Origin of the sequence: Desulfobulbus oligotrophicus, assembly GCF_016446285.1 — a bacterium.
Taxonomy (GTDB): domain Bacteria; phylum Desulfobacterota; class Desulfobulbia; order Desulfobulbales; family Desulfobulbaceae; genus Desulfobulbus; species Desulfobulbus oligotrophicus.
Map to the genome: position 1 here is coordinate 916264 of NZ_CP054140.1, position 461373 is coordinate 1377636.

Annotated in this window: 374 protein-coding genes, 6 tRNA genes, 1 other RNA gene and 5 pseudogenes (1 of these 386 only partly in view); 231 read left to right on the top strand and 155 right to left on the bottom strand. The window is 52.5% G+C overall.

Annotated elements, in window-relative coordinates; genetic code table 11:
* The first annotated feature begins 293 nt into the window (after positions 1 to 293).
* The 5 genes from HP555_RS04240 (at position 294) to HP555_RS04260 (ending at position 8816) form a co-directional block, all read left to right on the top strand.
* Positions 294 to 2345: a TonB-dependent receptor plug domain-containing protein gene (locus HP555_RS04240; protein ID WP_199263949.1), complete on the top strand. Its 2052-nt coding sequence runs from the start codon at positions 294 to 296 to the stop codon at positions 2343 to 2345.
* 14 nt (positions 2346 to 2359) lie between these two features.
* Positions 2360 to 2917 carry a YfiR family protein gene (locus tag HP555_RS04245; protein WP_199263950.1) on the top strand — a complete coding sequence of 186 codons (558 nt, stop codon included), beginning with the start codon at positions 2360 to 2362 and terminating at the stop codon, positions 2915 to 2917.
* An 18-nt stretch (positions 2918 to 2935) separates the two neighbouring features.
* The gene (locus HP555_RS04250) at positions 2936 to 5335 is read left to right on the top strand and encodes an ATP-binding protein (protein WP_199263951.1); all 2400 of its coding nucleotides are present in this window, start codon (positions 2936 to 2938) and stop codon (positions 5333 to 5335) included.
* 216 nt (positions 5336 to 5551) lie between these two features.
* Entirely contained in the window at positions 5552 to 6544 is a 993-nt protein-coding gene (locus tag HP555_RS04255; protein ID WP_199263952.1) for a hypothetical protein, read from the top strand.
* Between the two features lie 136 nt (positions 6545 to 6680).
* Positions 6681 to 8816, top strand: coding sequence for a two-component system response regulator (locus tag HP555_RS04260; RefSeq protein ID WP_199263953.1), 2136 nt, complete (start codon positions 6681 to 6683; stop codon positions 8814 to 8816).
* Positions 8817 to 9079: 263 nt separating this feature from the next.
* Here HP555_RS04260 and HP555_RS04265 read toward each other — a convergent pair whose 3' ends face one another.
* Positions 9080 to 10585: a serine hydrolase gene (locus HP555_RS04265; RefSeq protein WP_199263954.1), complete on the bottom strand. Its 1506-nt coding sequence runs from the start codon at positions 10583 to 10585 to the stop codon at positions 9080 to 9082.
* A 241-nt stretch (positions 10586 to 10826) separates the two neighbouring features.
* On the opposite strand from HP555_RS04265, the gene HP555_RS04270 reads away from it, so the two are divergent.
* The gene (locus tag HP555_RS04270; protein ID WP_199263955.1) at positions 10827 to 11117 is read left to right on the top strand and encodes a DUF7352 domain-containing protein; all 291 of its coding nucleotides are present in this window, start codon (positions 10827 to 10829) and stop codon (positions 11115 to 11117) included.
* A gap of 17 nt (positions 11118 to 11134) precedes the next feature.
* Here HP555_RS04270 and purU read toward each other — a convergent pair whose 3' ends face one another.
* The 13 genes from purU to HP555_RS04335 form a co-directional block, all read right to left on the bottom strand.
* Positions 11135 to 12016, bottom strand: coding sequence for a formyltetrahydrofolate deformylase (gene purU, locus HP555_RS04275; RefSeq protein WP_199263956.1), 882 nt, complete (start codon positions 12014 to 12016; stop codon positions 11135 to 11137).
* Between the two features lie 229 nt (positions 12017 to 12245).
* On the bottom strand, positions 12246 to 13655 hold the full coding sequence (locus HP555_RS04280; protein WP_199263957.1) for an efflux transporter outer membrane subunit: 1410 nt from the start codon (positions 13653 to 13655) through the stop codon (positions 12246 to 12248).
* The gene (locus HP555_RS04285; protein WP_199263958.1) at positions 13652 to 14662 is read right to left on the bottom strand and encodes an efflux RND transporter periplasmic adaptor subunit; all 1011 of its coding nucleotides are present in this window, start codon (positions 14660 to 14662) and stop codon (positions 13652 to 13654) included. Before HP555_RS04285 ends, HP555_RS04280 begins: the two co-directional genes overlap by 4 nt.
* Positions 14607 to 15341 carry an ABC transporter ATP-binding protein gene (locus tag HP555_RS04290; protein WP_408639842.1) on the bottom strand — a complete coding sequence of 245 codons (735 nt, stop codon included), beginning with the start codon at positions 15339 to 15341 and terminating at the stop codon, positions 14607 to 14609. The genes HP555_RS04285 and HP555_RS04290 overlap by 56 nt, the downstream gene beginning before the upstream one ends.
* 2 nt (positions 15342 to 15343) lie before the next feature.
* On the bottom strand, positions 15344 to 16504 hold the full coding sequence (locus HP555_RS04295; RefSeq protein ID WP_199263960.1) for an ABC transporter permease: 1161 nt from the start codon (positions 16502 to 16504) through the stop codon (positions 15344 to 15346).
* 613 nt (positions 16505 to 17117) lie between these two features.
* A complete protein-coding gene (locus HP555_RS04300) occupies positions 17118 to 18056 on the bottom strand; it encodes a transporter (protein WP_199263961.1) in 939 nt (312 codons plus the stop codon).
* 176 nt (positions 18057 to 18232) lie between these two features.
* Complete coding sequence (locus HP555_RS04305; RefSeq protein ID WP_199263962.1) at positions 18233 to 18958, bottom strand: SDR family oxidoreductase; 726 nt, start codon at positions 18956 to 18958, stop codon at positions 18233 to 18235.
* A 60-nt stretch (positions 18959 to 19018) separates the two neighbouring features.
* Complete coding sequence (locus tag HP555_RS04310; RefSeq protein WP_199263963.1) at positions 19019 to 19657, bottom strand: response regulator; 639 nt, start codon at positions 19655 to 19657, stop codon at positions 19019 to 19021.
* Entirely contained in the window at positions 19629 to 21515 is a 1887-nt protein-coding gene (locus HP555_RS04315; RefSeq protein ID WP_199263964.1) for a sensor histidine kinase, read from the bottom strand. The genes HP555_RS04310 and HP555_RS04315 overlap by 29 nt, the downstream gene beginning before the upstream one ends.
* Before the next feature lie 225 nt (positions 21516 to 21740).
* Positions 21741 to 23120 carry an MFS transporter gene (locus tag HP555_RS04320; protein WP_199263965.1) on the bottom strand — a complete coding sequence of 460 codons (1380 nt, stop codon included), beginning with the start codon at positions 23118 to 23120 and terminating at the stop codon, positions 21741 to 21743.
* Positions 23121 to 23382: 262 nt separating this feature from the next.
* Positions 23383 to 25266, bottom strand: a complete 1884-nt coding sequence (locus HP555_RS04325; RefSeq protein WP_199263966.1) for an aryl-sulfate sulfotransferase — start codon at positions 25264 to 25266, stop codon at positions 23383 to 23385.
* Between the two features lie 13 nt (positions 25267 to 25279).
* Positions 25280 to 25588, bottom strand: a complete 309-nt coding sequence (locus HP555_RS04330) for a thioredoxin family protein (protein ID WP_199263967.1) — start codon at positions 25586 to 25588, stop codon at positions 25280 to 25282.
* Positions 25589 to 25620: 32 nt separating this feature from the next.
* A complete protein-coding gene (locus tag HP555_RS04335; protein WP_199263968.1) occupies positions 25621 to 26550 on the bottom strand; it encodes an NAD(P)/FAD-dependent oxidoreductase in 930 nt (309 codons plus the stop codon).
* A 534-nt stretch (positions 26551 to 27084) separates the two neighbouring features.
* On the opposite strand from HP555_RS04335, the gene HP555_RS04340 reads away from it, so the two are divergent.
* Both HP555_RS04340 and HP555_RS04345 read left to right on the top strand, forming a co-directional pair.
* Entirely contained in the window at positions 27085 to 27798 is a 714-nt protein-coding gene (locus HP555_RS04340) for a Bax inhibitor-1/YccA family protein (RefSeq protein WP_199263969.1), read from the top strand.
* 224 nt (positions 27799 to 28022) lie between these two features.
* Positions 28023 to 28943 (top strand): manganese-dependent inorganic pyrophosphatase, encoded by a 921-nt coding sequence (locus HP555_RS04345; RefSeq protein WP_199263970.1) that lies wholly within the window; start codon positions 28023 to 28025, stop codon positions 28941 to 28943.
* A gap of 77 nt (positions 28944 to 29020) precedes the next feature.
* Here the strand turns inward: HP555_RS04345 and HP555_RS04350 are convergent, their stop codons facing one another.
* Genes HP555_RS04350 through HP555_RS04355 form a run of 3 tightly spaced genes read right to left on the bottom strand, consistent with a single transcriptional unit; the run spans position 29021 to position 31385 of the window.
* Positions 29021 to 29884, bottom strand: coding sequence for a bifunctional UDP-sugar hydrolase/5'-nucleotidase (locus HP555_RS04350; RefSeq protein WP_199263971.1), 864 nt, complete (start codon positions 29882 to 29884; stop codon positions 29021 to 29023).
* Between the two features lie 12 nt (positions 29885 to 29896).
* Complete coding sequence (locus HP555_RS14190; RefSeq protein ID WP_269846857.1) at positions 29897 to 30022, bottom strand: hypothetical protein; 126 nt, start codon at positions 30020 to 30022, stop codon at positions 29897 to 29899.
* 1 nt (position 30023) lies between these two features.
* The gene (locus HP555_RS04355; RefSeq protein ID WP_199263972.1) at positions 30024 to 31385 is read right to left on the bottom strand and encodes a replication-associated recombination protein A; all 1362 of its coding nucleotides are present in this window, start codon (positions 31383 to 31385) and stop codon (positions 30024 to 30026) included.
* Between the two features lie 144 nt (positions 31386 to 31529).
* On the opposite strand from HP555_RS04355, the gene HP555_RS04360 reads away from it, so the two are divergent.
* Positions 31530 to 33089 carry an adenylate/guanylate cyclase domain-containing protein gene (locus tag HP555_RS04360; RefSeq protein WP_199263973.1) on the top strand — a complete coding sequence of 520 codons (1560 nt, stop codon included), beginning with the start codon at positions 31530 to 31532 and terminating at the stop codon, positions 33087 to 33089.
* A gap of 21 nt (positions 33090 to 33110) precedes the next feature.
* On the opposite strand, the gene HP555_RS04365 is transcribed toward HP555_RS04360, so the two are convergent.
* Positions 33111 to 33545: a PilZ domain-containing protein gene (locus HP555_RS04365; RefSeq protein ID WP_199263974.1), complete on the bottom strand. Its 435-nt coding sequence runs from the start codon at positions 33543 to 33545 to the stop codon at positions 33111 to 33113.
* 184 nt (positions 33546 to 33729) lie between these two features.
* On the opposite strand from HP555_RS04365, the gene HP555_RS04370 reads away from it, so the two are divergent.
* Complete coding sequence (locus HP555_RS04370; RefSeq protein ID WP_199263975.1) at positions 33730 to 35187, top strand: NAD-dependent succinate-semialdehyde dehydrogenase; 1458 nt, start codon at positions 33730 to 33732, stop codon at positions 35185 to 35187.
* A gap of 20 nt (positions 35188 to 35207) precedes the next feature.
* Here HP555_RS04370 and HP555_RS04375 read toward each other — a convergent pair whose 3' ends face one another.
* Positions 35208 to 35957: a GTP cyclohydrolase I FolE2 gene (locus tag HP555_RS04375; protein ID WP_199263976.1), complete on the bottom strand. Its 750-nt coding sequence runs from the start codon at positions 35955 to 35957 to the stop codon at positions 35208 to 35210.
* Positions 35958 to 36148: 191 nt separating this feature from the next.
* Here HP555_RS04375 and HP555_RS04380 point away from each other — a divergent pair, with 191 nt between their 5' ends.
* From HP555_RS04380 to HP555_RS04425, 10 genes are all read left to right on the top strand, one after another.
* Entirely contained in the window at positions 36149 to 36529 is a 381-nt protein-coding gene (locus HP555_RS04380) for an RNA-binding S4 domain-containing protein (RefSeq protein WP_199264478.1), read from the top strand.
* A 20-nt stretch (positions 36530 to 36549) separates the two neighbouring features.
* Positions 36550 to 37170: an IMP cyclohydrolase gene (locus tag HP555_RS04385; RefSeq protein WP_199263977.1), complete on the top strand. Its 621-nt coding sequence runs from the start codon at positions 36550 to 36552 to the stop codon at positions 37168 to 37170.
* 3 nt (positions 37171 to 37173) lie between these two features.
* Positions 37174 to 37755: a phosphoribosylglycinamide formyltransferase gene (gene purN / locus HP555_RS04390; protein ID WP_199263978.1), complete on the top strand. Its 582-nt coding sequence runs from the start codon at positions 37174 to 37176 to the stop codon at positions 37753 to 37755.
* On the top strand, positions 37752 to 38285 hold the full coding sequence (gene pyrR, locus HP555_RS04395) for a bifunctional pyr operon transcriptional regulator/uracil phosphoribosyltransferase PyrR (RefSeq protein WP_199263979.1): 534 nt from the start codon (positions 37752 to 37754) through the stop codon (positions 38283 to 38285). The genes purN and pyrR overlap by 4 nt, the downstream gene beginning before the upstream one ends.
* A gap of 65 nt (positions 38286 to 38350) precedes the next feature.
* Positions 38351 to 39808 carry a sensor histidine kinase gene (locus HP555_RS04400; RefSeq protein WP_199263980.1) on the top strand — a complete coding sequence of 486 codons (1458 nt, stop codon included), beginning with the start codon at positions 38351 to 38353 and terminating at the stop codon, positions 39806 to 39808.
* 75 nt (positions 39809 to 39883) lie between these two features.
* Entirely contained in the window at positions 39884 to 42166 is a 2283-nt protein-coding gene (locus HP555_RS04405) for a peptidase U32 family protein (RefSeq protein ID WP_199263981.1), read from the top strand.
* A gap of 162 nt (positions 42167 to 42328) precedes the next feature.
* Positions 42329 to 44065 (top strand): lipid A export permease/ATP-binding protein MsbA, encoded by a 1737-nt coding sequence (gene msbA, locus HP555_RS04410; protein WP_199263982.1) that lies wholly within the window; start codon positions 42329 to 42331, stop codon positions 44063 to 44065.
* 92 nt (positions 44066 to 44157) lie between these two features.
* Positions 44158 to 45762 (top strand): ArnT family glycosyltransferase, encoded by a 1605-nt coding sequence (locus tag HP555_RS04415; RefSeq protein ID WP_199263983.1) that lies wholly within the window; start codon positions 44158 to 44160, stop codon positions 45760 to 45762.
* A gap of 61 nt (positions 45763 to 45823) precedes the next feature.
* Positions 45824 to 46675 (top strand): glycosyltransferase family 2 protein, encoded by an 852-nt coding sequence (locus HP555_RS04420; protein WP_199263984.1) that lies wholly within the window; start codon positions 45824 to 45826, stop codon positions 46673 to 46675.
* Between the two features lie 9 nt (positions 46676 to 46684).
* Positions 46685 to 47728: a glycosyltransferase family 4 protein gene (locus HP555_RS04425; RefSeq protein WP_199263985.1), complete on the top strand. Its 1044-nt coding sequence runs from the start codon at positions 46685 to 46687 to the stop codon at positions 47726 to 47728.
* Between the two features lie 153 nt (positions 47729 to 47881).
* Here HP555_RS04425 and HP555_RS04430 read toward each other — a convergent pair whose 3' ends face one another.
* Entirely contained in the window at positions 47882 to 48412 is a 531-nt protein-coding gene (locus HP555_RS04430) for a DUF6691 family protein (protein WP_199263986.1), read from the bottom strand.
* Between the two features lie 2 nt (positions 48413 to 48414).
* Positions 48415 to 48981: a YeeE/YedE thiosulfate transporter family protein gene (locus tag HP555_RS04435; protein ID WP_269846868.1), complete on the bottom strand. Its 567-nt coding sequence runs from the start codon at positions 48979 to 48981 to the stop codon at positions 48415 to 48417.
* Positions 48982 to 49754: 773 nt separating this feature from the next.
* Here HP555_RS04435 and pta point away from each other — a divergent pair.
* The 5 genes from pta (at position 49755) to HP555_RS04460 (ending at position 54997) form a co-directional block, all read left to right on the top strand.
* A complete protein-coding gene (gene pta / locus HP555_RS04440; RefSeq protein WP_199263988.1) occupies positions 49755 to 51875 on the top strand; it encodes a phosphate acetyltransferase in 2121 nt (706 codons plus the stop codon).
* Between the two features lie 54 nt (positions 51876 to 51929).
* On the top strand, positions 51930 to 52316 hold the full coding sequence (locus HP555_RS04445) for a hypothetical protein (protein ID WP_199263989.1): 387 nt from the start codon (positions 51930 to 51932) through the stop codon (positions 52314 to 52316).
* A gap of 74 nt (positions 52317 to 52390) precedes the next feature.
* Positions 52391 to 53332 carry a radical SAM protein gene (locus HP555_RS04450; RefSeq protein ID WP_199263990.1) on the top strand — a complete coding sequence of 314 codons (942 nt, stop codon included), beginning with the start codon at positions 52391 to 52393 and terminating at the stop codon, positions 53330 to 53332.
* A gap of 189 nt (positions 53333 to 53521) precedes the next feature.
* A complete protein-coding gene (locus HP555_RS04455) occupies positions 53522 to 53863 on the top strand; it encodes a hypothetical protein (protein WP_233249241.1) in 342 nt (113 codons plus the stop codon).
* A 63-nt stretch (positions 53864 to 53926) separates the two neighbouring features.
* Positions 53927 to 54997: a cyclic nucleotide-binding domain-containing protein gene (locus tag HP555_RS04460; RefSeq protein ID WP_199263991.1), complete on the top strand. Its 1071-nt coding sequence runs from the start codon at positions 53927 to 53929 to the stop codon at positions 54995 to 54997.
* A 365-nt stretch (positions 54998 to 55362) separates the two neighbouring features.
* Here HP555_RS04460 and HP555_RS04465 read toward each other — a convergent pair whose 3' ends face one another.
* On the bottom strand, positions 55363 to 55908 hold the full coding sequence (locus HP555_RS04465) for a septation protein A (protein WP_199263992.1): 546 nt from the start codon (positions 55906 to 55908) through the stop codon (positions 55363 to 55365).
* Positions 55909 to 56148: 240 nt separating this feature from the next.
* Entirely contained in the window at positions 56149 to 56379 is a 231-nt protein-coding gene (locus tag HP555_RS04470; protein ID WP_199263993.1) for a hypothetical protein, read from the bottom strand.
* Here HP555_RS04470 and HP555_RS04475 point away from each other — a divergent pair.
* Complete coding sequence (locus tag HP555_RS04475) at positions 56378 to 57775, top strand: hypothetical protein (protein ID WP_199263994.1); 1398 nt, start codon at positions 56378 to 56380, stop codon at positions 57773 to 57775. The genes HP555_RS04470 and HP555_RS04475 overlap by 2 nt on opposite strands.
* A gap of 53 nt (positions 57776 to 57828) precedes the next feature.
* Here HP555_RS04475 and recD read toward each other — a convergent pair whose 3' ends face one another.
* The 3 genes from recD to recC are packed head-to-tail and all read right to left on the bottom strand — an operon-like array spanning position 57829 to position 66360.
* On the bottom strand, positions 57829 to 59643 hold the full coding sequence (recD, locus tag HP555_RS04480) for an exodeoxyribonuclease V subunit alpha (RefSeq protein ID WP_199263995.1): 1815 nt from the start codon (positions 59641 to 59643) through the stop codon (positions 57829 to 57831).
* Complete coding sequence (recB, locus tag HP555_RS04485) at positions 59640 to 63149, bottom strand: exodeoxyribonuclease V subunit beta (RefSeq protein WP_199263996.1); 3510 nt, start codon at positions 63147 to 63149, stop codon at positions 59640 to 59642. The genes recD and recB overlap by 4 nt, the downstream gene beginning before the upstream one ends.
* Positions 63136 to 66360: an exodeoxyribonuclease V subunit gamma gene (gene recC / locus HP555_RS04490; protein ID WP_199263997.1), complete on the bottom strand. Its 3225-nt coding sequence runs from the start codon at positions 66358 to 66360 to the stop codon at positions 63136 to 63138. Before recC ends, recB begins: the two co-directional genes overlap by 14 nt.
* A 226-nt stretch (positions 66361 to 66586) precedes the next feature.
* On the opposite strand from recC, the gene HP555_RS04495 reads away from it, so the two are divergent.
* Positions 66587 to 69448 carry a hybrid sensor histidine kinase/response regulator gene (locus tag HP555_RS04495; RefSeq protein ID WP_199263998.1) on the top strand — a complete coding sequence of 954 codons (2862 nt, stop codon included), beginning with the start codon at positions 66587 to 66589 and terminating at the stop codon, positions 69446 to 69448.
* A gap of 384 nt (positions 69449 to 69832) precedes the next feature.
* Entirely contained in the window at positions 69833 to 70399 is a 567-nt protein-coding gene (locus tag HP555_RS04500; protein ID WP_199263999.1) for a YcbK family protein, read from the top strand.
* Positions 70400 to 70492: 93 nt separating this feature from the next.
* On the opposite strand, the gene HP555_RS04505 is transcribed toward HP555_RS04500, so the two are convergent.
* Positions 70493 to 71224, bottom strand: coding sequence for a ComF family protein (locus HP555_RS04505; RefSeq protein WP_199264000.1), 732 nt, complete (start codon positions 71222 to 71224; stop codon positions 70493 to 70495).
* A 15-nt stretch (positions 71225 to 71239) separates the two neighbouring features.
* Positions 71240 to 72457, bottom strand: coding sequence for an isocitrate dehydrogenase (NADP(+)) (icd, locus tag HP555_RS04510; RefSeq protein WP_199264001.1), 1218 nt, complete (start codon positions 72455 to 72457; stop codon positions 71240 to 71242).
* A gap of 354 nt (positions 72458 to 72811) precedes the next feature.
* Here icd and HP555_RS04515 point away from each other — a divergent pair, with 354 nt between their 5' ends.
* From HP555_RS04515 to mfd, 3 genes are all read left to right on the top strand, one after another.
* Positions 72812 to 73558 (top strand): lysophospholipid acyltransferase family protein, encoded by a 747-nt coding sequence (locus HP555_RS04515; protein ID WP_199264002.1) that lies wholly within the window; start codon positions 72812 to 72814, stop codon positions 73556 to 73558.
* A gap of 235 nt (positions 73559 to 73793) precedes the next feature.
* Entirely contained in the window at positions 73794 to 76487 is a 2694-nt protein-coding gene (gene bamA / locus HP555_RS04520) for an outer membrane protein assembly factor BamA (protein ID WP_199264003.1), read from the top strand.
* Between the two features lie 32 nt (positions 76488 to 76519).
* Positions 76520 to 80065 carry a transcription-repair coupling factor gene (mfd, locus tag HP555_RS04525; protein ID WP_199264004.1) on the top strand — a complete coding sequence of 1182 codons (3546 nt, stop codon included), beginning with the start codon at positions 76520 to 76522 and terminating at the stop codon, positions 80063 to 80065.
* Positions 80066 to 80272: 207 nt separating this feature from the next.
* On the opposite strand, the gene HP555_RS04530 is transcribed toward mfd, so the two are convergent.
* From HP555_RS04530 to HP555_RS04550, 5 genes are all read right to left on the bottom strand, one after another.
* A complete protein-coding gene (locus HP555_RS04530) occupies positions 80273 to 81145 on the bottom strand; it encodes a hypothetical protein (RefSeq protein ID WP_199264005.1) in 873 nt (290 codons plus the stop codon).
* A 211-nt stretch (positions 81146 to 81356) separates the two neighbouring features.
* Complete coding sequence (locus HP555_RS04535) at positions 81357 to 83039, bottom strand: HD domain-containing phosphohydrolase (protein ID WP_199264006.1); 1683 nt, start codon at positions 83037 to 83039, stop codon at positions 81357 to 81359.
* Complete coding sequence (locus HP555_RS04540) at positions 83026 to 84765, bottom strand: HD-GYP domain-containing protein (protein ID WP_199264007.1); 1740 nt, start codon at positions 84763 to 84765, stop codon at positions 83026 to 83028. Before HP555_RS04540 ends, HP555_RS04535 begins: the two co-directional genes overlap by 14 nt.
* 7 nt (positions 84766 to 84772) lie before the next feature.
* A complete protein-coding gene (locus tag HP555_RS04545; RefSeq protein ID WP_199264008.1) occupies positions 84773 to 86287 on the bottom strand; it encodes a cyclic nucleotide-binding domain-containing protein in 1515 nt (504 codons plus the stop codon).
* Between the two features lie 417 nt (positions 86288 to 86704).
* A tRNA-Sec gene (locus HP555_RS04550) sits at positions 86705 to 86802 on the bottom strand.
* 173 nt (positions 86803 to 86975) lie between these two features.
* Here HP555_RS04550 and HP555_RS04555 point away from each other — a divergent pair.
* Positions 86976 to 87296, top strand: a complete 321-nt coding sequence (locus HP555_RS04555) for a hypothetical protein (protein WP_199264009.1) — start codon at positions 86976 to 86978, stop codon at positions 87294 to 87296.
* A 191-nt stretch (positions 87297 to 87487) separates the two neighbouring features.
* On the opposite strand, the gene HP555_RS04560 is transcribed toward HP555_RS04555, so the two are convergent.
* Complete coding sequence (locus HP555_RS04560) at positions 87488 to 88447, bottom strand: SPFH domain-containing protein (protein WP_199264010.1); 960 nt, start codon at positions 88445 to 88447, stop codon at positions 87488 to 87490.
* Positions 88447 to 88911 (bottom strand): NfeD family protein, encoded by a 465-nt coding sequence (locus HP555_RS04565; protein ID WP_199264011.1) that lies wholly within the window; start codon positions 88909 to 88911, stop codon positions 88447 to 88449. The genes HP555_RS04560 and HP555_RS04565 overlap by 1 nt, the downstream gene beginning before the upstream one ends.
* Positions 88912 to 89411: 500 nt before the next feature.
* Here HP555_RS04565 and HP555_RS04570 point away from each other — a divergent pair, with 500 nt between their 5' ends.
* Positions 89412 to 91331, top strand: a complete 1920-nt coding sequence (locus HP555_RS04570; protein WP_199264012.1) for a L,D-transpeptidase family protein — start codon at positions 89412 to 89414, stop codon at positions 91329 to 91331.
* A gap of 67 nt (positions 91332 to 91398) precedes the next feature.
* Here HP555_RS04570 and HP555_RS04575 read toward each other — a convergent pair whose 3' ends face one another.
* From HP555_RS04575 to HP555_RS04585, 3 genes are read right to left on the bottom strand one after another with little or no spacing between them, the layout of a single operon-like run.
* A complete protein-coding gene (locus HP555_RS04575; protein WP_199264013.1) occupies positions 91399 to 93957 on the bottom strand; it encodes an ABC transporter permease in 2559 nt (852 codons plus the stop codon).
* A complete protein-coding gene (locus tag HP555_RS04580) occupies positions 93954 to 94637 on the bottom strand; it encodes an ABC transporter ATP-binding protein (RefSeq protein ID WP_233249242.1) in 684 nt (227 codons plus the stop codon). Before HP555_RS04580 ends, HP555_RS04575 begins: the two co-directional genes overlap by 4 nt.
* Positions 94634 to 95332, bottom strand: a complete 699-nt coding sequence (locus HP555_RS04585; RefSeq protein WP_233249243.1) for an arylesterase — start codon at positions 95330 to 95332, stop codon at positions 94634 to 94636. The genes HP555_RS04580 and HP555_RS04585 overlap by 4 nt, the downstream gene beginning before the upstream one ends.
* A 128-nt stretch (positions 95333 to 95460) precedes the next feature.
* Between HP555_RS04585 and HP555_RS04590 the strand changes: the two genes are divergently transcribed.
* From HP555_RS04590 to HP555_RS04640, 11 genes are all read left to right on the top strand, one after another.
* The gene (locus HP555_RS04590) at positions 95461 to 96435 is read left to right on the top strand and encodes a metal ABC transporter substrate-binding protein (RefSeq protein ID WP_199264014.1); all 975 of its coding nucleotides are present in this window, start codon (positions 95461 to 95463) and stop codon (positions 96433 to 96435) included.
* Positions 96422 to 97237 (top strand): metal ABC transporter ATP-binding protein, encoded by an 816-nt coding sequence (locus HP555_RS04595; protein ID WP_233249244.1) that lies wholly within the window; start codon positions 96422 to 96424, stop codon positions 97235 to 97237. Before HP555_RS04590 ends, HP555_RS04595 begins: the two co-directional genes overlap by 14 nt.
* On the top strand, positions 97230 to 98096 hold the full coding sequence (locus HP555_RS04600) for a metal ABC transporter permease (RefSeq protein WP_199264015.1): 867 nt from the start codon (positions 97230 to 97232) through the stop codon (positions 98094 to 98096). The genes HP555_RS04595 and HP555_RS04600 overlap by 8 nt, the downstream gene beginning before the upstream one ends.
* Positions 98097 to 98166: 70 nt before the next feature.
* Entirely contained in the window at positions 98167 to 100302 is a 2136-nt protein-coding gene (locus HP555_RS04605; protein WP_199264016.1) for an acetate--CoA ligase family protein, read from the top strand.
* A 199-nt stretch (positions 100303 to 100501) separates the two neighbouring features.
* Complete coding sequence (locus tag HP555_RS04610; protein ID WP_199264017.1) at positions 100502 to 103396, top strand: EAL domain-containing protein; 2895 nt, start codon at positions 100502 to 100504, stop codon at positions 103394 to 103396.
* Between the two features lie 12 nt (positions 103397 to 103408).
* Entirely contained in the window at positions 103409 to 106606 is a 3198-nt protein-coding gene (locus HP555_RS04615) for a hypothetical protein (protein WP_199264018.1), read from the top strand.
* Between the two features lie 539 nt (positions 106607 to 107145).
* Positions 107146 to 107418, top strand: coding sequence for a DUF4492 domain-containing protein (locus tag HP555_RS04620; RefSeq protein ID WP_199264483.1), 273 nt, complete (start codon positions 107146 to 107148; stop codon positions 107416 to 107418).
* Positions 107415 to 108953 carry a cytochrome ubiquinol oxidase subunit I gene (locus HP555_RS04625; RefSeq protein ID WP_199264019.1) on the top strand — a complete coding sequence of 513 codons (1539 nt, stop codon included), beginning with the start codon at positions 107415 to 107417 and terminating at the stop codon, positions 108951 to 108953. The genes HP555_RS04620 and HP555_RS04625 overlap by 4 nt, the downstream gene beginning before the upstream one ends.
* Before the next feature lies 1 nt (position 108954).
* Complete coding sequence (locus HP555_RS04630) at positions 108955 to 110106, top strand: cytochrome d ubiquinol oxidase subunit II (RefSeq protein WP_199264020.1); 1152 nt, start codon at positions 108955 to 108957, stop codon at positions 110104 to 110106.
* A gap of 364 nt (positions 110107 to 110470) precedes the next feature.
* Positions 110471 to 111877, top strand: coding sequence for a TolC family protein (locus HP555_RS04635; RefSeq protein WP_199264021.1), 1407 nt, complete (start codon positions 110471 to 110473; stop codon positions 111875 to 111877).
* Positions 111861 to 112286, top strand: coding sequence for an acyl-CoA thioesterase (locus HP555_RS04640; RefSeq protein WP_199264022.1), 426 nt, complete (start codon positions 111861 to 111863; stop codon positions 112284 to 112286). The genes HP555_RS04635 and HP555_RS04640 overlap by 17 nt, the downstream gene beginning before the upstream one ends.
* Positions 112287 to 112291: 5 nt before the next feature.
* On the opposite strand, the gene HP555_RS04645 is transcribed toward HP555_RS04640, so the two are convergent.
* The 4 genes from HP555_RS04645 to HP555_RS04660 all read right to left on the bottom strand — a co-directional run bounded on the left by HP555_RS04645 (position 112292) and on the right by HP555_RS04660 (position 116694).
* Entirely contained in the window at positions 112292 to 112792 is a 501-nt protein-coding gene (locus HP555_RS04645; RefSeq protein WP_199264023.1) for a TlpA family protein disulfide reductase, read from the bottom strand.
* Between the two features lie 45 nt (positions 112793 to 112837).
* Positions 112838 to 113536: a cytochrome c biogenesis protein CcdA gene (locus tag HP555_RS04650; RefSeq protein ID WP_199264024.1), complete on the bottom strand. Its 699-nt coding sequence runs from the start codon at positions 113534 to 113536 to the stop codon at positions 112838 to 112840.
* A 156-nt stretch (positions 113537 to 113692) separates the two neighbouring features.
* Positions 113693 to 115330 carry a hydantoinase/oxoprolinase N-terminal domain-containing protein gene (locus HP555_RS04655; RefSeq protein ID WP_199264025.1) on the bottom strand — a complete coding sequence of 546 codons (1638 nt, stop codon included), beginning with the start codon at positions 115328 to 115330 and terminating at the stop codon, positions 113693 to 113695.
* Positions 115331 to 115515: 185 nt separating this feature from the next.
* Positions 115516 to 116694, bottom strand: a complete 1179-nt coding sequence (locus tag HP555_RS04660) for a phospholipase D-like domain-containing protein (RefSeq protein ID WP_199264026.1) — start codon at positions 116692 to 116694, stop codon at positions 115516 to 115518.
* A gap of 165 nt (positions 116695 to 116859) precedes the next feature.
* Between HP555_RS04660 and HP555_RS04665 the strand changes: the two genes are divergently transcribed.
* The 9 genes from HP555_RS04665 to HP555_RS04705 all read left to right on the top strand — a co-directional run bounded on the left by HP555_RS04665 (position 116860) and on the right by HP555_RS04705 (position 125403).
* The gene (locus HP555_RS04665) at positions 116860 to 117144 is read left to right on the top strand and encodes a GNAT family N-acetyltransferase (RefSeq protein WP_199264027.1); all 285 of its coding nucleotides are present in this window, start codon (positions 116860 to 116862) and stop codon (positions 117142 to 117144) included.
* A gap of 400 nt (positions 117145 to 117544) precedes the next feature.
* Complete coding sequence (locus tag HP555_RS04670) at positions 117545 to 119527, top strand: polysaccharide biosynthesis protein (protein WP_269846858.1); 1983 nt, start codon at positions 117545 to 117547, stop codon at positions 119525 to 119527.
* Positions 119528 to 119584: 57 nt separating this feature from the next.
* On the top strand, positions 119585 to 120646 hold the full coding sequence (gene rfbB, locus HP555_RS04675) for a dTDP-glucose 4,6-dehydratase (protein ID WP_199264028.1): 1062 nt from the start codon (positions 119585 to 119587) through the stop codon (positions 120644 to 120646).
* Positions 120647 to 120648: 2 nt separating this feature from the next.
* Positions 120649 to 121536, top strand: coding sequence for a dTDP-4-dehydrorhamnose reductase (rfbD, locus tag HP555_RS04680; protein WP_199264029.1), 888 nt, complete (start codon positions 120649 to 120651; stop codon positions 121534 to 121536).
* A gap of 11 nt (positions 121537 to 121547) precedes the next feature.
* A complete protein-coding gene (rfbA, locus tag HP555_RS04685) occupies positions 121548 to 122426 on the top strand; it encodes a glucose-1-phosphate thymidylyltransferase RfbA (RefSeq protein WP_199264030.1) in 879 nt (292 codons plus the stop codon).
* Entirely contained in the window at positions 122426 to 122974 is a 549-nt protein-coding gene (rfbC, locus tag HP555_RS04690) for a dTDP-4-dehydrorhamnose 3,5-epimerase (RefSeq protein ID WP_199264031.1), read from the top strand. Before rfbA ends, rfbC begins: the two co-directional genes overlap by 1 nt.
* A gap of 21 nt (positions 122975 to 122995) precedes the next feature.
* A complete protein-coding gene (locus HP555_RS04695; RefSeq protein WP_199264032.1) occupies positions 122996 to 123739 on the top strand; it encodes a glycosyltransferase family 2 protein in 744 nt (247 codons plus the stop codon).
* A 153-nt stretch (positions 123740 to 123892) separates the two neighbouring features.
* Positions 123893 to 124843, top strand: coding sequence for an NAD-dependent epimerase/dehydratase family protein (locus HP555_RS04700; protein WP_199264033.1), 951 nt, complete (start codon positions 123893 to 123895; stop codon positions 124841 to 124843).
* Positions 124843 to 125403: a sugar transferase gene (locus HP555_RS04705; protein ID WP_199264485.1), complete on the top strand. Its 561-nt coding sequence runs from the start codon at positions 124843 to 124845 to the stop codon at positions 125401 to 125403. Before HP555_RS04700 ends, HP555_RS04705 begins: the two co-directional genes overlap by 1 nt.
* A 47-nt stretch (positions 125404 to 125450) precedes the next feature.
* Here the strand turns inward: HP555_RS04705 and purL are convergent, their stop codons facing one another.
* From purL to HP555_RS04725, 4 genes are all read right to left on the bottom strand, one after another.
* Positions 125451 to 129251 (bottom strand): phosphoribosylformylglycinamidine synthase, encoded by a 3801-nt coding sequence (gene purL / locus HP555_RS04710; RefSeq protein WP_199264034.1) that lies wholly within the window; start codon positions 129249 to 129251, stop codon positions 125451 to 125453.
* Positions 129252 to 129403: 152 nt separating this feature from the next.
* Complete coding sequence (locus tag HP555_RS04715) at positions 129404 to 130936, bottom strand: B12-binding domain-containing radical SAM protein (RefSeq protein ID WP_199264035.1); 1533 nt, start codon at positions 130934 to 130936, stop codon at positions 129404 to 129406.
* 73 nt (positions 130937 to 131009) lie between these two features.
* Positions 131010 to 132599, bottom strand: a complete 1590-nt coding sequence (locus HP555_RS04720) for a peptide chain release factor 3 (protein WP_199264036.1) — start codon at positions 132597 to 132599, stop codon at positions 131010 to 131012.
* 701 nt (positions 132600 to 133300) lie between these two features.
* Positions 133301 to 133387 (bottom strand) — tRNA-Leu (locus tag HP555_RS04725).
* 433 nt (positions 133388 to 133820) lie between these two features.
* Between HP555_RS04725 and HP555_RS04730 the strand changes: the two are divergent.
* From HP555_RS04730 to HP555_RS04770, 9 genes and pseudogenes are all read left to right on the top strand, one after another.
* A pseudogene (locus HP555_RS04730) lies at positions 133821 to 134105 on the top strand (ferritin family protein); the annotation flags it as partial.
* A gap of 126 nt (positions 134106 to 134231) precedes the next feature.
* Entirely contained in the window at positions 134232 to 135032 is an 801-nt protein-coding gene (locus tag HP555_RS04735) for a family 1 encapsulin nanocompartment shell protein (protein WP_199264038.1), read from the top strand.
* Positions 135033 to 135468: 436 nt separating this feature from the next.
* Positions 135469 to 136833 (top strand): 16S rRNA (cytosine(967)-C(5))-methyltransferase RsmB, encoded by a 1365-nt coding sequence (rsmB, locus tag HP555_RS04740; RefSeq protein WP_199264039.1) that lies wholly within the window; start codon positions 135469 to 135471, stop codon positions 136831 to 136833.
* Between the two features lie 67 nt (positions 136834 to 136900).
* Positions 136901 to 137488: a hypothetical protein gene (locus HP555_RS04745; RefSeq protein ID WP_199264040.1), complete on the top strand. Its 588-nt coding sequence runs from the start codon at positions 136901 to 136903 to the stop codon at positions 137486 to 137488.
* A 2-nt stretch (positions 137489 to 137490) separates the two neighbouring features.
* A complete protein-coding gene (locus HP555_RS04750) occupies positions 137491 to 138600 on the top strand; it encodes a M24 family metallopeptidase (RefSeq protein ID WP_199264041.1) in 1110 nt (369 codons plus the stop codon).
* A 40-nt stretch (positions 138601 to 138640) separates the two neighbouring features.
* On the top strand, positions 138641 to 139954 hold the full coding sequence (locus HP555_RS04755; RefSeq protein WP_199264042.1) for a PhoH family protein: 1314 nt from the start codon (positions 138641 to 138643) through the stop codon (positions 139952 to 139954).
* Between the two features lie 33 nt (positions 139955 to 139987).
* Positions 139988 to 140320, top strand: a complete 333-nt coding sequence (locus HP555_RS04760) for a hypothetical protein (RefSeq protein WP_199264043.1) — start codon at positions 139988 to 139990, stop codon at positions 140318 to 140320.
* Positions 140317 to 141033, top strand: coding sequence for an orotidine-5'-phosphate decarboxylase (gene pyrF, locus HP555_RS04765; protein WP_199264044.1), 717 nt, complete (start codon positions 140317 to 140319; stop codon positions 141031 to 141033). The genes HP555_RS04760 and pyrF overlap by 4 nt, the downstream gene beginning before the upstream one ends.
* Before the next feature lie 15 nt (positions 141034 to 141048).
* The gene (locus HP555_RS04770; protein ID WP_199264045.1) at positions 141049 to 141582 is read left to right on the top strand and encodes a nitroreductase family protein; all 534 of its coding nucleotides are present in this window, start codon (positions 141049 to 141051) and stop codon (positions 141580 to 141582) included.
* A 334-nt stretch (positions 141583 to 141916) separates the two neighbouring features.
* Here the strand turns inward: HP555_RS04770 and HP555_RS04775 are convergent, their stop codons facing one another.
* Positions 141917 to 142273 (bottom strand): hypothetical protein, encoded by a 357-nt coding sequence (locus HP555_RS04775; protein ID WP_199264046.1) that lies wholly within the window; start codon positions 142271 to 142273, stop codon positions 141917 to 141919.
* 81 nt (positions 142274 to 142354) lie between these two features.
* Here HP555_RS04775 and HP555_RS04780 point away from each other — a divergent pair, with 81 nt between their 5' ends.
* The 15 genes and pseudogenes from HP555_RS04780 to HP555_RS04845 all read left to right on the top strand — a co-directional run bounded on the left by HP555_RS04780 (position 142355) and on the right by HP555_RS04845 (position 160199).
* A complete protein-coding gene (locus HP555_RS04780; protein WP_199264047.1) occupies positions 142355 to 143104 on the top strand; it encodes a hypothetical protein in 750 nt (249 codons plus the stop codon).
* Positions 143105 to 143299: 195 nt separating this feature from the next.
* Positions 143300 to 144448, top strand: coding sequence for an iron-containing alcohol dehydrogenase (locus HP555_RS04785; RefSeq protein ID WP_199264048.1), 1149 nt, complete (start codon positions 143300 to 143302; stop codon positions 144446 to 144448).
* Positions 144448 to 145635: a PAS domain-containing sensor histidine kinase gene (locus HP555_RS04790; RefSeq protein WP_199264049.1), complete on the top strand. Its 1188-nt coding sequence runs from the start codon at positions 144448 to 144450 to the stop codon at positions 145633 to 145635. Before HP555_RS04785 ends, HP555_RS04790 begins: the two co-directional genes overlap by 1 nt.
* 5 nt (positions 145636 to 145640) lie before the next feature.
* Positions 145641 to 146978, top strand: a complete 1338-nt coding sequence (locus HP555_RS04795; protein WP_199264050.1) for a sigma-54-dependent transcriptional regulator — start codon at positions 145641 to 145643, stop codon at positions 146976 to 146978.
* Between the two features lie 327 nt (positions 146979 to 147305).
* Positions 147306 to 147764: pseudogene (locus HP555_RS14435) on the top strand (iron-containing alcohol dehydrogenase); the annotation flags it as partial.
* 2 nt (positions 147765 to 147766) lie between these two features.
* Positions 147767 to 148399, top strand: a pseudogene (locus tag HP555_RS14440) (L-threonine dehydrogenase); the annotation flags it as partial.
* Positions 148400 to 148697: 298 nt separating this feature from the next.
* Positions 148698 to 151415: a molybdopterin-dependent aldehyde oxidoreductase gene (locus tag HP555_RS04805; protein WP_199264051.1), complete on the top strand. Its 2718-nt coding sequence runs from the start codon at positions 148698 to 148700 to the stop codon at positions 151413 to 151415.
* Positions 151416 to 151605: 190 nt separating this feature from the next.
* Entirely contained in the window at positions 151606 to 153912 is a 2307-nt protein-coding gene (locus HP555_RS04810) for a pyridine nucleotide-disulfide oxidoreductase/dicluster-binding protein (protein ID WP_199264052.1), read from the top strand.
* Positions 153909 to 154118, top strand: coding sequence for a DVU_1557 family redox protein (locus tag HP555_RS04815; protein ID WP_199264053.1), 210 nt, complete (start codon positions 153909 to 153911; stop codon positions 154116 to 154118). The genes HP555_RS04810 and HP555_RS04815 overlap by 4 nt, the downstream gene beginning before the upstream one ends.
* Before the next feature lie 36 nt (positions 154119 to 154154).
* The gene (gene trsM, locus HP555_RS04820; RefSeq protein WP_199264054.1) at positions 154155 to 154862 is read left to right on the top strand and encodes a DVU_1556 family methyltransferase; all 708 of its coding nucleotides are present in this window, start codon (positions 154155 to 154157) and stop codon (positions 154860 to 154862) included.
* A gap of 5 nt (positions 154863 to 154867) precedes the next feature.
* Positions 154868 to 155323: a DVU_1555 family C-GCAxxG-C-C protein gene (locus HP555_RS04825; RefSeq protein WP_199264055.1), complete on the top strand. Its 456-nt coding sequence runs from the start codon at positions 154868 to 154870 to the stop codon at positions 155321 to 155323.
* 5 nt (positions 155324 to 155328) lie between these two features.
* A complete protein-coding gene (gene trsS, locus HP555_RS14195; RefSeq protein WP_199264056.1) occupies positions 155329 to 156714 on the top strand; it encodes a radical SAM (seleno)protein TrsS in 1386 nt (461 codons plus the stop codon).
* Positions 156705 to 158057 carry a DVU_1553 family AMP-dependent CoA ligase gene (locus tag HP555_RS04835; protein WP_199264057.1) on the top strand — a complete coding sequence of 451 codons (1353 nt, stop codon included), beginning with the start codon at positions 156705 to 156707 and terminating at the stop codon, positions 158055 to 158057. Before trsS ends, HP555_RS04835 begins: the two co-directional genes overlap by 10 nt.
* Positions 158014 to 159057, top strand: a complete 1044-nt coding sequence (locus tag HP555_RS04840; RefSeq protein WP_199264058.1) for an XdhC family aldehyde oxidoreductase maturation factor — start codon at positions 158014 to 158016, stop codon at positions 159055 to 159057. Before HP555_RS04835 ends, HP555_RS04840 begins: the two co-directional genes overlap by 44 nt.
* Positions 159042 to 160199 (top strand): DVU_1551 family NTP transferase, encoded by a 1158-nt coding sequence (locus tag HP555_RS04845; protein ID WP_199264059.1) that lies wholly within the window; start codon positions 159042 to 159044, stop codon positions 160197 to 160199. Before HP555_RS04840 ends, HP555_RS04845 begins: the two co-directional genes overlap by 16 nt.
* A gap of 92 nt (positions 160200 to 160291) precedes the next feature.
* On the opposite strand, the gene purF is transcribed toward HP555_RS04845, so the two are convergent.
* The gene (gene purF / locus HP555_RS04850; protein ID WP_199264060.1) at positions 160292 to 161722 is read right to left on the bottom strand and encodes an amidophosphoribosyltransferase; all 1431 of its coding nucleotides are present in this window, start codon (positions 161720 to 161722) and stop codon (positions 160292 to 160294) included.
* 201 nt (positions 161723 to 161923) lie between these two features.
* Between purF and selD the strand changes: the two genes are divergently transcribed.
* On the top strand, positions 161924 to 162988 hold the full coding sequence (gene selD, locus HP555_RS04855; RefSeq protein ID WP_199264061.1) for a selenide, water dikinase SelD: 1065 nt from the start codon (positions 161924 to 161926) through the stop codon (positions 162986 to 162988).
* A 7-nt stretch (positions 162989 to 162995) separates the two neighbouring features.
* Here the strand turns inward: selD and HP555_RS04860 are convergent, their stop codons facing one another.
* From HP555_RS04860 to HP555_RS04895, 8 genes are all read right to left on the bottom strand, one after another.
* Positions 162996 to 164141 (bottom strand): M20/M25/M40 family metallo-hydrolase, encoded by a 1146-nt coding sequence (locus HP555_RS04860; protein ID WP_199264062.1) that lies wholly within the window; start codon positions 164139 to 164141, stop codon positions 162996 to 162998.
* On the bottom strand, positions 164128 to 164616 hold the full coding sequence (gene ispF, locus HP555_RS04865) for a 2-C-methyl-D-erythritol 2,4-cyclodiphosphate synthase (protein ID WP_199264063.1): 489 nt from the start codon (positions 164614 to 164616) through the stop codon (positions 164128 to 164130). The genes HP555_RS04860 and ispF overlap by 14 nt, the downstream gene beginning before the upstream one ends.
* Positions 164613 to 165341, bottom strand: coding sequence for a 2-C-methyl-D-erythritol 4-phosphate cytidylyltransferase (gene ispD, locus HP555_RS04870; protein ID WP_199264064.1), 729 nt, complete (start codon positions 165339 to 165341; stop codon positions 164613 to 164615). The genes ispF and ispD overlap by 4 nt, the downstream gene beginning before the upstream one ends.
* A 3-nt stretch (positions 165342 to 165344) precedes the next feature.
* An RNA gene (gene rnpB, locus HP555_RS04875) (RNase P RNA component class A) lies at positions 165345 to 165714 on the bottom strand.
* Between the two features lie 37 nt (positions 165715 to 165751).
* Positions 165752 to 166351: a ribonuclease HI family protein gene (locus tag HP555_RS04880; RefSeq protein WP_199264065.1), complete on the bottom strand. Its 600-nt coding sequence runs from the start codon at positions 166349 to 166351 to the stop codon at positions 165752 to 165754.
* Entirely contained in the window at positions 166341 to 167069 is a 729-nt protein-coding gene (locus HP555_RS04885; protein ID WP_199264066.1) for a zinc ribbon domain-containing protein, read from the bottom strand. The genes HP555_RS04880 and HP555_RS04885 overlap by 11 nt, the downstream gene beginning before the upstream one ends.
* Positions 167070 to 167198: 129 nt before the next feature.
* Entirely contained in the window at positions 167199 to 168002 is an 804-nt protein-coding gene (locus HP555_RS04890) for a Nif3-like dinuclear metal center hexameric protein (RefSeq protein WP_199264067.1), read from the bottom strand.
* A gap of 183 nt (positions 168003 to 168185) precedes the next feature.
* A tRNA-Ile gene (locus tag HP555_RS04895) sits at positions 168186 to 168262 on the bottom strand.
* Positions 168263 to 168481: 219 nt separating this feature from the next.
* Here HP555_RS04895 and HP555_RS04900 point away from each other — a divergent pair.
* Positions 168482 to 170287, top strand: a complete 1806-nt coding sequence (locus HP555_RS04900) for a M48 family metallopeptidase (protein ID WP_199264068.1) — start codon at positions 168482 to 168484, stop codon at positions 170285 to 170287.
* A 10-nt stretch (positions 170288 to 170297) separates the two neighbouring features.
* Here HP555_RS04900 and HP555_RS04905 read toward each other — a convergent pair whose 3' ends face one another.
* Positions 170298 to 171557, bottom strand: a complete 1260-nt coding sequence (locus HP555_RS04905; RefSeq protein WP_199264069.1) for an HD-GYP domain-containing protein — start codon at positions 171555 to 171557, stop codon at positions 170298 to 170300.
* Between the two features lie 611 nt (positions 171558 to 172168).
* Between HP555_RS04905 and surE the strand changes: the two genes are divergently transcribed.
* The 7 genes from surE (at position 172169) to HP555_RS04940 (ending at position 178657) form a co-directional block, all read left to right on the top strand.
* On the top strand, positions 172169 to 172921 hold the full coding sequence (surE, locus tag HP555_RS04910; RefSeq protein ID WP_199264070.1) for a 5'/3'-nucleotidase SurE: 753 nt from the start codon (positions 172169 to 172171) through the stop codon (positions 172919 to 172921).
* 28 nt (positions 172922 to 172949) lie between these two features.
* Positions 172950 to 173804 (top strand): deoxyribonuclease IV, encoded by an 855-nt coding sequence (locus HP555_RS04915; protein WP_199264071.1) that lies wholly within the window; start codon positions 172950 to 172952, stop codon positions 173802 to 173804.
* Between the two features lie 308 nt (positions 173805 to 174112).
* On the top strand, positions 174113 to 175198 hold the full coding sequence (locus HP555_RS04920; RefSeq protein WP_199264072.1) for a branched-chain amino acid aminotransferase: 1086 nt from the start codon (positions 174113 to 174115) through the stop codon (positions 175196 to 175198).
* Positions 175199 to 175449: 251 nt separating this feature from the next.
* The gene (gene groES, locus HP555_RS04925; protein ID WP_199264073.1) at positions 175450 to 175740 is read left to right on the top strand and encodes a co-chaperone GroES; all 291 of its coding nucleotides are present in this window, start codon (positions 175450 to 175452) and stop codon (positions 175738 to 175740) included.
* 45 nt (positions 175741 to 175785) lie between these two features.
* Positions 175786 to 177441 (top strand): chaperonin GroEL, encoded by a 1656-nt coding sequence (gene groL, locus HP555_RS04930; protein WP_199264074.1) that lies wholly within the window; start codon positions 175786 to 175788, stop codon positions 177439 to 177441.
* Between the two features lie 203 nt (positions 177442 to 177644).
* Positions 177645 to 177721: transfer RNA gene (locus tag HP555_RS04935), tRNA-Met, on the top strand.
* 477 nt (positions 177722 to 178198) lie between these two features.
* Complete coding sequence (locus HP555_RS04940) at positions 178199 to 178657, top strand: hypothetical protein (RefSeq protein ID WP_199264075.1); 459 nt, start codon at positions 178199 to 178201, stop codon at positions 178655 to 178657.
* Positions 178658 to 179029: 372 nt separating this feature from the next.
* Here HP555_RS04940 and HP555_RS04945 read toward each other — a convergent pair whose 3' ends face one another.
* From HP555_RS04945 to HP555_RS04970, 6 genes are all read right to left on the bottom strand, one after another.
* A complete protein-coding gene (locus HP555_RS04945; RefSeq protein WP_199264076.1) occupies positions 179030 to 182152 on the bottom strand; it encodes an efflux RND transporter permease subunit in 3123 nt (1040 codons plus the stop codon).
* 3 nt (positions 182153 to 182155) lie between these two features.
* The gene (locus HP555_RS04950; protein WP_199264077.1) at positions 182156 to 183280 is read right to left on the bottom strand and encodes an efflux RND transporter periplasmic adaptor subunit; all 1125 of its coding nucleotides are present in this window, start codon (positions 183278 to 183280) and stop codon (positions 182156 to 182158) included.
* Between the two features lie 345 nt (positions 183281 to 183625).
* Positions 183626 to 183817, bottom strand: a complete 192-nt coding sequence (locus tag HP555_RS04955; protein WP_199264078.1) for a heavy-metal-associated domain-containing protein — start codon at positions 183815 to 183817, stop codon at positions 183626 to 183628.
* 16 nt (positions 183818 to 183833) lie between these two features.
* Positions 183834 to 185123: a D-glycero-beta-D-manno-heptose 1-phosphate adenylyltransferase gene (gene rfaE2 / locus HP555_RS14065; RefSeq protein WP_233249247.1), complete on the bottom strand. Its 1290-nt coding sequence runs from the start codon at positions 185121 to 185123 to the stop codon at positions 183834 to 183836.
* A complete protein-coding gene (locus tag HP555_RS04965; RefSeq protein ID WP_199264079.1) occupies positions 185120 to 185827 on the bottom strand; it encodes a DVU0298 family protein in 708 nt (235 codons plus the stop codon). The genes rfaE2 and HP555_RS04965 overlap by 4 nt, the downstream gene beginning before the upstream one ends.
* A gap of 11 nt (positions 185828 to 185838) precedes the next feature.
* Positions 185839 to 186351, bottom strand: coding sequence for a ferritin (locus tag HP555_RS04970; RefSeq protein WP_199264080.1), 513 nt, complete (start codon positions 186349 to 186351; stop codon positions 185839 to 185841).
* Between the two features lie 171 nt (positions 186352 to 186522).
* Here HP555_RS04970 and HP555_RS04975 point away from each other — a divergent pair, with 171 nt between their 5' ends.
* Positions 186523 to 187278 carry an SDR family oxidoreductase gene (locus HP555_RS04975; protein WP_199264081.1) on the top strand — a complete coding sequence of 252 codons (756 nt, stop codon included), beginning with the start codon at positions 186523 to 186525 and terminating at the stop codon, positions 187276 to 187278.
* A 14-nt stretch (positions 187279 to 187292) separates the two neighbouring features.
* The gene (gene fabB, locus HP555_RS04980) at positions 187293 to 188501 is read left to right on the top strand and encodes a beta-ketoacyl-ACP synthase I (protein WP_199264082.1); all 1209 of its coding nucleotides are present in this window, start codon (positions 187293 to 187295) and stop codon (positions 188499 to 188501) included.
* Positions 188502 to 188567: 66 nt separating this feature from the next.
* On the opposite strand, the gene HP555_RS04985 is transcribed toward fabB, so the two are convergent.
* The 4 genes from HP555_RS04985 to def form a co-directional block, all read right to left on the bottom strand.
* Positions 188568 to 189026, bottom strand: coding sequence for a phosphatidylglycerophosphatase A family protein (locus tag HP555_RS04985; RefSeq protein WP_199264083.1), 459 nt, complete (start codon positions 189024 to 189026; stop codon positions 188568 to 188570).
* Positions 189027 to 189247: 221 nt separating this feature from the next.
* Complete coding sequence (gene larC / locus HP555_RS04990; protein WP_199264084.1) at positions 189248 to 190432, bottom strand: nickel pincer cofactor biosynthesis protein LarC; 1185 nt, start codon at positions 190430 to 190432, stop codon at positions 189248 to 189250.
* Positions 190432 to 191373: a methionyl-tRNA formyltransferase gene (gene fmt / locus HP555_RS04995; RefSeq protein ID WP_199264085.1), complete on the bottom strand. Its 942-nt coding sequence runs from the start codon at positions 191371 to 191373 to the stop codon at positions 190432 to 190434. Before fmt ends, larC begins: the two co-directional genes overlap by 1 nt.
* Complete coding sequence (gene def, locus HP555_RS05000) at positions 191370 to 191879, bottom strand: peptide deformylase (RefSeq protein ID WP_199264086.1); 510 nt, start codon at positions 191877 to 191879, stop codon at positions 191370 to 191372. The genes fmt and def overlap by 4 nt, the downstream gene beginning before the upstream one ends.
* Positions 191880 to 192060: 181 nt before the next feature.
* Here def and HP555_RS05005 point away from each other — a divergent pair, with 181 nt between their 5' ends.
* The 4 genes from HP555_RS05005 (at position 192061) to HP555_RS05020 (ending at position 194959) form a co-directional block, all read left to right on the top strand.
* Positions 192061 to 192924 (top strand): YkgJ family cysteine cluster protein, encoded by an 864-nt coding sequence (locus HP555_RS05005; protein ID WP_199264087.1) that lies wholly within the window; start codon positions 192061 to 192063, stop codon positions 192922 to 192924.
* A 130-nt stretch (positions 192925 to 193054) separates the two neighbouring features.
* Positions 193055 to 193666: a glycerol-3-phosphate 1-O-acyltransferase PlsY gene (gene plsY, locus HP555_RS05010; RefSeq protein WP_199264088.1), complete on the top strand. Its 612-nt coding sequence runs from the start codon at positions 193055 to 193057 to the stop codon at positions 193664 to 193666.
* Complete coding sequence (locus HP555_RS05015; RefSeq protein WP_199264089.1) at positions 193663 to 194001, top strand: J domain-containing protein; 339 nt, start codon at positions 193663 to 193665, stop codon at positions 193999 to 194001. The genes plsY and HP555_RS05015 overlap by 4 nt, the downstream gene beginning before the upstream one ends.
* A gap of 85 nt (positions 194002 to 194086) precedes the next feature.
* The gene (locus tag HP555_RS05020) at positions 194087 to 194959 is read left to right on the top strand and encodes a methylenetetrahydrofolate reductase (protein WP_199264090.1); all 873 of its coding nucleotides are present in this window, start codon (positions 194087 to 194089) and stop codon (positions 194957 to 194959) included.
* Here the strand turns inward: HP555_RS05020 and HP555_RS05025 are convergent.
* The 3 genes from HP555_RS05025 to acnA all read right to left on the bottom strand — a co-directional run bounded on the left by HP555_RS05025 (position 194940) and on the right by acnA (position 200980).
* Positions 194940 to 196325, bottom strand: coding sequence for an MATE family efflux transporter (locus HP555_RS05025; RefSeq protein ID WP_199264091.1), 1386 nt, complete (start codon positions 196323 to 196325; stop codon positions 194940 to 194942). The two genes, HP555_RS05020 and HP555_RS05025, sit on opposite strands and share 20 nt — an antisense overlap.
* Positions 196326 to 196611: 286 nt before the next feature.
* On the bottom strand, positions 196612 to 198300 hold the full coding sequence (locus HP555_RS05030) for a B12-binding domain-containing radical SAM protein (protein WP_233249248.1): 1689 nt from the start codon (positions 198298 to 198300) through the stop codon (positions 196612 to 196614).
* Between the two features lie 10 nt (positions 198301 to 198310).
* Positions 198311 to 200980, bottom strand: a complete 2670-nt coding sequence (gene acnA, locus HP555_RS05035) for an aconitate hydratase AcnA (protein ID WP_199264092.1) — start codon at positions 200978 to 200980, stop codon at positions 198311 to 198313.
* A gap of 208 nt (positions 200981 to 201188) precedes the next feature.
* Here acnA and HP555_RS05040 point away from each other — a divergent pair, with 208 nt between their 5' ends.
* Genes HP555_RS05040 through HP555_RS05050 form a run of 3 tightly spaced genes read left to right on the top strand, consistent with a single transcriptional unit; the run spans position 201189 to position 203548 of the window.
* A complete protein-coding gene (locus HP555_RS05040) occupies positions 201189 to 202382 on the top strand; it encodes a homocysteine biosynthesis protein (protein WP_199264093.1) in 1194 nt (397 codons plus the stop codon).
* Positions 202379 to 202789 (top strand): 4Fe-4S binding protein, encoded by a 411-nt coding sequence (locus HP555_RS05045; RefSeq protein ID WP_199264094.1) that lies wholly within the window; start codon positions 202379 to 202381, stop codon positions 202787 to 202789. Before HP555_RS05040 ends, HP555_RS05045 begins: the two co-directional genes overlap by 4 nt.
* Before the next feature lie 21 nt (positions 202790 to 202810).
* Entirely contained in the window at positions 202811 to 203548 is a 738-nt protein-coding gene (locus tag HP555_RS05050; RefSeq protein ID WP_199264095.1) for a UPF0280 family protein, read from the top strand.
* A 250-nt stretch (positions 203549 to 203798) separates the two neighbouring features.
* Here HP555_RS05050 and HP555_RS05055 read toward each other — a convergent pair whose 3' ends face one another.
* The 3 genes from HP555_RS05055 to HP555_RS05065 all read right to left on the bottom strand — a co-directional run bounded on the left by HP555_RS05055 (position 203799) and on the right by HP555_RS05065 (position 207622).
* Positions 203799 to 205274, bottom strand: coding sequence for a DegQ family serine endoprotease (locus tag HP555_RS05055; RefSeq protein ID WP_199264096.1), 1476 nt, complete (start codon positions 205272 to 205274; stop codon positions 203799 to 203801).
* Between the two features lie 279 nt (positions 205275 to 205553).
* Positions 205554 to 206354, bottom strand: coding sequence for an undecaprenyl-diphosphate phosphatase (locus HP555_RS05060; protein ID WP_199264097.1), 801 nt, complete (start codon positions 206352 to 206354; stop codon positions 205554 to 205556).
* Between the two features lie 185 nt (positions 206355 to 206539).
* A complete protein-coding gene (locus HP555_RS05065) occupies positions 206540 to 207622 on the bottom strand; it encodes an AI-2E family transporter (protein ID WP_199264098.1) in 1083 nt (360 codons plus the stop codon).
* A 224-nt stretch (positions 207623 to 207846) separates the two neighbouring features.
* On the opposite strand from HP555_RS05065, the gene HP555_RS05070 reads away from it, so the two are divergent.
* The 16 genes from HP555_RS05070 to dsrP all read left to right on the top strand — a co-directional run bounded on the left by HP555_RS05070 (position 207847) and on the right by dsrP (position 223687).
* Positions 207847 to 207924, top strand: a tRNA-Pro gene (locus tag HP555_RS05070).
* A 368-nt stretch (positions 207925 to 208292) separates the two neighbouring features.
* Positions 208293 to 208616 (top strand): hypothetical protein, encoded by a 324-nt coding sequence (locus tag HP555_RS05075; RefSeq protein ID WP_199264099.1) that lies wholly within the window; start codon positions 208293 to 208295, stop codon positions 208614 to 208616.
* 575 nt (positions 208617 to 209191) lie between these two features.
* Positions 209192 to 211276 carry an elongation factor G gene (gene fusA / locus HP555_RS05080; RefSeq protein ID WP_199264100.1) on the top strand — a complete coding sequence of 695 codons (2085 nt, stop codon included), beginning with the start codon at positions 209192 to 209194 and terminating at the stop codon, positions 211274 to 211276.
* A 66-nt stretch (positions 211277 to 211342) separates the two neighbouring features.
* Complete coding sequence (locus HP555_RS05085; RefSeq protein WP_199264101.1) at positions 211343 to 212038, top strand: hypothetical protein; 696 nt, start codon at positions 211343 to 211345, stop codon at positions 212036 to 212038.
* Between the two features lie 53 nt (positions 212039 to 212091).
* Positions 212092 to 212862, top strand: coding sequence for a phosphoribosylformimino-5-aminoimidazole carboxamide ribotide isomerase (gene hisA / locus HP555_RS05090; RefSeq protein WP_199264102.1), 771 nt, complete (start codon positions 212092 to 212094; stop codon positions 212860 to 212862).
* The gene (locus tag HP555_RS05095) at positions 212840 to 213025 is read left to right on the top strand and encodes a hypothetical protein (RefSeq protein WP_199264103.1); all 186 of its coding nucleotides are present in this window, start codon (positions 212840 to 212842) and stop codon (positions 213023 to 213025) included. Before hisA ends, HP555_RS05095 begins: the two co-directional genes overlap by 23 nt.
* Before the next feature lie 108 nt (positions 213026 to 213133).
* Positions 213134 to 213991 (top strand): HDOD domain-containing protein, encoded by an 858-nt coding sequence (locus HP555_RS05100; RefSeq protein ID WP_199264104.1) that lies wholly within the window; start codon positions 213134 to 213136, stop codon positions 213989 to 213991.
* Between the two features lie 33 nt (positions 213992 to 214024).
* Positions 214025 to 214948 carry an MBL fold metallo-hydrolase gene (locus tag HP555_RS05105; protein ID WP_199264105.1) on the top strand — a complete coding sequence of 308 codons (924 nt, stop codon included), beginning with the start codon at positions 214025 to 214027 and terminating at the stop codon, positions 214946 to 214948.
* 45 nt (positions 214949 to 214993) lie between these two features.
* Positions 214994 to 215608 (top strand): sulfurtransferase-like selenium metabolism protein YedF, encoded by a 615-nt coding sequence (gene yedF, locus HP555_RS05110; RefSeq protein ID WP_199264106.1) that lies wholly within the window; start codon positions 214994 to 214996, stop codon positions 215606 to 215608.
* A gap of 52 nt (positions 215609 to 215660) precedes the next feature.
* Complete coding sequence (locus tag HP555_RS05115) at positions 215661 to 217802, top strand: carboxy terminal-processing peptidase (RefSeq protein ID WP_199264107.1); 2142 nt, start codon at positions 215661 to 215663, stop codon at positions 217800 to 217802.
* A 148-nt stretch (positions 217803 to 217950) separates the two neighbouring features.
* On the top strand, positions 217951 to 218490 hold the full coding sequence (locus tag HP555_RS05120; RefSeq protein WP_199264108.1) for an RsbRD N-terminal domain-containing protein: 540 nt from the start codon (positions 217951 to 217953) through the stop codon (positions 218488 to 218490).
* A gap of 107 nt (positions 218491 to 218597) precedes the next feature.
* On the top strand, positions 218598 to 219617 hold the full coding sequence (dsrM, locus tag HP555_RS05125; RefSeq protein WP_199264109.1) for a sulfate reduction electron transfer complex DsrMKJOP subunit DsrM: 1020 nt from the start codon (positions 218598 to 218600) through the stop codon (positions 219615 to 219617).
* A 33-nt stretch (positions 219618 to 219650) separates the two neighbouring features.
* Entirely contained in the window at positions 219651 to 221282 is a 1632-nt protein-coding gene (gene dsrK, locus HP555_RS05130) for a sulfate reduction electron transfer complex DsrMKJOP subunit DsrK (protein WP_269846859.1), read from the top strand.
* Between the two features lie 27 nt (positions 221283 to 221309).
* Positions 221310 to 221681, top strand: a complete 372-nt coding sequence (gene dsrJ, locus HP555_RS05135) for a sulfate reduction electron transfer complex DsrMKJOP subunit DsrJ (protein ID WP_199264110.1) — start codon at positions 221310 to 221312, stop codon at positions 221679 to 221681.
* A gap of 22 nt (positions 221682 to 221703) precedes the next feature.
* Positions 221704 to 222507, top strand: coding sequence for a sulfate reduction electron transfer complex DsrMKJOP subunit DsrO (gene dsrO, locus HP555_RS05140; protein WP_199264111.1), 804 nt, complete (start codon positions 221704 to 221706; stop codon positions 222505 to 222507).
* Between the two features lie 7 nt (positions 222508 to 222514).
* Positions 222515 to 223687, top strand: coding sequence for a sulfate reduction electron transfer complex DsrMKJOP subunit DsrP (dsrP, locus tag HP555_RS05145; RefSeq protein WP_199264112.1), 1173 nt, complete (start codon positions 222515 to 222517; stop codon positions 223685 to 223687).
* A 61-nt stretch (positions 223688 to 223748) separates the two neighbouring features.
* Here dsrP and HP555_RS05150 read toward each other — a convergent pair whose 3' ends face one another.
* Positions 223749 to 224534: a prepilin peptidase gene (locus HP555_RS05150; RefSeq protein WP_199264113.1), complete on the bottom strand. Its 786-nt coding sequence runs from the start codon at positions 224532 to 224534 to the stop codon at positions 223749 to 223751.
* Between the two features lie 99 nt (positions 224535 to 224633).
* Here HP555_RS05150 and HP555_RS05155 point away from each other — a divergent pair, with 99 nt between their 5' ends.
* From HP555_RS05155 to HP555_RS05210, 12 genes are all read left to right on the top strand, one after another.
* Positions 224634 to 225380 (top strand): dihydroorotate dehydrogenase electron transfer subunit, encoded by a 747-nt coding sequence (locus tag HP555_RS05155; RefSeq protein ID WP_233249249.1) that lies wholly within the window; start codon positions 224634 to 224636, stop codon positions 225378 to 225380.
* Positions 225368 to 226303, top strand: coding sequence for a dihydroorotate dehydrogenase (locus HP555_RS05160; protein ID WP_199264115.1), 936 nt, complete (start codon positions 225368 to 225370; stop codon positions 226301 to 226303). Before HP555_RS05155 ends, HP555_RS05160 begins: the two co-directional genes overlap by 13 nt.
* Positions 226300 to 226998 (top strand): type I 3-dehydroquinate dehydratase, encoded by a 699-nt coding sequence (gene aroD, locus HP555_RS05165; protein WP_199264116.1) that lies wholly within the window; start codon positions 226300 to 226302, stop codon positions 226996 to 226998. Before HP555_RS05160 ends, aroD begins: the two co-directional genes overlap by 4 nt.
* Positions 226995 to 227837: a shikimate dehydrogenase gene (locus HP555_RS05170; protein ID WP_199264117.1), complete on the top strand. Its 843-nt coding sequence runs from the start codon at positions 226995 to 226997 to the stop codon at positions 227835 to 227837. Before aroD ends, HP555_RS05170 begins: the two co-directional genes overlap by 4 nt.
* 18 nt (positions 227838 to 227855) lie before the next feature.
* A complete protein-coding gene (aroA, locus tag HP555_RS05175; RefSeq protein WP_199264118.1) occupies positions 227856 to 229142 on the top strand; it encodes a 3-phosphoshikimate 1-carboxyvinyltransferase in 1287 nt (428 codons plus the stop codon).
* Positions 229143 to 229251: 109 nt separating this feature from the next.
* Positions 229252 to 231729 carry a bifunctional aconitate hydratase 2/2-methylisocitrate dehydratase gene (locus tag HP555_RS05180; protein ID WP_199264119.1) on the top strand — a complete coding sequence of 826 codons (2478 nt, stop codon included), beginning with the start codon at positions 229252 to 229254 and terminating at the stop codon, positions 231727 to 231729.
* A gap of 174 nt (positions 231730 to 231903) precedes the next feature.
* Entirely contained in the window at positions 231904 to 233025 is a 1122-nt protein-coding gene (locus tag HP555_RS05185) for a branched-chain amino acid ABC transporter substrate-binding protein (RefSeq protein ID WP_199264120.1), read from the top strand.
* Positions 233026 to 233082: 57 nt separating this feature from the next.
* On the top strand, positions 233083 to 233988 hold the full coding sequence (locus tag HP555_RS05190; RefSeq protein WP_199264121.1) for a branched-chain amino acid ABC transporter permease: 906 nt from the start codon (positions 233083 to 233085) through the stop codon (positions 233986 to 233988).
* Positions 233985 to 234935 carry a branched-chain amino acid ABC transporter permease gene (locus tag HP555_RS05195; protein ID WP_199264122.1) on the top strand — a complete coding sequence of 317 codons (951 nt, stop codon included), beginning with the start codon at positions 233985 to 233987 and terminating at the stop codon, positions 234933 to 234935. Before HP555_RS05190 ends, HP555_RS05195 begins: the two co-directional genes overlap by 4 nt.
* Positions 234932 to 235708, top strand: coding sequence for an ABC transporter ATP-binding protein (locus tag HP555_RS05200; protein ID WP_199264123.1), 777 nt, complete (start codon positions 234932 to 234934; stop codon positions 235706 to 235708). The genes HP555_RS05195 and HP555_RS05200 overlap by 4 nt, the downstream gene beginning before the upstream one ends.
* The gene (locus tag HP555_RS05205) at positions 235708 to 236418 is read left to right on the top strand and encodes an ABC transporter ATP-binding protein (protein WP_199264124.1); all 711 of its coding nucleotides are present in this window, start codon (positions 235708 to 235710) and stop codon (positions 236416 to 236418) included. Before HP555_RS05200 ends, HP555_RS05205 begins: the two co-directional genes overlap by 1 nt.
* A gap of 188 nt (positions 236419 to 236606) precedes the next feature.
* Positions 236607 to 237887, top strand: coding sequence for an OmpP1/FadL family transporter (locus HP555_RS05210; protein WP_199264125.1), 1281 nt, complete (start codon positions 236607 to 236609; stop codon positions 237885 to 237887).
* A gap of 14 nt (positions 237888 to 237901) precedes the next feature.
* On the opposite strand, the gene HP555_RS05215 is transcribed toward HP555_RS05210, so the two are convergent.
* The 8 genes from HP555_RS05215 to HP555_RS05250 form a co-directional block, all read right to left on the bottom strand.
* Positions 237902 to 238504 (bottom strand): methyltransferase family protein, encoded by a 603-nt coding sequence (locus HP555_RS05215; protein WP_199264126.1) that lies wholly within the window; start codon positions 238502 to 238504, stop codon positions 237902 to 237904.
* 433 nt (positions 238505 to 238937) lie between these two features.
* Positions 238938 to 239699, bottom strand: coding sequence for a phosphate ABC transporter ATP-binding protein (locus HP555_RS05220; RefSeq protein ID WP_199264127.1), 762 nt, complete (start codon positions 239697 to 239699; stop codon positions 238938 to 238940).
* A 2-nt stretch (positions 239700 to 239701) separates the two neighbouring features.
* A complete protein-coding gene (locus HP555_RS05225) occupies positions 239702 to 240601 on the bottom strand; it encodes a PstA family ABC transporter permease (protein ID WP_199264128.1) in 900 nt (299 codons plus the stop codon).
* 169 nt (positions 240602 to 240770) lie between these two features.
* The gene (locus HP555_RS05230; RefSeq protein ID WP_199264129.1) at positions 240771 to 241625 is read right to left on the bottom strand and encodes a PstC family ABC transporter permease; all 855 of its coding nucleotides are present in this window, start codon (positions 241623 to 241625) and stop codon (positions 240771 to 240773) included.
* Between the two features lie 2 nt (positions 241626 to 241627).
* On the bottom strand, positions 241628 to 242461 hold the full coding sequence (locus HP555_RS05235; protein WP_199264130.1) for a phosphate ABC transporter substrate-binding protein: 834 nt from the start codon (positions 242459 to 242461) through the stop codon (positions 241628 to 241630).
* A 591-nt stretch (positions 242462 to 243052) separates the two neighbouring features.
* Entirely contained in the window at positions 243053 to 243286 is a 234-nt protein-coding gene (locus HP555_RS05240; protein ID WP_199264131.1) for a hypothetical protein, read from the bottom strand.
* Positions 243286 to 244029 carry an N-acyl homoserine lactonase family protein gene (locus tag HP555_RS05245; protein WP_199264132.1) on the bottom strand — a complete coding sequence of 248 codons (744 nt, stop codon included), beginning with the start codon at positions 244027 to 244029 and terminating at the stop codon, positions 243286 to 243288. The genes HP555_RS05240 and HP555_RS05245 overlap by 1 nt, the downstream gene beginning before the upstream one ends.
* A gap of 464 nt (positions 244030 to 244493) precedes the next feature.
* Positions 244494 to 245516, bottom strand: coding sequence for a sugar phosphate isomerase family (locus HP555_RS05250; RefSeq protein ID WP_199264133.1), 1023 nt, complete (start codon positions 245514 to 245516; stop codon positions 244494 to 244496).
* Positions 245517 to 246193: 677 nt separating this feature from the next.
* On the opposite strand from HP555_RS05250, the gene gdhA reads away from it, so the two are divergent.
* Together gdhA and HP555_RS05260 are read left to right on the top strand one after the other, a co-directional pair.
* Positions 246194 to 247555, top strand: a complete 1362-nt coding sequence (gene gdhA / locus HP555_RS05255) for an NADP-specific glutamate dehydrogenase (RefSeq protein ID WP_199264134.1) — start codon at positions 246194 to 246196, stop codon at positions 247553 to 247555.
* 447 nt (positions 247556 to 248002) lie between these two features.
* Positions 248003 to 249094: a glycosyltransferase family 9 protein gene (locus HP555_RS05260; RefSeq protein ID WP_199264135.1), complete on the top strand. Its 1092-nt coding sequence runs from the start codon at positions 248003 to 248005 to the stop codon at positions 249092 to 249094.
* Here the strand turns inward: HP555_RS05260 and HP555_RS05265 are convergent.
* From HP555_RS05265 to HP555_RS05290, 6 genes are all read right to left on the bottom strand, one after another.
* Positions 249078 to 249875 (bottom strand): glycosyltransferase family 2 protein, encoded by a 798-nt coding sequence (locus HP555_RS05265; protein WP_199264136.1) that lies wholly within the window; start codon positions 249873 to 249875, stop codon positions 249078 to 249080. The genes HP555_RS05260 and HP555_RS05265 overlap by 17 nt on opposite strands.
* The gene (gene pilB, locus HP555_RS05270; RefSeq protein ID WP_199264137.1) at positions 249872 to 252070 is read right to left on the bottom strand and encodes a type IV-A pilus assembly ATPase PilB; all 2199 of its coding nucleotides are present in this window, start codon (positions 252068 to 252070) and stop codon (positions 249872 to 249874) included. The genes HP555_RS05265 and pilB overlap by 4 nt, the downstream gene beginning before the upstream one ends.
* 248 nt (positions 252071 to 252318) lie before the next feature.
* Positions 252319 to 253251 (bottom strand): FAD-dependent thymidylate synthase, encoded by a 933-nt coding sequence (locus HP555_RS05275; RefSeq protein ID WP_199264138.1) that lies wholly within the window; start codon positions 253249 to 253251, stop codon positions 252319 to 252321.
* A 72-nt stretch (positions 253252 to 253323) separates the two neighbouring features.
* Positions 253324 to 254508, bottom strand: a complete 1185-nt coding sequence (nifS, locus tag HP555_RS05280) for a cysteine desulfurase NifS (RefSeq protein WP_199264139.1) — start codon at positions 254506 to 254508, stop codon at positions 253324 to 253326.
* The gene (nifU, locus tag HP555_RS05285) at positions 254508 to 255344 is read right to left on the bottom strand and encodes a Fe-S cluster assembly protein NifU (protein ID WP_199264140.1); all 837 of its coding nucleotides are present in this window, start codon (positions 255342 to 255344) and stop codon (positions 254508 to 254510) included. The genes nifS and nifU overlap by 1 nt, the downstream gene beginning before the upstream one ends.
* Before the next feature lie 80 nt (positions 255345 to 255424).
* Positions 255425 to 257182, bottom strand: coding sequence for a phosphohexomutase domain-containing protein (locus HP555_RS05290; RefSeq protein WP_199264141.1), 1758 nt, complete (start codon positions 257180 to 257182; stop codon positions 255425 to 255427).
* A gap of 267 nt (positions 257183 to 257449) precedes the next feature.
* Between HP555_RS05290 and ppsA the strand changes: the two genes are divergently transcribed.
* The gene (gene ppsA / locus HP555_RS05295; protein ID WP_199264142.1) at positions 257450 to 259900 is read left to right on the top strand and encodes a phosphoenolpyruvate synthase; all 2451 of its coding nucleotides are present in this window, start codon (positions 257450 to 257452) and stop codon (positions 259898 to 259900) included.
* A gap of 56 nt (positions 259901 to 259956) precedes the next feature.
* Here ppsA and HP555_RS05300 read toward each other — a convergent pair whose 3' ends face one another.
* On the bottom strand, positions 259957 to 260154 hold the full coding sequence (locus HP555_RS05300; RefSeq protein ID WP_199264143.1) for a Trm112 family protein: 198 nt from the start codon (positions 260152 to 260154) through the stop codon (positions 259957 to 259959).
* A gap of 547 nt (positions 260155 to 260701) precedes the next feature.
* Between HP555_RS05300 and HP555_RS05305 the strand changes: the two genes are divergently transcribed.
* The 12 genes from HP555_RS05305 (at position 260702) to gspE (ending at position 274177) form a co-directional block, all read left to right on the top strand.
* Positions 260702 to 263137 carry a CFI-box-CTERM domain-containing protein gene (locus HP555_RS05305; protein ID WP_199264144.1) on the top strand — a complete coding sequence of 812 codons (2436 nt, stop codon included), beginning with the start codon at positions 260702 to 260704 and terminating at the stop codon, positions 263135 to 263137.
* Positions 263138 to 263191: 54 nt separating this feature from the next.
* The gene (gene gspG / locus HP555_RS05310; protein ID WP_199264145.1) at positions 263192 to 263650 is read left to right on the top strand and encodes a type II secretion system major pseudopilin GspG; all 459 of its coding nucleotides are present in this window, start codon (positions 263192 to 263194) and stop codon (positions 263648 to 263650) included.
* Positions 263651 to 263682: 32 nt separating this feature from the next.
* Positions 263683 to 264210 (top strand): type II secretion system protein, encoded by a 528-nt coding sequence (locus tag HP555_RS05315; protein ID WP_199264146.1) that lies wholly within the window; start codon positions 263683 to 263685, stop codon positions 264208 to 264210.
* Positions 264176 to 264631 (top strand): prepilin-type N-terminal cleavage/methylation domain-containing protein, encoded by a 456-nt coding sequence (locus HP555_RS05320; RefSeq protein WP_199264147.1) that lies wholly within the window; start codon positions 264176 to 264178, stop codon positions 264629 to 264631. The genes HP555_RS05315 and HP555_RS05320 overlap by 35 nt, the downstream gene beginning before the upstream one ends.
* Complete coding sequence (locus tag HP555_RS05325; RefSeq protein WP_199264148.1) at positions 264628 to 265326, top strand: PulJ/GspJ family protein; 699 nt, start codon at positions 264628 to 264630, stop codon at positions 265324 to 265326. The genes HP555_RS05320 and HP555_RS05325 overlap by 4 nt, the downstream gene beginning before the upstream one ends.
* Positions 265301 to 266287: a type II secretion system minor pseudopilin GspK gene (gene gspK, locus HP555_RS05330; protein ID WP_199264149.1), complete on the top strand. Its 987-nt coding sequence runs from the start codon at positions 265301 to 265303 to the stop codon at positions 266285 to 266287. The genes HP555_RS05325 and gspK overlap by 26 nt, the downstream gene beginning before the upstream one ends.
* Positions 266288 to 266331: 44 nt before the next feature.
* Positions 266332 to 267834: a type II secretion system protein GspL gene (gspL, locus tag HP555_RS05335; protein WP_199264150.1), complete on the top strand. Its 1503-nt coding sequence runs from the start codon at positions 266332 to 266334 to the stop codon at positions 267832 to 267834.
* The gene (gene gspM / locus HP555_RS05340) at positions 267831 to 268382 is read left to right on the top strand and encodes a type II secretion system protein GspM (RefSeq protein WP_199264151.1); all 552 of its coding nucleotides are present in this window, start codon (positions 267831 to 267833) and stop codon (positions 268380 to 268382) included. Before gspL ends, gspM begins: the two co-directional genes overlap by 4 nt.
* An 18-nt stretch (positions 268383 to 268400) precedes the next feature.
* Complete coding sequence (gspN, locus tag HP555_RS05345) at positions 268401 to 269327, top strand: type II secretion system protein GspN (RefSeq protein ID WP_199264152.1); 927 nt, start codon at positions 268401 to 268403, stop codon at positions 269325 to 269327.
* A gap of 10 nt (positions 269328 to 269337) precedes the next feature.
* Entirely contained in the window at positions 269338 to 270054 is a 717-nt protein-coding gene (locus tag HP555_RS05350; protein ID WP_199264153.1) for a type II secretion system protein N, read from the top strand.
* Between the two features lie 100 nt (positions 270055 to 270154).
* Positions 270155 to 272404: a type II secretion system secretin GspD gene (gene gspD, locus HP555_RS05355; RefSeq protein ID WP_199264154.1), complete on the top strand. Its 2250-nt coding sequence runs from the start codon at positions 270155 to 270157 to the stop codon at positions 272402 to 272404.
* A gap of 81 nt (positions 272405 to 272485) precedes the next feature.
* Positions 272486 to 274177 (top strand): type II secretion system ATPase GspE, encoded by a 1692-nt coding sequence (gene gspE, locus HP555_RS05360; RefSeq protein WP_199264155.1) that lies wholly within the window; start codon positions 272486 to 272488, stop codon positions 274175 to 274177.
* On the opposite strand, the gene gspF is transcribed toward gspE, so the two are convergent.
* Together gspF and HP555_RS05370 are read right to left on the bottom strand one after the other, a co-directional pair.
* Positions 274170 to 275399, bottom strand: coding sequence for a type II secretion system inner membrane protein GspF (gene gspF, locus HP555_RS05365; RefSeq protein WP_199264156.1), 1230 nt, complete (start codon positions 275397 to 275399; stop codon positions 274170 to 274172). The genes gspE and gspF overlap by 8 nt on opposite strands.
* Positions 275400 to 275516: 117 nt before the next feature.
* Entirely contained in the window at positions 275517 to 276029 is a 513-nt protein-coding gene (locus tag HP555_RS05370) for a metal-dependent transcriptional regulator (RefSeq protein WP_199264157.1), read from the bottom strand.
* Positions 276030 to 276142: 113 nt separating this feature from the next.
* Between HP555_RS05370 and recN the strand changes: the two genes are divergently transcribed.
* The 25 genes from recN to HP555_RS05495 all read left to right on the top strand — a co-directional run bounded on the left by recN (position 276143) and on the right by HP555_RS05495 (position 307385).
* Entirely contained in the window at positions 276143 to 277837 is a 1695-nt protein-coding gene (gene recN / locus HP555_RS05375) for a DNA repair protein RecN (protein WP_199264158.1), read from the top strand.
* A complete protein-coding gene (locus tag HP555_RS05380; RefSeq protein WP_199264159.1) occupies positions 277834 to 278877 on the top strand; it encodes a thiamine biosynthesis protein in 1044 nt (347 codons plus the stop codon). Before recN ends, HP555_RS05380 begins: the two co-directional genes overlap by 4 nt.
* Entirely contained in the window at positions 278865 to 280397 is a 1533-nt protein-coding gene (locus tag HP555_RS05385; protein WP_199264160.1) for a CCA tRNA nucleotidyltransferase, read from the top strand. The genes HP555_RS05380 and HP555_RS05385 overlap by 13 nt, the downstream gene beginning before the upstream one ends.
* A 5-nt stretch (positions 280398 to 280402) precedes the next feature.
* On the top strand, positions 280403 to 281014 hold the full coding sequence (locus HP555_RS05390) for an SAM-dependent methyltransferase (RefSeq protein ID WP_199264161.1): 612 nt from the start codon (positions 280403 to 280405) through the stop codon (positions 281012 to 281014).
* Between the two features lie 34 nt (positions 281015 to 281048).
* Positions 281049 to 281798, top strand: a complete 750-nt coding sequence (locus tag HP555_RS05395) for a YebC/PmpR family DNA-binding transcriptional regulator (protein ID WP_199264162.1) — start codon at positions 281049 to 281051, stop codon at positions 281796 to 281798.
* Positions 281799 to 281813: 15 nt separating this feature from the next.
* The gene (gene ruvC / locus HP555_RS05400; RefSeq protein ID WP_199264163.1) at positions 281814 to 282365 is read left to right on the top strand and encodes a crossover junction endodeoxyribonuclease RuvC; all 552 of its coding nucleotides are present in this window, start codon (positions 281814 to 281816) and stop codon (positions 282363 to 282365) included.
* Positions 282362 to 282988 carry a Holliday junction branch migration protein RuvA gene (ruvA, locus tag HP555_RS05405; protein WP_199264164.1) on the top strand — a complete coding sequence of 209 codons (627 nt, stop codon included), beginning with the start codon at positions 282362 to 282364 and terminating at the stop codon, positions 282986 to 282988. The genes ruvC and ruvA overlap by 4 nt, the downstream gene beginning before the upstream one ends.
* Before the next feature lie 53 nt (positions 282989 to 283041).
* Complete coding sequence (gene ruvB, locus HP555_RS05410; RefSeq protein WP_408639843.1) at positions 283042 to 284088, top strand: Holliday junction branch migration DNA helicase RuvB; 1047 nt, start codon at positions 283042 to 283044, stop codon at positions 284086 to 284088.
* Positions 284089 to 284439: 351 nt separating this feature from the next.
* Positions 284440 to 284892 (top strand): division/cell wall cluster transcriptional repressor MraZ, encoded by a 453-nt coding sequence (gene mraZ / locus HP555_RS05415; protein WP_199264166.1) that lies wholly within the window; start codon positions 284440 to 284442, stop codon positions 284890 to 284892.
* 13 nt (positions 284893 to 284905) lie between these two features.
* On the top strand, positions 284906 to 285799 hold the full coding sequence (gene rsmH / locus HP555_RS05420) for a 16S rRNA (cytosine(1402)-N(4))-methyltransferase RsmH (RefSeq protein WP_199264167.1): 894 nt from the start codon (positions 284906 to 284908) through the stop codon (positions 285797 to 285799).
* Positions 285800 to 285852: 53 nt separating this feature from the next.
* A complete protein-coding gene (locus HP555_RS05425; RefSeq protein ID WP_199264168.1) occupies positions 285853 to 286215 on the top strand; it encodes a cell division protein FtsL in 363 nt (120 codons plus the stop codon).
* A gap of 6 nt (positions 286216 to 286221) precedes the next feature.
* Entirely contained in the window at positions 286222 to 288048 is a 1827-nt protein-coding gene (locus tag HP555_RS05430) for a hypothetical protein (RefSeq protein WP_199264169.1), read from the top strand.
* A gap of 12 nt (positions 288049 to 288060) precedes the next feature.
* Complete coding sequence (locus tag HP555_RS05435) at positions 288061 to 291084, top strand: UDP-N-acetylmuramoyl-L-alanyl-D-glutamate--2,6-diaminopimelate ligase (protein WP_199264170.1); 3024 nt, start codon at positions 288061 to 288063, stop codon at positions 291082 to 291084.
* A gap of 15 nt (positions 291085 to 291099) precedes the next feature.
* Entirely contained in the window at positions 291100 to 292179 is a 1080-nt protein-coding gene (mraY, locus tag HP555_RS05440; RefSeq protein ID WP_199264171.1) for a phospho-N-acetylmuramoyl-pentapeptide-transferase, read from the top strand.
* A 3-nt stretch (positions 292180 to 292182) separates the two neighbouring features.
* Complete coding sequence (gene murD / locus HP555_RS05445) at positions 292183 to 293568, top strand: UDP-N-acetylmuramoyl-L-alanine--D-glutamate ligase (protein ID WP_199264172.1); 1386 nt, start codon at positions 292183 to 292185, stop codon at positions 293566 to 293568.
* A complete protein-coding gene (gene murG, locus HP555_RS05450) occupies positions 293559 to 294650 on the top strand; it encodes an undecaprenyldiphospho-muramoylpentapeptide beta-N-acetylglucosaminyltransferase (RefSeq protein ID WP_199264173.1) in 1092 nt (363 codons plus the stop codon). Before murD ends, murG begins: the two co-directional genes overlap by 10 nt.
* Positions 294651 to 294675: 25 nt before the next feature.
* Positions 294676 to 296061 carry a UDP-N-acetylmuramate--L-alanine ligase gene (gene murC, locus HP555_RS05455; RefSeq protein ID WP_199264174.1) on the top strand — a complete coding sequence of 462 codons (1386 nt, stop codon included), beginning with the start codon at positions 294676 to 294678 and terminating at the stop codon, positions 296059 to 296061.
* 41 nt (positions 296062 to 296102) lie between these two features.
* Positions 296103 to 297032 (top strand): UDP-N-acetylmuramate dehydrogenase, encoded by a 930-nt coding sequence (gene murB, locus HP555_RS05460; RefSeq protein ID WP_233249251.1) that lies wholly within the window; start codon positions 296103 to 296105, stop codon positions 297030 to 297032.
* 18 nt (positions 297033 to 297050) lie between these two features.
* The gene (locus tag HP555_RS05465; RefSeq protein WP_199264176.1) at positions 297051 to 297992 is read left to right on the top strand and encodes a cell division protein FtsQ/DivIB; all 942 of its coding nucleotides are present in this window, start codon (positions 297051 to 297053) and stop codon (positions 297990 to 297992) included.
* A gap of 4 nt (positions 297993 to 297996) precedes the next feature.
* Positions 297997 to 299220 carry a cell division protein FtsA gene (gene ftsA, locus HP555_RS05470; RefSeq protein WP_408639844.1) on the top strand — a complete coding sequence of 408 codons (1224 nt, stop codon included), beginning with the start codon at positions 297997 to 297999 and terminating at the stop codon, positions 299218 to 299220.
* Positions 299221 to 299304: 84 nt separating this feature from the next.
* A complete protein-coding gene (gene ftsZ, locus HP555_RS05475) occupies positions 299305 to 300525 on the top strand; it encodes a cell division protein FtsZ (protein WP_199264178.1) in 1221 nt (406 codons plus the stop codon).
* Positions 300526 to 300558: 33 nt separating this feature from the next.
* Positions 300559 to 302427, top strand: coding sequence for a radical SAM protein (locus HP555_RS05480; protein ID WP_233249252.1), 1869 nt, complete (start codon positions 300559 to 300561; stop codon positions 302425 to 302427).
* Positions 302414 to 303985, top strand: coding sequence for a sensor histidine kinase (locus HP555_RS05485; protein WP_199264179.1), 1572 nt, complete (start codon positions 302414 to 302416; stop codon positions 303983 to 303985). The genes HP555_RS05480 and HP555_RS05485 overlap by 14 nt, the downstream gene beginning before the upstream one ends.
* Positions 303986 to 304258: 273 nt before the next feature.
* Complete coding sequence (locus HP555_RS05490) at positions 304259 to 306034, top strand: hybrid sensor histidine kinase/response regulator (RefSeq protein WP_199264180.1); 1776 nt, start codon at positions 304259 to 304261, stop codon at positions 306032 to 306034.
* A 49-nt stretch (positions 306035 to 306083) separates the two neighbouring features.
* The gene (locus HP555_RS05495) at positions 306084 to 307385 is read left to right on the top strand and encodes a multidrug effflux MFS transporter (RefSeq protein WP_233249253.1); all 1302 of its coding nucleotides are present in this window, start codon (positions 306084 to 306086) and stop codon (positions 307383 to 307385) included.
* On the opposite strand, the gene HP555_RS05500 is transcribed toward HP555_RS05495, so the two are convergent.
* Positions 307386 to 308711 (bottom strand): putative sensor domain DACNV-containing protein, encoded by a 1326-nt coding sequence (locus HP555_RS05500; RefSeq protein ID WP_199264181.1) that lies wholly within the window; start codon positions 308709 to 308711, stop codon positions 307386 to 307388.
* 251 nt (positions 308712 to 308962) lie between these two features.
* On the opposite strand from HP555_RS05500, the gene nadA reads away from it, so the two are divergent.
* Positions 308963 to 310021 (top strand): quinolinate synthase NadA, encoded by a 1059-nt coding sequence (gene nadA, locus HP555_RS05505; RefSeq protein WP_199264182.1) that lies wholly within the window; start codon positions 308963 to 308965, stop codon positions 310019 to 310021.
* Positions 310022 to 310075: 54 nt separating this feature from the next.
* On the opposite strand, the gene HP555_RS05510 is transcribed toward nadA, so the two are convergent.
* Positions 310076 to 311158 carry a haloacid dehalogenase-like hydrolase gene (locus HP555_RS05510; protein WP_199264183.1) on the bottom strand — a complete coding sequence of 361 codons (1083 nt, stop codon included), beginning with the start codon at positions 311156 to 311158 and terminating at the stop codon, positions 310076 to 310078.
* Positions 311159 to 311282: 124 nt separating this feature from the next.
* Positions 311283 to 313028 (bottom strand): YgiQ family radical SAM protein, encoded by a 1746-nt coding sequence (locus tag HP555_RS05515; protein WP_199264184.1) that lies wholly within the window; start codon positions 313026 to 313028, stop codon positions 311283 to 311285.
* Positions 313029 to 313561: 533 nt separating this feature from the next.
* Here HP555_RS05515 and HP555_RS05520 point away from each other — a divergent pair.
* Positions 313562 to 313906 carry an FUN14 domain-containing protein gene (locus HP555_RS05520; RefSeq protein ID WP_199264185.1) on the top strand — a complete coding sequence of 115 codons (345 nt, stop codon included), beginning with the start codon at positions 313562 to 313564 and terminating at the stop codon, positions 313904 to 313906.
* 208 nt (positions 313907 to 314114) lie between these two features.
* Here the strand turns inward: HP555_RS05520 and HP555_RS05525 are convergent, their stop codons facing one another.
* From HP555_RS05525 to HP555_RS05540, 4 genes are all read right to left on the bottom strand, one after another.
* A complete protein-coding gene (locus tag HP555_RS05525; protein ID WP_199264186.1) occupies positions 314115 to 314345 on the bottom strand; it encodes a hexameric tyrosine-coordinated heme protein in 231 nt (76 codons plus the stop codon).
* A gap of 387 nt (positions 314346 to 314732) precedes the next feature.
* Positions 314733 to 315332: a nucleoside deaminase gene (locus HP555_RS05530; protein ID WP_233249254.1), complete on the bottom strand. Its 600-nt coding sequence runs from the start codon at positions 315330 to 315332 to the stop codon at positions 314733 to 314735.
* Positions 315333 to 315351: 19 nt separating this feature from the next.
* Positions 315352 to 315708, bottom strand: a complete 357-nt coding sequence (locus HP555_RS05535) for a DMT family protein (RefSeq protein WP_199264187.1) — start codon at positions 315706 to 315708, stop codon at positions 315352 to 315354.
* Between the two features lie 250 nt (positions 315709 to 315958).
* On the bottom strand, positions 315959 to 316405 hold the full coding sequence (locus tag HP555_RS05540) for an acetyltransferase (RefSeq protein WP_199264188.1): 447 nt from the start codon (positions 316403 to 316405) through the stop codon (positions 315959 to 315961).
* A 177-nt stretch (positions 316406 to 316582) separates the two neighbouring features.
* On the opposite strand from HP555_RS05540, the gene HP555_RS05545 reads away from it, so the two are divergent.
* On the top strand, positions 316583 to 317668 hold the full coding sequence (locus HP555_RS05545; RefSeq protein ID WP_199261861.1) for an IS630 family transposase: 1086 nt from the start codon (positions 316583 to 316585) through the stop codon (positions 317666 to 317668).
* 209 nt (positions 317669 to 317877) lie between these two features.
* Complete coding sequence (locus tag HP555_RS05550; RefSeq protein WP_199261827.1) at positions 317878 to 319233, top strand: IS5 family transposase; 1356 nt, start codon at positions 317878 to 317880, stop codon at positions 319231 to 319233.
* Positions 319234 to 319245: 12 nt separating this feature from the next.
* Here HP555_RS05550 and HP555_RS05555 read toward each other — a convergent pair whose 3' ends face one another.
* Positions 319246 to 320163: a tetratricopeptide repeat protein gene (locus tag HP555_RS05555; protein WP_199264189.1), complete on the bottom strand. Its 918-nt coding sequence runs from the start codon at positions 320161 to 320163 to the stop codon at positions 319246 to 319248.
* A 345-nt stretch (positions 320164 to 320508) separates the two neighbouring features.
* Positions 320509 to 320766: pseudogene (locus HP555_RS05560) on the bottom strand (IS3 family transposase); the annotation flags it as partial.
* A gap of 219 nt (positions 320767 to 320985) precedes the next feature.
* On the opposite strand from HP555_RS05560, the gene HP555_RS05565 reads away from it, so the two are divergent.
* On the top strand, positions 320986 to 325245 hold the full coding sequence (locus tag HP555_RS05565; RefSeq protein ID WP_199264190.1) for a PEP/pyruvate-binding domain-containing protein: 4260 nt from the start codon (positions 320986 to 320988) through the stop codon (positions 325243 to 325245).
* 88 nt (positions 325246 to 325333) lie between these two features.
* Positions 325334 to 328300 carry a heavy metal translocating P-type ATPase gene (locus tag HP555_RS05570; protein WP_199264191.1) on the top strand — a complete coding sequence of 989 codons (2967 nt, stop codon included), beginning with the start codon at positions 325334 to 325336 and terminating at the stop codon, positions 328298 to 328300.
* Positions 328301 to 328455: 155 nt separating this feature from the next.
* Here the strand turns inward: HP555_RS05570 and HP555_RS05575 are convergent, their stop codons facing one another.
* Positions 328456 to 329136 (bottom strand): HAD family hydrolase, encoded by a 681-nt coding sequence (locus HP555_RS05575; protein ID WP_199264192.1) that lies wholly within the window; start codon positions 329134 to 329136, stop codon positions 328456 to 328458.
* 28 nt (positions 329137 to 329164) lie between these two features.
* Positions 329165 to 332080 (bottom strand): putative bifunctional diguanylate cyclase/phosphodiesterase, encoded by a 2916-nt coding sequence (locus HP555_RS05580; RefSeq protein WP_199264193.1) that lies wholly within the window; start codon positions 332078 to 332080, stop codon positions 329165 to 329167.
* Between the two features lie 357 nt (positions 332081 to 332437).
* Between HP555_RS05580 and HP555_RS05585 the strand changes: the two genes are divergently transcribed.
* A complete protein-coding gene (locus tag HP555_RS05585; RefSeq protein ID WP_233249255.1) occupies positions 332438 to 333832 on the top strand; it encodes an MFS transporter in 1395 nt (464 codons plus the stop codon).
* Between the two features lie 33 nt (positions 333833 to 333865).
* On the opposite strand, the gene HP555_RS05590 is transcribed toward HP555_RS05585, so the two are convergent.
* Complete coding sequence (locus HP555_RS05590; RefSeq protein WP_199264195.1) at positions 333866 to 334078, bottom strand: YgaP family membrane protein; 213 nt, start codon at positions 334076 to 334078, stop codon at positions 333866 to 333868.
* A gap of 521 nt (positions 334079 to 334599) precedes the next feature.
* On the opposite strand from HP555_RS05590, the gene acs reads away from it, so the two are divergent.
* From acs to HP555_RS05705, 23 genes are all read left to right on the top strand, one after another.
* On the top strand, positions 334600 to 336585 hold the full coding sequence (gene acs, locus HP555_RS05595; protein ID WP_199264196.1) for an acetate--CoA ligase: 1986 nt from the start codon (positions 334600 to 334602) through the stop codon (positions 336583 to 336585).
* Positions 336586 to 336860: 275 nt separating this feature from the next.
* Entirely contained in the window at positions 336861 to 339509 is a 2649-nt protein-coding gene (alaS, locus tag HP555_RS05600; protein WP_199264197.1) for an alanine--tRNA ligase, read from the top strand.
* Entirely contained in the window at positions 339502 to 340752 is a 1251-nt protein-coding gene (locus tag HP555_RS05605; RefSeq protein WP_199264198.1) for a beta-ketoacyl-[acyl-carrier-protein] synthase family protein, read from the top strand. Before alaS ends, HP555_RS05605 begins: the two co-directional genes overlap by 8 nt.
* 75 nt (positions 340753 to 340827) lie before the next feature.
* Entirely contained in the window at positions 340828 to 341079 is a 252-nt protein-coding gene (locus HP555_RS05610) for an acyl carrier protein (protein ID WP_199264199.1), read from the top strand.
* 65 nt (positions 341080 to 341144) lie between these two features.
* Positions 341145 to 342530 (top strand): phytoene desaturase family protein, encoded by a 1386-nt coding sequence (locus tag HP555_RS05615; protein WP_233249256.1) that lies wholly within the window; start codon positions 341145 to 341147, stop codon positions 342528 to 342530.
* A 78-nt stretch (positions 342531 to 342608) separates the two neighbouring features.
* Positions 342609 to 344009, top strand: a complete 1401-nt coding sequence (locus HP555_RS05620) for a phytoene desaturase family protein (RefSeq protein ID WP_199264200.1) — start codon at positions 342609 to 342611, stop codon at positions 344007 to 344009.
* Between the two features lie 11 nt (positions 344010 to 344020).
* Positions 344021 to 345121, top strand: coding sequence for an acyltransferase family protein (locus HP555_RS05625; RefSeq protein WP_233249289.1), 1101 nt, complete (start codon positions 344021 to 344023; stop codon positions 345119 to 345121).
* Between the two features lie 48 nt (positions 345122 to 345169).
* Complete coding sequence (fabG, locus tag HP555_RS05630; protein WP_199264202.1) at positions 345170 to 345910, top strand: 3-oxoacyl-ACP reductase FabG; 741 nt, start codon at positions 345170 to 345172, stop codon at positions 345908 to 345910.
* Entirely contained in the window at positions 345910 to 346371 is a 462-nt protein-coding gene (locus tag HP555_RS05635; RefSeq protein WP_199264203.1) for a 3-hydroxyacyl-ACP dehydratase FabZ family protein, read from the top strand. The genes fabG and HP555_RS05635 overlap by 1 nt, the downstream gene beginning before the upstream one ends.
* Positions 346372 to 347172: an enoyl-ACP reductase FabI gene (locus tag HP555_RS05640; RefSeq protein WP_199264204.1), complete on the top strand. Its 801-nt coding sequence runs from the start codon at positions 346372 to 346374 to the stop codon at positions 347170 to 347172.
* A gap of 10 nt (positions 347173 to 347182) precedes the next feature.
* Positions 347183 to 347419, top strand: coding sequence for a YkvA family protein (locus HP555_RS05645; RefSeq protein ID WP_199264205.1), 237 nt, complete (start codon positions 347183 to 347185; stop codon positions 347417 to 347419).
* Between the two features lie 77 nt (positions 347420 to 347496).
* Entirely contained in the window at positions 347497 to 348537 is a 1041-nt protein-coding gene (locus HP555_RS05650) for a 3-oxoacyl-ACP synthase III (protein WP_199264206.1), read from the top strand.
* 65 nt (positions 348538 to 348602) lie between these two features.
* Positions 348603 to 349424 carry an alpha/beta fold hydrolase gene (locus HP555_RS05655; protein ID WP_233249257.1) on the top strand — a complete coding sequence of 274 codons (822 nt, stop codon included), beginning with the start codon at positions 348603 to 348605 and terminating at the stop codon, positions 349422 to 349424.
* Complete coding sequence (locus HP555_RS05660) at positions 349414 to 351033, top strand: fatty acid CoA ligase family protein (protein ID WP_233249258.1); 1620 nt, start codon at positions 349414 to 349416, stop codon at positions 351031 to 351033. Before HP555_RS05655 ends, HP555_RS05660 begins: the two co-directional genes overlap by 11 nt.
* Positions 351026 to 352033 (top strand): NAD-dependent epimerase/dehydratase family protein, encoded by a 1008-nt coding sequence (locus tag HP555_RS05665; protein WP_233249259.1) that lies wholly within the window; start codon positions 351026 to 351028, stop codon positions 352031 to 352033. The genes HP555_RS05660 and HP555_RS05665 overlap by 8 nt, the downstream gene beginning before the upstream one ends.
* A 313-nt stretch (positions 352034 to 352346) precedes the next feature.
* A complete protein-coding gene (locus HP555_RS05670) occupies positions 352347 to 352778 on the top strand; it encodes an ATP synthase F0 subunit B (RefSeq protein ID WP_199264207.1) in 432 nt (143 codons plus the stop codon).
* Positions 352775 to 353485, top strand: coding sequence for a F0F1 ATP synthase subunit B family protein (locus HP555_RS05675; protein ID WP_199264208.1), 711 nt, complete (start codon positions 352775 to 352777; stop codon positions 353483 to 353485). The genes HP555_RS05670 and HP555_RS05675 overlap by 4 nt, the downstream gene beginning before the upstream one ends.
* A complete protein-coding gene (locus tag HP555_RS05680; protein ID WP_199264209.1) occupies positions 353482 to 354030 on the top strand; it encodes a F0F1 ATP synthase subunit delta in 549 nt (182 codons plus the stop codon). The genes HP555_RS05675 and HP555_RS05680 overlap by 4 nt, the downstream gene beginning before the upstream one ends.
* A 3-nt stretch (positions 354031 to 354033) precedes the next feature.
* A complete protein-coding gene (gene atpA / locus HP555_RS05685) occupies positions 354034 to 355557 on the top strand; it encodes a F0F1 ATP synthase subunit alpha (protein WP_199264210.1) in 1524 nt (507 codons plus the stop codon).
* Positions 355558 to 355575: 18 nt separating this feature from the next.
* Positions 355576 to 356460, top strand: coding sequence for an ATP synthase F1 subunit gamma (gene atpG / locus HP555_RS05690; protein ID WP_199264211.1), 885 nt, complete (start codon positions 355576 to 355578; stop codon positions 356458 to 356460).
* Between the two features lie 45 nt (positions 356461 to 356505).
* Positions 356506 to 357927, top strand: coding sequence for a F0F1 ATP synthase subunit beta (atpD, locus tag HP555_RS05695; protein ID WP_199264212.1), 1422 nt, complete (start codon positions 356506 to 356508; stop codon positions 357925 to 357927).
* Between the two features lie 29 nt (positions 357928 to 357956).
* On the top strand, positions 357957 to 358373 hold the full coding sequence (locus HP555_RS05700; protein ID WP_199264213.1) for a F0F1 ATP synthase subunit epsilon: 417 nt from the start codon (positions 357957 to 357959) through the stop codon (positions 358371 to 358373).
* A gap of 608 nt (positions 358374 to 358981) precedes the next feature.
* The gene (locus HP555_RS05705) at positions 358982 to 359881 is read left to right on the top strand and encodes an ABC transporter substrate-binding protein (protein WP_199264214.1); all 900 of its coding nucleotides are present in this window, start codon (positions 358982 to 358984) and stop codon (positions 359879 to 359881) included.
* Between the two features lie 284 nt (positions 359882 to 360165).
* On the opposite strand, the gene HP555_RS05710 is transcribed toward HP555_RS05705, so the two are convergent.
* The 4 genes from HP555_RS05710 to HP555_RS05725 all read right to left on the bottom strand — a co-directional run bounded on the left by HP555_RS05710 (position 360166) and on the right by HP555_RS05725 (position 365936).
* The gene (locus tag HP555_RS05710) at positions 360166 to 361965 is read right to left on the bottom strand and encodes an N-acetylmuramoyl-L-alanine amidase (protein ID WP_233249290.1); all 1800 of its coding nucleotides are present in this window, start codon (positions 361963 to 361965) and stop codon (positions 360166 to 360168) included.
* A 286-nt stretch (positions 361966 to 362251) separates the two neighbouring features.
* A complete protein-coding gene (gene mutS, locus HP555_RS05715) occupies positions 362252 to 364921 on the bottom strand; it encodes a DNA mismatch repair protein MutS (RefSeq protein WP_199264216.1) in 2670 nt (889 codons plus the stop codon).
* Entirely contained in the window at positions 364918 to 365424 is a 507-nt protein-coding gene (locus tag HP555_RS05720) for an HIT family protein (protein WP_199264217.1), read from the bottom strand. The genes mutS and HP555_RS05720 overlap by 4 nt, the downstream gene beginning before the upstream one ends.
* On the bottom strand, positions 365421 to 365936 hold the full coding sequence (locus HP555_RS05725) for a metallophosphoesterase family protein (RefSeq protein ID WP_199264218.1): 516 nt from the start codon (positions 365934 to 365936) through the stop codon (positions 365421 to 365423). The genes HP555_RS05720 and HP555_RS05725 overlap by 4 nt, the downstream gene beginning before the upstream one ends.
* A 173-nt stretch (positions 365937 to 366109) precedes the next feature.
* On the opposite strand from HP555_RS05725, the gene efp reads away from it, so the two are divergent.
* Both efp and epmA read left to right on the top strand, forming a co-directional pair.
* Positions 366110 to 366673, top strand: coding sequence for an elongation factor P (efp, locus tag HP555_RS05730; protein ID WP_199264219.1), 564 nt, complete (start codon positions 366110 to 366112; stop codon positions 366671 to 366673).
* A gap of 9 nt (positions 366674 to 366682) precedes the next feature.
* Positions 366683 to 367603 (top strand): EF-P lysine aminoacylase EpmA, encoded by a 921-nt coding sequence (epmA, locus tag HP555_RS05735; RefSeq protein ID WP_199264220.1) that lies wholly within the window; start codon positions 366683 to 366685, stop codon positions 367601 to 367603.
* A gap of 41 nt (positions 367604 to 367644) precedes the next feature.
* Here the strand turns inward: epmA and HP555_RS05740 are convergent, their stop codons facing one another.
* A complete protein-coding gene (locus HP555_RS05740) occupies positions 367645 to 368319 on the bottom strand; it encodes a metallophosphoesterase (RefSeq protein ID WP_199264221.1) in 675 nt (224 codons plus the stop codon).
* A 37-nt stretch (positions 368320 to 368356) separates the two neighbouring features.
* On the opposite strand from HP555_RS05740, the gene HP555_RS05745 reads away from it, so the two are divergent.
* The 4 genes from HP555_RS05745 (at position 368357) to HP555_RS05760 (ending at position 373483) form a co-directional block, all read left to right on the top strand.
* Positions 368357 to 369931: a GumC family protein gene (locus tag HP555_RS05745; RefSeq protein ID WP_199264222.1), complete on the top strand. Its 1575-nt coding sequence runs from the start codon at positions 368357 to 368359 to the stop codon at positions 369929 to 369931.
* Positions 369932 to 369966: 35 nt separating this feature from the next.
* The gene (locus HP555_RS05750; RefSeq protein WP_199264223.1) at positions 369967 to 370896 is read left to right on the top strand and encodes an ExeA family protein; all 930 of its coding nucleotides are present in this window, start codon (positions 369967 to 369969) and stop codon (positions 370894 to 370896) included.
* A 129-nt stretch (positions 370897 to 371025) separates the two neighbouring features.
* Complete coding sequence (locus HP555_RS05755; protein ID WP_233249260.1) at positions 371026 to 371829, top strand: CpsD/CapB family tyrosine-protein kinase; 804 nt, start codon at positions 371026 to 371028, stop codon at positions 371827 to 371829.
* A gap of 253 nt (positions 371830 to 372082) precedes the next feature.
* A complete protein-coding gene (locus HP555_RS05760; protein WP_233249261.1) occupies positions 372083 to 373483 on the top strand; it encodes an exodeoxyribonuclease III in 1401 nt (466 codons plus the stop codon).
* A 159-nt stretch (positions 373484 to 373642) separates the two neighbouring features.
* Here the strand turns inward: HP555_RS05760 and lgt are convergent, their stop codons facing one another.
* Positions 373643 to 374458, bottom strand: a complete 816-nt coding sequence (gene lgt, locus HP555_RS05765; protein WP_199264226.1) for a prolipoprotein diacylglyceryl transferase — start codon at positions 374456 to 374458, stop codon at positions 373643 to 373645.
* A gap of 15 nt (positions 374459 to 374473) precedes the next feature.
* On the bottom strand, positions 374474 to 376363 hold the full coding sequence (mnmG, locus tag HP555_RS05770) for a tRNA uridine-5-carboxymethylaminomethyl(34) synthesis enzyme MnmG (RefSeq protein WP_199264227.1): 1890 nt from the start codon (positions 376361 to 376363) through the stop codon (positions 374474 to 374476).
* Between the two features lie 467 nt (positions 376364 to 376830).
* Between mnmG and rpmH the strand changes: the two genes are divergently transcribed.
* From rpmH to mnmE, 6 genes are all read left to right on the top strand, one after another.
* Positions 376831 to 376968: a 50S ribosomal protein L34 gene (gene rpmH / locus HP555_RS05775; RefSeq protein WP_199264228.1), complete on the top strand. Its 138-nt coding sequence runs from the start codon at positions 376831 to 376833 to the stop codon at positions 376966 to 376968.
* Positions 376969 to 376973: 5 nt separating this feature from the next.
* Positions 376974 to 377357, top strand: a complete 384-nt coding sequence (gene rnpA / locus HP555_RS05780) for a ribonuclease P protein component (protein ID WP_233249262.1) — start codon at positions 376974 to 376976, stop codon at positions 377355 to 377357.
* The gene (gene yidD, locus HP555_RS05785) at positions 377350 to 377604 is read left to right on the top strand and encodes a membrane protein insertion efficiency factor YidD (protein WP_199264229.1); all 255 of its coding nucleotides are present in this window, start codon (positions 377350 to 377352) and stop codon (positions 377602 to 377604) included. Before rnpA ends, yidD begins: the two co-directional genes overlap by 8 nt.
* Positions 377605 to 377682: 78 nt before the next feature.
* Positions 377683 to 379353, top strand: coding sequence for a membrane protein insertase YidC (gene yidC / locus HP555_RS05790; protein ID WP_199264230.1), 1671 nt, complete (start codon positions 377683 to 377685; stop codon positions 379351 to 379353).
* Position 379354: 1 nt separating this feature from the next.
* Positions 379355 to 380326, top strand: a complete 972-nt coding sequence (locus tag HP555_RS05795; protein ID WP_199264231.1) for a Jag family protein — start codon at positions 379355 to 379357, stop codon at positions 380324 to 380326.
* On the top strand, positions 380304 to 381695 hold the full coding sequence (gene mnmE, locus HP555_RS05800; protein ID WP_199264232.1) for a tRNA uridine-5-carboxymethylaminomethyl(34) synthesis GTPase MnmE: 1392 nt from the start codon (positions 380304 to 380306) through the stop codon (positions 381693 to 381695). Before HP555_RS05795 ends, mnmE begins: the two co-directional genes overlap by 23 nt.
* Positions 381696 to 381796: 101 nt before the next feature.
* On the opposite strand, the gene HP555_RS05805 is transcribed toward mnmE, so the two are convergent.
* The 4 genes from HP555_RS05805 to galE form a co-directional block, all read right to left on the bottom strand.
* Positions 381797 to 382345 carry a hypothetical protein gene (locus HP555_RS05805; RefSeq protein WP_199264233.1) on the bottom strand — a complete coding sequence of 183 codons (549 nt, stop codon included), beginning with the start codon at positions 382343 to 382345 and terminating at the stop codon, positions 381797 to 381799.
* 83 nt (positions 382346 to 382428) lie between these two features.
* A complete protein-coding gene (gene cmoB / locus HP555_RS05810) occupies positions 382429 to 383382 on the bottom strand; it encodes a tRNA 5-methoxyuridine(34)/uridine 5-oxyacetic acid(34) synthase CmoB (protein WP_199264234.1) in 954 nt (317 codons plus the stop codon).
* Positions 383383 to 383386: 4 nt separating this feature from the next.
* Complete coding sequence (gene cmoA, locus HP555_RS05815) at positions 383387 to 384121, bottom strand: carboxy-S-adenosyl-L-methionine synthase CmoA (RefSeq protein WP_199264235.1); 735 nt, start codon at positions 384119 to 384121, stop codon at positions 383387 to 383389.
* Positions 384122 to 384183: 62 nt separating this feature from the next.
* Positions 384184 to 385197, bottom strand: coding sequence for a UDP-glucose 4-epimerase GalE (gene galE, locus HP555_RS05820; protein WP_199264236.1), 1014 nt, complete (start codon positions 385195 to 385197; stop codon positions 384184 to 384186).
* Positions 385198 to 385408: 211 nt separating this feature from the next.
* On the opposite strand from galE, the gene HP555_RS05825 reads away from it, so the two are divergent.
* Genes HP555_RS05825 through HP555_RS05835 form a run of 3 tightly spaced genes read left to right on the top strand, consistent with a single transcriptional unit; the run spans position 385409 to position 387887 of the window.
* On the top strand, positions 385409 to 385594 hold the full coding sequence (locus HP555_RS05825; protein ID WP_199264237.1) for a tautomerase family protein: 186 nt from the start codon (positions 385409 to 385411) through the stop codon (positions 385592 to 385594).
* Between the two features lie 3 nt (positions 385595 to 385597).
* Positions 385598 to 387607 (top strand): NAD-dependent DNA ligase LigA, encoded by a 2010-nt coding sequence (ligA, locus tag HP555_RS05830; protein ID WP_199264238.1) that lies wholly within the window; start codon positions 385598 to 385600, stop codon positions 387605 to 387607.
* Between the two features lies 1 nt (position 387608).
* The gene (locus tag HP555_RS05835; protein ID WP_199264239.1) at positions 387609 to 387887 is read left to right on the top strand and encodes an acylphosphatase; all 279 of its coding nucleotides are present in this window, start codon (positions 387609 to 387611) and stop codon (positions 387885 to 387887) included.
* Between the two features lie 230 nt (positions 387888 to 388117).
* Here the strand turns inward: HP555_RS05835 and HP555_RS05840 are convergent, their stop codons facing one another.
* A complete protein-coding gene (locus tag HP555_RS05840) occupies positions 388118 to 388438 on the bottom strand; it encodes a TusE/DsrC/DsvC family sulfur relay protein (protein ID WP_199264240.1) in 321 nt (106 codons plus the stop codon).
* Positions 388439 to 388682: 244 nt separating this feature from the next.
* Between HP555_RS05840 and HP555_RS05845 the strand changes: the two genes are divergently transcribed.
* Positions 388683 to 390563 carry a SurA N-terminal domain-containing protein gene (locus tag HP555_RS05845; protein ID WP_199264241.1) on the top strand — a complete coding sequence of 627 codons (1881 nt, stop codon included), beginning with the start codon at positions 388683 to 388685 and terminating at the stop codon, positions 390561 to 390563.
* 126 nt (positions 390564 to 390689) lie between these two features.
* Entirely contained in the window at positions 390690 to 394901 is a 4212-nt protein-coding gene (locus HP555_RS05850; RefSeq protein WP_233249263.1) for a DEAD/DEAH box helicase, read from the top strand.
* On the opposite strand, the gene HP555_RS05855 is transcribed toward HP555_RS05850, so the two are convergent.
* The 4 genes from HP555_RS05855 to HP555_RS05870 form a co-directional block, all read right to left on the bottom strand.
* On the bottom strand, positions 394898 to 397513 hold the full coding sequence (locus HP555_RS05855) for a glycosyltransferase (protein ID WP_199264243.1): 2616 nt from the start codon (positions 397511 to 397513) through the stop codon (positions 394898 to 394900). The genes HP555_RS05850 and HP555_RS05855 overlap by 4 nt on opposite strands.
* 205 nt (positions 397514 to 397718) lie before the next feature.
* The gene (recO, locus tag HP555_RS05860) at positions 397719 to 398573 is read right to left on the bottom strand and encodes a DNA repair protein RecO (RefSeq protein ID WP_199264244.1); all 855 of its coding nucleotides are present in this window, start codon (positions 398571 to 398573) and stop codon (positions 397719 to 397721) included.
* Positions 398570 to 399343, bottom strand: a complete 774-nt coding sequence (locus HP555_RS05865; protein ID WP_199264245.1) for a helix-turn-helix domain-containing protein — start codon at positions 399341 to 399343, stop codon at positions 398570 to 398572. The genes recO and HP555_RS05865 overlap by 4 nt, the downstream gene beginning before the upstream one ends.
* 34 nt (positions 399344 to 399377) lie before the next feature.
* Positions 399378 to 400376, bottom strand: a complete 999-nt coding sequence (locus HP555_RS05870) for a peptidylprolyl isomerase (protein ID WP_199264246.1) — start codon at positions 400374 to 400376, stop codon at positions 399378 to 399380.
* Between the two features lie 546 nt (positions 400377 to 400922).
* Between HP555_RS05870 and HP555_RS05875 the strand changes: the two genes are divergently transcribed.
* The 9 genes from HP555_RS05875 to HP555_RS05915 all read left to right on the top strand — a co-directional run bounded on the left by HP555_RS05875 (position 400923) and on the right by HP555_RS05915 (position 408982).
* Positions 400923 to 401108, top strand: coding sequence for a hypothetical protein (locus HP555_RS05875; RefSeq protein WP_199264247.1), 186 nt, complete (start codon positions 400923 to 400925; stop codon positions 401106 to 401108).
* A gap of 219 nt (positions 401109 to 401327) precedes the next feature.
* Complete coding sequence (locus HP555_RS05880; protein WP_199264248.1) at positions 401328 to 402020, top strand: class I SAM-dependent methyltransferase; 693 nt, start codon at positions 401328 to 401330, stop codon at positions 402018 to 402020.
* Positions 402021 to 402109: 89 nt separating this feature from the next.
* Positions 402110 to 402760, top strand: coding sequence for a precorrin-2 dehydrogenase/sirohydrochlorin ferrochelatase family protein (locus HP555_RS05885; RefSeq protein ID WP_199264249.1), 651 nt, complete (start codon positions 402110 to 402112; stop codon positions 402758 to 402760).
* A complete protein-coding gene (gene ccsB / locus HP555_RS05890) occupies positions 402757 to 403575 on the top strand; it encodes a c-type cytochrome biogenesis protein CcsB (protein WP_199264250.1) in 819 nt (272 codons plus the stop codon). Before HP555_RS05885 ends, ccsB begins: the two co-directional genes overlap by 4 nt.
* On the top strand, positions 403565 to 404860 hold the full coding sequence (gene hemA / locus HP555_RS05895) for a glutamyl-tRNA reductase (protein WP_199264251.1): 1296 nt from the start codon (positions 403565 to 403567) through the stop codon (positions 404858 to 404860). The genes ccsB and hemA overlap by 11 nt, the downstream gene beginning before the upstream one ends.
* Entirely contained in the window at positions 404857 to 405369 is a 513-nt protein-coding gene (locus tag HP555_RS05900; RefSeq protein WP_199264252.1) for a hypothetical protein, read from the top strand. The genes hemA and HP555_RS05900 overlap by 4 nt, the downstream gene beginning before the upstream one ends.
* 194 nt (positions 405370 to 405563) lie before the next feature.
* Complete coding sequence (locus HP555_RS05905) at positions 405564 to 406538, top strand: Gfo/Idh/MocA family protein (protein WP_199264253.1); 975 nt, start codon at positions 405564 to 405566, stop codon at positions 406536 to 406538.
* 362 nt (positions 406539 to 406900) lie between these two features.
* Positions 406901 to 407740 (top strand): HDOD domain-containing protein, encoded by an 840-nt coding sequence (locus HP555_RS05910; RefSeq protein ID WP_199264254.1) that lies wholly within the window; start codon positions 406901 to 406903, stop codon positions 407738 to 407740.
* Between the two features lie 381 nt (positions 407741 to 408121).
* Positions 408122 to 408982, top strand: a complete 861-nt coding sequence (locus tag HP555_RS05915) for a DUF1186 domain-containing protein (RefSeq protein ID WP_199264255.1) — start codon at positions 408122 to 408124, stop codon at positions 408980 to 408982.
* Positions 408983 to 409095: 113 nt separating this feature from the next.
* Here the strand turns inward: HP555_RS05915 and HP555_RS05920 are convergent, their stop codons facing one another.
* The gene (locus HP555_RS05920; RefSeq protein ID WP_199264256.1) at positions 409096 to 409797 is read right to left on the bottom strand and encodes an arginine N-succinyltransferase; all 702 of its coding nucleotides are present in this window, start codon (positions 409795 to 409797) and stop codon (positions 409096 to 409098) included.
* Between the two features lie 578 nt (positions 409798 to 410375).
* Here HP555_RS05920 and HP555_RS05925 point away from each other — a divergent pair.
* On the top strand, positions 410376 to 412121 hold the full coding sequence (locus HP555_RS05925; RefSeq protein ID WP_233249264.1) for an HD domain-containing phosphohydrolase: 1746 nt from the start codon (positions 410376 to 410378) through the stop codon (positions 412119 to 412121).
* A gap of 38 nt (positions 412122 to 412159) precedes the next feature.
* On the opposite strand, the gene HP555_RS05930 is transcribed toward HP555_RS05925, so the two are convergent.
* From HP555_RS05930 to HP555_RS05960, 7 genes and pseudogenes are all read right to left on the bottom strand, one after another.
* Complete coding sequence (locus tag HP555_RS05930; RefSeq protein WP_199264257.1) at positions 412160 to 413341, bottom strand: citrate/2-methylcitrate synthase; 1182 nt, start codon at positions 413339 to 413341, stop codon at positions 412160 to 412162.
* A 118-nt stretch (positions 413342 to 413459) separates the two neighbouring features.
* Positions 413460 to 414674 carry an AI-2E family transporter gene (locus HP555_RS05935; RefSeq protein WP_199264258.1) on the bottom strand — a complete coding sequence of 405 codons (1215 nt, stop codon included), beginning with the start codon at positions 414672 to 414674 and terminating at the stop codon, positions 413460 to 413462.
* A 56-nt stretch (positions 414675 to 414730) separates the two neighbouring features.
* Positions 414731 to 416014 (bottom strand): annotated as a pseudogene (bioA, locus tag HP555_RS05940) (adenosylmethionine--8-amino-7-oxononanoate transaminase); the annotation flags it as partial.
* Positions 416011 to 416985 carry a biotin synthase BioB gene (gene bioB / locus HP555_RS05945; RefSeq protein WP_199264260.1) on the bottom strand — a complete coding sequence of 325 codons (975 nt, stop codon included), beginning with the start codon at positions 416983 to 416985 and terminating at the stop codon, positions 416011 to 416013. The gene bioB and the pseudogene bioA, both read right to left, overlap by 4 nt.
* Positions 416986 to 416996: 11 nt before the next feature.
* The gene (locus HP555_RS05950) at positions 416997 to 417617 is read right to left on the bottom strand and encodes a hypothetical protein (RefSeq protein ID WP_199264261.1); all 621 of its coding nucleotides are present in this window, start codon (positions 417615 to 417617) and stop codon (positions 416997 to 416999) included.
* Between the two features lie 29 nt (positions 417618 to 417646).
* Positions 417647 to 418210, bottom strand: a complete 564-nt coding sequence (gene amrA / locus HP555_RS05955; RefSeq protein ID WP_199264262.1) for an AmmeMemoRadiSam system protein A — start codon at positions 418208 to 418210, stop codon at positions 417647 to 417649.
* A 207-nt stretch (positions 418211 to 418417) separates the two neighbouring features.
* A complete protein-coding gene (locus tag HP555_RS05960) occupies positions 418418 to 418936 on the bottom strand; it encodes an LEA type 2 family protein (RefSeq protein WP_199264263.1) in 519 nt (172 codons plus the stop codon).
* 154 nt (positions 418937 to 419090) lie between these two features.
* Here HP555_RS05960 and HP555_RS05965 point away from each other — a divergent pair.
* Positions 419091 to 419180: transfer RNA gene (locus HP555_RS05965), tRNA-Ser, on the top strand.
* 309 nt (positions 419181 to 419489) lie between these two features.
* On the opposite strand, the gene HP555_RS05970 is transcribed toward HP555_RS05965, so the two are convergent.
* The 9 genes from HP555_RS05970 to HP555_RS06010 form a co-directional block, all read right to left on the bottom strand.
* Positions 419490 to 420506, bottom strand: a complete 1017-nt coding sequence (locus tag HP555_RS05970; protein WP_233249265.1) for a Fic family protein — start codon at positions 420504 to 420506, stop codon at positions 419490 to 419492.
* Positions 420503 to 420652 carry a hypothetical protein gene (locus tag HP555_RS05975; protein WP_199264265.1) on the bottom strand — a complete coding sequence of 50 codons (150 nt, stop codon included), beginning with the start codon at positions 420650 to 420652 and terminating at the stop codon, positions 420503 to 420505. The genes HP555_RS05970 and HP555_RS05975 overlap by 4 nt, the downstream gene beginning before the upstream one ends.
* Positions 420649 to 421743, bottom strand: coding sequence for an HNH endonuclease (locus HP555_RS05980; RefSeq protein WP_199264266.1), 1095 nt, complete (start codon positions 421741 to 421743; stop codon positions 420649 to 420651). Before HP555_RS05980 ends, HP555_RS05975 begins: the two co-directional genes overlap by 4 nt.
* Positions 421743 to 423530 carry a restriction system-associated AAA family ATPase gene (locus HP555_RS05985; RefSeq protein WP_199264267.1) on the bottom strand — a complete coding sequence of 596 codons (1788 nt, stop codon included), beginning with the start codon at positions 423528 to 423530 and terminating at the stop codon, positions 421743 to 421745. Before HP555_RS05985 ends, HP555_RS05980 begins: the two co-directional genes overlap by 1 nt.
* Positions 423530 to 425122: a restriction endonuclease subunit S gene (locus HP555_RS05990; RefSeq protein ID WP_199264268.1), complete on the bottom strand. Its 1593-nt coding sequence runs from the start codon at positions 425120 to 425122 to the stop codon at positions 423530 to 423532. Before HP555_RS05990 ends, HP555_RS05985 begins: the two co-directional genes overlap by 1 nt.
* Positions 425119 to 426825 carry a type I restriction-modification system subunit M gene (locus HP555_RS05995; RefSeq protein WP_199264269.1) on the bottom strand — a complete coding sequence of 569 codons (1707 nt, stop codon included), beginning with the start codon at positions 426823 to 426825 and terminating at the stop codon, positions 425119 to 425121. The genes HP555_RS05990 and HP555_RS05995 overlap by 4 nt, the downstream gene beginning before the upstream one ends.
* A gap of 259 nt (positions 426826 to 427084) precedes the next feature.
* Complete coding sequence (locus tag HP555_RS06000) at positions 427085 to 427462, bottom strand: GxxExxY protein (RefSeq protein WP_199264270.1); 378 nt, start codon at positions 427460 to 427462, stop codon at positions 427085 to 427087.
* 113 nt (positions 427463 to 427575) lie between these two features.
* Complete coding sequence (locus tag HP555_RS06005; protein ID WP_199264271.1) at positions 427576 to 428400, bottom strand: KilA-N domain-containing protein; 825 nt, start codon at positions 428398 to 428400, stop codon at positions 427576 to 427578.
* Positions 428401 to 428554: 154 nt separating this feature from the next.
* Positions 428555 to 431365: a type I restriction endonuclease subunit R gene (locus tag HP555_RS06010; RefSeq protein WP_199264272.1), complete on the bottom strand. Its 2811-nt coding sequence runs from the start codon at positions 431363 to 431365 to the stop codon at positions 428555 to 428557.
* 499 nt (positions 431366 to 431864) lie between these two features.
* Between HP555_RS06010 and HP555_RS06015 the strand changes: the two genes are divergently transcribed.
* Complete coding sequence (locus HP555_RS06015) at positions 431865 to 432515, top strand: hypothetical protein (protein ID WP_233249266.1); 651 nt, start codon at positions 431865 to 431867, stop codon at positions 432513 to 432515.
* 202 nt (positions 432516 to 432717) lie between these two features.
* Here HP555_RS06015 and HP555_RS06020 read toward each other — a convergent pair whose 3' ends face one another.
* The gene (locus HP555_RS06020; protein WP_199264273.1) at positions 432718 to 433989 is read right to left on the bottom strand and encodes an aminotransferase class I/II-fold pyridoxal phosphate-dependent enzyme; all 1272 of its coding nucleotides are present in this window, start codon (positions 433987 to 433989) and stop codon (positions 432718 to 432720) included.
* Positions 433990 to 434090: 101 nt separating this feature from the next.
* Between HP555_RS06020 and HP555_RS14200 the strand changes: the two genes are divergently transcribed.
* Complete coding sequence (locus tag HP555_RS14200; RefSeq protein ID WP_269846860.1) at positions 434091 to 434213, top strand: hypothetical protein; 123 nt, start codon at positions 434091 to 434093, stop codon at positions 434211 to 434213.
* Positions 434214 to 434561: 348 nt separating this feature from the next.
* On the opposite strand, the gene HP555_RS06025 is transcribed toward HP555_RS14200, so the two are convergent.
* Together HP555_RS06025 and HP555_RS06030 are read right to left on the bottom strand one after the other, a co-directional pair.
* Positions 434562 to 435533, bottom strand: coding sequence for an arsenic resistance protein (locus HP555_RS06025; RefSeq protein ID WP_199264274.1), 972 nt, complete (start codon positions 435531 to 435533; stop codon positions 434562 to 434564).
* Positions 435534 to 435576: 43 nt separating this feature from the next.
* Positions 435577 to 435939, bottom strand: coding sequence for a hypothetical protein (locus tag HP555_RS06030; protein ID WP_199264275.1), 363 nt, complete (start codon positions 435937 to 435939; stop codon positions 435577 to 435579).
* 21 nt (positions 435940 to 435960) lie between these two features.
* Here HP555_RS06030 and prxU point away from each other — a divergent pair, with 21 nt between their 5' ends.
* Together prxU and HP555_RS06045 are read left to right on the top strand one after the other, a co-directional pair.
* The gene (gene prxU, locus HP555_RS14070; RefSeq protein WP_233249267.1) at positions 435961 to 436680 is read left to right on the top strand and encodes a thioredoxin-dependent peroxiredoxin; all 720 of its coding nucleotides are present in this window, start codon (positions 435961 to 435963) and stop codon (positions 436678 to 436680) included.
* Between the two features lie 602 nt (positions 436681 to 437282).
* Positions 437283 to 438146: an MBL fold metallo-hydrolase gene (locus tag HP555_RS06045; protein ID WP_199264278.1), complete on the top strand. Its 864-nt coding sequence runs from the start codon at positions 437283 to 437285 to the stop codon at positions 438144 to 438146.
* Between the two features lie 84 nt (positions 438147 to 438230).
* Here HP555_RS06045 and HP555_RS06050 read toward each other — a convergent pair whose 3' ends face one another.
* The 14 genes from HP555_RS06050 to HP555_RS06115 all read right to left on the bottom strand — a co-directional run bounded on the left by HP555_RS06050 (position 438231) and on the right by HP555_RS06115 (position 453364).
* Positions 438231 to 438590: a NifB/NifX family molybdenum-iron cluster-binding protein gene (locus HP555_RS06050; RefSeq protein WP_199264279.1), complete on the bottom strand. Its 360-nt coding sequence runs from the start codon at positions 438588 to 438590 to the stop codon at positions 438231 to 438233.
* Positions 438591 to 438706: 116 nt separating this feature from the next.
* Positions 438707 to 439099, bottom strand: coding sequence for a DUF5320 domain-containing protein (locus HP555_RS06055; RefSeq protein WP_199264280.1), 393 nt, complete (start codon positions 439097 to 439099; stop codon positions 438707 to 438709).
* Between the two features lie 547 nt (positions 439100 to 439646).
* Positions 439647 to 439949, bottom strand: a complete 303-nt coding sequence (locus tag HP555_RS06060; RefSeq protein ID WP_199264281.1) for a hypothetical protein — start codon at positions 439947 to 439949, stop codon at positions 439647 to 439649.
* A gap of 36 nt (positions 439950 to 439985) precedes the next feature.
* Positions 439986 to 440183: a hypothetical protein gene (locus HP555_RS06065; RefSeq protein ID WP_199264282.1), complete on the bottom strand. Its 198-nt coding sequence runs from the start codon at positions 440181 to 440183 to the stop codon at positions 439986 to 439988.
* A 358-nt stretch (positions 440184 to 440541) separates the two neighbouring features.
* Positions 440542 to 441993 carry a hypothetical protein gene (locus HP555_RS06070; protein WP_199264283.1) on the bottom strand — a complete coding sequence of 484 codons (1452 nt, stop codon included), beginning with the start codon at positions 441991 to 441993 and terminating at the stop codon, positions 440542 to 440544.
* An 80-nt stretch (positions 441994 to 442073) separates the two neighbouring features.
* Positions 442074 to 443333, bottom strand: a complete 1260-nt coding sequence (locus HP555_RS06075) for a polysulfide reductase NrfD family protein (RefSeq protein ID WP_199264284.1) — start codon at positions 443331 to 443333, stop codon at positions 442074 to 442076.
* Positions 443330 to 444259 (bottom strand): 4Fe-4S dicluster domain-containing protein, encoded by a 930-nt coding sequence (locus tag HP555_RS06080; protein ID WP_199264285.1) that lies wholly within the window; start codon positions 444257 to 444259, stop codon positions 443330 to 443332. Before HP555_RS06080 ends, HP555_RS06075 begins: the two co-directional genes overlap by 4 nt.
* A 42-nt stretch (positions 444260 to 444301) precedes the next feature.
* Complete coding sequence (locus tag HP555_RS06085) at positions 444302 to 444832, bottom strand: cytochrome c3 family protein (RefSeq protein WP_199264286.1); 531 nt, start codon at positions 444830 to 444832, stop codon at positions 444302 to 444304.
* Positions 444829 to 446685, bottom strand: a complete 1857-nt coding sequence (gene ftsH / locus HP555_RS06090; protein ID WP_199264287.1) for an ATP-dependent zinc metalloprotease FtsH — start codon at positions 446683 to 446685, stop codon at positions 444829 to 444831. Before ftsH ends, HP555_RS06085 begins: the two co-directional genes overlap by 4 nt.
* Positions 446682 to 447605, bottom strand: a complete 924-nt coding sequence (locus HP555_RS06095) for an IS1595 family transposase (RefSeq protein ID WP_199264288.1) — start codon at positions 447603 to 447605, stop codon at positions 446682 to 446684. The genes ftsH and HP555_RS06095 overlap by 4 nt, the downstream gene beginning before the upstream one ends.
* A gap of 332 nt (positions 447606 to 447937) precedes the next feature.
* Positions 447938 to 449737, bottom strand: coding sequence for a sigma-54 dependent transcriptional regulator (locus HP555_RS06100; protein ID WP_199264289.1), 1800 nt, complete (start codon positions 449735 to 449737; stop codon positions 447938 to 447940).
* The gene (locus tag HP555_RS06105) at positions 449734 to 450510 is read right to left on the bottom strand and encodes a PAS domain-containing protein (protein WP_199264290.1); all 777 of its coding nucleotides are present in this window, start codon (positions 450508 to 450510) and stop codon (positions 449734 to 449736) included. The genes HP555_RS06100 and HP555_RS06105 overlap by 4 nt, the downstream gene beginning before the upstream one ends.
* Complete coding sequence (locus HP555_RS06110; protein ID WP_199264291.1) at positions 450503 to 452527, bottom strand: PAS domain S-box protein; 2025 nt, start codon at positions 452525 to 452527, stop codon at positions 450503 to 450505. Before HP555_RS06110 ends, HP555_RS06105 begins: the two co-directional genes overlap by 8 nt.
* 453 nt (positions 452528 to 452980) lie before the next feature.
* Entirely contained in the window at positions 452981 to 453364 is a 384-nt protein-coding gene (locus HP555_RS06115) for a hypothetical protein (RefSeq protein ID WP_199264292.1), read from the bottom strand.
* A gap of 155 nt (positions 453365 to 453519) precedes the next feature.
* Here HP555_RS06115 and HP555_RS06120 point away from each other — a divergent pair, with 155 nt between their 5' ends.
* The 6 genes from HP555_RS06120 (at position 453520) to HP555_RS06145 (ending at position 460717) form a co-directional block, all read left to right on the top strand.
* Positions 453520 to 455073: an acyl-CoA carboxylase subunit beta gene (locus HP555_RS06120; protein WP_233249268.1), complete on the top strand. Its 1554-nt coding sequence runs from the start codon at positions 453520 to 453522 to the stop codon at positions 455071 to 455073.
* Between the two features lie 8 nt (positions 455074 to 455081).
* Positions 455082 to 457097 (top strand): acetyl/propionyl/methylcrotonyl-CoA carboxylase subunit alpha, encoded by a 2016-nt coding sequence (locus tag HP555_RS06125; RefSeq protein WP_199264293.1) that lies wholly within the window; start codon positions 455082 to 455084, stop codon positions 457095 to 457097.
* Positions 457098 to 457187: 90 nt separating this feature from the next.
* A complete protein-coding gene (locus HP555_RS06130) occupies positions 457188 to 457415 on the top strand; it encodes a flagellar FlbD family protein (protein WP_199264294.1) in 228 nt (75 codons plus the stop codon).
* Positions 457416 to 457620: 205 nt separating this feature from the next.
* Positions 457621 to 458409: a flagellar motor protein gene (locus HP555_RS06135; protein ID WP_199264295.1), complete on the top strand. Its 789-nt coding sequence runs from the start codon at positions 457621 to 457623 to the stop codon at positions 458407 to 458409.
* Positions 458410 to 459249 carry a flagellar motor protein MotB gene (locus HP555_RS06140; protein WP_199264296.1) on the top strand — a complete coding sequence of 280 codons (840 nt, stop codon included), beginning with the start codon at positions 458410 to 458412 and terminating at the stop codon, positions 459247 to 459249.
* Between the two features lie 169 nt (positions 459250 to 459418).
* Positions 459419 to 460717 (top strand): CBS domain-containing protein, encoded by a 1299-nt coding sequence (locus HP555_RS06145; protein ID WP_199264297.1) that lies wholly within the window; start codon positions 459419 to 459421, stop codon positions 460715 to 460717.
* Between the two features lie 73 nt (positions 460718 to 460790).
* On the opposite strand, the gene HP555_RS06150 is transcribed toward HP555_RS06145, so the two are convergent.
* Together HP555_RS06150 and HP555_RS06155 are read right to left on the bottom strand one after the other, a co-directional pair.
* Positions 460791 to 461132 (bottom strand): histidine triad nucleotide-binding protein, encoded by a 342-nt coding sequence (locus HP555_RS06150; protein WP_199264298.1) that lies wholly within the window; start codon positions 461130 to 461132, stop codon positions 460791 to 460793.
* A gap of 34 nt (positions 461133 to 461166) precedes the next feature.
* Positions 461167 to 461373: the final stretch of a hypothetical protein gene (locus tag HP555_RS06155; protein ID WP_199264299.1), read on the bottom strand. Its footprint extends 423 nt past the window's final position; only the last 207 of its 630 coding nucleotides appear in the window; the start codon falls outside the window, past its right edge; the stop codon is at positions 461167 to 461169.

The following is a 461373-nucleotide window of genomic DNA, read 5'->3' on the forward strand; positions in this document are numbered from 1 at the left end:
ACGGAGGATGCCTGTGCTGTTCAGATTTTTTGAATGATGACGTTACCGGGATCGGCCTGATTTTATCAGGGGCGGGTATAAAAAGAGATTTTTATAGAAATCATTCTTGTTTTTCATTTTTTTTCTCCCCTATAATGAACGATGACAGTGCACAGTTTAAGTACCTGCCTGCTGTCAGGACGTAAAAAGGGTAATCAGAAGATTGGCAGTCTGATTCCAGAAATATTCCGCTGTACCGGCATCTGTGACAGAAAGATCTGTCCGGTCGCTGAATCATGAAAAATGATGGTCCCATGTTAACAAACAGACGATATGCTCGAATGATCAGGATGGGGTTGGTTCTGAGCGGCTTTCTATCCCTGGAGGTCTCTGCAGCTCTGGGGATGAGTACCGGTCCGACTGACAACCTCTACCTTGATATGGATCTTTCTCAGCTGATGCAGGTGACCATCACCTCTGTGAGCAAGAAGCCACAGACGCTGGGAAATACTCCGGCAGCGGTCTTTGTCATCTCCCAGGAGGATATCCGCCGTTCCGGAGCAACCTCGATTGCCGAGGCTCTGGCCATGGCTCCCGGTATCCAGGTTTCACAGATCAGCAGTTCAAAATGGTCGATCTCTTCCCGTGGTTTTTCCGGATTTATCTCCAATAAACTCTTGGTACTGATTGATGGCCGTTCCGTTTATTCTCCGGTGTACAGCGGTGTCTTTTGGGATGCGCAGACCACCATGCTTGAAGACATCGACCGGATTGAGGTGATTCGCGGTCCGGGTGGGACTATCTGGGGTGCCAACGCCGTCAATGGAGTGATCAATATCATCACGAAAAAGGCGCAAGATACCCAGGGCGGCCTGTTGCGCGCCGGATTCGGAACTCAGGAGAGACTGCAGGGCGCAGTGCGCTACGGTACAAAGATCAATGAAGACGCCTTTGCCCGTTTCTACGCCATGGGCAACGATCGTGAGAGTAACCGCCTCAAGGAAAGCGGTCTTGATGCCGGGGACAGCTGGAACACGATGCAGACCGGTTTTCGTGCCGACGGTGTGGTGGGCACCCGGAACGAATGGACTTTGCAGGGGGATCTTTTTCGCAACCAGGGAGATCAGATTCTCTTTCCCTACTGGCTGTCAACCGCACCCTATGTCGTGAGTAAACACACGGATTTTGATGACAACGGCGGTAACCTGCTTGCCGGCTGGCAGCATCGATTTGGGGAGCATGAGCGACTTTCACTCCAGATGTACTACGATTACGCCGCAAGAGATGAGGACTTTTATAACATTTCGTACCGGACGTTTGATGCCGCTGTGCAGTATGAAACCCGCCTTGGCGCCCGTCACGATATCACTGCCGGGGCGGGATTTCGTCATATCAGGGGAGATAACGAAGCGACGTTCCAGTCGTATTTTCCCAGTCGAACCGATGAGGTGTTCAGCCTCTTCCTGCAAGACGCCTTTCATCTGATTCCCGATCGCCTCATCATCACCGTGGGGAGCAAGTACGAGCATACCCCCTACACCGGCAGTGAATGGCAACCCAGCGGTAAGTTGCTGTGGGCACCCAGTGAGCATCACTCCTATTGGGCGTCCATTGTCCGGGCGGTCCGGACACCGTCGGTCCTGGAGGACGGAGGTACAGTCACCTTCTCCAACCTCCCGCCCCCCTATGGTATGGGGTATGTGGCGTCCAGCGGGTCTGAGGATTTCGCAGCAGAGACAGCCCTGAGCTACGAGTTGGGCTATCGCTGGCAACCGTATCAGAGTTTTTCCTTTGACCTTGCCCTCTTTTATACGGAGTATGATGACCTGTATACATTTCGGCCCAGGCCAAGTGAGAGAGGCCTGGATCTGGTCTTCACCAATGGTGTTGCCGGTCACAATTATGGAGCTGAAGTGGCCATGACCTGGAAGCCGAAGTCATGGCTCTCCCTGGCCGGTACCTACAGTTATCTCCAGTCTTCCTATAAACCGGACACGATCGTCTCTCCGCTCGATCAAAATATTTCCGATTTGTTTGAAAAAATGCAACCGATGCACCAGTTCGGCCTTCGCTCTTCCCTTGACCTTACCCATAACTGGCAGCTCAATGCCTGGCTCCGGTATACCGACAGTTTTACCGGTGGAAACGTCACCAGCATATCAGCCGAACTTCCGGTCGACGGATCCGTTGATGGCTCTGCAGATCTCAGTGTCAACCTGATCTGGAAACCGAGGCCTGATATGGAATGTATGCTTGCCGGTCAGAACCTGCTCAATTCCGGGCAACTCTACTACAACTCCGAACACCTGACTCCACCCACTGAGATTAAGCGTGGTGTCTTTGGTAAAATAATCTGGCGTTTCTGAACTGCTGATACGTGATGCTACGTCTGTTTCGTTTGTTCCTCTTCCTGTTTCTGTTCTGGACTTCTCTCTGGGTGGTCAGCCGGGTCGCCGATGTACAGGCGGAAGAGTGTAATCATGAGTACCATTTAAAGGCGGCTTTTCTGGTCAATTTTGCCAAATTCATTACCTGGCCTGAGCAGGCTCTGCCTGCTGATCAGCAGGATTTCGTTCTCTGTGTGGTGGGAAAAGACGTCTTTGGCTCGGCGCTTGACGGCGTGGAAAGCAAAACAGTTGGTGGACGTACTGTCCGGGTTGTTCGTGTCAAGTCGCTGAAAAACGTTCCAACCTGCCAGATGCTCTTTATCAGTCCTTCTGAGGCGGACAATCTCAGCCTGATCGATCGGTGGGCAACGGGTGGGCAGAAGGCTGCAGTCATGGTCAGCGATGTTTTTAATTTTATTGAAGCCGGAGGTCATATCCAGCTGATCGTAACCGATAACCGCCTCTCTTTTGTTGTCAACCACACAGCCATGAGAAAATTGGGCCTCCAGGCCAACTCCTCCCTGCTCAGTCTGGCCTCGACTGTGTATTAATACGGTGAAAAATGCACCATGCGATTTCAGTGGTTTTTTCAACTTCCGATTCGAATCAAACTGTATGCCATCGTTCTGGCAGCCACTACCCTGGCGTTGCTGCTGGCAACGACAGCCTCCTTTATTCTGCAACATCAGCTGATCAGCAAACAGCTGCATGATGAACTGCGCTCGCTTGCTGTCATCATCGGGGAAACCGCTGGTGCCGGCATTATGTTTGAGGATAAGGGAACGTTAAGCAACATCCTGCAGGCTGCACTGAATACCAAAAAACATATTGTAACCGGACGTCTCTTCAGCCAGGACGGTTCATTGCTGAGCGTCTACAACAGTGAAGACTTTCCAGGCGAATATCAGCAGGATTTCGAGGATGCAGTCACATCGAACCTTGAGGGGTTCCAGCAGAACAATGCTGTTATCCTGCTGCGTTTACCGGTGGTCCATGATAATGAGCCTATCGGCCATATCCTCATTGCGGCGGATCTCACCGAGTACAGGTTGACCCTTCTTTTTATGGCCATTCTGATGATCGGAGTGCTGCTGTTCGGTCTGCTGCTGGCCATGCTGCTGTCTTCCCGTCTCCTGCGGGTCATCGTCGAGCCCATTATGCACCTGACCAGGCTGGTCAACAAGATTTCACGGAAGCAGAAGTATGATGTTCGTGCCGAGGTGTTGAGCCAGGATGAGTTGGGTCAGCTGGCAGCCGGTTTCAACACCATGATCGAGCGGATTCAAGTCCGTGACAGTATCCTCGAGGAACAGGTGGCCGAACGAACGAGAGATCTTGAGCAGCGGCATCTCCAACTCATTGAGGCAAAGGACAGGGCTGAAGCTGCCAATCTTGCTAAAAGCCGTTTTCTGGCCAATATGAGCCATGAAATCAGGACACCGATGAACGCCATCATCGGCATGACGCACCTGGCCATAACGGCCAAGGAACGCGGGCAACAGCAGCGTTTTCTTGCCACGGTCCGCCATTCTGCGGAGAATCTGTTGGGAGTGCTGAACGATATCCTTGATTTTTCCAAGATCGAGGCCGGCCAGTTGCAGTTGAACTGCCGGCCGTTTCATCTTGGGCGATTCCTTGACAATATCGTTGCTACCATGCGACCCTCGGCTGAAGAAAAGGGATTGGTACTGAGGGCACACGCTGCCCCAACCCTGCCCCGGACTGTGGTGGGTGACGATTTCCGCTTGCATCAGATCCTGATTAATCTGGTGGGTAATGCCATCAAATTCACTGCGGCCGGCTCTGTCACCATCCAGGTTGTTACAGCCGATGACCAGAAGAGGACGGATGACAAGATCAGACTGCATTTCAGTGTTATCGATACCGGTATCGGGATTGCCGAGCATAAAAAGGAGGATATCTTTAAGTGTTTTGAACAGGCGGACTCTTCGTATGCACGGGAATTCGGCGGTACCGGCCTCGGATTGGCAATCGCCCGTCAGTTGACCGGACTGATGGGGGGAACCATGTGGGTGGAGAGTGTCGAGCATCAGGGGAGTATCTTTCATTTCACCGTGGCCTGCGATGTTTGGACCCGGGAAGTGGCTGAATCGATGGCTGCGGTGGAAGATGCAGCCGATATCGGTGTGTCCGGCCGACATATTCTGGTGGTGGATGATAACGAGGTTAACCGCGATATCGCCTCAATTACCCTGGAACAGCGCTATCAGGTTTCCACCGCGGGTAACGGCCTGGAATCGCTCGAACGACTGGCGACCCTGGATATTGATCTTGTGCTCATGGATGTACAGATGCCGTTGATGGACGGTCTTGCCACTACCGCCGTTATTCGCGCCTGTGAACAGGGGGTGGCCCTGGATTGCAGTCTGCCTGAAGAACTCATCGCCGCTCTGCAACAGCGGTTGACAGGCGCCCATGTACCGATTGTGGCGATGACGGCACATGCCATGGCTGAGGATCGGCAGATGTGCCTGGCCGCCGGTATGGATGGGTATATCACCAAACCTTTTCTGCCGGATCAACTTTTTCAGGAAGTGGCTTCGTTTATCCGTGCAGAGGCATCATCGCCGGCTGGACAGCCGGCAACAGGCGAAGAACAGACAGCTGCCGGCACTGCGAAAGAGGTAAGCATGGCCGGAATCAATGGTCACCTGCAAAGCAGCACTGGTTTGACTGCCTCTCAGATCAGCCGGCTGTTGATTGCTATTCAGGAGAGCATGCGCAACAATCTGGCCAAGATGGAGGAGGCCTTTGCTGCAGATGATGTTTCCACCCTGGCTGTGGCCGCTCATACGCTTAAGGGTACCTTGCTGCAGTGCGGGCTGAACGATCTGGCCGCCGTGGCAGAGCAGATCCACAGCCGGGCCCGCCACGGTGACGGCGGCAATGACAATAGCAAAATCATATTCCTGCAGCAGTCCCTGGCTGATATTCTGGTGACATCATAAACAAAGACAATCTTTTCACCTGTTCCTGGTCATTTTGTGCGCTGCGGTATCATGACCTGCTATGCGACCGTACATTGATGACGGTGTCCTCCTGTTCGTTTGACTCGGACTGATGGAAGATGATACACTTTGATTGTTGGAGATACCCCTTAACAAACACAGATACTTCCGTGGCAACCCGCAGATCAGGACAGGTTGAACACACTCGGAGCCGATATGCCCAACCCCGTCACTTGCATGACCTTTTCTCCTTACCAGCGCCTGCTCACTGCCATTGAACAGTCGCCCATACCAGGTGCCGACAAAGTACGTCTCACCCATTTTGCCGTCTTTGTTCTGCTTGGGCAGCCCGGACTGCTGGGATACTGTGTCTACAGTCTGGTGGAAGGGGAACTGCTCATGGCATTGATTCTTTTTGTAACCAACGTCACCCTGCTTCTCAGCTGGCAGTTGCTGTGTCATCTGCCGGTGGCGCAGCCGGTTTACAGGACCGTTGCGGTGATTTTCGGTGTCTTGCTGCTCTCCCTGATTGTAAACGGTGGAGACGGTGGTTCAAGAAGTCTGTGGATGCTGACGTATCCCCTTTTTGTCGTCTTTTTAGTCGGTGAAAAGGAAGGTTTTATCTGGATCTGCAGCCTGCTGGCAGTGACCTTGCTCGTGCTGTTTGTGCCCCTGTCCTTTCTTCACCCCTTCCCCTATGGCAAGGAATTTATCGTACGATTTGTGTCTGTTTACATGGTCGTGGCGGCCATTGCCTGCTGGACCGAGCATTTTCGTGCGCACTCCCGGACGTTGAACAGTGCGAAAAGACGACAGCTTGAATCTGTGCTCGAAGCTCTTCCGGCTGCGGTTCGTCTGAATGATAATACGGGAAGACCCCTGCTTTGTAACAGGGCCTATCTTGTTTTGACGCAGTTGACCCATGATGAGGTGTTTGATCCGGAGGAGATCGACAGTCCGATAATACCTCCTGACATGCAGTACACGAATATCCCGATTTCTGCTCCTGATGGAGCGTTGTATCGCCTGCAGATGTGGCAGGAGCGCGAAAGAGCTCAGGTGCAACCGGCACTATCCGATGGTCGGCGGGAAGAGGGGCGACATTCCATGGAGTATTGCAATGATACGGTACTTTCGTCTGTGGGGCCACATGATGTGGGGGTGGTTTCGAACACCCGGGACAACCAGATGCCTGCAAAACCCCTCTGATATGAGCATAAGCAAAGTACGATCCAACATCGTGCTTCACGATGAACAGGCACCAAGGCCATGAGAAGACGGTCTGCAGCCGGTACTGCCTGCAGGCCCCGAACCCCTAACTGTATACACACATTGACTTAAGACTATGCCTGTACCTGCTGAGCACTCGACGCATCAATCAACTCCTCTGGTGCTGGTGGTCGACGACGATCCGGCCATCCGCCTGCAAATCCGTTTTGCTTTGGAAAATACGGGACTCGCCATTGCTGAAGCGGGCAGTGGAGAAGAGGCGCTGGCGCTGTTTCGCGAAAACCCGCCGGATCTGGTTATGCTTGACGTGGTGATGACCGGTATGGATGGATTCAGCACCTGTTGGACCCTTCGCACTTTACCGGGAGGTTCCCATACTCCGGTGGTCATGATCACCGGGATGGAAGAACCGGAGACGATTGTCAAGGCCTTTGAAGCCGGAGCCACGGATTTTATCAGTAAACCCATAAACCTGCTTGTTCTGGGGTACCGGGTTAAATACTGGTTACGATCCGGCTTTATTCTCAACGAGCTGAGAATCAACCAGCAGCGACTGTTCAAAGCCCAGGAGCTTGCCAGCATGGCTCATTGGGAACGGGATCTCGACGACAACAGATTTCAACTCACCTGTCCGTTGCCCGGGGATTTCGGTCTCTCTACATCCAGCACCTATGATGATCTCTTTGCGCGGATCAACCCGGCCGAACAGGAAACAGTTCGACAGCATATCGACACCGCCTGCAGCCAGGAGCAGGCTTTTTCCGTGCAGTATCAGATCACTTTGACCGGCGGCGGTGAGCGGACTATCCTCAATCAGGGAGAGGTGGTATGGGACAGTGCGCATCAGCACCGGCTTGCCGTCGGCATCATTCAGGATATAACGGCGCTTAAACGCGCTGAAGACCGGATTCGTTACCTTGCCTTTTACGATAACCTCACCGGCCTGCCCAATCGCTCCCTTTTCCGTGAGCATTGGAATAAATTACTCCCGCTGGCGCGGCGGCACAACACGCGTTTAGCTGTTCTTTTTATTGATCTTGATCATTTCAAGCAGATTAACGACACCTTGGGACATTCCAGCGGTGATAAGGTTCTGGTCATAGTGGGTGAGCGTCTGAAGATGCTTTTCCGCCAGTCAGACATTGTTGCTCACAACCGCGAAGATCAGGTTTCCTCCCTCATTTCCCGGGTGGGAGGAGATGAGTTCACGGTGCTGGTGTCGGATATTACCAATCCTAATCATGTTGCCAATCTGGCCGAGCGGATCATTGCAGCTCTTCGAGAACCACTGCAGCTTGATGAACAGTCGGTGGTGTTGACCGCAAGCATTGGTATCAGTGTGTACCCTGAAGATGGAGACAACATCGATACGCTGCTTAAAAATGCCGACACCGCCATGTATGAGGCTAAAATTCAGGGCCGAGACAACTACCAGTTTTTCCAGACAGCCATGAATGAAGCAGCGGTGGCCCGGTTTCAGTTAAGTAACCGGCTTCGCAATGCTCTGGACAACAGGCAGCTCATTCTCTATTACCAACCGCAGTTTGCCACGACCAGTGGCCGGCTTACCGGCGTTGAGGCCCTTATCCGCTGGCAGGATCCGGAATTCGGCCTTATTCCGCCGAACCAATTTCTTCCCTTTGCCGAAGAAAACGGATTTATTCACCAGATCAACGACTGGGTTATCCGTGAAGCCTGCACGCAGGCACAGAAGTGGGTGAGCGCAGGGCTCTTTGAAGACAGCCGCATAAGTGTCAATATCTCCGGGCAGAATATTAACTTTAAACGTTTGGGAGAAACTATTTTTGAAGTCCTGAAGGATACCGGTCTCAATCCATACCATCTTGAGATCGAACTGACAGAACGGGTGATGATGGAGAAGCCTGATGAGGTCTGCCATACACTGAGTCTCCTGAAGCAGGCCGGTGTTTCCATTGCCATTGATGACTTTGGCACCGGTTACTCAGCTCTTAGCCATCTGCAGCTCTTTCCGCTCAACACCCTCAAGATCGACAAGTCCTTCATTGATAATCTCCAGACCACGGCAAATGGACATGCCCTTCTGCAGTCGATCATAGGCATTGCCAAAAGTTTTAATCTCAGGGTCGTGGCTGAAGGGGTGGAGACCGATGATCAGCGACTGGCTCTTGACGGTATGGCCTGTGACGAGTTGCAGGGGTATTTACTCGGCAGGCCGATGCCCCGGGAGTTGTTTGAGCAGCGCCTTTTAACTGATTATAATCAGACGTAGGTCACGGGCGGAGTTTGTGAAACCTTGCTGCCAGTTGACAAGAGGTTTTTGCAAGATCGGCCGCGGGCATGAAGAGACTGTTGACCGGTCTGAAGCCCGTCAGGTGTTACCTGGGGGTGAGGAGAGCGTCAGGTATCCAGCCGGTGAACTCTCTCCGGCTGCCTGAAGGAGGCGCGCAGGTGGTGTCAATGAATGGACTGTTTCTGGTTTTAATTTAACGATGACTCCGTGGTGACGTCTTGTTCAGGCGTTACCCGGTCTTCTCAGAGCAGAACATGTTTCTGCTTCATTGTGCCATACACCATGGAAGAGAAGTTGCGAATGGCATCGCCGCTGTTTCGCATCCACTGTTTGTAATTCCCGGGTCGGGATGAACGTTCAACAATACCGACCACCGCATACGGTACCTTGCGGCCATTGGGACCGCGGGTTACCAGAATCCCCATGTCGCCGCACAGAAGAGCCGTAGTGCCGGTTTTGTTATACACTGCCGTACTGTCGGGTATATTGGTGCCACGCACCAGCCGGTTAGGCTTCGGCAGTGACATCACTCGCAATATTTCTTGAGATTTTGGCAGCTTGTGCTGCCACAGCGCCCGTAAAAACTGTATGTAATCAGAAGGGAGTGCACTGTTCTTATAGGTTCTGCCATCGGCGGGGATATACTCTTGAATGCGTACCTGCCGAAACAGATGTCCGTACTCTTTTGCCAGTAACGCCTGACAGCGTGCAGGGCCGCCAAGCCGGCGAATAAACCAGTTGGTTGCCGGGTTGTCGCTCTGCTGGATCATAGCCTCCATCATCCGTCGATGTTGTGCGGTATAGGGCTGCAGTCCCTTTGCGTGCTGATGAAAAAAAGCAAGTGCCACAAAGGGTTTGATCATGCTGGCCGCCTGAAACGACCGCGACGCATTGTAGTTGACCAGATAGGTGTTACTGCTCAGGTCATAAGCGACCCAGGCGGTTCTGTCTGTCGGACGTAACCGGCCTTTTTGGGTTTGTTCCTGGATAAACTGGCCCATCTTGCCGCTGGCCACAGCCCCTTTTTTGTGTGGTGCCGGGCTTTTTATTGCCGCTTTACCAGCCAGGACCGGGGCGGTGGTCGGGGTGGTGGTCTGCTGTTTGGGTTGTTTTTCCGGTTGGTTGAGCTCAGCACTCCGGATCAGAGCCTGCTGAACAACCGGTCGTGGTACCGCAGCAACCAGTGCGGGAACGAGTTTATCCTTTTTTAACAGTTGCGCGTGCCGGCTGGAGAGGCGGGTGACGGCCTCCTTGCTCTGCCAGCAGCGATATACAAGCGCGTAGTTCTGCTGGTCAATTTTTTCAATGACCAATCGTTTGCTTGTTGGGGGTACCAGGGTTGTTTGCACGACTTTCCAGTCGTTTTGAAGGTCTTCCGGTCGCGTACTGCGTTTATAGCAGATATGATAGAGATTGAAAAAGCCGGAGGTCTTTACCGGCTGAGCCGGTTTTAAGCCGGCGCGCTGGAGCGCAGCTGCCTGTTGACCGGCAATCTTGTTCGCCTGGGCAAGGGAGGTGTTGATATTCAGGATAACGCCGAACTCCTGACCGCGCCCCACGATCTCCAGGCGGGTGCCGGGTTGTAAGGCAAGCAGAGGGGTTATCCGTATCCGGTGGTCTAATGCCCGTTGCAGTTGACCACTCCACATGTATCCCAGAGCATAGCGTTCGGCTGGTGCCGCCCAGGTCACAGCTGCTTGAAGAACAGTAAAAAAGAGGCACAGGATAAAAATGATCGGGCGTTGCATCACACGTACAGGAAGCTGGCAGAATAATTTCCGAAAACAGGACGGGGTTGATAAGTTGCAGGTTTCTTTATGGTGGCCGTTTCAAGGCGAACCCATTGCAACATGCCGTGTTCAGTGTTTTGGTGCAAGGTGAAATTGGTCGAACTCTGGATTCACCGGCAAAAATATGCTACAAGAGGGCCGCTGACTGTCACCGCGGCCTGCAGAACCATGTATCTGTGAACACCATGTCGGAGCACCCATGAAAACTATTTGGAAATTTGAACTCACTCCCAACCGTATTCAGTCCATTCCCCTGCCGTCCGGGGCGCAGATACTCACCGTGCATGCTAAAGACGACAATGCTCCCCTGATGTGGGTTCTGGTCGATCCGGATATGCCGCCCCAGGAACGTTATCTCGGTGTCTATACCACCAACACCGCTGTGCCCGATGATCCGGGCCGGTACATCGGATCCTTTTTCATCTACGAGGGGACTCTCGAATTTCATCTCTTTGAGATGGATGAACCAGCTGAAGAGACGACAGAATGAACGGGAGGGCCCGGTCTTCAGGAAAAGACCAGGGTCCGATTCTGGTAGACCAGGATCTGGCGTTGCAGATGATGCCAAATGGATCGGGATAAGATAACCTTCTCCAGGTCCCGTCCTTTGCGAATAAGATCTTCCACCGAGTCGGCATGGCTGACCCGGATGATATCCTGGGCGATGATCGGCCCGGCATCGAGCTCCCTGGTAACATAGTGGCTGGTGGCGCCGATAACCTTGACCCCTCGCTCAAAGGCGGAGTGATACGGCTTGGCCCCGGGAAATGCAGGCAGGAAGGAGTGGTGAATGTTGATAATCCGGTTTCTGTAATGACTGATAAACTCCTCGGAAAGGATCTGCATATACCGGGCAAGGACAATGAACTCAATGCGATGTTTCGCCAGAAGTGCCAGCTGCTCCTGTTCCTGCTCACGTTTATTTTCACCGTTGATGATAAAGAGGTGAAAATCGATGTCAAATTGTCGGGCCACTGTTTCAAGATCAGGATGATTGCTGATAATCAGTGGAATCTCGACCTCAATTTCCTGTGATTTCCAGCGGGCAAGTATATCGTAGAGGCAGTGCGGCTGTTTGGAGACAAACAGGGCCATGCGGGGCACTTCGTGTGAGAAGTGGAGTTGCCACTGCATCTGGAATCTCTTAGCGATCAGGGTGTCAAAGTATTCGCCGATCTTTTCGTTGGGAATGATGAAGTTATCGAGTTCCCATTCAATGCGCATAAAAAAGACCTCGCGTTCCAGGTCGACATGCTGGTCGAGATTGGTAATGTTGCCGTTGTTCTGGTAGATGAACTCGCTGACCGTCGCAATAATACCTTTACTGTCAGGGCAGTGAATCAGCAAAATAGCAGAGGCCGGTAGATGGGAGGAGTGGATTGCGCTCATGGGTATCGTGGTGTACGGGTCGATGATGAACAGATGCGTGTGATTTCGCTCATTGTACTCTGTATTTGTGACAGTTGCATAAAAGAAAACAACTTATCGTTTTCCTCGAAAATGCGCAAGTTACTGGTGGTGCCTTTTGTTGGTCGGAGGTGTTTTGTCTGCCTGTGTGAACACCGTGTCTCCGGCTTCACCACAGCAAGGCCGTAACGTTACAGGGCGGAGGATGCTCTTATCCGTCCCGGTGGAGTTGCCAGCCGCCACCAAGGGCTTTGTAGAGGACGACCAGACTGATCAACTGCCGTCCCTTTGACTCGATAAGAGCACTCTGCGCAGTATACAGGGCCTGTTGCGCTGTCAGCACATCAAGAAAGGTGGTGAGACCTCGACGATAGCGATCAAGAGCCAGCGACACGGCCTCTTCGTTGATCTCGACCGATTTGTCAAGAACATGGTGACGGGTGCGTTCAGCATAGTGGGCGGTTAAGGCATTTTCAACATCTTCCAGAGCACTGTTGTAAAGAGCCCTGTACTTGGCAAGTAACTCATTGTATTTTGCCTGTTGCATATCAATGGCCGCTCTTCTCTTGCCGCCATCAACAAGCGGCAGAGTTACTCCGGGTACTATTGACCAGTAGCGGCTTGCCCGTTCAACAAAACTGGATGAACTGTCAGCCTGTAAACCAAGACCAAGGGTCAGGTCGAATCTGGGGTACAGGTCAGCCGTGGCGACGCCTATATCGGCTGAAGCTGCTGCCAGCAGGCGTTCAGTGGCGCGCAGATCCGGACGACGGGACAGAAGGTCTGCCGGAAGACCGGGAGCGAGCAGTCCGGTTGTCGCCGGTAGGGGACAGTCGGCTGCAAGCTCGTTTACAAGAGCTCCCGGCGGTTCTGCCAGAAGGACGGCGAGGCGATACATGGAGGCCTTTATTGCCGATTCAAATGAGGGAATGAGCGCTTCGGTGGCCTTCTGTTGCCCCTCTGCCTGGGTGACATCAAGGTAACTGGTCAGGCCGAGCTGATAGCGTTCTGTGGTCAGGCCGACCACATGTTGCTGGGCGGCCAGATTGTGACGGGCAACCTGCAGCTGTGCCTGGTTGATGCGTAAGTCTATGTAGTTACCGGCAACATCGCCGAGCAATGTGAGGATTGCACCGTGCAGCCCCTCGGTGTTGGCCTCAAGTTGTGCGTCGGCTGACTGGATGCTTCGGCGGACCCCACCAAACACATCGATTTCCCAGCCAACGTCGAAACCGGCCTGATAGAGGGTGCTCGTATATCCCGAGCCTGCTGCGGATGCGTTGCTGCTCTGCCTGCTCCGGTTCACGGCAGCAGCAGTGTTGACCTGGGGTACCCCTGCAGCACCGGCCAGGATCACAGCTGCCCGAGCCTGAGCTATGCGCTCCCGGGCCTGTTCGAGTTCCAGGTTGGTGCGCACTGCCCGGTGGATTAAATCAGAGAGAAGGGGGGCTTCAAACCCCTCCCACCAGGCGGTATGTACCAATGCGGAAGCTGTCTGTCCGGAAGCAGCGGCGCTTGTCCAGGCATCGGGTGTTTGCAGAGACGGAGGCCGGTAATCCGGGCCAACAGCTGCACAGCCGTAAAGAAGCAGCAGGAGTACAAAGAGAACAGACCTGTTCACAACCTGCTCTCCACGGCCACCGATGTGGTCGAAATATCAGGTGCTTCAATGAACACGTCCATCTGTTGACCGACATAGGCTGGTAAAGCCTGACGCGGAAAACTGTACAGCACCTGCAGAACCCGGGTGTCAACCCGCTCGGTGCTGCTGCCGGTGAGGGATTTTTTGGCGACAATAAATGGTTCAACACGGACAAAGTGCAGGTCAGCCTTCAGGTCACGGTTACCGCGCATGGAGGCAACGGCTTTGGTCTCCGGCTTAAACCGCCAGGCGTCATTTTCATCGATATCAACCCGGACATACAGAAGGTCAAGGTTGCCAAGCAGGATCAGCGGCGTTGCGAGCACCCCGGTTGATGCGTACTCACCTGCACGGATATTCACCTGCATCACCTCACAGGCCATGGGCGCACGCACTGTCAGCTGTTCAATCATCAGGTGCGTTGCCTTGAGTTCCGCATCGGCAACTTCCTTTGCCGCCCCGGCACTCTCTACTTTTGCCTGCGCCAGCAGTTCGGCGTTGCGGCGTTTTTGAATGTCATCAACACTGACAGCCTTGCTGTTCGTGGCTGTCTTGACTAAGGCATATTGAGAACGGGCATCCTCCAAAAGGGCCTTAGCCTCATTGATGGAGGCTTGAGCATGAATCCGGTTTGCCTCTTTAACGAGTTGTTGAGCCTGCAGATCGCGATCATCTATCAGGAAAAGAGGATCACCCTGCTTGAGCCTGTCGCCGACCTTGACGTAAACAACTTTCACAAGACCGGGCAGGGACGTGCCGATGCTGATGTTGTTGCTGCTGGCTTCAACGATACCGGCCCCTCCGATATAGGAGGTAAACGGTGCTTTGGCCGGTAAGCCGACGGGCTGGGCCGGTGGTCTTTTCTTCTGGGTCTGTAAGGCGACAAGAAGGGCTAAAACAATGCCCAGCGCTGCGAGGATGGGGAGGATCTTATTTTTGAGGGTCATCTGCTGTTGCTTCCACACCGGGGTTGGATGAGCTGACATGGGTTATTCTGCCATCGTCCATGTTGGCAATGCGATCGGCAAAGGGAAAAATACGCGCATCGTGGGTAACAATGATCAGGCATCGATTTTGGCCTACAGCCAGCTGTTTCAGGGTTTCCATGACTTTGAGTCCGGTTGCATGGTCAAGAGCGCTGGTCGGTTCATCACAGACCACGAGTCTGGGGCTGTGCACCAGAGCACGGGCAATGGCAACCCGCTGCTGTTGACCGCCGGACAGCTGTGAGGGGAGTGAATGTTCCCGACCTGCCAGCCCGACTTCAGTGAGCAGCTGACCGGCCTTTTTTATTGCTGTGCTCATCGTCGTACCGTTAACCAACAGGGGGATGGCGACATTTTCCGCTGCGGTGAGTGTTGGAATCAGATTGAAAGATTGGAAGACAAAGCCGATGTTCAGTCCTCGATAACGTACCCGCTTCTTTGGAGGAAAACGGATGATATCTTCGCCGAACAGAAGGCATTGGCCGTCATCCTGGTCAAGTATGCCCGCGATGATGGAAATCAGGGTTGTTTTGCCGCAGCCGGACGGGCCCACCAGCATGAGCAACTCTCCTGCCTGAACCGTGAGGTCTACTCCACGCAGGGCATGGACTTTGGTATCTCCTGTTCCATAGGCCTTGGTGATACCGTTGCAGCGAACGGCAAGGGGAGGCGCGTTCATTGTCATTTGAAGACCACCGCCGGCTCAAGTTGCATCACCTTGCGCACGCTGATCAATGCCGCCAGCAGCACGATGACAGCGACCGCAATGGCGCTGCCAAGCAGTAATTGCCAGTTGAGCGTCATGGTCAGACCGGTGCCTCCGCGGGTTATGGCGGCGACGAGACTGGTGATGCCTGCTCCGAAACCAAAACCGATAAAACCCACCAGCAAGGCCTGGACAAAGATCATCCCCTGCAACATCCGATCAGAGGCTCCCATTGCCTTGAACACCGCGAAGTAGCGAAGATTGTCGAGGGTGAAGTTGTAGAAAATCTGACCTGTGACCGCAGCGCCGACAATAAAGCCGATCACGACCACAAAGCCGAAGTTGGTGAGAATCGAGGTGTTTTTGCGAACATAGTTGAGCGTCATTCTTTTGAATTCGCGGGCGGTCCGGGCAGCCATTCCTGTGTCCCGGCTGATACGTTCAGCAACAGCAGGCACGGTTTCGTCTGGTTTTATTTTGACAAGGATATAGGAGAGCATTTTGCGTTCGGAAAACGCATAGGTCTTGGCCCGGGTATAGGTCGTGTAGATAATCGGTTGCGACCCGAACGTGGCGGTCGCCCTGGCGATACCCACCACCACCGCACGTTTATCATTGATCTCAAGCATATCACCGACCTTAAGCGGTATCGGCCTGCCATCGGGCGTGGCCGGAGGTTTGGCTAATCTGCCCCTGGCACCGGCCTCATCTATGATCACACTGTCCGGCAGACGAAGATCGGCCAGACGTCCTTCAAGAATGACGGCAGGTCCGCCGATCAGCGTGGCATCGTCCAATCCCAGCATGTTGGAGGTAACCAGCTGGCCGTTGCTCATGCGCACCCGCGTATTTCCTTTGTACAGGGGCACAGCCCATTCAACGCCTTTTACACCGCGTACCCGGTACAGTTGCGTATCAAGCATTGGCTGTGAATCATCAATAAATCTGACCATGGGGTCCATAACCCAGATGTCGGGAAGCGCCACATCCGTGATAAAACTGTAGGTCCTGGCAAAGATTGAGATCAGAATACCGGGCTGTTGGATCATCAGTATCGAGGCGAGCGCGATACCGGTGATAATGCCGATATATTTCCCCCGGTCGCCGAGGAGCATTTTGAGAGCAATGCTGAGCATGGTTGTTTGTATAAAAGGCTTATGGTGTACTGCAATCGGATGCAGCGATCTGCAACGCACAGCGAAGTTGATAAAAGCATCGCCCGGGAGAGTTCTTGCGCGGAGCATCGTCGATATTAAGTGGATGCAATGGTAGCAGATGTGCGGGAAAATCGCAGCACTCTTCAGCAGGGTTGATGGAGTACCTTGTTTTTTTGCGGCAGAACTTTACGTATAGCCGGCTCTTTTATTCGTGATGGGCTGATACACGAGAAAAAATAAACCGGGATGCTGTCAGCTCCGGTATGATCCCGGCTGCCGGGAACGGCAGCTCATCTCCATGGAGCGGAAAGAGACGCTGTCAGGTGGATATGGTTGTTTGTTCCGGATGTCGGCGATGATTGCAGGTGTCAACAGGGGGATAGAACCACCGGCTGATCCGTCCATCGGCATCTTTACCGACGCGTATAAAGTATATTTTCAGATCGCAGATGTCACGTCTTAAGGATGCGGGAGAGCAGCACCGTCAACTCTCCCGCAGGATGGCTCATATGTGCAATTTCGTTGAATATTTTGATGCTGGACCATGGCAGACAGCTTTTGATCGATCCCATGCCATTGATCGGACAAAGTGTCACCAGCTCCAGACCTTGCCGAGCTTGATTTCGATGCGGACGTCATCGGACGCGGTCGGGATGTCGTAATCTCGAATCACGGGGAAAAAGGCCCCGAGTCCCAGCCACATGTTCCACTGCGGCATACAGAAGTTCATGGTCGGACCGACATACATCTCCGTGTATCCGTTACGCATATCAACACCGTTTCGTTCCCACTCCCTGCTTTTTTCCAGGGTGAACTCAAGGCCGACATCAAAGTTTTGTGTAAAGACATAGTGGTAGCTGCCGGTCATGGTGATGGTCGTATCCTTGCGCACGCCCTGGTTGCCGGTTTCCGTGGGCTGAACAAAACCAAGGTCCCAGTCAATACGGTGCGTAGGGTGCCATACCTTGGTGATGCCAACCTTGGCATTGTAGGACCAGACGTCGCCTCCCGGAGGATGCTCAGATCCGTCTTGGCCAGTGGGCATATTCACCCCCAGAGCAAGCCCGAGGCTGAACGGGTCGCCCAGTCGTTGTGACAGCGGTGTATAGGTGCCGGCCAGGGCAAAGTCGGTCACTCCTTCAATCCGATCGGCCTTGGCTCCGCCGTACGCATCCCGGTGTGTGCTGACATACCCCGGTACAAAGGCCAATTCAAACCTATCCGTCACGCCGTAGCGCAACTTGAGCAGATACAGCTGCTGTTCCAGGAGTCGAGCGCCCAGGCCCGCATCATCAACGACTTTGTCCTTGTCACGGTAGGAAAAGTTGAGGGCGGTGAGCAGCATGCCCTTGGGCACAATTGCTCCACCACTGATGGCCGAGTTAACCGGTGTACCGCTCGGCCCCCCCATCTTCTCTGTTGTTGGTTGTGCTGCCTGAGCTTTTTTTTCCGCGGCGCAGACGGGCGTAATCATCAGACAGGCAGTCAACACCCCGCTGATGAGCGGTGTATACATCCTTTTGTACATCATGTATCCCTCCCTTGAAGTGCTGAGAAATCGATTTAATCCGGTGGGCAGCATGCCACCCGTCCACTGTATAAACCAGAGAGCACGTCTTCTGGGAACTCGGATATTTACGAGGTTTGCCAGGTAATTGTACCAGGCGGAGGGAGATGATCGTTAAAAGAGCTTGTATACCGCTGTACTTACCAGGGCAGCGGATCATTGAGATGAAAAAATCCGCCGGTGGGTCCGTCCGCCGGCAGCATGGCCAGCTGTACCGCTGTTCGGGCTCCCTCAACCACACTGATGAGGCCGTTCGGGTTGAGGTCTGTGATCACATCTCCCGGATGAGCGGCATTCACCTTGATGGCTGTGTCTTTGAGCGCGTGAGCCAGGTGCACGGTAAAGGCGTTGACAGCGGTCTTGCTGGCATTATAGGCCAGCGGCTTGAGATTCTCGAGGCCGGAATCCGGGGTGGAGTGCAGGGTCAGGGAGGCGAGGATACTGGACTGATTGACAATACGTCCTGCCGGAGCTGTTCGCAGAAGCGGTAGAAGCTGCTGGGTCAGGGCGATCAGGTTGAAGAAGTTAACTGCAAAGGTTTCCTGTATCAGGGTAACCGGTACATCCGCTGCTGTATAGGCCCAATCATTGGCAATACCGGCGTTGTTGACCAGGATGTCAAGCTGGCCATGGGTTGTGGCGATCCAGTCGTGCAGTCGGCTGAACGAGGTCACATCGTTCATGTCAACATGAACAGCATGAACGTCAAGTTTTTTGCTCTGCAGTTGCCGGGCAGCTGTACAACCATGCTCGATGTCGCGGGCACCCAGCAACACAGTGCAGCCGAGCCCGGCAAGCTGGCGGCAGATCTCAAAGCCGATGCCCCTGTTGGCACCGGTCACCAGGACGATTTTTTGTGAACCCATAGTGTACTCCTTGATTGATTGGGCCGGACCAGAACAAGAAAACAACAGGAGTTGCGGCTGTTACTTGATGGCGTGTTCCACAGCAAAGCGCATCAGTTCCGCTGAATTTTTCAGTCCTAAAGATTCCATCATACTGTACTTGTGAAATTCGACTGTCCGGGCAGATATACCAAGCACAGCCGCAGCCTCTTTGACGGAAAGACCTTCGGCGATCAGTTGCAACACCTCGCGCTGTCGCGCCGTTAATCGGGCAAGACCGTCAGGTTGTTCACCCTGAGGACGATTCCGCTGATAGTTGAGCAGTTCTCCGGCCAGCATGGGCGTGATGTAGGTCCGTCCTTTCAGAGCGTTGTCGATGGCGGTTAACAGTTCGGAAGAGGCGGAGTGTTTGAGCACGTAGCCGGAGGCACCGGCCTCAAAGGCGCTGGCCGCATAGGCAACGTCAAGGTGCATGGTGAGAAAAACGACTGCGAGTTCCGGATTTTTTTTCTTGAGCTGTCGGACGGCTTCAATGCCGTTTAAAAGCGGCATTGATATGTCTGCCACCACCACATCCGGAACCAGCCTGTCTGCAGCCTCAAGCAGGGCGCGTCCATCTTCGACAATGCCCACCAGCTGGTAAGCGGGCTCCAGGAGACCTCGGAGACCTTCAGCCACCAGGCGATGATCGTCAGCCAGGAGCAGGCGCGGTTTTTTCATGATCCCTCCTCGGCAGCGGGATCGAGAGATGAATAGTTGTTCCCTGACCCGGTGCGGATTGAATGGTGAACTCTCCCTGGGCATGCTGCACCCGTTCACGCATGCTTGCCAGGCCGATTCCCGGGGTATGGCGGGCACAGCCGGGATCAAACCCGGTGCCGTCATCCTCGATGGTGGCCAGCAGGTGATTGGCTGTACACCGTACAAAAACATCGGCTCGATGGGCGCGAGCATGTTTGGCAATGTTGCGTAAACCTTCCTGGACGACCCGATAGGCACACAGTGCCGTATCCAGGGGGATATCGTCGGGCAGGGTATCAATATGACTGGTTACAGAAATTGCTTCTCGATCGGAAAAGTTAAGACAGAGTGATCGTATGGCCCGTTCCAGGCCGAGATCCTTCAGAATCGCCGGATGCAGCTCCCTTGAGAGGGCATGAATATCATCGGAGAGGTTGATCAGTTGCCCCTTGAGATGACTGATCTGGTTTTTCAATGGGGCATCCAGGCCGGCGGATTGCAGCTCCAGGGTCCCTGTTTCGATGGCCATGGCTGCCAGGCGCTGGGCATAGTCGTCGTGGAATTCCCGCGACAGCCGGCTCAGCTCTTCTTCTTGCGAGGAGATGAGGCGTCCGGCAAGGTTTTTCAGCGCCTTTTGACTGTCACAGAGGGCTGCCTGCGCCTTTTTACGTTGACGAAGATTGAACACCAGGCCGATGATCAGAATTGACTGGACAGCCAGCACAAGAAGAACGCCGATGATGTAGTGCCTGTACAGTTCCCACATCGTGGCTTCCCGAAAGAGTATGGTGCTGTTGGGGGGCAGAAGACTTTCATCAATGGCATGGCGTTGCAGCTGTTGCCAGTCATAGAGACTGACCCAGGTGTCGGCACCGAGATCGGTCGGGTTGTGTACGGCTTGGCCTCGGAGCAGGGTGAGGGCCGTCTCGGCAGCCTTTTTTCCCTGCAGGCGCAGAGAGATCAGCGGCCCGCCAATGATACCGTGTCCGATAAAAGATTCGTACGGTCCGAATATAGGGACCTCGGTATGGGCGGCAATGGCTTGCAGGACCGCCTTGGGAATAAAGTGACGGTCGTTCGCGTCGACAAACATTGTGGAAAAGAGCAGGGCAGAATCCGGTGGCAGCTGTTCACACTTTTCCAGAATCTGTCCCAGGGAATAGTTGGTGAGGTCAATGAGCCGCCTGTCGCCTGCAATGGTGGTGAACGCCTGCCGCAAGGCCTCAGCGCGCATTTGGTCGTTTTCATACACCCCGGAAACTAAGTATACCTCTTTGGTTGCCGGTTTGAACTGCTCGATGGAACGGACGAGCATGCGAAGAGCATCAGCGGGCTCAAAGATGCTGGTCACCCGGCTGTTCAGCGATGAGGTCTTGATGCGCTCGCGAAGTGTCTCGGGAATGGAGCAGAGGAGAATGGGTGTGACTGGAAAAAGATCGTCATGCTCCATCAGAAAGGTTGCAGCAGGTGTGTCGACGCCGATGACCAGATCAATAGGACTGTTACCGTATCGCTGACGCAGCAGATCGGACAGGGCTTTATCGTGCTCTTTGTCGCGAAAGCGAGAGAGCTCCAGGTATTCCGAAGACAGGTGCAGGGGCAGTCTTTTTTCGCCGGCCAGCCCCTCACTGATCCCCTGTTCCACCTGTTTGGTGGCGGGAAAGTCACGGGCAGTGGAGTAGAGGATAACGACCCGTTTCTCAGTGCGGTCACTGAAGAGCGGTTCCGCTGCCCTTACCTGGTCCGGTCCGGCGAGCAGAAAAGACGCCGGATACAGACAGGACAGGAACAGGAGAATAGGCAGGGCGGTAGGATTTATTCGCTTGGCAGCCGTCATGGCTTCCTCATTATACATGACTGCAGATTGTGTTGGCTGGTACTGTACCGCATAGTGGTGGAGACTGAAATGAGAAAATAGCAAGAGCGGGACGATGACGCGTGTTGACGATGGTGTCGTCAGGAGATGCGGCGGTGTCAGTGCAGCATCTTCTACGATTGACTGCGCCGGCCGGGGATTGGCTGTGTTCAGATCCCAGGCCGGCAGGCAGAGAGGCGGGGCTGTTTATTCGATCTCTTCCAGGCTTTTACCACCGGTACGTCTGCCCCAGATGAGCAGCGGGATAACCGGCAGGAAGAAGAGAATACCCACGGCGGTGAAGATTCCCGTAAATCCGTAGGCTCCGTGAATCATGGGAATGAAGAACTGTGAACCGGATACGGAGAGCCGGGCCAGTCCATTGTGGAAACCGGTGGCAGTATTTCGCATGCGGGTCGGATAGCTCTCTGCTGTGTAGGAGAAGAGCAGAAAACTCAGTGCCATGTTGAAGACCGTGACCAGGAAACCGGCAATGGTCAGCATGGTCAACGATTTCATGCCACCAAAGGTGAAGGCGGTGATCGAGGCAAAGACGATCAGAATGGCAAGTGGTATTTTACGTCCCCCCTTGTCGGCAACCACCGAGTTAAGAAAACAGCCCAGCGGTACACCGATACTGATAATGGTCATGGCGGTCAGGGTGTCTTTCACTGAAAAACCAAGCATCTTGAGGAGTTGTGGTGTCCAGTTGGCCACCAGGAAGCCGGCTGGTACAGTGGTGACAAAGATAAAGATAAGTAACAGGGTACGGCCGATATACTTGCGGGTAAACATGCCGATGAGCACGTCCATGAAGGCAATTTTCGGCGGGACTTTTTTTGCGGCTTCGGAAAGATCGATGTCTTTGCCGGTCATATAGGTGACCACCTCCTCAGCCTCCTTGATACGACCGTGGGCCACCAGCCAGCGAGGTGACTCCTTAAGATATCTGAGTCCGAGCAGGAAGGGGACAAGGCCAAGGCCACCGGCGTAAAAAATCCACCGCCACGCCTCCTCAGCCATGGGGACGACCATTCGGCAGGCAAGGGCAACAAAGGGGACAGCGCAAAAGCCGATGGCAGCCACCCGTCCCTGCCACATGCCACGGCTTTCGCAGGGCGCCATCTCAGCAATGTAGGCCTGGGAGGTGACCATCATGCAGAACACACCGAAACCGGTCAACGCCCGGAACAGGGTGAAGATAACGAAGCTGTCGGTGAATCCGGTGATCACCGAACTCACTGAAAAGACGACGATGGAGATGAGGAAGGTCGGTCGTCGACCGATAAGATCTGAGATAACGCCGCCCAGAAAACCACCGGAGGTCATACCGATGAAGTACCAGAACATAATGGTGGCGATGTCTGTTGGTTTCAATCCCCAGGACTGCGACAGGGCCGGGGCCAGAAAGCCGAAGTTCCAGTTGTCGAACTGTTCAAAGAAATAGGCTGCCATGATGATGAAAAACAGCAGGGCGTGAATACCACGGACCGGGATACCGTCAAAGTAGTTGTTGACAAACCGCCCGGTTTCGCCGGACTTGTCACCCAGGTGACAGGCGGTGTTGTCGTTGAGTTCGTATTGCATGGTTGCTCCTCGCTATGGGGGTCGAATTTGTGGCTGGTACCGAAGTTTTGGTTCGTTTTATGTATCAGGTATTAAAAGAGAAAACAGTCTGACCAGCAACTCGCAAACTTACGAGGTTTGTCACTTTCCTTTACCAGGTGTGGTACAGATACAGACTATGATCTGTAACTGATGCGATCTGGTGCAGCACAAAAAAACCCCTGCCACACTTCAAGGGTGGCAGGGGTACACGATCGAATCAGAAGAACAGTAAACCCTGGTCTTACGGGCAAAGGATCGTTACGCCGGTCTGGTACTTCTTCTCGTTGATGATCAGTTTGATATGGAATATGCCCTGCAGTCCCAGTTTGCTGATATGGATCTTGACGTCACGGTCGTCATCCGACAGGAAAGCGCCGGAGCACATGGCCAGATGTAACACAGCGGCGGTGTTGATAAAGTAATTATGGCTCTCTTTCTCGTTTTCAAGACAGAGCATGGCCAGAGTGCCCTTTTCAAATTTGCCGTGGAAGACAAAGCGGTCTTCATCTTCTTCAATAAGGATTTCGTGGAAGCTCGGCGGCAGTTCATGTACCTCTTCTGCATCGGGTACAGTGTCGAACTCTTCGGTCACCTCCAGGCTACCGATCAGTTTACCTTCTCCAAAGACCAGATTGTCGCCGTCGTGGTAGAACGGCAGTTTCTCAGCCCGGTAAAAGTTACCCTCGGTCTCCAGCTCGTAGAGCACAACACCGTCTTTTTCCTCAACAGTGATCGAACGAAGTTCAACGTTCGGGTCCTGCATGTCAAGAAAAGCACCTAAAGATTTACTGGCATAGCCATTTTCACGGCCGATACCACCGGAGTGGGTCATGTAATGGCCTTCGCCGTAGTACTCGACGTTGCAGATGTAGGGGCTGAAGAACTCCGGGCCACGTTCCTTACCGTACTGCCAGACCTGTTCGATCTCCATCTTGTCGGTATCGATGCGGTAGCGCACACCTCGGGAGAAGTTGTCTTTATTTTCAATATATTTTTCTTTGACCTTGGCACGGTACTGGCCGTTGTCAAAACACATCACATCACCGTTCGGACAGACCACACAGGCATGCTGTTCATACTGCCAGTCGAACTTGGACAGATCGCCCACGGGTGTAAAAAAATATTTGTCAACCAGATCCTGCGGCCAGCCTTCCGGGTCACCGATGATCCAGTTGAGCTCGCCGGTGTCATAATCAATGTTGATAACGGCATCCTGATGCCGGCCGGACAGGGTCAGGCTGTGGGTGGGTTTATCGTACCAGACAGCGTTGTTGTGGAACCAGTCGTGAGCATCCTGTGAACCGGACCCGCCGACATCCATGGGCAGGACCTTGCGATAGTCCCAGGTCTTAAGGATGTCCCCGGTGTTGCGGTCGATGAGCACACACATATCTTCTACAGTATCGCGGCTGAAATCCTGGGTTAGTGCCAGGAGATTACCATCTTCCATCTCAAAATGGTCGTGGTGGTAGTTGCCCGGCATGCGATATTCTTTATAGATCTTTCCCAGCAGGTTGATCTCGATCATGCCGGTGGAGTTATAGGGCATGTGGCAAAAACGGCTGGATCCGGTGACAATGTTCCCGTTTTTCATCCGCTTGATGTCGAACATGGTATTTTCCGTGAGTAACCAACGGATGTCACCCTTGTAGTCATAGGCAGTGGGCAGGTTTTTACCGGCCGGGGTGAGAAACATGATGTTGTCGCCCAGGTAGTCGGGTGAGGTCTGGATGTTGAGGCAACGACAGATATCCTCCGGGAGCTTGCCGGTCTGGATAGTGACCGTGGTGCTGTTGCCGTCGGGCAGGGTGACGGTCACTCTGTTGGCAAAGTCCTCGTAGAGACCGAGTACCGGCAGGGCATGTTCGGTTGCGGCTTTGAAGGTGTGGGTGATGTTCTCCCGCTCGTACCGTTTGCCGTGGATGGTAAGGGTCGGGGCCACGGCATTTGGTGTGGTGAACATGATCAGGGCACACAGGGGATTGATGAGGTAGGGGTTGACCACGACCTTGGGTTGTTCAAAGGTGGGTTTTTCCGCCTTAAAGGCATCGAGGAAGGCCTTTTCAGCTCGGTTTTGGCGGGTAATGAGGTGTTCCTGGCTGGTGTAACGGATTCGGGTTGTCATGGTATGCTCCTTGTCAGGCGATCGCTTCGATCGCTTTAATGATAACGGGTTTTTGTTTCAGACCTTCCAGGCGGCTGACCTCTTTGCCGTCCTTGAAGAACAGCATGGTGGGGAAGCCCTTGACACCAAGACGTTCTTTCAGTTCCCGGTTCTCGTCGAAGTCGATGATATAGATGGGAAAGTCGGGGTTTTGCTTGGCAATGTCCTTGAGGACAAAGGACAGCATCTTGCACGGTCCGCAGGTCTTGGAATAAAACTCGATCAACATGGGGACATTGTGATCAAGGGACTCATAGTCTTTTTCAGTTATTTCGGTAATCATAATTGGTTACTCCTTGATAAAAGAGACGGCTCTTACTGTTTGAGAGATTCAACATAGGCAGCGGCGCTGTTCGCTGCCACGGCCCCGTCTGAACAGGCGGTGACAATCTGCCTGAGATGCTTGACCGTGATGTCGCCTGCTCCGAAGATACCGGGAACAGAGGTGCGCATCCGGCTGTCGGCCTCAATACAACCGGTGCGGTCGACAATGCCGAGCTTGGCAAAGGCTTCGGATGATGCTGAAAAACCGATGTATTCAAAGACACCGTCGCAGGTGACGTACCGTTCGGTGGCGTCTTCTTTGGTTGATTTAAAGCGCACACCGGTTATGCGGTCGGTACCGGTAAATTCTAAGACTTCCTGGTACGGATAGATGGTGACATTGGGCATCTTCCGCAGCTGGTCGCAGGCCTTTGGATCAGCGGTCAGGTCGAACATGGTGACAATCGTCAGCTTGGTGCAGATGCCGGCGAGATAAATGGACTCCTCAACCGCCGAGTTGCCACCGCCGATGACCACCACCTCTTTGTCACGATACTGGGCGCCATCGCATATTGCACACCAGCTGATACCGTTGGCCGCCCACTCTTCTTCTCCGGGAACGCCGAGGCGTCGCGGTACAGTACCGGTGGCGAGAATCACTGCCCGGGCCTGATATACGGCGTCGTCCTCTTCGCAGGTAATGGTTTTTAAAGAATCGCTGTTACTGATATCGATGACGGTTTTGTAATCAAATTCCACGCCAAGTTCCTGGGTGTGTTCAAACATCTTAATAGCCAGGTCGGCACCGCTCAGTTTACCGGCACCGGTGTAGTTTTCGATTTCATTGGTGTTGACCATTTGCCCGCCGGGCGACAACCGGTCGAGCAACAATACTTTCATATTGGCGCGAACGGCATAAATGGCTGCGGTCATACCGGCCGGACCAGCTCCAACGATGACGATGTCATAAATGTTTTCCATGATTATATCTCCCTGGCGCCCCGGGTTATCAAGGTTGGCGGAGCATGCTATGAGTGAAATGTGGTGCGTGTGCACTGTCCTGTCCAGTGGAACCGGGTGTGACCTGTTGTGGTTGCTGAGCCTTCTCCTGGATGTCTGATGACAGATTGTTCCTCTTCAAGCCGATGGTGCCAGTTAAAGAAAAAAAGATCATTCAGACAACTCGCAAAACTACGAGGTTTTGCTTTTTCTTTTTCCAGGGAACTGGTGGGCAGAGCAGGAAAAACACCAGAGACCGGCAGTGAATTGCCAGTATTCAGGAAGGTTTCCTGTTGGATATCGCAATGCTGTCAATGGAGAAGAGGCGGAAAGGACGTAGAGAGGTACCGGATTTTAATATACTTCTAAATACGTGTAGTCTGTGTGGATGCAAGATGATACAGCATGGTTGCCTGTGTTGTTTTAGAAACAGACACTGTTGCCTTTCCTCATGAAATGGTTAATAGTAGCTCGTGATATTGTATAGATACTCTAATCGTTAAGGAGAAAGCAGTTATGCAGACGCAGGTTGGTACCCACGAAATTACTTTGGCGAAGGCCCGGCAGCAGGCTTCGACTATCTTTCTGGCAAAAGTGTTTAACTGGATGGCTGCCGGTTTGGCCGTTACCGGTGTTATCGCCTATTTTGTTGCCCAGTCCGGCCTGGTGGCTTCCCTGATTGCCAGTCCCATCTTCTTTATACTGGTCCTGGCTGAGCTTGGTATGGTTTTTTATCTTTCCGCCCGTATCGAGAAAATTCAACCGGGAACCGCCACCGGCCTTTTTGTCACCTATTCGGCCCTTAACGGCGTGACTTTATCGACTATTTTTCTTGCCTACACCCATGCCTCCATTGCCGCCACCTTTTTAGTCACTGCGGGTATGTTTGCGGCAATGGCTGTTTTCGGTCTGGTCACGAAACGCGACCTTTCCGGAATGGGCTCATTTATGTTCATGGGGCTGATCGGCCTTATCCTGGCTTCAATCGTGAACATCTTTTTGAAAAGCACTGCTGTGTACTGGGCAATTTCAGCGATTGGTGTTTTGGTTTTTGTTGGGCTGACCGCTTATGATGTCCAGAAAATTAAACAGATCGGTGAACAGGGTATTATGGAACAGGGCGAGGCAGCTATCCGTAAAGGAGCCATTATCGGTGCCCTGGCTCTTTACCTCGACTTTATCAATCTTTTTCTTATGCTGCTCCGTTTTTTCGGCGGTAGCCGTGATTAACTAACGCCTTTTCTCCAAAGAGGTGAGCAGGGGGAGCGATGATACCGATCCCCCTGTTTTTACTTCTTGAGAAGTAAAACGGATACCCTTTTTCTGCTTGACGCTCATCAGTAAATATTATAGAATTTTTCAATTTTATTGTTCCTGACCAGGTGTGGTCCGGATGGAAAGAGAAACGTACGTATTGTATGTGTCACTGAACAAGTATTGGGAGGTTTTACGCTATGTCTGTTTATGTTATTGGTCACAAAAGTCCGGATACCGATTCTGTCACCGCTGCTATTGCCTATGCTGCATTGATGAAGGCAAAAGGCGAGGATTATGTTCCCGCTGTCTCTGGTAAGTTGAATCCTGAATCCGAGATGGTACTTAAGCAGTTCGGTTTTGCCACACCCGAACTTCTGACCGATGCCACCGGCAAGAAGATTGCCCTTGTCGATCACAGCGATCTTACCCAGGCTCCCGATAACCTGAATGCCGGTGAAGTTGTCGCTGTTGTTGATCATCACAAGATCGGTGATGTGACCACAAACCAGCCGATTTTCTTTTTCAATATGCCGGTTGGCTGCACCGGTACAGTCCTTAAGATTCTCTATGATATGGAAGGTGTCAAAGTTGAGCCGAAGGTTGCAGGATTGATGCTGGCCGCCATCTTAAGCGATACCGTTAACTTCAAGTCCCCAACCACCACCGACGCTGACAAGAAGGCTGTTAAAGAACTGGCAGCCATTGCCGGCGTGACTGACACCGAGGGTCTGTTCATGGAGATGCTGAAGGCAAAGAGCGCTGTTGCCGGAGTACCTGCCATGGATCTGCTCCACCGTGATTACAAGGATTTTGATATGAACGGCAAGAAGGTTGGTGTGGGACAGCTTGAACTTGCCACCCTTGATCAGGTTGCTGATATGCGTGATGCCCTTTACAATGCCATGAAAGAGCAGAAGGGGACAGAACGTCACTCGGTTTTGCTCATGCTGACCGATGTGGTGAAAGAGGGGACTGATCTGATGGTCATTTCCGATGATCCGGCTTTGATAGAAGGTGCTTTTGGTGACAAACTGGACGGCGTTTCAATGTGGATCGATGGTATGATGAGTCGTAAAAAGCAGACTGTTCCCAACCTGCAAAAGGCTTTTGGCTGCTAAGTATATTTTTTGTTCAGTGTGTAAAAAAAGCCGCCTTTCCAGGCGGCTTTTTTTATGCGTTTTTTTATATGGATTCACTACTTTCTCTCATTACCGCAGAGGAGTTTTTCGGTGAATGCATCTGCCGTTTGCTGCGCCTCTTGCAGTAAGGCCTCAATGTTAAGATCGCTGACCAAAGACTGTCGAATCGGCAGGAAGCGATTGCTGTAGGTGGAGGCTGCCTGTTGTGCCCCCTTCTGGTCTAATGGAATCGGCAGCTCGGTCCATGCGCCGCGGTGTTGCCAATCAATATCAAGCACACCAAGATATTTACCACGGATATCTGTTTGTATAAGAAGCGCATTGTTGACCGGTATCGGGTTCATATTACCGATGGCATGACCGGTCTGCAGGATTACATCTATCGAGCTGAAGGCACGCGCGATTTCCAGATTTTCACTGTAGGGGTAGTTCGACAACAACAGCACGAAATCCGTGTCCTTCTCTGCCGTCGCAACACTTGCCGGTAATGTTGCCCGCCAATCCTGGACAATAAAATCACGCCCGGTATTTTGAAAAGCAGTGTGATCGGTAACAGCCAGAATGGCTATTTTGACACGACCGGCCTGGCGGTGGAGTATGGGTGTAAACAGGGGCTTGAGCGAAGTCGGGTCAACAAGATTTGCCGACAGCCAGTTGAAAGCCGGCGGTTTGTGCAACTGCTGCAGCCATTCCATCCCTGCGGCCAGGTCCAGTGAGCCGATGCCGGCAAAGGTTGCCCCCATCTTTTGAGTGGCGGCAAGGACGCCTGCACTGGTCGCCAGTTCTGCTTTTTGAGCGTCTGCTGCATCCAGGTGATCGGTGGGGAAAAGAAGGTTGCCGCCGGTGACCACCAGGTTTGGCTGCTGACCATCTCGTTGCAACTCTTGAATCAGGGAAGCTTTTTTGGACAGACCGCCCAATCTGCTCTTGCCTCAACCGCTCCCGTCCACATTGCCGAGGTTGTCGTTACTGTACAGGAGGCGGAAGTCGGCACCTTCAACCCGGCTCGCCAGGACGGCAACCAGGAGGATGAACAAAAAACAGCCAAGGTGTTTCACTTTATACTGCTGGTGGAGTCTGTGTATGTTGTTGACGTTTTTCAAGAATCTGTTTCCATTTAGTGAGTCGGTCTTTAATGACGGCCTCATAGCCGCGGGTGGTCGGTTCGTAGTAGGTGGTGCCGGTGAGTTCCGGGGGTAGGTGTTCCTGAAAGACTATGCCGTCACGATGATCATGGGCGTACTGGTACCCCCGGCCGTAACCAAACTCCCGCATGAGTGCGGTCGGTGCATTGCGCAGGTGAAGAGGAACCGGCAGGGATCCGGTACGCTGGATATCCTTCTGGACGCTTTTGGTGCACAGGTAGACGGCATTGCTCTTGGGTGCGGTTGCCAGATAGATGGTTGCCTGCATCAGGGCCAGTTCACCTTCAGGGGTGCCCAGCAGATGGTAGGCCTCCCGGCAGTCGAGTGCAACGCGCAGAGCCTGGGGGTCGGCGTTACCGATGTCTTCAGAGGCAAAGCGGATCATTCGCCGGGCAAGATAAAGGGGATCTTCACCGCTGGCAAGCATCCGGCCCAGCCAGTAGACCGCCCCGTCGGGATCACTGTCACGCATGCTCTTGTGGAGGGCGGAGATCAGATTGTAGTGTTCTTCTCCCTTGGCATCGTAGCGGAGTGTTTTCTGCTGGAGTGTTGTAGCTATGGTTGTCGAAGAGATGGTGGGGGTGTCTGAAGACACCGAGTCCTCCTGGTCTTTGGCCTCCACGGTAAGCCTGGCGGCTGTTTCCAGATAGTTCAGGGCGCGGCGGCCGTCACCGTCTGCAGCCCTGCAGAGCAGGTGTAGCGCTGCTTCGTCAATACCCAGATGATACGAGCCCAGTCCATGTTCTGTGTCGGTCAGGGCACGTTGCACCATCTGCTCTATATCGTGGGGAGTAAGCGGATGGAGGGGGAGAACCTGGCAGCGGGAGAGAAGGGGTGCCGTGATTTCAAAAGACGGATTTTCAGTGGTTGCTCCGATCAAAGTCAGCAGGCCGCTTTCCACATGCGGGAGGAAGGCATCTTGTTGACTTTTATTGAATCGATGAATTTCATCGACAAAGAGAATCGTTGGTTTGTCGGTTTGCTCACGAAGCTCCTGAGCATCTTTGACGATTTGCCGTATCTCCTTGACCCCGGAAAGGACGGCGGAGAAAAAGACAAAATGGGCGGAGATCGTGTGGGCAAGAAGAGTGGCCAGCGTTGTTTTCCCGGAACCGGGCGGCCCCCAGAGGATCAGTGACGGTATGGCCCCGCTGTCAATGAGCTGACAGAGAAGCTTGCCTTCTCCGACCAGGTGTTCCTGACCGATGAAGTTCTTGAGACTTTTGGGACGCATCCGTTCGGCAAGCGGACGCTGGTGCGATGTAGGGACTGTCATGACAAAATCATACACGAGTCTGATGAAAAAATACAGGCGTGAGAAGCGGCAGGTTTCATTTCCGTTCTCTTTCTTGTCGAGTTTTTATCCGGATGGTACTATGAACAGACAGGTTGATTAACTTTATTCGTATGGGCGTTTTGCATGTGCGCAGCTGCCATTCTTTTTGCAACAGATGATGTCCAGGCCACAACAATCGCATCGGCGCTTCCGTGGCTTGAAATTATCCGTTGTCGAAATGCGGAAGCAGGCCAGGAACTTTGCACAGGCTATAAAGTCTGCCTGGCCCTCATTGTAACCGATCATCCCGATGATGAGGGATATCAGTTTTTTGCCAGGTTGTGCACATTACAACCTGGTGTTGCCGGCGTTCTGTTTACCAGCACCGTTGACTTTGATCTGGTGCGTGGGGCTCTGGAAGCCGGCTTTTCCGGTCTGGTGAAACTGCCGATCAACACCGCACAGGCTGAACAGGTGGTGCGCCAGGCTCTGGAGCGTCATCACCTGCAACAGGAGAACATCCGTTTACGGACACTGCTGCCTCTGTACAGACTTGGTGAACAGTTTGCTGCAGCATCGAGTGAGAACGAGATTTTGGAACACCTGCTTGACGCTGTCAGTGTACAAACCGGGGCAAGCCGTATTTCAGTCATGCTCTTTCAGCCCAACGAGGGGTACCTTCGCATTGCCGCTTCCCGGGGTATGGAGAGTGCCCTGGTGGAAGCAATTCAGCAGTTACCGGGTGAACAGATTGCCGGCTGGGTGTTCCAGCAGGGGAAGCCGGTGATCCTGAATAAGGAGGACCAGACCGCCTCTCTTTTTGCACCGCTGTTGCAACAGCCGGACGTTGTTTCCGCCATTTCCTATCCATTGAAGATCAGAGACCGGAATATTGGTGTCCTCAATATCAGTCAAAAAGAAACAGATGACCGGTTTTCCGAGGCGGATAACGAGATGCTGGCCATACTCTGCAGTCAGACGGCGGTGGCCATTGAAAATCTGCGCGGGTCCATGCAGCTGGCTGCAACCACGCGTCTCCGGACCCTGTTTGAACAGTATGTGGCACCTGAGGTGGCGGAGCTGTTGCTTAAAGAACCGGCGAATTTAACGGAAGTCGGAGATATCAAACAGGTAACCATCCTGTTTGCCGATATTCGTAACTTCACGCGTCTGGTGCAACACGTTGACTTGCAGCCGTTGCGGCAGTTTCTCAACGAATTTTTTCAGTTTTTCACAGAAGAGGTGTTCCGGTATCAGGGCACTATTGACAAGTTCATGGGTGATGCGGTCCTGGCTGTTTTTGGCGCACCGGTCCAACTGGAAGCTCCGAGTCTTGCCGCTGCTCATGCCGCCTTGGCGATTAAAGAACGTTTCACTGTTTTCCGGGATCAGTGGATCAGCAGAAGCCCTGCTTTTCAACCGGTTGATTTAGGAATTGCCATCACCAGCGGTACCGTGTTCTTCGGGAACATCGGTTCAGCTCGACGCCTTGATTATACGGTGATCGGTAACGAGGTCAATATTGCACAACGGTTGGCTGCCAAGGCATGGGCAAGCAGGGTGTATGTCACCGAATCGGTGCTGAGAGAGATCGGCGATTATTTTGCTGTTGAAGATGTGGGCGAAATTGCGCTGCGCGGAGTAGAGAAAAAAGTTCAGACCTTTAGTCTGATAGGAAAAAAGACTGAAAATACCATGCCCTAAAGTTGGGGGAGCGTTGTTCTCTCATGTTTTGCAGTGAAGCTTCCACCAGGAGGCGCGTTGTTCCTGATCCGCACCAAGTGCTTCCTGTACCTCATGTATGTGATCTAGGCGTACCTCAGCGGTGAACTGTACTCCCATCCTGAAGGCTCTGACCTCCTGCTGCTGAAAAGGTTTCAACCAGACCGGATGAGCCGTAAAGACCAGTGAATCATCTGCGCTAATATTCGTAAAGCCAAGGCCGATCGCCACCCCATCCGTGTTCCGGGTTGTATGGAATATATGAAACCCGTTGACCAGGACCTGGGTCATCAGGAGGCAGGCTCCATGGTCGGAGATATCGATGATCCTTCCTGAAAACGGACCGGCTATCACCTTGTGACTTACAAGATGCAGGGCATGGATTTCAAGGGGAAAAAAATCGACAACACGTTCGGATTTTCGTCGTTCGATCGTCATAGTGCCGCTTTGCTCCTCAAGAGTGAACAGGAGTGAAAAAAGTACAATCTCCGTGTATGGTGATCTGCCCATAGTATATAGTGCAGATTGTGAAGATTGAAGATGCTTTTTTATTTTACCCGGTAACCGCGACCAGCGCCTGGATACGGCTTGGTCTTTGTTACAGCTTTACAGGGAGTAGGACATGAAACCTGTCCGACGGGAGCTGCTGCGCTCCCACTGTTTTATCGATGGCCAGTGGATAGAGGCAAAAAACGGCAAGAGGATGACCGTCATAGATCCGGCATCCGGTGCGGTCGTCGGCTCGGTGCCGGCGCTGGGGCGAGAGGAGACGGCAAGCGCCATCACTGCCGCCCATCGGGCCTGGCCTGCCTGGAAGAGTTTGACGGCAAAGGATCGCTCCCGCCTCCTGCGTCGCTGGTATGAGCTGGTCATTTTGCATCAGCACGATCTTGCCCGGATCATGACCATGGAACAGGGAAAGCCCCTTGCCGAGGCGGAGGAGGAGATCCTTTACGGCGCAAACTACCTGGAATGGTATGCTGAGGAGGCTAAGCGTGTGTATGGTGATACCATTCCCATGGCGCAACAGGGGAAGAGGATCATTGTTCTGAAAGAGCCTGTGGGGGTATGCGGTGCCATTACTCCCTGGAACTTTCCCTCCTCCATGGTGACCCGTAAAGCAGCTCCGGCCCTGGCAGCGGGATGTCCGGTTGTGGTTAAGCCCGCTGGGCAGACGCCGTTTTCCGCCCTGGCGCTGGCATTTCTGGCTGAAGAGGCCGGCATCCCGGCAGGGATTTTTAATGTGATTACCGGCCCGGCCCAGGAGATCGGCGCGGAAATGACCGCCAATCCCCTGGTACGAAAGCTCAGTTTTACCGGATCGACCGCTGTGGGAAAGCTGCTGATGCGTGATTGTGCCGCCTCGGTGAAAAAGATATCCCTGGAGCTGGGCGGACATGCTCCTTTTATCGTTTTTGATGATGCCGATCTGGACGAGGCCGTCAGGGGGGCAATGGCCTCAAAATATCGAAATTCCGGGCAAACCTGTGTGTGTGCGAACCGGTTTTTTATTCAGGAAAAGGTGTATGAAGAGTTTGCAGCCAAGCTTGTGGCTGCCGTACAAAGACTGCGCGTGGGCAGCGGCTTTGAAAAAGACGTGCAGCAGGGACCGTTGATTGACCTGCAGGCAGTGACAAAGGTGGAAGAGCAGGTACAGGATGCACTGGCCAAAGGGGCTCGGATCGCCTGTGGTGGCGAACGTGTGAAGTCGGGCGGGTTCTTTTTCGAACCAACGGTGTTGCTGGATGCGACTCCGGACATGCTGATAGCCCGTGAGGAGACTTTTGGGCCGGTGGCGCCGCTGTTTGTTTTTACTGATGACAGGTGCGCTGTTGAGCTCGCCAACAGGACACCTTACGGCCTTGCAGCGTACTTTTACAGTCGCGATATCGGTCGTATCTGGCGGACCGCCGAAGCCCTGGAATACGGTATGGTGGGTGTGAACACCGGACGGATGTCGTCAGAGGCCGCACCCTTTGGTGGTGTGAAGGAGTCTGGAATCGGGCGGGAAGGTTCAAAGTACGGCATTGAAGAGTATCTGGAGCTGAAGTATCTCTGCCTGGGCGGTCTGAGACAATAGCGCGGAAGGTGCGGAGCAGGTCAGATGCTTTCTTTTTTAAGGTCCCTGCTGTCGACAAAGGCGTAGGCACTGTGGTTGTGGATGGATTCAAAGCTCTCAACCCCGACGGAAAACCAACCGATATCAGCATGGGCCATCACCTGCTGGGCAATCTTTCGTGCCACATCCTCGACAAACATGGGGTGAGTATAGGCCTGCTCAGTCACATATTTTTCGTCCGGTCGTTTCAGCAGCGCATAGACTTCGGAAGAGCCGCAGGATTCCGCCATGGCAATCAGATCTTCCAGCCAGATCAGGGCCAATGGCTGGACTGAAAGGGTAATGGTTGCCCGCTGGTTATGCGCTCCAAACGAACTGATCTCTTTGGAGCAGGGACAGAGGGTGGTCACCGGTGCGGCGATTGTAAGCAGAGGTTCGCCGGTATCTTCCGAAGAGGCGCTGAAGGCGCACTGATACTCCATGAGACTGGGGGTACCGCTGACCGGCGCAGTCTTGGCAATGAAATAAGGAAACCGCATTGAAAGCCGTGCCTCTTGCGCCTGCAACTGTTCACGGACTTGGGTCAGGAGCGCAGGGAAATTACCGGTGTGAATGTCAGGGAGGCACCGGGTGAGCAGTTTTGTCATGACATCGACACACGATTCGATCTGGTCCTGCGGCATGCGGGCGACCAGGCTGATTGCGGCCACCGTATCCTGAACATCGCCCCCTTTTTGGGGAATACGGACAGGGCAGGTAAAATTGTTGATTCCGGCTGTGTGTAAGGACATGGTATGTTCAGAAAAAGTGTTAGCGCCCCCCTTACCCTATTTCATTCGGTTCGGCAACCTTCGCGCTGAGGCTGTTGGGGATAAACAGACAGAACTGTCTGTTACCGGGCAATCACCAGTGTTTTCTTTATTTGAAGGATCTACAAAATCATGGTATTTTCACAGGATAGCACAGGCCGGAAACGTTGGTGATGGAGCAGGTACGTATCGATAAATGGCTGTGGGCGGCGCGCTTTTATAAAACCCGGTCATTGGCAGCCAAAGCCGTGGGCGGGGGGCATGTCGCTGTCAATGGCAGCAGGGTGAAACCGGCACGAACGGTCCGGCCGGGTGACATGGTGCACATTCGTCAGGGCCCGTTTGCATGGGAGATTCAGGTGTTGGCCGTGAGTGAACAACGAGGCCCGGCAACTGCTGCCCGCATGCTTTACGAGGAAACGGAAGCATCACAGGTGAGACGCGAACTGGCGCGGGCTGAACGTAAGGTTTTACAGCTGCATATCCAGGCGCCTGAGCGGAAACCCGATAAACACGAACGGCGGAAGATCCGTCAATTTTTGAAAAAAGAATAGCCTCAGGACGTGAACAGACAATGAGACGAGCACAGCGGGCGCTGATCAGCCTAACAGATAAATCGGGGTGTGAGGAGTTTGCCGGGGCACTTGCCGCCATGGGCATCGCCATTCTTTCAACCGGTGGTACGGCACGCAAATTACGTGACAGCGGCATCGAGGTGACCGATGTCTCAACCTTCACCGGTTTTCCGGAGCTGCTTGATGGCCGGGTCAAAACTCTGCACCCGCTGGTGCACGGTGGTATCCTGCAGCAACGCCGCAACGAGCAGCATCAGGAGCAATGTCGGCAGCATGGTATTCAACCCATTGATATTGTTGTTGTTAACCTCTACGCCTTTGAAAATGCGGTCGCTTCTACTGACTGCACGCTTGAAGATGCTGTCGAGCATATCGATATCGGTGGGCCGGCCATGCTGCGGGCATCGGCCAAAAATTTTCAGGATGTTACGGTTGTCGTCGATCCTGCTGATTATCCTGTGGTGTTGGCTGAGTTGCAGTCTCAGGGCAATACAATGCTGCCAACAAGGTTTCGGCTGGCACGTAAGGCGTTCGCATTGACTGCAGCCTATGATACGGCCATTGCCCAATGGCTGGACAGTGTTGATCCTGTCACCAACCCGTATTTTATCGGAGCATGACCTATGCGCAAGATGGCGGTATTGCTCTCCGGGAGCGGCAGAACCCTTGACAACTTTCACAACTGCATCAAGGCCGGTACGTTATACGCGGAGATTCAGGTGGTCATAGCCAATGCTGTGGATGCACTTGGTCTGAAAAAGGCGAAACAGTACGGATATCCGGCATTTTATGCCAGGGATAACGAGGCTGCCAACCAGATTCTGGCCGGGTATGAGGTTGATCTCATTGCACTTGCCGGGTACTTGAAACTGTATACTCCGCCCGCTCATCTCAAGCGCTGTGTTCTCAACATTCATCCGGCGCTTCTTCCCTCCTTCTGCGGTGCCGGGTTTTATGGTCATCGTGTCCACGAGGCGGTTAAGGCAAGAGGGTGTACGGTCAGCGGTTGCTCAGTGCACTTTGCAAACGAGTTTTACGACCAGGGGCCCATTGTTTTGCAACGGTGTGTTGCCCTGGAGGACAGCGATACTCCCGATGATATTGCCGCACGGGTTTTTGCTGTGGAGTGCGAGGTGTATCCTGAGGCGATCAACCTTGTGGATCTTAAGGGTGTAGACTACTTTTGGAATCGGGTGGGAGCATGACAACACAGACGATCATGGTTGGCAGGGATATAGAACGCAGTCTGCATCGAATCAGTCTGGAGGTGGTTGAGCGCAACCATGGCGTTGCAGATCTTTCGATCATCGGTATCCATACCGGCGGTGTTTACCTGGCACAGCGTATCAGGCAGTACATAGAAGAACGTGAGGACGCTGTCCTGCCGTCAGGTACTCTGGATATTACCCTGTACAGGGACGACTGGAGTCTTATCTCCCAGAATCCGGTTGTCAAGAAGTCGGATATCGGTTTCTTATTGGAGGACAAGTGTGTTGTGCTTGTTGATGATGTCATCTTTACGGGAAGAACCATCCGGGCGGCCATGGATGCCATTATGGATTACGGTCGTCCACTTTCCATCCAACTGGCTGTACTGATTGATCGGGGCGGACGAGAGTTACCGATTCAACCGGATTATGTCGGTATGTCTGTCAGTGCCCTGGCAAAGGAACGGGTTGATGTTTTATTAGCTGAAAAAGACGGCGAAGATGCGGTCATTCTGACCAAACGATAAACCATCATCGGATACGTGCTGTCTGTGAAACGATGCGGCCAATTGACTATCTGATCAGTTAGTTTATGAGTGATTTAAAGAGAACACATGCTATTCCAGCAGACCTGCAGAGCATGTGCCAACGCATCCGGGAGAAGGCGGAAAGTTACGCGCAGTATAATTTTTCCCAGGGACGCAACGATTTTCTGAAGGCATTTTTTGATCTTGCCCAGGAATTTGATTCCCTTGATGATTTTTATCGGATCTGCGTATCTGTTCCCCTGGCACTGGTTGATGTGGACAGTGCTCTGTACTTATGTCAGGGGTCGGACAAAGGATTACAGCTGATCTGTTCCAGCAGAGAAGGTGTTTTGTCTGCTGCCAGACCGGCGGCTTACCCTGTGCAGATGCAGGAAAATCCCTACGAACTGGCCGGGTCGTATATTATTCCCATTTTCAGCAAACAACCCTTCGGTCGTCGCAACCATGGCGATGGTGACGATCAGCGGCAGATGAAACTGTATGCGTTGCCCGGGGGGTGTACCGGCGGACGATTGCTGGGTATGTTTGAGGTGCACCACAAAGAGCGGTTGACCGAGACCGACAGATTTTTTTTCACGAAGTACGCCAACCGAATCGGCTACAATCTCGATAACCGGTTGATTGCCAGGCAGAACATCGAGCGTTTGAAGTTCATCAGTAATCTGGTCATTGATATCGAGCACAATATCATCGTCCCTAACATGTACTTTCGCTACCTGTTCAAACAGCTCAGAAAAAAGATCGGTCTTATTGAAGAGCTGAGACAGGAGCTCAGCGGGGGACCGGAGAGGTTGGAGCTGCACGGGCGGTGTGAGCAGTGCTGCGTTAAACTGCAGAGATTACAGGATGAGCTGTTACGGTATCATCAGGAGATTGTGAAACACCATGCCAACATGAGCCTCTTTATCGAGAGTCTGTTTCGTCGGGAACATTTTGAGCGAGGGCATCTGGTGCTTCACCCCAAGCGATGTTTTGTGGAGAAAGAGGTGATTGTTCCGCAGTTGGAGCATTATGCAAGTCGGCTGCAGGCTGCTGATATCGCAGTGGATCGGCCACTGAACATGCTGGAGGAAGAGTTTCCGCTCACTGTGGATATCGGTCTGTTGTCGCAGGTCTATGCCAACCTCTTTGCCAACGCTGCCAAGTACACCAAGGAGATCATTGATCATGAAGGCCGGCCGCGGAAAGCCATGGCCTATGGCCGGGAGTTGATCAATGATTTTCCCAGTCAGGGGAAAAAAGGTATCAAGTTCAACGTGTTTACCACCGGCCCAAGTATGTCGATCGAAGAGGGAAACAGACTGTTTCAGGATGGCACCCGCGGTGATGATCAGCATAATGTTCCCGGCACCGGTCATGGACTGTCCTTTGTGCGCCTGGTCGTTGAGATGCACGGCGGCCGTGTCGGCTATGAACCCACTGTCCAGGGCAACAATTTTTATTTTATTCTCCCCCTGCCGACGTTGGATTATCCCCCAGTCCTGTATTCTCCCAACGAATAGTCAAACGGTCCCGGGAGGATCTTGTTTGGCAGTGTACAGGCAACCGGCCTCACCTCTTTATCTTGTTATCTTCGTATGATATCTGCTTCCGGTGGGCTGACCCCACCTTCAACCATGGAGTTGCTGGCTCCTGCCGGCACTGTGCAAACGTTTACAGCAGCCTTTGAGGCCGGAGCGGACGCGGTTTACGTCGGCGCACCAGGATTCAATGCCCGGGCGCTTGCTCGGGATTTCACTCTGGCGGAAATCGCTGCCATGGTTGAACAGGCCCATGCAGATCAGAAAAAGATCTATGTGGCTATGAACAGTCTGGTGAAGGAGGATGAGATTCCCAAGGCCGTAGAGACCCTGGCCACGCTTGCCGTTATCTCCCCCGATGCGCTGATCATCCAGGACCTGGGGCTCTTGTACCTTATCCGACGGTTTTTCCCGGGGCTCAAGGTCCATGCCTCAACACTGATGACGGTCAACCATGTGGTTGCCGCTGATTATTTTGCAGAGTTAGGATTTGAACGTATTGTTCTTGCCCGCGAGTTGAGTTTAGCGGAAATCCATGCCATCCATCAGCACACCCGGGTGGAGCTTGAGATCTTTATCCATGGAGCCATGTGCTTCAGCTATTCCGGATTGTGCCGTTTTTCCAGCCTTTATGGCGGGAAGTCCAGCCTGCGCGGGCAGTGCGTCCAACCCTGCCGGCGCCGGTATGAGTGGTCGCATGTGGGGCGGAAGAAGGGCGGTCGGCCGGGAAGCGGTAGCTATATCTTTTCGATGAACGATCTGTCCGGGCTTGATTATCTGGCGGAAGCAAGAGCTGCCGGTGTGGTCAGTCTGAAAATAGAAGGCCGTCTGCGTTCTGTGGAATATGTGCGCAATACGGTACGGGCCTACCGCATGGTCCTTGACAGCCTTGATGCCGGAGCCGACAGGCAGGCTGAAAGACTGACAGAGGCACATCGACTCCTGGATGCGGCCATGGGGCGTAAACGCTCTTCAGGATACTTCATCGCCGGCAGTGAAGATAAGATGATCGTTCCGCATCTCTCGGGCAGCATGGGCACGGTTGTCGGCAGAGTGGTCCGTTTGGAGGTTGTCAGAGGAAAGGGAAGGGTGACCGGTGCGGTCATGCAGGTGAGCTTCCAGGAGCAGGTGCGTTTAGGAGACCGTCTGCGGCTCTATGAGGAGCGAACCGGAGAGCGCAAAAACTTTACGCTTCGGACTTTACTCGTCAGGCAGCGTCCGGTTTCCCTGGTTAAAAAGGGGCAGACAGCAACTGTTCATCTGGAGGGCCATGAGTGGGGCAACCTGCAACAACCCTTTCGCGGCCTGCTCTTCCGGGTGGACATCAGTACCCGGGCAGAAAAATCCGGCACTGCTGCAAAGCAGCTGCTTAAACGCCTTCCAGCACCCCCCTCGTGCAGAGCTGTTCTCCAACCGATACTGCAGGCATTGGCCTTTGATACTGGTGGAGATGCACGTTCAGAACAACTGAGCATCCGACATCGTTTTACCGGGACAAAGACGCAGTCCCGGCAACCGCAAAAAGCCATGGAGTGGTGGCTGAAGGTGCGGACAGTCGAATCCCTCTCTCTTCGCTTTCCCTTCAAGGTCAGCAAGGTGGTGCTTGATCTGAACAAAGAAAATCTGGAGCAGTTTGTCGTGGGCCGGCACAGTCGGCAGTCCGGCCGTCTGCAGCGGGTCTGGGCCTTGCCGCCGGTGCTGCTTGATGAGCAGCTGCCATGGTTTCGTAAGGCTGTGGAGCAACTGCAGCAACGGGGTGAGGATCATTTTCAGATCAGTCATGTCGGCCAGCTCGGTCTGTTTTCCCGACAGAGCTACGATCCGGACCAGCGACCGGTGCAACTCTATGGCGATTACACCTGTAATGTGTTAAACAGTGCCGCCTTGCATTTATTCACAGCAAAAGGGTTGACCGGAATCCAGTTTTCGCTGGAAACAGATCAGTCTGCATTGATGGCAGCTCTTGGTCACTACCAGAAGAGTCAACCTCATCCTGCTGCAGCACCAATGCAGATCGGTCTCTACGTCCATGGTCGGCCACCCCTGTTTACGTCGCGACTGGCTGCCCCTCATTTTAAAGGTCGGCGCAGCTTCAGCAGTCCGCGCGGTGAACGGTTCTATCTCGACCAGGGAGAAGATGTCATATATGCCTACTCTTATGTCAGTTTTTCTCTCTTGCCGTACGTCAAAGAGTTCAAAAGTCTGGGGGTGGACTATGTTGTCGTGGATATCAGTCAGGGCCAGCCGAGGAACATGGGTGCCGAAGTAAGGGCGCTGCTCAGCGGTCGTGATACACTGCCGGCGCATAGTACCGGTAATTACATCGGTGGCCTTTCATGATCGTGCACAAGGCCGGTACCCTGCAGTGCGCAGGAGGTATCCGCTATCCCGGGAATTACAGAGGACCGCGTGCTATGCTTTGCGTCTTTACAGAAGACCCGGTTTGCATTTTTTATCTGAACCTGCCAGGATCAACTTCAAGCGTTCCGCGCTTCCTCTAATATGACGAATAAAGATATCATCAGACGTCTGTCTGCCGTACTCAAGCCCCATTCAAAAAAACTTATTGTTGCAATGGTGACAATGGTTACTGTCGGTGGTTTTAACGCACTGCAGGCCTATCTCGTCAAACCCCTCCTTGATGAGATTTTTATTAAAAAAGATGCAAGTCTTCTTAATCTTCTGCCTTTATTCTTATTGGCGGTATTTTTTGTTAAAGGCATCTTTTATTTTCTTTACTCCTATTTTCTGGAGATGACCGGTCAATGTGTGATCAGAGATTTGCGGACCAAACTGTACAGTCATATCATCGACCAGCCGCTCAGTTTTTTTCATAAAACTTCAACCGGTGAACTGATATCACGGGTCATTAATGATGTGAGTATTGTTCAAAGTTGTGTTTCGTATACGCTGATCCGTTCTTTACGGGATCTCTTCTCTGTTATCGGTCTGTTGGGGGTCATCTTTTATATGGATTGGCGCCTTGCGCTCGTTACGCTGGTGTTTTTACCGGCCGCGGGAGTGCCCATCGTTGTGTTCGGGCGGAAATTCAGAAGGATCAGCACAAGCTACCAGGAGAAGCTGGGAGAGGCGACGAATCAGCTGCATGAAACCATAACCGGTGTCAGCATTGTCAAGGCGTTCTGTATGGAGCCGTATGAGAAAAAACGATTTGCCGACCGAGCACAAAACATCTTAAAGATCCTCCTGTCCGAGACCTGGTACAACAGTTTGTCGCACCCGAGTGTAGAGCTGCTTGCCGGTGTCGGGATGGCTTTTATCATTTGGTTCGGTGGTGGGCAGGTCCTGCAGGGCAACTCCACCCCCGGAGCGTTCATGGCCTTTTTCACGGCGTTACTCATGCTGTACGAGCCGATCAAAGGCGTGAGCAAGGTAAACGCCACTATTCAACAAGGTATTGCCGCGGCGGATCGTATTTTCACACTTTTAGACACCCGTTCCACCATCGTTGATGCTGCTGAGGCGATGACCATGCCGCCCTTTCACCAGAGCATCGTGTTTGATCGGGTTACGTTTTGCTATGAGAGTGATATCCGGGTGCTTCGCGGGCTCTCCTTTCAGGTGAACCGTGGCGAGGTGCTTGCTGTGGTCGGACCGAGTGGGGGGGGCAAAACCACCCTGACCAATCTGCTGCTGCGTTTTTACGATGTTACAGATGGCCGGCTTCTTGTTGACGGTGTTGATATCCGCCGGTACAGTTTGAACTCCCTGCGCGGGCAGATGGCCCTGGTGACCCAGCAGACCATCTTGTTTAACGATACCGTGCGGAACAATATCACCTACGGACGGGAAGGCTGTTCCGAAGAGGAGATTGTGGCGGCTGCCCGGGCGGCCAATGCACTGGACTTTATCATGGCCTTACCGCTCGGCTTTGAGACGGTGATCGGTGAGTCAGGGACACGGTTATCCGGCGGGCAGCGACAACGGCTTTCAATTGCACGCGCCCTTCTCAAAGATGCCCCTATCCTCATCCTTGATGAAGCAACTTCGGCCCTTGATAACGAGTCGGAGCGCGAGGTGCAACAGGCACTGGAAAATCTCATGCACAATCGCACCACCATCGTGATCGCTCATCGGCTGTCCACCATCCAGAATGCCGACCGGATCATCGTGCTGAAGGACGGGCAGCTGGTCGAAGAGGGAACGCATAAAGAGCTCCTTGCCCTGCAGGGAGAGTACAGTGGTCTGTACCGTCTCCAGTTCTCTGAAGGCGTGTGATCTGATGTCCGGCAACGGTGGTCGTATCATCGGGCCTTTGGGTCGTTATCTGCCGGCAAGCGGTCCGGTGACGCTTTATCCCGGAAAATAACATGGCAAGAAGGACCTCTGTTTTTATGTCGGCCTCAGGCCGGCATGTTTCATCAATGTGGCTGTTTGCGGCGGTGCTGGCCGCCGGTCTGGCTGTCCGGCTGGCGGCCCTGGCGCAGATCACGATCATCAATCCCGACGGTATACTCTACATCAATCAGGCCAGAGCAATATGGAGCGGTCAGTGGGGTCTGGTTGATCAGTGCCAACTCCCCTATGTCTCCCTGTACTCCTTTCTCATCGCGTTTGGTTATCATCTCGTCCCAGACTGGGTATTGAGCGGTCAGCTGGTTTCCGTTGCCTGCGGAATGGGTATGCTGGTCATCCTCTATCAGCTTGTACGCCTTTTTTTCGATCGGATCATCAGCAGCCTGACCATACTGCTGCTGGCGTTTACGCCGATCTTTGTCCGCTACAGCGTTGATGTCATGCGCGACGCCCTTTTCTGGTTTTTATTTTCCCTCGCGTTGTGGCTGTTTGTTCTGCATATACACAAAAAGACCAGTCCCAGATATATGTACTGGTTGTTAAGTGGCAGCAGCATCGCCATCCTGCTGGCCTCCTGGAGCCGGATTGAGGCCATTGTTTTACTGCCGGTATCTCTGCTCTTTTTATGCGTGTACCGAGAAAAGAACAAACTGCAGAGACTGCTGGCATTTACAGTGCCCGTTATCGGTGTTGCCGTGATCGGAGCGGTCGTTACCCTGACCGGGGGTCAGGATGTTTTCGCTCTGGTGCGGCTGGATGAGATTGTCCGGAAGTTTTCAGAGCCGATCCAGGCGTATGAAACACTCCGGGCCGAGCTCAAACAACTTGCTGATGGGTATGGGTTCTCGCTGCTCGGTAACTATCTGGAGAGCAGTTATCATACCATCTGGATGACCGCTCTGGGCACCTTGACGGCCAATGCCGCAGAGGCATTTTTTTATCCATACCTGATCTTCTATGTTGCCGGCTGGAAAGAGGGGGTTCGCCGGGCACGATCCCTGCCGGAGTATCAGTATATGTTTTTGCTGCTGGCGTGCTCTTTTGTCGTCTTGTTCGTTCATACGCAGCATCATTGGGTTGCCACGTATCGTTTCATGACACTGCTTATTTTTCCATCGTGCCTGCTTGCCGGTTTGGGGATACAGAGAGTACACGGATTTTTGATGCGGACAGGCAAGTTGACCCGTGCACAAGCAGGTGTAGTGCTCGCGGTTGTTGTAGTGATGGTGAGTCTGAGCAAAAATATACAGAAGATTGAGGCTGATAAGGAAGTTTACGTACGTATCGCTTCCACAGTCGCCTCTTTGACGTCTACTGAGCACTCGGTGGTCATTGCCGCCAAGAGTTCAGTGGCTGCCCGCTGGATCACTTTTTATGCAAATGTGGGGAAAAAAGGAGTGTCATGCTCCCAGCCGGTGATCACAGACTCCGCATCAGCGGATGAAGTCATGGCCATGATGCGCGCGACGAATGCCGCCTATTTTCTGTGGGAACAACAACGTTGGGAGAACAGTCCTTCCGGCCGTCACCCTTCTGAATTTTCACAATTTTTTAAAGAAGTCGGCCGCTGGCAGCATGAGGACACCGGCCAGCTTATTCTGTTTGAGAAGACGCTGTGATGTATACGATGCCAGTTGCCTGTTGGACAAGAGCATGAACAGGGCTGTGAGGGAGGACCTGATGTTTTCAATCATCATCGTCAATTACAATACAGGTGATCTGCTGTCGGCCTGTCTTGATTCTTTGCAGGGTCAGCAGGCACTGATCCGTGAGGTTGTTGTTGTTGATAATAACTCACAGGATAACAGTGTTGACAGGATCCGGAAGGCCTTTCCAGCTGTCCGCGTTATCGGCCTGCCTGAGAATATAGGTTTCGGCAGGGCGAATAATAGAGCGCTGGACAGCTGCAGCGGTGATCTTTTTTTTCTCCTTAATCCGGACACCCGGCTGCGGCCCGGCTGCATGGCGGCCATGGCTGCATATATGGCGGCCAACAGGGATGTCGGCATGGCCGGGACAGCCGTGTACGATGCGCAGGGTATTCGACAGGCCACAGCCAACCCGGAGTATCCGGGCAATCATTATAGCGGCGCTCTTTTTTCCGGACTTCCCGGTGATATCGCCTGGTTACTTGGTGCAAGTTTAGTCATACGCAGGCAGGTTATGGAACAGGTGCAGGGATTTGACCCGGATTATTTCTTGTACGGAGAAGATATCGATCTTTCTCTCCGGGTCCGTCAGGCCGGCTGGAGATTGGGGTACATACCGGATGCGGGCATTATTCATCTGGAAGGACAAAGTGAGCGGACGACACCGCCGGCACAGTTGTTTGAAAAGAAGATGCAGGGTGAGTTGCTGTTTTATACGAAACATTATCCTGCCGATACAGTCCGTCGCATCAAACGGGTACGCAGAGTACAGGCTGTGTGGCGACTTGCGAGCCTGTGGATACAGAAGATATTTGGACGAGAAGATGAAGTTTTACGACAAAAGCGGGCAAAGTATACAGTGGCGGCCCGACTGTACAGGTAATAGACGCCTATGCGAGTAGCACTGGTTCATACTAATCTGACCCGGGGCGGCGGCATGGAGGCCTATCTGCTTTCTCTTGTCAAAGGGTTCAGGCGACAAGGCGATGACGTTACCGTGTATGCCTGCCGCGTTGATCACCAGCTGGCAGAGGAACTCGGTTGCACAGTGCAGCAGATCCGTCCACCGTGGCCACGGAAGATGCGGGAGTTTCGATTTTTGCACTGCTGCAACCAGCTGCCCCTGCGTCGCGACTATGATCTTGCCATCGGTACGGCCCGTACCTGCAGTCCGCACGTGACGGTGTGCGGCGGGGTGCATGTTGAAACGATCAGACATATTCGGCGCACGGCTCTTTTTCGCGGTGTCTACGACCTGTTTGAAAACAGGTTCGAGGAGAAGGCCTTTCGCGAAGCACCGTACATCATGGCGCATTCAGGCACCATTGCCCGTCAGATTCGTGACCACTATGCGATCCCTGCCAACAAGATCAATGTTCTCTATCCTCCCATTGATACCGAGACCTTCACTCCCATGGAGGAGGCTGAACGGGTACAGGCCCGATCAGCTCTGGGCATTCAGGGTCATCAGACAACGTTCCTGTTTGTCTCCTGCGGGCACCAGCGCAAAGGGCTGGATCAGCTGCTTAAAACCTTTTCAGTACTGGATCCGAATCGCTACCAGCTGCTCGTGGCAGGCAGCCCCATTGGTTCCGGTCATCCGGCAAATGTTCGTTACATCGGCTATGTGAACAACCTGCGCCCGGTGTACAGTGCCGTTGATTTCACGGTGCTTCCATCCTACTACGAACCGTTCGGCCTGGTTGTTCCGGAATCGATCCAGTGCGGTACACCGGTTATCGTGACGAAGAGTGTGGGGGCTGCTGAGCTGTTATCCGAAGAGGAGGGTATCCTTCTTGAAGATAACAGTCATGAAACCATGGTGCGAACGATGACCCGGCTCGATTCCGGCCACAGAGTGGCTGCTGGTTTTGCCGAACAGCATGGTCTGACCATAGAGCAGCATATCAACCTGATAAAAAAAGCGTATACCTGAGGTGTGCTGTCTTTTTTTGATTGTTGTGACGATGTGTGCGTTGGCGGGGTGTGTGACGGCAGGTGTGTACTACAGCTTGCAGAAGACATCGGATACCGCCTCTATAACAGGAAGAGACGGTTCTCCCGATGCCTGTTAGTGGTTTAAAGATTTTCACAAATTTTTACGTTCAAAGAAAACAAAGAGCCAGAGGGTTACCGCCCAGAAAACAAAGATGATGGCCCAGGGCGAGATCCCCAGGACTTCCGGCAGGCCGATTTTTCCAAAGTCCTTCCATGCCAAAACTGTTGATTTGAGGAAGGGATAGATCTCTGCATAGATTGCTGCTCCTGTTATCATACCGGCAACGGCAAAGATGGCGTGCCAGCGACCTTCGCCAAGCGCTCCCACAGAGGTACCGGGGCAGAACCCCATCACCGCCCAACCACCACCAAACAAAACACCACCGATAACGATTGCCCCCACGTTCATAGGCTTGTGACTGAGGGTGATGATCCCGGCGCTGGAGAGCAGTTGGACGCCGACCATGCCGACCAGTATAGCAGACAGCATGAATTTTAAGATCGTCATGTCTTTTAAGAGCATGGCACCGACCTGCTTGTCAAAACGCAGGACCCGCCCTTTTTGCAGAAGAAATCCGAAGAGTATGCCGGTTACCAGTCCAAGTATCTGATCAGTGCTCATGGTCATTTCCTCCTGTAAACAAGCCCGGCAACAAGGACCCCGGTTCCGAAGAACATGGCCAGGGCGACAAACGAGCTGACCGACAGCTGCATCATGCCACTCATCCCGTGTCCACTTGGGCATCCGTCCGCCATACGGGCGCCGATCATGGCGACAATGCCTCCCAGAAAAGCACTGACAGCCCGTTTACCTGTGGAGGGGCCAAATCGTTCTTCCCAGGTGGGTGGAACACTTTCCAGCTTGAAACTCTTGTCGGTTTTCGAGGAGATCAGGGCACCGATAAAGATGCCGATGATGAGCATGAATTGCCAGTCAACCCGCACTTTTTCCTTGGTAAAGTACGCATTGGCCGTAACCCGTTCCGGATAGACCACCTGTTCAAGTAAACCGGCGGCCCGTACAAAGGTTGTTGAGGCGCCGAGATAGTTGCTTTTTCCCATCCATTGGGTTGTTGCATAGACGGAAAGAAGCGCCAACAGTCCCACCAGAGCCCCGGCCAGATAAGGGCTCCATCCATTGTCTTGTGTCTTTCTGTGCATAGATGCTGTTTCCTCCTTTTGATTTCGAATGATTACAAGCAGTGACAGTCCACTGGTATCCACTTGGTTATCTGGGTTGGTGCACCTTTCGGGTGACTTTTTGAACGTGTGCTGCTGGTACCGGCCGGTCCCGTGTCGGGAAGAACAGAAGGTCTGTTTACCTCGGTAGACAAGAATGCGATTGTATCTGCATTGATCACGGCCTGTCTTTAAATAACAGTTTAATAATGATTTTCAAGTAGGAATATCCAGGATGAACGATTTGTCTGCTGGTGAAGCAGGGTTGGTAAGGCAGACACGGTGTCCTTGTTGACAGGACACGCCTGTCTCCGGACAGGGTGTACAGCAGGAACAAAGCCGGATCGAAAGGTTCAGGGTATGCGGCTGCGAGGCCGGGAAAGTAGCAACTGCCTGCGTACTGTACCTGAAACCAGAAATTCCGCAAACTTGAAGACAGTGAGGTATGTTGGAGGATGCAAATAATTGCAGGTGCCGGCGGGTGTGCAGGCTTATTTTCCGCCTCTTGTCTGTTGATCTGTTTTAAGCAAAACATCCAGCTGCAGATGTGCACAACAGGCATGGCTGCATTACAACGTTCCCGCCTGTGGTATCGGCAGTCCTTCCAAGCCTGCACGCAGTGCGCAGGTTTTCGTTTTTTGCGAACTGTTGTCCCTGCTTGCGTCTTTGGTTTGTCTCCGACTATAGTGACCTGGAATCACGGGGCTATTTTTTGTGTCGGCTGGAAAGGTCAATGATCAGTTCAATCGGTGCGAACAGAGTGCAAGAGAAGGGGCGCGGAGAGCATGGCGGATTCACTGTATATTGCCAACCTGGAAAAGGACAGCGGTAAGCTGGTCGTCACCTTAGGTGTTATGGAGATACTTTCTCGCCGGATCAGCCGTATTGGTTTTTTCCGGCCGATTATTCCCGGTGACGGCAAGGGTGACAACGATATCGAACTCATCCGGAAACGCTACAATATCGGTCTGCGGTTTGATGAGATGGCAGGGGTGAGTCATGAACTGGCCCGGACCATGATAGCTGAGGGTGAGGAACTGCTTCTTTTTCGCGAGATTGTTCGCAAGTACAGTGAAGTTCGCAAAAAGTGCGACTTTCTTCTGTGTGAAGGACCCAATATCGTCAGCATGTCCGAGGCCTTTGACTATGACATCAGTATTCGGATTGCCCGGGAACTCGGTACCCCGACTCTGCACGTCACCAATGGACGTAACCATACGGTTGCCGAAATCGAGGAGGATATAGCCGTTGCGGAAAGGATTTATGAGCAGTACCAGTGCCCGCTTCTGGCGATCTTTGTCAATCGGATAGATCCTGATCTGTTGGGGAGTGCTGAGGCCGAAATACGCAGGAATCTGTGGAACAAACCGTATCGGCTCGGTTTTTTACCGGAGATGACAGGGTTCAGTATGCCGACCATGGAGGAGATCATCGAAGCCTTGGATGCCCGTCATTTCAGCGGACCGACAACCGGCCTGCAGCGTGAGGTTCATTCCATTAAGGTGGCGGCGATGAGCCCGGTCAACTACATTGATTTTTTAGAGGAAAATGATCTGATCGTTACCCCTGGAGATCGTCCGGATATTATCTTTGCCACCCTGGGGGCCATAGCCTCACGCAACTATCCTTCGCCGGCCGGCCTGATTCTGTCCGGCGGCATGGTTCCCGGTCCGTCCATGGTCAGGCTGCTTGACGGTATTGATGATCTGGCCCTGCCGATCTATCTGGTCTCCCCTGATACCTATACCGTGGCCCAGCTGGCCGGTGAGATCAAGGGTATCCTGCGACCGCATTACGAACAGAAGATCAACCGTGCCCTGGGTGTTTTTGAGAACCACATCGATACCACCGGTTTGGAGCAGCAGGTCATTGAGACCACTGCCACCACCATGTCACCGCTGATGTTTGAGTACTCGCTGTTTCAGCGGGCCCGGGCTGATCGCAAGCATATTGTTTTACCTGAAGGTGAAGAGGATCGTATTCTGCAGGCCGCTGAAATTCTACGCTCCCGGGAGGTTGTTGATCTGACTTTGCTGGGCGATGAAAAGGTTATTCGCAGTCGGGCGGCAACCCTTGGTCTGAAGGTGCAGGATGTAACCATCATCGACCCAACAACATCGCCGCTGCGGGAGGAGTTCATCGAAACGCTGTACGAACTCCGGCGACACAAAGGCGTCACCAGAGATTATGCCAACGATGCGATCAATGATGTCAGCTACTTCGGAACGCTGATGGTTCACACCGGCAGGGCAGACGGTATGGTATCCGGTGCCGTACACACCACACAGCACACGGTTCTCCCTGCTTTCCAGATCATCCGTACCCGGCCGGGGGTGCAGGTTGTTTCCAGCGTTTTTTTCATGTGCTTTGAAACCAGGATACTGGTTTATGGTGATTGCGCAGTCAATCCCAACCCGAACAGTGAAGAGCTCGCCGAGATCGCCATCCGCTCGGCTGAAACAGCCGCCATGTTCAACATTGATCCGGTTATTGCCATGCTCTCGTACTCCAGCGGTACTTCCGGGCAGGGTGAGGATGTTGAACGAGTACGGCAGGCTGTGCAGCTGGCCCGACAGCGCTGCCCGGAGTTAGTGATTGACGGCCCTATTCAGTATGATGCCGCCATTGATCTTTCTGTGGGGACGCAGAAGATGCCGAAGAGTCAGGTGGCCGGTCGGGCCACGGTGTTCATCTTTCCGGATCTCAACACCGGCAACAACACCTATAAGGCGGTTCAACGCTCTTCCGGGGCTGTGGCCATCGGCCCGATTCTTCAGGGATTGAATCGACCGGTCAACGATCTGAGTCGTGGTTGCCTGGTGGCTGACATTGTCAATACGGTTGCAATCACTGCTGTGCAGGCCCAGGCGGTTACAGTACAGTGCGCAAAATCACAGGGTGCTTGAAAGACGATTATCCGTCTGCCCTTTACCTTTCCTACAAGATCATGGAGCACAGTAATGACCAGTGAACAGCAGGATGTGGAAGCCGTTCGTGAACAGATCGCCGCGGTGTTGACAGCCGCACAGCAGAACGATGTTGATGCGCTTTATGAACATCGGGCAGCTGTTATCGCCATGTATGCCCAGGCCATGGTGGAGTTTCATTTTGAAGAATCTCAACTGCCATGGCTCAACGATCTGCTGGCAGCGGTGCAGATGGATGACAGTGGCTCCTGCCGGCGTCTGCTGGCGCAACAGGAGGATGTGGATACTGTTTTTCTTGCCACACAGTTTGCCAGTGTGATTGCCGGTTTTTTCCACCATGATGAGTGCTCAACCGTTCTGCAGGCCATCGGTCTGCAGGCGTTGCTCGATGAAATGGACGGCATGCCGGGAAACCAATAAGTGCAGCTGACGCCCGGCTGGAAGCATCTGCAGCGTTAATGCCGGTGTACTGTGTCAGCTGAAGGAGAGGCTGTATGTCTATCGTTGCTCACACCTTGCTTGCCAACGGTCTTTTGCAGCAAAGAGCTGTTGAGGCCGAACAGTTGTTGCAGAATTGCATGCTTTGCCCCCGTCAGTGCCGTGTCAACCGGCTGGCCGGAGAAACCGGCTGGTGCGGTACCGGGGCGCTGGCGCGAATTGCCGGTTATGGGCCGCATTTCGGAGAAGAGCAGCCACTGGTCGGCACAGGTGGTTCCGGTGCTGTTTTTATTGCCGGTTGCAGCCTCTGTTGCTGTTTCTGCCAGAATATGGATATCAGCCAGGGGGATGGACCGGCCGATGAGGTTGACGCCAAAGCGTTTGCCGCCATCATGCTCGAATTACAGGCCAGGGGGTGCCATAATATCAATCTGGTTACGCCCAGCCATGTGGTACCACAGATCCTGGCCGCCCTGATACCGGCCCTGGAAGCAGGACTCAATATTCCCGTTGTGTTTAACTGCAGTGGCTATGAACGGGTTGAGACGCTGGATCTGCTGGCCGGTGTGGTCGATATCTACATGCCGGATGTCAAGTTCTGGCGTGCGCAGACAGCCGAGCGCTATGCCCAGGCTGCTGACTATCCAGAACGGATGCAGGCGGCCCTGGCGACCATGCACCGCCAGGTCGGTGATCTGGTGATCGATGCGGATGGTCTGGCCCGATCCGGCCTGCTTATCCGTCATCTGCTGATGCCCGGACTCATGGAAGAGACCGAGGCCATCCTTGCCTGGATCGCCACTCAAATTTCAGCACAGACCTACGTCAATATCATGGCCCAGTATCACCCCTGTGGCCGGGCAGATGAGTATGAGGAGCTCCGGCACCAGATCAGCGGCACAGAGTACCGTCATGCCATGGAAGTGGCCGGGAAGGTCGGCCTGACTCGTCTTGACGAACCTGATCTGGTGCGGATTCTGCGCCGCCTGCACCCATAACGTCAGCAGCGTCTTCTTTTGTCATCACCAGCTGGCCGGTGAGACGATTGATTTTGACGAACGAGTGCGCTGTTGCTACCATGAAAGCATAAGATATTACCGTCAAAGCCGACATGGTAGTCCGATTATACATGGCAAACGTACTTCATCGGGTTTGACGGCCGAACAAACTGGGCCTATGAGGAAGAAATGATGGCTTTTCAAGCAACTGTAGACTCCATTCGCGCGTTTATGGAAAAAACCAACCTGCCTCAACAGGTAAAAGAGGTTGATTTCGCTGGACTCTTTTCCAACCCCTGGTTTTTGGTTCCGTTTATTGCACTGGCTGTCTACCTGATCTATAAAAAAGCGTTTCGTGATATGATCATTTTAGGGTTGATCCTGGGCGTCTGGTATGCCTCGGGTACACCGTACATGCAGACCCTGGTGGTGAACGGTGAAGTGCAGGTTGCCAAAGTGTTGCCAGTTGTTTTTGGCGGTGCCGCTGTTATGGGACTGATCATCTATCTTCTTCTGGGCCGGTCTGATTGAGCATGCTGCGATCTTTTTTTCATGCAGGCCATCCCGCAGCCGACCGTAACCTCCTGGAGGAACATGGACTATCGTAACGCCATTTTTATTGTTACCGAGGAACGGAACTGTCCGATCTACAATGTTGGTGAAGAGTTTAAAGTTGAACAGATGGCCTTAACCGTGCCTGAGGGAAAAGCCGCCTGTCTGATGATGGTACGAGAACTGATGAGGGCGGTGACGGAAAAAAAGAGTATGGAACGTTTTTCTCCGTTTGGTCAACAGCGGGTCAAATTTGAGTGCGGCGGGTGTACCGGTTTAATCCGTTTTGAATTTAAAAAAGAAAAGGACTTTGCAACCCTGCAGATGAAACTGCTGGCCGTGGCCGAACAGAGGGCGCGGATGCGGCATCTCGATCGATTTTATGATGTTCTGCGCACACTGGATATTTTTGAGCCACTGGATGAGGACAGCCTCCGTGACCTTTCCGCTCAGCTCCGGTTGAAGGAGTATGGCGCCAACAAGGTCCTGCTGAAAAAGGGTGAGCCGGGAACCAGTCTGTATATCATCCTTGAGGGTCGGGTGGCTGTGATCGGTAATGAGGGACAAACCTTATCGGAGATGGGTGTCGGTGATATTTTTGGTGAGATGAGCCTGCTGTCGGGAGAGCCGGTGACAACAACCATTCACTCCAAGGAGAAAACCAGGCTGGCCACCCTGTCCAGTAAAGATTTTAAGCATATCCTTAATCGCTATCCTGTCCTGCAGGTCTTCTTTTACCGCATGCTGGTGGAACGTGCCCAGGCCAACACCATGCGGGCCGGTACCATCAGTTCCGGCATGACCGGCCGTCTTTCTGAAATCAATTCCGTGGAACTCTTTCAGTTGATCAACTCCAGCCAGAAAAGCGGGAAGGTGCAGCTGGTACTTGATGACGGTACTGCAGAGGCTGTGTTCCATGAAGGTGAGCTGATTGATACCCGCTACAAGAACCTGGACGGGAAAGAGGCGTTCTTTGCCCTGCTGGCAAAGAATAACGGCACGTTTACCTATACAAGCAGCCTGTCTGATGAAGAAAAGAAACTACCGGTTATCGGTGGGTTCATGGGACTGATCATGGAGGGTATGCGACGTATGGACGAACTCAATGATTGATCAAAGGATTGCAAGCGCATGACGCCGGTTTTTTCCCGATCAAGAAGATGGGCCTCTCTTTGTCCGTCTGCAATCTCAGGACATGCAGCCCGCAGGCACAGTCAGAAGAATCCTTCTTTTGTCCCGACCGGCAGGAGCATGATTTTTTTGCTGTGCTGATCGTCGTTCTGGTCAGCACAGTCACCACATAGTGCAGGCAGTCCCAGTGCCTGCACATCCCCGGTCGTCAGACAGGTAGAGCACAGTCTGACTGCTTATCGCAAAACCGCGCAGCCATGGCAGTTCACTGGTTCATTCTCCACAGCCCGAACATACCACCGTATCAGGGATGATTGTATAACCGGATATTAAAGTGTGAGGTGTTCTTAATCAGGCTGGGAAGGGGTGTCCGTGACATACCGGGCGAGATAGACAGACTGCACGATAACAAAGGCCAACGTCAGGCCCAGCATACCGAAAAGCTTGAAGTTCACCCAGGTATTGCTATCAAAAAAATGCATCACATAGAGATTGATCCCGCCAAGGATGAAGAAGAAGGTGGACCAGGCAAGGTTGAGCCGACGCCAGACCGGTTGCGGCAAGGTCAGGTTGCCTCCTATCAACCGTTCAATGGCTGTTTTTTGCCCAATCCAGTGGCTCAGGAGAAAGGCCGCACCAAAGAGCCAGTTGATGGCCGTGGGTTTTATCTTGATGAACAGTTCATCACGGAGAAACAGGGTGAGGCCGCCGAAAACAAGGATAATGGCAAGGGTGACCAGTTGCATACCCGGGATCTTTCGGGTTTTCAGCCAGGAAAACGTGCACTGAACAACCGTGGCAACAATTGCTGCTCCAGTGGCAACATAGATGTCATAGAGTTTGTAGGTGATGAAAAAAAGAAGAACCGGAAAAAAATCAGCGAGAAATTTCATAAAAAAAGACGGTCATGAAGGAATACGGTTAAAAAATTCATGCAGCTGTACAGGATCAATAGAAAGAAAATCGAACAAGGACAGGCATGCTGTTCTGCGTTCATGGTACGCACGAGTCGGTGGCAGTGCAACTTAAAACATCCGGGCCGTCAACGCCAGCCTCAAACGAACAGATGTCTTGTAAAGGGTATTGAAGGCCAGAACCACAATCCTGGTGATTGTAATTTTTCTCCTGTTCTTTTACATCATCGGTATTGTCCGACCTTTGTTCTGTTCCGCCTCCCAGCTGAAAAGAAGTACAACTGCACGAACACAGACAGTGTTTTTTGCCGGTTTGCCGATATAATCCGGATGCGCATCTGAAAGATCCATGCTATCTGTTTGCCAGTGAGCCACGATCAGCGATGATTTGTCAACCTTCCCTGAGCCGGTCGCCGCATCCCGGCCAACACCTTCTGGAGACAATGTCATGGCAAGAATAACAGGACTTCTGGCAGCTGTTTTGTCTGTTGGTTTTTTTCTCACCTCATGCACTCCGCATACACAGTATCGGGACAACGGGCAGTGCGTCAGTCAAACCGCTGTGCCCAATGCCGACTGTGAGCAGCATGCTTTACAGTATCTTCCAACCGACAACGGTGCCCAGTACCTGTTGGGCTTTATAGAGTTCGATGATCAGGGACAGCTCTGGGATCGTCAGCAGATGCGCACTGTTCTTGATACTGTGTACGAACAGACGGCCAAAAAGGATATACTGCTGGTGAGTTTTGTTCATGGCTGGAAGCACAGTGCCGCCCCTGGAGACAGCAACATTGAAACCTTTCGTCGTTTCCTTGCCAAACTGAGTGATACAGAGCAATTTGTTGCCCGGACCACCGGCAGCCAACCGCGACTTGTGACGGGAATTTACCTTGGTTGGCGAGGCGGCTCTTTGACCGTCCCCTACCTGGAAAATATAACTTTCTGGGATCGGAAAAATACCGCAGAAAAGGTCGGCCATGGCAGGGTGACCGAGGTGCTCAGTCACCTTGAAGATGTAAAACGGACCAGAGACAGCATGGTTTGCCGTGCTGACGACGGGGTCGGGGGGGCAGACTGTGAAAGCAGCACCAGGCTGATCACTCTGGGCCACAGTTTTGGCGGTGCTATTGTCCATACGGCTTTAGCACAGATTCTGGAAAATCGGTTTATACAGACCAAAGGCCCTGCCGGACAGAAATCAGATGTGCAGGGATTCGGCAACCTCGTGGTGCTGATCAATCCGGCGTTTGAGGCCAATCTGTACACGCCGCTGAGTGATATGAGCACGGAACGCGGTTTTTACACCGCCGATCAACGGCCGGTACTGCTGATCCTGACTTCTGAGGCTGATCTGGCAACCAAAATAGCCTTTCCGGCCGGTCGTCGACTTTCGACCATGTTTGAGAAGAGCAACTCACAGCATGTACGTCGAAATGCGGCCTCCGGTGAGCTGGAGAGCATTGATGAACAAAGGGCGAACAGGACTGCAGTCGGCCACTTTGAACCGTATCGGACACATCACCTTGCTCCGAAAGCTGTACAAAAACGGGAAGCTGTTCAATCAGCCAGCGCAGCGGAGAGTGTACGCACGTTTGTTCAGGCAAGTGACGGCTGGAAAAACGATACCAAGGGCAGCCGGCTGGAATTCGGTGCGGTTGTGTTAGAACGCACTGCCGGCTCCGCCGCACGCAATCCATACCTGGTGACCTCTGTTGATAAGAATCTGATTGCCGGTCACAATGACATTGATGATGAGCGGATCATCGAGTTTGTTAAACAGCTGGTTTTGTTCTCCAGTTATGAGAATACTGAGCTGTTGCGCCAATCACTTTTCCATGAAAAGTAGGGCTTACTCCGCTGGGGCGGTTATCAGGTCCGCTAATCCGGTCCTTTTCATTATCATGCCTGTCGAAGTTTGGCCTGAAGCCCTGAGTAGCGAATTAATCGCCGTTGACTGATGAGCTGCAGGAGATCTGCTCGGCAGTAGAGGGTCAGTTCGGCTCGCGCCCGGGTAATTCCAGTATACAGGAGTTCCTTGCTGAGAATGGGCAGATCCTCCTGGGGCATGATCAGTAAAACCCTGGCAAACTCGGAGCCCTGCGCCTTATGCACTGTAAGAGCATAGGATGGTTGCCAGGCCGGTAACTGCCCCGGGTGGAATGGTTTAAGTTCGCCGTCTGCAAGAGGAAACCAGGCCTGGAGGACTCCCCGCTCATCGGGCCACAGCACACCGGTATCTCCGTTGAACAGGCCGATGTGGTAGGCGTTACGCAGGATCAATATCGGCATGCCACGATACCAGTACCCGCCTCCGGAGATGTGGCCAAGGCGTCGCCCCATACTTTCCGCCACGCGGTTGATGCCTTCAACGCCGGTCGGGCCTTCCCGCAGGGCACAGAGAACACGACGATCAGCCAGTTCCTGAAGGGCGATGAGCGGCGAAGTGGCCGTCAGCAACGGCAGAATAAATGGAACAAGGTGTTCCTGTAACCGGGCGGTGAAAGAGCCGTGCTTGTCACATGGCAGGTGCAGGTCTGTGAAGGAGCGCTGCTGTACTGCCTGGAGACTGTCGACAGCGCCGTCAAGAACCGCCCGGGCCAGGGTGCTGATCCCGGAATTTTCAGAGAACCGATGACTCACCTGTAGCCTGACCAGCGAGTCTGCCATGGGTTCTGCCGGTTCTCCGGCTGGAGCAGGTGGAAGCGAAGTCCCCAGAAATGGCCGCAACTGATCCCGCAATCGGCTTGACCAGTGGTTGCCGCCATCACCACAGACATCACCAAAAAAATTGCCCGCCTCCACCGAGGCTAACTGATCCTTATCTCCCAGCAGAATCAGCTGACAGGTAGCAGGCAGCGCACTCAGGGTGGCTGCCATGAGCGGTATGTCGATCATCGATGCCTCGTCAAGCAGGAGGAGGTCGAGATGAAGCGGGTTGCTCCGGTTGTGAAAGAAATCCGAGCTGTACCTCTGATATCCGAGCAGGCGATGAATGGTTTGTGTCTGGTCCGGAATGAGTTCGGTTAAGGCCTGTGGCAGTGTTGTTTTTGCACGGCGAATCGACTCCTGAAGACGAAGGGCGGCCTTCCCGGTGGGTGCAGCCAGGGCGATGCGAAGTGGTGTGGGGGCAAGAGACGTGAGAAGGGCAAGGATGCGGGTTGCGGTATGTGTTTTTCCTGTCCCGGCACCGCCGGTTATCACGACAACACGCCGGAAAAGCGCCAGGGCCGCAGAGGCGCGTTGCCAGTCGGTATCTTCTGTCTGTGCCGTATCCGGGAACAGCTGATTGAGTATCGACAAAGTATCCGGACTTGGTGTTGTCCCGGTTGGAGCTGCTCGCTCTAATAAAAGTTCGGCAACCACTTTTTCGGCATGAAAGAGTCTGTACAGGTAGAGGTTGTTGTTGTCGAGAATAAGCGGCCTGATGTCACCTGGTCGGCCGATGGCTGGAGATGCGGGCAGGGAAGCAGGTAGACTGTCAGGGTTGATGTACGATGGGATCTCCAAGTCCTGATCCATGAGAAGCCCGCGTACCCCGGAAAGAGGCAGACAGGTGTGCCCCTGACCGGCGGCCCAGCTGACCAGAGCGGTAAGGAAGGGCAGTGCATCGCACTGTTCCCGATCAATGCGGGCAACAAGAGCAGCGGCCTGAACATCAATGGGCCGGAACAGACGATGCGGCAGGACCTGTTTGTAGAAGGGAAGGGAGGTCATCGCTGTTCTCCGTGGCAGCAGGCATCCAGGGCTGCTACCAGCTGATGGTCGGCTCGTGAAAAATGGATGCCGGTTCCCTGCGGCAAGGCTGGATGCATGGCACGCAGAAACAGATAGTACACACCACCGAAGTGTTGATCGTACGCATACCCCTTTATCCGGACGTTGAGATAGCGATGAAGAGCAAGGGTGTAGATAAGAGCCTGCAGATGGTATTGATGATTTTCCATGGACGCGGCAAGGGATTGAGGATCATAGGCGGTGTAGTCAGGGCCGAGATAGTTTGACTTGTAGTCAACGATATAATATCGGCCCTCATGGCGGAACACCAGGTCGATGAATCCCTTCATCAGACCGTGCAGTGAGGTGGAGGAGATGTTCAGCGATCGCCCCCCTCCCTGGATCAGCAGGGTGTTGAACCGGTGCAGATCGACCTGGTGCAGCGGAAAAAGGAAATCCAGTTCGTGCAGCCGGTCCTGTTCGGGTAGCTGACCAAGAGAGCAGGTACCGGGCAGGGGAACTGTCAGCAGATCATCGAGCCAGCCGGCCACGGCTGTTTGCCAGTTCCGGTTGATGCCGGCCTGGAGCAAGGCCTGGTCGATCATCGCAAGCTGTTCACCGGCCGGTCGGGCATACTCCAGCTGCTCCAGAAGGGTGTGCAGACAGGTGCCTGCCACCGGACCCCGCGGGAAGGTAAAGATGGAGGTGAAATCCTCGGCCGCCTGAAAAGGGATGTCGTCTCGGCCGCCGCTCTCCCCAATGGGGTCGGTTTCTTTACCGCCACTGAGGCGGGAATAGCTGGTCATGGTCCAGCCTGGATTGATCTGTCCATGAAAAATTGCCGGCTGCAACTGTACTTTCTTCACCTTGGCAACAGCACGATGAGAGCTGAATGTTGCAGGGTAGGGTCGCAGGGCAAGCAGTGTCTCGTTGCGATTGAACTGTTCAAGAGAGTAGGTGAGCTCCGTATCGTCTGCAGGGCACAGACCGTTGTGGAGAAGATACGAAAGGGCGGTGTGCTCCATGCCCTTTACTCTTCCCCAGCAGAACAGGCAGGCGGATTTGGCGCGGGTTATGGCAACGTAGAGCAGTCGCAACTCCTCAGCCAACGCCTCCTCCTCTGCCCAGAGATCATGTTTTTCCACACCACTGCCGAGATCGGCCGTCAGACGAAGGGTATTGCGGTCATGAAAGATAATTGGTCCGGTTTTGGTTGAAGGGCGTTCAGCCCAGAGAAACGGCAGCATCACCACCGGGAATTCCAGCCCTTTTGAGCCGTGTATGGTGACAATGCGGACGACCTCTTCATCGCTTTCCAGGCGTATGAGCTGGTTTTCAGCGGTGGTGTCTGGAATGTCGATCTGGCGATGGAACCAGCGCAGCAGTGCTGTTGTACCATGTCGACCGGTATGACTCTGCTGGAGGAGTTCAACCAGATGGAGGTAGTTTGTCAAACTGCGGCTTCCACCGTGTTGTGCCGTCAGACGGCGGGTGATGCCTTCAGTGGTCAGCAGGTATTGAAACATCGACAAGATACCCTGTTCGCGCCATATCCGGCGGCAGTGAAAAAAGGTGGTCAGTCTGTGTTCCCAGGCATGTTCATCTGTGGTGAGCTGATACAGTTCTTCACCGGTCAGGCCGAACAGATCAGTGGTGAGTGCGTAACGGAGACGACCCGGATCAGATGGGTCTTCAATGGCTGTCAGGACCTCCAGCAGATTTTTGGCCTCCGGACCGGCAAAGACCGATTGCTGGTTGAGAGCCGCACACTTGAGACCGCGCTGCCGGAGTGCTTCGCGCATGACATCGGCCTGACGATGACTTCGGACCAGAATGGCTATGTCGCCGGCGCGCAGAGGCTGGTTGTTGATGGTGGTCTGCCCCTCTTGTCCTGCCTCCAGAAGCTCCAGGAGGAGGTCGGCGCAGTAGGTTGCCGCGGCCCTGGCTGCCTGTTCTTTACTGATGGTCGAAGCCTTGCCTTTTTTTAAACGCTCACTGTCCAGGAGCAGTGCGCTCAGCGGAGGCACGGTCAGGCCGGAGTGGAGAAGGGGCTGTGCAATCTGCTCGGGGGCGGCTTCTACCGGATGAAAAATGATGTCATCGGTAAAAACGAAACTGTCTTGGCGGTTGCCGAACAGGGTGTTGACCGCCTGCACCATGGGTGCTGTGGCCCGGTAGTTGGTTGTCATGGTGATGCGGTTGTTTTGCGGTGTTTCACGGCGGGCCTGCATGTAGGTGAAGATGTCGGCGCCGCGGAAGGCATAAATCGCCTGTTTGGGATCACCGATGAGGAACAGGCAGCAGGTGCGGTCACGGCGGTAGATGTGTGAGAAGATACGGTACTGGACCGGATCGGTATCCTGAAACTCATCGATCAGCGCCGCCGGGTAGCGGCTGCACATCCGTGTTGCCAGCTGTTGGCCGCTTTGCGGCTGTTCCAGGGCTTTGACGAATTGTGTCAGCAGGTCATCGTATCCCAACCAGCGCCGGAGTTGTTTGCGCCGGGTTAATGCAGACTGCAGAAAATTCCGGGCCTCGTGCAGGATTGCCACGGTTTGGAGCTCCTGAAGCTGGGCATGTGCTTGATAGAGCCGGTCAAAAATAGTGAAAAATTCATGGGTTATCATGGTCTGGCATCTTGTCTTCAGCGCCTTTGTCATGGCGGTGTTGCCGAGTTTTTCAATGCCTGGAGGGAGCCGTCGAGGCGGATTGGCCATGGCTGCTAATCCGTTCATAGCGGCCAGGAGTTCCGGCACTCTGTCTGAGAGGCGATATGTTTTTTCGTTACGCTGCAGGTCAGGATGGGTTTCGAGAATATTTTGCACTGCCTCGGCATGCAGCTGCCAGCTCCGCCGAACCTCAGCAAACAACACCTCTACCCGGGGAATCAGGTCGTTGATCTTCTGCTGATCAACCACAGGAGTCAGGTCGCAGTGCAAGGTGACGGTTCTGCCCAGTGCCCGGAGCAGACCGGCGGGGTCCTGCCATAGGGAGGCGGCCCAGCCGGCCTCATCTGAATCAGCCCCGTAGAAACGGTTCCGCCAGAAATCTTCCATAACCTGCATTCGCAGTGTCTCTTCTGTTTCCAGGAGCTCGAATTCAAAGAGCGAGCCGGCTTCAAAGGCATGCTCCTGAAGAGCACGCTGACAAAATCCATGGATGGTGTGGATGGCTGTCTCATCTATCCGCACCAGGGCATCGGCAAGCCGGACCCGACATTGTTCCGGGGGGAGCGAGTGCAGCAGGGCCACTAGCACGGGTTCTGCTACCTGTTGATGATCAAGGTATGCAAGGGCCTGGCGCAGGCGAGCACGAATGCGGTCACGCAGCTCGCTGGTAGCTGCCCGGGTAAAGGTGACCACCAGAATCTGATCAACCGCCAGACCACGCTCAAGCAGCAGACGAAGAAACAGGAGCGACAGGGTATATGTTTTGCCGGTACCGGCGCTGGCTTCAATCAGACGGGTGCCGTGCAGGGGGAGGGTCAGTGGGTCAAGCGGCTGCATCAGCATCGACCTCCAGATGGGCAAGGAGAGTGGTATACAGATCTGTTAGTTCGAGAAACTCCGTGTTCGCTGCAAAGCTCAGCTGTTCAAAGCAGAGACGGTGGGCCGGATCACTGCCTTCACCGGCCATCAGAAAGCCGTCTTCCCAGGTCTGTCGCGCTGCCTGCTCCGGATTCTTCTTGTCACGCTTTGCCCTGGCCCAGGCCAGGCTGGTTTCAGCAAAAAAGGGGAGCGGCTGCGACAGGCCCCGTTGGTAGCGCTCAAGCAGCCAGAGCAGATGCTGTTCAGGATCGGGTACGGTTCCCAGAGTTGACCGATGAACCGGACTGGTGCTGCTCTTGGGGTGACGACTTAAGTGGATAGAGACAGGAGGCATACTGTCCGGGCAGAGCAGGTTGAGGAGAAGATGCGGGATCCACAGGGCCAGGAGATCACGGCCTGCTGCATGACCGGTTCTCCAGACGACCCGGCCCCCGGCAAAACAGTTGTCGAGTCGGCCGCTCACCCGATACGAACCTATTGTGACATCTATTTCCAGGGGCAGCAGCGGCCGGGAGAGGAGTGGTTCTGCCGCGGTGCTGAAGGAGATGCTCTCCCCGGCAATCTGTTCAAAGCTGATTTGGCCGAAGTTGCCGTGGGGCAGCTGCCCGGCAGAGGTCAGGATCTCGTTGATTCTGGTAAGCGGTACACCGGCCAGCAGATCTGTTACGGTTGCTTGACGCAGATGATAGTTTTGTAAGTTGTTCAGAGAAAAAGGCTCGCTTTCTGCGATCTCCACCTCTCTGTTTCGAAGACGCAGGCCAAGGATGTGTTCGAGGAAAAAACGGCAGGGATGCTGCCAGAATCGAATCAGCTGCTGCAGGGAGACGTCATGCCACTTTGTATCCGGTTCAGGCAGAGGCGAGGTAAGAAAGGGTATGGCACCATGTTCCTCTGCAGCCGGCAACCAGGCCGGGTTGTAGCCGGCAATGGCCGGGTTGCCGGCAAAACAGTGATAACTGAACGGTTGAACCGGGTGAATGGTGGTCAGGTGGTCGGCAATCCCGGTCGATTCGGGCAGAACACAGCTCTGGTCGAGATAATCCATGAGCTCGACCAGAACTGTCGAGGGGGGCAGAAGGGTTTCATCGCGAAGGTTGCCGCCGACCCAGGAAAGGTACAGCACATGGCGAGCGGAGAGCAGTGCTTCAAGAAAAAGATAACGATCGTCCTGGCGACGATTACGATCCCCCAGGCGTGGTTCTTTGGCGATCAGGTCAAAGGCAGGGGGGTGCTGAGAACGCGGAAACGATTGGTCGTTCATGCCCAGCAGGCAGAGAACACGAAAAGGAACAGAGCGCATGGGTACCATGTTGCAGAAGGTGAGCTTGCCGCTGAGAAAGGTATGCCCGCCGCTGGTCTGGCTCAGCAGGGTTTTGAGATGCTGGGCAACAACGGCAAAGGAAAGCGGGGTATGGTACCCGGCGGCCTGACAGTCCTCATGCAGACTGCTGATGCTTGTCTGAAGCATCAACAGCCCTTCCTCGTCTTCTTCACTGGGTGCGAAGAGGGATTCGAGCAGTTTCAGGAGATCATCGGTCCACTGTGCGGCTGGACGTGGAGCATGCAGCATCCGGCGCCAGTGCGCCAGCGTTGTCACCAGGGTTGCAAAACCACCAAGATCTTCAGCATGACCGGCGGTCAGGATAGCATAGGGGAGAATACCCGCCTGGGATTCCTGACAGTTTCCCATCAGGTAGCCAAGCACCAGCCGGTCCAGCCCGAACTGCCAGCTGTGAAGGTGGCCACCCTGCACCGCAAGGTCGTGCCGGTGTGCCTCGTCCAGCCCCCAACGGATCCCCGATCCACTCACCCAGTCGTGGAAGAGGGGCAGGAGTGTTGAGTCCAGGGAGAACCGGCGGAGTAAGGCAGCAGTTTCACAGAGAGCTAAAACATCCGGAGCTGTGAAACGACCGACAAACAGATCGAGTACGTCCAGGAAACAACGGACCAGCGGGGACGCATTATCCGGCGATTGATCCGCAATCGACCAGGGAATGTGGTGTTCGCGGCCGGTCTCGTTGAAGACTCCGGCAATGGCGTCGGCGTAAAGCTGGATGTCAGGCGCGCAGACTAAAATATCACCAGGGGTGAGATCCGGATAATGCAGCATGAGATCGAGCAGACGGTCATGCAGCACCTGGATTTCACGAAAGGGTGAGGCACAGCAGTGGAACTGCAGTGAACGGTCATCAGGATCAAGGTGATACCGTCCATGTTCGCCTGACGTCCGGTCATGCAGGTCAAGAATGTCGTTGCGCAGTACAGCCAGCAGATGGCCCTGTTCATCTTCAAGGTGCAGATCTACGCTTTGTATATCGTCCAGTGCCAGGAGCTGTTCGAAAAAATCCTGCCCTGTTTTTCCAAGTGATGCCAATAACGGATGACCCTGTTCAAGGTAGGTATCGGCGGTGGAGGACAGCTGCTGACGGGCGCGCAGACCGGCCTGATGCCGCGCCGGCATTATATCCCCCCAGTACTGCCGACAGGGGCTGAGATGATAACAGTGCACCGCGGTCAGCTGACCGAGGCGGGCAAAGATATCGAGATAGACAGGGGCCAGGGAGTTGAGTCCGAACAGATGGTAACGGGGTAGAAGTTTCCGGTTTTCGTTGTCTGTCGCATTCAGAAGTTGCTGCACCTGTCTGCCCAGATACGCACGCTGAGGGAAGGTGTCGGCTGTCAGAGCCTGCCAGAGAACCGCCTGCCAGTGATCGCCTTGAACCTGTTGCCACTGATCCAGCATTTCCGGTCGGTACACCTGATACTGGTCAATGATATCACTGATCCGGCCGGCAAGCTGATAGAGTTTTTCGCCACTGTCATCATCTGTAAGATAGGTTGTGATCTCCCCGAATTTCGGATGGGTGAGAAACGATGGGAGCAAACCCGCGATTCGCCAGCGCAGTACAGACTTTTTAAACAGATCTTCAGTCGGTGTTGCGCCGGTAAGGTCCTGCAAAACTGTCCAGATCAAACGAGCAGGCAGGGGAAAGCGCAGGTTGGCAGCTATCCCGTCGGCAAAAGCCAACTGTTGGGATATCCATTGGGCCATGCCCTGGTGTTGAACAACGATAACTTCGGGTATGAATGGATCGGACGGAGTGTCCTGCAGAATGGTGCGAAGGTGCAGCGCTAAAATTTCCAGCTGGTTGGATTGGTAGAGAAACACGGATCACTCCAAAAGCGGGGAATAATGTGATAGAAACATTAATCCGCAATAATGATTTTTATTCCTAGGGATCGAGCCGGGACCTGCTGTATTATTTTATAGGGCCTTTCAAAAAAACGTTGTAATATCATAATTCTTTTGCTGAGATACTTTTCTCTGTATCTGTGGAAGACACGTGGCATTGACAGGAAAACATACTCCACCATGTATTCTAATCTAAAGTGTGATGAAAAACCGATTTGATTATCAACTCGTTGTTCTCGGGTTTTTGGCCACACTCGTTCTGGCAGGGCTTTTTTATCTTCCCTACCTTTCAGTACATACTAAAACCATGGACGCCTTTCGTCTTCAGCAAACACTTTTAGCGCAGCAGGCGGAAGTCGGACTGCAGGAGTACCTGACCACATACAGTACAGCACTTACCTACCTGGTGCAGCAGGCCGGTATCCAGCAACTCGACGAGAGCGGCAAGAGTTTACTGGGTGATTTTTTATCGATGCGTGGTGGTGATATTCTGTCGATTGAGCGGACAGATGCCGCTGGTATCCGATTGTTCATTGTCCCTGAAATACCCAATGAGGCTCAGGAAGGTGCCACTGACCATTGTCGAACTCTGCACGAACAAAATCACCCCAGGGTGAGCGATCTGTATCGTTTGAGTGACGGAGTCGGGCAGATCTTTTTTTCTGCAGCAGTCCGGCAGGAAGATGAATTTGCCGGCTGCCTGTCTTTTTCTTTACCGATTACCCGGGTGGCACAACGGATTTTTGATCAAATTTCCTTTCCCCATGAGGAAGATGTTCTGCTGGTCAACCAGAGCGGCGTTATTCTTACCGCACCGGGCGTCTCTCTCGTCGGCAACAGCATTCACCACCTGTACGTCAATAATGAAGACGATGTGAAGGTTCTGCGTACTGCTTTGGGAAGCGGCGAACAGAAGCTGGTCGTCCTCTCGGAAGACCGTTTGACCCAAAACCTGCAGAATCCCGGCAAAGTGTACGGCCTGGTTTATCCGCTGCATCTTGCTGCCGATACGAGTTGGTCACTTGTTTTGCTGACGCCTGAACACGTGGTGCTCGGGTCCATGGCCGAATTCCGTTCTCAGTGGCTGGTGGTTACAGCCGTGGCAGTGACCGTTGTTGCATTGTTGAGTCTTATTTTAAGTCGTATTGCCGTTCATAGAAAAGAAGAATCTGAACAGCGGGCTGCCCAGAAACAGTTGGCAATGTTACTCGACCTCGCTCCAATGGGTGTCTTTGTTCTGAATGCCAAAGCAGTGGTTCTCTATGCCAACCAGGAGGCTTTGCGAATGCTGGAAGCCGATGGTGAGCAGGTTGTGGGGCAGGAGTTTCTCAGTTTTTTTCACCGGGACACCAGGCATGAACTCGCAAGGCAGCTGGAAGGCGGAACAGCTGCCCGATCCCGTTACAAGTGCGGGCCAATTCGGCTCCACACCTTTTCCGGGGCAAAGCGGGAGGTTGTTGTCCATGCCACACTCTATCAGGCAGATCCGCAGCCGCAATGGATTTTGATCGTTCACGATGTGACGGATGAACGGATAAGGGCAGCGCAACAGCAACGACTTACCACAGCCGTTGACCAGGTCAAAGAGGCGGTTTTAATTGCCGATCGTCAGGGTATTATTGATTATGCAAATGCCGCCCTCGTTGAAATGACCGGTTACAGTATGGAAGAATGCCGTGGGCAATCAATCCGGATATTGTGGGCAGAGGAGCAGGACACCTCGTTTGATCTGAAGATCGAGAATGTTGTTGATGGCGGCGAAGTCTGGCGGGGACGTATTATCAACCGGCGTAAGGACGGTACTTTCTTTGTTGCTGTTGCAACAATTTCCCCGATGCGCAGTACAAACGGTGCGGTGCCCCATTTTGTTCTCGTACAGCGCGATGTCACGCAAGAACTGGAGCTGGACAGCCGCCTGCGGCAAACACAGAAGATGGAGGCCATAGGGACGCTGGCAGGGGGGATTGCCCACGACTTTAATAATATCCTCGGAGGTATCATCGGGTTCACAGACCTTGCACTCTTGCAGTCAACCCCTGGTACGGAAGCGCATACCAACCTGCTGCATATTCGGCAGGGGGGGAAACGGGCAGCCGATCTTGTACAGCAGATTCTGACATTCAGCCGTCAGTCAGTGATTGAAAAGGTACCGGTTCCCATTGCACCGCTTATTAAGGAGAGTTTGAAGCTGCTTCGTGCAAGCCTGCCGACAACCATTGACATCGTGCAAGATATGCCGGCTTCTGAAATGAAGATGATGGTGATGGCTGCTCCGGTGCAGATCCAACAGATCGTCATGAACTTATGCACCAATGCATTTTACGCTATGCGGGAAACCGGTGGCCGTCTTGTTATCCGGCTTCGGTTGGAAACGGTAACGATACCTGGTCAAAACAGTGGAAACAGTGACAAGGAGAGAGCTGTTTTAGTTGTTGAGGACACTGGGCAGGGAATTGGTGAGGAGATCTTGTCGCAGATTTTCACACCCTTTTTTACGACTAAACAACCGGGCGAGGGGACCGGTATGGGATTGAGTGTTGTTCATGGTATTGTTCAGGAGTTGGGCGGTCAAATAGATGTACAGTCAAAGGCAGGGGAAGGGACTGTTTTTACTGTTTGTCTACCGTTGGTGGATCAGGCAGGGAACAATGGATTGGTAAACGGATCAAGACCCCTGTCAACCGGAACAGAGCATATCCTGGTTGTTGATGATGAAAAAGATATCCGTGAGACCTATAAGATGATGTTGTCACATCTTGGTTATACGGTTACCACGACCGGCGATCCACAGGAGGTCACTTTTTTGCTGGAGCATGCCCAGGAGCCGATTGATCTTGTGCTTACCGATCAGACAATGCCGAGAATGACCGGCATTGATCTGACGCGGGATCTGCGCCGTAAACATCTCTCTGTACCGGTTATCCTCTGCACCGGTTATTCTGACCGGCTGAATCACGAAATCGCACTTGAAGCCGGAGCCAGTGACTTGTTGATGAAACCTATGGATTTGCAGGGTCTGAGTGCGGCTGTACGCTCAGCGCTTGATCGGATTCGTAACGGGTGATCAATTCCGCCTGTCCAAGAGGGGCAATGGCGTCAAATGGCGTCAAATGGCGTGCTCTGTACAGACAAAGAACGCATCGCCACATAATGAATTTTCATATTTTACTGATTTGATGATGTTTTTGAGCTGTACGTGCATGTATGCAAAACTACATGCCATCTGTTACCGCTGCAGCAGGCGATCTTATACTGAACAAAAAAAAAATTGTTCCATAACCTCCTGAATTTCTGTTGTCTTTTTTTGTGAAAACCTCTTTAGAAGAGCCGAAACCTTGACAACAGCAGGCGTATACATTTTAATAACTCCAATTTTTATCTACAACCGCTCGTGTGGTTGATCGTTGATGTAAATATCAAACAGATCCCCATTCAATACAAAGACCTTATGATTACAGAAAATACTACCCAACCAATAACATCCCGCCGTTCATTTCTTCTGACTGCAACCCAGGTTGTTCTGGGACTTGGACTGGTTTCAGCTCCCACCATCGCCTGCGCCAAGGCGATAAAAAAACGCTCCCTTTCTTTTGTGCATACTCGAACTCAACAGGAACTTACTTTAGTGTATGCTTCGGGATCGGCATATGATCGGCGGGCTCTTACCAAAATCAATCGGTTCCTGCGCGATTATAATACCGGGCAGGTGCATGTCATCGATCCGAAACTGCTGGATATCTTGTGGGCGGTGAAGGGAGAAATGGGCAATAAAGGTGTGTATGAGATTGTTTCCGGCTTTCGTTCACCAAAGACGAACAGGTTGCTGCGGCAAGGTCATTCCGGAGTGGCGACCAAGAGCCTGCATATGCAGGGCAAAGCAGTTGATATCCGGTTTTCCGGGGCGAGTCTTGCCCAGGTCCGACAGTGTGCCCTGGAGATGCAGTGTGGTGGTGTTGGTTATTATCCCCGGGATGGTTTTGTCCATTTAGATTCCGGGCAGTTCAGAACATGGTGAAAAGCAGTACCACCGCGTAAATTTTTTGACGAGTTGCTTTCATATCAAAAGGCTGTTGTTCAGGAGTGAATAATAGTCTTTTCTGTTCTCGTTTTAACTGGCCAGACTTCTGGCCAGTGTGAACACTTCAATCCGTTCGGCCCCCGCCTTTCGTAAAATCTTGCTGCATGCATTGACCGTGCTGCCCGTTGTATAAACATCGTCGACCAGGAGTACACGTGCGCCGGCCACCAGGTCCGGTCTGCTCAAGGAAAAGACATTGTGGACATTGCGCCGTCGTTTTGAACCGCTGAGCACTGCCTGAGGTGTTGTTGGACGGTGTCGTGTGAGGAGGTTGAGGACAATTTTTTTCCGCCATTGCAAAAAGCAACCCGAGGTAATGAGCTGAGCCTGATTAAATCCGCGCTGCCGTAATCTTTTCTTATGTAAGGGGACGGGAAGGATGATGTCTGGAGTGGTAAAGATTTCGAAAAGAGCTGATTGATCAAGCAGGGTTCGAAAGGTGGCGATACCGGTCAATCGACCGTGAAATTTCAGGGCAAGGATTAAATCGGAGATGGGCGGGCAGTATTGGCAGAGTGATCGTGCCAGATCGAAGGAATAACGACCGGCAAGGCAATCACCGCAGAGGTGATCTGCTCCTTTGGGAAAGGGCGTGCCGCACAGGGAGCAGAGTGGTGAACGGATGAAAATGAGTTTTTTTGAGCACTCAGGACACAGAAGCGGCGGGTGCGAGGATCCCAGCCGCTGTTGACATCCCAGGCAAAGGGGCGGAAAGAGCAGATCATTGAGTGTTCCAAAGATTGTTCTCGCAGCCCCGTACACAGAGGCACCCGCTCTTTACATGTTGTCGATGATGGCGTTGCCGAATCCTGAACAGGAGAGTTCCGTTGCCCCGGTCATGAGTCGGGCTAAATCATAGGTAACCGTTTTGTTGGAGATGGTTGTTTCCAAAGCCGAGGTGATACGATCGGCGGCTTCCTGCCAGCCTATGTACTCAAGCAGCATGACTCCGGAAAGGAGAACAGATCCGGGATTAACCTTGTCAAGGCCGGCATATTTTGGAGCGGTTCCATGGGTGGCTTCAAATACCGCAACACCATCCCCGATATTAGCCCCGGGAGCAATGCCCAGTCCACCCACCTGGGCAGCCAGAGCATCGGACATGTAATCGCCGTTCAGGTTGGGCATGGCCAGTACCGAGTACTCATCAGGGCGAAGTAGAATCTGCTGAAACATGGCGTCAGCGATTCGATCCTTAATGACAACTTTTCCTGCCGGTACTTTTCCGTTGAACTGCTCCCACAGAACTTTTTCAGTGATGGTGCTGTCGCCAAATTCTTCGCTAGCCAGCTCATACCCCCAGTTGCAGAAGGCCCCTTCGGTAAACTTCATGATATTTCCCTTGTGAACCAGGGTGACCGAATCACATCCGTGGTCCAGGGCATGCTGGACAGCTTTTCGTACGAGCCGCTTCGTGCCGAATTCAGAGATCGGCTTGATACCGATTCCTGAATTGTCCCGGATGTGGGCACCCATTTCATTACGCAAAAATTCTATAACCCGGTTAGCCTCTTCCGTGCCGGCCTGCCATTCAACGCCTGCATAGACATCTTCCGTATTTTCCCGGAAAATAATCATGTTCACCAGTTCAGGTGCCTTGACCGGGGAGACAACCCCACGGTAATATCGCACCGGTCGAACGCAGGCGTAGAGATCAAGCACCTGACGCAGGGTGACATTTAAACTGCGGATACCTTTGCCAATGGGGGTGGTCAAGGGACCTTTGATGCTGACCACGTATTTTTTCAAGGCATCAACCGTGTCCTGGGGCAGCCATTCGCCGGTCTGTTGAAAGGCTTTTTCACCGGCCAGGACCTCCAGCCATTCGATGGTACGTGTTCCCTTATAACTTTTGCTTATTCCCGTATCCAACACTTTCCGCACTGTTTTCCAGATATCGGGACCGGTACCGTCTCCTTCAATGAACGGAATAACAGGATGATTTGGTACAATCAGGGAGCCGTCTGGTTGTATTGTAATGTGATCTGCAGTCACAGTATACTCCTTGTCGAGCGATAACACGCTATAGGTTTGTAGAAAGAGGTCTCTGCTCAAGATAAAAAGAGACCATGAAATATATATTCGATCCGATGTCTCCCGTCAATCAGGGTGTCGTTCGTTTTGCAGTGATGTCGGCATCCGGTTTTCCAGAAGTACTTGAAGTTCTGATGCCTGCCTGCTAAGGACAAGGTTGTCGACTTTTATGATGACGTGGTTGTTTTGTCTTTACTGCGCGGTAGAGAAGAGTCAGGTGGATTGATGTCTGAACCGGGGTGTCCCCGGAAAATGCTGACAAACGGACCCTGGCTCATGCACAGGACAAATCCTTTTCGGAAAGAAGGTTAAGGTATGTCATTTTTTCATTATATTCGAGGCAGTTGTACACTGATCCTTGCGCCGTTTATAACCCTTGCCGTTTCCTTGCTCGCTCTGCTGGATATTTACTGGGGGCGGCAATCAGAAATCAAAGCCCAGGTGTTTCCCCGCTGGTGGGGCCGGATCTTGTGCCTGCTTGCCGGTGTCCGTGTCAGGGTTGAGGGGATAGAGAACATCGATCCGGAACAAATCTATATTTTTGCGGGTAATCACAGCAGTCAGTACGATATTTTTTCATTTCAGGGGTATTTTCCCCATGATTTCCGCTGGATTGCCAAAAAAGAGCTGTTCCGGATTCCGGTTTTCGGCCAGGCGATGCGCCAGGCCGGTTATATCCCCATCGATCGTTCGCACGGCCGGCAGGCTCTGAAGAGTCTTGAGCAGGCAGCAGCCCGAATTACCGGAGGCAGCTCGGTACTTATCTTTCCCGAAGGAACCCGGAGTGCGGATGGTCGGCTGCAGGAGTTCAAAACCGGTGCAGTGCTTTTGGCTATAAAGGCCCGCGTACCGGTAGTACCATTGGGATTTAACGGTTCTTACGAGGTACTGCCCAAAGGACGGCTGTTGCCACGTGGCGGGGAAATTGTCATCCGGATCGGTGAACCTATGGCTACTACACATTACAAAGCCGGCGATAAACAGATTCTGGCTATGGAGTTGCGTGATGCTGTTTCCCGCCAGCTCGAGGATCGGTATCAGGGTGCTGATACAGGGCAATAGCACAGCACGACTCTCCAATAAAGCCCATGGGTGAAAGAAAAGTTTCTGCCTTTCTCTTTAGAGGAAAGCAATAGAATTTCTTGCAAAATCAATGAAACCTGTCATAATGTTCTGGATTTTGGCAGGTGTTTTTGTCCATAAAAAAAGTGCCGCTCATCCAATCTTTTGATCAATTTTGCCTGCAAGTTCCGCATGCGGCGTTGGTCAACGAACAAGACTCGAAGAGGAATCCTTCATGTCGCCGATATTACAGCCTCGTCGCTCCCTGTGTTTTCTAGCGCTGTCTCTGCTCTTTGCCATGTTTGCCTTTAATATGGCGCCGATGTCGGCTTTGGCAGTGGAGCGCAGCACTCTTTTTCTACCGTTTAAGATCAACGCGCCGGACAGTGCAATGATTGCCGGTCCGGCGGACAGATCTTTAGAACGTGAAGCAGCGGCCAGAGGCATGAGGATGATGTCGCGAGATCAGGCGGAAAAACTGGTTGATTATCGTGGTACCTGGCCACCGCCTGCTGGGGTGTTAAACAAAGTGGTGGAGTCCGCCAACGTGGATTATGTCGTTGTCGGCAGTCTTAATAAACTTGGCAACCGCATAAGTGTTGACTGTGTGATTATCGATGTGCTGGCACCCAAGGCCCCGTACTCTGCTTTCCGCGAAGGGGATTCTCTCCAGGATCTGGACAGGGTGACCGGTGAAATCGTGAACACGATGTTAGCCTATTCCAATCGGAGTGCTTCGGTTGCGAGTGTTGCCCCTGCAGGAAACGAACGAATCGATTCCGGTGCTATTTTGCAGAAGATATCGACAAAACCAGGTGACCTCTACGATCCTGTGACGTTGAGGCAGGATCTCAAGGCTGTTTTCAGTATGGGATATTTTGAAAATGTTGAGGTCGATGCTGAAGACACAGAAGCCGGCAAGAACATCATTTTCCGGGTACAGGAAAAGCCCCTCATCGGCAACGTGGTTATCAAGGGTGCCGATGCGATCAAAGAGGAGGATGTGCGGGAGGCTGCGAACATCACCACCAATTCCATCCTCAATTCCACGAAGGTGAACGAGGCTGTCTATAAAATCAAAGACCTGTACAAGTCAAAAGGATACTACAACACAGAAGTCACAGCCAAGGTCGACACGCCGCCGGGCGGGAATGCAGAAGTTGTTTTTGATGTCAAGGAAGGTGACAAGATCACTGTCGGTGAGATCAACTTTACGGGTAATGACTCTTTTTCAGCCGGCGACCTTCGGGATGTCATTCAAACGACCACCCGCAAATGGTGGATATCTTGGCTGACCGATGCCGGTGTGCTGAAAATGGATGTGCTGCAGCAGGATGCGGAACGTCTGGCAGCGTTTTACCAGAATGAAGGTTTTCTGGAGGCCAAGGTCGGCGAGCCGATCGTGAATCAGAAGGATGATGAACTGATTGTCACCTTTCCCGTTGATGAAGGACGGCGTTATCGTGTGGGCTCCATTGACATTGAAGGCGACCTGATCAAAGATAAGGCTGAGCTGCTTGAGGTTTTGCAAATTCGTGATGAAGAGTATGTCAACCGTCAGGTTCTAAGGGATGATATCACTCGAATTACCGACCTTTATGCTGAATACGGATATGCGTTTGCCGATGTTAATCCCAAGATTAACAGGTCAGCGGATGGGGAAAGCGTCGACCTTTTGCTGCAGGTGAAAAAAGGTGAAATGGCCTACGTTAATCGAGTTGAAGTTCAGGGCAATACCCGTACCCGAGATCATGTTATCCGTCGTGACCTCAGGGTGGAAGAGGGGGGGCGCTACGATGCCAAGGCTATCCGAACTTCGACACAAAAACTGAAACGATTGGGTTTTTTTGAAGATGTGACGATTACTCCGCAGCCAACCATGGTGGAAAATCAGATGGACGTAGTGGTTGACGTTAAAGAGAAGCCCACCGGTTCTTTTCAGATCGGTGCCGGGTACTCTTCATCTGAAAGAATGCTGTTCATGGGTGAAATTTCTGAAGACAACCTCTTTGGTACTGGAAACCGATTGTCTTTTGCGGCAAGTACCAGCTATAAGAGTACCCGGTACAACTTGAGATTTGTAAATCCCAGGATCCTCGACTCCCAGGTTTCCGGCAGCGTTGATCTGTTTAATTGGGAAAGAGAGTATGATGACTTTACGAAAGATTCCACCGGCGCCTCCCTGCGCTTAGGACATCCTCTTTATGAAGAGTGGCGAATTTATTACGGATACACCATCTCTGACACTGATTTGTCGGATATCAATGAAGCGAATATTAATTCAGCCATATTGAAATCCAAAGATATCAATCTGATGAGCATGCCGGAGATCGGTCTGGTTCGTGATACCCGAGATAAATCCTTCTCACCAACTCGGGGGTCACGCAACAGTATCAACGTCAGTTATGCGGGCGGGCCGTTCGGTGGTGATGCCGAGTTTACCAAAGTTGAAGGATCCACTGCCTGGTGGTTTCCGATGATCTGGAGTACGGTTTTTCATGCCAAGCTCGCGGCTGGACAGGCTTTTGAGAATAAAACAGATAAGTTGCCTGTCTATGAAAAATTCTTTTTGGGTGGCATGAATTCAATCCGCGGTTTCAAGTCTGCCGCGATCAGCCCCATTGATCAGTATGGGGACAAGGTCGGTGGTGACAAGATGTGGTACGGAACGGTTGCCATCGTCTTTCCTCTGTTTAAAGACATGGGTATGGATGGTGAAATCTTTCACGATTTTGGTAATGTCTACGGTGAGGGAATACCCGGCGGAGACGATAAATGGGATTTTAGTGAGTACAAGAAGACCGCCGGTGTCGGCATTATGTGGGCCTCTCCGCTTGGTCCGATCCGTTTGGCCTGGGGGGCTAATCTGGACCGGAAAACCGGAGAGCAGAATTCTACCTGGGATTTCAGTATGGGGGGGACATTTTAATCCTCTTCCACCCCTCTGTCTGATCGCGTTTTATGCAGTCAATCATTGCGCGACTGCGTGAAAGCGGTCATCCTCCTGATATTTTCGGCCTTCACAGTGCTTCAGCCGCTCTGTTTCTCAGCAGAGCGGTTGAAGCACTGCAACGTTCATACTGTGTTATCCTTCCTTCCGACGATCAACTGGAAGTTCTTGCTCAGGATTTCGCTTTTTTCTCCGATACCCGGGTACTTGTCTACCCAGGTTATGAGATTCCTCCCTACAGTCCTCTTTCTCCGGATCCGGCAACCGTCTGTTCCCGATTAGCAACACTGTATCAACTGCTGGAGCACACGGCCCCCTGTATCGTTCTGGCTTCAGTGGAGGCGGTACTGCGACGAGTTCTACCGAGTCGAGTGTTGAGCCGGCATTGTGAGTTGGTGCAGATCGGCGAGGAGATTGAACAGGAACCCCTGATAGCCGCACTCATTGCGGCTGGTTATCAGATGAGCGAGATGGTGCGGCAGGAAGGAGATCTGGCTTTACGGGGTGGGATTATTGATGTCTATCCTCCGCATTTGGGGACCGCAAAAAACGGTCCGCTCCGGCTCGATTTTTTTGGTGATGTGCTGGAGTCGATTCGTGTTTTTGATCCGATCTCACAGAGATCTCTTCAGGAGATCTCGGAAGCGGTCCTGGTGCCGGCCACTGATATACTCTTCCCTCCACCAGAGCAGCGACAAGACATTGTAGCCGCAGCTGATACTGCTGCCGTACAGTATCATTGGTCGTCGGATGAACACCGTCTTGTCCGTGATCGTCTGTCCACGGGACAAACCTTTCCCGGCCTCGAATCGTTGTTGCCTCTGGTCTATGGCGGCAGATCCGGGCTGCAGACATTTTTTGATTATCTGCCGGCTCACACTGCCCTTGTTGTGTATGACCCCATTGCCGTTCACCAGCAGCAGCAGCTGGTTCGCGAGCGGATTCATGCAAATTATGAGGAGGCATTGAACCGGAATTCAGCGATCTTATCACCAGAAGACCTGTTCCTCAGTGAGGCTGAATGGGAAACAAACCATGACCAGCTCCTTGCGGCTCGACTCGCTTTTCTCCACGAACCTGATCAGGACCAGAAACTGACGCTGACCTGTGCCACAGGAGATCATGCCTTGCTCGCTCAGGAGATCGAGATTCAACGTAAGAAGCGTGGTATGCTGCCACCGCTGGTGGATCGCATGCAGCAGTGGCTGAGAAACGGTGAGCAAATCGTTTTAGCCTGTCGATCATCACGACAGGCCGGTCATCTTCAAGAAATGCTTGCTCATTACCAGCTGCGTACCGTTCTTCTGCCTGCGCCGTTTGCTTTAGAAAATATTGTTGAGAAGGATGTTATCTACTGTTTTGATCAACCGCTTTCCCGTGGTTTTGATCTGCTCACTGAACACCTGCATTTTCTTTCTGCTGAGGAACTCTTTGGTGACAAACGCTTAGGCAAGCGACAACGCCGGAGTAAGCAGGAGTATGCTGAACCGGTGCAGATCGAACACCTGCAGGAGGGTGAATTTGTCGTTCATCGCGATCATGGCATAGGGATCTTCCGAGGGCTGGTCAATATGGAGATATCCGGCCGGCATGGTGACTTCATGCTGATTGCCTATCGGGATGACAACAAACTGTATGTCCCGGTGGATCGGCTGCACTGGGTCAGCCGTTACCAGGGGTTGACGGATCAGGAGCCAAAGCTCGACAGCCTTGGTTCGCAGCGATGGCAAAGTGCAAAAAAGAAGGTAACAGAGGCTGTCTGGAAGATTGCCCAGGAGTTACTCGACATCTACGCACAACGGGAACTCCGCGAAGGGCACAGTTTTTCTGCTCCCGGTGCACTGTACGAGCAACTGGAGGAATCTTTTCCCTATGATGAGACCAGTGGACAGGCCAGGGCTATAAATGATGTGCTTGGTGATTTGCGTCGCGAACAACCTATGGACCGTCTGGTGTGCGGGGATGTTGGATACGGTAAGACAGAAGTAGCGGCACGGGCAGCGTTTAAGGTGATAGAGGACGGCTATCAGGTCGCCATTCTGGTGCCGACAACTGTATTGGCAGAACAGCATGCCGCCACATTTCGAGAGCGATTTGCATCATTTCCCGTTGAGATCGCGTGTCTCAATCGTTTTCGGAGCAGCCGGCGACAAAAGGAAATCGTCGCCCAATTAGCAGCCGGCACCATTGATTTGATTATTGGTACCCACCGTTTACTGTCAAAGGATATTCAGTTTAAAAAACTCGGGTTGCTGGTTGTTGACGAAGAGCATCGTTTTGGTGTGTCTCATAAAGAGAAAATTAAGAAGATCAAGGCAACCGTTGATGTCCTGACGCTCACCGCCACGCCCATCCCGCGGACGCTTCAGATGTCTTTATTGGGAATACGTGATCTTTCTGTAATTTCGACACCGCCTCAGCAACGCCGGTCAGTTAAAACCTTTGTAGCGAAATACGATCAGCTTGTTATTCGCGAAGCAATAGCGCGGGAACTGGGACGGGGCGGCCAGATATTTTTTGTTCATAACCGAGTGCGCTCCATTCACCGTATCGCTGCTGCCATCGCCGCCCTTGTTCCCCAGGCGCGGATTGGAGTTGCACACGGACAAATGGCCGGTACGCAGCTTGAAGACATTATGGTTCGTTTCATTAATCATGAACTTGATATACTGATGTGCACAACCATAATCGAATCAGGATTGGATATTCCAAACGCCAATACCATCATCATCAATCGGGCTGATCACCTCGGGCTTGCCGATATCTATCAGTTGCGGGGCAGAGTCGGGCGATCTTCCCGTCAAGCGTATGCCTATTTACTGGTCGCCTCACTTGATCACCTCACTCCGGACGCTCAACAGCGACTGCGGGCCCTGATGGACTGTTCAGAGTTAGGAGGCGGGTTTAAATTAGCGATGAACGATCTCCAGATTCGTGGTGGAGGTAATCTGCTGGGCGTTTCTCAGTCCGGGCACATCGCTGCTGTGGGGTATGATCTGTATTTGGAATTGCTGCAGGCCACGGTAACAGATTTGAAGCGTAAGGTGCAGGCCGGGGAGATGTTGCCGGTGGCGGAAGATACGATTGATCCGGAAATTAAGCTCCGTGTTGCCGCCTACTTGCCGGACACCTATATTCAGGATGCCAGTCAGCGCTACCATGTCTACCGGCGGTTGTCAGTCGCTGGTAATGGCTCAAACGCAGATCTGGATGACGCGGAGGAAGAGGTGGTGGACAGGTATGGCCCCCTGCCTCCGGAAGGACGGACCCTGATAACAGCGATCAGACTGAAGCAGCGGCTACGCACCCTGGGTATCAACAAGCTGGAGCAGGGAGAAGGTTGTCTGATTGTTTCTTTTGCTGCTACGACCACGGTTGAACCGAGCCGGATCGTACATCTTATTGAACAGCAATCGAATAAAAAACAGCGCACGTCATCGATCCGTTTGACATCAGATCAACGGCTGGTGGTCTCTCTCGGTCAACAGGAAGACCCTTTTACTCAAATCGACTCGTTGTTAAACACCCTGGCAGAGCCTGTTAGCATTGTCTCTTGATAGAAAAACGCCCATTGTGTCAACAGTGTTTTCAGCACAGAGTTGCTCTTAAGTATGACGCCGTGTTGTCGGCTTTTCTTGTAAAGTTGTGTGATACGTCCTTCGAATCAGCGGCAAAGAAGTGTGTGCGGAGAGGATCATTCTACTGAACAGGCCATAGCACCAAACGGTACTATGGCCTGTGCTGTCTATCAGGGTAGGGCCGGTTTACGCTTTCTTTTTCGTTTTAGTCGTCCGTGCCTTGGCAGGTGAAGTCTTCTGTTTTTTGAGGTCCCCCACAGCGGCTTCCAGTGCTTCAATCGAGGCAACCAGTGGAGCGGGATCAAATGCAGGGGCATCTTCTTTTGTTTCCAGATGCTGCAATCGCTCCGGAATGTTACCGAGGATCTTTTCCGGGGTAATGGTCGTCACCTGCTGCAGAGTCTGACTGATTTTCTGTTCCAGCACGGTTGCATCCGCCTGCAGCGCCCCAAGATTTTTACCGGTCGTGGCCAGTTCGGCGGTCACCGTTTCCAGATGGCCGGCAGTCAGAAAATCCGAACTTCTTTCTTCCAAAACCTGCAGTTTACTGGTCAGGTTGGAGAGTTGGCTGCTCAGTGCCTGCTGACTTTCGGCCATTTTCTGGATGTCACCGGCAATTTGAGCGGAGAGTGTATCGGAAGAAGACGACTCGTGGACAGGTGATTGCTGGACAGGAGCTGCCGGTATGTCCCGGGTGGGAATTTCCTCTGGACGGACAGTCTCCGCAGTGGCGACTGTTGGACGATATCGGCTGATAAATGATTGTGAAAGATCGATCACTGCAACTCTGATCGCCTGGTACATTGAGGCAGCTGCCGCTTTATTGGTGAGTGAAACTGCAAACAGGAAGATGGCAATGAGAACGGCGATGGAGAGGGTCACTCCGATGATCATTGCAATGCTCCACTGTATAAAGCGAAAGACACCGATAATCATCTGACCGATGGAGCTGAAAACGCCTCCATCAGGTGTGGAACTGACGAGATAGGCCAATATGACAAAAAATAGAAGCACAGCTGCCGCCTTGTAAAGCGAGGCACGTGTTATGTTTGCATGCATGGTTTACTCCTTCCTGGAAAGCCGTTGTTCAGGTTGTCATCCTGAAAATGGGTCTGTTCAATCATTGCCGATTGTCAAAGGGGTATCAAAGGACGATTTGATATATTTTCTAGTGTATTTAAAGACGAACAGCAAGGGAAATATTGTGATCTGTGGCCCGCAGGCGTCAGGTTGCACTCATGGAGAGCCGGCATTTTATCCGGGTGAAGGGTTATTCAGTTTCGACCAGTGTTTGCCTGATCTGGTTAAATTCTTCCTGGACAGTGAGAAAGGCGTCAATAAGCATTGGATCGAAATGACGGCCGGCGTTGTTCACAATCGAGTCAACAGCCTGCCGGTGCGTCAGGCACCTGTCTTGAAGCATGGCGACGGTTGCCTCCTCATAGGCATCGGCAACAGCTATAATCCGGGCTTCGAGGGGAATTTCATTTCCTTGCAGCCCGTAGGGGTACCCTGTACCATCCCAGCGCTCATGGTGAAAGTATGCCATATTTTTGGCAAGGGATAAAAAATTGCTGCCCGGCGTGTCCTGTTCCATTGCCTTGATGACATCTCCGCCGGTCAAGGTATGATTGCGTAAAGTCTCTTGCTCTGAAACAGTTAACGGCTCAGTCTTGTTGAGAATTTCATTAGAAACAGCAACCTTGCCGATATCGTGGAGAATCGAGCCCTGATAGAGGTTTTGAACATATGTCGGGGTAATTATTTCAGCGTACAGTCCATGGTCACGGGCTGCAGTCGCAAGGGTTTTACAGTACTCCCTGATTCGTTCGAGATGACGGCCCGGGGTAATGTCACGGTATTCGGAAAGCTTGGCAAGTGCGAGGATGGTGGCATTCTCTGTCTGGCGGAGTTTGTGCAGCGAAGAGGCGAGGACTTTTTCCAGATGCTTGCGCTCACTGATGTCCCGGATAATTAACTGTACACCGGGAATTTTATTTTCTCTTTGCAGGAGAGCGCCGCTGATTTCGGTCAGAAGCGGAGTACCCTCAACAGTTGTAAGGGTGACCTGGAGATCGGAAATGGGGGTACTGTCGGTGATGAGCGTGGAGACAGCGGAGCGTAAGATACGCTGGTCCTCAGAGTCCGCAAGGTCGTAGAAGATCGTGCCGGGCGACAATGTTCCCGGGGTGAAGTGATGCAGAAAGGATGTGTTTGCCTGCAGGACCATACCATCTGTATCAATGAGGGCAACATTGTCGGCAATGGTTTCAAAGAGCAGTTGATAATGTTCTTCCGTTGCCTGTTGAGCGTCGGCCCGTCGCGCAACCTCCAGCTCCAGGCGCCGAGCTTGTCCGGCTAACGCCTCGGCTGCCGCGTGTTCAGAGGTGCGCAACAGGTGCTCTCGTTTTCGAGCATTGATGTCTGTCCAGTTTCGTGTGGCAGCGATGAAAATAAACCCGATCATGAAAAAGAGATTGCTGAACAGGCCCAGCTGTTGTCCCGGACCAAAGGATGTTGGTATGAAAAAGATCGTGATGACAAAAAGAACGGCCAGCGCAAATCCGCTGGCAATTGTCTGGAAGACGGAAAGGGGAGCAAGAGTCGTGTAGATCGTCATGGCAACCATAAGGCCGACATAGTAGGGAGTCGCTGCGTCACCTTGCCGGTATATGCTGAAAAGAATGGCCAGGCTGACAGCACTGTATCCGAAAAAACCGATAAGCCATGTCCACCGGTAGGATCGGCTGGTGTGGTTGATATACAGCAGGAGCACACAGGCGCCGATTGCCAGAAGCCGGTACTGTAAAAATTCGGAGCGCAACCCGGGCTCCACAAGCGTATCAAGCAGTGTCAGCAGGAGAAGGGTCCCTATGCCTGCCAGCAGAATATAGTACACCCGTTGATGATGAAGTTGTCGGGACTCCTGCCGAAAGGGATCAGGGTTGCCCATGGGTGTCTGTTGTGATGGATGACGGGTGCGTATGGAGAAGCAGATCGCGTCGTGCTGCTTTAAATTCCTGTTCTCTTTTCAAAAAGGCACTGACAATCATTGGGTCAAACTGACGTCCGCTCTCCTTGATGATGTACATGCGTGCCTGTTCATGGTTGTATGCAGGTTTATATGGTCTGCTGGAGGTTAAGGCGTCATAGACATCGGCAAGAGCGGTAATGCGTGCCGTAAGAGGGATCTGCATTCCGGACAGCCCGTTGGGGTATCCGCTTCCATCCCAGCATTCATGGTGATTGAGAGCTATTTCTTGCCCCATCTTCAGGAAACCGAGTTCCTCCTCCTCATAATCATCGAGAGTGAGTGCTTCACTCCCGTACAAACAGTGCTGCTGCATAATGCTGAACTCTTCGGCAGACAGGTGATCCGGTTTGAGTAAAATTGCATCCGGTATGCCGATCTTGCCAATATCATGCAGGATAGAGGAAAGGCAAAGGTCTTCGATGAACTGTGCCGTGATTATTCCTTTTATTTCAGGAAAGCCGGACAGTTCAACGGCAAGGATACGTGTGTATTCCCGAATTCTGAGCAGATGGCTGCCGGTGCAATCGTCTCGGCATTCAGCAAGGCGAGCCAGTCCGAAAATGGCGGCCTGGCGTGAGGTATCAAGGAGTTGGGACGATTTCAGGACTTCACGTTCCATTTTTTTTGTTGCAGTGATGTCACGGATGACCAGGTGATAATGCATGCCGGCCTGCGACAAGGCTATGTGGTTGCCACTGATTTCCACCTCGAGCCGGCGTCCCCGGGGTGTGATCATCTGTAACTGCACATCTCTGATTGCTCCTTCCTCGTTTATCCGATCAATGACACGTTTGACAAAAACATCCGGATCAGTTTCAAAAAGATAATCAAAGATCATCGTTTCTTCCAGGTTTTCAACGGTCTGGTTAAGCATGGCTGCGCCGAGCCGGTTGACCATACGGATGACACCCTTATCGTCGATCAGTACAACGAGGTCAGGCAGGGCGTTGTAGAGGTCAAAAAACTTCAGATCAGATTCTTCGAGCATTTCTAACCGTTTACACACTAATTGCTCTAGATTGTCCGTGTAGAGACGCAGCTCGGTTAAAATTGCACGTAAACTTGCTTTTGCTCGCAACGATTTGACGGTGATCTGGATTTCATCATAACATTGCACCGATGTGATAAGGATAATTGCAAAAAAGAAAAAGCTGTTGTTGGCAAGGGCAGGGACGGATATTGAGCCATGGCTCAGGGAGATGAGGGAAACGGTGACGGTGTACACCAGGTACATGAGCCCGCCCAGGATGAGAGATTGGGGAACGGTGAGCGGGAGAACGGAAAAACCGCCGGCTATCATCAGGAGGATGCCCACATAATATCCGGATGCAAATCCGCCTAAATGAACAGTCATTACGGTGATGACGATGGTTCCGAGGAGCATGGCGGACCACATGACGCTGTGCGAATATTGGCGGACCGGTGGATAGCGCAGCAGCAACAGCAGAAAAACCAGCAGGGCGACAAAACCTAACCGATAACCAAGGAACAACCAGAAAAAAGAGCGGCAATAAATAAAATCAAGCAGGGAGAAGAGGGAGAAAAAGACGACGCCCAGCCATAAGCAGACATGCGTACGCTGAATGAACAGTTCGTGCAGCTCCTTGGCACTATCGAACGGCTCAGTACCGGCTATGGACGGCATGGCTTTCCTATTCTTTGGTGGCAACAGCAAAGAGGTTCACCTGTGCCGGCTCAGTAATGATTGTTACCTTGTCACCAAATGGAGTCGGGGCAAACAGCTCCAGCAGGTCTGTTTCAGTTCGATATATCAACTCCCATTTCAACAGTTTGTCGAGGAAAAGTGAATCCGGATAATGCGTGAAGTTGCCAAGGAGCAGGGTGCCGCCGGGTTTGAGATGATGGTGACATTGGGTGATGAGAGCACGAAACAACCGGGTGTCGAGATAATCACAGAGACCGGCAGAGTAGATGATATCCAGCGGCTGGATATGGTGAGTTGCCCGTCCCAGAGCCCATTTGATCACATTTTCACTCATAAGTTTGATTGAGGCACGGTGAGGGAAGATGTTGACATACTGGTTCGTGTACTGGAGCGCTTCTGGATCAATATCAACGCACAGCGCCTCAATGTCTTCACTGTGGTCACAGACCGTCAGGAAATCGAACAGCTCACGGTTCGGACCGCACGCCAGGTTCATGATTCTTGTTGTTGTCCCATACCCCCTGGTGGAGCTGAGCTGCAGCAGCTGATCGCGCAGCAGAACACGCCGGCCCCGAATGGCCAGAGAGCCGGGACGCTGCAGGCAGAAAGCATCAACTATTTCACCGAGTTTACCTTCCCCTTTCGGCGTGTCTGCATATATGTGCTCCATCATGAGGAAATCACCGGCATACCCTTTGGGTTTGAAGTAGGCCCGTTCGGCAAAGTTGCTCCTCATAAAGTAGGGGAAAATTTCCTTGAAGACATATCCCCACATAACCTCTTCATAGCCGCTGCCGGCCATGGTTTGCTGAAAGAGTGGCAGGGAGCTGTTCAGTTCAGCCAACACATCGTGACAACGATTTTCACTTGCATCGTCTTTTTTGCCCTCTGCTTCTGCTTTTTGCAGTTTATGTGACAGGTTGAACAACTCTGATTTAAAGGCCTCCATGCGGCTGCCGATACTGTGCCACTGCGACGAACGCAGTAAAGGTGCGGGCAGAGGCTTGGCTTCGGTGTAGCGGCTGGCATGTCGGGTGGAAAGCGATTGGGCATAGCCGGTGATCGGTTCCCGTTCACCGGCGATCCGGCGGAATTTTCCACAGATGTTCTGGGTGAGATAGAGCAGAAAGTCGATATAGAGTTCGGGCTGATCGGCACGAAGCGTTGTCATTACTTCGGTATTAAAGATGGCGATGTGCGTATCTCCTGCAGCCTGGATATTCCGGACCCGGGATTCACCATCGAAAAAACCAATCTCACCGAAGAAGTCACCGGCCCCGATTAAGGCAACGGTGATTTTAGTGTCGGACCGGTCATTGTAACTTACTTCAACCGCCCCGTTTATCAGGTAATAGAAAGACTCTGCTGTTGATTCAGGGGTCAAAACCGATTCATCGGTCTGAAACGAACGGATTGTGGCAAAGGGCAGAACGCGTTCTAGCAGTGCTTCGTTACCGGGGCCGGGGAGATTGATTGGTGCGGAAGAGGGAGAGAGAGACATGCTGAACTCCTTGTGTAGAAAGTTGCGTGGCAAGCCGAAGAAAATCGATGGGTGTCGATATCTTTGCCGGTCATGGAATTTCCTGTCCTCTGAACAGGGGGTGAGGCTCAGCCGATGAATCTGTTCCCCCCCGGATATATCCGGGGTTGATTCTGAACCGCTGTTTCATTTCACAGACTGAGTTGACTGTAGAAATATTGTGCCGCAATAAAGAGGGAATATCAAGGACACAGCGGCTCTGATCTCTGTTGTTGCAGTGGGTTGAGCAACAAAGAAGACAGAAGAATCAGAAAAACGTAGAAGGACACCTTTTGGTCGGTTGTCAGTGGGTCTCAATTTCTCTGCCGAAAAGATTTGACAGCGTGGAAAGTTTCAGGATATACAAATCGCGCTGGAAAGACTCGTCCGACTTGAAAATGGCGGAAGTGCATGGGAATCGAACCCACCTGCCGAGTTACTCACTCGACACACCGGATTTGAAGTCCGGGAGAGCCACCAGTGCCCTTTCCACTTCCGATCCGGTATAAATCTACTCTTAGTCGGCTGGAAAAACAACTTTTATTGCTGCATGAACCGTAAGTGAACCAGCTTTAGATCCTGAAACTGTATAGCGCGAATTTTTTCAATGGAATGTGAACAACTCATACGCCTCATTAAGGATTGGTATCTTCAGGTTAAACAAGAGGTCATGGCTCCTGCGCGGATGATGCAGTTTGTCGATCAGCACGTCAAGAACTGCCGAGTATGTAAAACCGACCTGTTACTCCCTGACGAGATTGAACAGATACGGATGTTTGTTTTACCGGATGCCAGGATGCTCAAACCTTCCAGAACGTCTGGTCACGACGCCACGCCGGAAATTTCACCTGACGATGATGATGATTTTGAGACAGATGATCAGTATGAAGATGAAGATGGCCAGGATATCGAAGAAGATGAAGACGATATCGAAGAGGATGAAGACGACATTGATGTCGAAGACGATTTGACCGATGACGATATGATTTAAAATCGTCCCGGGAGCCGTAGCCGCAGGATAGGCTGCGTACCTTGACGAATGCCTGGTGCATCAGGGGACTCCCTGCAGGGGAAAGGGTGACAGATGCGCTGTAAGTGTTGCCGTGTGTCTGCCTTTACTGCGAAGCGACTGACAGATAAGCTTGCTGCCACCCTTTGGGCGAGGTCCGTGATGACTGTTGTTTAACGGACGACGGCAGGCTGCTGATCAGCGAGACGTCCTTTCTGTTTCGTATGTTCAAGAGTTGTCAGGGCAGTGGCAACCATGGATGAGACGTCGGTCAGATTGGCCGGCAGAATCATTGTGGTGTTTTCTTTGGCGAGTTTGCCGAACTGCTCAATGTATTTTTTTGCCACCTCCAGGTTTGCAGCATCCTGACCACCCGGCGCACTCAGGGCTTCAGCCACCTGTCGGATACCTTCGGCAGTAGCTTCGGCCACTTTGAGGATCTCCTGCGCCTGCCCTTCAGCTTCGTTGATGCGGCGCATTTTCTCCCCTTCCGAGCGTGCAATGGCCTCAGCCCGTTCGCCCTCCGCCCGATTAATCATAGCTTGCCGTTCTCCTTCGGACTTAGCGATTTCCGCTCGCTTTTCGCGCTCAGCCTTCATCTGTTTTTCCATGGCCTCAAGGACACTGCGTGGTGGCTGGATATCCTTTATCTCATAACGGAGTACCTTGACGCCCCAGTTTTCAGAAGCCTCATCCAGCGCCTCAACAACCTGCTGGTTTAAAATTTCCCGGGCTTCAAACGTATTGTCCAGAGTGATTTTACCGATGGCGGACCGCAGGCTGGTCTGTGCCAGTTGAGCCACGGCAATATGATAGTTATCGATACCGTAGGCAGAAAGACGCGAGTTAACGACCTGCACGTAGAGACAACCGTCAATCTCCATGGAAACATTATCTGCAGTGATACAGGTTTGGGCCGGTATGTCGATGGATTCTTCTTTAAGGCTCCGTTTATAGGCCACTCTGTCGAAAAAGGGGATCAGGATATGGAAACCGGCTTCTAAGGTGGTTCGATATTTGCCCAGCCGTTCAATAACATATTCGAACTGCTGATCGACCACCACCGCTGTTTTGATAAGAATAACGACAACAAAGACAACAAAAACCACGATGCCGACAAGTAAGTTGTCCATCAGATATCTCCTTTGGCAGCCATGGGGGCTACCTGTACTGTTAAGTTGTTTTTGCCTGTTATGCGGACGACTGTCCCCCTGGTCAATGTTACCTCGGCTGTTGCCTGCCAGAATGAGCCTGCATACTTAACAGTCCCGCTTGCAGGCGGAACAATATCTTCAACAACCTCGCCTGTCGCATTCGACGGCAAACCGTTTTCCATGGCGTCAATTTCCCGGCTTCGGCCGAGGAATATTTTTTTCAACGTGGAGCGGAGCAGGAGAAGTGTCGATATACTGGTGATCAGAAAAATCAGCAGCTGGCCGGCAGGAGAGAATGGATACAGATATACAGCAAGAGCTGTGCACCAGGCACCGATCCCAAAAAAGAAACCAATAAAACCAGGGGTCAGCAGTTCAAGAGACAGTGTTGCTATGCCAATCAAAAACCACAGCAACACTGGGGAAAGAGAAAAAAATGACATAAGTGAGAGGCTCCGGAAGAAATCAGTTTCTCTAAAAATAGCATGAGAATACAGGCGGGTCAAATAAGAAGGGTATCAGATTCTGCTCTTAATCGGCAGTGATATTCTGTGTTTTAACAGGGGGCGGCGACGATGCGTGCTGGAGGCTCAATCTGGCAGGATAGTTCAGTCCTGACTCTGTGCTTCAGTTGGCCTGATCTGCAGCACAAAACGGTTCGTACCTCAAATCACAGCAGTATACCGGTGACCTAAACAGAGTCTTTTTCAAAAGAGGCTGTTTGAGAAAAGAGAGGGAAAAGAGCAGGTGGGACAAATTTTTTCACCTTGGGAGCTGAAAAGGACAGTTTTTTGTACTTTTTTTGCTTTAATTCCTTGTCAATATCGATGTTCTTCCTTATGAGTACACGATAGTTTCGGAGCAAAAGAATACGCATTTTATGCCACATTGTCGTTTTGCACCTCTTTTTTATTCAAACCTCGTTTCGTGTCCAGGATCTTCTATGCTCTTTTTTTTACAACTGTTTTCCCATCGTTTTTGTCTTGACAGCCGGATATATCTGTACACTGTCTCCTGTCTCCTGCTCGTGCAGTTCACAGGAGCCCCGGTTTTCGCTGATCCACTGGAAGTACCGTCATCAGCCGATGCTTTGCGCGTTCAGATGACATCAGTTGAGCAAAAACCCGAGTCAGAGACTGCTGCAATGCCGTCAGACACGAATAATGAGACTGCCGAAGCGCAGCAGCAGCTGCAGCTGCAGCTGGAGCAACTGTACTTTGAGACCGAGGATAAAATAGGCGGTGAACCGATTTATACTGCCGGTTATCTCCTTGATCTGTACAGGAAGAATCAGTTCAGTCTTTTATGGGATAATCCGAAGAGCATTGTGCAGCTTTTGAAGGCTATTCATGCCAGTGCCGATGACGGTTTGACTCCTGAAGACTATCACCTTGAAGCTCTGATCCGCTACGGTCATGACGTCGCAGGGGGCGCATCGGTGCAAAAGCAGGTTGAATATGATCTGTTGCTCTCTGATGCCATGCTTTTATTGGCCCACCATAAGCGCGATGGTAAAGTAGATCCCCGCAAAGTTGAGGATAAAAAGAACCTTGAACCAGCCACCCCCCGGCCGTGGCCTGCTGACGCATATCTGACTGCTATTAAAGGCGGCACTGTGCAGGCGGTGTTGGATAAATTCTCCCCGCATCATCCATCGTACCTCAATTTGAAGAAGGCATTGCATGACTACAGACAGTTTGCCGCCAGGAGTGTTTGGCAGCAAATCCCCGGCGGCCAGAGCCTGAAACCAGGTATGACAGATCCCCGGGTTACGCTGATTCGAAATCGCCTGGCAGTTACCGGCGAACTGGCAGGCCGGTCGCTCGATTCCACCTTTTTTGACCATCAGCTGGAGACCGCTGTTAAAGTTTTTCAGACTCGGCATCATTTAGAGCCGGACGGGATTATCGGCAAGGCCACTCTCAGGGCCATGAACATCACAGCTGCAGAACGGATCGATCAGATACGGGCAAATCTGGAGCGGACCCGCTGGGTTGTCAACGACCTGCCTCATTCCAGCCTGATTGTCGATATTGCAGGCTTTATGCTGCAGTACTACCATAACAACGAAATGATATGGACAAGTAAGGTTATGGTCGGCAGGCCGTATCACCAGACGCCGGTGTTTCGTTCTGCTGTCACCTATCTTGTACTGAATCCAACATGGACTCCAACCCCGGATATCGTTAAAAACGAGACCGTTCCCAGTATTATCAACGATCCTGAATATCTGGCCAAGCAACGCCTGCGTGTTCTCGACAGCAGCGGGAATGAAATCGATCCGGAGACTATTCCCTGGCGGCAGTACTACGGAAAGGTACTCCCCTACACACTGCGTCAGGATCCTGGTCGCGACAACTCGCTGGGTTTGATCAAATTTCTTTTTCCGAACCCGTACCATGTGTACCTGCACGATACACCGAGTAAGTTTTTGTTTGGACGGACACAGCGGGCCTTCAGTCATGGCTGCATTCGTGTGCAGAATCCCATGGAGCTGGCCCGGCTGATGCTGGCCAACGATCCCGGCAATCCGACAACAGTCAAGAAAATCGACCAGATCCTGGCTTCAGGAAAGACCACCACGGTGATCTTAAAGCAGCCTCTGCCCGTGTATCTCATGTATCTGACCACAAACGTTCAGGATGGACAGGTGCTGTTCAAGCCTGATCTGTACAATCGTGACGAGGGGGTTGTTGCCGCATTGAATGCACCGCCGTCTCCTCTGAGTTTAACGGTGCAGCTTCCTGAGACGAAAGCCGGGCTGTCATTGTCCGGTCAACAGGTACGGACAGGGAAAAATGTCAGGTACGTGCAGAACGAGTCCCGGAAGGGTGCAGAATCCTCCGGGCAGGAGGCTCTGTAGTCGGGACAGAGATGGGTAGCTCCGGGGCGGGAACAAGCTCCATGCAAATACGCCTGTGCGCCCGGTATTATGACAGCAGCAGGACGGGACGCTGTCGTGTCACGGAGTCAGCCGCTGTGACCGCAATGGTTGCACAAAGAGCGACAGCGCTCAAGAGGAGAAGGAGCGCCTGGCCCCACTGTACAGACCACAGATGGTCAAACAACAGCCAGGAGATCGTGTAGGAACAGAGCAGGCTGCAGAAAAAAGCGATCACTGCCGCCGCAGTGGCAAGAGAGCAGAGTTCCAGTGTAAGCAGCAGCCTGATGGTGTTTCGACCGGCGCCCAGAACCCGCATCAGGTTGATTTCCCGTTCGCGCCGCAGTACATCCTGCCCGGTGACGGCAATCACCGCAATCAGCCCTGTGACCATAACGAGTGCAGCCAGGAAGCGAACGGCTCGAGTCAGCTGCTCGGTTATGTGCATTAACCGGGTAACCAGGCCATTGACATCAAGCACTGAGATGTTGGGAAAGCTTATGGCCAGTTGTTTGACCAGGTCAGGCTGCATCGTCTTGTCAACCCGGCTGACTGAAGCCAGAAAGGTTTTAGGGGCATCATCCAGAACTCCGGGTTGCAGCAACATAAAAAAATTCGGTTGAAAACTGGCCCATCGTACCCGGCGCAGATTGACAATCTCGCCTTCCATCTCAATCCCCTGAATATCCACGACTATCCGGTCTCCTCTCTTCACCTGTAAACGTTTACTGAACTCCTTTTCCATTGAGATCGCAAAAGGCTGTTGAGTTGCCATTTGCCAGGGCTCTGCAGGAAGGGGAGCTCCCTCGACGATGGTTTCCGAAGGATCAGGATGCAGACGACTGGAGAAGTTGAATTCTGTTCGTCGCAGGCCCTGTTCACCCTCAAGCCGGTGCTGTTGACGCCAAAGTGAGAAGGGGACATTGTTGATACGGGTAATTCGACCCTGTACCATTGGTGCCGGTGATGACAGTACGCCTTCGTGTTTGTGAAAAAAGTGGATGAGAGGTTGTTTCTGCTCTTCCTGGATATCGATGAGGAAGAGATTGGGCAGTGTCAGGCCTTTTGGGTGGGAGATTTCAGCGGCTAATCCTTTCTCTATCTGTGGGATGATGTTGGTGAGCAGGAGGACGATACCCAGGGCAACAAAAACTGCTGTTGCTGTGCGACGGCGGCGGTACAGGTTGCGCAAGGCTATCCGTGCCAGAAGTGGGCCGGTGGCCGACCAGCGTTGGCAGCAGCGGAAGAAAAAAGAGGCGATCAGGGCAAAGAGGGCAACCAGAAGGAACAGACCAACAACAAAGAGCAGACCGAATGATGGCGTATGGCTGAGAAAAATGGTCAGCAGGAGCAGGAGGGCTATGCCCGGCAACATGGCGATGATGGTCTGTTTTTGAGGGAGAGTCGGTAACGGGAAGGGACTTTCCTGTTCTCGCCATAACAGCAGGGGGTGTATTGTCTGTATGCGCAGAAGTGCGGGTAGGCAAAACAGAATACTGCCGCAGGTGGCGATGAGAAGAGCGAGGGCCATGGTCAGCGGATCCAGGTGCGGTGTCAGTCCTGAGGGAAGAATTCCGGTGAAGAGGCCTGTAAACAGGGGGAGCAGAAGCCAGGCAGCCATAACTGCCCCCAGAACAGCGATCAGGCCAAGCAGGATCAGTTTGCCTGTGGCGAGAAGCAGGCAGTGGGAATGACGTGCTCCCAACGTCAAAAGGATGAACAGCTCTTTGGCACTATGGTCAAGGTGAGTCTGGAAGAGATGGGCTGCGGTTATGGCGGCGAGTGCCAGGGCAACCAGAGAGGTCACGGCAAGGAAGGAGTGGAACTGACTGAACAGGCGCTGCAGAGTGCGGTTGCTGTCCGCCGCTGTAACCACTCTGATGGATGGAGATTGATCGGCCGGGTGCGTAAAAGATTGAGATAATTTTGAAGCTATGGCAGTACTGTTCGTGCCTTCCGGCAGCCGGATAAACGTTGTGTAGCTGATGCGACTGCCGAAACGAACGAGGCCTGTCTGCTCCAGATGTTCCAAACCGAGATACACCTTAGGGGCAAAGTTGAGGGCGGAGAGATCTCCACCAGGTTCATTTTCAAAGAACACGGTCGCAGAAAATGGAGTCTGACCGATGTCCAGCGCATCTCCAGGTGACAGACCGAAGAAACGGGCTGTCTCCCGACTCAGCATGATATGATGCTGTTGTTGCAGGCCGGTGATTGCCTGGTGTGTTCGGGTGTTTTGGTCAGCAAACCGGAAGTGACCGTACAGGGGATAGGCAGCATCAACAGCAATGATCTGGGTCAATCTGGTGCCGTTCTTCCCTTGGATCATCGTATACAATGAGATCTGTCGGGAAAAGTGGCTTTTGTCGTCGGTGATCGATCGGACAGTCTCCAGCTCTTCCGGTGTCAATGGGCGGCTGGATTGAAGGGTCAGATCAGCGGTGAGCATGTCACGGAGGTGGGTGCTGAGGTGACGGTCAACCGAAGCACCAAAAGAACCCACGAGAAGGAAACCGATGAGACTGATGCCGAGGTTGATGATAAAGAGCAGGGTGAATCGTCGGTGACCGAGCAGATCGCGCCAGGCAAGACGAACAAGGGCCATCATTGCAGCACTCCGTGCGTGAGGTGTAGTTGGCGGGAGCAGCGGGCTGCCAGCTCCTGATTGTGGGTGACCACAATCAGGGTCATCTGTTCCTGCTGCACCAGGGTAAACAGCAGATCGGCAACGTCCCTGCCGGTGGTCAGGTCAAGGTTACCTGTGGGCTCATCCGCCAGGAGCAGTAACGGTTTAACAGCAAGAGCCCGGGCGATGGCCACTCGCTGGCATTCACCACCGCTGAGCTGGCCGGGCAGATGCTCGCTGCGGGCGGTAAGTCCAACGCGCGCAAGTAAAGAGTGCCGGATGTCGGGAGAGCAGGAGCGGCCTTGTAGTTCAAGCGGCAGGCAGATGTTCTCTCCGGCTGTCAGGTGCGGAAGAAGATGGAACTGCTGAAAAACGATGCCGAGATGGGTGGTGCGAAATCGGTGCAGGCTCCTTGCGTCCATATCGGTCAGCACGGCATTGTTGATGACGATACGGCCGTGATCAGCACTGTCCAGCCCGGCAAGCAGCGTCAGAAGAGTTGATTTACCGCTGCCGGAATGACCGGTAATCGCCAGGGTGGAACCGGCTTCAAGGGAAAAGGTAACCCCGTTGAGGACATTGATCCGACCAGACTCCGGAAGCAGGTAGGACTTGTGCAGATTCTCCACCTCAATAAATCGTGTCGTTGTGGTCATGTTCATGGCCCGTTGCTGCCAACGGGCGGGAGTTGTTGCAGGTGCTGTCTGAGTGTGGGATAGACATGACGGGCGATTATCCGGTGGCCTTCAACATTGGGATGGATTCCGTCTACCTGGTTGAGCGAGGGAACACCACCGACTCCTTCGAGCAGAAAGGGGATGAAGTCCAGTTGATAGCGAGTAGCCAGCTCCCGATACATTCGACGAAAATCATCGGTGTACTGCTTCCCGTAGTTGGGCGGCAGTTCCATGCCGGCAAGCAGTATGCTCATTTCTTGTGCTTGGGCGGCAGCAATAGCAGCGGCCAGGTTGTGTTGTGTCTCTTCGATGTTGACCCCCCGCAAGCCGTCGTTAGCCCCCAAGGCCAGAAAGAGCACCGTTGGTTTGATCTTGGCGTACCACTGCAGCCGCGACAGGGCGCTTGCCGAGGTTGAGCCGCTGATACCGGCGTTAACGATGCGGAAGTCGGTTATACCGTCTTTTTGTAACATTTCGCCGAGGAGATGAGGGTAGGCCTCATCCGTTTCCACGCCGAGTCCGGCGGTGAGGGAATCGCCAAGAAAGAGAATAACCTGCTCAGCGAGTACGGCACAGGGTGAAAAGCACACCAAAAGGAGTGCTGCAAGAGACCAGCGGAGAATCAGTGGCATGATATCAGGATATGGAGTCTGGGGCTGTGTTGTTTTTCTGTCGGGCATGCTTGTCTCTTTATAGTCACGACTCCGTTGTGATGCAAAAGGTTTTGTAAATCCGATTGACGAGCACCATGACAGCGATATAATGTTATCTATTTGTTTGGATACACTTAAGTAAACGACCACAAGATATGAAATATACTGCAACTGTACTGTGTTTTGTCGGGATTCTGTTCCTGCTGCTGTCGCCTGTTGTGACACAATCTGCGGAAAAGCGACTGACTGTCCTGACAACGACGTTTCCCCTGTATCAGTTCACACGCAATATCACCAGGGGTGTTGCCGGCGTTACGGTCGAATTGATGATTCCAGCCCAGACCGGATGTCCCCATGACTATTTTTTAACTCCCCAGGATATGCGTAAGTTGAGCCGGGCTGATGTACTGGTTGTCAACGGTCTCGGCCTGGAAGACTTTCTCAGCGGGCCGATACAAAAGGCCGGTCCCGGATTGAGGGTGATCGACAGTTCCGCGGGAATAGAGGAGGTCATATCCTATAAAGAGACGGATTTTGATGCTTCCGACAAGCATGACCACCATCCCGAAGGCAGAGAGCAGCAGTTTGAGCAACATGCGCTCAATCATACTCTTAATCCACATCTTTTTGCCAGTCCCCGAATGGCTGCCCTTCTGGTCAATAACATCGGCCGGGCCATGGCTCGCCTTGATTCCTCTCATGCTGCTCAATATGCTGCCAACACCAGACAGTACGGCCGGCAGCTCGGTGAGCTGGACCGGGCCTTTGCTGACCTGGGAAAACGACTGAAGAACAACCGGATTGTCACCCAGCACGGTGTTTTTGATTATCTTGCCCGGGACATGGGGCTGCAGGTCGTGGCGGTTGTTCAGGCGCATGCCGGTCAGCAGCCGTCAGCAGCCGAAATACTGCATATCACCCGGATCATAAAAAATCGTCATGCTGGTGCGGTCTTCACGGAACCCCAGTATCCGGAGGCCGTCGGGGCAGCCATTGCCAGGGAGACAGCTCTTCCCGTTGCCCGGCTGGACCCTGTGGCAAGCGGTCCCCAGCAGGCACCACTGGACTATTACGAGCAGGTTATGCAGCAGAACTATCTTACTCTGGAGCAGACTCTTGGCAGCAACTGAAGATCTCCTGATTGCTCCTTCTGTTGAGGCTGCGGTCCGGTTTGAAGGGGTCACCGTTGAACGTGGTGGTGTTCTGATACTGGACCAGGTGAGTGCTACTGTCCCGAAAGGGAGTTGTACGGCGATCATCGGTCCAAACGGCTCCGGTAAAACCACCCTGCTGCTCGCACTGCTGGGAGAAATTGATTATCAGGGGCACATTATCGTCAGGTGCAACGAATCTACACCTCGAATCGGTTACGTTCCCCAGCGGTTACATTTTGATCGGGGCATGCCGTTGACGGTCAGCGAATTTCTGGCCATGGGGTTTCAGAAGCATCCGCTTTGGTTTGGTGTTGCCGGTGTTTTTCGACAGCAGGCCCGGGAAAGGTTGGCCCAGGTCAAGGCTGAGCATGTACTGGATCGCCAGATTGGTGCGCTCTCCGGTGGTGAGTTGCAACGTGTGCTTCTGGCTTTGGCGCTCCAGCAGGAACCTGATCTGCTGGTTCTTGACGAACCCTCCGCAGGAGTCGATTTTCAGGGTGAGCTGGTTTTTTGTGAAGTGCTTGATGACCTGCGCCGACAAAAAGGATTTACTCTGCTGATGGTGAGTCATGACCTGGCGACCGTTACCCACCATGCAACCCATGTGATCTGTCTGAATCGCAGGGTCGCGGCGGAAGGTCCACCGCGGCACACGCTGACCAATGAAAATCTTACCGCAATTTTCGGGATGCACATGGGACTGGTAAATTCCCGCTCCATGCCTGATGACCGGGCGCAATGTTCCGCACCCTGCTGTCAGGAGCATGTTGATGCCTGATTTAACCGCACTGTATGGTGTGCTGGCCCTGCTCTTTCCCTGTGAGGCCATGCAGGCGCGGTTCATGCAGCAGGCTTTGCTGGGCCTGTTGCTGTTAACACCGATGACAGCGGTCATGGGTATTCTTGTGGTTAACTTTCGCATGTCCTTTTTTGCGGATGCCATCAGCCACTCGGCTTTTGCCGGTGTTGCCCTGGGCCTGATCTTCTCGCTGAATCCTGATTGGACCATGCCTGTTTTCGGCCTGATGGTCGGGTTGGGCATTATGTGTATGCAGCGGCACTCCACCTTATCTTCGGACACGGTCATCGGGGTGTTTTTTTCCGCTGTGGTTGCCTTTGGTCTGGCCATTGTCAGTCGCGACAGCTCCCTGGCCCGTGACCTGCAAAGGTTTCTGTACGGTGATATTCTGACCATCAGTGATCTGCAGCTCTGCGCTCTTTTCGGCCTGTTCGTTGTTGTGCTATGTTTTCAGGTGATCAGTTATAATCACCTGCTTTATATCGGACTGAATCCCACCCTGGCCCAGGCCCACCGTGTTCGTGTTGCGATCCATCAGTATCTTTTCACCGGTCTGCTGGCACTGATCGTCATGTTTGCCGTCCAGGCGGTCGGCGTTTTGCTGGTAACCGCTCTTCTGATTGTGCCGGCAGCCGCAGCCCGCAACTTTGCCCGGTCGGCGGGTGGGATGTTCTGGTGGTCACAGCTCATCAGCCTCAGTTCGGCGATTGCAGGTCTTCTTATCTCTGCACAGGACTGGGCGCGTACCGCTACCGGGGCTACGATCATCTTGTTTGCCTGTCTTTGGTTTATCTGCAGTCTTGGAGTCAGCTCTCTTCGAAAAACCCAACGGTTTTGATGGTGCTCCAGCAGGAGGTCAGCTGTATTTCCGCACGTCTGTTCTCCCTTCATCGTGTTCTCTTGTGTTTATGGATATCTTTTTTGCTCCGGCTTCTCTGGCTGTTTACGGAATTTCATCAAAGAACCACAACGTTGCCCGCATAATCGTTGAAAACTGCCGGCGCTGGGGCTATCGCGGTCAGGTCTTCGGCGTTAATCCCACCACGCAGGAAAGAAGCGTCAACGGTGTCCGGGTCGTTCGTAGTGCCGCGGAATTGCCGGTTGTCCCTGAATTGGCGGTTTTACTTGTGCCGGCACGATATGTGGCAGAGGCGATGGAGGACTGCGCCCGGGCAGGGATCAGGCGGTTGGCGATTCAGACGGGTGGTTTTAATGAATCAGATCAGGAAGGCAAAGCGCATGCCCGCCGGATAATACAGATCGCCAGGGACAATGCCCTTCGGTTTGTTGGGCCCAACAGCCTGGCTCTGGCTGATACCGGCAGTGGACTTTGTCTGCCCTTTGTCCCGTCCTATCCGGTACGGCAGGGTGGTTTTTCACTTGTCACCCAAAGCGGCGGGCTTGGAATTTTTCTGTGGAACCTGCTGAACAGTGAGCAGGTGGGCATGGCGAAGTTCAGCAGTATCGGCAACAAGCTGGATCTGGATGAATGTGATTTTCTTGAATACCTCGGTTCTGATCCTGCAACCACGGTCATCGGTCTCTACCTTGAGAGCGTCAACAGAGGAAGACAGCTTCTTGCCTTGGCCGAGCAGATGGATAAACCCGTGATTGTGTATAAGGCCAATGTGACGCAAGCCGGCGGTCGTGCCGCCATGAGCCATACCGCATCGTTAAGCAATGATGATGCAGTCCTGGATGCGGCATTCGAGCGGGCAGGCATTATCCGTATCCGTCACCTCCATGATTTTATCACCACGGCCAAGGCCTTTAACCTGCCGCCGATGCGGGGAAAGCGGATCATGGTCATGACTCCGGCAGGTGGCCTGGGGGTAGCGATGGCTGATCTTTGCGAACAGCATGCCTTCAGTTTTGCTGATCCCGGGCCGGATTTTTATGCAGAGCTGGCAGGGATCTCCAATGCAGGGGTCATTGACCTGAACAACCCGCTTGATATGGGAGATCTCTACCAGGTTGACAGGTATTCTTCGATCTTCAGCCATGTCCTTGCCAGCGACAGTGTTGACGGTGCGGTTTTTGCCAGTCAGCAGCCGCATATGCCGCCCGGCGGTACCGATGTATTCACAGCCATGTTCAACACAGATCTGACACTGGGGATTGCCGGTGCCATCCGTTCATCCGGCAAGCCCCTGGCTTTGGCACTGTATGGTGACGATACCCGGCTGCGTGCAATCAAACAGCAGACGACTGTCCCGGTATTCAACGGTCCTGAGGAGGCTGTCGGCGCCCTCTACCGGCAGATGCGGTTTTACGGTCACAAAACAGCCGGAGTGTTTGTCCCTGATCCCGATCTTCGGGGCCTGCAGCCTGAGTCGGCACAGATGTGGCTGCATGAGCATTGCGGGGTTGTCGGAGAAGAGGCTCTGCAACTTCTCGGCGACTACGGTATTCCCATCTTACCGGCAACCATTGCGACAACTCCGGAAGAGGCTGTCCGCGTTGCTGTTCGTCTTGGTTTTCCGGTTGTCCTCAAGGTGGTATCACCTCAGGTTGTTCATAAAACCGAGGTCAATGGCGTCCTTATCAATGTGGCGGATGAGGATGGTGTTGTCAATGGCTTTGCCGACATCCGGGAACATCTACTTCTGCATCGTCCTGAGGCGCGATTTGATGGGGTACGGGTGACAGCAATGGCTCCGTCCGGGCACGATCTGTTTATCGGCGGATTACAGGACCCTTCCTTCGGGCCTATAGTGATGTTTGGTGACGGTGGTATTCTGGTTGAGCTGTACCAGGATGTTGAGCGAGTACTCTGTCCAACATCACTGGAGGAGGTCAGGAGAAAAATAGATAGACTTAAAGTTGCGAAAATATTTGCCGGCATACGGGGCCGACAACCATTTGATCCGGCACCCTTTGCCCAGAGCATTCTGACTCTCTCGCATGTACTGGTCAATCATCCGGAAATCCGTGAAATAGATGTCAACCCGATCCGTCTCACTGCTTCAGGCGGAGTGTATGCCCTGGATGCACGTTTATACATCGCAGACCAGCTGCAAAGCTTCCAGCATGAGGAGCAGTGATGTGTGCACGGCTGTCCTGCTTTCGGCAGACAGGTCTTGCATTTTGTTTTTCCATGATCAGGCCGGCAGATTTTTTTTGTCTTACCCCGGGTGGATGCGCTACACTATTTTGCAGTTATGAGGGTTTGACTTTGAGTTTGTGCTGCGCAGTATCCCCTGGTTCACTGTTTACATTCTTGTCAGATGAGATGTCCGCACTATGGAATTGATGTCAGGGATTGATCGCTTCATGGGAAGAAGACAGTGGTCTGTCCGGCAAAAGCTGCTGTTTGGCAACCTGTTTGTTGTTGGCAGCCTGTTCGTTCTCTGCACAGTTATCCTGTATCTGAGTCTGAGACAGTGGCAGCGGACCATTGAGCAGGATCTGGAAGCAGCGGGAGCGAGCGTTGCAGAGTCCGTCGAAACGGCATTAAACGAAGCCGTTCGCCGGTATATGTCTGACCTGATGGAGAAAACTTTGCATCAGGCGACCCGGACTCTGGCACAGGACAAAAAGGATAATCCAGTGATAGCTGCAGCCGGTAAACAGTTGCTTGGCAAGGACTTTGAGACACGTCACATCGGCAGAACCGGTTACCTGATGGGATTTGACAGCAAGGGGATCGTGCAGTTTCATCCTGATGAAACCTTTGTGGGTAAACATATTTTAAAAGAACAGACGTACCGGGAGTTCTGGCCGTTGTTCAAACAGCAGATGGGAGAAAAACAGCAACAGGTTGTCAGCCATCAGCAGCCTGAAAACAGTCGGCAGGGACGGTCCAGAAGGCTTGTTCTCTCCTATTTCGAACCCTGTGATTGGATTGTTGTCGGGATCTGGTATCCGGAAGAAATTGTACGATTCATCGATTTTCTTTCTCTGAAGCAGTGGATGGGTAATGTTCGTTACGGACGATCCGGTGTTGCCTTTTTACTCGATACGCAAGGCAAGGTGCTGTTGCACCCTGTCTTAAAGGAACAGGCAGCCGCAGTTTTGACTGCACACATTGCGGCTCTTCCCGGCTGGAGGTCCTTGGGAAAGACACAGACTGTCTGTGTGCAATGGCAGGAACCGCCGGAGCAGGCTGATCTGAAACAGTTTCTCTATTTAGGCCGTCTGCCGCGTTACGACATGATTGTCGGTATCACCACAGAGGCGAGATCTGTTTTTGCCGATTTCAAGACAGTTCGTCTGGTGACGATTATACTCCTGGTGACCGGCGCAGCCTGTGCGATAACGGGTACGGTTATGCTGAATACCAGGATTGCCGCACCGCTATGGCGGGTGTTGCAACGGGTGTCTCCATCCGGATATGATCCGGACGGGGGCGACGGTAACGAGATCAGTGCCCTTAGCCGCGCACTGACCGAGCTGGAAAGGTGTGCACTGCAATCTAAGCAGGGAAAAGAAAAACTCACTGTCGAGACGCAGCGACGGAAGAGCGCCGAGGCCTTCCTGCAAATATATAAACGCATTTTTGACAGTGCCGGCGAAGGCATGATGATTACTGATGGTACCGGTCGAATTTTGGCGGTCAATGAGTCTTTTACGAACATTACCGGGTATCAGCAGGCGGAAGTCATCAGCCGAAACCCCAGAAGTCTTCAGTCCGGACAGCATGGTGCTGAGTTTTATGAACAGATGTGGCAATCGCTTGACGAAAAGGGGGTGTGGGAAGGGGAGATCTGGAACCGGAAAAAGGATGGCACCATCTACCCGCAATGGCTGACAATCAACAGATTGCAGAGCGGTGATATCGGGACTATCCATTATTTTGCCTCGTTTTACGAGATCGGCGAACTGAAAAAACGGGAAAAGCAGATCGCCTTCATGGCAAACTATGACATCTTGACCAGGTTGCCGAACCGGTTGTATTTTGAACAAAAACTGACGAGGAGCCTTGCCCGGGTCAGGCGTGACGGCGGCAAGTTAGCCCTTCTGTATATTGACCTGGATAATTTTAAAAATATAAACGACGTCTTTGGCCACAGTCACGGTGACGATCTGCTGCAGCAGGCCAGCCAACGCTTCTCTTCTCTTTTGGACGGCAACGATGTACTCTGCCGTATCGGCGGCGATGAATTCATCCTGCTTCTGGAGCGGGTGGAGAACGACTCACTGATCTTTTTAACGGCCAGCCGGATATCTGCCGTGTTAAAGGAGCCGTTCATTCTTGATTTTAAAAAGATGTATATCAACGCCAGTATCGGCATCGCTGTGTATCCCGGTGACGGAGAAATTGCCCAGGATCTGATCAGAAGTGCCGACATGGCCATGTATCAGGCCAAACGGGAAGGAAAAAATCGTTATGCCCGGTTCAGCAAGGATATGCATAATGAGTTATATGAAAAGCTCCGGATGGAAACCGGAATACGGTACGGGCTTCTCAACCGGGAGTTTGTCGTCCACTATCAGCCGAAGGTCAAGATTGCCACCCGGCGCACTTCATCGCTGGAAGCCCTGGTTCGTTGGCAGAAAGCCGGGAAAATGATCAGCCCCGGTGCCTTTATCCCGATTGCTGAAGAGTCAAATCTGATCGATGAGATCTGTTTATTTGTCCTGCAGGAAACCTGCGCCTTTTACACCACTATGCAGCAGCAGGGTGTGGCCGTTCCTGTCAGCGTCAACATCTCTCCACGGCAGTTTCATAACCTTGATTTTGTCGACATTGTTGAGGACCTTATCCGACGATTTCAGATTGATCCCCGGTATCTGGAATTTGAAATTACGGAAACAACAGCAATGCATGATGTTGCCTATACGCTCAAGATCATGCATCGTCTGCGTGATCTGGGCATTTACTTTTCAATCGATGATTTTGGTACAGGATATTCTTCGCTTGGCTCTCTGAGCAAAATGCCGGTGAATACCCTGAAGATTGATAAGCAGTTTATTGATGATCTTGAGACGAACAGCGGTATTATCTCCACCATCATTGCGATCAGTCAGCAGATGCGTCTGAATGTTGTTGCTGAGGGAGTGGAGACTGAAGAACAGCTGCTCCGGCTCGATGCCATGGGCTGCCATGAGGTTCAGGGGTACTATTTTTCCCGGCCCATGCCCAGTAACAGCATCCTCGAATATCTGCTTGCCGAACGAAACCGTCCCGCCCAGTGAGAGACATAAGCCGTGCAGCAAACAGCCTCTTCTCTGTTTTTTGATAGCGATGATTACAAGTTGCTCGATATTGTCAACGACGTCCTCAAACGTGATTTTCGGGTACAGTATGCCGACTCGTTGATGACTCCCTACATGCATCCCCGCGGTATCAAGGAGATGGCAGCTCCCAGCGGCTTGCGAATCGCTTACGCCATTGTCAGTCTGCTGGGCTCTCTTGAAACAGGCAAGGCCAATGATCGGATTACGGCTTTGCGTATCCTGCGTGACGAAGTTTTCAGTTCCGCCACCTCCTATTACCATAAAAACACTGCCCGCGTCCTGATGCAGATCATGAAGGAGCTGGTCCGCAGTCAGGACGATCCTCTGCGGCAGTTGGAGCTGGCCCACGATTTTCATAGGGTGTACACAGGCAAGCCCTTGCGGGTGCGTGAAGAGCTGGCAAAATACCATCTTCTGGAGATGCCTGAAGACTGGAACCAGTTTGCCTTTGATGACCGCGTCCATGATGCGAATACCAAGGGGCGCAAGTCACCGACCCATCTGTTGATGGACGCATGGATCAAAGGTATCCGAAGACTGACGGTCGTGTACTACAACCATGTGGATGAGGAGGTGGTGGAAGAGTTACTGGAAGCCGCTGCCATCCTTGATATCCATGTCCGTATCGGTATTGAGTTTTCCGCGAGGTTTCGTAACAAGTTCGTGCGGTTTCTCTGGGAACTCGAGGGTTTTTTTGATCGTCAGAGTGTGCTGCAGTTTCTCCGTGAAGGCCCGGTTCAGGAGTTAATGACCTTGGGACGGGATGTGTCCTGCTATCAGCAGCGCTATGTGTTTGAGGTGCTCGCCGCCTTTAACAGGACGCATCGACCGGCACTTGATCAGGAGCTGGAGACAGAGAGCCAACCTCTGGATGAGGCAGCTTTTCTCCATTTTGTCGGGGCTGGCCAGCCGTCCTTATTGCATCTCACCAGATATATCTACCGGACGTATGCCGACCTGCTCAGGGAGGAGATGCAACGGGCTCAGGACGATATCTCCACTGCGGATCGCCGGCAGCGTGAGGAAGCCTTGCAGGCCTATACCCGTAAAATGGCGAAGTTGAGCCAGCAGGACAGTATCGCCCGGTTGCTGCAGCCTTCGAACAACCCGGAGCTTCGAAATCCGGCGGTCCCGTATGATGACAGTATGCCGGCATTACTCTATCTGACACCTCCCGAGTTGCTCACCCGCCTTGCCTCCATGCACTCAAGTTCACGTTTCACGTTGAATTTAAGTAACTGCACAGTACAGGACGCACTGGAGTTACTGTACGACTGCCAGGGGAAAATAACGCATGTCGAGGTGTTCAATCTCAAGGATTCGGTTTACGGCATGACGGCGCTTGCCTCAATACGAGATAGTGGTTTCTCGGGTGAGGCTGTGGATATTGTCAGTCCGGAACGAAATTACAGGTTGATCTACGAACTGCAAAAAGCACTCAACGAAGACAATGTCATTGCTCTTAAGCGTGTGATCCGTACCATTATCTGGAATTATGAACAGGCTCGCCTGGCAGTGGAAAAGCGATGTGAAGAGCTGGACGGGCAATCGGACGAGACAGCACTCTCTGCCAGGATCCGGGAAGAACTGACCGATATGAACGAGCGCAAGGATGCTTTGCTTGCCATTCTGTTTGATATCGCCTCCTTTCACAGCCTGTACGGCAAACGTTATCTTGGTTCCCGCATCGGGTCAGGCTCCACCGGTCAAACCAGATTGCACCATGGTATGGGGTTGATCGTGCTTGACACGCTCCCAAAGCGAGCATTGCGGCAGGTTGTTCAAAAACATACCCAGGGAACACCCAAGCTCCTGCCGGTCAGTGCCGGGATGATTCACCATTATCATCTTCGCTGTAACCCGAAAAAGACGTTTCCCTGGTACAGGCGATTGGTTGGAGCCGAACAGCAAAGCTATCGAAACGGGGAGCATCGGTGGGACACCTGGAGTCTGGATCGGTTTGAGGTGCATCCCGGATTTGACGGCAATGTTGCCACCCTTGGCGGAATTCGTTCTGAGACGGTTGCTGATACCCGGTTGCCTGCAAAAAGAACATTCAACCGTAAAGGGCCGTCACATCGTTATCTGAACACCCACCTCTGTAATGTCCTGAAGATTACTGTTGGTTTCATCCCCGCCTTTTTAACATTCTTCCTGATTCAAGACTGGTGGGTGCTTGCCTACCTTGGTGCTTTTATCTGGTTTGGTATCACCGGCACCCGGAATATCATCCAGTCTATTTTAGGTGGAGGCGGTCTGAGACGCTCGCCGCTGTTACCATGGGATTCTCTGGTCAGCTGGAGTCGTGTTGCCGACTCGTTGTTTTTTACAGGCTTTTCAGTCCCTCTGCTTGATTACCTGGTCAAAACCGTGCTGTTGCAGCAGGCTTTAGGTATCACGACCACCACCAATCCGGTGGCGTTGTACTCGATAATAGCACTTGCCAATGGTGTCTATATTTCAGCGCATAATGTTCTCCGCGGTTTACCGCGCAGTGCCATCATCGGTAATTTTTTCCGGTCAGTCCTGTCGATTCCCCTTGCTCTTCTCTTCAATTTCGGCCTGGCATCGGTTCTCCATTTGGCCATGATTCCCGGTGTCGAGGAGGGCCTGCAGAAGTGGGCCGCTATTATCTCTAAACTGGCCTCTGACTGTGTGGCCGCTGTGATCGAAGGGTTTGCCGATCGGGAGAACAACGTCCGGATTCGTCTGGCTGACTACCATAACAAGCTTTCGCAGTTGTTTTCCGCCTATGCCCGGCTGGATGTTCTGTTTCCGGATGCGGATGCCCTCGATTTACTCCAGTCGCCGAAATCACTGATCTCTGCCATACAAAAAGAAGCAGGTGACCTGACAAACGTGTTCATGGTCAATGCGCTGGACCTGATGTATATCTGGTTGCACCAACCCAGGGCGCGTAAGGCGTTGCAGCAGATCGTTGTCACGATGTCTGCGGAGGAGTGGCTGATTTTTTACCGTTCGCAATTAATTCTCCAGCGACACCGGGAGATCAGCCAGGTTATTGTTGACGGTCTGTTCGGTCGGAATTTTGCTAAAACCCTTGCCTTTTACCTTGACCGTTCGGATGTCTATCTCAAGGATATGCTTGAGCTGGGTGTGTTTCGTGAAAAGTATCTTCGTAAACACCGAACAGTTGCCATGGCCTGATCCGGCTCTCTCTTCTACGGTTCAGCAAACGCCGACCGTTCCTCGTTAAAAAAGCTGTCAGTCGTGTCCGGCCGATTCTGCAGGTGAGGAAATCGTGTTGACAGTACACGGCGGATTGGGTAATCGGGAATAAAAAGAACGAGTCCCTGCTCAACAGCGATTGGCTGCAAAACTGTCCCGCTGACTGCTCAATCAACCTCTGGTTCTCTTGACTGTCAGGAATACCGGCTCTGAATGGTTGACAGAAAATCTTGGGAAGGTCATTATCCTGAGATATACCTGCTTAGATTTCCGGGGCTCTGCTCTGGATGAGCATGTTGAGGTTTGACCGAAGGTGTAAGGCAGGCATGTTTTGAGCAGAGATTTGATTTTCTTCCGGCCTGTGCAGGGAAAGAAGAACGGTAATTGCCGCCTGCTGAACAACCATGCACCATATTGGTTCTGAGCCGTTAAGCACGAAACATGTGCAGTCAGTCCGTACCGAAGTCCACACATACCGAAGGACCTGTAACAACCAGCAACCTACCAGCCATCCGGCAATGACCCAATCCTCACCACCCCGATTCCGGTTTTTATATCGTATCTATCGTTTTTATCGAGATGGGTTTAGCGAGATGACTGTTGGCTATACTCTCTGGAAAATTATTTTTCTCAAACTGTTTATATTATTTGCAGTTTTTAAAGTTTTTTTCTTTCCTGATTTTCTGGCGGTCAACTTTGCAACTGATGCGCAGCGAGCGGATCATGTGCTTGAACAGTTGACCCGGGAAGTTCTTGGCAGCACTAACCTTGGTAAAGGAGAGGCACCATGATTGAAAATCTCGACCTGGGAATGGTCAACTGGGCACGGGCACAGTTTGCTCTGACCGCAATGTATCATTGGCTCTTTGTCCCGCTGACCCTGGGGCTCAGCTGGATCATTGCGTTTTATCACACCATCTATGTAAAAACCGGCAGCGAAGACTGGAAGCGACTGACCAGATTCTGGATGAAGCTGTTTGGTATCAACTTCGCCATTGGTGTGGCTACCGGCATTATTTTAGAGTTTGAGTTCGGGACAAACTGGTCGAACTATTCCTGGATGGTTGGTGACATCTTCGGTGCACCGCTGGCCCTTGAGGGGATCTTTGCTTTTTTCCTTGAGGCCACCTTTTTTGCAGTGATGTTTTTCGGCTGGAATCGTGTTTCCAAAGGATTTCACCTCTTTTCCACATGGATGGTGGCGCTCGGGTCCAGTCTTTCCGCAGTGTGGATTCTGGTTGCCAATGCATGGATGCAGTATCCGATCGGGCAGGCATTCAATCCGGATACGGCCCGCTTCGAGATGCAGAACTTCTTTGAGGTCGCTTTTTCCCCCTATGCGGTGAATAAATTTACACATGCCACCAGCTCTTCCATGATCGTCGGGGCGCTGTTCGTGGTTTCGATTTCATCCTGGTATCTGCTGCGTGGCCGCCATGTCCTCATGGCCAGACGTTCGATTATGGTTGCCGCCACCTTGGGGCTTCTTGCCTCAATTTTTACAATATTCAACGGTGACGAGTCGGCGTATGAGATCGCACAGGTACAGCCGATGAAGCTGGCCGCTTTTGAGGGCCTGTATGAAGGTGAGACAAACGCCGGTGTTGTGGCAATCGGTCTCATCAACACGGCAAAAAAGGTGTATGATAACCAGGATCCTTTCATCGGTTTTAATCTCCATATTCCCGGTATTCTGTCCTTGATGGCAAATCGATCGTTTAATTCGTACGTGCCGGGGATGAAAGATCTGGTCTATGGCAACACTGAGCATAATATCCTTGGTACGGCGCAGAAGATGGAGCTCGGTAAACAGGCTGTGGCCAGTCTTGATGCCTACAAACAGGCCAGGAAAGCAGACGATACGGCTGCAGCAGAGGTGCACCTGGCGGCATTCAACGAGAACAAGGAGTTTTTGGGGTACGGGTATCTGAAAAAACCCGAAGAAGCCGTGCCTCCAGTGGCCCTTTCTTTTAATGCTTTTCATATCATGGTCGGGCTCGGAACTCTTTTCCCCCTGCTTTTTATTGGTTTTCTCTACTACTCTTTTAAGAAGACGCTGGCTGAGAAGAAATGGCTGCTTGGTCTGGGGACCATCACCTACATCCTCGGACTGATTGCTTCCCAGTCCGGATGGGTTGTGGCAGAGGTGGGACGTCAGCCCTGGGCGATTCAGGGGCTCTTGCCTGTTACTGTGGCCCGAACCAACCTGAGCGTCGGCACTGTACAGACCACCTTTGCTATGTTCCTGGTTCTTTTTACCCTGCTGCTCGTAGCAGAGATCGCCATCATGGTCAAACAGGTCAACATCGGACCGGAGGAGGATTGATATGATCGAGCAACTTGAATATTCGACTTTACAGCATCTTTGGTGGCTACTCTGTTCTGTTACCGGTGCCCTGTTTCTTTTTCTGACCTTTGTTCAGGGGGGACAGAGTCTGCTGTGGCAGGTTGCAAAAAACCAGACTGAAAAAGATCTGATCATCAACTCTTTGGGACGAAAGTGGGAGTTGACCTTTACAACGCTGGTCGTTTTCGGCGGCTGCCTGTTTGCCTCGTTCCCAAAATTTTATTCCACATCTTTCGGTGGTGCCTACTGGGTGTGGATTCTGATTCTTTTCACCTTCATCATCCAGGCGGTCAGCTACGAATTCAGAAGAAAACGGTGGAACATCTACGGTAGCCTGACCTATGAAGGATTTCTCTTCATAAACGGAACAGCCAGCCTGCTCCTGATCGGTGCGGCTGTCGGCACTTTTTATACCGGTGCAAACTTTACACTGGATTCCAATAACTTCGTTACCTGGACCCATCCGCTGCGTGGTCTTGAGGCTGCTCTCAGCCTTTCAGTTGCCTCGGTGTTCAACATCGCCCTGGGCCTGTTTCTGGTCTTCAATGCCCGCACCCTGGGAGCAATGTACCTGGTGAATAATCTGGAGCTTGGCGAGGTGCCGGAAATGGAAGGTCGGTTGCGCAGGGCGAGTTTGCAGAACTTTTCGGTCGCGCTGGCTCTCTGCCTTCTTATTGTTGTTTCTCTTCTGTTTATGCGTGGGTACGGCATTGTTGATGCCAAGGGTACGATTGAGATCGTGAGTTTTAAGTTCCTGCGTAATCTACTGGCCAATCCATGGTTACTGGTGATGTTAGTGGCAGGATTGGGTCTGTTGATTGTCGGTGTTTGGAAAACCGCTAAAACGCAGCAAACCGGTGGCATATGGTATGGTGGCCTGGGAACCGTATTGATCGGCCTGACGGTTCTGCTCCTGCCGGCCTATAACAACACCTCCTTTTATCCGTCGAAGGTTGACCTGCAATCCAGTCTGACGATATACAATGCCTCGTCCAGCCCGTATACGCTGAAGGTGATGACCTACGTTGCCTTGGCAATCCCTTTTGTGCTTGGGTACATTATCTACGTTTGGTGGCTTTTGAATCGCGAAAAGGTGAAGATCGAGGATATCAGTGACCATGCTGCCTATTAAATGGTATTCTCTGCTGTTGTAGAAAATCTACGAGAGGTTTGACCAATCTGTTTGCCTGTTCAGGAGGTATGGCATGATGAGCATCGTTTTATCTGTTACCTGGGTAATGGTACTGGCTGCCGGTTACTTGCTGGCTGTTCGTTTTCTGAAAAAGACAGATCTGTTGTGATCGCCCTCAAAACGTATCTGAGCGTGACCGGCCTTGTCGGCTGTGGTCACCAGTGGGCAGGTGCGGAGTATAGCGGCACATGATACCGTGTTGAAAATTACTGTTGATCCGGCGGCACTGAACATGTGCCGACAGGCGAGTCATTTTTCAGGGCGTGCATAAAACCAGACAGGGGCAATGGGGTTGGAGAAATATATGCAACGGATGGTCGGCGTAATTTTGGTGGTGTTCTTCAGTTTGACCGGGACTGCCCTGGCAGTGAAACAACCGGTCGTGGCTGACTTGTCTACCACCAAAGTGTTGGATTTGAAGACAGCGCAGGCCCTGGCTCTGGCTGGTAATCCTGATATGGCGGCGGCACTGACGCGGATTGAACAGGCCAGGGCCAGGGTTCAACAGGCGATGGCTGCCTGGTGGCCGAGTCTTGATGTCAGCGCCTCCGGCTCCAGACAGCGGTTATCCGACAGAGCATATGATAACAACAGGCTCTTCGCTCGACAGTTGGGCATGACGGTCGATCAGACTGATTCGATCTATCAGTCGGGAGTTGAGGCAACATGGCTGTTGTTTGACGGGTTTTATCGAACGTTTAAGGAACAGCAGGCGCAGTATGATGAACAGGCGGCAGATGCCGGTATGATTGACAGTCAGCGTCTGCTGGTCGCAGCAACAGCCGAGGCCTTTCTCAATGCCCAGCTTGCCCAGACCTTTATTGACATTAACCGTGCTGATGAAACCTTTTACACCCAGCAGCTTGAGGATGCTCAGAACCGTTTCAAGATCGGCGCCGGGCCCTGGGGAGATGTTTTAAACATCCGGGTGCAGGTCAACTCAGCAAAGAACAGTCTGATCCGATCTCAGCGCGAATTTGAGGCTGCGGGGTATGGACTGGCGGCACTGTTAGGATTGCCGGAAGCCACCTTGCCGCCGCAGCTTCGTTTGGCTGCTCTGGATCAGGGCGCGACCCCTCCGGCCGTGACCCAGAGTCCGGAAGTGCTGATACAGGAGGCTTTAGCCAAACGTCCTGATGTCCGGCGTCTGGAGATGGTGGTGAAACAGACGGAGGCCTCCATGGGCATGTCCAGGGCACCTTTGTATCCCAAGGTCCGGCTGGCCGGTTCGGTTCAAGGTGCCCGTGAAGGGAGTGCCGGCTTATCCAGCCACGACTTTGGAAGCACTGTGGGGATGAATATGAGTTGGAATCTCTATGCAGGCGGTGCTGATAAAGCGCGGATGATTGAGGCCGAAGAGGCGAAGAGAGAGGCAGTGTATACCCTTGCAGGTGTGCGCAATACAGTCGCATCAGAGATCAGGCAGGAGCTGGCGATGCTGGCTGCTGCCGATGAGCAGTTACGTTTGCAGCGGGAGACGGTGAAACTCGTTGAAGAAAATCGAGATCTGGCAAGAAATGAGTATGAGGCCGGAGAGTCCCCGCTGATACGGTTAAACGAGGCCCAGCGCGATCTGGTCGCCACCCACAGCCGTCTGGCTCAGGCTCTGGTCGCCTGTCAGCTGGCAGAACAGCGTTTGGCGGCGGTTACCGGTCGCAACCTGGAGGAATTCGCACGTAGCAGCAGGGCGGGCAATGACGAAGATCGGTAGACTTGACGTGGTGGTGGAGCCGGCGGTTATTGATGCCAACGGGCACGTTAATAACGTGCAGTACGTGCAATGGATCCAGGACGCAGCTTTGGCCCATTCCGCTCAACTTGGGTGGCCCTATGAACGATATACTTCAATTGGCCGCACCTGGATTGTTCGTTCACATACCATTGAGTACTATCATTCAGCCTATGTTGGCGATGAACTCACCATTCTGACCTGGGTCAGCAGCCTGCACAAAATCCGATCGTTACGCAAATACAAGTTCTTCCGGCCTGCAGACGGCAGCCTTTTGGCTGTCGCCTCCACGCTTTTTATATTCTGCGATCTGCAGACCGGCAAGCCGGTTTCCATACCCCAGGAGATTCAGGCGGTGTATACGGTGCTTGACGTTGCCGATGAACCCTGATCCTTTCACTTCTCTGCTGATAACTGCACAAACGAAGAGTCCGGAATATTTGGTGCAAAGAAATTACGGAACTGAATAATCCCCTGACGATCGGCAATGATGATGGTTGGTACGCCCTGGAGGCCGTATTTACCCGCAATGGTGCCGGAACCGTCGAAATATGCTCTGTAGGTCATACCGGTTTTGCGGACAAAGTTTTGTGCCCGCTCAACAGTGTCATTGAAACCAACGTTAACAGCGACAAATTCCATGCCGCGCTGTTGGAACTTGTCGGCCAGGGCATTGATTTTCGGGACTTCAGACTTGCAGGTCTGGCACCAGGATGTCCAGAAGACGAGCATGATGGGTTTGGTGCCGATGCTGTCTTGTAAATCATAGGACTCACCATTGAGATCGATTCCCTTGAACGGGATCAGTGGTTCCCCCACTTGTGCCGCCCACACAGGCGTAGAGAGGAAAAGAAGAAGGCACAGTCTGACGATGGTTCGGATAAGGATGTTGTTCATAATGATTCCGGACAGGAAGAAACTGAAGGATGCAGCCGTGATCGCTCAGAGAAACAGCGCACCGGCTTTGATGAAAAAATATTGGGCAATGACAAGCATACCTATCCCTATGGTTTTCTTGATGGTCACCATCCATGATCCCGAGCGGGGCAGGGAGGTCAGGAAGCTTGAAAAGGTACCCACACCGACGAGCAGGACACCCATTCCCAGGGAAAATACAAAGAGCAGTAACCCTCCGGTCAGCATGCTCTGCGATGAGGCTGTATAAATTAACAGGCTCCCCAGGATGGGAGTGGTACAGGGGCCGGCCACCAGAGCTGAAGACATGCCGGCAATGAAGAGGCCGACGAATCCGATCCGTTTTGAGAGAAGTGAGCCCGGCAATGTCGGTAACTGGACCGCGTCGAGCATGACCAGACCAAAAAACAGGATCACATTTCCCACGATCAGGAAGGTCCAGGGGTTGGTGTTGATGCTCCCAAAAAAGCTGCCGGTAGCGGCGGCAAAGATACCAAGTGCCGCATAGGTGCAGGCCATACCGGCTACATAGATCAGTGAAAGGGAAAAACCCCGCCATTTGGAGCCGCCGACATTTGCATGACCAATGATCCCGGCGGTTATGGGAATCATCGGGTAGATGCAGGGTGTCAGGCTGGCGAGAATGCCGCCGGCAAAGGCAAGGAAGAGCGAAATCAACAGGGATGACTGCAGGTATGTATCAAACTGCCCTATTAAGATATCCATGATCTGTTTTTTATCTTTTGATGAGAGTGCCTCTCAAGGATAATCCGCGCAACCAGGAAGTAAAGGGGGAAGTTCATTGTCAGGCAGTGCGGAAATGCCGCCCATCTTTTGAACAGTCATTACCTGTCGGAACCCGGGTTTCATACTTGCCGGCGGTTATGCCTGGACAGATTCGGCTGATCCGATCAAGGCGGCACCTATGGCATTGCCAACCTCGTAGTGCTTCGGAAAGGTGGCCGTTGTTCCCAGGCGTGCAGCAACGTTGGGGAGAAAGCAGCGGGCTGCCGCGCCGATGGCGATGATCGGTAGTTTAAGTTCAAAACGAACGGAAAAAAGGTCATTATCCAGGCGGTTGAGAAAGTGAGCGCTGTTGCCTTCTACCCAGATAGAACGGGCAAGATAGGTTAAGATGGCCTTTTCTATGGCAGTTTCGGTCTTTTCGATCACCCGTCGGCAGAAGTCTGTGGTGTCAGTCCCGACTGTGCCACCCAAAAGACGAGCAGCCTGTCGGCTTACTCCGGCATTACCGATCTGAAGTAGTCCTAAGGCATGGAGAGCGTCAGTGGGGGTGAATCCGGCAACAGTGATGTGCTGGAGAAACAACAGGCGTTCCAGGCGTTTTTCGAGAAGGATGCCGCGAATACCTGTCTGATCCGCTAGAGTACGCGGTGTGGCCGGACCATGTGTTGCAAGAAAGCTGAGCAGCACATCTTGTGCAATCAGCTCGCGGCTGAGACCCTTTACCGGCAGCACGAGGGTATCGTCTCCGCCGGTCAGCCACTGCCCGGGGTCGGGCAGGTCCATTGTCATGGCCAGGGGATGGACACGTGTGGTCGTTAAGGAGACTGTCCTGTCGGGTCCGCACAGGACATGTGTGTCACCACCGATACCGGCGGTGTACATGTCCACTGCTTCAACATGGGTCTGCCATTGGCCGATGGTACAGCCGTCTTTGCTCAGCAGAGGCTGACCGTCTTTTATTAAACAGACATCCGTGGTGGTGCCGCCGACATCGACCACAAGTGCTGAACGCAAACCGCTGGTGGTTCCAAAGCAGGCGGTTGCCGCCGGTCCGCTGGCCATGGTGATGGCGGCACGGTCAGCTATGTGCTCAAGAGCTTCACCTTTGCCGTTGCCACAGATCATGATGACCGGACAGTTGAGTCCTGTCGTTGTCATGGACCGTTGAATCGAGTCCAGGAATTCGGTCATTAAGGGCATGAGTCTGGCATGAAGACACGCTGTTGCCGAGCGTTCGAGAACTCCGGAATGGGTGGAGACCAGATGTGAGCAGAAAACAGGCTTGGGGTCGATTAAACGGATAGCCTCCCTGACAACCAGCTCATGGGTCGGGTTTTTTATCGACATGGTGCCACAGACAGCATAGCTGTCCACTTCCGTGATGAGTCCCGGCAGGGTGTCGACCAACCGTTCAAGATCAAGGGGCTCATCTTCCTGGCCGGTTATGGTATGGCCGCCTTTGAGATAGATGTTGGCAACAACCGGCAATCTGAAAGGACGAACCGTGCCAAGTACAAACAGGGCAACTCTGGCCCCCCGGTTTTCAACCACAGCGTTGGTGGCCAGTGTTGTGGACACGGCAAGACAGGTAATCTCTGCAGTGTTTACCCCGGCTTGCAGCAGACCGGCCAGGGCTGTGCCGACACCGATGCTCAGATCGTGGCTGGTGGTCCGTTCTTTGCGCCAGGCAACCATTTCTTTGGTCTGATTGTTCAGGAGAACAGCATCTGTATACGTGCCGCCGGTATCAATGCCTATGGAGTATGTGCTCATAGAAGTAAGAGAATGCGTTTGAAAACACTTGGAGTAGGTATTGGTCTCGTGCCTGTACCCGTTGAAGCCCCTGGACAATCGTGGTCATTGGATCGCTGTTGGATACCACCGGCTCAATGGAAAAGCAAGCACAGTGTGTCTGACGTGGCCGGGTCGCAGTGTCCTCCGCTGTTGGCTGGCATGCTTTACAGCAGGTGACGCAGTGGCGTTAACAGCCACTTCAGTATTTTTTCCATCCTGGTGAGACGGATAGTGTGCTCAAGATCGACCCGGGTAGATTTTTTTAATTCTTCGTCGATTAAGTCACTTATCTGTGTACCAAAGGTGTGGTTGTCAATAATGACGTTTATTTCAAAGTTACGATAAAAACTCCGATAATCGAAATTCGCCGAGCCCAGGGTCACCCAGTGTTCATCAATAAGCATGACCTTGGCATGCAGGATGGTTCCCTGGCGGGTATAAATTTCGACACCGGCCTCGGACAGGGGTTCAAGATAGGCGAGGCTGAATTTCTGGACAATCGGTACATCACTGATCGAAGGCAGAATGACCTGTACCCTGGCACCGCGGTTGACCGCACGGAGCAGGGAGCGAACTATCCTCGGCCCTGGAAGAAAGTACGGCGTCATAATGCGGATTCTATGGACAGCTCCGGCCATGGCGAGACGAAAGGAGTTGCGGATAAGTGGTTGGGTGTGGTGAGGCGAGCCGTTGACAATGATGACGTTTGCGTCTCCGGCGGGATCGGGCGATGTGTGGACCGGCCGCTTTGTAAAGGGACCTTTTTCCTGCTCCCAGGTTTGCCAGAAAAGTCGGTGCAGTTCGGCAGCAGCCGGGCCATCCATGCGCATACCAACATCACGCCATCGTTCCAGGCTGTCGCCAAAGCCGGAATACTCATCACCGATGTTGAGACCGCCCAGAAAAGCGATGGACCCGTCAATGACAGTCATCTTGCGGTGGTTCCGCAGGTCGAGCCAGCGCAGCTTCGAAAATGCCGGCCTGTTAAAAGCCAGGCAGTGCACGCCCTGATCCTGTAGTTGCCTGAAAAATGACGCCTGAGTGTCAAAACAGCCGATGGCATCGTAAATGAGTGAAACGTGTACACCGCGCTGCACAGCCTTGATCAGGCTTTGTGCAAAAGTCTGACCGGTGTGATCGTTTCTGATGAGATAGTATTCGGCGCAGACAGAGGTGACAGCCTCGTTGACAGCCTGGAAGAGTGCCGGAAAAAAATCTCCGCCATGCGGAAGGAGAACAACGTTGTTATGATAAAACCCGACCACATTGGGGTCATCCTTGATGCGGGCCATGAGCCCTTTCAGGCGAAGTCGCTGTACAAGAGTGTGTCGGGAAATTTTCATTGTCGTTGAGTACGGGTATGTATGCTCCGGTCAGTCGGCTGTCACTGTACCATAGAATCAGATGAAGAAAAAGCAGAGGCCGGTTCTCGTTCTTTGTTGCTTCTCAGCGTGAAGAGATTAAAAAGTGTATCCATATACGTTGATTATTTTACCGTGGAGGTGGTAATGGCAAACGAACCGATAAAAAATGACCTGATGCACCGCTATGAATTGCATCTTGACGGGAAGACGGCACTGCTGGTCTATGAACTGCGGAACAACGATACAGTGGTGTTTACGCATACCTTTGTGCCGCCGGAGTTGCGTGGAAAAAATGTGGCGGCCATTCTGACACGATTTGCGCTGGACGATGTCCGCAGCCAGGGGAAAAAGGTGGTACCGCAGTGCTCGTATGCAGCTGCTTTTTTAGAAAGAAACAAGGAGTATGAGGAGCTTGCGGTCAAACCATAGGTAAGCACCTGTCCATTGATTTTTTCAAAAGTTATCCGTCTCAGGCCTGTGTCCCCGCATCTGTTTTGTACTGGTCATGACGCTGTGACTACGTATCGTATTATTGAATATCATTCGCAGCCTTCGCGCAGATTTTATGGAGATCTGCGCAAGATGCGTTGAATTATTGTGAGCAAGCAGGTATATCCTACCGGATGCATTGGGCAGGCTTTTTTCGCCCGGGAGATTTGCAGCCCGTTCCCTTCTGTGTACTGTTATCTGCTGCGGAGCCTGCTTCAAACCGTCTGTAGCATCATCTTCTTCAAATAAGATCCTGGGCTCAACATTATAAAACAGCCGTGCAGAGCTTCATGGCGCGGCAGTGCGGCTGACTGTCAATACCGTCTTTTTGGTACCTCCTTTGTTTGCACTACGAACACACATCACACTTCTTCACACCCTGGTGAAGAATCCGAAGTTCTGGCTTATCTTTGTGGTTGATGCGTTACTCATCATCCTGGCGCATTATCTCGCCTATGCCATACGTTTTGAGACTTTTTTACAGGGAGAAGTATTTCGACAGTTTGCCGGTCTGCTTCCTCTGATTCTTGGGATCAAGCTCCCCTGTTTTTACCTGTTCGGCCTGTATCGCGGCATGTGGCGGTATACGAGCATCAATGATGTTGTGAACGTCCTGCTGGCCACGCTTTTTTCTTCGGCTCTGGTCGTGCTTGTGCTGTTGTTCAGTCAGCGTTTTCTTGGTTTTTCACGGTCAGTGTTTTTGCTGGACATGGTTTTTACATTTGGCAGCATTGCCGGGCATCGGGTTCTGATCCGTTTTCTGTATCTTCGTCGCGGATCGGTTTATGACGTCTTTACAACAGGTTTTCGACCGGAAGAAAGACGCCTGCTGTTGATAGGGGCTGGAGACGCTACGGATCGTATCTTAAAAGAACTTCGTGATAACAATTTGTTGCGATACATGGCAGTGGGCATTGTCGATGATGACCCTGAGAAAACCGGCATGAGGCTCCATGGGGTGCCGGTCCTTGGTCTGATCGATGACCTGCAGGCCCATGCCCAGCGGGTAAAGGCCCAGGAGATCCTCATCAGTGCAATGGTGATTGATAAGGACAGGATGCGGCGGCTGGTAACACTGTGTCAACAGACTCGTTTACCGTTTAAAGTTTTACCCACCATCGGTGAGCTGCTCGGCGGTGGCATCTCGATCCGCTCCATGCGGGACATCTCGTACAAGGATCTGCTGGGCAGAGAGGAGGTCCGGCTGGAACAGGAGAAGATCGGCGGTTATCTGACCGGCAAAACAGTGCTGATCACCGGAGCAGGCGGGTCCATCGGGTCTGAACTGTGCCGTCAGATTCTCCGTTTCGCTCCTGGTTTGATTGTCCTGTTTGATGCCGGCGAGGAAAATCTGTATCGGGTACAGATGGAGTTGCGGCATGAGCACGAAAACATCGCTACCACGGCTGTCCTTGGCAAAGTTCAGGATATGCGATTGATCAATGCGATTTTCAAGCGGCATCAGCCAACAGTGGTCTTTCATACGGCAGCGTATAAACACGTGCCCCTGGTCGAGCGAAATCCATGGCAGGCAGTGGATAATAATATTGTCGGTACCCAACTCTTAATGGAGGCGGCCATTGTTTATGGAGTGGAACGATTTGTTCTGGTCTCCAGCGACAAAGCCGTCCGGCCGACGAATGTCATGGGGGCTTCCAAGCGGGTGACCGAGTTGCTGATGTCGGCCTACAACAGCCACTGCTGGGATGGTTGTGTCAGTTCACCCTGGCAGCGGGTGCTGCAGAATAAGGGACAAAGGGGGGCCGGTAAGGTGCCGGCCAGCCACGGTACTCGATTTATGGGGGTACGATTCGGCAATGTTCTTGGTTCGTCCGGTTCTGTTCTGCCTTTGTTTAAACGACAGATAGAAAGAGGGGGGCCGGTGACCGTGACTCATCCGGAGGTGACCCGTTATTTCATGTCTGCTGAAGAGGCGGCTCAGCTTATTTTACAAAGCGGTGCCATGGGGGAAGGCGGTGAAATTTTTATCCTGAAGATGGGTGAACCGGTGAAGATTGCCGATATGGCCCGGGAGTTGATCAGGCTGACCGGTCGTGAGCCGGATAATGATATTGCCATTCGGTATATCGGGTTGCGTGCCGGTGAAAAACTCTACGAAGAGTTGATCACTGCAGGCGAGGGTATTGTTCCCACCGGTCATGAAAAAATTATGGTGCTGCGCGGTCAGCAACCACATGATTGTCAACAGTTACGTGACCAGCTCGAAGCTTTGCAGGAACAGGCAAAAAGTCTGGACAGCAGGGGGATTAAAGAGACGTTGAAAAGTATTGTACCGGAGTATGTGCCGGACTACAGTGTGTGATCGTTCGTTTCTTTAGGGCTGCATTCCATTATTTTTTTTACAGCAGGAAGGCGTTTTATGGCAATACTTGTCACCGGTGGTGCCGGTTTTATCGGCAGCAACTTTATCCTTGAATGGCTTCATGAAATCGACGAACAGATCATAAATCTTGATCTGCTGACCTATGCCGGCAATCCGGAAAACCTCGCCGGTCTTGCCGGTAATACACGGTATCTATTTGTTCAGGGTGATATTGGCGACATGCCGTTGGTCTCCAGGCTGCTCACCGATTATCGGCCTCGTGCCATTGTCAATTTTGCTGCGGAGTCACATGTGGATCGCGGTATCCATAGGCCGGAAGACTTTATCCAGACCAATGTGGTGGGAACATTCAGGTTGCTTGAGGCAGCACGCGGATACTGGCAGCACTTACCGGGTGCTGAACAGGAAGTCTTTCGTTTCCTTCATGTCTCCACCGATGAGGTGTATGGGACACTGCCCCCGGCAGCCCCGGCTTTTACAGAAAAACATCCCTATGCTCCGAACAGCCCCTATTCCGCCAGTAAAGCGGCCAGTGATCATATGGTACGGGCATATCATCACACCTACGGTCTGCCGGTCCTGACCTCTAACTGTTCAAACAACTACGGTCCTTATCAGTTCCCGGAAAAGTTGATACCCCTTTGTCTGCATAACGCTTTGGCCGGCCGGACTCTGCCCATATACGGTGACGGCCTTCAGATCCGCGACTGGCTGTTTGTTGCCGACCATTGCAGTGCCATCCGCGAGGTACTGGCAAACGGTCTGCCCGGGGAGGTATACAATATCGGTGGCTGGAACGAAAAAACAAATCTTGAAGTGGTCCGGACCCTGTGTACCCTGCTGGACGAGCTGAAGCCGCGTGCTGACGGCAAGGCCTATGGTGAGCAGATTGCCTTTGTAGATGATCGTCCCGGGCATGATCGACGCTATGCCATTGATGCCACCAAAATCGAACGCGAACTGGGTTGGAAGCCGAAAGAGACCTTTGATACCGGCATTCGTAAGACCGTTCGCTGGTACCTTGACAACCGGGAATGGGTGGACAGTGTGACCCGTGGCAGCTATCGGCAGTGGATCAACCAGCAGTACGGAGCCTGACCATGCGTATTGTGCTTACCGGCAGTAACGGGCAGGTAGGGTTTGAGCTGCAGCGTGCTTTAAGTCCGGTGGGAGAGATCACAGCCGTTGACAGAAAGGCATGTGATCTTACCAGCAGCAAGGAGCTGCGAGCACTGATTCGGGAGAACCGGCCGGATGTTGTCATCAATGCGGCGGCGTACACGGCTGTTGACAAGGCAGAGTCTGAGCAGTCGGAAGCCTTTGCCGTCAACGGGATCGCCCCGGGCGTACTGGCCGAGGAGGCTGCGCAGAGAAAGGCGCTGTTCATCCATTACTGTACCGACTATGTCTACGACGGCGCCAATGTATCCTGGTATAAGGAAGACGATGGAACCAACCCCCTGAACGTTTACGGTGCCAGCAAGTTGGAGGGCACCCGGGCGGTACAGCGTGTTGCACCCCGACACCTCATCTTTCGTACCTGCTGGGTATTCAGTGGGCATGGTGCTAATTTTGTGAAGACTGTTCTTCGTCTGGCTGCTGAACGAGAGCACTTAAGTGTGGTTGCCGACCAGTTCGGTGCGCCCACTTCCGCAGCTCTGATAGCGGACGTGACGGCGCAGGTCGTCGGACAGTACCAGCGGTCCGGGGAGGCAGGATTTCCCTATGGGCTGTATCATCTCGCGGCTGCCGGGGTTACCACCTGGTGCGATTTTGCGCAGACCATTGTCGAAACTGCTCAACGTACTGGAAAGGTGCTTAAACTGAAACCGGCCGCTATTCATCCTGTCAGCTCAGCCGAGTATCCGCTGCCGGCAACACGGCCGGCCAACTCGCGACTGTCCACTCTGAAACTACGGCAAACTTTTGGCCTGCATCTGCCACCGTGGCAGCACGGCCTTGATCATGTACTGCGGCAGATTCTGTGAGGCTGAAAGCCATGCGTAAGGGTCTCATCCTGGCCGGAGGTTCCGGTACCCGACTTTATCCGGCCACCCTGGCCATATCCAAGCAGCTGTTACCTGTTTTTGACAAACCGATGATCTATTACCCGCTGTCAACGCTTATGCTGGCAGGTATTCGCAACATTCTGATCATCTCCACCCCGCAGGACACGCCGCGATTCGAACAATTGCTCGGTGACGGCAGTCAGTGGGGCATCCATCTCAGCTACATGGTGCAGCCGAAACCGGAAGGCCTGGCCCAGGCCTTTCTCATCGGTGAACAGTTCATTGGAGCAGACAGCGTTGCCCTTGTCCTTGGTGACAACATCTTTTATGGACACAGTCTCCACCAGCTGCTGGCAAACGCCAACAGGCAAGCCACAGGGGCCAGCATCTTTGCCTACCGTGTCAAAGATCCGCAGCGGTACGGCGTTGTGGCGTTTAATGAACAGGGCCATGCCACAAACATCGAAGAGAAGCCGCTGGCGCCAAAGAGCAACTACGCTGTGACAGGCCTCTATTTTTATGACAATGAGGTCGTGACCATTGCTAAACAGGTCAAACCTTCGGCCCGCGGAGAATTGGAGATTACCGATGTGAATCAGGCCTATCTCGAGCGCAACCAGTTGCGGGTTGAGATCATGGGGCGAGGCTATGCCTGGCTCGATACTGGCACCCATGAATCCATGCTGGAGGCCGGCCTGTTTATCCAAACCATTGAAAAACGACAGGGGCTGAAGGTGTCCTGCCCGGAGGAGATCGCCTTTCGACTTGGCTGGATAACTGCTGACCAGCTGGAACGATTGGCGTATCCTTTACAAAAAAACGGCTATGGAGAGTATCTGCTCTCTATTTTGAAAGACAGGGTGTTTTAATGCATGTTTTTCCAGCTGCAATTCCGGATGTACTTGTACTTGAGCCCAAGGTTTTCGGTGATCACCGCGGCTTTTTTTTCGAAAGTTTCAATGCCCGGGCCTTTGCTGAGATGACCGGGCTGCAACGGGAATTTGTGCAGGATAACCACTCCCGCTCATCGAAGGGAGTTCTGCGGGGGCTTCACTACCAGATTGAACAACCGCAGGGGAAACTGGTTCGTGTCGTGGTCGGGGAAGTGTTTGATGTTGCGGTTGATCTGCGCAAGGCCTCCCCTACGTTCGGCCAGTGGGCAGGGGAGCGTCTCAGTGCTGAAAACAAGAAACAGCTCTGGATTCCGGAAGGTTTTGCCCATGGTTTTCTGGTGCTCAGCGAGACAGCCGAATTTCTCTACAAAACGACTGACTACTATGCTCCGCAGCATGAGCGGACCCTGCTGTGGAGCGACCCGACAATAGGTGTCCAGTGGCCTCTCTGCGGAGAACCGAACCTGGCAATGAAGGATAAGGCTGGCAGGTTGTTTACTGAAGCTGAAGTGTTTGCTGACTGAGACGTTGAAGCGGGCAGAGAAATGATAGCTGTTTCTGTTGTGAGCCATGGCCACGGCGAGATGGTCACCAGTTTGGTTGCGTCCCTGCTGCCCTTTCCTGAAGTGAGCCGGATACTGGTAACGCTTAACCGGCCGGAATCGTTGCCGCTCCCGGAGGATGAGCGTATTCTGGTTATCCGCAATGCGTTTGCCAAAGGTTTCAGCGCCAATCACAACACTGCCTATGCCTTCTGCCGTGAGCCGTTTTTTTGTGTCGTCAACCCGGATATCGAGCTGCGCAGCAATCCTTTTCCGGCCCTGCTGCAGGCATCGGCAAAAGCCGATGCTGCTCTGACGGCCCCAATGGTTCTTTCGCTCCAGGGGACGGTGGAAAACAGCTTTCGGCGTTTTCCGAATCTGCGGCGGCTTGTTGCCAAGGTATTGGGACAGGTTGATCAAAGCTATACAGCCATCCCAGAAGAGCAGGATATTTTTTTCCCGGAATGGGTTGCCGGCATGTTCATGTTGTTTTCCAGCGTGGATTTTGCGGCGTTGAACGGGTTTGATGAGAAGTTTTTTCTGTACTATGAAGATGTCGATATCTGCGTGCGTGCCTGGAAATCCGGGAGAAAGGTGGCGGTCTGCCCGGCTGCCGCTGTTGTGCACGACGCCCGGTGCAGCAGCCATCACGATATACGTTTTTTGCGCTGGCACCTGGCGAGCATGGCGCGATATTTTTATAAACACTGGGGACGATTACCTGCGGTACCGATCACAAGAACCTGATGACAAGGACAAAATCAGACTGATAAAGGGTGCACTTTATGCGCTTGATGGCAGGAAACAGGGACGGCATCAGGCTCGGCTGCGGCACAGGCATCACCTGCCGGTACAGGGAATAAGACAGGTCGGCACCGATCTTTTTCATGAGGTTGTCTGATGCAGCTCGTCACAGGAGGAACCGGCTTTATCGGCAGCCATCTGCTGCAGGCCATGGCCCGCAGTAATGCATCCGAGGTGGTGATGCTCAGTCGGCGGCCGGTCCTGGCAGGAAAGACCAGGCTGGCTGCACTGGATGACCGTGCGGCACTGTGTGCTGCCTGTCATGGTGTGCAGGTGCTCTTTCATTGTGCCGGCCATGCGCATGCCTTTGCAGCCTTATCCGATGCGGACGCCGAACAGCACTGGCGGGTCAATTTTGAGGGGACCCGGAATCTTGCCGAAGCTGCCGGACAGGCGGGGGTGCAGCGGTTTGTTTTTCTTTCCAGTGTCAAGGCCATGGCCGATCCCGGCGAGGTGTGTGCAGATGAAGATTTTTCCGGCCGACCGGATACCGCCTATGGACAATCCAAACGGGCCGCGGAAGAGGCGGTATTGGATGCCGGCCGGCAGTACGGCATGCATGTGGTGAATTTACGTCTTGCCATGGTGTATGGCCACGGTGGCCGGGGGAACCTCGAACGCATGGGGCGGTTGGTGCAACAGGGGTGGTTTCCTCCCCTGCCGGAAACCGGCAACCATCGTTCGCTGGTCCATATCGATGATGTGGTTGCCGTTATGCAGCAGGTGGCTGGTGACAGTCGGGCCGATGGGCGGACATACATTATTGCCGGGCCGGATGCACCTTCCGGCCGGCAGTTGTACGATACGATGCGCAACGTGCTGGGGCTGCCACCTCGTTACTGGTCGGTTCCTGAACGTGTTTTACGCGGGTTTGCCTGGTGGGGTGACAGGTTGGAGGATCTGCTGCAGCGGCGTATCCCATACAACAGCGAGGTGCTGGATCGTTTGCTTGGCTCTGCATGGTACTCCGGTGATCGAATAGCACGGGAGCTGGGCTGGCGGGCAAAGGTTTCGCTTCGGAAGGGGCTTGGGGAGATGTTCAGATGATAAAGCGTCTGTTTGACCTTTCTCTGGCAACGGTCGCTCTGGTTGCCCTTGCACTCCCTTTGTTCATACTTGGGCTGCTGGTTCGGTTCACCTCTCCTGGTCCGGCACTCTACTGGTCGGATAGGGTGGGCAGGAACAACGTTCTCTTCAGGATGCCCAAGTTCCGGAGCATGCGGCTGGATACTCCAGCCGTTGCAACCCATCTTCTGGACGATCCCGGACAGTACCTGACCCCTATTGGTTCCTTCCTGCGCTCCACCAGTCTGGATGAGTTACCTCAACTGTGGAGTATCCTCAAAGGCGACATGAGCTTTGTCGGCCCGCGTCCCGCCCTGTTTAACCAGGACGATCTGATCGCTCTGCGAACCGGACAGGGAGTGCATGTACTGGTCCCCGGTGTAACCGGTTGGGCGCAGATCAACGGCCGCGATGAGTTACCCATCCCGGAAAAGGTCAGGCTGGATACAGAATACCTGAAGCGGCAGTCGTTCTGGTTTGATCTCTTTATTCTCTGGTTAACCCTGATCCGGGTCAGCCGCCGTGACGGCGTGGCCCACTGACCCGGAACATCTCGTTTTCCCTGTCCTTTGCAGCCGATCCCGGCCTGTCAGCGTCGGCACCAGGTGTAGGCATTCTGAAACATGCGTAACCAGGGGCTGGCGGGCAGACCTTGCATTGTTTCAGGCAGCCAGTGGCATTGCCAGGTCAGGAAGGTGCGCTCAGGGTGAGGCATCAATGCCAGGTGACGGCCGTCCGGTGAACAGACAGCGGTAAGGCCGCCGGGTGAACCATTGGGGTTGAAGGGATACTGTTCAGTGGGTTGTCCCTCGTCATCGACAAAGACCATGGCTGCCATCTGTTCGCTCCATACCCGTTGCTGGATGGACGTGTCCGGAAAATGCAGGCAGCCTTCGCCGTGATCAACACTGATACCGAAGACGAGATCTTCCATGCCTGCCAGCATGATCGACCGACTCGGCAACACCTTGACCGTACTCCATCGTGACTCGAAACGGCCGCTGCGGTTGCGGATGAAACGGGGCTGCCGTTCGGCCTCAATGCCCTGCCAGGGAACCCAGCCCAGCAGACCAAAGAGCTGACACCCGTTACAGACCCCCAGAGTGAAGGTGTCCGGGCGGTTATAGAAGTCGTGAAAGATGGTCTGCAGGTGTTCGTTAAAGCGGATGGTTGCCGCCCATCCTTTAGCGCTTTCTGGAACATCGGCAAAGGAAAAACCACCCACTACAGCCAGACCCCGGAACTCTGTCAGCTTGACACGACCGGTTAAAAGATCGGTCATGGTAACATCCCAGGGCTCGAACCCCGCACTGTAAAAGGCGGAACTCATCTCCCGGTCGGAATTGGAACCCTCTTCGCGGAGAATGGCCACCTTTGGTTTATCTGTACTCAGAAGGATTTCCGGAGCAGTGATCTCCGGTGAGAAGCTGAGGTGGTAGGTGGGGCCTTTACGGGCAAAGATATGTGTTTTTTCTGCTTCTGCATGGGCCGGATCCATCTGCAATCGCTCCAGCTGATAGCTGGTTTCCTCCCACCATTGGCGCAACAGTATCATAGAATCGTCCAGCACCAGCTGGCCGTTATACTGAAGACTGATCGCCTGTTTGGCTGTGCTGGTACCAAGGACGGTGCAGGGTATTTGTGCCTGTTCAAATCGTTCTTTGACTTCGGCAAGATGATTCCACCGGCACTCGATCACCAGACCGAGTTCTTCGTTGAACAGGGTCTCCAGTATCGAGGCGGTTCCGTTGAGTGCCAGATTAAGGCCGCAGTTCCCGCTGAACGCCATCTCCAGGACAGTGGTGATCAGGCCGCCGTCACTCCGGTCATGTCCGGAGAGGATCAGCTCCCGCTCAACCAGATACTGTACCGCTCCAAAGGCCTTCCTGATCAGGGCCGGGTCGTCCATATCAGGAACCGCATCACCGATCTGACCGCAGGTCTGAGCCAGGGCGCTGCCGCCCAGCCGGTGGTTGTTGCCTGATAAGTCAACAAACAGCAGGGCTGATCCCGGTTCCTTGATGTCCGGGGTCACCTTTTTCCGTATGTCGGCCATGGCGGCATAGAGAGAGATAACCAGTTGCCGTGGTGATTTGACCACCTCATCACCGACCTTGGTCGCCATGGACAGGCTGTCCTTGCCGCCGTCCACAGCGATGCCGATCTTAATCATCGCCGCGGCCATGGCCTCGGCGGCATCCCGCAGAGCGGCGCCTTCACCGGTCAGTTTGGGTGCCCACATCCAGTTGGCTGAACACTTGACCTCTTCCAGGTTCCTGATCCGCGCCCAAACCAGATTGGTCAGCGCCTCACCCACCGCCATACGTGCACCGGCCGCTGGATCGATCAGCATTTTGATCGGCTGTTCACCAATGGCTGTTGCTATACCGGTGTGACTGAAGTGGCTTTGCGCAGTTACCGCCACATCAGCAACCGTCAGCTGCAAGGGGCCACAGCACTGTTGCTGGGCAATGAGACCGGTAACCGACCGGTCAACCTTGTTGGTGAGGAACCGTTTAGACCCGACGGAGATCAGTCGCAGCACCTTATGCAGGGCTTCACGCACATTCATGCTCCTTGGCGGGACAAAAGGAGACAGGGTCGAGGTGATGCGTGTGTCGGTAAAGGTTTTTTGTGGTATATTACCCAGCAGTGCCGGGATTTCAATGTTCACCGGTGTGGTGTTGTTGTGCCTGTCATGGACGACAAAACGCAAGTCACCGGTTACTTCCCCCAGAATTTCACAGGGTACCTTCTCCCGTTCGCAGATTGCCTGAAAACGCTCAATATTTTCCGGGCTGATCAGCAGGCCGACCCGTTCCTGGTACTCGGCAACATAAATTTCCAGAACCGACATGGTCGGATCACCAACGTTGATGTTGCGGATTTCCACCCGGCCGCCGGCATGTTCGACCAGCTCCTTGAGCACGTTGGCCGGTCCGCCGGCGCCCTGGTCATGAATGACATCGATCAGGGTTCGTTCACCCATCTCGTTGCAGGCCCGAATCACCCGGTTCAGTTTTTGTTCCATTTTGGCATCGCCACGCTGGACCGCATCAAAGTCGAGGGTGGATTCGTTTTCCCCCTGTATCATTGATGAGGCGGCACCACCGCCAAAACCGACCCGATAGGCAGGACCACCTATCTGGACAATGAGCATGCCTTTGACCGCCTGTTTCTTTTCCGTGTGACGATCGTCGATCTGGCCGATGCCGCCGGTGAACATGACCGGCTTGAGAAAACCCCAGCGGCCGCCGCTTTCCAGGTCCAGATCAAAGCTCCGGGTAAAGCCCTGAACAAGCGGTTCACCGAACTTGTTACCGTAATCAGAGGCGCCGTTGCTCGCTTCAATGATTATTTCCAGGGCTGAGGCCAGGGTGTCCGGGCAGGCGTACTCATTTTCCCATTCCAGCGGATAGTCGGGGATGTGGAGATTGGCGACACAGTACCCGGCTGTACCGATGCCCACCAGCGCTCCCTGTCCTGTGCACTGGACATCGCGGATCCTCCCGCCGGTCCCGGTTTCGCCGCCGGGAAAGGGAGCGACACCGGTTGGGAAATTGTGGGTTTCAGCGGTGAGGAGCGGGTGATAGCAGACCGAGGCTTCAACCAGTGGTGACGGCTCGCCCGGTCGTTCGGGCAACAGGGTTGTGAGGGTAAAACCTTCAATAACACTGGAGTTGTCCTTAAAGGCCACCTTGCTCCCCTTGGGGTTGGCGGCCAGCGTACCGGCAACGACCTGAAAGAGGGTTGTATCACAGGTTTTGCCGTCAATCACCTGCTTGCCGCGGAAGAACCCGTGGCGGGAATGCTCTGAGTTGGCGTTGTTGAGGTCCATGATCTCAACAATGGTCGGATTACGGCCGCTCTGATTCACAAAATAGTTGTAATAGAGTTCCCGGTCCCACTCGTCCATGGAGACGCCGGGGAGATCGAGCAGGCCATCGGGTCCTTTGCTTTTCAGGTCGACTTCGTAGACCGGCTCCGGGATGGTGCCGGTTTCAAAATCGGTCAGGGGCGCCAGATAGCGGCATTCGGTCATCCGGTCGTGGTTTTTGGCAATAAAGGTTTCAATGGCCTCATCGTCAGGCACCAGATAGCGACGGGAACGCTCGACACGGGTGATTGCCTGCAGCCCTATGGCATGACAGATTGACACCATATTGGATGACCAGGCAGTGGCAAAGTTCAGCCGGGGGCCGATCTCGACCACCCGGGGTCCTGTCAGCTGTGGTTCCAGGGTAACAGTATCAATCAGAAAACCATCGGCCATGACGAGCCGTAGTCGTTCGATCTCCTGTTTTTCCAGGGGACGATTGGATGCAATATAGAAGCAATAGGCAAAGTCCGGGGTAAACTGACGATGAAGCTGTATGACAAGAGCAGCCATTGGAGTGTTCCTTTGGAGTAAAAAGAGTGGTTTTATTCGTTTTGCTCTTCTGAACAGAGCAGAGTGCGTGCCGGCAACAGTAGCATTAAAGACAATTTTTTTCCGCTGCAAAGTAGACTGGGAGGACGGAATTTTTACGGTGATCTATCTGATCATGGATAGTTCTCGGTAAAAAAGGCGGCATGATTTGAGGAGAAAAACGGTGGATCGCGGCGAAGGATGGCGGCAATCTGCGGTTGACGCCTGAACTCCCGGTCCAGAAAAATCCGGACTGCCCTGCGGTCCCAGTTTCGGGGATGAACAAAATCCTTGTACAGCGAGAGGTTGCTCTCAGAGAATATTGTACCCGGCAGGCGGTGTGCTTCGTCACTGGTTATCGGCATATTGAAGATCGCCAGGTTGAGAAAGGTGATTGCCGCATGATGACGAAGGGTAAACTCCATGGTTTGTCGGGCTTCAGCGAGTGATTCCGCCGGGGTACCGAACAGCAGATACACATAGGTGGCAATACCTGCAGCCTGCAGGGCGGCGAGTACCCGGGATATGAGTTCCAGACGGATCCCCTTGTGCATGGTATCAAGAACTTCCTGGCTGCCGGATTCAAGACCGAGTTTGAGCAGCACACAGCCGGAGGCGCGCAGTTGCCGGCAGAAGTCAGGATCAGCCAGCTGTTCATGTATGCGTGTGAAACCGTACCAGGAAACACCAGGAGGCTGCTCTGCCAGTGTCTGCAACAGGAGCGGACTTATGGCGTTGTCCAGAAAATGAATCAACACGGGTTGTAGCTGCCGGCACAGCGAGTGCAGATGATCCAGCACGATTGCAGGTGGAGTCTGCTGGTATCGGCTCTGTTCCGCAGTCTCGGGACAAAAGCTGCACCGGTTCCAATAACAGCCCCGGGAGGCGGCATAGGGCAGGATCGGGCCGGGAGCCAGGTAGCTGGACAGCGGCAGACCTGTGTAAACCGGCGGCTGATGCGTTTTTGTCTTTTGTGCGGAGAAGAGACGAAGCAGTGGTTCCTCTCCCGGTCCGGCAATGCAGTGGTCAACCAGACCGGCGAAAGGGTTGTGCCAGCGGGGATTGCTCATCCACGAGGTGATAAGACCGCCACCGAGAATCAGCCGCGCCTCCGGATACCGATCTTTCAAAAAACCGAGCAGGGCAAAGGTCGGCAGGGCCTGGCTGAGGTAACACAGCGAAATGCCTATGTACAACGGTTTGACTGCATCCAGAAGGGGGGGAAGTCGCGAACAGAACCATGGAAAAAAGAGACTGTTCTGAAAGGTTTCTGCGGTGTTGAGCAGATCATTGCCGGCCAGAGGGTTGTGATGCTCATCCTGATAGTTGGTCAGGCTGATGCTCACCCCTAAATGAGAATGGGCTGCCAGTTGTAGCGCATAATTGAGCTCGTGCACCGCCTTGTGATAACGGCCGGGATGGCGGTAGAGCTCTGGTGTGCGGACTGCGGCAAGGTTGGCGTCGCGATGGCGCAGGGCACGGTCTGACCGGGTATCCTGTCGTGCATCTGCCTGGCGGCCGATGAGAAACAGCAGGGCCTCCAGGTTGGCGTCCAGCAATGTGCAGTCAATGCCATGGGGTTGCAGACAACCGGCCAGGGCGGTGATTCCAGCCGGTGGTTCACCGAGTTTGGCTACCGGCGGGTGGATCAGAAGGATGGAAGACATGCGGGCACAGTTCACAAACGGGTCTGGAGATGCGTTGCCGACACGAAAGTGCTTTCTCTGCCGGTACAACCCCTCATACAGATTCCCGCGTCTTGTCAAAAATCACTTCAGGAAACAGCTCCCGGGTATGGTTCAGCCGCCAGTTTCCCTCTGCCAGATAGGTCAGGTGACCTTCAGCATCAAAGGCCAGATTGAATTGATTTTTCTTTTCAAACTCGGTCATTACCCGTTTGTTGTCACAGTGTACCCAACGGGCCAGCGTGTACTTGAGCGGCTCATACGTTGCATCTACCCCGTACTCGTCTTTGAGACGGGTCATGGTCACCTCAAACTGAAGCACTCCCACGGCGCCGAGAATATAGTCATTGCCGACAATGGGCCGAAACACCTGTACTGCTCCCTCTTCAGCCATCTGGAGTAACCCTTTTTGCAGCTGTTTCATTCTGAGCGGATTCTTCAGCACCACCCGGCGAAAGTGTTCCGGTGCAAAGTTGGGGATGCCGGTGAACTTAAGCTCTTCCCTGTCTGTGAACGTATCGCCGATCTTGATGGTGCCGTGATTGTGAATGCCGATGATGTCACCGGGATACGCTTCATCCACGTGTGCGCGTTCCTGGGCCATGAAGATGGTGGCATTGCTCAGATTCACCTCTTTGCCCAAACGGTGGTGCATGACCTTCATACCCCGCGTGAATTTTCCGGAGCAGACGCGGAAAAAGGCAATACGATCGCGGTGCGCCGGATCCATGTTTGCCTGAATCTTGAACGTAAAACCGCTGAACCCCTCTTCGCCGGGATCAACCAGACGGGTGGTGGTGGCACGCGGGCCGGGAGCAGGCGAGAGCTCGACAAAGGCGTCAAGCAGCTCACGTACACCGAAGTTGTTGATGGCACTGCCGAAAAAAACCGGTGTCTGGCTCGCCTTGAGGTAGTGCTCGTACTCAAAGGGATTGGCTGCACCCTGGAGCAGTTCAATGTCTTCGCGCAGTTTATCGGCGGCAAAATTGCCAACCAGTGTATCAAGCATGGGGTCGGCCAGGTCCTGCACTACAATACCGTCTTCCGGGCGGGTATCCTGACTCGGTGTAAACAGGGTGATCTGCTGCCGGAGCAGATCGTAGACGCCTTTGAATCCTTTACCCATGCCGATCGGCCAGGACAGCGGCGCACATTCAATCTGTAATTTTTCTTCGATATCAGAAAGAAGATCAAGGGGTTCCAGGCCGTCACGGTCGAGTTTGTTGATAAAGGTGATGATCGGTGTGTTGCGCATCCGGCAGACTTCCATCAGCTTGGTGGTCTGGGTCTCAACACCTTTGCCGGAGTCGATGACCATGAGGGCTGAATCCACGGCAGTCAGTACCCGATAGGTGTCCTCGGAAAAGTCCTGGTGACCGGGAGTGTCCAGGAGATTGATCTCGTAGTTATGGTAATTAAATCGCATGACCGAGGTGGTCACCGAGATGCCGCGTTCCCGTTCAACCGCCATCCAGTCGCTGGTGGCATGGGTGGCGGTTTTACGTGATTTGACCGCGCCTGCCATCTGAATGGCGCCGCCAAAGAGAAGCAGTTTTTCGGTTAAAGTGGTTTTGCCGGCATCAGGGTGGCTGATGATACCGAAGGTACGACGTTTCGAGACTTCTTTCTGATGTTTATTGCTCACGTTGGACTGCTGTACGGTGATTGTTTTGAGGAGATGCGGGAAGATAAAGAGATCCGGTCGAACAAAAGAACGACACTCTGTTCTGCGCTGTTGCTGTCTGCTCGCGACTATATATTGATCCGGTCATTTGTCAATTCTTCATCCGCACTTTTCTGGTTGTTGACTTTAGGCCTGCATGTTCGGAATGCGCTGAGCTGTTCTCCTCTTGATGAGGAAAATGAGGTGCAGACTGATGATGATAGGACCGATTGTAGGCAGCAGGGCTCTTGTTTTCGGCGGTGTAACGGGCGCTTTTGTCGGCAACCGGCTGCCGAAAGAGTCAAGACAACCTGCCCCTGATTTTTGGAGTTGTCACCATAGGCATAGGGGCCAGCCTTGTGGGCAAGGCCGCCTATCTGCATATTGTGGTCCTGCCCCTTTCCCTGCTCTGGAGCCGCTATTTCTTGAAACGCAGCAAGCGAGTGGCTTCACTGCTTTCTTTGGGTAGGCATGTTCTGTATAAGCAGAGAGGGGAGTATCTAAAAGCGCGTACTTCACGATGCCGTCTCTCTGATATTCGTCGGTGCTGCGTACAAGATATCCTGCGCGAAAGGGCGCGGTAGGGTGGCGAAATACTTTGATTAAACTGGTTGCAGGACTTTGGAAAAACACAGGTCCCGCAAGGCTTTCTAATACCTGCGGGACCTGTATGGACTTCTGAATGGTGCCGGAGGTCAGAATCGAACTGACATGGGGTTGCCCCCGCTGGATTTTGAGTCCAGTGCGTCTACCAGTTTCACCACTCCGGCATCTGTGTGGCACTTCTTTTACCGTATCCGGGTTTTTGCTGTCAAGGGGAAAGCAGGAAAACTGCTTGGACCGGCCAACCTTTTCGACACGGTGCGTTCGCGGTCAGTTTGTGCAGACCTGAGAAAAACAGTGCATTTGAGCATGAGCACCGCGCGTGATTCGCTGCAACTCTCTCTTTTATTTTCTCGCTTGAGATCATAGCAAAGGCGGGGTGAACCCGTGACCATACTCTGGATTGATTCGTTGTGTCTATCAATTAGACGACGAAATGGATTTGCAGATAGCTACCACTATCGATGAAAATTTTCCTGTGCTTGTTGGCGATGGCGAAGACAGTGATTACTCTTTTCGAGAAAACCAGGCGCCACCAGCCCGGTTGTGTTGGTTCGCCCCCCCCATAACCTAACCGTCATTCTCATAAGGAGGAAAAAGATGCCTGACTTTGGCCATCTTTTCAGTGGACTGAAACACGACCGTCTGCTAACCCATGAAGAATTGGTGCGCGCCATCCGTTTCATGGTGGCCGCCGAGTATGAAGCCATTCAGTTGTACCAACAGCTTGCGGAATCCACCGACAATGTGCTGGCACAAAATGTCCTGCAGGACATTGCCAACGAGGAAAAGGTGCATGCCGGAGAATTTCTGCGGCTGCTCAAGGAACTCGATCCCGCTGAGGAGGAATTTTATCAGCAAGGCGCACTGGAGGTAGAAACCGAATTTCTCAGTGGCGTTGACCAGGCGTTAACGGAACCGTCAGCAGCGGCATCGCCATCTCCCATCGGTCAGGGGTTGGGAATCGGCAGTCTCAAAAAATGACAACACAATGTGCTGGAGGAGATCGATATGGACTTACTGCGTAGAGAATTGGCTCCCATCAGTCCTCAGGGGTGGAGTGAGATCGATACCATGGCCAGGGAAACCCTCATCGCCAATCTGTCCGGCCGAAGGTTCGTCACTGTTGACGGCCCTCACGGCATCGGCCATCCTTGTGTGAACCTGGGCCGCCTGTCGACGCCTCGCGAGGAAAAAGGGAGCAAGGTCAGTTACGGCATCCATCAGGTGCAGCCGCTGGTCGAGACCCGGATCAACTTCAAGCTCCAGACCTGGGAACTCGACAGCGTTGGCCGTGGTGCCAAGGATATCCAACTGAATGCGTTGGTGGAGGCCTGTCGGGAAATCGCCATGTTTGAGGAAAAATCCCTTTTTGAAGGCTTCAAGCCGGGAGACATCGTCGGCCTGCATGCCACGGCCAAAGACAGGAGTCTTTCCATGTCGCTGGATATGGATGTGATCGTCGATGCCGTGGCCGAAGGCCAGACCCGGATGCTGAAAGAGGGCGTCGAGGGACCGGCCAATCTGGTCGTCTCTGCACCGCTCTGGAAATTCCTGGCACGGAGCACGCCCGGTGGCACCCTGCGATCCACCTTGGAAAGCCAGATCAACGGCCAGGTCATCTACTCTGAATGTGTCAAGGATGCGCTTCTGGTCGCGGCACGAGGCGGCGATCTTGAGTTGACCGTGGGGCAGGACTTCGCGATCGGCTACCACAGCCACACCGCCAAGGAAATCGACCTGTTCGTGACCGAATCGTTCACCTTCCGGGTCATCGCTCCGGAAGCCCTGGTCGGGTTCACGCTGGCCTGAGCGAAGCTCTTGTCATTCTGAACTCCACAAGCCCCGGATTCGATCGGGGCTTTTTTTATGATCCGGGATTGTCGCACCGGTCCATTTTGAATATCCGGTGCAGTGAGTGGTCCGGACCGATCACCGTCGTGTAGGCCGGGCTTTTTTATGGGCTGCCTACTGCCCTATCTACCGCCTACTATTTGCCTGCTACACAAACCGTAGAAACAGAAACAGCCACTCAGCATTTGCGCTAACTGGCTGTAATTGCTTGGGCACCCGGAACGAGAATCGAACTGACACGGGGGGGGCTGGGTTTTGAGTCCAGTGCGTCCGCAGTCAGTTTGTGCAGGCCTGAGAAAAACATTATATTTGAGCATGAGCGTGGCACAGTATTTTTAGACGTACCCCCTGTCTTTTGCTGGTGCCTGGATCACTGATACTGTAGCATACCACCATGAAGCCTGCAGCCAACTCCACCGACGCCCGGACCACCGCTATTGAGGTCCTTTGCCTCTGGGCAACCACCCACGGTTCAGTGGATCTGTTTTTGAACAGCGCCATCGAACAACTGGCCGATATTGACCGTGGCCTGGCCAAAACCATGGTGTACGGGGTGCTGCGTCAGAAAGAGTACCTTGATTATATTGTCCGGGCCCATACCAGACATCCGTTGCGTAAGATGAAACCACGCACGCTGATGACGCTTCGGGTCGGTGTGTATCAGCTCCTCTTTCTCCATCGTATTCCTGAGTCTGCAGCAGTGAATGCCACGGTCAATACCCTGAAGGCGGCCAGACAGCCGGGTTGGCTGGTCGGCTTTGTCAATGGTGTTCTCCGGGCTGTGGCCCGCTCACGGGCAACACTTCCCACTGCTGATCAGATGGCGGCACAGGAGCCGCCGCTGCTCAATCATCCGGCCTGGCTGATTGAACGCTGGCAGGCTCAGTTTGGACGGGACACGGCATTGGCTATCTGCCGCAAAAACAGTGTGGAACCGCCGCTGACTCTGCGGGTGAACAGTCGTCGTACCAGTCACAGTCGGCTTCTGGAGCAGCTGCACAAATCGGGTATTACCGCCTGCTCCGGTCTGTACAGCCCGCTGAGCGTGGTCATCACCACCTATCCCGGTGCAATCACTGCCCTGCCCGGTTATGAAGAAGGGGCTTTTCAGGTGCAGGATGAGGCTGCCCAGTTAGCCTCTTTACTGGTCAAGCCCCTGCCGCTTCGCGCCCGTCTTCTTGATGGCTGTGCCGGCCTGGGCGGCAAAACCACGCATCTGGCTGAAATGTTGCCGCCGGGCGGGGCTGTGGTTGCCGTTGAACCTGATAGCCGTCGCTATCGTCTTTTGCGGGATAATCTCCGCCGTCTTGGCCATGGGCAAGCGGTGTCGGCTGTGCACAGGGATTTGCAAACCTATGCCACCACCCGTCCGACACTCTTTGATGTGGTGCTTGTTGATGCCCCCTGTTCAGGGACCGGCGTCATCCGGCGACACCCTGATATTCGCTGGAATCGGCAACCTGAAGACTTTGCCGGGTATCAGCAAACGCAGTTACAGCTGCTGGAGATCGCTGCTCGTCTTGTTAAGCCGGCCGGGGCGCTGGTGTATGCCACCTGTTCGCTGGAGTTTGAAGAAAACGAAGAGGTCATCAGTCATTTTCAGGAAAAGTTCCCTCATTTTCAGGTGGAAAACGTTGCTGAGCTGTTGCCGGAGACGGCGCAGAGACTGGTGACCGGCACCGGTTATTTCCGATCGTCACCGGCAGACGGGCTTGACGGTTTTTTTGCTGCTCGTCTTGTCAATCAGCGTAGCTTGTAGTTTTTGTCCACTATGTTTATATTCATCTGCCAAATTGGACCACATACATTTAAGGAGAACCCCCTGTATGGCAGAAATAAAATCGACCATGGACCTGGTTTTGGAGCGTGCCGCCCGCATGGGTGTGGCAACACCGGAAGAGATGCAACATGAGGAGAGTCTGAAAAAAGGTATGCAGTGTACAGCTGATTACCTGAACGATGCAGAGTCTTCTCTGCCTGATATCCTCGGTAAGCAGGAAGCATCCCAGCAGGAGGCTGTCCGCAAGGGAATGCTGGCCTCACTGCTGCGCAATCTGTTCCTCCCCCGGGATGAGGTCGGTACTAAGCGGATTGACCGGGCCGTGCGTGGTCTCCTTGAGCTTAACCCGCATGCACCGGATGTTGCTGCTGCCTGCCAGGAACTGCAGTCCATTGTCCGTCAGTATGCCCAGCACCGCCAGCAGTTGTACGATCAGCTGAAAGAGCAGATGCGGATGCAGATCGAACAGCTGTTGATGCGTAAGGGCTTGAGCTCTGACGGCATGCATATCGACCCAACCATGGAGCCGCAATTCAAGGAGCAGTGGAGCCGGTTAGAGATGGATTTAGACCGGCAGTACGGTCAGGCCCTGGAACAGTTCAAGACGCAGCTTACAGAGTGGACCGGAGCCTGAACATGACCGCTGGTGTCCATTTTGACCGTCTTGTCCGCCTGCAGGCGTCTTTGCGTCGGAAAAAAATTGATGCCCTGCTGGTTTCGCAACCCCACAACCGCCGGTACTTAAGCGGCTACACTGCACCGGATCACGGCATTCAGGAGACCAGCGGCTTTTTACTCATCCCCGGTGATGGGGAGCCGTATCTGCTGACTGACTCCCGGTTTACTCTCCAGGCTGAGGAAGAGGCCCCACTGTTTCAGGTGGTCATCTACAAGAAGGGGTTGTTGCCGCTGCTGGAGCGGTTACAAAAAACCATCGGGTTTCAGACCCTGGCCTTTGAAAGCGACTACTTTCTTTACTCGTCCTTTCGCAGACTGACAGACCTGTGCACCAAAAAAGGGTGGACATTACGGTCGGAGCGCGACCTGATCGAACAGATGCGGATGATTAAAGACGAACACGAACTCCGGCTTCTGCGTCAGTCAACCGCATGCAATGAAAAAGTCTTTCAATCGGTGTACTCCACCATTGAACCGGGTATGACGGAGCGGGAGGTAGCCCTGGCCCTGGATGTGACCATGCGGGAAATGGGTGCCGAGGGGCCGAGTTTCGACACCATTGTCGCCTTTGGCACCAATGCCGCTAAGCCGCACGCCGTGCCCACCGACCGCAAACTGCAGGTCAATGACCTGGTGTTGATCGATATGGGGCTTGTCTACAAAGGGTACTGTTCAGACATGACCCGCACCTTTGTTATCGGCACGCCTGATCAGATCTATCTGGATCGTCACCGCCTGGTTCGCAGGGCAATGCTGGCCGGTATGCAGGCTGTTCGAGCCGGAGTCACCGGCGCAGAGGTCGACCGGGCTGCACGCCGGGTCCTCATCGATGCGGGCTACGGGACTGTGTTCGGACATGGCCTGGGGCATGGTATCGGCATTGCTGTGCATGAGGAGCCCCGACTGTCACCACGTTGGCGCAGGAAGTTGAAGGCCGGCATGGTGGTCACGGTTGAGCCGGGTCTTTACCTGCCTGAATGGGGCGGTATTCGTCTTGAAAATGTGGTGATCGTCACCAGAGACGGCGGCGAGATCCTGAACCGGGACACCACCGGTCTTGATGTATAATGCCATTTCCAATGAATGAGTTGTAAACACCGGAGCCCGTATGCCGACTAAATACTTCGTGCTCGATACCAATGTCCTGCTCCATAATAACGAAGCTGTCACCTGTTTTGCCGACAACACCGTGGTGCTGCCGATGACGGTTATTGAAGAGCTGGACAAGTTCAAAAAGAACAACGATGAGTTGGGCCGTAACGCACGCAGCGCCATTCGTCACCTCGATCGGTTACGTGCCCAGGGCAGCCTGGGGAAAGGTGTTACGACCGATGATGGCGGCACAGTCCTGATCACCATGGAAAAAGAGGTGGATCACGGTACCTGCATTGATCTTGGTATCCCGGATAACCGTATTATTGCCACTGCATTCCGCCTGCTTCGGGAAGGTAAGCGGGTGATCTTTGTTTCCAAGGATATCAATGCCCGGCTTAAGGCCGATGCCCTGGGGATTGAAGTGCAGGATTTTGAAAGGGAGAAGGCTGATTTTGACCGGCTGTACACCGGTTGGCGGACCATCACGGTCGACGGTGCTGTCATTGACCGGCTTCACCGCGAAAAGATGCTGGAGCTGCCTGAAGAGTCTTTTGAGCCCAACGAGTTTATTCTTCTGCGCAACGGCGCCAACCAGCGTCAGACAAAGATCGGCCGGGCAACAGGTGCCACACGATTGCAGTCCCTTAACCCCGGCTATGAGAGTGCTTTTAATCTCCGACCACGGAGCATGGAGCAACGGATGGCGCTGGAACTGCTGATGGAGCCGTCTGTCTCCTTGGTGTCGCTCACCGGTCAGGCCGGTACCGGCAAAACTCTGCTGGCGCTCGCCGCCGGGCTTGCCAGTTCACTCCGGTCGGGTCGGTATGAAAGGCTGCTTGTCTCCAGGCCTGTTATTCCCCTTGGTCGCGACATCGGTTATCTGCCCGGTACAAAAGACGACAAGATGCAGTTTTGGATGCAACCGATTTTTGACAATCTCTCGTACCTGATGGGACTGACGAACGGCGGTAAACAGGATGCGGCCACTGAGTCGAGTATTAAACGGTTGATTCGCGAAGATCGTATTGAACTTGAAGCGTTGACCTACATCCGTGGCCGCTCGATCTCGCGGCAGTACGTCATCATTGACGAGGCGCAAAACCTGACTCCCCATGAGGTCAAGACCATTATCAGTCGTGCCGGTGAGGGGACAAAGATGGTTTTGACCGGGGATCCTGAACAGATAGACAATCCCTATCTCGATGCCAGCAGTAATGGGTTGAGTTATACGGTGGAACGGCTTAAAAATCAGGAGGTTTGCGGCCATATCACGCTTACCCGTTCTGAGCGGAGCCGTTTAGCCTCCTTGGCCGCGGAATATCTATAAAATGCTGTGCCATTGTGGGCAGGGGAAGACACCATGCGTCAGTACATGATCGATGAGATATCCTTTCTTGAATACGACAACCTTGACAGCTATCTGAAGAGAACTCTTAAACCAGGTGGCCTGGAAGGCGTTTTTTTTCTGCATATACCACCGGATCTTCTGGGAGCTGCGCAGTCGGGACATGAGGAGTGCGGACCCTTTTACTGTGCCGTTGTCCTTGAGCAGACGTCCGTCCGGTTCGAACTTCTGATACGCAGCGCCAGTAACATGCACTGTTCCTGCATTGCCCGGGCAACACCTGCCCAGCGGCAGTTCATTCTTGATTTTGCCGATCACATGCTGGCAGAGGAGATGATCCAGGCATGAACAGAGTAGAGGTCCCGCTGCATGAGCGGATCATTTTCGCCCTGGATCTGGCCAATCCTGCCGAGGCGTTGCAGTTGGTTGATCAGCTTGCCGATCACATTCGTTTTTTCAAGGTCGGTCTGCAGCTGTTTTTTGCAGGCGGCTGGCCGGTGGTGGAGTATATCGTTGCCAAGGGCTGTAAAGTTATGCTTGACCTTAAGCTGTACGATATCCCGACCACGGTGCGTCTTGCGGTTCAACAATTCGCCGATCGGGGTATTACCTTTACAACGGTGCATGGGTATGGACCGGTGGTAGAAGCGGCACTGGCGGCGGACACCGGTGTCCGGATCCTGGCCGTCACCGTCCTCACCAGCTTTGGCAGTGAACAGTTACAGGAGTTGAACTATACGGGAACAGTGGATGATCTTGTTGTGCAGCGGGCCGGAGCAGCGTTGCGCCTGGGATGCCATGGATTAGTCTGCTCAGCACGTGAAGCCGCCCTGCTCAGGAGCCGGTTTGGAGAGAAGGGTGTCATAGTGACGCCGGGCATTCGTCCTGTGGGCAGTGAACCCGGTGACCAGCAGCGAACAGCCACGCCGGGACAGGCCATCATCAACGGTGCCGATTACCTGGTTATCGGCCGACCCATCCGTGACGCTGACAACCGCGAACAGTATATTGCTGCCTTGCAAAGGGAAATTGCCAACGCCTTATCCCCTGAACCCCAATGACAGATGAGGTTTTTCATGTTGATCGATCTTTTACGTGTCCGCAGAAGTATCCGCCGCTTCACCGATCAGCCGATTGAGCCTGAAAAGGTGAGCCTTCTTGTGGAGGCGGCTCTCCGGGCTCCCTCTTCCAAAGGCATTAATCCATGGGAGTTTATAGTTGTGACAGAGCAGTCCATGCTGGAGCAGTTGGCAGTGGCCAAAGCCCACAGCGCCGGTTTCTTAGCGGGTGCTCCTCTGGCAATCGTAGTCTGTGCCGACAGCACAAAAAGTGATGTCTGGGTGGAGGACGCAGCCATTGCCACGACTCTCATTCACCTGCAGGCCGCTGATCTCGGCCTGGGCAGTTGCTGGGTTCAGATCCGACTGCGGCAACGCGAAGACGGCACTGATGCACAGCTCTATCTGGCTGATGTACTTGGTTTGCCTCCCAACATGATGGTCTTGGCCATCGTCGGTATCGGATATCCGGTGCAGAGCAAAAAGGGGCATCCCCCTTCCTCCCTTGGTTTGAACCAGGTCAGTTACGAACGTTTCGGTCAACGCAAATAACGGGTTGATCGTGGTCACAGGACACAGCCGCCACTGCTGATCGTTGTGAACGATGCAACCTGCAGCCGGTGATGCGCCCGGCCGCATGTTTGTTTCCAGTAGAACGGTATCATCATCCAACAGGGTGGGATATCCACCCTGTCAGCAACACCTTCCCCTCTCTTCGCCCACCTGTACATGCACTGTTGTCAGCTCCTTTAAAGGCCGGCTGGTGCAGGAAAATGAGTGGAGCGTCTGTTATTTGCTGTTCATACCTTGATTTTGTTTTCCTCCTTGTGCGATAATACCTTGAAGTTTGAATTTCGTACTTTGGCGGCACATTCTGACCTTTCGATCAGGCAGGCGCTGCCAAGGTAAAGAGATCGGCCTGGTATAGGGAGGATGCTCTGCTGCTTGTCAGCGAACCCCCAAAGCCCATCCAGGTCACCCATGGTAGAAAAAGAGCTGTTGATAACCGGGTATCCCTGCTCAGGCTGATCAGCCGGGACGTGCGGTTGATCACGGGTCTGCCGGAGGCTGGAGCAGGGCGTGCAGGTGTGCTGAGTGCAGAGAGTGCCTGCCGCTCTGCCTGTTTGCAGCGGCTCGTACTGCTGATATCACGACTTCTGTGAAAAGCCGGTTCACGCTCCAGGGCTTTGCCGGGTCGGCAGTTCGTTGCCGCGCGGGTAGCATGGCCTCTGTAAGGAAACATATTGTACGAACAACCATCGAGCAGTATCAGCCCACTTTGCTCGAAGAACACTGGCAGGTTTATTTTACTCAGGTGGGAATTATGCGTTGCCCTAAATGTGGTTTTATTTCGTTTGATCATCTGGAAATGTGCAAAAAATGTCATAAATCCCTGGCGGATCTTCAGGCGGTATTAAACGGTACCACCTATGATGCTGCTCCGCCGGAATTCCTGGCTTTTGTCCCTGGTGGAGGAGGGCAGATTGCTTTTGAAGAGGGGTTGAGCGAAGAGATGGAATCAGTTTCACCTGTGACTGACAGGCAGGAGATGGAATTCGAAGAGAAAGAAGAGGTGGTTTTTTCTCTTGATGATGCACCTTCTTTTGAGGAACCCAGAAAAGAAATCGAATTTCCCGACGGTATTGACAGTGTGCTGTTGGATCTGAATGATGAGCCGGAAGAGCTTGCAAAAGATGAGCTTGCCCTTCATGTTGAGGAACCGGAAGAGGATGAGGCATCGTTACCTTCCGTTGATTTTGCCGACTTGGATATTTCCGATTTGGCACCATCGGCTCAAGAGACCTCTGAAGTCATTCATTTTGAAGAAGCAGCAGTGCGCAGCGACGTGAAGCCGGAGACGCCCCAGCCTTCTTCTGCTGCCGGTCCTGAAGACATTCACGAAAAAGTGGAACTGGAGGATCTCAATATCAGCGGGCTTGATCTTGATATCCCCGCCAAGCTTGTCATCGGCAGTGCGGCAGGCAAACGTTTGCAGCCATCCGTCAGAACCGGAACAGCTCTGGATAAATTTGACATCAATCTGGGTGAGTTGTTCAGCAATAACAAGAACTGACAACCTGCTATAGAACGCAAAATGAACAGGTTGATGTCCCCGGAGGCCTGTCTGGATTATTTTGTTGATAAACATGACAGAGTCATAGTAGTCTCAACGGTCAGACAATAGAAAAATTCCGCTTTATTAAACGGTCAGGTGCCTGTTTAATATTTCGTTTTATCCTTTATCTTCCTGTTGTGCAGAGAGCTCGCAGTGCACATTTCTAAATTTGCCATTCCTGAGATTATTTTTGGCCGGGGCAGCCTCAACTATGCCGGGCAGTGTGCCCGCAGTCTGGGTGCTAAAAAAGCGTTTGTTGTGAGTGATGAGGGGATTGAAGAGGCCGGCTGGTTGCAGCACCTGTTGGATGTTCTGGACAGTGAGGGAGTGAAGTGGATCTATTACTCCGGCGTGCTCTCCAATCCCCGTGACTATCAGGTTGAGCAGGGTGCCGAATTTTATCTGAAAAATGATGCGGATGTCATCATCGCCATTGGTGGAGGCAGTGTCCTTGATACGGCTAAGGGGGTGGCGATTATAGCCAGCAACGGCGGTAAAATAAAGGACTATGAAGGGGCAAACCGTGTGCCGCGACCTCTGCCGCCGATGCTGCTGATCACCACCACTGCGGGTAATGGCTCGGATATCAGCCAATTCTGCATCATTACCGACATGGAGCGGAAGGTGAAGATGTCCATTATCACCCGAACGCTGGTGCCGAACATCTCAATTGTTGATCCACTGATCTTGCAGACCAAGACAGAATCTCTCATTGTCGAGTCAGCAGTGGATGCCCTGGCCCATGCCATTGAAGCGTATATGTCACGTATTGCCTCACCGTTTACGGAGATGCATTCCTTAAAAGCCATTGATCTTATTCTCGATCACCTGCAGCCTGCGGTGAAATCGCGCTCTTTAGATGCGCTGGAGCAGCTGAGCATTGCTTCGGTTTCGGCGTCCATGGCCTTCAGTAACGCCGGGCTCGGTGCCGAGCATGCCCTGGCCCATTCGCTGGGCGGGCATTTTGATATGCGTCATGGTGTTGTCCATCCTATTCTCCTACCATCTGTTATGCGGTTTAACCTGCCCTTTAATACCCGAAAAACGGCTGAAATAGGCAAGGTCATCTTAAAGGGACAGGCTGCCACTGATCAGGAAACCGCCCAAAAGGGAATTGACAGGCTTGAAGAATTTTTTGCCTCTTTTAACGTACCGCTCCGCCTGCAGCAGATGGTCCCGGTACAGGATAAATCGACCCTCACCTCTCTTTGTCAGCTGGCAGTCCAGGATGCCTGCAATCTGACCAATCCTAAACCGGCTACCCAGAGAGAGTTTATGCAGATTCTGGACGAGGTGTGGTGATGCGTCACATAACCACCCTGGCAGATCTTATCGGCATTGAGCATTGCAAGGTCGGCTTTTATCAGGAAGTGCAGACCAAGATCGAGCTGCTGAAGAATTCCAACCGAGAACTGGAGGAAAAACGAAAAGAAAATCAAGCGCTTCTCGATGGGATTACTGATCTTATGGTAGTACTGTCGGATCGGTTGATTATCCAGCGGGTGAATCATGTTTTCATGGAATGGTTTCCCTATGAATACCCTGTTGGTCGACACTGTTTCGATATCTTTCGAGGACAACAGGAACCCTGTGAGCATTGTCCTGTTTTACAGGCGCTGGATCGGGACGAAGTGGTCAAGGATCTGTGTATTATAAAGATAAAAGGTGAGTTCAAACACTATGAAATTGTCGCCTCTCCCCTGAAAATCGGCCGGTTCGGGGAGCGACAGGTCCTGCTGTTTAAACGGGATGTGACCCTGGAAAAGAAGTTTCAGGCGCAGTTTTATCAGGCCGAGAAGATGGCAACCGTCGGCGTGCTGGCAGCCGGGGTAGCGCATGAAATCAACAACCCTTTAACAGCGATACACGGGTTTGCCCAGGGGCTTAAAAAGAGGCTGGATCGTCTTGAAGAAAAGATCGACAGTGCCGTCTACGATGATTTTTGTGAATATACCGATACAATCATGCAGGAGTGTATGCGCTGTCGGGACATTGTGCAGACGCTGCTCACCTTCAGCCGGCCGGTCAGCTCCGGCATGGCTCCTCTTGACCTGAACCAGTGTGTCGTTGACACACTTTTTATCCTTAAACCATGGTTAAAAGAACGGTCCCGGGTGACGGTAAACACCACGTTAAGTAATCGCACTATTTTTATAGAAGGTGATGAGTCACAGTTGAAACAGGTTATTATAAATCTGTTGACCAACGCCTTTGACGCCATAGAGGGTGAGGGAGTCGTGCAGATCACCACTCGTGCCGGTGATGTCGGCAGCGAGTTGGTGATCGAGGACAGTGGCTGCGGTATTCCTGAGGAACTGAAAGAAAAGCTTTTTGAGCCTTTTTTTACGACAAAAGCTGTCGGTAAAGGCATCGGCATCGGCTTGTCCACCTGCTACACTATCGTTAAACAGCATGGAGGAAGGATCTTTGTTACCAGCGTGGAAGGGACAGGTTCAACGTTTACCATTACCTTTCCGGCAGGAGCATAAAGCTGATGCAGCAGCAGGCATACTCAGTGCTGGTGATTGACGATGAGGAGTCCATCAGGCGTCTTTTGGAGAAAGAGTTGTCCAATGAGAGACGAGCGATCACAACCGCCGCCGATGCTGTCTCGGCCTTAACGACGATGCGAAGTCATTGGTTTGATGTGATTCTTATGGATCTGCGCCTGCCGGATGTATCGGGCCTGGACTTGCTGATTCAGACCCGGGAACTGGCTCCGCATACCGAAGTCATCATGGTGACCGGTCATGGTGATATCGATATTGCCGTAGAGGCCATGAAGCTTGGCGCCTATGATTTCATCCGCAAACCGTTTCATCTGGATCGGCTCGATCTGCTCGTTGAAAGGGCACATCACCGGGTACAGCTGGCTCGCGAAAACGATCGCTTGCGACATAATGCGGACAACAGTTTGCAGTCAGTGCGATTTATCGGCAACTCGCAGATTATCAGCGAAATTCAGTTTCTCATCAAGAAGGTCGCCCCGGCAAAAATTCCCGTGTTGATTACCGGAGAGTCCGGTGTTGGCAAAGATGTGGTGGCACGTGCTATTCATCAGGGTTCTCCCCTGTCTGTAAGCCCCATGGTGGTAAAAAACTGCGCCTCTTTGCAAAAGGAACTGGCGCGCAGCGAGTTGTTCGGGCATGTTAAAGGAGCGTTTACCGGTGCCGATGTGTCACAGGAGGGACTGTTGTCCTTTGCGCACGGCAGTACGCTGTTTCTTGACGAAATCGGTGAGTTGCCCCTTGAGGTGCAGGCCTCGTTGCTCAGGGTCCTGGAAACCGGCAGTTATCGTCGGGTGGGGGAAAAAGAGGAACGAACCGTTGATATCCGGTTTGTTTTTGCCACGAACCGTCACCTGCAGGAAGAGGTGGAGCAGGGGCGTTTCAATGAGGCGTTGTTTCACCGGATCAACGCCTTTAATATTCATGTCCCTTCTCTCAGACGACGGAAGGAGGATATTCCGCTTCTGGTTGATTATTTTCTGGCAACCCTCGGGACCGACCAGATTCGTTATCGTGTGGTTGACAGTGCCATGGATTGTATCCTCAACTACAACTGGCCCGGCAATATCCGGGAGCTGCGCAACGTGATCGAACGTTCCATCATTCTTGCGGAAAACGGTATGATCACTGAACGCTGTCTGCCGGGAGAGTTGATTGAATCGGCGGAGACCGAAGGGAGTGCTCTTTCCCTGGAGTCCATTGAAAAACAGCATATTCTCAAATTACTGAATGCCCATGGCGGCAACCGTCAAAAAACTGCGGAAGTTTTAGGAATCAGTCGTAAAACCCTGTACCGTAAACTGCAGCAGTATTCCATCAGTTAAGGTTGTATCTTCACCAGAGCCGTTAGCTCGAAATTCTGCAGGCATTGTTTTTTCCGGGTCAACATGACCCATTCGTGAACTGTTCAGGGTCATATTGACCCGACTGCTCTAAGTTCTCTTTTTATTGAGATCTTTTCCCCATTTACAGCGTTATTGTCTCCATTGGCCACGATGATCGGGATGATCTGTCAGAAGAGCGGATGGGCTCATTTTGCTAACATACTGAAAATATAGAACATTTATTCTGGCATGGGAAGTGCTACTGCATTAAGCGTATTGCATGCATGCAGAAGAGTTGAAAGTAACCATTTTTTGAAGGGGGATATCATGGCGGTACGAGAGCAGGTATACGGATACTTTATTCCTAGCGTAACATTGATCGGTATCGGCGCAGCGAAACAGATTCCTGAGAAGATCAGAGCGATCGGCGGCACCAAACCATTGATTGTTACTGATAAGGGGATCACCAGTGCAGGAATAACCAAGCAAATCACTGATCTGCTTGATGATGCGAAGATGCAGTATGTGGTTTTTGATGAGACCATTCCAAACCCCACCGATAAGAACGTGCACGACGGCGTTGACGTATACAAAAAGAATAACTGTGACAGCCTGATCACCCTGGGCGGCGGTTCTTCTCATGATTGTGGCAAAGGCGTCGGTCTGGTGATTGCCAACGGCGGCAAGATTCATGACTATGAGGGTGTTGATAAATCAACCAAACCCATGCCTCCGTATGTGGCGGTGAACACCACAGCCGGTACCGCCTCGGAGATGACTCGTTTCTGATGATGGGGATGCCGCCTGCGCTCACCGCAGCTACAGGCATGGATGCTTTAACCCATGCTGTGGAGGCCTATGTATCCACCATTGCCACACCGATGACCGACTCTGCTGCGGAAAAAGCCATCGAGTTGATTGCCAAGCACCTGCGCCCCGCAGTAGCCAACGGCCAGGACATCGAGGCTCGGGAAGGGATGTGTTTTGCGCAGTATCTTGCAGGTATGGCCTTTAATAATGCAAGCCTTGGCCACGTGCACGCCATGGCGCATCAGTTGGGAGGCTTTTATGACCTGCCCCACGGTGAATGCAACGCTATTCTGCTGCCGCACGTTGAGCGCTTTAACCTGATAGCCAAGATGGACCGCTTCATTAAAATCGCTGAGTTGATGGGAGAAAATACAGCTGGTCTTGCACCTCGAGATGCTGCTGAGTTGGCATTGGTGGCCATCAAGAAACTGTCGGCCGATATCGGCATCCCGGCTGGTCTGGTCGAACTTGGTAAGCGATATGGTAAAGAAGTGAAGGCCTCGGATATCGATACCATGGTCGCCAACGCCCAAAAGGATGCCTGCGGTCTGACCAACCCGCGCTGCCCGAAAGATGTGGATGTAAAGGCCATCTATACTGCAGCTCTGTAAGAGGATGTTGTATCGCTCCCTCTTTGTATAAGAGCGCAGGCTGTGGTCATCCCCCCGTCTGTGTCGTGGGCACGATGAGGAACTGGACAAAGACCCGGAAGGGTGAAACGGGGCAGGATGTTTTCTGCCCCGTATACTATTTTACAAGACAGAAAGCCAACTGTACGGACAGGTATCACCGGCAGGGGGTATGAGCACCGGGCCGGTTGGTTTTTTTAACGGGTCGGGTTATAAAATGTAGGTATTATTTTTATTGTACGAGAGAGTCATCGAGACCACTTGCACTGAGGAGGAGCGCATGATTAAACGGAAATTGCTTGTAAACGGTATCGAGCGGACGGTGTTTGCAGAAGAGTCTGACCTGTTGTCTGATGTTATCAGAAAGAGTCTGCACCTCACCGGGACCAAAGTCGGCTGTGGCCAGGGACAGTGTGGTGCCTGTAACATCATCATGGACGGCAGGCTGATTCGTTCCTGTGTCACCAAGATGAGCCGGGTTCCAGAGGGAGCGGCTATCACCACCATAGAGGGGGTCGGCACCCCTTCGGATCTGCATGCCCTGCAGCTGGCCTGGATGATCCATGGTGGTGCTCAGTGCGGTTTTTGTACCCCTGGTTTTATTGTTTCCGGCAAGGCCCTGCTGGATCAGAACCCTGACCCCTCCAGAGAGGACATTCGCGACTGGTTTCAAAGGTACCGCAACGCCTGTCGCTGTACCGGCTACAAGCAACTGGTGGATTCAGTGCGAGACGCTGCCAAGGTGCTGCAGGGTAAAATAAGCATGCAGGATCTGGTGTACAAACTGCCGGCAGACGGTAAGGTCTTTGGTGGATCCATGCCTAGGCCGAGTGCGGTGGCCAAGGTCACCGGCACCTGGGATTTCGGTGCCGATGCTGCTCAGCGTTTGCCGGAGGGTACTTTGCAGCTCGCGCTTGTTCAGGCAGAGGTCTCCCATGCCAATATCCTTTCAGTAGACACCAGCGAAGCCGAAAAAATGCCCGGTGTCTTCAAGGTGGTGACGGCCAAGGATATCAAGGGGAAAAACCGGATTACAGGGCTCATCACTTTCCCGACCAATAAAGGTGATGGCTGGGACCGGCCTATTCTGTGTGATACCAAGGTGTTTCAGTTCGGTGATGCCATTGCCATTGTCTGTGCCGATACCGAGAAGAATGCCAAGGCAGCTGCTGCAAAGGTCAAGGTCGAGCTGGAGGAGTTGCCGGCCTACATGAGCGCACCGGCAGCCATGGAGCCCGATGCTATTGAAATTCACCCCGGAACCCCCAACGTGTACTTCATCCAGAAGATTGCCAAGGGAGAGGACACCAAGCCTGTTTTTGACAAGGCGGATGTGGTTGCTGAAGGCGATTATTATGTGGGCCGTCAGCCGCATATGCCCATTGAACCGGATGTCGGGTTTGCCTATCACAACGACGAGGGTAAGCTGGTTATTCACTCCAAATCCATCGGTCTGCATCTGCACCTCTACATGATCGCACCGGGGCTTGGGGTTGAGCCGGAAAACCTGATTCTGGTACAGAACAACACCGGTGGTACCTTTGGCTACAAGTTCAGCCCCACCATGGAGGCCCTGGTCGGTGCGGCTGCCATGGCCACTGAGCGACCGGTTTACCTGTGTTACAACTACTTCCAGCAGCAGACCTATACCGGCAAGCGTTCACCGTTTTTTATGAATGTACGCATGGCGGCAAGCAAGGACGGCGCGCTGCTGGGTATGGAAACCGATTGGTCTGTGGATCATGGACCGTATTCAGAGTTTGGTGATCTGCTCACCCTGCGGGGGGCCCAGTTTATCGGTGCCGGTTACGATATAAAAAACATCCGGGGCGAAGGACGCACCGTGTGCACCAACCACGCCTGGGGTTCGGCTTTCCGCGGTTATGGTTCACCACAGGCTGAATTTGCCTCTGAGGTACTGATGGATGAGCTGGCCGAGAAGTTGAATATGGATCCGCTTGAGTTGCGGTACAAGAACTGCTACCGGGAAGGAGCGACGACCCCGACAGGGCAGGATCCGGAGGTCTATTCTCTTCCTGAAATGCTTGATAAGTTACGTCCCAGGTACGAAGAGGCCAAAAAACGAGTCGCGGCTGAATCAACTGCAGAGGTAAAACGCGGTGTCGGTATCTCGCTGGGCGTGTACGGCGCAGGGCTTGACGGTCCGGACACCTCAGAGGCCTATGCAGAGCTGAATGCCGACGGCACTGTTACCATCTTTAACACCTGGGAAGATCATGGGCAGGGGGCTGATATGGGAACCCTGGCCACGGCTCACGAAGCACTGCGACCTTTGGGGATCGGTCCGGAAAAGATCAGACTGGTATTAAACGATACCGAATTCTGTCCCAACTCAGGACCGGCAGGTGGTAGCCGCAGCCAGGTTATGACCGGGCAGGCGACCCGAATTGCCTGTGAAGAGCTGCTGAATGCCATGAGAAAGCCGAATGGATATTTTCGCAGTTACGATGAGATGATGGCTGACAAGATCCCGACCAAGGTTGTTGGCAAGTGGACCTCTCCTGGGACGGACTGTGATGAAAACGGACAGGGCAACCCCTTTAGTTGTTATATGTACGCTCTGTTCCAGGCTGAGGTGGCTGTAGAGGTTGCCACCGGTAAGACCACCGTGGAGAAGATGATCTGTGTTGCCGACGCCGGTAAAATTGCCAACAAACTGGTGGTGGATGGGCAGATTTATGGCGGTCTGGCCCAGGGGATCGGGTTGGCGCTCACCGAGGACTTTGAAGATATCAAAAAACATTCAACACTCGCAGGTGCCGGCTTCCCGTACATCAAACAGATTCCCGATGATATGGAAATTATCTACGTGGAAACACCCAGGCCGGATGGTCCCTTCGGTGCATCAGGAAGTGGTGAGCTGCCCCTTACCTGCCCGCATGCCGCGGTTATAAACGCTATCTACAATGCATGTGGTGCTCGTGTTCGTCATCTCCCGGCTCTTCCTGAAAAAGTGTTGGCCGCCATGCCCAAATAAGCGGCTTGGCACGTGTACCTGTCGGGGCGGAGAATGTGACCGCCCCGATATACATGCAGTCTTTCAGCCTGTCTGGTATTTTGTTTGGAGAGGAGGAGTACAGCCCAACATCCTGATGGTGGTGAGCGTATCCCAACCATCCCCGATGACAAAAAACAGACAGGCTTTTTTTTAATGGACAATACTCACCATGGATCAATCGCAACTCAGAGCACTTGAGGCCCGTTGTATTCAGGAAGAGATGCCGTTTTGTACGGCATCCTGCCCTATCCACGTTGATGCCCGTGGATTGATGGCATTGCTGACCAGAGGTGAACTGCGTGAGGCCAGAAAGATCCTCGATCGGACCATGCCTTTTCCGGAGATTCTCGGACGTATCTGCGATCAGCCCTGCCACCCTTTCTGCAAACGTGGTGAAATCGGCGATCCACTGTGGATCGGTCCATTGGAACGATACTGTGTCAGCGTTACCGACACTGTACTTAAGCCGCCGAAGCTACCTGTCAAGGGTGGTGCGGTAGCCGTACTTGGAGCCGGGTTTTCCGGCATGACGGCAGCACTTGACCTGAGCCGTAAAGGCCGACCGGCCACGTTAATCACCGCACGAACACGTCTTGGCGGCTCGCTGCCGGACCGGGCTGGTTCGCTGCTTCCTCCCGAGGTGTTTGATCAGGCGGAAGCCACCCTCAAAAGGTATGGAGCGGAGATTGTAACAGGTGCCTCGCTGGACAGGCAAACGGTCGCCGCTCTTCTTGATAAATACGATGTTCTCTATTTTGATTGGGATGATTTTACTATTGATCACCTGCCTTTTATCCCCGGCACGCCTGATCCGATCTCACTTGCCCTGGAGAGGGACGGCTGCTTTGGCGGCGGCGGTGTTGAAGACGGCAAACCTTTCTCCATCATGCATCAGGCGGAAAACGGCCGGCGGGCCGCTCTTTCCATGGAGCGTTACCTGCAGGGTGTGTCGTTAACTGCAGAACGTGAGAAGGAGGGGGCCTGTCCGACCCGGATGTATACAGTGACCGAGGGTATTCCTCCTGCCTCTGAAATAGTGCCGGACAACCCGATTGCCGGTTACACCGCTGAGGAAGCCCAGCGGGAGGCGGCCCGCTGCATCTACTGCGAGTGTCTGGAATGCGTTAAGAAGTGCGCTTATCTGCAGGAGTATAAGGAGTATCCCAAAACTCTGGTACGCAAAATCTATAACAATCTCTCCATTGTCCAGGGAAACCGCAGTGCCAACAAGCTGACTAACTCATGCAGCCTCTGCTGGCAATGCACTGTTATCTGCCCCTATGATTTTCCGGTTGCCTCGGCCTGCCATGCCGCTCGTCAGGAGATGGTGGCAAGCGGTCATATGCCTCCCTCGGCTCATTCTTTTGCGCTGGAGGAGATGCACTATACCCTTGGCGAGAACTGTGCACTGATCCGTCATCAGCCGGGTACAACCGCGAGCAGGTATCTTTTTTTCCCGGGCTGCCAGTTAACCGGAACCTATCCGGATACAGTGGAGCGGACCTACATCTTTTTGACGCAGCACCTGGAAGAGGGGGTCGGGCTTTTTCTCAGCTGCTGCGGAGCGCCTGCCGATTGGGCAGGGCAGTCGGCTCTTTTTACCGATGTCCTTGCTGACCTCACCGCGCAGATCAGGCAGATGGGCAATCCAACCCTGATTGTCGCCTGTTCCTCCTGTCTGGCCGCTTTTGGCAAATATGCCCCGGAGCTGACAGTGGTTTCCCTGTGGGAGATGCTTGACGAGCTGCCTTTACCGGAGGTGCTCTTTGATCTCCCTGAGTCGCCGTTAACAGTGCACGACCCCTGCACTGCACGCTATCAGGAGGGGGTGCGGGCCAGCGTGCGGAGTATATGCGGCAAGATCGGACTTCCTGTTGCTGAAACGACAATCGGAGCTGAATTAGCGGACTGCTGCGGGTATGGCGGGTTGCTGCAATTCGCCAACCAGCCGCTTGGCGAAAAAGTGGCGACGCTCAAGGTCAGTCGGTCCACAACAGAGACAGGGCTTGTCTACTGTGCCATGTGTCGGGAAAATCTTGTGGGTACGGAGACGCATATCGCTCATCTCCTGGACTATCTGTTTGCAGATCCGGAGAAAAATCCCCTTGTCCGCGCCAAGGTGGGGCTTTCAGGACGGCACGAACATCGTTCCCGGCTTAAATCCCGCCTGCAGAGCACATTATGGCAGGATCCGATCGGATCACCGGCTCCACATCGGGCAATACGGCTGGAAGCGGATGATGAGACGTGGGCTCTTTTAAATGAACGGCTTATCCTGATGGAAGATATACAAAAGGTTATCCATCATGCTGAAACAACAGGTCGTTATCTGCACAATCCGGCCAATGGGCGACGATTGGCAGCATTCAAGCCGGCTGTGGTCACCTACTGGGCCGAGTATGAACCCATATCTGACGGCTATTTCCTGCACAGGGGATACAGCCACCGTATGCAGTTACCGGAGGACAGGGCATGAGCACGTTTTCCTTTGCCGAGGCAACAGAGTGGCGTTGTGCCGCCTGTGATCAACCGTTGCAGCCGGCCAAAGTCAAGGTCACCTATCTGAATGCGGTGTTCAATGTTGAGCTGATGGTCTGTCCGGCCTGTAATTTTATCCTTGTTCCGGAAAATCTTGCCATGGGTAAGATGCTGGAGGTTGAACAGCTCCTGGAAGACAAGTAAGCAATGTGGGCCCATCGCGTTTCTGAAAAGAGGATCGTGCAACCCCTGTATGAACGGGAGGAGCTTGCCGCAATAACCGGTGGTCCGCTACGCCCCGGCGGGCTGGAGTTGACCGGAAAGCTGCTGCACCACAGCGGCCTGGCACCCGGTGCCACCGTCCTTGATCTGGGGTGCGGTTCCGGATTTTCCCTGGAACTGCTGATTCGGGTTTATCGTCTTGTCGCGGTTGGTATAGATCCTTCGCCTCTCCTGCTTGCTCAGGCCGGCCGAAGAGCGCCGCAGGCGACTCTTCTGCAGGCAACGGCACAGGCTCTGCCGTGTATTGACGGTTCGTTTGCAGGTGTTGTCTGTGAATGCGTGCTCTCTCTCACCGGTGATGTCCACCTGGTCATACGTGAAATGCACCGGGTGCTCCGATCTGGAGGCGTGTTGCTGCTCAGTGACGTCTATGCGCACGAAAAAGGGCGATTCTCAACATCTCCCCGGGCAACGAGCTGTGTCAACAGTACCGTAACCCTGGCCATGATGACGCAAGCTCTCAGGGCAGCGGATTTTGAGCTGCTCCATTTCTGGGAATGTACGGACATACTTAAACAGCTGGCCGGTCAGATTATCTTTGATTACGGCAGCCTTGGTGCATTCTGGAATGTGATCCTGGGACAGGCGACCGGGCAATGCACACACGATTGCACACGTACAGGGGTAAAGCTCGGCTACTATGCCCTTGTTGCACAGAAGAGGTAAACGGTATGGAAGAAGAGCTTCGTATTCTGCAGCTCGTTGGTGAAGGACTGTGCTGCAGTCAGATCATGGTCCGGCTGGCTCTGGATGATATGGGTGAGGAAAACGTCCCTCTGGTGCGTTCCATGGCCGGATTGTGCGAGGGAGCAGGCGAGGGTGGTCTGTGCGGCGTGGCGAGCGGTGCGGTATGTGTTCTGGCACTCTATGCCGCCAAAGGCAGCGTGACGGAAGAGATGCTGCCCTGTTATCCGATCCTTGTTGATCAGTTTATGGAGTGGTTCAAAGGAACATCCACAACATGGGGCGGCATACGCTGCGAGGACATTGTTGCCCATAACGGTGGTATACAGCCTCAGGTATGCGGCAACATCATGCTCCGTTCCCGGGAAATGATTATCCAGCTCCTTGCTGAAAATAATATCGACCCCAGCCAGCCCAAAGAACAGGCTGGAGGTTCTTTTTAAATCGCATGGATGATCTTGGCCATACCATAAGCCTCTGTCCGGTCTGCTGCCGTCGTATCACGGCATACCGGCAGCAGGAGCAGGAAACGGTTTTTCTGGTGAAAGAGTGTCCGGAACACGGACGGTTTCGTACACCGATCTGGCGGGGGGAACCGTCCTTTGCCGGTTGGCAGCGGTCTAAAATTCCATCGACCCTCCAGCACCCGCTCACCACGGTTGAGCATGGGTGCCCTTTTGACTGTGGCCTCTGTCCCGCCCACGGGCAACACACCTGCACAGCACTGCTTGAGGTGACCAGCCGCTGTAACCTTGCCTGTCCGGTCTGCTTTGCCGATGCGGGTGCTGATCCTGCCCCGGATCTCTCACTTGCACAGATTGAGGCAATGTTCGAGACGGTTCTTGCTGCTTCAGGAGTCTGCAATATTCAGCTTTCCGGAGGCGAACCCACGGTGCGCGACGATCTGGCTGATATTATTCGATTGGGGAGGCGAAAGGGGTTCACCTTTATCCAGCTGAATACCAACGGCCTCAGATTGGCTGCTGATCCGACCTATGCTGCATCGTTGAAAGAGGCGGGACTGAGCTCCGTGTTCCTGCAGTTCGACGGTGTCTCCAGCCGCGCTCATCAGAGCCTGCGAGGGCGCGATTTGTGCGGGATAAAAGAGCGTGCCATAAACCACTGTGCTGTTGCCGGTCTTGGTGTTGTTCTGGTGGCCACCCTGGTGCCGGGGGTCAATACCGAGGAAATTTACGCTATCATCAGCTACGGTGTTTCGCAGGCACCAACGGTTCGTGGCGTCCACTTTCAGCCGATCAGCTATTTTGGTCGTTATCCGCACGCCGGTCCGGCAGACAGCAAACGGATCACCCTGCCCGAGGTTATCCAGTGCATCGCCCGTCAAAGCGGCGGGATGATTGATGCCCGTTATTTCGCGCCACCAGGGTGTGAGCATGCCCTGTGCTCGTTCCACGGCATGTTTCTGGTTGAAGAGAGTGGCCGGCTCACCTCGATCAACAGCGGCTCATCCTGCTGCGACGGCAACCGCTCCGGCTTCCTGCCGACAGCCCGAGCCGGCCGGGAGCAGAGTGTGCGCACGACAGCCAGACAGTGGAGCCTGCCGATGGCCGCTGTCACCGCCAAGCAGGGCGCAGCTGCCGATGCAACCGTACAGGATGATTTTGACCGATTTCTTGCCCGTGCCCGCACCCATACCTTTTCCATTTCTGCCATGGCGTTTCAGGATGTATGGAATCTTGACCTGGAGCGACTCCGGGGCTGCTGCATCCATGTGGCAACGCCGGATAACCGGCTGATCCCTTTTTGTGCCTATAACCTGACCTCAGCCTCGGGCCGGTCACTGTATCCGCGGAGGGTGGAAACATGCGGATAACAACACTGGAAACCCTTCTCCAGCATGACATCGGCACTGCCGGCCGACCTCTTTCACGTGCCGCGATTGAATCCTATCAGGCGGAAGCTCTGTACCAACTGGTGGAGTACTGTCGGTTACGCTCACCTTTTTATCGCTCAAAGCTGGCCGAGTTCGACAATCAGACGATCAGCAGTCTGGATGGACTGTCGGCTCTGCCGCTGACAAGCGAGACCGAACTGCGTGAACAGGGGCACCATATGCTGTGCGTCAGTCAGGATGAGGTGGCCAGAATTATCTCACTTCCAAGCTCCGGTACAACGGGTGCGGCCAAACGCCTTTTTTTCACTGAGGACGACTTGGAGCGAACCCGCCTGTTTTTTCGTATCGGTATGGGTAATTTAGCAGAACCAGGGCAAAAGGCGGCCATTCTACTGCCTGGAGCGACTCCGGATTCCACGGGGTATCTCCTTGCCGGTGCCCTGCAGGCCATGGATGTGCGCAGCGAGATTCTTGGTCTGGTCAGCGACCCGGTTGCCGTGGCGAGACAGCTTGTTGCCGGAAGATTCGATGTGCTGATCGGTTTTCCCATACAGCTGCTGGCCGTGGCCCGTGTCGCCGAGGCCCGGAAGATGGAACTGCCGATGATCCGTTCCGTGCTGCTCTGTTCCGACTATATCCCGAAGTCAGTCAGTACCGCCCTGGCAGCCTCCTTTGGTTGCGAGGTGTTCAGCCATTACGGCACTGTGGAGAGTGGTCTGGGGGGAGCGGTTGATTGTGCCATGCACTGCGGGATGCATATCCGCGAAACCGATCTGCTGATCGAGGTCATTGATCCGAAGACCGGTTATCCGCTGGCTGATGGCCGGTGGGGTGAAATTGTGCTGACAACCCTGCAACGACGGGCAATGCCGCTTGTGCGCTACCAGACCGGAGATCTTGGTCGGCTGCTCGTCGGCACCTGTCCCTGTGGCAGTACCATCCGCAGGCTTGACAAGGTGAAGGGAAGGATTTCCCTGCAGAGGAAGTTGCGCAGCGGGGCCTGGATCGATCTGCCGACCTTGGACGAAGTGCTCTTTGGTCTGCCCGGTTTGATCGATTTCAGTGCTGCCATCGATGAAAATGCAGGCCAGGACAGACTGTGCCTCACCTTACAGTGTCTGCCGGGTCATGAAGATGCAACCGTGGAGGCGGCCGGTCGGCTTCTTGCCGGACAACCGCAGCTGTGTGGGGTACACGTTCAGGTTGAGCATGATTCCGGATACCGGCGGCTGCATCAGGGAAAACGTCAACTATTTGATCAAAGGGAGTTTGTTTGTCATGAAACGGCTTGTTCGTCATCTCTGCTCAACCCTTGCCGATAACAGGTCCTGTGTGCTGGCGACCGTTGGGAGCCAGTCAGGATCCACGCCCAGAATTGCCGGTACAAAGATGATCGTCCATGAAGGTGGGAGTATCTTCGGAACCATCGGCGGGGGCCTCGTTGAAGCAACAGCTATCCGTGAAGCTGCTTCCTGTCTTCTTCAGAAAAAGAGCGCGCATAAACGTTTTGATCTTTCGAATTCCGAGGCTGCGGTTTCTGATATGATCTGTGGCGGGACAATGGATCTGTATCTGGAGTATATTGCGCCTTCATCGGAAAACATGGCTGTTTTCCAGCAGCTGGAAAAAGAGCTCCATGCCGGTCGCAGGGTTATTTTAGTCAGCAGTATCAACGGGGAACAGCCTCGTTTTTTTGTTGACCACAAGGGACGGGTGAATCGGGAAGATCTCCCGTCTGCTGTTGCTTCGCTTTGCAGGCAGACCGCCGCCATCCTGTCCGGAGCCGCCTGTGTTGACTGTGAAGGAGAACAGTATCTGCTCTCTTCCTTTGCAACCGGTGGTCATCTGGTGCTTGTCGGTGCCGGTCATGTTGCCGCCTGTACTGCTGAGGCTGCAGCCCGGGTTGGTTTTCAGGTAACAGTGATGGATGACCGGGAAGAGTTTGCCAATAAAGAGCGTTTTCCCCAGGCCACCACCATCCAACTCCTTTCAACCTTTGCCGGCTGTCTGGACGGTCTGGATATAGACAGCGACACCTATGTGGTTATCGTTACCCGCGGCCATCTGCATGATATGGAGGTGCTGGAACAGACGCTGCAGACCAGGGCCGGGTACATCGGCATGATCGGGAGCCGTCGCAAGCGTAACACCATCTATACACAGCTTCTGGACAAGGGGGTCACCGAGGCCCAGTTGGGACAGGTACGCTGTCCCATCGGCATGGCTATAGAGGCCGACACTCCGGAGGAGATTGCGGTCTCCATTGTCGGTGAGCTGATCTACCAACGAGCCACCGGTCGACGCGCATGGCACCTCGCTTAAGCGGACTCATCCTGGCGGCCGGTTTTTCGTCGCGCATGCAGGCACTTAAACCGCTTCTGCCGCTGGGTGAAACGTCGGTCTTGGGTCAGTGCATTGATACGCTTCGAAAGAGCGGTATCCAGGATATTATGGTGGTAGCCGGTTATCGGGGGAGCGAGGTCGCCGCCGAGGCGGTTGCCCACGGTGCCCGGGCGGTATTGAATGCCGACTTTGCCGACGGGATGTTCAGCTCCATCCGTTGTGGCGCGCAGCAGCTGGGGGAGGCAGAGTATATTGCCCTGCTGCCGGTGGACATTCCGCTTATCCGCAGCGGTACTCTGTATCTCATGCAGCAGGCCCTGCAAGGTCGAACCGGTGTACAGGTTGTTCATCCGGAGTTTAACGATCAGCGCGGCCATCCTCTGCTCATTGCAACAGCACTGTTACGGGATCTGGTGCGTGCTGCCTCTGCTCCCGGCGGCTTGCGGCCCCTGCTGGAACGTCACGAGCGCATGCAGCCTGAGCAGGTTGTGTCGGTGAAGGTCCCTGACGCCAACATCCTGTTTGACATGGACACACCGGAATCCTACGCTGCATGCTGCGAGCGTTTTCCCAGACGTGACTATCCCACCCTGGAAGAGGGTGCGGTTATCCTGGAGCATATTTATCCCATGCCGCCAAAAGGTGTTGCACATGGGCATCTGGTGGGGGAGTTGGCTGCTGGTTTTGCAGAGGCAATCAACGTGTACAGAGATGCGGGGCTGTGTGTTGACCTCTGCCGAGTCGCGGGCTGGTTGCATGATGTGGCCAAGGGGCAGGAACACCATGAAGAAACCGGCGGCAGATGGCTGGATGGCCTTGGTTTTCCACGGGCGGCATGCATTGTTGCCGCACATAAGGACCTTGACTGGCATCCCGGTGACCCACTTACTGAACGTGAGCTGGTGCACCTTGCCGACAAGTTGGCCAAGGGGGGCAGGCTGGTTACCCTTGATCAGCGTTTTGGTGAAAAAAGTGCACTCTATAAAGATGATCCCGATGCCCAGGAGGCTGTTCAGAGTCGATACCTCCTGGCCCGGGAGCTGGCCCTGGCCCTGGAAGAGGCCAGTGGACAGACGTTTGTCACCCTGTGCGCTCATCTCGCATCCCGCTGTTCCCGCTGAGACTCTTCTACTCTGCGGCCAACCTGTCCGGTTGGCAATGCTGACGGAGCGGCCGGCCGTATGCTGCAGTGTTGCTGATGTTGACTGTGTTTTCAACAACCGCAGTCGGAAAACACCTCCTTGGTAAAGGCCGGTTCCGGTTCAACCGGATATTCTCCGGTGAAACAGGCCAGGCAGAAGTGGTCACGGGGCAGTCCTGTTGCCTCCACCATCCCTTCAAGGCTGAGATAATGGAGCGAATCAAGCCCGAGGTAATCACGCACTCCCTCAACGGTGTTGTCAGCGGCAATCAGCTGTGACTTGGTAGGGAAATCAATGCCGTAATAGCAGGCATGACGGGTGGGTGGGCAACTCACAACCATATGCACCTCTGTGGCCCCGGCCCTCCGTAGTGACTGTACCCGGCTGCGTCCGGTGGTACCCCGGACGATTGAATCTTCAACAATGATTACCCGTTTTCCGGTCAGCAGAGCGCGAACAGGGTTGAGTTTCACCCGGACCGAGAAATCGCGCATTGATTGAGTCGGCTGGATAAAGGTCCTGCCGACATAGTGGTTGCGAATGACCCCCATCTCCATGGGAATACCCGAAGCGTTGGAATACCCGATGGCGGCATAGTTACCGGAATCTGGAAAGGGCATGACAAAGTCTGCATCGATTTTTGCCTCTTTGGCCAGGATCTCTCCCATCCGCTTGCGGGCACTGTACACATTAAAACCAAAGACATCGCTGTCGGGCCGGGCAAAGTAGACATGTTCGAAGATACAGTAACTTTTTCGGGCCGGCGCCCATGGAAAGGAGGAGGTCAGACCCTGCGCGTTAATGAGCAGGACCTCTCCCGGTTCGACATCGCGGATATATTCCGCTTCAATCAGGTCCAGGGCACAGGTTTCGGAGGCAACAACGTAGGCGCCGTTTTCCAGTACACCAAGGCAGAGCGGGCGGAACCCGTTGGGATCACGGACGGCAATCATGGTGTCGTTGGTCATGATCAGAAGTGAGTAGGCCCCTTGAATGCAGGTAAAGGTCGTCTTGATGGCCTCCAGCAAGCCCCGATCCATGTGGCGGGCCATCAGGTGAATGACAATTTCACTGTCCATGGTGGTTTGGAAAATTGAACCCTGCTGCTCCAGGTGCCGGCGTAAGGCAATGGAGTTCACCAAATTACCGTTGTGGGCAACACAGATCGGTATGTCTTTATGGGTGACCAGAAAAGGTTGTGCATTGGTGACGGAGGCTTCACCGGTGGTGGAATAGCGGACATGACCGGTGGCCATGTGTCCGGAAAGGCGTTGCAGCGTCTCTTCAGTGAAGACATCGGCAACCAGACCAACATCTTTATGAATCAGGACCTGTTTGCCGTCACTGCAGACAATACCGGCACTTTCCTGCCCCCGATGCTGGAGTGCATACAAGCCGAAATAGACGAGTTTGGCCGCATCAGGATGGCCAAAGACGCCGCAGATGCCGCATTCGTGTCGTGGTTTTGCCGGTAAGTCCCATTCTACATCCTGGCTGCTCATGTCGGTTGCCTGTTGTATTGTAAGGATGCATTAAAACTGAAAGGCACAAAGAACACTTCCCTGTGCCTGCCTGTTGATGATCCATCATGATCTGAAGAAGTCTATCTTGAACCAGATTATTCGTTTTTTTTCAAGAAAATATCAGGTACTATGATAAGTCTTCCTGTTGTGAACACAAATCTTTAAAGTTGATACAGTATAATGCATTTTCCATCTGTCAAACTGACAAGTACTGTTAAAGCTGCAGGTTGAGCTGCCAAGCTCGGTCCAGGGGACCTGGACCAGATATTGAGAGGCCTCAACCTGCCGTCTGACGCCGATTTGCTTGTAGGTGCGGAAACCTGCGATGATGCCGGTGTGTACCGTCTCACCGATGATATCGCCCTGATTCAGACCGTGGATTTTTTCACCCCGATTGTTGATGATCCGTACGATTTCGGCAGGATCGCGGCGGCAAACTCCCTGTCTGATGTATATGCCATGGGCGGACGCCCCTTACTGTGCATGAACATTTTAGCGTGCCCAGTCAAAACAATGGACCCGGCAACTGTTCGCCGCGTTGTGGAAGGCGGCCTGGACAAGATCCGTGAGGCCGGTGCACTTCTGGTCGGCGGACATTCCATTGAGGACCAGGAATTAAAATATGGGCTGGCTGTAACCGGAATTGTTCATCCACAGCGTCTGCTACGCAACAGCGGCGCGCAGGTCGGTGATGTTTTGCTGCTGACCAAACCTCTGGGTACCGGTATCCTGTCAACAGCGATCAAGGGCGGCCTTACCGCCCCGGCGGCTGAACAGCAGCTGGTTGAACTGCTGGCAACGCTGAATCGGATGCCCCTGGAGATCCTGGACGAGAACCCGGAGCTGCGCGATCAGGTGCATGGCTGCACGGATATCACCGGGTTCGGACTTTTCGGCCATCTGCATGAGCTGGCAGAGGCATCGGCGGTTTCGTTACATATTGATAAGCGTCTGCTGCCTCTTCTGCCGGATGTTGTACCCTTTGTTGATATGGGCATCATCCCTGAAGGAGCGTACCGTAATAGAGACTTTTATCGCCAATGGGTTCATTCCGAGCTGGCGGAAATGGATTCGGTGGAGATGGTCGGTTATGATCCGCAGACCTCTGGTGGACTTGTCTTGGCCATGACACCCGATGCAGCTGTTCAGCTGCATCGCCTCCTGCAGCAACGGGGATATGATCCGGCATGTCAGGTGATTGGCGAGGTCTGTGCCGCTGATCCCGGTATGGTGCATATCCGTTAGAAATGTTTCAGCAGGACGGCTCGGTCATCAGGGCGATCAGCAACCTGGTGAGGTCGACCATATCCTGGAGCTCGACCTGCTCCTTGGTGGAATGCACATTGGTCATACCGGTGGCAATAATGGCTGTTGCCAGACCGTGACCGTTGAAGATATTGGCATCGCTGCCACCGCCGGCCCGTTCATAGGAAAGTTCCATGCGGATGGAACGGGCTGCCGCCTCCACCCGTTTGAGCACCGGATCCTCGCGTTGTAACTGCATCATCGGGAAGTCCTGACGCAGTTCGAAGTTCACTGAAGGTTCCCCCTGGGCAGAGCCTGTTGAATCTGTCCAGTCGGCAATGGTGTTGTTGAATATATCACGGATCTCCTCGGTCACCCGTGTCAGCTTCTCCTTGGAATGACTGCGGGCCTCCCCTTCGATCACAACGCTTTCCGGCACAATATTTGAGGCGGTTCCCCCGCTGATGGTTCCGAAGTTCGTGGTGGTCTCTTCGTCGATTTTTCCGGATGGAACTTGTGCCAGGGCCCGGGCCGCCAGGATGAGGGCGCTTACACCCCATTCCGGATGGAGTCCCGCATGGGCTGCCACCCCGTTCACTGTGATGGTAAAGCGGTTGGCTGCCGGTGCATGGGTGATGACACGGGCAAAGCCGCTGGAATCAAGGGCATATCCTTCCCGGGCGTTGATCAGCTTCGGGTCCAGAGCTTTGGCACCCACCAGGCCGATCTCTTCACAGGTGGTGATCACAAATTCCACCGGACGAAACGGTCGCCTGGTTTCCCGCAGCAGGCGCATGGCCTCAATACAGGCGGCAATCCCCGATTTATCATCACTGCCGAGGACAGTGTCACCAGCACTGGTGAACAGGTCGCCGACACGTTTGACCTGAACCCCGTCAGCAGGTTCCACCGTATCCATGTGGCAACTGAAAAAAATCGGCGGCAGGTCAAGGGTACCTGTAAAGCGAATAATCAGATTACCGCATTCGGAACCGGTCAGTGGTGCGGAGTCATCTTCAATAATTGCAGCAGGTTCCAGCTCCTGAAAAATCTGCTGTAAACGTCGGGAGATACGCCCTTCCCGGCGGGAAGGGCTGTCGATCTCACAGAGCTCGATAAAGTTGGCTGCCAGCCGTTCTCTATTTATTTTCATAAGCAGGCCTCAACAGGACAACAGCGTGAGCGGCAATCCCTTCGCCGCGGCCGATGTATCCCAGATGTTCGGTGGTGGTTGCTTTTATATTGATTGCCTGGGGCTGCACTCTGCAGCAGTGAGCGAAGTTGCTCTGCATAGCCTCCAGATAAGGAGCCAGCTTTGGTTGCTGACAAACGATGGTAATATCAGCATTGCTCAGCAGATATCCCTGTTGGTCAATCAGTTGCTGTATTTCAGCCAGAAGCAGTAAACTGTCAATCCCCCTGTACCGGGGGTCGGTATCCGGAAAATGACGGCCGATGTCACCGGCACCCAGGGCTCCTAACAGAGCATCGGATAGAGCGTGGGCAACAACATCGGCATCGGAGTGACCGTCCAGCCCCTGTTCATACGCAATGTCCACTCCGCCGAGGATCAGTTTCCGGCCGACCACCAGTCGATGCACATCAAAACCATGCCCAATTTTTATCATATGTTCCTCTGCATAAGGAGTGCTTCAGCCATCTGCAGGTCTTCGGGACGTGTGATTTTACTGTTGTATTCACTTCCCTCCACCACCTGTACAGGAATTCCGGCAGCCTCCAGCAGCGATGCCTCGTCGGTACCGACAAATCCGGTCGATGCCGCCCTGGCAAAAGCCTGTTCCAGCAGTGTTCGACGGGCCGCCTGGGGCGTCTGTGCCTGCCAGATGTGACTGCGGTCGATGGTACTGACAATGGATCCGTCGTCTTTCACCTGTTTCAGGGTATCTTTGACCGGAACGGCAGCAATGGCTGCACCAAACCGGACCGCCCCATCCAGACAGCGGAGGATGGTTTCACGATCCACCAGGGGACGGGCAGCGTCGTGTACCAGCACCAGGTCAGTTTCCACGGGCAGCATTGTCAGACCCGCCTGTACCGACTCCTGGCGGGTTGAGCCACCGTTTGTTATCTGCAGACGCAAGCGGTGCTCCAAAGAAACATGGGTACGAATCAGCTCGTCTGTGTACGCTGCATAATCGGCCGGAACAACGACCACCACGGTCTGTATTCTCTCCAGCTCGAGAAAGGCCTGACAGGTACGGATCAGGACGGGTTTCCCGGCCAGCTCGAGGAACTGCTTGGGACGGGTATGGCCGAAGCGAGAACCAGTACCACCGGCGGGAATGACGACCCCTGCCCGGAGATGAGGATGCTGCGATATATCACTGTTCATGAAAAAAAGGGGTGAACTGTAAGCCGAATTCTGTTTTCGCCCGAGAGCGAACCATGATCATTTATCTGGGATGCCGGTCGCCCGGCACCTCGTGCAACCTACCCGGAGACTTTGGACGGGCCGCCCTCAAGCGTCTCTCTATTTGGTCTTGCACCTGGTGGGGTTTACCCTGCCTCCCGTGTTGCCACGGGAGCGGTGAGCTCTTACCTCGCCATTTCAACCTTACCTGTGAACACGTACGCATTCCATCGGCGGTGTATTTTCTGTGGCACTTTCCCCCGGTTACCCGGAGTTCGCGTTACGAACCACCATGCCCTGCGGTGTTCGGACTTTCCTCTCCGGATTGAACCGGAGCGACCATGCATTCACCCCTTACTCAGTGACGGCGGCCCATGCCGCCCTGTCGTCATTTATGCTGCAGCTGTGTCAATTCCCTGATTGGCCAACTGGTCGGCCCGTGTATTCTTCATTCGTGGCACATGTGCGATTGACCAATGATTGAACGCGGCCAGTCGTTTTTGTACCTGGTGGAAAAGCGGGAGCAGCGCCTCGCTTTTGACCTTGTAGCGGCCCTGTACCTGACGGACAATCAGTTCGGAGTCTAAAAAAACAGCAAGCTCTGTGCATCCGCAGCGCCGGGCTTCATCAAGCCCGATGAGCAGCGCCTTGTATTCTGCAATATTATTTGTGCAGATACCAAGATAGACGGAACAGGTTGCCAGCTCTTCACCCTGGTCGGTCAGCAGCACCGCACCGGCACCGGCCTGGCCCGGATTGCCGCGGGACGCTCCATCGGTGAACAACCGGCACCTGTTGATGGATTGTTTGTCTGTCTGCGCAAGAGGAACCGTGTTCACAGCCCCGGATGACGTTTCCGGCAGCTGCCCGCACAGGCTTCGGCGAATTTCAAGAGGCGTGTGCTCAGGAAACAGCTGCTGTAAAATGTTGTCGGTCAGACCCTCTGCCAGTCGGTGGACAATGGCCTCTTGCGACAGTCTGTTATTCGCCAACTGCGGTCTCCTCAACCTCTTTATAGTACAGAATGCGTTGGCAGGTGGGGCAGAGATTGAATTTTTCCGCCTTGCGCACCTCAATGACCTGCTGTGGAGGTAAGGTCATATGGCAACCTTGACAGACGTTATCATTGATCGCCACCACGGCCAGCCCGTCGCGTTTGACAAGCAGTAGGTTGTATCGCTTCAGATGGGTGTCTTTCAGGCTGGATGTCTCGGTTTTCCGTTGGCTGATAATTGATTGTTTTGCAGCTTCAAGACGGCTGATTTCCTGTTCAACGTTTTTAACTTCTTCGTTCAGGAGTTTCTGTTCAGTTGAACATAAATTTTCAAGACCGGTGACCTCCTGCTCAAGATGTTCGATCTGTTCAATGAACTGCAGGATGCGATCCTCGGTTTCTTTGGCAATCCGCTTGTTTTCCTCGATTTCTTTGAGCAGTGCCTGGTGTTCACGGCTGGTTTGTACCTGCATCATTTTATTCTGGCGATCTTTCACCCGTGCGCCGGCCTCATCATGCTCGATTTTGGTTTCCAACTGTTTTTTGTTGAGCAACTGGATCTTGTTTTTGAAATGGGTGATGGCTTCTTGTTTTTCGACAATTGCCTGTTCTCGTTTGGTAACAGTCAGGCGATGCTTTGCTATCGCATGGTCAAATCCGGCGATTTCACTGTCGATCTCCTGTAGTTTGATGAGTTTGAGTATTTCCTCTTTCAATGATGAACTCCTCGTTTTGTCAGTCTGTTGGGTGAATAGGAGAAGGTGGATATGTGCACCACCGGTCAGGATAGAGATGACATGCGGTGGTGAAAAATCGGTATTTTCTGAAAAGGTACACTGAATCTCTCATACAAGGCGAAGCGGCGGTTGTTGACATGCCACATCAACTTGCAGGTTCCAGCCGCGATTTTCAGCCTCTTTGCGAAGGGTGTCGCGGAAAAAGAGCATGGCCGGATTTTCCGTGGCAAAATGACCGGCATCCAGTAACCAGAGTCCGGCGTCCGCGGCCCAGCAGGCGACGGAATGCTTGACTTCAGCCGTCACAAAAACATGTGCTCCTGCATTCAGGGCGGTATCTGCCAGGTCGGAACAGGAGCCACCGCACAGGGCAACGATGGTTACGCTGTCTGGGCGAGGACCGGCTTCCAGAATCCACGGAGGGTTGCAGACGGTCTTTATTTGGTCGAGAAATGCTGCGGCAGATACTGGCGATGCATAGTGGCCGATACGTCCGATTCCACAGTCAGAGCCGCAATTTTTTTCGGTGATCGTGAGCGGTCTGGTCTCTCTTAAGCCAAGGGATTGCGCAAGGTAGTCACTGACACCGCCCTGGATGGAATCCAGGTTGGTGTGGCACGCGATCACTCCGATCCGGTGGCTGGTTGCCGTGGCAATGAAGCGCCCTGACGGGGTGTCGGTTCGGATGGCTCGCAGAGGGCGAAAGATGAGAGGATGGTGGGTGATCACCAGGTCATAGCTGTCGGAGACGGCTTGTTCGATTAACGAGCAGGTGGGATCCAGAGCAAGCAGGATACTCGTGACCTGCTGATTCGGATCTCCGACAAGAAGACCAACGTTGTCCCAGTCCTCTGCTAAACTTTCCGGGGCAATCTGCTGAAGAGCTGTTAAAAGATCTCTGACCGTAGGCACGCCGATTCTCTGGAATGAAAAAGAGGTACATCTTTATGGAGATGTACCTCTTCTTGGGCATTTTCTGCAATGCGCGGCTGTTGTGTCAGTAATGACAACCAAAAACTGCGTAATGTCTTCAAGTGTCAGCCATGTACAAAGAGCGAAAAATCTTGGTGAGTTTTGTCGCTGTTTTCAATAAAATGGTGGGCCCACCTGGACTCGAACCAGGGACCGACCGGTTATGAGCCGGTGGCTCTAGCCAGCTGAGCTATGGGCCCAAGTATCACGATAAACCCATTATAATACCAGCGAACAGTAAAAGGTCAATAGATTTTGAGCATTATTTGAAAATAGAGCGCATTGACGCAAGGTAGAATAAAAAATCAAAGTCTCTGGCGTTGCGGGTGAGCCATGTATACTGTGTATGATGTGATTTCCGGTTTGATTTCTGTATGACAATGAGAAGGATCTTATAAACACAGCTGCGCTATCGATGAATGATTTATAATAATCTCTTCTATTTTCTCGTCGTTATTTTCACTGTCTCCACGAACAGTGCGGCTGCTCAGCCGTCTTTTTCTGTTTTGTGGACCCTGGTGTTGATGGTCGCAATTGCCTGGGCATATACTCAGGCGGCTTCACGTCTTTTTGCAAAGACCGGCGTCAGTTCTTCCGGTTACTTTTCGGCTGAAAAAAGGCTGTCGATACTGGCTGTTGCAATTTTTGTGGCGTGGGTCTACCTGCTTGATCTTAAATATTATTTAGAGCCGCTGTCCTTTGCGGGTCGACTGCCGGTGCTTGTCGATATCGCCGGTCTGGGCTGCTTTTTTTTGCTGATGGCCCTCATGTGGCGAGCTGCCAGGCCGCGTTATCAGCAGATCTTTCAGCGACAGTACACGACGATGGGGTTTATCTGGTCAAACTGTAAAGTCAACCTCCCCATCGTGCTCCCCTGGCTGGTCTTGTCTCTGGTCTTTGATGGCCTGCAGATGCTCCCCTTTCCGGAGCTGACGGAAATGTTCCGTTCTCCCTGGGCTGATCTTATTTTTTTTGTCACCTTTGTCATCTTTCTGATGCTCGCCTTTCCACCGCTGGTCAAAGTCCTTTGGGGGTGTCGACCTCTGCCGGTCGGGCCGCTGAACGATCGGCTCAACGCTTTCTCTTCCAGGCTGGGCTTTTCCGCGGATATATATCTGTGGCCGCTTTTTGAGGGGCAGGTACTGACCGCGGCCATACTGGGTGTTGTTCCGAAATTACGCTACCTGTTGATTACGCCTGCTCTGCTGGAGGCATTGACCGCCGATGAACTGAACAGTGTCTTGGCCCACGAAATCGGCCATGTGAAACATCGGCATCTGCTGTTGTACATGGCGCTTTTTCTGGGGTTCAGTCTGTTTGCCGGTGCAGTGGTCAAACATCTGCCCTATCTTGTTCTCTCCAGTGAGGTCTTTTACCAGCTCCTTGCCCACATCCCGGCCGCCCCTGAAAACGTACTGGGAGTGGCAGTGGCCGGGCCGCTGTTGCTTTTGATGCTCTTTTACTTCCGATTCGTCTTTGGATATTTCATCCGTCATTTTGAACGGCAGGCTGACGCGTACGTTTTTCAGGCCATGGGCACCGGATGGCCGTTGATCAGTGCCTTTGAAAAGATCGCCCTGCTCAGCGGCGGTAATAAAGAGGAGAAGAATTGGCACCATTTCGGGATCGGTGAACGAATCGACTTTCTGCAACGCAGTGAACATGACCGGAGCCTTATCAGTCGGCATGCCCATAAATTACATGTTGCCTTGGTTGTCTACGGCACTGTTCTGGCAATGGCCATCATGGGACTGCAGCAGGTGGACTCCAGTAAACTTGCCAAGGGATATGAAACACGATACGCGGAAGCTGTGCTTTTGCAGAAGGCACGACAGGAACCGGAAAACAGCCTGTGGCTTTTGTACTTAGGTGATTTTCTGCAGAGTCGTCAACTGGAGCAGCGGGCTATTCATACTTATGAAGAGGCATTGAAGGTAACGCCGATGAGTGCGGAGCTAAACAACAATCTTGCCTGGTTGTTACTCACGGCTCAGGATCATGCCCTTCGCAACCCCCGGCAGGCATTGACGCTTGCGCGCACCGCCGCCCTTATCAAAGAGCACGGTTACATCCTTGATACACTGGCAACAGCCAGCTGGGCCAACGGTTTGCTCGAGGAGGCCGTATCAGTCCAGATGAAGGCTATTCGTCTGGATCCGGAAAACAGGGTGTACTATCAAAAACAGCTGGAACGGTTCCGCACGCAGCGGTACCAGGAGCAGTGATCTGGCCTGGCTAAAGAACAGATGGTAATTCCAGCTCAAATCGATTGAAAAGATGCGCAAAGGCTTTGACAACCTCTGGATCATAGGTGGTGCCGCTGCCGGCAATGATGTTGTTTTTGGCGGCCTGCGGATGCAGAGCGTTACTGTCCGACCAGGCGGTGGTCATAGTATCATAGGCATCGGCAACGGCAAGGATACGGGCTCCTAACGGTATGTCAGCCGGCTCTTCGTCTGCAGCAGCATTCTCGATATCCTTATTGCCGAGCAGAATCGGCAGGATCCGGCCCAGGGGACCATTGTGCAGGTGCTGATCCGCCTCTTCGTCAGTCAGTGGTTCTTTAAGGGCTAAACTCGCGGCTTTGTGAAGAACACGGTGATTGATCCTTAACTGGCTGAGATCATGCAGGAGTGCAGCCAGGCGAATATCCTCAACATCATCTTTATCCAGCCCCATGAAGGCGGCGATACGCGTTGCATAGATGGAGACCCGGAAACAGTGGTTTTCCCGTTCTTCATCCTGGACAATGAAATGCCGCAAAATCAGCAGTAACCCCTGATAAAACTGTCGCAGTTCCCGGACTTTGCTTTTGTTGCGCTCATAGAGCGTCCCCATTGTGTAGGCGATGGCCAACAGCGCACACCCCCAGGAGAGGACATGGTACCAGGGGTTTTCTCCACCTAATCCGGTTGGGTTGAACTGCTCGAATCGCTCCGGATTGAAATGACAGGTTAAAATGACCAGCAGAATACTGGCAAGGGCCGTGTACACTGACTGGCGACGCCCGAAAAAATAGGCGGAAAAAACAGCAGGCAGGGTATAGAGACCAAGAAGCAGGTACTGCGAGGCAATGGAGGTGTTCAGGAGCCAGGCTATGCCCAGCATGGACACAATGATCCAGAATTCCCGGCGGATTTTTTTCCAGGGACGATGTGTTATACTTCTCTCTTCAGTACCGGTTTGGGCAATCTCAAGCAGGTTGGTTGTTGTCTCGGCTTCTTCAGGCTGGGAGGATGGCGGTGATGTGTCGATGGTGTTGTGAGCGGGGATAAAAAAAGCCTCAGCCCCCAGGTTCTGCAGGTGCTGCACAACGGTCCGGCCGGTTTTCGCAGACACATTTCTGCTGAGGACAATCGGCAGCTGTTGCAGAAGTGAGGGGATGGTCTCCGGAGGAATGCTCTTCGCCCTTTTTTCTAAGTAGGCGATAAGCGGTGTTGTATCAGCAGTCGGGGAAAGCGCTTTTAAAATGAGACAGCCTTTGTTGGTATCCATGCCAGCCGTCCAGAAGTGGTGGTTCGAAATATTCGCATTGTTCTGCAGGGTAAGGTGTTTTGTTTTTCTATTGTTGACAGTATTCATTATAGGCAGATAAAAATTGCAGTTCAAGGAACCGGCCTTCTTTTTTGAAAAACGCTGCAATGATACCAGGGCAACCCGTCCGGTTGTCTTGGATCCATCCGGATGGTACAGGAAACCGTTTGCACGGTAATAGTTTTAAAGACATGGTTCCGGACGACGGAGTGCGGGCAAAGGGTTAAAGTCATTGTGAAAGATCCGGTTTACCTGTATGCATGGAGTACGGAACGCGGTCTGTACAACAGCAGAAGGAATGGAACACTGGTCTTTTCCGTATCAGAAAGCCCCTGTCTGATGCAAAGTTCGAGCAGGCGAGGGGCCGGATCAGTGCTTGCGCTACCCGATCTTATCATGACCAGGGATCCTCTCCGGAGTTGTTCGTCAGGAGCTCCGGAAAAGTTGGATATCCGCGGGCAAACAGGCAGAGGAACCTCTTCCTGACTGGAGACAACGAAAACCCGTTGCTAACAGGTCACAGTGCTACAATTTTTGTCGCCCATACACCCAATGAAAAAATTTTGTGCAACATGAAGACTCCACTTATTTTGGTCACCAATGACGACGGTGTATACTCTCCCGGTCTCCGCGCCCTCCACGAGGCGGTCAGCTCATTGGGGACAGCCGTGATCGTGGCCCCTGATCGCGATAACTCCGCTGTCAGCCACGCCCTCACCATGAATCGACCGTTAAGGGTGACGCAGCTTGCCGAGCAGACGTACTCTGTTGACGGGACACCCACCGACTGTGTGACGATTGCCATTAATAAGATTTTACCTCGCAAACCGGATCTGCTTGTCTCCGGTATCAACCCGGGGGCAAATCTCGGCGATGATATCAGCTATTCGGGGACAGTGTCCGCGGCCATTGAGGGCACCATGTACGACATCCCGTCACTGGCCTTCTCTTTGGCCAGTCAGCCCCCCTATGATTTCGAGGTGACAGCTGCTGTTGCCTGGAAACTTGCCTCAATGGCGCTCAGTATGCATCTGCCTCCCAGTTCGCTGTTGAATATCAACATGCCGCCATTGAGTGCCGGTGAAATTCAGGGGATTCGGTTTACCAGGCAGGGTCGTCGCCTGTACCGCGACGCCATCCAGGAAACCTTTGACCCATGGGGCCGGAAACACTATTGGATTGGCGGCGGGACCGTCCACTGGTACGGTGGCGAAGACACCGACGAACAGGCCGTGCGGAACGGTTTTATCTCCGTTACCCCGATCCAGCTGGATCTGACCAATCATGAAGGGCTGGCCTATTTGGAACGGCAATGGAAGATGTAACGGTGTCTGTACGGCCGGAGGGAAGCTGATGCCGCTCCTTGGTGCTCATCAGTCCATTGCCGGCGGGCTTCACCTGGCCTTTGATCGCATTGATCAGGTCGACGGGGAGTCATTGCAGATTTTCACGGCCAATCAACGACGGTGGAACAGTCCACCGCTGCATGCTGATGAGGTCAGACTGTTTCGACAGCGCCGGCAACAGAGCGGAGACATGCCTGTTGCCTCGCATGCATCCTATCTGATTAATTTAGCGGCCTCTAATCCGCAGAAAGCCGACAAAGCGGTTGCAGCCTTTGTTGAGGAGCTGCACCGCTGCCAACAGTTGGGTATCCCTTATCTGGTCATTCATCCCGGCAGCCACGGTGGTATGGGGGTTGATGCCGGGCTGGAGCAGGTGGTGGTCAATCTGGATGCAGCGCTGGAACGTGCCCGTCTTTCTGCAGCTTCACCCATCGTTTTACTGGAAACAACGGCCGGACAGGGGACTTCTTTGGGCAGCCGGTTTGAAGAGCTGGGCCGGATACGGGACCAAAGTCGTTTTGCCGAGCATCTCGGGGTCTGTTTTGATACCTGCCACATCTTTGCAGCAGGCTACAGGTTGGCAGCTGCAGAGGAGTATGCCCGGACTTTTGCCGAGTTTGAAGCGCATGTCGGTTGTAAGCACCTGCACTTCTTTCATCTCAACGACTCCTTAAAGCCCTGTGGAAGCCGGGTTGACCGGCATGCCCACATCGGTGAAGGTATGATTGGCCTGGAGGGTTTTCGTCATCTGCTCAACGATCCTCGATTTCACGACCATCCCATGACCCTGGAGACAGACAAGGGTGCAGATCTGGCAGAGGATATCGAAAATCTTCGCCGTCTGCGGGCATTGCTCGTCTGATTGTCTACTCTTCGCTGCACCCTTGCTGCCGGTTTGGCGGGAATTTTTATTCTTTCTGTCTTCATGATTATACCCGCCGTGTCACAGAGAAAAAGTACGGACTGCACCTGAGTACTGCTTGTCTGCCGGCAGTTGATCGATTATTCTGCAGTACCTGCGAACAGCATCAGGGTGCAGGTGTCGTACCTGTACAGATCGCCGGAGATGAGGATGGAAACAACAACGACTTTGTTCAACACCTCCGGGCCGCGGTGTCTTTATGTCAACCAAAAGCGGTTGCTGTCAACCGGAGCAATCAGGGTGAGAAAATGTTCAATAACGATTTGGAAGTAACGCTGCACAAGGCATCGGCTGATCAGCTGAAACCAAAGCCTGATCAGTCGAATCTGGGGTTCGGTCAGTTTTTTACAGATCACATGTTCACCATGCGCTGGAACCGGCAGGAAGGATGGCATGATGCCGCTATCGAGCCGTATCAGGCGTTTGCGCTGGATCCGGCAGCCATGGTGTTTCACTATGGGCAGGCAATTTTTGAAGGTATGAAGGCGTACCGTGGTCCGGATAATCAGATCTTTTTGTTTCGGCCCATGGATAATTTCATCCGCATGAACGAGTCTGCCCAGAGGATGTGCATGCCCCGCTTCCCCCTTGACCGTGTTCTGCAGGCTTTACGTGCTCTGGTCTACCTTGATCAGGATTGGGTGCCGCGGACACCGGGAGCGACGCTGTATATCCGGCCCACGATGATTGCCACCGAGCCGGCCCTGGGTCTTCGTGCTGCGGAGAACTACCTGTTTTTTATTATCTGCTGCCCGGTTGGTGCCTACTACAGTGAAGGTTTTGCTCCAACGACAATCTATGTTGAAGGTGACTATGTCCGTTCTGTTCCCGGCGGAGTCGGCAATGCCAAAACTTCCGGCAACTATGCGGCGAGCCTGAAGGCACAGTCTGCGGCCCAGGCGAAGGGGTTTACTCAGGTCCTGTGGCTGGATGCAGTGGAACGGCGCTATATTGAAGAGGTCGGCACATCCAATATCTTTTTCTTAATTGACGGGGAGTTGATTACACCGCCGCTGGAAGGTTCGATCCTCCCGGGTATTACCCGCGACTCTGTACTGCAGCTGGCCCGGGATTGGGGATATCGGGTCAGTGAACGTCGCCTTACCATTGATGAGGTGATCGAAGCCGGTGAGAAGGGAACCCTGCAGGAGAGTTTTGGTACCGGAACAGCGGCGGTTATCTCACCGGTGGGCGAGCTCTTCTACCAGGATGAACGGATCAGGATCAACAACGGCACTGCCGGTGAGCTGTCCACACGACTTTTTGAGGAGTTGCAGGCTATCCAGTTCGGCACCCGCGAAGATCCCCACAAGTGGCGGGTACGGGTGGGTTGAAGCGGTCTGTAAAAACACAATAAAAATACCCTTTATTTTTAAAGGGTATCATTTCAATATGTTGAACGAGATATTTTTTTGTTCAACCTGCCCTTGATTTTTCAAAAACCTAGCCTATTGTTTGGGCCAGCTCTGATCCGGAGCTTTGAACTTGTTCAATAATGCGGTTTGGGACGTTGAACCGGATAACCAGTCCGGGTGCGGGCCAGACACCTTTTCATTGTTCACAACACATTAAACAGGAGGAGTACATGAAAATTCGTCCATTGAATGACCGGATTTTGGTCAAGCGATTGGAAGGAGAAGAAAAAACCGCTGGTGGTATCATCATCCCCGATTCAGCCAAGGAAAAACCGGCTGAAGGTGAGGTTGTAGCCGTGGGACCGGGAAAGCGCAGCGAAACAGGTGAGCGAGTGACCATTGATCTGGTGGTTGGCGATCGGGTGCTGTTTTCCAAATACGGTGGTACCGAGGTCAAGCTGGATGGTGAAGATTTTCTTATTATGCGCGAGGATGATATCCTTGGTGTAATTCAGGCCTAACAAAGAGTGATATCAATCCAATCGAGGTGTTAAGGAGATAAAAGAATGGCTGCAAAAGAATTAAAATATAGTGACAAGGCCCGTGAAAAAATGCTCACCGGCGTTAACACGTTGACCAACGCCGTCAAGGTGACGCTTGGACCGAAGGGACGGAATGTCCTCATCGAAAAATCATTTGGCGCACCGGTTATTACAAAAGACGGCGTGACGGTTGCAAAAGAGATTGAACTGAAAGACAAGTTCGAAAACATGGGTGCGCAGATGGTTAAAGAGGTCGCATCCAAGACATCGGATGTTGCCGGTGACGGTACCACCACTGCCACCGTACTGGCGCAGGCTATCTTTACAGAAGGGGCCAAGCTGGTTGCCGCAGGTTCCAATCCCATGGAAGTTAAACGTGGTATTGACGCCTCTGTTGCCGCTATTGTTGCCGAGCTTGGCAAGATCGCCAGCCCGACCAAGGAGCAGAAAGAAATAGCCCAGGTTGGTACCATTTCTGCGAATAACGACGAGACCATCGGTAACATCATTGCCGAGGCCATGGATAAGGTCGGCAAGGAAGGGGTGATCACTGTTGAAGAGGCCAAGTCCATGGAAACCTCCCTTGACGTGGTTGAAGGGATGCAGTTTGATCGTGGCTACCTCTCCCCCTACTTTGTCACTGATCCCGAGAGAATGGAAGTCAGCATGGAAGAGCCGCTGATCCTGATCCATGAGAAAAAAATCTCCAGCATGAAGGATCTGCTGCCGATTCTTGAGTCTGTTGCCAAGATGGGGAAACCGCTGTGCATGATCGCCGAAGATGTTGACGGTGAGGCCCTGGCCACCTTGGTGGTGAACAAATTGCGCGGAACCCTGAACGTTGCCGCTGTTAAAGCTCCTGGTTTCGGTGATCGCCGGAAGGCCATGCTTGAGGATATCGCCATCCTGACCGGCGGACAGGTTATTACCGAAGATCTCGGCATTAAACTGGAAAACGTCACTATCAATGATCTTGGTACAGCCAAACGTATTGTTATCGACAAGGATAACACCACGATCATCGACGGTGCCGGCGATAAGGATAAGCTGGCAGCCCGGGTGAAGCAGATTCGTGCGCAGATTGAGGACACCACCTCTGATTATGACCGCGAGAAACTGCAGGAGCGTTTAGCCAAGCTCATCGGTGGTGTTGCTGTGATCAACGTCGGTGCGGCCACCGAGGTTGAGATGAAGGAGAAAAAAGCCCGTGTTGAGGACGCGCTGAATGCCACACGTGCAGCCGTTGAAGAGGGTGTTGTTCCTGGTGGTGGTGTAGCCTATCTGCGCTGCCTCAAGGTTCTTGATACCCTTAAACTTGAAGGCGAGCAGGAACTGGGTAAAAATATCATCCGTCGTGCTCTTGAAGAGCCGATTCGTCAGATCGCCGACAATGCCGGTCGTGAAGGTTCGGTCATCGTTGAACACGTCAAGAACCTTGAAGGGCCAATGGGGTTCAATGCGGCGACTGAAAAGTACGAAGACCTGATCGAAGCCGGTGTCATTGATCCGGCCAAGGTAACCCGTTCCGCACTGCAGAATGCAGCTTCTGTGTCAGGCCTACTGCTGACCACCGAGTGCATGATTGCCGAGCTGCCCGAAGAGGATAAGATGCCTGGCGGTATGTCTCCTGGCGGCATGGGTGGCATGGGTGGTATGGGCGGCATGGGCGGCATGATGTAAGCAGCCGTTCTCCTGTCCCAGTCCGGCGAGATAATCGCTTGGAATGTGTGCCCTTCCCCGTTTGTACGCAAACAGGGAGGGGCACCTTGTTGTAACAGAACAGATGCCTCTGTCCGAGTCCTTGTCAGCAGGTTTTCTTGTTGACAAATATGCAGAAGTTTAGCATATATGCCTTTTTCAGGCAGCTTGGCTTTTTAAATATTGGCGATGTAGCTCAGCTGGTCAGAGCGCACGGCTCATATCCGTGGTGTCCGGGGTTCAAGTCCCTGCATCGCCACCAGTATAAAGTCCGGAGACATCCGGCGACATATAGAAACCCGCAATCCTTCACAGGTTGCGGGTTTTTCTATGTGCGGGGACGGACAGGTGAAAACCCGGGCGGGCAAAGGTTCTGCTGGTGCTCGTTTTGCATCAATTTTTTGGAGTTACTCAAAATAGAACTTGAACTGTTTGCCCTTGGCATAAATTTTCTGTACGGTTGCGTTTAGTTCTTGACCAGGTTGAGGTGATTGAGAGGGAATATGGCGGTGGGAGGTTAAGTTTTGCAAGGCTAGTTCATCCAAGTAATGACTAGCGGCGATGTAGCACCATCGGTCACAAGGACACGGTTATTACCTGGTTATTATCATAGGCCGGTCAGCCTATTGGATTGTCAGCTAGTAAAGGGAAAATACACACTATATTATTGATTGCCATAAGTAAGATGAAAAGACTACTCAACGCTCTTTGTGAAAGCTTCATAAAGAATCTCGATTTCATGATGAAGGTCGTAACAATTTTTGGTGCCATCTTCACAGGAGTGAGTGTTATTATACTTTTACTAACTGACATTGATAAGAAGCTGGAAGAAAAGATAAAAAATCATGATGTTATAAGAAAAATTGCGGCTGAGATTAAATCCCCATTTATTATTTTTAATAGTGAAGGAAAAGTACTGTATGAAGATAATGGATCTGAGCTGATTGATTTGGAGAAAATAGTTTGTGATTACGATGATGAGTATGTAAAAGTTATTGGTATTACAATTACGACAAAACGATTTCTGAAGTATCCGCCGATATTGTCAAGTATTGATGGTGAGGAATATTTTCATGAAGCCACACGAATAGATACTTTTAAGTGGCATTACAAAACAATTCCACTATATAAAATGTATATTGAGTTGCCAGAAGGCAAAATGCCGGTTGGCAGGTATAAGCTGGAAATAATAAGATAATAAAGATTCAGTTAATAGGTCGTTCCACAGAAAATATTTCCCATTGTGCCCGATATTTCCTGCGAGCACCATGTCGGATGTACACCTTCTGATGGTGGTCTGTGCCGCAGCACAATCTTACTGGTCTTGGACCAATACGACAGGGAGTTTACGTTTATTCCTTCAGGGTACGAGGAAAACGTCACGTACTAACGCGTCTGCATGATTGTTCCGACCAGAGGAAGAGAGTTTCCCTGCTCAGGGTGGGCAATCATAAAAAAACCCGCATCTTATGAGAGCTGCGGGTTTTTCTGTGTCCGGGATTGGAAAGATTGGGCTCGGTAGGGCCGGTCCTGCCGGAATGGTTGTGAGAGAAAACTCGGCCGGCAGTGATCAGTCTGCCGGCAGCATGTCTTTTTCTGTCATGTCCGTCAACGCTGTCTCCTGTTTGTCCTGTCCCTTGCGGTGATCCCTGGCAACCAGCATATAGATCGATGGAATGAGGAATAGTGTGAACAGAGAGCCGATGGCCATGCCGCCAACCAGTACCAGACCAATGGAGTTCCGGGCGGCGGCCCCTGCGCCGGTGACCAGGGTCAGCGGAAAGTGACCGGCAACCGTGGCCCCGGTGGTCATTAAGATCGGCCGCAGACGGGTCATGCAGGCTTCATGCACGGCCGCATGTTTGCTCAGGCCCTGTTCCTGGAGCTTGTTGGCAAATTCAACAATCAGAATACCGTTTTTTGACACCAGTCCAACCAGAGTGACTAAACCGACCTGCGAGTAGATGTTGAGCGTGGTGGTCCATCCTGCGGTCCAGAAAGGGACATTGGGATCAGGCATCTTGAGAAAGGTGAAGATCATGGCCCCGAACATGGCCAGGGGGACAGAGCCGGCCAGGATGACAAAGGGATCGCGAAAGCTGTTGAACTGGGCGGCCAGCACAAGGAATATCAGGATGATCGCCAGCCCGAAAGCAAAGGCAAAGGTGTTGCCTTCAACTCGCAGCTGCCTTGATTCTCCTGTGTAATCAATGGTATATCCCTGGGGAAGAATTTTGGCGGCCTCGTTTTCCAGAAATTGAAGCGCTTCGTCCAGCGGGCGAACCGGGTAGGCACTGATGGTCACTGCGTTCAGCTGCTGGAACCGGTTTAATGAGCGTGCTTCCGTGGTATTGGTGACAGTGGCCACCGTGGACAACGGGACCAGACCGCCGTCCGGACCGGTCACATGGATGTTTTGCAGCTGATCTGCAGTCAGCCGGTCAGTCCGCATAATCTGGGGCATCACCTTATAGCTGCGGCCGGCAATATTGAACCGGTTGACATAGTTGCCGCTGATCATGGTGGCAAGGTCATTGCCGACCTGTTGCAGGTTAAGTCCCAGTGCCGCCACCTTATCGCGATCAATGTCGATCTCTGCCCTGGGTTGATCGATCTTGACATCGATTAACGGCGGAAAGGCAAACATGTTGCTTTGCGTGGCGATCTGCTGGATCTCCTGGGCAAATGTCAGGATCTGATCGAGCTCGGCCGTGGAGGCAATCACAAATTCCACCGGAAACTGACCGCCGCCGGGCAGAGCCGGCGGCAGAACCGGCAAGACACGGATACCGGTGATCCCATGTAACTTTTCCGTTACTTCGGGCATGATTTCAAAGATGGTTCGCGGCCGTTCCTGCCAGGGCTTGACCACCATACCGCTGAATCCGGAACTGGGTTGGGTGAGCTGAAAAACAGAGTTCGTTTCCGGGATGTTCAGAAAGGTCTGGTTGACAGCCGCTGTGTAGCGCCGATTCTGGTCCAGTGTGGAGTTGGCTGCTGACTCGATGATGCCGAAGATAACGCCCTGATCTTCTGTTGGTGCCAACTCCTTTGCCGACATCTGAAACATGGGAATGGAGAGCAGACCAAGGGTCATCCAGACAAGGTAAACGGCTTTCCGGTTGTGCAGAGTGAACTCAAGCCAGCGGCCGTAGGCGGTACGCAGTCGTTTAAAGTCACGGCCGATTTTTCCGGCCAGTCCACGCTCGGTAATCCCCGGTTTCAGCAGCTTCGATGACATCATCGGCGACAGGGTGAGGGCAACGATACCGGAAATAATAACCGCACCGGCCAGGGTAAAGGCGAACTCGCGGAACAGTGCCCCGGTCAGACCTCCCTGGAGCCCGATGGGCGCATAGACAGCGGCAAGAGTGGTGGTCATTGAGATGAGCGGCTTGACCAGTTCGCGGCCACTGAGCAGAGCTGCCTGGAGCGGTGTTTTTCCTCCACTGAGGTGGCGTTCGACATTTTCGACCACAACAATGGCATCGTCAACCACCAGACCAACGGAGAGAACAATGGCCAGAAGGGTGAGCAGGTTAATGGTGAAGCCGGCAAGCTGCATCACAAACATGGCGCCGATCAGTGACAGGGGGATGGCAATGACCGGAATAACGGCCGCCCGGAAAGAGCCGAGAAACAGAAAGATAATGATGCTGACGATGAGCAGTGTCTCGCTGAGCGTCTTGATAACCTCTTTGATGGCATTTTCGATGTAGTCAGTCCCGTCATAGGTGATGTCGGCGGTAAAACCGGTGGGAAGCTGTCTGTTGATCTCCGTCATCTCAGCCCGGACCCGTTTGATCACTTCAAGTGAGTTGGCGTTGGGAAGCGGCCAGATCCCCATGAACACGGCCGTCTGTCCGGAAAAATGCACTTCGGTGTCATAATCTTCAGCACCCAGCACCACCTGTCCCACATCTTCAATCCGGACAAGTGCATCGTTATCCTCCCGAATGACCAGCCGTTTGAAATCTTCGGTGGTGTGCATGTCGGTGTTGGTTGTCAGGTTGACCTGCACCAGCTCTCCCTTTGTGGTTCCGACGGCGGCAAGGAAGTTGTTGTTGGCCAGCGCCTGGTACACCTGGCTCGGACTGACGTTGAAGGCCGCCATTTTTGCGGGATCAAGCCAGATACGCATGGCAAAGGTCCGGGCACCGAGGATCTCCGCCCGCTGCACTCCGGCCAGGGCTGATAACCGCGGCTGAATCACGCGCATCAGGTAGTCGGTTATCTCGTTCTGTTCCAGGGTATCCGAGGTGAAGCTGAGGTAGGCTGAAGCAAATTGAGAGTCTGCCGACTCAACGTCAATAACCGGGATTTCGGCTTCCGGCGGCAGGTCGCGGCGTACCTGATCAACTTTGGAGCTGATTTCAGAGAGCGCCTTGATCGGGTCATAGTTGAGCCGTAATCGGGCGTTGATGACTGACACGCCCTGGCTGGACTGCGATTGCAGATAATCAATACCGTCTGCACCGGCGATGGCACGCTCCAGCGGTGTGGTGATAAAGCCGCGCACCAGTTCGGCATTGGCTCCGGTGAAGACGGTGGTCACCGTGACCACGGCGTTGTCGCTGCGCGGATACTGACGAACATTCAGCGAGCCGATGGCCTGGAGCCCGGCGATAATAATCAGCAGACTGGTCACCATTGCCAACACCGGCCGTTGGACAAAAAGATCGGTGAATTTCATGGGTTAACCATCCTTGGGCTGCGGATTCAGTTTGAATTCCGGGGCCAGGCTGTTATCAATAACAACGGCCTGGCCATTGCGGAGCTTGAACACACCGGTGCTGACCACAGTCTGCCGTGGATCAAGCCCGGAGACAACCGCAACAAAATCACCACGCTGTTCACCAAGACGTACAAACTGATGGCGGACCACCTGGTGTGCCGGTGTTGTGTCCTCTTCAACAATGAAGACAGAATCAGAGTAGGGGGCATACAAAACAGCTGTTGACGGAATAGCCAGGACCGGTTCGGGTTCGGGTTGAATGACAGCAACGTTGACAAACATTCCGGGCCGGAGACGGTCCTCCGGATTCGTCACCGTGGCCTGTACCCGGATATTGCGGTTGCTGGTCTCAACTTCAGGATTGACAGCGGTGATGGTTCCGGACACAGACCAGCCGTTTGGCAGGGCATCGGAGGTGATCCGGACCGTGTAGCCCACCTGCATCTGCCGCAACTGCTGCTGCGGGACCAGGAAGTTGACAAAGATTGGATCAAGCGCCTGCAGGCTGACAATCGGCGTATTTTCCTGGATGATCTGGCCAATGTTGACCTGGCGGATCCCGAGTCGTCCGCTGAAGGGGGCACGGATGGTCTTCTTGTCGATGGTTGCCCTGATGATGTCGGCCTGGGCCAGTGCCTGTTTAAGCTGCGCCTCGGCGTTATCATAGTTGGCTTCGGCCACTGTCTTGGTGGCCAGCATCTTTCTGGTGCGTTCAAATGTCACCCTGGCCAGGGCAACGGCTGCTTCCGCAGATCGCAATTGTGCAGTTTCGGCGGCAATGTCCTGCTGCACCAGCAGGTCGCCTGCTTTGATAAGCACACCGGGTTCAAAGGCGATATCTGTTATCTTACCGGTCAGCTCTGCTGCCACAGTTACGCCCTGGACCGCTTCCAGGGTGCCGGTTGCGGTGACGAGCGATTCCCAGGACTGTGATTCCACCTGTGTGGTTGTCACCACTTCCGGCGGGATCTGTACAGCTTTTCCCTGTTTGATCAGGGTGCCGATCTGCAGTGCCTTGATACCGGCCAGGACACCAACAATCAGGGTGACGCCGAGGATGGTGAGCAGGATGGGCTTGAGTTTCATAGCAAAATCTCCATAAAAAAAGCAATGTGCGAACAGTGAGCAATCGCTTTTCATCCACATAGGCGGCAACGATACCATTGTCGCCACATATGGTCAACAGCAGCTGGTAAGCAGGCGGCAGGCCGGTTTTAAAACTCTGGAAAAAGAGTATGGTTTTGTCTCTGTTTCGCAGGCAGCAGAGTAAAAGGCGGTTTGATGAAACAGGATGAGACAGATGACGGCCTGCGGCAAAAAAGGAGGGGAGAGTACTGAACATCCGACAGGGGGTTGAACAATGCTGCCGGATTTTTCCCAACAGTCAGCAGAAACTGACTGTCAGGATGAAAAAGAGGAACGTTGGTGCGGTTATTCAACCACGCTAAAGCCCTTGGCCGCGATTGCCTGTCGCATTGCATCATTATCGATGACTCCTGAAAAACAGGCCTCACCTTTAGCCGGATCCACCTGCACCTCAGTGGCACCCAGCTCTTCCAGGGCTTTTTTCACCGATCCGGCGCAGTGTTGGCATTTCATACCATTGATACGAACAACTGTCATAGTCATCTCCTTTCGTTTAAAAAGTGTTGATGGGAGCACGTGCAGAAGCCCTGATCTTATCGATCAGAGCTGTTGTTGAGCGGTCGTGTTGAAAGACGATACGCACGACCCGGCCACCGGCGGCCTTCACCTCCGAAGCTCCGACAATCTCCGCTTCCGGCCAGTCAGCCCCCTTTACCAGCACATCGGGCAGCAGTGTTGTGATCAGGCGAAGCGGTGTCGGGTCGGCAAAGAGGATGACATAGTCGACACACCCAAGGGCAGCCAGTACACGGGCCCGGTCCTGCTCGTTATTGACCGGTCTGTCGGCACCTTTGAGGCTGCGAACCGATGCATCGGTATTGATCCCCACCACCAGACAGTCAGCGGTTCGTCTGGCGGCTTCCAGGTAACTGACATGACCGGCGTGGACAAGATCAAAGCAACCGTTGGTAAAGGCAAGACGACTCCCCTGTCGGCGGATCAGGCGGGTCTTGGCGGCCACGGTGTCCAGATCCTGTACCTTTTCATGATCCGTAGTCAGCCAGGAACGATCACCTGCCGGATAAAACCGGTGCCGCTGCTCATCAACAGCCGTGCTGTCCAGTTTAGAGGTAATCACCGCGGCCTCCATGGCTGCAGATTGCAGAACCGTGCCGTCAGGGGCGACAATCATTGAGTGTCCGGCCATGTCCATATGACCGGTACGGCCGCAGCTGTTCACTGCGGCGACATAGACCTGATTTTCGATGGCTCGTGCCCTGACCAGGGTTTGCCAATGCTCCAGGCGGCTGCGTGGCCATTGGGCACAGACCGCCAGCAGACGGGCACCTGCAAAAACCTGGTGACGTGCTGTTTCCGGGAAACGAAGGTCATAGCAGACCAGTCCGGCGAGAGGACCGAGGGGTGTCTGCAAGGGTGGCGTACTCATTCCCCTCTGATAGTATTGATCTTCCTGCCAGTAACCAAACAGGTGCTGTTTGGGAATCTTGCCGACCACACCTTCCGGACCGACAAGAAATAGGGTGTTTCGGGGGAGAGCGTCGTCTTCAGTCAGTTCGGTCAGAGATCCGGCCAGATAGATGTGATGGGTTTCGGCAAGCCGTGCCATGACCTTCAGGATTTCCGGCGTTCTCTTGCCAAAGGCGGCTGTCTGCGCATAATCAAAACCAGTGGCCCACATCTCCGGCAGCAGCAGCAGGGTGTCAGGTCCTGGTGCGTGTTCGGCGATCAGAGACTCGACCTGTCTGATATTTTCTTCTATCCTGCCGGGAGCAATGGGGAACTGCACACAGGCAACGGCTGGGAAAAGAGACGGTCCGCTCATTCAGCCATCCTTTCCAGGGCTGTCTCTGCCAGGGTACCCACTGTGGTCGACTGAAAAGCACCTTCCCAGTACAGAGTCAGGGGAGCTGTATCAGTTACAAGTTTACGTAAAACCCCTTCAGTGGCTGTTAAGAAGAGGTTACCGACGGCAAGGACGGCAAGTCCTCGTGTTATCCCGTCTTCGGCATGCAGGTAGGCGGGGATGTCGGCACCGGCGCCCCGCTCGATCAGGAGGCGCGGTCTGCAACCGCTCATCCGGGCAATACCCCAGAGCAGACCCTGTTGCAGGAGCGGATGTTCAAGGTAGTTGCCGTCCTGATAAAGCTCCTCTCCATCCTCACGCATGTACGAGATCAGCATATGGACATACTCTTCGGCCAGACCGGCATGCTGACACATGACCTCAGCCATGGATTCGGGTGCCCCCCAGCCGATGCCGCCGGATTCGTCATTCAGACTCCAGAGGAAGCGGCGCATCACTGTCCGTGCCTCTTCCATTTCTTTTTTTGCCAGCCGGTTTATGGTATGCCCCATACAGCTGACTGCAAACCAGCGGATATGCGGATCTTCCCGGCAGATTGCCGAAAACAGGGCATTGATCACAGCCTTGGGCGGATAGCTGTCCAGTGCTTTGATGATGATGTTGAGGTCCTGACCGTTAAGAAGCGTCAAAACCTCGGTTTTTATTGTTCGACTGTTTGCCATCTGTTCAGGCTTTATTCTGCAGCCGGTTCAGTCTCGGTAAAGACCCTTTTTCCCAGTTCTGCATCAACCATGAACAGACCGGATCGGGTCCCCTCAATCAGTTTCAGTTTGTCGATGACTTCATTGACACTGGCTTCTTCCTCAACTTGCTCTGTAACATACCACTGGAGGAAGATGTTGGAGGCATGGTCCCTTTCGTTGATCGCCAGTTCAACCAGATCGTTGATAAGGCTTGTCACATGTTTTTCATGGGCAAGTACAGCTTCGAAAACTGCCAGCGGAGTGTCCCAGGTTGCTTCCGGTTTATCAATGGCCTCAAGGGTGACCGTGCCGCCCCGCTCATAGACGTAGTCATAGAATTTCATGGCATGCATCATCTCTTCCTGAGCCTGCGCCCGCATCCAGGTGGCAAAGCCCAGCAGACCGATCGACTGGAAATGGGCTTCCATCGACAGGTAGAGATAGGCGGAGTACATCTCAGCATTAATCTGCTTGTTTATGGCGTTAAGTATTTTTTCGTTCATAGCGGTCTCCTTAAGTATTCAGATAAGAGTGTTCTGCTTACAATCTGTGTTCCTGTCCGTGAACTATAAGTACAGACATGAGGAATTCCAGGCCATTCTGAAAATTTATTGTCTTTTAAGGGCAAACCTGTTTCTTTACGGTTTCTTTATGCTTTCAAAGAGGAGGAGAGTATGCAGAAAACCGTTTGCATAACCGGTGCTACCTCAGGATTTGGGAGGGCCTGCGCCCAGCGATTTGCAGCAGAGGGGTGGCGGTTGATCGTGAGTGGCCGGCGTACGGAGAGGCTGGACGAGCTGATCCGGGAGCTGAAAACAGTACCGGTGCATGCCATACCCCTGGATGTCCGCAACCGTGAAGAGGTGACCGCCATGGTGCGTGATCTGCCCGAAGGGTTTCGTGACGTTGATGTCCTGGTCAACAATGCCGGCCTGGCACTGGGGCTTGAGGGTGCGCATGCGGCCAGCCTCGAGGATTGGGAAACCATGATTGATACGAACATCAAGGGGCTGTGCTACCTCACCCGCTGCTTCCTGCCCGGTATGGTGGCACGTAATCAGGGACACATCATTAATATGGGCTCGATTGCCGGTACCTATCCGTACCCCGGCGGCAACGTATACGGGGCCACCAAAGCCTTTGTCAAACAGTTTTCCCGGAACCTGCTCACCGACCTGGTCCATACCCGGGTGCGGGTGACCAATATCGAACCGGGCCTGGCTGAAAGCGAGTTCTCCATTGTTCGGTTTCATGGCGATAAAGAAAAGGCCGATACCGTGTACAGTGGCACAGAACCGCTGCGGCCGGCGGATATTGCCGAAATAGCCTATTGGGTGACCACCGTGCCGCCGCATGTCAACATCTGCACGGTTGAGGTCATGCCGACCTGCCAGAGTTGCGGCCCGTTTGCCATTCATCGGGGATCCTGAACACGGAGAAAGTTATGCGACGAGTCGTGATTACCGGCATGGGTATTGTCTCGCCTCTGGGAGACACCACTGAGGAGGTGCTGACCTCTCTAAAGGAAAGCAGATCCGGCATCCGCTATCATGCCCGCTATCAGGAGATCGGATTACGTTCCCAGATAGGCGGGTTTACCCGGGTTGACCTCAAGCAGCAGATTGATAAAAAACATCTCCGTTTCATGGGCAATGCTGCGGCCTATGCCTCCATCGCCATGCAGCAGGCCATCAGTGACAGCGGGCTGCATGAGGACGAGGTCAGTCATCCGCGCACCGGTCTGATCATCGGCTCCGGCGGTACCTCAGCCGAGAATGTGGTTGCCACGGCTGATGTCATGCGGAAAAAGGGCTTGAAACGGCTTTCTCCCTTCATGGTTCCACGGACCATGAGCAGCACGGTCTCCGCCTGTCTGACCAGCACGTACCGGATCCAGGGACTCTGCTACTCTATTTCTTCGGCCTGTGCCACTGGTTCGCACTGTATCGGCAGTGCTGTCGAGCAGATTCAGATGGGTAAGCAGGACGTGGTTTTTGCCGGTGGCGCGGATGAAGAACACTGGACCCAGACCGCCATGTTTGACGCCATGGGCGCTCTGTCCACCAGGTTTAACGAGACACCGACCAGGGCCTCGCGACCCTATGACCGTGATCGTGACGGTTTTGTTGTTGCCAACGGCGCCGGTCTGGTGGTGGTGGAAGAGTATGAGCGGGCAAGAAAACGGGGAGCACCCATGTATGCTGAAGTGGTGGGGTATGGTGCGACTGCGGATGGTTCGGAGATGGTGCAGCCCTCAGGCGAGGGCGCGGTACGCTGTATTCGTCTGGCCCTGGATACGGCCGGCAGCGATATTGACTACATCAATGCCCATGGCACTTCAACCCCGATCGGAGATCTGGTCGAACTGCGGGCTATCCGGGAGGTCTTTGGTCTCAGCAACCCGCCGATCAGTTCAACCAAATCTCTTTCCGGTCACAGCCTGGGAGCAGCCGGGGTTCACGAAACCGTTTACAGCCTCCTGATGCTTAAGCACGGCTTCATCTGCGGTTCGGCAAATATTGAACATATGGACCCGGAGGCAGAGGGCCATAATCTTGTCACCGCTAACCGTGACGCCCGATTAACAACGGTGATGAGCAACAGCTACGGTTTTGGCGGCACCAATGCCTGCCTGATTTTCCGACGAGTCTGAACATGATGGCAGGTCAGAGGCCTTCCTGTATAAGGTATGGCAGGACTCTCTTCCGAAAATATTTTTTTAAAGGATGTGCAACACCCAGAGACCCAGGTGAAGGACCAGCAGCGCATACAGTGCGGCCATGACGTCATCGAGCATAATGCCGAGTCCACCGTGCAGGTGCCTGTCGATCCAGCTGATCGGATAGGGTTTGATAATATCGAAAAAACGAAAAAGAATAAAACCCGCCAACAGGGCTGCCGGATGCAGCGGGATGAAGCTGAGGGCGATCAGCTGACCGACGATCTCATCAATGACCACAATAGACGGGTCTCCCTGGTCAACTATTTTTTCAGCAGCTCCGGCACAGAAAACACCGATGATGAACAGTGCACCGATTATCATGAAATACGATGGAGTGCTCAGGCGGCTTAACGGTACCCACAGTAAGACGCCAACGAGCGAACCCCAGGTGCCGGGAGCTTTGGGCAGGTTGCCGCTGCCGGCTCCGGTGGCAATGAACATCAGTAAGCGATCCATGGTTGCTGCTCTCAGATAGGTTTTGTCTGTAACATCTCAGCCCTGTTGCGCACCGTTGATGCGGCGAGCGGAGCATGAGATGGCCGATGCACAGAGCGAATGTCTTTTGGTCGAAAACAGCCCATCCGATACTGTGGGTTCGATAGAATGAATCCGACGGTGGGTATTGTCAAGATCTCTGCACGGTTCATTGTTTTTTCCTGAAAGCCTGAACAGCGACTTTATGCCTTCGTGCCACAGGCAGGTGTTTGCTGCTGCACCGCAGCATAGACGGTTCGCAGCGCAATCCCGTGAGCATCTGCTATGGCCCGGCAGGCCTCATACTCAGGAGTAATAACCGTGCCGAAGGGGGTGGTGATCTGTTTGGCGGCCACATCTCCCCAGGGTGTGGTGACAACGATCGGGAGGCGCGGCAGGGTCAGGCGTTGTTCAGAGTGCCATCGCAGACCGATGGTGGTGGTTTCGTTAAAGAGAACGGTGGTGAGCGCCGGGCGGAGAGCAGATTCTCCGATCACCCGGAGGAGGAAACCCGGCCGCCCTTTTTTCATATGCATCGGGATCAGGCAGACATCCAGCGCTCCGGCCGCCAGCAGACGCTCGCTGACATGGGGCCAAAGTTCCGGATTCCAGTCATCTATATGTGTTTCAATGACCTCAACCTCCCGGGCTTCTGCACTCTCCTGAGGCTCTCCAATGAACAGTCGCAGCAGGTTGGGCCGATCATCGTGGCGATGTAGCGTGCCGGCGCCATATCCGGTGTGCTGCAGGCGCATTGACGGCATGGGCCCAAAGTTTCTGGTCAGTTCCCGAACCAGGGCGGCACCGGTCGGTGTGACCAGTTCCTGGTCAAGATCTATACCGTAGACAGGTACGCCTTCAAGGAGCCGGCAGACTGCCGGGCTTGGTAACGGGATGTCGCCGTGACTGCAGTGCACCCAGCCGTGTGGCATAGGCAGGGGAGAACAGTCGAGCTGACTGATGTTCAGGTAGGCACATCCTGCCACCGTGCCGACAATGTCCAGAATTGCATCCACGGCACCGACTTCATGGAAGTGGACGGCCTCCACTGTGCTGCCGTGTACGGCTGCCTCTGCCTCGGCCAGTCGGGTAAAGACAGCGAGCGACCGGTCCCGGACAGGTGCCGGAACGGCGGATCGGTGCAGGAGGTCATGGATATCCTGCAGGTGACGATGCGGATGCGGGTGGTGTTTCAAATCGTTGATCAGGACCTGGGTGGCGGTAAGCCCCTGGACGGTTTTCCGGATGACTGTCAGCTGGTATCCGTCAGGCAGTAATCCGGAAAATATTTCGCGGAGATAGGTCTCCGGCACACCGGCATCAAGCAGGGCTCCAAGCAGCATGTCGCCGCTGACCCCTGAAAAACAGTCAAGGTACGCTGTGCGCATCAGGTGATCCTGGTCTGTGGTTTGATGGGGGATCCATGCAGCCAGGTTTTAACGGGCATTCGTTTCTTGCCTTCCGGTTGAATGTCATGAATGCGCAGACAGTCTTCACCAGTAGCTATCAGCAGTCCCTGATTATCGGCGCGACAGATGGTGCCGGGTAACTCTGTGGCACGAACCAGCACTCTTTCCGGGGTAAAAAAACGGCAGCGTTTTCCCTGTATATAACCATAAGCAGACGGCCAGGGGTCCATGCCGCGGATCAGACAGTGCAGTTGCCGGGCAGACAGTGTCCAGTCGATATGTCCCATCTCTTTAGAGAGCATGGGGGCGTTGCTGGCCTTGCTGTGATCCTGGGGAGTACGGACAAGACGTCCCTTTTTGAGTTGGGCAAGAGCGTTTTCCAGAGTTTCCCCGCCTAACCGGGACAACCGGTGGAACAGCTCACCAGCGGTCTCCTGTGGCCCGATAGACACCGGTGCGGTCAACAGGATATCACCGGTATCCATACCTTCATCCATCTGGATGATGGTGATACCGGTCTCGGTTTCTCCATTGATGACGGCCCACTGGATGGGAGCTGCGCCCCGGTAGCTTGGTAGGAGCGAACCATGGACATTGATCGCGCCCAAGGGTGGCAGGTTCAGCACCGGAGCGGGCAGAATTTTGCCATAGGCAACCACAACAAGGAGATCAGGTGCCAGCTCCCGGAGTTGCTCAAAGAAATGCTCTGTGCGTATGGAGGCAGGCTGAAGGACCGGCAGGCCATGCTGTGTTGCCAGGGCCTTTATCGGCGGGGCACTGCTGATTTTGCCGCGACCCTGCCTCTTGTCCGGTTGACAGACCACGGCCACAACCTGGTCTGTCCCGTCCAGGAGGGTCTGCAGTGAGGGCACCGCAAAATCAGGCGTGCCCATGAAGACGATACGTAAGGGAGGGCTCATGCCTGTTCCTGAAGGATCTTTTTCAACTTTTTCTTGTAGAGGGCGCGTTTAAGCGGGCTGAGCCGATCTATGAACAGGGTGCCGAGCAGGTGGTCGACCTCATGCTGAATGATGCGGGCATAACGGTCTTCAGCCGTGAACTCCAGAGGGTTTCCCTGGATGTCCCGGGCCGTGACGAGAATTTTTTGAAAGCGTTTGACCCTGGCATAGCATTCGATCACACTCAGGCAGCCCTCATCATCAATGACACTGCCCTCGCCGTTTGTGATCACAGGGTTGACCAAGGTAATGTAGGCGCGCGGATCTTCCACTGTTGAACGATCCACGACAACGACCTGAAGCGGCACGCCTATCTGGTTGGCAGCCAGGCCCACGCCGGGAGCGGCATACATGGTTTCCGCCATGTCTGCAACCAGAGTCTGCAGTTCGTGATCAAATGCAGTTATTTCTTTTGCCTTTTCCCGAAGAATCGGATGCGGATGGGTAATAATCGTGCGAATGGCCATGGTTTATGTTCCCTGGTAAGCTGACATCAGTGCACTGCTGTGCTATAATCGTGTGTTATGTAATCAGTTTGTTATCGAAAGTAAAGATGCGCCGCTTTCCGGGGACACATCGGAGGAGTGGCCGCTTGTTTTTCGACCCTTTGTTGTGTAGGGTGCAGACCGAATTTTTCCTGGACACGTTATGATAGAAAAAGTTGACCTGAACGATGGACTGGCCCTGCTGCGCCAACCGGTTTTGCCCCTGGTGAGCATTGCTCAGTTTATATATCTGACCGGTGATTTCGCCTCGGTGGAGGAGGTGATCGCCGAATTCCCCGGAGATCTTGAGACCGGTTATACCTGCTACCCTGAGCCTGCTCAAGTGTTGGCACCCTATGCTGACCTGCTGGAGGAGTTCAGTGCCCTTAAAACCGGAGCAGCGCCGGGCACGCCGGTGATCGGTGTCGATAATCAACCCGTTGACGCCATGACCGCCACCACTGCCCTGGTGGCGCAGCGCATTCTCACCCGTGAACTGGAACAGATCAACAGCCTGCTGTGTGCACCCTGTGGATGTACCCTGTGCTGTGTCGGCCCGACGCCTGACATGGTGCAACGTTATTTTGAGATCCCACTGGGGGCGGAGGAAACAGCATTTTTCCCGATAAACAGGATCGATTCGGCCGACTCCAGAGCTCGAAAGATTGATCATGAGCCGCCGTTGCAGGTGGAGGGCAGAGATTTTTTTATGAGACCGGACCCGGTGCTGGTTCATTGGCAACCGGGTTGGAGTCTGGTGTTACCCACCGGAAGCCGATGCCCTAACCTGGAGGATGAAGGGCGATGCCGGATCTACATCGACAGGCCGCAGGTCTGCCGCCGGCCGCAGATTTTCCCGTATATTATCGAACCGGTCGAGGAGGGCGTGCAGCCGCCTGCTTTTCGTCTTCGTCAGAGTTTGCTGGCGGTTGTTGATTGTCCGTATGTACAGCTGCTCCGGGATGAGATAGCTGCCTATGCAGCGGCCTGTGAACTGGAGATGCTGTTTCGTCAGAACAAGGCATGATCAGCCGTTACGCTCCAGCCGCATGTATGTACGAAAAAATGCAGAGCCGATATGCTTGTCCGTACAGTATCTGTACACCGTGTTTTTGTCTTTCTGATTCAATAACTGTGCACCTTGGTTAACTGCACCCATGAATACTTCCGCACTTCTGTACATTGTCGGCTCGTATCTGATCGGAGCCATTCCTTTTGGGCTGCTTCTTTCCAGAGGAAGCGGTATTGATATCCGTTCTGCAGGCAGTAAAAATATCGGTGCAACAAACGTTGCCCGCCTGCTGGGTAAAAAAACAGGGGCATTGACCCTGGGATGCGATATATTAAAGGGCTTCCTGCCCATGTGGATCATCACCCTGCTGGTACAGGGCCAGTCCGGATATGAGGTGATTTTAGGGAGTTGCGGGGCGGCTCTGGTCTCTGGACATATGTTTTCGGTCTATCTGCGTTTTAAAGGCGGCAAGGGGGTTGCCACTGCTCTGGGTATCTTCTTGTATCTGGCGCCGGTCGCAGTTTTAGGCTGTATCACGGTGTTTGCCTGCTGTGTCGCCCTGTCCGGGTTTGTCTCTCTGGGATCACTGCTGGGCTCACTGTCCATGCTGCTGTGGCTGGCGCTACTCAAAGCGCCGGGCTGGAAGCTGTGGCTGGCTGCATTTATCGTGCTGATGATCTGGCTGAAGCATTGGCAGAATATCGGCAGGTTGTTCAGCGGTACTGAGAAGAGCTGGCGAAAAAGGGACGAGCCATGAATGCCAAACAGTGGCAGGCTATTGAAAGGGCGAGAAAAGTGCTTGGGCTCGGTGAAAGTGCAACCCTGGCCGAGATTAAGCGCAACTACCGGCGGCTCAGTAAACTCCACCACCCGGATACCGCAGAAATCGAGACAGCCAGAGACAGCGACACGATGTACCGGATCACTGCTGCCTATGAGCTGCTGCTGCAGTATTGCAGTGAGTACCGATTTCCCCTGCATCGCGAAGAGGAAGAACAGGATGCCTTGGATATGTACGACCCCGAGGACTGGTGGCGGGCCCGTTTCGGCCGGGATCCGGTGTGGAACGGGAAAAAGAAACGCAATCGCTGATGGCATGAACGACTGGTCACTTACTGCTTACTCTGACGATCTGTAAAAATATACACGATTTATTATCCCAGGCAAGGAGCACAGGATGCAGATTCCTCAACTGATACACAATCGGAGTCCGTTCGTTTCCTTAGAATTCTTTCCGCCCAAAAAGCAGGAACAGTGGCCGGCCTTTTTAGAGGCCGCCGGGGAACTGGGCCGGCTGCAGCCCCTGTTTGTTTCCGTGACATACGGAGCCGGTGGCTCTACCCAGTCGAATACCCTGGAGATCTGCGAGCAGTTAATCCGTACCTGCGGGTTTGAGGTCATGCCTCACCTCACCGGTGTGACGGCTGATACCGGCAAGATCGACGGTTTCCTGACCGCTGTCAAGGCCCTGGGCATTGACAATGTCTTGGCCCTGCGCGGTGATCGGCCCACCGGGTACAGCGGAACAGATGCCGAACTGTTCGCCGCCTTTCCGCATGCTGCAGACCTGGTGGCCTATATTCGGCGGCATCATCCGGAGTTGGCTATTGGGGTGGCCGGGTTTCCCGAGGCTCATGCGGAGGCTCGTTCCATTGCCGAAGATCTGACGGTCATGTGCCAAAAGGTGGAGTGCGGCGCTGATTTTGTCATCACCCAGCTGTACTTTGATAACCGGGTCTACTTTGACTACGTGGAACGTCTGCGGGCCCTTGGTATTACCGTCCCGGTGATACCCGGGATCCTGCCTGTCCGAAACCTGACATCACTGCGCTTTGTCCTTGAGATGTGCAATGCCCGCATACCCGGCCGTCTGATTAATGCCCTGACCAGCGCACATGAAGAGGGAGGTGCTGATGCTGTGTATGAAATCGGGGTGGCCTATGCCCGTGAACAGATCAAAGGTCTTCTTGATGGCGGTGCGCCGGGAGTCCATCTGTACACCTTGAACCAGGCTGACATGTGTCTGGCGGTTATGGACGGACTGCTGTAGCCGCCGATCCGGTCAACCGACGCAACATCACCCGTACCCGGAGACTAAGCAGTATTGCCGCAGCTGACAGAGCGCAGATCAGTCCGATCCAGAATCCCTGCGGGCCCGGTTCCATGCCCCCCAGCCGCACCAATCCAAAACCATATCCCAGCGGCAGACCAATCCCCCAATAGGACAGCAGTATCAGCAGTAACGGAATGCGTGTATCCTTACAACCGCGGAGTATGCCGCTGCAGTTGACCTGCATTGCATCCGGCAGTTGAAAGATGGCCGCATAGATTAGAAGTATGGCGGCCAGTCCCTGGACAGCCGGGTCAGTTGTATATAGTAGTGCGATTTTATCAGAAAAAGTTGATATGATCAGACAGGTGCAGACTGATCCGGTCAGGGACAGGACAAGACCGGTCCGCACAACCCGTCGCAGTCTGGTTGCGCGTCTTCGACCGATTGTGAAGCCGACACGAACGGTGAGCGCCATGCCCAGACTGTAGGGGAGCATGTAGAGCTGTGAGGTGAAGTTGAGGGCAATCTGATGGGCCGCCACCACCTCGGCGCCAAGTTTGGCAATGAACAGGGCAATGATGGTAAAGATCGAGCATTCAACGAACAGGGTGAGACCCAACGGTATCCCCAGCTTGAGAAAGGGTGCCAGGTCACTGGTAAGACGCGTGGGTGCGGTTGATTTTGAAAAGAGATGCGCAGTGCCCCGGATGTTACTTCGGCTGAGGACCACAGCCATGACAAGCAGCATGACCAGGATCGAGAATGAAGTGGCCCAGCCGCAACCGGCTCCTCCAAGGGCAGGCAGGCCGAGTTTACCGTAAATCAGGAGATAGTTGGTCACGATATTGACCGCGAGACCGATAAAACCGGCAATCATCGACAGTCTGGGCCTGGCCAGGCCGTCACCTCCTCCTTTGAGAGCAAAGAAGAGCCCGCCACACGGCAGCCCCCAGGAGATACCAAACAGGTAGCGGTCGGTGATGAGGATGACTTCAGGCTCAACTCCCATCCAGACCATGAGCGGTTGCATTCCCCACAGGAGCGGCATAAAGGCTGCTCCTGTGATACAACCAATGACCATGCCCTGGCGCATGGCCCGGTGGATCGCCCGACTGTCGCCGCGGCCGTGGGCCTGAGCCACCAGCGGTGTCACCGCATTCAACAGACCGATAAGAAAGAGATACACAGGAAAGAAGATGGAAGAGCCCACCGCCACTGCGGCCAGATCAACGGAGCTATACCGTCCGGCCATGACTGTATCAACGAACCCCATGGCGGTTTGCGACCATTGGGCCAGGACAAGTGGACCGGTCAGACGGAGCAGGACACCGGCTTCGTGGAGATGAAGGCGTGTTGGGTTCACAGAGGCGTTGATTAACCGGGTTGCAGGTGTGTGGGTTGGTGAAAAGAGTGGCCTTCTCTTTACCCGGCAGAGAAAGATGTGGCAAGAGGGGAAACGTTTGTGCAGATGTGGAGTGCTGTACAGTCTCTCTTGCAGCAGTGATTGACAACAACGATCTTGCCGATGTTCTGCCCTGCCGGTGATGGCCGTGCGTGGAAGAGCCTGTTGTCTCGCAAGAGGTGTAAAGAACAGAGATGACGGTGATCCTGTCCTGTCCTGCTCTGTCCCTGTCTGGCCGCGAGTTGTTTCAGGCGGACAGATGCCGCGTCTGTCTTCTGGTCAGAGATTCACCGAGTGTTCGCCGGGTGGCAGGGAGTTTCGTGACATGGGTCAGCACGGTCTGCGGCAGTGACCTTCCCTGAATGGTCAGGACGTCTGCTGCCAGACTGTTGGCCACTTCTCTTGCATCCATACCCCTGACTTCCACCAGATAACCGAACAGCAGCTCGCAGAGTCGCGGCAGACCAATCTGCCAGGTTGCTCTGGTCTGCAGAAAGAGCCAGCGGGAAAAGTCATAAAAGCCATTGAAGACATCACCATCCTGCCAGAGCAGGGGGGCGGTGCGACGAAAATTTCCACTGTTGTATACCAGATCCCAGAATCGGGCCAACCGTTTCATGGCCTGCATCTGGTTGAAACTGATCTGATTGTTGCTGAGAATCTCGTAGGGTGGCTCAGGTGAGTAGACCATGCCATGCACCTGATCGTGACGGTTAATGGCTGTTCCAGAGAGTTTTTTAAGTATACCGATCTGGATCTCGCCACCGGTCAGGTTCACCAGGGTGTTGAGATTGTCACCGAACTGCTTTAAGGATTCGCCGGGCAGGCCGACAATGAGGTCAACATGCAGGTGAGCTGCGGTCTTTTGTTCGAGAAAGTCCAGATTCTCCCGGATACGATGAAAATCAAGCCGCCTGTTGATATTGGCCGCTGTTTGCGGGTGCAGGGTCTGGATGCCGACCTCCAGTTGCAGTGTTCCTGCCGGGAACCGGGTCAGCCGTTCTTTAATGGATTCCGGGAAATGATCGGGGATAACCTCGAAGTGGGCATGAAAAGGCGGCTTCTGGGCCAGAAAAAAATCAAGGATACGGCCCGCTGTGGCTGGATTGGCATTAAAGGTGCGGTCAACAAACTTGAAAGTCCGTGCCCCCCGCTGCCACAGACGATCCAGGGCATCTAAGAAGCGGTCAGTTTCAAAGGGCCGCACGCGGTGATCAATGGAGGAGAGGCAGAATTCACAGCAAAAGGGGCAGCCACGGGAGGCCTCAACATAGATGAGTCGGTGAGCCAGATCCTCTTCGGTATACAGTTCGTAAGGGAGTATGAGCGTGTCCACATCCACAGATCCTGCCGGGATGATCCGCTGTGTTGGCAGTGAGCCAGTGAGCAGCGCCTGACACAGTTCAGAAAAACTGTGCTCCCCTTCGCCCTGAACAAGGTAGTCAGCCTCGCTGAAGTCGACCCGGAACGGCTGATGGCTGACCTCCGGGCCACCAAGCACAACAACTGTCTGCGGGGCCACCCGTTTGAGTATCCTCACCAGCTGTCGCACCTGGACAGCATTCCAGATGTACACACCAATACCAACAACCCTGGGCGCTGACTGCAGAATCTGTTCAGCAATGTCAGCGGTGTGATCGGTCAGGCAGTACTCCTGTACCTGTGCCTGTGATTGTAACTCACCCAGATTGGCATGGAGCCAGCGAAGACCAAGGCTGGCATGAATGTATCGGGCATTGATGGTGGTCAGGATGATGGCGGGCATGGGAGCTGGTGGTACAGAAAGAGAACATGGTTTGTTGATCCGGCAGAGATGCGATGTCCGGTCGGGCTGCCCGTTTGTTGATTCCGGCCTGGAGGGGGCAACAGTCTTCTGTGCTGCCAATTGCCGATACTTCTTCTTTCCGGCTTTTTGGCGGTCTGTTCCAGTAGGCAACAGCCGGGTGTCATTGGCTCTGCAGCTGCTGACGGAGCACTTTATGAAGGATGCCTCCCTGACGGTAGTAATCGATTTCCACCGCATTGTCGAGCCGGAGCCGGAGCGGGCCTGTTTCGCTGGAGCCGTCTGGACGATCAATACGCAGCAGGATCTGCCCGCCCGGTTCAAGTGTACCGGTAAGACCGATTAAACTGATGCGTTCACTGCCGTCCAGGTGCAGGGTCTGGATATTCACACCTTCCGGAAATTCCAACGGCAGTACACCCATGCCCACAAGGTTGGAGCGATGGATACGTTCAAATGAGGCCGCGATCACCGCCCTGACACCAAGAAGCATGGTTCCCTTGGCAGCCCAGTCCCGGGAGGAGCCGGTGCCGTAGTCATGGCCGGCAAAGACGACCAGCGGTGTCTGGTGTTTCTGATACTGGAGCGCTGCCTCATAGATGGACATCTCAACGCCCTCGGGCCAGAGTCTGGTCCAGCCTCCTTCCCGATGCACCATGTGGTTTCTGATGCGGATGTTGGCAAAGGTTCCCCGCATCATGACCTCATGGTTGCCGCGGCGGGACCCGTAACTGTTGAACTCGGCGGGTGGAACACCGAGTTGCTGGAGGTACAGACCCGCTGGTGTCTGCGGTCCGATCGATCCGGCCGGGCTGATGTGGTCGGTGGTGACGGAATCACCGAACAGGGCCAGGATCCGGGCATCGATAATATCGGCTGCTGGTGGAGGCTGCAGAGAGAGATCATGGAAAAAGGGTGGTTCGCGGATATAGGTTGAATCAGGGTCCCACGGATATAAGGTGCTTTTTTCTTTTGCCAGATCGCGCCACTGCTGATCGCCGGTAAAGACCGATGCATAGGTGCTGGTGAAGAGCTCTGGTTGAAGATACTGTTGTACCGTCGCCCTGATCTCTTCTTTACTTGGCCAGATATCGCGCAGATAGACCGGCTGACCCTGCTGGTCTGTCCCCAGCGGGGTGGTGTCCAGATCGATGAGAACTGTGCCGGCCAGCGCGTAGGCCACCACCAGCAGTGGTGAGGCGAGGTAGTTGGCCCGGACTTGAGGGTGTATGCGGGCTTCGAAGTTGCGGTTACCGCTGAGCACAGCGGCCACCGTCAGATCGTGCCGGGTAATGGCCGTGCTGATCGACTCGTCCAATGGACCGGAGTTGCCGATACAGGTGGTGCAGCCGTAGCCGACCACATAAAAACCCAGGGCCTCAAGGTCAGGCAGCAGGCCGCTTTGCTCCAGGTAACGGGTAACCACTCTGGAACCCGGAGCCAGGCTGGTTTTGACCCAGGGTTTGCAGGTCAGACCGCGGGCCCTGGCCTTACGGGCAAGGAGACCGGCACCGATCATGACATCCGGGTTGGAGGTGTTGGTGCAACTGGTGATGGCGGCAATCACCACAGAGCCGTTGGTGAGTTGGTCCACCGTATCAACAGACGTATTTTTTACGGGTAAGGGTGTAAATTGTCTGTTGAAATCGTCCTGCACCTCGGCCGGAGACAGTCGATCCTGAGGGCGTCTGGGACCGGCCAGGCTTGGTGTCACGTCTTCAAGGTTGAGGTGATAGACGACTGAATACTGTGGTTCCGGGCTGTTGGGAGTAAAGAAGAAGCCTTGTTTTCGGCAGTACTGTTCGATCAGCTCCACCTGAGCTTCTGATCGGCCGCTGGCCCGGAGGTAGTGCAGGGTCTCAGCATCCACGGGAAAAAAACCCATGGTGGCACCATATTCCGGTGCCATGTTGGCGATGGTTGCCCGGTCCGGAAGGCTCAGACCGGCCAGGCCGGGTCCGAAAAATTCGACGAATCGACCAACCACCCCCTTGCTGCGCAGAAAACCGGTTATGGTCAGCACCAGATCAGTGGCCGTGGTATCGGGTCTGAGCGAGCCGGACAGGCGTACGCCCACCACTGCAGGGATCTGCAGCGGGTAGGGTTGGCCAAGCAGCACGGCCTCAGCCTCAATGCCGCCCACCCCCCAGCCCATGACACCAAGACCGTTGATCATGGTGGTGTGGGAATCGGTACCGAGCACACTGTCCGGACAGAGAACATCTGCTCTGTTTTGTTCGCTGCAGGTGACCACCGAGGCCAGGAATTCCAGGTTCACCTGGTGGACAATACCGCTTCCCGGCGGCACCACCCGGAAGTGTTTGAATGCCTGTTGTCCCCAGTGCAGCATGGTATACCGTTCCCGGTTTCGGACCATCTCCAGTTGGACGTTGATCTTGAGGGCTTCGGGATCAGCAGCCCGGTCAACCTGCACACTGTGATCGATGATCAGGTCCACCGGGATCAGGGGATTCATAGCGGCCGGATCTCCACCATGCCGAGCCAGGGCGGAGCGCATGGCTGCCAGATCAACCAGGACCGGAACACCTGTGAAGTCCTGAAGGATCACCCGGGTGGGCATGAATGGTATCGCCGCATCCGGTACGGCTTCCGGTTGCCAGCGGGCAAGAGTTTCGATATCTGCAGCATGGGCCAAGCCCCGGGAGGCCTGGCGGAGCAGGTTCTCCAGCAGGAGACGCAGGCTGTAGGGCAGACGTTCCAGTGAACCGGCAGCCAGTTCCGCAAGCGTTTGCCGTACCGGGAAGATGGTGTAGTCTTTGCCGTTTGCGTGCAGGGTCGCCTGGGGAAATAACTTCTGGTGCTGAGTTGTCATACTGGTCGCCTCGGTGGAAAGATTGATGCCGATCCTCCCACTCTTACCCGATCAGGATGGATCCAGACAAGCAGGAATGGGGATATGCTCCAGGAAATTTCAATTCTTTTTCCCGGGTCAACCTGCTGGCTGTCTTGCTGTTTTTTACTGATCATCCTATAATAAACAACTTCTTTTCTTCAATGGGCCTCTATTGAGAGATTGTGTTATGACCAAGACGTATGCGGAAATCAATGAAAAGATTGCCTCAGGCAAGGCGGTGGTGCTGACTGCTGAAGAGGTGATCGCCTATGTGGACAAACATGGTCTGGAGAACGCGGCCAGGGAGGTGGATGTGGTGACCACTGCCACCTTTGGTCCGATGTGCTCCTCCGGGTGTTTTCTCAACTTTGGGCACAGCACGCCTAAGATGCGTATTTCCGAAGCCTGGATCAATGATGTCATGGCCTATTGCGGCATTGCGGCGGTGGATGTTTATATCGGGGCCACCCAGCTGCGGCACAATGATCCGGCCAATATGTACCACCCGGGTGAATTCCGCTACGGAGGCGGTCATGTGATTGAAGACCTGGTGGCCGGCAAAAAAGTGCAGCTGTTCGGCCTCTCCTACGGTACCGATGATTATCCCCGCCGTGAGATCAGAACGATGTTTGACATCAACGACCTCAATCAGGCGATCATGGTGAACCCGCGCAACTGTTATCAGAACTACAATGTCGGCGTTAATGTTTCAGACAAGAGGATCTACACCTATCTGGGGATCCTGCGGGCCAAGATGCGCAATATGACCTACTGTTCCGCCGGACAGTTGGCACCACTTTTAAACGACCCGTACTATGCAACCATCGGTGTGGGCACCAGTGTATGGCTGGCCGGAGCGCGCGGTATTGTCTACGCGCAGGGGACCCAGCACTGTTCCCTGGTCGAACGCGGTGATAACGGTGTGCCGGTGGAAGGTGCCGGTACCCTGGCACTGACCGCTGATATGAAGGAGATGCGTCCTGAGTTCGTACGCGGGGCGAGTTTCAGAGGGTATGGGGTGTCTCTTGCCCTGGGGGTCGGCATTCCCATCCCCATTCTTAACCCTGAGATACTTCGACGCACAACGGTCCGTGATCGTGATATTCAGGCGAGCGTTATCGACTACTCAACAGACTATCCGGAGAAAACCGGTAAGGTGCTGGGCCGTTTCACCTACGAAGAACTGCGATCCGGTACAGTGGAGCTGATGGGCAAAAAAGTGCCGGTTACCTCGCTCTCCTCCTACAGCAAGGCGCTCAAGATCTGTAACCTGCTCAAAAGCGAGATCGAGGACGGACATTTTCTCCTTTCCGAGCCCAGTCAACGGTTGCCGCTGAATCAGGGGATGAAATCTTTGACCATCACGGGAGCGGCTCGATGATTACCAAAAAGATCTATCTCTATTTTCCGAAAAGCGAGACTGAAAAGCCGATTGTGTATCAGCTGGTCAAAGACTACAACCTGATCGTTAACATCTTTCGTGCCAAAGTAACGCCCGAGGAAGAAGGTTACCTCAGCCTGGAGGTGACCGGCAACCAGGAGGACATCACCCGGGCCTTTGCTTTTCTCGGCACTTTTGATGTTGTTATCCATGCCGGGAATAAAGGGGTGCACTGGGACGAGAACCGCTGCGTCCACTGCGGTGCCTGTGTGGTGCATTGCCCGCCCGGCGCTCTGACCATTGTCGATCAGGGGACGCGTACGGTCACCTTTAATGAGGATCGTTGTATTGAGTGTCTTGCCTGCATTGCCGCCTGTCCCTTTGGTGCCTGTTCTTCGGCCTTCTGATGATGTGAAAGCTGCGATAGCATGCGTGTTTTCCGCTCCTTTTCCTGGAAAGAAACTAATTTGCGGGTGGCCTGTACAGCGTTTGAACTGGTAACGCGTACTGTGGTTGAGGAGAGGCGGGAGCTTGAACGCTATCTTGCCCGCCATCCTGAATTTTTGACAGCGCTGGTCCCGGTGGAACTGTTGCCTGATGCTCCTGAACTGGTCAGGCGCATGGCGGCAGCCAGTCGGTTAACCGGTGTCGGCCCCATGGCAGCCGTTGCCGGTGCTCTGGCCCAGCGGGGGGTAGAGGCGGCAATGGCGGCCGGTTGCCACGAGGCCATCGTTGAAAACGGCGGTGACCTCTTTCTTCATTCAGATCGTGAGATAACCATTGGTCTCTATGCCGGTGACAAGGTGATCAGGGGCAAGCTGGCTTTCCGCATTGATCCTGCGGATCTGCCGATGGCACTGTGCTCCTCTTCTTCGAAAATGGGACACTCTTTGAGTTTTGGCCAGTGTGACCTTGCCACTGTTGCTGCAAAGGACGGGGCTTTGGCTGATGCGGCCGTCACCCTGGTCTGCAACAAGATTCAACATGAGCGAGACCTTTCCTCAGTGCTTGACCAGGTGGGCGCCATCCCGGGGATTGACGGCATTCTGGCCATGAAAAACGGCAAGATCGGCTTATGGGGGCATCTTCCGCAACTGGTCCGCAATGCGGATGTCTCTTTGCGGCATAAAATTACCCGCGATCTTTATTCTGATTTTTCGGGATAGTCTCTGCCCGGTTGTGTCAGTCATTTGGCGGGAGAAGGGGCCCTGCCCTTACTGCACCGTACAGACTGGGACGGGTTCAGGATCTTATTCCTGTGGTCAACAGAAAAGGGCATTCTCGGTGACGCTGCAGTATCCTATCGTGAAGAAGTGATAGCAGCAGGGATATGGTGTTATGCGGATATCACCAAATCAGTCGGCACGAAAGGTATCGTGCCGACTGATTATTTTCTGAAAAAGGTGGATTCTGCGTTTATCTGGTCTGCAGGACAACGTATCGGCTCTGTTCACCGGACCGTATTCGCAGCAACACCTGTTTGGCATTGGTTGATTTTTTCAATGCCTGTTGCAGTTCATTGAGGTTACGGACTCTGGTCCGATTCACCTCTTCGATGAGCATCCCCGCCTGGAGACCTGTCTCGGCAGCGGGGCTGTCGGTTGCAACATCAGCAATCAAAACGCCCTGATCCTTATCATAGCTGAACTGTTCAGCAACATCTTTGGTCAGGTCCTGGAGTGTCAGTCCCAGATTGCTGAGGGTCGCCCCTGTCATTTTTTTGGAAAAAGATGCCATGTCCTCCGGTTGTTCACCGACGGTCACAAGGATCTCCTGTTCTTTGCCGTCGCGTAAGACCTGCAGGTTCAGTTTTGTGTTCGGTGGCGTCATGGCAATTTTATTGCGCAGATCCGGTACATCGGTCACTGGCTCACCATTTATCGCGATCACAATATCGCCCTGCTTCAAGCCGTTTTTCTGTGCGGGAGTTCCCTCGCCAACCTCGCTGATCAAGGCTCCTCCGGCTTTGCTGCCAAAGGACTTGCCCAGTTCCTCGGTGACATCCTGGATAACGATTCCCAGCCATCCCCTGGTTACCTTACCGCTTTTGCGGAGCTGCTGTTCAACACTTTTGGCCATGTTGATCGGGATAGCGAACCCGATGCCCATGTAGCCGCCGCTGCGAGAGAAAATAGCTGTGTTCATCCCCACAGCCTCACCACGGATATTGAGCAGTGGTCCGCCTGAGTTACCGGGATTGATGGCCGCATCGGTTTGAATGAAGTTTTCATAATCGGTGATACCCATACGGTTTCGACCTTTGGCACTGACTACTCCGACGGTAACGGTTTGGTTCAGTTCAAAGGGGCTGCCGATGGCAATAACCCATTCACCGACTTCAAGATTGTCAGAGTTTCCCATCGGGATGACCGGTAAGTTTGCGGCGTCGATTTTGAGCATGGCCACATCGGACTGTGGATCTGCACCGATCACTTTGGCGGTAAATTCACGTTTGTCAGCCAGGCGAACGGTTATTTTGCTGGTCTCTTCAATCACATGGTTGTTTGTTAAGATATACCCATCGCTGGCGATGATAAAACCGGACCCTGCGGCCTGCTGTTTAAAGGTGCGCTTTTCCGGTTGGGAAGGCGTTCGCGGGTGGCGAAACTGCGGTCCGAAGAATCGTTCAAAAAACGGGTCGTTCAGCAGATCAGAGGGAAACTGTCCCATGCCTTTGATAGCGGTCTCTTTTTCGACACTGACATGCACGACTGCTGGGCCGGCCTTCTTGACAACCGAGGAAAAGGCCTTTGCAGAGCGGTCAAGCAGGGCCAGGTCAGCATCGCTTTGTGCATAAACTGTGTGCGGTAGACCACCGATCCCCGCCCAAAGGCTGAGTAGACAGGAGACCAGCAGGATTACAGGGTTGAAGGTGGTGTGTTGTTTGTACATGGTACACTCCATTTTGCGTGGCTGAAAGTGTTTGAATCCGGAAGGTACGCTTATTTGAGTGACTGTAAAAGACAGACAGTATCGGCATACAATTATACTGTTCCTTTGATTCGTCAAGTTCTGCCCATGTGCCGGGAGACATTTGCTATCAGGGGGAAGCGCAGGTGGCGGTGACGGTGAACATGTAGTGGTGCTTTTTGTCGGGACCTGTTGTTGGTTTTTTTCCGGTTTTGGTCGTATGCTGCCTGAGGCGTCTATCCGGTGAAGCCTGCTGCGGTCTCAGCGCATAAAGTAAAGCAGAAAGAGACTGCCGACAACAACACGATACCAGGCAAAAATTTTGAAATCATGGTTTGCAACATAACGGATGAGCATCTTGATGGCGACCAGAGCGCTGAAGAAGGCGGTAATAAAACCAACTCCAAAGAAGACCAGATCCGTGTGTGCCAGTATGTGCCACGATTTGTAAATATCATATCCTGTGGCCAGAAACATGGTCGGAATGGCCAGGAAGAAGGAGAATTCGGTTGCTGTCCGGCGGGAGAGACCAAACAGCAGACCACCGATGATTGTAGCTCCTGAACGGCTGGTCCCCGGGACCATTGAGAAAACTTGCGCCAGACCGACTTTGAGGGCATCGGTCCATTGCATTTGATCAACGTCGGTGATCCGGGGGTGTCGATCCCGACGCTCCACAAGAAAAATAATGCCGCCGCCGACCACCATGGCCAAGGCGACCACCACCGGGTTAAACAGGTGGGATTTGATGACCTCATAGAGGAGTAAGCCGAAAACAGCGGACGGGAGGATACCGACAATCAGGTTGATGACAAAGTTCTGGGCGGTCCGGTCGGTGGTCAGGCCGGTTATTACTTTCAACAATCGCCTGCGGTACAACCAGCAGACAGCGAGAATAGCACCGAGCTGGATGCAGACTTCAAAGGTTTTGGCTTGATCACCGGTATAGTTGAGGAGGTCGCCGGCTATGATCAGGTGACCGGTGGAGGAGATGGGTAAAAATTCAGTTAAGCCTTCAACTATACCAAGCACAATGCTTGGTAGGAGTGCTGATAAATCCATGAGCAGTTGTCAGTTTGTTGAGCTTAAATCAGATGTGTGAGAATTCGACAGGCCGGCCGGTCTTTTCGGATTATCAATTTTCGACGGTTACTGATTCGGTAAGAAGAGTGAACTGGTCTTGTTACCTGAAAACTACAGAGGTGTCAAGGCAGGCGGTCGTTTGAGAGTATGGGGACAGGTTGCTGTCAGCTGCCGTCTCCAGGTTCACGGTAATCAAAGTAGGGTTGGTACTCAAGAAGATACATATCAACCAGGGTGAAAAATGCGGTAACAGTCAGGGGGCCGTAAATAATACCTATCAGCCCGGAAAGACTCATGCCGCCGATGATCGAGAGAAGGACCAGCAGTGGCGGCAGTTTTGCCTGATTGCCGATGAATCTGGGTTTGATCAGATAGTCGACGATAAAGGTGAGCAGAAGATAGAAAAGCACGGTGCTGAGAGCCTGCCAGCTGTTTCCCGTGAGCAGCAGAATCAGCGCTGCAGGGAGAAGAACCAGGCCGACACCGACAATCGGCATGAAGGCGACGACAGCCATGACGGAACCCCAGAGGACCGGTGAAGTCAATCCCATGGCCGCAAAGTAGATCCCGCCGCAAATTCCCTGCAGCACACCGCTCAGACTGTTACCGATCAGAAGCACACCGGAAATAGAGGAGAAACGGGCAATTAAAGAACGATTCTGTGAGGCTGGCAAGGGGGAGAGGCGCAGGAGAAAATTGATAAGCCGGTCGAACTCGATGAGCAGGAAGAATACACCGATGATGACAATAACAAACTGGAGGACAAAGCGGAGGATGTTGGTAGCCCAACCTGAAACCTGATTGTAGATAAAGAGTGCTGCCGTGGTGGACAGTTCAGCGATCAATCCGGTTAGTCGATCAAGGTTAAAATAGACGCCCAGCTCACCCAGCAGCGTCTGACCCTGATGGATCAGACTTTTGCTGTGTAAATCGTTTTGGAACAGTGATAAGATCTCGTTACCTTTGATCAGAGTGATCATTGCCGGGATTTCGACCGAGAGTGCGCCAATGCAGAACAGTAGCGGGAAAAAAATGCAGAGTGTAATGAGCAGGCAGGTAAGAGTCGCTGCACCCCATGGTCGGATTGCCGAGTTAAGCCTGCTGTAAACAGGGTAAAAGACACTGGCCAGTAAGAAGGCAAGAAAGAGTTGTGTCCAGAATGGCCACAGTACCAGGCCGAGCATCAATGTTGTTATAAAAAAGAGGAAAAGAAAGGTGACCCGCTGAATGTGTGTTGGTGTTTGCATGGCTGTCGGCAGGCGGATGAGGTGCGGTCAGGTTGATTATTTCAGGGAAAATGTGCGAGCACTGTAAAAGGTCTGGGGGGGAAGTGCCAGTCGAATGTGATCGGATAATCGGGAAAGGTGAGGATAGCACTGGTGTACCCTGTTTTGTATACTTTTAAAAAAGCTTGCACGCAGGCACCGGATAGTGTAGATAATTTTTCTTCCGGCTATGAAAATAGTCCAGTCGGGGCGTAGCGCAGTCTGGTTAGCGTGCCTGCCTTGGGAGCAGGAGGTCGGGCGTTCAAATCGCCCCGCCCCGACCAGTGATAAGGGTTGGCTTGTTCAAGCCGGCCTTTTTTTTTTGGAAAAAAGCCGGGGGTACATGTAAAAAGCCCTGGAAAAGGAAAGTAAGCCGTCTCGCCATCTGCTGCGGCCAGTGCAGGGCAGTTTTTTTTGCAAGCCGGATCACTTTAATCACTGTATATTCATGTGTGGTCAATTGGTACGGTTGGCCGGATACGTGCTGGTTACAGGTACAGATCCTGAAAGCACTCCGGGTAATTTCTCAGCACCGACCACAGGGAGTGTTTGTAATCCGGCTGGCTTGAGACCGGGAGACTGTCAGGATGATCCTGACTGTTCATACCATTTTGATAGGGAGCTGAAGTGGGCCTGGCCAACGAACAGACCGATGATCGGTAGTACTATGACTGAGCAGGCGGCACCTGATAAAAAAATCGATGCAGATCCGCAAGTCATCGTTGAGCGACGTTCCCGTTCCTCGGATCGCCGGCAGCTGCAGGATCGCCGGCGGGGGGGCGAGCGGAGGCAAGATGTTCGCTTAACGCCGGGCGGACGTATGTCCGGTTTTAAATGCTGGCTCCATTCTTTTTTTCGTCCTCGACTCGGCGTGGATCGAAGAAAAAATATCGACCGTCGTCAGAGTGAAGACCGACGCCGGCAACAACCCAGCGCTCTTCTGACTCCGGAAGAGTTGTCAGATCTTCTCTCCTGACAACAGCATGCCCCGCCTGCAGCCACCGCTGCTCATCGGCTGTCCACCTTCCTGTTTCGTTTCCAGCGACTTTTATCGTCTGAACGTGATTTTTACAGAACATCCTGTTGTGGATGGCTGTTTTCATGTTCTGTTGGCAAGATCTTTTGCAAAAAATCTGCTTTGTGCGGCGATTTAGGCAGTATGTCAAAAGCTTACAGCCGTGATCTGCACAATTCGTTTTCGATGAGACGAGAGCGCATAAAAAAAAATCAGACACGGCAGATTTAAAAAAAGTATTGACTGTCGGCTCTTTAACCATTAAAAGAAATTTTTTATTTGAAAAGTGTGCTGTGAGGTAGTGGAGCATACTCTTTGTAGAAGTGTGGAGTTAAATCCAAGGCGATGGTTTTTAAAATCGTCTGTTCTTCCCCGAAATTTTCTTCTTTGGTCAGCACCACTTCAACATGTATTCAACATGGAGTTGCAGAACCGGCTGTAACTCCTTTTTTATTTGTCAGTATAAGAATATGGTCCGCCACAATGCAAGAGGCTGTGCAACAAGCTGACCACAGGTGGACACCGAGGAACACGTTATGAAAAAGGATTTACAGAAAGTACGAAATATCGGTATCAGTGCCCATATTGATTCAGGTAAAACCACCCTGACTGAACGAATTTTGTTCTTTACTCAACGTATTCATACCATCCATGAGGTTCGAGGAAAAGATGGGGTCGGTGCCACCATGGATTCTATGGAGCTTGAGAGAGAGCGCGGTATCACAATCCAGTCCGGTGCCACCTTCTGTTCCTGGAAAGACTGTGATATCAATATCATTGATACGCCTGGTCACGTGGATTTTACCATTGAAGTTGAGCGCGCCCTACGCGTGCTGGATGGTGCGGTCCTGATACTCTGTTCAGTGGGTGGTGTTCAGTCACAGTCGATCACCGTCAATCGACAGATGAGCCGGTACAAGGTGCCGCGCATTGCATTTATCAATAAATGTGATCGGACTGGAGCTAATCCATACCGTGTTACACAGCAGCTGCGCGAGAAACTCGATCTCAATGCCGTGATGGTGCAGATTCCCATTGGCCTGGAAAGCGATCTGCAGGGAATGGTCGATCTGGTCAGTATGAAAGCCGTGTATTTTGACGGGAACCAGGGCAATGCAGTGCGTTATGACGACATTCCGGCTGATCTGGCAGAGGCGGCAAGGGCCAAGCGCGAAGAGCTGCTGGATGCGGTTTCAATGTTTTCCGATGAATTGATGGAGGCCATACTGTCTGAAGATGACATCCCGGAGCAGATGATTCATGACGCTATCCGCCGCGGTACCATCAGTTTGGAGCTGACCCCGGTTTTGATCGGGTCAGCGTACAAAAATAAAGGAGTGCAACTGCTTCTTGACGCGGTCAATGGCTATCTTCCGTGTCCGACTGATGTTGAGAACACTGCGGTGGATCTGGACCATGACGAAAAAGAGGTGGTGGTCAGCAATAATCCGGCTGATCCGCTGGTCGCCCTTGCCTTCAAGCTGGAAGACGGACGTTACGGGCAGTTGACCTATATACGAACCTTTCAGGGTATGATCCAAAAAGGAGATACAATCATCAACAGTCGTACCGGCAAAAAAACCAAGGTCGGTCGTCTGGTACGGATGCACGCTGAGGAGATGGAGGAGATTGAAGGCGCCGGTTCCGGCGATATCGTTGCCCTGTTCGGTGTTGATTGCGCGTCCGGCGATACGTTTTGCAGCCCGGGGCACAACTGGTCGATGAGTTCAATGCACGTTCCGGCACCGGTTATCTCGCTGGCAATCAAACCGGTGGACAACAAGGCCCAGATTAATATGTCCAAGGCGCTTAATCGTTTTACAAAGGAGGATCCAACGTTCAAGACCTACGTTGATCACGAAACGAACGAGACGATTGTCTCCGGTATGGGGGAGTTGCACCTCGAAATCTATATCGAACGGATGAAGCGAGAGTACAAGGCTGAAGTTGAGGTCGGTGCACCACAGGTTGCGTATCGGGAAACCATCACGCATCGGGCTGAGTTTGATTATACCCACAAGAAGCAGACAGGCGGGGCCGGACAGTACGGCAGAGTGGCCGGTTTCGTTGAGCCGATGGAAGAAGGGGAGTACGAGTTTGTTGATCAGATTGTCGGTGGTGTTATCCCCCGTGAATACATCCCGTCCTGTGATAAGGGGTTTCAGAAGTCGCTGGTAAAAGGCACTTTGATTGGTGCTCCGATCACCGGTATCCGCGTGACCATCAACGACGGTTCCTACCATGCTGTCGACTCTTCTGACATGGCTTTTCAACAGGCTGCCGTCGGCGGGTTTAAATCAGGCTATGCCAAGGCTGCACCGGTGATCATGGAGCCGATCATGAAGGTGGCAGTGGAAGGTCCTTCCGAGTTTCAGGGTGCGGTTATGGGCAGTCTCAACCAGCGTCGCGGCATGATCATCGGTACCTTTGAAGAGGGGAACTATACCGTGGTTGAGGCCGAAATGCCGCTGGCTGAGATGTTTGGCTATTCCACTACCCTTCGTTCATTGACTCAGGGGAAGGCAGAGTTTACGATGGAATTTGCCACGTATAAACAAGTGCCTAAAAGTGTGGCTGAAGAGCTGATCAAAGCGTACAGTGCTCAGAAAAAGGAAGCCTGATCCGCTCATCCCTCCCTGTAATACTGATGGAAGAGCTATAAGAGTTGAATCAAATGAGGTGTAATTATGGGATATGAACCGCTGGCACAACAGAACCCTCTGCGAATCCTTAATGTGGGCAGAGAGAGCAATCAATTGGGTCTCGTCATGGCGAGAGCTGGTTTGGGCAAAACTGCCCTGCTGGTTCAGATCGCCCTTGATGCCATTTTGCGGGGTAAGCGTGTCGTTCATGTCAGTATTGGTGAAACCATTGAGAAGACCAAAAAATGGTACGATGATATCCTTCAATCCATACTGCAGGAACACAGTGTGACGCAGCCGCACGAACTCATTGATACAGTGGCGCGCCATCGGATGATCATGACCTTCAAAATTGCTGCCTTTACCCGTCCCCGATTAGAGGAGCGATTAAATGACCTCATCCTCCAGGATATTTTCCGACCGGACTGTATAATTATCGATGGGTTTGATTTTGAAAAGACTGACCGGGAAACATTGGAAGATTTCAGAGTTCTCATGGAGAATATGGATACGCAAGCCTGGTTTTCCGCTGTCTGCCATCGCAGTGATCCCAGGGTGTCGCCCACCGGCGTACCGGCTCCCTGCCATGAACTTGATGATCTTTTTGATATGATCATTTTGCTTAAGCCGGAGCGTGATGCCACTATTCAGCTCGACATCATCCGCAACTACGGCGAACAGGTAACAGGCGGCAAGGGATTGCGTCTTGATCCAACCACGATGATGGTTAAGGAAGTATAGGACGGTTTTTCAAGGGCCCATCAGAGTCGGGCCCGGTAGACTGGATTTGCAGCATGCGTTTTCGTCCTTGCATCGACCTCCATGACGGCAAGGTGAAGCAGATTGTCGGTTCTTCCCTTACCGACAACTCTGCCACCCTGTGTACCAACTTCTCCTCAGATTTAGCGCCTTCTCATTACGCTGCGTTGTACCGGCGGGATAATCTTCACGGTGGCCATGTCATCATGCTCGGCAGCGGGAATGAGGAGGCCGCTCGTGATGCGCTTGCCGCCTGGCCCGGCGGTATGCAGGTTGGTGGCGGTATCACCGCTGATAACGCTGTGTACTGGCTGGAGCAAGGGGCATCCCATCTTATCGTCACCTCCCATGTCTTTCACGATGGCCGGCTGAATCGGCAACGTCTCGATCATCTGATCCGTCTGGTCGGTAAAAAACGGCTGGTCTTAGACCTCAGCTGCCGATGGCGGCACGACGGTTACTATGTGGTGACCGATCGATGGCAACAGTTCACACAGTTACGGATCAGCGCAGAGGCGTTGTCCCGGTTGGCTGATTTCTGCGACGAGTTTTTAATCCATGCCGTTGATGTTGAGGGGAAGTGTATGGGGATTGACACCCGGCTCCTTGAGTTGTTGGCTGACTCGGCTCCAATCCCCACAACCTATGCCGGAGGTGTTGCCTCTTTTGCAGATGTAGAACGAATCCGTCTCAGCGGTCGTGGTAATGTCGATTTCACCGTCGGTTCGGCCCTCGACATCTTCGGCGGTACAGGTCTTCGCTATCAGGATATGGTAGCATACCATGCCCGGCTCAAAAACAGCTAGGCCATCATCACCGCAACTGATCGAGTTACGGTTGCAGGTGCCGCCGGACCTGTACCGGGCTTTTCAACGATGCGTTTGGATACGTATCAATGAAACCGGTCAGACGCAACTCGAGATCATGGAAGAGTTGGTTCGTCATTTTCTTAAAGAACACGGCTGTTAAAGCTCAGCGGAAACCGAACCGTTCGCTTGACCTCGCCCCATCCTTCATTTATGATAAGCCGACTACTCTACTGCCGATACCACTCCTGTACTTTTTTGCGGCGTTTCCATGGACCAACATAAGACTGAACTGGAAAATCTTCGCCTGGTTGTCGACAAGATGCCAAGCCTGTCGACAACGGTCAGTAAGGTGCTTGAAATTTGCAGCCGCGCTGATACCTCGCCCAATGATCTTAACAAGGTTATTTCACTTGACCCGGTTTTAACCGGGCAAGTGCTCAAGCTGATTAATTCGGCATACTATTCGCTGATGAACAAGGTTACCTCATTGACGAGGGCCATCATCATGCTCGGATTGAATACCGTTAAAAATCTGGCGCTTTCCACTGCCGTCATCCGCACTGTCGGCCAGGTGAAAAAGTCCAAGGCCCTGCCTATCAAGAAGTTCTGGGCACATTCCATTGCTGTTGGTGTCATGGCAAAACTGCTGGCCACTGAACGCGGCCTTTCATTGGCTGAACGTGAAGAGTATTTTGTTGCCGGCTTGTTGCACGACCTGGGAAAGATTCCGTTTGGTGATGAGTATTCCGACGTGCTCGTGCAGGCAGCCGAAGAAAAAAAGCCGCTGATAGAGGTTGAAAAACAGTGTTTGAAAATCAACCATGAAGAGATCGGTGCAATGATCGCTGCCAAGTGGAAGCTTAACGATGTGATCAGCTCGGCCATTTGCCATCATCATGCCCCCGAGCTGGCGGACCCGACGTGCCGGACACTCGTGGCAACCGTTGCTTTAGCTGATTTTTATGTCTGTCTGTTTGATATCGGTTTTGCCGGTAACCGCTACCCCGATATCGACCAGCTCAATGGGCTGCTGGATCTGTGCGGTTTGCAGTGGTCAGACATGGTCCGTTTATCGGCCGATGTGGATGCGGAGATTAAAAGGGCAGAAATTTTCTTGCAGGTCTGATGGACTGTCTTCTGTGATAACAAGGATAGGCGCATGATCAAGGTAAAGTTTTGGGGAGTACGTGGCTCGATTCCGTGCCCTGGTCCGAAAACCATGAAATACGGTGGCAATACCGCCTGTATTGAGCTTCGTTTTCCGGAAGTCAACCGACAGGTCATCATTGATGCGGGCTCCGGCATCCGGGAGCTGGCTGACTACATGCTGGCAAACGACCTGCCGAAAGGCCCGATTGTAACCGAGATCTATCTGTCACACACCCACTGGGATCATATCATGGGATTTCCCTTTTTTGTGCCGATGTATATTCCCAGTACCCGTATCAGGGTGTTTGGTCCGGTGACCTATGAGGATGATCCGCTGGAAGTCGTCGTGGGCGGGCAGATGAAGTATCGGTATTTCCCTGTCAATATGGGCGAATTGGCCAGCAGTATTGAGTATCATCGGTTGAAAGAAGAACCGTTGATTGATCTGGGCGACGGTATTACCCTGTCGACGACTATTATTAACCACCCGATTTTAACCCTCGGTTACCGTTTCAGTTTTCGTAACTCCGTGTTTTGTACAGCCTATGACACGGAACCATATCGAAACCTTTTCATCACTGATCCCGATCATCCGGACTATGACGAGTTGATGGCGCAGGAAGGGGAAGAGGTTGCCAGGGAACAGAACCAGGTGCTGGAACGGTTTTTTCAGGGTGCAGACCTGCTGGTCCATGATGCCCAGTACACCAGGGCCGAATACGAACAAAACAAGGTCGGCTGGGGACATACCCCCATTGAGGATGCTGTTGCCGCCGCCCGGCGGGCAGGTGTGAAACAGCTGGCCCTTTTCCACCATGATCCGGTGCGCACCGATGATCAACTTGATGCAATGGCGTTGACCTACTGTGATCCGGCTCTTACCGCACCGATGCAGGTGTTTTTTGCCCGTGAGGGGCAAGAAATTGTCATTTAATACCTGTTCTTCCAACTCAATTCAACACCCCTTCTGGAGGTGTACATGTCCCGGATCACTCTTGATTGCACCGGTCTTGCCTGCCCGAAACCCGTTCTTCGTGTTAAAGATGCCCTTGCCCTGGGGGCGAGCCATATTGAAGTCACGGTCGATAACGTTGCGTCAAAAGAAAATATTTTTCGTTTCGCCCGCAGTCATGGGTATGCAGCAACGGGCAGCGATGGACCGGACGGTCGGCATACCATTAGCATAACAGCAACCGGGGAGCCGGTTGATCTCGAATTGGACACCAGTGATTATCAGTGCGCCATACCAACTTCTTCTGAAGTGGTGTATGTAATAGCTTCTGATTCCATGGGGCGGGGAAGTGAGGAGTTGGGCTGGGCTCTGCTGCAGACCTATATCCAGACTATTCAGGATGTTCAGCCATTGCCGAAAAAGATACTTCTGTACAACAGCGGCGTTAAGCTGGTGACAGTCTCTTCAGGGGCACTGGACGCCCTGCTGCATCTGCAGGAGCAGGGGGTCGAAATCTTCGTCTGTGGCACCTGTCTGGATTTTTTCAAACTGAAGTCCGCCATCAAGGTAGGGCACATCTCCAACATGTATGAGATTATGCATGCAATGATCAGTGCGGATAAGGTTGTCAGTCCCTTTTGAACTCCTTTTTTATCGGGATTTTTTCTGCGTTTAGGTTTTAGGTAACTCCTGCATGATATCGCAATTACACATTCTGGTTTTCTGCCGACGATTTCAGTCAGCTGCGGCTGCTTTTCTGGTCATCCTGTTGTTCCTGACAACAGAAGGGTTGGCGAAAAAGTCGGTTCCCGAAGAGTTTAACGCTGATCGAAACCAGCTGATTGCCCTGATGCTCAGTCAGCAATTGCCGGCGCAACATTTTAGTCATGCTCCTTTGGACGACAATCTGTCGCAAAGAGCTTTTGACCTCTATCTGCGCCAGCTTGATCCGCGGAAACGATTCCTTTTGGAATCAGATGCCCGACAGTTGAAAGCTTTTGCCGGCTATATTGATGATGAACTCAACAGCGGCAGAATTGTCTTGCCGGATGCGGGGATGACTCTGCTCAACGATCGGATTCATCAAGTGGAGGGCATGATCAACCCGCTCCTTGAGCAAGGTTTTGATTTTAATCAGCAGGAGTATCTTGAACTTGATGCCAAGAAGCTTGAGTTTGCAGAAAATGCTGAACAGCTGCAGAGTCGCTGGCGTCTCATGTTGAAGATGCAGGTGTTGGAATCGTTTTTTGAACTTCTTGAGACAAAAGGCAAACAGCAGCCGGATCTGTTGACGAACGTTGACCCCCAGAACCACCCGGCCCTGCTCAAGGAGGCAGTGAACAAGGTCCGTGAGTCGACACATCGTTCACTCAACCGGCTGGCTCACCAGTCCCGACAGGATCATTACGACCGATACTTTGACACAGTTGCCAGGGCATATGATCCGCATACTGATTATATGGCTCCCACGTCCAAGGAAGACTTTGATATCCAGATGAGCGGCTCCCTGGAAGGTATTGGAGCCCTGCTCAGAGAGGACGAGGGATTGATTAAGGTCGCCCGGATTATTCCCGGCAGTGCTGCGGAAAAACAGGGTCAGCTGCAGGCTGAGGATACGATTTTAGCGGTGGCCGAAAAAAACGGGGCGTTAATTGATATCTCAGAGATGCGGATTCGTGAGGCGGTCAGCCTTATCCGGGGCCCTAAGGGTACTGAGGTGCGTCTGAGTGTGCTCAAGCCCGACGGCACGAGGCGGACTGTTTCCATTGTCCGTGATGTGGTGCGTATTGAGGAAACCTATGTCAAGTCCACGGTGGTGCGGCAGGGAAAGACAGCCATCGGCTATTTGCGGATTCCCAGCTTTTACCGTGATTTTTCTGCTCAGATCAACGGTCAGGAGAGTCGGAATGTCAGTGATGATACCGCCGCGGAGCTGATTTCCCTGAAACGGCAGAAAATAGAGGGACTTGTTCTTGATTTACGTAATAACGGCGGCGGTGCACTGACAGATGCGGTTCAGGTTTCCGGATTGTTTCTGCCCGGTGGCCCTGTTGTGCAGGTCAAAGACGCTCAGGGGGTTATTCGGGTCCTGGAAGACGAAGATCCGTCCATGTTGTACGGTGGTCCATTGATCGTTCTGGTCAATCAGTTCAGTGCTTCAGCCTCGGAGATTCTTGCCGGTGCTCTTCAGGATTACGGCAGGGCCTTCATCATCGGCGGTGAACATACCCACGGTAAGGGAACGGTCCAGGCGATGCTGGATCTGAATAAAAATCTGCCGCTGTTCCATCTCCAGAAGTATGACGATCTGGGGGCTTTGAAATTGACCATCCAGAAATTTTACCGCATTAATGGTCATTCAACCCAGTATAAGGGCGTTGAGTCGGATCTGGTACTGCCTTCGATATTCGATTACCTGGAAACCGGTGAGCGATATCTCGACTATTCTCTTCCCTGGGATCAGGTCAGCCGCGTGCAATATTTTCGCTGGCAAGGGGAGCGTCTTGGCAAAGAGCAGTCCCGTCAGCTGGGGAACCAATGGGTAGGCGCGAGCCCGGCCTTTAAGACGATCAGGGAAGAGACATCAAAGGCAAAGGTTCGTGCTCAGCAGACCAGGGCAGGCGTTTTTGTGGACAGTATGTGGAAGGACCGGCAAGTGGCCAAGGCTACCCGCAATGAAGCCAAAGCCGTCGGTCTTTTGCAGGAAGATCCGGAAGATGAAACCAGCGACCATGGCACGAAGAAAATAGAAGATCAGGTGAACTCCGATCCGTACATACAGGTCGCGGTGCACATCCTCAGGGAATCGCTGCTGAGAACCGGCAGCACACCATGATTTTTATCTTGAAACAAATCGGCAATCATGCTAGAGCATTTCGGTGTATGAATCGCCATTCATTTTTATGGTAATGGGTTTATCGCTATATTGAACCAGTAGAAGCTTGATTTTCTTGGTTTAACAATTTTAGGAACAGGATGTGGTGATGCAGTTGTTGGAGGCGTTGACCAACAAAAAACAAGAAATTTTGAAGTGTTGGATTGACCGGACCCTCGACAGCTACCTGTCCCCCGGGTTTTTCAAGACAGCCAAAGACCCGTTCGCGAACCCGGTGGGCAGCAGCATTACTGCTGGATTGACCACGCTGCTTGATTTGCTGTTCACATCGGCCGAGCCTCAAGCCTTTATTAAGCCTGTGGACCAGGTCGTACGGATTCGTGCGGTCCAGGATTTTACCCCTGCACAGGCAGTGGCCCCCTTTCTTGAACTGAAATGGATCGTCCGGCAGGTGCTTGCCGGTGACAGGCGAGTCAAGGACATCTCTTTTTCGCTGGATACACTGGATTGTGAAATAGATCGCATGGCTCTGACAGCATTTGACATCTACAGCGAATGCCGGGAGCAGTTATATCGTAACCGTATTCAGGAACTGAAAAGCGGGAGAGCTCTGCTCACCGATGCCGGGTGCCCCTCTGCCCTGTTACGGCGGAATTTGGAAGACAGTGAGACCGCTGTCATAAAATGAGCAAGGACGTGTCGGACAGCTTCATGTCAGGTGATTGAAGCGGATGTCCGGCTCTTATCGTAACTTGAGTGCAAGTTACATTTAACATGCATGTGAAGGAGTGATCGATGAAGTACGCCTTCCCTTTAGCGGCAGTAATTGCTTTGGTATTGATTGCACTGGTTCTGGTGCAGATACCGGGCATGCAATACCTTTTTGGTGTTGTCATCCCTTATCTGGCCATGGCGATCTTCTTAGGCGGGGTTTGCTACCGGGTCATCCAATGGGGGAAATCGCCTGTTCCTTTTCGAATTCCCACCACCTGCGGTCAGGGATATTCGCTGCCTTGGATCAAGCAGAACAAGCTTGAGGCCCCAACGACTGCCGCTCAGGTAGTGGCCAGAATGTTTTTGGAGGTCGTGTTCTTTCGCTCGCTTTGGCGCAATACCAAAGCCAGTGTGTATGCCGGACCCAAGTTGACGTATGAATCCAGTAAATGGCTGTGGTTGTTTGGTATCATGTTCCACTACAGTTTTCTGGTCATAGTCATCCGTCATATGCGTCTTTTCCTTGATCCGGTTCCCGGGGTGGTTGCGTTTCTGGAACTCGGTGATTCTCTTTTGGAGATAGGGGCGCCGGTCATGTACATAACCGATATCACCATTGTGCTGGCCTTGCTGTACCTGCTGATCCGTCGTTTCACGAACCGCCAGGTTCGTTACATCTCGCTTGCCAACGACTATTTTCCTCTGTTTTTAATTTTGGGGATCGTTATCACCGGTATCCTGATGCGATTTTTTATCCGGACCAATGTGGATATCAATGCCATTAAGCAACTGGCTTTTGGCTTGGTCACCTTTTCTCCGACTATTGTCACTGAGATCAGTTCCCTGTTTTATGTCCATCTCTTCTTAGTATGCACTCTGCTTGTCTACTTTCCTTTCAGCAAGCTCATGCATATGGGCGGTGTTTTTCTCAGCCCAACCCGAAACCTGGCCAATAATTCGCGGATGAAGCGTCACATCAACCCATGGAACCCGGATATCAAGCCGCACTCCTATGCTGCGTATGAGGATGAATTCCGTGAGGATATGGTGGAACAGGGTATCCCTGTTGAAAAAGAGTTACCGCCTAAGGCCAACGACTAACGCTGGATAATTTAGCATATAAAGGACAGAGCAATGGCAGTGGTAAAGGTAGATAAGTTAGCGCGAAGTGTTGCTGAGGGACCTTCGTTGATGACAGGCTCCATCCCGACGAAAGACTGGATGGATGTTCCCGTTGTTTTTAAGCCCGGGAATTACGCCTATACAACGAAACCGGAGATATTGCGGTACCTTGACAGCCAAAAAGGCATCAGTTTGCCGAATGCACGCGAGTGGAACCCTGAGGACGACGATTGGAAGCTACCGGAGAATTGGAAGGAAATTATCATTCAGGGGCTTGCCGACCGGCTTGATCGTTTCCGTTCCCTGAAAATTTTTATGGATTGTTGTGTTCGCTGCGGAGCATGTTCCGATAAGTGCCACTTTTTCCTCGGCACCGGTGATCCGAAAAACATGCCGGTTTTACGTGCCGAACTTCTGCGATCGGTGTACCGGCAGGAATTCACCCGTGCCGGTAAAATTCTTGGCAGACTGGCCGGTGGGCGGGAGATGACCGTCGGTGTCCTCAAAGAATGGTTTATGTATGCCTATCAGTGCACTGAGTGCCGGCGGTGTTCAGTGTTTTGCCCCTACGGCATCGATACCGCTGAAATTACCATGATGCTTCGTGAGCTGCTGCACCTGGTCGGTATCGGGATTAACTGGTGTATGGAGCCGGTGGCCAACTCGAACCGTACCGGTAACCATATGGGCCTCACTCCACAGGCATTTAAAGGAAATGTGGAGTTTTTGTGTGAAGACATTGAGAGCTTGACCGGTATCACGGTTAATCCGAGTTTTAACCGCAAGGGTGCCGAGATTCTGTTTATCACCCCGTCGGCGGATGTTTTTGCGGAACCTGGAATTTTTACCTGCATGGGCTACTTGCTGCTGTTTGAGGCCATCGGCCTGGACTATACCTGGTCGACCTATGCATCTGAAGGAGGGAACTTCGGCCTTTTTACCTCCAACGAGGTGATGAAGAAACTCAACGGTAAGATGTATGCAGAAGCAAAACGACTGGGAGTACGATGGATTCTGGGTGGTGAATGTGGCCATATGTGGCGTGTTCTTCACCAGTATATGGATACCATGAACGGGCCGGCTGATTTTCTGGAGGTTCCGCGTTCGCCGATTACGGGAACGGTATTTGATAATGCCGCGTCTACGAAGATGATCCATATTTCAGAGTTCACTGCCGATCTTATCAAGCATAACAAGATTACCCTTGATAAGAGCCGTAACGCGCATGTCACGGCCACCTTCCACGATTCGTGTAACCCTGCCAGGGCAATGGGGCTGCTGGATGAGCCGCGCTATATACTCGATCATGTCGTCGAGAAATGGTACGAAATGCCGGAAAATACCATCCGTGAGCAAACGTTTTGCTGTGGATCAGGGACCGCGCTCAATACCGATGAAATTATGGAACTTCGTATGCGATCCGGGTTGCCGCGGGCAAATGCAGTCAGGTATGTCCAGGAAAAACACAACGTTAACACCTTGGGGTGTGTCTGTGCTATTGATCGGGCGACCTTGACCACGCTTATGGATTACTGGGTACCTGAAGTTCAGGTCGCCGGCTTAAGTGAGCTGGTCGGTAACGCATTGGTGATCGAAGGTGAACAACGTCAAGACCTGACCGAAGGGCTCAGGACCATGGTTTAATGACCAGCGAGGAAGGGAGGAAGAGCGATGTATGATAGCGGTAAAATAATCGCGGGACTGCTTATTTTTGTCCTGTTCGTCACCATACCCGTCTGGTACAACCGTGGCTCTGCTGGGGCGGTACCGGAACTTGAACTGCCGAAGGATGCAACGACCTGCGTGTTGCCGGCAGCTGAAATCAGGGCTGAGCACATGAAGCTCCTCAACGTCTGGCGTGATGAGGTGTTACGCGACGGCGACCGAGGTACTTTTGAAATTGATGGCAAGCAGTATCAGAAGAGCCTGATGCTGACCTGTATGAAGTGCCATACAAGCAAGGTGCGCTTTTGTGACAGGTGTCATGACTACACGTCGGTTAATCCTTATTGCTGGAACTGCCACTTGGCTCCTGTAGAATAACGGCTAAGGAGAAGATAAACAAATGGATACAAACAGAAGAAACTTCCTCAAGGTAGCCGGTATCTCAACTCTGGCCGGTCTTGGGGGGACGACGATTGTTAACAGACTGGTTGCCGGTGTCGATGAGGCTCATGCTGCAGCAACAGCAGGCTCCGGGGTGGAGCGCAAAACTTCCGAAACCATCCGCTACGGCCTGGTTATCGATATCAAAAAGTTCCATCAGGATCCAAGCTTGGGTGAAAAGGCGGTCAATGCCTGTCATCAGATCCACAATGTTCCGAAGTTTCCGGAAAAACGAGATGAGATTAAGTGGATTTGGATGACGAATTTCGAAAACGCGTTTGTTGAATCGCCAAACCTGTATCAGGATGAGGCGAACCAGACACATCAGTTGCCCATTCTGTGCAACCACTGTGATAATCCTCCGTGTGTCCGTGTCTGTCCGACAAAGGCCACTTATCGATATGAGGACGGAATTGTAGGTATGGATTACCACCGGTGTATCGGCTGCCGATTCTGTATGGCTGCCTGTCCCTATGGCAGCCGGAGCTTTAACTGGCGTGATCCCCAGGCGTATATTGAAAATATAAACCGGGACTATCCCGCTCGTACCCGTGGTGTGGTTGAGAAATGTAATTTTTGTGTTGAACGAGTGCAAGCCGGCCTGCAACCGGCCTGTGTTGAGGCAGTTGGCGATAGTAAGGCCTTGGTGTTCGGTAATCTCAAAGATCCTCATTCCGAGATCAGACAGATCCTGAAAGAAAAGCAGACCATTCAAAGGAACCCTTCTCTCGGAACCATACCTTCAGTCTTTTATATCGTGTGAGGGCCCCATGTTTGAAAAAGCACTAAAAGGAAATAAGTATTACTGGATGTGGTTGGCCTTTCTCGGCTTTTTTATAGCTGTAGGGGTTGTCAGCTATCTTCGTCAGTATTTTTTCGGACTTAGTCTTACCGGTATGACCCGGGATGTTTCCTGGGGAATATATATTGCCCAATTCACCTTCCTGGTCGGCGTGGCCGCCGGAGGTGTCATGCTGGTGCTCCCCTACTATATTCATAACTTCAAGGCCTTTGGACGTATTACCATCTTAGGTGAATTCCTCGCTATCGCGGCACTGCTGATGTGTATGATGTTTATTATGGCGGATCTTGGACAACCGCTTCGTGCGTTGAACGTTATCCTGCACCCGACCCCACACTCCATGTTGTTTTGGGATATGTGTGTTCTGTGGGGATACCTGATCTTAAATGCGCTGTGCGGCTGGGTCATCCTGACGGCGGAGCGCAAACAGGTCGCCCCGCCCAAGTGGATCTATTTCTTTGTCTACCTGTCGATTCCCTTCGCCATATCCATTCACACGGTTACAGCCATGCTGTACTGCGGTTTGCCCGGTCGGCATTTCTGGCTGTCTGCAATCATAGCCCCCAGGTTTCTCGCCTCTGCTTTTGCAGCCGGTCCTGCCCTGATCGTTGTGATGGCGCTCATCCTGAAGCGGGTAGCCAACTTTGACGCGGGGAAAGAGGCGATCGACAAAATGGTGACCATTATCACCTATGCTGCCATTACCAACATGTTTTTCCTCGGTATGGAGTTTTTTGTCGGGTATTATTCAGATATTCCGGGACATAAGCACTCTCTGCAGTATCTGTTCTTCGGTCTGGAGCATCACGGGCATGTCTACAACAACCTTGTTCCGTTTATGTGGGGATTTGTAATTCTGTTCCTGGTCGGTATTGGTCTGATCACTCATCCGTATACCAGAAGAAAAAACGATCTATGGCTTGGTATTGGTTGTGCCTCAATATTCATCGCCTTTTGGTTGGACAAGGGAATCGGGTTTGTACTGGCCGGATTCTTGCCGACCCCGGTTCATGAAATCGTAGAATATTATCCAAATATCAACGAAATTTTTGTTACTGCCGGTGTTTGGGCAACGGGATTTTTTATCCTTACCGTGCTTTATAAGGTCGCACTGGGAGTGGAACACGAGGTTGAAGCCTAAAGTCCAGGCTGCAAACGACAAAAAACCCCGACTTCGGTCGGGGTTTTTTTTATTGGTTGTATCACAGACCTGCTGCACTGAGGTAGAGCTGCCATAAACGGTGAATATGCTCTTCGAGAAAAAGGTAGGAGAGGGCGCCTAAGGCAAGAAACGGCCCAAAGGGGATTCTGGTCTGCCCGCCCTTTTTTTGCCGGCGCATGGCGATCAGGCCGACAATGCTGCCAAAAACCGAACTGGCAAATAGCACATAAGGGAGACACTGCCAGCCAAGGAAGGCGCCGATCATTGCCAGCAACTTGAGGTCGCCCCCTCCCATTCCCTCCCTGTTCGTCAGGCTCGCATGGTAGGCGGCCACCAGATAAAGAGAACCGCAACCGCACAGAATACCAAGACCGGACTGTTGCCAGGTAATGGTCTGGATGAAGAAGGATCCGAAAAAACCAAGCAGAATCCCGGGCAGACTGATTGTATCTGGAATTATTTGGTGATGGATATCAATAAATATGATAACCAGCAGAGCAGCACAAAAGACGACGTAGTAGCCCAGCTCCACACTCAATCCAAATTGACGGAGCACCAGAACCGCCAGGGTTGCCATGGCTATTTCGACCAGCGGGTACTGTTTCGAGATAGGCAGCCGACATGTTCGGCAGCGGCCGCACAGAAACAGATAACTTATAACCGGGATGTTTTCATACCAGGCCAGTGTATGCATACATTGTGGGCAGTGAGAGGCCGGGAAGGCGATTGACGCACCTTCCTGAGGCAGTCGCAGGATGACGACATTGAGAAAAGAACCGACGACTGCTCCGATGACCGCTGCGAGCGCAAACCAAACGATGTCCATGGAATAATTCCTTCCTGTTGAGTAAAACGACCCAGATTAATCTCTGCCTATTTTGTTGTATCGTCTTCTATGTCCGAGTTCCAGGAAAATTGTACAGTTGTGGCTGTTGAGCAGCTGGCGGATACTTTTTACCGGTTGACGCTGGCAGCGCCACAGATAGCCCCTGCCTCTCATCCGGGCCAGTTTGTGATGGTGGCATGCAGCCCAGGTCTCAATCCGCTTCTGCGCCGCCCGTTTTCTGTACACCGTCGCTGCGATCCTGATCGCATTCAACTCCTTTTTCGGGTGGTGGGACAGGGGACTGAACTCCTTGCCGCCAAAAAACCCGGCGATGTGCTCAATCTGATCGGTCCGCTGGGCCGGGGTTTTACAGTTGATGCCGCGGATCCAGTTTGTCTGATCGGAGGTGGTATCGGCATCGCTCCGCTGCTGTTTCTCGCCGAACAGCTCCGAATGACTCGGCGGGCATGCACTGTGCTCCTTGGTTCACGCACCGCTGCTGAGCTGTACCGGTTGACGGCTGATTTTATAGAGTGTGGCTGTGAGGTTGAGATTGCCACTGATGACGGCAGTGCCGGCTACCATGGTCTGGTCACAGATCTGCTGCCTCGCCGGCTGTCTGCCATGAAAAGATGCTATGCCTGCGGCCCGAAGCCGATGATGGCCACGACAGCGCTGCTCTGTCAGGCTGCCCGTGTTCCCTGTCAGGTCTCTCTGGAAGCCCATATGGCCTGTGGCCTGGGAGCATGTCTTGGATGTACCGTGCACGGGGTGGAGAACGGCTATCTCCATATCTGCCGCCAGGGACCGGTGCTCAATGCCGAGGAGGTCGCATGGAACAGATGAGCAGCACCCCGGAAATGTCGGTTTCGCTCGGGCCGCTTGTTTTAGCCAATCCGGTTATGACGGCGTCCGGAACGTTTGGCTATGCCGAAGAGTTTGCCTCCCTGGTGCCGCTTCATCAGCTCGGTGGTGTGGTGGTGAAGGGTATTTCCATTGCTCCCCGGTCGGGAAACCCGCCACCGCGCGTGGTTGAAACGCCGTGCGGCATGTTGAACGCCATTGGTCTGGAAAATGTCGGGGTCGAACGATTCATCAGTGAAAAGATGCCCTTTCTCCGTACATGTGGATGCCGGGTTATCGTGAACATTCTTGGCGATTCCATTGAAGAGTATGCCGAACTTGCTGCCCGGCTGTCTGCTGTTGCCGGAGTTGACGCTTTAGAGGTGAACATCTCGTGCCCCAATGTCAAAAAAGGCGGTGTGGCATTCGGTACAGTGCCGGAAATGGCTGCGGCTGTCACCATGGCAGTACGAAAATCCACAGATCTGCCGGTTATCGTCAAGTTGTCACCGAATGTGACGGATATTACCACCATGGCCAAGGTTGTGGCGGATAGCGGCGCCGATGCTCTCTCCCTGATCAATACCCTGATCGGTATGGCTATTGATGCCAGAACCAGAAAATCAAAACTCGGCAACATCGTCGGCGGGCTCTCCGGCCCGGCCATCAAACCTGTTGCTCTGCGCATGGTATGGCAGGCGGCCTCAGCTGTCACAATTCCGGTGATCGGTATCGGTGGTATCGGGACTGCTGAGGATGCCGTTGAATTTCTTCTGGCCGGTGCTACTGCTGTTCAGGTGGGAACAGCCAACTTTTACAACCCATCGGCAGCCTGCCAGATCCTGGCCGGTATCCAGCGGTACCTCGAAGAACAGGATGAGTCGTCGGTCCGCTCCATCATCGGAACTTTCCGGGCTGAAGTATGACCAGGAGTACTCGTGGACTGATCTGTGTCTCCGTGCTGGTCACAGAGGTCACCGCCATATCTCCGATGGTGGCCCCACTATCGGACTTGATTGATGTGATTGAGATCCGGATGGATGGTCTGCGGACCCCTTTGACGGCAGACGGTATTGTTGATCTGGGGAAACCCGTTTTGGTGACCAATCGGCCGACCTGGGAGGGCGGACTGTTTGCAGGGAAAGAAGAAGACCGGATTGCCCGGCTTAATCAGGCCATGGAGCTCGGGGTCGGCTATGTGGATATTGAACTGCAAACCGCTTTACAATGGCGAGCGGCTCTCTGTGCAAAGGCGAAAAAAACCGGGACGCAGGTGGTCATCTCCCATCATGATTTTCAGGGGACGCCGTCAGGCGAACAGCTGTCGATCATCTTACAGCAGATGATCACCAGTGGTGCCGACATCGGTAAAATCGTGACCACAGCTGTCACACCCCTGGATACTCTGCGAGTGCTCGACCTCCAGCACGAGGCCAGGGCTGCCGGTTTTCCGCTCAGTGCCTTTTGCATGGGTGCAATTGGTGCCATCAGTCGTTTTGCCTCTGTCTATCTGGGTGGATATATGACCTATGTAGCCCCTTCTCCGGAACAGGCGACAGCACCGGGACAGATCACAGCCCAGGATATGCATCTTTTGACATCTTTTTTACAGGCAGCATGAAGATCGACGGTCAGACACAACTTTTTGGTATCATCGGTGATCCGGTTGAACATTCACTGAGCCCGGTGATGCATAATGCCGCCTTGAGGCATCTGGGGCTGAACGGTGTCTATATTCCCATGCGCCCGGATAATCTGGCTGACGGTTTTCGCGGACTTCGCAGCCTGGGGTTTATCGGTGTTTCCGTTACTGTCCCGTTTAAAGTGGCTGTCATGGAGCACCTCGACGAGATCGACCCTGTGGCTCTGCAAATCGGTGCTGTCAACACGCTGATCTTTACCCGTACAGAGGCTGCAACACCGGTGTGCAGAGGCGTGAATACAGACTGGCTTGGTTCCAACCGTGCGCTTGCGGAAGTCATACAGATCGCTGGACGTACTGTTCTCATCCTGGGTGCGGGGGGGGCGGCGCGGGCTGTGGGGTTTGGGCTGATTGAGGCCGGAGCCAAAATCCTGATCTCGAACCGGACCGCCGAAAAGGCGCAGACCCTGGCAGCACAACTGGGCGGGACCTTTGTCCCGATGGACGCCTTGCCTGCCATTCAGGCCGATATCCTTATCAATACGACTTCGGTCGGCATGACACCGCATGATCAGGAGATTCCCATAGACCCGGAGCTGTTATCTCGTTTTGCTGTTGTGATGGATATTGTCTATGCACCGCTGGAAACCCGTTTACTTCGTGAAGCACGGGCCAGAGGGTGTCAGACTGTTGACGGCCTGCAGATGCTCCATTATCAGGGAGCAGAGCAATTTATACTGTGGACCGGTCACAGGGCTCCGCATACGGTTATGCGGCAGGCCCTGATCAAGGCTTTGACGGCAAGAAAAACGTCTTAATACCTGTTTGACCTATCAATGATCACAATAACACCTGTTCATACCCTCAATGCTGTGGTGACTGTTCCCGGCTCAAAAAGCCTGACCCAACGTGCCTTGATTGCAGCAGCTTTAGCCGATGGTTCTTCCCGGCTGCACGGGCCGCTGGCCAGTGAAGATACCTCTTTTACCATTCAGGCCCTGCGGGCCATGGGAGTCAGCTGTGACGACAGTGACCCGGTGTGCTGGCAGATTCACGGCAACGGAGGCAGGATCAACGAACCCGACAGTGCTATTTTTTTAGGCAACAATGGAACTGCCACCCGTTTTCTCACCTCGGTTGCGGCTCTCGGTCATGGTTGTTTTCACATCACCGGTAACGAACGTATGGCGCAGCGGCCGATTCTTCCTCTGATCGAAGCCCTGCGCGGCTGGCAGGTTGATGTTGTGAGTGATAATGGCACCGGTTGTCCGCCTTTGACCATCATCGGGCGAGGTCTGGCCGGTGGTCACACCGTCCTGCCGGAAGGCGAATCAAGTCAGTACCTGTCGTCGCTGCTGTTAGTTGCGCCGTATGCGGCCATACCGGCAACACTGGAAGTGCGTGGCGAGATCTTCTCGAAACCGTATGTCGCCATGACCCTGGCGGTTATGGCGGATTTCGGTATTCGGGTGGAGGCTGCCCCCGGCTTTAATGCTTTCCGTATCCCCCAGGGGAGGTATCAGGCACGGACGTACGCCATTGAGGGCGATGCCTCAGGGGCGTCGTACTTCTGGGCGGCTGCGGCAATCACCGGGGGCAGGGTGACCGTGGCCAATGTGCCAATCCCATCCATGCAGGGAGACACGAAACTTCTGGCCTACCTGGCTCGCATGGGATGCTGGATCGACCAGACCGATGCCGGCATAACCATCACTGGCCCGGAGGTGCTGGAAGGGATTGAAGTGGATATGGGCGATATCCCCGACGTGGCACCGACCTTGGCGGTTGTGGCTGCCTTTGCGCAAGGCACCACGATCATCCACAACATTGCTCATCTGCGTATCAAGGAGTGCGATCGTCTCTCCGCCGTGGTAACGGAGTTGCGCAAGATGGGGGCTGAGGTGGAAGAAGAACCGGCGCGGATGATCATCCATGGAAGACAGAGGGGCGACAACCTGCACGGTGCAACCATCGAGACCTATGATGATCACCGGATTGCCATGAGCTTTGCCGTTGCCGGTCTTCGTGTTCCCGGAGTGATCATCAGTAATGAACAGTGCGTTGCGAAATCGTTTCCAGATTTCTGGGAGCGATTCAGTCGGATGACAACGGAGTCGCAGTAGGACGATGGTGGATTGCTCAATATCCGGCCGGTTGATGGGTCCGGCAGCGATAAGCCAAAGCAAAGAGTGTGCGTTGTAATTCTTGCAGGGAGTGAGGTTGGAAGAAAGCATGTTGGAACAGTATCAAAAAGATGTTGCGGATCGGGCCCTTCTCGGAATACCACCCCTGCCGCTCAGTGCAGAGCAGACAGAAGATCTCATTGCCCTGTTGACACAGGGACATGATAAATCGGAGTTGCTGCTTGATCTGCTGGCCGATCGGGTGGAGCCGGGGGTCGGTAAAGCAGCGGCAGTTAAGGCCGGATGGTTGGAACAGGTGGCGCTGGGTACGGTCAGTGTACCAGGCCTGTCGGCTGAATCGGCGATTGCCATGCTGGGGCACATGGGCGGTGGTTACAATGTTGCCGCACTGATCCGCCTTCTGCAGAAGCCGGAGCTGGCCGCGTCTGCGGCTCAGGCGCTCAAGAAGGTGACCAAGATCTATGAGGCCTTTGATGAGGTGGCTGCCCTGGCCAGGGAGAACGCCGCTGCCAGGGAGGTGCTCGAGTCCTGGGCTGCGGCTGAATGGTTCACCCAAAGTGCACCCCTGCCGGAGCAGCTGCACTGTACAGTCTATAAGGTGGAGGGCGAGATCAATACCGATGACTTTTCTCCCGGTAACCAGGCTCAATCCCGTGCGGATATTCCACTGCATGCCACTTTTTTCGGTGTTACCCGTTTCCCCGAGGGGATCGGGACCATTGCGCAGTTTCGGCAGAACGGCAAAACCGTTGCCTTTGCCGGTGATGTGGTCGGAACCGGATCGTCCCGCAAGTCGGCAATTAACTCGGTGAGCTGGCATCTGGGCACGGATATTCACCATGTGCCCAACAAACGACGCGGCGGTATTGTGCTCGGTTCCACCATTGCCCCTATTTTTTACGCCACTGCACGCGATGCCGGTGTGCTGGCAATTGCCTGCGATGTGACCGACCTGCAAACCGGTGAGGAATGCACGCTCAATCTTCGGCAGTGGACGTTGACAGACCAGAATGGTCGATCAGTCCGCATGGACGAACCACCGGTCACTCTGCTTGATGAGTACCGTGCCGGTGGCCGACTCAACCTGATTATCGGCCGTAACCTTACCCGCATGGCCTGCGAAGCACTGCAGCGGCCTTATCCGTCGGTCTTCAAGGAGGTTGTGAATCCGGAGCCTGCAGAAGATCAGGCCTATACCCTTGCCCAGAAAATGGTGGGGCGTGCATGCGGTCTGCCGGGAGTGCTGCCCGGTACGGTTTGTCAGCCGCAGATAACCACGGTGGGTTCTCAGGACACCACCGGCCCCATGACGATGCAGGAGATCGAAGAGTTGGCCTGCCTCCGTTTCAAAACCGATCTGTTCATGCAGTCCTTCTGCCATACAGCCGCCTATCCCAAGACTTCGGATCTCGGTCGCTGGGACAGTATGGCTGAAACCACCATCAAGTGCGGCGGTCTTGCCCTGCGTCCCGGAGACGGTGTTATCCACTCCTGGTTAAACCGGATGCTGATTCCGGATACGGTTGGCACCGGGGGCGATTCTCACACCCGTTTTCCCCTGGGGATCTCATTTCCGGCAGGATCCGGGCTTGTGGCCTTTGCCGCGGCTCTGGGATTCATGCCCCTGGAAATGCCGCCGTCAGTGCTGGTTCGTTTTCACGGGCAACGCCGGCCGGGCATTACAGTTCGGGACATGGTCAATGCCATTCCGTACACAGCCCTGCAGAAGGGACTGTTGACGGTGGCCAAAAAAGAGAAGAAAAATATCTTTGCCGGGGTCATTCTGGAGATCGAGGGCATTGAAGATTTCAGTGTTGAAGAGGCTTTTGAGCTGAGTGACGCCTCTGCAGAACGCAGTGCGGCAGCCTGTACTGTAGCCTTGTCGTTATCCAGGGTGGAAAGCAATATCAGGGACAACATCGGCCTGCTGCTGCAGTTGATCGATGAGGGCTATCAGGACAGGGAGGCGCTGGTACGACGGATTGCCGCCCTGGAGGCATGGCTGGCTGCCCCATCTCTTTTGTGCAGAGATGAGAAGGCCCGGTACAAGGCAGTTCTTGATATTGATCTGAATACGGTGGTTGAACCCCTTCTGGCCTGCCCAAACGATCCGGACGACATCCGTCCGCTGAGTTCGGTGGCAGGCACTGCCATTGATGAGGCCTTTATCGGTTCGTGCATGACGCACCTTGGTCATCTGCGTGTTGCGGCGCATTTATTGAAGGATGAACCCTATGCACAAAGTCGTCTGTGGATCGCTCCGGCAACCCGTATGGATCGGGATGTGATCCGCAACGAAGGCGGGCTGAGCGTTTTTGCACAGATAGGCGGGCGTGTCGAGATTCCCGGTTGCAGTCTGTGCATGGGCAATCAGGCCCGGGTTCAGCCCGGAGCTGTGGTGATGTCCACCTCAACCCGTAATTTTGACAATCGACTCGGTGACGGTGCCCGGGTGTTTCTCGGGTCAGCCGAGGTGACCGCAATCAGTGCCCTGTTGGGCAGATTACCGACCGTGGCGGAATACCATGCGTTTTTAGCAAGAAAACAGGTGGCCGGCGGACAGTAGGTTTTGCAGAGTTTTTATTTACCCCAGGCTTGCTGAATCGTGTTCTACCCAGGTGTAACGCCGTTATCTGGCCGGCTTAATGGTTGACTTCCAATGGCTTTACTGATACCAATTCCTGTTTAAAAATGGCATCGTCGGTTGTCTCTCATGCTTTTTACAACGAAGGAGAAGAAGATGAAAAGACTGTTGTATCTTGTTACAGGCCTGTTTTTTGTACTGGTGACCGGTTCTCAAGCCGCAGATACTGTCAAAATCGGTCTCATGGGTCCACTAACCGGTGCCTGGGCCGGTGAAGGCCAGGAGATGAAACAGGTTGTCGGTCTGCTGGCTGAAGAGTTGAATCAGCAGGGCGGAGTGAACGGCAAGAAAGTTGAAATTCTCAACGAGGATGATGCCGGTGACCCCCGCCAAGCCTCCCTTGCTGCCAACCGGCTTGCTACACAGGGTATCATCGCAGTGATTGGAACCTATGGTTCGGCCATCACCGAGGCCACGCAAAATATTTACGATGAGGCCGGTGTTATTCAGGTGGCCAACGGTTCCACTGCTATCCGGTTATCTGAAAAAGGTCTTGCCAACTTCTTTCGTACCTGTCCGCGAGACGATGAACAGGGCAAGGTAGCTACCGCCACTATCCGTCAACTCGGGCACAAGAAGGTGGCCATCATCCATGACAGTACCTCGTATGCCAAGGGACTGGCCGAAGAGACGCAGGCTAATCTTAAGAACGAAAATATCCCGGTTGTCTTCTTTGAAGCTCTCACCCCCGGTGAGCGTGATTACAACACCATACTGACCAAGATGAAGGCGGCAGATCCCGACTTTGTCTTCTTCACCGGTTATTATCCTGAAGCCGGTCTGTTACTACGTCAGAAAAAAGAGATGGGCTGGGGAGTTCCCTTTATGGGTGGTGATGCGGTCAACAATCCTGAGCTGGTCAAGATTGCTGGTACTGCCGCTGCGGAAGGATTCTTGTTTCTTACGCCGCCATTGCCAAAAGATCTGGATACTCCTGCCGCTCGTTCTTTTGTTGCCTCCTTTGAGAAGAAATTTGGCAACGCACCCAAATCCATCTATCCTGTCCTTGCCGGAGACGGTTTCAGGGTGATCATTGAGGCCATCAAGGGTACTGACTCGACCGATCCTGCCAAGATCTCCGCCTACCTGAAGCAGTCGCTCAAGGATTTCCCGGGCCTGACCGGTACGATCTCGTTCAACGACAAGGGTGATCGTGTAGGCGAGGTGTATCGGGTGTACAAGGTGGACAGTCAGGGCGCTTTCATCCTGCAGCCTTAATCGTCAATCCCTTTCCATGCCGGGACGGCACTGTCCCGGCATACTGTTTAAGAGCCGATGGAGCAATTTTTTCAGCAACTGACCAATGGTCTGGCCGTAGGTGGCATCTATGCGCTTATTGCGCTGGGATATACCATGGTTTACGGTGTGCTGAGACTGATCAACTTTGCCCACGGCGATCTGTTTACCATCGGCGCCTATCTGGGGTTGACCCTGCTCACCTCCCTTGCCCTGACCGATTATCTCAGCGGTTTTCTCGGAGTCGGCCTGCTGGCATTGATGGTCATGGGGTTGGTGAGCATCATCGGTATTCTGTTGGAGCGCATCGCCTACCGCCCCCTGCGTGAATCACATCGTCTGTCTGCGGTGGTATCGGCGCTGGGTGCATCGATCTTCTTCCAGAACGCAATCATGCTCATCTACGGCGCCAAGTACTACGTCTATCCGCAAGATCTGTTGCCCAACACGCCGATACTTATCCTGGGCATGCCTATTCCGCTCATGCGCATCCTTATCCTGCTCTCCTCGATTCTGATGATGGTCGCCCTGTACCTGTTCGTTCAGAAAACACGTATCGGTACGGCCATTCGTGCGACGGCCATTGATCAGGATGCCGCCCGCCTGATGGGTATTGATGTCAATCGGGTGATCATGATTGTCTTTTGCATCGGGCCGGCTCTGGGCGGTGCTGCCGGTATGATGGTGGGGATCTATTATGGGCAGATCAACTTCACCATGGGCTGGATTTATGGTCTCAAGGCCTTCACAGCGGCCATTCTCGGTGGAATCGGGAACATTCCGGGTGCCATGCTGGGCGGCCTGCTCCTCGGCGTGATCGAGTCGCTGAGCTCAGCGTACATCTCCATGGCCTGGAAGGATGCGATCGCCTTTTTCGTCCTGATTCTCATCCTCATTGTCCGTCCCACCGGGTTGCTCGGTGAACGAGTGGCGGAAAAGATATGAAAGTCCCCGGCTCTGTCCCTGTTGTTCTTTTTTCCGCCCTCATTCTGGCCGCACCGCTGGTTCTTGACCATTACTGGCTGGATGTGCTCAACAGCATCGGCCTGTATACGATCCTCGGCCTGAGTCTGAACATCATTCTCGGGCATGCAGGGATGTTCAACATGGGACATGCCGCCTTTTACGCCATAGGTGCCTACACCACCGCTATTCTCAATACGCAGTACGGTGTGCCCGTGCTGTGGACATTACCGCTGAGCGGCTTGGCGGCAGCGCTGTTTGCCGTGATTGTGGCGCGGCCGATCATCCATCTGCGCGGTGATTATCTGCTCATCGTTACCATTGGAATGGTGGAGATTGTGCGTATTGCCCTGATCAATGACGTGTTCGGCATTACCGGTGGTGCAAACGGGATCTTCGGTATCAGCAGACCGGAGCTGTTCGGCTTCAAGCTCAGGCAGCCTCAGCATTTCTACTATTTCATCTGGCTGTTTGTCGGAATAACTGTTGTTCTTTTCACTCTGCTGGAAAATTCTCGTTTTGGCCGGGCCCTGAACTATCTTCGTGAAGATGATGTTGCCGCTGAGGGCAGCGGTATCAACACTGCTGCCTATAAGTTGGCGGCCTTTGCCCTGGGCGCCGGCTGGGCCGGTATGGCCGGAACGATCTTTGCCTCGAAGATGACAATTATCTCCCCTGAATCGTTCAGCTTCTGGGAGTCGGTTCTTCTGTTCATGATCGTCATTCTCGGTGGTGCGGGGAATATCGCCGGTGTGATTCTCGGCGCTTTTCTGGTGATCGGTCTGCCTGAGGTGTTCCGGGATCTCTCCACGGCCCGTATGCTGTTTTACGGACTCGCGATGATGTTCATGATGATCTATCGCACCCAGGGTATCCTGCCGCCTCAACCACGGGTGTACCGTCTGGACAGGGTGGGGGAAAATCCGTGAATCTGCTTGTCCTTGATCGCATCACCAGGCGTTTTGGTGGTCTGACGGCGGTGAACAACGTGTCGTTCACCGTTGCCGAGGGACAGGTCGTTGGCCTGATCGGGCCGAACGGCGCTGGTAAGACCACGGTTTTTAACCTCATCACCGGGAACTATCGACCGGATGAGGGATCGGTTATCCTGGAGGAGAGATTTCTTAACGGTCTGGCACCGCATCGTATTGTCCAGTTGGGCATTGCCCGTACTTTTCAGACCATTCGGCTGTTCCAGAATATGTCGGTTATTGAGAACGTCCTTGCAGGCTGCCACTGCCGGATGCGTACCGGTATTTTCGGTTCTCTGTTGCATACTCCGGGCCAGCGGCGGGAAGAGAGAGAGCAGTTGAACAGAGCCCTGGCCGAACTGGCATTTGTCGGCCTGCAGGAGAGCGGGCAGCAGCTGGCAAAAAACCTGTCCTACGGGAACCAGCGTCTTCTGGAGATTGCACGGGCCCTGGCCACTTCACCGAAGTTGCTCATCCTTGATGAGCCGGCCGGCGGGATGAACGAACAGGAGACGCAGCAGCTCATCGCGCTGATTGTCCGTCTGCGTGCCCGGGGCCTGACAATTCTTCTTATTGAGCATGATATGAAACTGGTGATGAAGGCCTGTGATCGACTGGTTGTCATTGAGTATGGAAGCAAGATTGCTGAAGGTACACCCGAAGAGATCCAGCGTGACCCACGGGTCATTGCTGCGTATCTGGGCACTGATAACGATGACAGTAAAGACTGATGCTGCTTGATATACGCGATCTGCACGTCCGGTATGGCAACGTAGAGGTTCTGCATCAAATAAGCCTGCATGTTGCTGCCGGTGAAATCGTCACTCTTTTGGGCGCCAACGGTGCCGGTAAATCCACCACTCTGCTCAGTATCAGCGGCCTTGTGAGGCCATCCGGCGGTGAGATTATTTTTGATGGGCGTGCTTTACACGAGCTTCCTGCACACCAGATCGTGCATGCAGGTATCAGTCAGGCACCCGAAGGACGGCGTGTGTTCGGGACCCTGACGGTTGAGGAGAACATCAATCTTGGAGCGTTTATTACTCGCGACAAGGAGAAAATAGCGCAGACCCGGGAGTGGATCTACGATCTCTTCCCGCGGCTTGCTGAAAGACAGAAGCAACTGGCAGGGACCCTCAGTGGAGGGGAGCAGCAGATGCTGGCCATCGGCCGAGCCTTGATGAGTAATCCCAAGCTGCTGCTGCTGGATGAGCCAAGTCTTGGACTGGCACCGCTTCTCGTGCGGGCTATTTTTGACACCATCAGGACAATCAATGCTGCCGGTGTCACCGTCGTGCTGGTGGAACAGAATGCCAAGGCAGCCCTGCATCTCGCCCATCGCGGTTATGTCCTTGAGGTCGGCCGGATTATCCTGCACGGTGAGGCGCAGGATCTGCTGTCAAATCCTCAGGTTCGCAAGGCGTACCTGGGCGGAGCCTGAGTTGTTTGCTGTGAGTGTCTTGCAGATGTGTAATCGGTTGCATGTTTGCGCAATGTGCAGAAGGTGGCCTGTTATCAGCAGGTTTTGTGAACCATCTTTTCCTCAGTCGTGCGGCCCGTGAGTCCGCCCAGAGTGCTGATCTGTAATGGCAGCGGTATTCTTTGAAGCAACCGGGAGATGCTAGCAGTATGTTGTTTTTTACCAGTTCGGTTCACATGCAGTTGCGCAGATTTTTGCTCTTTTCCATGGCCCTTGCCGTCCTGCTGCTGGAAACCGCCCATGCCTCCGGTTTTCGTATAGCCAACCAATCTCTTGGTGCCGTGGGAATATCCGGAGCTCAGGTGGCATCAACACGCGGTGCTGATGCAAGCTACTATAACCCGGCCAACATGAGTTTTATCCCGGATCAGTGGCAGCTGGAGACCTCCCTGACCCTCTTGCACTTACCGAAGATCACCTACACAGACACTCGCTTTAGCACGTTGAACGGTACTTCTGATGGCGAGTTGTTCTACCTGCCCCTTGTGCATGTTGTAACGGAAACATTTGACAGACTGCGTTTCGGTTTTTCACTGACATATCCCTATGGGTTGTCCAAACAGTGGGACCAGATGTACCCCCAGACATTTGCCAAAGAGTTTTCTCTGCTCACTGTTGAGGCAAACCCGACCTTTGCCGTTGCCCTCACCGACTGGTTGAGTGTTGGCGGTGGGGTGCGGTTTGTGCATGGACGGGGGCAGGTTAAAAATGAGGTTGCAGGAGGAGGGCTTCCCTTTGGTATGGAGCGATCTTCAAAGGGAACAGATACAGCCTTGGGATACAACCTTGCCCTGTCCGTCCGTCCGGTCAGTGAATGGACCATGGCGGCAACATACCGATCCAGGATAGCATTGAATCTGGACGGAGCGACGGAGATGACAACCTCTGCCGGTATGGTTGCGCCGTACTCAGGAAGGGGCGATGTGGCAATCAACCTGCCGGCAGTCTTCAGCCTTGCCACAGCCTATACCTGGGACAGCCTGACCGTGGAGGTCGGGTGGGAGAGAACATTCTGGTCCTCGTTTGATGACCTTTATTTTTTGTTTCACCCGGCTGTGACAGGTACACCCTATGCTGTTTTTGATGGTGTTCTGCAGAAAGACTGGGATGATGCAGACGCCTATCGTCTGGGGTTGACTTATGCATGGAATGAGCGGTGGACAACCACGCTTGGAGTCTCTTACGAGCGCACGCCTGTCCCTTCCGCCACCCTGGGTTTTGAACTGCCGGATGCCGATGCACTGGTCTATTCCGCTGGTATCCGTTTCCGTCCCTCACCCCGGTTCGAATATGGGGTATCGTATATGTATTATCGGACCAGGGCAAGATCCATTGATGCGGTTACCGACGGCAATCTTTCCGACATCTCCGGCAGGTTCACCGACGGCGGGGCGCACGCCCTGACCTTCGGAATGATCACCACCTTCTGATCAGCTGAGTCAACTTATTTTTTCTGGAAGATACGCCACGGAATGAGCATGGGCACCTCTTTGCAGTATGCTTGATACGCTGCTCCATGCTTGAGGTGTAACTTGCGTTCTTCAAGAAAAGTACCGATCAGCACATAGCCTGTCAGGATGACGCGAATCAGCAGGCCCAGGTCGGTCAGGCCGGGAACACCCCATAACAGGGCCATGGCACCGCTGTACCAGGGGTGCCGGACATGCTGTAGCACGCCGGTTTTTAAAAAGGACGGCGGCTGACCTGTTCGGCCGGCTCGTGCGTCGTACCATTGACGAAGACCCAGAAAGGTCTGCAGGTCATAGGCCTTGGCCCCACTGATGAACAGCATACCCGCATAGACGAGCAGCACCACCTGCACACCTGTTCCCCATGGCGGAAGCGGTATGCGATGCTGGGGCAGTGAGGCTGTGCACCCGAACAGAAGGAGCAGGCTGACGGTGGCAAAGCAGACATAGCCCAGGCGATAAAAACCCTGCCACATGCCGCCTTTTTCAGCAATCCACTGTTGAGCCCGCACGGTTATCAGCAGGCTGTGTACCGCGCACCATACCAGCCATAGCAGACATACCTTTATTGCTGTCATAGGATCTTTGCTGCCATTTTTTTTCGCTTCCACCGGAACTTCCAACAGGTGGCAAGTCAGGGTATCGTCCCGGTAACTTTCGTATCTGTCTGTCGGCTGAGTCGTGTCAGACATCCATTTGCTTCAAAACCAGCCCTATCTTTATCCTGTTATCACCGACAGGTCCACACCGACTTTGGACTTTGCATGTGGAAATTTTTCGAGGTCAAATTATCCGATGTTTCACAGTCTGCTCCCCGTTTTCCTGGCTCAACCAGGTCTCATTACAGATAGTTGCTGTTCTCCTCTGTTCTTTGCATATCTGTTTGTAACGCTTTTTCAAAAGAAAAAAGCTCCAGAAAAGAATGACTTTCTCCTTAAGCTCCTGACTGGAGGTGGATTTATTTGCCCTGGCAGGTGTCTCCGGGTTGTGATGGTTCTTTTTGTTGCGGAGCTAGACCAGGACTTCCAGCTCTGCAGTTGAAAGCTGCTCATCTCTATCCAGGTGATGGGTGATTCTCCCCTGAGAACAGATCATGATCGTGTGTCCGACGCGGCGCGCCTGAGTCAGACTGTGGGAAACCATGACAATGGTATACTGCTCCGCCAAAGTGGTCAGTAAATCCTCAATGTAGCGACTGGCGTGCACATCCAGAGAAGCTGTGGGTTCATCAAGTAAAAGAATGTCCGGGCGCAAGGCCAGGGCCCGGGCCAGACACAGGCGTTGCTGCTGGCCGCCGGAAAGTCGCTGGGCCGGTTTATGCAGGCCGTCGCGGACTTCTGCCCACAGGCCCACGAGCTGCAAGGCCTGATAGACCCGCTCCTGAATCTCTGTTTTGGCAGCTTGACTCACCAGAGTTAAAGGCAGGGCTATGTTTTTGTACACACTGACAGGAAAGATATTGGGCGTTTGGAAGAGCATGCCCACGCGCTGGCGCAGGCTGGTCAGTTTGAGTGGTGCAGGTTGGGGGATGCCTGTGTTTTTCCTGTCATCCTGGGGATACACAGCAAGGTGTTCCTGCCCTGTATTGAGAAAAATCTGTCCCCTGGTGACACAGCCTGCAAACTCTTCATTGAGTCTGTTGATGGTGCGCAGCAAAGTGGTTTTGCCGGACCCGGACCTCCCAATGAGCACGCTGATGTTGTGACGTTGAAAAGCAGCGGTAATTTCCTGAAGAACCTGGTGTCCAAAAAAATAGACCGATACCTTATCCATACTTATTGCAGTACTGATGGTCTTTCTCCTTGCCAGAAAAGTTTATGCCCCACTTCCAGTAGCTTGGCCAGGGCGACCATGGCTGTGGCCAGGAAAAGTAAGAGCAGGGCAGCACCAAAGGCCAGGTTGAGTTCTTCCTGACTCTGATAATGGGCCATGGTGTAGTAGATGGTAAAGGGCAGGGCTTCGAACTTGGCCCACAAACTGGAGGGCAGCCCGGCATTGGCCACAGCTCCTGTGAGCATGATCACAGCGGTGTCTTCAGCACAACGCCCCATGGCCAGAATAGACCCACTGACAATGCCCCGCACTGCCATGGGTACAGCAAGACAGAAAATGATTTGATTTTTGGACAGGCCAAGGCTGGTGGCGGCTAATTTTATGGAGGAGGGTACAGCTTCCAGGGCTTCTCTGGTATTGACCACCAAAACCGGGGTGACCAGAAGACTCAAACAGCCTGCAGCCAGGAACAGGCAGGTGTTGGCCTCAGGGAAGAAGGCCCGCCGCAGAAATAAAATAAGGGTAAAGCCAAAGAGTCCCATGACAATGGATGGCGCTCCAGCCAGAAGATCAATGGCGGTGTTTACTCGTTTTTTCCACAGGGGAGTGGCATATTCAGCCAGAAAAATTCCACAACCAATACCGGGTAAAAGCACCAGACCCATGGTGACGGTCATGAGGCAGAGGGTGCCCATGAAAGCCGGCCAGATCCCTTCCCATACCGGTGCTTTCCCCATTATGGCGTCCATGGGCGCTGTGTCACCAAAGAATAGTTCTGTTCCCCAGGTGGGCAGGCCCTTCAAGAGGAGGAAAAAAAATAACGTACCAACACATCCCAGTACCAGAGCTGCTGACAGGCCCATGCTTGAGCGAAAAACATGAAAGATAAGAGGTCGTTTCATCGATGAAAATTTAGAGAAATGCTGATCAGAGTAAATGTGCCTACTCGTACCCTAAAACCCAACATACGAGGATGACTCTATAAGGTTGTTGTCATTTTTGTGACCCGCGTGAGTGGAATCACAGGGTTCAGGCCAGGATTTAATCAGCATCTTCTTTCGTATTTTAAGATTAACTTGTAACCAGTGCCCTGGAGATAAGGCTGACCAGGGCACTGATGCCTAAAAGAAGCGCACCAGCCATAAATAAAGAGGAATAGGCTGCCCCGCCCACCTCATTGGCTGTGACCAGGGCCATGTGCGCACTTAAGGTGCGTAAACTCTGGCCAAGGTCCATGGGTACCTGAGGCGCGTTACCGGCAAGCATCAGAGGAATCAAGGTGTCACCCACAGCCCGGCCAAAACCCAGCAGCCCTGCGGCCAGGAAGGTCTTTTTTGTATGCGGAAAGACAAAGAACCAGAGCAGATCCAACCTGTCCAGGCCCATGGCCAGGCCCTGGGGACACAGATCGTCCAGTTTGGGTTTAAGACCGGAGTTCAGGACCAAAACCATGGTCGGTAGAATCAATAATACCAGCACGAAAGTGGCGGTCAGCCAGCTTAAGCCGCTGCCTCCAAAGCTAAAACGTACCAGGGGCGTTAAAAGTAATACACCCGCAAAGGCATAAACCACGGTGGGGATGGCGGTCATGAAACGGATAACCATGTGGATCAGCCTTGCGCTCAGTCGCCTTGGGGCAGTGAGCAGCAGAGAACATAAAGAGATGGCCAGGGGCAGTGCCAAGAGAAGAGCACTGACGGACAGAATCATTGAACCCATGAGCATGGGCAGAATGCCGAATTGTCCCTGGTAGGGATTCCACTGCCAGGTGAAAATACTCCGATGGCCCTGATCGAAAAGAGCAGGGCCGGCAAAGATAAAAATCATGACCAAGAGCAGGAAAATGCTGCTGATAACCAGGCCGGCGGCAAGATGGACATAGGTTTTGGCCCAGAAAAAGCTCTCGGTCTTTTGGGAGCTGGTCATGGTCAGTCTTTGCTCTTGGGAATATACCCTGCAGCAGCAATAAAGCCCTGGCCGTCTTTAGAGTAGATATAGTCAATAAACAGGCGCACCAGACCTTGAGGCTCACCCTTGGTGTTCATGTATAAAAGACGGGTAATGATATAACTGCCGTTCTGGGCATTTTCCTGGGTCGGCTGCATACCGTCAACAGGCAGGGCCTTGATACTGGAGTCCAGGTGACCAATACCCACGTAACCGATGGCGTTTTTATCCTGGGCAATCATGGTCTTCATGGCGCCATTGGAGTTGGAGACATTACTGTTGGTGCTGGGGACGGCTTTATTCAGGCCGCGTTCTTCAAAGGTTTCCCGGGTGCCGCTGCCGTCTTCACGGACATACAGGGTAATGGGTGCATCAGGTCCGCCCAGGTCCTGCCAGCGGGTGATTTCACCGGTAAAGATTTTGATGAGTTGTTCCTGGGTCAGACCACTAACGGGGTTTGCAGGGTGGATGGCCACGGCTACCCCGTCAATGGCAAAGGGAAAGCTCTGCAGACCGTATTTTTCAATTTCCGACTCCTTTAAGGCGCGCCCGGTGTTACCGATGTCCACCAGGCCTTCACCCACTTGCTGGACACCGACTCCAGAGCCGCCACCAGTGACGGTAATGCGTATGTCGGGCTCAGCACTCATGATGCTGCGTGCCGCAGCCTTCATGACCGGAATATGTGCTGTGCCGCCGGCAATATTGACAGTTCCTTTTTGGCCCTGGAAATCTTTTAAAGTGGTTGCCGGGGCTGTGCCCATGGTCAGGCAGCAGAAGAGCAGGCTCAGGCTCAGGATGTGAAGACGGTTCATTTTTTTCTCCTTGGTTTGGGGTTGAGACAAGAAAACAGCCTTAAAACAAAAAATCTCGCTGGTCATGGCGAGATCTTGCTGTGGATGTCTGCCGTGTCTCCACGGAGAATTTGAGGCTTATTTGATACAGGAGAAGGCCCTTTCCGTAGAAACAAGTGAGACAACCTGCCCCACAGCACTATTTCTACGTCAGGTAAAACCGGTCACAAAAAAGATAGGCAACAGAGGACACTTCCCTGACCTTGCATCAGGCAGGCGGTGGCAAAAAAACTTTGTCGTATCAGTGAAATCGTTGTTCATGAAGTTGTCCATGGTGTTGAGTCCTTCTATCTTGCTTGGAAATAATTTTTTGTCAAGTAAAGCTGGACAGCATTTTAAGGGCGGCCTGTTTCTTCTTGTGGAGGTTTTTTCAGTTGTCGTGTTCCGGGATAGTCAGGCAGGAGCCACAGCCAGGATTGATGCCCTTGCATCCTGATGGGAAAGCAGAGTTTCATTGGTCAGGAAGGCAGCGGGCAGGTCGGTTGTTTTGCCCATTTTGCAGTACAGGCAAGACCAGGAAATCCTGCCATGATGTCAGGGATGTTTTAGTTGTTACCTGTTGATCTTGGTCCCTGAATAGGTGAAGGCGTTCTTGTTCATTTTGATAAAGGTCCCCTTGTCAATGCCTATGGTGTTGCCGCATTGACACCAGACCTTTCCCGTGCGCTCATCCAGGTGCCAGATCTTTTCTATGCGATCACGATGACACCGTAACACCTCTCCGGGACCGATTTTGCGGTAGCGCCAAAGTTTACGCCGACAATCCGCGCATCGAATAACCAGCATTATGCAGGCACGCTTTCCATGGCTGCCCAGCGTGGTTCATGCAAAGGCAGGATATGGTCAGCCAGGGTTTTGGCCCGCACCAGGGTTGCATAGGCCTCATAACTGTTGACATGGGTGCCCGGGGGAATGACCTCCATTTCCATGGCCGTCACAGCCTTGGGCGGGTAGAGATTTTCAAGAATGGTGCAGAACCCGCAGATCAACACGCTTCCTTGGCTCGTTTCCACACGGATGGACATGCCGCCTTCTGTATGCGCCGGTGTATGGATCATAGTGATGCCGGGCTGGATTTCCGTATCTTCAGACAGGGCGATAATCTGGCCATTCTCCTCCACCTCCTCAATATAATCGACCAGATAGCGAAAATCCAAAGGATGGGGATCATGGATGCGCTCCAGTTCTTTCTTGTGAACATATATTTTGGCATGAATGCATTTGTAGTCGTTTTCACAGTGGTCGTTGTGCAGATGGGTGTGCAGGACGATGTCTATATCTTCCGGAGTGAGCCCAAACTTGGCCAGTCCATCCTCAAAGGTGTAGATCCTGCCGCCGATGGCCTGTTCCCGCGCTTCAGAAACAACCGGATGCATTTCTCCGGTATCCACCAGAATATTCGCATCACCGCCGGCAATATACCAACTGTAGAGAGGAATGGTGCAGGGTTTACCGTAGTCATGCTGATAGGTCATCATGCCTTTATCAACAATTTTGGTTCCCATGACAATGGGATGAATGATGTACATGGAGCCTCCTTTGCCTGAGTGGAACACATGAAGGACGGTTGTGTACAAGATGCTGGCCTGTATCTGCACCAGCATAACGCGGTCGCGTGCCAAAATCCAGCCCGTGATCACAGTTTTTCTCAGGATTTTGTGCCCAGCATAACCCTTGTCATTGCCGTGAGCTGCACGCACTGTCAGCTGATAGTGTTGTGGAACAGGCTGGCCAGTGGGATTCATTCACCCCTGGTACGTCGGTACTGCATTCGTCTGGTGAGCCTTTAAGGACGGGCTAAAAAGAGATTGCCGTCTTCCTGCTGATCAAGTTGGTGCAGGGGATGAAAAAAGCCATCGAATACCCCATGGGCAGCCCCTGAATGGACAGCCATGGGGTCGTTGGTATGTGGAGGCCGTAGACTTCCTTCTGAGAATTCATCTGAAGAAAACACGACGCTTTGGTGAAATCAAGGTGGAGAGGTGTACAGGGTTTATCCTAAAATACAAGTCTGAGGATTTCTGGAAAACATGATCTGTTCAACTTTTGCATAGGATTTATCTCGCAGATCCACAAGTGTGTGTCCTTTGTCCAGGAGAGCGTCCCGGGCCATCAACACCTCAAGGGCTGCAGGTTCGTCAAGAACGTAGATCATTTCTCCGCCGGCGGCAGCGTACTGCTGGCTGTAGCTTAACGGAACGTCACAGGTAACGCTGTCGAGTAGCGACCTGGCTATTGGTGAGGTTTTTCGAGGGCCATTGGCCAGGAGGAGAACTGTCTTAGCTTTAAAGACAAACTCAGTGCTCATTGAAATGGCATAATGAGGGCTGGCTGACTCAGAGGCAAAGCTTCCATCGGTCACGGCATTTTTGATGGTATCGTCATCGAGTTTAACCAGTATGACCGGAGAGCTGTCAAAGGGGATGCCGCTTTCATGAAAAGCCACATGGCCAAGTCCGCCCACTCCGATAACTTGCAGATCTATTCCTCCGGCCTCTTCTATTGTACGGACATAGGCATCTAAGACGTTCTGTTTGATCTCACGCAACAACCCTGCTGCATCGGTATTGATTTCAATGGCCTGTCCACGGCTGTTACCGCGCATTGTATAGTATTCCGGATGAGCTATGAGTTCTTTTTCCAGTTGGGCCTGTTCGATTAACGAACCGTAGGGCACATAGGTCTCAATAAATTTCTGCTGCAGCAGTCCAAACAGCTCTGAGATCATAAAATAACTGTAGGACTTACTGTGCAAAGCTCTTTGCTGGGCGTTTTCACCGGGTAAACCAACGTACTCATCCAGATTAAAACTTCGTACCCGCTCGGCATCAAGGCGTTTGCTGTTGAAAGCTTTTGCCAGGTGCTTGTACAAGCCGGTGGGTGAATTGCCGGTGGCTAACCCCAGGTTTATGGTTTTTGCATTTGTCTGCATATGTCTGATTTTGAGCTCAGCAACTTGAGCGGCAACCTGGCTCATCTGATCAAAATCTTTTGTGATATAAATAGTCAGCGGCATAGGGTATCTCTTTGAGAAATGATCGTCAAAACGACAGAGTCTGTTCACCTAATATTACATTATTTTCGTCAATTAACGTCAAGAATTTTATCGTCATTTGTCCAGAAAGGGTAATACATCCATGCGCTGCCATGAAAGCGGTCTCCGGCTTATCTATAAACATTATTCCCCCTTTGTCAGTGCTGCAGCCTGCCCGGGCAATCAAAGTCGAGTATGCTCTCAGAAGAGCATCTTTTCCGTCTTTATGGCAGAAGATATTTTTACGCTGTCGCACTATACAGACATCGAGTAAAGGCTGGGTCCATCAACCTTGGCAACAGTTGTTCCCATACAGAGAGACCGTCTGTCTCTTCACCACATTTTTCTTAACAATGTGCTGATTTCAGAGTTCTTTCTTTGATTATGTTGTTTTTTGTCGAGGGGTTATTAAAGTGGATTTTTTTGCGTCTCACTGAATCGATGAATTCCTGGTGTGTTGAAGGTTTTTAATCATATTGATGGTCGTGGTGTTCAGGTCAATGGAAGTGACGGGTACTGCTTTTTCGTCAAAAATAGACATGGTGCAGTTGTGAAAGGTCCGTCATCTTATTATAAAGAAGGCCGTGATAATTCCCTGGAAAAGGAAGACCGGGATACCCGGCGCAGAACCCGTTAATTCGCAACAAGGAGGCGGATACATGTCAATTATTACAGATGTTATCGACAAGGTTAAACGAGTGGATCCAGGTGAACCGGAATTTCATCAGGCTGTGACCGAGGTTTTGGAAACCCTGGAACCAACTGCTGAACGGCATCCGGAGTTTGTTAAAGCCAATATCTATGAAAGAATTGTCGAACCGGAACGCACGATTATGTTCCGTGTCCCCTGGATGGATGATAAGGGGCAGATCTTTGTCAACCGTGGCTTTCGCGTCCAGTTTAATAACGCTATCGGGCCGTTTAAAGGGGGCATTCGATTTCATCCGTCGGTCAATCTTTCCATCATCAAGTTTCTTGGTTTTGAGCAGATTTTTAAAAATGCTCTGACAACACTCCCCATGGGGGGTGGAAAAGGTGGTTCGGACTTTGATCCCAAGGGAAGATCGGACAGTGAGATCATGCGTTTTTGCCAGTCATTTATGGCAGAGATGTTTCGGCATATAGGACCGGAGACGGATGTGCCGGCCGGAGATATCGGTGTCGGCAGCCGTGAGGTCGGTTATATGTTTGGTTATTACAAGAAGATTCGCAATGACCACACCGGGGTTTTTACAGGCAAGGGGTTGGAGTACGGCGGCAGTTTGATACGACCGGAATCCACCGGCTACGGTGCTGTTTACTTTGCTGCTGAAATGCTGGCCACCCGCGGGCTTGATCTCAAAGGCAAGGTGTTTGCCGTGAGCGGTGCCGGTAACGTTGCCCAGTATGCCATTGAAAAGATCAATCAAATGGGGGGCCGGGTTATCTCAATTTGTGACTCGAGCGCAACGGTTATTGATGAGCAGGGCATAGATGCTGACAGGTTACTGTATCTGCAGGAGTTGAAGAACGTTCGCCGTGGTCGGGTAAGTGAGTACGCGAGCACATACAGTAACAATGTTACCTGTATAGAGGGCAAAAACGTCTGGGATGTGATTCGGGATCAGGGCATTAAGGTGGATGTTGCTATGCCGTGTGCAACCCAGAACGAAATTAACGGCGAGCATGCCCGGGCCCTGGTGCAGAACGGTTGCTTCTGTGTCACCGAAGGCGCAAATATGCCGTCTACTCCTGATGCAGTCCGCATCTATCGGGAAAACAATCTGCTGTACGGCCCAAGCAAGGCGGCCAATGCCGGTGGTGTGTCCACCTCCGGCCTGGAGATGAGCCAAAACAGCTTGAAGCTTTCCTGGAGTCGTGAGGAGGTGGATAACCGTCTGCTGCTGATTATGAAAAGTATTCATAGATCCTGTCTTGATGCTGCTGAAGCGTATGGTCGGACAGGTGACTATGTGATGGGAGCGAATATAGCCGGGTTCACCAAGGTGGCGAAGGCTATGCTGGCCTATGGTGTTGTTTAATTGAGAAGTGATCAGTGGGAGGGAACAGTACTGTATCCGATCCCAGAAAGAGAGTCGGGCTCCGTCAGGCCGGAGATGAAAGAGCATGATTGTTGTATATGCCCTGCTGGGACCCGGCTCTCTTTTTATTTTCAAATGACATCAAAAGACCGGTGAAAGATCTGTTTTGCAGCCTGTCTCTGCAGTTATCTTTTCCCTGTCCGGTCTGTAGATCCTTAACGTGCAGTACTGTGTGATTTACTGTGTGTCTCAGCAGTATTAATCAGAAAATCCCAGCGGATTGCCTGTTGATCATCACTTTATTTTCTGCAAGTATTTTTCCTGCAAAGACAGGATGGTCTGTATGGCATTGTTGATTCTGAAGCCGTATTTTATAGGCGAGCGGATGATTGCTGTCGATTTCAAAAAATACCCGTCCTTTTACCCTGACTGGAGAACGATCCTGCTATGGAACTCGATGGAAAGCGGATACTGATCATCAAGCAAAGTTCCTTAGGGGATATCATCCATACATTACCTCTGGTGCATGCTGTTCGCCGACAGTATCCTTTGGTGTGTATCGGGTGGATCGTTGAACAGGGGTTTGCTGCCTTGCTGGAAAGAGACGATGCCGTGGATGTTGTTCACCCCATCCATATTCCATCAACCAGTGATCCTGGTGCAGGTAACACTGCCTATTGGCGAGCTTTTGCAGCTACTGTGAGCACGTTGCAGCGGTTGCGGCAACAGTTTAAGGCATCGCCATATGACCTTATTCTTGATCTTCATGCCTCATTTCGCAGCGGGTTGCTTGGTCTGGTCAATCCCGGAGGTCTTCGCATCGGTTTTAAGGACGCAAAGGAGGGAAATACCTGGTTTCAACACCGGCTGGTCAATAACGCTGCCGGATATCAGCACGCTGTTGATAAGAATTTACTTTTTTGTGAACAACTTGGCTGTGCGGTTGCAGCCGAGGACTTTTATCTGTGTACAGACCCGGATGACCAGGCAAAGGTTGCTTCTTTTTTAAAAGAAGAGGGGATTCTGCCGCATGACCGCATCGTCTATGTGAATGCTACTGCCCGCTGGCAGTCAAAGTTCTGGTTCGTTTCACGGTGGAGTGAACTCTGTGACAGGCTCCTTGCCGCTGGAGTCAGACCTGTTTTGGGTGGCAGTAGAGCTGATCTTGCATATCTGACGGAAATTGTCGAGAGTATGTCTGGAAAAAAGGCTGTGATAGCGGCCGGCCGGTTGAGTCTCCCGGAGTCAATAGCCCTTATGAAACGTGCTGATGTGTATGTGGGACTGGATACAGGCCCTATGCATGTTGCCGCCATGGTGGGTACACCGGTGGTCGCTCTGTTCGGCCCTACCCATCCGGAAAGGGTTGGTCCTTATGGTGTCCGGCATGTGGTGATGCGGGCCGAACACCTGGACTGTCTCTGCTGTCGCAAGCGTTCATGCGATCACCAGCGTTGTATGGAGGAGATTACAACTGATAGCGTGTTTGCGCAGGTTATGAATTTTATTGAATCAGAGGGGCTTACGAGACCCGCTTAAGCGGTGGGGAGGCAGGAGGCGTTGCTTTGATGTGCAGCTCGTAGAATTTTGCATACTTATAAAAGGTGCTCTCAAAATTATACAGAGCAATGATAAACCCCGGCCATCCGTCGAGGATCCCACGTTTGAGGAAGTAGGTGTGAAAAAATGACCAGAGTCCATGTGTCAGGGCTGTCCAGACTGAGCAGGGACGCCGGTTGTTTAGAACAAGTTTGTCAGCCCCTAATGTCGAGTACTTGTTGGCCTTATGCATTAACTCATCAAGACGTTTAAAAGGCATCTGCCAGATGGCATGGCGGAAGTAGCCCACAGGTCTTTGTGTGTTGATGGTGAACTCCTCATGGACCGGATCGTCCTCTCTGAAAACAAGAGTTCCTTTTTTAAACAGCTGGGGCTGCCGATAGTCGGGGTAAAAACCGGAATAGCGAATCCAGCGTCCCATGAAATAGTTTTTACGGGGAACATAGTAGGCATCGGCCTGCGGATTGCTGAGACAGGCTAAAATCTCATCTCTTGCTTCCGGAGTACACCGTTCATCTGCGTCCAGAGAAAATATCCAATCGTGTGTACAGGCTGCCATGGCCCGGTTTCTGAGGTCGCCAAAACTCTTGAACGGGATCTGCACTACTTTGGCGCCCAGTTCTTCAGCCAGTGCAGCGGTGTTATCCTGGCTGTTCGAATCAGCAACAATGATCTCATCTGCCCAGAGAACAGAGTTGATGGCATCCCGGATTTTGTCAGCTTCGTTAAAGGCAATGATGTAGACGGAAATTTTGTTCATGCCTGACGTATTACCTGTGGGGGACGAACTTTAGTGGCACTGGCCAATTGGACCACGATGCGGTCGGTTTTGTGCAGACGCCCGACCAGTGTACGAAAGAGATGCCTTGAGACGTCCGGGTATTTTTCAATGAGTTCCGAGAGTTTGTCTCCCGGATATCGTTTGATGGTGCAGCGGCCGACAGATATGATGGATGCTGAACGCGGTTCCTCTAAAATGGCGGCCATCTCCCCGAAGTACTCTCCGGGTTCAGTGATCTCCGCTATCTTCTTTCCGGACCGAAGGACAGCTACTTTACCGCGGATCAACTTGAAAAAATCTTTATCCTTGTTGCCTTCCTGGATAATAATATCACCATCCTCATATTCTTCGACATCAGGATTGACAAGATAAGCAGGGAGGCTGTCCTCATGGGCAACCGTGCGTCTGAGTACCTCTTCAAAACTGGTGATTCCTTCACGGGCCTTCTGTAAGGCGGCCTCGCGCAGAGTAAACATACCTTCCTGGATAGCTACTTTCCGCAACTGCTCTTCAGACACTTCCGCTTGAATAGCCTCAGCCACAGCCTCGGTAACTTCCATCAGCTCAAAGAAACCGACCCGACCCCGATACCCCATACCATTGCATTCCGGGCAACCTTTGGCTTTGTACAGTTTAAGCTCATCGAGCTCACTCTCTTTAAAACCCGCATTAAGGAGTGTCCGCTGGTCGTACTCTGCCGGTGTTTTGCACTGCTGACACAGGCGCCTGCCCAAACGCTGGGAGAGGACCATTGTCAGCGAGGAGGCGAGGATATAAGAAGGGATGCCGATGTCCACCATACGACTGACAGTGGCCGGAGAATCGTTCGTATGCAGTGTGGAGAAGACCAGGTGCCCGGTCATGGCGGCCTTCATCGCAATTTCAGCGGTCTCTATATCCCGGATCTCGCCGACCATGATAATGTCCGGGTCCTGGCGAAGAAAAGCCTTAAGCGCTGCGGCAAAGGTCATACCGACTTCAGGGTTGACGTTGACCTGGTTAATACCCTTGAAGTTGAATTCAACCGGATCTTCAGCCGTCAGGATCTTGATATCTTCGGTGTTCAGCGAGTTGAGTGCGGAATATAAGGTCACAGTTTTTCCGGATCCGGTGGGGCCGGTGACCAGCAACAGCCCCTGTGGCCGGTTGAGACAGCGTCTGAGAGCAGCAAAGGTGTCCTTGGTGAACCCGAGTTTGGTGAGGTCGACATTGAGTGAGTTTTTGTCAAGAATACGAAGGACAATACCTTCACCGTGGAGCAGCGGAAGGGTGGAGACTCGGAAATCCACAGCCCGGTTTCGGCCCAGTCTGATTTTGATGCGGCCGTCCTGAGGAACACGACGTTCGGTGATATTAAGCCCGGCCAGAATTTTCATGCGGGCTGCCATGGCATTTTTGATGGTCAACGGCAGGTTCATCGATTTAAACAATGAGCCATCTTTACGATAACGAACCTGCATTATCTTTTCAAATGGTTCGATGTGGATGTCACTTACCCCTTCCTGAACAGCTTTGACCAGAATGCCGTTGACCAGTTTTATGATCGGAGCATCTGAGGCCGAGAACTGCTCGTACGCTCCTTCTTCCTGGCCGTCACTTTCGATTTCAAAATCATCGGCAGCATCGGCCACCAGGGCACCGAAATCGTCAATTTCAGTAACGGATTCTTCTTCGACTTCTCCTTCAAATTTGAAGAATGACTGATACTCTTCTTCGTTGATGCGGTAGTGTTTTTTATAGGCATCTATGATGTCCTTGGCAGTGGAAACACAGATGGAGAGATTTTTCTGGACGATATCCTGGAGCTGCTCCACTTCAACGGTATCTGTGGGCTCCACCATGGTTACCTGCAGGGTGTCGCCGGAGATCCGTAAAGGAAAAGCCATGAACTGTTTGGCGGTTTCATACGGAATCAGCTGTAGAACTTCTTTGCTTGGTACCTCCTTTTCCAGCACAACCAACGTGTAGTTATGCATCCGGCTCAAGAAGTTGGCAATGGTATCCTGCTCAATGACGCCGCTTTCAAGCAGGATGCGGCTTAACCGCTTTTTGGTTTTTTTCTGGGTAACCTTGGCTTCTTCAAACTGGGTTGAGGTGATGTAACCGGCCTTGCTCAGCAACTCACCGATTTTCAGTTTTCCCGCGCCGGACTGGTCTTTGACGGTCTTTTTCATCGACCCTCTCTGGGTGCCGGTAGTTTGTTGTTCTGGTTTAGATGCCATTGTTGCCGTGGTGTTATTCTAAGGGTCGATAAAAGTTATTTTCAAGTATTGTACAATAAACACGGATGCTGGTCAAAAAAGAACGGTATGGTTTCCATGAAGCATCAGCCGACCGGAATCGGTCTGCCCATGCCTTGATTGATCAACGCATACCTGGCCGGGAGTCCACACAACTCTCGGCAGATTATCAGGAGTAATGATTAAAAAATCATTGGATAGCGACGTTCCAATTCCTTTGCCAGGGGCATCATTACCTCTCGCATTGATGGTTCGGCTGCGGCTGAGGTGCGCAGGGAGAGTATATGCTGCCATTCAAGAAGATTGGCATAGGCAATGATCTCAGTTTTGCAGGAATTGGGCAGAACTGTTCGGGCCGCCTGCGGGGAAGAAGTTGTTAACAGGTGGAAGTATTGCTTCTCCATTGCCTGCATAGCCTGCTCCCATACCGAGAACTCTTCACTACCCTCTTCAAAGAATACAGGTTTGATAAAGGTGATCTCGTTGCCGAATTTGTCAGCCGAATATCGACAGTACCGTTGACTCTCCTGCAGGAAACTGCAGGGGCGGTGACGAACGAGTTCATGGGTGACTGCCCGGTTAACAACGAACTTAACCGCCAGATACCGGTGTTTTGCACACACAGGTGCGCTGAGCTGCTCCACCTGCTGTACGTCCATTTTGTCAACAAGGATACGGGAAGGGGTGGAATCCGGTGCCTGAAGGGGGAGCCCTTCAAAAAAATATGGGTGTTTCCGGGCAAGGAAACCGGCAATTGCCTGTGCAATGGCGTCTCCAGTGTGCAACTGAAGCATCTCACGGAAGGCGCGGATAGATCCGGTAATGAGTAATGTGGAGTTACTCAGCCGGTCTGCCTGCAGGAATTTGGGTTGGAGAAAAAAGAAATCTTTGATGGGGGCATCGGTCGGGCAGGTGACGATGACCGTGACAACACCCATTTCCAGGACGGAGTTGTGCCCGTTTTCCACCATTTTTCTCACAAAGGGAATGGCAGAGTCGCTGCTTATCCGATCTTCACTTTTGTAGCAGATCCGACCACAGTACTCTATACGAACCGGCAATGACTGTCGGTCAAGCTCATCAAGGATTGTGAAGCTTGGCTTTATTGTACGCATGAAATTTTATGATGATATGGGGACGACGAAGCATATGATACCGGGTCTGATGTTCTTGCAAATGGTAGCATCTTATTCATCTTCCCAGAAGGGGGAGAGCTCTCGCAACTTAGCAATAATTGAAGGCATGGTGGCAAGCACGAAATCGACCTCTTCCTCAGTGTTGTATACAGACAGGCTGAAACGAATGGAACCATGGGCGGCCGTGAATGGTACACCCATTGCCCGCAGTACATGCGATGGCTCCAGGGAACCGGAGGTGCAGGCAGATCCGGAGGATGCACAGATGTTATACTGATTCATATGCAGCAGTATGGCCTCTCCCTCGACATATTCAAAACTGATGTTCGTCGTGTTGGGCAGACGTTCCTCAGGGTGGCCGTTGAGCAAAGATTTCGGAATTGAGCGGAGTAAACCCTGTTCGAGCCTGTCACGAAGCATCTTTACCCGGGTGTTTTCTGCCCCCATGTTCTCTGCAGCCAGGGTGCAGGCTTTACCAAGCCCAATGATGGAGGCAACATTTTCAGTGCCGCCACGTCTGCCGAACTCCTGGTGACCACCGTTCATGAAGGGGATGAAAGGCGTTCCCTTGCGAACATACAACACGCCAATCCCTTTGGGAGCATGCAGTTTATGTCCTGACAGGGAGAGGAAGTTGATGTTTGTCTCTTTCAGGTTGATCGGCATCTTACCAACGGCTTGCACTGCGTCAGTATGGAAAAGAATATCACGTTCTTTGGCGATATCAGCCATTTCTTCGACAGGAAAGAGGACCCCTGTTTCATTGTTGGCCCACATGACGCTGACAATGGCGGTGTCGTCGGTGAGGCTGTCTCTGAACTGTCGAACATCGATGGTGCCGTCACTGGCAACAGGAAGTCGGGTTATATGGTATTTACGGCCGGTGAAAATTTCCAGGTTGTCGCATAGGGTTTTCACCGCAGGGTGCTCAACCCTGGTGGTCACAATATGATTTTTTTCGGGATACGTCTGCAGGGCGGAGAGAATGGCGGTGGAGTCACTTTCAGTTCCACAGCTGGTGAACACAATCTCTTCAGGAGCCGCACCAAGCAGGTCGGCAATTTCCCGGCGGGCCTGTTTGATCGCCAGACCGACCTGGCCGCCAAAAGTGTGCATGGAAGAGGGGTTGCCATAGTAGTCGGTTAAGTAGGGCATCATGGCATCAACCACCTCGGGTGCTATTCGGGTGGTTGCATTGTTATCCATATAGATAACTTTATCAGGGGAAGCAGACATTACCTATCCTCCTCAACAACGAGACTTTCAAGAACCTGTTCGCGTAATTTTTTCTCAATATACTCTTTTAAGGTGGTCCGTGATGAGTAGCAGTTTGCGCAGGCCCCCCGTAGTGAAACCGTGACAAAGTCACCGTCCACATCAATAAGTTCAATGTCGCCGCCGTCTTTTTTTAAAGTCGGTTTAACTTCGCGCTCGATAACCTCTTCGATCTTTTTTATTTTTTCTAAGGTCGTCATGCGCTTGCGTCGTTTTTTGTCTGCCGGCTTATCACTGATGCCCTCCACGGTCTCGGCAAGAAGCTCTTTCAGTTTCCCTACACACTTGCCACATCCACCTCCGGCCTTGGTGAAGTTAGTGATCTCTTCGACCGAAGTCAGTGCGTTTTCCTTGATCGCACGGATGACCTCCAGGTCGGTTACTCCGAAACATTCACAGACGACTTCTCCCTGGGCCATCGGCAAGGTAATGCCGGTATAATCGGCAATTGCGGCTTCCAGTGCCTCACGTCCCATGACCGAACAGTGCATTTTCTCTTTTGGTAAACCACCCAGGGCTTTGGCGATATCGTCGTTGGTCAGCTTCTTGGCATCTTCCAGTTTCATCCCCTTCAGCATTTCTGTGAGTACGGAGGATGAGGCAATCGCTGAAGCGCAGCCGAACGTTTTGAATTTGGCGTCGGTGATAACCTGATTTTCATCAACCTTGATGGTCAGTCGAAGGGCATCACCGCAGGCAATGGAACCGACATTGCCCACACCGTCAGCATTTTCAATTTCACCAACGTTTTTCGGATTGATGAAATGTTCCTGGACCTTGTCTGTATATTCCCACATAGTAGTTCTCAGCGAAGATGGTTGGTAATGAAAAGCTATGGTCTGGTCGCATGCAACGCAGACAAATTCAATTCTTTACATTAGGGCAGGAGGCCGATTTCGGCAAGCATCGATTTTGCAGTTTTTACGAGTAACGCGGTCTCGTCGCTGGTTCGGCCCTCCACATAAAAACGAACTTTTGGTTCGGTACCGGAGGGGCGGATCATAATCCAGGAGCCATCTTCAAATATCATCTTGCGGCCGTCAATATCAATGACCGAGGCAATGGTTCTGCTTTGTTCACCAACTGTAACCTTGCTGCCCGGACTGTACCTGCTGAGCTGATTGAGAGCCTGGAGCAGGCTGTCGCCCTGCAACGAGACAACAACAGCATCACGATCAGGGTAATAGTGACCGAACTGTTCTTCAATTGCAGCAAGGTAGGAGCCGAGCGGTTTTTTCAGGGTAAGTATCATATCTATAGCGAGAATAAGACCGATGAAAGCGTCTTTTTCCGGTGTATGGCCGATTATGGAGATACCATCGGACTCTTCGAAATAGACCAGTGCCTTGTTGATCACCGGTTTAAACTCCTTGAACCCGACTCTCGGCTCAAAAACCTTCTCACCCAGCTGAGCGGCAATCCCATTGGCAAGATTGCTGGAGGCCACTGTTTTGGCAACCATCCCCCGTTTACCCTTTACCTCGTGGAGGAAATGATAGGCCATCGCACCGAATTGATTCATGGAAATTTCAATGGTGCCGTCAGTGAAGCGGATGCGGTCGCCGTCCGGATCAATAACTGCTCCGATTTTAAGGGGTTCCGGGCGCGCAACCAGTGCAGCAAGCGCAGGTTGCATGTTGGCTGACGACGGTTCCGGGGCAATACCGCCAAAGGTCGGGTCCGCGGTTTTACGAAGCAGGATAAGCCGCTCGTCGGGCGGGTTGTTGAGCAGCCTCTGCAGGTATAAACGAGATGCCCCGTGGACAGCATCAATGCAGACAACGACCTGATCGTTGGCTGCAAGTTCTTTGAGCAGCCGATCGTATTCGATGCCATGTTGGGTACTTCCGGCGCGGATGAGCTGCTGCCAGCTCTCCAAAGCATCTTCCATGATAATTTTTGATGATGCCTCAACCGGTTGCAGCAGATCAAGTTCCGCCGGGATCATTGGGATCTGATCCAGCTGGATATACTGTCGGGCGAGGTTGGTGATGGTGTCTGTGAGAATGGGGGCTGCCGGGCCGGCATCAGCCGCATTATATTTAAATCCGCCATACTCCAGCGGATTGTGGCTGGGGGTGAGGTTGATGGAAAAAGCAGCCTTATGGATGAGTACAGAGGCGGAAAGTGCCCCTGTTGTTGCCTCGCCTGCATAGTAGATCTGTACACCATTGGCCTGAAGAACGTTGACGGCAGCACGGGCCAGCAGGGAACCGCCGAAGCGGTTGTCAAAACCGATCACACAGCCACGGGCCTGCACTTCCTTAAAGTCGGCCACTCCCAGCGCTGTACGGAGTTCTTCACTGTCTTGAGCGTTCTGATACATCCCCAGGATTGCGGCAGTCACCACCGCCACGGTGTGGACACTGAGATCTTTGCCCAGGGTTCCACGCCATCCTGAGGTCCCAAAAGAGATGGCTTTAGTGGGTGGGGCGGTATTGTGGAGGATCTCGTCTTCGACCAGCTGATATATCTGGTCGATGGCCTGCTGCCATTTTTGACGTTCGGCTGTACCTTCGGCTGCATTCCGCCCTGCGACCAATGCCTTGATTGCATCGAAGTAGCGACTTTCCTGATGATTTCCTGAGACAATATGCTGCTGACGTAGGGAGGCGATCGCAAGTTCAACCGTCATGGCGGCTCCAGGTATAAGGTATTCTCTCCGTTCAAAAAAACAGTAGTGAGAAGACAGTATAGCCTTAGGAATAAATATTGGCAAGAAATGCTCATTCGTACGGTCTTTCAGCACTGATGAGCGGGTGGAACAGGGATGTTTCAGTTGACCCTCAGCCGGAATTTATTTAGTATTTCGCTGTTCAGCATTCAACTTGTCGGTTACTGGAAAAATATTGGCAAAACTGACCGATGTAGCCGTGGTTTTCTTTTAAGAGAGGAGTTCACGATGGACAGCACACATGAAACAGCACTGATTCTCTGGTTTGATGAAATTGGTATCGAAGACGTGCCAAAGGTTGGCGGGAAGAACGCCTCTCTGGGGGAAATGCATCAGAAGCTGACCTCAAAGGGTGTTGCTGTCCCCAACGGCTATGCCATTACCGCCTATGCCTACCGCTATCTTCTCAAAGAAGCCGGTGTTGAAGCGGCTATTCGGGAAACTCTTGCAGATCTTGATACCCATGATCTGTACAATCTGCAGGAAAGAGGGGCCAAGGTGAGGGCGATCATCCGCAATGCCGAATTTCCGGAGGATCTGCGGGAAGCCGTTATCAACGCCTACCGTCAAATGGAAGAGGAGTATGGGCCCGACGTTGATGTAGCGGTCAGATCTTCAGCCACAGCGGAAGACCTGCCGGATGCCTCTTTTGCCGGGCAACAGGATACCTACCTGAATATCCGTGGTCCGGAAGCACTGATAGACGCCTGTAAGCGTTGTTTTGCCTCACTGTTTACCGATCGGGCCATCTCCTATCGCCACGACAGGGGGTTTGGGCAGTTTGATGTCTATCTGTCTATTGTTGTCCAGAAAATGGTTCGCTCTGATTCTGCCTGCTCAGGCGTCATGTTTTCCATTGATACTGAATCCGGTTTCGAGAATGCCGTATTCCTGACCGGTGCCTGGGGCCTGGGGGAAAATGTTGTGCAGGGTGCAGTGAATCCCGATGAGTTTTATATCTTTAAACCAACGCTGCATCAGGGGAAACGCCCCATTGTCGGCAAGCGCGTCGGGACAAAAGAGATCAAGATGATCTACAACACCGATGCCGATGCCGAAGAACCGGTCAAAAACGTTGATACTACTGAGCAGGAGCGAAACTCCTACATCCTCAGTGACGATGAGATTCTTGAGCTGGCCCGTTGGGCCTGCATCATTGAAGATCATTATAACCGGCCGATGGACATCGAGTGGGCCAAGGATGGGGATGGTGTTCAGGTGGGGACAGGGAAGCTGTTCGTTGTTCAGGCCAGGCCGGAGACAGTCCACTCCCAGGCCAGCAAGCGGACCATGGAAACGTATATTCTTAAAGAGAAAGGGACGTTGCTGGCCAGTGGACAGGCGGTTGGTGCTAAAATTGGACAGGGAGTTACCCGTATTCTGCATGATGTCAGTCAGATCCATGATTTCAGGGCAGGGGAGGTCCTGGTCACCGACATGACCGACCCGGATTGGGAACCGATTATGAAAACCGCCGGCGCAATCGTTACCAACCGGGGTGGCCGAACCTGCCATGCCGCCATTATTTCCCGTGAACTGGGTATTCCCTGTGTTATCGGCACGGAAAATGGCACCTCAAAGATAAAAGATGGTCAACAGGTGACGGTTTCCTGTGCTGAGGGAGAAACGGGTCACATCTATGAGGGACTGCTTGAGTTTGTGCTGGAAACCCTGGATCTTGATAATATTCCCGCCACGCGAACAAAGGTGATGATGAATGTCGGTTTGCCTGAAAAAGCGTTTACCGAGGGGCAGTTGCCAAACGAGGGAGTCGGTTTGGCACGGGAAGAGTTCATTATCAACTCACACATCGGTATCCATCCGCTGGCCCTGATCAACTACGAAAAACTGTGTGAACAGGCTGAACATGATGATGAAATCCTCGACATTGTCGAAGCAATTGACGAGCGCACGAGTGCGTATGTCGGTGATAAGCGTCAGTATTTCATCGATAAACTGGCGGAAGGCGTGGGGAGAATCGGGGCAGGATTCTATCCGAAGGATGTGATTGTCCGTCTGTCTGATTTTAAATCCAACGAATATGCCAACCTGATCGGCGGCCATCTCTATGAACCGGAAGAATCCAACCCCATGATCGGTTGGCGTGGTGCTTCACGATACTATGATCCCCGCTATCGGGCTGCTTTTGATCTTGAATGCGAGGCTTTGCTCAAAGTGCGCAATGACATGGGATTAACCAATGTCAAGCTGATGGTACCGTTCTGCCGAACTCCGGAGGAGGGGCGCAAGGTTATTGACGTCATGCGGGAAAACGGATTGGTACAGGGGGAAAACGGACTGGAGGTCTACGTGATGTGTGAAATCCCGTCCAACGTCATTGCCGCAGATGCGTTTTGCGATGTCTTTGATGGTTTTTCCATCGGTTCCAACGATCTTACTCAGTTGACCCTTGGTCTGGACCGTGACTCCGACCTGGTGGCCCACATCTACAATGAGCGGAATGAAGCGGTTAAGACGCTCATTAAGATGGTGATTACCACTGCCAAGAAACGGGGTCGGAAAATCGGCATATGCGGGCAGGCGCCTTCAGATTTTCCGGACTTTGCAACGTTTCTGGTGGAGGAGGGTATCGACTCGATCAGTCTGGTTTCCGACACGGTGGTGAAGACGAGATTGGCCATTGCTGCGAAAGAACGGGAGCTGGGCATTACGCCATAACAGAGGCCTGCAGGTTCTTGCAGACATCTTCACGAAAAGAAGACCGACACGGTGGATCAGCCATGGCGGTCTTCTTTGTCGTCCTGTCCTCTCAGTGGTTTAGCCTCGTCAATGAGCATAATCGGAATGTTGTCGCGGATTTCATACACGAGCCGGCAGGCACGACAGACAATACTGTTCCCCTCGATATTTAATTCGACCATTCCTTTACATTGCGGACAGGCAAGGATTTCCAAGAGCTCCTGTTTGATCATGATCAGTCTCCAGTATTTTGCATGAGAGTTAAAAGTCTCAAGGATAAGTCAACGGATAGTAATGGTGCGCTGATTTGTATCACTATGCTCTGTACGATTCAACGAAGATCGGTTTTTAATTGCCGATTCCATACCGTATTGTTCTCTGTCCATTATAGTCGCTACTGCCTGTTTGTTCACTGACGCAATCGTTATCCAGTTCTCATGCAGTACAACCTGAGTCAGGATGATGTATCAGTCTGGTTGAATCGATACCGATTAATGGTTATTTTTAAAGCTTGTGCCGCGGCCTGTTAATCGACAGGAAAGCACTGTAATGGCCTTGACGTATACTGCCCGGCAAGAGGGATGAACGTGTCTGTATCGCCGGTTTGAGCGGTTGGTGAATTGGGAGGATGTTTTGTTTGTAACTGGCTGCCCGGAGGGGGTGTTTTTGACCAAAATAGATCCGGTTGTGGGGAATTGTGTTTTTGTTAATTTTCAATGTGGTATACAGTTACACCGTTAAAGAACAGCAGGCCCGAATCGTGCCAATGAGGGCGTGGTCATGTTGAAAGTACACACCCAGGTGAAGTGGTGGTGTCTTATTCTTGGGTGCCTTTACAGCACTGTTGCTGTGGCGGTCACCGGTCTTGATACCTCCTTTGGGGTCAACGGCCGGCTCGCCATTGAACTGGGTCACAAGAATAATGGGTATGCGGTACTGGTGCAACCGGATGGGAAAATTGTAATGGCAGGTTCCTCCGGCAAAAGCGGTGATCTGAATTTTTCTCTTCTTCGCTTTCATCCCGACGGTTCCCTTGACCCATCCTTTGATGGAGACGGCTCGGTCCTGACGTCACTTTCCGATGGTGATGATGAGGCCCTGGCCCTTGCTTTGCTGGATGATGGTCGTATCATTGCTGCCGGTTACAGCTATAACGGCAAGGACCGCGATTTTGCAATAATCTGTTACCGTCAGGATGGTTCTCTGGACAGAAGTTTCGGCGACAGAGGTGTGGTGTTGACTGCGATCGGTAACGGCAATGAGGAAATTACCGCGGTGGTCGTGGGTGAATCAAACACTATTACTGTGGCAGGTTCAACCGAAGGAACAGTGGGCAGGATTGTGGCGGTTGCACGCTATTTTATTAATGGAGAATTAGACAGAAGTTTTGGTGAGCATGGTATCAGTTTAATCGGTGTCGGCGAAGACGCCTCTGCTGAAGGTGTGCTTCAACGGAGTGACGGAAGCCTGGTTGTTTCCGGTTCGACATTGCAGCAGCAAAAATCTTCTTTCCTGTTGGTAGGGCTGGATAGATACGGTACTTTAGATCCGGGTTTCGGGCATAACGGTGTGACTGTGGCTCCGGAACATTTTGATCCAAGTGAAGGGTACGGCCTGGCCTTCGATGACAAGGGGAGGATCTATGTGGCCGGAGCGGTCGGTTCACCCGACAATCGTGACAGTGCGCTGTTCCGATTCACACCCCAGGGAGAGCCGGACACCTCCTTTGGTGAACAGGGTGCGGTGATCACCGGAATGAGCAGTGAAGACGATGTCTTGTACAGTGTAAGTGTCAGCAAGCACGAGGTGGCAGCGGGCGGGTTCACCACCGATGCCGGTACACGGCAGATGCTTCTTCTTTCATACCCGCTGGAAACAGAGATTGTTGCCGAGACAAAACAGCAGCCTGTTTTTCGTATTGTCTCTCAGGACAATGCCGATGACACATCGGTACAGGAGTCATCCTACAAGAGCAAGACCCGTTTACTCATCAGGCAGCTGCAGATGTGGAACAACAGGCTTCGGATTCATGACCTCCAGATTTCCGACTCAATCACCTCTCCTTCCGCCCTTGTGCCGGCAGTGAAAAGGGCTCGCCATGGTACGATTTTATCTTCTGTTGAAAATCGACCTCTTTATTTCCGGTGTACAGATGGTACAATGGCCCTGAGACTGTCAGGGTATGTACAACAGATCAGTCATTTCCTTCTTCCCCAGGCTATGGCCGCACCAGGCATGCAATCAAATCCTTCAGAACGGGAGACATTTGCCGCTCCGAAAGTTTTTTCCACTTCGTTTAGTGAGGGAGAGTCTGTTGGTTTTGCAGTCGTTTCAGACCGAGATGGCAATATCCTTGTCGTTGGTACGGCGGAAGGAGTTGAAGCAAGCTCTATGGTTGCCACCCGTTTTTCCGCAGAAGAACTCGTTGATCGTATTACCGATACTCCGGGGCGGCGCCACAGGGGGATCATAACGACCATGCCCACGAAGATTACGCAGACTTCCATTACCAGCGGCGGCGAGATCGATGCGGAATTTGAAAAAGATGTTGTTGGCCGTGGTCTTGTTTTCAGTCTACATTCCGGGCCGGTGCATCCGGAGATAGCCTTTGAGGACGATCTCCCGGCGTCCATGTTGCCGGCCGCTGCTTTTGCTGCTCAGGATTCTGGTGACCAGGTCAGGAATAAGGCGGTATCAGCGGGTCAGGATCTTTCTGTGCCGTTCACCAAAGGAGGACATGTCGAGAGTGGTGAGGGAACAGGGACTTTTGTCGTTCAGATCGACCATCTTCTGCCGGGGTCTCTTTATTACCTTCGCTCCTATGCCCGTACTGTCGGTGGTGATGTGTATTATGGAAACCAGCTTGCTGTCAGAACAGCGGATGCCTGCTTTATCGCCACGGCCTCCTTTGGTGGCTTTCTGCACCCGGCCGTTGGTATTTTGAGAGAATTCCGTGACCGCGTTCTCTATCAATACAGTCCGGGACGATGGCTGATTGAAGTATACTATTCCTTTTCGCAACCAGTGGCAGAGGTTATCGCTGAGCACACATCTCTTCGCTGGACGGCTCAGGTGCTTTTGCTCCCCCTTGTCGGATTTTCGTGGCTGGCTCTTAAAGTCGGCCTTGCTGCTGCTGTCTGTTCTCTTTTGGCCATCGCCGTAGCGGTGCACTGGTTGTTCAGCCGTGTTCGGCACGGTGTACAGGGCTCTTTATGACGGCATTGGTGGAAGAGGAAAGAGAGATCATCTGTTGAACCTTAAGAGGATTGTATGCGACAACAAAAGGAAGAATCGTATAAAATATCAGATTGTCGGGGTTTTACTCTTATAGAGCTGATGGTGGTCATGGTTATTCTCGGTATTCTTGCCGGCCTCATTGTGCCACGGATCATGGATCGACCCGAAGAGGCTCGCCGAACAAAGGCGGAAATCCAGATACAGTCGATTGAACAGGCACTGAAGCTGTATAAACTCGACAATGGGCAATATCCGACCACAGAGCAGGGGCTGCTGGCTCTGGTACAGCCTCCCGCGACCGGCACTCTTGCTAAGAAATGGCGTACAGGCGGTTATCTTGAAAAGGGTAAGGTGCCCAAAGACCCCTGGGACAATGAATTTGTCTATATCTCTCCTGGTGTGCACGGTGATTATGATCTCAGCTCCTACGGTGCCGATAATCAGCCCAGTGGTGAAGGAAAAGATGCGGACATTAACAGCTGGGAGCTGTAAAAGTACAGCCAGGGTTTGGTCTTAGCCCGGATATGCAGTCGTCACACCTGAAAACCAACGGGTTTACCCTGGTTGAGCTGATCGTGGTCATGTCTCTCATCGCGGTGATGGCCGCTTTTGCCGTACCACAGGTTGCCGGTTTTTTGTTTGCTGATCAACTGAAAGGGAGTGTTCGCAAGCTGGTCGGATTGATTCATCGAACCTCGCAACTTGCGCAACAGCAACAGGTTCCTTATGTACTGGTCTATCATCAGAAGGAGCGGACTTTTACCGCGCTTCCGGAAAAAATCGACCCAGACAGTCTGGTTGAGCAAAAAAACAATCAGCTGCAACTCGGTGACGCAGTGGATGTTCGTGATTTCTGGTCCTGGTACGGAGGAACGCAGCAACCCGATACCTATGCTATCCGTTTCACCGAAGCCGGTTATGTTGAACCCACGATTATCCATGTCAACAAAGACGATGATGCAGCATTTTCAGTTATTCTTTCACCTTTTTCAGGGAAGGTTCAGGTCATAAGTGGCCATGTACAGCCGGACAATACACTGCTGTTTCAATAGAACAGCCCGGCAGCGGTGTGATCGGGGCACAGCCGGGTTTACCCTGCTTGAAGTCATGATCGCTGTGGCACTTATTGCCATTGCCCTTGTTACTCTGATCGGGGTCCAGGCACAGAGTGTGGCCATTGCCAGTGGCTCCCGGTTTGATACTATGGCTTCCCTGCTGGCCCAATGGAAGTTGACAGACGTGCATGTCCATGATTTTGAGGGGCTGCAGAGTTCCAGCGGTGATTTTGGTGAACTGTATCCGCAGTTTTCCTGGAAAATACAGGTGGAGGAGACAAGGGGGGCAGAGATCGGACTCCAGGGAACAGGCGGAATGCTCAAGACGGTTGATGTGACGGTGTTACATGATCAGGACCGATCACAGGCTTTGACAGTCCGGACGGTTGTCTGCAAAAAGGCGGCCATTGATCGATGAAGGGAGATCGCGGTTTTACCCTGCTGGAGGTTCTGCTGGCGACCACCGTACTTGGAGTGGTCATGGCCATGTTAACCCTTTCCCTGTCGGCAACGTTTCGTACCGTTGAGACAACAGAGGAACAGGAGGCAATCTTCTCCCAGGCGCAGGCGGCCCTGCGTTTGATAAGTGAAGATCTTACCGCCGCTGTTGTTGTACAGGATCTTCCTTTTACCGGAGGGAGCAGTGCAGACCACACGCAATCGGGCATACAGGTAACTTTTCCGTCTCAATCGCACCTGGTGTTGAATCCGAAGAAACAACGTCCCGCTCTGGCGGTAATTCGCTATCAGGTAGTGGAAGAGGATGAGGATAAGCGGCGATTGAAGCTGCTGCGTTCAGACACCCCTGTTTTACCCGGTATTTCGTGGCAGGAGGGCATGGACAGTGCTGAAGATCCCGGGTCGGCTTTTCTGGTTGTTGAAGGGCTGCGTGCAGTTGAATGGAAGTACTTTGATCAGCAGGGACAGGAGTTTGACAGCTGGCAACAGGATCGGGATATCGGTGCAACAGACAACGAAACGACTTTACCGGCTGCGGTACAGTGTACGCTTGAGTTCTGGGTTGATGCCGACAAAGAGCTCTCCCAGCCGTTCACAACTCGCGTTCTGATCCCCACAGAGGTTGAAGATGAGCAGCAGCCGCAGCATCACTGACCAACGGGGGATGGCTTTGGTGTTGACGTTGTTGACGATCAGCTTTTTAGTTGCTGTTACCTTGCAACTGATGGCAACTGTTGATCGGCAGTCTGCCGCTGCTGCCACCCAGCGGGAGATGGTTCGGCTTGACGGCATGGTCCTTGCCGGGCTCAGTCTTGCCCGCGGGGCATTGACTGCTGATCTGAAGGAGAATGAGCATGAGTCTCCCCATGATCTTTGGGCGCAGTTCCACGAGGATAAGCTGAAAGCTGTTTCTGAGGAGGTGGCATTAGCCGTTAAAGTGACCGATCTTGGCGGTCGCCTGCAGGTGCATGCGCTGGGAGATCCTGTCAAAGAGGCATACCGTCAGATTTGGCTGCGGCTGTTATTGTCCGGTAGATTTGCCATCAGTGATCAGGACGAGGCCGAAGCTTTACTTGATGCTATTGGTGACTGGGTTGATGAAGACGATGATGAACGACCATCCGGTGCGGAAGAGAGTTATTATCAGGGGCTTCAGCCACCCTATTCGTGTCGCAATGGGGCTGTACCGGCTGTCGAGGAGCTGCTGCTTGTTAAAGGCATGACCACTGAGCTCCTGTACGGTGATGCTGAATATGAGGGGTTGGCTGAATATATCAGTATAGTGGGTGATGATGGCAGGATACACCTTAATACGGCCCCGGCCCCGGTTCTGCAGGCCATGTCCGACGATATGACGCCTGCGCTGGCACAGGAACTGATAGATTTTCGGGAAGATCCGCAGAATGCGGAGCTGTTGACAACAGTGGACTGGTACCGTCAGGTCAGCGGACTTCCGGCATCCATTGATATTGAACAGGATCTGCTGGCCGTGGTGGGGAAGTATTTTGAAATTAAAGTCAGAGCAACGTACCATCAGTTTACTCGACATGGAACCGGCATTCTTTTGCGGGACAATGAGCAGAAACAGACGCTGTTGCAATGGAAACAGGAATGAACAGCATAGCGAACCAAACAGTTGCGGTCGAGAGATAGTCTGAAATGTATTCACTGGGCATTGACATAGGCGATAGTGACGTCACAGGTGTAGTCCTGGAACAGCAACGTAAAACCGTGGTGCTGAAGGCCTGTGCCACCCTGCCGCTGCAGGATGTCAATGATCCGGCAGAGCAGATCGAGCTGTTATGCCGACAGCTTGACTGGCGCGAAGGAGTTGTTGTCTGCGGTTTGCCGCTTTCGTTGTTCAGTATTCGAAACATAACCCTGCCGTTTACGGACTCAAAAAGGATTGCCCAGATTCTTCCGTTTGAGCTGGAAGAGCAACTTCCGGCTCCGATAGATACCTTACTTACCGAGTTCGTTGTCAGTCGAAGAGAGAAAACCGGCAATATGGTTGTCGCTTTTGCGTTGGAGCAGCACCTGCTGGAGAACCTGCTGACACGGACCGGTAGCAGTGTAGACCCCGATATTATCGTGCCCTCCATGGTTTCTCTGGCTGTGCTGCTGACCCGGCTTGAAAAAACATGGTCTGATTTTCTCCTGATCCACACTGATCAGCAATCCTGCTCCCTGGTGTTTGTTCTGGATGGACAGGCCCAGCTGTACCGCTCTCTCGCCTACCCCGAACAGCTGGCTGCTCATTTGTCCGGTCACGACAACGGTAATGACCTCCCGGTATCTGACGTTGCTGTGGCCAGAGAGCATATCAGACACCTCTGTCGCTTAATTGAGCAAAGTCTGCAGTACTTTCAGATTGAGCAGAAGGAAAATCGTCACCCCAAACGTATCATTCTGTCCGGTCCTCTGGCCGGCGTAGAGTGTGTTCGTGAAGAGATGGCGTCTGTGTTCTCTTTGCCGGTTGAATCGCTTGCTCTCATGACAGACACAGCTCTCTTCTGTGGGGAAGGGACAGGTGCGCAGCAGGAGGAACAGCAGTACGGCTGCGCCCTTGCCCTTGCCATGCAGGGATTTAAACGGCCGGAGATCAATTTTCGTAAAGAACGGTTTGCCAAGAAACGCAATATTTTTAAAACTCGAAGACAGCTGCAGGGTGCTCTCGTAACAACGGTGCTGTTGCTCGTCGGTGCGTTAGGGTTTCTGTGGTACGACTACCATACCTTACAGCAGCGTAATCAGGCGCTGGGCGATGAGATGACCGCTATCTTTCAGCAGACGTTTGCGGGTGTACCGGTGGTGCGGGATCCGTTTGCCGAGATGCAGGCCCGTGTCAAATCTGCAACCGGTCCAGCATCACCATCGTCCCCGCTGCTTCACAATGACAGGCGGGTTCTCGGGCTGCTGACAGATATTTCCAGACGTATTCCAAGCTCTGTTCACCTTCGGGTCAACCGTCTGACCATTGATCAGGAGACCGTGGTGATTAAAGGGACGACCGACACCTTCAATGCGGTGGAAACCATGAAGAGTGTGCTGGCCGGATCACCGCACTTCAAGTCGGTTCAGATCGTGTCGGCAGCAGCTGACAAGGCTGACAAACATGGCGGCATCCGTTTTGAGATGCAATTACTGCTAGAGGACGTATGAAGCTGCAACAGTTAAGTCGGCGTGAACAGCTTGCGGTATATATCGCTGGAGGAGCGCTTGTCCTCTTTGTTGTTGTGCAGTTTTTGATCTTTCCACTGATCGACGGGCGGTCAACCTTACAGAAAAGACTGCAGACTCGTGAAATGGCCATTGTAGAGATGCGAGAGCTGCAGCAACGCTACCAGCGGATCAACCGACATTCCGGTTCCCTCTCCACCCTGCTGGAGCAGCGTGAACCCGGCTTCAGTCTGTTTTCCTTTGTTGAACAAAAAGCTACGGACAGTGGAGTAAAAGAACTGATTACGTACATGAAACCAACAGAGTCGATGGAGGACAAGCAGTTTAAACAGAGCCAGGTTGAAATGCGGTTGCAGGGTGTCAGCCTTGGTAAACTCGTTGAGTTTCTTGAACAGGTTGAAGCGCCGAAACAACTGGTCGGTATCAGCAAGGTTGCAATCCAGGAAAATGGCAAAGAGCTGGGGACACTTGATGTGACCCTGCACCTGATGAGCGTGGATCAGGCAGATGGGCCGTCAGCACGTGAATGAGGGGCGGGCGGGCCTGTGGTGAACAGAATCCGTCGATGGCTGCGTGCCGGCATCGGGTATCTCCTGTATGTGACAGGGGTACTGGTTCTGTTTCTGTGGCTGTTGTTTCCTCAGGAGACGGTACGCCGTGCAGTTGAAGGTGAACTTGGACAGATGTGGCCTGCATCGTCCTGGCGGGTTGGCGCCTTGACCTTTGCTTTGCCGGCGAATCTGATACTGCATGATGTGGAAGGATATGACCGGGGAGAGCAGGGCCGAAAACTGGTTGGAATAGATCGGCTGATCTTGTCTGTGCAACCCATTGCGTCACTGCGTCTGCGGCGACTGCAGGCCGGCTGCAGGATTGAGATGGATAAGGGTACGGTTGATGGTTTTTTATCAAAATCATTAAGCAAAAATGATGTACAGGTACAAGGAGCCTTCCAGGCAATCAATATAACGCAGCTGTCTTTCTGGCAGCAGGCATTGGGCAGAGAGGTGCAGGGGGTTGCTTCCGGCAGTTTTTCGGTAGCAGTGCAGGGCGGGACCCTGTCTTCTCTGGATGTTGATCTTGAAGTAAAAAATGGGCGTATTGGTCTGAAAAGACCTGTTTTGAACCATTCGACGCTTCCTTTTACTGCAATAACTGCTACTCTGCACGGTCGGGGTGGAGCGCTGCAGATTGAGCACGGTCTGGTGAAGTCGGAGCTGTTCGATGGGCGTTTTTCCGGAATGATCAGGGCACACTCTCCTCTGTTGCTCAGTGAGCTGGACATCGAAGGTGAGATGGATCCGCAGAGCGATTTTTTTGTCGGGGTGGAAAATACCCTTGCTTTTGAAGCGTTACATCTGCAATTAAAAGACAAGGCTCTCCCTTTTAAGATTTCAGGGACACTTTTGGATCCAGGTCTTCATTTTCAGGAGTATGCGGTTTTGTTTCAAAAACTAGAACAGGAGTTACACTGATCCAGTGGTTATGACTGCGCTTCGTCTAACGATCATTGCTCTTCTTGTCTATGCCGGTGTGTCGTTCTGGTATGGCCGGCTTGAGGAGCGTTTTCAGAAACCTCTGCCGACGGTGTCGACCGGGAAGCAGGAAGAGCTTCCGGAGGTGGAAGAGGCAGGGGAGGACTCGGAGAAAATTGAGGAGGGAAATTACCGAATCATTTTAAAGAGAAACATCTTCCAATCCTTGGTTGGTGAACGAGACGGACTCTCCTCTGCCGATGTGGATGATCTGGCGGAGACCACGTTGCAGCTTGCACTGTTGGGGACGATAACCGGAGAAAAAGATGATGCCCGGGCAATTATCCGGAATGAGAAGAACTCCCTGGAAGAGTTGTATCCGGTGGGAGCGAGTGTGCAGGGTGCGGTGATCAGTCATATTACCCGGGGCAAGGTTGTTTTGTTGGTCAACGGTCGTGAGGAAGTGCTGACCATAAAGGCTCCGGAAAACGATGATAACGAGCCGAGGGTGTCCCCCCGTCTGGACGGCAGGATCATGCAACAGACTGGAGGGTTGTCAGAGGGAGGCGACACCATCAAGGTTCCGGAAGCGCAGCCTCGCAGGCGTATCAGTTTTCGCAATACAGCTCCATCTCAAGAAACAAAACAGTTCAATCAGCAACCCCCGCCAGTACCGGAATCTGCACAGGAAACCGGTAAACAGTCACCGTCTGCTGCATCGCAGTGACGATGGTGATGGCAGGAGACGGATTATGAGAACCGTACGGTTTGAGTGCAGGCAACGAACGGACTGACAATTATCGGCAGCATATAATTTTGTGAAAAAAATGATGAGAACATTCTTGATCTACGGTTTTTCTGCGGCCCTATTTGCAAGCTGCCTGCTGTGCGGCATCTCTCCCCTATGTGCAGCCAGCCCTAAGGTGACCCAACAGACCGGAGGAGCGCAGCGTTATGTCACAATCGACTTTAACGATGTTGATATAAATATTTTTATAAAATATATCAGCGAGCTGACCGGGAAAAACTTCGTTGTTGACCGTGAGGTCAAAGGCAAGGTGACGATTATTTCACCGACCCGTATTTCGGAAGAGAATGCTTACCGGGTTTTCGAATCCGTTCTGGAAGTCCATGGCTTTGCCGCTGTGCCCAGCGGTTCCATCATTAAAATCGTCCCATCAGTGGTGGCTCGATCAAAGAACATCGCGACCTTGCACGACAGCGATATGACTTTGGATGGAGACGATCGCGTTGTCACCCAGATCGTCTCTCTGAAACATGCGAATGCCGAAGAAATAAAAAATATGCTCATCCCCCTGGTGTCCAAGACCAGTGTCATTATTTCTCATGCTGGTTCGGGTATGCTGATTCTCACTGATTTCCAGTCCAATATCTCCCGTCTGATGGAGATAATAAGGACCGTTGATGTACCGGCGGATGGCGATGAAATGTTCATCATTCCACTGCATCGCACTTCGGCGGAAAGCATTTCCAGGGCCATCGGTCAACTGTTCACCGGGGTGCAGGCACAGAAAGGTCAACGTCCGGAAGCCGTCAAGATTATCCCCTTTGAACGCACAAATGCTTTGATTGTTGTCGCTCCCAAAGAGTTGATGCCGCGAATTCGTGCTCTTGTAACGAAACTGGATGAAGATGTTCCCAGGAAGGATGGGAATCTCCATGTTATCTACCTCCAGCATGCCAATGCCGAAGAGATGGTCAAGGTGCTGACGAATCTTCCCGGCGAGGCCCTCAGCGGGAAAGCAGCGCCGGGCGGGGCATCCGGGGGAGGCACTGTTGCCGGAGGTGCCATCTCTGCAGAAATAAAGATAGTGGCCGATACGGAAACCAACGCCCTGGTCATCACCGGTCCGCGTGAAGAGTATGAAGCTGTTGAAAATCTTGTCAAGAAACTGGATATTCCGCGGCGGATGGTCTATCTGGAGGCCCTGATCATGGAGGTAAAGGTAACCAAGGACTTTGCCATTGGTGTGCAGTGGGCCGACGGCAGAGGATCGGTTGTCGGCGGCTTCAGTGGCAGGCCCGGTTCTGCCGCTTACGATAATCTTACCGGCATGACAACTGATCCGGGACGGCTGCCCGCAGGTTTCACCTTGGGGGTTCTTGATAAGGGAATCAGGATCGGTGATGTGACTTTTCCAAATCTGGGCGCCGTCGTCAATGCGTATAAAAGTGACGATGATGTCAATGTTATTGCCACGCCGCAGATCCTCACCACAGACAATAAAAAGGCAACGATCAAGGTGGGCGAGAACGTACCGTACATCACCAGCAAGAATACAACTTCCGGTACACAACAGGATTACACCAATTACGAATACAAGGACGTGGCCACAAGTCTGACCATCACCCCTCAGGTGAACCAGGCGGAAATCGTTCGTCTGGAAATCGGAGTTGAAGTGATCAAACTCAAGACCGACAGTGCCGTCGGCACCCCGACGACCTTTACCCGGACCGCAGATACCACCGTTATCATTCATAATGAGCAGACTGTGGTCATCGGCGGTATGATAGGCGAGGATACGACACAAGGCGAGTACAAGGTGCCTCTGCTCGGAGACATTCCGGTCCTGGGATGGATGTTTAAGTCAAAAAGTACAAGCAATGAAAAGACCAATCTCTATATCTTTATAACCCCTCGTATTGTTGAAAATCCGGCAGAGCTTGCCGAATTGTTTCATAAGAAAAGAGAAACCATGGAAAAAGTGCATCGTGTTCCCGGAGATGCGGCTGATCAGTTCCTGCGGCCGGTGGCCACCAATCCGGCGCACAGTGTAGCTCTGTCGGATATCGGCTTTGCGAAGATGCAGCAAAAGGACCTGCTTCGCGCCCGGCAGTACTTTAACCAGGCGTTGAAGATTGATCCCGATAATGCGGCGGCTCTGGTCAACCTTGCCACCTTGAATGAAATGGAGGGAAAGAGAGATGAGGCCGCATCGCTGTACAGGCAGGTGCTGGAGTTGCCGCCATCGGAAGGTGGTGCAGACAACCACGAGGCCGCATCGGAAGATCCTTATAAGGCCTTGGCCAGGGCCGGATTAAACCGTCTGCAGTAGCATGAGCACACAGAGGCGTGAACCGGAAGTGAACAATGGGTTTAATATACGGACATACTCCGGAGTGGTGGTGAGGTGAGCATGCGGCAGCTGGGTGAAATCCTGCAACAGAATTTTGGGGTTTCAGCGGAAAGTATAGAGAACGCGTTGACACTACAGCGCGAAAGGGGTGGACGGATCGGTGAGATCCTGGTGCAGCAGCGTGAAATTTCAGAAAATGACCTGTTGCAGGTACGCAGTGTCCAGTGTGGTCTGGATGTTGTGTACACTCTACCTCAGGACTTTGAGCCTTTTTTCGTGTCACGGATTCCCATTGGTTTTTTAAAGAAGTTTAAGATGGTTCCTGTTGCGACACGTTCAGACGCCTATATTGCTGTGGCGGAACCGTTTTATTTCCAGCAGCTTGACGACCTGCAGCGCTTACTTGACTGGAAGGGGATCAAGGTGGTGCTTGCACCGCAAAATGAAATTTTTGTTGCTATCAATTCGGCCTATGACATGACCAGACAGGATGTTGCTGATCAGGTCATGCAGGATATGGACGAGGAGAACCCGGAGAGCATTCTCTCAGAGATCGAGGAAACTTCCGACCTGCTGGATGATACCAGCGATGCGCCGGTCATCAAGCTGGTTAATCTGGTTCTCTCCCAGGCAGTCCGCGACAATGCAAGTGATATCCATATCGAATCCTATAAGGATCGTGTCAAGATCCGTAAGCGGGTCGACGGCATTCTCTACGACATGTACTCTCCTCCCCGCCATGTGCAGGGCAAGCTGATTTCACGCGTTAAAATCATGGCGAAAATGGATATTGCAGAGAAACGATTACCCCAGGACGGGCGAATCGAAATCCGAATCGCTGATAAAAACGTGGATATCCGCGTCTCCACCTTACCCACTTCGTTTGGTGAGCGGGTCGTCATGCGTCTGCTTGATAAGTCAACGTCGCTTGTCCCTTTGGAAGATCTGGGGCTCTCTGAAGAGGATATGGACAACTTTCTCAAAATGATCAGAGCGCCGCATGGGATTATTTTAGTCACCGGACCAACCGGAAGCGGTAAAACAACAACCCTGTATTCGGCCTTAAGTATCCTTAATCAATCTGATATCAACATTATTACTGTTGAAGATCCGATTGAATACCAGATGCAGGGGATCAGCCAGGTGCAGGTCAATCCAAAAATCGGCCTGACCTTTGCGAACGGGTTGCGGACTATTGTCCGTCAGGATCCGGATGTTATTTTGGTTGGAGAAATTCGTGATCTGGAAACCGCTGAAATTGCGATTCAGTCGGCATTAACCGGTCACCTGGTCTTTTCAACCCTGCATACCAACGATGCGGCCAGTGCCGTCACCCGTTTAATCGATATGGGGGTGGAGCCGTTCCTGGTCTCTTCAGCGGTCAATGCGATCATGGCACAGCGTCTGGTACGGAAAATCTGCCCCCATTGCAAAGAGGGTTATGTGCCGCCGGATGCCTTTCTGGAACGGGTCGGTCTTTCACCCATAAAGTTTGCCGGCAGAGAGCTGTACAGAGGCGTTGGCTGTGCGCAATGTTTACAAACCGGATACAAGGGGAGGATCGGCATTTTTGAGCTGATGCGTCTGACACCGGCGCTGAAAAATTTAATTCTCACCACCTCGGATGCAGGTCAGATCAAGAAGCAGGCCCTTGCCTCTCTGGAGTCCGGTACCAGAACCCTGCGCCAGGACGGGCTGCGTAAGGTTCTGGCAGGTTTGACGACCCTGGAGGAGGTCTTCCGGGTCACCTGATAAGCTGGTTCATTTCAAAGATGGGCAGCAGTATGGAGATCACGATAAAACTGACCACAATGCCCATGGAAAGAATCATGATCGGTTCGATCATTGAGGTCAGGCCCAGGATTTTGGCTTCGACTTCTTTTTCATAACTGTCAGCTGCCTTGGCAAGCATCTTGTCCAGGGTCCCGCTCTGTTCCCCGACTGCCATCATCTGTATCAACATGGGAGGAAACCAGGCGTTGCCTGTGAAAAAGTGCGAGAGACTGCCTCCCTTTTCCAGCGCATCACAGGCATCGTTGATCAGTTCGGTTAACAGCACATTGTCAACGATGTTTTTAACGATCTGCAGGGAAGTGATCAGAGAAACACCGGATTGCAACAGGCTGGCAAGGGTGCGGCTGAAGCGGGCGGATGCAGTTTTAATGCTGAGGTCGCGGATGCCGGGTGCCGACAGTTTCAGCAGGTCCCACCGCCGTCTGCCGTCAGGAGTGTTGATATACCAGCGGAACGTCGCCAGGCCGCTGAAAGTGAGCAGGAGCACCGCCCACCAGTACTGCCGCAGTATGGTGCTGGTCGCAATGAGGAACACTGTCGGTAGTGGCAGTGCCTGTTGCGTGCCTTCAAAAACCGCAGTGATGTTTGGTACAATGAAGGTGATCAGGAGAAAGAGGACAGCTATGCCGACAACAGCCATAAAGATCGGATAGAGCAGGGCAGCCTTGATGCGTGAGCGGATCGCATGCTGGTTTTCCCCAAACTCGGCTAACCGTTCTAAGATGACGTCAAGGGATCCGGATGCCTCACCGGCACGAACCATGTTAACGTAAATCTTTGAAAAAAGACGGGGATGGTCATTGAGTGCGGTGGTCAGAGAGTTCCCCTCATTGACTGCATCCTTGATCTGGGCAAGCACAGTCTTTAAGGAATGGTTGGCGGTCTGTTCAATCAATCCGTTGAGAGCTGATACCAGTGGAATACCGGCACCAAGCAGGGTGGCCAGCTGCCGGGTGGCGATATGGATGTCATGCTGTTTAACGGGCTGACCAAGATGAAACCGTTTCGAGAAGAACGGGACGCCGGTTTTGTCCGCTTTCACGGAGGTCTCTTGCAAATGAACCGGATATTGGCCCTGGCCGCGGATCTTTTGCCGGGCAGCGGTCAGAGAGTCGGCATCTATAATCCCTTTTATTTTTTTGCCGGTACTGGTGAGAGCGGTGAATTCATAAACAGGCATTGCCAGCTATTACCTTACAGTCAGAGAGAAGAGAGGTATCCCTTGCGTGGGGTGGGTGTTATGCTAAAATGATGACGCCTTCCCCTGGGAAGAGAAAAGCCTGGCCACTGGCTGGGATTAGTCAACTTGCTCGTTGATCTGTCCCTGCATACATTGAGAGATACAGTTGAGGCAGTTTTCGGCAGTCTGCCCCTGTTGACAGAAGTTGGCAAATCCGGCGATTAAATCTTTGCCACCGCGAGGACAGACTTCTAGGAAGTTGATGAAATCAACCATTCTCTTGATTATTTCAGGTGGTGCGGTGTGTTCGATTTTACAGGCGGCTTCCTCGGCAAGCGAGACATCAATGGCAAGAACGTCGGTAAAAAACTGTTTGAGCGAATTGTGACGGCGGACGACATCTTCTGCGACCTGCCGACCCTCTTCGGTCAGGGTAACGACTTCATAAGGAGCATAGTTAATGAGACCTCGCCTGGACAGGGCACGAAGAGCTTCAGTGACCGATGCACCACTGACGGATAAACGTTGAGCAATATCCTTGCCTCTGGCGACCTGTTTTTCAGCAATAATATGATAAATAGTCTCGATATAGTCTTCAAGGCTGGCGCTTAACTGTTGCAGTTCAGACATCTCTCGACTCCAGAATTTAAAATTTACTTGTATCTTCAAGACGATACAACTTTGAATGGGTGTCGTCAAGGAGAATGTCGCCAGATTGTGTGAACCTAGAAAGTATAAAAACCATGTTACATGAACTTCGAGTGTCTAATCTTGCCCTGATCGATTCTCTTCATCTCGACCTTTCGACACTGGAGAATGGTCTGATCGTTTTGACCGGAGAAACCGGAGCGGGCAAATCCATTATCCTGCAGGCCCTGAACCTGCTGACCGGCGGGAGAGGAGCCGCCTCCTGGGTGCGAAACGATTGCAATCAGGCGGATATTGAGGCTGTCTTTTCTGTTCGTCCCGATCATGCTGAGTTGAATGAACTGCTTGAGCAACATCTTCTTACAGATGGAGACACGTGCATCGTCCGGCGTGTGCTGGCACATGAGGGGCGATCGCGTATCTTTATAAATGATCAGGCTGTGACCAGTCGCCTGACCGGTGATGTGACAGCCTCCCTGGTTAACATTGCCAGCCAGCACGATCAGCAGCAACTGCTGAACGTCCGTTATCATCTGGAATATCTGGATACTTTTGGCGAGCTGAAGGACATGCGTCGGCAGTTCGGTCAACTTTTTTTGCAGTGGCAGCAGCTCTTTGCAGAATTACGCCGGTTACAAAAGCTGGAGGTTGAGAAAGAACAGCAGCGTGACTACTTACGGTTTCAACTCGAGGAAATTCGAAAATGTAACCCATCACCAGGCGAGGACGAGCAGTTGCTGCGTGAGCGGGATCGTTTGAAATCGGCAGATGCACTGTTGCGGTTGATCGGCAGCTCCCAGCAGCAGCTCGAACAGATCAGCAGTGGGATTTTAATTGAGATCAGGAAAGGGGTTGAACAGGCGGTTCAGCTTGATCAAAGTCTTCTCCCCATAGCTGAACGACTGGCCTCATCCGGTTATGAGTTGAGCGATATATCTGAAGCGCTGCGTTCCTATCTGCAGTCCTTGTCTTTAGATCCCGAACAGCTGGACGCCATCAATGAACGATTGGTGCAGATAAGGCAGTTGCAGCGGAAGTTTGGTCCGACGCTCCAGGAGGTGGTGGAGTTTGCGCAACGAGCTGAGTCCGAGCTGGCTGTCCTGGAGAGTCTGGAAGCAAAAATTTCCACCTTGGAACTTCAGGTGAAAAAAGTTGCTGCCGAGGTCATGGACAGGGCCGTTGCCTTGAGCCGGGAGAGGCAGAAAGTTGCCGCTCAACTGGAACAGGGCTTAACAGAAGAGTTGGCTGCCCTGAGTTTCCCGCAGGCGGTTTTCCGGGTGGCGGTGAACTCGTCAAAGGCGCTGGATATGGAGGGTGTGCACAGTAATGGCCGGGATCAGGTTGAATTTTTGTTTTCAGCCAATCCGGGCGAACCCGTCAAACCTCTGGCCAAGATTGTCAGTGGCGGAGAGCTGTCACGATTGATGCTCGCTATGAAGTGTCTGCTTGCCCGTCGCGACCAGGTGGATACGATAGTGTTTGATGAGGTCGACGCGGGAATCGGAGGCCAGGCAGCCGAAGCTGTGGCAGGAAAGATCAGCGAACTGGCAGAACACCATCAGGTGCTCTGCATCACGCATCTGCCGCAGATCGCTGCACGGGCAGATCTCCATTTTAAAGTGGAAAAGCGGGTGGAAGAGGGAAGAACCAGAACGGTTATCAATTCGTTAACCGCAGAGGAGCAGCTTGCAGAGTTGGCGAGAATGCTGGGTGGGGACCATCCCACAGCCCAGACGTTGGCCTTTGCTGCAGATTTAATGGAGCGGAAAAGGAAGAGAACGTCAGTATGAATAAACGTGTGGCCCTGGGCCTTTTTTCAGGAGGATTGGATTCGATTCTTGCGTGTCGTCTTGTGGCTGCTCAAGGAATACGGGTCATTGGTCTTCAATTCGTCACTCCGTTTTTTAATGAGGAGCTGCCGGCCCGACAAAAGGAGTATGCAGGTGAGGTCTACAGCAGGTACGGTCTGGAAGTACAGCTTGTTGACATGAGCTCTGATTATATGCATCTGCTCGACAAACCGGTTTATGGTTTTGGTAAACACTTTAATCCGTGCATTGACTGCAAGATCATGATGCTGTCTAAGGCACGTGAACTGTTGCCACGATATGGAGCATCCTTTCTTGTCAGCGGTGAAGTGATCGGGCAACGGCCCATGTCACAGCGGCGGGATGCTCTACGTGTGATTGAGCGTGATGCCGGCTGCGACGGTTTACTCTTGCGACCGCTTTGTGCGCAGCTGCTGCCGCCGACCCGCCCTGAAATCGAGGGGATCGTTGATCGCAACCAGCTGTACGCTTTTTCCGGACGAGGACGAAAGCAGCAGCGGCAGCTTGCCGAACAACTCGGTGTTACTGATTATCCTGCACCTGCGGGTGGTTGCATGCTGACTGATCCCAACCTGGCTAGACGGTTCAGGCAGTACTACAGTGGTGTTTTCCCCTGTGGCGAGCAGCGAAGTGCTGAGGATATCCGTTTGTTGACCTTTGGCCGTCAGTTTAAGCTTGATAAGGATGTCTGGTTTATTCTCGGCAGAGACGAGCGTGAAAACAATCGGTTGGCATCTTTGCGCGGTATCGATGACTGGCTTGTGAGCATGACTTCACGTCCCGGTCCCCTTGGTTTAGTCCGTCATGCGCAAAGCATGCTGGCACGGTCCGCTGCAGAAAGGGAGATGATCCCCCGCTTGGCCGGCCTGGTTGTGCGTTTTGGGAAAAAGGGATGTGATGGCCGGGAAAGCGCGGAAGTGGTTTTTGATAAAGGTGATGAGCAGGAGCTCGGCATCTTTTCACCTGTAACAGAGGAAGAAGTCAATTCATGGCGAGTGTAGACGCACCGGTAATGCCCCGGCTTACCGGGGAGCAGGTTCTTGCAGTCTTGCCGCAGGAGATGAAAAAAGCGCTGTCAGCGTTGCAGCAGCAGTTTGGAGGACCTCTGTATCTGGCCGGGGGAGTGGTGCGAGATCTGTTGCGCAAACATATCCCTGTGGATATTGACCTGACGGTAGCCGCAGGTGCGTCCATCCGGGCTGAACGTCTGGCCGAACTGCTTGGAGGCACTTTTGTATCTCTGAAACAGGAAGAAGATACCGCACGAGTTGTCTACCACAACATGACGGTTGATTTTTCCGCCTATCGTCAGGAAACAGCGACTATTGTTGAAGATTTAAGGTGTCGGGATTTAACGATCAATGCCCTGGCAATACGATTGGACACACTTTTGGAAGCATCTCCTGAACTGTGGCCCAACCCTGTTGTGATCCTTGATCCCTCCACCGGACTTGCCGATTTGCAGCAAGGAGTGCTCCGGGTCGTACATGCAGAGAGCTTTTCCAGTGATCCTCTTCGGCTGCTGCGGGTATTCCGCTTTGCCGGCACCCTGGGATATACCGTGGAGCACGAAACAATGGACCTGGTACGCCGGCAGTGCTCCATGATAGCAACAGCTGCCGCGGAACGCATTGCCCATGAGCTGGATCTGATCATGTCCGGTTCAAGAGCGTATGCAACGGTGGCCCTGATGGCAGAGTGTGGACTGCTCTGGCATATTATTCCGGACCTGGCGACAGGTATCGGTATGGTGCAACCTGAAAGCCATCATCTCGATGTCTGGAACCACAGCCTGGAAACACTTCGTCAGGCGGAACGTGTGCTTGCTGAACCAGACACCTTTTTTCCTGCAGCAGGTGAGATCATGGCAGCGTATCTCAACAGCGCAACTCGTTGCTTAGAGCTGAAATGGGCTGCTCTGCTGCATGATCTCGGCAAACCAGCTACGCATGCGCTGCAGACCGACAACGGAAATCGCATCACCTTTTACCGGCATGATCAGGTCGGCTCGCAGATGTTTGATGACCTGGCTCGGGGGTTACGATGGAGCAATGAACAGAGAACACGGGTAGGGCGATTGATTGCGGAGCATATGCGTCCATTTCATCTTGCAAACCTTGCCCGGGCCGATGGATTGACTCTACGGGCTGCCATCCGCATGATTCGCAAGAATGAAGAGCAGCTTCCGGGGTTGTTTGTTCTGGCCATGGCTGATAGTCTGGCCGGGCAGGGGGTGGGGTGCATCAAGAGTATGGAGGCTGAACTGGCATGGTTGTACCGGCATCTGGAGAAGATTCGGCAACTGCACATTGTTCCTCAGAAAACAGTTCCTCCGTTACTGACAGGCAATGACCTCATCAGGGAACTGCATCTCAGTCCCGGCCCACTGTTTAAACGGATTTTGGATACAGTTGAAGAAAGACGCATGACAGGCGAGGTGACGGACAGAGCCACTGCCCTCAATTTGGCAAAAAACCTGGTCGACCGTCAGATGTCCGACCGTAACGTGAATGAGGGATAACGCAGGTGCGTAAAGTACAGGACTATTATTTTAAGAAAGCCAAAAAAGACAACTACCCGGCCCGATCCATCTACAAACTTGAAGAGGCACAACTCAAGTACAAGTTCTTGAAACCAGGCCAACGGGTACTTGATGTCGGCTGCCATCCCGGGAGCTGGAGCCTCTATTCAGCCTCTGTTGTTGGTGAGCATGGTCTCGTGGTGGGGGTTGATCTGCAGCACACGGAGATAGTGGTACAAAAATCGCATGCTGAAATTCATTGGCTTTGTTATGATGTGTGTTCCGTAGAATTTGTCGATTATGTACGGGAGCATTGGCCCGGTTTTCATGTGCTGCTGAGTGACATGGCACCGCGTACCACAGGAACCCGGCATGCCGACCATCAACAGTCGCTCAGGTTGGCCCGACGTGTAACAGAATTGGCATCTTTCTTCTTGTATGACAACGGTACGTTGTACTGCAAGGTCTTCCAGGGTGAGGACTTCCCTGTTTTTGTGCAGGAATGCAAAGAGATGTTTGCAACTGTAAAGGTGGTAAAACCGAAAAGTTCGCGTCTGGAAAGCCGGGAAGTTTTTGTTTTGGGCCAAGGTTACCGGAGGATGACGTGTTGTGGCTAGAATAACCGGAATTTGATTTCAAAGGAGTTTGCACGTGGCAGGACATTCGAAGTGGAGTACGATTAAACGCAAAAAAGGGGCTAATGATGCCAAGCGCGGTAAGATCTTCACCAAGCTGATCAGAGAGATCACCATTGCTGCCAAGACAGGCGGAGGTGATCCGGAGGGGAATCCGCGTCTGCGAAGTGCCATTACAGCAGCCAAGGGTGAGAACATGCCCAAGGACAACATCGATCGTGCCATTAAAAAAGGTACCGGAGATCTTGGCGGCGCTGTCTATGAGGAGATTATGTATGAGGGGTATGGCCCCGGCGGTGTGGCGGTTCTCGTTGAAACCATGACCGATAATAAAAATCGGACCGTTGCCGATATCCGCCATTTTTTTGCCAAAAGCGGTGGGAATCTCGGGGAATTCGGTTGTGTGGCCTGGATGTTTGACAGAAAGGGAACACTCACTGTTGATAAGGATGCTGCCAGTGAAGACGAGCTGATGGATGCGGCCCTGGAGGCCGGCGCTGAAGACGTGGTGGAAGAAGAAGAATCCTTTCAGGTTATTACCTCACCGGAAACCTTTAACGATGTTGTTGAATATCTGGAAAAGGCAGCGGTTTCCTTTACGGGTGCGGAATTAGCCATGATTCCCAAGAATACCGTTGAAGTGGTCGAAGAGCAGGCAGCGAAATCATTGCTGCGCTTACTTGAAAGTCTTGAAGATCACGATGATGTGCAGAAAGTACACGCCAACTTTGATATTTCCGACGATTTAATGGAACAACTGTCGTAGACGGTTTTGGTCTGGATGCGAATATTAGGTGTTGACCCCGGGTCACGGACAACAGGTTATGGAGTCGTTGCCGCCGAAGGATCAAAGGTTTCGTTTATTGCCTGCGGCACTATTCGTACCGGAAGAGAAACCGATTTTTCTCGTCGACTTTTAACCATCTTTCAAGATCTGTGTGCAGTGATCAGCCAGTACAGCCCTGATGTAGCTGCGGTCGAGGATATGTACGTTGATCGCAACCCGCGTTCTGCATTGAAACTCGGTCAGGCTCGTGGTGCTGCGGTGGTTGCTGCTCAGCACTGCAATCTGTCTGTTTATGATTATCCTGCCCGGCTCGTCAAGCAGTCTGTCGTGGGGTACGGACGTGCAGACAAGGACCAGGTACAGCATATGGTCCGCGTCCTGTTGGGGTTGAACAAAACTCCTTCTACCGACGCTGCCGATGCTTTGGCTGTTGCCATCTGTCATGCCCATCGGGCCCCGATACTGAGCCGTTCACAGGGAGGACAGCCCGGCGACGCTGCCTTTGATCGTTTATCCCATTGTTATGCAGTCACAAAACAACGATGATAGCTTCACTCAACGGTAGTCTCCTTGCCAAAAGCCCTGGGACAGTGGTTGTTGATGTCGGGGGTGTCGGTTACGAGGTGTTTATCTCCAGCCGTACCTATGACATGCTTCCGGAAAATGGGCAGGTCTGTTCTCTTTTTATTCAAACAGTGGTTCGTGCAGATGCCATCAACCTCTTTGGTTTCAGTAAAAAAGAGGAGAAAGAACTGTTTCTGCTGTTGATAGCTGTTTCCGGAATAGGGCCAAAGCTGGCGTTAACCATTCTTTCCGGTATTGGTGTGGGTGAGTTTTGCCAGGCAATTATGGCAAAAGATCTGGCACGCCTGACCACATTTCCCGGGATCGGCAAGAAAACCGCGCAGCGGCTTTGTGTTGAGCTGGCGGAAAAAGTAGACGGTTTGTCCGGTTCTGACGCCGGCGCTTCGGCTGTACCCCGGATGTCGGACACACCGACAATAAATGTTATGGGTGATGCTGTCTCGGCTTTGATCAATTTGGGGTATCCTCAGGCAACGGCCTGGCAGGTTCTGCGAACTGTTGAAGAACAGCTTGCCGGCGAGGTTGAGTCGCCGCCGGTTGAAGAGCTCATCAGGCGGGCGCTTCGTTTATTGGCAGCGCGCTAGGTGGCTTGGCAGCGCAGTAAAGAGAAGGGGCCATGAAACAGGAAGAAAACCTGATCAGTAACCGGTTGGTAAGCGGCGACTCCCTGCAGGAAGATCTGCAGTTGGGTGTCGACATTCGACCGAGGCGTTTAGACGAGTATATCGGTCAGGATCAGGTGAAAAAAAATCTGCAGGTTTTTATTCAGGCAGCTCTCCAGCGTCGTGAAGCACTTGATCATGTGTTGTTTCATGGTTTCCCCGGTCTTGGCAAAACCACGTTGGCTTACATCATTGCCAACGAGATGGGGGCAGGTATCAAGGTGACCTCGGGCCCGGTGATTGAACGACCTGGGGATCTTGCCGCTATCCTTACCGGCCTGCAGGTCGGTGATGTTCTTTTCATCGACGAAATTCACCGTCTTAACCATGTGGTTGAGGAGATCCTTTACCCGGCCATGGAAGATTTTCAGCTTGACCTGGTGATTGGTCAGGGACCGGGAGCCAGATCTGTCAAGATGGATCTGCCGCCTTTCACGCTTGTGGGGGCTACAACCAGAGCCGGTTTGTTGACGCCGCCGCTTCGTGATCGATTCGGTGTCATGTTGCGACTTGATTACTATTCACCGGAGCAGCTGGTTACGATAATACAGCGTGCCGCCCGCGTCTTTAACATAAAAATTGATGACGATGGCGCCATGGAACTGGGGCGCCGTTCCCGTGGAACGCCACGAATTGCCAATCGATTGCTGCGCCGGGTTCGTGATTTTTCCGAGGTTGGTGGACATGCCGTAATTTCGCGGGAGGTCGCTGATCAGGCTTTGCGTATGCTCAATGTTGATCCGCTTGGACTTGATGAGATGGATCGTAAAATCTTGCTGACACTGATGGAGAAATTCCAGGGCGGACCCATTGGTCTGGAGACCCTGTCAACCGCTGTGTGTGAAGAAAAAAACACCCTGGAAGACGTGTATGAACCTTTTCTCATCCAATCAGGCTTTCTGATGCGCACTCCCCGTGGACGTGTGGCAACTCCCCTTGCCTACGAACATTTTGGTCTCCCGGTTCGTGTCAATACACAGCAACAACCTGGTCTGTTTGACGATCCTGAAGAAAATTTATGAAGTAGTTCTCCTATTTTTTTATACACCCCCTTCTCTTTTCCCTCCCATTCTTTACAGTTTTCCCCATCCATAAGTCTCTACCCCTCGCCACCCCAGTACTGTTCCTTCTGTTCAGCGCGAACGATTGCTGTCTAAAGCCAGCTCCTGTTTTGACATTGTTCTGAATTTCCGTTTCTTTTACGCATGTGTGAGCCAGGGGATCGGGTAGTCTGTTTTTTGGAGGTCAGTATTTTTTCTTGACTCCAAAGTCGTGTTCGTATACAAAGTGACCGTGAGGTGGTGGAAAGTGGTGCAAAATGGGTTAGAGTGGTTTTTGAGCCCAAGCTCTTCTGTTGAGGAAGCAAAGACACAGTGTCGCGGTTTCGGAGTCTTTCGAGGCATACCCTGGATTCCAAGGGTCGGTTAATTATCCCGGTACCATTGCGCAAGGTGCTTCGCGATCGCTACGACTCTGAAGACCTGATTGTAACACATTGGGTTGAGTGTCTCCGTGTCTACCCGGTTGTTGAGTGGGAGGCGGTCGAAGAAAGGCTGTTGACAGGCGAAAGTGCTACTCCGGAATTTGCGCAATTTGCCCGTTACGCCATAGCCGGTGTCTGCGAGTGCTCTGTGGATAAACAGGGTCGCATCCTGGTGCCTCCGACTTTACGTTCTGAAATGGAAATAGGGAAGGAAGTGGCGGTTGTCGGCATGCTGAGGCATTTTGAGATCTGGGACCAGCAGGCATGGCATGCAGAGGCGGCAGATGCCAAGCAGAATTACCCCATTGTGAAACCAGACCTTCAGCGTCTCCGTATTTTTTGATTGTTCGTCTTCTATGTACCATGCGCAACGACCTGTTCATACTCCTGTGCTGCTGGATGAGGTGGTTGCATGGTTGCAGTTGCGACAGGATGGTCTGTATGTTGACGGCACAATTGGCCTGGGGGGACATGCCGAAGCGATCTTGGATGGTTCCGGTCCGAATGGGCACCTCATCGGTTTTGAATGGGACCGGAATGCTGCTGCCCTGGCAATAGATCGGTTGTCTCGTTTTGGTGACCGGGTGCAGGTTGTTCAGACCTCCTATGTTAACCTGGTGAGTGAGCTCGCCCGTTTGGGAGTGCAGGGCATTGACGGTTTGGTTGTTGACTTAGGTGTTTCTTCGCTGCAGCTGGACAGTCCTGAGCGCGGGTTCAGTTTTCAGCTGGATGGTGCACTTGACATGCGGATGGATCAGCGTAATCCGCAAACTGCTGCTGCTCTGGTTGCCCGGCTTTCAGAGGGACAGCTGGCGGATGTTTTCTACCACTTTGGGGAAGAGCGACAGGCCCGTCGGATAGCCCGTTTTTTGGTGCAGGCCCGGCAAAAAGAGCCGATCACGACAACGGCCCGGTTGGCAGCGATTGTGGCTGAAGCAATTCCAAAGAGATATCATCCGCTGAAAGTGCACGTAGCAACGAAAGTGTTTCAGGCTCTTCGGATTGCCGTCAACACCGAGCTGGTTAACCTGGCCGACCTTCTTGCCGGCGCCCCGGAGGTTTTGCGTAAGGGGGCTCGGATTTGTGTGATCACCTTTCATTCGTTGGAGGATCGCATGGTCAAACGGGCCTTTGCAGACAATCCGGCATACAGGGTGCTTACCAGACATCCGGTGGAGGTTTCGCGTGCAGAAGTTGAACGAAATCCACGTTCACGGAGCGCCAAGTTGCGGGTTGCCGCTCGGGTCTGAAGAGAGTGGCGAGAGAAAAGCCATGGAGACAAACGAATTTTGGAGGTGAGTTTATGACACCAACTGTTGGCGTGCAAACATTCAAACCCCGGCAACAGATTTTTACTCAAGAGCGCACTCAGGTGTCATCACAGTTTTGTTGCATCCTGTCGATTGTACAGACCAGAGTTTTTGCAGTTGTCGCCCTTGTCGTTCTGGTGCTCGGTATTGGTCTGACACAGATTATACAGACTGCAATGAGTGATCTGCAGGAAAGAGCGAGCCATCTGCGATCTGGAAATATAGCTGTTGCAAATGAAAATGTTCGTCTGTTGGCTACCCGGGCCCAGTTGTCTTCAAAGGCACAGGTGATAGCTCTCGCCGGAACCAGATTGCACCTGTTTGAACCTGATCAAAAGCAGGTGCGTCGGATGTAGTTGAAAATGGCAAGATCCATCAGAGCCAGAAGAAAGAGTAGCCGGTGGTACGTATTTTTACCCATTTTTGTTATTTTGCTGACGGCAGCTGGTATTGTCCTGTATAGCATTCCTCCCTCCCTCCAGGATATAGGCAGGGCGGTACAGTCTGCAGTCAGCAAAATTTCAATTCGCTCAGCGGGCCAGTCGCCCGCTGAACCTGTTTTAAGAGGCACAATATACGATCGGAATTGGCGTGAGCTGGCAGTGTCGTATCAACTGTTTTCGGTTGTGATTAATCCGGCTGAGTTACATGACAGGAAGGAGACGGTAGAAAAGTTAGCCGCTATTTTCGAAGAGAAACCGGAACGGTTGGCCGCTCGTTTGAAGAACGCTCAGGATTCATTCGTGATTAAAGCAGATGTGGATCAGTTTCAAGTTGAACAGATCAATGGCCTGCACTTGCGCGGGGTAGTCTGCAAACCGGAAGAGGTGCGGTTTTATCCCGGGCATGCCACGGCTTCTCATGTCCTTGGTTTCATGGGTGATGGTGTGGGGCTTGCCGGTGTTGAGGGGAAATATGATGCCGTGCTGCGGGGCGGAGGGTTCGGGGACGTCAATATTCCTGATATTAACTTCCAGGGGCAACAGCGACTGGGTATTACGGGCAGTGATCTGCTGCTTACCCTGGATATCAATTTGCAGAAACAGCTGGAAAGCCGATTTCGCAATTATCTGGCAACGACCAATGGGATTGAAAAAGGAATGGCGCTGCTGGTTGAGCCCAGCAGTGGGCGCATTCTTGCCCTGGTCAATCAACCCTCATTCAATCCAAATTATTTTTGGAAGGCCAGTGAAAGTAACCGGATTAACCGAATATACAACCATGTGCTCAGCAAAGAGCTGATTCGACCGGTTCTGGCACGAGCAGCAGCTATTGAGCGTGAAGGTATTGAGGGGCCGGGGCTACTGCCGGTAACCGTTGCCGCTCCTGACTATGGCTTTTCACCTGAAAAACTGGATGCATTTGAACACCAGATTCAGCTGTACGGCTCTGTCTTCGGTAACTGGGAGCCGGGGTCCGGTGCTGCACAGGAACCGGAGGCTGAACCGGTTGTGACTGGAGTTCAGGTCGGGGTTACCCTTGCCAGTCTGGTCAATGGTGGGTGGCGGATTACACCTTATGTTGTTGATTCTGTATATGATTATCAGACATCTAAACGTTATGGCCGTAACAGTGATGCCACCGAAAAAATTCATGTGCTTGATCCGGCCCTTGGTGTGAAGATACGCAGGGAGCTGTTTCAGGACTGGATTTCGGCGCAGGATAATCTCATGGCGTACACTGCGGATTATACGCAGGTCCGCAAGAAGGACGGTCTGGCCCATTTTTCTATACAAGACCTGTTTGTAGGTTTTGCTCCGGCTAAACAGCCACGGTTTTTCCTGTTGATCGCCGTGGAGCAGGATTACCTGAATCCTCGAGATCTCAACAAGGGCAGCAGTCTGACGGCAATGGAGCAGATGGGGAGGGAATTACTAGGGCAATTTACAAAGACAACTGTTGCCCAAAGTGTTTCTGAAAAGCCGCCTGAGCGCAACAAGGAGAATATGCGGCAATTCTTTATCAGCAAACGTCTGAATTTTAAAGAGTCCCCCGGCAAGATAACCGAGTCGACCCCCCGTATGCCGAAGGTCCGGGGAATGAGCCTTCGCAAGGGGCTGCAGCAGTTAGACAGGTATAATATAAAGATGCGGATTAACGGCAGTGGACGAATCATCGCTCAATATCCACTTCCAGGCCAATCTTTGATCGGCATAGAAGAATGCATGCTGACCCTGGAACCCAGGTAAGAAAATACGGTTATGATGACCCTGGCGTACATCGTTGAAAATCTGTCGATACTTGAGGCCGACCATTTGTCTGAAGCGGCCTTGGGTACGAAGATTGTTTCAATCACCGCTGATTCCAGACAGGTGGTGCCGGGCAGCCTTTTCATAGCTGTTTGTGGCGGGAAAACCGATGGACGGTTGTTTGTCCCAGAGGCAATAGAGCGCGGTTGCGTTGCCGTGGTCATGGAGGGACGCCACTGGGCAGGAGAGTGCCGGGTGCCGCTTGTTTTTACCGAGGACAGTCACGCTGCGGTGAGCGAGATAGCTGCCTGCTGGCACGGTTATCCGGCTGAGCAGTTGTGCCTTGTTGGTATTACCGGGACAAATGGGAAAACAACGACGAGCTGGTTGATCGAAAGCATGCTGACGGCAGCGGGCTTCAGGCCCGGAGTGATCGGTACTGTCAACTATCGATACTGTGATCGCAAAGGCATTGTCCATGTCATTCAAGACGCACCACTGACAACCCCGGATCCTCTAGCGCTGCAGAGTTTATTTCGTCGTATGGTTGATGAGGGCGTGACCCATGTCATCATGGAGGTCTCCTCCCACGCGTTGGCGCAGAAGCGATTGGGGCGGACATGTTTTGATGTGGCCCTTTTTACAAACTTGAGCCACGATCATCTCGACTATCATCGTTCGATGGAGACATATTTTGCTGCCAAACAGCGGTTGTTTCAGAAGCATCTCAAGGCAACCGGCAGTGCAGTGGTGGTCAAAGACGTGATTTCCGGCGACACGGATTGGAGCGAAGAGATGTGTCGTGCAGTGCCGGCCAATTCACTAATCCGTTGCGGCCTTTCAAAAAAAGACTGTCAGGTCAGTGCTGACAAGGTTGTACAGACTGTGGATGGATTCCACTGTCAGCTTGATCTTAAGGGCGCACAGGTTGAGTTTTTTTCCAGACTGTCCGGTGGCTACAATGTGCTTAACGTGCTGGCTGCCGCCGGAGTGGGTTTGGGTTTGGGCATTCCTCCCGAGCAGATCTGTGATGGGTTGATGCGGGTCGAGCGTATTCCCGGACGTCTGGAACGGGTCTGTCTGCCGGGGGTATTGTCAGGAGCAGGGCCGACAATTTTTGTTGACTATGCCCATACACCCGATGCCCTGGACAATGTGCTGCGTACCTTGCAGCCACTGACCACCCGGCGCCTGATCTGTGTGTTTGGGTGCGGCGGTGACCGTGATCGGAGCAAGAGACCGCAGATGGGTTCTATTGCTGTTCAGTATGCCAATGTTACCATTATAACCTCGGATAACCCCCGTTCAGAACAGCCGGAGGCTATTATCGACGAAATCGTGCCGGGAGCGGCTCAGGGCGGACGACCGCACTGCAGTGTCGCCGCGCTCTTTGATCCCGCCAACCCTGAGGATGGGTACACTGTTTTTGTTGATCGTCGTACGGCCATTGCCACGGCCTGCAGTTTGGCGCAATCTGGAGATACTGTGCTTATTGCCGGTAAGGGCCATGAGAACTACCAGATTCTCGGAACCGTCAAGCAGTACTTTGATGACCGTCAGGAGGCGATCAATGGGCTGCTGCGCTGGAATCGGCATCATTTACTTGCGGCCACCGAAGGTGTGGTGATTGCTGACTCTAAAGCCGGAATTTTCGAAAATATTTCAATAGATTCCAGAACGCTGCGCACCGGCGATGTGTTTGTTGCTCTGAAGGGAGAGTCTTTTGATGGGCATCACTATATTGATGCAGCCGTACAGGCGGGCGCTGCTGCAGTGGTTGCCGAACAGGCGCCGGTTGAATGTACTTCCGGTGTCCTCTACATCCAGGTGCGGGACAGCCTGCAGGCATTGGGACAGTTGGCAGCGTACAGGCGACAGCTGCTGAAAGGTTCGCTGAAGGTGGCTGCCATCACGGGCAGCTCAGGTAAAACAACGGTGAAGGAGCTGGTGGCCGCAATTTTTAACGAGGCGTTACTGCCTGTACGTTGCGGAGTAGATCCTCTTTTGAAGACAAAGGGAAACTTCAATAATCTCGTTGGTCTTCCTCTCTCTCTCCTTCCCGCGGAAGCCGGGCATCGGCTGGCTGTTCTTGAGATGGGCATGAATGCCCCCGGAGAGATCGCACAACTTACCAAAATAGCAGATCCTGATATCGGCTGTATCAACAATGTGCACCCGGCCCATCTGCTGGGGTTGGGAGATCTGCACGGGGTGGCGGCTGCCAAAGGTGAACTCTTTACCGGTATGCGGACCGATGCCGTCCGGGTGGTAAACTGTGATGATCCCCTTGTCAGGAGTCTGGCTGACCGGGCAAAGGGAAAACAGATCGGTTTTGCCGCGAGTGCGGCTGGGCGTCGATACAACCCGCTGGTTCGATCGACTCGGCAGGTCAATCTGGGGGAGCAGGGAATGCGATTTACACTGCATATCGGCTCCTGGAAACGCCGAATCACCGTATCACTTCATGGAAGCCACAACGTCAGCAACTGTTTGGCGGCGGCAGCTGTCGGCCATGCTGCAGGCATCGGTTCTGAAACCATTGCGCATGCCCTGATAAACCATGCGCCGGCAGGGGATAAACGCCTGGCAATCGCAGAGCTGCCCGGCGGATTAAAGGTGGTCAACGATGCCTACAATGCCAACCCGGCATCGATGGCGGCCGGCTTGCACACGGTGGCATCCTTTGGTGCTCAGTGTCGCCGTGTTGCTGCTTTGGGCGACATGCTTGAGCTGGGGCCTTCTTCAGAGCGTCTCCATGCCGATATTGGTTCACTTGTTGCGCAACTGGGGTATGATCGTCTGCTCCTTACCGGGTCTTTTGCAGGAGCAGTGGCAGATGCGGCACGTAAAGGAGGGATGAACACCGAAAACATTCAGATCTTCCCCTCTCCTCAGGCCATGGCTGATGCAGTGTGGCGGATGCTCGCAGAAGGAGCACTGGGAAAAGGTGACTGGCTGTTGATTAAAGGATCACGCGGCATGCGCATGGAGCAGCTCTTCGATGAACTGCTGCACCGAATAACAGCTCCGGCATAACTGCTTGAGACGTCTATGTTTTATAATTTTTTATACCAGTTCCATACCGAGTTGAGCCTGTTCAACGTTTTTCGGTATATCACCTTTCGTTCCATTGGCTGCAGTGTGACTGCCTTTCTGATCGTAGTCCTTGTTGGGCCCAGTTTTATTGCCTGGTTGCAGAAGAAACAGATCGGCCAGGTTATTCGTGATGATGGTCCGGAGACACATTTTTCAAAAAAGGGGATCCCCACCATGGGGGGGCTTCTGATACTCTTTGCGATAACCGGTTCAGCCCTGCTATGGACTGACCTGCGCAGCGGACTGGTCTGGGTGCTGATAGGTATCAGTGTATTTTTTGGGGCTATCGGTTCTGCAGACGATCTTAAAAAAATCAGAAAAGGAAACGCAAGGGGACTCAGCGCTAAAGAAAAATTAGTCCTGCAGATTTGTGGAGCCTTAGCGGTTGGTATCTTTCTTTTAGTGACCCGCAGTCATGACGGTGTCCTCAGTTTTCCGTTTTTCAAGACCTTTCATCCTGATTTAGGATGGTGGTACTTACCTTTTGCCGTGTTTGTGATCGTCGGTGCTTCCAATGCCGTCAACTTGACAGACGGTCTTGATGGTTTGGCAGCCGGACCGATCGTCATCACTGCCTCAACGTATCTGATTTTTTCGTATGTGGCAGGCAATGCGGTGGTGGCCAGTTATTTACAGATCCCCTTTGTTCCCGGCGCCGGCGAGGTCACCGTATTTTGCGGCGGCATTGTGGGGGCCTGTCTCGGTTTTCTCTGGTTTAACTGTTATCCAGCGGAAATTTTCATGGGTGACGTTGGTTCCCTGTCACTGGGCGGCACGTTGGGAGTGGTATCGATAATCACAAAACAGGAGTTCCTGCTGGTCATCGTGGGTGGCATTTTCGTGATGGAAGCAACCTCGGTGATTCTGCAGGTCGGGTATTTCAAGATGACCGGTGGTAAGCGGATTTTCCTTATGGCTCCATTCCACCATCACTTTGAAAAAAAAGGGTGGTTGGAACCAAAGGTGGTGGTCCGTTTCTGGATCATCTCCATTATTTTGGGTTTGATTGCCCTTGCTACCCTTAAGTTGAGATAAAAAATGGATATCCAACCAGGGACACAGGCATTGATCATCGGCTTGGGAGCAGCAGGGCTGTCAACGGTGCGCTATCTGACAGCCATGGGTGTCCGGGTGAAGGTTTCCGATCAACGCAAGATTGATCAGATTGAGCCCGCAACCATCGACCTGCTGCGGTCGGCAGGGATTGCCCTGGAAACCGGCGGGCACAGTCTTGATCAGCTCACCGGCATGGATGTGGTCATCCCCGGGCCGGGCGTTCCGCTTGATGTGCCCGTGCTGCAGGCTGCCCGCAAACAAGGTCTCCCCGTTCTTGGTGAACTGGCGCTGGCAGCCGGTCGGTTTTCCAGCCCGGTAATCGCGATTACCGGTTCCAACGGGAAGACAACTGTCACCGGTCTGCTCGGTCATCTGTTGCAGGCTGCAGGCAAACATCCCTTTGTTGGTGGCAATATTGGTACACCGCTGCTCGACTACTTTGCAGCCCCGGAAGCGTATGACGTGGTGGTTCTTGAACTGTCGAGCTTCCAGCTCGATCTGGCTGGTGCGTTCCGACCGGACACAGCCCTCTTGCTGAACATCTCACCTGATCATCTTGACCGGCACGGATCACTGGCAGCATACAGGAGTACCAAGATGCGGATCTTTGCCAACCAGATCCAGGGAGATACGGCGATTCTCGGTGCTGACGATCCGGTGGTTGCACATGCCTGTATCTGTTCCGGGGTTAACCGGTACATGTTTGGCCGGGATCCGGTGTGCGCGGCGAGAATTGTTGATGACAATATCCTGCTGCGCCTTGAGCAGAACGGCAACTCTCGTCAAGAAGAGTACCGTCTCAGCCGGACAAACCTGTTTTCTTCGGTCAATCAGTTGAATGCCGCGGCAGCGCTTTTGGCGGCAGCTGTGCATGGCTGCCGGTACGAAGATCTTGCCCGGGGTTTGGCCACGTTCATACCGCCTCCACACCGGATGGCCGAGGTGGCTGTTATCGATGATGTCCGTTTTATTAACGATTCCAAGGCAACGAATATCGGGGCATTGGCAGCGGCTTTGAACAGTTGTCCGGCTCCGGTTGTCCTCATTGCCGGCGGGCGTGACAAGGCCAGTGATTTCACCCTGTTAAAGGAAACAGTGGCTCGCAGGGTGAAGCGTCTGATCCTGATCGGTGAAGCAGCAGATGCAATGGAGGCCGCTTTGGGATCAGCCGTTGGCACAGAACGGGCAAAAACCATGGAAGATGCTGTCCGCCGGGCAAAAGCCGTTGCCGGCAGTGGCGACATTGTCTTGCTTGCTCCTGGTTGTGCAAGTTTCGATATGTTTTCCGGGTATGCCGAAAGGGGGACGGTCTATGAACAACATGTGCTGCGACTTTCCCGGGAATGTGGAGTCAACGTATGCGGCTGATTGTAGCAGGAGGAGGGACCGGTGGGCACCTTTTTCCCGGTATTGCGGTGGCCTCAGAAGTTTTGGCCCGAATTCCGGATTCGCGGATACTCTTCATCGGGACACCTCGTCTCCTCGATCAACAGGCACTTGTCGGCCTGGGATTTGAATTGGCAACGTTGCAGTGCGGTGGTGTCAAGGGGTTAAGTGGTGGGGCGCGGATTCGCAGCTTACTGATGATGCCGGGGGCGATTGTTGAAGCCCTGCGTATGATCCGCAGGTTCAAGCCGGATCTGGTCCTGGGAGTCGGCGGATATGTGACCGGGCCGGTGATGTTGGCGGCAAAGCTGGCAGGGGTGCCGATAGTGATTCATGAGCAGAATTCAGTGCCCGGCATGGCTAATCGGCTGGCCGGAAAGTTGGCGGACAGGGTTTTGATTTCTCTGCCATGCAAACCTCCGTTTGCAGCCAAAAAAACTGTTCATAGCGGCAATCCGTTGCGGAAAGAGATTCTTGAAGCTGCCGCACAGTCCCGGCAGACGGAAGAACCGCCGACAGTGCTGGTGCTGGGCGGTAGTCAGGGAGCACATCGGATAAATATGCTGATGATGGAGGCCGTGGAATATTTGAGTGTGCAGGGGATACCTGTTCGGCTTATTCATCAGACCGGATCAGTCGATGAGGAGAGGGTTGCCAACTGGTATGCTCAGCTTGGCACCATGGCCGAAGTAACCGCCTTTATCCGTGACATGGCAGCTGTTTATACACGGGCTGATCTGGTGGTTTCCAGAGCCGGCGCCACCACACTGGCGGAGTTGGCGGTGATGGGCCTGCCGGCGCTTTTGATTCCATATCCCTACGCAGCGGATGATCATCAGGTAACCAATGGAGAATATTACGCAAAAGCAAACGGTTGCCGGGTGTTGCGTGAATCAGGGCTTACCGGTGAGATTCTTGCGGCCACCATCAGGGAGCACTTGCAGAACCGCGAGGAGTTACATACAATGGCGGCCAATATGAAGACCATGGCGATTCCGGATGCAACAGACCGGATCGTGGACGAATGTGTTCGACTCGTGGCGCAAAAGAGACGAAAAGATTGATTTTTTATTGGAAGTAGGCGCGTTCATGTACAGAAAAACCAAGCACATCCACTTTGTCGGTATCGGTGGGATTGGTATGTCCGGAATTGCTGAGTTGCTGCTGAGCCTGGGGTACAGGGTCAGCGGTTCTGACCAGGCGGTCACGGATATAACCAAAAGGCTTGTGGAGATGGGCGCGACGATTCACCATGGCCATAAGGCGGCGTGGATTGACGGTGCTGATGTGGTGGTTACATCAACAGCTATTCCTGCTGACAACCCCGAGGTCATCGCGGCCAAGGATGCGTATGTACCGGTGATTCAGCGGGCAGAGATGCTGGCAGAGCTGATGCGTCTGAAAAAATACGGGATAGCTGTTGCCGGCAGTCATGGCAAGACCTCCACCACCTCAATGGTTGCGGCTGTTTTGGCCGAGGCCGGATTGGATCCAACAGTGGTTGTCGGCGGTAAGGTCCATGGGTTCGGGAGCAACGCTCGACTGGGAGAAGGTGAGTTTTTAGTCGCTGAAGCCGATGAGAGTGACGGGTCGTTTCTCAAGTTATCACCGGTGATTGAGGTGGTGACCAACATTGATTTCGAACATCTCGATTTTTACCGGGATATAGAGCAGATCAAAGATATCTTTCTGGAGTTCGTTGATCGTTTACCTTTTTATGGCGTAGCTGTGGTGTGCATTGACGACGATAATGTCGCCCAGATTCTGCCCCGTATCAAGAAACGGATCCTTACCTATGGTCTTACTGAGCAGGCTGATCTGCAGGCGGTGAAAATTGTTTCAGGGAATGGTACCTCGACGTTTACGGTTCGAACGCGTACTGCGGAGCTGGGAGTCGTCAGGCTTAATCGTCCCGGCCGGCATCTGGTTTATAACAGTCTGGCGGCCATCAGTGTCGGTTTGGAGCTGGAAATCGATTTTGCCGTGATCGCGCGTGCACTCGAACAGTTTAAAGGCGTGCAGCGTCGTCTTCAGGTAAAAGGCGAAGCCGGTGATGTCCTGGTGGTGGATGATTACGGGCACCATCCCACGGAAATTAAAGCAACCCTGGAGGCGGTTCGTGAAGGGTGGCCGGAACGAAGAGTTGTGGTGGCTTTTCAGCCACATCGTTATAGTCGGACCAAAGGGCTGTTTGATGATTTTATAACTTCGTTTCGTCGAGCCGATGTGTTGATTCTGACCGATATATATGCTGCCAGTGAAGAACCGATTGCAGGGGTTGACTCCGAGACCCTCCTGGAGGCCATCAAAGAGCACGGCCAGCGTCAGGCCTGTTTCATTGCTGAATTGGTCGAACAACCGCAAAGTCTGTTGCCTCTGTTGCAACCCGGAGATCTGTTGCTCACTCTTGGTGCCGGTAATATTGTAAGAGTCGGTGACGAGGTTTTGGAACTGCTGCAGGCTTCCAGCCGTTGAGAGGTGTATGTGTGGAATCTGGTCATACTGATACATTGTTTATGAATGATTGTCAGCGCAGCGAGTTGATCAGACTGTGCCCGAACATTCGTTGGAATGTTGATATGGCGACCTATTCTACATTTCGTGCCGGTGGTACGGTCGAGGCGTTGGTGGATATCAATGCAATCGACAAATTAAAGGCAGTGCTGCGATACCTGCACGCACAGCAGATTCCATGGAACATCGTTGGCGGCGGCTCTAATATTCTGGTTTCCCGGCGTTGTCATGTCGGTGTGTTCATCCGGCTGCGTAGTTCGATTCGGGAGATTACCCGCAGACCTTTGGTTACAGCTGCAGGTGAGCGCTGTTGCCTGCGGGTCCATGCCGGATGCACGTTGGCATCACTGATCGGCTGGTGTATTCATAACAATGTAAGTGGACTGGAGTTCATGGCCGGAATACCCGGCAGCGTCGGCGGTGCTATCCGCATGAATGCCGGTGCTTTTGGGCATGCCATCGGCGAGGTGTTGTCTTCTGTACAAATAATGGACGGTTTGGGGAATGTTGAAGAAGTCCCCAGGGAAAAGGTGTCCTTCACATATCGATCCAGCCGTTTTCCCGGCGAACCGGCGGATAAAGTGCTGATTACCAGTGGTGAGTTCTGCCTGCAACCTGCTGATGGCAGGGAAGTGGCCAGGCGTTGTCGGGAGATTATCGGTTTGCGTCGAGGCAGCCAGCCTAAAGGAGTCGGATCTGCCGGTTCTTTTTTTAAAAATCCGGAAGGTGACTTTGCGGGCAGGCTTATCGAACAGGCAGGATTAAAAGGTTTGCGGATTGGCAGGGCCATGGTCTCTGTCAAGCATGCCAATTTTATTGTCAACACCGGAGGCGCTGCTCCTGATGATATTATCCGACTCATGGAGGAGGTGCAGCGGCATGTGTTGCAGCATTCAGGTGTGTTGCTTGAACCTGAGGTTCATATTTACTAGATCAGGAAATGTTGGGAGATGCCGATTTATACTCCCCGTCAGTCATCGTCGCGTTCTCGGAAAGGGGGGCGAAAGTTTAAAATAGCCCGTGGGATACTCGCTGCTTTTGGGGGTAAGAAGGCTGCTACGCTTAAAACCGCACAGTCGCAGACCCTGGTCATCAGTGCGCAACGGGCCTGGAAGTGGAAGTTACTGTGGAAAAACCTGCTGTTCGTCTGTATTCTTGTCGGTGTCGTTGGCTGCGGTTTGTGGGTCGGAGTCCAGTTGCTGTTGCAGTCGACCGTTTTTCGTCTGACTGATATCAAGATAGCAGGGAATCGTCATGCAAGTCAGCGTCAGGTCTTGGATCTTGCCGGACTGCAGCAGGGAGGGAATCTTTTCCACTTTGATAGTAAGGCGGCTGTTGCACGTATTGAAACGCATCCATGGATTGAGCGGGCGGAGATTAAAATCAACTGGCCCTCTGCCGTGGAAATAACTGTCAGTGAACTGCAGCCCTTTGCACTGATCAATGTTGAGCATGGGAAGGAGCGGCGTCTCCGCTATCTGAACCGTGCCGGCCGCATTTTTTCTGAAGCCGGCCAGGGGCAGGAGATAGATTTTCCCGTTATCACAGGTGCGCACCATGAAAAAGATCTGGCAGTCGATCACCTGGTTGCAGGCAGTATGGCAAAGGCGGCATGTCAACTGCTTGACCTGGCCTCCCGGGGGAACGCTATTGTCCCGATTCAGGCGATCTCTGAAGTGCACCTTGATGCAGAGCAGGGGATCATCCTCTACCTGGTGGACCGGCCGTTCCCGATCTACTTCGGTACGGATCGATTACAGGTCAAATACAATCGTTTGGTCAAGGTGCTTGGGCAGTTGTATGCAAAAAAACAGATCGATGCTGTTAAAGAAATACGGATGGATTATTTAGATGATAAAGTCTTGGTTACCGGAATCCAAAGTGATGGATGAGGAAATGGAAGAGCCGGTTCTCCGCGAGCCCGGTGAACTTGTCGCTGGTCTGGACATAGGGACGACCAAGGTCTGTGCCATGATCGGCGAGATCTTTGATGATCAGATTGAGATTATCGGTGTGGGTACTGCGGCTGCTTCAGGCATGAAGAAGGGCGTAGTGGTCAACATTGAGTCTACGGTCAAGTCAATTCGTCAGGCTGTGGGAGCTGCATCGGATATGGCTGGTTGCGATATCCAGTCGGTTTTTGTCGGCATAGCCGGCAACCATATCAAAGGTTTCAACTCACCCGGTATCATTGCCATTAACAATCAGGAAATTCGCGAAAAGGATATCGCAGCGGTCATTCAGGCTGCTCAAACGGTTAAGATATCGGATAATCAACAGATTATTCATGTCTTGCCCCAGGAGTACATGGTTGATGACCACACCGGCATCCAGAATCCGCTCGGCATGACCGGTGTCCGACTGGTTACCAATGTTCATATCGTCACCGCCGACAACACAGCTCTGCATAATCTGGTGACCAGTTGTAACCGTGCTGAACTGAATGTGGCTGAAATAGTGCTCGAATCAGTGGCCTCGTCGTTGACGGTTCTGACGAAGGATGAGATGGAGCTGGGTGTGGTTTTGATTGACATCGGCGGGGGAACAACAGATGTCGCCATTTTTTGTAACGGTACGATTAAACACACCTGGGAGTTGGCCCTGGGTGGCAACAATCTGACCAGCGATCTGTCTGTAGGGTTGCGTACGCCGCTTCAGGAGGCGGAAGAGCTCAAGTACCTCTATGGTGGTGCCCTGTCCGCGATGATCAAGGAAAATCATATTATCGAGGTGCCAACGGTCGGCGATCGCAAGCCGCGGAAGGTATCACAGCGGATTATGGTTGAAATCCTTGAGGCGCGAATGGAGGAGATTCTCCAGATGGTCAACAAGAACATCTGTGGTTCAGGGTATCGTAACCGGATTAATGCCGGTATTGTTATCACCGGAGGCACCGCACTTTTGGCCAACGTTGTGGAGATGGCAGAGCAGATATTTGATCTGCCGGTCCGAATCGGATACCCGCAGGGAGTGAACGGTAGAGTTGAAGAGATCCAGTCGCCTCGTTGTACCACCGGGGTCGGCCTGGTATTGTATGGCAGTAAAACAAAGACCTATGTGCCGAAGGAGAGTGGGGACATGGTCAAAAGAGCAAAAAAGTGGATAAAAAAATTTTTTTAACGTAACCGATTTCTCTTTTGGTACCATCGGATTCGATGGTATGTTAATGGAAAGTTTACGGAAAATTTTTCTTGGGAGAGAATCATGCCTTTCAGGATGGCCGAAGAAGAAACAGTTGCCGTGATCAAGGTGATCGGAGTCGGCGGAGGTGGCGGCAACGCTATCAATACCATGGTCGAGCGTCGACTGGCAGGCGTACAGTTTATTGCCGCCAATACCGATATGCAGGCTTTGGAGAAATCTCGAGCTGACATCCGCTTACAGTTGGGGCCTGGCATTACGAAGGGAATGGGCGCCGGTGCTGACCCGGAAATGGGCCATGAGGCGGCACAGGAGAGTCATGAGGATCTGCAGGCCGTTATCAAAGGTGCTGACATGGTTTTTGTTACCGCCGGATTGGGCGGCGGTACCGGTACCGGAGCAGCACCAACCATTGCCAAGTTAAGTAAAGAGGCGGGTGCCCTGACAGTGTCTGTTGTTACCAAGCCGTTTTATTTTGAGGCAAAAAAACGGATGCGTAATGCCGAAGCGGGTTGGGAGAAGCTGAAAGAGTTTTCAGATACCATCATCACTGTACCCAATGACCGTCTGCTGAGCCTGATGAACAAGAACTCCACCCTGGTGGACATGATGCAGATGGTTGACAATGTACTGTTTCAGGCAGTCAAGGGTATTACGGATCTGATTAATTTACCCGGGCACATCAATGTTGACTTTGCTGATCTCAAGGCCGTTATGAAAGAGGTCGGTCCTGCAATCATGGGTACCGGATCAGCAGTGGGTGACAACCGTGCCACCGAGGCGGCTAAACGGGCTATTGACAACCAGCTGCTGGAGGAGGTGGGGATTGATGGTGCCCGTGGCATCCTCATCAATATTTCAGCAGCCAGAGAAACACTGACCATGAACGAGTTCATGGAAGCCTCGGCTTTGATCCAGGAAAAAGCGCACGACGATGCCAACATCATCATTGGTGCTCTGTTTGATGAATCCCTGGGAGAAGAGTTGCGGGTTACGGTTATTGCCACCGGCATATCAAGTATAGAAGAACCGGAGGTTTCGCAGCTGGAGGTGGTACGGACGACGCGTCAGAACCTTGCCGGTTCCTCCCTGCCCGGGTCCAAGTCCAAGTTGTCCCGGCTGCTTGAAGAGGACATCAGTCTTCAGGAAAACACGACGGCAACCATTGCTAAGCCGAACCCCCTTCCCAAGGGGTTGCCGCGTATGCCCAAACCTATCTTTGATGAGCATGATCTTGGTAGTGAACTTGACGAACCGGCCTATCTTCGCAAAAAGGCCAACTGAAAGCACTATCCGGCCGGCAAGAAACAAACCGGCATGGACGTTATTGCAAACGGGGGGGTATCCTGGGATACCACCTCGTTTTTGTTTGATTTTTCTGTTGAAAATGACGACTGTAACGCAATCTTTGACAAAACTGTTCTCTTCCTCATGATGCGGACTATGCCGTCAGTGCTTATCAACGAAATCGGTACAGTACGTAAAAAATGGACAGACAGACTGCCTGTCGCCCTCCTTTATCCGAATATCTATTCAGTTGCGGTGTCCAATCTCGGCTTTCAGCTCGTTTACTCCTTACTCAACCGTATCGATGGTGTTGTCTGTGAACGGTTTGTGTATCCTCGAGCCGGAGAACCGTTCCGTTCGCTCGAGTCATCCCGTCCGTTGCGTGATTTTCCGTTAGTTTTCGGATCTGTCAGTTTTGAACACGATTACCCGCGGCTGGCCGCCATGTTGGCGGCTGGAGCGATTGCACCTTTTGCTGAGGATAGAGCATCCGTCATCAGTCCGGGAGAACCGGTGGTGGTTCTGGGCGGCGTGGGCGTCTTCATGAACCCGGAACCACTTGCTCTGTTTGCAGATGTCATGGTCATAGGTGAGGCTGAAGCTGTTCTTGAGCCGCTGATCGGGCTCTTGAGACATTTCACGACAAGCAGTCGCGCAGATCTCACAATGACGATCGGTACCTCTGTTCCCGGCTGCTATATCCCGGGGGCATATCATTTTTCCTGGAAAGAGAATGGGGCGGTTGCAGCTGTTACCCGGCCGTTGGCGTTGCCGGCACGTGTGACCAAGGTGGTTGCTCCGGTTATGGATACAGCGGCCCACTCGACCTTGCTTTCGCCGGATGCAGAACTGGGGATGTATATGGTCGAGCTGGGAAGAGGGTGCAGTCGGGGGTGCCGGTTCTGTGCAGCAGGATTTATTTATCGTCCACCACGATTGTGGAGTGCTGAGGCCATTGTCCAGGGCCTGAAGGAGCGTCCGGATCAGATGGACCGTGTCGGTCTGCTTGGCATGGAAATGGCTTCCGAAGCAACTACGGATGTAATCGCTGCCTATCTGCACGGGGATGGGTGCTCTCTCTCGTTTTCTTCACTGCGGGCCGACCGGATTTCCGAACAGACGATGCAACTTCTGGCCGACTCACAACTGAAAAGTGTAGCCATTGCAGCGGACGGCTGTTCGGAACGATTGCGTACGCTGATCAACAAGGGGTTAAGCCGGGCAGATCTTCTTTCTGCGGCTGTCCGCCTGGTGACCGCCGGGATCTTCCAGCTTAAACTCTACGTCATGATCGGCCTGCCAACCGAAACCTATGATGATCTGGATGAGTTCGTTGCACTTGTTGATCAGCTGCAGGCAAGTATCTTACCGATCGGGCGGGAAAGAGGCCGGGTGACAGAGCTGACGTTGTCTATCAACTGTTTTGTTCCCAAACCCTGGACCCCTTTCCAATACTGTGCTTTTGGTGGATTAACGGCTGCTGAGGCGGCAGTCACAAGCACCGGACCGGCTTTGACTGCCTTGAAAGGGAAGGTAAAATACCTGCGTAGAAAGCTGGCTGCCAAGGCCAACCTGCAGCTTAAATTCGATCATCCGGAGCAGGCCCTGCAGCAGGCTGTCTATGCCCGTGCCGATCGTCGGATCGGCCCGGTGCTGCTTGATATCGGCAGTGGTCGATATACGTTCAAGCAGGCCCTGCAGCGACACGGGCTCAATCCCTGGCAATATGCCGTACGAGCCCGCAATTATGACGAGATGATGTGCTGGGAGGTGATCGATCACGGCATACATGCACAGTATCTGTGGGAGGAGTACGAACGTGCCTTACAGGGACGTCTGACCGCGGCCTGTCAGCCGGACATCTGCCGTCGATGCGGGGTGTGTCATGCTGCACCGTAAACGGATGGTAACCCGCAGGGGCGAGCGACCGCAGCTGCCCGTTCTGACAAATCTTCTCCAGGTTCTGGACAGGCTGCGCCAGAAGATCACCGGCAGTATATCTGACTATGTTTCGCTCTGGAGACGACTTCGCTACCGGGGGCTCAGAACCGCCCTGCTTCCATTCGAACTGGTCAAGTACTTTGCCTTTACCTCACTGCTGCTTATCCTGCTCGCCTCTTTTCTGCTTTCCTGGATGCTGGCCGCCAATGCCAAAGCCGTTCTTCTGCAGCGGAGTGAGGCCTACTCCCAACTGTTTGCCGAGTACGTTAACCGGCAGGTTTTTCTTCAGTTTGTTCTGCCGACAGTGGTTCGCTACGGCAAGATAGCGCTGTCTGAGCACGAACAGTTCGAACGACTTGATAAGATTATCTCCAATATCACCCGGGGTATGCGTATCGAATCCGTCACCATCTTTGAACCGCTTCAAAATCGCATCGCCTACTCCACCATAACCGAACTGATGGGAAAGAGGGATATGGGCGGGCTGGAGTACCAGAAGGCGGCCAAGGGAGAAAGCGATTCCGTGCTGATCAGTGGTGGCAGTCTGCTGAGCCTGCTTCCGGGCATGCCCGAAATCTCGTGCACTCTCAAGACCTATGTCCCGTTCCGGCACGAAAATAAGTTGGGCCAGCGCACTGGTGAGGTCATGGGGGTGATCGAGGTGATTCAGGATCTCTCCGAAGATCTTGAGGCAATCATCCGGTTGCAGGGCCGGGTTATAGTCATGTCACTGATCGCCATGTCGATCCTGTTTACCATACTCAGCCTGATCGTCGTACGGGCGAACCGGATTATGGCCGAACGGGCTGAAGAGCGACTGCGCCTGGAAGAGGAGCTCAATGAAGCGCAGCGCCTTGCCTCGCTGGGTAAGATGGTGGCTGCAGTTTCGCATGAAATAAAAAATCCATTGGGTATCGTCCGTTCAACCGCTGAAATTCTCGGTAATCGGATCAGTAAGGTGGCTCCGGGTAATGAGAAGTTAGCGACCATCATTGTGGAGGAGACGTCCCGTCTGGACGGTATTGTTCGTGAGTTTCTCGATTTTGCCAGGCCCCGCGAGCTCCGCAAGTCTGCAGGATCGCTCAATGTGGTGATCGATCGCCTTCTTCGCTTCATCGAGCCGGAGTTACAGCAAAAGGGAGTGAAGGTGCACAGTGAGCTGGCCGAGGATCTCCCGGAGATACTCTTTGACAATGAGCAGATCTACCAGGTCATTCTGAACATCGTGATCAACGCTATTCAGGCCATGCCCGAAGGGGGGTTCATGACACTGACCACCACTGAGCAGAACGGTGAGGTGGTTCTTGAGATAACCGATACCGGTCTTGGTATTCCCCCCGAAAACATCGAACAGGTCTTTACTCCCTTTTATACCGGAAAAAATCGTGGTACAGGCCTCGGGCTGTCCATTGCAAAGGGTATTGTTGATAAACATCATGGTACACTCACGGTGAACAGTTGTTTCGGTGAGGGCAGCACCTTTCGCCTGACCCTGCCCCCGGGTGAAGAGGTGTGATATCCGCTGTACAGATGATGGTAGACTGAAAAACCGGTGGGAATCGCCGCCTGTGATCTTCGCGTGAAACCGACGGCGTGTCTGTTGCAAGAACCGGAGCGACTCTGCAACTATTGACCTGTCGAGCCCGGTCAGCACTTGTTAGTTTTTTGGGATGCCTGGGGGTGTTGTTGCACTGCTGATTGTTTGCTGTTGATGTGATTTTTTTGTGACGAGAAAGGTTTTTTTGCGGGAACCTTTTGCATCTGGTTACTGTCCATTGATTTTTCGCTTATGCTGAAAGCCAACCTTCATAGCCGATTACATGTTTCTCTGAAAGTTGCTGGTGTGTATCTGGTGGTGGCCGCTCTCTGGATGCTTTGTTCTGAGCAGCTCGTTCGGTTTTGGATACAGGATCTCGAATGGGTTCTGAGGGTACAGCGCATCAATGGACTGTTGACTGTCATCGTAACTGCTGCGCTGTTGTATGTTTTGTTTAAACGGGAGATCACCTCCTCGGTTGTCACAACCGATCACCTGCGAAAGAACAGACAGGAGTTGCTGGATATTCTTGATGCCATGCCGGTCGGGATTGTGCTCACCGATGGCACGGTCATCGAGTATATGAATATCAACTTTTCCGAACGATTCGGTTACAGTCTGGACGAGATACCTACTCGTGAACAATGGTTTTTGCTTGCTTATCCCGATTCGGTTTATCGACGTGAACTCATTGACACGTGGTATGATGGAGTTGAAAATGCAGGAAGGAACGGGACGTTGATTCCAGCTGTCGAAACCAAGGTCACCTGCAAGGATGGTAATGTTCGGCAAGCCATTGTGAACACTCAGGTTATTAATGATCGAATAGTGATTATTTACACTGATATCACTGAGCGGGAGTTGTTGCGCAATGAACTTATCAAGATCCAGAAATTAGAGTCCATTGGGGTGCTGGCTGGAGGGATCGCCCATGATTTCAATAATATCCTGACTGGAATCATGGGCAGTGTGAGTCATGCCCGTACGCTGATTGCTCCAGAACACGGTGCGAGCCAACCGCTTATGGCCGCCGAGAAAGCAACCGGGCGTGCTGCCGAACTGACCAGACAGCTGCTGACGTTTGCCAGTGGCGGTGAACCGGTAAAAAAGGTTATTGCCGTTCAACCCATGGTCGAGGAGGCCGTCACTCTGATGCTGCGTGGTACCAACGTACGCGACGAGATACAGGTGGATGAGGATGTTCAGGCGATAGAGGCTGATGAAGGACAGATAACCCAGGTTCTGCATAATGTCATTATCAATGCTGTGCAGGCAATGACGACCGGTGGGGTTTTGCGGGTGAAGATCGGCAATCAGCGGATTGACAGCAGCACTGGGGATCTTCCTGCCGGTAATTATGTGCAGATCTCCATCACCGACGAAGGAGACGGCATCCCTCCGGAGATTCTGGAACGTATTTTTGATCCGTATTTCACCACCAAAGACTCTGGCAGCGGTTTGGGGCTTGCCTCAGCCTACTCGATCATGACTCGGCACGATGGTCACATCCGTATTGAATCAACTGGTGCCGGCGGCACAGTATGTACGCTTCTGCTGCCGACCACTGAGAAGCCGCTATCGGTACCGATGGCTCCGGCTTCCTTGCGGGAGCTGCATCACAGCGGGCAGGCAAAAAAACGACATCCCATTCTGGTCATGGATGACGAACCGATCATCCGTGATATGACCACTGCCATGCTCAGCTATCTGGGATATACGGTTCACGCCTGTGAAGACGGTGAAACAGCTGTACAGCTGTACAAAAAGGCCCTGGCCGAGGGAGCCGGATACAGCGCGGTGCTCATGGATCTCACCGTGCCCGGTGGGCTGGGGGGGCTGGAAACGTCACGTCAGATTTTGGCCCTTGATGAGGATGCCTGTCTTGTGGTGTCCAGCGGATACAGTCAGGATCCGATCATGGCTGACTGTCAGGCCTACGGTTTTGCAGGCGTGCTGCCTAAACCGTACACCATGGCAAATCTTGAACAGACGATGACGGCAGTCCTGGCGACACGGTCTGCGATTTAATCGTCAACTCTTGGTTAGAGTCCCGTTGAATCAGCAGTCCTGCCCCTTCATGATCTACTCGTTGATGGTCTTCAGAAATCTTGAACAGTCGGTTGTCGACAATCAGCACCAATATCGGTGTAAGAGGGAAGTAGTGACCAGTCTTTTTAGAAAACTTGGGGAGCATTTTCCCCCTATTATTTTTTTATTGGCACTGCTGTCTGCCTTTCCGCCGTTGGCGACAGACATGTACCTGCCGGCCTTACCTTTGCTGCAACATCAGTGGCAGGTCCCTCTGGTGACGATCAACTTCACTCTGGTTATTTTTTTCCTCACGTACTGTGCCTTTATCTTAGTATACGGACCGCTGTCTGATCGTTACGGGAGAAAACCACCTCTGCTTGTCGGTGTGGGGGTGTTTGTTGTTGCCTGTCTCTTCTGCGCCATGGCACAAAGCCCCGGCATGTTGATTGGCGGCCGCTTTGCTCAGGGTGCCGGTGCTGCGGCCGCCTCAGCAATTGTCTTTGCTATCTGTAAGGACCGGTTTACCGGGCAACAGCGACAGCGGATCTTTATTCAGATCGGGGTTATCGTTGCGGCCGCACCGATGATCGCTCCTGTTCTCGGTGGCTGGATCTTGGCATTGTGGTCCTGGCGTTGGATTTTTTTACTGCAGGCTGCTCTCGGCACATTGGCGTTTATCGGCGTGGTACGCATGAGAGAGTCGTTGCAGTCAGAGATAATGCCCAGTTTTTCCGAGGTGGCCGGGAGCTATTTTCGTCTCTTTGGGAACAGCCGATATATCTTATTGCTCGCCACCTTTTCCTGTACCTGTGTGCCGATTTTTTCTTTTATCGGCGGTTCTCCCGATCTGTATATAACCCGGCTGGGGTTTACTGAACAACAGTTCAGCTATTTTTTCGGATTTAATGCCCTGGCCTTTATTCTGGCCCCACTCAGCCTTTCTCGACTTGTTCCGTACGTTCCTGTGACCAGGATTATGCCCGGTGCCTTTATCGGTATGCTGATTGCGTCCCTGTTTTTATTGTGCCCTTTGCTTTCACTGCCATGGCGATTGACGTTGCCGATGTTTTGTCTGACCTTCTGCTTTTCCTTTTGCCGGCCGGCCGGAAACAACCTGATACTTGAACAGGTGCAGCAGGATACCGGCGCTGCCTCGTCTTTCATGGTTTTTTGTTACTTTATGATCGGGGCGCTGTCTATGTGGTTTTTCTCCTTTGACTGGCTGGATAAAATACTGGTGCTGGCTGTCATGGGGATTGGTTCGTCTTCCTTTACCCTTCTGATGTGGCAGGTGGCACGGAAACGGTTACTGTTGCCGGCCGGTGAGCAGGCGAGAGCCGATGGGTGATCAGTTTTCGCCGATAAACATCTGGCTGGTAAGGTCCCAGCAGGTAACGATGCCGTTTCTCCACTTGGCAAGTTGGACATTTCCGTCCTGGGAGATGACGATGGCAAGAACATCGTGAAGGGCGTTACAGAGATGATAGGCTGAGCGGTGCCGTGAACCGTAGCCTTCAATTTTGGCCAGTGTCACGATCTTTCCTTCAGTATCACTCGCCTTGGCCACCTCTGTCAACTTGTCCAGAGAACCAACAATCATGCCGCCAAAACCCAGTGGGCCGCGGTTGCTGGTGACAACTGCGCCGTCCACCGAGGCAAGTGAAGCAACAAACTGGGCATGCTCGTACAGGGATTCTTCCAGGTCATAAACGGATGATTCGTGGCGTAGACCGACATAATCCTGCCAGGTAATCACCTTGTCCGGATCATTGATGTCGCCAAGAACGGTGGTTGCCAGCCGAATCGTGCGGATCATGAGCTGCTGTTGCCTGCGGATGGCCTCATCGTGCTGAAAATGATATTTCAGTAAGATGTGGGACGACTCTTTGACAAGTTCATCCAGGCCGTCACTGGGGAACACGAGAAAAGTTCCACCATGCCGATTTGTCCGCGTAACGCTGATGATGCGTTTGAGCAGTTGGAACTGGAGATTTTCAATGAACTCGTCACCGACCCTGGCGACCGGATAGAGCACACTGGCCCGGAAGAGTTCATGGATATCCAGAAAGTTTTGGCGAACCGGTTCAAAGAGCTTGGCAAGCCACTTGGATTGAAAGACATTGGCACTGGAGTCGAGCAGGGTGCCGCTGTTGAGGGTAACAATAATTTTAAGCCCCCTGCATATGGTCAACACACCCGGCCCTGTAACATGGACGACAAACGCATCCGGGAGAAAGTTGGTTTTCTTGTTACCGCCACGTTCAAGCTGCAGCCAGCGTCGGCCCGAATTGATCAGTCCCCAGATCTGGAACCCCTTTTCCGGATGCTGCTCAATACCGATGAGTGAACGTTCAAAGTCCACAGCCGGTGAGAGACGACGGAGTTCGTATTCATTGAATGGTCGGGAACTGGAAAAAAGGAGACGGTGAAATCCCTTGGGCGGCCCCTGGCTGGCAGGAAAGACAGAGGGAGGAGCCAGGATGAGACGCAGGGTCACCGGTCGCCCCTCTTCGCGCATCATGCTCACCTGATAACAGGTCGAGATCAGCTGCTCCAGTGCTGTTGTTGCGGGAAGCGGGGTCACCGGTATATCGGTGGTACCGGTTATTGCATCTGCCATGCTTTCCCAACGCTCATTGACGAGCGAAACAAGGTCGGTGGGATAGACGTGCATGCGTTTACGGAAAAAAGGTCTGAATTTACAGGATTTCTTTTAAGAAACTACAATAAAACCACGAACGCTTCTGTTTGTAAATCTATTTTCCTGCTGTGTTTTCAGTGGGTACGGTGTGACGGGTTCAGTTTGTGAAAACAGTTGTTCTCCTGAGGCATTTGCGGTAGTAGGGAGGCCTTATCTGTAGATGGCATGGATCATCATGTAATGTTGGTTGAGAGAAGAATAACACAAGGGCAAAAGAGTTGGTCATGAAGCACAGAGCAGGAGAGGTTTTAGCGGATGTTCAGATTCCTCGGATTAAGGTTCCGGCACATCCGATTCCAAGACAGATGTTGACTGCAGAAAAAGAGGCCTTGCGGGAGCGGATCAAAGAACTCCTGCAACAGCGTAATGCAGTGCTGGTCGCCCATTACTATACTGAGAGCGATCTTCAGGATTTAGCTGATGAGACCGGTGGTTGTGTTGCCGATTCTCTCGAAATGGCCAGGTTTGCCGCGGAGCATCCTGCTCAGACACTGGTGGTGGCGGGAGTTCGGTTCATGGGTGAGACGTCCAAGATCCTTAACAACGAAAAGCTGGTGCTGATGCCCGACCTCATGGCCACCTGCTCTCTGGATGAAAATTGTCCGATTGAGCTCTTTTCCGACTTCTGCGACCGCCATCCCGACCACACTGTTGTGGTCTATGCCAACACGAGTGCCGAGGTCAAGGCCCGATCCGACTGGGTTGTCACTTCTGGTATTGCTTTGCCGGTTATTCGGCATCTGGCGGCGCAGGGTGAGAAGATTCTCTGGGGGCCGGATCAGCATCTCGGCCGTTATATTCAACGGCAGACCGGAGTGGAGATGATTCTCTGGCCCGGATCCTGTGTGGTTCACGAGGAGTTTAAGGCTGAAGCGCTGGAAGAGTTGCGTCAACGCCATCCTGAGGCGGCGGTATTGGTACATCCTGAGTCACCGGAAGAGGTGGTTGCCCAGGCTGATGTGGTCGGTTCCACTACTGCCCTGATTCAGGCCGTCCGGCGTTTGCCCAACAAAGAGTTTATTGTTGCCACTGATGCCGGTATCTTCAACAAGATGCGGCAGCTCGCGCCGGAGAAGATACTGCTGGGGGCTCCGACTGCGGGCGAAGGCGCTACCTGTGAGAGTTGTGCCCGTTGTCCGTGGATGGAGATGAATACTCTGGAAAGGCTCGCCTATGTTCTAGAAACCGGTGAAGGTGAGATCAAGGTTGCTCCGGACCTGGCAGCCCGGGCCCGAATCCCGATTCAGCGGATGCTCGATTTTGCAAAAACACTGGCAGAGTAAGGGGTGCTTCATCAGAAGTGCAATGTTGATGAGCAACGGGTGTCTGACCCGGCCTTACCCGATTGTTTCCCGTGATGGACGAAATCTGCCGTTGGTCAGATCCAGACCCTGAAGAAGGATGCGGGGATCGGTATACAGGCTACTGATCAGGCCGCTCTGACGACGATTGATGAGCAGACGGATGTCGGCTGTCGGCAGGGTCAGCATCTCATAATCCGTGTCGGCATCGCCGGCCACCAGTAACGGCCGGTCATTCAGGAAATGGGCAATAATTGCCGCCTTGCCCTCTCTGTAGGTAACAGGATATCCTGACGGGTCTTTTATGGTCAGCACCTCGCCGCTGTCCAGACCAACCCGGATCCCGTAGATATGATCAGCAGGGATGGGAAAACCAAGCCACCGTACGGCTCCCTCCACCAGCCATTCGGCACTCGCAGAAATGACATAGCGTTCAACTCCCTGTGCTGCCAGCCGGTGCATCAGGGCCAGCATCTCCGGGTGGAGGTGGAGGCCGAGCGGGAAGCTTGTTTCAATCGGACCGATCGGGTCCGGTGCCTCTGTCCGCATCCACTCCTCAACCAGGGGTTCAGCCTGGGCTGCCTGGACAACCTCTATGGCAAAAAAACGTAATTCATCCGTGGTGAATCCGGCCAGGAGCTTGGCCATGAACGGGAGTACGAAACGAGGTCCCAGCCGGTCATCTTTGCGGGCCTGGTCAGTAAACCAGAGCAATAAGGTGGTGAACAGTTCAGCCTGGGGCAGTCGCAGGGCCTGCTTGTTTCTACCGAAAATCAGCAGTGGAAAGAGTGTCTGGTACGTTTCGATCAGGGTGGCGACGATCGCAGGCAGCGGTCGCCCGGCCAGCTGGATGTCGGCACGGGGAAGAATGGCGGCGAGCTGTTCCGGAATCAGACGGTACTGCAGTCGCTGCAACTGAAAACGGAACACAGCCTGTCCTATATCGCGAAAAATACAGGTGTTGTCGAAATCAAAGACTGCAACCGGTTCGTTAGCTTGCGGCCGGGTGGTCACGGTGGCCAACCAGTCCATGATGCGTGCCAGGTTTTCCGGAAACCAGTTTTCTTCACTGTCCGGTGTTTCTGCAGATGTCTGTGGTGTTGTTGCGGATGAGATCATCGTTTGTACTGTGCGCAAGAGGTCATCGAGCGAAACGGGTATAAAGACCTAACGATCATGACGGCCTATATACGCTAAAGTGCCGCAGATTGCATGAATTATCTGGTCTCGTTGATCGGGGGGATCAAGGTTTTCTCTTTTTTCGTTGCCGTGTGCCGGGAGCCGATGATCCGGCAGGTCGTCCGGCAGCACTGATAATGGCGGCTTTCTGACGCTCGCGGCCGGTTTCACTCTTTTCAACAAAACAGGGTGCATTGGTAAAGGGGTTGATCTCAGTCCAGTACATCAAAGTGGACCATGTGCTGGGGGTGGGGGTAAAGAGCTGTATCTGACGAGGTAACAGGTGGAGTTCCTGTTTGCAGAAGCTGCGCAGCCTCTCCATGGCCGCAAAGGTGCAACCGGGATGTGCTGCGATGAGATAGTAGGTGAGAAATTGATCGAGCCGCTCCTCTTTGGTCAGCCGGGTGAACAGGGTGCGAAAGGTGAGAAGATCCTGGGGGCCTGATTTTCCCATGGCGGCCAGCACAGCCGGATCACTGTGTTCCGGAGCGATTTTCATCTGACCGGAGATATGGTGACGAATGACCTCACGCAGGTAGGAGAGACCATGGCGATGGTCGGCAAGCAGCATATCGTAGCGCACCCCTGAGGCAACAACGACTTTCTTGACACCTGGAATGGCACGAAGCTGCTGCATCAGATCAATGAGCGGTTGATGATTTACCTTAAGACTCCTGCAGGTTGACGGGTAGAGACAGCGTTTATCGTGACAGGCGCCAAGTACCGGCTTGCGTGTGCATTCAAAGCCATACATGTTGGCGGTCGGACCACCGACATCGCTGATAACTCCTTTGAAATCCGGGTGGGTGGTCAGGAGCTTTGCCTCCTGGACAATGGATGCCGCACTGCGACTCTGCACAATGCGGCCCTGATGGACGGCAATGGCGCAGAAATGGCATTCACCATAACACCCCCTGTGCGTGGTGAGGGCAAAGCGGATGGTGTCCAGGGCGCGCACCTTGCCTTTCCGGCGGTCAAGTGGGTGGACGTCGCGTTCAAATTCAAGGGCGTGAATGGCGTCGAGTTCCGCAGTGGTTAAGGGGGGTTGGGGCGGGTTATGCACCAGATACCGATTGTTGTGGCGCTGTGCAAGAGGAAGAGCGGTCAGGGAATCGTTATTGGCATAAAAGGTATGAAACATCCGGATAAATGCCTGTTTATCTGCTGCCGCCTCCTCATATGCCGGCAGTTGCAGGGCTGCGGGCGGCGGCGCTGATGCAGCGTAACAGAGACCGCGGACCGACAGCGGGGATCGGCCGGCGGCAAGCACCTGTGCAAGTTCAATCACGCTCTGCTCCGCCATGCCGTACAACAGATAGTCTGCTTTAGCATCAAAGAGGATGGATCGCCGCACCCGGTTCTCCCAGGCATCATAATGTGCAATACGTCGAAGACTGGCCTCAATGCCGCCGAGAACCAACGGGACAGTGTTTTTGAAATGTCGGCGGATGAGATTGGCGTAGACGATCACCGCACGATCCGGTCGACGGGTATTACGACCGCCCGGAGTATAGTCATCAGTCTTACGGGGACGTCCGGAGGCTGTCCTGTTGGCAACCATGGAGTCAATGGAACCGCCGGTAACACCCCAGAACAGGGTGGGTTCACCCAACCGGGTGATATCGCGGCCGGACTGGAAATCGGGCTGCGCTATAATTGCAACTCGGAAACCATGGCGCATCAGGAGTTTACCGATCACGGCCACGCCGAGAAAGGGCGAGTCAATGTACGCATCACCGGTGACCAGGATAACATCAGGTGCCTGCCATCCCAGGCGGGCCATCTCTTCACGGGTACAGGGGAGAAACATGGAGATCGTGGTGTAAGAGGGGAAGGTAAATAAAAAAATCAGCCGGTGGCGAACAATCAGAATGTACCCTGTGCAGACCCCATTTTCTCAATGAAACGCTGTGGTCGATGCAGCCGGGGTTGAGTCCGGTTGCAACAGGCAATGGTTTCTGCAGGATGAAGAGATAAGGGGTGCCGACTTTGGTCCGCTCCTCATCCTTTTGGGGTTTGCCGTACAGTACCGCCTACTATAAGAAGAAAGCCACAGGAAGGCCACAGAAGTCTGCAGGTCTTCTCTGTTGTTACCTGAACATCAGCAAACAGTGTAATTAAAAAGAACGTGGTATACGTTCTGTGCCTGACTTTGACACATCTGTCATGACCGCTGCCTGCTATCTGTGATCAATGTCTGCCTCCCTTGCAACCGGATCCTCTTTTTGCCGTTGAGTGGGACGGAAATGCTCTTGACCTGTTCCTGATGTTGGGAGTTTAATATACGGCTGCGGCTTCGGATGCCGGGGAGTGCCGACTGCTCGACCAATTAAAGGAGACAATATGACCAAGACTGTACCTGACCCAACAACACTGGATTTTTTTTCAGCAGCCTTTTTGCTCCCCAATATCGGTGCTCCTTTTCTTGTTGGCCTGGCTGTGGGATACTTTGCCAAAAAGGTATTCAAGATAGCCCTGCTTCTGGGCGGAGCAGGGTTGGTCCTGCTGTTTGTGACGGAGTACTATGGCATTACGCAACTTGATGATCAGGCACTGCATCAGACAGCCCAGTCGGCCGTTGACCTGGCCAACCAGTCCGGCAGCTTTCTCTACCATCGCCTGTCAGAGCTGACCTGGAAAGGCGGCAGTGCTGTCGCCGGATTTCTGGCAGGTTTGAAGTTGGGATGACCCCCCCCCCTCTGTTATCCAAGGCATTTTTCCTGACGATATGATTGGTGACCCCGTCACGCCTCACCGATCTCTTTGACCACACCTGCACCGCCGGCAAAAACGATGTGGCTTGAGTGCACTGTGACGGGGACAACCGTTAGCTACTGCTGATGAGTTTTTTGCAGGACCGCGACCTGTGTATGATCCTGCCGGAGGCGGAACGCGGTTATTTCCGCCAGTAGTTGTTTGCTGCTGCCACGGTTTGAAAGTTCAGGGCAACAACCTGTGAGGCGGCAATCAGCGAGTCCGCGTTGGTGGAGTACTCCGGCCGAAGTTTGTGGAGAACCTCCGCGTCCGGTTGTGTGTACTTGACGCCACGGCGACTCAGGGTTATGGCAAGCTCGAAACCTTCTTGCGGTGTGTCGGTATGTAGTGTGGTAAGCCATGTGTCAGCCATAATCAAACCCTCCTGTTGATTGTTGATGTTGTGCTGTGGTTTACAGATGTTGCATGCTGATCGCTAAAAAAAATGTGGCAGCAGGCAACATTCCTCTTTCCCGGCGCATTCACCTGAAAGGTACTGAAAAATAGGACCATAATTTTGTGTTGAGAGCAAGTACAGAGTGCGGAGCAATCCTTTTGCAGGCGAATGCGTGGTAGAGCGGCAACATGCACTCCGTCACCTGCCGGTTTAATCCAAGGTCCTGTTCATCATGAGCACAGGACAGGTGAGCTGTCTGATGCTCTCCGGTTACACCGTCTTTTTCGCCGGCAGATAAAAAGAAGTTATATGCATGCGGCCGGCAGCAGGAAGAAGTCGGTGGCCTGTGCACATCAGCATCGTTCATCCACCCTGGCGACTGTTGTAAATTTCCGGGTCTGTTGCGGCAAACAGACGAAAGTCTGCCAATGATTCCTCACGCAGCACCCCTTCGATCAGCTCTATGCCCCGGCGGGAGAGTTCGCCCCGCCAGTCGGCAGGCATCGGACCTTCATCAAAACCCGTGATGGCCATCATCTCGGGATCAGCGCCCGCAATAACCAGAGACCGGATTCCAGACCACAGTACAGCACCAAAACACATGGCACAGGGGCTCCAGTTGACGACCAGTTGATGGACAGGCAGATCAGGACCGCCCAGGTCATAGGTTTTGAGCTGTTGCTGGGCCAGGGAGATTGCCATGATTTCGGCATGGGCTGATGAGCAGCAGCTGGGGACCACCCGGTTGACACCAATGCTTATCAGCCGTCCTGAATCGCGTTCAAAAACTCCGGCGGCAAAGGGGCCGCCACTGCGATGCACAGTGTTCAGCCGGGCAAACTGCAGCACCGCGGCCATGCGTGAATTGAGATCAGGCATGTACTCCGGCAGGGAGGCAAGTTCGGTTGTTATCCAGTCCGGCAGCTCAAGGCTGACGTGCAGAGAGAGTGAGGAGGTGTTCATAGGCGAAAAGGGAAGGGTGTCATGCAGCCATGAGCTTGCTGCGGAAAAGGAAAAAGACCGCACCCAACAGGCAGAGTCCGGCCCACAGGTAATCGAGGGTAAGTTTTTCTTTCAGGTAGATGATGGAAAAGGGAACGAAGATCAGGAGAGTGATGACCTCCTGGAGAATTTTTAACTGCCCCACGCTCATGACATTGTGACCGATCCGGTTGGCCGGCACCTGGAAGAGATACTCAACAAGGGCGATGCTCCAGCTGACAAGAGCAGCGATGATCCATGGTTTGTGGGTCATGCTCTTCAGATGACCGTACCAGGCAAAGGTCATAAAGATGTTACTGCAGATTAAGAGGGCGATGGTCAGCGAGTAACGGTTCATGGGCGGTTTCCGGTGAGGCGGCAAGATGAATGAGACAATGAGATACCGTCATACAGCATATCATTTTTTCATTGAGAAAGACACTGTAGCAGGAAGATGATGCTGTTTAAACAGTGAATTTTAACGATGGAGACGAGGTGGAGGAGAACGGGTCATGGCCGGTGTTACCCGGTTTCTTGAAAAGCGACTCAAGCTCAAGGTCAACCAGGAGAAAAGTAAGGTGGCTCATATCGACGAGATCAGAGGCCTTCTAAGGGTTAGAGGGATTTAGCCTCATGTGCAAAAGTGGGTAAGGCTTGCCCTGACCATCTACAGGAGACCTGTCGAATACCTCAAAGCCAAAATGCTGATAGAAGGCTACTGCTTGACCATTCTGTTCATTGACATCGACCAATCGAATAGATTTTTCTGATATGGCGTGGTTCAGCAATGATTTCCCCACTCCGTAGCCTCGCGAGGACGGAGCAACAAAGAGCATTTCAAGCTTTTCATCAGCACTTCCGCTGAAGCCGAGAATCTCGTCATCTTTGTTTGTAAAGACCATGACATTTACCGCAGGAAGCCAATCATTGAGAATCTGAGAACGCAGCTCACGAAGATCGACCTCTGACAGGAAGTCGTGAGTATCCCTGACTGAAGCTTTCCAGACGTCCGTGATGATTGCGAATTCCAACTCGGATACGGCTCGAATGGTCACTTTCCAATCCCTTTAACGTGGCCATCACCGGGAGCGGTACGCGATCCAGTGCATGGCATGGTTTGACCTTCTTTCTCGTGGGTCCCGCATTAGTGGCTAACCTCTGTTACCCTTCGATGCCCTAGTGTCCCGTGCGGTTAATAGAGTCTTTTAATATTTCTTGTGTTATAGTGCCGTATGGCACGCAAACACGAGAAATTTACGATAACAGACGAACAACGCCAAGACCTTGAGGCGTTGTTGCGCTCACCGAAAACAGCCCAAGATCTGGCATCTCGGGCCAAGATTATCCTCTTAACGGCATCAGGTAAAACTGCCGAGGATTTGATTGTCGAATTAGGGACAACTTTTCGCACAATCTATCGATGGAGGAAACGATTTAAAGAGTATGGCATCCACGGGCTTGTCGATCGTCCTCGTAGCGGCCAGCCAAAAAAACTGACCGATGCAACGGTCAAAGAAGTTTTGCGGATGACAGTTGAGTGCATTCCTCATGAGGCAACCCATTGGAGTGTTCGCCTTATGGCCAAAGCCGCCAAGGTCACCACGTGGCAGGTGCGACAGATATGGAATGCAGCCGATTTAAAACCGCATCGGCTTAAAAATTTCAAAATCAGCAATGATCCGAATTTTGCTGAGAAAGTAATCGATATTGTTGGCCTGTACATGAATCCACCTGAAAATGCGGCTGTGTTTTCCGTTGATGAGAAAACGCAGATTCAAGCGTTGGATCGTACCCAGCCAATGTTGCCCATGCGGCCCGGCCAGATTGAGCGTCGCACGCATGATTACAAACGAAATGGCACCACCAATTTATACGCTGCCTTCGACATTTTAACCGGACAAGTGCTTGGCCGAACAACCAAAAGGCATCGAGCCAAGGAGTTTCTCGACTTCTTGCGGCAGTTGAATAGGGCCGTTCCAGCCGAGGTTGCCCTCCATGTCATACTGGACAACAGCAGTACCCATAAAACGGCAGATGTGATGCAATGGCTCAAGGCCCACCCTCGGTTTACGTTCCATTTCACACCAACCAGTGCATCATGGCTGAATGCGGTTGAAAGCTGGTTCGGCCAACTGGAGCGCAGAGCCATCCACCGAGGGGTGTTTACAAGTGTCAAAGATCTCAGAGATGAAATCCACCGCTTCATCAAGCAGCACAATAACAGATCGGCCAAGCCATTCACATGGACAAAGACTGCAGCGGTGATACTTGAAAAGGTCTCAAAATTAAAAGACGACACTAACCGCACGGGACACTAGTCACTCAACGCTTTTTCATTTTTGCGTCATCAAATATTTTCTGTGCTTCTTCGAGAGTGATATAGCCACTTCTCCAAAGCGTATCTATGGTATTTAGTCGGCCATGAAAAACTCTCAACGAGTTGGAATATATGGATAAAAATTGAAAAATATAGCACTGTAAATTGCAGGATATTGCACTTTTCCCCTTCAATTTCTGGTGATTTTCGATGCAGCCGAAGAAGCAGATTTCCAGCCCCCAGTTGGACATGTTCCGCAACCGTTTGGAGAGCATTCTCAATCATCGTCATGAGTTGTACCGGCTGAGTGGGCTGATCGACTGGGGAGTGTTTGAAAGCGAGTTTGGCAAGCTGTACTCTGAGGAAGGCCGGCCGGGGCTCCCGATTCGTTTGCTCGTAGGCCTGACCTATCTGAGCCATGCGTTCAACACGTCAGACGAAGAGACGGTACGGCGGTGGGTGGAGAACCCGTACCATCAATATTTCTGCGGGGAAGAGTACTTTTGTCATGAACTGCCGATCGATCCGTCTTCGTTGAGTCGCTGGCGAAAGAGGATAGGTGAGCAGGGATCGGAATTGATCCTGCAGCTCACGATAAAGGCGGGGTTGACAAGCGGAGCGGTTGCGCCGACCAGTTTGGAGCGAGTGATTGTTGATACGACTGTTCAGGAAAAGGCGGTGGCGTTTCCGACCGATTCACGATTGTACAACCGCAGTCGGGAACGACTGGTCAAGTTGGCTGCGGTTTGGGGCATTCGTCTTCGGCAGAGTTACTCCCGTCTTGGACGTCAGGCCTTGTTAAAGGCCGGCCGGTATTTTCACGCCCGCCAAACCCGAAGAGCCCGTCGGGAGGTAAAACGGCTGAAGACCTATCTGGGCAGGGTGTATCGGGACATTGTGCGCAAGATCGAAGGGCAGCAGGCGCTTGGCCCAGTGCTTCTTCCCGAGCTTGCCCTGGCTGAGCGGTTGTTGACGCAGCAGAAACAGGACAAGAACAAGCTCTACAGCCTGCATGCACCGGAAGTCGAATGCATTGCCAAGGGCAAGGCACACAAGAAGTACGAGTTCGGGGTCAAGGTGAGCGTGGCCACCACCAATCGAGACAACTTCGTGGTGGGCATGTTGGCTGAACCTGGCAATCCCTATGATGGCCACACCCTGGGCAGGGCCATTGAGCAGGTGCAGCGGATCACCGGCTGCACCGTTCAACGCAGTTTTGTCGACCGGGGCTACCGTGGTCACAAGATCAAAGAACCCCAGGTGTTGATCTCCGGTCGCAGGCGGGGAATGACACCGCAGATGAAGAAGGAACTCAAGAGACGCAGCGCCGTTGAGCCGGTGATCGGCCATATGAAGGCGGATGGCAAGCTTGGACGCAATTACCTGCTGGGTGAGTTGGGCGATAAAATCAATGCCCTGCTCTGTGGAGCAGGGCACAATATCCGTCTTATCCTCAAGAAGTTGAGGGAAAGGTTGTTTCTTCTTTTTACCGGATTGCTTTTGGTCCTCTGGTGCCGCTTCGATGGGCAAAAAAAGGGTGCCGGAGCGATCGCCCCGGCAATATGAAAAAAGGCTTTTTCAAGGACGACTATTTAGATGCAGTTGTAAAATTACATAATCACCTATCGCAACTCCTTTAGGTTCATTTGCTTTCACTTCAGGCGGTGATTGTTTTAATTTCATAGATGTGGAACGTGTTTCCTTTGCTTTGGTTATTATATTCGAAGGCACATTTTGAGCCTTGATGACCTTATCAAGAGCAATAATAGCCTCGTCATACCTACCGAAACTGAATGCCAAGATCCCAGTATTGAAGTTGAAAATAGGGTTATCCGGATCAATTTCCTTTGCGAGGAGAAACAAGAGTTGCTTTTCTCTTGCGCTGAGGATTTTTTCATTTGAAATGCCTACCTTGTTGAACGTAGTTGAAATGCTGGAAAGTTGCTTGTTGACTTTTCGTATTTCTTTCTCGGCATCGGCCAGTCTCTGATCCATGTTTCCCTTCATGGAATTCAAAGAATCCTCGGTTTTCCTCTGCATTGTCTTGGTTGCGTTGTCGACGCTGGTTTGAACAAGGACCAGTTTTTGATCCATTTGCTTTTGTTTTTCCCCGAACGTGGCATCAACTCTCTTTAGTCGTTCGTCAAAAGCAGCGACTTGTGTGCGTATGGTGCTTTCTGCTTCAGCAGCGCGTTTGACGGAATTCTCTATTGTCTTTCCGGCTTCTCTTACTTTTTCCGTTTCTGTTCGAATGGCCATAATATTAGTGAAGCCAACGAAGCCAAAGGCTATCGCTCCAGCGACAAAGACCGTCTGAATCAGCGCTAGTATCTGTAGGAACACCCGAAGGTTATTAGTTGAAAGATAAGAAGAATCGATTCTTTTAGCGAGACTGTCTGGCTTGAGTTGTGAGGACAGTGATTCAATTTGAGCCTCAAGTTCCCGCACCCTGGCCTCTAAGGTTCCGGTTTCAGCGATTTTGCTTTCATCGGACATATACTTCATCCTCCTTTGGCTATTCAGTTAATGCTTGGGCCAACAGTATAATAAATGCCGAATTTCCGTTTATTAGGATATTGAGGCGGTATCGGCGGAATATTCCGCAACCTTCAGTCCATTTATTACCTTTTCACGTGAATATTTCCGTTTATTACAGCCATAAAAGGGTAAACATGGAAATTGTCTCCTCCTATGGTATGCTGCACGCAACACTTTCCCCTGATTTGGCCTGCATAGTTCGATTCGTCAGCAAGTTAATACTACCAGATACAAACGCCTTTTCAAGTTCAAGTCAACGGCCGTTGGCCAACGTCTGATCCGATGTGAGTATTGCCCCTATGTGTTTCCTTTCGCCAAACGTTCCATCGATCCGCGCTCCAGGCGAAGACGTTCAAAGATTCGAATCAACCGCTTCCTGGTGATCGAGGTATCGATCTCAATAGGCAGCAGTTCCCGGTTGCAATCGTCAATCACGTTGAAGGTCCGAAATCGACGACCGGCATAAAGCAAATCGCTCATAAAGTCAGCGGACCAGACCTGATTTGGCTGTAGATGCACAAGGAATGGCTGTTGTACTCGTTGCGGTAGTCGCTTTTCGGACGGCCTTAACGCTTTTTTTCGATCAGATCCCTCAATGCCCGGTTTTCCAGGGCCACTTCAGGGCATTGTGCCGGGAAACTCTATTTTTGACATGTCTACTCTTCAGGGAAGCTTACGATCCCATCAGCATCAAAACTTCAGCTGACTTTCACGATGAACGACACTATTGTATAGTGTTCATATTTCAATCTGTTTTTTCTAACTGTGAAAGAGGTTGCCATGCCTGCCGGTCAATGTCCGATCCCATTGGCTTCTGATGCTCTCAAGGCTAATTTGCTTGAGACCGCCACATCCGTTCAGATTCATCCCGAACTTCTTCTGCTGCGGGATGTTGTCTGCCGTTATCAGGGGCTGTTGAGTAAAATCGACATGTTACTCTACGAAGTCAGCCATCCTTACCGCAATTGGAAGGTGATTGTTCCGGAATTGCGAGCCTATGTTCTGAAAAACCTGCACTATTACCGCGACCATGATCAGGGGGCTGAGGCCTTTTCGTTGTTCATGTCGATCTTCTTCAATGCACTGCATGAATCCACCCGCAATGAACAGTTGCTCCGGCGTATTCTGGAAGCCATGCTGGCCTATGCCGACAAGCTGATCATGTCTTTGGACAGTTCGACGCTGTTTCGTTTTGCACCGGCCCTGGCGGATTTTTTTGCGCAACTCAACGATCTTGATGCAACTGATCCCAAAGTGTTGCTGTTCATGGCCAAGGGGCATTATCCGGTGCAGAAAATGGCACAGCGTGTGCTGACGCTCCGGCAGCAACAGCTTGAACAGCCTTTTGATCTTCGTAGTCTGACTTTGCTGATGCGTACTCTTTTGGTGCGCAATTATGAGTACTGGCTGTCTGAAGCAGACCCGCTCCCCTGGTTTGAGCAGCAGTGCGGTGACTACTGCAGCCAGTGGCAGGGGCAGCACCTGCTTACGGCCATTTCTCATCAGCGGATCAACGAGTGCAAGCAGTCTCTTGAGGCCATTGATTTCACCGATGACTATCAACCGGCTCTGGAGCGTATTCTTGAGCTGCCGACCCACATGGATCTGGTCCGCCTGTACAAAGAGATCCCGACCAAGATGGTTGCCGTGGAATCAGACAGTGAAGAGGCCGCCCATTTTGTTGAGAATCGCAAGCTGCTGTTTCTTTTCCGGATCATGGAAACCAGTGGTCTGTCATTGATCCATGAAGAGACCTTGCGGGAGATCAACCGTTCACTGGTGCAGCTGATCCGTAAGCAGCGCTTTGAGGAGATCGAACAGTTCTTTGTCACCACCTTTCATCTGCTGAAGGCCAATGTCCGGGCGTATCCGCACACCTCCCTGCAGTGCATCCAGGTGATCGGCAACGAGGTGTTTAAGCGGGGTAACTCCCGATTAGTCGAGGCGTTTCTCTGGGAAACGGTTCGTTTTGGTTTTCAGTATGCCAATGTCCGTGGTGTGGACGAAGACTGGCAACCCATCGCCAACCCCGCCCATCTCACCAATATCCGGGTCTGGCTTACGTTGATCGGACAGGAGCCGAAATGGTGCTCCACCCTGTTTTCAGCACTGATTATCAATCTGCGTCTCTCAGGCACCTGTGTCCGTGATACCGATCTGTTCCAGCGGGATGTCACTGAACTGCTTAATCAGCCCATTGGACCGATTTATAATCTTGCCAAACAGTTTACAAAGTTAATGCCGGTCTTCTTTAATGAAATCGGTGCTGAGGGTGAATTGCGGGACGTTTCCACCGAGCTTGATGAGATTCACAAGCGAAAGGATGTGCTTATCCATTTTTTACGCAAGCAGGCCCATGTCGAGTCCAGCAATCTGATTGTCGGTTTCATTGAGGGGATTTTCACCTTCTGGATCACCCTTGATCGATCATACCTAAGTGACTACCTGCCGGAGGAGATTTTGCGTGAAATCGCCACCAGCGGGCCCTATGTTGATGACCAGCACGAACTGGCGGCACGCATCAAAAAGGAGCTGCGGTTCACCCGCATGGGCCAGATCCTGGCCTGGCCGGACGATGAACGAGAGGCCTTCCTTGCCCGGCAGACCGACCTTGCCGAGGTGGAGCGACAGCGATTTGCACTGCTGGTGCGGATGTATAAACTGTTGCACCTGAAGTACAATCTGAGCCTGCCTGAGATCCATAAACAGTTGCATCATGCCATAAACGGCGGGTTCCCCGAGTTAAGCCGGCTGCTTGACGTTCTGAAAAAAGACGACCCGATCCCCTGTCTTGAAGCATTGCTTGATGAGCTGGAGCATCTGCGCGAAATCATTCTCAGTTCAGAGCATTTCGAGCCCAAGGAGGAGATCTACTACAAGCGGCACATTGCTGTTGATATCCCTTCGGTGTACGGTCGGTATTCTGAGCGCAAGTTTGATGCGCTTGGTCTAACCTTTCGCCTGGAGAGCCTGGCCAACATCTATCTGGAAAAGCTCTTTTCCACGGTTAACTTGAGTTTTATTACTCAGGCGACGTTTATCCATATCCTCAAATGCCTGCGTCTTTTTACCCGTGCTTTGCAGGTTGACGGTATCTTCAGTCGCCGTCTTGATACCTACATCAGTCTGCTGGCCGCTTCCATCGGAATCCGACGTTTTTCGTATACCCAGCATCTTGACATCATGCGCGGGCTCTCCGAAGGAGTGAAAGACATTATTTATGCCTATTACACAAACATCCATCAGAACAATCTGTCCATCATTGTCCCTCAGATCGGGAAGGAGAACCTGCTTTCCAAATACCTCAACCTGTGGGACGATAAAAATCTTCCGGAAACCGTGCTCCGGGTTGCAGAGACCTTTTTTCGTGATCTGATTGCCACAACGTTCGGTTTGCAGCATCTGGACAACTTCATCGGCAAGGTGATCAATACCCTGGAGGCTCAGAAAGATATCCTGGATGAGAAGACGCTTGATCTGCTCATGACCTATAACCCGGAAAAGACGATCAGCAGCCTGCATTCCGAAAATCTGCGCACCCACAATCTGATTCATCTCGGGAACAAGGGGTTTAACCTGGCGGTGCTGACCAGGGACCGGCTGCCGATTCCACCGGCCTTTATCATTACCACAGAAGTGTTTCGCTGTTATCCGGCTATTCGAAAATTTGAACGAGCCCGGGACGAGTACATGCAGCGGGTACGAACCTCGGTCACTGAATTGGAGCAGCTGACCGGTCTGATCTTCGGTTCGCCGGAACGACCTCTTTTGGTATCCGTGCGCAGCGGTTCAGCCATCTCCATGCCGGGCATCATGTCCACCATCCACAACGTCGGTACCAATGAGGAGCTGGTGGAGGAGTTTGTTACCCTGTATCCGGAGAAAAAGTATTTTGCCTGGGATAACTTTCGACGGTTTCAGCAGTCCTGGGGTATGGGCCATGGCATGGATCGTGAAGACTTTCAGGAGTTGATGAACACCCACAAGCAACAGCACCGGATTCAGTACAAACGTGATTTTTCCTCTGAACAGATGAAACTGCTGGCCCTGGACTATCAGCAGATCGTCAAGGGCCGAGGGTTTACCGTACCTGAGGATCCGTGGTTGCAACTGATCGGTGCGGTTGATGCGGTTTTTGATTCCTGGCACACGCAAAAGGCTCAGGAGTATCGGCACCTGATGGGGGTTTCCGATGATTGGGGCACTGCGGTTATTGTCCAGACAATGGTGTTTGGCAATCTGGATCGCTCCGCCGGCAGCGGTGTACTGTTCACTGCCCACCCCTACCGTAAGGTGCGTCGAGTCGCCCTGTGGGGTGATTATACCATCGGTGATCAGGGGGAAGATATTGTCTCCGGTCTGGTCACCAGTTACCCGATCTCTGTTGAACAGGCGGAGCTTGACGGCCGTGATGAAAACAAGAGTCTGGAGAGACTCTACCCGAAGATCTATGAGCGGCTGCTCTCCATCAGCCGTGATCTGGTTTATGAAAAAGAGTGGAATCCCCAGGAGATCGAGTTTACCTTCGAGGGACCGGAGCCGGAGCAGTTATATATTCTGCAGACCCGGGACATGATTACCATTAAAAAGAAGGAACATCTCAACGTGTTTGTTGATTCTGATCTGGCCCATAAGTCGATCCTGGCCAAGGGCATCGGGGTTTCCGGTTCGGCAATGTCCGGTAAGGCCGTGTTCAGCGAGGAGAATATCATCAGCCTTCGCCGCAGAGAACCGGATACGCCGTTGATTCTTATCCGCCGTGACACCGTGCCGGAGGATATTCGGGAGATATCCATGGCTGACGGGGTGGTGACCTCGCGCGGCGGCCAGACTTCTCATGCCTCGGTAGTCGCCACCCGTCTGGAAAAGACCTGTGTGGTCGGTTGCCGTGACATGCAGGTCTATGAAAATGAGGAGTATGCAGAGATCAATGGTTTCCGAATTAACTTCGGTGCGCCGATAGCCATAGATGGACGTCACGGCCTTTTGATTGAAGGGAACTACCCGCTGCAGGAAGAGGTGCATATCCTGCCTCTGTAAACATTCAAGACGAGCCGAAGGCTACAGGTTTACATAACCACGGCCAACGCATCTGTTACGTTGGTTTTTACCTCTTGAGGAGATTTTTATGAGCATATCAGATCCTTCTGCGGTTCCTTCCACCTCTCCTGTCTTCTGTTTGTCGGTTGAGGGTATGACCTGTGAACACTGTCAAACAAGGGTCGAGCAGGCTGCACTTGGAGTGGACGGAGTGGTGGAGGCCGGGGTCGATCTTGCCGCCGGCACACTCAGTGTCCGCGGCGGTGACCCGCAGGCGGTTATCCATGCCTTAGCTGAGGCCGGCTATCCGGCAAAAGAAAACAAAACATGTCTGCCGACTCCACCTCCGTTGCCTGTGCACCAGAAAGCTGCAGCAGCAGAGGTTGCCGTGCCGGTCCGCCCCTATTTGCTCCGGATTGATGAGATGCACTGCGCCAGCTGCGTGGGCCGGGTTGAGCAGGCCATTCTGGCTGTGCCCGGAGTTCAGGCCGCAGCGGTTAACCTGATCGAGAAAAGTGCGGCTGTCGAAGGTGGTGATCCTGCACAGGTAATAGAGGTGCTGGATCAGGCAGGGTATCCTGCTGCACTTGTCAAAGAGCCGCAACTCAGCCGGGAAGACGGCTATGAGATAGATATTCTCGGGATGCATTGCGCCAGCTGTGTAAGCCGGGTTGAGCAGGCTTTGCTGAAGGTCCCCGGGGTAACTGATGTTTCGGTCAACCTTATTGAGAAAAAAGCTTTGATCCGGGGTGGTCAGCCCAGTCAGGCTGTGCAGGCGGTTGTTGATCAGGGGTATGGTGCATCCTTGCGGGTGCGGTCAACGAACGACTCGTTTGTGATCCGAGTACATACACAGCCTGAACCCGGGAATCTGGAACAGATCCGTGAGATTCTCCTTGCTCAGGATCCGAATGCCGATATGACGGTTGAAGATCAGCTCTTGAAGATTACCACCAGTCAGCATCCGGCTGACATCCTGTTGCGCATAGCTGATATCGGTCTTGAGGTGAGTTTAGAGGAAACCTTTGTTGATCCGAGCCTGCAGCAGGCTGAAGAAACCCGACAGGAAATACGCCTTGCCTGGCGCAGGGCCATTCTGGCGGGCGTGGTGGGCACTGCTGTCATGGTTGGGCATATGTCCGGGTTGTTTCCGCATCCGGAAGATGGACAGTTGTTCTGGGCAGGCGCCGCGTTGCTCTGTCTTCTGACCATGATGTACAGCGGCCGTAATTATTTTATTGGTGCCTGGAAACAGGCGAAGCATGGTGCTGCCAATATGGATACCCTGGTGGCCCTGGGTACAGGAGCTGCCTGGGTTTCCTCCCTGGTGGTTATTGTTGATCCAGAGTTTATTCCCGGTGCCGGAGACAATCTTTTTCTTGATGCATCGGTGATGATTCTTGCCTTTTTGCAGTTGGGACGGGCCCTTGAAACAAGGGCCAAGCGAACAACGAGTGAGGCAATCGGTGCGTTGGTCGGTCTCAGGGCACGGACAGCCCTGGTTGTGCGCACAGCCGGTCAGGTGGAGATACCTGTGTCGCTGTTGCGCATCGGTGACCGCTTACGTGTTAAACCAGGGGAGAAAGTACCTATTGATGGCGAGATTATTGACGGTCGAACCACCATTGATGAGTCCATGCTCACCGGCGAACCCTTGGCTGTGTCCCGGGCTGTTGGCGACACTGTAACAGGCGGCACGATCAATCGATCCGGCTCTTTTATTTTAGAGGTGACCCGGTTGGGTGAGGATACCACCCTGGCCCGTATCATCCGTATGGTTAAAACAGCCCAGATGAGCAAACCGCCCATCGGTCGACTGGTGGATCGTATTGCCGGGATCTTTGTGCCGATAGTCATAACCATCAGCCTGATCACCCTGCTGGCGTGGTTGGGTCTTGCCTCGGATCTGCCGCTGGCACACGGGATCACCGCGGCCATTGCCGTTCTTGTCATTGCCTGCCCCTGCGCCCTTGGTCTGGCAACACCGATAGCCATCATGGTCGGCACCAGCCGGGCTGCGCAGTCTAATGTCCTGATCCGCAACAGTGATGCTCTGCAGACCGCGGCAGCCCTGACGCATGTGGTGGTGGACAAGACCGGCACCCTGACCGAGGGTCGTCCGGCTGTCACCAGTGTCTATCCGGGTGCAGGATATACCGAGCGAGAGGTCCTGCTTTGGGCGGCGAGCCTGGAGGTCGGTTCTGAGCACCCGCTTGCTGAGGCGGTGTTGACTGCCCAGTCAGAACAAGGAGGTGCCTTGGCTCAGGTCGATGCATTTAAAGCTGTCACCGGCAGGGGTGTGAGTGCCGAACACAACGACGTCACCTACCTCTTGGGCAGTTATAAGTTTCTTAAGGAAGAGGGGGTTGTCCTGCCGGCGGATTTGCTTGACAGGGCCAGGCACGAAGCCGACCAGGGAGGGACGCCGATCTGGCTGGGAAAAGGTGTGGAGGTCATGGGACTTCTTATCCTTAAAGATCCGCTGCGGCAGGACTCTGCGGCTTCGATTAAACGGTTGCAGAGCATGGGGATCGAGGTTGTGATGTGCAGCGGTGACAACCGGGCAACCGCCGAGGCTGTGGCAAAGGAGGTCGGAATCAGCCAGGTGCACAGTGAAATTCTGCCTGAGGAAAAATTACAGGTCATTCGTACACTGCAGGAACAAGGTGGAAAGGTCGGTATGGTCGGTGACGGTGTGAATGACGCTCCGGCTCTGGCCCAGGCTGACACGGGTTTTGCCATTGGCAGCGGCACAGATGTGGCTATTGAGAATGCAGACATCACCCTTGCCGGTGATTCACTCTTGCTGGTGGCTGACGCCATCACTATTTCAGAGGCCACTCTGCGCAATATTAAACAGAACCTGTTTGGAGCCTTTATCTACAATGTAATTGGTATTCCCCTGGCAGCCGGTGTCTTTTATCCCTTTACCGGATGGTTGCTTGATCCGATGTTCGCCAGTGCGGCCATGGCACTTTCTTCGGTAACCGTGGTCACGAACGCCAATCGGCTACGATTTTTTCAACCCAGGGGCGAGGCAGGTGTAACGAGCTGATCTGTTTGCCAAGGTATGAACAGGCTGCACACAAGACAATACAAGAGCTCCGGTCTGTTTGTCCCGCACAGGTGGATGGTGTGGTCTGTTGAGGGTGCAATCAGGCCGGGCGCTGTGCCAGGCTGATTGGTTTTCTGCCGGGGTGATTGGAGAAATCACCGATTAGCCGCTGTATCTGCGCTTGTTCCACCGGATGGGCGGCACAGGATCTGCTCCGGTGTGTTGAAAATCATGTCTGGATTCTCGGCGGTCAATTCTTCCATGGTGCCGTAACCGTAGGTCACCGCACCGGTGGTCAGGCCATTGCATTTGCCGCCGATAATGTCGTACTTGCGGTCGCCGATGATCATGGTCTGCTCAGGAGCAAGATCTTCGCTTGCAAGAATATGTCGCACCAGCAGAGGCTTGTGGGTGAGGTTGCCATTTAATTCACTGCCATAGATCATTTTAAAAAACTGTGAAAGATTGAAGTGCGCAAGGATCTGTTCAGCAAAGATGAACGGTTTGCTGGTGGCCAGAAACAAACTGTATCCCTGTGCCTGGAGTGAGGCCAGTTTTTCCGGTATTCCCGGATACACCCGGTTTTCAAAAAGACCAACAAGGCTGAATCGTTGCCGGTACAACTGTACCGCTCGTTCCAGGAGCTGTCTGTCTGTGGAGTTCAGCAGTCGTTTGAAGGAATCAACCAGGGGCGGTCCGATACACCATTGCAGGCTGTCGTTTTCCGGTGGTTCGTGCCCGAGTTCTGCTAACGCATATTGAATGCAACGGGTGATGCCCGGCTTGGGATCGGTGAGGGTACCGTCAAGATCGAAAAGGATATTGGTTCTCTGCATGGCGGATTATCCAACGGTAGACCCGCTGTCAGTGAACAGTCACCTGAGCGGACCGTCCCTCTGCCGGAGAAGAGCCGGAGCCGGTCTGAAGATAACTCTCAGTGGCCAGATCCGGCATCGGTCGGCAGAAGTAAAACCCCTGGACCTCATCGCAGTCAAGGTCCCGCAGCCATTGAAGCTGGTCTCTGGTCTCAACGCCTTCCGCCACCACCTTCAGCTGCATCTGTTTGGACATGGCGGTGATGATGGAAACAATGGAGCGGCTGTTGGCATTGTCGGCAGCAATGAAGCGCTTATCGATTTTCAGAGTTGAGACCGGCATCTCACTGAGATAGCTGAGTGAAGAGTAGCCGGTTCCAAAGTCATCTATGGAAAAACGGATACCCCGCTGTCTGAAATCCTGCATGGTGGACAGGGTATGGCGCACATCCTTCATGGCGGTGGTTTCGGTGATTTCGAACTCAATAAGACGATGATCAACGGCATGAATAGCTAAAATATTATCGATGGTTGTTACGATATCAGGATTGTTGAATGTCCTGGGCGACATGTTGATGCTTATCGGCAGGGTGCTGATAGCGTTTTCCTGAAGACGACACAGAAAGAGACAGACCTCGTCCAGCACGTACAGGCTCATGTCGTCAATTAACCCGGCTTCTTCAGCAATGGGGATGAACTTTTCAGGGCCAAGGGTTTGACCGTTTCGCTTCCAGCGAATAAGGGCCTCAAATGACGTTGGCTGTTCATTTTTGAGGTTGATTTTCGGCTGATAGAAAACTGAAAATTCACGACGCTCCAAACCAATCCGGATCGAGTGCTCAATCCTGATCCGGTTGAGAAGTTTGTCGTTCATCTCCTGCGTAAACATAACAAATTTATTTTTGCCTTCACTTTTTGCTTTATACATGGCCATGTCGGCATTTTTAATGAGTTCCTGGGTCGTTTGACCGTCATTGGGAAAGAGCGCCACACCGATGCTGGCATTTACATAAAGGGTGGTTGCCTGCAGTTCGATCGGGCGTTCCAGGACAGCGAAAATTCTGTTGACCAGGAGGTAGACGGTATTTTCATTGTCAATGTTTTCCCCAAGGAGAATAAATTCGTCGCCGCCTAAGCGTGACAGCGTGTCTTCGTTCCTGATGGTCCGGGACAGACGATTGGCCACCTCAATCAACACCTGATCGCCCTGATCATGCCCCAGAGAGTCATTGATGTTTTTGAAGTTATCAAGATCAATAAAAAAGACAGCCAGTGCGCTTTGCTCCCGTTCTGCCCGGGCTATGGCCTTGGCGATGCGGAATTCAAGAGCCGCCCGATTAGGCAGTCCGGTCAGGGTATCACTGTACGCCATGCGCGAAATCTGTTTTTCTTTTTTCTTAAGTTCGCTGATATCATGGAAAAAGGCAAAGTAATGAGAGACTTCCTGCTGGTCATTTTTAATGGCGCTTATTGATAGCCAGTGAGGACAAACAGTGCCGTTCTTGTTCTGGTTCCAGACCTCACCCGTCCATGACCCTTTGCTCGCAAGATTTTCCCAGATCTCTTGTTTTGGTTTGCGATCTTCCCGGCTGAAGTTGAGAAGGTTGGGATGCTTGCCGATGACCTCTGCCGGCTGATAGCCTGTCAGTCGGGCAAAGGAATGGTTGACGGTGAGGATACGGCCCCGGAGATCAGTGACATAGATACCTTCAATGGCATTATCAAAGATACCTTTAAAGAGAAAAAGATACTTTTCGGCACTGGTTCGGGTGGCGGTTTCTGTCTGCAGTTGCCGTATGATTCTGTCTTGATCCGATCGTTCCGATTCAATCTGCTGATGAAGTTTCTCAGTTTCGGAACGAAGGGCATCGACAAATCCCTGGAGCTGGCGATTCTCCGAACGCAGACGGCTGAAGACCGTGGCGACAACGGTCATTTCACCGGGAACATCCTGTGGCAGTTCGGTGATATCGAGTGAGGGAGATGTCAGTGTCTGAGCGACTTGAGTCAGAGATTCACTCCGTTTCCGGAAGAATGCATAGAGTGTCGTTACAGTGCTCAGCAGCAGGAGTGCCAGAAAGAGTGCGGCATGGCGGTGGAATGTGGCAACCGGCTGATACATTGAGGTGTTGGTACTGTACACACCGGCAAAGAGTTGCAGACCGGGAATTTCTCGAAAAACGAAGGTTGAATGCACAATGGTCTGGTCCGATTGCACAAGCGGCCAGCTTATGATGTCATGCTTGTTTTGTCGGAGAGCTGTTGCCAGCAATTCGTGACTGCCGGGATCACTGTTTGCCGGTTTTCCGGTGAACGTAACCGGGAGATGCAGCCGGCCTGCAAACTGTTTGGTCCCCAGTGTGGCGGCGACGGTTGACAGGGGGACCATCTTCTGGAGTTCGCTGCTGACGCAGACAAGGGCAAGGTTCCAATCCCACGGCTTGAAGACGACCTTGTACACGGTCAGAGATTGTCGTTGACGAGAATCCTGCAGCAGGTACCCTGCATGCACTCCTGTTTCATATGGCTTGAGCTGTTGCAGCCGGTCTATGAGCGTCGGGTTGACCAGGGTATTGGTGAGTGCCTTTTCCAGATGTCCCTGGACCTCACCGGAACTGTTGAAGACAAAAAGAAAGCCCTGTTGCCCCAACGTCTGGCTTGACAGGGCTTCAAGCGCGATCGATTGCGCTGTGGATAATGACAGCAGGCCATCTCGTTGTTTTTGGTGGAGGGAGCCGATTAAGGTCAGATTCTGGTTCGCGGTGGTACGCAGCATCTCTGCAGCTGAGGTCTCGACCGCGGTTTTCACGATCTGCCGGACGGCTTCGGCACCGAGACGGGCTTCATCTTCAATCCGGAGTTTGAGCTGATCACCTGCAAGATATTCACCGATGCCCAGCAATAAAAGAAGAGGCAGGAGGAGCAACACGCTGGCTCGACGGAAATCTATGAGGATGCTTGACATGGGTACCTCGTCCTGCAAAGCATAAAGTAGATTGATCTGGGCTTCATGATGTCCACAAGGGATGAGCAGATGCTATGACAAGCAGGTGTACGGTGATAACGAAGTGCCTTCTTTGGTAAAGATCAGAACGTGACGTTTAACAGGTGACTTCAGGTAAAAGTGGCGCAACGCTGACGATTCAGGATATTTTTAATTGCTTCCAACTATAGTGGTGAAGTCAAGAGTCGTCTATGATTATTACAGAGGGGATGTATCTTTAAACAGCGGTTTTACTGTAACTGTCCCATGGCCGACTTCATTGCCGTCGGTACCATTACTGAACATGTTTAAAGGAGGCGTGTAAGGGGGGAGATGGTTGTGAAGGGAAAAGAGGGGTCTGAAGAAAAACAGTCAGTATCCCCATATCATTTGGTCAATATCCGTCTCTTTATTCTTTTTCGGGTGCTGTTCAATGCCCGCTTTTACTACCCTGTTTTCACAATACTTTTTCTTGATTATGGTTTGACTCTGGAGCAGTTTGCCGTACTCAACACGGTCTGGGCCTTTACCATTGTCTTGAGTGAAGTTCCATCAGGAGCGCTGGCTGATCTGCTGGGGCGCAGGTTTCTTCTGGTGGTTACCGCCTGGCTGATGATTTTTGAGATGGCAGTGATTGCCTTTGTGCCGGCAGCAAATCCTGATCTGGTCTTCTGGGCCTTTTTGATTAACCGGGTTCTGAGTGGATTGGCAGAGGCCATGGCCAGCGGGGCGGACGAAGCCCTGGCGTATGACACTTTGGTTGTACATGGTTTGGCTGGTCAATGGCCACGGGTGCTGGAAGTACAGATGCGAGCGCAGAATTTTGGGTATATCATTGCCATGACTCTGGGTGCTGTGGTGTATGATCCCAGTGTGGTGAACCGGGTTCTGCAGTGGTGCTCCGTGAACGTCAGCGTCAGTCAACAGATGAGCATGCGGTACCCGCTCTATCTGACGCTGATACTCGCTGTTTTTGCCCTGTTTGTTACCTTACGCATGCGAGATCCGTCTCCGCCTGCAGGTCACAGGACCCGTGATCCTCAAAAGGCGACCATCTGGCAGCTGCTGCGACTGGTTCTTCGTACCGGTGCCTGGATTATTCGTACTCCCATGGCCTTTACCATTATCTTTTTTGCCATGACCATTGATCATACCCTGCGAATGGGAGTCACTCTGACCAGTAAATATTATCGACTGATCGGGTTGCCGGAGGCGAGTTTCGGGCTTCTGGGTTCGCTGGTTGCAGTGGTGGGACTCTTTGTCCCCAGGTTGGCGCGTATCATGGTGGAACGTCTGTCGTTCGGGCTCAATGTCTTTCTTTTGGGAGCCGGCAGTGTGATTGCACTGTTGTTTTTAAGTTTGTTCGTGCCATATTGGGGGATATTGCCGGTTATCGCGATATTTGTCGGGCTGATGCTGACAAGTTATTTTACCAGCCATTATCTCAACGAGCTCACCGATTCTCAACAGCGGGCCACTGTACTGAGTTTTAAAGGGCTGGCTTTGAATGTGGCATACGGCATAATCGGTCTTGCGTTTGCGGCACTCATGCAGCACTATCGTGTTGTGCAGACCGGACTTCACCCCTCTCAAGCAGTGGATTTTATTGAGGACCAGGCGTTTGTAGCGACGGTCGGTTGTTTTCCGTGGTATCTGGCCGGAGCACTGATTCTTACCTCCTTATGTTGTCTGCCCCGTGTTTGGCGAAGACGCTCAACAGGTCGGAAGCAGTAGTCAGCATATCCGATCCGGACAGCATTTTTTCGGTTACTGTTCCGGAACGCCGATTTTTTTCAATATGACCCCCAGCGGGCAAAATTTACTGAAACCGAATTGGAGCAGGTTGGCACCGACCAGAGCTGTGAGCAGTAACCAGTAACGACTGATAAACAGGGGGTTGGCAGGGATATCAACGCCAAGAGCCAGAGAGAAGAGTATAACTGAACCAGCAGTGACATGAATCCAATCGTTTATGACCATAATGCGTACCTGAAGTTTTTACTGTTGATTTGTAGCTTTGACATGGTGAAGTGGGGAGTTGTTCTGCATACCGCAGCTATTGTGCAGAAATAAGGTTTTATGCTGCGATCGTCAACAGTAAACCTGTATTTTTATCTGTACAATACAAAAAGGTGACGTACGTTGACAGCAAATTGTATTAGATCAGCAAAAGAATTACTGAATCGTTTTGAGCTGTATGATGCATCAATTGACCTGATGCTGTTCTTAAGTGTTTTTCAAGAAAAAAAGTGTTTCAGTGTTTTTCATAATAATCGTTTTTCTTTTTCAAAAAAGTTCTGTATAAACTGTGCATGATCTATCCGTTCTAAAGGATTTGGACTGGATTCGGAAGGTGCACAGTGGTTCATCCGTTTAGTTTTGGATTGTACAGTTGTGGAGGAATATGCTCCACATCGGCTGGTCATGCTCTTCCTGCTTTGTGTAAAGAGTTGGGTGGGTATGAGTAACTTGTTGGCTTTTAGCGTTGAAGGGGGTGTTCTATGAGCGGTATGGAAGACAAAATTACCAGTTTGTTGGCTGAAGGCAAAGTATACCCACCACCGGAACAGGGGCGTGATCAGGCCTGGGTCAAGTCCATGGACGAGTATAAGGAGGCGTATGCCCATTCGATGAATGACCCTGAGGGGTATTGGGCGCAGCGTGCTGAAGAGCTGGTCACCTGGGATAAGAAGTGGGACAGGGTTCTGGAGTGCGATCTGAGCATACCTGAGGTGAAGTGGTTTGTCGGCGGAAAGCTCAACCTTTCGGTGAACTGCCTTGATCGCCATCTGATCAACGACCGGCGGAACAAGGCCGCAATTATCTGGCAAGGTGAACCGGAAGATGATGTACGTGTGTACACCTACCAGATGCTTCATGACGAGGTCTGTCGATTTGCCAACGTGCTGAAGAAAAAAGGCGTAAAGAGAGGAGACCGTGTGGCTATCTATTTGCCCATGGTGCCGGAGATGGCTATCGCTCTTTTGGCATGCACACGGCTTGGCGCTGTTCATTCGGTTGTTTTTGCAGGTTTTTCCGCTGCTGCTTTGCAAAGTCGGATCGAGGATTGTCATGCCAAGGTCTTGATCACTGCCGATGGCGTGTTGCGCGGCGGTAAGGCAATTCCGCTCAAGGCCAGTGCTGATGAGGCGCTGTTAAGCTGTCCGAGTGTTGAATGTTGTGTGGTCGTGCGGAGAGCCGCCATTGATGTTGAGATGAAAGAGGGGCGGGATTGCTGGTGGCACCGGGAGATGAGCGCAAAGGATATCAGTTCTTTCTGTGAGCCGGAATCCATGGATGCCGAGGACATGCTTTTTATTTTGTACACCTCGGGTTCCACCGGCAAACCAAAGGGCGTTGTCCACACCACCGGTGGATATCTGACCTATGCTCTGCACACTGCCAAGTGGGTGTTTGATCTGAAGGATAACGACATCCACTGGTGCACTGCTGATCTCGGCTGGATTACCGGGCATAGCTATATCCTTTACGGCCCTCTGGGGCTGGGGGCGACAACGCTTATGTTCGAGGGCGTGCCGAGCTATCCGAGTCCTGACCGGTTTTGGAAGATTGTTGAAAAATTCAAGGTCAGTATTTTTTATACTGCTCCGACTGCGATCCGGGCTCTGATGAGGGAAGGCGTTGAACATACCCGAAAGTGGGATCTGAGCAGTTTACGGCTTCTGGGAAGTGTCGGGGAGCCGATTAACCCCGAGGCCTGGATGTGGTATTACCTTCATATTGGCAAGGAAAAGCTGCCGATTGTTGACACATGGTGGCAGACGGAAACCGGCGGCATAATGATCGCTCCTCTGCCGTATGTGACTCCACTTAAACCGGGTGCGGCGACCTTGCCGTTGCCGGGAGTTGATGCTGCCATCTTTACCGAAGAGGGGAAAGAGGCAAGTCCCAATGAAGGCGGGCATCTGGTCATTCGCAAACCCTGGCCCGGCATGTTACGGGGTGTGTTTGGCAGCCCGGAACGCTACAAGAAGGCCTATTTTGACCGTTATCCAAATATTTACGATCCTGAGGATGGGGCCCGAAGGGATGAGGACGGCTACTTTTGGATGATGGGGCGGCTGGATGATGTTATCAATGTTTCCGGTCATCGTCTGGGGACCGCAGAAATCGAATCAGCCCTGGTGGCTCACGAAGCAGTGGCTGAAGCTGCAGCTGTCGGTATGCCTCACCCGGTCAAGGGTCAGGCTGTCTTTGCCTTTGTTACCCTGATGTCGTGGGCTGAAGAAAGTGACGAGCTGTTGGCGGAGTTGCGGCAGCATGTGCGCAAGGAGATAGGCCCTATTGCCACCCCGGATGTGATCCTGTGGGCGCCAAGCCTGCCGAAAACGCGATCAGGAAAGATTATGCGACGAATTTTGCGTAAGATTGCGGCAAGTGATTTTGCGGATTTCGGTGATACGTCCACTCTTGCCGACCCGTCAGTGGTCGATGAGCTGGTTGATACCAGGAAAAAGCTGGGTTAGTCACTGATCGTTTGATCTGCAATTTTTGCCCTTGAACCGGGCGATTGATAAAAGCAAGACAAACAGGCGGGGTGCCGGGCATTCCGCCTGTTTTGTTATCAATGAATGAAAAGGTCGTTTTTTCTTTGCAACATTTCATTTCATGGTATCATGAATGTTTTGTGGCGAGAATGCGACACCTGGATTTGAAGAGTGTCTTTGATTGCAGCTAACAAGAATACCTGAGGCGGCTCGAAAGGGCATCATCCCCGAACAATTACTGCTTTAATGACGAGATGACAGGTAACGAAATCCGACAGAGTTTTTTGGAATTTTTTGAGAGCAAGGGGCATACTCGAGTTCCGGCCTCTTCGCTGGTTCCCCATGATGACCCCACCCTTCTCTTTACCAACTCAGGGATGGTGCAGTTTAAAAAGGTGTTCATGGGAGAGGAGAGCCGACCGTATGTACGTGCCACCTCCGCGCAGAGCAGCGTCCGGGCCGGCGGCAAGCATAATGATCTGGAAAACGTTGGTTATACAGCCCGGCATCATACTTTTTTCGAGATGCTCGGTAATTTTTCCTTTGGCGATTATTTTAAAAAAGAGGCTATTGCCTACGCATGGGAATTTCTTACCGGAACATTACGGTTTGATCCGCAGAAACTCTGGGTCACCGTCTATACGGATGATGATGAGGCGTATGCCCTCTGGGAGCAGGTAGAGACCTTGCCCAAAGGTAGAATTGTTCGTATGGGCGAGGAAGATAATTTCTGGGCCATGGGAGATACCGGTCCCTGCGGGCCGTGTTCGGAAATTTACATCGATCAGGGGATTGATGTCGGGTGCGGGCGAGCTGAATGCGCTCTGGGTTGCGACTGTGATCGCTTCCTCGAGTTATGGAATCTGGTGTTCATGCAGTTTTATCGTGATGAACACGGTGTCATGACCCCTCTGCCCAAACCTTCCATTGATACCGGGATGGGGCTGGAGCGGGTGGCGGCTGTTCTCCAGGGGAAGACCAATAACTACGATTGCGACCTGTTCACACCGATTATTGACTATGTGGCCGAACTTGCCGGTAAACAGTACCATACCAGTTCGGCGGATGATGTCTCAATGCGGGTTATTGCCGACCATGCCCGGGCCACAACTTTTCTCGTGGCTGATGGTGTGCTGCCGTCCAACGAAGGCCGCGGCTATGTCCTTCGCCGGATTATGCGCCGGGCTGTCCGTTATGGTCGCGCCCTGGGGCTGACCTCGTTCTTCCCGGGAGTCTGTGCCCTGGTCACCGAGGAAATGCACGGTGCCTATCCCCATCTCAACAAAACCCGTCAGTTGCTGGACAAGGTCGTCAGCAATGAAGAGCAACGCTTTGGTGAGACTTTGGATCATGGGCTGAACAGGCTTGATCAGGAAATCCGACGTCTGAAAAAAGAAGAGGATAGCAGTGCCGCCATCTCCGGTGATTTTATTTTCAAGCTCTATGACACGTATGGGTTTCCTGTGGATATCGTTCGTGATATTGCCATTGAACGGGAAATTGCCTTTGACGAACCCGGTTTTGTAGATGCCATGGAACAGCAGCGGGAACAGTCACGTAAATCCTGGAAAGGAAGTGATGTCGAGCATCTTGAAGCCGGCATTATCGAGCTGGGCCGCCAGGGTAAGAAGGCTGAGTTTATCGGTTATGGATCAATGCAGGGAGTGTCAACAGTTGAAGGAATCGTCAATGCTGCCGGTCAGTTGGTGACACAGGCAGAGGCCGGTGAAACCCTTCGCCTGTTTACTGCCCAAACACCGTTTTATGCAGAGTCAGGTGGTCAGATCGGTGACCAGGGGGAGATCACCTGGGCTGAAGGTCGCTTTGCCGTGGAGAACACTCTTGCCCCGGTTGAAGGCTTGATTTTACATGAGGGCAAACTGGTGCAGGGCACTCTTGCTGTCGGTACCCCTGTTGAGTTGACGGTGGCAGAGCGTCGCGGCGATACGGTACTGAATCACACCGCGACCCATTTACTTCATGCAGCTTTGAAAAAGGTACTGGGCGATCACGTTCAACAGGCAGGGTCTGCTGTTGATCACAATCGGCTGCGTTTTGATTTCACTCATTTTTCGCCCCTGACTCACGCGGAAATCTGTACTGTTGAGCAGTTGGTCAACGACGAAATCCGTCGCAATGTTCCGGTTGAGACTGCTCTGTTGTCACGTGAACAGGCTCTCAACGGAGGGGCTACAGCCCTGTTCGGCGAAAAGTATGGGGAAGAGGTACGGGTTGTCAGTATCGGTGGTTTTAGTAAAGAACTGTGCGGCGGTACCCACGCTCGAATGACCGGTGATATCGGTCTGTTTAAAATTGTTATGGAGACCGGTATTGCGGCCGGGGTGCGGCGAATCGAAGCCATGACCGGTGCGGCGTCCGTCCGGTGGGTACAGGAGCTTGCCAGGCAGAGTGCCGCAGTCAGTGCAGCTATTTCCGGTCCGATTGAAGGGGCGGTGGATAAGATTCAGGGACTGCTGAAACGGCAGAAGGAATTGGAAAAACAGATCGCTTCACTTAATGCCAATATGGCCTTGTCCGATCTCGACCAGCTGCTTGCCGGATGCATGGAGATAGACGGCATGCAGGTAGTGGCCGGACGGGTCTCTCTGGATTCGCCCAAAACTCTGCGGGAAATCGGTGACAAGATCAAGGACCGTCTGCCGGATGGTGTTATAGTGCTCGGTGGTGAGTTTGAGGGCAAGGCAGCCCTGCTGGCCATGGTCGGCAAGAAACATGTCGGCCGCATTACAGCGGGTGATCTGGTTAATCGGGTAGCGACAATCGTGGGAGGGAAAGGCGGTGGTCGGCCGGATATGGCTCAAGCCGGAGGGCCCATGGCGGATAAACTCGATGAGGCGATTAAGAGCGTTGCCAGTATCATCAAGGGGTTGATCCGTGTCTGAACACACTTTCACCCAACGGATAGTGATCACCGGTGTGGGCTTAACCGCTCCGGGGTCCAGTAATCTGACCGAGTTTCGCGCCAATCTTCTGGCTGGTATCAGCGGAATCAGTACCATTGATTTACGCTATATGGGGGTACACCCGGCCGGCCTGTGCCAGTTTGAGGAAACCCGCTATCGTAAAAAACGGGAAAATAAGCGGGGCACCCGGGCCGGTTGTATAGGGGTATACTGTGCCAATGAGGCCCTTGTTGACGCAGGTATTGATTTTTCCACCTATGACCGCGCTGCCACCGGTGTTTATATCGGTTTGACCGAGCACGGGACCGTGGAAACCGAAAACGAGGTCTACAACATCAGTCAGTACGACTATAATGTTGACTACTGGACCCACCATCATAATCCCCGAACAGTTCTCAACAACCCTGCCGGCGAGATCAGCATGAATCTCCAGCTGACAGGGCCGCATTACTCCATCGGTGCAGCCTGTGCCGCCGGTAATGCTGCTCTGATTCAGGGGGTACAGATGCTCCGCTTAGGGGAGGTTGAGTTGGCGCTTTGCGGGGGTGTCTCTGAGTGCGTAGGTTCTTTCGGTATATTTGCCTCTTTTCAGGCTCAGGGGGCGTTGGCGGCTCATTCGGAACCAGCCAGGGCCAGCAGACCCTTTGATCGCGACCGCAACGGTATTGTCATCTCAGAAGGCGGATGTGTGTTTGTCCTGGAACGACTGGACCGCGCTTTGGCCCGCAATGCCGCTATATATGGTGAGATCACCGGTTATGCAATGAATTCGGATGCCCGGGATTTTGTCTTACCCTACGGGCCAAGACAGCAGCAGTGTATGGAGGCGGCTCTGAAGAAAGCCGGTCGAATGCCTGCCGACATCACCATTATCAATGCCCATGCCACCGGCACCAAGCAGGGAGACGTTGAAGAGTGCAAGGCTATTCGTGCCGTCTTTTCCGATTGCCCGGCAACCTGGATTAACAATACCAAATCGGTTATAGGCCATGCTATGGGGGCGGCAGGTGTTCTTGAGCTGGCCGGCAACCTGCCTGCATTTACGGATCATCTTGTCCATCCCACTATCAACCTGGATAATCTCGATCCGGACTGCACCCTGCCCAACCTCGTCACCAATACACCCGTTGAACTTGAACGGGTAGATACTATCCTGAACAACTCCTTTGGCATGCTCGGCATAAATTCTGCGGTCATTGTGGAGAGATGTGTGGTGTGTTGAAGGATGGTATGCTAACCTGATTGTTTTTTGCTGAAAAGTTTCACTTGTATCTGTTTGTTGGAAAGGAGTTCGAAAATGACCCGTAACGAAATCAAGGATATCCTCCTTGAAATCATAGCTGATATTGATGAAGAGGCAGATTTCGCCTCCCTTGATGCTGACGCACCGCTCCGTGATCAGCTTGATCTGGATTCCATGGATTTTCTTGATATCGTGATGGAGTTACGTAAGCGCTACAAGCTGCAGATTCCCGAGGAGGAGTATCCGCAGCTGGCCACACTGACCAGCTGTGTCTCCTATCTGGAGCCCAAACTGAAAGACGTCTGATCCTTTCAGTTTTTGTACATGGGTGTTGACGGGAGATCTGTTTTTCGACTGCGGGGTGTAGAGTAGTGTATCATCTTCTTATCATCGGAGGTGGTCTTTCCGGAATCGCGGCAGGTATCAGGGCCGCCCGATTTGGTCTGAAAACGCTCATCCTTGAGCAACATAACCATCCTGGCGGGCTTAATTCCTATTATTTTCGGCAGGGGCATCTGCTTGAGACCGGGCTGCATGCCATGACGAATTTTGCCCTGGCACGTCAAAAACATGCGCCCCTGAACAGGCTGCTGCGTCAGCTTAATCTCCGGCGCCGACAATTTGACCTGCACGAACAGATTGCCTCTGAAATTTGTTTTAACGGACGATCACTCCTGTTCACCAATGACCCCGTTGTGCTCGAAGCGGAGGTTGCCCGTGAATTCCCCAGGTCTGTTGACCAGTTCCGACAAGTCAAAGAACGGATTGCAAACCACGATCCCTTTACCGCCGGTCCCCGACGATCTGCTCGTCAGTTTCTTGCCGATCATCTGCACGAACAGGAGCTGGTGGATATGCTGCTCCTGCCGCTGATGGTCTATGGGAATGCTGAAGAAGAGGATATGGACCTGGATCAGTTTGTCATCATGTTCCGAGCAATTTTTGTGGAAGGTTTTTTCCGTCCAGCAGGCACTATCCGCGATTTTCTAGACCTGTTGTTGCGCCAATATCATGACTTTGGTGGTGAACTGCGTCTGCGCTGTCCGGTTGCCGGACTGTTGACCAAGAACGGCAGGATAAACGGAGCGCAACTTGCTGACGGTGAGGTTGTGACAGCGCAGATGGTGCTGTCCACCGCAGGTATTCCGGAAACCATGCGCCTTGTCGACTGGCCGGCATCGCCGCAGCCATACATTGGACGTATGAGTTTTATGGAAACCGTGGTCCTGGTTCCACGGGAGTACTCTTCCTCGCTTAGCTCAAACCGTACCATCCTCTTTTATCATGAGGGAGAAGAACTCAGGTACAGGCGACCTCAGGACTACCTTGACACCTCCTGGGGGGTCATCTGTTTTCCAGGGAATTTTTCCGGTCTGGAGCCGGCGGATCGTCTGCAGGTCCGAATGACCAATGCTGCCAACTACGCTCTCTGGAAAAAACTTACTCCCGAATCCTATCCGCAGGTTAAGCGGCAGTGGACTGAAGCAGCGATTGCCGCGAGCGAGAAAATGATTGGGAATTACCGGTCGTCCATTGTCTATCAGGACAGTTTTACTCCGGTAACCATTGAACGATATACCCGGAAGGCCGAAGGTGCAGTATACGGCAGCAGCATTAAGATAAAAAACGGAATGACGCCTTGGCCCAATCTGTATCTTGCCGGAACCGACCAGGGGTTTCTCGGTATTATCGGTTCAATGCTCAGTGGCATAACCATCGTTAACCAGCATATCCTGCAGCAATCCTATGCTGACTGACCCTGGTGTGATGCGCAGTTTTTCAACCAGCGGTTATCATCTCGCCTGCAGGTAATCAATCGGAGTGAAATGTACAGTATGTCACTGGACGAGATACGGTCCCATTATGATGTTGTTGTTATCGGTTCAGGGCTCGGCGGGTTGACCGGTGCCAACCGCCTGGCCGCTGCCGGTCACTCGGTGTTGTTGCTGGAGCAGCACACGCAGCTGGGCGGACTTGCGACGTGGTTCAAGCGCGGCGGCCATATCTTTGATGTTTCCCTGCATGGTTTCCCCTATGGTATGGTCAAAACATGCAGGAAGTACTGGGGGAAAACCATCTCCAGCTCAATTGTCCAGCTCAAAAATATTGTTTTTGATAACCCACAGTTTTCTTTAACCACAACGTTCAGTAAAGAGGACTTTATCCGCATTCTCCAGGAAAGATTCGGAGTACCGACAGACGTTGTCAAAGAGTTCTTTGCCACGGTTGACGGTATGAATTTTTATGACGATCAACGTCTGACAACCCGGGAACTGTTCAGCCGGTTCTTTCCTGGCCGTACTGATATCCACCGGTTGCTGATGGAGCCGATCACCTATGCAAACGGATCGACTCTTGATGAACCAGCCATCACCTATGGGATTGTTTTTTCTAACTTTATGAATCGGGGTGTCTTTACCTTTGAAGGTGGAACCGATAAACTCATTGGTCTGATGGCCGATGAGTTGCGTGCAAAAGATGTGGATATCCGCACCGGTGCCCGGGTCGAGCGTATTCTGGTTGAAAAGGGAATGGTTGCTGGAGTGTCGGTTAACGGGCGTATGATTAAAACCAGAGCTGTGGTCTCCAATGCGGGGATAACAAATACCGTGAACCAGCTGGTTGGACAGGCCGCATTTAAGCAGAATTTTCTGGATAGATTTGCCAAAGTGCGAGTGAACAACTCGAGTTGTCAGGTTTACTTCGGCATCCGTAAAGGTGAGACGATCCAGGATATCGGTGATCTGTTGTTCACCTCCACAGCTGACGAGTTCTCTTCTGAGGAGATGCGGGGGATGCGTACCAGGAGCCGGACTTTTTCTCTGTACTATCCTAAGATCCGGCCGGATAGCCCGGCAGACTATACCATCGTTGCCTCCATGAATGCCGACTACGACGACTGGATCGGGCTTGACCAGGATGGCTATCGTGCTGCCAAAGAGGCGATGGTCGAGCGTTGTTTTATCGATCTGGAACGCTACCTTCCGGGTGTCCGCGATAAGGTTGATGTCGTAGAATCAGCGACTCCGCGTACCTTTCACCGGTATACCCTGCACGCCAAAGGCGCCTCTTTTGGTACGAAATTTGAAGGTCTGGACATCTCCCGTTCCCTGCACAGGGAAATAGGAGGTCTTTTTCACGCCGGGTCAGTGGGTATTATCATGAGCGGTTGGCTTGGGGCGATCAACTACGGTGTTATTGTCGCCAACGATGTGGATGGATATCTGCGAGGATAGGGGCATTGCCGATGCGACTTGCTGATTATGCCCAGGGCCGGGATAATAATTTTAATCTGATCAGGATTGCCGCAGCCTACGCTGTTCTGGTGAGTCACAGTTTTCCTCTTGCCCATGGTTCGAGTGCTGTAGAGCCATTTACACAGATGTTGGGGATGTCGCTTGGCACAATGGCGGTGGATGTGTTTTTCTTTACCAGCGGTTTTCTCATTACAGCAAGTCTCATGCACAGACAGAACGTCAAGCAGTTTATCTGGGCCAGAATATTACGTATTTACCCTGCGCTTGTTGTCGTGGTGCTGTTGTCTGTTTTTTGTATGGGAGTATACTTTACCACCCAACCGCTGACTGCATATCTTTCGGATGCGAAAATTTATATATATGTGCTCAGGTCTTCAACGCTGATAACCGGTGTTAGTCAGCATCTTCCCGGTGTTTTTGAGCATAATCCGTTTGACTGTACTGTGAATGGTTCGTTATGGACGCTTCCCTATGAATTGAAAATGTATATAACCCTGACCTGTGCCTGGTTGTTGGTGCGATTCGTTCCCAATGGTCGGGGCAGGGTGTTTAAGGTGGTCCTTGTTCTCAGTGCGGTGATTGCCGGTCTTTTGTTGATTCTGGTGCATCTTCACGTTGTTAATACAGGCGGGAAGTCGTTGAGATTATTTTATATGTTTTTCACCGGCGCCTCATTTTATATGCTACGGGAGAAAGTTGTTCTGTCGCGTCCGGTTTTTGCCTTCTTCCTGCTGTTGCTGCTGGGGTCGTCCCTGCACAAGGAGATATTCTATATCAGTTATGTGCTGGTTATCGGGTACTGTATTTTATTTTGTGCCTATGTCCCATCCGGAGTAATACGCAATTATAATAAACTTGGCGATTATTCTTACGGCCTGTACGTGTACGCTTTTCCAGTGCAGCAATCCATTGCGGCACTGGTTCCGGGGATCGCTCCGCTGGGGATGCTTGTCCTGTCCAGTGCGACTACGTTGATTTTTGCCGTGCTCTCCTGGTCGCTTGTTGAAAAGCATGCCCTTGCTTTGAAGGAGTTTCAGCCGAGGGCGCTGCATTTTCCTGTTTTGCTGTTCAGTTCGCGAGGCAAAAGTTGATAAGGTGCAACACACAACTGCAAAAAGTATTTCTCCATGGCCAGTCTGATGTCTGCATTTGAAGGCAGAAAAATTGTGGTAACCGGTGCAACCCGGGGTATAGGCCGTGCAATTGCCGAGGCCTTTCTGATCCGTGGTGCAACCGTGTTCGGTGTTTATGCCGGCAACCGTCAGGCGGCCGAAACCATGGCCGCTGTCAATGCCCGCTATGGAGAACGATTACAGCTCTCTCAATTAGACGTCACTGACTATCAGGCTGTTGCCGCCTATTTCATCAAACTGGAAGAAGAACAGGACACCCTGGACATCCTTGTCAACAATGCCGGTATCCGCCGGGATGCTGTTCTGGCGATGATGAGGGAGGAGGACTGGCGACGCGTTATCGATGTCAATCTCAGCGGCAGTTTCAATATGTCCAAACTGTCCTTGCCGCTTATGCTCAAACAGAGGTACGGTCGTATCATCTTCATCACTTCCCCCATAAGTTATCTTGGTTTTGCCGGCCAGGCAAATTACGCTGCTTCAAAGGCCGGGCAGATAGGTCTGATGAAGTCGCTGGCCAAGGAAGTGGCAAAACGAAAGATCACCGTCAACTGTGTTTCACCCGGCTTCATTCATACCGAGTTCATCGCTGATCTGCCGGATGAACAGGTCAAAACCTATAAAAAGATGGTGCCGGCCAACCGGTTCGGTACCCCGGATGAAGTGGCTGAGGCGGTTTTGTTCTTAGCCGGAGACCGTGCTGCGTACATCAACGGTGCTGTCCTTGAAGTGACGGGCGGGCTTTGATGAAGACCCCGGTTGATCCGTTTATTCTTGAGCGTATACCGCACCGGCCGCCTTTTCTCTGGCTGGACAGGGTACTTGACGTCAATCGTGATTGTATCCGTGCTGAAAAAATAATCCCCCATGATTTGCCGTTGCTTCAGGGACATTATCCGGGGTATCCCCTGATGCCCGGAGTCCTGCTGTGTGAGATGGTCTTTCAGGCCGGTGCTCTTCTGATCAGTGAGATGATGCGTGGCACTGCAGATAATGATGATCAACAGGACCGTACCGGCGGAGTGCCGGTACTGACCAGGATCTTGGGGGCTAAGTTCAAACGAGAGGCCCGGCCCGGTGACCTGCTTGAGATCACCGCCTCACTGGTCGAGCGTGTTGGGCCGGCCTGGTTTATGAAGGGAGCTGTCCGGGTGGATGGTAAAGTAGCTGTCCAGGTGGAGTTCGCCTGCACACGTAAGGGGAGTTAAGTGGATTTTCTGGGGCTTGCAGGTAAAACAATAGTGGTCTTTGGTCTGGCGAACAAGAAATCAGTGGCCTATGCCGTCAGCCGTGTTCTGGTTGAATTCGGGGCCGAGGTTATCCATGTGGTGCGTGGTGAACAACAGGAGGTGGCAGCTTTAAAGCTGTTTCCGGACTGCCCTGTTTTCTGCTGTAACGTGGAAGAAGAAGAGCAGATCATTCGTGTTCGCGATATCATTGCACGTCGAATCAATGCCCCCCTTGCCGGTATTGTCCATTCGGTTGCCTTTGCCAATTACAGTGAGGGAATGCGGCCTTTTCACCAGACACCGAAAGGCGACTTTCTGCAGGCTGTGGATATCTCCTGTTTTTCTCTGATCAGTATTGCCAATCATTTTAAGGACCTGCTCGCCCAGCAGGCTTCACTGGTCACCATTTCGATCTCGACGACCCGGATGGCAGCAGAAAACTACGGGTATATGGCACCTGTTAAAGCTGCACTGGAATCGTCACTGTGTTTTTTAGCCAAAAGTTTTTCCGCTTTTTCCAAGGTTCGTTTTAATGCCGTCTGTCCGGGCCTGCTCAAGACCTCGTCCTCCGCAGGTATTCCCGGATATATTGACAGTTATCTTTTTGCAGAACAGGCGACGCTGCGGAAACAGGCGGTGCAGACTGAGGAGGCCGCCAATGTGGCGGCTTTTCTGCTGTCACCGCGATCCTCAGGGATAACCGGTCAATGTGTAGTGGTTGATGCCGGCATGGGGTTGAATTATTTTGATGCCGGGATAGTGTCAAAAACCGTGGCATGAGGGAGCAGGAATGCACCTGTGGTCTGTGCTTACCCGCCTGGGACATATGCTGCTGCACACTAAAGAGGTGTTTTTTTCCCCGCGTGCACCAGTGTGGGTAAAGGGTGTCCTGGCCCTTGGTCTGCTCTATATCCTTTCCCCTTACGATATCATCCCCGAATGGATACCGGTGGTTGGGGTGATGGATGATTTGGCCCTGGCCGCATTGCTTGTCACCTGGGCGGCTCGTTTTGATGTGTCCGGTTAAGGTGGCGGGATTGGAAGCGTGAATTTTTTTGATCCGGTCCTCTGACCGGACAACAGGTGGTTTTAGGAAATCGTCGGATGAAACTGCAGTACTCCCAGGTCTGTCTCCATACGTTTGGCTATCAACTTCCTCCCATAGAGTTGACTTCTGCAGCTATTGAGGAACAGTTGCAACCACTGTACGCACGCCTGAAGCTGCCGGCGGGACGATTGGAGCTGATGACAGGCATCAGGGCCCGTCGCCTGTGGCCGGACGGAACCCGTCCCAGCGAAGGAGCGGCCGCAGCCGGCACCGTGGCCATGGAACGCGCCGGGATATCGCCTGAGGATATGGAATGCTTACTGGTCACCTCTGTCAGCCGTGACATGATGGAACCGGCAACAGCCTCTTTTGTTCACCGTGCTCTTGGTTTACCGCCCTCATGTCTGCTCTTTGATATTTCCAACGCATGTCTGGGATTCCTCGACGGAATGGTGATGCTGGCCAATATGCTGGAGCTGGGGCAGGTACGTTCGGGGCTTGTGGTGGCAAGTGAGACGGCTGAAGAGCTTATCTGGTCGACCTTGCATCTTCTCTTGACCGAAAAGGGGCTTACCCGGAAGTCCATAAAACCTCTGTTTGCATCTCTGACCATAGGGTCCGGGGCTGTGGCGCTGATCATGACCCGACGTGATTATCTGGATACCGGGCATTACCTGTGTGGCGGAGCCTGGCGGGCCCATACTGCGTACAACGATCTGTGCCAGGGCGGTCAAAATGCTGAGCAGGGGACGCTGATGTCCACTGACTCTGAACAGTTGCTGACCAAAGGCATTGAAACTGCGGCCGCCTGCTGGCAATCTTTCCAGACGACAATGGGATGGGGAACAGACACTGTGCATCGTTTTTTCTGTCATCAGGTTGGCCGGGCACATGCTCAACTGCTGTTTGAAACCTTGCAGCTTGATCCTGCCAGAAATTTTGAGACCCTGCCGATACTTGGTAATGTCGGCTCGGTTTCTGCACCCATCACCATGGCCATGGGCATAGAACAGGAGGCTCTGGTACCGGGACAACGCGCCGCAATTTTGGGTATCGGCTCAGGGATCAACTCACTCATGCTTGGTGTTGCATGGTGATGAGGGCGGCCGATCTGGCTGAATATCCATTTCAGCCAAGATACATTCCTATCAGTGGACAGCGCATGGCCTATGTTGATGAGGGGAGCGGGCCGGTGGTGGTCATGGTGCACGGCAACCCTTCGTGGTCGTATCTGTACCGTAATCTGATCAACGCTTTAAGGGATCGGTATCGTTGTATTGCACCGGACCATATCGGCTGTGGATTTTCGGCCAAGCCCCATGACTATCCTTATCGACTGGAAAATCATATCAGTAACCTTGAACAGCTGCTCGACAGTCTGGCGGTTAAGCGGTGTGTTCTGGTTGTCCATGACTGGGGTGGTGCTATCGGGCTGGGGTGGGCAGGCCGACATCCGGAACGGGTGGCCGGTGTTGTTGTTCTGAATACAGCTGCTTTTCCTTCCAACCGATTACCTTTTCGTATTGCACTGTGCAGATGGCCTCTGCTGGGACCGTTGTTGGTCCGCGGACTTAACGGATTTGCCCGTGCCGCTACATTTATGGCGGTCAATCGACGGATGCCCGGCAAAGTGGCCCGGGGGTTTCTTGCCCCCTATGACAGTTGGGCAAGTCGGATAGCTATTCAACGATTTGTGCAGGACATCCCCATGGACAAAGACCACCCCTCCTGGCCAACGCTGCTGGCTGTGGAGGATTCGCTGCCACACCTGCACCACTGTCCTTTTTTGCTCTGCTGGGGTGGACAGGATTTTTGTTTTAACGACACCTTTTACCAGGAATGGTGTCGACGAATACCCCGGGTTGAGGCGCATTATTTTGCAGATGCCGGCCACTATGTGCTGGAAGATGCCCTGCCGGCGATCCTGCCCCTGCTGAACTCCTTTTTGCATCGTGTGACCGGTGGAGCACCTGATGGACTTTAACATCGCCGGCGCCTTTAAAAACACGGCAGCCAGACTTGGTGACAGAACAGCCCTGGTGGCGCTGGAGAAGAAGCGGTGGCAACAGTGGTCTTTCACCGAGCTCAGCAGAAACTGTGACGGATTTGCTGCAGCCCTTGCCGGGCAGGGAGTACGTCAGGGTGATCGGGTCATATTGATGGTGCGGCCGTCCATGGCTTTTTTCTGCCTCACCTTTGCCCTCTTTCAGCTGGGAGCTGTGGTCATCCTGATTGATCCGGGTATGGGCTATCGGAATCTTTTGCGTTGTATCGGTTCTGTGCAGCCGGATATCCTGATCGGTATTCCTCGGGCCATCCTCTTCAGTCGTCTTTTCCCCCGTCCTTTTGCCGGTGTCCGTAAGCGGTTGAGTGTGGGGCGTTCACTTTTTACAGCCGGCATCACCGCTTTGCAGCTGACCCCTCAAAACAGGGCTGTCATTGCCTATCAGGCTGAGAAGGATCACCTGGCAGCCATTATCTTTACCACCGGATCGACCGGTCCGCCAAAGGGGGTTGAGTACACCCACGGTATTTTTCATGCCCAGTTGCGATTGATCCGTGATTTTTACGGTATTGGCACGGGAGATATCGATCAACCGGGGTTTCCACTTTTTGGTTTATTTTCCACTGCTCTCGGGGCACAGGCCGTGATTCCTGATATGGATCCAAGCAGACCGGCGCATGTTGATCCGGCGAAGTTCGTGCAGACCCTGATGGCCCATCAGGTGACGTACTCCTTCGGCTCGCCCGCAATTTGGAATGTGGTCAGCCAATACTGTTCAGACCGGAGTATCGTGTTACCGGTCAAAAAGATTCTCATGGCCGGTGCACCGGTTTCCGGCGAACTGGTGGCACGGGTGCAGAAGATCATGCCTGCAGATGGGCAGATCTTTACCCCGTACGGCGCCACCGAGAGCCTGCCTGTGGCCTCCATCGAGGGACGTGAGATTGTCAGCCACACCTGGCCGCGCACTCGGGCCGGCAAAGGTGTCTGTGTCGGCCGGGCCTTGCCGGAGGTCGACCTTCGTATCATAAAAGTCATGACCGGCCAGATAGCGTCATGGCACGAGGTACAGGAGGTCCCCATCAATACGGTCGGCGAAATTGTAGTGCGTGGTCCGATTGTCACCAGGGCCTACGCTTTCCAGGAAGCAGCCACCAGGCTGGCCAAAATTGCGGATGGCACACGGTTCTGGCATCGAATGGGTGATGTCGGATACCTGGATGAGCAACAGCGGCTGTGGTTTTGTGGTCGCCTGGCCCACCGGGTGACGACGGTGCACGGTGTCCTGGACACTATTCCTTGTGAAGCTGTTTTCAACCGGCACCCTCAGGTGCGTCGATCAGCACTTGTCGGCATAGGGAAGCCGGATCAACAGGTTCCTGTTATAGTTGTTGAGGTTACCGGGAAGGCAACAGGGCGGGAACAGTTATTTGCAGAGTTGCGGGAGTTGGCGTTGGGTTATCCTCAAACAAAGTATATTGAGCACTTTTTGATCCATCGGTGTTTTCCTGTTGATATTCGTCACAATGCCAAAATATTTCGTGAACAGTTGGCGAGCTGGGCGGCAAAGCGGGTGGAACATGAGTAAAGGTGAATTGCGCAGGGCGGTTGTCACCGGTGGCGGCGGCTTTATCGGCAAGGCTCTGGTCCATGCCTTGACCATGCGTGGTGTGGAGGTGAGGGTGGTTGGACGGAGTCGCTACCCTGATCTTGACAAAAAGGACATAGTCTGTCTTCAGGGCGATATTCGTGATCAGGATTTTCTTGAACAGGCCTTTGCAGGAGCCGACACGGTGTTCCATGTGGCCGCGAAGGCAGGTATCTGGGGCGAACGACGTGAGTACTTTTCGATCAACCTGGAAGGCACTGCTAATGTTCTTGAGGCCTGCCGCCAAAATCAGGTTTCCCGGTTGGTCTACACTTCAACACCATCTGTTGTCTTTGCTCAAAATGATCTGCAGGGTGTTGACGAATCTGCCCCTTATGCCACCAGACCCCTCTGCCATTATGCCGCTTCCAAAATCCTTGCGGAACAGGCAGTGTTACGTGCCAATGGGCCGGAGATGCAGACCATCGCTCTGAGGCCTCATCTCGTATGGGGGCCTGGAGACCATCATCTGATACCCCGTCTGCTTGCCCGTGGACGGGAACAGGCATTAAAAATTATCGGCACCGGTGAGAACCGTGTTGATATTACCTATATTGATAACGCGGTTCATGCCCACCTGCTGGCCGCGGATAACCTCTGCACCTCAAAAACCGGAGCCGGGCAGGCCTTTTTTATCGGTCAGGAGAGTCCGGTACACCTCTGGGCATGGATTAACGAACTGTTTTCCCGTCTGGATGTGCCGGTGGTTCGTAAGCGGGTACCCTTGGCAGTGGCTGTAGCAGCGGGTGCGGTTCTGGAGGGTATTTTTTCTGCACTTGGGAAAAGTGATGAACCACGTATGACCCGTTTTCTTGCCTATCAACTTGCTCAATCACATTGGTTCAGTCATCAAAGGGCGGAAAAAATTTTAGGATATCAGCCTCTGGTGTCAACACAGACCGGCATGCACAACCTCGTGGAATGGCTCAGGGCACGCTGATGGTTGATGCACATAGTCTGTGATGGAGTGCTGATTCTGGAAATAGTGTTTGCAAATTACCGTATGTCGGCTATTTTGACGGGTTGTCTGTGGAGGCATCAATCTGCCGGGCGAAGCACTGCCGTCTGATCAGTATTGTCAAGCCGGGCGACAGGTATGAACAACAAGCACAACTGACAGATCATATAAATAATACTTAAAAAGATTTGACAGCTGGTGCATTTTTCAGTAGTTATCCGTTGCGGGAGATGAATCGCCATTCACTCATGTTGGCGGGTCGTTGACATATCTTACGGGAAAAGAGGGAGTTGGTATGATTTCGGTCGATGTAACCTTATTGATGCACATAATCAACATGATAGTTTTGATGTTCGTGCTCAATGCTATTCTCTACAAACCAGTGTTGGGAATCCTTGAAAAGCGAGCTCGTAAAATCAGTTCCTTGAATGATGAGGTCGTGAAGTTTGAGCAGGATGCCCGACAGCGTCAACTGGAACTTGATAACAAGATGCGGGAGGCCAGTGGTAAGGCCAAGAAAGCTCTTGATGGCGCACGGGCACAGGCACAGGCGATCGGTGCTGAAAAGTTGGCGGCTATTCGGAGTGAGTCCGACAGCTTAAAGGCACAGGAACTTGCAGCTATGAGGACGCAGGTCGAAGCAGCAAGAAAAGAGCTCCGGGAAGATACCGCGGCATTTGCCCAGGCAATGGCAGGAAAGATATTGGGAAGGAGCGTAGACGCATGAAATCTCTTATCAGTTTGCTGCAGTCGATTCTGCTGTCGATTTTCATAGGGGTGATGCCTGCGGTGTCTGTGATGGCCGCTGATGCTCCTGAGCCGGCTGTGCAGCAGGAAGTCGTGGCTGATGGACAGGAAGTGTCACCGGTTACGGTGACTCCCCCGGTTGTTGAAGATACATTGTCTGCAGAGGGTACAGGTCATGGGGATGGCCATGACAGTATGCTGTCTGCTGAAAAATTAAAAGATCTGTTCTGGCGAACTGTCAACTTTTTAGCGCTGGTTGTGATTCTGGTGAAGTTTGGTGCCAAGCCCATAGTTAACGGGCTGAGGGGACGGCAGGACCGTATTCGCGAAGAGCTGGATGACTTGACCGTGCGGCGGGACGAGGCAGAACGTTCCTTTGTCGAATTTGAAGCAAAGCTGGCCGGCATGGAAAAGGAAATGGAGCGCATTGTTGAGCGTGCCATTGCCCAGGCTGAGGTGGAGAAGGAGCGAATTCTGGCTGATGCTGAAAAGGCGGCGGAAGATATCAAGCGCCAGGCAGAGGCGGCGGTACAGGCAGAGCTTGAGGACGCCAAGCGACTTCTGCGAGAAGAAATTGCCGAACAGGCTGCTGCTATGGCTGAAGAGTTGATCGTTAAAAATCTGACCGCAGAGGATCAGGCGACGATAACTGAACAGTATCTTGAAAGAGTGGGTGCGGTACAGTGAGAAATACAATTTTAGCTCGACGATATGCCAAGGCGCTCTTTTTGTTGGGGAAAGAGACGGGAACAACTGAGCATTATGCCGAAACTCTCCATGCTATCGCTGCCCTCTATGCAGATGATTCCATTGCAGTGGCTGATGCTGTGGCAAATCCACTGTACCCGTTGGATGTCCGGCAAAAGGTGATGGCAAAGATTGCAGAATCGGTTCAGGCTGACGCGATTATGACCAGATTTCTTGACCTGCTTGTTGAGAAAAAACGGTCGGTTATTCTTCCGGATATCGCGCTGGCCATGCAGAATATGGTCGATAAAGATCAGAATATCAGCCATGGTACGGTTGTTTCCGCTGTAGAGCTTGACACTGCGGTGTTGGCCAAAATTCAAGCGACTTTAGAAAAGATTACTGGTACTACGGTCACATTGGAAACCAAAATTGATTCGTCCATTATCGGTGGGATTGTAGCCAAGGTCGGTGACCTGGTGCTGGACGGGAGTATAAAGACACAGCTTCATGGATTAAAGGAATCTATTAAGGGGAGAGAGTAATCAATGCAGATCAAAGCAGAAGAAATCAGCCAGATTATTAAGGATCAGATTGCTGGTTATAAAGCGGATATTGACCTGAAGGAAACCGGTACAGTCCTGTCTGTTGGTGACGGTATTGCCCGTGTCTATGGTGTGGAAAATTGTCAGGCAATGGAACTGCTGGAGTTTCCGGGTGGTATTTTCGGACTTGCCTTGAACCTTGAAGAAGATAACGTCGGTTGTGCAGTCCTGGGAGACGTGCGAGACATCAAGGAAGGGGACATCGTCAAACGAACCGGTAATATCGCGATGGTTCCCGTTGGACCGGAGATGGAAGGCCGGGTTGTTGATGGTATTGGTCAGCCCATAGATGGAAAGGGACCAGTCAACGCCCAGGAGTTCCGAAGAATTGAGGTGCTTGCCCCGGGAGTTATTGATCGCCAGAGCGTGCATGAGCCATGTTACACTGGTGCAAAAGCTGTTGATGCCATGACGCCGGTCGGCCGCGGTCAGCGTGAACTGATCATTGGTGACCGTCAGATTGGCAAAACCGCTCTCTGTGTTGATGCCATCATCGCGCAAAAGGATACTGATGTACACTGCATCTATGTAGCGATCGGTCAGAAAAAATCGACGGTGGCCCTTGTGGTTGAGTCGCTTCGTAAACACGGGGCCATGGACTACACCACGGTTGTTGCAGCCTGTGCCTCTGATCCGGCACCGATGCAGTACATCTCAGCGTTTGCCGGTTGTGCAATGGGAGAGTATTATAGAGATAATGGAAAACACGCACTTATCATCTATGATGACCTTTCCAAGCAGGCTGTTTCCTACCGTGAACTTTCACTGCTTCTGCGACGTCCTCCCGGACGTGAGGCCTATCCCGGTGATATTTTCTTCAACCACTCTCGTTTGCTGGAGCGTGCGGCAAAATTGAATGACGAGCTGGGAGCTGGGTCATTGACCGCGTTACCGATCATCGAAACACAGGCCGGAGACGTGTCAGCGTTTATCCCGACGAACGTTATCTCAATTACCGACGGTCAGGTGTACCTGGAGCCGAGTCTCTTTTTTGCCGGTGTCCGACCGGCTATCAACGTGGGACTCTCTGTTTCCCGTGTCGGCGGCGCGGCACAGGTCAAGGCTATGAAACAGGTCGCTGGTACTCTGCGGCTTGATCTGGCCCAATACCGTGAACTGGCGGCTTTTGCAGGGTTTGGCTCAGACCTTGATGCAGCGACCCAGGCGCAATTGACACGTGGTGAACGATTGGTTGAAATTTTAAAGCAGCCGCAATATCAACCGCTTCCCATGGAGAAACAGATCGCCATCATCTTTGCCGGCACCAAGGGTTTTCTGGATAAATTTCCTATTGATACCCTCGCCGATTATGAGCGGGAACTGTACAGCTACATCGAGACAAACGAACCATCCATCTTCAGCGAGTTGCATGAAAAAGAGCAGATTTCTTCCGAACTCGAGGAAAAGATGAATAAGACACTGGCGACCTTTGGCGAGACCTTCAAGGCGACAAAGGGCCTGAACTGAGCGTGAAGGTGCACTCTTATGCCTGGATTAAAGGATGTTAAAGATAAAATCAACGGGGTTAAGAAAACCGCACAGATTACTAAGGCCATGAATATGGTTGCCTCGGCGAAACTGCGTGGTGCTCAAGAAAAAATGGAGCGTTTTCGGCCGTATGCCTCGAAATTCGCAAAGGCAATGAGTGATCTTTCAAGTGGCATGGAGAGTACCGATTTGCCGCTGATGGAAAAACGTGATGTCAGAAAGGTCGAAATCGTTGTCGTCACATCAGATCGTGGTTTATGCGGCAGTTTTAACGCGAACATCATTAAGGCAGCGGAAAAACTGCGGAAACAATATGAAGGCGAAGGCAAAACTGTTAGTTTTGTAACTGTTGGAAAAAAGGCCTCTCAGGTTTTTAAAAGAAGTGGCAAGTTGCGGGCGCAGTATAACGATATTATGAGCACGTTCCAGATGTTCAATGCCCGAGAAATCTCTCAAAATTTAATTGAAAACTTTATAAATGGTGAGAGTGACCAGGTCGATATTGTCTATGGTCGTTTTTATTCCGTAGCCATACAAAGACCCGAGCGGAGAGAGTTGTTGCCAATTCAACCGATTGTAGATGCAGGGCATGATGGAGAGCAGGAAAAAAAGGAGCTCAAGGGGTCGTACACGTATGAGCCTGATCCTGATGAAATCATGGAAGTGCTGCAGCCGCTCTTTCTCAATGTGCAGCTGTACCACGCCATGCTCGAGGTTGGTGCCAGTGAACATGCGGCGCGAATGACAGCGATGGACAATGCGACAAATGCCTGTAAGGACATGATCAAACAACTTACAATGTTGTACAATAAAGCACGTCAGGCTGCAGTTACCAGTGAGTTGATGGACATCGTCGGCGGCGCCGAAGCACTCAAGGGATAATTTTGATTTAGAGATATTGGACCAGTTTACAGGAGGCCATTTCAAATGGGTGAAGCACGAGTAGGAAAAATTATACAGGTCATCGGGCCGGTCGTCGATGTGGAGTTTGAATCCGGTAATCTGCCCGACATCATGAATGCACTGTTTATCAGTAACCCGGCAATCAGCGATGAGGCCGATAACCTGGTATGCGAAGTTGCCCAGCACCTCGGTGACAATGTGGTTCGCACAGTTGCCATGGACCAAACCGACGGTCTGGTTCGTGGTATGCCGGCTAACGATAGCGGTGGACCGATCACCATACCCGTTGGTCAGCCGGCTCTTGGGCGGATCATGAACGTTGTCGGCAGACCTGTTGACGGCCTTGGGCCTATCGTTTCTGAGAAGAATTTACCAATCCACCGCCCGGCGCCAACCTTTACCGAACAGGATACCGAGGTGAACGTGCTGGAGACCGGTATTAAGGTCATTGATCTTCTCGTCCCATTCCCTCGCGGTGGCAAAATGGGATTATTCGGCGGTGCTGGTTGCGGCAAGACAGTTATCATGATGGAAATGGTAAACAACATTGCCATGCAGCATGGTGGAATTTCTGTTTTTTGTGGAGTGGGCGAGCGGACTCGAGAGGGAAATGACCTTTACCATGAAATGAAAGAGTCAGGCGTTCTTCCTAAAGCAGCCCTTGTTTATGGACAGATGACGGAACCGCCGGGTGCCCGTTCACGTGTAGCTTTGACAGGACTGACCGCGGCTGAATATTTCCGGGATGAAGAGGGGCAGGATGTTCTGTTTTTCGTTGACAACATCTTCCGCTTTACACAGGCTGGATCCGAAGTATCTGCGCTACTTGGCCGCATTCCTTCCGCGGTTGGCTATCAGCCGACACTTGCAACAGACCTTGGCGCGTTGCAAGAGCGCATTACATCCACGGACAAGGGATCGATTACCGCGGTGCAATGTGTTTATGTGCCTGCAGATGACTTGACCGACCCTGCCCCTGCTACTACCTTTGCTCACCTTGACGGTACTGTTGTTCTTTCCCGGCAGATTGCAGAACTGGGAATCTATCCGGCTGTTGATCCTCTTGACTCGACGTCTCGCATCTTGGATCCGAATGTCGTTGGTGAAGAGCACTATGCAACAGCTCGCGGTGTACAGGTTGCTCTGCAGAAGTATAAGGAGTTGCAGGATATCATCGCTATTTTGGGAATGGACGAGTTGGCTGAAGAAGATCAGCTCACTGTTGCACGTGCCCGGAAAGTGCAGCGATTTCTGTCACAACCATTCCACGTAGCAGAGGTGTTCACCGGCTTCCCGGGTAAATACTGCAAAGTTGAAGATACTGTGCGTGGATTTAAGGAGATCCTTGAAGGTAAACATGATGATTTACCTGAAGCCGCTTTTTATATGGTGGGGAACATCGAAGAGGCGATCGATAAGGCTGCTGCTCAGAAGGCAACTTCCTGATCTCTTCTTTTTGAAGTGAGGTAAATCTAATGGCACAAATACATTTGGAAGTTGTCACCCCCAATGGAGCCGTAGTCAGTGAAGCTGTCGATATTGTCACAGCTCCCGGTGTGCACGGAGAATTCGGTGTGCTTGCAAATCATGCTCCCTTCCTGAGTACTGTTAAAACCGGGACACTGACATATAAGGTGGACCGGATAACGAAGTTCTTAATGGTGAGTGGCGGTTTTACCGAGGTCTCCAATAACCAGGTAACGTTTCTGGTTGAAAGTGCTGAGTTTGGTGAGCATATAGATGTTGAACGCGCTTTGCGAGCAAAGGAACGTGCTGAAAAACGACTCCTGCAAGTGCAGCAAAGTGCTGAAAAAATTAATCGCACCCGTGCTGAAGCAGCACTGCAAAGGGCGCTTGCACGGATACACACTGCAGAGATGGTGCGGCATTAAATTGTTGCATCAGTTAACAAAAGCCGCCTTTAGGGGCGGCTTTTTTATTTGTGGAAGAGCCACACCTCTACAAACGGATAACATCTACAGCACGATGGTATCGTCCGGGTTGAATAGATGGTGCTCGTTGTATAGAGCGTTTATCCGGCAATCTTTTGCATCAGCAAAACGGCCTTTTCACTCCTGATAAAGGGGATATTCCACATCTTCTCCACTCTCTGATTCTCTGATAATAACGTCATCTTCCGGGGCAGGCGTCTGTGTTTCCGGACTCACTGCGGGTATGGGAGATTCTGATGAGGCCCTCTGTTTTTGCCGCCCCTCTCCATAAGACCGGCGAGGTTTCAGTTTGATAAGAATATGGACAGTGTGCCTGGAATCAACCCCTGCATCGCCTGAAGAGGAAAAGAGCAGATGTATGGATATTTTGATGACCCTGTAAGTTACCTGGGACTGATAAAACTGACTGCACGTTAAAGAGCGGCCGTGACGTTGCCCAAGATCGGTTCGGGTTTTGATAGAATCATCGGGCAGCATGGATCAGCTACGTACTGTATGAATATTCACCGGCACGCAGCATGGTGTTATGAGGTGAAGAGCCTGAAATTATGAAAAAATATATAGATTTTAAACGCAACCTTCAGCGATGCTCACTGGTACCTCTTCTCCTGCTTCTCTTCTTACCGACACTCATTTGGGCGTCTGAGCAACCTGACGGAGTTCCGTATAGGGTCGTGTCTTTGAGCCCGGTTATCACTGAAAACCTGTTTCTTCTTGGTTTAGGTGAACAACTTGTCGGCAATACGACCTACTGTAATCGACCAGCGGCTGCTCAGAAAATTGCAAAGGTTGGGTCGGTCATGGAAATAAATATTGAAAAGATTGTGAGGCTTCGGCCGGATCTGATCTTAGTCAGCAATTTAACGCCACTGTCGTACGTGGAACAGTTCAATAAACTTGGCTTGCGGACAGAGTATTTTCCTCAAACAACTTCATTCGCAGAGATCTGTGATCAGTTTGTGGGCCTTGGTAGAGTGCTTGGCCGTGAAAAAGAGGCCCAGGAAATAGTGCGGACCGCGCAGGAGCAGGTTGATGAGATACACGCGCAGGTGCAGACATTGCCAAAGCAAAGAGTGTTTCTTCAGGTCGGTGCTGATCCGCTTTTCTCATCGATGAAGGATTCATTTACCAATGAGTACATCCTGTTTGGTGGCGGGGAGAATATTGCCGAAGGGATGCGGTTCGGATCACTCTCCACTGAACACGTGCTGGCATTGGCACCAGATGTGATCATCATTGCAGTCATGGGTTCGGAAAGCGGGGTCGGGGCACAGGAAAAAAAGAAATGGGAGAGGTATACAACATTAAAAGCTGTGAAGGCCGGAAGAGTGCATGTTCTGGATGCCGACGACGTGTGCAGTCCGTCCCCTCTCACCTTTGCCAGAGTGCTGGAGACTATGGCGTACCTGATTCATCCGGAGATGGGGATGAAGAGTAGTAGACCATAAAAATGACCCGTGGATGACCTGCCCCTTACTGCCTGTAAAGATATGGCTGTCCGGCGTCTTGTGTAGCAGTGGAGATGTTGTCACCACATCAGGTCTTGGGCACAGAGAGAATCAGGAAAAAATCGGGCGTGAACCGCAGTTATTTGATCAATCCCGCTGCGACCGCGAGAGTATCTTTTTGATCGTTTTTTTAGACTGATTTTTAAAAACAGTCAATCCGTGCAGTTGAAGAAACACACTTATGGCAGGCATGTTGATACTCGAGAGAGGCGAACATTGCAGAGTCAATACTTTAATGCGGCTGAGTAATGGTGATCGACATAGGCGGCTACGCCGGCTGCAAGCAGCTCTGCAATCTTGTTAAGGTGTTCCTCGGATTGGAGAAGTTTTGCTTCCTCCGGGTTTGTGATAAAGGCCAGTTCGACTAACACCGCCGGCATTTGAGCGCCAAGGAGAACATAGAACGGAGCTTGTTTGATGCCGAGATCATGCGGTTTATACTGGTTGCCATAGCCTTTGAGTAAATTGTTGTGAACGAAGCGAGCTAACCGGGTGGATTCGTCAATTTTAGAGTTCTCCATCAGCATGGTGAGGATATCTTGTAACTCGCCAATATTGTGAGTGGATGTCGCGTTCTCAAGAGCCGCTACCCGCATGGCGGCCGCATCTGTGGCCAGATTAAGAAAATAGGTTTCAACGCCGTTTTTTCGTTTTTCAGAGTGGGCGTTCAGATGGATTGATAAGAAGAGATCGCTCTTGTTGGTATTAGCCATGGCTGTTCGCTCTTCAAGGGGAACAAAAACATCGCGGTTCCGCGTTAGGACGACCTCATAGCGGGAGTTTGTTTGTAATAGGGCTGCAACTTTTTGTGAAATACGCAGCACGATGTCTTTTTCTTTTAATCCAAAGGCCATGGCCCCGGGATCTTTTCCGCCATGACCAGGGTCAATGGTAATCTTGCGAATTCCCAACCCCAATTGCTGCGCCAGCGAGAGTGCTCCACGCTTGTCACTCTTCGCCATTGCTGGTGTCGTGTAGGCAGGTAGGCGTTTTTTCTGATCACTGAGTTCTATTGTTAAGGCGCCGGTGTTTATGCGGGTATTGACGGCTAACTTTGGCTGCTGAGAGCTGTTGCTGGCCTTAGCAGGCAAAAAGGTGCTGTTCTGATTGGGAGGAGTGACAGCCTGAGCACCCCGGACGTCAACAACGATCCTGAATGGATCGTTCAGACTGAAAATTGAATACTCAGCAAGGGACTCCACTTCAACATTGACACGCACGGTGTCTTCAGTAAGCGGTCGAGAGACAATGCGCTTTAATAGCCCCTGGGAGACCGGCAGCGAATGGAGGTGATTGCCTGTAGTATGGCTTTTTTCAATATCAAAAGAGATGAGACGGTTGTCGTCTGTTGTTGAGGTGATGGTACCGCTTGTGAAGGGGAGCGGTTTTGGTGCTTGAAGAACGACGCGGCAATAATCCGGCGAGGACCAGTACTTTGCAGGAGAAAGTGAGGATAGCCTGGGTGCCTGTGCTTGATCTATGCTGCTCTCCGGTGAGGGTGAGGCATTTGTACTCTTGGATGCCGGGGTTGTCAAAATGGCCTGGGCCTTGGCAGCTTGATCACCTGTGGGGTACAGAGAAACAACTTTTTGATAGAGCTCACTTGCCAGCTGTTGTTGTCCCGGTTGTTGCTGTGCGCATTGAGCAGCTGCAAACAGGGCATCATCGGCGAGAGAGTGGTTTGGATACAGATCGGCAAGCTCAAGGAACGTATTTTGGGCATTTTTTATATCTTGAGGTTGTTTAAACCGTTCAAACATTTGCTGATAGGTTTTGGCACTCATGTAGAGACTGGAAGGTCCCAACGCGCCTTTTTTTTCTGTGAAATGAATTTGACGGAACGTGCGGACACCTGTGAGCCAGTTGGCCCGGTTGTTGCCGAGGGTGTGATCACGTTCGAGTTGCAGCAGGTACGCTTTTGCAGCTACATAGGTCTGTTCGGATGACTGCTGCTCAGGTCGTGCGATATAAGGGCTGCTTGCAAGCACTGATGAGACAGCGCAGCTAAGCATTACAATCGCCATCAGCACAACCCATCGACTTTTCCAGCGGGTATGTTGGAGGTGTGATACGGTGTGAAAAGTCATGCCGGTAGCCATGGTTTAATTAACTACTTGAAATAAAACAAAAAAACAAAGATTCTGCCGTAAAATTCACATATTTTCACACAATATAACGAATTTAGGTAACAAAGTAAAATAAATTGAATCTTTACCGGTAAAATTCAAAAAATTATATACTGCTGTTCGTGTTTAAGGTGACGGACGAGAAGATCCCCGACTAAAGGACTCAACAGAAAGAGGGCTGCAGTCAGTCAGGATGCTCTTCAAGCAGGGCCTTGGCCTGGTAGAGTATATCAAGTGCCTGCTTAGGTGATAGGTCATCCGGACGGGCAGCGGCAAGCAGGGTAAGAGCCGGATGTTGTGGAGGGGTAAAGAGAGGTAACTGATGAGGCTGTTCCTTTCCCTTTTGGCGGCGGGATACAGACTGCTGGTGGCCATGGCGGGTGAATTCCGCCTGTTCAATATTTTTCAGAATTTGGTGAGCGCGGGCAATGACGTGTTCCGGAACCCCGGCCAGGGATGCCACCTGGATGCCGTAACTGCGACTGGTGGCCCCTTGAACCATCTTGTGCAGAAACACGATTGAATCATTCCATTCCTGAACAGCTATAGAATAATTCTGAATGTTGGTGTTCGTTGCGGCCAGGTCGATGAGCTCATGGTAATGGGTGGCAAAGAGGGTCTTGATGCCGACGCCATCCTTTTGTGCTAATTCTTCCGACACAGCCCAGGCAATTGCCAAACCGTCGTAGGTCGAGGTACCACGTCCTATTTCATCCAGAATAACCAGGCTGTTTTTCGTGGCATTGTTGAGAATATTGGCCGTTTCATTCATCTCAACCATGAAGGTTGACTGGCCCCGACGTAGATCATCCATAGCCCCTACCCGTGTGAAGATCCGATCAACGAGGCATATTGAGGCTGATTCGGCAGGGACAAAGCTGCCAAGATGTGCCATCAGCACAATCAGGGCACTCTGACGCAGGACGGTTGATTTGCCTGCCATATTAGGGCCGGTAATGATCAGCAGCCCATGTGTTTTCTGATCAAGTTGTACATCATTGGGAACAAAACGACCGGGTTCCATGCTTTTTTCAATGACAGGATGTCTGCCTTCGATAATGGTGATAGACTCTTCATTGTTGATGGTCGGTCGACAATACCGGTATTCGGTTGCTGTTTCGGCAAAAGATGCAAGAACATCGAGCCTGGCAATCAGGTTGGCTGTGTCCAGCAGGCGCCGACTGTGGCGGGCAAGTTGGTCGCGAAGGTCAAGAAACAACGAATATTCCAGTTCTAAACGACGTTCCTGTGCGGTGAGAATGGATTGCTCAAGCTCCTTCAGTTCAGGGGTGATGAAGCGTTCTGCATTGACCAGAGTCTGTTTACGGATAAAGTAATCCGGGATTGATGCGGACTGACTGCGACTGAGCTCGAAATAATAGCCGAAAACTTTATTGTATCCGACCTTTAATTTTGCCAGTCCTGATCGCTCCCGCTCACTGTTTTCAAGCGCCAGTATGAGATTTTTCCCGTCACGAAGTAAAACCAGCAGGTGGTCGAGTTCAGCGTTGTATCCTTCACGAATAAGGTTTCCTTCACGTAGACTGACAGGGGCATCCTCGTGAATTGCCGTATCAACAAGCTGGTGCAGGTCAGTTAAAGGGTCCAGCTCAGTGTATATTTCGTGCAGTAAGGGTGCGGAACAGGCAGTCAGGAGGGCGCGCAGATCCGGTAGTTGTGCAAGTGATACCTTTATAGCGTTCATGTCACGGGCATTGCCATGCCCGAGAACGAGCCGGCTGCACAGACGTTCAAGGTCATGGATAGCTGCAAACAGGGTGCGCAGGGATGATCTGGTTTTTTTGAGATGGATAAGTTCTTGAACAGCTGTCAGACGGCCCTCGATCTGCTCATGCTGTTGGAGGGGGAAGAGAAGCCAGTTGCGTAGCAATCGAGCCCCCATGGGAGTTTTTGTTTGATCGAGGATGGCAAGAAGTGAGCCGTCACGATGTCCGCCGATGAGCGTCTCGGTTAACTCCAGGTTTCGCCGGGAAGCATCGTCAATGATCATATACTCACTGTCTGTCAGTGGGCTGATCCGCTTAATATGCGTTAAGTCGGATTTTTGAGTGTCACGAAGATACACAATAAGCGCTCCGGCGGAAGCGATTGCAGTGGTCAGCGATTCACAATCAAATCCTGCCAGGTTAGTGGTGCCAAAGTGTTCGGTCAGAGTGGTATAGGCGGTTTGCAGATCAAAATGGAAATCCGGACGTTCTGTCAGACACAGTTTGCCAAGATGGGTGGTCAACTGTGCGGTGAGGTCAGAGGACCGTTCCATCTCTGTATGGGAGAGCACCAGTTCTGCGGGTTGCAGACGGGTAAAGGCGTCAATGAGCGGACTCAGGTGTTGGGGTGAGAAGATGACTTCACTGACGTAGAAATGGCCTGTGGAAACATCTATAAAAGCAAGCCCGGCGATCCAGTTTTTTGTTGATCGGCGATTGATGGTCAGGGCACTGACATAGCAGTCGACTTTGGCGTCAAGGAGTTGATCATCAGTGGTTACCCCGGGACTGACAACGCGCACAACCTCTCGTTTTACAATACCTTTGGCTGTTTTCGGATCTTCGACCTGTTCACAAATCGCGACACGGTAGCCAGCCTTGATCATCCTGCCGAGATAGCCGGTTACCGCATGGAAAGGTACCCCGCACATGGGGATTCTGTTCTCTTCATCTTTTGCACTCCGCGAGGTTAAGGTGATACTCAGTACCTGAGCAGCGATCTCCGCATCTTCAAAGAACATCTCATAAAAATCTCCCATACGGTAAAATAAGATAGTATCAGGATACTGTTCCTTGATTTCAAGGTACTGTCGGAGCATCGGGGTGATTTTATGCGAGGTATTCATGGAGCTGGCGGGGTAAGCAGGTTGGAGAAATCAGGAGCGAGCATGGTAAAGGTGTTTTCAAGATGCTGGGGGATGGTTCTGATGTCGGCACAGACAGTCATGAAGTTATGGTCGCCCTGCCAGCGCGGCACAAGGTGAAAGTGCAGATGCTCGCTGATACCGGCACCAGCTGCCTTTCCAAGGTTGAGACCGATATTGATGCCGTGGGGGTGAAGATGCCGACGGAGTATGGTGCAGCATGTTGCCAGCATGGCCATGAGGCTGCTGTTTTCTTCAGTCGAGAGCTCTGTAAGATCGGCGAGGTGTCTGCGTGGAGCGACGAGCAGGTGCCCGTTGGCATAGGGATACCGATTGAGGAGGACAACAGTCAGGTTGTCGCGGTAAAGGAGCAGGTGGGCTTGATCCTGTGGGGCTGTTCCCAGAGGTTCAAAAAGACAGCCGTCAACAGCCGGCACGTTACCAAGAACATGCTCCATTCTCCAGGGGGTCCACAGAGTTTTCACGGTATGTGTGGAACCTCCAGGATACGGGCGGAGAGTTGGTCTCCCGCCTCTAGTATAGCATAGGTACCTGGTGCACCATACCGACCGGTTGCCTGAAAGGTGCCTGGGTTAAGAAAAAGGGTCGGACCGTGGCGATGACAGACGGGTGCATGGGTGTGACCGTAGATAATGCAGTCGGCTTCAGGGAAAAGGTTCCATAAAGAGGTTTCAATGTCAAAGCCGAGGTGGGCACCGTGGGCAAGGCCGATGACAAAGCGGCCAAGCGTGAAGAGATGGTGTGGCGGGAGACGATTACGAACAGAGGGGGCACACATGTTACCATGGACAGCATGAATGGTCTTTGGTGTAAAAGCCTCGAGAATACCGGGTTCGGTGAGGTCACCGGCATGAATAATGACATCACAGAAGTGAAAACAGGTGCGAATCTGTCGCAGAAAATCCGGAGTGGGCGAGTGTAAATGGGTATCTGAAAGAACCCCGGCGTAAATCGTCTTGGGTTTTGAAGGTTGCATGCTGATTTCAGTAAATGGGAGCCTCTTGAAATCACGTTTCAACTGCACGTGAAAGGCCGTTTTTGTGGGGAAATCCGTTGATGGCGCAGGAAGCAGTTGCAAAAAAAACGGTCGTACCGTAACATTCTATCTTTTTAAAGTAATCAATAAATAATGAGTAAATGGATGGAACCATGTATACAGCTTCTGATTTGCGTAAGGGTCTGAAAATTCAAATAGATGGTGAACCGTATATTATCACGGAATTCGATTTTTCGAAACCCGGTAAAGGGCAGGCCCTTTACCGGACGAAAATGCGCAATATGATTACAGGCGTACAGTTCACGCAGACCTATCGTTCCAACGATAAGTTTGAGCGTCCGAATTTAGAAGAGCGTAAGATGCAGTTTTTGTACGCTCAGGATGACGAGTATCATTTCATGGACACGACCTCGTATGAGCAGATCTTTTTAACAAAAGAACAGCTGGGAGAGCATCTGAACTTCCTGATCGACAATATGGAGGTTGAGGTGCTGTTTTTCGGGGATCGACCGATTGATGTTTCCTTGCCCACTTTTGTCAATCTGGAGGTCACCGTAGCTGAACCTTGGGCCAAGGGGGACACCTCAGGTTCAGATACAAAGCCTGTGACGGTTGAAACAGGATTTCAGCTCCAGGTTCCGCCATTTATCAATCAGGGCGATAAAATTCAAATAGATACCCGTACTGGAACATATATCACCAGGGTTAAAGAATAAATCGTTGCCATGATGACACCTGCCGGTCTGCAGCAGCGTTCGCAGTTGCTGCAGACCATCCGTGGTTTTTTCCTTGGAAACGACTACATAGAAGTTGATACACCTCAGCGCCTCCCGGTTCTTATTCCTGAATCCAATCTTATTCCCTTTGCCAGCGAGGACTGTTTTCTGCAAACTTCTCCTGAACTATGCATGAAACGTCTGTTGGCAAACGGCTGTGAACGGATTTTTCAGATCTGTCACTGTTTTCGCAAGGAAGAACATGGCCGGCTGCACCAATCGGAATTTACCATGCTTGAGTGGTATCATAAGGGGGCGGATTATTATGATTTGATGCGGCAGTGCGAGGCGTTGTTTTGTTTCCTGGCCCGACAGTGTGCTGAACTGCCCGGTGTTGTTGATACCTCTACGATCTGTTGGAAAGGGACGAGTGTTTCACTGGCCGCACCCTGGGAGCGCTTAACAGTGGCAGATGCCTTTGAACAGTATGCCGGTGTTGACGTTGAAGAGGCACTGCGTACCGATATGTTTGATGAACTTTTAGTCACAGCGATTGAACCGTATCTGGGGCAGGACCGGCCGGTTTTTCTTTATGAATACCCCTTGGAGCGGGGGTTGCTCGCCAGGCGCAGTGCTCAGAATCCCAAAGTTGCAGAACGGTTTGAACTGTATGTTGCCGGTGTGGAGCTGGCCAATGGATTTTCCGAACTGGCGGATCCTCAAGAGCAGCGATTTCGTTTTATGGAGGAGATCGATCAGATATGGTTGACAAGGGGGCTGGACACCGAACTACCTCAGATGTTTCTTGATGAGCTCGGTAAAATCGGTACGGCAGCAGGTATTGCCCTTGGTGTTGATCGACTGTGTATGCTGTTCATGGGAGTTACCGATATTGCACTGGTTCTTCCCTTCAGTTTTGAAGAACTGTAAAGTTTTCTTGGTCTTTTTTGTTCTTTCCTATACCATGAATATCATTGGTATGGGCCACGGAGTCCAGGTACACTGATAATTTTCTGTTCAGGCAGCAGCAGGGCTGTGAGCTCTCCACCATAAACTGCGCCGGTATCAATGCCGATTTTGTCATCAGCAATCAGAGGTTCAGAAAAGACCGTATGTCCAAAGATAACGGGTTTGCCAAAGTCTGCTGTAGCCGTGAGGAAAGACTCACGTGCCCAAAGACACCACTGCGCCGTTTGCTGACTGAGATGGCACCCGGGTTGCAGTCCGGCATGAACATAGATGGCATGTTGATTTTCCCAGTAAAGGGGCAGGTTGTGAAAGAATGTAATGTGGGTGGATGGGACCTGCTGAAGTATGTCCTCAGGTGTTGCATGAACGGGAAGACCGTAGCTGGCCAGTGTCTGTTTCCCCCCAACCTGCAAAAAGAGGCTGCTCTCCTCTCCATTTAAATATTTCATGAACAGGAAATCGTGATTACCCATCAGGGTGATCACACGGGGATGGTTTCTGGCAAGGGTTAAAATAGTGGAGACGACCTCTTTGGAGTGTGGTCCTCGATCAACATAATCGCCGAGAAACACAAGGGTGTCTGCACGATGGGTGACCTTGCCCAGAAGATGAACGAGCGATTCGTGACACCCGTGAATGTCACCGATCACGCAGGTGGTTGAATCTATTGCTGACATGTGAATGAGATAATCTCAACAACGACCGGTTAGGATCATGGATATTAAACAGCGCCAACTGATAAAAAAGTATGCGGATATTATTCTGGCAAAATGGTGGTTAATCGCTTTCAGCGTCCTTATTGCCGTGACAATCGCCCAGTTTTACTACCTTCGTATCCCAAAGGTGTATAAAAGTACCGCACTGTTAAGTTATGAACAACAGCAAATTAATCCGGCACGGATGGACCCGGAACAGGGAAGGAGCGGTCTTCGAGAGGCGCTCGCCACTTTGAAGGAGCTGGTAACAAGCCAAAGCAACCTTGAAAAAGTCATAACACAACTTTCTTTGTATGAGAAGGCTCGAGAGAGGGTTCCTGTTCAAAGTGTTGTTGGATCCATGCGCAAAAGTATAGAAATTGTACCGATCGGTCAAGGTGATGTGTTCAGTGTCAGTTTTCAGGGAGGAGAGCCGGAGGAGGTTGTCAAGGTGGCCAATGCCCTGGCTTCATTGTTCATAGAAGAGAACCTTAAGTATAGGGAAGAAAGGGCATCAGAAACCTCCAAGTATACTGAAAAAGAACTGGCCATGGCCAAAAAGGTGTTGGACGAGAAAGAGCAGGTGATGCGTGATTATAAGTTAGAGTATTTTAACGAAATGCCTGAACAGCGGCCAGGGAATCTTGCGCAATTACAGGCTCTTGTCACGCAAAATCAAGGGTATCAGAATACGATTCAGGAACTTGAACGGACCAAGGCAATGTTGCAGGAGCAGGTTGGCATGCAGCAACGTCTGGCAGCCATGCAGATGGCTATAGAGACACCAACAGGTTCAGTTGATTCAAGATTTCCGGAAACAAATGCCGAGCGGTTGAGACGTTTGCGCGCCTACTTAAACACATTGCGCACTAAATATACGAAAAATCATCCGGAAGTTCTTCACACCCAGCAGCAGATCAGACAGCTGGAAAAACTACCGGGCGAGGCGTCTGCGGTCTCCGGTCGTACAGCAGCCGGCAGCCAGGCGAGTTTTACCGCAACGATGGAAGCGCATCGGCTCCAGGCTCAGCTGAGAGAAATCGATACGAATATACGACAGATTCGAGATGAGCAGGCCAAGATACCCGGGGAGATAGCAAAGTACCAGCGCTGGATAGAGGCCGCGCCTGTTCGGGAGGCTGAATGGAATAACCTGACCAGAGATTATACAGAGTTACGACGGCACTACGATCAGTTGGTTGCACAAAATCTACAGGCACAGTCTGCAGAGAACCTTGAGCGTAACCAGAAAGGCAGTAAATTTAAAATTGCTGATCCGGCTCGTCTTCCCGAAAAACCCTTCAAACCTAATTTTTTACGTATTCTGCTTGTTGCTTTGGCGGCAGGATTTGGGGTGAGTATTGGTTCCCTGATTATTCTTGATTTTATTGATACTTCCTTCAAGGATGTTGGAGAACTTGAAGAATATATAGGTGTTCCTGTCATCTGTGCGCTTCCCTTTATTGAAAAAGAAGAGGAGGCTATAAGAGGAAAAAGAAAAGATATCTTGCTTGTTGGCGGAGTCTCACTTTATGCAGTTGTTCTTCTGGCAGCCTTGATCATTATGTATGCTAAAGGAATGATTATCATCTGAAAGCAGTGAAAATCTAATTCGAAAACAAGTAACCTATGTATACCAAATATTACGGACTTGCAAAAAAACCCTTTGCACTGACTCCTGATCCGGCAGTGGTTTTCATGAGTGAAACCCATCAGGAAGGACTGGCTATCCTGAAGTACGGTATCCTCAGCAAAAAATGTTTTCTGGTTTTGACAGCCGATGTTGGATCCGGCAAAACCACTTTGCTTCAGGCACTGGTCAGTTCACTGGAACAAGATGTTCATCTGTGTCTGCTCAACAACCCTATCCTCTACCGTGATGAGTTCTTTTCCTATATTGCCAAAAAGCTTGATCTGCACTGGGATGGCAATAAAGCGATGTTTCTCATTGAATTTGGGAACCTGCTTAAACAGTGTTATGAGAAAGATGAACGGGTGCTGTTGATCTTTGACGAGGCTCATGTGCTTCCGGTTGATTTACTAGAGGAGATTCGGCTGCTTTCAAATCTTGAGGAAAAGGGGCAGGACGTGCTTTCTATTTTTCTCGTGGGCCAGCCTGAGTTGAATGAACGGATGAGTGACGACCGGCTTTTACCCTTGCGACAACGAATTGGGATCAGATTTCATCTCAGTACATTCACTTTAGAAGAAACCCGCCAATATATTCTTTTCCGGCTGCGTCATGCCGGAGCTCGTCATTTCAATATTTTTTCAGAAGAGGCGATTGCGGCCGTTCATCGTGTCAGTAAGGGGACGCCTCGCCTGATCAATATTATCTGTGATCATGCGCTGTTAACCGGTTTTGCCGAAGGTAATCCGGTTATTGGTGCGGAGTTGATTGAGGAAAGCGTTGAGGATCTCCACTTTCCCGGAGAAGGGACTCCCCTGCCTGTGGGCAGGTCGGAAAAAATACAGAGCTGGCAATGGCCGATTCTGGGTGGGCTGGTACTCGTTATTCTTCTTGGTGTTACTGTCTGGTTGAAGTATTTTCACGGATGATTTTGCCATACTCCGGAGTGTGTGTCCGAAATGGTGTGTTTGGAATAAACGGGGGAAGATGTGGGGAAGGTATTTAATGCTCTGCAACGGGCAAATGAGACAGTAGACAGCAGCGTGGAAGAGGTGGCGATGGTTCCATCGGAGCCGCAGGCAGTAACGAAAGTGGAACCGGTGATTGCCTCCCCTTCTCCTCGAAAAGAGATCAGTGAGCATGAGGCGGCACAGCTTGGGAAGTGGGATGATCGTCTGACACTTGCCGCGGTCACCACCGGACCTGTGGCAGAGAGTATTCGTGCGCTGAGAACTCGGATTCTTTTTCCATCTTCTGGTAAAGTGCCCCGGACGCTGTTGGTGACAAGTGCATCACCGGGAGAGGGGAAGAGTTTTATCTGTGCAAATCTTGGGATATCCCTTGCTCAAGGAGTGGATAATTTTTGTTTGCTCGTGGATTGCGACTTACGTAAACCCACCCAACATACCCTTTTCGGTATCCCCAATGTGATGGGACTGTCCGATTACTTGCAGCATAAAAAGCAGATTCCAGAGCTTTTACAGCCATCAGGGATAGAAAAATTTTCTATCTTTCCTGCTGGACCACGATCTGTCAACCCGGCAGAGTTATTGAGTTCTGCAGCCATGGCTCGACTTGTTGATGAACTGTCCCACCGCTATGAAGATCGTATCGTGTTGTTTGACAGCCCTCCCCTGCATGCGGCCAGTGAAACGTCGGTTCTGGCCCAGCACGTCGATGGGGTTGTCATTGTTGTTCGATATGGTGCGGCCAGAAGAGAATATATCAAGGCCCTTGCGGACGCCATTGGACGTGAGAAAATTTTAGGTGTAGTTTTCAATGCCTATCGAGCAACTGTTCTTGATTATAAAGTTTTTGGATACTACGAGTACCAGAAGGATTATTATGGTGAACAGGGATGATTTTTCTTTTATATCCTGGCCATATCGACATACCTGCTTGTTGATACCTCGTTGCAAGCCTGTATTCCTGAACGTCGATCCGTCTCATCGTCCATTTTGCAGTACATTGGATCGGCCCGCTGCTTTGAATCGGCTCTCTGTTGAACATGCCCATACATCTGTTTAAAAGTCGATTTCTTGTTGAATGACTTCAGCTATTACCTGTTCTATGTCCTTTTCTTTTGAAACCATATTTCCCCTTGTGCAGCAAGAGGTGGCCAGCTACCAGGTACCGGTCGTTGATCTTATAGCTGCACAAACCCGTGATCCTTTTAAAGTGTTGCTGGCGACTATTTTATCTGCAAGAACCAGGGATGAGGTGACAGCTGCAGCAACTCGCCGGCTCTTTCCACGGGCCGGTTCGGTCGATGAACTGGCTGAACTGTCGGTTTCTGAATTGGAGAAACTGATATATCCGGTAGGTTTTTATCGAAATAAGGCAAGATATCTCAGTGCTCTGCCGAAGGTGCTCAACGAGCGATTTGACGGGAAAGTACCGGATACCATGGATGCCCTTCTATCTCTGCCGGGAGTGGGAAGAAAAACCGCCAACCTGGTGATTGCAGTGGCGTTTGACAAGCCTGCCATATGTGTTGATACCCATGTGCATCGCATCATGAATATCTGGGGCATGGTGGCAACAAAGACTCCATTGCAAACAGAGATGCAGCTGCGCAAAATATTACCTGAACGCTATTGGAAAGATATTAATTTTACGTTGGTTGCTTTTGGTCAGGGTACATGTAAGCCTGTATCTCCACACTGCGACCGTTGTCCTATTGAAAAATGGTGCCCGAAGATCGGTGTGACACCTCGTGCTTTGAAGAGATCTGATAGAATGACAGGAAACAGCAAAAAGTTTTTGTCCTGGAATGTGAACGGCCTGCGGGCTGCTCTGAAAAATGGTTTTTCCGATGTCCTCCATGCCCTTGATCCCGATATTCTCGCTCTTCAGGAAATCAAGGCACATCCGGATCAAGTCCCTGAAATTAATGAAATTATAGATGGTTACCATGTTTATTGGAACCCGGCAAAGAAAAAGGGGTATGCAGGGACTGCTGTTTTTTCGAAGGTTCGACCTGTTCGTGTCTGGAACGGACTTGACGGGGTCGAGTCGACGGATGACGAAGGACGGGTCCTGAACCTTGAATTTGCAGATTTTTATTTCATCAATGTTTACTCGCCGAATGCTCAACCGGCCTTGAAACGGTTGGCCTATAAGCAGGAGTTTCATAACGCCTTGCTGGTACATATGAACAAACTGTCTCGTGACAAGTCGCTGGTTTTATGTGGTGACCTGAATGTTGCGCATAAAGAGATCGATTTAGCCAATCCCGGCAAAAACCGGCATAATCCCGGCTTTTCCGATGAGGAACGGGCGTGGATGGATGAGGTCTCTACGGCTGGGTATATCGATACATTCAGGAAGTTTGACCCTTCCCCCGGACAGTATACCTGGTGGAGTTATCGGTTTAATGCCCGGGCAAAAAATATTGGCTGGAGGATCGACTATTTTATTGTTGACCCGGCAAGTGACCATCGGGTGTTAGAGGCCGGTATCCATGACGAGGTCTTTGGTTCTGATCACTGTCCGGTGAGCATTGTCTTTCGGTAAGAAGACGCACAAGTCTATCACAACGAATTCAATCTTTTCAGACCGGAGAAGCCAAATCTGTACCTTCTTAGCCTGGACTACGGTCTGCACAGAACAACTGCCACTGCAAAATATGCTTCAAGCCGCTTGAGAAAGATGTTGAAGGGAGGGAGGCAGTGTTTAACTGTGCTTTGCTGTGGTTACTGTCGATCGGCGGTACAACCACAGGATGATGCCGACACCGATCATAACGAGACTGAGCATTTGCCCCATTGAAAGAAGGGAGCCGATCAACCCGACCTGTGGATCAGGTTCTCGAACGAATTCAACAGTGAACCTGAAAAATCCATAAAGAACAAGAAAGAGCGCCAGCATTGACCCATGTGGCCAACCGGTTGACCCGGAGCGCCATGGTCTTTCTTTAACTGACCAGAGAACGCACAAAAGCACTACTCCTTCGAGCAATGCTTCGTACAGTTGTGAAGGGTGTCGGGGAAACGGACCGCCCTCAGGAAAGACCATGCCCCAGGGCAGATGGGTTGTTCTGCCGAACAGCTCGCCGTTGATAAAGTTTCCTATCCGACCTAAAAACAGGCCAACAGGGACCGTAACAGTAAAAAGATCCGCTGCTTTCCAGAAGTCGAGCCGAGTACGATGACAATAGAACAGACCGGCAGCAATTCCTCCTAAACAACCTCCATGAAAAGACATGCCGCCTGTCCAGATTGCAAGTATTTCACCGGGGTGGGCCAGGTAATAGGGCAGGTTGTAAAAAAGCACGTATCCCAAGCGCCCGCCAATTATTATACCAACGATAAGTGTCAGATGCAGGTTGTCCAGATGCTCAACCATCTGTTGCCATTGCAATTTTATGGCCTGATGAAGAACGAGTTGGTAGGCGGCTAAAAAGCCGATAACGTACATTAAGCCGTACCAGCGGATGTGGAGAGGGCCTATGGAAAACAGGATCGGATCAATGGAAGGGTAGGGCAGCATATATTTTCAGCCGAGTTATCGTTCAAGGCGGCCCAGGCGTTTCAAATGGATTTGTAACACTGAAAGGGCGGCAGGGGTTATCCCTGAAATGCGTGATGCCTGACCAAGGGAACGAGGTTGCACTCTTGTCAGTTTTTCAACAACTTCGTTGGAGAGACCGGGCATCCCTTTGTACACAAGATCAGGGGGGAGCGTGATGCTTTCAAGCTTTTTGAAACGAGCAATCTGTTCCTCTTGCCGTTTGATGTATCCTTCGTATTTGATCTGTAATTCTATTTCATCACGGAATTTAAGTGCCTCATCGGTCAGTGCGCAGGTGAGGTTCGTTTCCTTGGCAAAAAGTAAGATGTCATCAAGACCGATTTCCGGTCGACGTAAGATATCTGCCAGACTGACTGCCTGAGACAGTGAAGCTGAACGGCGGTCTGCCAGCAGGGCGTTGATCGTGGTGGTCGGCTTGACTCGTGTTTCCTGAAGCTGTTGGACTGTTTTTTCGATGATATGTTGTTTGTGCCTGAAGGTCTGCCAGGTCTGTTCGTCCACAAGACCGATGTTGTAACCGATCTCCCGCAGGCGCTGGTCAGCATTGTCCTCTCGTAACAGTAAACGGTATTCCGCCCTGGAGGTGAAGAGCCTGTAGGGCTCTTTGGTGCCAAGCGTGACCAGATCGTCAATAAGAACTCCGAGATAGGCCTGTGAGCGGTCAAGAATCAATGGCGCTTTGTCAAGAATATACTGGATGCTGTTGATCGCGGCCATCAGACCCTGGCCGGCCGCCTCTTCGTACCCGGAGGTGCCATTGATTTGGCCGGCAAGAAAGAGGCCATTGACCTTTTTCGTTTCCAGCGAAGGCTTCAACTCCGTTGGGTCAATATAATCGTATTCAATGGCATAGCCCGGCCGGATGATACGCGCCTGCTCCAATCCGGCTATGGAATGCACTATGGCAACCTGGGTCTCCAGAGGCAAGCTGGTGGGGATACCATTTGGATAGACTTCAACCGTATCCAGGCCTTCAGGTTCAAGAAAAACCTGGTGACGGATCTTTTCGGGAAACCGCATGACCTTGTCTTCAATTGACGGGCAGTATCGAGCTCCCACACCTTCAATGATACCCGCATACATGGGGGACTGGTCAATGGCGGCGCGGATAATTTCATGTGTTTTTTCGTTGGTATAGGTGATGTGGCATGGGCGTTGCGGCAGAGGTGGAAAACCAGCGGATGAAAAGGAGAAAAGGGTTGGTTCTTTGTCGGATCCCTGTGCTTCGAGTTGAGAGTAGTCAATGGTATTGCCGTCAAGTCGCGGGGTTGTACCTGTTTTCATCCGTCCGACATTAAAGCCTGTGGCAGTAAACCATTGGGCAAGTTTGGTGGAAGGGGAATCACCCATGCGACCGGCGGGGAAACTTTTCAGGCCAATGTGGATAAGGCCGTTAAGGAAGGTACCTGTGCAGACTATAACTGCCTTGACAGGGATGTGTTCATCCAGCGAGGTGCGCAGGCCGATCACTTTTCCATTTTTAACGAGGATTTCATCGACAATAGCCTGTTTAATTGACAGGTTCACTTGATTTGCCAGTATCTGAGTCATCCGGAGCCGGTAAAGGAGGCGGTCGGCCTGGGCCCTTGAGGATCGGACCGCCGGCCCTTTGCTGGTGTTGAGCCGGCGAAACTGGATACCTGTAGCATCGATATTTCTTGCCATTTCACCACCCAGCGCATCGATTTCCCTGACCAGGTGCCCTTTGGCCAGGCCTCCGATAGTCGGGTTGCAGGATAAGGCACCGATGGTATCCGCATTGATAACGCAAACCAGGGTACGGTAACCTAGTCGGGCGGCGGCTAAAGCCGCCTCGCAACCGGCATGCCCGGCTCCAATTACGGCAATGTCAAAATCCGTCATAAGAAAATGTCGTCCAAGTAGCCCATAGGGCAGGTTGCTATGTGATCGTGTCCGGATGAGGTGTTTTTGATAAAAAATAAATTTTAATCAATTTAATACTCTTTTGGCAAGTCTGCCGGTACAATTTCGTATGCGGCTGGACAACCGTGTCGGGAGGAGCGTAAAATTCTCACTTCATAGCGCACTTGTTGATGCTCCCCAGAAAATATATTTGCTGCATTTGCTGTTTGCAGAAGATGATGGTCATGCGGCGACTGTGCACAGGGGAAATAGTTTGACAGATGCTTGACCCTATGATTAAAGTTGTTCCTTTAAGCAGATTTTGACTATTTTCAACCCTTGCGCCTTCCACATTGCCTGTACAGTTGGTCATGGAAATGGTGGGCAGCAAGAATAATGCGAGATGTTATCTTCGTATTTCTCACTAAACTGGAAACTAGAATGGTCCGTACAAAAGGATGTAGATTATGAGTAAAAGAACTTTTCAACCCAGTAATATCAAACGAGCTCGTACCCATGGTTTTCTTGTGCGTATGAAAACCCGTTCAGGGCAGGCAGTGGTCAGAAGGAGACGAGCCAAGGGCCGCAAGCAGTTAACGGCGTAATTTTTTTGGGTCGTAATACTCTTCCGAAGCGACACCTGCTCCGAGTCACAGGAGAGTTTCAGGCTGTTTACAAGGCTGGCGCACGCTACAGGGGGAATGGGCTCACACTTATCATTCTGGCGAACGATCTTGAGTACAGCCGGCTGGGTATCAGTGTATCCCGCAAGGTTGGAAATGCAGTACGGCGTAATCGAATTAAGCGACTCATCCGCGAAACATTCCGGCTCAACAGGGAACTGTTCCCTCATGGTGCGGATGTTGTCTGGGCTATACGACCGGATTTTAATATCGATAATCTGTTGGATATGAAAAGATGTGCGGCCAAAGCCTTGGCTATGCAGTCCGGGAGGCGACATGTGTCAGTACGTGCAACTAAAAAAAATGTCTGATAACGGTTCTGGACATGTTGCCGCTTGGCGGGTGTTGGTCCGCCGTTTCTTCACAGTAGGGCTCAGAGGGTATCAGTACTTTATTTCCCCACTTTTTCCTCCTTCCTGTCGCTTTGTGCCGACCTGTTCTCAGTATGCTATTGATGCGATCACCAAGTACGGCGTGTTGCGCGGTTCAGTGTTGACCCTAAAAAGAATCGTGCGCTGTCATCCCTGGTGCCGTGGTGGGTACGATCCCGTCAGGTGATCGGCGGCAGGAAATTTTCTCTCGATTTTTTAACACCACCCGGGCCTGGTGCCTGGAAAGGTTTTCAAGGTACTTTTCATGGATATGCAAAGAGCATTTCTGGCTATTGTCTTGTCGCTGATGATATTGGTTGGATTTCAGTATCTTTTCCCCCCCGCTGTCCCTCAGCAGTCTGCACCTGCAGTTACAACCAAAGAACAAGCAGCAGGAGCAGGTAGCCAGACCGTATCTTCACCTCCTGCAGCAGCAGGGATGCCGGGTGATATGTCCGCACCTGTAGCGTTGGATCCGAACACTGCCGACATTGTTGTGGATACACCTCTGTACACGGGTATCATCAAGGAACAGGGGGGGGGCTTTGAAAGTTTTGTTCTCAAAAAGTATCGAAGCACCATGGAGCGCACATCCGGTCCCATGGAGTTGATCTCTAATAACGGTCCTGGAAGTCTGCCGGCACTGTTTGTTCTCGATAACGGTGTTGGCAATATTCTGCCGATTTTCAAGGCCGAGAAGACTCACCTGGATGTTAAGGAAGGAGAACGTGCCCAGCTGACCATGACGGCTTCATCGGCTGAAGGGCTTGCAATAGCGCGCACTTTGACCTTTCGTGGTGACAGCTATCTGATTGACGTGGAGTATAATGTCCAAAATACCACCGATAAGCCCCTGCAGATTTCTCCGGCCCTGTTGATGGAGAATGAACGCTTTGCGCATAGATCCGGGATCAGTGATTTTCTGTTCTCTGGTCCCGCTGCCTACGTGAACGGAGAACTGGTGGAGACCGCAGTGAAGAAACTGGCTGATGGGCCGGTGACCCTGCAGGGAAAAGTCAGTTGGGCAGGACTTGTTGATCACTACTTTATGGCCTCTGCTCTTCCGATTTCTGAAAATCCTGTGACCATCACGTTGCAAAGTCTGGATAAACGGATACGGACCGTGATCTCGGAAGGCATTCAGTCAATAGCACCCCATGAAACGAAAACATACACGTATTCGCTTTATTTTGGGCCGAAGAAACTGCAGGTTCTGGAAGGATTAGGCAATGATTTAGCCAAATCGATTGATTTTGGCTGGTTTGATATACTCGGGAAACCCATGTTGTGGTTACTGAATTTTTTCTATCAGTTCAGTGCCAACTATGGAGTTGCAATTATTCTGCTGACCGTTCTGATTAAACTGGCGTTTTGGCCGATTACTCAGAAGGGTATGAAATCTATGAAGAATATGCAGAAATTGCAGCCAAAGATTGCCAAGTTGCGTGAGCGTTATAAGGGTGATCCTGCTAAGATGAACCAGGAGATGATGACCCTTTATAAAACCTACAAGGTCAATCCGCTGGGCGGCTGTTTACCGATGCTGATTCAGATTCCCTTCTTTTTCGCTTTATATCAGGTATTATTGAAATCGATAGAGTTGCGTCATGCCCCGTTTATGCTGTGGATCAACGATCTCTCCGCCCCGGACAGACTGTGGATAGGGTTTGATGTTCCCTATCTGCATGGATTGCCGATATTAACTCTCTTTATGGGGGCATCCATGTATCTGCAGCAGAAGATGACACCAACGGCAGCAGATCCCACTCAGGCTCGGATCATGCAATTCCTGCCGATTGTTTTTACCGTTATGTTCATCAACTTTGCCTCAGGTCTGGTTTTATATTGGTTTGTTAATAACCTGTTGTCTATGTTGCAGCAGTATTTGATCAACCGGCAACACAGTAAAGCCGAAATGAGGTCTGGAAAGGAGTAGCATGTCAAAAGGAAAAGACTTTTACGGTAAGGACATCACAGAGGTCATTGAACAGGCCTGCACAGCATTCGGAGTTGCCCGGGAAGAGCTGGACATTGAAGTGTTGGAAACAGGTTCAGCGGGAATTTTTGGGTTATGTAAGAAAAAGGCACATATTCGGGCGCGGCGCAGGGTTGTCTCGCCTGAAGGAGACAGGAAGGATGCTGCAAGTGTAGATTCTCCGTCTGCAAGACACACATCTTCGTTAAAAAAAGAAAAGGCTTCCTCTGAACAGTCCGGCTCAGTTGTTGAAGACACAAAACCCTTACATACTGACAAAGAATCAGATGAGATAAAGGCGCCGTTATCTTCCCCGCCGCAGGTTGACGATCATCCCGCTGCAGATGATATAGAAGTCGTCGAAGAAGATGAATCCAAGGCGGATGAGGTTGAAGAGGAGCATGCTGTAGAGCCACCGACAGCGGAAAAACTTGCGGCCATTCAGGCGGATCTGCATCAACTGTTATCGTTGATGGGATTACCGTCTGATGTCAAGGTGGTCTTTCAGGAAAATACAGTGCTCTGTAATATCAGCGGACGTTTTGAAGAGCAAATTGTCGGACCTGAAGGAAGGACTTTGGACAGTCTGCAGTATCTGCTGCGGAAAATGGTGGCACCCCATCTGGGCGATCGGATCATGCTGGCGCTTAATGCCGGAGGCTTTCGTGAACGGCGAGCAAAAGAATTGAAAGTTCGGGCGCTTGAGCTGGCGGGTCAGGTGAAAAAGGACGGGAAAACACTGTCCATTCCGGCGCTTAACCCATCTGAACGTCGGGTGGTGCACATGGCACTTCAAGACGACAAAGTTATACGAAGCCGGTCTGTTGGTGAAGGTCTGTTTAAAAAGGTGCTTATTTACAAGCCTGGAAAAAGTCGTCGAACCCTGCCCAAAAAACGTCGAGGAGATAACGGTGGCCGTTCATCCGGCGACTGATACAATCGCGTCGATTGCGACAGCACCCGGAGTTGCGGGGATCGGTATTATCCGTATTTCCGGATCCGAATCCTTGTCTCTTCTCAAGACCTGTTTTGTCCCTCGTGTCCCTCGTGACCAGTTCGTCAGTCACAAACTCTACTACGGTACGATCGTCAACCAGCAGGGCCAGGCCCTGGATGAGGCTCTGGCGGTTTACATGCAGGCCCCGCATACGTACACGCGTGAAGATGTTGTTGAATTACACTGTCATGGCTCGTACGTTGTCTTGCAATCTGTCCTGCAAACTCTTTTAGTCCAGGGGTGCCGTCCGGCTGAACCAGGCGAGTTTACCAAGCGGGCTTTTCTTGCCGGACGGATTGATTTAACCCGGGCCGAGGCGGTTATCGATCTGCTACAGGCCCAGACCGAAGGGGCTGCCCGTCTTGCTGTGAACCAGCTTCAGGGGCAATTGTATACCCGTTTAGAACATATCCGCCAACAGTTAATCGGTTTTTTGGCTTTACTGGAAGTGGCGATCGATTTCCCAGATGACGATGTGGAAATATTTGACTCAACGGAAGTTTCTTTTCAACTCCGCGAGCAGGTGATCAGCTCCCTTGAAGAGTTGCTTGCCTGGTCTGAGCAGGGCAAGGTTGTGCGAGAAGGTATTAAGGTTGTACTTGCCGGTTTGCCAAACGCTGGAAAATCCAGTCTGCTCAATGCCCTGCTCCAGGAAGAACGGGCACTGGTCGCCCCGGTCCCGGGAACGACCAGAGACACCATTGAAGAACGTATTGTTGTGCGCGGTATTCCGATTCACCTCGTGGATACTGCCGGTATCCGGAAGTATGAAGATCCGATTGAGGCACTGGGGGTCGAACGGGCGCGGCAGAAGCTGGAAGTGGCTGATCTGGTCTTATTTGTTGTGGACGGATCTGCCGGCATGACACAGCGGGACCGGGACCTGTATCAGAGTGTCTGTCATAAGTCTCATCTGGTGGTGATCAATAAAAGCGATCTGATGACAACCAGACAGCTTGAGGACTTGTTTTCTTCTTTTCCCGAGGCACTTTGCATACCTATATCCGCCAAACATGGGCACGGGATCGATCGACTGCTGGAAGCTCTTTTTCAGACAATTGTAGGGGGAAGGGGCCCCAGGGCCGATCAGATGACCTGTGCCCCGAACACACGGCATCGCGCTGTTTTGCTGCATACATTGGAAGCCTGTCAACGATTCGAACAGGCACTGATCGCCGGTGCTCCGGTCGATCTGGTGGCGGTGGAGATTCAATCCGCTCTTGACTGTCTTGGAGATATTATCGGCTTGACCACACCGGATGAGGTTCTCGATACTGTGTTCAGCCGGTTTTGTATCGGGAAATAATCAGCAGGGAAAATGCACCCGGTCTCCAGACCTACGTTCCGGCAGGCGCTGGAAGACCAGGTGTGACTCTTTTGACTGACCGTACAGTAGTTGGCGGACGGTTATTCGCCAAAGCTGTCGGCAAAAAGCTGATTAATTGCGGCGAGACCGTCATCACTGAGATACCGTGTCCCGGAGCCGACAAAGGTTGTGTAGCTGATTTTCGGACTGTCTTCCTGCCATCCCCCTTCCTTCCAGGTGAACCAATGACGACGCTGCTGATCATAGACGTGGAGTGGTCGGTTAAAGAGTTTTGCCAGTTCCACAGCCCAGCCCGTACCGCCTTTGACTGAATTGTCGTCCAGAATTGTTCCTACGACAAAAACCTGGTGTCCCCTGTTGACCATGTGAAAGATCGTTTGCAGGACACGGCGGATCTTTTCAGTCTCATAGTAGGTGCGATTCATCATGCGTGAGGCGAGTTCCATGCTGATGTCACCACGTTGCAGTTCCTCTTCGCTCAGTGTTACCGTGTTCCGATCTCGGTTAAGCCGATGACCGGCAAAAGTAAAAATCACCTCTCCAACCGAGTACTTTTCAGCATTTTCACCAAAGGCGGTTTCAGCTCCTTTTAAGCCGCCATGGTACAGGGTGCAGTCATACACATTCATTCTTGTTTACCTTATGTGTGAGTAGAAGTTAGGCTGGCCGGCCAGCCGGGATAATCTGGAAGAGAAAAATTGGTACTGAGCAGCTATTTTACAGCCTTAAAGAACACCCGACGGGGAGCCGGGAACCCTTCTACTGTAAGTGCAGGATTTTTATTGTCAATAAAATCTTCATATGACTCGAAGGTCATCCAGGAGGTGCGGCGCTGTTCTGCCGAGCTCATGGCATGATCATGAAACAACCGCACCTTGTTGAACCCTGTTCGTGTCAACCAGTTATGCAGGCAACTGGCGGTGGGTACAAACCATGTTCCCGGCACCTTGGCATAGGTTGTCTCCGGGAACAGGGCCACCGGCTCCCGGCCGGGAATGGCCTGAGATTCAATGAAAAGTGTACCGTTTGGCTTAAGCGCGACGTGCAGATCTCGCAAGGCCTCTATTGGAGAAGGACGATGATACAGGATGCCAAGACAGAAAATAACATCAAAGCTCTCCGGGAACAACGGGAGATGATCAATGCCGAGTAATTCGACACCAAGATTTTCCTGGTGTGCAAAGGTATTCAGGGTGTGAAATGCATAATAATGGTGAACATACGGCTCAAAGCCAAGAATATAAGCCGGACGGTGAGATGCCATTCGAAACATATAGTACCCGTTGTTACAACCGATATCAGCGATCACTTTGTCTGTTAAATCGGGAAGCTCTGGGATTATTCGGTTCCATTTGCGTTCGCTGCGCCACTCTGCGTCAATTTCAATCCCAAAAACTGAAAAAGGACCTTTACGCCAGGGCATAAGGCTGCGAAGAACCTGGTGTACGGTCTGTTGTTCATCAAGAGAGAGGTCGGTTGCTGTGCCGATGCACACCATGTCTGCGGAAAAATCACAGGAAGAGGCCCGCAGATGAGCCACCTGTTGCAGAAGGGCACGATAGCGAAGAAATCCTTTTTTGTCCTGGTTGATCCAGGCGAATTTGTCGGAGAGGATCCGTTGGAGTTGATCTGTCCGGGTATTGGGGAAAATATCCAGCAGTTTCATCAGGTTAACGTTTCAGAGCCACGATTGAGGAAAAATTAAACCAGGTGAAAAATGGTTCGATTTCGGTGAAACCGGCCTGTCGTAACAGAGCTGTATTTTCCTCGATTGAAAAGGGGATAAGAATATTTTCCAGGGCTTCACGTTTGGCAGCGATTTCAAGCTCTGAGTACCCCTGTTTTTTTTTAAACGAGTGATAGATCTCAATAAAATCACGGTTTAGACGGCTGGAGCGGGCAATGATTTTCTCACTCAACAGCAATACACCTCCAGAGGGAAGAGCAGTGAAAATACGGTTAATAAAGCTCTGCCTGGTTAATGGGCGAAGAAATTGCAGGGTGTAATTGCACAGGACAGCCTTTGCTCCAGGCAGGTGGCAGGAGATGATATCACTGTGCAGGAAGCGGATGTCGTGATCTTTGCTGTATTCGACACTTTTGCAGCGTGCTTTAGCCAGCATGGCTGGAGCGTTGTCAATGCCGATGTATGTAAGGTCCATCCTGGGCAATCGTTTTGCCAGCTCCAGGAGGGTTGTTCCGGTGGAGCAGCCGAGATCATAAACCGTGGCCCCGGGTTGGAGATGGCAGGAAAGAAGTTGGGCCATTGCATCAATGACAAGACGATAACAGGGGATGGAACGATCGAGCATATCGTCAAACACCTCTGCCACGTGCTCATTGAACGTGAAGTCCTCCGCGATGACACCGGAGGTAAACAAGGTATCCTGGAAAGAGTTTGCCATGGAGCTGAAGGTTGGTTCTGTAAAGACAATCTGATGATTATACACTGAGAACGGTTATTGGGTCATTGATAACCGTTTGGGTTGTTGACCTGCCACCGCCAGGTGTCGGCGCACATCTCCTCAATACCATAACGTGCCTGCCATCCCAGTTCTTCCCGGGCCAGGGACGGATCAGCATAGCATTGAGCTATGTCACCTGCCCGGCGGTCGGTAATACGATAGGGGACCGGGCGTTTGCTGGCCTTTGCAAAGGCGGTAACCATTTCTTTGACCGAATATCCCCGGCCGGTTCCCAGGTTGTAAACGGCAACACCCTGTTGTTCATGCAGTTTGTTTAATGCATGCAGATGGCCGCGGGCAAGGTCAACAACATGGATGTAGTCACGCACCCCGGTGCCGTCGACGGTGGGGTAATCACCGCCAAAGATCGATAATTCCGGTAGTTTGCCGACGGCAACCTGGGAAATGTACGGCATGAGATTGTTGGGAATCCCGCTGGGGTCTTCGCCGATACGACCGCTGACATGAGCACCGACCGGATTGAAGTAACGGAGTAAAATGACATTCCAGCGGGGATCGGCTGTGTGCAGATCACGGAGAATTTCTTCAGTTATCAGTTTGGTGCGACCATAGGGATTGGTGCAGGACAGCGGGAAATCTTCCCTGATCGGTACTGAGGCCGGATCACCGTAAACGGTTGCTGACGAGGAAAAAACAATGTTTGTGAGGCCATGCTCATGCATCACCTGACAGAGATTGATGGTGGAGTCAAGATTGTTACGGTAGTAGCGCAGAGGCTGTTGGACCGATTCACCAACAGCCTTGAGACCGGCAAAGTGGATGACCGCCATTGCATCCGGTGTGGCGGAGAAAACAGCGCGAACAGCTTCAATGTCCAACAGGTCGACTGCAAAGAAGGCAATGGATTTTTGCGTCAGCTCTTCAACCCGCCGGATGGATTCCTGGGAAGAGTTACAGAGGTTGTCGATCACCGTAACCTGATAACCTGCACTGAGTAGCTCCAGACATGTATGACTGCCGATATATCCAGCGCCGCCGGTAACAATAACATGCATTTTTCTAGTTCTCCTTTGGAAATTGTCGTCACAGGGTATGGTATTGTTGATCGACGTGGTTGTTAATTTCTGCTATCTTTACCCGCACAAAGAACGTTTGTCCCGTAAAAACAGATGGTGTTTGTCGCTGTTTACGACAAACTGTTGTTAACGATACTTCCTATTGTATGGAATAACCTTCACCAGTCAACCCTAGAAGAAGAGGTGGTATATGCCGTATGTCAGTATTCGAGTTGCAGGGAAGCTTACCAAGGAGCAGAAACAGCAGATAGCTCAGGGGGTCACTGATGTTATTGTCAAGGCGACCAGCAAACCCAAGGAGGCGGTACTGCTGTTTATTGACGAGGAGAGTCCTGTGAACATTGCCAAGGGTGGCGTGTTGATTGAGGATATGTAGGCAATGGAACAGGGAGCAGCCGAACGATTGAGGTATCTGCGAAAGCAGATCCACCTGCATGCACACCGGTATTATGTGCTTGACGACCCCATTATTGCCGATGGTGAGTACGATGCACTGTTTCGCGAGCTGCTTTCCCTGGAGAAGACGCATCCGGAGCTGGTGACTGCCGACTCTCCCAGTCAGCGGGTCGGTGGGCAGCCCCTGGAAGCCTTTGCTCCGGTTGAACATTCTTCTCCAATGCTTGGGTTGGATAATATCTTCAGCAAAAGCGAGTTTGTCGAGTTTGTGGAAAAGGTGCATCGATACCTTAAATCCGATGAACCTGTGCATCTGATTGCAGAACCAAAACTTGATGGTCTGGCCGTGGAGCTGGTGTATCGCCAGGGGGTGTTTGTTCTTGGATCGACCCGTGGTGATGGACTGGTCGGCGAAGACATTACAGGTCAATTAAAAACCGTACCAGCGATACCCTTACGATTGCTGACTGATGATGACAGCGCCATCCCGGAAGAGTTGATCGTCCGCGGTGAGGTTTTTTTGACAAAGCAGGGGTTTGCTGCTCTGAACCGACAACGGGAAAAGGCTGGTGAACCTCTGTTCGCCAACCCCCGCAACGCGGCTGCCGGTTCTTTACGGCAGCTCGACCCCAGGATTACTGCGCAGCGGCCTCTTTCTTTTTATGTGTACGGTATTGGCCCTCCTGCCCTGCCTGGAGTCGTCAATCAGGAAACTCTGTTTGTCCGGCTTCGTAACCTTGGTTTTCCTGTTAACAGGCTGATCAGCGTTTGCATGGATTTAGAACAGGTTGAGGAGCACTTTCAGCACCTGCTATCGGTAAGACATGATCTGGATTATGAAATCGATGGTATGGTGGTCAAGGTTGAAAGACTGGATCTGCAGCAACGTCTGGGGGCTACAGCACGGGCTCCACGCTGGGCTGTAGCCTGGAAGTTTCCGGCCACACAGGCCACAACAACAGTTGACGCTGTTGACTTTCAAGTCGGAAGAACCGGGGCAATAACGCCGGTGGCACATCTGCAGCCCGTTGAGCTCAATGGAGTGATTGTGCAGCGGGCCACCCTTCATAATCGGGATGAGATCGAGCGGAAGGGTTTGATGGTACATGACACTGTTCTGGTGCAGCGAGCTGGAGACGTGATACCGGAAATTGTCAAAGTGGTCACTGAGATGCGTACCGGTCAGGAGCAGCCGATCATCTTTCCTCAAAACTGCCCTGAATGCGGCCAGCCTCTGATTCAACCAAAGGGGGAGGCTGTTGTTCGCTGTGTCAATCGCTACTGCCCGGCTCAACAGTTGCAGAAGTTGATACACTTTGTCGGTAAAAATGGGTTGGATGTGGATGGATTGGGTAAAAAAAATGTTGAACAACTGGTGCGGGCAGAGTGTGTGCAGACAATGGCAGACTTTTTCACATTAAATAAGAAGACTTTGGCCGAACTGAACGGGTGGGGAGAAAAATCGGCTGATAATGTTTTGGCTGCCATTGAGGAGAAAAAGAGTATAGGGCTGGCACAGTTGATCCGTGCTCTTGGTATTCGTTATGTTGGAGAAGTTACAGCGAGCATTCTGGCCGACCATTTTGTTGATATTTATCAGCTGATGACCGCTGAAAAAGAACAGTTACTTCATATTGAAGGTGTTGGAGAGCAAATAGCAACATCGGTTCATGAATATTTCATGGATGCTGATAACCGGGCAACCATCAGACAGCTGCTTGCTGCGGGTCTAACGGTACAGGCTGTTCAGGGAGGTCATGCCTCACTCAGTGGTCGGGTCTTTCTTTTCACCGGATCTTTGTCCACTCTTTCCAGAGAGGAGGCCAAGCAGATGGTAAAGTTGCAGGGCGGACAGGTGGCAACCAGCATCAGTCAGCGGGTGACTGATGTGGTCGTTGGGAACAAAGCCGGTAGTAAACAGAAAAAGGCTGTGGAGCTTGGTCTTTCACTTATCAATGAAGCAGAGTTTTTGCAGCTGGTTCCCAGGAGGTGAAATGAACACAAAGCGAATCCGCGCAGTTATATACGGTAGGGTGCAACGTGTTGCATTCCGGGAATATACCCGGCAGGAGGCAAATCGTCTTGGACTTTCCGGTTGGGTAAAGAATCAGGCCGACGGTACGGTTGCTGTTCTTTGTGAGGGGGAAGCTTCCCGGGTTGATACTCTGGTCTCCTGGTTGTCGGTCGGTTCACCTTTTGCTGTTGTCTCCCATGTTGAGTGCGTTGAGGAAAATTTTCAGGGAGAATATGCAACATTTGTCATCCGCTACTGAACACCGTAGTGTATCCAGATGCCGGTGGCTGTATGGGCTAGCTCGATATTTTTTTATTCCGGCAGAGCACTCCGGAGAATTTAGGGAAAAGAACTTTTCTGGTGGGTAATGCCCGTTTTTCGGAAAAACCAGTGTAGACAGAAATGGAAAAAACGGAGTTCCCGGAGAGAGGTAAACAAAAAAGGCTGTCGGAATGACAGCCTTTTTTGTTCGGAAAAAACAATCAGTGATCAGACGCAGCCGGTTGGTTTCGGGAGACCAGCCATTTTACAGGCACCTTTACCTGGTCCGGATGGAAACAGCTCATAGATGCGCTTCAATGGAAAGCCGGTGGTTTTGGAAAGGATACGAACCATAGGCGCAATACCATTCTTTTTGTAGTACTCCTGAAGGGCATCGATGACTTTCTGATGCTCATCGGTGATTTCTGCAATACCTTCAACGGTTTTCACATAATCTACCCAGTTCTCATCCCACTCTTCCTGGCCTTTCAGCAAGAAGCCATCCTCGTCCACCTCGTATGTTTTGCCCTTGTGCTCAATAGTTGCCATATGTTCCTCCTTGGCCAAGTTTTTATTATGGTGAGTATTCGAAGCCTAATTAAAAAAACACCGATTTAATACTATAGGGGGGGACCTTTGTCAAGTATCCACCCTGTTTTTTTAAAATGTACCCTCAGTCGTTGTCTCTGTACGCATTTCCCTCATTTTTCTCTGGTAACTTGTAAACAAATTGAACATAATACGTTTTTGACAAATTGAAAACTCTTAACTCACTGAAAAGTACGACATAATTATGCTCAATCTACTGAGAAAAAATGCTCAATCGTTTGGTGTTCAACTCATTGTGATTATCATTGCAGTGGTTTTTATCTTCTGGGGAGTTGGAACCAATGTCAAAGACAACCCGAACGCGTTTGCTGTGGTTAACGGTAAGGAAATACCTTATCGAGATTATCAGCAACAGTACGAACGCACACTCGAGCAGTACAGGCAACAATTCGGCGGCCATATCCCGAAGGAGTTGCTTGAGAGTATGGGATTAAAAGAGCAGGTTTTGGACCAACTGATCCAGACAGAGTTAATGCGACAGGGTGCAATGCAGATGGGCATTCTGGTCAGTGATGAGGCTATTCAGCGAAAAATTCAGGCAATGGAGGCCTTCCGTGATGAGGGGCGTTTTGATTTAGAGAAATATAAACTGGTGCTTGAACAAAACAGACTCTCCCCTGCATCCTTTGAAACCGGCATACACAATGATCTGCTGATGCAGCGTCTTTTCGATGTTTTCGATATGCTTGCCACCCTTTCTCCGGCGGAGATACAGCAGTGGTCGGAGTATGTCGGTCAGGAGGTCAAACTTGCCTATGCTTCGATACCAAGTGAGGATTTTATCAAGAAGGTAGTCATAACTGATGAGGTGTTGGTCAAGTGGTACGATGCGAACCAGCACAATTATAAAACTCCTCCACAAATAAAGCTGCAGTACATTACGTTTCCATATTCAGAGGATGTCAAGCAGGTTGTCGTGAACGATCAGGCGGTCAAAACGTTTTATTCTGAACATGTTGACCAGTACAATGTGCCTGAAAAACGTCGGGCCCGACACATTTTACTCAAGGTTCTGCCGGATGATACGGCAGAGGTCAGGCAGGCAAAGAGAGACAGGGTTGTTGCTCTTTTAACGCAACTTAAAAACGGTGCTGATTTCTCGCGACTGGCTCAACAGTTTTCTGAAGACAGCAGCAAAACTAAAGGCGGAGATCTTGGTTTTTTCAGTCGTGGTCAGATGGTTCAACCCTTTGAAGATGCGGTTTTTGCTTTGCAAAAAGGAGAGTTGAGTGATGTGGTGGAGACCCCTTTTGGCTTTCATCTCGTCAGGTTGGAAGAAATACAGCCGGCCAAGACGCAGGCACTTGAGGAGGTCACCTCGTCAATTCGTGAGCAACTTGAACAGCAGGGAGTCAAAGCGATTACCTTTAAAAAGGCTTCAGCAGCGTATGAAGAAATTATTCGTGCCGGGAGTCTGGCCAATTATGGCCGCACCGGCAACGCTCATCCTATTCGGCAGACAGACTTTTTTATGCGCGAAGCTCCACCGAAAGATGATATGATGAATGATCCTGCATTTTTACAGGCTGCTTTCAAACTGCGCAAAGGAGAGTTGAGCTCCACTGTTGAAACGGCAACCGGGTATGCGATTTTCTTTGTTGATGATGTCAGGGAATCGGCTGTGCCCGAACTAACAGCTGTACGTGAACAGGTGGAACAGGACTATGCAAAGGCAAAAAGTGTTGAGCTGGCTCAGGCATCAGCAAAAGAGACGTTGAAGAAGATGCAGGAGCAGAAGCAGTGGCCTGGTGATGTGCAGCGGCAGGAATCAGGGTATCTGTCACGCAACGATGTGTCTGGGGAGGTTCCTGATGAACTGCTTCAAGATGCCTTGAACCGGATCGGTAAGGACATCTTTCCCGAAAACGTCATTGCTGTCGGGCCTGCCTATTATGTATATCAAATCGTTGATATCCGACAGAGCAGGGAGAAACTCGATGCTGACAGACAACACGCCTTGGAACAACAACTCCTTGAACTCAATAAAAATACACTGGTTACTGAATGGCTTGGGAAGCTGCGAAAAGAAGCCAGTGTCTGGACGAATACCAGAATGCTGCAGTGATTACCCTCTACGACACCCCATCTGAAGTGCAGGGCACTTTGTTTGTACAGTACGCTTTGGTCTGTTCATCATCGATGCGGTTCACGACGAGGATGGCACAACTCCTGACAGGTGATGGGCCACGGCGTGATCAAAAGCATCTCCAATTCTTTGCTCCCTTCTCTGTTCGTGGCAACATCAGCAGTATCAGCAGGTAACTCTCCGGATATACATGCGGTCTCTGCCCTCACCGCAAGTGAACAGGTTCTTCTGCAACTTGTCGCGATTATCTATGAGCCGGTTTCAGTTCGATTTTTAAGTCGTTGTCTGGCACACCTGGACCCTGCTCTGTTCGGTGAGCACAAGCCCAACCAGGAAGAGGTTGGCGCGATGGTCACTCGTTTACGGGCAAAGGGGTTCTTGTCTTCAAAAAATCAGTGTCCTGCGCCCCTGGCAGAGTTCTTGGTTCGGCAGGCCGTGACTCGTCAACATTTTGCCCGGATAGCCGCATTGGTTGAAAAAATGGCGCCGGTTAACTACCTGCACGGCAAATGGTCAACCAGATGTTGGCGGGCAGTGCGACAGTTTCGCATAGGTTTGTACAGTTCAGATTTTGACAAACTTGACGATGCCGTTACCTTCCTTAAAAGTGAATGTTCTTCACGTCTGCCGATAGAGCCGCCGGCAGTCTCTGTGGTGGCCAGGGCTTTTGACCCCCTGTGGTTTGCCTCTCTCCCCGGGTCTATGCAGTTTTTTCTGCTGCATCAAATTATCCGCTATGCCCTGGACCAGCTCTGTCATTTCCCGCTTATCGTGACACTTCTTGAGGATGAAGAACATCTGAACGTCTCTCCCGACGAGCGTATTCCTTTCCGGCGCCTTTTGGCAGAATATTATTTGATGCAGGGACGACTGGAACACCTGGACAATCTGCTCAAACGGCATGGCGATTCCTTCCTTGGATCCGGATTTGCGGGTTCACTTGCCTTCCTTTCCGGTGATACCGAAGGTGCCCTGGAACTGTTTGAGGCAGACCTGCTGCATCTCGAGCAGTATGCAGACGCCCAACCCTTCTTCTTTCTGGGAAACACCGGTCTTTTTTGTATTTTTGCTCTTTTATCACGTAACCATGCCGGGGATCGACAGCGGGTTCGTGAAGCCCTGATCACGGTTTTAAACCGGTGTCACGACTGTGGAGAAGAGTTGCTCTACCGGTTTCTTGATGCATTTCTCTGCGCTGATGACGCCGACCTGCCGGATATGCTGGTGCTTACCGAGAAACTGGCCACAGAAAAACGGAGTTTGACACTGCTCGTGGCCATGCTGTGCCTTCATTGGATGGGGGTGGAGATCCCGCCGCGCTTCCTTGCATCACTGCAGCGGTTACATCAAAAAGCATTGGATAACGAGTTTCTCTGGGTGGCCATGGAGTCAGCAGAACTGCTGGCCACGGTGGATGAGAGCTGTGCACCGCTCAGAGAGACCGCTCAGGAGCTGTCACAACAGCTCCGGTCGCCTTTCCTCACCCACATCATCACACCGAGCACCTCATGGAAACAGAGCTTGCATGAGCTCATTGAGGTGACGAATAAAATTAAGGAGGCGGAACGAACGACACGGCTCTGCTGGCTGGTTGAGTACACCAACGACACCTTGAAGTTGACACCAAAAGAACAGAGACGGTCAGCTGCCGGCCACTGGAGCAAAGGCCGGAGCATAGCTTTCAAGCGTTTGTTCTTGAATCGGGAGGTCGATTATTTAACCGCACAGGACCGGTTGGTGTGTGAGGCTTTGATTCAGACAGAGGATGGTGGTGGCAGAAATAGGGGGTATCATTTTGATCTGGAGAAAGCCTTACCCGCTTTAATCGGGCACCCTCTGGTGTTTATGAGACATTCGCCCCGGACGCCGGTTGAAATCGTGGCCGGGGAACCCGAACTTGTTGTTGAGCGGAGAGAAGAGTCGCTGTTTATTCGATTTCTGCAGGATATCGGTACAGGTACAGTTGCCGTCTGGCAGGAAACTCCAACCCGTTTCCGTATTATTCGTATTCGTGATGAGCACCGGCAGATTGCGGAGATCACAGGAAGAGAGGGATTGCTGGTTCCCCTGGCTGCCAGCGGTCAGTTGCTGGATGCGATCGGCAGTATTGCATCTTTTATGACCGTTCACTCCGCCATTGAAGTGCCCGGCGGTGACATCAAGACCGAGCAGGTTGAGAGTGACTCAACTATCCATATCCACATTATTCCCTATAGCAGAGGATTCCGTATAGAGTTCTTTGTGCGCCCCTTTACTGATGGCGGGCCCTATCTGAAGCCGGGTGTTGGTGTGGCCAACCTGGTCAGTGAGGTCGGCGGTAAACGGTTGCGGACAAAACGAAACCTTCGTCTGGAGGAGGAGAAGGCTCAGGAGATTGAGGAAAGTTGTCCCATGCTGGATCTGGCGATTGATTTTGAACAGGAAAATCGCCGGGAATGGCACTTGGTTGACCCGGAAGAGTGTCTGCAGGTATTGCTTGAGATTGAGGAGATCAGAGACAAGGTTGTTCTTGAGTGGCCGGAAGGCGGGAAACTGGCTGTGCGTCGTCAGGCCGGCATCAATCAGCTGAACCTGAATATTCGTACCAGTCAGCAGGATTGGTTTTCCCTGTCGGGTCAGCTGAAAGTTGATCAGGATGAGGTTATTGAGCTCAAGGTTCTGCTGGATAAGGTGAAAGCAGCGCAGAGTCGCTTTATCCCCATGGGTGAAGGTCAGTTTCTTGCTCTGACGCAAGAGTTTCGCCACCGCTTAGAAGAGCTTATTTTGTATGGTGACAGTCATCCGGGGAATGAGCAGGAGGTCAAAGTCCACCCATTGGCGGCCATTGCCTTAGAGGAGTGGGCCCATCAGGCGAAGACCAAGGTCGATGGCGGTTGGCAAAAACGGTTGCAGGCCATTGCCGAGGCCCAGCAGCTGACCCCCAAATTGCCGTCGACACTCAAAGCGGAGTTGAGAGATTATCAAAAAGAAGGCTTTGTGTGGATGAGCCGATTGGCACATCTTGGCATTGGTGCCTGTCTGGCTGATGATATGGGACTGGGGAAGACCCTGCAGTCACTTGCCGTTCTACTCAGTTTTGCCCATCTTGGACCGTCGTTGGTGGTGGCGCCGACCTCGGTCTGTATGAACTGGCAGGCAGAAATCGGTCGCTTCGCGCCAACGCTCAATGTCTGTATGTTTTCAGAATTGAATCGCAAAGAGGCTGTTGAGGCCCTGGGCAGGTTTGATGTACTGATTGCAAGTTACACGCTGCTGCATCAGGAGATAGAACGATTAGCCACAGTCAGGTGGCAGTCGATTGTTTTAGATGAGGCACAGGCCATTAAAAATGCGGCAACAAAACGATCCAAAGCTGCGATGCGATTAAACGGCAGTTTTCGTCTCATCACCACCGGCACACCCATTGAAAACCATCTTGGAGAGCTGTGGAATCTTTTTAACTTCATCAATCCCGGTTTACTGGGGACGTTTAAACAGTTTAACCGCCGCTTTGGTCTTCCTATTGAAAAACATCGTGATCGTAAAGCCCGACGCGCTTTGAAAAAACTGATCATGCCTTTCATGTTGCGGCGCATTAAGTCTGATGTACTGGAAGAGCTGCCTCTACGGACCGAGATTACATTACGGGTCGAACTGCAGCCGGAAGAGATGCAGTTTTATGAGGCGATTCGTCAACAGGCCATTGAAAATATAGAGGCCGGTACGGAGCGAACAGGGCGACATTTACAGATACTTGCTGAGATCATGCGGTTGAGACGCGCCTGCTGCCATCCTAAGTTGATTAATGACCAGATCGATATACCGTCCACCAAACTGCAGGTTTTCGCAGAGACCGTCGAGGAGTTACTGGGAGGCGGGCATAAGGCTCTGGTGTTCAGTCAGTTTACCGGTCACCTTGCCCTTATTCGCTCCTTTCTTGACGAGCAGGGGATCACGTACAAGTACCTGGATGGGCGGACACCGGCGAAAGAGCGTCAGCAGCAGGTTGAGAGTTTTCAGGCGGGTGATGCCGACCTGTTTCTTATCAGCCTGAAAGCAGGAGGTCTTGGCCTGAATCTGACGGCCGCTGATTATGTTATTCACATGGACCCCTGGTGGAACCCTGCTGTTGAGGATCAGGCCGCTGATCGAGCTCACCGGATCGGCCAGAAACGACCGGTCACCGTGTACCGGCTGGTGACAGTCAATACCATTGAGGAGAAGATTGTCCGTTTACATCAGGAAAAGCGGGATCTTGCCGACTCACTGCTTGAGGGTGCAGATGTCAGTGCACGGATCAGTGCCGAGGAGTTACTGGAACTGATCCGGGGGGGTTAATTCTTGCCCAGGCCCTTTAACGGAGCCATGACACCGACCAGCTTGGCCGGTAGTTTTGGTAAACCACTGATAAGAGAGACGACAACCGATGCGAAATAAGGGAGCGACTGGATCGTCAGTACGGTCACCCAGATTCGGACATCGAGCATGTCGCTGTCATCGCGCAACATAATCCCGATAATAGCCAGGACCAGTGCAATAACAAAGAGAAGCTCCTCGCGGGCGTCTCCCAGTGCTTTGATGAAGGCATTTGCCTGGGCATTCTTTGGAGTCCGGAAAAAGCCGATACGCCTGGTGAGAAAGCCGGTCAACATTGCCCGGGCTATTGTATGGGAGAGTGCAAGTCCGGCAAGTCCGGCTGCCAGACTCTGCCGTCGGGTGGCTGTTACCCGGGAACGGTAAAGAAAAAACATCTTCAGACTTTTGAAGAAAAAGAGAGTGACCGGCAGCAGTGCAAAAACAATATGAGGCGGCGACAGGTGCTCAGGGAAAACGATCATTCCCCATGACCAGACAAGTGCCAGCATGTTGAACAGCATGTTGATACCGTCAGCAAACCAGGGAAGCCAGCCGGCGAGAAAGTGATAACGCTGGCCTCTGGTCAGCTTGGTACGTTCCAGGCCAAACATGGCCATCATGTGGTGGCGAAGGATAAGGACGGAGCCATAGGCCCAGCGGAAGCGCTGTTTTTTGTAGTCAAGAAAGGTGTCCGGCATCAGTCCTTTACCAAAGCTGTACGGTGTATAGCTGGCGGCATATCCTTTTTGAAAGATCCGTAAACCAAGCTCAGCATCTTCGGTGATGCACCATTCCGCCCAACCACCCACCTCATCCAGCACCTTTCGTCGGACCATGGTCATGGTTCCGTGCTGGATGATGGCATTGCGTTCATTGCGTGTCACCATACCGATCTGGAAAAAGCCTCGATATTCGGCAAGGCACATGGCCTTGAACATACTCTCATTGCCATCGCGATAGTCCTGGGGAGCCTGCACAATGGCCATGTTTTCATCGGCGAATTGAGGAACCAGGGCGCGAAGCCAGTTGGGTTCAACCATGTAATCACTGTCAATAACGGCTATGACTTCCGCTTCCGGTGCTGTTTCCCGGAGGGTATAGTTCAGTGCCCCTGCCTTGAAACCGGCGAGTGGATCAACATGGAAGAAACGAAACCGTTCGCCAAGGGCCTTGCAGTGCTCCTGGACCGGCTGCCAGACTGCCGGATCCTTTGTGTTGTTGTCGATGACCAGCACCTCAAATCGTGGGTAGTCCAGGGCGGCTAACGCATTGAGTGTCTCAATCATCATGTCCGGTGGTTCATTGTAGGCCGGAACATGGATAGAGACCATGGGCAGGTCCGCATCAGGGACAGCCTCGGGAGGTGAGTGTTGGGGAAGACGCCGCCATTTCCTGATCCACAGGGATTCAGCCCACTCGTGTGCCTCGGCTAAAATGACTAAAATTGCGCCGGTTGCAGCGATGAGCAGAACAAAACCGACCAGCAGGGAGGAAATCGTCATATACTGGCGCTGAAACTCGTACACCATCCAGACAGCGAAAGTGGTGATGGTGTAGGCAATGAGCGCTAAAAATCCGCGACCTCGATCCAGCAGGCCTTTGCTGTCCCTGAAGAGTAAGGATAAGATGATAACCGCCAGGGCAATGCTGATCGCCGCTAATTCCCGCCAATGGGGAATGCGAATCACCGGTTCAACAAATTCAAACTTCGGTTGCCGGGCATCGTTGTACACTCCCCACAGACTACCGGCCTCTCCCTCCAGCTCCTTTTTCCAGATCTGATCAAAGGCCTCCATTATGTAGTAGGTGTACTTGTTTTTTTCCGCGACATCCAGAAACCGACGCAGGAACTTGGCCTGATTCGCAGGGCTGGCCACAGCACCTTTTCGGATACGTCCGCCACTTGGCCAGCCCACTTCACTGATAACGATCTCTTTGTTTGGGTAAGCCTGTTTGAGCTCATTGTAACGCATCACACAGTAGTCGACAGCCTGGTCAACAGGAATGCTTTCCCAGTAGGGGAGAAGATGAACGGCAATAAAGTCGACATGCTCAACTAACTGAGGGTATTGCAGCCAGATATGCCAGGGTTCAGCGGTACTCACCGGTGCTCTCACCGATTTCTTGACGCGATCGAGATACCGGAGCATCTGTTCAAGCGGCTGATCTGTCCGTAAAAGCACCTCGTTACCAACGAGCACCCGAACGATGTTCCGGTGGTTCTCGTGGTAAACTTTGATCATTTTGGTGATTTCTTTTTCGTTGCCCTCTTTATCGGGAGTGATCCAGGCGCCAAGGACAACGTTCAGCCCGTGAGCTGCCGCCAGACGTGGTATTTCAGCCAGGTTATCTTCGACCGTGTAGGATCGTACCGCATGAACATCTCCGGCGAGGATTGACAGGTCCCGATCTATTTGCTCAACAGATGGGTAAATCTTTTTGCTTGGAGACTCTCCTGCTTGAAATGGCGAGAAGGAGAATCCCTGGATTTTGGTGGGCCAGGGTGGTTCCATGTCGGGGGCATTGACCACTTTCCATAAAAGCACGGCTAAGCAGCCCATGATGAGGGTGATGATGAGGCCGGAACGGTTCATAGTGTAGTGTTTTGAAGTGAAATTGTCGGGAAAAGTGAGAGATGTTTGGTGGTCTGTGCAGTGCCCGGCCGTCAGCTGGTGCGAACCGGGATCTGAATTAACAATAACCTGTATACTCGGTCACTTGGAAAGATTGGTAGATGATTAAATGAAAATGGGAAGACAGTCAAGGGGCATCTTGTTGCTGTATGCCTGGTCACAGGGATCAGGGAGAAGAGATCGTGTGATCGCGATGATGTGATGGGGGGAGAAAAGTGGGGCTGTTTTGCTTCGTCAAACCAGGAGGAGCCGCATCGTGGGCGAAGCCAAGTGAACAGAGCGTGCGCCATGAGTGTATATCTTGTTGAAGCAGGTGCAGGCTGTACACATAAAGAGCAGATAAAGATTCAATAATCGCCTTCCGGGTAAAGTGTAAGTGATGGAGGCGATTGAACGGAAGAGCCTGACCGGTGGCAAGGAGCCGCAGGGTATGGATGGATAACCGGGGTAAGGATAAAGAGCCGGAAGAGTTGCAGAGATTGCACAACAGGGCGCCGCTGCCCGGCAGGAGCATGTAGGAGCAGGTGGCAGTGATCGGCCGGCGGCAGTGATTGCACAGGTTTATTTCAGGTCGATATCCTGCAATCCCGAGGAGATGAAGGTGGGTGAGCGCTACAATTCTGTAAGGCCACTTATCCTGTTCAAGAGCGGTCATTGCCCATTTGAGCAGGGCATACAACTGAGGGTCGGGATCACTGTCGCGTGTGAAACGAACGAACAGGTCACAGATGTACGCAGCAGATACATATCTGTGCACATCAGTTCTGAGAGAGAGATGAGCAGCGAGAAGTTCGGCTTCACTGATGAAGAATAATCCCTGGGGTGCTCGAGGCGGTTGACAGTAGATGTGCAGGTGGGTGAATTCTTCAAGTTTGTTGACAAATCTGCGTTTACTTTTTTGAGCACCTTTGGCTATACCGGTGATACGGCCGGCGGTTGTTGTATAAAAGGTTATCAGTTTGTCGGATTCTCCGTATTTGGCAACGCGTAAGACGATCCCATGAGTTTTGAGCAGATTCATGGGGCTGAATGTGTAGCCGGTAATTGAAATATAAAACGTCCCTCTATGGCGTCGGGAAACGGAATGACAGTACCATTTAACTGTAATTCAGCACTGTCAGGCTGGAGAAATTCGACTTTGAGCTGTTTTGCCGGCTGCCACTGGGCCTGTGATCCCTTTGTGTAAAATTGTTCGACAGTCTGCTGGTCGTCCAGAGAAACAAGGATACGACAGTCTGTACTGAACAGGGCTGTGACGTTATTTGTGCTCTGCTGAAATCCATGATTTGTTGCAGGGTCGGCCGGATGAAATGTTGCCTCGCTCGAGGTGGCGGTCGTACTTTGGTTTGTGAGGAACGCAAAGGGATTCCATGAGAAGTAGAAGCAGAAGAGTGTGGAGAAGGTGACAATGAGCAGCAATAAAATACCGGCTATTGACGCTGAAGAAATTCGCGCAGGTTCAGCCAGGTTTTTGGAGGTGATCGACTGGTTGAGAAGAGGATGATGTGAACCGGGCAGTGGCTCACCGGTGCTTCCGTCTCGTTCATAAAAAAAATGATCAGCAGCAAGGCGGCCATCCATGCCGAGAAAGTTTCCGTACAGTATGAGTTGACCACGAGTGAACGGATCGGCGGGCAGTTTGTCATAGGCCATAGTCTCAATGGCCTCAAGGTTTGCCCGGGAAATTTTGGTTTGAAAAGAGACCTCCTCCAGCGTAAGCGATTTATCCTCGCGCAACTGTCGCAATTGCAGCCCCAGAGGGAGGGGCTCAGGTGAGGGCGTTGTGTCCATAATGGGGTGTGGCAGGCGAGTGGTTATGAAATAATCAGAGAATTTTGATATAGGCTTTTTGCCGTATTGACGTCATCCAGTCGTTATAGCGTTGCTCCATTGCCTGTTGATACAGTTTTTCTCGAATCTGATCTTTGACTGTCTCATAAGACTCGTGGGTCATGGTTGTGCCTTCCTGACTCGACTGAAGCTTGAAAAATTGAAAGCTGTTATCAATCTCAACAACTGCGCTGATTTCGCCGGCATTTAAATTTTGTACCGCATCACGCATGGCTGCAGCCATCTCATCAGACTGGAACGTGCCTATATCACCACCATCAGACGCTGAAGGCATGTCGGAATAGCTGCGTGCTAATTCCCCGAAGTCTTCGCCATCCCGGGCGAGTGTATGTACTTTTTTTATTTTGTCAGAAGCCTCTGTTCGCGTAGGTGCAGCCTCATCACCCTGTGCTGTACCCCAGGTCGTACCAATCTGCAGAATATGGTACTCTTTGCCGGCAACAGTGGTGGTAAAATGATTTTGGTAAAAATGAAGAATGTCGCTTTCAGGAATAACAACTTTGGTACGAACTTCGTGGCCGATCAGTTTTGAGCTTAAAATCTGTTCGCGCAATTCTTCCCGATACTGTTTTTCAGTCATGCCCATGGCGCGCATATCCTGTCGCATCTGCTCCATGGTCATCTGATTGTTGGCTAAAATTCCCTGCAGTGTCGTGTCAATTTCCTGATCACTGACCTGTATATTGAGTTTTTTAGCCTCCTGCACCACCAGTTTTTTATTGATAAGCTTATCGAGAACAGTGCGCCGGGCCTGCTCTAAAACAGCGGGTAACTGGTCTTGCGGGGTTTCGGCAGCCAGTTTTTTGAAAACTTCTCTTCCTGTTTCATTGATTTCAGATAGCGTGATTGTGTCTTCATTCACAATGGCGATGCTACGATCTATAACATTGGCAAAAGAGTGGGGCGACAGGAGAAAAACAGTTGCGATCAGGACAAGATAAGGGAAAAGAAAATGGGAAGGAATACGCAGCATGATGGGTAAATAGCTTTTGGGAATCTGTTGGCAGCAGGACGATAAACGAAAGTATTGACCGGACTCTATCTACTCAAAATGAGGTGATCTTGCAATCTTTTTCAAGGTTGTCTGAGTTTTGAGCAGAAAGGAGTGGTGATGTCTCTGTTGGTCAGGTAACCAGTATGCGGCAGAAAAGCCGCCTGTTCAGGATCAACACTGCAAAGTCATTGTTCTTTTACCCGATGACGGATTGCAACTGTTGTACCGTTGCCGTCAGGGTTTGTAAGATCCGGATAGAAAGTTTTAGCTGGGAGCAGCGCAGTGTTGTGACTGTATGCATCCCGGCCACTCTGCTTTTTCGGGTGGTAAAAACGGATACCTGATAAAAGGTGTGCAGAAGGCATCATGGAGAACTTTGTCAAGGCGGGAGACTGTTTCAAATTCCCTTTGCGTGGCGCCAGGCAAGGATTGATGTTGACAATCTGTGGTGTTTTATTTAGACTTCACTTCTGAAATCAGGAGAGAGGCTAAACCGAGACCCCATTATTTTTGGAGGAGAACAGCATGAAAAAAGTAGGAGTAGCTCTGGCAGTTGCAGCTTTTGTGTTGAGCGCTGGTGCGGTTTTTGCCGCAAAATGTACTGTTGACAGTGTAGATGGAAACAAAATGACTGTTACCTGCGACAAGGTTGATGCAAAAGCTGGTGACAAGGTAACGCTTAAGGTTAGAAAAGCACTTGAGGGTTGCTGAGCATCTGATTTATTGTTGACGAGTAAAAGAGCGGGTCGATGTGTATCGGCCCGCTCTTTTTTTTATTCTGTTGTCAGCTGTCATCACACGAGTATATTACAAAGATAAGTCCTTTGCATTGGGGCAGGATCGTTACCTGTGTCTTCGGTCTGGTGGACTCTGCACTGCGACAAGCCCATGACAAAGTTATTTTTATTGCCCAGGAAGAAAAGAATCACTATGGATCCGAACACCTTGCCGAAACATGAACAGTCACTGCTTGCGGCTGTCAAAGATAAGTATACAGTTGCTTTTGAGCCACTTCAGGTGCGAGACTATACACTGCATTTACTGAAGATGACAAACTTGGAACAGGTCTTGGGCGGCAAGGATCCTCTGAAAGAGGTGTCCACCTTTCCTGTCTGGGTCAAGCTGTGGGAGGCGGCGATTGTCCTGTCGGAGTTTGTCGCCGGCCTTGACGGAACAGGCCGGAAGACAGTGCTTGAGCTTGGAGCTGGATTAGGTGCGCCGGGGTTGACTGCCGCTGCGGCAGGTTTTCTGGTTACTTTAAGTGATAAAGAGACCCTTGTCCTCGATGTTGAGCGTATCAGTGCGGCTGCGAGTAAACTGAAGAATGTCGATTTTCTCCTGATGGACTGGCATAATCCGCCGAAAATGGAAAGGTATGATGTGGTTATCGGTGCCGAAGTACTCTTCCATGAGAGTTTTTTTGAACCGCTGCTGAATGTTTTGCGTACAGCGCTCAAGCCTGATGGTGTTATTTATTTAGCCCATGATGTTAAACGACGCAGCCTGCAGCCATTCTTGAAAATGGCTGAAAAAGAATATCATATTGCCGCTTCTCAGCGCCGGTTGAAAAGCTTGGAGGGGGATACCAAGGTCCTTCTCACCCGATTACAACCCCGACACTGAGACCTCCGTACCATTTGCAGAGCCTCCCTTTCCAAGAGGTGGTTTTTTTCTAGAGAAAAACTGTTAAACAGAACGTGTACCCATTATGTTTGAACATATCCGGCCGACTCTGTGTGGTGGTTGGGGGCGGTTTGGTTGCAGAGCGTAAAGTCGGCGGCATTTTAAATGCCGATGGTCTGGTTCGTGTGGTCAGTCCGGTTGTAACGCCGGGACTCGCGACTCTTGCTGAGCATCATACCATTGAATGGCTGCAAAAAGACTATAGTCAGCCGGATCTTGATGGAGCTCTGCTGGTCTTTGCCGCCACGAACAATTCCCATGTGCAGCAGGCGGTGTGCCGCGATGCGCGGATGGCCGGCTTATTAATCAATGTTGCCGATACACCGGAGGCATGTGATTTTCAGGTACCGGCTGTCGTTCGGCGGGGAGAGCTTACTCTCGGCGTTGCGACAAACGGTGCAAGCCCGGCTGTGGCGGCTATGGTTCGGCGGCGGCTTGAACAGGAATTCGGTGAGGTGTACGGTGTGCTGACAGTTCTTGCCGGTCTGATCCGTGTACAGTTGTTGGCAGAGGGACGGGAAAGCGGAGAGGTGAAGCTTCTGTTTGAAAAAATTCTCTGTGACGATATAGTTCAGTGGTTGCAGCAACAACGATGGGATGAGGTGCAACAGCATGTTGAAACCATACTCGGCTGGTCGCCCGGTATGGTTCGGGAAGTCTTGAATAAGGTGATTTCATGAGCTTTCTGCTCTTTCAAGGCAGTGTTGCCGTCTATATATGTTCCACTGCCGCTTATATTGTCTTTTTTCTTACCCGAAAAACCCACATACGCCGTATCAGCAGACTTATTTTTATTGTGGCATTTTTGCTGCACACGGCAAATATTATCGCCCGTGCTGTTGAAACCGGCCATACCCCCATTGTCAGCCACCACGAGACCATCACTTTTTTTTCTTGGTCTGTAGCCTGCTGTTATCTCTCGTTTCGTTGGCGATATACAGTGAAGAATCTGGGGGTCTTCATCAGCACACTTGTTCTGGCATTGATGCTTGTCGCTGCTTTCTCTTCACGTACGGTCATATCCCTTCCACCGATGATGCAGTCGTGGTGGCTGCCGATCCATGCTTCGGTCACTCTGTTTGCAGATGGGTTTCTTGCCATTGCCTGTATCGGTGGAATTATGTACCTCTTGCAGGAACGTGAGCTTAAGCAAAAGCGTTTCGGACTATTTTACTCCCGATTGCCATCACTCGAATCCCTTGATAAGCTCAACCACCACTGTTTGAGTATCGGTTTTCCCCTCTATACCCTCGGTTTGATAACCGGATCGTTATGGGCCAAGCAGGCCTGGGGTGCTTATTGGCATTGGGATCCGAAGGAAACCTGGTCTCTGGTGACATGGTTTTTGTACGCCGCAACGATACACCAGCGATTTACCGTGGGTTGGCGGGGACGAAGGGTTGCCATTCTCAGCATTATCGCCTTCTTGTCAGTGCTGTTTACCCTGTGGGGTATTTCTTTTCTCCTCGAAGGAATTCATACCTATGTCGCGTGACGCTATCGTTCTGCTCGGCGTCAACCACAAGAAGACGCCGTTAGCTGTTCGGGAAAAGTTAGCCCTGTCAGCAGGTTACGAAGAACCTCTGCGAGCCTTGGGGCAGTTGAACCTTATCAGGGAATATTATCTTCTTTCCACCTGTAACCGGGTGGAGGTGTTATTCACCTGTCAGCATGTTGAGCAGGCGCAGCAACTGGTCATGGCAACCCTGTTCGGTTCATCCATCACCGGTGATGAGCTTGCCAGGTACGTTTATCGATATGAGAACATAGAGGCAGTGGAACACCTGTTTCTGGTGGCAGCCAGTCTTGACTCAATGATTGTCGGTGAAGCGCAGATCCTTGGGCAGCTGAAGGAGGCCTACCGGCATGCCGCCAGGATGAAAACCACGGGTTTTGTGCTGAACAAACTTCTCCATAAATCATTTTCTGTTGCCAAACGAGTGCGTACTGAAACCCGGATCGGTGCTCATGCTGTTTCTATCAGCTATGCAGCAGTTGAGCTGGCCAGAAAAATTTTTGGTGAGCTTGCCGGTAAAAAAGTCATGCTGGTCGGTGCAGGAGAGATGGCTGAGCTGGCTGCTGAACACCTTGTGGGGCAGGGGGTTGAGGAGGTTGTTGTTGCCAACCGCACCCTGCAGCGGGCTGTTAATCTGGCACGGTGCTACAATGGTCGGGCTGTTTCGCTGGAGGAGCTCGTTTGTCAACTGCTGCATGTCGATATTATCATCAGTTCGACGGGGTCGCCGGATCTGATTCTGACGAAGGCGGATGTCCGCTCGGTCATGCGCGAACGGCGTAATCGACCCCTTTTTTTTATTGATATCGCTGTGCCCCGTGACCTTGATCCTGCCATCAACACGCTCGATAACGTGTACCTTTATGATGTTGATGACCTGATGCATGTGGTGGAGATGAATAAAACCGAACGCGACAAGGAGGCGATCAAGGCGCAGCGGATCATCGCCGAAGAAAAGTTGAAATTCGACAAATGGCTGACCAATATTGAGTCGACTCCAACCATCGTCCAGTTGCGTTCAACAATTGAACAGCATATTCGTTATGAAGTCGAGAAAACCATGGGCCGCATGGAGGATATGGATGCATCGACACAGCAGAGTCTGGAAAAGATGATCGGAGCTATTACCGGTAAAGTTCTGTATCCGCCCCTGCATTTTCTGAAAAGTGAAAGTCATCGCAGCAATTTACCTGAACGGATCAAAACTGTTCGTGAACTCTTTCTTTTGGACAGGCAGAATAATGATGATCAGGAGATGTCATGAACGCCGATGACCGTCAGGCCGTGCTGGAGGAAGAGCTGCTTATTATTCGCCATTCCGGTGAAATTCCGGAGGTGGCGCTGCATTCCGGGCTTCACTATCTCTGCGAGGATAGCGACGGCCCCGGACTGCAGCTGTTGCCATCGGAGCGGCGGGCTCTGGAGACGGCGGTTCTTGAACGGTATCAGGAGATCATTCTCCGTGATCTTGATGCGGGCAACAGGAAGCTGCCGCTTTTTCGAGGCATCAGGCGTGCTCATCACAACTGGTACCGGTTCGTTCGCTTTTGTGACAACATCAAGTGTTCCAGCGAGGAGTTTCGCGCCGTCGCAGCTCAAACCCTTGTGCAGTATTTGCACATCGCCGGCGCAGAGCAACCTGCTGTAAATGATTGCATAGTTGTGAACTGTACGCCTGATGCTCTGCTGACCTTTGCCATTGCCTTGGGTCTTGATGAGGATCAGCTCCCGGAAAATTGGCGACACCTGTGTGAATGTGAACAGAAGACATGACCATGGGCGATGGTTCTCGTCTTCTCTTCTTCGTCGGGTTGTTCGCTGATCTGTGCTGTGAGCGGTCAGACCGGCAGCAGGGGTATTTGATGTGATCTGATTAAAAGAATCGGATCCGGCCCTGATCCGGGAAAGTAATTGTTTTCGGGCAGAGATAAAGCATCCTTCAGAGCGTCTGAACAACAGGAGAGAGAATGACGGCGCAAAAGGCCTGTTGGCAGGTCGGCATAATCGGAACCGGGAAGCACGGCAGCCGCTATGCCCGGCATATTTTGACGGATATTGATGATCTGGAGCTGGTTGCCATCAGTCGTCGATCTGAGACAGGTAAAGAACAGGCTTCCCAGTGGGGATGCCGGTGGCACAAAAAGTGGCAGGATCTTGTCGACGATCCGGAGGTGGACTGTATCATTGCAACACTTCCACCGGCCATCAATGAGACTGTGGCCAAAGCCTGTGCTATGGCTGCTAAACCGTTGTTACTTGAAAAGCCAATGGCCGTGTCGAGTGCCCAGGCACTGTCGATCCACACCTGTTTTACCCGGCAGGGCGTCGGCTTAACCATCGGGCAAACCCTTCGCTACAACCGCGTGATACAGACGTTGCGCAACGAGCTGCCATCCATCGGCACCTTACACAGCTTTACCGCTGATCAACGACTCGAGCCGGCTACTCTCCCCTGGCTGGATGATCCTGCCCAGGCCGGGGCAGGCGTGACCTTTCATTCAGCAGTGCATGTGTTTGATGCGCTGCGTTTAATAACCGGCCTGGAGGTCGTACGGGTCATGGCCAGAATCCGTTGTGTGCAGAGTCGGCGGCTGGAAGACCATCTGGCAGCTCTGGTGGAGATGGAGAACGGGGTTGTAGGGACGGTGGACTGTTCGAAGATCGGGCCGGCACGATCCGGCAGATTTGAGTTTGTCGGTGATAAGGGGTCTGTATCCGGAGATCAGGTGCATAACATTGTTGAGCAGACGCATGATCACAAACGACAAGAGATTGCAATTGACGATCCGGTGAACACCATTGTTCCTTTGTTGAAGGATTGGAGTGCATTTTTGAATGGACAGCGTTTGAACCCCATCCCGGGTGAAGAGGGGGTGAAAGCGGTACAGATCTGCGAGGCCTGTCTCCGCTCGGCTGAAAAAGGGGGGTGGCAGGAGGTATGAGAGGGTTTGGCGGGTCAGGCACAGATGACTGCTTGGTCAGTGCTATCTGTTCTTTCCGTGGTGGTCATAACAGACCCTTTTTTGGCACTTAAAGAGAACAATGGTTGTAATGTTTTGTTGTGATCCCTGAAGACTGCTATCATCTCTTACAGGTGATGTTGTCATTGGGATCGCGTCTGGTAATCCGGACAGTATGACAAGGTTCCGGAAGGCGGGGAGTCTGTATCAGCAGCAGAAATCGGACTCCATGCATAGACGGGCCCTGCCGGATCAATGGCCCTCAGCTGTCTCAAGTTAAGCAGTTGTTGGATACCGTTCCAGTTATTTATGGTTCATACCTTTTACAGTGCAACAAACAGTCCATGGCAGAACAAAGCGCTTTTCTTAAGCAACTCAAACAGTACGTCGAATCAGAACGGTTTTCCTTGCCGGTTTTTGATCCTGTTTCTCTGCGGATTCAGCTGGAATTAGTTAAAAAAGATCCTAACCTGCGCACCATTGAAAAGCTGATCACCGGTGACCAGGCTCTGTCCGGTAATCTGCTGAAAGTGGCCAACTCTCCCCTGTATCGCGGGTTGGTTGTCACCACCTCGGTTCGCTCGGCACTGACTCGTTTAGGACTGACCGAAATTACCCGCATTGTTTTGGCAGGTATCAGTAAAAGAAACTTCAGATCCGGTGACCGTCAGCTCGATGGTTTAATGAAAAAGCTCTGGCAGCATTCAATGGGCTGTGCCTTTGCCGCCGGTATGCTTTCCAACTGCCTTGATTTCGGCGTTCTGCAACATGAAGCCTTTACAGCAGGATTGATGCACGATATCGGTAAGCTGCTCATTCTCAAGGTTGTTGCTGAAAGAAAAAAGCGAATGCGGGGCCTGGATATTTCCACAAATCTGCTTGTAGAGGCCATGGACAGTTTACATGCGGAACAGGGATATCTTTTATTAAAGCATATCCATATGCCGGAATCCATGGCCGTTATTTCCCGTGATCATCATCTGGAGAATGTTTCAAGCGACCAGTACGTTCTTCTGCTGGTGCGTCTTGCCAATCGTATCTGTCACCAGATGGGCATTGGTCTGAAACACGAACCTGATCACGATCTGCTGATGATACCGGATGCCCAGGTTGTTGGCCTCAAGCAACCGGACCTGGAAAAGGTGCAGCATTTTCTCATCACCACCCCGGAACTTTTTTCCTGATGAGACATACCCTGTTTATTCCCTTCTAGCCGCTGTCCATCTGTCCTGAACCAGACTGCCACTACCTCTTGAACCGGCAGGGTGTCGTGCGGTCTGGTATTATCTTTTTGTAACGATATCAACTATATATACTGATGGCTCCTTGTTGTCTCATGGTCGGCAGTCTTTTTGACTGTATGGCCACAGGGCTGATACCAGACCCTGGTGGACAGGACCTGCTGACCCGGTTTGTCCGTCTGTCCAGCCATGACCATGTATTGCTGCATACCTTCCGTAACTGCTGCATCGCTCCGTTTCTGAGCATTCCATTGACGTCGGTATTAAAAGTCTTTACAGTGACGCAGCCCGTATTTTCCTCCCTGACCCCTTCGAGGTTCATCCATGAGTGATTTTGATATCAAGGCCACACTCTTTGCTTTTGACCAGTTGAGTGATACCTATCTGCGCACTGAGGTGGAAGCCGCCCTGGCGCATCAGCAAGAGTTGACCCCGCACCTGATTACCGTCATTGAGAGTGTGGCGAACAATCCTCTGCTCTACTCGCTGGAGCAACGTAATGCGCATACGTACGCCGCATCCCTGCTTTCCCATTTTGGTGAACCGGATGCACACCTGGCGTTGATCCGCGCTTTTTCCATACCAGAAGAGCAGTTAGTTGATATCTGGGGCGACATGACCACTGAAACGTTGCCGACCATGCTTTATCGTACAAGCGGTGATTCCATGGAGGCGATTAAGGAGCTGGTGGCCAATCGGGAGGTTGATCAGTATGTGCGTTGTGCAGCAATGGAGGCCCTTTCCTACTGTGTTGCATTCCAGCCGGCCTGTCGTGACGAGGTGGTTCACTTTTTTCACGGCCTGTTCACCGGTGAGGAGGCTGCCCGAGACTCGTATTACTGGGCAAATATGGCAGCTACCCTTTGTGATCTGCACCCGGGCGATTCAATGGACATCCTGCGGCAGGCCCACGAAGCCGGCATTATCCATAAGGGCTTTATCTCGTGGGAAAACATTGAGGAAGCCGGTCGGAAAACCAGGGAACAGGCCCTGGCATCCCTGCAGGCCTGGGTGACATCCCGGATGCCTGTTGATGTGCACGCCTATATCTCCTGGTTTGCAGAGTTTCATCAGGAGGAACCTGAAGACCGTTTTACCCCCGCAGGCAGACCAGGCCCTGTAAAAAAGAAAGCATCACGCAAACCCAAATCAAAGGTTGCAAAAAAAACCGGTAAGAGAAGGTGATGATACTCGGCAGGTTGCGACTGCAAAGGAGTGTTGAAGAGGCCTGCACGTACACGGAGACCTCTCATTTTCTGATGTTGCCGACCGGCGGCTGGAAAGAGCAGGATCAGGGGCTATTCTTTAAGCACAATGTGCAGGTTCCCTTCACGAACCTCTATGGCGGCAATACCATCGGCAAACCCTTTCCAAAAACCGGGGTCAGTCCCGAACTCCTGGACAAGATCGATATTCTTTAAGCCGCCAAGCCAGGCATTTGGCACGGGCACTCCCATCACTGAGATGCCCCTGAGGATGACTATCGGTCGTTCATTGCGAAAGGCAAGTTCAGCACCGGCCCGCACCTTGAGAGTTTTTCCGCCCATAACCGGAAAATCCTGATCGATCGGGATCAGCAATTTGACGCTGACCAGATTGTCAGAAAAATCCACCACCATTCGACTGGCCAAATCGGTGTTCTGTGCGATCATACTGTTGATCTCCCGTTCGGTCAGCTGAATCTGTCGAGAAGCTCCCTCCTCACTGTACGGTTCCGGCTGCAGATCTTCGGTGGCTGGCTGATCTTTTACCCTCCCGCCCGGCAGTCGCTGTTCCCGGTCCATTGTCCATCCCAGTCGGTCAAGTTTATGCTCTAAACGCTGTTCTTCACTTTTATTTAAGGTTACAGGTTTAAAGGGACCGGGAAAGAGCCAACTCTTGATGATAAGGAGAGTTGCCGCCATGGTGAGCAGCATAGCCGCACCAACAATTGCTGCCACTTTGCCTGTGGAAAGCCCCTTTGTCTTTGGGGAACTGGTGGGTACCGGTGGTGTTTCCATTTTTATGCCTCCGGGCGGATGTGCTGTTGTTTTGACGAGCCGATCCGACGGTCGACTGGAGCAGGCTGACAGTCGGGTCTGCCGGAACACAGGCGTTCATTGCCTTGTATCTGTTTGTCTGCACTGCTGGTTGTGGGGAACGATTGTCTGTATACAGTACGGCATCCTGCATCAGAAGAGTGTCCCGTCCATCCGGCAGCGTTCGCTGATGTGAGAGTCGTGTTCGGAGTGTACCCGGAAAATACAGTCGCAGCAATAATGTCAGGCTGTCTGCCTGGCCGTTGTGAAAGCGGACTCAGGATATAAACAGGTATCTTTCTCCCTGTCATGTACAGAGGTGTCTGATAATTTGGCGGGTTTCATCAGATCTGTCCAGCTGTCCGGGAACCTGTTGCTCGTTTATTGTTTGATAAAAATCGGCATGCGGCCTGCAGGTGCCGGAAGAAACCTTGCTCATCTTCTGAGCAGTCGTTATGGTGCAGGTTGAGAGGTTTTCAAATGAAAGTCTTCCAGGGCAAACCGATCCCACCAGATCCTGCCTTTGGTGTGCGGTTTTTTTTAATAGCAGGAGGTCCTGCTTGCCGAATACGCCGGTATCGTTCATGGAAAAGGAAAAAAAACCGAAATCTGCCCAAGCCATTTCCATAAGGATAGCCCTGCCGGCGCTTCTCACCATCGTCCTTTTTGTGACCGCCACCTTTATCATTATTCTGCCTACTCTCAAAAATAGTCTTCTCGATAAAAAACGGGAGATGCTGCGGGAGTTGAACACCATTGTCTGGGATACAGTGGCCTTTTATGAGAAGCTGGCCCGAGAGGGAACACTGAGTCATGAACAGGCGCAGAAAGCCGTTTTAGGTATTATTGAGACCTTGCGATACGGGCCGACGAATAAGGACTACTTCTGGGTTAATGACATGAACGGCCTCATCGTGGTTCATCCCTATCGCCCGGAACTGCAGGGGGAGATAGTTCCTGATGTGCGTTTTCCCATAGGCAAGAACCTGCTTGAGGAATTTGTCAAGGTGGTGCAAACGCAAGGTGCCGGCTACGTTGAGTACATGTTTCAGTGGCAGGATGATCCTGAGAAAATCGTGCCGAAACTCTCCTATGTCCGGGGCTTTAAACCCTGGGGATGGGTGATCGGTACCGGCATGTACATTGATGATGTCAACGTTGAAATCGGTCTGATCGCAAAACAGCTGAACGCTGTTGCCACCGCCATCCTCCTGCTGGTTTCTTTTCTTGCCCTCTATATCATCCGTCACTCTATCCTGGCCGATCGGGTGCGCAGGATCATCTGGGAGGAACGGGAACGTCTGTTGGTGGCACTGGAAGAGAGCGGTGAGCGGTTCCGGGCACTGGTTGAAACCACCAGCGACTGGATATGGGAGACGAACGTCGAGGGTGAGTATACCTACTGCAGCCCCAAGGTTAACGACCTTCTGGGTTTTCTGCCGGAAGAACTCATTGGTAAGCATCTGGTTGATCTTGTCTCCATTCAGGAGGTGGAACGCACCAGCCGTATTTTTAAAAAACTGATGGAATCCCGTAAGTCCTTCAGCGGGTTTGAAACAGTTTGTCAGGCCAGGGACGGCCGGGTGATTGTCATTGAAAAAAACGGGGTACCGGTTTTCAACGACAGCGGTGAGCTGACAGGGTACCGTGGCGTTGCCCGTGATATTTCTGAACGCAAAAATGCCCTGGAAGCTTTAAGGAAGAGTCGGGACGATCTACGTGTCAGCCTGGAAGAGACCGTGAAATCTCTGGCCCTTGCCGCAGAAAAACGAGATCCCTATACCGCCGGTCATCAGGCCCGGGTCGATTATATAGCCTGCAGTATCGCCCGGGAGATCGGATTGTCGGAAGAGCGAATCGAGGGGTTGCACTTTGCGGCTTTGCTCCATGATATCGGAAAGATCAGTCTGCCTTCCGAGTATCTGGCCAAGCCTGCCCGTCTTTCCACTCAGGAACGGGCGATTATCAAGTGCCACAGTGAAGTGGGGTATGAAATTCTGAAAAACATCCCCTTTCCATGGCCGGTTGCGGAGATCGTCTATCAGCACCACGAACACCTCGACGGCTCAGGGTATCCCCGGGGACTGACAGACAGAGATATCCTGCTCGAGGCAAAGATCCTGACAGTGGCCGATGTGGTGGAAGCCATGAGTTCACATCGGCCCTATCGGCCTTCGCTGGGTCTGGAGACAGCCATAGAGGAGATTCGTTCCGGAAGGGGCGTACTGTATCATGCGGAGAGCGTGGATGCCTGCCTGCGCCTGATCGCTGAGAAAAAGATCGATCTGACCGCCTCTGCCTGGTAAGCCTGATCAACAGGTCCTGCGCAAAGAAGAATTTTTTCCTATCTCGTCTTCATCGGTACGTACTCGCATCCCATTGGTCCGCAGTATTCACCCACATACTGTGCCTGTGGCCGATAGAGGGCCGGCTTCCCCTGTGCATCGGCGAACTGTTCTTCAATAATATGCGCACACCACCCGGCCACCCGGGAGATGGCAAAAACAGGCGTCATGAGATCGGTTGGAATACCCATGAGATGGTAGACCGGCGCAGAGGCAAAGTCGACGTTTGGCAGGATGGTGGTTTTCCCCTGTTCTGCAAAAAGAGCCAGTGCCGCCTTTTCAATTCTTTCCGAGATTGCCGCCCATTTGGTGACCGTCTGTTTTTCCAGGCGTTTTCCCATTGTTTTGAGAAACGCCACCCGCGGGTCACCGGTCTTGTAGATGGCATGCCCCATACCCATAAGCCGATCACCCCGGCGTAACTGACCGGCCACCCACTGTTCAATATCCGGCTCATTCTCCAGTTTGATCAGCATCTCCATTACCTTGGTATTGGCACCTCCGTGCAGATTTCCCGACAGTGCGCCCAGGGCTGCCGATACCCCGGCGTAGAGACTGGCGCGTGTGGAGACCACTTCACGGGCGGCAAAGGTCGAGGCGTTAAAGGTATGGTCAGCATGCAGGATCAGGCAGATATCGAGATCTCCGGCCGTGGCGGTATCTGGTTTTTTCCCCTGGAGCATCCAGAGAAAGTTGGCAGCATGGTCTAAATTGGGATCAGGCTCAAGTATCGGCTGCCCGGTGCGGATCCGGTGCCAGACAGCAACGAGACTTGGGAGCCGGGCAATCAGGCCGATGGAGCATTCCAGACAGATTCGGCGGTCAGGCTCATCACCCTCTTCCCGGTCTTTTGTCATGGACAGAAGAGGAACACTGGCCTGTAAGATATCCATGGGACGGGCATTCTTCGGCCACAGCCGCATGGAGTCAATCACATGGCCGGGAAGCGTGCGCATCGCTTTGACCTGCTGCGTAAACGAGTCGAGTTGCTCTGGTGTCGGCAATGTGCCGAAGAGCAGCAGGTATGAGGTCTCCATAAATGTGGAGTACGCGACTAAATCTTCGATACGGTAGCCGCGATAGATAAGGATTCCTTTTTCACCGTCGATGAAACTGATGGCAGAGTCAGCTACTGTCACTCCCCGCAGTCCGGTATTTTTCAGGCGTACTGTCTCTCTCATAGGTTGTTTCTCTGTTGTTGTGATAGGCTGTGCATCAGATGCGGGTGAATACGACTGGTTTTTTGGCTGGGCGGATAACTCTGTTTGCTGTTTCAATGTACGTCATCGCAACGGCTGTTCAGTCGGTTTTTTCGGATGTATCGCAACCGGCCTGTGCTGCGGGAGGCTCGGTTTTTTCCTTAACAACACCTGGTATCGGCGTTGATTCGACCGGTTCAGGTTGCAGTGCTGTCGGGTGTTCCGGCGTGGATGTATCGGGTTCAGAACGAAACAGCGGCCCGACTTCAGGCAGATAGTCTGCAAAGACATTGCCGTAAATCTCCCAGATGGTGGTGAACAGCGCAGCGATGATCGGACCGATGATAATACCCAGGATGCCGAACATGGTGATTCCGCCAAGGGTGCCGAACAGGATCAGGAGATCATGCAGTTCAGTATCTTTTCCCACCAGTCTCGGTCGGACGATGTTATCAAGGTTACCGGCTATCGCACCACAGAGAACGGCCAGAATCCCCACGCCGAGAAACTCTCCCTTCAGGGCCAGCAGGATCAGTGCCGGTCCCCAGATGATGGCCGTGCCGAAAGCGGGGATGATCGACAGGACAGCCATCATTGCCCCCCAGAAGACCGGTGCCTGAATACCTGCCAGCAGGAAGGCGAATCCGCAGACAGTTCCCTGGAGGGCACCGATGATCAATGTCCCTTTCAGCGTTGCTTTGGTAACCGAGGTGAAACGGTGCAGCAGTCTCTGCTCGTCACTGTCCTGCAGCGGCAGAAAGTAGAGTATCTTTTTCAGCAGCGTCTCCCCGATGGTGAGGAAATAGAACATTGCATAGAGCATGATGATGCTGCTGAATACGGCACCAACGGTCATCTTGGTGACTTCAGACAGACTGTTGATCAAAAAGGTGGAGACATTGCCGACCAGTAACCCTGCTTTTTCGATGATCAGGGTGCGATACGGTAAGATCTGCTCGTAGTAGGGGAGCTTCTGCATGTAGGTTGTGAGCGTGGTCGGCTCGTTGATAAAAGACTGCACCCAGGGCGTAATTGATTGGCTTACGCTGACGGCCTGCGCAACCACCACCCCGATAAAGAGAGATAACGGTATCAGAACAAGCAGAATGATACCGGCAATAATGAGGATCGAGGCGAGATTTGTCCGGTTGCCGAGCTTTTTGGTCAGCCAGCGATGCGTGGGGCTGAGGATGGCGGCAAAGAGAGCGGCCATGAACATGGGCATCAGAAACTGCCGGATCATGCCGAGAAAGAGGGCTGAGATGAGCAGCACAAGGAGAAGAAGTATGGTCTTATGCACCAGTTCCCGTTTCATGGATCTTTCAGCCTGGCGTGGAGGAGTTGTTGGAAAATGACTGTTTGTGTGCGTGCTTAAACCGTCATGGCCGCGGCCTGCACCAGGGTTGAGGTGAGCTTTGACAGATCATCCGGATCAATGATATACGACGGCATAAGATAGAGCAGACGACCAAAGGGGCGAACCCAGACCCCCTGATCGACAAAAAATCGCTGCAGTAAAGCCATGTTCACCGGTTTGTGGGTCTCGATGACACCAATGGCTCCCAGGACCCGGACATCTGCCACGGTTGGCAGCTCAATCGCCGGTGTCAGCTCGTCTTTTAACTGACGTTCAATGGCCAGAACCCGTTCCTGCCAGGGCGTTGTCAGCAGCAGCTGTGTGGAGGCGCAGGCAACCCGGCAGGCAAGGGCGTTGCCCATGAAGGTCGGTCCATGCATGAAAACGCCCGGCGCTGCTTCAGAGATGGCTGTGGCCACTTCGGTGGTGGCCATTGTGGCGGCCAGGGTCATAGTACCGCCGGTGATGGCTTTGCCCACGCACATGATGTCCGGGCTGATTCCGGCGTGTTCGGCGGCAAAGAAAACGCCGGTACGGCCAAAGCCGGTGGCTATTTCATCAAAAATCAGAAGTATCTCATACTGATCGCACAGCTGCCGTAAGCCGCGCAGGTATTCGGGATGATAGAACCACATGCCGCCCGCTCCCTGGACGATGGGTTCGATGATGACGGCTGCTATCTCATGATGGTGGCGGGCCAGCAGTTGTGCCATGGCTGTCAGGTCGTTCTTGTTCCAGGCGGCATCAAACCGGCATTGGGGGCGTGGCGCAAAGAGTTGACGAGGCAGTGCACCCTCAAACAGAGTATGCATGCCGGTAACCGGATCACAGACAGACATGGCATGAAAGGTGTCACCATGGTAGCCGCCGTGTACGGTTGCCAGCCGATGTCGCTGCGGCCGGCCAACAGCCTGCTGGTATTGGAGGGCCATTTTTAACGCGACTTCAACACTGACGGAACCGGAATCACAGAGAAACACCTTATCAAGAGGATCCGGTGTCAGTTCAATCAGCAGGCGGGCAAGATCAACGGCAGGGTCGTGGGTCAGGCCGCCGAACATCACGTGGGCCATACGTTCGCTCTGTTCGCGGATGGCCTCCACCAACACCGGATGACCATACCCGTGAACAGCACACCACCATGAAGACATCCCATCGATTAATTCCTGGCCGGTATGCAGACGGATGCGCACGCCGGCAGCCGAGGTTACAGGGTAGACCGGCAGAGGATGGGTGGTGGAGGTGTAGGGATGCCAGAGATGGTTTCGGTCAAATTGGAGCAGGGAGTCGACATTCATAAAGCAGGTCTCTCAAAAGTAAAACCCATGGCTGCGAGCCGGTGCAGGTCGTCGGCAATCCCGGCACCGGTGGTGGTCAGGTAGTTACCGACAATGGCTCCGTTTGCTCCGGCAGCAAAGCAGCGATACTGGTCGTCGCCCAGCTGCTGCCGGCCGCCGGCCATGCGAATGACCGCATCAGGATTAATAAACCGGAACAGAGCCACTGTGGTCAGCACCTCTTCTGTTGACAACGGTACCAGCTCAGCCAAGGGTGTGCCGGCAATCGGGGTGAGGATGTTGATCGGGATTGATTTAACGCCAAGATCCCGCAGTTCAAAGGCCATGTCAATCCGGTCAGCCATTGTTTCGCCCATCCCGAGAATACCGCCGGAGCAGAGCGACATGCCTGTTTCTTGAGCCAGGCGCAGGGTCTGGACCTTTTCTTCCCAGGTGTGGGTGGTGCAGACTTCTGGAAAGTAATTCTGTGAGGCCTCCAGGTTACAGTGGTAGCGTCGGACACCGGCGGCGTACAGGGTGTCAGCGGTGTGCTGATCAAGAAACCCTGCGGAGGCGCAGAACAGCATGGAGGTTGCCCCGGTCATTTGTCGGTAGAGCCGGGTCAGTGCGGCCAGGGTGTCAGCGGAAAGATGATGGCCGCTGGTCACCAGGGACAGGCGGTGGACACCGAAGTGGTCGTTGTCCAGTGCCTGGTGCATGGCCTCATCTTCGGCAATGACCTGGTAGGTGGTGATACCGGTGTGATGTCTGGCCGATTGTGCGCAGAAACGGCAGTTTTCTGTACAGTTGCCGCTTTTGGCATTGATGATCGAGCAAAGGTCGAAATGATCGCCCATAAAGTGACGACGCAGAGCATCAGCGGCTTGCCACAGATCCTGTTGATCTGCAGTGAGCAGGCTGAGGGCTGCCGGCCGGTCAATCGCTGTTCCGGCCAGGACGGCGTCTGAGATCTGTTGAACGGTGATATCCATAGAAGTTGCAGTTAATTCTGGTTGATGGTGACTCGGGGTGGGCCATTGACGATCATCTCGGCAATGGTCAACCTGACTCTCGGTACGCGGGCCTGCAGCTCGCCCAGCAATCTCATCTCCAGCCGGACCAGTCGCTGGAAAAGGGCTGTGCGTTCCATTGCCGGGGCATCGGTTGGCCGGGCATAGGTTTTGTTGACTATTTCCTGACACCGAAAACAACCGGGGAACCGGTGATGGCGGCCGTCGGGACTGGTGAGGGTTGCCGGTACACCGTGGGTCCGGCAGATCATCAGTCGATGGCTGTACAGGCTGCACAGCCCGCCTTCGTTCAGGGGGCACATGAGCTGCGGGCGTTCACTGCGGGCAAGCACGAGCCGGCTTTGACTGATATAGTCCTGTGCGCGCTGTATCACCCGGTCCAGCTGTTCTTTTGGCAAGTCTTTAAGCCCTTCCCACAGATAGGCCCATTCGCTGTAGGTATGGTGAAGGAAGTAGGAATCGCAGCAGTTATCGGAACATCCGGTACAGCTCAGGGAGATTTTTTCTGCGGTCTGATCATAGGCAGAAGCCATGGACTGGTAGATCGCAGCGATCTCACCGGAGAGCTCAGGAGGTAAACAGAGTTCATTCATAGGAGGTGATACTGTAATATAGGTCTACCCTAGGCAAAGGATTGTACCTGATAGGTGGAGATGGTCAGTTGTTCCGATCGCCAGGTCGTATCGGCTAAACCGGCCTTGCGGCAGAGATGGTCAAGAAATGTTGCCGCATCCGGGAGTTGCCGCCATACCTGGGGCAGGAAGGTGGCGCCGGTACCACCCGACCCGTTGAGGATAACACCATCGATATCCGGCCGCAGCTGCTCAAGCAGTTCGTTCACATCGCGGTACACAAGCGGCTCAGGTGTGGTCAGCACCGAGACCTCAATGTGCAGGTCCGGCAACTCGTCGACGGTCAGGGGAGCAAAACGCTGATCATGGAAGGCTGCGTTCAGTGCCTGTCGCTGCACACCCTGGACAATCGATTCCACTGCGGTCAGGCTGCCGATGCATCCCCGCAGAGCACCCTGTTTATGTAGAGTGACAAAGATACCGCGTTTTTCCTGGAGCGCCGGATCGGTCAGTTCCTTCTGAGAAGCAGGAGAAGAGGGGGAGACCCCGAGATGGGTTTCGATCTGCTGACGGGCAAGTCGTATGAGCAGTTGGCCTTGTTGTTGTGTAAGCACGTACCTTCCTTGCATGAATGATATAAAAAACGTACCTCAGGGTACTGTCCCGTCCAGTCAGCACTACTGTCTGCAACAACAGCGGGGCAACACGGTTTGCGGTAAAAGAGGGGGCAGTTGCCACGGTCGTTCGACCCGGTGACGTTGAGTTTGTCTGTGTGCGCCGAGCCGTCCGATTTCCGGCTGGTGGAGATCGGTACAGAGTGGTCAGCGGGGTGGTGTCAGCCCTTTGAGGGACAGCTCACCAGAGGATTTGAAGGGCACTTCCCGTTTAAATCCGTGCACACCGATACGCACAACCCCCTTCAGCAGGTACGGAACCGGTTTGTCCTTGGTCGATGGTTTTCCGGCGGTGTGTAACAGGTCCGCCACCGAGGCAACCATATCAAGTACCGAGGCGTAGACCTCAACCGGTACAACTGTACTGCCAAAGGCAGGGACTGTCTGGCTGCTGTCACTGATGCCGTTGGCAAAGTGCCGTTTGTTGAGTTCCAGTGTGCAGTTGATACCGTGCAGGTCAAGGGGGACATCATTGGGGTTCATCACCCGCAGCTTAATCAGAAATATACCCTCCATGGCCCGGATATCCTGAATTCGGATGTCTGCCACGGAAATTTTCGGATCTTCCTTCAGGCCGTACAGCGCAGCGCAACCACTCAAAAACAGCAGCACGCACGCAATCAAAGGGAACATGAAGGCTTTCAAGTGCTGTTGAGAATAAGGCATAACCGCTCCCTTAAAGTAGAAAAATAACTGGTCCAGTTTTACCTAGGGGCATAAACAATGTCAACAGCTCTCTGGAAAAGTTCATCTTGTGGAGGAAACGGTGGTTGTTGAGTTGACGTTGCGCCGGGAAAGCGGTATCAATACCATCGTTTGCGGAGGGGTGCCGGAGTGGTTGAACGGGGCGGTCTCGAAAACCGTTGTGGGGGTGACTCCACCCAGGGTTCGAATCCCTGCCTCTCCGCCAACTTTCATGTATTACGGGGGGAAGGTATTTTAAGGAAATCCCACCTGCCGCCCAACATAAAAAGAATGCTTGAGCTTTTTCCGGATAAAATAAAAAACAGAGAAAGCTCAACGGCCTGCCCATCCTTTGTTATTGATCTGCTTTTTTGCTGACTCTTTTTTAACTCTTTAGTCCCTCCCGTTACCTTCCCACAGGTCACCAGCTCGTTGGACCGCTTTCAGATAATAGCGCCCTCTTGATACATTGCCATGAGCATGTCACCATCGATCTGTTCCGCCATGGCGCGAGTTTGTCGCAAGTATTCCTCTGCTACTTGTCGGCATGGTGTTGCAGCCAACGCCGGCCTTGAGCGGTCAACCGATAGCGCTGGGTCGGGCTGCGCGGGGAAGCGGGTTGTGTGCGTTCGATCCATGCGCCTTCCAGGGCCGGGTTGAGGTAGTTGTTCCGAAACGTGGGGCGGTGGGACAAATCCAAAGCCTGCATCAAATCGTTGCTGCCCAGTTCGCCGCTTCCGATCGCCTGGATCAATGCCGCTACTTGGTCGGTTACTTGATCGGTTACTTGGTCGGTGGACACGGCTTCGGCCACGGCATCGCGTAACGCACCCAGCATGAACTCAACAAAAGGGGTGGCATCCGCTTGGCTGTCGGCCACCGCAAGTACCCGGTAATAATCTTCCTGGCGATTACGGATCACTGTCTCCACCGGCAGATAGGCCAGCAGCGGCTTCCAGTTGCGGAGAATCAAGGTTTGCCACAACCGACCCATGCGGCCGTTGCCGTCGGCAAAGGGATGGATGAATTCGAACTCGTAGTGAAAAATGCAACCGGCTACCAAGGGATGCTCGGCGGTGTTTTCCAGCCATTCCAGCAGATCCGCCATCAGTTTGGGCACACGATCAGCAGGAGGAGCCATGTGGACCAACTGCTCGCCCCGGAAGATGCCGACCCCGCCGGATCGATAGCGACCCGTTTCATCCACCAGACCACGCATCAACAACGCATGCGCCGCCAACAGATCCTCCTCCACACCGGTGTTCCAGCCCTCCATAGCCTCGTAGGTCGCAAAGGCGTTTAGCACCTCCTGAATCTCGCGAGGATGTCCCAACACCCGTTTACCCTCAATCACAGCGGTCACCTGTTCAAGGGTAAGCGTGTTGTTCTCGATGGCCAGTGAGGCCTGGATGGTACGGATACGGTTTTCCCGGCGCAGGCGCGGAGCCAGCTTCTGTTCGGCCAGCACGGTGTAGCGCCCGATGGTTTCACTGATTTCGGCAACCAGATTCACTATCGCCGGTGTGATGGTGTAGGGCGGCTGATATGTCACGTTGCCTCCGCTGCTGTTTGAAATGGTGCAAACCATGTCGTACCGTACCCCAGCTCAAAGTGATTCCTCGTAAAAGATACCCGTTCGATGCGGATGATCGCCTGGACCATGCGGTTGATAATGGTGAATGCAGGGGTGAAAATCATGGTGCGGCTCCCTCCATTGCAATGGCATCAAACAGACCGGACAACTGGCATGCGTCGAGAAAAGGTTTTCTGAGGAAATTGCAGTCGGCGTACGGACAGTTTTTAGCCTGCTGGGCATGCATAGCCAAGATGTCGGCGGGTTGCTTGCCATACGCCTGGCATTCGTCGAGTACCTGCATCAACCAGTACTTGCCGTCGTTTTCTCCACAGAGTTTAGCCTTGTAACGCTCATTGAGGCCATAGATCTCTTTCCAGGTCTCGATCTCCTCGTGGAGGGTAGCCGGGCCAAAGGTGAGTTGGATGTCGGCAGGTGTCAGACGATCAATATCCGGGCTGTTAAGATCAACGGTAATCTCGATATCGTGGGAACCGGTCGCATAGGGATAGAAGGCCTTGCGTCGACCAGCGGCATTGCATGCCGGGTCGCGGCTGAGTTTGTAGGCACTGTTGCACTCGTGGCAAGTGGGGACGAGGTTGTGGAAATTAATCGAATTGAAGGGATAAAGCGCCTTGGGCAAATAATGGTCATAGGCCTCGCGTTTGGTGTGGCGTACCCCCTTGATGTCACTAAGACCACAGAACGGGCATTTGCCGGTGGTGTTTGTCTGCATAAAGGCCTGGTAGTGCTCATCAATCTGGCCGATCTTTTCCCGCAGCGCCGCAAGATCGAGCAGTTGTTGGGAATAGAGCCTCTTGAAAAATGACGCCAGTCGTTCGCTTAGGTCAGGATGGATGGCGGCGATATCGACATAGCGGACGATCTGAACCGCCGGATCATTAGCACAGACCTTTTCGATGTCATTGTTGGCCTGGTACCATTGTTTGAACTGGCCGATCTGCACCGAGGTTAATGGAGCAAAAAGTTCATAGATAGCTTTGATGTCTTTGTAAAACTGCTTGCCACGCTCGGGGGCATTCGCCGCAAACCCAAAAGCTGAAAGAACTTCTCTTAGGTCTGGCTCGTTTTCAAACAGATCGAGACGGAAAGCCAATCCGATAGGCGCTTTACACCACACCTCAAAAAAGATGAAGTCGATAAACTCCTGCATCTTCTCCATCGCATGGGGGACATAGGTATAGGCAAACAGCATCAGTCTCTGCCCTCCATGCTGTCGAGAATGGTCTTGATAAGCAGTACCTTTTCCACTGAGTCACCAAGCTGGCGGTTGATCTCAGCGATGAGCTGCTCTTTGTCTTTACCATCCTCAAAATCTTGACGGAACTTTTTCAGTTTATCTTGTGCAAAACCGCCGATAGTCTCGCGTTTGCCGAAGGTAGCCATGGTGATCTTGTTAATGGATGCACCGAGAGTGTTGTATTCGGGATTTTTGACGCTGACCTCGCCAGTCTTTTCGTGCTTGCTGAACACCAGCACCTTTTCCGGTCGGCTGTCGGAGATCAGAAACGGGGTGTGAGTGGTGACCAGCATCTCCTGACCTTTGCTTTCGCCAAAACTTTGATGCAGGCGGGTGACGAAGTTGGCGCGCCAGTCGGGATTGAAATGGGTCTCTGGCTCGTCGAGCAGAAAGAGGCTCTGGGTCTTCTTGAACAGCAGGCAGAGACCCAGGGTGTGGAGCAGTTGATGTTCGCCGTCGGAAAGGTCCTTGAGCATCACCGACTCGGTCACGTCGGTCTTGCGGAACTTGACGAGCTTGAAGCGCATGATGCGCTCGTCCGAGGCCAGGGTCGGCACTGTCTCGCTCACATAGTGGCTGTCGGACTGGTACAGATCGGCCTTCAACTGATCGCTGACGGAAAAGAGGTTCAGCGTCAGCAGCACCTGAAAAGCCTGGAACAGGGCAATGGGCGAGCTGTTGATCTCGAAATCAAAGTTCTCGCGGAAGGCCTGCCGGGTGGCCTCATTGACCCAATAATCGAAAATGAGGGTGTCGTTGTCCTCGTCGAGATACCAGCAGGTGGCGCAGCGTTTCAGGCGAGGAATTATCTTATCACTGGTATTGTCACCGTCCAGCAGATGCACCAGATTGACGCGATACCGCTTAGTCTGGCTCTCGTCTTCGATAACGCTCAGGGCCGGGTGGTTTTTGACAATCTCTTCGATGGTCTCCCGCCTGTTCTCGTCCTGACTGCCGAAGGCGGGAATCCGGCTTTCGTCTACCTCGATGCTGCGCCGAATGATGATGCGGAACTCTTTGATCGCCTCAATTTTTACATCTTGGCCCAGGAACGCGATCGTATCGGCATCCTGAAGCAGCAAGTTGCAGAGCAGAATCGCCTGGCTGAAACCGCTGTCGAGGTAGACCAGCCGTGATTCCGGGCGGCCCGGATAGGGTAACTGCTGCTTCAGCGCTTGGTCATATTCGTCGAACTGGACAAAGCGCATCTTGAAAAACGGCAGACTGAGGATTTCGTTCTCACCGGAAGAGTAGCCCAGAACATATTCCGGCAGCAGTTGGCGGGCCAGGGTCTGGCTGATGGGCAGATCCACCGCACCTTCCTGCTCTGCATAGTTGAGGAGAAACCACTTGGGCGCTTCACCGGGTTGCTTGACGATGCGCACATGGGCCTGACCGTTGTGGCCCTTGGTCGTCAAGGCATCCTGCGGACGGATCAGATATTCGATCTCGAAACCGTCCGGAATGGCGGTTTCACTGCGAAATCCGCCGGGGTTGGTTTCTTCCTCAAAACGAAAACTGTCCGGCAGGTTTTCCAGATAGATGCACTCCAGGTGGTAGAAGATCGCCGCCAGCGCCTCCAGCAGGTTCGACTTGCCGCTGCCGTTCGGGCCGGCACAGACAAACGGAGCAAAGTCCTGCTCCTCCTGCAAGTTCCAGTCGTTGCGGAAGTGGTACTCAAAACCAGCTTGCAGGCTGCGAAAGCCCTTTGGGTCGGTGATTTTAAGTCTCAGCAGCTTCATTACAATCTCGATTTCCGACTTCGCAGAATCACTTGGTTGCCGAACTGCTTCTTTTCGTTGATGCTGATTATATTTCTGGTCTGCTTTATCTTACCCGATGCAATTTTTTTAAACACCCAGGCCTTGAGTTCGTCGTATTCCACCGCGCCCCAGTTCGGTGCATCGTCTTCCGACAGCTCCCACAGGCGCCCCCGGGCGGCATCCATAAAATCTTGCGCGGCAAAGGGTGCATTACCCAGTTGCTCCAGCCAGGCATTCAGCCACTTGCCCAGCAGGGATTTACGGCCTTCAATGGTTTGCAAGACGGTAAGTTCTTCGGGTGCAGGCAACTCGAACGATGGCTCCATGGGTTGTTTTTCCTCTACATCGATCTTTTCTTCTTCAAAAATATCAGGGGATTCCGCTGGCAGCACTACCCGCGACAGGTCCAACTCGCCCTTGAAGGCCTTCTGGCTCAGTGCGCCATAGAGGTTTTCCAGATCAGCCAAACTTTGCTGGTAGCGGGACTTGAGGGCCTCGACCTTTTCGACGATGGTTGCGAATCGATTTTGGAGGTCGAACGGCGGCTTGATCATTGTGATCTTTTCGAAGTCGCCTTTGGTCAAAATTTTCTTCATCCCCTTTGATGCATGACTTTGAACGTAGGCTTTGGAAATCTTGAACAAGCCGTACAAAAAGAGCGGATTGACATCCAGCTCTGGTTGGATGGCGTTGATTTGCTGGTTAAACGCAACTGTTCTGTCTGTCAGTGCTGCCCGCCCGATAGACTCAACGCTTCCGGCTATACAGGCCACCATAAGAGCACCCTTCGTTACAGTTCGCGCTTTGATTGACCCAGTTTCTGAGAGATATTCTACAGCCTGACTTATAAAAACAGAGTCAGCCGAAATATTGTCTGTCTTTATCCATTCAATGTATCGACTCGAATAGTTGGACGGGTCTTTTTTTGGAGGAGTATTTCCCGTCGAAATCTTGCCAAAATGCCTCAATTCCGGTTTGTCCCACCCCTTCTCATTCCGCACGGGGTCGCCGAACATCTCCAGAAAGACGCTTTTGAGCAGGTCGTCGAGTTGTTGTAGGTGTTGTTTGCGCTGGGCGATCAGCCCTTCCACCTTGCCGAGCAGATGAGCAATGCGCTTTTGGTCGTCGATTTCCTCAGGTATCGGAATTTCGTAGCCCTGAATCTCTCCGAGGCTGATGGCTGGATACGCTGGGTCTTTGATAAGGCTTGAAGGCGGGAATTGTTTGAGCGCAAGTCGAAGATAATCCCTATGAACGTTGTCTTTCGAAGTCAAGATGGCCAAGTGACTGACGACATAGGCAGAATTTTGCAAAATATAAATGCGATCCTTCGTCGCAGACATGCCGCTTTTCGCGAAAAGAATCGAGCCCTTAGGGTAGAGCTTCAGCTTTCGTTTTTTAGCCGTTTCTGCAGGCACCAGTTCAAGGTTGGACTCACTTTTACCGGCGAGCAAATCTTCCAGACTGCCAGCGCGAACGAAGGGAACGCCGCTATCGGAAAATTCATCCGGCTTAGGAGCACCTTGCCCTGCGGTGACGTTCGCAATTAAACTAAGCGGAACTTTTCTCATCCCACCATCCCCTTCAACTCCAGCAACTCCCGCACAATCCCGCTCTCAACTCCATCCAGCAACTTTCCGTGTTTTCCGTGCCTTCCGTGGTTAACAAACTCTTCCCCAAGCTCTGCCACCAGCAGCCGCTCCAATATCACCCTCGGCGCATCGTACTGCACCTCCTCAAAAACATCGGTCTTGTAACGTGATAGCGAGAGATCGAAGTTGTTCTTCTCGTCGGCAATTTCGCTGCGTGCCACCATAAAGCACTTGTGCTCATCCGTAATGGTGCGGTCTTCGACGTCTGTTTCGGGATTGCGCCCATGGAAGCACGCCACAATATCCTGCAAATCCCCATAGCCTTCCTGCTTGCTGCGCTTGTCATCCAGCGAGTAACCGTCGGCCTGCATCTCGTAGAACCAGACATGTTCGGTGGCCGGCTGCGTCACCTTGTCCTTCGGCCCCCAGACCTTGGTAAAGAGCAGAATGGCGGTGCTGACCCCGGCGTAGGGCTTGAATACGCCGCTGGGCATGGTGATGACGGCCTTCAAGTCGCAACGCTCCAGCAGCAGCTTTCGCAGGGTCTTGAACGCGCGGCCGGAGCCGAACAGCACCCCTTGCGGCACGATAACGCAGGCGGTGCCGCCCATTCTCAGCAGCCGGTAGATGTTTTCCACAAAGAGCAGCTCGGTCTTGGTGGTGGAGAGGCTCAGGTTTTCATTGATGTCGCCCTTGTCGATGGAGCCGGTAAAGGGCGGGTTGGCCATGATGATGTCGTATTCGGCCTCCTCGTTGTAGCTCTTGGAGAGGGTGTCCTTGTAGTCGATGTTGGGCTCGTCGATGCCGTGCATCATCAGGTTCATCAGCCCCAGGCGTACCATGGTCTGATCGATGTCGTAACCGTATAGGCTTTCCTGCAGAATGGTTTGGCGCTTTTCATCGAAAGCCGCTGCTACCGAAGTACGGACAAAGCCGTCCTCATCGGGCTGCACGTCTTTTGAACCGGCCTTTTTCGCCAGCTCGGTGACAATGTACTGGTAGGCTCCGAGCAGAAAGCCACCGGAACCGCAGGCCGGATCCCCGATGCGGTGGCCCAGTTGCGGCCGCACCAGATCGGCCATCAGTTGGATGATATGGCGCGGGGTGCGGAACTGGCCGTTCTTGCCGGCGGTGGCGATCTCGGACAGCAGCATCTCGTACACATCGCCCTGGATGTCCTGAAAGGCCTGGCCCTTCTCCCTGGAGTCCTGCTCCATGATCTCGAAGATCTCGTCAATGGTCTTCACCGCCTCCACCAGGAGTGCTGGTTTGGGAATGATGAACACGGCGTTTTTCATGTGACGGGTGAAGTTGGACTCGGTACCATTCATGTCCTTGAGGAAGGGGAAGACCTTGGTCTGCACATGCTGGAGCATCTCCTCGGCCTGCATGTGCTTGAATTCGCTCCAGCGCAGGGTGCGTTTTTCAATGGCATACTGTTCGGGGTTTTGCCGATCCCGATACTCGGTCGGAATCCACTGACCCGCGAACCTGGAGGTGTAGGGCTCTCCGATCCACTCGGCATCGGCCTGCTTCTTCTGATCCAGCTCATCAAGCCGTTTCATAAACAGCAGGTAGGTGATCTGCTCAATGGCGGTGAGCGGGTTGGAGATGCCGCCGGACCAGAACTTGTTCCAGAGCTGGTCGATCTTGCTTTTGAGTTCGGGGTTGTTTTGCAGCATGGTTCTATTCCTTTTTAACCACGGAAGACACGGACAACACGGAAGATTTGTTTTTTACCACTGAAGACACGGACAACACGGAAAAATGAAGGTGTTGTCATCTGTGTGTTCGGTGTATTCCGTGGTTCATAAAATCAGTTGTTCTGCAACCTGGGTAGATTTGTTTTTTACCACGGAAGACACGGACAACACGGAAAAGAGAGTTTATTTTTGTCTGTGTTTTCTGTGTTTTCCGTGGTTAAAATAATTTTGTCGTGGTTCATAAAATCAGTCTTTCGATCTGTGCCATTGGGTGGCTGCCGAAGTTGACCAGCAGGCCAAGTCTCAGATCCGTTGCTTTCAGGTAGTTCAACACCTGTGCCTTGTGTTCCGGTGCGATGGTTTTAATGGCTTTCAGTTCGACAATAACCCGTTCAAAGCAGATCAGGTCAGGTTTGTACGTCTGACGCAACCTTGTGCCTTTGTAGTTCAGCCGCAATTCCGGTTGCGATACAAACGGGATGCCTCTTAAAATAAGCTCCTTTTCGAGACATTCCTGATAGACCGGCTCCAGGAAACCAGAGCCCATCTCTCGGTAAACATTGAAGATCGCACCGCGTATGGCAAAGGTCTCTTCCTCAAAAAGCAACTGACTCATTTCCGTGTCTTCCGTGTTTTCCGGGGTTCATATTTTTTACCACGGAAGGCACGGAGAGCACGGAAAAAGAATTTGTTATCGTCCGTGTTTTTCTGTGCATTCCGTGGTTCAATTTAGTCATTTTTTTCCAGTTGCTTAACGTTTCTGTCCGCAAGCAGGAGTTTCATCTGGTGTATGGCGGTCTGGTTCAGAATTTTCAGGCGCTCGGCCTGGGGCAGCCCCTGATGAATGAAATGGGCATTCAGGGTTTCGAGGTTGGCCAGACAGACAAGCTGGGAGACATTGGCTTTGTCGCGGATATTGCCTTTGTAGTTTGGGTTTTCATCCCGCCACTGCTTCGCGGTTTTGCCGAACAGAGCCATATTGAGCAGATCCGCTTCGCTGGCATAGATGAAATTGATCTGCTGAGGCGATAGCTCGGGCGGGATCAGGTTTGTCTTGATAGCGTCGGTGTGGATGCGGTAATTGATTTTCGTCAGGTTGCGACGGATATCCCAGCCGAGTTGCTGGAGTTCCTGCTCTTTGAGACGCTGAAACTCCTTGATCAGGTAAAGTTTGAATTGAGGAGATATCCACGAAGCAAATTCAAAGGCAATGTCTTTGTGGGCGTAGGTTCCACCATAGCGTCCGGCCTTGGCGATGATCCCAATCGAGTCAGTCTTTTCAACCCATTGTTTAACCGACAAAACAAAACGGTTCAGGCCCGCTTGGCTTTTAATTCCCTCGAATTCGGGGGAATTAAAACCGGGGTTGTAGATTTCCTCCCAAATACCCAGAAACTCTATGGTGTTTTTGTTTCGAAGCCATTTCTCAATCAGTGCCAGTCCGTTTTCGATATCGCGCACCATGTCGGTCAACGAAATATAATCCTGCTTGTTTTCTTGCAGAACGGTAATCTGACTGCCTTGTACGGATATTTTTTGTTTTTTCCCGCTCACTTCATCCCTCCTGCCAAATTCCAACAGAACCGGTTTTCAAATATGGCGAATTAGCCGTAATTGGGCTCAGGCTTCCCGACCATTTTCGTGACGCTGGGGAAATGGTCGCTTCTATCCTTTCCGTGCTTTTCGTGTTTTCCGTGGTTCATATTCATCAAGCCGCCAGTCGCTCGGTGAGCTGCACGATTTCGTTGATCTCTGCCGGGCTGAACACACCGCGAATCCCCTGTGGGTGAATGACTGTAAACGGCGCATTGATGAGGTCTTTCTTCTCCACCTTCTCGCGTTCGATGATGAAGCCTTTGAGCAGGTTTAAAAATTCCAGCTGACGGCTGGAGAGATTTGTGTGCTGCCTAATGAACTGGTCAAACGTCTCGCTGACCGTTTCCGGAAAACTCTTCAGGATCTCGATGCCGAGGATGTGGCGGATGAACTGGATGAAGTGGGCCTTGCGGATATTGTAGACACGGCGCAGCAGATCTTCGGTGATGTGCGGGTGTTCGGCATGGAGCAGCTCAGCCAGAGCAGCGGCCTCGCCTGATGAAACCTCTTCACCGTTCTTGATCTTCTGCAGGATGGGATTGCGCGTGGTCAGCTCCGCGATCATGGTCTCGACCATCTCGCGGTAGCGGCTGATGCTGACCGATTCGTGCTGGGGGCCGAACTCGACCATTTCTTTGCAGTGAATTGCATCTTGCAGATCAAGGTGCATCGGACCAGGACCAATCCGTTCGCGGAATTTCATCAGTGGGCCCAGGCGACTGTTCAGCTCGTCAAGGGCGTCTTCCAGCTCATTGGCATCTGTTTTGGCCCAGTAGTGGTTGCTCTGGGCGGTACGAATCAGCTCTTCTTCGGCTTGAACAAAGCTGATGGCAAGCGGCAGTTCACTGATCTGCTCAACAATACCGTCCTTGAGGGTTGCCGCTTTTTCCTTTTCCTTGCTGAGTCGGGCAAGTGAGTATTCCAACAGGTCACGTTCGAAACGCATGGCCTTGAAGTCAGCCTCGGAGACAGTGCGGAACAGGGGCTTGATCTCGGTGCGTAGAAACTCCAGCCGCTGGTGATTCAGGGTGATCCAGAAGTTTTTCTCATCGAGTTGGGCGAGTACGGCGGCGGCCTCCTTGATGATGACGGAGCTTTGCGGCAGCCGGCTGATCTGCCGGCGCACCTTGGTAATTTCACACTCGGCAATCTGCGTCTGCGCAAGGTCGATGGCCTTTTCAATCTTATCCAGCCGCAAGCCCACCAGGCGTACCGGCAGAGGCAGCTGGGGCTTGAGTTCCTTGCCCTTGGGTTGCAGCTTGAAGTACTCGAAGTTGTCCCAGCAGTCGAGGATGAGAAACACATCCTTTTCTGTACACCAGGGCTTGGGCTTGCCGGATTCCAGCAGGCGGGTGCCACGCCCGATCATCTGCCAGAACTTGGTGTAGGAGTAGACCGGCTTGGCAAAGACCAGATTGACGATTTCCCGCACGTCGATGCCGGTGTCGAGCATATCCACACTGATGGCAATGCGGGGCATGTCGTTGTTGGTGAACTGGTCGAGGAGACCGCCCTTGCCGTAGACACGCGGGTCGTCCGACACCAGCACCTTGGCCAGCTCGCCTTTGTATTGCGGGAAGAGCTTGTCAAAGATCTCTTCCATGCGCCGGGCATGGGCCATGGACGAGCAGAAGAAGATGGTCTTGCCGGGTAGCACACCGCTGTCGTCCTTAATGCACTCTTCCATGAACTCTTTGACGATGAGAGTGTTGGTGCCCTTGTTGATGACCTGTTTTTCGAGCTGCGAACCCTCGAAGTTGATCTCCTCAATCTCTTTGCCTTCCAGCAGCAGCTTTTTCTGGTCTTCCAGCGAGATGGTGCGCTTGCTGATCCCCTCCATCTGGAAGCGGGTCTGAATCTTCATCACCTGGAAGCTGCACAGGTAGGGCGGCAGGTTGTTGACCGCCTCCTCAAAGGTATAGGCAAAGGTGGGCAGGCCATCTTCGCAGTGAAAGAGCTGAAAGGTGTTGTGATCGATGATATCGGTGGGGGTGGCGGTAAGCCCCAGGGTGATGGTCTTGAAGTAGTCCAGAACTTCGCCATAGGTGTTGTAGATGGAGCGATGGCTCTCATCAATCACAATGAAATCGAAAAAGTGCGGCGACAACTGCTGCGACTCGTCCCGGATGATGTTGAGCATGGTGGGATAGGTGGAGACGTAGATGCGGCGGTCTTTGGCGATGAGTTTTTCGCCCACATTGGGCCAGCGTGGCTCGTGGGGCAGATGTTCCTTGAAGGCGGCCAGTGCCTGCTCACGCAGGGCGATGCGGTCAACGAGGAACAGGGTTTTTTCGGCGTGTCCGGCACGCATCAGGGCATCGACCAGGGCGATAGAGGTGCGGGTCTTGCCAGTGCCGGTGGCCATCACCAAAAGGAAGTCGCGTCTCTTCTGTTCTATACCTTCCAGCACAGCGCGAATGGCGCGGATCTGATAGTCGCGGCCCGCTATGGCGGTATTGATCAGCTCCTGGGTCAGGGGCTTGCGGTTGCGGCGGATATATTGAAAGCGCTCAAGGTCATCACGGGTCGGGAAGCCGACGATCTTGCGTGGCGGGTAATTGCCGAGATCCCAGAAATAATGCTCATGGCCGTTGGTGTAGAAACAGAACGGCAGCTCGCCGCCCAGTTGTTTCTGGATGTTGTAGCAGTATTGCTTGGCCTGTTCGCGACCAAGGGCCGGATCCTTGCTGGTCTTCTTGGCCTCAACCACGGCCAGAGGCTTGCCGTTTTTTCCCAGCAGCACGTAATCACTGAACTGGTGGCCGGCATAGGGGGATGGGGATTCGGCGGTCGTCAACGCGGGTGCGGCGACCAGGATGTCGAACTCCTGAATGACCAGAGTTGGGTTGGTCACATCCCAACCTGCCTGGGCTAATTGCCAATCAATGAGTTCTGAACGGGTTTGTGCCTCCGATTTTGTCATAGGTGTGGCGATCCTTGGGCATTATCATGTATTTTCAGCAGGTTTACATCCCAATCAGTTGCACCTTATACCTCTGTCTGATGTTTCGCGATAAAAAAAGTCAAGCAAATCAAGTCAATCTCTCATCTGTTGACTGAAGCATGGATATCATGAGCAGTAATGGTCACTTTCCTTGTGGTGTTGAGCCTGACTGCGTCCACTAAAACCGGCAACCGGTTCTAGTTGCTGTTTTACGGTCAATGCCTTTTACCTGTGGGGTGGAAATATCATTGAAAGGTACACAGAATGGCGGTAGCTTAAACTGTTTTTTTAATAAATAAAGCCGTCACCAACTTGGAGGACTGTTTTTCATAAATTTTGCAGTGGAACAGGGTGGAGATATGGCATTGTACCCGGCAGCCCGAGATACGGGTGGTTTAAGTGGCCGGATCGCCGGCGCGATTTAGGCGTGGCCTGTCGGTTGAAGTGAAACAACACATGAGCGAATAAAGTGGACCCTATGGAACTGTCAGTTGTTCTTCCGGAAGATATTGATGAGGTGGTTGCCGGCTACAAGGACTGCCGGCCGTTGATCCCCATGCTGCACGGGCGGCTTGCCCAAATGGCCGATAAAGCGGCCATCAGGACCTGTGCAAAACGTTTGCACATGTTGAGCAGGCAAAACGGCAGGTTGGGTGTACGTTTTGACCATGAGCTGGAGGCGGAGGTCTTTCAGGATTACCTGATCTACATGTATCGCCCGCGGGGATTCAGCCTGGTCCGACAGCTTTACAACCGTAAAGTTTACCCTGAAAAGAGCCTGGAACAAGAGCTGCTGGCCGGTATGGTGCAGGCCCGTTTCTCTGTCTTCTGGATCGGTGTGCTGCATCCTGAGAAGGGGTGCAGTGCTCTTGATATCATCAGCGGTGAGCAGCTGTTCATCTTGGATCAGACACTGACACAACAGGAGGCAACCGGTCTTTTGGCGGCATTTCGGGTTTTCCCCTTCCGAGGCGTTTGGGCGCATACCGGTGCCAACATGGTGTTGGGAAAAGTTGAGGACACCGCCGGGTTGCAGCCCATGGGTCGCATCTTAAACGATCAGCAGGAGCGTGAGCTCAATGAGGAGAATGTGCGGCGATGGCGCACACTGCTTGCCGGGCAGCAGTAAAACGATTTTTTTGTTGACGCTGACATGACCGGCAGGGAGGTGAAAACCCAGGAGATCGTCTGATGATCTTCAGTGCGCCTGCCCTGCGGTTCATTGTGTCTGCCGGGGGATGGTTCTATCCCACCAGACGGCTCAACCTTCAGACAAATAGACCGGTTGAGCCATCCGGCAAGACCTGTTCTGCTGCTGCGGAGCGTTGGTATCAATTGCTGCCGGCTGTGGGTTGTTCGGTTGAATCTTCCGGCGTCAGGGTAAAGATGCCGGCCTTGACTTCCTGTTCAATTTCCACCAGGGCACGGCGCATCTGTTTGAGAGCCTGGCGGATACGGTTTTCATTTTCCACAAGAGCCAGGCGTAAAAAACCGTCACCTTCCTCCCCGAATCCTGCCCCCGGAGCCACCGCCACATTGGCACGGTTCATCATCTCTACCGAGAAGCGGATGGAGCCCATCTGAATAAACGGTTCCGGAATCTTCACCCAGACAAACATGCCTGCTTTAGGTTTTTCCACTTCCCAGCCCATGCGGACCAGACCTTCGCAGAGGGCATCCCGCCGTTTTTGATAGATGGCCACCTGCTCGAGAATGGTGTCGTCGCAGTCCCGCATGGCGACAATTCCGGCCACCTGGATCGGTGAAAAGATACCGTAGTCGTAGTACCCTTTGATTTTACCGAGTCCACCGACCATCTCCGTATTCCCCACGCAGTAGCCCAGCCGCCATCCGGCCATATTGTACGACTTGGAAAAGGAACCGAATTCAACCCCCACATCAAGTGCCCCCGGCACCTCCAGCAGTGAAGGGGCAACCTCATCATCATAGATAATCTGGCCGTAGGCAAAGTCGTTGATCACCATAAAGTTGTACCGTTTGGCCAGCTTAATCATTTCGCTGAAGAAGTCCCTGCTGGCCAGGGTACCGGTGGGGTTGTGCGGATAGTTGAGCATGACCAGTTTGGGCTGCGGATAGAGAGACCGGCACATGGCGCTGATCTGTCGCAGAAAATCCTCCTCTGAGCCAAGCGGAAATCGTATAACGCTGGCACCGGCAATGACTGCTGCGTACACATGAATGGGAAAAAAGGGCGTCGGTACCAGGACGGTATCCCCGGTACCCAGCAGGGCAAGGCAGAGGTGGGAAATGCCCTCTTTGGAGCCGATGGTACAGATGACATCATCTTCTCCGGTGAGCTCCACATCATACTTGCGCTTGTAGTAAAGGGCTATTTCCCGTTTAAGGTTTTTCATGCCGCCGGCGGCGGGATAGCGGTGGGTTTTCGGGTCAACCGCCACCTCACACAGTTTTTCCGTGACCTTGTCGGGGGTGGGGTCCATGGGGTTGCCCATGCCGAGATCGATCACATCAATACCTTGCCATCGCTTTTCCATCTTGATCTTGTTGATGATGCCGAAAAGGTAGGGCGGCAGCTGGTTCATCCGTTCTGCAAAACGAATAGGGGACTGTGATGTCTGCATAGTTGTTTCCTCGAAAAGAGATGGTAAAGGGCCAGGGACCAATCGACAGGTTTTTTTGTGAGCAAACAAAAAAAGCCTGAACCGTTCCGGTTCAGGCTTGCATGCAACGCCATGAACCGGAATGCCAGTCCATGGTGAGCCGTTTTTCTGCTATGGTTAAGCAGCAGGCGGTCGCCAAGGAACTGGAGCTATCGCCGCTGCTGCTGCTATGGAGTATTGCATGACAATGAGTACACTGGTTGATAGTTATAGAAACGTATAGATGATTATGTAGTGTGATCGCGAGCTTTTGTCAACTCTGTTACTACGCATGAAGTATGTCGGTTATACAGATGTACAGGTAATCGGTTTCGGGCCGTACACTCCGGGCATTTGCCGGATCATATCTCTGTTGTACATATCCTGCCGACCGCCGGGTTTTCACGGAGACCCGGCGGTCGGCAGGGCCTGTGCACAGTCCGACTTCTGCCGGAATACGCTGTCTTCGATGTTGCAGATCTGTCTCCTGTTTTTAACGATACGTTTATCCCGGCAGTGCAGAACTGTCGATCAGAGCACAATCAGGCTGTCTGTTAAGCCGCTGCCGGCGGACCGAAAAGTCTGTCGGTCAGTTTGACATACCAGGCAGCTGATTGAACCTGAATGATGTAGGCCATGGCAACCACCAGGGCTGCCTCAGCGCCGAGGGCGCCAAAGGCGTTGATGGCCACAGCCAGGGCAATGGACAGGTTACGCATCACCGTACCGTAGACCATGGCAATGGCATCGCCGCGTGGTAGCAGCATTCGGGCAACCACAGTGCTTACAGCATAATTGACGCTGTAGATCAGAACAAGGGGAACAAGAATCTGGAGAAGAATGTGTGGTGAGGCCATCACGGTTCGTGCCTGCAGAGCCAGAGCAATGAAAACGATCCCCAGCACTCCCAGGGTTGACAGTCCGGGGAAGCGCGGTGCAAAACGTTCGGCAAACCCCTTCGGGCCGTAGCGGGAGACGAGATACCGCTGGGTGGCATATCCCAGGGCCATGGGCAGAAAAACAATAAGCCCGATCTGCGTAAAGACGCCGGCCATATTCATGGTGACAGTGGCTCCCAGCAGGACTTTGACATATATCGGGGTGAGCAATGAGCCAAGGGTAAGGCCGATCACCGTCATCTTGACGGCAGCAGCCACGTTGCCTTTGGCAAATCCGGTCCAGGAGATGGTCATGCCACTGGTTGGAACCAGACCGGCCAGCAGCAGTCCAAGCATCATGTACGGATGTTCACGGAAAAAGATCCAGCCCACACCAAAGGCCAGGAAGGGGATGAGTGCAAAGTTCACCAGTTGGGTGATTGTCTGGGCACGGATGTCACCACCGGAAAAGACATCCCTGATTTTGAGGGTAACCATCATGGGGTAGACCATGAGAAAGGTGAACGGAACAATCAGACTTTTCAACCACATCATATCGCCTGCAGCACCACAGATAAAACCAAGGATCATGGTTGTCGGGATAGCCAGGATGAGATTTTTGGTCAAAAATTGCAGGATCTTCCACATCGATTGCCCCTCCTTGACAGATGTCTTGCCTTTGTTCTCGTCTTTATGCGTTTGACGACCGGCCGGATGTAGACGTGTGTGGCTGTTGATTTCTGTATCCCGGCAGTCTGTTGTTCTTCACTTTGAATGTATCAAGAATCAGGCCAGCATGCATCTCACTATAGAGATGATTGCGTCTTGGTGCTACCTCATCGTGTGGAGGATCGATTTTTGCAACAGCATACAGATGGGTGAATGCCAGCACTGTTGGATGGTAACCGATGAAGTCTGCCGGCACAGAATGGTGGAAGACGGATGTTCCTTGTTTTTTCTGCCCCGGCTGTGAACGCGGTTGATTTTCATTTTCATAGATAGTAACTTTTCTTAAGTTGTATGGAGCGCGACGATTTGATTTTTCTATCTGCACTTATATCCAAGGAGGAAGCGTATGGCTGATAGTCCTGCGATTGGTTGTGCCCGCCCGACCGGAGGTCTGGTAGGTCAACCACATGAAACAGAAGAACAACAGACAGCACCACCAGTAAAGGAGGAAAAAAAGATGATTCAGGTAGGAAAGCCAGCCCCTGATTTTGCGGCTCCCGCATATCATAAGGGCCAGTTCACCTCATTTAAACTTTCTGATCACTTGGGAAAATGGATTGTCCTGTGTTTTTATCCAGGTGATTTCACTTTTGTTTGAGCAACCGAAATATCGGCGGTCGCCGATCATTATCCGAAGTTTCAAGAACTTGGTGTTGAAGTGTTTTCCGTGAGTGTGGACAGCGTTTTTGTTCACAAGATGTGGGATGACCACGAACTGTCTAAAATGGTCACCGGAGGTATCCCTTTCCCCATGCTTTCCGATGGTGGAGGCAAGGTTGGGGAAGCGTATGGCGTGTACGACCCGGACGCCGGCGTGGAAAACCGCGGTCGATTCATCATCGATCCCGACGGCATTATCCAGGGGTATGAAGTGCTGAGTCCACCGGTGGGCCGATATGTGGCCGAGACCATACGCCAGATACAGGCCTTTCAACTTGTACGGGCAACTAAGGGCGCTGAAGCAACTCCCTCAGGTTGGAAGCCGGGCAAGCTCACCCTCAAGCCGGGTCCGGATTTAGTCGGTAAGGTTTGGGAGGTCTGGAAAGTCAGCATGGAATCCGAGTAACTCTCATCTTTTCGTCGCGTTTACCCGTACGGGGCAAGACGGTTCCACGACAAATGGAGCTGTTTGCCCCGTTTTTTGTTGGATATATGCTTCTCAAAAATTATCGTTATATGGCTGTGAGCGTCTTATAAACTGCGAAGAAGGTCTGCCTGGTTCAGGTCATTCTCAGGCGAACTTCTTGCGGACAGGAAGGATACTGCGCAACGGTTGTGTGGGAGAGTGTGCAACAGATCTGTGCATTGTCCACAGCATCCGGTGAACAGAAGACGTTCATTGGGACAAGCGCAGTGGACCTGTTCTGTTGCCATGTTCCCCTTGGCATGCCTGGAAGATGTACCCTTCCGGTATAGAGGTCTCTCCTGCCTGCTGTTGCCTACAGGGTGTTGCCGATTCTTCCACCCATGTCGGCGCTGTTGTGCAGCAGGATGCCTGAGGAGAGTGTGTTGCAGGAAAAAAAATTAAGAATCATTGCAACCTGACAGGATACTTGCAGTACAAGAGAACAATTATTCACTGTCGGGCGGGGTGCCGGTGTTGAACCGATACCTCTCAACTTCTCCTGACAACCGGGAAGAAAAAAATTATCGATCACAGGAACTGTTATGTCATTGACAACCAGTATCCAGGATGCCGGAGCCGTTATTCTTGTTGATAATGCAGGCCTGCCTGGATTTGCAACCGAGCATGGCTTTGCCCTTTGGGTGGAGGCAGACGGTATGCGTCTTCTTTTTGATACCGGACAGGGCGGTGTCTTGTCTGCCAATGCCAGGCGTGCAGGCGTCCGTTTGGCTTTGCTCGATCATCTCGTGCTCAGCCATGGCCACTACGATCACACCGGCGGCCTGGAAGAGGTCTTGCACCAGAGTCATAATTGTATGCTGCACTGTCACCCAGGTGCGGTCTCTCCCCGCTACGCTATCCGCAATCATGATGTCCGATCTGTTCAGATGCCGCGTGAGGTCATGACGGTGTTGGATCGGTTTCCGCAGGAGCAGCTTCATTGGGTACAGCGGCCTGTCCTCTTGAACAAGGCAGTCGGGCTTACCGGTCCCATTGCCCGCAAGACGGTTTTTGAGGGAAGTTCAGGCCCTTTTTTTCTTGATCAGTCCGGGCATCGACCGGATCTGTTTGATGATGATCTTGCCCTCTGGATACGGACAGACAGGGGGCTGGTTGTCTGTGTGGGCTGTGCTCATGCCGGTTTGATCAATACATTGATGCAGGCACAGCGGCAGAATGATGGGATGCGTATCTACGCGGTAATCGGTGGTTTCCATCTGGTCAATGCGGATCGCAGCAGGATCGATCTGACGGTCCAGGCCTTGCAGCGGTTTGCACCGGATCTCATTGTTCCCTGCCATTGCACAGGTGCGGATGCAGTGGCAGCACTGCGCCAGGCCTTCGGTGACCGGTGCCGACCCGGTGCGGCGGGCATGACATTTCAGTTGACCGGAGCGGCATCATGAACCGCTGCATATCTTTTAGTTTTTAGAGTTTAGAGGTTTGATGCGTCTGCTGTTTTTACACGCCCTAACCACGCTGCATTCTGATCAGCGTCCGCGACCTTGCGCGTGCGGGGCGCTGATTTCCGGAAGCCTGCCCTGACGGTACAGGGTAAGAGCGTCGGCAACGCCTGTCGCTGTTGTCGCAAAAATTTTGATCCCGGCAGTCCGCAGTACCTGAAACGCCTTTGGTCCGCACTGACCGGTGATCACTGCCTGGGCACCGGATCGTACCAGGGATTCCGCTGATTGAATACCGGCACCGTGTGCAGCTTCACGGTTTTTATTCTCATGCATGGCAAAGGTATCGTCGTCCAGATTGTAGATGAGGAATCCGAAACATCTCCCAAAGCGGGGATCTATGGCTGCGCTCATATCGGTCCCTGCAACTGTAAATGCGATTTTCATGTTTGCCTCCTGTTATGCTTGTTTGCGGCTGAAAGACCAGGTGTTCACCATCTTTCCGTGATGCTGAGCTGACAGCACCGTAGATGGGTTGATGAACACCTGTGCAGAGAGAGCCTTTATGCAGCCGATTGTTCCTGGTTCAGAAGTGCCAGGCGCTGATTCACAGCATCCAGCCTTGTCTGCAGATGTTCAGCCTGCAGTTTGAGCGCCTGCCTTTGCTCGCCGGCATCAGCTTCAAAAGAGGCCATACCGTTGCCCAGGCCTTGTCCCCAGCCGGGACCCAGGCCCCAACCGCGAAAAGCTCTCTGGGCAGACGATCTGCGGCAGAATGCACGGCCTCCGCCGGCAAATCCGCGACCTCTGCCGGTCCGCATGCCGCCTCCTCTCCCCGGGCCTCCACGCAGTTGGCCCGGAGTGTACTCCAGCACGCCTGTACCGCCGCAAAATCCTGCTCCCCGTCCAGTCATTGATCCCTTTCCCAAAGGTCCTGATCCATCTCTTCCCGGCATATCGTTTCCTCCTTGCCTTGGCATAATGTTGCCTGCCCTGAGCGGAGTCGTTTTACAAGATCAGAGACAGCCCCGGGCAGAAAATCTCCTCACCGCGATCAATGCTGCACGAGCCGCATCCCTCGAGGTGACGGTCTGTTTTGTATATAACCAAGCAAATACAATGCCATGTTGACGGCAGCGCTGATATCTATATATAGTATTGATTTTATACTATTTATTTTTTTGTGGGTGAGTGTGAGTATGGATACAGGTGCGGATGTGCGACGGTACAGTTGCTGGTTTAGTCGCTTTTCTGCATTGTTGATGGTGTCGTTACGGTGTGTTGCAACAGTATCCTGGAGCAAAGCCGGACAAAGTCTTTTTATTGGGAAAGGTGAGGTGTGGACATGTTCAGGCCGATAAACGGGAGTGTGGCGGTTTTGGTGAAGAGGAGTATCGACAGGCGGCCTCTGCCGTGAATAAGAAATAGAAAGGGCCGGTACTTCCCTGGACCTGCAAGATATCGCACGTCGGGAAGTCCGGCCCCGGTCAGAATCCGGTCTGGTTAGTTGTTGACAGTCACCCGTCGCTTTTCCTTATTCACATATTTGAAGAAGATCGGGAACGCGACGAAAAACGCTACACATATCAGGTACTCGATACCTTTGATATGGGAGTAGAAGTCGACCAGGGTATGCATGGGTTTCAGCATGCCCGTTGCCATCATGTACTGTCGTGCCAGCTCACCGACTTGCCAGTTAACCTGGTGGAGAGCACCGACAAAGGCCGCTACTACCCAGAGCATGACCAGGGTACCGAATGCCATCATGATTGTGGTGACCCGTTTAGAACTTTTTACCGTAGACATGAGTATACTCCTTTCCTTCTATGATTATGCTGCACATCAGAGACCGACAATGGTGCTGATGTATCCTTTGATCAGATTGCCTATGCCGCCGCTTGCCAGCCCGCCGATGAGACAGGCAGTGGCCCAGAGACCAATCAACCCTGCCATGGCCATGATAATCCGTACCGTGAACTTGGAAGTTTCCTGCCCGAGATCAACCTTAGCCTCATTCTTGTTAACGATCTGTGTAGTCATGGTGTCCTCCTTGAGTGGCTGTTTTGCCGAGTGTTCGTTGTTTTGCCTGGGTAGTTGCACCTGCAGTGCCAGTCTTGAACCTCTTGTGGCGGGAAAACGTGTATCCTTGTAACGCTATGAAATAATTACATATAAAATTTTATCTTCGCGATATTGCCGCCTTGCGTCGGTGCAACGGTAGTGTTGTGATGATCTGTGGCGGCCACAGCAGTGCTGCAAAACAGTGGTAAAAGTGTGGTGACTGTGGTGCTGGGGTGTGGTGAAGTATTGCAGACAGGTTGTAGGGTGGGGAAAAGCGTGGTGTGTACTGGACCATGCACCTGTGGATGGTGTGGTAACTGCTGAGGATAGGGGGGATTCAGGACGATATGGTGTGGCAGGGTAGATCCAGTGTGATGTGGCTTGCCCGGGTTGTGTCCTCTGGGATGAGTGATGCGCCATGTAGGTGCAACAGATGTGCGCAGAAGGCTGAGGTTGGCCAGACTGCATCAGCAGGATCTTCGTGCCAGGAGGAGGCGCTGTTTGTCAGGAGTAACTGCAGTCGGTTAGCTGTTTCGGGGTGTTCGCGGCAGAGGATGCCGAGCTGCCTGTCTGTGTCAGGGTCTGTTGGCTTACGGTTTAACGCCATCTTTCCCTGGTGAAGCAGGGTGAGAAGGACGAGCCACAGGTCACCGGCCGGAACCGTGACCGTGTGTCGGCAGTTGGCGGGGAGGTTGAGCACAATGGTTTCAATGCGTAATGGTTTTTCAAGAACGAGTGCCAGCAGATCAAATACTACACGCAGAGGTATGTCCGACCCGCTGCGGGCAGCCTGCCATTGGCTGATTCGTTGTAAGGCGGCAACAAGTTCGACGGACTTTTTTTCTTCTTTCATCAGTGCCTGGCAGAGGGTTATTTCACGTTCCCGGTTGATACCATGTTCACAGATATCGATGAGCGTCTGGGTGTAGTTCATGACGCCGTTGAGGCTGTTTGTCAGTTCGCTTGCCAGCTCGGACCCGATATAGCCTGTTGTTGCGTATCGGTAGCGAAGCGCCTCTTGTTGTATCTGTGCGGCGCTGGTGATTTCGGAGTCTGTCGTCCGTTGCAGCGGGTGGTCTTTTTCTTCCAGAAGATGATGGAGTCGGTTCACCAGGGTGTCGATTGAGTACTGTGCATGGTCCTCTTCCTCCTGCCTCTTTAAGGCCGGCAGTTGGGAGAGACTGAGAATAGGGGCGGCGAGATAACGGTTGAGCAGATAGAGCAGTGTGCATGACAGCACGACGATCAAGCCCAGGGTACCTATTATAATCCGGTGCAACCCAACCAGGATGCCCTGGGTGTGGTCAGTGAGCAAAAATCGGAACTGCTGCAAAGTAATATTGGTGTTGTTGAGGATACGCAGCACCTCTGCAACCTCTCCGGCCCGGTCATGACGTTTTTCATGGATGGCCCGGAGCCGGACCTCTATACCGACAAGTTCAACTCTGGTAGGGAGTGTGGTCTTAAGATTTTCCGGGACAAGGATGTTGCCCTTGAGTTGCTCCATTTCTTTTTCAAGGTGGAGCAGTTCGCCGCTCAGGGTATGCAGGCTGATCTCTTTTTCCAGCACCAGAGATTCATTGAGATGGTCTTTGATGCCAGTGAATTGAAACAGCAAACGATCAGCATCAATGACAGCCTGTTGACACTGGTCATATAAGAGGTATTGGCGAACACCGAGCAGAAGAACAAGAGTGAGAAAAACTAAAACCGTGGTGGTTATGGTAAAAAACAGTCGTCTGAGCGGCCAGCGTAACCAGTGGGTTGTTCTCATGTCCTCTCGTTTCATTGCCACTATAACAGTCTCCAGAAGAATGGCGGATTCCGGATTGATGCCCTTTCAATTGCCGGAATCCGCTGACGGACGGGTTATCTCTCGCCCTGCCATTGGTACAGGATCGGCAGGCGATAGAGGATGAAACGATAGACGATAAAGTAAATGGCAAAGACAGTGATGGTTGCCCAGATCTCTTTCCAGTGCGGAATCTCCTGATACATCTGCCAGTTAAAGCAGATCATGGAGGTGTTGAGCCGATTCCAGATAATTCCGAAAACACTGATCCAGGCGGCAAAACGGACCATGCCGACCCGTTGGTGTTTGACACCGTAGGCAAAAAGTATCATGGGCAGGATCACGGCCAGGGCCATTTCCAGCATGAAGTATTGGCCCCATCCGGTGAGCAGGTAGGCCCATTCGTTATCATGGGCGACTCCCACCAGCTTGATGACCAGATAGGTGATCAGAGCATAGGCACAGCCTTTTCCCAGGCCTAAGGTGCAGCGATCGATATTGTGAAGAAACTGGTTGTCGCAACGCCATGTCATATAGCGTTTACAAAGTGCTGCCGAGACAATGACCATGGATAGACCGGCAAAGATGGCCGAGCAGAAGAAGTGGATCCATTGAAAGTTGGCTGATAACCACAGTGGATGAACCTTGGCGGGAGCATAGGTGAAGAGCGCTCCCAATGCCCCCTGGTGGAGCGTAGAGAGAATGATACCGGAAACGGTGAGCCCGATGGTTATGGACTTGATAAATCGTTTTCCCTTGAGCCAGCCTATCCATTCGAAGAAAGCTGAAGAGACTTCGGCTATCTGTACGGAAAGATAGGTGGCAACGTGCCAGGCAACAAGAAAAAGTACAGCTGCGGGCCCCAGCGAGACAATCATCGGATAGTACAGCCGCCAGGGCATGCCGAGATCGACCAGAAGATAGACAACGGCAAAGAAGTAGCCGAGCAGTCCATTGAGCAGGGCGAGTCGTTCAATGGGCGTGAAATCTTTACGACCAAAGATCTCCACTGTCGTGCCAAGGAGAAAGCCTGAGGCTGACAGTGGAACCATGCCGAACAGACCAAAGCCGAGAAACAACCCCCAGGGATAGTCGTTCGATGCGTGTGTGATCGATCCCAATCCGAAGATGTAGCGCTGGAGCAGAATCGGAATGCCGATGGCAAAGATAAAGATAAGTACCCAGTTGACCGGATTACGGAGAAACTGTTCTTTATATTCCTGCTTGCTTAAACCAAGCCAGAGTTTTTCTTTTAAATTCCATTGGCCCCCAGTTGGATTGAGGTGGGAAACAATGGGTATGGCGGTGGCCGGTTTATTTTCAATAAAGGTTTTCATGATTCAGACCCCTCGCTCTTTTTCTGTTGTTCCATCTTTTCTTTTTTTGTTGCCAGCAGGTGAATCCCGGTAAACAGAGCGGGCCAAATGGTTAGCACCATGGGCACGATCGACAGAAAGTCTTTGACATAGTTCAGTATGGGTTCTTTAGGAACAGCGGTGTTGAATTCAACCTGTTCAAAGGGGACTGGTGACAGGTACATCCAGGCCGTACCTCCCGCCTCATGTTCACCGTAGATATGGTCAACGTATGCTGCCGGATTTTCGCGTATACGCTGCCGACCCATTTCCAAGATATCTGTCCGGCGGCCGAATGTCATGACCTCCTGCGGACAGGCTTCCACGCAGGCAGGGGGCAGACCTTTGACCAGACGGGTGTCGTGACAGAAGATACATTTCATGATCTTGGGATCAAAAGCGCTGGAGTAACGGAACGCCGGAATGTTGAACGGACAGGCGATCATACAGGTCCGGCAACCGACACAAACACTGGCATCGTAGATGACAGCCCCTTCCGGGGTCTTGGTGTAGGCGTTGACAAAACAGGAGGTCAGGCAGGCCGGTTCCAGGCAGTGATTACATTGGATTTTACGGAAAAGCGGGTGATTTAATCCGGGGATGTCGTGCCGGTTGACAACCGTGTAACGGGTTTCGTCAGTGCGCCGTTTCTGGCCATGGGAGAGTTCATCAAAGACAGAAAAATCATTGAAGGGTTTTTCCGGGGCAGGCAGATTCTGTTCTTTGTTGCAGGCCGCTTCACAGCTTCGACAGCCAACGCAACGTGACAGGTCGACAAGTACTCCCATGGAGTCGGGATACCCTTCAAAGGTGGCCGCTGCCGTGTTTTTGGCCAGGGGAAAGGTCGCAGCGGCAGATGCGACTAAACTGCCTTGGAGGAACCTTCGCCGGTTGATCAGTTTTTTCATGTTCATGCACCTCAGGTTGTAAAAGTAAACAAACGGCCGAAATCAGCGGACACGGTTGTCTTTATTCTTCGTTGTTGCAGATGTCTTGTCTGTCAGATAGAAAAAATCTTTGCCGGCATCGGTCATGGCATGGCAACCCTCACAGTGGGACGGGGCATTTTTTTCCACATGACAGGGAATGCAGTTAAGGTGATAGGCACCTTTTAAGCCGGGTTTATCGATGTGATAAATATTGGGATTACTGAGTTCAGTGACCTGTTCCGGGTAAAACTGTTGTCTGGTATGACAGTCTTTGCAGGAGACAGTCTGTGACGGCGGTGAATGCAGGTGGCAACGGACGCAGTTTGGATGCATGTCCTGATGTCCGGTGGTGTGGTGATGACAATCCTTGCACCCGGCGAGTTTGGTATGACGAACATGACTGAAAATGACCGGTTCATACAACTCACTCAAACTGTCTATGGTGACAGTTGTTGGTGCATCGTACTCGTCCATGGTCTGTCCGAGTCCAGGCGATGCCCCGGCCAGCAGCAGAGCCACCGCTACGAACAGGGTCCGGTGGGTTGTCTTCATTGGATATCCTCCGTTTGTTGATAAGAATTGTTTGCATGTGTGTTTATGCTGGTTTTTATCAAAGTGTGTTCAAGATCTTGTTCATTCAGATAATTGCGGTAGACGATATCCACTTCCTCGGCATCCATGGTCTCGTTGAGGAGCAGCACTTCAGCAAGAGTATGGAGAAAGCGGTTGTGCTTTTTGAGTAAAGACGCGGCCTGTTCATAGCAGTCACCGATTATCCGGCTGATTTCCCTGTCAATATGCTGGGCGGTGAGTTCGCTGTGTTCCGTATTCTGAGCACTGCTGCCGAGGAAGTCGTCCGTGCTGCGACGGTAGGCAATAGGGCCGAGCTCGGCACTCATGCCCCATTCACAGATCAATCTGGTGGCAATATCTGTGGCCTGAGCGATGTCGTTGCTTGCACCTGTTGTGATGCGTCCGAAGACGAGACTTTCAGCAGCTCTTCCACCCATGAGAATGGAGATACGGTTGAGCAGGTATTCTCGTGAGTACGTGAGGCGATCATCCAGCGGGAGCTGCTGGGTCAGACCCATTGCCTGGCCCCGCGGGATAATGGTGATTTTATGGAGGGGGTCTGTTTCTTCCATGAGGAGGCCGACAATGGCATGTCCTGCCTCATGGTAGGCAGTAAGACGCCGATCCTGTTCGCTGAGAACGATACTTTTACGCTCAAGCCCCATTATGATCTTGTCTTTGGCCTCCTCAAAGTCATCCATGTCCACTTCTGTTTTATTGTAGCGGGCTGCCATGAGGGCTGCTTCGTTGACCAGATTGGCTATTTCCGCACCACTGAAACCCGGGGTTGATCGGGCTATGGCAGGTAGATCAATCGCCTGTGCAGTGGTAATTTTACCGGCATGCACTTCAAGTATCTTGAGACGCCCTTTGACATCGGGGAGGGAGAGGGTGATCTGTCGATCAAAGCGACCGGGGCGCAGCAGAGCAGGATCAAGGATGTCGGGTCTGTTGGTGGCGGCGAGCATGATAACCGTATCATTGGTTCCGAAACCGTCCATTTCCACTAAAAGTGCGTTCAGGGTCTGGTTTCGTTCGTCGCTGGCGCCGGAGCTCTCACCACCGGAACGTCGGCCGCCGATCGCATCAATCTCATCTATAAAGATCAGACAGGGTGTGTTCTTCTTTGCCTCGGCAAACAACTCCCGCACCCGTGAGGCACCGACACCGGCGAACATCTCAACAAAGTCAGAACCACCTATGGAAAAAAAGGCGACCGAAGCCTCACCGGCGATGGCCTTTGCAAGAAGTGTTTTTCCGGTGCCGGGAGGCCCCTGAAGAAGGGCACCTTTGGGAATACGTCCGCCAAGACGACTGTATTTGGCAGGGTTTTTCAGGAACTCGACAATTTCCTGGAGTTCTTCTTTCGCCTCGTTAATCCCGGCAACATCAGCAAAGGTAACCCGTTCTCCCTTAATGGGTGTAAAGCGAGAGCTGCGGCGGCCACCTGATTTTTCAGAGGTGAATTTCTTGTTGAAGATCATCCAGCCCGCAAAGATAAGTACTCCCGGGAGCAGGATCTTCAACATGCCTGAGGTGCCGGATTCCCGGTCGCTCTCTCCGGTAATATGTATATCGTGTTCAAGTAATCGGGGGAGCAGGGTGGCGATGTCCGGGGCAAAGGTGCCGAAGGTTCGGCTGAAACGATCTTCTCCTGTCAGCATCTGGCCTTTGAAGTGGACTTTTTTAATATTGCCCTGCTCAAGGTCGCTGAGAAATTCGGCATAGCTCCGTTCCGGGGGAGTTGTTTCAAGCAGATAGACATTGTAGCCGGCTATCCCGATTATTGTCAGGGTCAGAAGGAGCAGGCCAAGCTGAACCGGGTTGTTCATGACAGTGGCTCCATAGCTTCTTGAGTAACAGTTGTCTGAAGGCAGCGGTGTTTTTGGATCGGCTGATTGAGAAGACCTGTCAACAGTGCGGTGAACACGGCATTGCGATCCGGCAGAAGTGCGGCATTGTGCCGAAAGCAGAATTCATCCAGATACTGCTGCAGGTATTTAATGGCAACGCCTCCCCTGTGCACCCTATGGAGACTGTGTTCCAGACTTTTGTGGAGACTGTGAATATGGGCTGGAGATTTCTGGTCGAGATGGAAGATCGTATACGAACTGCCGGGATGACACAGCGGCAGTATCTGCTGTCTGCTTGTCATTAAAGCAGAGGTTTCCTGTACGGTCTCCTGCAGGAAACCGGTCAGCGTTTGTCTGTTGAGTACAGGGATGTGGCGCATGCGTATTCGTCCGACAGTGTCATGGGCAGGCGCTCTTTCCAGTGCGGTCAGAATGTGCGCATGCTTCTTGCGCTCGGGTGCCGGCGTTATGGTGTCACAGCTGATCTCCACGACTCCATGGCAACGCCTCTGATCGGCCGCAGCCATTGCAAGACGCATTTTCTGCAACCAGCTCCAGGCTGTTTCATAACAGGAGAGATCTAGGAGGCGTTGCAGCTCTTTGGCACTGACGCCGAAGGGAGAAAGGCAAAACCACCAGGTGGCGCGCAACCATGTCTGTATTGTTTTTTTGGTGCCATGAAGAAGTGTACCGCTTGTCAGTGAGGTCCGGTTGCCGCAGTGGGGGCAGAGCAGGTTCCGTTGAGGCGGCATGTCTGCATATCGATTTTTGCAAAGCGGACAGATAAACCCATCAGGCCAGCGCAGGGAAAAGAGCAAGGCAATGCATTGCTCTTCTGTGGTGAAGAGCTGCTGAAAGGAGGTGAGCAGAGCGTTTTGCGGGAGGTCGTAACCTTTCATGGTGTTTGCGTTGAACGTTGATGAGGACTTATCCACTTGGTTACGGTCGTTTGCATGGGCAGTGCCACACTGCGGCGTGTTGGCTGTCGACAGGTGACTTCCTGTCTAATATATTGAAATCAATGAATAAAAAATTATCCATTAAAAGGAGGGGCTGTGGGAACAGCAGATGACCGGCAAGGATAATTTTTGAGTGTGTACTGATTAATGCCAAGAAATCAGCAATATAAATCATTGGCTTGTCATGGGGAGCTCTGTGCAGAGAAAGAGCACGGCCCACCACATAACTGTAGTAAAGCCACAGTTGTGTGGCTACAGGAGTGTGGCGGTTCTCAGGTGTCGATTTGTGAGAGGTCGATTTGCAACGCCCGGATTCTGCGGTAGAGTGTAGTGCGATCGATGCCGAGCAGGCGGGCGGCTTTGGCCTTGTTGCCACCACTTTTCTGAAGAGCTTGAAGAATACACTCAGCAGGTGTGAGTTCCGTTGCTGCTGCCGGTTGTGCCATATGGGGTTGAGATCCTTCATCGGTATCGGCATCGGAAGTTGCTACCGGAGGTAACACAGGATGACTGATTTCCTTTGAGAGATGATCCGTGGCGATTGTGGGCCCCGGACAGAGCACGCAGGCTCGCTCAATGACGTGTTTGAGCTCCCGCACATTGCCCGGCCAGTGATAGCCCATCAGCAGCTGCACAGCCTGATCAGAGATGCCGCTGATGTTTTTATCGATCTTCGGGGCGATTTCATTGATGAAATGGTGTGCGAGCAGGAGAATATCCTCCCCCCTTTCTCGCAGGGGTGGGAGGATGACATCGATGACACGGAGGCGAAAGTAGAGATCTTCCCGAAAAGCTCCGGCCTGTACCTTTTCTTTGAGATTGACGTTGGTGGCGGCAATCACCCTGACATCCACCCGGAGCGGCATATCCTGGCCGACAGGATAAAAGGTGCTCTCCTGCAGAAAACGCAGGAGTCGCAGTTGCATCATTGGGGGGATATCTCCAATTTCATCAAGGAAAAGAGTGCCGCCATCGGCCTGGAGGATCCGGCCCATGCGATCACGATCAGCTCCGGTGAAAGAACCCTTGCGGTGACCAAAAAGTTCGCTCTCCAGAAGCGTTTCAGGGATAGCAGTACAGTCGACCTTGACCAGCGGTCGATTTTTACGATGACTTTCCTGATGCAGTGCCTCGGCGGCAAGCTCTTTCCCTGTGCCTGATTCCCCGGTGATCAGGACGTTCAGATCAAGCCTGCCGACATTTTCAATCAAGGTGTAGGCTGCCTGCATGGCATCGCTGGCGCCAAGAAAACGATGAAACTGCTTGCGCCGCCCGCTCTGGGGAGGATCCGGCGCTGTCAGATCCCGCAGGACCATAACTGCGCCCTCATATCCGCCGGCCCCGTCTTTGAGTGGAGCAATGGCTATGCTGACCACCTTTTTGCGTCCGCCCTCAATATCGCATTCGCACAGTGTGGGGGTACTCTCCTGTCCGGTCTTTAAAACGTACAGCAGGTCTTTTTTTAAGGACGAAAAGGTGTGTAACCCGCACATGGGCACGATGCTTCGCTGATCGACCAGTCCCGGGTACAGTTCGTTCAGCAGTAATCGGGCCGCGGGGTTGAGTTCCATGATGTCGAGGTTGTCATTCACAGTCACAATGCCGTCGGTCACGCTTTTGAAAACTGTTTCAAGAAAGGCCCGGTTGCGCTCTCGTTCCTGTTCCGCACGTCGTTGCCCCTCCTCGAGCTGGTACTGCTTGAGGGCCAACCGTGCTGTTTTGAGCAGGGTCTCCTTGTCCACAGGTTTGGGGATGTAGTCAAATGCCCCGAGCCGTACAGCGTCAGCTGCTGTTTCCACCGTTGGATAGCCGGTTATCATGACCACCGGGCAGTTGAGGCCCAGTTCACGGGTCCGTTTAAGCACATCGATACCGGTGTGGCCTCCGAGCACTATGTCGCTGATGATCAGATCATAGCGGCGGGTACCTATTTCACGCACGGCTTCTTCAAAGGTGGCTGCTGTGACAACCGGACTGTACCCTTGATTCTGCAAGAAGAATTGAAAGGTATTGCGCAGGCTCTCCTCGTCATCGATCACCAGAATAGCAGCGCCCGGTTCGAGCTCTTTCATGATTTTTCTCCTGGGGTCAGAGGTCGGGGGAAGGTGGCCAGATCACGAAACACCACCACTGCTCCGGTCAGGCGACTACCGTCGAGGATTGGCGTACTGATGTACTCGACAGGAAAACTGGCGCCGTCTCTTCGCCAGAAAATTTCATCACGTCCGAAATGGACCTTTCCGTCACGATACGCCTGGTGAATCGGACATTGATCAACCGGATACGGGGCGCCGTCAACCTGAGTATGATGGATTAAATCATGATGTGATTTCCCGACCAGATCTTCAGGTTCCCATCCGATCATCAGGGCGGCCGCTTTGTTGACAAAGGTCACCTTACCGTTGATATCAAGACCAAAGATCCCTTCACCTGCAGACTCAAGAATGAGTTCCATGCGTCGTTTTATTCTGGCGGTTTCAGCTTCAGCCTGGATGCGTTCTGCAATTTCACGGTTGAGCGAGGCATTGGCAACAGAGATTTCAAAGGTCCTTCGTTCCACTCGCTGTTCAAGGTTTTCTTTGGTGGCGGAAAGTTCCCGTTCGGTCTCGGTTAACAGTCGCTGTACATTGTTAAGTGCTGTTTCTGCCCGGCTTGTCTGGGAATAGGCCAGATAGGCGACAATCAGAAATAAACCGATCATGAGCAGAAGTGACAGCAGTGCAAACGGCCATTGTTTGAGATCTTCCGGCCCAATGAGCATCTGGCGGTCCATCAGCAGCAACAGAATTGCAGCAACAAGAAACAGTACCGCCAGTTGACCGATCAACTTTGTGTGTTCAGGCATGTTGTCTCGCATTCTCCTTTGCAGCTGGTAAATCTATGATAACTGTGGTCCATTTTCTCCACTGGCTTTTTATACGTAAATAGCCCTTGTTTTCGCGGACCAGATTGTGGCTGATACTCAAACCGAGTCCGGTCCCTTCTCCTTTTGATTTTGTTGAGAAAAAGGGGTCCATCAACCGATCCATGAGATCGTGTTCAATGCCGGTACCGTAGTCGGTAACGGTGATACGGATAAAGTTCTGCCGGTTACGTTGTTTAGGAAAGGCGGCGATGGCAATGAGTTTGTCGGCATGTGTGCATGGGTAACGCTCATTCAGGGCGTAGCGGGCATTGCTGAAGACGTTGAAAAAAACCTGCTGAAGCTGCTGGGCATTGCAAAATGCCAGGGGCAGATTCTCTGCATAGTCCTCCGACAAGGTGATACCATCAATGAGATACTGATGCCGGATCAGTTCGATGCAGTGACGAAACAGGGTCGGCACATCGACCGGTTCAGCGGTTTGCTCACGGTCGCGGGAGAAATCGAGCAGGTTTTTGGTGATACCGGCAATGCGTTTTCCCTCCTTGATGATGCAGTGGAGAAAATGTGCGTTGGTTTCGGCCTGCTCTGAGTCAAGCAGGATCTGGGCATAGTTGATAATACCGTTGATGGGGTTGTTGATTTCATGGGCCACACCGGCGGCCAGCTCACCAACCGAAGCCAGTTGAGCGGCACGCAGCGCTTCCGCCTTCATCTGCTGTTCTTCCGTCATGTCACGTGCAAGCAGCAGAATAGCACCTGAAAGGCCGCCATTGTCCCGGAGCGGGCTGACCGTCAGAAGAAAGTTGCCCCGCAAGCCCTGGAGTTCCGTCTCAAAAATACGACTTTTATTCTGGCTGAGCAGCACTTCCAGCGGGCAGATTGCCCCTGGACGCCGGTTGCCATGCAGAATCTCACAAACCTCTTTGCCAACCAGTGCTTCCCTTGGTTTGCGCGCCGCTGCTACCGTGGCCGGGTTGACATCAATGATGAGTCCCTGGGTGGAGACGATTAAGGCCGGGTCCTGGACCGAGGAAAAGATGTTTTCCCACTTGGCAAGAGCATGATTGAGCGCCTGGTCGGCAGCAAGTTTATTGGTGATATCTATACCGAATAGCACCAGTCCTACCTTGCCTCGCTCTATATCCGGGCGAATAGATCCATGCCATTCAATCATTCGTGTCTCACCGGTCCGGGTGAGGAGCTCAGCCTGAAAGTTCATTTCAGAATGACCATCTTGCAGCACCTTGGAGAATTTGTTCTGACTCTCTGCTCGTTTTTCAGGTCTGATAAGGACATCCACCCAGAATCTACCCTTTACCTCTGATTCGGTATAACCTGTGACCTCCTCCGCCGTGGGGTTGAAGGAGAGAATCTCTCCGCAGGGGGAAAGGGAGACCAGCAACGCCTGCACCGTCTGCACTATTTCACAGTTAAAGTCATGTTCCAGGCGAAGATGACGGGTAGCATGACGAAGTGATAGCGCTCGGGATATGGTTGCCGTTATACTGGAGATAAAGTCAAACTCAATACCCTTAAAAGGTGATACGCCTGTTGAAAAGATGTTGAGGATTCCATAGCTTTTCTGATTATGAACAAGCGGCCATGAGCCCCAGGAAAAGCCGTCTGTCATGGTTGCCGGCAGATGCAATGACCGGTTATTGGTTGGTGTGTTCAGTTCACTGATAACAGGCTCTGTCTGGGCCGTGATTTTGGTTAAGATGTCGGTAAAGAAAGGGTTTTGCAGGCAATCGAGAATCAGCTCACGAGATTGACTGGCAGGTAATCCGGCCTGAGCAACAATGGTGACCGGTACGATCTGCCCTTCAGGAGTACTCTGTGCCACCCATATCAGTGGGTACTTGGAAGCCTTCAACAGTAAGCTGCAACACCGGGTCAGAAAGACGGTGTCGTCGGCAACGGATTCGACCTGCAACTCGCCGATTTCCCGCAGCAGTTTATAGTGTTCGACATACTGTTCTATTGTTTTGGTATCCATGACACATGATTTTGGTTCATTGTTTGACTGGATGCTTTTTTGCCACAATAGTGTGGCGGCAGGTCCGTGCATGCCACACTATTGCACATAACTGTTGCAAGACGCAGCAGAATTGTCGAGTTTTTTATATCCTTGCATTGGTCGTGCCTGTTTGATGCGGGCTGGGTGCAACGCCGGGAGAGGACAGAGATCTGCGCACAGGCAATGAAATGAGAAGAAACACCGATGTCGTATGTGGCGATCGTGTACAGGTGTCCTGGTTGTGGTTTATGAACAGTTGCTTTTATGCATTCTGCACACGGATAGGCAGTACCTGCACGTTTTTGTTGTCAGGTCCGGCTGCCGGCCGATTTAACCGGCTGCAACACCTGTTTTGTCTTTGATCTGCCTCACTCATACCGTCCCTGTGATCAGAAGAGGAGTGTACCCTTCATTGAAGATGAATAATAGTGGTCACACAGTGTCAGAAGGGGAGCCGCCTCCTGTATAAAAAAATGCTGCTTTGTTAAAAAGGCCTGACATGTTTGTAATCATCAACACGGAGGAGTTTGATGCTTGTACCGGTGCATTGCTGGACGCTGTTTTCTCAATGCTGCCGGACCTCCACCGGATTGAAAAGTGATGGTCTGTTGTTGTCATCAGGCATGGGTCGGTCTGCAGCAACATGACTGATCTCCATGCGTTTATGGAGTAACCGGTACCAACAGCATCGTCATTTTGGTGCGTATTTTTGTATGCCGTCCAGTGTACAGCATGCACGATTGGGTGCCTGTCGCAGGTATTTGGTTGTTTTTTGCAGACTAAACCGGATCTTTTATGATAAGTTGCATTTTTCATGGGCATTTTGCATCACACCGGTCAGGCCGATACCAGAGCTATGCGGTTGATAAACAGGGAATACGATGTGCCGTCGGTGCGGTAGGTAAAGATGAATCGAGAGTCTGGCGTCTTTTTGTTGATTGGTCAGATTCTACAACGGGGTGACGGGATTTATGGACACACAATACCAGGCTACCTTGGAAACTTTGGAGAGGCTGCGTGCGGAATCTGTTTCTGCCGGCGGAGTTCAGCAGATAGAGACTCAGCACCGTAAGGGGAAGTTGAGCGCCCGGGAGCGTCTTGATTTACTCCTTGATGAAGGCACTTTTGAGGAATTCGATGTTCTGAAGGTCGGCCGCGGCAGCAGTCTCGGAGGCGTAAAGAACTATCTGGGTGACGGTGTTATTACCGGCCATGGCTCCATTGACGGTCGTGAAGTTTTTGTCTTCAGTCAGGATTTCACCATTCTTGGCGGCTCCCTGGGGGAGGCCCATGCGCAGAAGATCTGCAAGGTTATGGACCTGGCCGTTAAAGTCGGGGCACCTATCATAGGCCTCAACGATTCGGGAGGAGCCCGTATTCAGGAAGGTGTCGACGCCCTGGCCGCCTACGGTGAAATTTTTCATCGGAATGTCCGAGCCAGCGGAGTGGTCCCTCAGATTTCCTGCGTTATGGGGACCTGTGCCGGCGGTGCGGTGTATAGTCCGTCAATCACTGATTTTGTGTTCATGGTTGAGGACTCGTCCTATATGTTTGTGACCGGTCCCTCTGTGGTTAAAACCGTTACGCACCAGGATATCACCTCTGAGGATCTTGGCGGAGCTAAAATCCATGCGGGTGCCAGTGGAGTCGCCCATTTTACTGTGCATAATGATGTGCTGGCTCTTCGGGAGGTACGGAGGCTGATCAGTTATCTCCCCTCCAATAACCGTTTGCAGGCCCCCATTCTGGATCTCAGTGATGCGCCTGACCGGACTGATCCGGTTCTTGATTATCTGATTCCGAGCAACTCCAACCAGACCTATGACATGAACGTGCTGATTCATTCCATTCTCGACGGCGCAGAGTTCATGGAGGTTCATGCAGGTTTTGCCCGTAATATTATCTGTGGTTTCGGTCGTCTTGGTGGTCAGACCGTAGGGCTTGTCGCCAATCAACCGGCGGTGCTGGCCGGGGTTCTTGATATCGATGCCTCGGTCAAGGCCGGCCGTTTTGTCCGTTTTTGTGATTCTTTCAATATTCCGCTGATTTCTCTTGTTGATGTACCCGGCTTTATGCCCGGGCCTGATCAGGAACATGGCGGTATTATACGGCACGGTGCCAAACTGCTCTATGCCTTCACCGAGGCAACAGTGCCGAGGGTTTCTGTGATCATTCGTAAGGCCTACGGCGGTGCTTATCTGGTTATGAACTCCAAGCACATTCATTGTGATGTCAACTATGCCTGGCCCACAGCTGAGATCGCAGTGATGGGGCCTAAAGGGGCAGCCGAGGTGATTTACCGCAAGGAGATTTATGCAGCTGAAGATCCGGAGGCAGTGCTTGATGAAAAAATGGAAGAGTATCGCCGCACTTTTGCCAACCCGTTTTTGGCAGCGCAACGAGGGTATATCGATGATGTTATCTTCCCTCGTGATACTCGGTCACATCTCATCCGTACCTTGCAGATGCTTGACAGCAAGAAGACAAAAGGCCCGGATCGTAAACACGGAAACATTCCCCTGTGAGGTAAGCCATGTTTGAAAAGATACTGATCGCTAACCGTGGTGAAATTGCCATCCGCATCATCCGGACCTGCAATCGTTTGGGGATTCAGACTGTGGCGGTATATTCCGATGCTGACAACAGAAGCCTCCATAGACATCTGGCCGACGAGGCTGTTCATATAGGCGAATCCCAATCGCAACAATCGTATCTGGACATAGATAAGATCATCGCAGCAGCAAAGGCCACCGGAGCACAGGCCGTTCATCCGGGCTATGGTTTTCTCTCGGAAAAGGCTGATTTTGCCCGGGCGGTCCAAGAGGCCGGACTGGTCTTTATCGGCCCGCCTGTGGAGGCGGTTGATGTTATGGGAGATAAGATCACCTCCAAGGAACTGGCCAAGAATGCCGGAGTACCGGTTATTCCAGGACATATCGAGGCTGTCAAAGATGAGGAGGATGCACTGGCTGTTGCCGAAGAAATCGGCTACCCCGTTCTTCTGAAGCCTGCTGCCGGTGGTGGCGGCAAGGGGATGCGTATTGTTCGCGAACCGGAACAGATGAAGGAGGCGCTTGAAGCCAGTCGGAAGGAAACACTGAAAGCGTTTAATGATACACGAGTATTTGTTGAACGATATATTGAGCAACCTCGGCACATCGAGATTCAGATCTTGGCTGACAGTCAAGGCCATGTTGTTCATCTCGGTGAACGCGAATGTTCAATTCAACGCCGGTATCAAAAGGTGGTGGAAGAATCGCCTTCGCCGGTTGTCTCCGCGGATCTGCGCACGCGGATGGGAAAGGCTGCCTGCGATTTGGCCCGACAAGCCAAATACGTTAATGCAGGCACTGTCGAGTTTGTCATGGATGCGCACCACAACTTCTATTTCCTGGAGATGAACACCCGTCTCCAGGTTGAGCACCCTGTGACCGAGATGATAACAGGGCTTGATCTGGTGGAGTTGCAGCTCCGTATTGCGGCCGGAGAACCATTACCGTTTGATCAGAGTGGAGTCACCTTCAAAGGTTGGGCTATAGAGGCGCGCATCTGTGCCGAGGATCCGGCTCGGGGTTTTATTCCTTCCACAGGCATGATAACTCGGTACGCTGCTCCTCGCGGTAGCGGGATCCGTGTGGATAGTGGCGTTAATATCGGTGGCAAGATCGATGTGTACTACGATTCTATGCTGGCCAAAGTGATCTGCCACGGGAAAACCCGAGAAGACGCCCGACGTCTGTTGATCGAGTCTCTTAACGGCTATCATATCGAAGGTGTATCAACCAACATTGATTTTGTTACCAGTGTGATCTGCCTGCCCGAGTTTGCTGAAGGCGCCCTGACCACCGGCTTTATTGATCAGCATTTTGAAGGAGGAATTTCAAAGCGTTCACCATCACTGCAGTACTTGCAGTTAGCAGCCTTGGCAGCAACACTGATTTACCACACGCGGACCGTTGCTGTACGTGAATCTCTCCGGCACATGGTGTCCACTATCGGGGGTAAACGTGACATGGGAAGAACACACCATTACCGGGTGCGATCTCATGAAGATTTGTTTGAGGTGGTGCTGGAGGGGACACCGGTCAGTGGAGAGGTCTGTACTATTCGCGTAGACGGTAGTACACATAAGGTTGAAATTCCGGTATTTGAATTCTTCCGGCGCCGACTGAAACTGGTTATCAACGGCTTGCCCTATCGTTTTCGTATCCGGTTTCAGGATTCATTCATTTTTATGAGTTTCAACGGCATCTCTCGGCTTTTTGAAGTGTATACGCCGAAAGAGTGGACCATGATGCAGTACATGCCGAAGAAAGCCGATAAACTGCTCGACAACGTTTTGGTCTGCCCAATGCCTGGGTTGGTTGTGGACGTGCTGGCTCAAAAGGGTGAGCGTGTTTTCCGCGGTCAGAACCTGGTGGTGCTTGAGTCCATGAAGATGGAGAGCGGCGTTGCCTCGCCGGTGGACGGTATTATCACTGAAGTGCTGGTCAATAAGGGGCAGGCAGTGGAGGCTGATCAGGTCCTTATCAAGTTTGAAGTGATGTAAAAGAAGTGGTGCCGGGTACGGCATAAACGGGAAGAGGGCTCACTGTAACCGGTTGTTTCATCGAAGGTGTCGGTGACAGCAGGATTTTCATTGGATATTTTTGTAGACGGCATGATCAAGCTGACCCGGATCAACCATTCTGAATTTTACCTGAATCCTGATCTGATCAAGGGGATAGAACAAACCCCGGACACGATTATTACATTGATAAATGGTGATCATGTTCTTGTTCGTGAAAAAGCGGAGGAGATTATCGATAAGATAATCGATTTTCGTGTCCGGGTCATCCATCAGTCTCGACAGGATGTAACCCTCTGATGCGGTGGATACAGGCAATACCTTGTTTTTTATTCCAGGAAAGGGCCTGTGTGTGGATCGAGTTGCACTGCAGTTTGCAGGTGTTTCTCCTGAGCGCTCAGGCCGCTCTCTATTTTTTTCTTTGTAATCAGAACGATAGTCCATACAATAAGATAACATAACAACGTGCAGATTCGTTCAGGATTTTTAACCAGTTGTTGAAGTTATGGATATTGCAACTCTTATCGGACTGACCATGGGGTTGGGCGCTATTATCGGTGGAGCGGTCCTTGAAGGACTCCACCTGACCGCCCTGCTACAGCCTACAGCTGCCATTATTGTGCTCGGTGGTACCTTTGGCGCTGCCTTTGTCAGTTTTTCCCTTGATGTCGCTCTTGGTGCTTTTAAAGATTTAAAGAAATTGCTGACCAGTTCACCGAAAAACGACGACCTCATAACAGAGATCTGTGGTTATGCTGCCAAGGCCAGGAAGAATGGTATTATTGCCTTGGAACAGGAGGGGCAAACCCACAAAGACCGGTTTATGAAAAAGGCGATTTCACTGTCAGTTGACGGGGTCGAGCCCAAGGATATTCGGGAATTACTGGAAATTGACCTTGGGGCAGAAGAAGAAAGTGCCAAGATGAGTGCCGAGTTTTTTGAAGCTGCCGGCGGTTATGCGCCGACCATCGGTATCATCGGTGCCGTACTCGGATTGATCCATGTCATGAGCAACCTTGAGGATACCTCTAAACTTGGTGCTGGGATTGCCGTGGCCTTTGTTGCCACTATTTATGGCCTGGTTACTGCCAATATTATCTGTCTGCCTGCCGCCACCAAGATCAAAAATCGGATAAAAGATGATACCGTACGTAAAGAGATCATCATCGCCGGGGTGGTAGCCATTCAAAATGGTGAAAATCCGCGTTTTATCGAAGAACGGCTGCGTTCGTACCTGGGAAGCCATGCAAAAAGGGGTGGCGACGTCGCTGAAGAGGGAAGGAGCAAAGGATAAATGGCTCGGAAAAAAGCACCTGAGAAGGCAGCGAATCACGAACGGTGGTTGGTTTCCTATGCTGATTTCATCACCCTTCTGTTTGCCGTGTTTGTCACCCTGTACGCAATGTCGCAAACCGATAAAAAGAAAGTGGAGCAGGTTGCCGCATCGTATAGAAGTGCCTTTGGCATGAGCTCCGGTGCTGCCTCAGGTAAGCTGGAGATGTTACTCAAGACCGATATTCTGCCTGTACCGTCAATACGTCATCAGCCGAAGAATGCGGAAAAATCGAAAGCTGATCAAGACCAGTCAGCCAGGGGACAGGCAACCAGACAGGATTTTAAAAACATCATGATTGTTTTAGAACGCTACCTGGCTGAACATGATGCGCAGGAGAAGGTCAGCATAGAGATAACCAGACGCGGACTGGTGATCAGTCTGAAAGAGGCTGGTTTTTTTGATTCGGCCAGTGCGGTTGTCAAACCGTCTTCCTATGAGCTGCTGGCTAAAATTATCGAATCTCTTCAGCCTTTCGAAAATCAGATCAGTTTTGAAGGACACACTGATAACATGCCGATACGATCATCAACTTTTCATTCCAATTGGGAGTTGTCGACAGCAAGAGCCATCAATCTGGCTCATTTTGCCATGGATCAGCACAGTGTACGACCAGCAAGAATTGCTGTCACCGGTTATGGCGAACATCGTCCGGTCGCAGACAATGCAATTGAGGAGGGAAGAAGGCAGAACCGTCGTGTTGATATTGTTCTTCACGGCACAAGCACCGGCGAGGTGGAAGAAACCCGGCCGGTTGAGTCGTCGCCGTCCAGAGCATCGCGGCCGCAAGTACCGTTTTAAGAGTACTGTACTGACAAGATAAAATTATGGCCGGTGCGCACCATGGAGATGGGGTCCCGGCCTTTTTGTTACCCGAACAGGGCACTGTTTTTATTCTCTATCGCGATGATCAATTTGCAACCGTCTGTTGCATTACTGTACAGGAACCACTACCTGTTTATTTAATTCCATGCAAATAGTCACTACCCACCGTAATACTGATTTTGATGCGCTGGCGTCAATGGTTGCCGCAACTTTGATTTATCCGGATGCAATCGCCGCCTGTCCAACAGATGTTAACCCGAATGTCCATCGGTTTCTTTCGCTTCATAAGACATCTTTTAACATCATTCTGACCCGTGAGGTTGCCCTGGAGAGTGTTACCCGGCTGATCATCACTGATACCAACCAGTGGCGAAGGATTGAGCGGTTAAGTCAGCTCCAGGATAGAGAGGATGTTGAACTGTTGCTTTGGGATCACCATACGGGTATCGGTGACATCCGTCCTCATTGGCAGTGTGTGGAAAAGATCGGGGCCACAGTAACCCTCCTGGTGCGGGCTGTTAAGGGGCAGAATCTGCAGTTGAGTCCGCTTCAGGCAACTCTGTTTCTTCTGGGGTTGTATGAGGATACCGGCCAGCTGACCTTTAGTTCCACTACCCCGGAAGATGCCAGGGCTGCTGCTTTTCTCCTCGAACAGGGAGCAGATCTTGATATTGTCGTTGATTTTCTGCATATGGCGTATGGTGAAGTCCAGAAAAAGGTATTGTTTCGATTGATGCGTGATGCTGAGCAACATGAAATCAAGGGTAAACAGGTGGGGATCGGCGTTGTGCACATCGATAAACATGTCGAGTTGTCGGTGGTGGTGCAGTTGTATGGAAAGATCGTTAATGCTGACGCGGTATTTGTTATCTTTGTTAACGAAAAAGGTGGTTGTTTTGTCATTGGTCGCAGCAGTGTTCCGGAGATCAACGTGAACACAGTCCTTCAGCGATTTGGTGGGGGTGGGCACCCGGGTGCCGGATCGGCAACCATCACTGCTGATCGTGTAGTGCCGGATGAGATCCGGCAGGAGATTCTGACTGCTCTCCACGAGGTACAGTGCAGCAGTGCGTTGGTGGCGGACATGATGTCCTTTCCTGTCACCAGCGTGTTACCGGCTACGCCGATGCATCAGATCCGGCAGATTATGGAAGAAGAAAATATTCGCGGGATTGTGGTTGAGGAGGACGACCGGCTGCAGGGTATTGTTGTGTTGTGGGATTTGAAGAAACTACGTTTAGAGAAACAGTGGAACAGTCCGGTGAAAGCATTCATGAATCGCAACGTCACCACCGTCTCTCCCGATGCCCTGGCAAGTGAGGCTGCTGATGTAATGGTACAGAAGAATATCGGTCATCTGCCTGTTGTGCAGGGAGAAAAGGTGATTGGTATCGTTACTCGTACAGATGTGATCAACTATCTGTACGGCATGTTACCGGCGTAGCCAAATAATTATTCAGCCCGTGTTCTGTTGGTGCTGTGGCTGAATGGACAGATGTGGTGCAATATTGGGCGTCTCACCCCGGAGGCCAGGCCATGTATCGGCCGCCGAGGATGTGCACGTGCAGATGAAAGACGGTTTGCCCTGCCTGTGAGCCGTTGTTGGCTACGACCCTGAAATGTGGAATCTCTTCTTTGGCAGCTGTTTCAGCACCTATTCTCAATAATTTCCCCATCAGACGTTCATTCTCCTGCGTTGCCGCTGCAGGACCGGTGAGATGTTCTTTCGGAATAACAAGGAAGTGCACCGGGGCCTGGGGAGCAATGTCGCGGAAGACGAGCACCTCATCATCTTCGTAAAGTTTATCGGCAGGCACTTCTCCCCGGATGATCTTGCAAAACAAGCAGTTGTCAGGCATGATAGTCCTCCTGTAGTTAAAGAAAAGAAAGCTCTTACTGGGCCTTACTGACTCTGGGCAGCAGGTGAAATACCAGGGTATCGTTGAGGGTCGATATATTGATCGGTTCCATGACAAGAAGAATGGATTGAGCACCGACCTTGAGATCAATGGCTTCCAATGCATCAAGATCGACCACGTACTCACGGGCACTGAGAGCATTGATAAGAGGTGTCAGGGGGTCTTGGGATTCATCGGCAAT

Coding starts and splice junctions, on each gene's coding strand:
- recB (WP_199263996.1), bottom strand. CDS start 63,149: ATGCAGCCGCTTGACCCACTGACCCTCCCCCTGCACGGCACCCGTCTG.
- gspK (WP_199264149.1), top strand. CDS start 265,301: ATGAGCAGCAGCCGCAGCATCACTGACCAACGGGGGATGGCTTTGGTG.
- HP555_RS05655 (WP_233249257.1), top strand. CDS start 348,603: ATGGCCTATGTTGATGAGGGGAGCGGGCCGGTGGTGGTCATGGTGCAC.
- HP555_RS04360 (WP_199263973.1), top strand. CDS start 31,530: ATGTGCGCAGCTGCCATTCTTTTTGCAACAGATGATGTCCAGGCCACA.
- HP555_RS04545 (WP_199264008.1), bottom strand. CDS start 86,287: ATGTCTCTCTCTCCCTCTTCCGCACCAATCAATCTCCCCGGCCCCGGT.
- HP555_RS05805 (WP_199264233.1), bottom strand. CDS start 382,345: ATGAATGTGTATGACTGCACCCTGTACCATGGCGGCTTAAAAGGAGCT.
- HP555_RS05575 (WP_199264192.1), bottom strand. CDS start 329,136: ATGCAGAGAACCAATATCCTTTTCGATCTTGACGGTACCCTCACCGAT.
- HP555_RS04650 (WP_199264024.1), bottom strand. CDS start 113,536: ATGGATATCTTAATAGGGCAGTTTGATACATACCTGCAGTCATCCCTG.
- purL (WP_199264034.1), bottom strand. CDS start 129,251: ATGGCTGCTCTTGTCATACAGCTTCATCGTCAGTTTACCCCGGACTTT.
- HP555_RS04465 (WP_199263992.1), bottom strand. CDS start 55,908: ATGAAATTTCTCGCTGATTTTTTTCCGGTTCTTCTTTTTTTCATCACC.
- HP555_RS04245 (WP_199263950.1), top strand. CDS start 2,360: ATGCTACGTCTGTTTCGTTTGTTCCTCTTCCTGTTTCTGTTCTGGACT.
- HP555_RS06070 (WP_199264283.1), bottom strand. CDS start 441,993: ATGAAACGAGAGGACATGAGAACAACCCACTGGTTACGCTGGCCGCTC.
- HP555_RS04540 (WP_199264007.1), bottom strand. CDS start 84,765: ATGCCGTCCATAGCCGGTACTGAGCCGTTCGATAGTGCCAAGGAGCTG.
- gspE (WP_199264155.1), top strand. CDS start 272,486: ATGCGGCAGCTGGGTGAAATCCTGCAACAGAATTTTGGGGTTTCAGCG.
- HP555_RS05115 (WP_199264107.1), top strand. CDS start 215,661: ATGATATCGCAATTACACATTCTGGTTTTCTGCCGACGATTTCAGTCA.
- HP555_RS04470 (WP_199263993.1), bottom strand. CDS start 56,379: ATGACATTGTCTCCAGAAGGTGTTGGCCGGGATGCGGCGACCGGCTCA.
- fabB (WP_199264082.1), top strand. CDS start 187,293: ATGCGACGAGTCGTGATTACCGGCATGGGTATTGTCTCGCCTCTGGGA.
- purF (WP_199264060.1), bottom strand. CDS start 161,722: ATGAGCAGCCAGGATGTAGAATGGGACTTACCGGCAAAACCACGACAC.
- fmt (WP_199264085.1), bottom strand. CDS start 191,373: ATGAGCCCTCCCTTACGTATCGTCTTCATGGGCACGCCTGATTTTGCG.
- HP555_RS05290 (WP_199264141.1), bottom strand. CDS start 257,182: ATGACGGTTGAACTTGCGATCGCCTCCCTACGTCAGCAGCATATTGTC.
- HP555_RS05050 (WP_199264095.1), top strand. CDS start 202,811: ATGCGTGTTTTCCGCTCCTTTTCCTGGAAAGAAACTAATTTGCGGGTG.
- ftsA (WP_408639844.1), top strand. CDS start 297,997: ATGGAAGAGCCGGTTCTCCGCGAGCCCGGTGAACTTGTCGCTGGTCTG.
- HP555_RS05020 (WP_199264090.1), top strand. CDS start 194,087: ATGCAGATTCCTCAACTGATACACAATCGGAGTCCGTTCGTTTCCTTA.
- HP555_RS05190 (WP_199264121.1), top strand. CDS start 233,083: ATGGAGCAATTTTTTCAGCAACTGACCAATGGTCTGGCCGTAGGTGGC.
- HP555_RS04805 (WP_199264051.1), top strand. CDS start 148,698: ATGATTAAACGGAAATTGCTTGTAAACGGTATCGAGCGGACGGTGTTT.
- HP555_RS04915 (WP_199264071.1), top strand. CDS start 172,950: ATGCCGCTCCTTGGTGCTCATCAGTCCATTGCCGGCGGGCTTCACCTG.
- plsY (WP_199264088.1), top strand. CDS start 193,055: ATGAATACTTCCGCACTTCTGTACATTGTCGGCTCGTATCTGATCGGA.
- HP555_RS05905 (WP_199264253.1), top strand. CDS start 405,564: ATGACGGCGCAAAAGGCCTGTTGGCAGGTCGGCATAATCGGAACCGGG.
- HP555_RS04945 (WP_199264076.1), bottom strand. CDS start 182,152: ATGAAATTCACCGATCTTTTTGTCCAACGGCCGGTGTTGGCAATGGTG.
- HP555_RS04565 (WP_199264011.1), bottom strand. CDS start 88,911: ATGTCATTTTTTTCTCTTTCCCCAGTGTTGCTGTGGTTTTTGATTGGC.
- HP555_RS05995 (WP_199264269.1), bottom strand. CDS start 426,825: ATGCTGCAAAACAACCCCGAACTCAAAAGCAAGATCGACCAGCTCTGG.
- HP555_RS04590 (WP_199264014.1), top strand. CDS start 95,461: ATGAAATATACTGCAACTGTACTGTGTTTTGTCGGGATTCTGTTCCTG.
- alaS (WP_199264197.1), top strand. CDS start 336,861: ATGACAGGTAACGAAATCCGACAGAGTTTTTTGGAATTTTTTGAGAGC.
- HP555_RS06010 (WP_199264272.1), bottom strand. CDS start 431,365: ATGACAAAATCGGAGGCACAAACCCGTTCAGAACTCATTGATTGGCAA.
- HP555_RS04555 (WP_199264009.1), top strand. CDS start 86,976: ATGGCTCCTGCGCGGATGATGCAGTTTGTCGATCAGCACGTCAAGAAC.
- acs (WP_199264196.1), top strand. CDS start 334,600: ATGAGCGGTATGGAAGACAAAATTACCAGTTTGTTGGCTGAAGGCAAA.
- HP555_RS04260 (WP_199263953.1), top strand. CDS start 6,681: ATGCCTGTACCTGCTGAGCACTCGACGCATCAATCAACTCCTCTGGTG.
- HP555_RS05725 (WP_199264218.1), bottom strand. CDS start 365,936: ATGCAACCTTCAAAACCCAAGACGATTTACGCCGGGGTTCTTTCAGAT.
- HP555_RS04900 (WP_199264068.1), top strand. CDS start 168,482: ATGATTTATAATAATCTCTTCTATTTTCTCGTCGTTATTTTCACTGTC.
- HP555_RS04295 (WP_199263960.1), bottom strand. CDS start 16,504: ATGCTCAGCATTGCTCTCAAAATGCTCCTCGGCGACCGGGGGAAATAT.
- HP555_RS05370 (WP_199264157.1), bottom strand. CDS start 276,029: ATGTCTGAACTGCAACAGTTAAGCGCCAGCCTTGAAGACTATATCGAG.
- surE (WP_199264070.1), top strand. CDS start 172,169: ATGAAGACTCCACTTATTTTGGTCACCAATGACGACGGTGTATACTCT.
- HP555_RS05545 (WP_199261861.1), top strand. CDS start 316,583: ATGGCACGCAAACACGAGAAATTTACGATAACAGACGAACAACGCCAA.
- HP555_RS04450 (WP_199263990.1), top strand. CDS start 52,391: ATGTCTATCGTTGCTCACACCTTGCTTGCCAACGGTCTTTTGCAGCAA.
- HP555_RS05225 (WP_199264128.1), bottom strand. CDS start 240,601: ATGAAACGACCTCTTATCTTTCATGTTTTTCGCTCAAGCATGGGCCTG.
- def (WP_199264086.1), bottom strand. CDS start 191,879: ATGGCCATTCGCACGATTATTACCCATCCGCATCCGATTCTTCGGGAA.
- HP555_RS04425 (WP_199263985.1), top strand. CDS start 46,685: ATGCGAGTAGCACTGGTTCATACTAATCTGACCCGGGGCGGCGGCATG.
- mnmG (WP_199264227.1), bottom strand. CDS start 376,363: ATGACGGATTTTGACATTGCCGTAATTGGAGCCGGGCATGCCGGTTGC.
- HP555_RS04605 (WP_199264016.1), top strand. CDS start 98,167: ATGGATATCTTTTTTGCTCCGGCTTCTCTGGCTGTTTACGGAATTTCA.
- HP555_RS05555 (WP_199264189.1), bottom strand. CDS start 320,163: ATGTCCGATGAAAGCAAAATCGCTGAAACCGGAACCTTAGAGGCCAGG.
- HP555_RS04560 (WP_199264010.1), bottom strand. CDS start 88,447: ATGGACAACTTACTTGTCGGCATCGTGGTTTTTGTTGTCTTTGTTGTC.
- HP555_RS05570 (WP_199264191.1), top strand. CDS start 325,334: ATGAGCATATCAGATCCTTCTGCGGTTCCTTCCACCTCTCCTGTCTTC.
- HP555_RS05670 (WP_199264207.1), top strand. CDS start 352,347: ATGATTTCGGTCGATGTAACCTTATTGATGCACATAATCAACATGATA.
- yidD (WP_199264229.1), top strand. CDS start 377,350: ATGTCTGATAACGGTTCTGGACATGTTGCCGCTTGGCGGGTGTTGGTC.
- HP555_RS06085 (WP_199264286.1), bottom strand. CDS start 444,832: ATGAAGACAACCCACCGGACCCTGTTCGTAGCGGTGGCTCTGCTGCTG.
- HP555_RS05065 (WP_199264098.1), bottom strand. CDS start 207,622: ATGCAAACACCAACACACATTCAGCGGGTCACCTTTCTTTTCCTCTTT.
- HP555_RS04600 (WP_199264015.1), top strand. CDS start 97,230: ATGCCTGATTTAACCGCACTGTATGGTGTGCTGGCCCTGCTCTTTCCC.
- HP555_RS04315 (WP_199263964.1), bottom strand. CDS start 21,515: ATGACGGCTGCCAAGCGAATAAATCCTACCGCCCTGCCTATTCTCCTG.
- HP555_RS04345 (WP_199263970.1), top strand. CDS start 28,023: ATGTCTGTTTATGTTATTGGTCACAAAAGTCCGGATACCGATTCTGTC.
- rfbA (WP_199264030.1), top strand. CDS start 121,548: ATGCGTAAGGGTCTCATCCTGGCCGGAGGTTCCGGTACCCGACTTTAT.
- HP555_RS06045 (WP_199264278.1), top strand. CDS start 437,283: ATGTCATTGACAACCAGTATCCAGGATGCCGGAGCCGTTATTCTTGTT.
- HP555_RS05845 (WP_199264241.1), top strand. CDS start 388,683: ATGCTCAATCTACTGAGAAAAAATGCTCAATCGTTTGGTGTTCAACTC.
- recN (WP_199264158.1), top strand. CDS start 276,143: ATGTTACATGAACTTCGAGTGTCTAATCTTGCCCTGATCGATTCTCTT.
- HP555_RS05220 (WP_199264127.1), bottom strand. CDS start 239,699: ATGGATAAGGTATCGGTCTATTTTTTTGGACACCAGGTTCTTCAGGAA.
- HP555_RS06000 (WP_199264270.1), bottom strand. CDS start 427,462: ATGAGTCAGTTGCTTTTTGAGGAAGAGACCTTTGCCATACGCGGTGCG.
- HP555_RS04255 (WP_199263952.1), top strand. CDS start 5,552: ATGCCCAACCCCGTCACTTGCATGACCTTTTCTCCTTACCAGCGCCTG.
- gspG (WP_199264145.1), top strand. CDS start 263,192: ATGCGACAACAAAAGGAAGAATCGTATAAAATATCAGATTGTCGGGGT.
- HP555_RS05435 (WP_199264170.1), top strand. CDS start 288,061: ATGATGACCCTGGCGTACATCGTTGAAAATCTGTCGATACTTGAGGCC.
- HP555_RS04330 (WP_199263967.1), bottom strand. CDS start 25,588: ATGATTACCGAAATAACTGAAAAAGACTATGAGTCCCTTGATCACAAT.
- HP555_RS05265 (WP_199264136.1), bottom strand. CDS start 249,875: ATGAACAAAATTTCCGTCTACATCATTGCCTTTAACGAAGCTGACAAA.
- HP555_RS04985 (WP_199264083.1), bottom strand. CDS start 189,026: ATGGATCGCTTACTGATGTTCATTGCCACCGGAGCCGGCAGCGGCAAC.
- HP555_RS04660 (WP_199264026.1), bottom strand. CDS start 116,694: ATGAAAATTTCCCGACACACTCTTGTACAGCGACTTCGCCTGAAAGGG.
- HP555_RS04380 (WP_199264478.1), top strand. CDS start 36,149: ATGGAGCAGGTACGTATCGATAAATGGCTGTGGGCGGCGCGCTTTTAT.
- HP555_RS05300 (WP_199264143.1), bottom strand. CDS start 260,154: ATGATCAAACAGGAGCTCTTGGAAATCCTTGCCTGTCCGCAATGTAAA.
- mutS (WP_199264216.1), bottom strand. CDS start 364,921: ATGAATACCTCGCATAAAATCACCCCGATGCTCCGACAGTACCTTGAA.
- HP555_RS04750 (WP_199264041.1), top strand. CDS start 137,491: ATGACCGCTGGTGTCCATTTTGACCGTCTTGTCCGCCTGCAGGCGTCT.
- HP555_RS04290 (WP_408639842.1), bottom strand. CDS start 15,341: ATGAACGCGCCTCCCCTTGCCGTTCGCTGCAACGGTATCACCAAGGCC.
- HP555_RS05950 (WP_199264261.1), bottom strand. CDS start 417,617: ATGAATGAACTCTGTTTACCTCCTGAGCTCTCCGGTGAGATCGCTGCG.
- bioB (WP_199264260.1), bottom strand. CDS start 416,985: ATGGATATCACCGTTCAACAGATCTCAGACGCCGTCCTGGCCGGAACA.
- lgt (WP_199264226.1), bottom strand. CDS start 374,458: ATGCTGCCCTACCCTTCCATTGATCCGATCCTGTTTTCCATAGGCCCT.
- HP555_RS05120 (WP_199264108.1), top strand. CDS start 217,951: ATGCAGTTGTTGGAGGCGTTGACCAACAAAAAACAAGAAATTTTGAAG.
- HP555_RS05900 (WP_199264252.1), top strand. CDS start 404,857: ATGAACGCCGATGACCGTCAGGCCGTGCTGGAGGAAGAGCTGCTTATT.
- HP555_RS05650 (WP_199264206.1), top strand. CDS start 347,497: ATGAAACTGCAGTACTCCCAGGTCTGTCTCCATACGTTTGGCTATCAA.
- HP555_RS04635 (WP_199264021.1), top strand. CDS start 110,471: ATGCAACGGATGGTCGGCGTAATTTTGGTGGTGTTCTTCAGTTTGACC.
- HP555_RS04240 (WP_199263949.1), top strand. CDS start 294: ATGTTAACAAACAGACGATATGCTCGAATGATCAGGATGGGGTTGGTT.
- HP555_RS05960 (WP_199264263.1), bottom strand. CDS start 418,936: ATGCCTTATTCTCAACAGCACTTGAAAGCCTTCATGTTCCCTTTGATT.
- recD (WP_199263995.1), bottom strand. CDS start 59,643: ATGACCTCCCTTCCCTTCTACAAACAGGTCCTGCCGCATCGTCTGTTC.
- HP555_RS04430 (WP_199263986.1), bottom strand. CDS start 48,412: ATGAGCACTGATCAGATACTTGGACTGGTAACCGGCATACTCTTCGGA.
- HP555_RS04625 (WP_199264019.1), top strand. CDS start 107,415: ATGATTGAAAATCTCGACCTGGGAATGGTCAACTGGGCACGGGCACAG.
- HP555_RS06120 (WP_233249268.1), top strand. CDS start 453,520: ATGGACACACAATACCAGGCTACCTTGGAAACTTTGGAGAGGCTGCGT.
- HP555_RS05100 (WP_199264104.1), top strand. CDS start 213,134: ATGGACCAACATAAGACTGAACTGGAAAATCTTCGCCTGGTTGTCGAC.
- HP555_RS05235 (WP_199264130.1), bottom strand. CDS start 242,461: ATGAACCGTCTTCACATCCTGAGCCTGAGCCTGCTCTTCTGCTGCCTG.
- purN (WP_199263978.1), top strand. CDS start 37,174: ATGCGCAAGATGGCGGTATTGCTCTCCGGGAGCGGCAGAACCCTTGAC.
- recO (WP_199264244.1), bottom strand. CDS start 398,573: ATGAATCTGCTCAAAACTCATGGGATCGTCTTACGCGTTGCCAAATAC.
- HP555_RS06140 (WP_199264296.1), top strand. CDS start 458,410: ATGGCTCGGAAAAAAGCACCTGAGAAGGCAGCGAATCACGAACGGTGG.
- HP555_RS06080 (WP_199264285.1), bottom strand. CDS start 444,259: ATGAAAAAACTGATCAACCGGCGAAGGTTCCTCCAAGGCAGTTTAGTC.
- HP555_RS05795 (WP_199264231.1), top strand. CDS start 379,355: ATGTCAAAAGGAAAAGACTTTTACGGTAAGGACATCACAGAGGTCATT.
- HP555_RS05015 (WP_199264089.1), top strand. CDS start 193,663: ATGAATGCCAAACAGTGGCAGGCTATTGAAAGGGCGAGAAAAGTGCTT.
- HP555_RS04325 (WP_199263966.1), bottom strand. CDS start 25,266: ATGACAACCCGAATCCGTTACACCAGCCAGGAACACCTCATTACCCGC.
- gspL (WP_199264150.1), top strand. CDS start 266,332: ATGTATTCACTGGGCATTGACATAGGCGATAGTGACGTCACAGGTGTA.
- HP555_RS06075 (WP_199264284.1), bottom strand. CDS start 443,333: ATGAAAACCTTTATTGAAAATAAACCGGCCACCGCCATACCCATTGTT.
- HP555_RS05550 (WP_199261827.1), top strand. CDS start 317,878: ATGCAGCCGAAGAAGCAGATTTCCAGCCCCCAGTTGGACATGTTCCGC.
- HP555_RS05910 (WP_199264254.1), top strand. CDS start 406,901: ATGGCAGAACAAAGCGCTTTTCTTAAGCAACTCAAACAGTACGTCGAA.
- HP555_RS05870 (WP_199264246.1), bottom strand. CDS start 400,376: ATGCTGCGTATTCCTTCCCATTTTCTTTTCCCTTATCTTGTCCTGATC.
- HP555_RS05465 (WP_199264176.1), top strand. CDS start 297,051: ATGCCGATTTATACTCCCCGTCAGTCATCGTCGCGTTCTCGGAAAGGG.
- HP555_RS04775 (WP_199264046.1), bottom strand. CDS start 142,273: ATGTTTCCTTACAGAGGCCATGCTACCCGCGCGGCAACGAACTGCCGA.
- HP555_RS04310 (WP_199263963.1), bottom strand. CDS start 19,657: ATGAAAAAACCGCGCCTGCTCCTGGCTGACGATCATCGCCTGGTGGCT.
- ruvA (WP_199264164.1), top strand. CDS start 282,362: ATGATAGCTTCACTCAACGGTAGTCTCCTTGCCAAAAGCCCTGGGACA.
- HP555_RS04445 (WP_199263989.1), top strand. CDS start 51,930: ATGACCAGTGAACAGCAGGATGTGGAAGCCGTTCGTGAACAGATCGCC.
- HP555_RS04265 (WP_199263954.1), bottom strand. CDS start 10,585: ATGCAACGCCCGATCATTTTTATCCTGTGCCTCTTTTTTACTGTTCTT.
- trsS (WP_199264056.1), top strand. CDS start 155,329: ATGGATGATCTTGGCCATACCATAAGCCTCTGTCCGGTCTGCTGCCGT.
- HP555_RS05305 (WP_199264144.1), top strand. CDS start 260,702: ATGTTGAAAGTACACACCCAGGTGAAGTGGTGGTGTCTTATTCTTGGG.
- cmoB (WP_199264234.1), bottom strand. CDS start 383,382: ATGAAACTGCTGGATATTTTCCCCAATACCCGGACAGATCAACTCCAA.
- HP555_RS04815 (WP_199264053.1), top strand. CDS start 153,909: ATGAGCACGTTTTCCTTTGCCGAGGCAACAGAGTGGCGTTGTGCCGCC.
- HP555_RS04970 (WP_199264080.1), bottom strand. CDS start 186,351: ATGAACGAAAAAATACTTAACGCCATAAACAAGCAGATTAATGCTGAG.
- HP555_RS05160 (WP_199264115.1), top strand. CDS start 225,368: ATGGAACAGATGAGCAGCACCCCGGAAATGTCGGTTTCGCTCGGGCCG.
- HP555_RS05180 (WP_199264119.1), top strand. CDS start 229,252: ATGTTGGAACAGTATCAAAAAGATGTTGCGGATCGGGCCCTTCTCGGA.
- HP555_RS04950 (WP_199264077.1), bottom strand. CDS start 183,280: ATGAAACTCAAGCCCATCCTGCTCACCATCCTCGGCGTCACCCTGATT.
- HP555_RS05635 (WP_199264203.1), top strand. CDS start 345,910: ATGAAGACCCCGGTTGATCCGTTTATTCTTGAGCGTATACCGCACCGG.
- HP555_RS04715 (WP_199264035.1), bottom strand. CDS start 130,936: ATGTCTTCCATCCTTCTGATCCACCCGCCGGTAGCCAAACTCGGTGAA.
- HP555_RS06050 (WP_199264279.1), bottom strand. CDS start 438,590: ATGAAAATCGCATTTACAGTTGCAGGGACCGATATGAGCGCAGCCATA.
- HP555_RS04630 (WP_199264020.1), top strand. CDS start 108,955: ATGATCGAGCAACTTGAATATTCGACTTTACAGCATCTTTGGTGGCTA.
- HP555_RS05105 (WP_199264105.1), top strand. CDS start 214,025: ATGATCAAGGTAAAGTTTTGGGGAGTACGTGGCTCGATTCCGTGCCCT.
- HP555_RS05510 (WP_199264183.1), bottom strand. CDS start 311,158: ATGATCTCATCCGCAACAACACCACAGACATCTGCAGAAACACCGGAC.
- HP555_RS04570 (WP_199264012.1), top strand. CDS start 89,412: ATGCTCTTTTTTTTACAACTGTTTTCCCATCGTTTTTGTCTTGACAGC.
- dsrJ (WP_199264110.1), top strand. CDS start 221,310: ATGTATGATAGCGGTAAAATAATCGCGGGACTGCTTATTTTTGTCCTG.
- HP555_RS05855 (WP_199264243.1), bottom strand. CDS start 397,513: ATGAACCGTTCCGGCCTCATCATCACCCTCATCATGGGCTGCTTAGCC.
- HP555_RS05210 (WP_199264125.1), top strand. CDS start 236,607: ATGTTGTTTTTTACCAGTTCGGTTCACATGCAGTTGCGCAGATTTTTG.
- rfbD (WP_199264029.1), top strand. CDS start 120,649: ATGCGTATTGTGCTTACCGGCAGTAACGGGCAGGTAGGGTTTGAGCTG.
- HP555_RS05060 (WP_199264097.1), bottom strand. CDS start 206,354: ATGGATTTATCAGCACTCCTACCAAGCATTGTGCTTGGTATAGTTGAA.
- fusA (WP_199264100.1), top strand. CDS start 209,192: ATGAAAAAGGATTTACAGAAAGTACGAAATATCGGTATCAGTGCCCAT.
- HP555_RS05230 (WP_199264129.1), bottom strand. CDS start 241,625: ATGACCAGCTCCCAAAAGACCGAGAGCTTTTTCTGGGCCAAAACCTAT.
- galE (WP_199264236.1), bottom strand. CDS start 385,197: ATGCATGTTATTGTTACCGGCGGCGCTGGATATATCGGCAGTCATACA.
- HP555_RS05990 (WP_199264268.1), bottom strand. CDS start 425,122: ATGAGAAAAGTTCCGCTTAGTTTAATTGCGAACGTCACCGCAGGGCAA.
- HP555_RS05495 (WP_233249253.1), top strand. CDS start 306,084: ATGATCTACTCGTTGATGGTCTTCAGAAATCTTGAACAGTCGGTTGTC.
- HP555_RS04475 (WP_199263994.1), top strand. CDS start 56,378: ATGGCAAGAATAACAGGACTTCTGGCAGCTGTTTTGTCTGTTGGTTTT.
- HP555_RS05935 (WP_199264258.1), bottom strand. CDS start 414,674: ATGAAACGGGAACTGGTGCATAAGACCATACTTCTTCTCCTTGTGCTG.
- dsrM (WP_199264109.1), top strand. CDS start 218,598: ATGAAGTACGCCTTCCCTTTAGCGGCAGTAATTGCTTTGGTATTGATT.
- HP555_RS05520 (WP_199264185.1), top strand. CDS start 313,562: ATGACCAAGACTGTACCTGACCCAACAACACTGGATTTTTTTTCAGCA.
- HP555_RS04620 (WP_199264483.1), top strand. CDS start 107,146: ATGACCCAATCCTCACCACCCCGATTCCGGTTTTTATATCGTATCTAT.
- HP555_RS04585 (WP_233249243.1), bottom strand. CDS start 95,332: ATGCCCGACAGAAAAACAACACAGCCCCAGACTCCATATCCTGATATC.
- HP555_RS05315 (WP_199264146.1), top strand. CDS start 263,683: ATGCAGTCGTCACACCTGAAAACCAACGGGTTTACCCTGGTTGAGCTG.
- HP555_RS04580 (WP_233249242.1), bottom strand. CDS start 94,637: ATGAACATGACCACAACGACACGATTTATTGAGGTGGAGAATCTGCAC.
- HP555_RS06125 (WP_199264293.1), top strand. CDS start 455,082: ATGTTTGAAAAGATACTGATCGCTAACCGTGGTGAAATTGCCATCCGC.
- HP555_RS05535 (WP_199264187.1), bottom strand. CDS start 315,708: ATGAACCGTTACTCGCTGACCATCGCCCTCTTAATCTGCAGTAACATC.
- HP555_RS05865 (WP_199264245.1), bottom strand. CDS start 399,343: ATGGACACAACGCCCTCACCTGAGCCCCTCCCTCTGGGGCTGCAATTG.
- ppsA (WP_199264142.1), top strand. CDS start 257,450: ATGGACAGCACACATGAAACAGCACTGATTCTCTGGTTTGATGAAATT.
- HP555_RS04385 (WP_199263977.1), top strand. CDS start 36,550: ATGAGACGAGCACAGCGGGCGCTGATCAGCCTAACAGATAAATCGGGG.
- aroA (WP_199264118.1), top strand. CDS start 227,856: ATGATCACAATAACACCTGTTCATACCCTCAATGCTGTGGTGACTGTT.
- HP555_RS05325 (WP_199264148.1), top strand. CDS start 264,628: ATGAAGGGAGATCGCGGTTTTACCCTGCTGGAGGTTCTGCTGGCGACC.
- atpG (WP_199264211.1), top strand. CDS start 355,576: ATGCCTGGATTAAAGGATGTTAAAGATAAAATCAACGGGGTTAAGAAA.
- ftsZ (WP_199264178.1), top strand. CDS start 299,305: ATGCCTTTCAGGATGGCCGAAGAAGAAACAGTTGCCGTGATCAAGGTG.
- HP555_RS05880 (WP_199264248.1), top strand. CDS start 401,328: ATGGATCCGAACACCTTGCCGAAACATGAACAGTCACTGCTTGCGGCT.
- HP555_RS05085 (WP_199264101.1), top strand. CDS start 211,343: ATGGGATATGAACCGCTGGCACAACAGAACCCTCTGCGAATCCTTAAT.
- HP555_RS06095 (WP_199264288.1), bottom strand. CDS start 447,605: ATGAAAGGTTACGACCTCCCGCAAAACGCTCTGCTCACCTCCTTTCAG.
- HP555_RS05750 (WP_199264223.1), top strand. CDS start 369,967: ATGTATACCAAATATTACGGACTTGCAAAAAAACCCTTTGCACTGACT.
- purU (WP_199263956.1), bottom strand. CDS start 12,016: ATGAGCGCAATCCACTCCTCCCATCTACCGGCCTCTGCTATTTTGCTG.
- HP555_RS05610 (WP_199264199.1), top strand. CDS start 340,828: ATGACCCGTAACGAAATCAAGGATATCCTCCTTGAAATCATAGCTGAT.
- mfd (WP_199264004.1), top strand. CDS start 76,520: ATGCAGTCAATCATTGCGCGACTGCGTGAAAGCGGTCATCCTCCTGAT.
- HP555_RS04810 (WP_199264052.1), top strand. CDS start 151,606: ATGGATCAATCGCAACTCAGAGCACTTGAGGCCCGTTGTATTCAGGAA.
- pyrF (WP_199264044.1), top strand. CDS start 140,317: ATGAACAGAGTAGAGGTCCCGCTGCATGAGCGGATCATTTTCGCCCTG.
- HP555_RS04920 (WP_199264072.1), top strand. CDS start 174,113: ATGTTCAATAACGATTTGGAAGTAACGCTGCACAAGGCATCGGCTGAT.
- HP555_RS06100 (WP_199264289.1), bottom strand. CDS start 449,737: ATGAAAGAGCTCGAACCGGGCGCTGCTATTCTGGTGATCGATGACGAG.
- HP555_RS05260 (WP_199264135.1), top strand. CDS start 248,003: ATGGAACTCGATGGAAAGCGGATACTGATCATCAAGCAAAGTTCCTTA.
- HP555_RS04530 (WP_199264005.1), bottom strand. CDS start 81,145: ATGCATGCAAACATAACACGTGCCTCGCTTTACAAGGCGGCAGCTGTG.
- efp (WP_199264219.1), top strand. CDS start 366,110: ATGTATACAGCTTCTGATTTGCGTAAGGGTCTGAAAATTCAAATAGAT.
- hisA (WP_199264102.1), top strand. CDS start 212,092: ATGCGTTTTCGTCCTTGCATCGACCTCCATGACGGCAAGGTGAAGCAG.
- murD (WP_199264172.1), top strand. CDS start 292,183: ATGGATATCCAACCAGGGACACAGGCATTGATCATCGGCTTGGGAGCA.
- HP555_RS04320 (WP_199263965.1), bottom strand. CDS start 23,120: ATGCAATACGAACTCAACGACAACACCGCCTGTCACCTGGGTGACAAG.
- nifS (WP_199264139.1), bottom strand. CDS start 254,508: ATGTCTGCTTCCCCTGATAAAGTTATCTATATGGATAACAATGCAACC.
- HP555_RS05840 (WP_199264240.1), bottom strand. CDS start 388,438: ATGGCAACTATTGAGCACAAGGGCAAAACATACGAGGTGGACGAGGAT.
- HP555_RS05250 (WP_199264133.1), bottom strand. CDS start 245,516: ATGCCGCTGACTATTTATATCACAAAAGATTTTGATCAGATGAGCCAG.
- groL (WP_199264074.1), top strand. CDS start 175,786: ATGGCTGCAAAAGAATTAAAATATAGTGACAAGGCCCGTGAAAAAATG.
- gspF (WP_199264156.1), bottom strand. CDS start 275,399: ATGCCTGTTTATGAATTCACCGCTCTCACCAGTACCGGCAAAAAAATA.
- HP555_RS05275 (WP_199264138.1), bottom strand. CDS start 253,251: ATGCGTACAATAAAGCCAAGCTTCACAATCCTTGATGAGCTTGACCGA.
- ruvC (WP_199264163.1), top strand. CDS start 281,814: ATGCGAATATTAGGTGTTGACCCCGGGTCACGGACAACAGGTTATGGA.
- rfbC (WP_199264031.1), top strand. CDS start 122,426: ATGCATGTTTTTCCAGCTGCAATTCCGGATGTACTTGTACTTGAGCCC.
- HP555_RS05480 (WP_233249252.1), top strand. CDS start 300,559: ATGGACGTTATTGCAAACGGGGGGGTATCCTGGGATACCACCTCGTTT.
- HP555_RS04455 (WP_233249241.1), top strand. CDS start 53,522: ATGATGGCTTTTCAAGCAACTGTAGACTCCATTCGCGCGTTTATGGAA.
- HP555_RS04495 (WP_199263998.1), top strand. CDS start 66,587: ATGAAAAACCGATTTGATTATCAACTCGTTGTTCTCGGGTTTTTGGCC.
- dsrK (WP_269846859.1), top strand. CDS start 219,651: ATGGCAGTGGTAAAGGTAGATAAGTTAGCGCGAAGTGTTGCTGAGGGA.
- HP555_RS04285 (WP_199263958.1), bottom strand. CDS start 14,662: ATGTCAGCTCATCCAACCCCGGTGTGGAAGCAACAGCAGATGACCCTC.
- HP555_RS04735 (WP_199264038.1), top strand. CDS start 134,232: ATGGACTTACTGCGTAGAGAATTGGCTCCCATCAGTCCTCAGGGGTGG.
- HP555_RS04825 (WP_199264055.1), top strand. CDS start 154,868: ATGGAAGAAGAGCTTCGTATTCTGCAGCTCGTTGGTGAAGGACTGTGC.
- HP555_RS05485 (WP_199264179.1), top strand. CDS start 302,414: ATGCTGCACCGTAAACGGATGGTAACCCGCAGGGGCGAGCGACCGCAG.
- HP555_RS04250 (WP_199263951.1), top strand. CDS start 2,936: ATGCGATTTCAGTGGTTTTTTCAACTTCCGATTCGAATCAAACTGTAT.
- HP555_RS06135 (WP_199264295.1), top strand. CDS start 457,621: ATGGATATTGCAACTCTTATCGGACTGACCATGGGGTTGGGCGCTATT.
- HP555_RS04415 (WP_199263983.1), top strand. CDS start 44,158: ATGGCAAGAAGGACCTCTGTTTTTATGTCGGCCTCAGGCCGGCATGTT.
- HP555_RS06115 (WP_199264292.1), bottom strand. CDS start 453,364: ATGAAAAATGCAACTTATCATAAAAGATCCGGTTTAGTCTGCAAAAAA.
- HP555_RS05185 (WP_199264120.1), top strand. CDS start 231,904: ATGAAAAGACTGTTGTATCTTGTTACAGGCCTGTTTTTTGTACTGGTG.
- HP555_RS04575 (WP_199264013.1), bottom strand. CDS start 93,957: ATGATGGCCCTTGTTCGTCTTGCCTGGCGCGATCTGCTCGGTCACCGA.
- HP555_RS05075 (WP_199264099.1), top strand. CDS start 208,293: ATGATCGGTAGTACTATGACTGAGCAGGCGGCACCTGATAAAAAAATC.
- dsrO (WP_199264111.1), top strand. CDS start 221,704: ATGGATACAAACAGAAGAAACTTCCTCAAGGTAGCCGGTATCTCAACT.
- nadA (WP_199264182.1), top strand. CDS start 308,963: ATGAAGCACAGAGCAGGAGAGGTTTTAGCGGATGTTCAGATTCCTCGG.
- msbA (WP_199263982.1), top strand. CDS start 42,329: ATGACGAATAAAGATATCATCAGACGTCTGTCTGCCGTACTCAAGCCC.
- HP555_RS06020 (WP_199264273.1), bottom strand. CDS start 433,989: ATGCAGACATCACAGTCCCCTATTCGTTTTGCAGAACGGATGAACCAG.
- HP555_RS04665 (WP_199264027.1), top strand. CDS start 116,860: ATGGCAAACGAACCGATAAAAAATGACCTGATGCACCGCTATGAATTG.
- pta (WP_199263988.1), top strand. CDS start 49,755: ATGGCGGATTCACTGTATATTGCCAACCTGGAAAAGGACAGCGGTAAG.
- ispD (WP_199264064.1), bottom strand. CDS start 165,341: ATGAACAGTGATATATCGCAGCATCCTCATCTCCGGGCAGGGGTCGTC.
- HP555_RS04645 (WP_199264023.1), bottom strand. CDS start 112,792: ATGAACAACATCCTTATCCGAACCATCGTCAGACTGTGCCTTCTTCTT.
- HP555_RS05005 (WP_199264087.1), top strand. CDS start 192,061: ATGATAGAAAAAGTTGACCTGAACGATGGACTGGCCCTGCTGCGCCAA.
- gdhA (WP_199264134.1), top strand. CDS start 246,194: ATGTCAATTATTACAGATGTTATCGACAAGGTTAAACGAGTGGATCCA.
- atpA (WP_199264210.1), top strand. CDS start 354,034: ATGCAGATCAAAGCAGAAGAAATCAGCCAGATTATTAAGGATCAGATT.
- HP555_RS05825 (WP_199264237.1), top strand. CDS start 385,409: ATGCCGTATGTCAGTATTCGAGTTGCAGGGAAGCTTACCAAGGAGCAG.
- yidC (WP_199264230.1), top strand. CDS start 377,683: ATGGATATGCAAAGAGCATTTCTGGCTATTGTCTTGTCGCTGATGATA.
- HP555_RS06015 (WP_233249266.1), top strand. CDS start 431,865: ATGGAACTGTCAGTTGTTCTTCCGGAAGATATTGATGAGGTGGTTGCC.
- HP555_RS05675 (WP_199264208.1), top strand. CDS start 352,775: ATGAAATCTCTTATCAGTTTGCTGCAGTCGATTCTGCTGTCGATTTTC.
- HP555_RS04860 (WP_199264062.1), bottom strand. CDS start 164,141: ATGAAAATAAATAGAGAACGGCTGGCAGCCAACTTTATCGAGCTCTGT.
- HP555_RS06025 (WP_199264274.1), bottom strand. CDS start 435,533: ATGTGGAAGATCCTGCAATTTTTGACCAAAAATCTCATCCTGGCTATC.
- HP555_RS05985 (WP_199264267.1), bottom strand. CDS start 423,530: ATGAAGCTGCTGAGACTTAAAATCACCGACCCAAAGGGCTTTCGCAGC.
- HP555_RS05430 (WP_199264169.1), top strand. CDS start 286,222: ATGGCAAGATCCATCAGAGCCAGAAGAAAGAGTAGCCGGTGGTACGTA.
- HP555_RS04955 (WP_199264078.1), bottom strand. CDS start 183,817: ATGACAGTTGTTCGTATCAATGGTATGAAATGCCAACACTGCGCCGGA.
- HP555_RS05620 (WP_199264200.1), top strand. CDS start 342,609: ATGTCACTGGACGAGATACGGTCCCATTATGATGTTGTTGTTATCGGT.
- HP555_RS14200 (WP_269846860.1), top strand. CDS start 434,091: ATGCAACGCCATGAACCGGAATGCCAGTCCATGGTGAGCCGTTTTTCT.
- pilB (WP_199264137.1), bottom strand. CDS start 252,070: ATGAAAAAGACCGTCAAAGACCAGTCCGGCGCGGGAAAACTGAAAATC.
- ligA (WP_199264238.1), top strand. CDS start 385,598: ATGGAACAGGGAGCAGCCGAACGATTGAGGTATCTGCGAAAGCAGATC.
- HP555_RS04640 (WP_199264022.1), top strand. CDS start 111,861: ATGACGAAGATCGGTAGACTTGACGTGGTGGTGGAGCCGGCGGTTATT.
- rfaE2 (WP_233249247.1), bottom strand. CDS start 185,123: ATGAGCGGACCGTCTCTTTTCCCAGCCGTTGCCTGTGTGCAGTTCCCC.
- groES (WP_199264073.1), top strand. CDS start 175,450: ATGAAAATTCGTCCATTGAATGACCGGATTTTGGTCAAGCGATTGGAA.
- HP555_RS04460 (WP_199263991.1), top strand. CDS start 53,927: ATGGACTATCGTAACGCCATTTTTATTGTTACCGAGGAACGGAACTGT.
- HP555_RS04770 (WP_199264045.1), top strand. CDS start 141,049: ATGTTGATCGATCTTTTACGTGTCCGCAGAAGTATCCGCCGCTTCACC.
- HP555_RS05530 (WP_233249254.1), bottom strand. CDS start 315,332: ATGAACACCTCCTCACTCTCTCTGCACGTCAGCCTTGAGCTGCCGGAC.
- HP555_RS04405 (WP_199263981.1), top strand. CDS start 39,884: ATGATATCTGCTTCCGGTGGGCTGACCCCACCTTCAACCATGGAGTTG.
- yedF (WP_199264106.1), top strand. CDS start 214,994: ATGTCCCGGATCACTCTTGATTGCACCGGTCTTGCCTGCCCGAAACCC.
- rpmH (WP_199264228.1), top strand. CDS start 376,831: ATGAGTAAAAGAACTTTTCAACCCAGTAATATCAAACGAGCTCGTACC.
- HP555_RS04420 (WP_199263984.1), top strand. CDS start 45,824: ATGTTTTCAATCATCATCGTCAATTACAATACAGGTGATCTGCTGTCG.
- bamA (WP_199264003.1), top strand. CDS start 73,794: ATGTCGCCGATATTACAGCCTCGTCGCTCCCTGTGTTTTCTAGCGCTG.
- HP555_RS04760 (WP_199264043.1), top strand. CDS start 139,988: ATGCGTCAGTACATGATCGATGAGATATCCTTTCTTGAATACGACAAC.
- HP555_RS04695 (WP_199264032.1), top strand. CDS start 122,996: ATGATAGCTGTTTCTGTTGTGAGCCATGGCCACGGCGAGATGGTCACC.
- HP555_RS04845 (WP_199264059.1), top strand. CDS start 159,042: ATGGCACCTCGCTTAAGCGGACTCATCCTGGCGGCCGGTTTTTCGTCG.
- HP555_RS04795 (WP_199264050.1), top strand. CDS start 145,641: ATGCAGCAGCAGGCATACTCAGTGCTGGTGATTGACGATGAGGAGTCC.
- rsmH (WP_199264167.1), top strand. CDS start 284,906: ATGTACCATGCGCAACGACCTGTTCATACTCCTGTGCTGCTGGATGAG.
- HP555_RS05490 (WP_199264180.1), top strand. CDS start 304,259: ATGCTGAAAGCCAACCTTCATAGCCGATTACATGTTTCTCTGAAAGTT.
- HP555_RS04780 (WP_199264047.1), top strand. CDS start 142,355: ATGCGTTGCCCTAAATGTGGTTTTATTTCGTTTGATCATCTGGAAATG.
- HP555_RS04700 (WP_199264033.1), top strand. CDS start 123,893: ATGCAGCTCGTCACAGGAGGAACCGGCTTTATCGGCAGCCATCTGCTG.
- atpD (WP_199264212.1), top strand. CDS start 356,506: ATGGGTGAAGCACGAGTAGGAAAAATTATACAGGTCATCGGGCCGGTC.
- HP555_RS05045 (WP_199264094.1), top strand. CDS start 202,379: ATGATTACCAAAAAGATCTATCTCTATTTTCCGAAAAGCGAGACTGAA.
- HP555_RS05240 (WP_199264131.1), bottom strand. CDS start 243,286: ATGCTGGTTATTCGATGCGCGGATTGTCGGCGTAAACTTTGGCGCTAC.
- rfbB (WP_199264028.1), top strand. CDS start 119,585: ATGGCAATACTTGTCACCGGTGGTGCCGGTTTTATCGGCAGCAACTTT.
- HP555_RS05350 (WP_199264153.1), top strand. CDS start 269,338: ATGACTGCGCTTCGTCTAACGATCATTGCTCTTCTTGTCTATGCCGGT.
- HP555_RS04905 (WP_199264069.1), bottom strand. CDS start 171,557: ATGGATACCAACAAAGGCTGTCTCATTTTAAAAGCGCTTTCCCCGACT.
- HP555_RS05980 (WP_199264266.1), bottom strand. CDS start 421,743: ATGCTGTTTGCCTATACCTATGTCCCCCATGCGATGGAGAAGATGCAG.
- HP555_RS05580 (WP_199264193.1), bottom strand. CDS start 332,080: ATGTCAAGCATCCTCATAGATTTCCGTCGAGCCAGCGTGTTGCTCCTC.
- HP555_RS04300 (WP_199263961.1), bottom strand. CDS start 18,056: ATGATGTACAAAAGGATGTATACACCGCTCATCAGCGGGGTGTTGACT.
- HP555_RS04515 (WP_199264002.1), top strand. CDS start 72,812: ATGTCATTTTTTCATTATATTCGAGGCAGTTGTACACTGATCCTTGCG.
- pyrR (WP_199263979.1), top strand. CDS start 37,752: ATGACAACACAGACGATCATGGTTGGCAGGGATATAGAACGCAGTCTG.
- HP555_RS06150 (WP_199264298.1), bottom strand. CDS start 461,132: ATGCCTGACAACTGCTTGTTTTGCAAGATCATCCGGGGAGAAGTGCCT.
- HP555_RS06060 (WP_199264281.1), bottom strand. CDS start 439,949: ATGTCTACGGTAAAAAGTTCTAAACGGGTCACCACAATCATGATGGCA.
- HP555_RS04375 (WP_199263976.1), bottom strand. CDS start 35,957: ATGTCCTTACACACAGCCGGAATCAACAATTTTACCTGCCCTGTCCGT.
- HP555_RS04975 (WP_199264081.1), top strand. CDS start 186,523: ATGCAGAAAACCGTTTGCATAACCGGTGCTACCTCAGGATTTGGGAGG.
- HP555_RS05150 (WP_199264113.1), bottom strand. CDS start 224,534: ATGGACATCGTTTGGTTTGCGCTCGCAGCGGTCATCGGAGCAGTCGTC.
- HP555_RS05040 (WP_199264093.1), top strand. CDS start 201,189: ATGACCAAGACGTATGCGGAAATCAATGAAAAGATTGCCTCAGGCAAG.
- HP555_RS05055 (WP_199264096.1), bottom strand. CDS start 205,274: ATGTACAAACAACACACCACCTTCAACCCTGTAATCCTGCTGGTCTCC.
- HP555_RS06110 (WP_199264291.1), bottom strand. CDS start 452,527: ATGGATACCAAAACAATAGAACAGTATGTCGAACACTATAAACTGCTG.
- HP555_RS05095 (WP_199264103.1), top strand. CDS start 212,840: ATGCCCGGCTCAAAAACAGCTAGGCCATCATCACCGCAACTGATCGAG.
- murG (WP_199264173.1), top strand. CDS start 293,559: ATGCGGCTGATTGTAGCAGGAGGAGGGACCGGTGGGCACCTTTTTCCC.
- HP555_RS04365 (WP_199263974.1), bottom strand. CDS start 33,545: ATGACGATCGAACGACGAAAATCCGAACGTGTTGTCGATTTTTTTCCC.
- HP555_RS06105 (WP_199264290.1), bottom strand. CDS start 450,510: ATGCCTGAACACACAAAGTTGATCGGTCAACTGGCGGTACTGTTTCTT.
- gspM (WP_199264151.1), top strand. CDS start 267,831: ATGAAGCTGCAACAGTTAAGTCGGCGTGAACAGCTTGCGGTATATATC.
- HP555_RS05665 (WP_233249259.1), top strand. CDS start 351,026: ATGAGTAAAGGTGAATTGCGCAGGGCGGTTGTCACCGGTGGCGGCGGC.
- HP555_RS05975 (WP_199264265.1), bottom strand. CDS start 420,652: ATGATTTTCACCCCTGCATTCACCATTATCAACCGCATGGTCCAGGCG.
- HP555_RS06055 (WP_199264280.1), bottom strand. CDS start 439,099: ATGCCGGGAAGAGATGGATCAGGACCTTTGGGAAAGGGATCAATGACT.
- HP555_RS05515 (WP_199264184.1), bottom strand. CDS start 313,028: ATGTTTCTCCCCTGTACCCGTGAAGAGATGGCCCGCCTGGGATGGCAG.
- ispF (WP_199264063.1), bottom strand. CDS start 164,616: ATGATAAAAATTGGGCATGGTTTTGATGTGCATCGACTGGTGGTCGGC.
- HP555_RS05710 (WP_233249290.1), bottom strand. CDS start 361,965: ATGGCGATTGTAATGCTTAGCTGCGCTGTCTCATCAGTGCTTGCAAGC.
- cmoA (WP_199264235.1), bottom strand. CDS start 384,121: ATGGCAAACTCTTTCCAGGATACCTTGTTTACCTCCGGTGTCATCGCG.
- HP555_RS05170 (WP_199264117.1), top strand. CDS start 226,995: ATGAAGATCGACGGTCAGACACAACTTTTTGGTATCATCGGTGATCCG.
- HP555_RS05660 (WP_233249258.1), top strand. CDS start 349,414: ATGGACTTTAACATCGCCGGCGCCTTTAAAAACACGGCAGCCAGACTT.
- HP555_RS05525 (WP_199264186.1), bottom strand. CDS start 314,345: ATGGCTGACACATGGCTTACCACACTACATACCGACACACCGCAAGAA.
- HP555_RS05745 (WP_199264222.1), top strand. CDS start 368,357: ATGGATATTAAACAGCGCCAACTGATAAAAAAGTATGCGGATATTATT.
- rsmB (WP_199264039.1), top strand. CDS start 135,469: ATGAAGCCTGCAGCCAACTCCACCGACGCCCGGACCACCGCTATTGAG.
- gspD (WP_199264154.1), top strand. CDS start 270,155: ATGATGAGAACATTCTTGATCTACGGTTTTTCTGCGGCCCTATTTGCA.
- HP555_RS05385 (WP_199264160.1), top strand. CDS start 278,865: ATGGCGAGTGTAGACGCACCGGTAATGCCCCGGCTTACCGGGGAGCAG.
- fabG (WP_199264202.1), top strand. CDS start 345,170: ATGTCTGCATTTGAAGGCAGAAAAATTGTGGTAACCGGTGCAACCCGG.
- HP555_RS05625 (WP_233249289.1), top strand. CDS start 344,021: ATGCGACTTGCTGATTATGCCCAGGGCCGGGATAATAATTTTAATCTG.
- HP555_RS05875 (WP_199264247.1), top strand. CDS start 400,923: ATGAAAAAAGTAGGAGTAGCTCTGGCAGTTGCAGCTTTTGTGTTGAGC.
- HP555_RS04535 (WP_199264006.1), bottom strand. CDS start 83,039: ATGGGCAACCCTGATCCCTTTCGGCAGGAGTCCCGACAACTTCATCAT.
- dsrP (WP_199264112.1), top strand. CDS start 222,515: ATGTTTGAAAAAGCACTAAAAGGAAATAAGTATTACTGGATGTGGTTG.
- murB (WP_233249251.1), top strand. CDS start 296,103: ATGAATGATTGTCAGCGCAGCGAGTTGATCAGACTGTGCCCGAACATT.
- HP555_RS05700 (WP_199264213.1), top strand. CDS start 357,957: ATGGCACAAATACATTTGGAAGTTGTCACCCCCAATGGAGCCGTAGTC.
- HP555_RS04270 (WP_199263955.1), top strand. CDS start 10,827: ATGAAAACTATTTGGAAATTTGAACTCACTCCCAACCGTATTCAGTCC.
- HP555_RS06065 (WP_199264282.1), bottom strand. CDS start 440,183: ATGACTACACAGATCGTTAACAAGAATGAGGCTAAGGTTGATCTCGGG.
- HP555_RS05755 (WP_233249260.1), top strand. CDS start 371,026: ATGGTTCCATCGGAGCCGCAGGCAGTAACGAAAGTGGAACCGGTGATT.
- HP555_RS04745 (WP_199264040.1), top strand. CDS start 136,901: ATGGCAGAAATAAAATCGACCATGGACCTGGTTTTGGAGCGTGCCGCC.
- aroD (WP_199264116.1), top strand. CDS start 226,300: ATGACCAGGAGTACTCGTGGACTGATCTGTGTCTCCGTGCTGGTCACA.
- ccsB (WP_199264250.1), top strand. CDS start 402,757: ATGAGCTTTCTGCTCTTTCAAGGCAGTGTTGCCGTCTATATATGTTCC.
- HP555_RS05245 (WP_199264132.1), bottom strand. CDS start 244,029: ATGTACATCATTCATCCCATTGTCATGGGAACCAAAATTGTTGATAAA.
- HP555_RS04610 (WP_199264017.1), top strand. CDS start 100,502: ATGGAATTGATGTCAGGGATTGATCGCTTCATGGGAAGAAGACAGTGG.
- HP555_RS05320 (WP_199264147.1), top strand. CDS start 264,176: ATGTACAGCCGGACAATACACTGCTGTTTCAATAGAACAGCCCGGCAG.
- HP555_RS05835 (WP_199264239.1), top strand. CDS start 387,609: ATGAACACAAAGCGAATCCGCGCAGTTATATACGGTAGGGTGCAACGT.
- HP555_RS04370 (WP_199263975.1), top strand. CDS start 33,730: ATGAAACCTGTCCGACGGGAGCTGCTGCGCTCCCACTGTTTTATCGAT.
- HP555_RS05915 (WP_199264255.1), top strand. CDS start 408,122: ATGAGTGATTTTGATATCAAGGCCACACTCTTTGCTTTTGACCAGTTG.
- HP555_RS06145 (WP_199264297.1), top strand. CDS start 459,419: ATGCAAATAGTCACTACCCACCGTAATACTGATTTTGATGCGCTGGCG.
- nifU (WP_199264140.1), bottom strand. CDS start 255,344: ATGTGGGAATATACAGACAAGGTCCAGGAACATTTCATCAATCCGAAA.
- HP555_RS05705 (WP_199264214.1), top strand. CDS start 358,982: ATGAAAAAATATATAGATTTTAAACGCAACCTTCAGCGATGCTCACTG.
- HP555_RS05590 (WP_199264195.1), bottom strand. CDS start 334,078: ATGGTCATAAACGATTGGATTCATGTCACTGCTGGTTCAGTTATACTC.
- HP555_RS05740 (WP_199264221.1), bottom strand. CDS start 368,319: ATGTCAGCAATAGATTCAACCACCTGCGTGATCGGTGACATTCACGGG.
- ftsH (WP_199264287.1), bottom strand. CDS start 446,685: ATGAACAACCCGGTTCAGCTTGGCCTGCTCCTTCTGACCCTGACAATA.
- acnA (WP_199264092.1), bottom strand. CDS start 200,980: ATGACAACTCAGCACCAGAAGTTATTTCCCCAGGCGACCCTGCACGCA.
- epmA (WP_199264220.1), top strand. CDS start 366,683: ATGATGACACCTGCCGGTCTGCAGCAGCGTTCGCAGTTGCTGCAGACC.
- HP555_RS04400 (WP_199263980.1), top strand. CDS start 38,351: ATGAGTGATTTAAAGAGAACACATGCTATTCCAGCAGACCTGCAGAGC.
- HP555_RS05500 (WP_199264181.1), bottom strand. CDS start 308,711: ATGCACGTCTATCCCACCGACCTTGTTTCGCTCGTCAATGAGCGTTGG.
- murC (WP_199264174.1), top strand. CDS start 294,676: ATGTACAGAAAAACCAAGCACATCCACTTTGTCGGTATCGGTGGGATT.
- HP555_RS04755 (WP_199264042.1), top strand. CDS start 138,641: ATGCCGACTAAATACTTCGTGCTCGATACCAATGTCCTGCTCCATAAT.
- HP555_RS05215 (WP_199264126.1), bottom strand. CDS start 238,504: ATGACAGCAATAAAGGTATGTCTGCTATGGCTGGTATGGTGCGCGGTA.
- HP555_RS04335 (WP_199263968.1), bottom strand. CDS start 26,550: ATGGAAAACATTTATGACATCGTCATCGTTGGAGCTGGTCCGGCCGGT.
- HP555_RS04500 (WP_199263999.1), top strand. CDS start 69,833: ATGATTACAGAAAATACTACCCAACCAATAACATCCCGCCGTTCATTT.
- HP555_RS04965 (WP_199264079.1), bottom strand. CDS start 185,827: ATGGCAAACAGTCGAACAATAAAAACCGAGGTTTTGACGCTTCTTAAC.
- larC (WP_199264084.1), bottom strand. CDS start 190,432: ATGCGCACAGCGTACCTTGACTGTTTTTCAGGGGTCAGCGGCGACATG.
- HP555_RS05195 (WP_199264122.1), top strand. CDS start 233,985: ATGAAAGTCCCCGGCTCTGTCCCTGTTGTTCTTTTTTCCGCCCTCATT.
- HP555_RS05920 (WP_199264256.1), bottom strand. CDS start 409,797: ATGGAAACACCACCGGTACCCACCAGTTCCCCAAAGACAAAGGGGCTT.
- HP555_RS05645 (WP_199264205.1), top strand. CDS start 347,183: ATGCACCTGTGGTCTGTGCTTACCCGCCTGGGACATATGCTGCTGCAC.
- HP555_RS04840 (WP_199264058.1), top strand. CDS start 158,014: ATGAAACGGCTTGTTCGTCATCTCTGCTCAACCCTTGCCGATAACAGG.
- HP555_RS04655 (WP_199264025.1), bottom strand. CDS start 115,330: ATGAGCACATACTCCATAGGCATTGATACCGGCGGCACGTATACAGAT.
- HP555_RS05205 (WP_199264124.1), top strand. CDS start 235,708: ATGCTGCTTGATATACGCGATCTGCACGTCCGGTATGGCAACGTAGAG.
- HP555_RS04835 (WP_199264057.1), top strand. CDS start 156,705: ATGCGGATAACAACACTGGAAACCCTTCTCCAGCATGACATCGGCACT.
- HP555_RS05565 (WP_199264190.1), top strand. CDS start 320,986: ATGCCTGCCGGTCAATGTCCGATCCCATTGGCTTCTGATGCTCTCAAG.
- HP555_RS04355 (WP_199263972.1), bottom strand. CDS start 31,385: ATGACAGTCCCTACATCGCACCAGCGTCCGCTTGCCGAACGGATGCGT.
- HP555_RS04305 (WP_199263962.1), bottom strand. CDS start 18,958: ATGGGTTCACAAAAAATCGTCCTGGTGACCGGTGCCAACAGGGGCATC.
- hemA (WP_199264251.1), top strand. CDS start 403,565: ATGTCGCGTGACGCTATCGTTCTGCTCGGCGTCAACCACAAGAAGACG.
- mraY (WP_199264171.1), top strand. CDS start 291,100: ATGTTTTATAATTTTTTATACCAGTTCCATACCGAGTTGAGCCTGTTC.
- HP555_RS04940 (WP_199264075.1), top strand. CDS start 178,199: ATGATGAAGGTCGTAACAATTTTTGGTGCCATCTTCACAGGAGTGAGT.
- HP555_RS05930 (WP_199264257.1), bottom strand. CDS start 413,341: ATGAGAGAGACAGTACGCCTGAAAAATACCGGACTGCGGGGAGTGACA.
- HP555_RS04340 (WP_199263969.1), top strand. CDS start 27,085: ATGCAGACGCAGGTTGGTACCCACGAAATTACTTTGGCGAAGGCCCGG.
- HP555_RS05380 (WP_199264159.1), top strand. CDS start 277,834: ATGAATAAACGTGTGGCCCTGGGCCTTTTTTCAGGAGGATTGGATTCG.
- HP555_RS05425 (WP_199264168.1), top strand. CDS start 285,853: ATGACACCAACTGTTGGCGTGCAAACATTCAAACCCCGGCAACAGATT.
- HP555_RS04790 (WP_199264049.1), top strand. CDS start 144,448: ATGCGTCACATAACCACCCTGGCAGATCTTATCGGCATTGAGCATTGC.